Origin of the sequence: Corynebacterium sp. sy039 (assembly GCF_007904105.1) — a bacterium.
Lineage (GTDB): Bacteria > Actinomycetota > Actinomycetes > Mycobacteriales > Mycobacteriaceae > Corynebacterium.
In genome coordinates, this window is sequence record NZ_CP042325.1 from 1,153,425 (window position 1) to 1,614,797 (window position 461,373).

Consider the following 461,373-nt stretch of genomic DNA (forward strand, 5'->3'; position numbering starts at 1 on the left):
ATTATCTTGTTATCGTAGTTAGCTTCGCTATCATTGGTTGCACTATTTTAGTGCTAGACTCTAAAAGAAAAGTCAAGTCTCCGGAGTAGATTTTACTTGGCGGTATTTTATCTCAGAAAGATAGTCTATGTTTGCAATTCATGCTAGGTATAGAGGGAAAGAACGTCGCAGAGCACAACTCGTGGAACGCTCTGCACAGGCTCTCTCAACGCTCAATGGTGTTGACTCTTTTCACGTAATCGGTGTGGAAGATATTGCAGCCACAATAGACTCTGCAGAAGGTGTGTGTGACACAATCATGGCACTGCTTTCTGCCCATGATTGGGCAATAGCACTTGCCATATCATGCGACGACACAGCAAACGATGAAGAAACAAAACAAAAAGTTCGCTCACTTGCTACACGCAGCTTAGGAACTCATGCCCGCAGTGGAACTGTAAAAGTAGTAGTACAACGGGATAAGAAAAAAGATGCAGCCTGGGCACAGGACATCCAGGCTGCTTTTACCATGCTCGCTTTTATACTTAACAAGCGTACCGCTGAAGGACGTGAGGCAACCTCATTGGTACGATCTGGACTTAACCAGAATGAGGCAGCTCACGAACTCGGTATTTCTAAACAGGCTATGAGCCAACGCCTACAAGCAGCTGGCTGGCAAGCAGAAATGGCCGGGTACACTCAAGCCATTAGCCTATTAGAACGAGTCATCAAAGAGCACTAGCTATATTGCTCTCATTCTTCAGGTAATGACTCAGAGGTATTTAGCTGGTCATCGGCAACTACTGCCTCACTAGAGATTTCTGCACCCATGGGAGAATCACTCATGGGACTATTGGCTACCGCATTTGCTGCTGCTACAGCAGCGGCAATCTCTGGATTAGACTCAGTGCTAAACCAATCTTCATCTGCATCACGCTCAAGGATTTCTTTGTCTTGTGCAGCTGCGTCGGCAGGCTCATAGCGGAACACACCATCATCGCCTTTTTTAGCTAATGCCTTGGCAAAATCTTCGAGTGCGTCACCAAATTGGCTAGGAATCATCCACATTGTAGAAGCCTCACCCTGTGCCATCTTTGGCAATTTTTCTAAGTACTGATAAGCAAGTACCTCTGGTGTGACCTGAGAAGAACGGATAGCAGCATTGACTTTCTGAATCGCTCGAGCTTCACCTTGGGCAGCTAAGAACTTCGCCGCACGCTCACCTTCAGCACGCAAAATAGTTGCTTGACGTTCTGCCTCAGCAGCCAAAATTGCTGCATGCTTTTCGCCTTCCGCGCTTAGAATCATCGCTTGCTTTTGACCTTCAGCTGTACGAATGTCTGCTTCGCGACGACCTTCAGCAGTCAAAATCATGGCGCGTTTCTCACGATCAGCTTTCATCTGCATTTCCATCGATTTCTGAATCGAAGGAGGTGGATCAATAGCTTTAAGTTCCACACGACTAATACGCAACCCCCACTTTGTGGTAGCGTCATCCAGTTCGCCCCTCAAGCGTCGGTTGATTATCTCACGTGAGGTAAGGGTTTCTTCTAAGGTCATACCACCTACGACATCACGCAATGTCGCTACAGAGATTTGCTCAACACCAACGATATAGTTGTCTACGCCATAAATTGCTTTTGCAGCATCATTGATTTGGAATGTCACCACGGTATCAATAGCAACTGTGAGGTTGTCTTTGGTAATTACCGCTTGAGGTGGAAAAGATACCACGCGTTCACGGGTATCAACTTTGGTGCGTACTTTATCAATCATCGGGATTAAGAAAGTAATTCCACCATCAACAGTTTTAATGTGCTTGCCAAGACGTTCAATCACTGCCGCTTGACCTTGTGGAATTAATTTTATTGTCTGGGAAATAAGCAATAACACCAGAACAATGATTACTGCTGCGACTATCATCTACACTCCTTTCCATACCACTGCAGTATTGCCATCAATGTCGACAACCTGTAGCTCTTGATCGATTTCATAGTCATTAGCCTCATCGGTGCTGTCAGCTGTGCGAGCACTCCACAATGAACCATCAAGACGCACCATACCGCGACCATTTCTGAATGGCTCTACTACAAGAGCTTTTTGCCCGAGTAATGCACGCGGCGACGTATCCAATCCGATGTTCTTGGTCATGTGCCGCTTTAATATCGGCTTGAGGAAAAATAATAAGCCAAAAGAAACACCTGAAAAACACACTAATTCAGCCCACAGTGGAACTGGCAAAAGCGCAATGCCTGCAGTAGCTAAAGCACCGGCTCCTAACATAAGAGCAGTTAATTCACCAGCAATTGCTAATTCTGCTATTACTAGCACTGCCGCTATAACCAACCAAATAATTGCTCCCACATGTACCAGCATAATGGATTAGGCAGCACAAAGTTATGTAGATGGGAAAAGAAACTACATGATGTCTTCTTTTGTTAAATGCGGATTGGTGACGAAATCGATAAGCCGCTCTACCGCTCCGATTAGGGAGGAGTCAAGATCCTTATAATTTTCTACAGCGTTATATACCCTATTCCATCCTTCTCGAGGATCACTCCACCCAAGTGCTTGGCATACACCTGTTTTCCAATCAACTCCATAAGGGATTTCTGGCCATGCTCGCATGCCGAGTTTCTGCGGTTTCACGGCTGCCCAAATATCAATATACGGATGTCCAGTCACCGCAACATCCGGACCTAGATTCTGGGTGAGTCGAGTTTCTTTGGAGCCTTCGATGAGGTGATCTGCTAATACACCAATACGCCTCTGTGGGTTGGGCTTAAACTGGGCTAAATAGCTAGGAAGATTATCAAGACCCTCCAGATATTCCACCACAACGCCTTCCACTCTTAAGTCATGTCCCCATATTTTTTCTACTAAAGCAGCATCATGGACTCCTTCAACCAAAATACGAGAAGGCAGTGCTACTCGTGCCTGTAGATTTTCTACTCGTCGAGAGCCCGAATGAGAAAGTTTCGGTTGTTGCTTTGGGACATAGCGAATAAGCGTCGCGCGTTGCCCTTCAACCAAGAAAGCACCAGGACGCATCTTGAATAACCGCTGCACCCCGTAGCGATCTTCCAGACGAATAAAATCACCGTCATATGTGCGCTCAAAGTTAATAACCGCACCAACGAAACCGTCGGCAAGCACTTCGACGACGAGGCCGGGTTGTGCCTCAATTTTTGGGTATTCTGGCGTTTTATTGCGTGCATGGCCAGAGAAAATATCTCCCGCGTACCGGTCATCAAAACTCATAAGGCACTAGCCTAACCAACTTGTGTGCGTGTTTGTATTAGGCTTGCCATAATTATGAGCACTATGGATTTTCGTTCTCAGGTTTATTCACCGATACAGAATATGGCACTATGGCTAGTAGCTTGGTTATATAATCACGTCTCGTATGATGACCTTTTAGAAGCATTAGATGAGCTTTCTGGTAGCCAGCAATCTGCCACCGGGGAACCTTTTATCGATTTGCTAGCAAGAATAAGGCAATACCATCAGCCCTTTTCTCAAAATACTTACACAGTACCTGTATCTTTTGCACTTGGGGGTATAGGAAATCCTATTGGCATCGCCCCCAGTCATCCTGCGTATGAGCTTGTCAAACAGGGCACAGGCGCATTATTTTTTAGTGGAGCAGATCTCGACTACGCTACGCTGATCCCTGTTGAAACAGATGGCTCAACTATCTGGCATTGGCATGAGAGTCAAGGAATCGCACCTGCACCATCTTATCTTTTACCAGGTCAAGCCGATAAAATGCTCAGTGACGCAACACGTGATGCAGTAAAGAGCATTGAACAAAATACCACTGCCGCCAAGATCCATGCAGATTCTCATGCGCTTAAGGCGTCCCAACCAAGGCTTTTGGTAGGCTCTCTCAATGATTTTTATGAAGCTCCAGGAATACCGCCCATGACACCTGTGCGCAGCGAAAAACTCATTGCACGAGCAAATAATGTTGCTGCCATCGTCGAAGCGCTTGTCTCCCGCATCGGCGACCACAGTTTTGATCACATTTTGTTCCCTTTAGGGCAGCATATTCGCCAGGCACGAATGAGCGCAGTAAATTATGCTTTTCTCGAATGGGCACGAACCTAAAATTACCGGCTAGCTATTCTCTCTAGTAGGTCTTGTAGGCCTTTTGGGCATATTGCAGCAACCCTTTTCACAAGGGGCGCCATTGAAAGAAACCCCTTTTGAGGCTACTGAACCACAATGCTGCGCTATATCGGGATGTAGTGTTTCATTCATGAGACTCACTACAAGTTGTGCAAAACGCTTTTCACTACCAATAGTGCGTGCTCGAACAACAGTCATCCCTAGTTGGGCCGCTGCATCTTGCAACTCATGATCGAGGTCCCATACCACTTCCATATGGTCAGAGATAAAACCAATGCTGCATACGACCATAGCTTTTACTTCTTGCTGTGCTAAGTCGTGAGCATGATCGACGATATCTGGTCCCAACCACGGTATTTTCCCATCACCAGAAGCCGATTGCCAGACAACATCGTAGTTATCAATATCCAATTCTTGCGCAACTAATGCTGCTGCTTGTTTGACTTGTCGTGAATATAAGGCACCATCCTCAACGGTACCTGAAGCCTTATCCGCAACAATAGGAATAGAATGAGCGCTAAAAACCAGCCGTGCTTCCTCTTGCAGCTGCTGTGGAAGTTGAGCAAAGGCGCAACGAATCGCCTGGGCATTTTCCTGAATAAATACCGGATGATCAAAAAACTGCCGCATACGAACAAAATTCATTTTCGGTGCATCATGTGCAGCCAATGTATCAACAAGTTTTTCTATGTCTTCACCATATTGCCGACATCCCGAATAGCCTCCCCACGCGCTTGTCGCGAAAACCAACACATTGCGAATGCCTTGTGCTGCCATATCACTCACGACGTCGTGAGCAAATGGATGCCAATTTCTGTTTCCGAAAAAAACCGGAATATCAAGATTTTGCTGCACAAGCTCTGCTTCGATATTTGAGATAAGTTCTCGGTTTAGTTTATTAATCGGACTTACTCCACCAAAATGGTAGTAGTGGGCTCCTACTTCATCCAGGCGCTCAGGAGGGATACCTCGACCACGAGTTACATTTTCTAGAAAAGGACGAACATCTTCCATCCCCTCTGGTCCGCCAAAAGAAAGAACCAAAAGGGCATCAACATCCGCAATTGACCAATCAAAAGTTTGACTAGTGACACAATCAAAATATGGGGAGTCTTGTTCATATGAACTCATAAAATTACCGTAGCACCGACTGACCAGAAACAAAATTGCCAGCGAACTCATAAAAGTTCACTGGCAAAATACAACTCTTATTTTTTAGAGCAAACGCACTGCATAAGGACTCATTCCGCTCCAACGAACAGGAGAAATCTGAACTGTAGAACCCGACTGTGGCGCTTCAATCATCGTGCCATCTCCCAAATAAATGGCAACGTGATATTCAGCATTAGGTCCATAGAAAATCAAATCACCGCGCTGCATATTTTCTGGCGATACTTTTGTACCGCGTTCATACTGGTATCCAGTGTAGTGCGGCAAAGATATTCCAACACCCGCGTAGGCATAAAGAGTTAAACCAGAACAGTCAAAGCCAACTTTATTGTAGTCCCCATATGAATCAGCAACTCCACCATCACGAATACCTAGCGTAGGACCATAGGCATTACCGCCACCCCAAGCATACGGCATACCAATTTGAGACATAGCGCGAGCAATAACAGTTTCAATCTGCTGCTCTCTAGAGCTACCGCTCAAAAGCTGTGTAGTCTGTTGGCTAACAGATTCAGATGATTCTAATTTCACCACATCCAAATCTGCAAGTTCTGAATTCACTGATTCAGCTACTGCTGCATTTTGCACTGCAGGCACGCTTGCCTGTTCAGTACTATCACTCACATTCTGATTCGCAGGAGTAGAAGTATCTGTATGATCCGGCTGCGATGCAGCCACAAGTGCTTCAGCAGCCTGGGTGGCCGAAGAATCAGCTTGCTCACTTTCTTGTTGTGCTGATTGTGCGTTTGCTGCTTCTTCTTCAGCTTTCTTACGCGCGGCCTCAGCTGCCTCAGCCATTTCTTGTGCCTTGCGTTCTGCTTCAGCACGCTCTGCCGCCTTCTTTGCAGCTGCCTCAGCCGCTGCCTTTTCTGCGGCTTTTTCTTCTGCAGCCTTGCGTGCAGCTTCTTCCTCAGCAGCTTTGCGTTCTGCTTCCGCACGTGCCGCCTCTTCAGCAGCCTTTTTGCGTGCGGCCTCTTCCTCAGCAGCTTTACGTGCAGCTTCCGCACGTGCTGCTTCTTCTTCAGCTTTCTTACGCGCGGCCTCAGCTTCTACATATGCCTGGTATTCAGCACGACGCCCAGTCAAGTTTGAGACATTGCCTTTAGCCTCATCTAACTCAATTTGCGCCTGAGCACGACTTGCCACCAACTCATCATGCTCAACCTGACGTTGCTTAATTTTTGCCGCAGACTCACTAATCGCTGCCTGCGCGCGCTCCTGCGCAGCCTCCGCCTCTGCCTCTTGCTCATCTGCGTAGTTACGCGCAACACGTAACCTAGATTCTTCGTTAGCCTGTTCGGTGCGCAAACGATCTAATTCGTCGATTGCTTCACGCTGCTTTTCAGCAGTAGTCCTCAAATATGTCTGGCGATCAAGGGAGTCTTCAGAATTAGCTTTTCCAGACATACCGCTAACCCCTGCCGAGGTCGCACCTTGACGATAAGCAGTACGTGAGATTTCGTCGAGCTGCTGTTGAGCTTGCTCAATCTCGCTTTGAGTATGATCAAGATTGGAACGAGCGGCAGAAACACCACGACGAGCTTGTTCTGCTCGAGATTGAGCATCATGCAAATCAACAAGACTCTTGTTCACAGATTCACGCAACGCGCCCATCTCTAACTCTAGTGCAGCTAATTCTGAATCAGATTCAGATATAGATGCAGCGAGATCTGCAACCTTGCCCTGCGCACCAGTAACAGCCCCTTGTGCTGAAGAAATTTCTTCATCAGAAGGATTCACAGGTTGTGCTGTTGCAGGAACAAGACCTGCAGAAAAACTCAAACACAGAGCTGCCGCAACAACACTACGTGATACAGACCTCGCCGTACTGTCTCCGAAGTTGTATTTACGCACCTAAACTCCTTGCATTCTTACCCAAAGTCAAGCCTGAGGGCAAGACTCCCGATCGGTTTACACTCAATCAATGGTCGTAACAACGACCGATTTAATGAGCATGACCCACGTACATACTTTCAACCCGACTACAGCTATTAGCAATTGCGCGCATGCTTCCCCACATACCCAATTTCCAATAGTGCACATCCTCCATAAAGGAGATAGTCAAGCTTCTGAAATCGACTCATGAGTCAATGTGTTAAACATTAGATTATTTACTTAGCATTTTCCTCATTAGCTTCATGAGTTACCTTGATTCACAGTAGTAACAATAGAAACTTTTGCCCCTTGAGCTGCATAAATGAGATAGCTATTTTTTTAGTGATAAAAGTCACATAGCATCACAGTGGCGCTCTTTTAGATATAGTCAAGTCTACAAGGTAGACAAAACCCTCTTGACTGGATACGTCAAGAGGGTTTAAGACCTAGGCAGTAAGTGCAATAACGCGGATATGCTTAAACATTATCGCGCAAGGAGTGCGGAGTTAATCGTCGCAAGAAAATAAGAGTGCCCACAATAGCCAGCACAACGATCAATACTGCCGATGATAATAAGACTGTCCCTGGTACAGGATCGTCAAGTATATGATCCACCAACTGAGTTGTTGCGCGTGGGAAATCCGGTTTGCCAAGAAAATCCACTTGAGCCGATTCAACCTCAGCTCTGGAGTATTTGCTACTCATCACCGCCCCCGTGCCAGGGGAAATAAAAATAAGCGTTTCTACCTCAGAGTTATCAAGTAAATGCTGGGCGGTATCACGCACTTCGGTTCCTTTTAGTTCTGTATCGCTAAGAATGACGGCCCCCAACTCACCAAACCCACGATTCTGTGCGTCAACAATAGATTCACGCATAGCGTCATTGAGCGGCGCATTATATTCATCGAAAGCTACGTGATCCTCATTTAACTGCGTGATTAGCCCTTCAAGATCAACGCTATTAGGAATCATTGGCTCTATACTCTCACAATCAAAACTTCTACAACATTTACCATTGCTAAGCATATATAAGTTCAAGGAAAAAGCGGCTAACCAATTGGGGGTGTCTAATTCGGCAACAGTACGCCTGTATTGTTAAACTATGCGTCAGGCGACGTTATTGTCTGGTAAGTCAATAACGATGGCATGCATATCACATGAATACCAGCCGTTCGTGTGTGAACAGATTAATCCAAACTGATCACCTATTTATCTGACAATTATCTGAAGTGGAGCAACTGTGACTGAAAGCAAGAACTCCTTTAATGCCAAGCAAAAGCTTGAAGTTGGCAATAAGTCATATGACTATTTCGCACTCAATGCGGTTGCAGGCATGGAGAAACTACCGTATTCCTTAAAAGTTCTCGGTGAGAACCTTTTGCGCACGGAAGACGGTGCAAACATCACTACCGAGCATATCGAAGCTATTGCAAACTGGGATCCAACTGCTGAACCAAGCATCGAAATTCAGTTCACACCTGCCCGTGTTCTTATGCAGGACTTTACAGGTGTGCCTTGTGTTGTCGATTTGGCAACCATGCGTGAAGCTGTGAAAACTCTTGGCGGAGATCCAGACAAAGTTAACCCGCTTAATCCAGCAGAAATGGTTATCGATCACTCTGTTATCGTTGAAGCATTTGGTTCTTCTGACGCATTAAAACAGAATGTTGACATTGAATATGAACGCAACGAGGAACGCTATCAGTTCTTGCGTTGGGGTGCAGAGAACTTTTCTAATTTCCGTGTGGTACCACCTGGAACAGGAATTGTGCACCAGGTAAACATTGAGTATCTTGCTCGCGTTGTCTTCGATAATGAAGGACTCGCTTATCCAGATACCTGTATCGGTACCGACTCTCACACCACTATGGAAAATGGTCTTGGTATTCTTGGCTGGGGTGTTGGTGGTATTGAGGCTGAGGCTGCAATGCTTGGTCAGCCAGTCTCTATGTTGATTCCAAAAGTTGTTGGTTTCAAGCTCACTGGAGAAATCCCTGCCGGTGTTACCGCAACCGACGTGGTATTGACCATTACCGATATGTTGCGCCAGCATGGTGTAGTACAGAAATTCGTTGAATTCTACGGCAATGGTGTGAAGTCAATTCCACTAGCTAACCGTGCAACCATTGGTAATATGTCCCCAGAGTTCGGTTCTACTTGTGCGATCTTCCCTATTGACGAAGAAACCACAAAGTATATGCACCTTACGGGTCGTCCAGAAGAGCAGATTGCACTTGTTGAGGCATACGCAAAAGCACAGGGAATGTGGCTTGAGCAAGATGCGCCAGAAGCTGAATACTCTGAGTACCTTGAACTTGATCTATCAACTGTTAAGCCTTCCATCGCTGGTCCAAAGCGTCCACAAGATCGTATTTTGCTCGATGAAGCTAAAGAGCAGTTCCGTAAAGATCTTGGTACATACACTAGCGACGAAGTATGCGTTGATGATTCTCTGCCAGCAAAGAAGATGGAAAGCGAAGGCGGCGACGTCGAAAATGTAGAGGAAACTCCAGCTGAGGTAGCTGGGTATAACTCTTCACGTCGTGGTGCAGGTGAATCCGCAGCTGCAGGAGCTAAAGGACGTCCATCAAATCCAATTACTGTTCAGTCACCAAATGGTGGTTCCTATACTCTCGATCACGGTATGGTCGCTATTGCGTCTATCACCTCATGTACGAACACCTCTAACCCTTCTGTAATGATTGGTGCTGGTCTGATTGCACGTAAGGCTGCGCAAAAAGGTCTTAAGGCTAAACCATGGGTAAAGACCATCTGTGCTCCTGGTTCCCAGGTCGTTGATGGTTACTACCAACGCGCAGACTTGTGGAAAGACCTAGAAGCTCTTGGCTTCTACCTCTCTGGTTTCGGATGTACTACCTGTATCGGTAACTCTGGTCCACTGCCAGATGAAGTATCAGAAGCAATTAACAAGAATGACTTAGCAGCTACTGCTGTGCTTTCTGGTAACCGTAACTTCGAGGGTCGCATTTCTCCAGACGTGAAAATGAACTACCTCGCATCTCCAATCATGGTTATCGCTTATGCTATTGCCGGTACCATGGACTTTGATTTCAATACTCAGCCGCTTGGTCAAGACCAAGAAGGTAACGATGTATTCCTCAAGGATATCTGGCCTTCTACTGAGGAGATTGAAGAAACTATTGCGCAGGCTATTTCTCGTGAACTCTATGAAGCAGATTATGCAGATGTATTTAAGGGTGATGAGCAATGGCAAAACCTTGATATCCCAACAGGAAAGACATTCGAGTGGGATGAATCATCTACATACATCCGTAAAGCTCCTTACTTCGATGACATGGGACTTGAGCCAGAACCAGTCAGCGACATCAAAGGTGCACGCGTCCTCGCTAAACTTGGTGACTCAGTAACTACTGACCACATTTCCCCTGCTTCATCGATCAAGCCAGGTACCCCTGCAGCTCAGTATCTTGATGCTAATGGTGTGGAACGTAATGATTACAACTCCCTTGGTTCCCGTCGCGGTAATCACGAAGTAATGATGCGCGGTACTTTTGCCAATATCCGTTTGCAGAACCAGCTGGTTGATATTGCAGGTGGCTATACTCGTGACTTCACTCAAGAAGGCGCTCCACAGGCATTCATCTTCGACGCCTGCCAGAACTACAAGGCACAAAATATCCCATTGGTAGTCATCGCCGGTAAAGAATATGGTACTGGTTCTTCTCGTGACTGGGCAGCGAAGGGAACCAACCTTCTAGGTGTTCGTGCAGTGATTACTGAATCTTTTGAGCGTATCCACCGTTCTAACCTCATCGGTATGGGTGTCATTCCACTGCAGTTCCCTGCTGGTCAGTCGCATGAATCACTCGGCTTAGACGGTACAGAGGTATTCGATATTACTGGTATTGAAGAACTCAACAATGGTATTACGCCTAAGACAGTTCATGTCACAGCAACCAAGGAATCTGGTGAAAAAGTAGAGTTCGATGCTGATGTTCGTATCGATACACCAGGTGAAGCTGATTACTTCCGTCATGGTGGTATCTTGCAATACGTCTTGCGTCAAATGATTAAAGGCTAAACCTTTTCGTTCTTCGTCAAGGTTTTGCTAAACGCATAACGCATAAAGACAATTGGGCTGTACCAACTCAATTGGTGCAGCCCATCTCTTTATACTTTCTTTTATCTCAAACCTCATTCTTTTATGAAAGGATCCTAGTCGTCAATGCCAGTAGTCAGTAGCACTGAACTTGTACAACGACGTGATGAGATCCTTGAAGGTGCACGCCGCTGTTTCGCCGAACACGGCTATGAAGGTGCAACAGTTCGCTTGCTAGAAGATGCAATCGGAAAATCTCGTGGCGCAATTTTCCATCACTTTGGCGATAAGGAAAATCTTTTTCTTGCACTCGCCAGACAAGACGCAGCACGCATGGCCGATATTATTGCCCGACAAGGGCTTATCGAAGTCATGCGCGATATTCTTGCACATCCCAATCGCCATGATTGGCTGATAACACGTCTAGAAATCTCAAAAATGCTCCGCACCGATCCACAATTTCGCGCGAAATGGCATAGTCACCAGCAAATACTTGACCAGGCGATTCATCAACGTCTCAAGGACAATGCTAACAAGGGCACTATGCGTACTGATATGCCCATCGAAGTATTGCACACTTATTTAGAAACTGTCTTGGATGGGTTTATCTCACGCTTAGCTACTACTGGAGTAACGGAAGATCTAAGCTCTGTTCTGGATTTAGTTGAAGAATCCATCCGTCGCCCCCAGTAAGCAGTAACCAAGCATCAGCCCCCCTTTTCCCTCTTGTCCCCTATTTCAGCTAAGGCATTAGTTTTCATGGCTACTTCATCTGCACCTTTTCTTGTCATCTCGTTGCGCTCAGATTCAGAGCTAGAGACTAACGTCGCACAAGCTGAATTAGCTGACATCATCCGAACCACCCAATTACCTTCAGACTATTTTGATCACAAGCAACTTGCAGATATTCATACCTCCATCGGTGATATCACTCAGTACAAAGGCATTATTGTGGGTGGTAGCTCATTAAATATCAGCACAACACACTATGAAATATGGCAACAACATATCCATCGGGAGCTCACACACCTGATTCATAATCCAGAAAAAATTCCAGTTTTTCTCATTTGTTTCGGTGCTAGCTGGCTTGCCGACGCCACGGGTGGGACAGTAGACCAATCCTTTAGTGAATCCTCAGGTCCTACTCTAGTAGAGCTCACTGATGCCGGTCGTAAGGACCCGCTGACAAAAACTTTGCCCACTACTTTCCACGCGTTAACAGGTCATACTGAAAATATCGCGCACATAAGTTCGCAACTGACAGTACTAGCGACAGGAAAAACCTGCCCTGTTCAGCTTATTCGCTACAGCGATCATGTATGGGCAAGTCAATTCCATGCTGAAATGGATGCTCAGGCATTACAAACGCGCATGGACTTCTTTTGGGACTATGGATATTTTTCTCCCGAAGATTATGACTCCATAGTAGCTGCGCTACCTGCAGTTACTACTACTCATTCTCATGCTGTGCTACAAAACTTTTTAGACTTTGCACTACGCGATCAGGATGTAGCATAAATCAGTATTTTTCTTATCTGTTTACTGCTGTTCATACGCATAAATTTCCCTGGGTAGCCTACCATAGACATATGTTTGCCATTATGACTGTTACTGGTGCTGATCACACAGGAATTATTGCTGCTGTCGCTACTGCATGTGCAGAATTAAATGTAAATATCAACAATGTCTCCCAAACCCTCATGGATGGATATTTCACCATGATTTTGCACGTTTCCTTTGATGAAGCCACCACAGATATTAGCGATATCCAAGAAAAAATGGCTAAGGTTGAGCAACAAGAAAGACTGGTTATCAGAATCCAGTCTCAAGAAATTTTTGACGCAATGAACTCCATCTAAGTTTTTTAGATCATAGCTACAGGGCATAAACACCAATGAATATCATGCATTCCAATCAAAATATTCTCGATACCATTGACATGATCGAGAAGTATCGTCTCGATATTCGTACTGTCACAATGGGTATCTCCTTACTTGATTGTGTCCGTACCGATATGCAGCACACCTGTGCAGCAGTCTATGACAAAATAGTCACGAAAGCTCACAATCTAGTAGCACAATGTGAGCAAATTGAACGCGAGCTTGGTATCCCTATTGTTAATAAACGCATTGCTGTTACTCCCATTGCACTGCTCAATCAAAACGTGAGTGGGAGCTGCGTCGACATTGCAAAAAGCCTTAACCGCGCAGCACATGAAGTAGGTGTGAATTTTATTGGTGGGTACTCAGCTCTTGTCGAAAAAGGCATGACCCCTGGAGATACCGCACTCATAGAATCTATACCTGAGGCGCTAAGTGAAACAGACATCGTGTGTTCCTCGGTAAATATCGCATCTTCGCGTGCCGGTATCAATATGGACGCGGTTGCTAAGATGGGTCAGGTTATCAAAGATGCTGCTGAGCTAACTAAAAATGACAGTGCTATCGCGTGTGCAAAACTCGTTGTTTTTGCAAATGCAGTTGGTGATAACCCCTTCATGGCTGGTGCGTTTCATGGTGTAGAGGAACCAGATTGCGTCGTCAGTGTCGGTGTTTCTGGACCAGGTGTTGTTAATCGTGCCTTAGGCAACCTCGATAACGCGAGTCTTGACCAGGTTGCTGAGGAGATTAAAAAAGCAGCTTTCAAGATTACCCGTGCTGGTCAATTAGTAGGCACTCTTGCGTCACAACGGCTTGATGTCCCATTTGGCATCGTGGATCTTTCCTTAGCACCAACAGCTGAATTAGGAGATTCAGTTGCACATATTATGGAGCATATGGGGCTAGCACAAGTTGGTACCCACGGCACCACTGCTGCATTAGCGTTGCTTAACGACGCTGTGAAAAAAGGCGGTATGATGGCATGTTCTCGTGTCGGTGGCTTATCTGGATCTTTTATTCCTGTCTCTGAAGATAAAGGTATGATTGATGCAGTACGTGCCGGGTCTATCAGCATTGACAAACTTGAGGCGATGACTTCCATCTGCTCAGTTGGACTTGATATGGTCGCTATACCTGGCGATACTTCTGCTGAACTTATTGCTGGCATGATTGCTGATGAAGCAGCTATTGGCGTAATGAATCATAAAACCACAGCGGTGCGTGTTATTCCTGTTCCTGGTTCTCAACCTGGGGATGAAATCAACTTTGGTGGATTACTAGGATATGCCCCGGTTATTCCAGTTTCTACCGTGGATAACTCAGAGTTTATTCGTCGTGGAGGTTTTATTCCTGCACCTGTTCATGGTTTCCGAAACTAACCTTTCCCCATCAAACGCTTGTGTTATTTTATTGCTGTACTTAAAAAGCTCAGCGGCCCCACAACACTGACCACTGTGGTAACAAACCACCACGTGCGCTTATTACCACGAATTTTTGTTGCAGGTAAATGATACAAAAAGTGCCAAGCAATAGCTTTTGTACATATATCTGCAGCAAACACTACACAAAAAATACGCTTGGATCGTGATAGAGAACGCCACCAAGAGTGCAGAAAATCCATAATCACGTTCAGCCTTTCTGTTCCTTAAGCTAATTCCACGATGTCCATGTACTCATCATTCCATAGGTCTTCATCGCCATCTGGCAACACGATAACCCGTTCTGGTTCCAATGCTTTTACTGCACCAGGATCATGTGTTACAAGGACTACCGCGCCTTCATAAGTACGTAATGCGTCGAGGACTTGTTCACGAGAAATGGGATCTAAGTTATTTGTTGGCTCATCCAGTAACAACACATTTGCTCGTGAAGATACTAGAGCAGCAAGGGCTAATCGGGTTTTTTCGCCACCCGACAATGTGCCAGCTGGCTGTTGTAATTGTTCGCCGGAAAACATAAACGCTCCCAATAGACCACGTAAATCTTGTTCTCCTGCTTCAGGACACGCATGCACCGTGTTTTCCCATACGGTCTTGGTTGGATCGATAGTGTCATGTTCCTGCGCAAAATAACCAATTTTGAGCCCATGCCCCGTTACAATGCCGCCTTCGCCGTCAGTACGCTCTACCCCAGCCAAGAGCTTAAGCAATGTGGTTTTTCCTGCACCATTAAACCCGAGCACTACCACTCTGGATCCCTTATCAATTGCCAAATCAACACCGGCAAAGACTTCAAGAGAACCATACATCTTTGTTAAGCCCTTGGCGTAGAGAGGGGTTTTTCCGCAAGGAGCCGGAGTAGGAAAAGAAATATGTGCAACGCGATCAGCCACACGTACTTCATCTAGTTGAGTCATCATACGCTCAGCACGAGCTAACATTTGTTTCGCAGCAGCAGCCTTTGTTGCTTTCGCCCCAAGTTTTGCTGCCTGGCTACGCAATGCACTTGCTTTCTTCTCTGCATTTGCGCGTTCACGCCGTCGACGTGCCTCATCTGTTGCACGTGCTTGTTTATATTTACTAAAACTCATATTGTAAATATCTGCTTCAGCGCGCACTGCATCAAGAAACCACACTTTATTGCATACTTCACCAAGCAATTCAACATCATGCGAAATCAGAATTAAACCGCCCTCATGCTTTTTGAGGAAACTTCGCAACCAATTAATAGAATCAGCGTCTAAATGGTTTGTTGGCTCATCAAGGAGCAGAATCGTATCAGACTTACCTGCGCCAGCTGTTGCAGAAAAAAGAATATGCGCTAATTCTACTCGTCTGCGTTGTCCACCAGAAAGAGTATGCAATTCTTGTTCCAAGATACGCGCTGGCAATCCAAGGTTGTCACAAATTTGTGCGCATTCTGCGTCAGCTTCATAACCACCTAATTGATGAAATTGCTCTTCTAGGCGTGAGTATTTAGCAATAGCTTTATCACGCTGCGATACATCGTCGGTTTGCTCCATAATAGCTTGTTGACGATCCATCGAGATGCGAATTTTATCCAACCCACGAGCAGCAAGTACCCGTTGTTTTGCTGTTTGTTGAAGATTTCCTTCACGAGAATCTTGTGGCAAATATCCAATAGCTCCTGAGCGCGTAATACTACCGCCATAGGGCTGAGTTTCACCAGCAAGAATACGCATCGTTGTCGTTTTTCCTGCACCATTGCGACCAACTAGTCCGATCCGATCCCCTGCTTGCACTCGAAGATGTTGCCCGGGAGCATGGAGCAATGTTCGAGCACCAACACGCACCTCAAGATCATTGGTCACTATCATAATGTGTCATCGTACAGCAATGATGTTCTGCTGCATTCCTTTCTAAAAATTAAACAGAAAAGCCCAGTGCGCGTAGTTGCTCTCGACCCTCTTCAGTGATCATGTGTGGCCCCCAAGGCGGCATCCATACCCAATTCAATACCAATTTATCTACCACGCCACGACCAACAACCGCGTCTTGTGCCTGATCTTCTAGAACATCAGTTAATGGACAAGCTGGTGAGGTAAGGGTCATATTGATATGTGCTTCGTTCTCATTTTCGATCCAGATATCATAGACCAAACCTAAATCAACAACATTGATCCCTAACTCTGGATCAATCACATCACGCATATATTCTTCGACATCACTTGCTTTTGCAAGATCTGCTTCACTTTGTGGCGGTTTTTCTTGTTCTAGTGGCTCAGCACTGTCTAGGTGCACATTATCCTCAGTCATCATTATTTTCCTTACTGCGTGCTTATTGTGTGGTTAATTTTCTTCTAGTGATTGAGTTGTCGCTGCTTGAAATGCTTTCCACCCTAATAGCGCGCATTTCACCCTCGCTGGGTACTTAGCAACACCGGAAAAAGCAATGCCATCTCCGATAAGATCTTCATCACCACTGTACTGCCCCTTAGAAGTAATCATTTTCTCAAAATCGGCTAATTTTTCCATTGCTTCTGCAACGGGCAAACCAATTATTTCTTCTGCCATGACAGAGGTCGATGCTTGGCTAATAGAACAGCCTTGCGCGTCATAAGAAACATCTTGAACCGTAGCTTTGTCGTCGGAAAGCAAAACGCGAAGCGTGATCTCATCACCACAGGTTGGGTTAACGTGATGTACTTCAGAATTAAAATCTTCTCTTAAGCCACAATGCTGTGGATTTTTATAATGATCAAGGATCACTTCTTGATACATGGATTCAATATTCACTATTTAGACTCGATTCCCCAAAATTGTTTTGCTTTTTCTATTGCCGCAACAAGCTGATCGATTTCTGCAAAGGTGTTATAGAAATAAAAAGATGCCCGCGCACTAGCCTGTATGTGAGAAGCACGATGCACTGGCCAAGCACAATGATGTCCTACGCGAATACATATGCCTTGGTCATCAAGCAATTGTCCAAGATCATGAGGATGAATACCCTCGACGCTAAAGCTGATAGCTCCACCACGCGCATCAGAAACCGCAGGACCTATGATTTTCAAGTGCTCAATGCCCTGCAATTTCTCCAAGGCATAGCTTGTGAGTTGATGCTCATAGGCAGCGATATTATCCATACCAATTTCGCTAAGAAAATCTACTGCAGCACCAAGCCCAACCACCTGACTCGTCATTTGAGTACCCGCCTCAAATCGCTGTGGAATACTAGCATAGGTAGCTTTCTCCATGGTCACTACCTCAATCATGGAACCGCCTGTCAAAAATGGTGGAAGCAATTGAGCAAGCTCAGCCTTTATATATAACACACCTACCCCAGTAGGACCACACATCTTGTGTCCCGAAAACGCTGCAAAATCAACATCTAATTGATGAAAATCTACTGGCATATGCGGCACAGATTGGCACGCGTCCAACACGACTAGGGCATTGACTGCCCTAGCACGGCGTACTACTTCTGCTACATCAGTAACTGCACCAGTAACATTGGATTGATGGGTGACTGCAACAACTTTAACGCTGTCATCTAATTCAAGGGAATCAAGGTCAATACGGCCATCATCAGTTAGCTTATACCAACGCAATGTTGCTCCAGTGCGTCGGCATGCTTCTTGCCAAGGAATAAGATTTGCATGATGCTCTAACTCACTAACCACCACAGTATCTTCGGCAGTAAGGGTCAGCTGCCCGCTACGATCATCAGACAGCGCATAAGAAACCAAGTTCAATGCCTCTGTAGCATTCTTAGTGAAGGCAATCTCATGGTTATCCGCCCCCACAAAACGTGCGATTTTCTCACGGGCAGTCTCATACGCATCTGTTGCTTCTTCTGCAAGTTGATATGCCCCACGATGAACAGGTGCATTTGTGTGCAGGACAAAATTTTCCTCAGCGCGCCATACTCGCTCAGGACGCTGTGCAGTAGCTCCTGAATCAAGGTAGACCAAAGGGTTATCGCCACGAACAGTCCGTGAAAAAATGGGAAACTCTTGTCTTAATGCGTGCACATCTATACAAGCCTGTTGCTGCTGTTCCTGAGCAGTCAATGTAGCTGACATATTCATCTCAACTCTTTTAGTAGAAGTTATATTCCCCAAGTACCTTGGTGGCATGCTCCATGCAGTAGAGCATGCCAGTGCCATGATGTACTAAAGCACAGTGTGCGCCTACTTGCTCAAAGCAGGTTTCCTATCCAAGGAAACGATCATAACCATGAGCTTCTAGCTCATCAGCGAGTTCAGGACCACCAGAGGTAATAATCTGTCCGTTAGCAAATACATGGACAAAATCAGGCTGCACATAATTTAAGATTCGCTTATAGTGCGTAATCATGAGAATACCGCCACCAGTTTGCTCTTGATAACGATTTATTCCCTCAGAAACAATGCGCAATGCATCGACATCAAGACCAGAGTCGGTTTCATCCATAACAGCAAATTTTGGCTTGAGCAGATCTAGTTGCAAAACCTCATGGCGCTTTTTCTCACCACCAGAAAAGCCTTCATTAACGCTGCGTTCAGAAAATTCTTTAGCAATAGACAACTGTTCTTGTGCTCCACGCACCTCTTTCACCCATTCACGTAATTTCGGTGCTTCACCACGAATCGCAGTGGCAGCAGAGCGCAAGAAGTTTGCCATAGACACACCAGGGATTTCAGTAGGATACTGCATAGCAAGAAATAGACCAGCTCGAGCACGCTCGTCCACTTCAAGATCCAGCAAATTAGTGCCGTCGAGTAGCACTTCTCCTTCGGTGATTTCATAGCGAGGATGACCGGCAAGAGTATATGCCAATGTGGATTTTCCAGAACCATTTGGTCCCATTATTGCATGAGTTTCACCAGAATTGATGGTGAGATTAACTCCCTTGAGGATTGGTTTCGGCTCTGCATTTTCGTCGTTCGGAATAACCTGGGCGTGAAGGTTACGAATTTCTAAAGTACTCATTATTACACTTTCAGTTTTGCAAAAGTTATGGATAAGGATTTTATTGTTCTTGACGAGCGCGTAATGTTTCTAGTTCATTACTTACGCGATCTTCTAGTTCCTCACGAATTTCATCTACTGGGATTCGACCAATGACCTCTGAAAAGAATCCGCGTACGATCAAACGACGAGCTTCTTCAGGAGGAATACCACGTGATTTGAGGTAGAACTCTTGCTCATCGTCAAAACGACCAACAGTAGCAGCGTGACCAGCCCCTGCTATTTCTCCAGTTTCGATTTCTAGATTAGGAACTGCATCAGCACGCGCACCTTCGGTGAGCACTAGATTACGATTTGCCTCATAGGTATCTGTTCCTTGTGCATCAGAACGGATAAGCACATCACCAACCCAAGCAGTACGTGCTTCTGGCTTCGCCGAAGTAGGATCTGCCTGCAACGCACCTTTATAGAGCACATTGGAACGACAATTTGGTACCGCATGATCTACCAAAAGTCGCTGCTCAAAGAATTGACCGTCGTCGGCAAAATAAACACCAAGCATTTCAGCGTCGCCCCCAGGTGCATCAAAACGCACACGTGGGATAAGGCGGACGACATCGCCGCCAAATACAGCAGCAGTATGACGCAAGGTTGCATCACGTCCCAGAACAGCTTGTTGCCCAGATAAATGAACTGCGTCATCTGCCCAGGAAGCATCGACGATCACACTGAGTTTTGCATTATCAGCAATGAGAAACTCGACGTTATCCGCGTGAGTACCAGAACCTGAATACCGCAAATCAACAATTGCTTCAGCGCCTTTTTCCACCTCAACAACAATGTGTGCAAAAGACGTGACCTCTGTTCCTTGACCGGTAACTCGAATTTCCACAGGTTCAGTATTGATAGAATCTGCAGAAAAACGAATATGGTGAGCACATTCTGCAGCACTAAAGGCTTGGGCTCCTACTCGATCAATGGGAGCACCCGTCGCACCAACTTTTTTGTCATCCATTGCCAGTTGAGTAGTGCTCACTCCCTGTGCAGTAGATGGAATGGTGATATTCACATCAGGAGCAACTGCTGAAGCAAACTCTGAGTTATGAAGTCCACGGAGACGACGCAATGGCACAAAGCGCCATACTTCGTCTTTACCACTAGGTATAGCGAAATCTTCAACCTTGAACGAGCTGAATAGATCGCCCTTTGTGTTATGCACTGTGGCATTTTGTGGAGTAAGTGATGATGTCATGATGCTTATCCCACTGATCCTTCCATCTGCAATTCGATAAGTCGATTAAGTTCCAGGGCATACTCCATAGGAAGTTCTTTAGCAATAGGCTCCACAAAGCCACGAACGATCATTGCCATTGCTTCATCTTCTGCAATGCCACGAGACATAAGATAGAAAAGCTGTTCCTCTGATACTTGAGATACTGTAGCTTCGTGCCCTAAGGATACGTGATCATTACGAATATCATTGTAGGGATAGGTATCCGAACGAGAAATATTATCCACCAGCAACGCATCACACTCAACATTTGATGTTGAATGATGCGCATTAGCATTGATTCTCACCAGACCACGGTACGCAGCACGGCCACCTGCACGGGCAACGGACTTAGACACAATGTTAGAACTTGTGTGCGGTGCCATATGAACCATTTTCGCACCAGTGTCCTGGAATTGCCCCTCACCGGCGAAGGCAACAGATAGTACCTCGCCCTTTGCATACGGACCTGTCATCCATACGGCAGGGTATTTCATGGTCACCTTGGAGCCGATATTTCCATCAACCCATTCCATCGTGGCGCCTTCTTCACACTTGGTGCGCTTAGTCACCAAGTTGTAGACGTTATTGGACCAGTTCTGGATAGTGGTGTAACGGCAACGGCCACCCTTTTTCACGATGATCTCTACCACTGCAGAGTGGAGGGAATCTGTTTTGTAAATGGGGGCTGTGCAACCTTCTACATAGTGCACATAAGCGTCCTCATCGACGATGATGAGCGTGCGCTCAAATTGTCCCATGTTTTCCGTGTTGATACGGAAGTAGGCCTGCAAAGGAATATCAACGTGCACGCCTTTAGGAACATAAATAAACGATCCACCTGACCATACAGCAGTGTTCAGCGCGGAGAATTTATTATCGCCTGCGGGAATAACAGAGCCGAAGTATTCTTGGAATAACTCAGGATGTTCGCGCAAACCGGTATCGGTGTCTAAGAATATAACGCCTTGCTTTTCTAAATCTTCACGAATCTGGTGGTAGACAACCTCTGATTCATACTGGGCAGCCACGCCAGCAACAAGGCGCTGTTTTTCTGCCTCGGGAATACCTAATTTGTCATAAGTATTTTTAATGTCTTCAGGTAAATCTTCCCATGACGTAGCCTGCTTTTCAGTAGAGCGCACAAAGTATTTGATGTTGTCGAAATCAATATCGCTAAGATCAGCACCCCAAGTTGGAAGCGGTTTTTTATCAAAAATGCTTAATGCTTTAAGACGTTGCTCTAGCATCCATTCCGGCTCATTTTTTTTCGCGGAAATATCGCGCACAACTTCTTCATTAAGACCACGGCGTGCCGAGAAACCAGCCGCATCGGAGTCATGCCAGCCATAATTATATGGACCAATTGATTCAATAATTTCATCATCAGTCGTTGGTGTTGTCTGAGTCATGACCGCTCCTTTCTCAGGGAAATACAGGTGAGTGTAAATCAGTAGTTATAGCTTTAATAGGGATATTTGTAGTACAGATACCATTTCCATCTGCGATGGAGGCTAAGGGCTGCACATGATAACCAAGGATATCGGAAATTGCTTCATGCTCTGCTTGGCACAACTCAGGAAATTGTGCAGCAACATGAGCTACTGGACAATGATGCTGGCATATCTGCACTCCCTGTCCTGCATTATCAATAGATGCTGTATATCCATGAGAGCTAAATGCCGCCACGATCGCTTCAATTGCTTTCTCGACATACTGTGCATCTTCTTTATTAGGTAACACAGCAGTTTCAAGTATTTCGGTTGCGCGTCGATAAGCAAAATCATCAAGTGCTTGTTGTCCACCGATTTGCTTCAACGACGATAAGGCAGCCGCAGCAAGAACATCATAGTGATGTCCAAACTTACTTCTGCCGTAATCGGTAAGCCGATATACTCGCGCTGGTCGACCTCGCTTTTTTCCTGACTGAGCACTGCGTACAGTTGTGAGGTTATCTGTTGCTTCAGCAATTCCATTATCCACAAGGCTATCAAGGTGTCTACGTATTCCAGTGGCTGATAGTCCAAGAATTTTCCCTAATTCACCAGCAGAAATAGGGCCGTGTTGCAACAGGATCTTCATGATCTGCCTGCGTGTTTCCCCTTCAGTGGAACGAGAATCGGCATGTGCAACAGGATTATTCATGGCGCTATGTCACCTCCTTGTAATAGACCTGCTACTAGAGTACGCCATTTATCACTTTTAGCAACATTAGTGTTACCTAAATAAAATAAGGAATTATCATCGTGCCCCTATCTTCTATTCATCATCTATTTATCATCCGCTTCAACGTGAACCGACTACGACTGCATAGTCATCATAGTTATCCAACCATTCCGGTATTCTGTTATTCCGTGCGGAAGAATGATTGACTACACTCATTATCTGTGAAGCTATCTCCTTTTCGACTCATACAAGCGCTTGCACACGAGCTGCCGCGCATTGGCGCTGCCGGATCACGATCAGCTTCACTTCATCAACACCAAACCCTTTCTACTAAGAAATCCTTAGCCCACACGCAACTTCGACGTTTTGGATTGTTTAGATGGTTAGGCACAAGTGGAAGTCTGTTACTAGGGTTAGGCGGCTTAGGTGCAGGAGCACTACCCGTTGTTAATAATCCCTATGTCACAGCACCCCTAGGCAATATCCTTGCCAGAATGTTTCAGACTTCTACTGTCATTTGTGTCCTTGGAATTGGATTGTTAGTAGTTGCATGGATTGGTATTGCTGCTTTTTGCGGAGTCAGTTTCAAGCAACAAACAGAACGCTCATCGACCCCTTATGTAGATCTCTACGTTCTTCGTCGTACCTTTATTGCTTGGTCATTGCCATTACTGTGCAGCGCCCCTATGTTCACGCAGGACATTTACTCATATATAGCAAATGGCGCCATCGTACGAGCAGGTCTAGACCCCTACTCAGCAGGCCCAATTGATCTTTTAGGCTCTGACAATCCCCTTGCACGCAGCGTTCCTTTTGTTTGGGCGCATTCTGCTTCTCCTTATGGCTCATTAGCCTTAGGAATTGGTGCGTTGATCAGCAGCATTACTCATGATTCGATTGTATGGGCAGTGTTACTCCACCGTATTTTTTCCATCCTAGGGATAGCTTTAGCAGGCTGGGCGACGATACGCTTAGCTCAACGATGTTCAGTCGCTCCACAAGCAGCAATGTGGCTGGGGGTTCTCAACCCACTCACCTTTTTGCATCTCATCGCAGGAATTCACAATGAAGCTATTTTATTAGGGCTGCTCTTAGCGGGAATGGAGTATGGGCTTCGGGCAATTGAAAAAATCAACGGGAGTCCGCAACGCTTTTCCCCCTTCTACGTAGGGAAAATTGCAGCATTATTAGCTTTAAGCGCCTTTCTTATCAGTTGCGCTGGGTTAATTAAAATCACCGGATTCATGGGATTAGGCTTTGTTGGCACAGGACTAGCACGTGCTCTTTTTTTGCGCTGGACCGAGATGAGAAAACATAACACCACATCCTTTATAGTGGTGCGCCATATATTATCTCTCCTTACGGCAATCATCATCCAAAGTGTCCTTATGGTCATCACCATCGCAATTGTCAGCAGTATAAGTGGCGTAGGAATTGGTTGGTTGCATACTCAAGGTGGAGCTGCTCAAGTTTTTACATTGCGCTCAATCACTACAGCTGTCGGAGCTTTTTCTGGTTTCCTGGGAATGTGGTTAGGTCTAGGTGATCACACCGCAATGATTCTCATCCTTACCAGAAGTCTTGGATTAATTATTGCCGGTATTTTTATGCTGCGTATGCTTTTTGCTACCTATAAAGGCACTATCGCAGCAATTGGCGCGCTAGGAATCTCGACCTTTGTATTAGTCATCTTTTTCCCTGTAGTACAGCCTTGGTATCTTTTGTGGGCAATTTTTCCATTGGCGGCTTGGGCAAATCGCCACATTTTCCGTCTTGCAGTCATCGCTTACTCCATACTGCTTTCTTTCTTTGTCCTTCCCCGAGGTATGGGCTTGCCTGATGGTACTTTATTCTCGATCTATGCAACGGCACTTACTTGTTCAAGCATTTTATTGTTGATTTTTTGGCGGGTATTAAAAAAATCAGCTCCCCTAGGATTAAACTAGAACACCGTGGCACAAGAGCATAATCACATTTTACCGGCAGCAAAGACAGCAAAAGCCTTCACGTCTTTTGCAGCCGAGGGCTCAGGAACTCAAGTCGACAACGCCCTGGAGATTCATAATCTTGTCAAGAAGTACGGCACTAAAACTGTTGTCAATAACCTGTCTCTCAAGGTTCGCCGTGGGACAGTTCTTGCTTTTTTAGGAACTAATGGAGCCGGCAAGACAACCACGATAGAAATTTGTGAAGGTTTCACCAAACCTAGTTCTGGCGAGGTACGAGTGCTTGGACTCAATCCGGTCACCCATCCAGATTTGGTACGGCAAAGAGTTGGTATCATGCTCCAAAGTGGTGGTAGCTACTCTGGTATTCGTGTTGGCGAAATGTTAAAGCTCAGTGCTTCTTATAGCCTTAATCCTCTTGATCCAGAATGGTTACTTGACATACTCGGTTTAGCCAACGTCCGCAATACTACTTATCGACGTTTATCCGGTGGGCAACAACAACGCCTATCTTTAGCTCTTGCTCTGATTGGTCGCCCTGAGCTGGTATTCCTTGATGAGCCAACGGCGGGAATGGATGCGCAATCTCGTCTGTTAGTCTGGAAACTCATCGATCAATTGCGTGGCGATGGTGTGACAGTTATTTTGACTACTCACCTTATGGATGAAGCTGAAGCGCTAGCAGATCGTGTCGCAATCATTGATAAGGGCACACTTGTAGCTGAAGGTACCCTGCAAGAACTGAGAAAACAGCATGCTGCGTCCTATAACTCGCCTGCTGGCATGGGTAACAAAGTAGCAATTCATTTTTCCACAGCGCAACCTCTTTATATCTCTGAATCCGAATTTTTAAGTCGCTTAAACGTGATAGCACAAAAGCCGCTTTCCTATAAAGCACTTGTTCCTTATCCACTGAACCCCACGATACTTGCCGAGCTCAGTAAAGAGGCGGCCAAGCAGGATGTTCTCATCACAGAGTTTTCTACTCATTGCCATTCTTTAGAAGATATTTTTCTTGATATCACTCATCATTCAGTGCGGAGTTGATCATATATGTCCCATAACAGTGCCAATACTACCCCTGTGTCTTTGTCTTTTAATTCTTCGGAAAAAAATACCAACGCACTTAATTTTCCAGCCGGAACTTTCTCCCCTGCTCCACAACCTGCACGTACGCAAACGATGGTTATTGCTCAAGGAAAAATTGAATCACTTTTGTTTCTGCGTCATGGCGAGCAATTACTACTGAGTTTCATCATTCCTATCGGTATGCTCATCGCTCTTGCATTTTTGCCACTCGTTGAAGATCCGCATCCCCTTCAGAAAGGGCTACCGCTTATGCTGGCTATTGCTGCCATGAGTTCCGGCTTTACCGGCCAGGCAATTTCTTTAGCTTTCGATCGTCGTTATGGTGCGCTCAAGCGATCCGGTGCTAGTGGAGTTTCTCGTACGACCATTGTGCTTGGAAAAATACTTGGGGTACTCGTCGTGAGTATTCTCCAAATTATTTTGCTTAGTTCGTGCGCACTGCTTTTGGGGTGGCACCCACATTTAATTGGACTACCGGTGAGTGTGCTTTGTTTCTTCCTTGGCGTCTGCTGTTTTACTTCTTTAGGCATGGCAATTGGTGGTGCATTATCATCAGAAATTGTATTGGGAATTAGCAATCTGATTTGGATTCTTTTGGTAGGGGTTGCGTCCTTTTACCTTTTCAGAATGAGTGGCTCGCCGTCTTGGCTACTTCAATACATTCCTAGCGTGGCGCTGACTCAAGGTCTTGTGTCTAGTTTTGATGGGCATATTCCGCTCACTCAAATTTTTATGCTCTTAGGTTGGACAGGCTTGGGCGTTGCCAGTGCTGTCAAGTGGTTTAAGTTTGATTAATGTGATTCTTTGCATAAAGACATCATCAGCACTCCTTTTGCGCATAACGGCAAGCAAAATTGCGCACTAAGCAGTGTACTATTAACAATGTGTTTAGTGCTGATTCACCTCTTCTTAGACGTTTTCCACCAACTATCGCGCGGCAGCGTCGTCTAGCGTTTTGCTTATTGCTGGCACAAGCAGGAATTACCATTACCGGATCTATCGTGCGTGTGACTGGTTCAGGTCTTGGCTGTAATACATGGCCAAATTGTCATGAAGGTTCTTTGGTACCTGTGCCAGGGGCTGCGCCGTGGATTCACCAGCTTATTGAGTATGGCAACAGAATGCTCACTTTTGTTGATTTAGCTTTTGCCGTTCTCGTACTTGTTGCAGTTCTAGCAGCTCATCGCAGAAAAGAAATCATTTTTTATGCGCTTTTCCAAGGTGCTGGAATTGTTGTCCAAGCAGTCATTGGTGGTATCTCTGTGCTCCTTGATCTTGCTTGGTATAGTGTTGCATTACATTTTTTGCCATCAATGATGTTGGTATGGGGTGCAGCAGTAATGTATGTCAGAATTGCCGAGCCTGACGACGGAACTCCCACACGTACATATGAAAAATCTCTGAGAATGCTATCTGCTTTTAGCGCTATTTTGCTTAGTGCAGTTCTTATTACCGGAACCATGGTTACTGGAGCAGGTCCACATTCAGGAGACGCTGGCGACGGTATGAAAGGGCGATTAGAAGTTGATATCGACTGGATGGCGCATGTTCATGCTTGGACTATGTATGCGTATCTCGCATTAAGCATCCTATTGGTATGCGGTCTAGTGCTCATGCAAGCACCTCGACGCGCCCGCCACCTTGGTGGTTGGCTACTCCTGTCGATTATAGTGCAAGGCTTGGTAGGTGTATTGCAGTATCGACTTGGAGTGCCTAGTTGGTCAATTCCGCTTCATATTGGGCTGTGCTCCTGTGTCGTAGCCCTTAGTGCTTTATTATGGGCAGTTGCTATGACTAGAAAAGATGGTAGTGACTGGGTTACTGGCTCTGGAATTGGTGATCAAAAATTTGGTTTTTCCGAAAGGTCTACACCAGTTTTTCCCTAAAAAAGCAATAAAACTCAATAGAACTTATGCCTGCGAATGATCAATCAACCGCAGGCATAATTCCTTTTCTAGTATTTATTTCTCCGGCGCAACTTCCAAAAAACTCATAGAGCTTGGTGTGGCTTAGCGCACCAATGTACTGAGCGGAGCTAAGTTCAGCACGGCATCAATGGAAAGACCGACAAATAGAATAGCTAAATAATTATTGGACAGAATAAACAACTTCAGTGGCTTAACTTCTCCACCTTTTTTCACTCCGTCATGGAGGACTAGGGCCATAATTAAGAACCAGATACCGGATATGACTGCAACACTTGCATAGAGTAAACCAGCTGCTGGGAGCAATAATAATGTGGTAATGACGGTTGCGACAGTGTACCACACAATTTGGCGGGTTACTTCTCTTTCCGGGCGTACGACGGGCAGCATAGGAACATTAGCAGCCTTATAGTCTTCTTTATATTTCATGGCTAATGCCCAGGTATGCGGTGGCGTCCAGAAGAAAATGATCATAAAGAGAACAAACGCTTGCCACCAATTATCAGGTAATTCTGCAGGCATATTATCAACAATCACTGCCCAACCAACCACTACTGGCATGCAGCCTGCAGCACCACCCCACACAATGTTCATGTGGGTACGGCGTTTGAGGTATTTCGTATAGACAAAAATATAAAAGGCAATCGTCGCCATGACAAAGACTGCGGCTAAAAGAGAATGACAGAGCAACCACAACCACAAAAAACTAGCTACGGTAAGTATCCAGGCAAAAATTGTTGCTTGGCGATTAGATACAGTATGACGTACCAGTGGTCTAGCACGAGTACGACCCATTTTTTGGTCGATGTCAGAATCAGCAACCATATTAAAGGTATTGGCTGCAGCTGCACCCATCCAACCACCAATGACTGTGAGCAAAATAAGGGTGATGTTATTCTCACCACGCTGTGCTTGCAGCATAGCTGGAATGGTTGCAACAAGGAGAAGCTCAATAACCCGAGGTTTTGTCAATGCAATATAGGCCTTGATTACGTCCAAGGGTTGTCCTCTCCAGAAAAGTTGATCAAAATCATTTCTGCCATATCATCCTATATAATTACCGCAGCATCACATACATAAAGGTACAAAACTACTGCGAAAATGACGGAAACACAGCATAGTCCATATATATGTCGCACAAAAAGACAAGAAAGTTCCCACGTACGCAAAAACTTTCAGATCAATCTATGCTCACATCATGTTAGTCACCTTAGGCATTAAATACTAATGACACTGCGGACACCATTATGGAAAACTTTTTGGTGCACAACATCCACAGTTTTCCCCTTATCCCGCCCTACTACCAGCAGAAGCTAAATACGCTGGGGAGGCATAGTCGAATGTGTAATCAACGCGAAAAAATATCTGCCGCATTGTCTCTTATCTATGGTAAAAATGGAGATAGTCTTAATACTTTTTCTTAGATAAACCAAAGGATGGATTTTTCCGTGTCGCTGTCACCTGAGCTACAGACTCTTACCACTGCTTCTTACCCTGATGATTGGACTGATACTGATACTCGTGCAGTAGACACTGTGCGACTTCTAGCAGCAGATGCTGTACAAAAATGTGGTTCTGGGCATCCGGGGACAGCAATGTCTCTTGCTCCATTGGCTTATACTTTGTTCCAACGCGTCATGAACCTTGACCCTACAGATGACCAGTGGGTTGGTCGCGACCGTTTTGTGTTATCCTGCGGTCATACTTCGCTGACCCAATATATCCAACTCTATCTTGGTGGTTTTGGTCTGGAACTCGACGATCTCAAAGCTCTTCGTACTTGGGGTTCACTTACACCAGGTCATCCAGAATACCGCCATACCAAAGGCGTGGAAATCACTACTGGCCCATTAGGTCAAGGTCTTGCCTCTGCCGTTGGTATGGCAATGGCAGCTCGTCGAGAGCGTATGCTTTTTGATCCAAGTGCCGCACCAGGAACTTCTCCTTTTGATCATTTTGTTTATGTCATCGCTTCCGACGGCGATCTTCAAGAGGGAGTTACTGCCGAGGCATGCTCTATTGCAGGTACACAGCAACTTGGTAATCTTATTGTCTTTTGGGATGATAACCGCATTTCCATCGAAGAAGATACCTCTATTGCGTTTACAGAAGATGTAGTGGCTCGTTACCGAGCCTATGGTTGGCAAGTCCTTGAGATTGAAGGCGGTGAAAACGTTGCAGCGATCGAAGATGCAGTTCGTGAAGCACAAAAAGATTCATCTCGCCCAACTTTTATTCGTTTGAGAACAATCATTGGTTATCCAGCACCAACCATGATGAATACCGGTGCTGTTCATGGTGCAGCTTTAGGTGAAGAAGAAATTGCTGCAACGAAACGCGAATTAGGTTTTGATCCAGAGCAACATTTCTACGTCGACAATGCTGTCATTACGCATACTCGTAAACTTATTGAACGTAGTGCCGCAAAACGTGCCCAGTGGCAAAAGTCTTTCGATGAGTGGGCAGCTAATAATCCAGAAAATAATGCGCTCTTTGAGCGTCTTGCACAACGTAAATTGCCAGAAGATTTTGACTGCGATCTTCCTAGCTGGGACGCAGATGAAAAAGGAGTGGCTACGCGTAAAGCATCTGAAGCTGTTTTGCAAGCTCTCGGTGCCACACTGCCAGAACTCTGGGGTGGTTCAGCTGATTTAGCTAGCTCAAATAACACGGTTATCAAGGGTGCACCGTCTTTCGGACCAGAAAGTATCAGTACTGACACTTGGTCAGCAACTCCTGGAGGACGTAACCTTCATTTCGGTATTCGTGAACATGCAATGGGAGCAATTATCAATGGTATTTCTTTGCATGGTGGTACCCGCGCTTATGGTGGTACATTCCTAATTTTCTCCGACTATATGCGCCCTGCCTTGCGTCTCGCTGCACTGATGCAGACAGATGCCTACTATGTATGGACACATGATTCCATTGGTTTGGGTGAAGATGGTCCGACACACCAACCAGTAGAACAGCTAGCTACTCTTCGTGCTATTCCTGGTTTCTCAATGTTGCGTCCTGCCGACGCAAATGAAACCAGTGCGGCGTGGCGTGCAGCTTTGATGTATAAGGAAGGACCAAAAGGACTAGCACTTACCCGTCAAAATGTTCCAGTTCTTGAAGGAACAAAAGAAAAAGCTCTCGACGGTGTCGCTCGTGGTGCATATATCCTTGTTGAAGGATCAAAAGCAACCCCTGATGTGATCTTGTTAGCTAGCGGATCTGAAGTACAGCTTGCGGTATCGGCAGCGCAAGAACTTGAAGAAGCAGGAATTGCTGCTCGTGTAGTATCTGTTCCTTGCCTTGATTGGTTTGAGGAACAAAGCGAAGAATATAAAGAATCTGTCTTACCGCAGGCAGTGCGTGCACGCGTCAGTGTTGAGGCTGGTATTGCAATGCCATGGTATCGCCTACTCGGTTCACAGGGACGTGCAGTATCGTTGGAGCACTTTGGTGCTTCTGCTCCTTATCAAGAGTTGTTCCAAAAATTTGGTATCACTGTTGACGCTGTAGTTAAAGCAGCAAAGGAATCATTGGCATCCTAGTGTGCCAGCACAATGAAAACTCGACTACTGCCCTATCATCACTTCTCTTAACCAGTTGAAAAGGACTACACGATGAATACCATTGATACTCTCGCTCATGTAGGAACTTCTACCTGGCTCGATGATCTTTCACGCGAACGAATCGAATCAGGAAACCTCGCTACTGTCATCAAAGAAAAATCCATTGTTGGTGTTACTACTAACCCAGCCATTTTTGCGGCAGCCATGAGCTCTGGAAATGCATATGACTCAAGCATCGACAAGCTCAAAGCTGAGCAAACTCCTGCTGATCAAGCCGTCTATGCCATGAGTATTGAAGATGTGCAAGCTGCTTGTGACCTATTTGCTGATATTTATCAGCGCACGCATGGTCTAGATGGTCGAGTATCTATTGAGGTAGACCCACGTATTTCCGATTCTCGTGATGCTACAATCGCACAAGCACGTGAATTATGGAAGCGCATTGATCGCCCTAATGCCATGATTAAAATACCTGCTACTGATGGATCCTTGCCAGCTATTGCAGATGCTCTCGCAGAAGGAATCAGCGTTAATGTTACCTTGATTTTCTCTGTGGCTCGCTATAGAGAGGTCGTTAGCGCATATATCGATGGCATTAATCGTGCTGCACAAGCAGGTCTTGATGTCTCGAAAATTCATTCAGTGGCGTCTTTCTTCGTCTCGCGTCTTGATACTGAGGTTGATGCTCGACTCAATGAGATCGGAACGCAACAAGCACTCGACCTTCGAGGCAAAGCAGGCGTTGCCAATGCACAACGTGCTTATGCAGCATTTTTAGAGCTTTTCGACGCTGCTGATTTACCGGATAATGCCAATATCCAGCGTCCGCTTTGGGCTTCTACTGGAGTAAAGAACCCAGACTATAGCCCAATAATGTATGTCAGCAACCTTGCTGGTCCTCATACTGTGAATACCATGCCTGAAGCAACCATTGATGCAGTCCTCGCAAGTGATAGCACTGATATTTCTGATGTGCTTAGCAATGGTGCAGCATCAGCAGAAGATATTTTTGCACAATTAGTTGACGCTGGTATTGATTTTGCAGAAGTTTTTCGTCTACTCGAAGAACAAGGCGTAGAAAAATTTGTTGCAGCATGGAATGAACTTCTCGACTCCATGAGCCAACGCCTTAGTTAAAGTTTTTATCGCAGCCGTGCACTCCACGGCTGTATTTTTCTTTCTGAGTAATGCATTTCATATTGTTAAAAGGTAAAGTTAAAGAACGTGATTGAACCATTAAGCAGTGACGGTGATAATACAAAAAGCTCTCTTTCAGAGCACAATGATCAGTGGCTCAACCCGCTACGTGACGATCATGATAAAAGACTCCCCCGCATTGCTGGGCCTTCTGGCATGGTTATTTTTGGGGTTACTGGTGATTTAGCTCGTAAAAAACTTTTACCAGCTGTTTATGACCTTGCTCATCGTGGCTTATTACCAGCAGGTTTTAGTCTAGTGGGTTATGGACGTCGTGAGTGGTCAAAAAAAGAGTTCGAGGACTATGTTCTCGAGGCAGTAAAAGCCAGTGCACGCACTGACTTTAGAGAAAATGTCTGGCAAAGACTCGCTGAGGGTATTGAATTTGTCAGTGGTGACTTTGATGATAATGCTGCCTTCGACCGTCTCGCCGCAAAATTGTATGATCTAGATCAATCTCGTGGAACCGCAGGAAACTGGGCGTTTTACTTATCTATTCCGCCTTCTTCTTTCTCTGCAGTGTGTCACCAACTTGATAGGTCAGGAATGGCACATGCTCCTGAGGGTTCATGGCGTAGGGTGATCGTCGAAAAGCCATTTGGGCATGATCAAGAATCTGCTCGAGAACTCAATAATGTGATTAACTCTGTGTTTCCAGAAAAATCAGTTTTCCGTATTGACCACTATTTAGGCAAAGAAACCGTGCAAAACATTTTGGCACTACGGTTTGCTAATCAACTTTTTGATCCGCTATGGAACTCTCACTACATTGACCATGTGCAAATCACCATGGCAGAAGATATTGGTCTTGGTGGTCGTGCTGGTTATTATGATGGCATAGGTGCTGCTCGCGACGTAATCCAGAATCATTTGATTCAATTACTCGCGCTTGTTGCGATGGAGGAACCAATCGACTTTAGCCCAGCGCAATTGCAGGCAGAAAAAATTAAAGTGCTTCGCGCTACTCAACCAGTAACACCTTTTGCTGATACCACCGCGCGTGGTCAATATGGTGCAGGATGGCAAGGCTCTGAGTATGTTCCAGGATTGCGTGATGAAGAAGGTTTTGATCCTCAATCAGCAACAGAAACGTATGCAGCTTGTACCTTATCAATCAATTCACGCAGATGGGCAGGAGTCCCATTTTATCTGCGTACTGGTAAACGCCTAGGAAGGCGTGTTACCGAAATTGCGCTTGTATTCAAGGACGCGCCACACCAACCATTTGGTGCTGGTAGTCGCCATGCGCAAGGACAAAATGTAGTTGTTATTCGGGTGCAACCTGATGAGGGTATGCTCATGCGTTTTGGGTCGAAAGTACCAGGTTCGGCAATGGAAGTTCGTGATGTAAACATGGACTTTTCCTACTCTGAATCTTTCACCGAAGAATCACCTGAAGCATATGAACGACTCATCTTGGATGCGCTGCTTGATCAAGCAAGCCTCTTCCCTACCAATGAAGAAGTCGAGTTAAGCTGGAAAATTTTGGATCCCATTCTCAAATATTGGGCTCAATCTGGTCAACCAGAAGAATATGCCGCTGGTACCTGGGGGCCAGAGTCTGCTGATCGCATGATGGCACGGGAAGGAAGACAATGGCGTCGTCCTTAGAATGCCCTATACCTGACATCATCGTGCACGAGAAGTATGAGAAGCAAAGGAAAGCATTGTGATCTTTGATCTGCCTGATACCAGCACAAGAGAAATAGCTAAAACTCTTGTCCGAAAACAAAATACTGGTGGTCAAATTGCCACTGGTCGTGTGCTATCACTGATTATCATTGCGCACGATGCCGACGATATTGATACCATTATCGACGCAGCTTATAGTGCATCTCGTGAGCATCCTTCGCGTGTCATTGTTCTAGTACAAAGCAACAATCAGCAAGCCCAGTCACGCCTTGATGCACAGGTACGTATCGGTGGTGATGCTGGTGCGTCAGAAATAATTATCATGCAGTTAGCTGGTCAGGTTTCACAGCATCTCGTGCATGTAGTAACCCCTTTATTGCTGCCTGATACTCCTATTGTGGCATGGTGGCCGTATCATGCTCCGACCAATGTTGCAGCGGATCCTATTGGGAAAATTGCATGGCGACGTATAACTGATGCTTTTCATGAGTCACATGAGAACTTACTCGCATTGCGCTCGGAAAACTATATGCCTGGTGACAGTGACATGAGCTGGGCTAGATTAAGTCCTTGGCGACGCGTATTAGCTTCTGTCCTTGACCAACCCCCTCATGAACGTGTCAATGCAGTACGCGTATATGGCTTGAAGAACTCACCAAGTCTCGATCTCATTACTGCATGGCTCAGTGCAAGATTAGAGGTGCCAGTACGATTAGTCCACGAAGATAAGCACATCAATAGTGAAGAATCTTTCGATACGACTATTCGTCGGATAGAGCTCGATCGTGATTCCGGCACATTATCTGTCGAACTGCTCGAGGAAAACGACACGCTTTCCGTGTCTTTCCCAAAGAGAAAGCCTGCTTTGGTAGCATTCCCAGCGCGAACAATCGCTGATTGTTTAGCCGAAGAACTGCGTCATCTAGATCCTGATACTGCGTATCAACATGCGCTCAATGCACTAGAGCATATTCACGAACAATCAAATAACTAGCATGAGAAATGAAAGCAACACTACGCATATGAACCACATCGATATTATTCATACTGAGGATTTAGCAGGGGTTACTGATGAAGCTGCGCATCGCTTTGCCCAGGTTATTCGTCACATTATCAAAGAAGGTGGTGTGTCAGGTGATGGTATTGCACGTGTTGTGCTCACTGGTGGCGGTGCCGGAATTGGCACATTGGCTAAATTAGTGGATAAAGATATTAAATGGGATCGAGTACACATCTTTTTTGGAGATGAGCGCAATGTTGCGGTTTCACATCCTGATTCCAATGAGGGGCAAGCTCGTGAAGTCCTTTTAGAAAAGATTGATATCCCAGAAGCAAATATCCACGGCTATGGTCTTGGCGGAGTAGATCTCGAAGAATCAGCGCGTTCATACGAAAATACGCTCAAGGATTTTGCTCCCGATGGCTTCGATCTCCATTTGCTCGGTATGGGTGGCGAAGGGCATATTAACTCCCTATTTCCACATAGTAATGCGACCAAAGAAGAAGAAAAGTTGGTCGTCGCCGTGCATGATTCCCCCAAGCCTCCGGCACAGCGAGTAACGCTTACTCTTCCTGCAATTAATTCTGCCAAACGAGTGTGGCTATTAGTATCTGGTGCAGAAAAGGCCGAGGCCGTATATCATGCAGTCCACCGTGCACCAGCACTTGACTATCCAGTTGCTGGTGTGGAAGGGCGCACAGAAACATTACTCATTGTTTCTGCTGACGCAAGTAGCAGACTCTAACATCTGGTCATAAAAGCGGGAGCTGTAGTAGAAACTACAGCTCCCGAACTTATTTTTTAGGAGGCATATACCTGAATCAGGTTTAGCCCAATAATGCAGGCGATCCAGATGATCGCTGTGAAAATCGTAACTCGGTCAAGGTTCTTTTCTACTACAGTAGAGCCAGAAAGATTTGATTGAACTCCACCACCGAAAAGACTAGAAAGACCGCCACCTTTACCACGGTGCAACAGCACAAAGAGCGTCATTACCAGAGAGGAAATAACCAAGATGATCTGAAGCGCTAATGCCATAACTACCTTTTCTTTTATTATTATCCACCCAGTGCTCACTAACTAATGAGGAGCACATGGATGCGCATTATGTATTTCTGTATCTCAGGAAAACTATACACTATTTTCATAGTAATACAGTGTTACAAGTGTTCTTAGAGCATTTCTCCTACAGAATGCGCAATGAGTCGAGCAAACTCTTCACCATCCAAGGACGCGCCACCAACCAAAGCCCCGTCTACGTCTTGGCGTTCGACGATCTCTGCAACTGTGCCAGTTTTTACCGAACCACCGTAGAGAATACGGATGCTATCTGCTGTTTCTTGATCGGCTAGCTCTACAATAACCTCTCGAATAGCAGCGCATACTTCCTGAGCGTCAGCCGCAGAAGCAACTTTGCCAGTTCCGATGGCCCACACAGGCTCGTAGGCAATGACTGTACGTGCAAGTTGCTCCTTGTTTATTCCAGCAAGAGAAGCACGAGTCTGTGCTACAACGTAATCAACATGAGTACCGTTTTCTCGAATTTCAAGAGGCTCTCCGACGCACACGATGGGACTTATTCCTTGAGACAAGGCTGCCCGTGCTTTCGCTGCCACCACATCGTCATTTTCTTGATGATACTCACGCCGTTCTGAATGTCCTACTACAACCCAATCACATTGCAGTTTTGCCAGCATAGCTGCGGATATTTCTCCGGTATAGGCTCCGGATTCATGAGGAGAAACATCTTGCGCACCATAGCTGATCCGAAGTTTGTCACCATGTACGAGCGTTTGGACAGAGCGAATATCTGTAAACGGAACAGTCAGAGCAACATCAACTTCATCATAGTATTTCTCAGGTAGTGCAAAAGCTAGTTTTTGCACTGCTGCAATAGCTTGGTAGTGGTCGAGATTCATTTTCCAGTTACCAGCTATGAGTATTTTGCGCTTATTATTAACCATTTTCAGCTTCCTTTTTATCTTCCCGGCAAGAATCTATGTCGAGTAGTTATTTATGCTTCCAGAACTGCTACACCTGGTAATTCTTTTCCTTCCAGATATTCTAAGGAGGCGCCGCCACCCGTGGAGATGTGGCTAAATTTTTCTTCAGGCAGTCCTAGTAACCGCACTGCTGCAGCTGAGTCGCCGCCACCAACCACAGAGAACGCACCTTGATCAGTTGCTGCAATAATTGCTTCTGCAACACCACGAGTTCCCTGTGCAAAGGCAGAAAACTCAAAGACTCCCATAGGTCCATTCCAGAAAATAGTGTGTGCCTGAGCAAGAACTTCTGCAAATTTTTCCACAGTTTTCGGTCCAATATCCAGCGACTGCCATTGCGATGGAATTGCGTCCAAAGAAACAACTATGTGTTCTGCATCCTCCGCAAAGGTTTCAGCAGCAACCAAATCAACAGGAAGAACCAGCTTATCGGCATATAATTCTAATAACTGTGCACATTTTTCAATCTGTTCTTCCTGGAGCAAAGAGTTCTCCACGTTATATCCTTGTGCAGCTAAAAAGGTATAACACATTCCGCCGCCAATGATGAGCTTGTCTGCCTGGCGTGCCAATGCCTCAATAACACCAAGTTTATCCGACACTTTTGCACCACCTAATACCACTACATATGGCTTTTGTGGCTTGTCGACGATACGCTGCAGCACATCTATCTCTTTTTGCACTAACCCACCAGCATAGTGTGGTAGAAGCTGAGCTACTTCATAGACCGATGCCTGGGCACGATGTACTACGCCAAAAACCATCTGAAACAAAAGCACCATTCTCAGCGGTGAGTGCCACAAGCTGCTGTGCAAATTCTACTCGCTCCTGCACGTCTTTACTGGTTTCGCGTGGATCAAAACGTACATTTTCTAGTAGCAACACATCACCGTCGTTAAGCCCATTGGCACGCTCATGGGCATCTTCGCCAACAACATCTGCAGCAAGAGGCACATATTGATCCAAGGCTTCAGAGAGTGCTTCTGCAACAGGAGCTAATGAGAATTGAGGATCTACTGTGCCTTTGGGGCGACCAAGGTGAGCCATAAGAATCACACGAGCGTCGGCCTCAATGAGGGCTTTGATAGTTGGGAGTGAAGCAATGATACGACCTGAATCTGTAATGTTGCCTTCATCATCAAGCGGTACATTGAAATCAGAACGTACGAGGATATGCCTACCAGCAACGCCTTCTTTGAGTAGATCTTGCAGAGTTTTTACAGCCATATTTTCTCCTTGGTTTTCTTGTTCCCTTACCATTCTAGGGGATTTTTTAAGACATATTATGCACCGAGAGCCTGAGATTATGTTTCCATATCCCAGGCTCTCTTTGTCAAAGGAAAATACTAAATTTTAGAGACGCTCTCCCACGTATTCGGTCAAAGCAACGAGCTGGTTAGAGTAACCCCACTCATTGTCGTACCATGACACAACTTTTACTTGGTTTCCGATTACTTTGGTCAAGCCAGAATCGAAAATTGATGGATGAGGATCAGTAACAATGTCTGTGGAAACAATAGGATCTTCAGTGTAAGCAAGCACACCTTTGAGATCACCTTCAGCTGCTTCTTTGATGGCAGCATTGACAGCTTCAACAGATACTTCTTTTTTAGCAGTAAATGTAAGGTCAGTCGCAGAACCAGTAATAACAGGAACGCGCAATGCGTAGCCATCTAGTACACCTTCAAGCTGTGGTAGCACCAAAGCCACCGCTTTTGCTGCACCGGTCGAAGTAGGAACGATATTTTGAGCAGCAGCACGAGCGCGACGCAAATCACGGTGTGGTGCATCATGCAGACGCTGATCGCCTGTGTAAGCATGCACTGTTGTCATCAAACCAGTTTCAATACCAAATTTTTCATCAAGCACTTTCGCCAACGGCGCAAGGCAGTTTGTGGTGCAGGATGCATTAGAAATAACATGGTGCTTCTCTGGATCATACTCAGTATGGTTGACCCCTACAACAAAAGTAGCGTCTTCATTTTTCGCTGGAGCAGAAATGATAACTTTCTTCGCACCTGCTTCAATATGTGCAGCCGCAGCCGTAGCATCAGTGAAGAAACCAGTGGATTCAATAACAATGTCTACGCCAAGTTCTCCCCAAGCAAGGTTCTTTGGTTCGCGTTCTGCAGTAACATTAATACGCTTGCCCCCCACAGTAATAGACTGCTCATCATAGGTTACGTCTTCACCTAAACGCCCAAGAATAGAGTCGTACTTGAGCAAATGAGCCAAAGTGTGGTTATCAGTTAGGTCATTTACTGCGACAACTTCAATATCGCTACCACGCTGTTGGATAGCGCGGAAAAAGTTGCGACCAATACGTCCAAAGCCATTGATACCTACACGGATTGTCATCTTAAATTCTCCTCAACTCGATGTTGTTTCCACTGAGCGTTCTTGTTTATCTAATGTTGCTTATTTCCAGCTCAGTTCCAACACTAATTCTACGCAGAGTCAGATATATGTGCAGAGCTAGAAATATGAAAGTGCGCCGCTACCATTGAATATCCCCCACTTGCCATTCTATTCCCAACCAAATGGGGGTAGACTATAGTTCCCTATTGGCAAAAACTATTTCCGAACGGAAAATTTACCCCCTAAAAACAAAAAGCTACCTCTTAACAGGGGTAGCTAACAAAAAGTTATCACAATAACGCACAGATGACTATTTTCCACTCAAACCATAAGTGATTTTTCTCATAGTCTCCGATGTCCTCAAGACTCACGAAATCCCCGCGTCCATCATCAGCACACCATCTCTGCCCTACAGATCATTGAGAATATCATCAGTCACGGCAACTTGAGTATCAGGAATGCCAAGTTCCTGTGCACGTTTATCAGCCATAGATAACAATCGACGAATACGTCCTGCCACTGCGTCTTTAGTCATCTGTGGATCTGCCAAACGACCTAGTTCTTCCAATGACGCCTGACGATGCTGCACTCTCAACTGCCCTGCTTCCACCAAGTGATCTGGTACATCATCACCCAAAATCGTCATTGCTCGTTCCACTCTAGCGGCAGCAGTAACCGCTGCCCGTGCTGAGCGTCGCAAATTAGCATCATCGAAATTAGCCAAACGATTGCCTGAAGGGCGAGATTCGTGCTTGAGCCTGCTCTTATCCCAGCGTAACCGAGTAGCATGGGCACCCATGCGCGATAATAACGCACCAACAGCTTCCCCATCACGCAAAGATACCTTTTCCACACCACGAGTTTCTTTAGCTTTAGCACTAAGACCAAGACGACGAGCACAACCGACTAACGCTAATGAAGCTTCTTGACATGGACATGCCACTTCCAAACCAGAAGAACGACCAGGATCAGACAAGTGACCTGATGCCAAAAATGCACCACGCCATGCGGCCTCAGCATCTTCAATAGTTCCAGTAATAATTTGCGGCGGTAACCCAATAACTTTATGCCCAGAGCGAGTCACTAAGCCCACTCGACGCATAAGCACATCTGCTTCTTCACTAATCCGCAATAAATGTTTATGCGTTTTACGCGAAGACGAAAGACCTAGATCCATGAAATAAACGTCGCTAGCGAACACATCATGTAATTCTTGTGATACACGCTTTGCTACTAATTGATTATCCAGTTCAATATCAATAACCACCTTGCCAGCCATCACATCAACTGTGCCAGCAAAGCGAATAATTGCAGCTATTTCTGCTATTTTAGCGCTCGTACGACTCACACGTACTTTTGTTAACTCTTCTTTTGCTTCTGTAGTAAGCGTAGAGACGCTCATAAAAACACCTTCCGCCAAAACGTTGAGACACTATTGTATAAAATTCAACAGCATCTGATGTCTCATCACTTTTATTTCATCAAAGCTATCATCATAGTAGTTTAGCCAGCGGCATATTCTTTGAGGATTGCTTTATTCAACTTTTCTGGATCATGACGATCACGATGATGCACATAATCAGATGCAAACCTCAAATCATGATACGCAACCCGAGCTCCCATCACAGCAGCAGCACGTTCAAGATGGCGTCGATCGCTAGCGTTAGGCAATGTAGTTTCATCAGCAATAATGACATCTACCTGCAATTGCTGTGCGTGTTGAGTAAGGATGTGGATGTGACGTTCAGCAGAAAAACCTGATGTCTCCCCTGGCTCAGAAGTAAGGTTCAAGACTACAATCCGCATTGCGCTACTCTCAACAAGAGCCTGCGCAATTCCTGGCACTAATACGTGTGGAATAACACTTGAAAACCAAGAGCCAGGACCAAGCGTAATAAGATCAGCCTCCGCAATAGCTGCCAATGCTTCTTTGCTTGCCGGTGGTTGTTCAGGAATTACTCGCACTCGACGCACCTGACCAGGCGTCGAAGCTACTGCAACTTGACCACGCACTTGGCGCATAATACGAGGATCATCATCCAAACCAGAAACATCAGCTTCGATGTCCAAAGGTTCATCGCACACAGGTAGCACTCTGCCTTGTGCTCTAATCAATTGTGCAACAGTGTCAAGTGCTTGCACCTGCGAACCTAGTACCTCATACAGGCCAGCGATCAACAAATTTCCGACGGCATGCCCAGCAAGCGCACCATGTCCAGAAAAACGATGCTGCAATGTTTTTTCCCATAAGTGTCCTGCATCGTCCATAGGCGCTAAGGCAGAGAGAGCCATGCGTAAATCACCTGGTGGTATCTGCCCTAACTCGCGTCTAATACGCCCCGAAGAACCACCATCATCGGCAACAGTCACAACGGCAGTAATACTATCTGGACACGCTAAACGTACTGCTCTAAGCGTTTGGAATAGTCCATGTCCACCACCCAAGCTGACAATTTTCTTTGGAGTTTTCGCTTTCTCCACTGTTTCTTTTGCCCCTCGTTCCTGTAAATGCTTTTAATTATTCTCGATATCACGATGGATAACGGTAACGTCTAAATCTCCTTGCTCCCGAAATCTTCGCCCCAATTCCTCTGCAATAGCTACTGAACGATGGTGCCCACCAGTACACCCAATAGAAATGGTGATGAAATTTTTTCCTTCATGCTTAAAGCCCTCTCGCATATCGCCAAATAAGGACTCAAAGTTATCCAAAAAAGCCTGCGCTGATGGTTGTGCCAAAACATAATCTGCCACTGGCTTATCTACACCACGAAATGGTCGCAACTCAGGTACCCAAAAAGGATTGGGTAAGAATCTCACATCAACCATGATGTCTGTATCGCGAGGCGAACCATGCTTAAATCCAAAAGACTGCACTGTAACGTGTTGCAATTTATTAGCGATCGACGAAAAATTAGCCTCAATAGCTCGTCGCAAATCATGAACAGATAAATCAGAAGAATCAATTACTACATCTGCTGTTTCTTTGATCACAGACATAATCTCACGTTCACGATTGATTCCTACCTGCAAAGTACCGCTGCCTTGGAGTGGATGAGTACGACGCAAGTTATCAAACCGCTTAATAAGCACGTCATCACGAGCATCCATATAAAGAACCAAAGGTGCCAAACCTTTATGCGCTAACTCTTGTATTACCTGCTCTAACGTGCCGTGAAATTCAAGAGAACGCACATCACATACCAATGCGATCTTATCTGTGGGGCTTGCTGAATCTGTGGTTTTTTCTAAAAATTCCACAACAAATTGCGGTGGTAGATTCTGCACCACATACCAACCCATATCCTCCAGCACACGTGCGGCTGAGCTCAATCCTGCCCCGGATAATCCAGTAACAATCACTGGTGGAATTGCTGTTTTGGGTTCGTTTGTTAATCCATTGCTATGCATACTAGCGATTGTAGCTCTTAGTGCTCGTGTGTGTCTGCACCTTCTTCAGTATGTAGCGCATGGAAGATCGTCGCTGATAATGCTGGGCCGATCCCTTTTACTTCCTGTATTTGCTCAATTGTTGCTTCTTTGAGCTTTTTGAGTGAGCCAAAATGTTTTACCAAGTCAGTCCGTCGTTGAGTGCCCAGACCAGCAATAGCATCGAGTTGAGAGTGTCTCATACGCTGAGAGCGCTGTTGCCTATGAAAATTAATCGCAAAACGATGCGCCTCATCACGAATGTGTTGAAACAAAAATAATGCTTGAGAATTACGCGAAAAGATAAGCGGTTCTTCTTCTCCAGGTAGCCAGATCTCTTCCAAGCGCTTCGCTATGCCAATAAGCATCACATCATCAATTTCTAATTCATCAAAAACTTTTTGAGCTGCATTAACTTGAGGAGCACCACCGTCGACGATAAAAAGCTGTGGTGGATATGCAAAACGTGCAGTGTCATGTTGCTGGGCCGACTCGGCTAATTCCTCAGTAAAAGATGTCTCTTGTGCGTCCAACTGTGGCATAAAAGTTTTATCTTGCTTATGCCGCAAAAATCTGCGTCGGACTACTTCTGCAATGGAGGCAACATCATTAGAATGACCATCACCTGCGGCTTCTTTAATTTTGTAGCGACGATAATCGGATTTCTTTGCAATCCCATCCTCGAATACCACCAATGAAGCCACAACATCACTACCTTGAATATGCGAAATATCTGTGCATTCAATGCGTAACGGCGCCTGAGCCATACCCAATACTTCTTGAATTTCTTGTAATGCCGCAGAACGCGCGGTCAAGTCTCCTACGCGTTTTAATTTGTGCTGCCGCAATGCTTCTTTAGCATTACGACGCACAGTGTCACTCAATGCACGTTTTTCACCACGAACAGGCACACGCACATCAACTTTTGTGCCACGAAGTTGACTAAGTGTTTCAATAAGCGCATCGCAATCAAGTGGTTCAGTATCCACCAGAACTTCTTTAGGTATCACACTATAGTGGTGGGTTCCGTAAAGTTTCTCATCATTGACCCCAGCAGCATCGTCGACAGCAAGCGTTTGCTCATCTGCGTCAATGCTGCCAGCTATCACTGCTTTTTCACTAGCAAAAGTTTGCTTTTCTTGCTCAGTAGCATCGGTGTAAAAACTAATAATAAAGCCACTCAACAACTCAGCAAGACCTTGTTCAGTAGCATCAGTTCTTTCCACTATCCAACCGCGCTGTCCGCGAATTCGACCAGAGCGCACATGGAAAAGCTGAATCGACGCTTCAAGCTCATCAGCTTCTACTGCTATGACATCAGCATCGGTGCCGTCACCAAGAACCACAGCTTGTTGCTGTGTTACCTTATTGACCGCTTCGACTTTATCACGCAATTGAGCCGCTTTCTCAAAGTCAAGATCCGCCGCCGCCTGATGCATCTGCGCAGTTAAATCACGTACTACGGCATCAGTATTTCCTGCGAGAAAAGAACAAAACCCAGTTACAATTTCTCGATGCTGTACCGGGGTAACTCTATCGACACACGGTGCAGCGCATTTATCTATATAGCCTAAAAGACATGGACGCCCTAGTTGCTTTTGCCGGTTAAATACTCCTTTGCTGCAGGTACGAACTGGAAAAATACGGCCAAGCAGATCTAGTGTTTCTCGGATTGCCCAAGTATGCGAATACGGACCGAAGTATCGTACCCCTTTGCGCCTTGGACCGCGATATAAAAAAGCACGCGGTATTTCTTCCCCCACCGATACTGCCAATACCGGATAACTTTTATCATCGCGAAAGCGCACATTAAACCGTGGATCAAATTTCTTGATCCACGTATATTCTAGTTGCAAGGCTTCTACTTCATTAGCAACAACTGTCCATTCCACGCTTGCAGCTGTGGTCACCATTTGCCGCGTACGCGGGTGCAGCATGGATAAGTCTTGGAAATAATTAGATAGACGTGCTCTCAGGTTTTTTGCTTTACCGACGTAAATGACACGGCGTGAGTCATCACGAAACTTATAAACACCTGGGTCAGTGGGAATGGTTCCTGGAGCTGGTTTATAAGTAGTTGGATCAGCCACAATAAATAATTAGTCCTTAATCTTCTGGCATATATTGTTGTTCTAATTCACGAAGAGCAGTAACTGCTTTCACGCTTTCCACGCCATCTGCAGATTGAATCGCCCACATGGGTACATACTCGAAATCTGGTAATTCTAAGCGAGCAATACGCGCTCCCTCAGGAAAATTAAGACCATAAATTACCGACCAAGGGTAGAAACGAGAACCAATAAAATTGCGCACATCAACGCCATCTGCGTTAACGCGAACTCGTGGTCGCCTAAGCCCGAAGAAAGCAACTCCAGCGAAAATACACCCGACAAGCGCATAACCCCATTGGTCAATAAGAGTTACTGTGGTACCAGTATCACCGATAGCAACAAGCACTGCTAATACAATGTGAATGACGACGATTACTACTGCCGCAACAATAGCCAGAAACTTCATTTTTTTACTTGTTATTTCTAGCTCCCACGGCAAAGAAGTAGTCAATGCAGCATCTGCTGCTACATAGCGCTGTACTTGGTCTTCACTGAGACTTTCCCTAGCTGTATTATCATCAGGTGCAGTAATCATGCTCTATCTTCTATCTCACATCTATCAAACTATGCTTCTGAGCACGTGCGCAGTATGTAGTGCTGCAATCATCGCCTCAGTGCCTTTGTCCTCAGTAGAATCTGGAAATCCTGCTCGGTCAATCGCTTGCTGCTGAGTATCAACAGTCAAAATACCATTACCAATTGGGGTTGAGGTATCCAATGCAATCCTAGTCAATCCTTGAGTGACAGAATCACATACATAGTCAAAATGGGGTGTTCCCCCACGAATAACACAGCCTAATGCCACAACAGCATCAAACGAGGCTGCTAATTTTTGCGCCACAACAGGAATCTCTAAAGCACCTACTACCTCGAAACTCTCCACGATTGCCCCATGTGCACGTGCTGTTTCACACGCTGTACGACGCAACTGCGCACAAATTTCACTGTTCCACATACTACTTACGACGGCCACCCGCATACCCTCTGCATCAATGGCATTAACTGATGGTAATCCTTCTTTACTCATGTATAGATTCTCCTGGTTTAGTCAATGATTCAGCTAAGAGGTGTGGTCCATCGCTATCAATATGCGTTACCCACGGTAAAACGTGATGCATACGCTCTTTCTTCGTTCGTAAATAACGGTGATTATCTGAAGTTACTTCTACTGGCAATGCTATCCGATTAACAACAGAAATTCCCACGTCACCCAATTCCTGAACTTTATGTGGATTATTTGTCAGCAGCGCGATCTCCGCTACGCCAAGATCTTTCAGTATATGTGCTGCTGCAGCAAAATCACGTGCATCAACAGGATGACCTAATGCAGTATTAGCATCTACTGTATCCATCCCTTCATCTTGGAGATGATACGCCTGCAATTTAGCGGTAATCCCAATGCCGCGACCTTCATGTCCACGCATATAGATAACAACGCCACGCCCTTTTTCTGCAATCATACGCAGCGATGAATGTAGCTGTTGACCACAGTCACACCGTCGTGAAGCAAAAATATCTCCGGTGAGGCACTCAGAATGTACTCTCACTAAAATAGGCTCACCAGCAGCTGATACATCTCCCATGACCAAAGCTATATGCTCTTGACCAGTAATTGACCAGCGATAGCTCAACGCAGTGAAGGTGCCGAACTCGGTAGGCAATAATGCCTTTGCAACCTGGTCTACCAAGAGCTCATGACGAAGACGCCATTGTTTCAGTTGCTTTATGCTAATCATTTTTAGCCCATGTTCAGTAGCAAACCTACGCAGCTCTGGTGCCCGTGCCATATCTGTGGGATCTTGTTCAGAGACAATTTCGCATAATGCCGCAGCTGGACGTAATCCAGCTAAACGCGCCAAATCAACAGCTGCTTCGGTATGCCCTTCACGTGCAAGAACCCCCCCTTCACGTGCTCGCAACGGAACAATGTGCCCAGGACGAGTGAAATCTGTCGGCTGTGTACGTTCATCAGCAAGCTGCTGAAGAGTATAGGCACGGGAACTAGCCGAAATACCCGTAGAACCAGTATTAGCATCAACTGTGACCATATATGCAGTTTGACGAGCGTCTTCATTGATATGCGTCATCGGCGGTAATGCTAAGCGTTGACAATCAGAATCAGTCAAAGCAGTGCAAATATAACCAGAGGAATACCGCACCATAAACGCCACTAATTCCGGTGTAGCTTTTTGGGCAGCGAAGATGAGATCACCTTCATTCTCCCTATCTTCATCATCAATAACAACTACCGCTTCACCAGCTGCAATAGCAGAAATTGCCTCATCAATTGTATCGAGAGCGAGTTCTGATGAATCTGTTGCACTATTAATCACGTTTTTCTACTTTACTGCTAGCACCCTGGCAAAGGAAACCTCAACCATTTCTTATGATGTGAGCATCTTTTCCACGTACTTTGCCATCAAATCAACTTCTACGTTCACACGCTCTCCTACCGCTAATTGCCCATGAGTTGTATGCGCCAAGGTGGTCGGAATCAAAGACACCTCAAAGAAATTCTTAGCAACAGATGACACAGTAAGTGAAGTACCATTGAGCGCAATTGAGCCCTTTTCGACGACATACCGCGCAAGATCATCCGGTAACTCAAACCTCAGCACATCCCAATTTTCAGAATGTTCTCGAGCCAACAAAGCAACAGTAGTATCCACATGCCCCTGCACTATGTGACCGCCTAACCTGTCCTGCAAAGACAATGCCCGTTCCACATTAACTTCATCACCGAGCTGAAGATTTCCCAATGTCGTTCTATCTAATGTCTCTTGCATAATGTCTACGACGAATGAATGTGCATCAAGCACTGCGATAGTCAAGCACACCCCATTGACCGATATCGAGTCTCCTAAATGTGCATCAGCTAAAATAGTGCGTGCACTAATACGCACCCGCAGCGCATCTTCTAAGCGCTCAATGTGCTCAACCAGTGCTTTTTCTTCAATTATTCCAGTAAACATTCATCATCCTTTTTGCTCTAGTGATATTTCAGAGCCGCTCATGCCGCAGCAACGACATAACGTCTTGCCCCAAGAGCACTGTCTGTAATTTTTCAAGTCGAATACAATCTGCCATAGTCTGCGCTAAAGGCTGATTGATGAAACTCTTACCCGCACCCAATAAAATTGGGGCAGAATAATCCTGAATAAAATCATACTCACCTGTGCTCAGCACTGAAGAAATAAGCTGTGCACCGCCTTCGACCAAAATGTCACGCATTCCCAACTCCCACAATGACTCTAATGCTGTTGCATACTCATCAAAAAACAGCACCCGATCAGAATCACGAACTAAGTGGTAATGTGCCGGTAATGCTCTGCGTCCCACCACAACACGCATAGGTTGATGCGCATACTCACTACCATTTTTTCTTCGCGCAGTTAATCGAGGATTATCCACCAATGCAGTTCCAGTACCAATAACAATGGCATCACGATGGCTACGATCCTCATGCACATATTCCCTTGCCACCGCGCCTGTAATCCATTTGCTTGTACCATCCACTGCAGCTAGAAAACCGTCGAGAGTCCGTGCCCATTTCAAGGTAATACTCGCGCGCCCTGTTTTTAGCGAACATAACCAAGGCAAAAGCGTCACAACATCTACGTCTAGAAAAATTACCTCCACACCATGATTTCTTAAGTACTCCGCGCCACCCTGGGCAACTGGGTTGGGATCAGCGGATAGATAAATAACGCGCTTTATCCCAGCAGCTACCAAAGTATGACTGCATGGTGGTGTTTTCCCAGTATGATTGCACGGCTCCAGAGTGACTATGGCAGTTGCATTATGGGTAGCCCCCTGGGCGTGAGTTAAAGCATTAATCTCTGCATGGGCACCGCCTACAGGACTTGTCCCGCCACAACCAATAATTGCTCCCTCTTGACTTAAAATTGCAGCACCTACTGGTGGATTGGGGCTTGTTGTTCCTTTAACGCTCTCCCCGGCTGCCAAGGCACAAGCAATGCCTTGCATGACGGACTCGCCTAGCTCAGACGCTAATCCTAGTAATCGCTGTTGCGCATCGTATGAGAGACAACGTCGAAAAGCATCCAGGTCTTTCTGATTGTTATGCACGTGCTAATTCACGCAATCTTGTAATTTCTGCACCTGGATCAGCTGCACCAAAAACAGCAGACCCTGCCACAAATACATCTACACCTGCATGCGCAGCACTAGCAATTGTACTGCGCGAAATACCACCATCAATAACAATGAGTGTAGAAAGAGCCTGTTCATCAATGGTATTGCGCAAAAGTCGAACTTTTTCTAATTGCTCAGGCATAAACTTCTGCCCGCCAAAACCAGGTTCCACACTCATCACGATTACTTCATCGAATTCAGATATTACATCTAGGTAATCTTCGATAGGTGTACCTGGCCGCACAGCAAAACCAGCTTTTACACCATGACTGCGAATGAAACGAGCTAGATCTACTGGATCATCATGCGCTTCTACGTGGAATGTAATGCTATGCGCTCCAGCAGCTATATATTTATCCACCCATTTATGAGGTTGCTCAATCATAAGATGAACATCTAATGGTTTATCAGTATGCCTTCCCAGCGCCGCTGTAACATCTGCACCAAACGAAAGATTAGGGACAAAGTGACCGTCCATAATATCCACATGGATCCAGTCGCTATTATCAACTTTGGCGAGTTCTCTATCCAACTGAGCGAAATCAGCAGCTAGTACAGATGGAGCGATAAGCGGTATCCGCTCGTAATTATTTCTGCTAACAGACATATCCACTATCCTACTACCGAGTTCTCATTCACTGGGTGCAATACAGCAGGCTCTATCACTTCCAAAACAGCAAAGAACATAGCATCGGTGCCATGTCGATGTGGCCACAACTGTACTGATAAATCGTCCCCCGCATGAGGAAGGTCAGCGACAAGGTCATGTGCTGAGATCTCCCGCACAGGCAATGTTGCCACAGCTTGCTCGACAATCTCTCGTGTCTCACGCACATCAGGAGAGCACGTAGAATAAACCACCACACCGCCAACACGGGTAAGAGCTACTGCAGCTGCCAATAGTTCGCCCTGCAATTTCACCAGATTTGCTATCTCTTCCTCTTGTTTATGCCACCTGGCCTCTGGTCGGCGTCGCAAAGCCCCTAAACCAGAGCATGGTGCATCAACGAGGACTCGATCATAACCAGGCGTTAAACCACTATCTCTACCATCTGCCTGGTGTACTTTTACAGGTAAATCACGGACGTGTTTGCGCACTAATTCAGCACGGTGAGCCGATATTTCTACAGCATCAACAAAAGCCCCGTCGATACGAGCTAAAGAGGCGATAGTTGCAGTCTTTCCACCTGGTCCAGCGCACAAATCAAGCCATCGACCATTATCCTGTCCACGCACCGGTGCATTGACCAAAGCACGTGCAATCAATTGACTTCCCTCGTCCTGCACTGCAGCTAAACCTTGACGCACTGCTTCTATTTTCCCAGGATCTCCCGAATCTAAATACACAGCATAAGGCGAATAGTGTCCTTGCTCGCCACCAACAATGAGCGCCAACTCCTCAGCACTTATCTGCCCAGGGTATGCAACCAGATGGACACGTGGGCGCTGTGAATCAGCTTCTAAAGCCACTGCCAATTCCGCCAGTGCTGCATTGTTCTCAGGCGACTCAGTGCAAAGCTGTGAACCATCATAATCATCGATGCCTAAGCTACGTGCAAAACTGCGTGCAATCCATTCAGGGTGTGCGTATCGAAAAGCTAGTGCAGCAATGGGGTCACTGGGCTCTAGTCGTGATAACCACTCTTGAGGCTCAGTACGCGTAATAGTGCGCAAAATTGCATTAGCAAAACCTTTAGCTTTTCCTTGCCCAATACACTCGACGATACGTACTGATGTATCGACAGCTGCGTGAGCTTCAACCCTGGTGAACATAATCTGATAAGCGCCTAAACGAATTGCATTGAGCACACCAGTATCAATGCTCTTTAATTCTCGCGAAGCACAATGACGAATAATCGCATCAAGCACACCCAAGCTACGTAAAGTGCCATAAGTAAGTTCGGTTGCAAAAGCCGCATCACGACCGCTGAGTTTTTCATCACGCAATAATTTAGGCAAAATCAAATTGCCAAATGCCTGATCGACATCCACTCGGTATAGCACATCAAAGGCAACTGCACGGGGTAAATCAACACCGCGAAATATGCTCCTGAGTTCTGAACTATGCGATGTATGAGAACCACGCTGAGTAGATCTCGTTTGTGTACTACGCCTAGTGCGCTCCGCAGTATTATTCTGTTTGCTACTTAAGGAGTGCTCGTGTTGTGATTGCTTCTTGGCGTTATTGCCCCGGCTACGAGAGCGAAAACCGCCGGTGCCTTTGTTGCTCTTATCTGCGTTATTCATACTCAAAAACTAACCCTTCAGTGTCTTTCAAGCCATGCGCCCAATCCGAAGCATTCATCATTTTTTTCCCTGGAGCTTGGATCTGCGATAACAACACAGGATCAGTCCCAGTACCAACAAACACCTTATTTTTTTCAATCGCCAATGCGCCCGGTTCTAAAGAAAGCGTCGCTTGGTTCGTTAGCTGAGTAACAGGCGCAATTTTCATGCGCTGACCAGAAAGCATGGTCCACGCACCAGGTGCAGGAGTTACTGCTCGAATGCGTCGCTCAATAACATCAGCTGGTTGTGTCCAATCAATCTGAGCGTGCGTACTAAGAATTTTTGGCGCGTATGTTGGCTGCCCTTGCTGTGGTTGCGGCACAATCTCACCGGCAGCTAACTTGTCCATAGTATCGACCAAAAGCGTCGCACCCTGGTAAGCAAGACGCGTCAGGAGATCATCTGCAGTATCTGTAGGTGCAATGGGTTCAGTAATACTGCCGAGAATATCGCCAGTATCTAAACCTTCATCTATCCGAAACGTCGTTGCCCCTGTGTGTGTATCCCCAGCTGCAAGTGCCGCTTGTACTGGGGCAGCACCTCGCCATGCAGGCAAAAGTGAGAAATGAAGATTAACCCAACCATGCTGGGCAACATCAAGCAATTGAGCTGGGATAAGGTTTCCGTATGCAACCACAGGGATGCAATCAACTGATAACTCTTTTATCCGCTGGTAGGTTTCCTGTGCTTTAGGATCGGTTACTTTGAGCGTCGGTGGTTTTAAGACTTCAATGCCATGCTCTTGGGCTAATGCTGCAACTGGCGAAGGGTACAGTGTTCGTCCACGCTTGGCGCGGGGAGCATCTGGTCGGCTCAGCACGGCCACCACTTCGTGTTCTGAGGCTAGTAACTTTTCTAAAGCAACAACAGCTGGCTGAGGTGTTCCAGCAAAAATAAGACGCATAATTTCTGTCTATTCCCTACTTATGTCTTTTGTTTCTACCGCGTGTTGTACACGAGGACTTAGTTATTAAACCACTGCGACTGTCGTATCTGCGCCATAGCTTCTTTGCGTAACTCTGGGCTGAGCTTACGCAAAAATAGCACACCATCAAGGTGATCAGTCTCATGCTGAATACACCGTGCCATTAGCCCTGATGCCACCATTGATACAGGTGAGCCATTGACATCCACTCCGGTTACTTTAACTTTTTCCCAGCGCTTTGTGTCAAATGAAATATCGGGAATGGATAAGCACCCTTCTGTCCCTGTCTGGGTTTCTTCTCCAATTGGTTCCCAAACTGGGTTAATAATATGCCCACGCAATCCAGCTTCAATGTGGGAGCAGTCATAAACAAAAACTCTTTTGAGTACTCCGACTTGATTTGCTGCTAGTCCTACTCCTCCAGCATCATCCATAGTCTCGAGCATATCGTCGATAAGCGTAGCTAGATTATCGTCGAATACGTTTACTTCTTGTGCTCGAGTATTAAGTACAGGATCGCCGAACAGACGAATATCAAGAATGGTCATTTTTCTCGTACTCTTTCTTTTTATGCATAGTCTACTGCCGTCATATCCTACCGCTTATCGACGCCTATCCAAAGGCTAAAACCCAACTATCCGATATGGATCGGATCAACTTGGACACGAACAATAGGTTGTGCTTTCTTTGCTGACCGAGCTGCAAGCCCTGCACGCAATAATGCGCCTAATGGTTTTTGTGGATCGCGTATGGTTCGCAACAAAATGCGCTGTGGCTGCCCATATTCAGCCTCATCATAATCAGCACCAGGTATTTTAACGCCAGGTGGTAAATCAACTGGTCCTAGTATTTGGACTGTGTCTGGTAGATTCAGACTCTTCACGAACCCATCAATAACATGTACTGGTCCGTCGATAGCTGCCATAGCATAAACCGGTGGGAAACATACTTCTGCGCGTTGAGCCAACTCTCGATGTGCTATTCCGATCATATCCCATCGAATCAAGGCCTGAACGTGCGCTAATCCCGGATCGGCAACAATAATTACCTCACCTCCCTGTGCTGCAGCCATAACCAACGAACTTGCATATGCCCATTTTGCTAACGCATCCTCGGCTGCTCGCAATTGTTGTCTGCCCAATAAAGCCCACGTGTCAAGCAACAAAGCTAGCCCGTAACGACCAGCATCTACCTCAGGTTCTGCTCCTGGTGTGCTGACAACGATACAAGGTTCAGCTTTGATGGACGCAACAATTTTATTCCCTCCCGACGTAATAACCTTTACTTGGGGGAACGCTCGACCAATTTCTTCGGCAGTCCTATTGGTGCCCAACACCACAGCTCTTAAACGTGCCGAACCGCATTGTGAACAGCGAAAATGATTATCAAAGCGTCCACACCACCGACATTGTGGAACAGATGAACCTTCGATGCTCAAGCCTTTGTGAGGATTTGTATTCTCTATGATCCCCAGTGGCCCATTGCAATGTCTGCACCGAGCACCATGTCTGCACGACGCACATGCCAGGGTCGGCACATATCCTTTTCTCGGGACTTGGATAAGAACAGGTGCACCACGATCTAGAGACTTTTTTATCGCCCCAAAGGCAATCGACGGTATGCGCAGGGATTGAGCGCGAGGATCACGCTCTAGGGCATAGTCAGAATCAGCGGCTGCATGAATGTGCGGCATAGCTGACCGGATTGTTGTTCTATCGGCAACTAAATCATGCGCCCACCCTGATTCTACAAGCATCTGCATCTCTGCCGTACGGGTATGGGAGAAAGCCAAAAAAGAACATTGTTGCTGACTAGAACGGGTGCTGAGCACTTCTCTACTATGAACATAAGGCGCACGTTGATCGACAAGATTGTCATCGCCATCATCTTTGATAGCCACAAGTCGTAAATTATGCAGTGGTGCGAAAGCCGCACTCCGCGTACCGACAACAATCCGAGCATGACCATGCACTATATCGAGATAGCGTCGATAACGCGCTTGTGGTCCTAAAGAAGCACTAAGCTCAGTAATGTGCTTTGCCGCAACATACCGCTTGAGTTGTTCCTTGAGCTTATCAACATCACGTTGATCAGGCAGGACAATCAGCACTCCACCACCATCTTTAGCAACCTTGACTGCCAGTGGTGCAAGGGTATGCGCCCAATCATCTCCTGGTCTTATTTGCCATGCGGCACGTGCTATTTTTCCTGCTAAAACTGCATCTACAAAAGAAGAACCATAGACATAACTCATCCAAGGTGACAGATCAGGCTCGGTCACCTGACCATGATCTTCCCAATCACTACACGTATGATTTTTTTCTGCCTGACCATGACGTGCTGGAATAGCTAATCGAATTAAATCTGAAGTAATACCGCCATAACGCACAGTGAGAGCGTCGATAAGCTGCTTAAGTTGTGCAGGATAAACTACCTCTGGCGAAATAACTCGTTCAATCCAACGCAGTTGCCCCTTATGCTGAGCCTGTCCGTGACGATCCAGCACAATGCCGTCGACTAATCTACCGTGAAACTTTATCCGTACCCGGACTCCTGCTTGCACCAGTTGATCCTGCTCAGAATCGATATAATACTCGAATGCTCTATCAAGATGAGCGACTCCAAGCAAAGGCAAGATACTCGCTATCGGTGCGGTCGGCGCAAGCTGTCGGGTGCTAGGCATGGTACGTATTGTACCTATTGTGGAAGCAGATCATAGTCCAAGTTGCTCGCGTAATTGCTCAACGCGATCAGTTTTTTCCCAAGGAAGATCAAGATCAGTACGACCAAAATGACCATATGCAGCTGTACCTGCATATATCGGACGCAATAGATCAAGATCTCGAATAATGGCAGCTGGACGTAAATCAAACACTTTTTGCACAGCTTGTTGGATTTGCACATCCGTAAGGTTTTCTTTTGCGCTACCAAATGTTTCGACATACAGACCCACTGGTTCAGCACGGCCAATAGCATACGCTACTTGTACTTCTGCCCGGTCAGCAAGACCTGCAGCAACGATATTCTTAGCAACCCAACGCATTGCATAAGCACCAGAGCGATCCACTTTACTTGGATCTTTACCGGAGAACGCACCGCCACCGTGTCGTGCCATGCCCCCATACGTATCGACAATAATTTTGCGCCCAGTAAGTCCTGCATCTCCCATTGGACCACCCAAGACAAAGGAACCAGAAGGGTTAACCAGCAATTGGTAATCCTCACGAAGTAAATGGTGTACTCCTGCTTCTTGGAAAACCCAATCCACAACGTGTTCACGAATCTGCGCTTCTAACCACTCTTGACTCACCTCTGGATCATGCTGAGTAGAAACCACAACAGTGTCCAGATACACAGGTCTGCCAGCTTCATCATAAGCGAGAGTCACCTGTGTTTTTCCGTCTGGGCGCAGGTGGCTGACAATATGTTCTTTACGCACTTGTGTTAATCTGCGCGCTAACCTGTGCGCAAGTGCAATCGGTAGTGGCATGTACTCTGGTGTTTCATTAGACGCATACCCAAACATGAGTCCTTGATCGCCAGCACCCACCTGATTATCTGCATCAGCTTTGGCACCAGATCGAATTTCGTGTGATGTATCTACTCCCGAGCCAATTTCCGCTGATTGCTCACCAATTGCTATATTAACGCCGCAGGTCTGGCCATCAAATCCTACCGCAGAAGACGTAAATCCAATTCCGACGAGGGTATCACGAACCAGCTTAGGGATTTCTACATATCCTGATGTTCTTACCTCACCAACAACATGTACTTGTCCAGTGGTCACGAGAGTCTCTACTGCAACTCTTGCCTGCGGATCGACGCTCAACAAAGCATCGAGAATCTTATCTGAAATAGCATCGCAGATTTTATCTGGGTGCCCTTCAGTTACGGATTCACTGGTGAAGAGGCGGAACTGATGTGCCTGGGAGTTCTGTGTCACGTCCTAAATCCTTACACAATAAAAAATTACCAAGAGTAAAAATGCGGGTGCTATACAAAGCACTTCCTCAAAATTAGACCAAGCTGTCTAATTTTGCAAAAATTATCCCAATGCTTCTTCAATCTTATCGAAAATGCGAGCAGCCACTTCCAACTTAGTGCCTAGTGGAATTTGAGTAACATCTCCTCGTGTCCCCAGCAAAAAACCCTGATTATCACTGCGACCAAAAACATTTCCTCCAGAAACATCATTAAAAACTATGAAATCGCATCCTTTTTTCATGAGTTTGCGCTTAGCTAAGTCCAAAGCACTATGCGTAGCATCACCTGTCTCAGCAGCAAAACCAACAATTACTTGGTCACCCAATTGTTCTTGCGCTTGACGACGCTCAACTAACCCTTTAAGAATATCTGGATTTTCCACCAGCTCAATACGGCGCAACGCATCATCAGACATACCTTTTTTAAGCTTCGCCATTGCTGTGCTTTCCGGTCTGAAATCCGATACGGCAGCAGCCATGATGACAATATCAGCATCATAACTATGTTCATTAATTGCTTTCTCCATTTGCTGCGTTGATTGCACTCTGATCAATTCAGCACCACTGGGCAATGGCAATTGTTCAGTCATTCCCGCTACTATCTGCACCTGCGCGCCACGTTGTGCAGCGATCTCCGCCAAAGCAAAGCCTTGACGCCCAGAAGAATAATTACCGATAAAACGAACTGGATCGATATTTTCCCTAGTACCCCCAGCGGAAATAACTACTTTTTTGCCGTGCAGCGTTGGTTGTAACGTCACGCCATGCACGACAGCCTCAGCAAGTTGCACGATTTGCTCCGGCTCAGGCAAACGCCCAGCACCAGAATCTTTACCGGTCAATCTCCCATCAGCTGGCTCTAACACGCTTATTCCTCGAGAACGTAGCGTAGCCACATTTGCTATCGTCGCAGGATTTTCCCACATTTGCGTATGCATTGCTGGTGCGAAAACCACAGGACACGTTGCCATCAGAATCGTAGCGCTCAATAAATCATCCGCTCGACCCGCAGCGACTCGAGCCATAAAGTCAGCTGTCGCTGGAGCAACCACCACTAAATCTGCATCAGCACCAAGGTGCACATGGCGTACTTGCTCAACAGCGTCAAAGACCTCAGTAGATACCGGATTACCCGACAGCGCCTCAAAAGTAGCTTTACCGACGAACTTCAATGCGCTTGGAGTTGGAATAACATGGACATCATCACCTTTTTCCTTAAAGGCTCGAATAATATGACATGCCTTATACGCTGCGATTCCACCAGCAACACCTACTACTACCGATCGTGTGGATTCCATATCACTCACTAACTAAAACACATACGCACAATATAAAAACCACCACAAGTCTAGTGCACATCGCACCAGTTTGTGGTGGTTAGTAAAAAGACTAAGAAAAATTAGCCTTCTTCATGATCCAGCAAACCAGACTCAATCTCACGTAACGCGATTGATAATGGCTTTTCTTGTGCTTCTGGAGTAACGAGCGGACCGACAAACTCGAATACACCCTCATCAGCCTGCTGATAATAGCTATTAATCTGGCGAGCACGCTTTGCAGCGAAAATCACCAATGCATACTTTGATGACACTCGCTTAAGGAGATCATCAATAGGTGGCGCCGTAATACCAATTGGCTGGTCAAAAACACCCTCATTGCTGTTGGTCACGTTAGTCACGTTACTCACAGTCACCTTTTCTACAAAATATCAATTAGTATGAGTATCTCTCCCGCAAAACAACTTTAGTTTTGCTCTCCAAGAAGAATACTACGAATCTGTGCTACAGCATCATCAACACTGTCGTTGACGATGATATGCTTAAACTCATCTTGGGCAGAAAGCTCTGTCCTTGCTGTTTCTAAGCGACGCGCAATAACATCCTCAGCTTCAGTACCACGACCGGTTAAGCGTTCCACAAGAACTTCCCACGACGGTGGCGCCAAGAACACAGTTTCCGCTTCTGGTTTCATTGCTGCTATATTACGCGCCCCCACTAGATCAACCTCAACAAGAACTGGTCGTCCTTGCTCCAAGGCTTGATCTACTGGATAAGCTGGTGTCCCAGAACGTTGTAAACCACCGTGGATGTCTGCCCATTCAAGCATTTCACCGCGATCAATATGTTCTTGGAACTTTTCTGGAGTAACGAAGAAATAATCCTCACCGTCTATTTCGCCAGGACGAGGCGACCTGGTAGTCATGGAAACACTAAAATAGAGATGAGGAATTTCCTTTCGTAGGCGATGAACCACTGTGGACTTCCCCACCGCCGAAGGACCAGCTAAAACAACTAACTGCCCGGGTAGGTTATCGCCATTCACGGATTAGTCCTCAGAAAAACCGAAACGCTCAAGAAGAGCACGACGCTGACGATCCCCCAAACCACGCAAACGACGAGTCTGAGCGATTTCGAGCTCAACCATGATTTCTTTAGCCTTCACTTTGCCCACCTTTGGCAAAGACTCAAGAAGAGCAGACACTTTGGTCTTACCGATAATTTCATCGGTAGATGCCTTATCAAGTACCTCTTTGAGAGTAACGTCACCACGCTTAAGCTGTTCTTTTAGCTCTGCACGTGCCTTACGAGCCTCAGCTGCTTTCGCCAAAGCCTCTTTACGCTGCGCGTCTGTTAACTGGGGAAGGGCCATGAGTTCCTCCGATTCACACAATTTTTCATTTACAAGTTAAACGACGACGTAAAAACGTCATCAACCAACAATACATAGACTTACACCTAAGTGAAAACATAACACTCCATAGAGATTCATATGAAAAGAATCAATTTTTGAGTATTACTAGCCACCTAATATATTGTCAGTGCTCACAATAGTGTAGCACTATTTTATAAAAGTCTAGGTAACAGACCATTTTAATCACAAAACACCAGGTCAATAGCTATGGAAAAAATGAAAGTGACCTGGCATTTTAATATCTCACTGCTCCAAGTCAGCAACTAATTGTTTTATTGCAGCACGCATAGCTGTTACATCAGGTCCCGCAGCTAAAATAGATCGAGATGCGTTAGGGAAAGCTAATTCTGATACCCCTTTGGTCAAACATTCAACATCTCTCGCCGTTGCACCTTGAGCACCAACACCAGGCAGCAAAATGGGACCATGCAGTTTTTCTAATGCTGGCGCTTGGGAGTGGGATAATGTTGCTCCCACTACAACTCCCACATTTCCATAGTGCCCACTGGCTTTCTCCACCTCATTGGTAGCAGCAACTTCATCCACAATATGCTGCGAAACTGTTTTTCCTTGCACATCACTATGGCTTTGGAGTTCCCGAGCTTCAGGATTAGAAGTAGCAGCCAAAACGAAAACACCTTTATTGTGCTCCCTAGCTAGATCAAGAACAGGTTTTAGAGAACCGTATCCCAAAAAAGGCGATACAGTTACACCATCACAACATAGTGGCGAGTCTTCCGATAGCCACGCATGAGCGTATCCTGCCATTGTCGAACCAATGTCCCCGCGTTTGGCGTCGGCAAGCACTAAAGTACCTGATTCCCGCAGCTGGGCAATGGTGTGCTCTAAAACAGCAAATCCAGCAGAACCATACGCCTCATAAAAAGCTACTTGCGGTTTCACCAATGCAACTGTGTCAGAAAAAGCCGCAACACATATCTCACTGAACTTTCGCAAGCCTGATAGATCCGTCGACAAGCCCCACTGCCCTAGTAGCTCTTGGTGTGGATCAATTCCTACGCATAATTTTCCATATCTTCTGCCAGCAGCAACAAGCCTATCGCCAAAAGTTTCTTTTTCCATACCTGACCGCCTTACCCCTATATCTCCATTGCTGTTCTATCCAAACAGACAAGCCGCAACCCTTAATTATTAAGATGATTGCGGCTTCCAACATATAACCCCTACACGCTATGCAGAATGTGGAGCGTCATTATGCGCATGATCAAGCTCTTGCAAGGCACGCACATGGAATCCACCATTGCGGATCGCCTCAATGCCCTGCACTGCTGCTGTCACGCCTTGAACCGTGGTAACAAGCGCTACATCAACATTGACCGCTGCCGCACGAATACCATAACCATCATTGCGAGCACCCGAAGAACCAGCCGGAGTGTTAAGAATCAAATCCACTTTTCCAGCATTAATCAAATCAATAATGGACTGGTGTTCTTGTTCAGCCGCATCACCTTTGGCTGCTACTTCAGATTGCTTTAATACTGTTTCACATTCAATGCCATTGCGACGCAGCATCGCTGCCGTACCGCTAGTAGCAAGGAGCTTAAAGCCCAATGAAGCTAAGCGCTGAATAGGGAAAATAAGTGTGCGTTTATCCCTGTTAGCAACAGAAACAAAGACAGTACCTTGCGTCGGTAATGCACCAAAGGATGCTAATTCTGCTTTAGCATATGCTGCACCAAAATTATCAGCTAGTCCCATGACCTCGCCAGTAGATTTCATTTCTGGACCTAGCAAAGTGTCCATCATCGAGCCATCAGGATACCTGAAGCGTGTAAAAGGCATCACTGCCTCTTTCACTGCAATAGGGGATTCTAGTGGTAAAGAACCACCATCATAGCTCGTAGGCAACAACCCCTCTTCTTTGAGTTGTGCAATGGAACTGCCGGTCATAATACGTGATGCAGCTTTAGCTAGATGAACCCCCGTAGCTTTAGAAACAAACGGTACAGTACGTGAAGCACGTGGATTCGCTTCAATAACATAAAGCACATCGTCTTTGAGAGCATACTGCACATTGATCAGACCTTTTACCCCAATACCATGAGCTAATGCTTCGGTAGATCGACGCACTTTTTCAATATCTTCCACGCCCAATGTCATCGGTGGCAAAGCACAAGCAGAGTCACCGGAGTGAATACCCGCTTCCTCAATATGTTCCATCACGCCAGCAAGATAAACATCAGTGCCGTCGCATAGCGCATCGACGTCAATCTCAATAGCAGAATCAAGGAATCTATCTACAAGTACCGGATGATCAGAAGTAATCTCTGTAGCACGCTCAATATAATCCTGCAGAGATTGCTCATCATAAACGATTTCCATACCACGTCCGCCTAGCACATAGGAAGGGCGAACAAGCACCGGATAACCAATGCGTTGCGCTACCTCTTTGGCTTCATCAAAGGTAGTTGCCGTACCAAAATCAGGAGCAGGAAGATGAGCCTTACGCAGTACCTCACCGAACTCACCACGATCTTCTGCCAAATCGATAGCTTCTGGTGACGTTCCAATAACTGGAACCCCTGCTGCTTTCAGACGTGCTGCAAGACGTAGTGGTGTCTGGCCACCGAGCTGAACAATAACACCTGCCACCGTGCCAGAAATAGATTCTGCCCGATAGACTTCCATGACGTCCTCGAAAGTGAGTGGCTCAAAATAGAGACGATCAGCTGTGTCATAGTCAGTAGATACAGTCTCTGGGTTGCAGTTGACCATCACAGTTTCATAGCCAACACGAGATAATTCTAAGGCTGCATGAACACACGAGTAATCAAACTCGATACCTTGACCAATACGGTTAGGACCCGAGCCAAGAATAATGATTTTCTCTTTTTCTTTTTGCTCACGCACCTCAGATTCCGCAGCAGGATCCAGTTCGTAACTGCTGTAGTGATATGGCGTAGTTGCCTCGAATTCCGCGGCACACGTATCCACCGTCTTAAAGACAGGATGGATATCCCACTCCCACCTCAATTGACGTACAGCTTCTTCATCACCTAATTCTGGACGCAGAATCGAAATTTGATGATCAGATAAACCAAAAAACTTTGCGCGACGCATGATGTCTGCATCAATTTTTTCTGCGCTAATAAGCTCTTCCCTAAATCTAACAAGGGTATGTAGCTCTTCCAAGAACCAAGGGTCAATTCCTGATGCTTGGTGTACTTGATCAACACTAGCACCCAACCGTAATGCTAATTCAGCATCATACATTCGCCCTTCAGTAGGACGCTTGAGATCTTCCAGCACTGCTTGGACATCATGAGCACGATCGCCTGCAAAATCCTCATCAGCTACGGTCCAAAAACCATTCTGTTTATTCTCTAGGGAACGCATAACTTTAGAAAGCGCACTCACATAGTTACGTCCCAGACTCATTGCCTCACCAACCGACTTCATAGTGGTAGTGAGGGTGTCATCCGCGCCAACAAATTTCTCAAAGGCAAAACGTGGCGCCTTAACGACGACATAATCAAGAGTCGGCTCAAACGCCGCAGGCGTTGTACCAGTAATGTCATTAGTAATCTCATCGAGAGTGTACCCAATGGCAAGTTTTGCCGCGATTTTCGCAATAGGGAAACCAGTTGCTTTCGACGCCAGCGCAGACGAACGAGATACTCGAGGATTCATTTCGATGGTAATCAGACGACCATCATGTGGATTAAGTGCAAATTGGATATTGCATCCGCCCGTATCTACACCCACTTCTCGGATAATCGCTATACTTTGATCGCGCATCTTTTGGTATTCACGATCGGTTAGGGTCATTGCAGGTGCCACGGTAACAGAATCACCTGTATGGACACCGAGCGCGTCGACGTTTTCGATAGAGCAAATAACTACAACATTATCTGCGCCATCACGCATAAGCTCTAGTTCATATTCTTTCCAGCCAAGAATCGACTCCTCAATGAGCACATTCGCCTCAGGTGATGCGGCTAATCCGCCACCAGCAATACGTTCTAGATCAGCATCAGTAAAGGCAAGCCCCGAACCAAGACCACCCATAGTAAATGAAGGACGAACTACAACAGGTAAGCCAAGTTCTGCAACAGCTTCTCGCACTTCTTCCATGCTATGACAGACTCGTGAACGCGCAGATTCACCGCCAATTTTGGCGACGATGTCCTTAAACTTTTGGCGATCTTCACCTCGTTCAATTGCGTCAATGTCCGCACCAATGAGTTCAACGCCATACTTTTTTAAGCTGCCTCGACGATCCAATGCGATAGCAGCGTTGAGTGCTGTTTGCCCACCCAACGTAGCAAGAACAGCATCAATGGGATGTCCTTGTTCTTGCTCTTTCTCAAAGATCTTTTCAATATATTCTGGTTGAATTGGCTCAACATAAGTATGATCAGCAAACTCGGGATCAGTCATAATCGTTGCTGGATTAGAATTAATCAGTGTGACCCTTAATCCTTCTTCTTTAAGCACACGACACGCCTGAGTTCCCGAATAATCAAACTCACAGGCTTGACCAATAACAATAGGTCCTGATCCAATAACCAGGACGTGGTTAATATCATTGCGCTTTGGCATTTTCTTTCCTCCTGGTTGGTTTAGCTTTGTGATTTCTGCTGCGAGGCACTTTGTTCTTTATGAACACGAAGCAGGTCAAAAAATTGATCGAACAATGGATTAGCATCATGCGGTCCTGCCGCAGCTTCAGGATGATATTGAACCGAATAAGCCAATCCACTCAACAATGCAACACCTTCTACTGTGCCATCATTAAGACAGGTATGTGTTACCTGCGCTTTACCAAAAGGCGTATCGAAAACATCGCCCGCTTCCCCAACTAAAGCAAAACCATGATTCTGCGCTGTAATATCAATTTTTCCCGTCACATGATTGAGCACAGGAACATTAATTCCTCGATGACCAAACTTCATCTTGTACGTCTTAAGCCCTAATGCCCGACCAAGGATTTGATTGCCGAAACAAATACCAAACAATGGAATCTGTTGGGATAAAATTTCCTGCACAATTGCTACCATCTCGTCGGCAGTTGCTGGATCTCCTGGGCCATTAGAGATGAATACGCCATCCGGATTATATTGCGCAATCTGCGCGTATGGCGTATTTGCAGGAACGACAATAGTGCGAATGCCACGTTGTGCAAAGTTACGTGGTGTGTTTGGTTTGATTCCCATGTCATAGGCTACGACAGTGTACTGATGTTCTCCCTCAGCTTCTACCGTGTATGGCTGCATGGTAGACACCTCTTTTGCCAAATCTGCGCCTGCCATTGGCTGCTGATTTTTCACAATATCAACTAATTCTTCTACTGGCTTGTGCGCCTGCTCACCAGAAAAGATGCCTGCAGGAATGGAACCAAAATTGCGTAATCTGCGCACCAAAGCCCGAGTATCAATACCAGAAATACCGATGATCCCTTGAGCAATCATCTCATCTTCCAGACTGCGTTGCGCACGCCAATTTGATACCCGTGCCGAGAGATCACGAATAGCAAAACCTGCGACCCAGATTTTGTCCCCTTGGGATTCGCCATCCTCATCATTCCAACCGGTATTACCTATTTGTGGTGCAGTTGCGACTACGATTTGTCGGTGATACGACGGGTCAGTCAGTGTTTCTTGATAGCCAGTCATTGCGGTGCTGAATACGGCTTCACCCAAAGTAGTACCAGTAGCGCCAAAGCTAAATCCGTGAAATGTTTTACCATCAGCTAAAACCAAAATAGCCTTAGATCGTGTAGTGGACGTCACTGCGTCACCTTTCTCCTGCGTTAATGCACATTATATAGACATAATATGCAGTTGAATAATTATATTATTTCCTTTTTGGGTAACCCGCCACTTACACGTCCACATGATGAGTAATGTGTCCACGCAAAATTGTTGCCGTCACCTTTGTACTAAATGACATTCCTTCATAAGGAGTATTACTTGCTTTCGACGCCAGCTTCTTCCCATCAACCTGCCACGAATAATCAGGATCCACAATGCATAAATTAGCTGGTTCTCCTGGAAGAATAGGACGACCATGACCAGGCAAACGCACGATTTTAGCAGGATTTTCACTCATTACTTTGGCAACAAAGCGCCAATCCGCCCTACCGCTTTTGACAAAAACTTCCGCAATAACTGCCAAAGAAGTCTCTAATCCCAACATTCCTGGCTTGGCATTCTCAAACTCACAACATTTGTCTTCACTGCCATGTGGTGCATGATCAGTAGCGACGCAATCAATCCACCCCTCAAGTAGTCCTTCTTGCAAAGCAATGACATCACTATGCTCACGCAGCGGTGGATTGACACGATTAACGCCGTCGTAATCACTGAGTCTTTCGTCGTCAAGCAAAAGGTGATGTGGGGTCACTTCTGCACTCATCGGAATGCCTTGTTGCTTGGCCCACTTCAGCAATTCGACACTTCCTTGAGTGGAAGCATGACAAATATGAATGCGATTACCATAATCACGTGCCAAAATAGCATCACGAGCAATAATCGACTCCTCTGCCACCCGTGGCCATCCACGCAATCCAAGACGTGCTGCATGAGGACCTTCATGAGCCACCGCACCTTCAGTAAGCCGAGAATCCTCGCAATGCTGTGCCAAAAGCACATCCAAACCTTTGGCATACTCAATAGCGCGACGCATAATCAATGGATTGTCTACGCATTTTCCATCGTCAGAGAACATTCGTACTTTTGCGTCACTACGCGCAAGCATACCGAACTCAGTAAGTTCTTTACCAGCAAGATCTTTGGTGATTGAACCTACAGGATGCACGTCGCATAGTCCAATGTTCTGCCCCTTGTACCATACTGACTCTGCAATTACTGGCTGATCAAGCACTGGTTGGGTATTAGCCATAGTAAACACAGCAGTAAAACCACCACGTGCTGCCGCTAAAGAACCCGTAGCAATTGTTTCTGTATCTTCTCTACCAGGCTCACGTAAGTGAACATGCATATCTACCAAACCTGGTAATAAGACACCCTCTTTGGCATCAATGATTTTATCGGCGTGATCAACGTGACTATCGATATCAGTAATGACTCCATTAGTAATGAGTACATTCACTGGTTTTCCTTGACCATAAATACGAGTGTTCTTTATCAGAACTGTGCCATCATATGCTGGTGCTAATTGACCAGTGGAAGGATAGCTTTGAGAAATATCATTCATTATCTGTTGTCCTTTATTCTGTTTCTCCACTGTTAAAACCCTGGGGTTTGAGAATTAGCAAGCAAGCTAAACAACACCGCCATACGTGCATGAACACCATTACTGACCTGCTGGAGAATTGCTGTTCGATCTGCGTCTGCAACAGAAAAATTAATTTCCATACCACGCAACATAGGCCCTGGGTGCATGATAATTGCCTCATCTTTTAGGCGTGCTTCACGAGCTTCGCTCATAGAATACAGCGTCGCATATTCTCTATGCGACGGGAAAAAACCACCATTCATACGCTCTTGCTGCACGCGCAGCATCATGACCACATCAGCATCATCTATCTCTGCATCCATGTCATAAGAAAAACGCACCTGCCACGTTTCAATACCAGGTGGTAAGAGCGTCGGAGGTGCGACAAGAACAACATCAGCGCCAAGTTTACTCAATACATCAACATTTGAGCGAACAACTCGTGAATGTAAACAATCGCCTACAATCACAACTTTTTTCCCTTCAATGGTGCCTAAACGCTGCCGCATTGTTACTGCATCAAGCAATGCTTGTGTCGGATGCTGATGAGAACCATCACCAGCATTAATAACGCTCGGTCCCTGACCATTGGGAGCCACCCAGCGCGCCAATTGCTGTGCAGCACCCGAAGAAGGATGGCGGATAATGATTGCGTCAGCACCAATCGCACTCAAGGTCAAACCAGTGTCTTTAAGAGATTCACCCTTTTTCACTGACGACGAAGACGCAGAAATGTTAATCACATCAGCACTCATCCATTTACCGGCAGTCTCAAAGGAAGAACGCGTACGGGTAGAGTTCTCATAGAAAAGTGTAAAAATTGTTCGACCACGTAACGTAGGTAGTTTTTTTAATTCCCTACCAGCTAAAGCCTCTCGAAAACGATCAGCTTCATCCATAAGCGCAATAATCTCGTCTTTACTTAAATCCGCAATAGAAAGCAGATGCTTCATTGCTAACCTCTCTTCGTAAGAACAACAGCGTCTTCGCCGTCAATACTGCTGCTGAGAACTTTTACATCTTCATGACGTGACGTAGGCAAATTTTTACCAACATAATCAGCACGAATAGGTAACTGTCGGTGACCTCGATCAACCAAAACAGCAAGCTGCACTTGCTCTGGTCTACCAATATCACGCAAAGCATCCAATGCAGCTCTGATTGTGCGTCCAGAAAACAGCACATCATCGACCAAAATAACAGTCACCCCATCTATTCCTGATGCAGGGATATTAGTTGGCTGCAAAGCACGATGTGGTTTCGCACGAAGATCATCACGATAGAGTGTGATGTCAATGGAACCTACTGGTATTTCCCGAGAACTAAACTCAGTGATTTTCTCAGCTAAACGCTGTGCTAATGGCACTCCCCCTGAAGGAATGCCCAGCAAAATAATTGGAGGAGCGTCGGGAGCATCAAAAGCAGTTTTCTCAATAATCTGATGAGCCATACGTGCAATAGTGCGCGACACATCTTCACCAGATAGTAACTGCACAGTTTCTACCGAAGAATCAAGCATATGTTTCCTTTCCCGCCTCTCAGTGCGGTCTGTTAAAGGATATTTTCTCTGTATCTGAATCACTCATATTGATGACAGCTCGTAACTCATCACTATCACATATGAGCGTTCAAGATCACTTTCTGAGTCTAGCACTATACATACCTACGTGTAATCTCTTATCTGAATTCATACTCCTCTTGCTTCATTGTTTGCACAAAACTGCTCCCTAATACGCAAAGACGTCTAAAGGAGTACAAAGATCCCCAATGGCAGTAGAAAACCAGGGCAAAAATACTAGACTATGACCAAAGAACTTTTTAGGAGAAAACTTATGGAGCATAGCATAAGCCATAATGTGCCGGCGGAACGCAATGTTATTTGGCAATGGCATACTGCACCTGGTGCCATAACAAGGCTCATGCCCCGCTTTTATCCTTTCACACCCCATAGCATTACCCCATCCTTATCTACTGGTACTGTTGTCTATCACCTTCCTGCCGGTCTGAAGTGGCAGTCTCGTTATGATCTTTCTGGTTATCTATCGGGATACTGTTTTAGTGATGTGTGTACAACATCCCCTATTCGACACTTATCCCATTGGCGGCATACCCATGTCTTTGCCACAAGCGATTCCTCCGCAACGCAAACAAAACAACTCCCGACGACAAAAATTACTGACACTATATCGACGAGACTCCCCCTACGCTCTATAACTGCTTACCTTGCTTACCGACAGCACCAGCTCATTCAGGATATTACTGCTGCACAACGTTTTCATATGCTCTTTGGCACAAAGATACCACTCTTATGCTCTGATGCCATCAGATCACCACTACGCATTGCACTCACGGGAGCAACAACTACGCTTGGGCGAACACTCGCTGCCCAATTAAATACTCTTGGTCATCACGTCATTGAGCTTAACGAGTATCAGAAAAAGCACAATACCCATGATCTCGGCAATGAACATCGCTGTTGGACTCCTCATAGTCCAGCACATGATCTGTTAACAGGCGTTGATGTCTTAGTCCATCTTGCTACGCAACAGCCAAAGAAAAATGCCACAAATACCACATCGCATGAGGCAACTGAGCTACTGATCAATAATGCTCATGCGCATGGCTGCACCAATGTCATCATTGCTGATCATTCGCATACTGAACCAGAAGCCTTACAACACTACCTTTCTCAGTATTCTAGGGAATCAATACGCATAACATATGTGAGCAGCAGCACTGTCGTCAGTGGTGCTCATGGCATTGTTCCGCTACTAAAAACTCTGTTTTCCGCAGGTCTAGGCGTAGGAAGTCGACTGATGAACAACGAAACATGGTTCTCTTGGATTAGTATGGATGACCTCACTGATATCTATGTACGAGTAATCCTTGATGAGAGTATTTCAGGCATTCTTAACGCATCAAGCCCAGAGAATATACAGATAAAGCAACTGGTACAGCACTTAGGCCACACAGTAAAGCAATCAGCCAAACTTCCGTTTCCTACCTTTGCTGCCTTTAATCCTCAATCACTATTCCGTACAACTGCGTGGGATAAGTCGTTTTTCTCCCACAGTAAAACCACGTCCGAAAAACTCACAGAGCTCAACCATACTTTCCGCTATCCGACGATCGACCTTGCCCTTACCCATGAGTTAGGCACCGAACAACTTTATAGCGCACAAAAATAAATCAATAGGCTATGAAATCACTCATAGCCTATTGATCACGTCGTTAAGCAAGAACACGTCATAGGGAGTTCTCTGATTCAGATGCAGCAGGAGTCTCACTTTCTTGTGACACTGCCGTTTCATCATCAGCCGACACAGTGCTATCGTCCAACTCTAGATGAGCGAGATCAGTGTCTACAAAATCACTTGACGCATCAGATTCTCCATCATCTCCGTCTCGTGTTTCTTCTTGTGCTCTGGAGCGAACCTCTTCGATATTATTCATGATCGTATCCAACAAACCATTAATATAGTCTGGTGCCGAATCGATCGAATACTGCGAAGCAAGTTCCACTGCGTCAACAAGCGCCGCTTTCAGAGGGACATCTTCATTAAAGAGCATCTCCCAAAGTGCAACACGCAACACTGCTCTATCGACGCCAGGGATACGACTTAATTCCCATTCATTGCTCAAATGCGCAGCAATTGTCTCATCTATGCGATCGAGTTCCTCGGCCACTCCCTGCACAATTACCTGCGTATAGTCGGCAATAGGGGCGACAGCATTGTCGAGATCTTTAGCAAGCTCTACCCGTTCTGCCACAATAGCAACTGGATCTACGTCGCGAGTTTCTGCCTCGAACAAAATCTCCACCGCACGACGACGTGCTTTATAGCGTGATCCATGACGCTTAAAATTACGTGCAGCAGCACCAGCCTTTTTGTTTTTTTCTTCCACTGGAATATTCTCAGACCTCAATTATTTGGATAGAAACGTGTGCACCAGTATGGTGCACAGAGTTGAGATTAGTTATTGACGCGAGAGATATACGAGCCATCACGCGTATCAACTTTTACGATATTTCCAGTCTCAATGAACAATGGAACTTGAATCTCAGCGCCAGTTTCTAGAGTAGCTGGTTTAGTACCACCGGTAGAACGATCCCCTTGCAAACCTGGATCTGTGTGCTCGATACGAAGATCCAAAGAAATAGGCAACTCAGCAAATAGTGGCTCACCTTCATGGAAAGAAACTTGAACGGTGGTGTTTTCCAGAAGGAACTTTGCTGCATCACCAAAAAGATGAGGTGCAAGTTCGTGCTGTTCATAAGTCTTAGCATCCATAACGACATAAGAAGATCCATCATTATAGAGGTAACTCATATCACGTCGATCAACACAGTTGCTGTTTCTACCTTGACACCAGCGTTGAATGTTTTATCAGTTACTTTGCCTGACACCACATCTTTGAGCTTGGTACGTACAAAAGCAGGACCTTTACCAGGTTTTACGTGTTGAAACTCAATAATTTGCTGTAGCTTATTATCAATCTTAAGTACAAGACCATTCTTGAAATCAGCAGTGGTTGCCACGAGAAAACTTCCTTATAGTATTTGGCATCATGAATATCAGTACCGATTATGCACAGAGTGCATAAAACAAACTAATGTTAGCAGATTCCTACCTTAAACGCAGTTTCGCCTCGGCTAGGCGTGGGCGGCTACCCAATAACCTGAAACTCTTTACTCAAACTATTCGTAAGATTCTCTGGCTGTCCTGATGTAATGATGAGCGTATCCTCAATACGCACCCCACCCTTACCAGGGATTATATATGCCAGGTTCAATCGTCAATGTCATATTTTCTTCTAGCACACCACTTGCCCCTCGAGCAGCATACGGTGCTTCATGCAGATCTAAGCCCACACCATGACCCGTTGAATGAACAAAATATTCACCATAACCCGCGTCGGTAATAATATCGCGACATGCCTTATCAACATCAGCTAAGGCAGTACCTGCCACAGCAGCTGCACAACCTGCTTGTTGTGCACGTAATACCACATCATAAATTTCACGAGTGAAATCAGTAGCATGTCCCATGATGAACGTTCTTGTAGTATCCGAATTAAAACCATGTGCATGAGCACCAAAATCAATGGTGACAAAATCACCTGCTTGGATAAGTCGATCTGACGCACCATGATGCGGTTTAGCAGAATTAGGACCAGAAGCAACGATGGTATCAAAACTTGGGCGTTGCGCACCTTTTCGACGCATCCGGTACTCCAAATCTGCTGCAACATCAGATTCTTTACGCCCAACTGCTAATTCACCCGCGTCGATAAGCTCTTGTAGAGCACTATTAGCTAGATCTGCGATTGCTCTGAGGCCATCAAGTTCCTGAGAGTCCTTGACGCTCCGGATTTTCTCAATGACCCCACGTACTGGCACCAAAGTAATATCTTCCCCCACAGCAGACTGGAGTTTTTCCAGTTCTGCCACAGACACATAATCAGCCTCAAAACCTACGCGACGAGATCCGGTTACTTGCTTGAGCAATTCCACAGCAGTATCTCTAGCTTCCACGCACTCAAGATCTGGTACTTCCTCTGCTATCTGAGTCACATAGCGACCATCAGTAGCTACTTGTGCAGATAAGTCTTTCGCCAAAATTAACGAACCATTAGACCCGGAAAAACCAGAAAGGTATGCCACATGAGTCAGATGCGTAACCAGCATCATGTCTACTCGCTGTCCAGCTAATGTTGCTGCTAGGTTACGTCGTCGATTTGCAAATCGAGTATCAGAAAGAGCCATTATCTTCGAGTTTCCTTTCCAGCAAAATGCGTAAACGATGAAACTGTCACTACTATTGTAGCGTGCCAGAGAAGTGCTCTAAAGCATAAAGATACCCAGCTGTACCCAAACCAGCAATCACGCCCAGAGCGATAGGTGATAAATAGCTATGATGTCTAAAAGGCTCTCTGGCATGAACATTCGATATGTGTACCTCAATAAAACCCACACCATCGCTTACTTCTGCAAGGGCATCTCGCAACGCTACTGAAGTATGGGTAAAACCACCGGGGTTAATCACTACTGCCCAATTTTTATCAGCAGCTTCATGCACCCATTCGATCAGTTCGCCTTCATGATTGGATTGACGAGTTTCTACGGAAACTCCTAGCTCTTGAGCTTTATCATAAATCAGTGTTTCTAAATCACGCAAGGTAGTTGTGCCATAAATGTCTGGCTGTCTTTTCCCAAGACGATCAAGATTAGGACCATTAAGCACCAAGATATGCATTGTCATTTACTTTCTGTACTAGCAGTACCTGAGATTGCTTCATATGCTGCACGCATTTCTTCCTCTGTAGCATCCTCAATACGCATGGGATCAGCAATATCGTTAATAGCAACAAAACGAATACGCCCCGTACGATTCTTTTTATCATGACGCATTGCGACGAAAAGATCATCCCACTCTGAGGCACTATAGCTTGTTGCTAAACCTATTGAATCCAGGATTCTACGATGTAAGTCTAATAATTCAGCAGAAATTATGCCCCGGTTGAAAGCCAAGTGAGCAATAAACATCATGCCTACTGCCACTGCTTGTCCGTGCCGCCATGTATAGTCTTCACAGCGCTCAACTGCATGCCCAAAAGTATGACCATAATTCAAGATCTCTCTTAACGAAGATTCAGTTAAATCTTGGCTCACTACCTGTGCTTTTACCTTTACGGATCGCACAATCAATTCAGGCAATAGTCCTCGTGGGTCAAGGCATGAAGAATTACTGTGTTCATAGTGATCAATGATGACCGGATCAGCTATAAAACCCGTTTTAATAATTTCAGCAGAACCAGCAATAATTTCTTCTTTAGGCAGCTGATCAAGAAAATCTAAATCAATAAATACTGCACTGGGTTCATGGAAAGTCCCCACAAGATTTTTCCCGGTCATAGTATTAACGCCAGTTTTTCCACCTACAGAAGCATCAACCATGGCTAATAAGGTGGTAGGAACATGAATAACCTTGATACCACGCATCCAAGCCGAAGCGACAAACCCAGCAAGGTCGGTGACCGCACCACCGCCAAAACCAATGACAGCATCATTACGGGTGAAAGAATGCTGTCCGAGAGTATTCCAACACTGTCCCGCTATTTCTAACGTTTTCCCAGCTTCTGCGTCTGGAACCCCCATCACCACAGCAATGATTCCAGCCTCGGCACATTTTCTAGCCAAATTATCTGCATGACTACGCACAGCTGGCTGAGTAATAATCGCGACGCGCTGTACTTCCAGAGCACGAATAAAATCAATAATTGTTCGTTCTAATCCGCGCCCAATGCTTACTGCATAAGGCGATTGTCCACGAACTTCAACGCGTGTTATGTCCTCAACCATTTTTCTGTACTCCTCAGCTATAAGCGATCTTCTCGTTAATACACCGCTTATTCATTACCCGCTTCATTACTGCCCAGTTTCAATGAAACCAAGAATATCAGCTACCACTTTCTGTGGTCCGCGACGATCAGAATGAACTCTAAACCGAGACACCTCCCGGTAAAATGCCCTACGCTCTTTCAACAGTTCACGATAATGGCTAATCGGATCATTAGCTTGCAAAATCGGTCGATTGGTTCCTGAAAGCGTCCGACGCACACCCTCTTCAGCAGTGATATCTATCCACACAACTACATGGCTTTTGAGTAATTGCCGCGTCGCTTCTGTTATAACAGCTCCACCACCAAGGCTCACAACACCATCGCTACGCAATGCCTCTTGCACACATTGTGCCTCGACTTCTCGGAACTTTTCTTCACCTAGTTCATGAAAAACCTCTCCGCACTTTTTGCCATATTTCTGTTCGATCAACGTATCAGTATCAACGGTTTCTTTATGCAAGGCTCGTGCTAAACGACGACCCACTGTGCTTTTTCCCGCCCCAGGTGGACCTACAAGCACCACAATAGGACGAGTGACAATCGGAGCACTCATTGCATATTGTGCTTTTGCACCATCAGTTTGCTCTACTTTTTGTGTGTCGTCGTCTCTTGTGATTTCTTGTGTATTTTCTTCTGTTACAGTCTCTACATCAGTCACTATGCACCACCTACTCTGATATTCTTTAAGCCTCAAACCGCAAGCGTGTGTCAATATATTGTTGGTAGGAATCTATGTTTCTCTTTGTTTCCCCCAGACTATCCCCACCAAACTTTTGCAAAACAGCTCGTGCAAGCACCAATGCCACCATCGCCTCTGCAACAACACCAGCAGCAGGAACAGCAACTACATCTGAGCGCTGGTGAATTGCTGTTGCAGCAGCACCAGTGTGCATATCAATAGATTTGAGTGCACGAGGTACCGTTGAAATCGGTTTCATCGCTGCTCGGATACGTAATGACTCGCCATTTGTCATTCCGCCTTCCAAACCACCAGCACGATTTGTTTCGCGAATTATTTTTCCATCGTTATCACGAATAATCTCATCATGTGCCTCTGAGCCACGTCGAGTAGCTTCAGCAAAACCGTCGCCAATTTCCACGCCCTTGATCGCTTGAATGCTCATCAAAGCAGCTGCAAGTTGCCCATCCAGACGATCATCAGCAGATATGTGCGACCCTAGTCCAATAGGTAGTCCATCAACAATCACTTCAATAATTCCGCCAAGAGTATCACCACTCTTCTTTGCTGATTCAATTTCAGCAATCATGGACTGCTCAGCTTCTTTATCAAAGCAACGCACCGGAGATGCATCAATGCTATCGAGATCAGCGAAAGTAGGTGATACGCCATGATAAGGTGTGGAACGCCCTATGGAAATAACGTGAGATAATACCTCAACACCTAGAGTTTCTCTTAAAAAAGCACGTGCCACCGTTGCTGCAGCAACACGTGCAGCTGTTTCCCTTGCTGAGGAGCGTTCGAGAACAGGGCGCGCTTCTGCAAAATCGTATTTCAGCATTCCAGCAAAGTCAGCATGCCCTGGTCGTGGTCGTTTAAGCTGAGCACCCCGACCTGACTGCATAGCTGCTGCTACTTCTGGATCCTCAAGATCAAGAGGGTCAGCGGACATGATTGTTGTCCATTTAGGCCATTCGGTGTTGCCAATCATAATGGCAATAGGACTGCCTAGCGTTTTTCCGTGTCGAATACCACCAAGAAGCGTTACCTCATCTGCCTCAAATTTCATTCGTGCACCTCTGCCGTACCCAAGACGACGACGAGCTAGCTGGAAAGAAATTTCTTCCCGAGTAATTGGCACACCGGCGGGCATATGTTCAATCATGCTCACCAATGCTTGACCGTGAGATTCTCCTGCAGTAGTCCAACGAAGCATAAAGGCAATTATTACATGAAAGTGCTCAATATCTATTTTTACCCCCGCCTTATCCCCTATATCTTTCTTTAACAGCACACAGCTAGATGTATTCATAGGCATAGATGCCCTAGCACTATGACAATAGTTGCTCCGATCATCGCTGGACCATGCGCTACACTCGATGTCCTTGCACCAAAGCAACACCGTATGAGAAAAACCACAATAGATATTGCATTGGCTAATGCAATTGCCATAATCAGGTTTTTGATATGGAAAAGTAAGTCGACTCCTAAAAACTCTTTATACCCACTCAATGTAATTACCATACCGGTACTTACTGCAAGCCGAATATCTCCGCCACCTAATCCTCCTGTAGCGATAGCAATGAGTAGATAAACAATAGTCCATGCTAGAGCATTGAACACCGCATAACCCATTGCTGTAGGCATAACCACATATATGAGCGCTACAGATAACACAGCGCTCCAACAGGTATAGCGGTGCGCAAGCCTGTGCTGACGTATATCTTCTTTACAAAGCAGTGCCCATACTAGTGCTAATAAGACACCAATGCTGATAACGCATAACATATCCCCCACCCCCTGTATTAATTTTTCCGATGTTCCATTACAAATGGAGTGCTCTCATGTTAGCGCAATCCCAATGCTTGTTCTAGTGCTTGAAACATAACTTCCCGTGGAGCTTGCTGCCCCGTAAAAAGCTCAAATTGACTATAGGCTTGATACGCTAACATAACATGACCACCAACTGCAGGAATTGCTCTCTCATAGGCAAGTTCTTGTAAAGGAGTAGGCGCTGGATCATAGATAACGTCGATAAGCGGAGCGTGAACAATCTGCGGTGCATATCGAGCGACAACAGCAGAAGGAACAGTAGAAATAATGACACTGCTCCCAGAACATATTTTCCCTAAATCCTCATCATAAGAATGCATATTAAATTTTGTTGCACTACGCTCAACCAAAGGAAGAAGTTCCGCAGTTTTATCACTTCGATTAATCACCGCCACATCATTGATACCAAGCTGAGCTAATGCCCATAATGTGGGGCGCGCAGTACCACCGCCACCAATAACTACTGCCCTGTCGCCTGGAGAAAATCGAGTAATCCCTAATTGTTCAAGGCTTCCTATGATACCTTCGCAATCAGTATTATCTGCATACCATCCTAAGTTTTCTGTAGCTACCAGCGTATTAGCAGAACCGATTTCTTGTGCACGATTACTTACAGTGTTTGCAAACGATAAAGCCGCAAATTTTGCTGGCATCGTTACTGAAAAGCCCTGATAACTATCAGAAAGTGAATGCACTAACCCAGGCAATTGTTCTGCTGTACATTCATAGCGATCGTAGTGCCAATTCTTTAAGCCAAGAGCAGCATAGCCAGCATTATGCACAATAGGCGACAAAGAATGTTCGATGGGATAACCAAGAACTGCGACTCTATGCATATCACCCATGTTCTCGCCTTCTTCATTGTTCTTGTGAAAGAACATACTCATTTTTTAATAAGAGATCAGATGCAGGAATACGTCGGTAGAGTATGCAAAAATCTCCACCGACGTTTTCTTTAGATTTTTTCAGGAAACAGTGTGCGCAAAAGACTCTCCTGATTTAACGATTGGAGTCTAACACTCCATTATCAGCAGATTGTTGAATTGCCGCTAAATGTTCCTCAAAGGTATTACTGAAAACAGTAGTTCCGTTCTTGTCAACAGTAACAAAGTAGAGCCATTGCCCTTCTGCTGGCTTTTCCATAGCTTCAATAGCTTTGACAGAGACACTGGCAATAGGCGTGGTTGGTAACCCATCCATGGTGTATGTATTCCATGGGGTCAAACGCGCCCTATCTGCGTCGGTAGTAGCCACCTCTTGTTCTGGCAAATCATAATTCACTGTAGAGTCAAACTCTAGGCGCTGTGGAACGGCTAACCTATTAAGAATAACGCGTGCGACCTTATCAAAATCATTAGCAGGTGCCTCTCGCTCAATGAGTGAGGCAGCAGTCAACAAGTCATAAGGAGAAAGATTAACCACCTGAGCACGATTAACAATATCGGTTTTCTCAAATTCCTTTGCGGAACGCTGAATCAAATCTTTAAGAATTTCTTTGGCATTAGCAGATGGATCAACAACATACTGACCAGGAACAATAAGCCCTTCAAGTCTACGCGGATCATTCCCACGTCCTTTGACTTTTTCAATTGCCCACTCTGGTACACCCAGCTCTACTGGATCGGTTTGCGCTGCAACATCCTGGAGAGATTGTGCACTAATACAATTATCAGCCCCCTGTGCACACGTCACTTGGGAAATAAGCGTATAGATGCCATAGCGAACATCTCCACCAACAACTTTTGAGTCCATTAAGGTAGAGCCACCCTGCACATTGAGCACTTCTACTTGATTTTTCTCATCAAGTAAAGCATTCACTGCAGCTTCAGCACTCATTTCCTCTTGAAGGCGATAAAATCCTGGTTTAATCTGCGAAGCGCGAGGATTATTAAAAGCTGCACTCTGAAAAGCGTCATTAGAAGCAACAATACCGTCTTTACTCAGCTGTGGCCCCAACTCAGAAAGACTTGATCCCTCTTCAACTTGCACCAACTTGACTGTACCGTTGCCTGAACCAGAATAATCCGACTCACCATGGTTAAAAAAGTGCACTCCGATATAGATCACCGCACCGATTAAAAGCACCAGCGCAGCGCATAACACTGCAAGACCTCTTTGACGACGTTTCACGTATTTGCTTTCCATCCGCATTTTCGTAACAAACCTTCCGCATCTCCAAAGCGCTAGCAGTGTGACATAAAGTTTTACCACTAAACTCTGAATAATGTTTCTGAAAGAAGATTACAAGATGATTACAACATTACTTGGATAAACACAGACATTCGCAGAATAAATCAATGACATTCAAGATTATCGTCATGATCGTGCATATGGTCGTGCTGATATCTCTGTCGAGCATCTAACCAAGACTGCAAAATCTCTACTGCAGCTGCTTGATCAATCACGTTTCTGCTTTTCTTATGACTCCTACCAACCGCAGCCATAGCGTTATATGCCACAACAGTTGTCAAACGTTCATCAGCAAACCTTATAGCAACAAATCTGCCTTGCTGTTTTAAGCGCCGCTTCAGTCGAAACGCTATTTCTCTAGCATGACGCACGCTGCGAGAACCATTACCTTGGAGATCTCTCGGCAAACCAATAACAATTTCTACTACTGCATATTCATCAATCAAGTCCATTAATCGATCAATATCTGCACCATCAGGATCTCGGTAATGAGTAATTCTCACAACTGTTTCTACTGGAGTAGCCAATCGTGCATCTCGATCAGAAACAGCCACCCCAATCCGCACAGTTCCTACGTCAATGCCAAGACGTCGACCCGCTCCTGGATCATTATGACCAGGGGTATCCGCATTGACGTAGCCCATCTACTCTCCTTAATTATTCTCAATCGCATCCTTAATAGCGGTAAATCCAGCATCTATGCCGGCAGCATCACTACCAGCTCCCTGAGCCATATCTGGTTTACCACCACCACGACCGGCAACATAACTGGCCAAAAGTTTTACTAAGTCCCCAGCTTTAAGACCACGAGATACTGCTGCTTGGGAAACGGCAATCACAAAAGGCACTTTTTCAGAATCCACACTACTGAGCACCACTACTGCTTCTTTAGAGCCAAAAGAGTTCTTCAGATCGCTCGCAATAGAACGAAGATCCTGGGCAGATACTCCATCAGGTAGTTGGCTGCATACCACTTCAACACCATTAACGAGAATTGCCTGAGACTTTAACTTTGCTGAATCAGCAAGCAGTTGCGCACGACGCATATCCTCAATAGTTTTTTCTGCCTCTTTTAATTTATGCACAAGCTGCTCAATGCGCTCTGGCAAATCCGAGGAAGGAGTCTTTAACATTGTGGCAAGGTTTTCTGCTAATACACGTTCTTTAGCCAGATAACGCATGGCATCAAGACCAGTATATGCTTCAATACGACGCACACCAGAACCCACAGAAGACTCATTAAGTACGCTAACAGGACCAATCTGTGAAGCATGCGCTACGTGGGTACCACCACATAATTCCATAGAAAATGGTCCACCGATCTCGACTACACGCACCACGTCACCGTAGTTTTCCCCGAATAATGCCATAGCACCCATCGCTTTAGCTTCTTCAAGTGAAGTTTCTACAGTATTGACTTGCCAATCGCGATCGATGGCTTCATTCGTGAGCAACTCAATTTGTTCTAGTTGCTGTGAGGTTAATGCATCAGTGTAGTTAAAATCGAAACGCAAATAGCCTGGCTTATTCATAGAACCTGCCTGAACAGCAGTAGGACCGAGCACTTGACGCAAAGCACCATGAATAAGATGAGTAGCTGAATGCGCTTGGCGTGCAGCATGGCGCCATTGTGTATCCACGCTCGCACGCACTACATCGCCAACGCTCATGCCGCCAGAAACTACATGAGCTTTATGCACCCAAAGTTTCTTAGCAATTTTTTGCACATCATCAATCTCGACAACACTGCCAGACATAGTGAGCTGACCACGATCACCTAATTGTCCACCTGACTCAGCATATAGTGGTGAACGATCAAGAATAACCTCAACAGATGACGTAGTACCTTCAGGTACTTCATCAACTTTCTTGCCGTCGATAAGCAAACCAATGATTTTTGCTTCTGACTCTAATTCATCATAACCGCTGAATTGCGTTGGATTCTCATCCACCCATTGCCGATAGACTGACAAATCAGTATGACCATGTTTTTTCGCACGATTATCTGCTTTCGCACGTGCTTTCTGCTGTGCCATGAGGTCATTAAAACCATCAAGATCCACAGATAGCCCAGCTTCAGAAGCCATTTCGAGAGTCAAATCAATAGGGAAACCATACGTGTCATGGAGGGCAAAAGCATCAGAACCAGCAATCGTGCGTTTACCTGATTGCTTGATATCTGCCGCTGCTTGCTCAAAGAGAGATGTACCTGATTCTAGTGTTTTTAAGAATGCATTTTCTTCAGTGACAGCAACACGAATAATGCGCTCACGATTATCTACAATTTCCGGATACGACGGAGTCATAGTATCCATGATGGTGTTGATGAACTTTTCCATGGTTTGTCCCTGCGCACCCAACAAACGTGCAGAACGAATAATTCTGCGCAACAAACGACGCAGAATATAACCGCGCCCTTCATTACCAGGGGTTACGCCATCGAGAATAAGCATCATGGCAGTACGCGAGTGATCAGCAATCACTCGGAAGCGGATATCATCAGTGTTGTTTTTCCCATACACGCTGCTGGTCAATTGCTCAGCTATATCAATAACTGGACGTAACAGATCTGTCTCATATACGTTCTCTACGTTCTGCAAAATACACGCAACACGTTCTACGCCAAGTCCAGTATCAATGTTCTTTTTCGGCAACGGACCAAGAATATGGAAATCATCTTTACCAATGCCTTCACCACGTTCGTTTTCCATGAAGACCAGATTCCAAATCTCCATGTAGCGGTTGTCATCAGCAATAGGACCGCCTTCTTTTCCATATGCACTGCCGCGGTCATAGTAAATTTCTGAGCACGGCCCGCATGGCCCCGGAACACCCATTGACCAATAATTATCTGCCATCCCTAACCGTTGAATACGCTCAGTAGGGACACCAATATGGTTATGCCAAATATCTGCAGCTTCATCGTCGTCAAGATAGACCGTTACCCACAATCGCTCTGGATCTAACCCATACCCACCATCTGCTACCGATGACGTCAATAATGACCAGGCATTCTCAATAGCGCCTTGCTTGAAATACTGACCAAAGGAGAAATTACCTGCCATCTGAAAGAATGTGTTGTGGCGCGTGGTAATTCCTACCTCATCAATATCTAAGGTACGCACGCATTTTTGGATAGAAGTGGCAGTTCCATTAGCAAAAGGTGGCGTTTGCTGCCCCAAAAAATATGGCTTGAATGGCACCATTCCAGCATTGACGAATAGTAAGTTTGGGTCATCTAAAATCAGAGAAGCACTTGGGACAAAAGTATGTCCTTTTTTAACGAAGTGGTTAATAAAACGTTCTCTGATTTCGTGTGTTTGCACGATGGTATTCCTCGCTTTTGCTTTCTAACTACACAATGGCAAGCAGCAGCGCCCTAGGCGACACTGCAACAACTATTTTTCATTATCACTATTTAAGTTATGAGATTATTGTCGCATAGTACGACATACTACGCACATACACTCTACCCTCTTTGACACCACTTACCTACTTTCAACCTGACACCGCTATGGATCTACTGAGAGCGTGTATTACCGCGCACTATCCGACGCAATTTCCCCAGGTAATCACTAATCCTTTTCTCCACACCATGATCCGTAGGTTGATAATAGACTGCACTATCTAGTTCTCGTGGGATATATTGCTGGGTTATCACTCCCGACGGATGATCATGCGGATAACGATAGCCAACAGCATTACCCAAGCGTTGTGCACCAGCATAATGTCCATCACGCAAATGTGCCGGTACAGGTGGATTAAGCCCAGAACGCACATCATTCAAGGCCGCGTCGATTGCCCGCACTACTGCATTGGATTTAGGCGCCGTGGCTAGGTGAATAGTTGCTTGAGCCAAAGGTATTCTTGCCTCGGGCATTCCCAGCAACTGTGCTGCCTGAGCTGCCGATACAGCAATAGTCAATGCTTGAGGATCTGCCATACCGATATCCTCGCTAGCATGTACCATTAACCGACGCGCAATAAAGCGAGGATCTTCTCCTGCTTCAATCATCCTGGCGAGATAATGCAATGCCGCATCTACATCAGAGCCTCGAATAGATTTGATAAATGCACTTGTGATGTCATAATGCTGATCTCCATCGCGATCATATCGCACAATAGCACGATCGATATTTTCTTTTAAGATTTGTGGCGTCAGTTGTCCACCATCGGCAACTGCTTCAGCAGCCGCTTCAAGATACGTCAGTGCTCTACGTGCGTCGCCAGATGCTAACAAGACAAGTTGTGCAATAGCTTCATCAGTAACACTAATCCGACTCGCCAATCCACGTTCACTCTTAATTGCACGCTCAATTACTTCAGTAATATCAGCATCATCGAGAGGATGTAAATTAAGAATGAGCGAACGAGACAACAATGGTGCCACCACGGAGAAAGAAGGATTTTCCGTGGTAGCTGCTACCAGAAGAACAATTCTATTTTCTACAGCGGCAAGCAACGCATCCTGTTGAGTTTTAGAAAATCTATGCACCTCATCAATAAAAAGAACTGTTTTTTTATTATCAATTAACTCACGACGTGCCTGATCGATAACAGCGCGAACTTCTTTTACCCCAGAGCTAAGTGCCGATAGTCCTACAAATTGATACCCAGTAGTTGCACTAATCAACGAGGCAAGTGTGGTTTTTCCAGTACCAGGTGGCCCATACAAAATAACCGATGCTTCACCTGCTCCTTCGATAAGTCGTCGCAAAGGGCGCCCAGCTCCTAAGAGATGGCGCTGCCCGACGACTTCCTCAAGAGTTTGTGGACGCATTCTTGCCGCTAATGGCGCATGTTCATACGTAGAACGTTGCGCATCAGCTGAAAATAAATCATGCTCAGTCATCAGTCACCATATATAGCTAAGTCTGTTTTACATCTAAAAACTTGATTACCTCTGCAGAAAATTGCGCTACAGACGCAAACTGTAAGTCCCTGCCACGAACTGCATAGCGATAGATTGCCTCAAAGGTTTCTCGTATATCCTGCCTAATCATCAAAAAATCATGTGGTACGTCATGCGGATCGCCAAATATCAGTTCAGTGATAGGTGAAAAGAACTCACATAGTGTCTCACTATCATGTTCATTGTCACATTCTTTTTTCTCTTGAGCTAAGACAGAATCAAGATCATCAATGTACCACTCTGGATCCACTTGGAAGAGCATCATAGTCAGTGAAGATAAAGCCCACCCCAATAAAGAGCTCATGATTCTATTACTCAACCACTGAGGATCGCGTGTATGAGGCCAGGTATCACTAATTTCATTAAGCCATGCTTGAATGAAAACATCTGCTTCTTCATCGCTGATGCTTCGGGAAGACAAGTATTGAGGAAACCCAGCTATGACGCAAGCAATGTCGAAAGTGCAATCGCGAAAACCAGCTGATTCATAGTCTAGAAAATGCGTTTTATTAGCAACAATGATGTTATCTGGTGATAGGTCAAACGGGGTAAACCCACGATGATGCCCCGCCGTCAATCTATGCTGTGCGCTGCGGGCATATTCCTCCACCACTTCAGGTATCTGAATACCAACACGTTGAAGCAGACTTTTACCTACCGGAATGGAAGAAAGGATAACACGCTCACGATATTTATATATCTCTTGCACATTTTTGTGTTTCAGCAGCATTCGATTAAGCAAAATAGCAAAATCCTGTTCCTTACCCGCTGTTCCAGCATGCATTTTTCCAATTGCTTCCCCTAAATCCCGCAAAATAGAAAGACGCACGCGATCATCTTTAGTATCCAATAATTGTGCAAAAGTATCTCCGTCACCAGAGTCGCTAATAACAATAAGACGCTTCTCGACGTCATGCGCTAGCAAAACAGGTCCTGGACGAGCCTCCTCTGGTAAGGAAGTGGTGAATTGATATGCAACAATTTCTCTTAAGAAAGCAGAATGATCGAAGAGCAATCCAGTCAGAGGCATATGTTTAAGAATTACTGAACGCTGCTGAATAAATGGGGAGGCTACCAATCGTGCACGAATGACTACTGCAATACCAGATCCAGATAAAAGCTGAATATCTGTTAACTTCTGGCTGCCGCCAAAGCGCTGCGACAATAATTTTTGTGCATTAGTAACGATATCGTTAATGAAACTCTCATCAACGATTAATTCTTCATCGTGCTCATTCATCTCCACAGGCACCATGCTCCTTCCTTATAAGCTCAGTCACTGATCTTTTCTCGATGACCGGGACCGAGCACCGAAAGAAATCCAGTAGTCCAGTGTAGAACTTTTAGATAGTGAATTCACCTATTTCTTCCCATAAATGCTAAAAGGTGTATCCGCTTAGAGCGAACACACCTGAAAGGTTTTGTCCAGCAAATCGTACAATACCTATCGTACGGCTGTAGCCTTTAGGCTTTCTCAGCTTTAGGCTTAAAATCTACTCCCGTTTCTTTGCGCTGTTGCGCTGGAATAGGCGCTGGAGCAGCAGTCAGTGGATCCACACCGCCACCTGATTTAGGGAATGCAATCACATCACGAATCGAGTCAAAACCACCAAGCAGACTCACGATACGATCCCAACCAAACGCGATACCACCATGTGGAGGTGCACCAAATGCAAAAGCATCAAGTAAGAAGCCAAACTTTTCTCGTGCTTCTTCTTCGGCAATACCCATGACTTGGAATACACGTTCTTGGACATCTGGGCGGTGGATACGAATAGAGCCACCACCAATTTCGTTACCATTGCATACGATGTCATAAGCATATGCAGTCGCTTGCTCTGGGTGCTGCTCAAAATTATCAAGCCACTCTGGTTTTGGTGACGTAAAAGCATGGTGCACAGCGGTCCACTTGGAATTGCCCAAGGCGACGTCGCCAGAAGCGGTTGCATCTGCTGCAGGCTCAAATAGCGGTGCATCAACGACCCAGGTGAATGCCCAATCACCTTCTTTAATCAGACCTAGTTTACGTGCAACCTCACCACGAGCTGCGCCAAGCAAGGCGCGAGAGCTCTTGGCATCACCTGCAGCAAAGAAAATGCAGTCACCAGGTTGTGCGCCAACGTGCTCTGCAATACCAGCTCGTTCTTGTTCAGTAATGTTCTTTGCAACTGGACCGGTTAATTCGCCATCTTCGCCTACGAGGATATATGCCAAACCTTTAGCGCCACGCTGCTTTGCCCACTCTTGCCAAGCATCAAGCTGACGACGCGGCTGGCTCGCTCCACCTTCCATAACGATGGCACCGACATATTCATTTTGGAATACTCGGAAACTCGTATCCTTAAAAAACTCAGTACATTCTGTAATTTCAATAGCGAAACGAAGATCAGGTTTATCAGAACCATATTTCCGCATTGCTTCTGCATAGGTGATCCGTGGAATAGGAGTGGTAATCTCATAGCCAATGAGTTTCCACAGCTCTGCAACGATTTCCTCTGCCAACGCGATAACATCTTCTTGATCGACAAAGCTCATCTCTACGTCAAGCTGAGTAAATTCTGGTTGACGATCAGCACGGAAATCTTCATCACGATAGCAACGAGCAATCTGATAATAACGTTCCATACCAGCAACCATGAGCAATTGCTTAAAAAGCTGTGGTGACTGCGGTAGTGCATACCATGAGCCTGGTTTCAGCCGAGCAGGAACCAAGAAATCTCGGGCACCTTCGGGAGTGGATCGGGTAAGCGTTGGGGTTTCAATTTCCACAAAATTATGGCGGTCCAACACAGTACGCGCTGCTTTATTGGCTGCCGAACGCAATCTCAATGCATTGCTTCGTACTGGACGGCGCAGATCCAAGTAACGATATTTTAGTCGTGTTTCTTCGCCGACTTCTGACTGCGCAGATTCATCTACCTGGAAAGGCAAGGCTGCTGCTTCATTGAGCACTTCCAGCTCGGTAGCATTGACTTCAATAGCTCCAGAAGCAAGCTGTGGATTTTCCGACCCCTCAGGGCGAAGCTCCACCACACCGGTGACCTTAATACAAAACTCGCTACGTAATTGATGTGCTTGCTCTGCGACGGTTGTATCGCGGAAAACTACCTGTGCAATTCCAGATGAGTCACGTAGATCAATAAAGATCACACCACCATGATCTCGACGACGAGAAACCCAACCGGTAAGAGTAACCTCTTGACCAGCTATGTCTTTTCTAAGATCACCTGCATAATGTGTCCGAAGCACCTACATCAATTCCTTCCGAGACGTATTAAGACGTATTAGACGTATTAACTGACTTATCAACTTATCTGATTTTCATCTACCGCTTTGTTGTCGTGTAGCTCTTCATAAAACTATACCCAAATAAGTTATCTTTGATCTTTTCATACAGCAAAACTCGTCTTTCACTTGGCTTACTTTTCTATTGTCACTGTGGCCCTGTGCACTCGACTGCAGCTCTCCATCTCTTTTGTCTTCAGGAAAATTATGCAAAAATTAACATTATGACTTTTCGTGGCGATATTGAGAAATCAGAAAATCTGGCACGTTCAGGCGGATCAGGTGGTCGAATTGCTCTTGGCGGAGGTGTAGGAACAGTAGTTCTCGTCGGGCTCTATCTCCTTATGGGAGGTAACCCTAGCGACCTTGGTCAATTGATTGGTGGGCAAACCGACGGTGGACAAACTCAGCAATCTGCCGGCACACTTGATCACTGTAAAACTGGTGCAGATGCAAATGAAAACACAGATTGCCGTGTTGAGTTTACTGGACTGAGTGTTAATCAAATGTGGGAAGAACAATTGGCTCAGCAATCTGGTGTGGAATACACCAAACCTGGTCTTACTATTTTCAGCAACAGCATTGCTACTGGGTGTGGGCAAGCCTCTTCAGCTACAGGACCGTTCTACTGCCCTAGCGACCAAACAGCTTATTTCGACGTTTCTTTCTTTGATGAATTAGGAAAATTTGGCGGCGAAAACACGCCTTTCGCACAAGAATATATCGTTGCGCATGAGTTTGGACATCACGTACAAAATCTAGAAGGCACCCTTGGGCTATCTGATTACAACAATCCAGGTCAAGACTCTAATGCCGTAAAAATTGAACTCCAAGCAGATTGCTATGGCGGTGTATGGGCTCATTATGCAGATAAAGGAGAAAAAGCCTTTTTGGAGCCCATTACTGATGATCAAGTAAAAGATGCGATTAATGCTGCCCGAGCTGTTGGTGATGATAATATCCAGAAGCGTTCAGGAACAGAGATCAATCCTGAATCTTTTACTCACGGTTCTTCTGAACAGCGTCAAGAAGCATTTTTAGCTGGTTATAAGAGCGGAAAAATGAGCAGCTGTGACACCCTTGGACGCGGTGGCTACAAATAATCTTCGTTTTCTTTATCTTGTATAGTCGTTAAAGCCTAGAAAAAGCCTTGGATATCACGCAGATATCTCAAGGCTTTTGTTATGTATGCTCACGAACAATAATTAGACAGCAACTTCTGGGTGCAGATCTTTTATCTTCATCTGCCGCTCACGCAACGCAGATAAAGTCGTGACGCTAAAGCAAATAATCCAGATAAGCACCAGTGCTCCTAGAGCTTGTACTACACGCGAATCATCTATTCCATCGACGCCATTGATAGCATGGCGCAAAAGATTAACGCCATAGGTCATGGGGTCATAGGTATGGAACCAACGCAAAGGTGCTGGTTGCGTCTCTGGTGGATACAATCCACCAGAGGAAACAACTTGTAGCGTCATAAACCCAATGCACAGCACTCGCCCTACAGTGGCTCCAAAAATAGAGTTCAATGCTTGAGCTAGTGCCATAAAGGTCAGCGATATCGCGCACATCGCTAGCCATAAAGCCCATTCATGAGCAGCATGTAGGCCAATGAAAAACCGTTGTACTAAAAATACGACTGTTGCCTGTGCTAATCCTAGGATCGCCGCCGGCAGATAACTTGCCAAGGCGACTCGAATGGGTGTGATACACGACTCGATAGCGCGGCGTTGGAGTGGTCGCACAATCATAAAACACACTGTGCCTCCCACAAACAAACCAATGCAAATAAACATTGGTGCCAGTCCCTCACCAAAAAGCGATAAACTATCTCCTGGCATATGCTTTCCGACGGGAGTCGTAACATTAAGCGCTGCAGCTCCCAACCTATCGGCAGAAAACGTGGGGATTTTATCCGCATTTTCATTCAATTTCAGTGCTAGCTCAGCGGATCCTTCATCAAGTTGCACCAGACCACTACTAAGCTGAGAAGCTCCCACTGTAAGTTGTTGAGAACCAGCAAGCAACCGGCTGGTGCCATCTGCCAAAGTATTTGCACCAATGACAAGACGCTGAGAACCGTCGTTAAGCTCATGTAGACCAGTTGCTAACTGCTGTGCTCCAGTGTTTGCGGCATCCATTCCTTGTCTGAACTTTGATACCGGACTGGTCAGTTGTTCATTGACCTGCTGAGCACCATCACTAAGTTGATCAAGCTGTGACATAATGGCACCGCTTATACCATTATTGCGTAGTTGGGTAACAAGCCCATCAGCTTGATTAGCGAGATCAACTGCCTGAGGTATTCCTGTCGAACGTAGTTGAGCCGATAAATTTACGATCATGCCCAATAGCTGCTCTTGAGTGGTATGCGCACGATTCGCAATTCCGGTCACCTGATTAACACCTCGGGAAACTTGGTCAGCACCATTTCCTAATGCCTCTGTGGCCTGATTCAGTTGCGCCAAACCATCAGCAAGCTGATCTGCACCCGCACTGGCCTTTGCGATATTTTCGCTTAATTCACCTGCGCCAGCAGCAAGAGAATGAGCACCATCATTGGTTTGCGCAATGCCTTGTTCCAGTGAACCACTCCCCTGAGCTAATTGCTGACTTCCTTCTCGTGCGGCTCCTGTTCCTTCAGAAAGTTGTGTTGCTCCTGCTCCAGCCGCATGTACCCCACCATTAATGGTATTAAACCCAACCAACAGTTGTGTCGCCACCTGGCTACCCAGATTCTCATTGATAGTTGCCAAAACCTGTGCTACTACCTGGTTACCAAGCATAGTTGCTAAAAAGCCATTGTTATTGTTATATACGGCATTCAGCGTCGCTTGATGTGGTGTTTCAGTGTTTGCACTTACTGCTGCTGCTGAAAAGTCTGTTGGTAATTCAATCCCAAAATAGTAAGTACCATTATCAATGCCTTTTTTAGCATCATCGGCGTCTACTTCAATGAAATTAACCTTGTCATTATTCAATAGAGCAGAAACAATCTGGTCACCAGCGTGAACTTCTCTTCCTGCAACAGTAGTGCCTTCATCTGAATTCACCACTGCCACTGGCATATTGTTTAATCGTCCCACTGGATCCCAATAGGACCACACGAATAGACCACCAAATAACAAAGGAATAAGAACAATCACTAATGCAGTAAGAGGTGGTAATTTACCATGCCCAAAGCGGCGTAGCTCTGACCCAATATGAAACAAACTCATTGCTTTGTTACCCCGCTTTTTTGCCGTGACTGTGTAGAAGAAACCACGATAGCCTGATCATCTTCAATCCGAATACTATGGTCGCAAATGCCAAGTCGATCAGAATTAGAAGAAATCACGGCAACCGGAAGATATGCACTTAAATTGCGCAAAGATACTAATAATTCATCTCGTATTTCTTGGCTACGCACCTGATCAATATCGTCAATAAGCACTAATGATGCCCGAGGAGTAGACATTAGCGCTAACACAACACGCAACTTAAATCTTTCTGTCGGGTCTAATTGCCCAATGTTAGTTTTACGTGCACGCTCATCATCAATTTCTAAGCCAATAACATCAGCTGCCTGAGCGAAACTATCGATCTGACTAATTTTTCTAGGAACAGGTTTATACCAAGAACTACGCCATGCAGCTTGTTCACGTATCACAGATCGCACCGGTATCAGGCGCTCGAGTCTATCAATCTCTACGACCCCAGCAAGTGCAATACGCTTATGTAGCTTCCTGCTAGCTGTGATCTCTATCGTCTCCTCTGCTCCATCATCTGATGAAACACTCGCTATGTGGTTTCCACTTAACTGCTGTTCCCACATATCTCCTGATACCTGTGTATCTGTTTCCCGCGCAGACCATAATCGATCGCTGTGGCGAAACATTATGCTCCCGGATTTTTGTTTCATCCTGCCAGAAATCGTCATAGCAAATACAGTTGCCGACGATTCACGACGCGAATGAATCAAGGTCAGTCCTTCGACGATGCTGATATCAGGTTTAGCAACCCCATTACTCAAAACTAAATCATGCGTAGATAATATAGTTTTTTGGATCATTTTCTCAGTTCCTTAATTGTCCTTTTCCTGCTTTCTTTGACGTTTCCTCGCTAGAAAACAGGTCAAAACAATTTCAATAATTAGTCATACTGAATTCTACACAGCATTACCCAAAGCAAAAAACAAAGGAAACCCATTAGAATAGGCTTTTAACTCACCAAAACCTAAGCAAAGGATTGAGTATATATGTCGATTAGCGCAGTTGATCTTTTTAGTATTGGCATAGGCCCTTCATCATCACACACAGTAGGTCCTATGCGAGCAGCACTGGCTTTTTCACGCAATAATCCGCATGCACAGCAGGATACTATTCATATCACTTTGCATGGTTCTCTTGCCGCCACTGGTATCGGACATGGCACCGACCGTGCTGCGATTCTCGGCCTTGCTGGATTCGATCCTACAACTGCTACAGCAACCACTGCCCCAGCTTTTGGTAGTCCTATTCCGATATCAGGTAATGTCAGTGGTCCACTAGGAGAATGGAGGTATCACTTACATTTTGATCCTCAAGCTCTCAGCAGACATCCCAACGCCATCACCTTTTGCGCCTACGACGAGGCCGGAAACATCACAGTAGCTCCAGAAGTCTTCTTCTCCGTAGGCGGAGGTTTTATCCTCTCTGAACAAGAACTCATTGAACAGGAAAAAGATGTTCTTGGAGCAGGCGTATCGACAACAGGGCGCACTGAACAATTACCCTATCCTTTTCACAATGCGCAACAGTTGTTAGAACAGTGCACCAAGAATAATGTGAGCATTCCAGACCTTATGCTTGCTAATGAACAAGCGATTCACGGCAGCAAAAGCGTTGTCCTTGATCATCTTGATCTTGTATGGGCTACTATGCGTTCTTGTGTCACTGCTGGAATCCAAACAAATGGTGTATTGCCTGGTGGATTATCCGTCGAAAGGCGAGCACCGCAAGTGTATAAGTATGTTAATTCCACAGCTGTTGATCGCACTAAAGATGCTTTGTGGGCTATGGAATGGGTCAATCTCTATGCTCTAGCGGTTAATGAAGAAAATGCGGCAGGTGGGCGTATCGTCACTGCACCAACAAATGGTGCAGCAGGCATTATTCCAGCAGTGCTGCATTATGCTCGAGATTTTCTTGAGGGCTATGACGCGCAACGCCACCGAGACTTTTTACTTGCTGCGGCAGCAGTTGGCATCATCATTAAAGAAAATGCTTCTATTTCAGGAGCTGAAGTAGGTTGTCAGGGAGAAGTGGGCTCTGCTTCAGCAATGGCAGCAGCAGGTCTGTGTCAAATTATGGGTGGTACGCCTCAACAAGTAGAACACGCAGCTGAAGTCGCCCTCGAGCATAATCTTGGTTTGACCTGTGATCCAGTCGGTGGGCTTGTCCAAATTCCATGTATTGAGCGCAATGCCATTGGTGCTGTTAAATCCATCAATGCCGCTCGGATGTCGCAATTGAGCACTGGACAACACCGCGTGAGTCTTGACCATGTAGTCAAAACTATGGCAGATACCGGACGCGATATGCTCACCAAGTATAAGGAGACATCCGCCGGTGGTTTAGCAATTAACCTCGGATTGCCGGTTAACCTTACAGAATGCTAGCACGCAACTTGTAGAAAACGAGGTGCTACTGGTGGTTATTAGCAGCACCTCTGCAGGATAAAGCTATCAATGCAGGTAAGAGATAAGCTGTTCTGGTGCAATATCTTCTTGAGTCTGTGTGCGAAGATTCTTGACTGCTACAACATTGTCTGCGATTTCCCGATCTCCCAGCACCAAAGCATAGTCTGCCCCAGCTTTATCAGCAGCTTTCATTGCGCCTTTAAGCCCACGATCACCATAGACCATGTCTGCACAGATACCATGAGCTCGCAATTGCTCAATGAGAATCAGCATTTTCCCTTTTGCTTGCGCGCCCATCGGCACACCAAATACGCGCACCCGCTGCCCTGTTCCTAAGCGTTTTCCTTCTGCTTCCAACGCCAATAGACAGCGATCAACGCCTAACGCATAACCAATTCCTGATAGATCTTGTCCACCAAGCTGTGCCATCAAACCATCGTAGCGTCCGCCACCACCAATGCCTGATTGGGCGCCTAATCCATCGTGCACAAACTCAAAGGTAGTTTTGGTGTAGTAATCGAGTCCACGCACCATACGAGGATTAACTACATAATTGACATCTAAGTCAGTAAGTAATTGTTGCACGGTGTCAAAGTGAATTTTTGTCTCTTCACTCAGATAATCAAGCATGAGGGGTGCGTCGGAAAGCATTTCCTTCATTTCCGGACGTTTATCGTCTAGTACACGCAATGGGTTAATTTCTGCTCGACGACGTGTTTCTTCATCCAAGGGCAGATCAAAAAGAAAATTTTGCAGCTTTTCGCGGTACTGCGGACGGCAGGTGTTATCGCCAAGACTGGTGATCTCTAGTCGATATTCGGATAACCCAATCGCTTTCAGACTTCTATCAGCAAGAGCAATGACCTCAGCATCTAACGTTGGATCATCGACACCAATTGCTTCTATACCTACCTGTTGGAGTTGGCGATAGCGTCCTGCTTGTGGTCGCTCATATCGGAAAAAAGGACCATAGTAGTGTAGTTTCACTGGTAACTGACCACGATCAAGATTGTGCTCAATAACAGCGCGCATCACCCCTGCTGTACCTTCTGGTCGCAACGTTACTGAACGCTCGCCTCTGTCCGCAAAAGTGTACATTTCTTTGCTTACGACGTCAGTGGATTCTCCAACACCACGTGCAAAAAGTGTAGTGTCCTCGAACACTGGCAGTTCTATGTGTTCATATCCAGCTGTCTGTGCTACACGTGCAAAGGTCGAGCGAACCTCCGCAAAGTCAACAGATTGCGGCGGAATATAATCAGGCACACCTTTAGGAGCAGCGATTGTTTGTATCTTTTTCTTAGTCATACTCTCGTTGTTATTCTTTTATAGTTTGTTACTGAAAATAATAATGAAGATAAATTACGCACTACCTGCCACACCTAGGTCACGATAGCTCCTGCAGAAAAGGATTACTCTTTCTTTCCACTCGCATAGTGGTATGAGCACCATGACCAGGCAAAATAGCAAGATCATCAGGTAGGGAAAGCACAATATCTTTTAATGTCTTTGTCATCTCTTCCGGGGAAGAAAAAGGCAAATCAGTGCGCCCGACGCTTCCCTCAAACAATACATCTCCGCTGAAAGCAAGTTTTTTGCCTTGAAGGATAACTGATCCTGGCGAATGCCCAGGACAGTGATGCACCGTGAAGTCCTGACCAGCAATAGCAATCGTGCTACCCGGCTCAAGCCATTGAGGATTATGCACGAGACGCATTGATGTGACATCAAAGAGTATCCGTGCCTGCTCATTGAAGCCAATCTGTTCATTGAGCATAAAAGCATCAGCTTTATGGATATAGACGCTGGCACCATGATGATGTGCTAGTTCACCAGCATCACGTACATGATCAATATGACCATGCGTGAGAATTATGTTTCCAAGTGCCAGATTATTCTCACTCAGATAATCATTGATTGCTGATGCACTATGCATACCTGGATCAATCACATCAGCAATACCGTCCGATACTGCTATATAGCAATTGGTTGCATACGGTCCTGTAGCAAAGTGCAAGATATTCATTAGCGTTTTATCTTCTATTTATCCGCTTGAGCTGCACTCAATGCTGCCTGGTAATCAGGTTCAGTAGTGATTTCCTCAACTAGCTGAGTATAAACAATTTTTCCTTCGCTATCGGCAACCATAACTGCACGTGCTAATAAGCCTTTGAGTGGGGAACCTTCTAGTTCCAAGCCAAATTTCTGCCCAAAATCAGAACGGAACGCAGACACTGGAATGACATTATCCAACCCTTCTGCCCCACAAAAACGCGCCTGGGCAAAAGGAAGATCTTTAGAAATGCACAATACAACTGTATTTTCTAACGCTGATACTTCTTCATTAAAGCGACGTACCGAAGCAGCACATACACCTGTGTCTACTGAAGGAAAAATGTTGAGAATTATTTTCTTACCGTTAAAATCAGCTGCGGTTACCTCTTGCAGTTCGGTATTTACCAATGTGAACTCGGGCAAGTCTGCACCTACAGCTGGTAATTCACCACTGGTTGTAACCGGATTATTCTGAAAATTTGTTGTAGCCATAATAGTTAGCATAGCAGCAATAGTCTCATGGCTTGCCTGTGTCTTAGTATCGTTAACTCAATATCCTCGCTACACTGTTCTATGTGAGCAAACAATCTAATGAACAGCGTCGTAAAGATGCGATCTCTCAACTTGAAAAGCATATTAAAGCAAAAGATCGTTCAGAAAAAACCAGATCTTTGCTTACACCGCTCATCGCTGCGCTTGTCATTGCTGTTGTTGCAGTAGGCATCATCTATGCGACTACCCGTGATGATAAAAACTCTGGTGAAACTGAAGCTAAGAGCAGCCAAGCTCAAACAACTGAGACTAAACCAGTATCAGCTCTTGTCGATGATAAGGGAATTCTCAAAACTGCTCGTTCCTCTGCATTACCTGATACTGTCTCCTGTAACTACCCGGATAATGGCACTGCTGCCAAAGAGGTATCAGCACCTAAAGGCGATAAAGTCTCCACCAAAGGAACTGTCAAACTTACCTTTGTCACTAACCAAGGTGATATCCCATTAACCTTGGATCGCTCGGTTTCTCCATGCACAGTTAATGCGATTGAGCACCTAGCAAAATCTGGATACTATAACGACACAATTTGCCATCGAGTATCTGATAGTGGCTTCCTACAATGCGGAGATCCAACAGGCACTGGAACTGGTGGACCTGGTTTTAGTTTTGCAGATGAGTACCCTGTGGATTCTACAGATGACCAAAGCTCTCCAGTGAAGTATCCTCGCGGTAGCATTGCCATGGCGAACTCTGGTCCAAATACAAATGGTTCTCAGTTCTTCTTGAACTCCACGGATCACACTTTTGCACCAAGCTATACCTACTTCGGCACCATGGACGAGACAGGAATTAAAACCGTCGAAAACATCGTTGCTGCAGGTATTGGTAAACAAAGTGCTGATGGCACTGGTGCACCTGCTAAAGAAGTAAGAATCACCAAAGCCACTGTGCAATAACAGCATACGCAACTCGACGCCCACCCAAATGGTATGAAACTTTTGGGTGGGCGTCGCAAGTTGTGCGTGCAGATGTGCAACCCGACGCTATCCTGTGGTTACTCGGTATACATCGAATACACCCTCAGTATTACGAAGTTGAGTCATCAAGGCACCTAGCTGCTTGGTATCTGACACCGAGAATGTAAACCGAATTGTTGCTACTCGATCTTGAGAGGCATGGGAATTCATAGCTACTACTGATACTCGCTGTTCATTGATGACACGAGTCAATTCCATAAGCAAACCAGTACGATCTAGAGCTTCAATTTGCAATGTAGCGGCAAAAACTGAACCAGAGCCTTCCGATGCCCACGAAACCGTGACTAAACGCTCTGGTTCCGATTGCAGTTTTGTGGCGTTCGTGCAGTCTGTTCGGTGTACTGAGACGCCACCTCCACGAGTAACGAAACCAAAAATATCATCTCCGGGCACTGGCATACAGCACTTGGCTAGTTTTGCCATAACATCTGGGCTACCTTCTACCAGCACGCCTTGGGAGTCTGATACTTTTTGCTTCGAGGTGACCAGTTCACTAAAAGGGGTACGAGATACGAGAGTGTCTTCCGCCTCATCAGCATCTCCGAAAGCTGCCATGAGTCTGTGCGCCACACTTGCCGCAGAAACAGAACCGGATCCGATTGCGGTATAAAGAGCGTCTACATCTGGATAATGCAGTTCATTTGCTACAGCTTTCATTGATTGCGCAGTAAAAAGCCTATGCATAGGCAAACCGCCACGCTGTACTTCCGCAGCGAGTGCATCTCGTCCTGCTTCCAGATACTCTTCACGGCGTTCTTTTGCGAACCATTGGCGAATTTTTGTCTTAGCTCGTGGTGAGACGACAAAGTCCTGCCAGTCTCGACTAGGCCCAGAGTTTTGATCTTTGGAAGTAAAAATTTCAACCTGATCTCCAGATTTTAATTTTGACTCCAAAGCTACGAGCTTGCCATTGATTTTTGCACCAATACACCGGTGTCCGACTTCGGTATGAACTGCATAAGCAAAATCGACAGGTGTTGAATCAACAGGAAGATTAACCACATCACCTTTAGGGGTAAAGGCAAAGATTTGTTTGCTAGACAGGTCATAGCGCAAGCTATCAAGAAACTCATTAGGATCTGCGGCCTCTTTTTGCCAATCGAGTAATTGACGCATCCATGCCATGTGATCAACTTCTGCTTGTTCACCGCTATGGCTGCCTTTTGTCTCTTTATAACGCCAGTGGGCTGCAATGCCGAACTCAGCGTTATAGTGCATCTCATGGGTGCGTACTTGCACTTCCAAAGGCTTACCATTGGGAGTCATCACTGTGGTATGCAGTGATTGATATACGCCAAACTTAGGACTAGATATGTAGTCCTTAAATCTTCCTGGCATGGCAGAAAAGAGCGAGTGAACTACACCGATTGCCGCATAACAGCCGTTGACGGTGTCCACGAGGATTCTGATACCCACCAGATCAAGAATTTCCTCAAAGTCTTTACCGCGTACAATCATTTTCTGATAAATGGACCAATAATGTTTTGGCCGTCCCATGACGCGCGCTTCAATGTGATTTTCGCGTAATGCATTTTGCAATTGCGACGTTATCTCCTTGAGATAACGATCGCGTGAAGGAGCACGTTCTGCCACAAGTCGCACTACTTCTTCATATTTCTTTGGATAAAGAATGGCAAAAGAAAGATCTTCTAACTCCCATTTCACATTCGCCATCCCTAAGCGATGTGCCAAAGGCGCAATTACTTCGAGAGTCTGCTGTGCTTTTTTCGCTTGCTTTTCCGGAGGCAGAAAACGCATTGTCCGCATATTATGCAATCGATCGGCAACTTTAATGACTAAGACTCGTGGATCTTGGCTCATAGCCACAATCATCTTGCGGATAGTTTCTGCCTCAGCTGCTGCACCTAAGGCAACTTTGTCCAGTTTGGTCACACCATCTACCAAACGAGCCACTTCTTCACCGAAATCTCTCGTAAGGTCTTCTAAAAAGTAATCCGTGTCTTCTACTGTGTCATGTAGAAGCGCTGCAACGAGAGTAGTCGTGTCCATACCGATCTCAGCTGCTATGGTCGCTACCGCTAAGGGGTGTGTGATGTAGGGATCACCAGATTTACGAAAGACTCCTTCATGCAGGCGCTCGGCTGTACTATATGCACGCTCTAAAATGGCATAGTCTGCTTTAGGATGAAACTCTCGATGGATGCTCAATAATGGCTCGAGAACAGGATTAATTTTAACGCGATTGCCTGTTAAACTACGAGCGAGCCGAGCCGACATTCTACGAACCGAGTTTTGTTGTTTTGGGACACGATTATTGGTCATAACTGGCTTCGCTCCTACACATTACGCGGTTTTGTGAGCATTCACGATATTTCTAAAACTTTACTGTGGCTCATTGACCACAAACAAATCAGAACCAGCTAATTTTTCTCGCCCACCTAGTGAAGGAACTTCTAGAACCACACCAAATCCAGACACGACACCGCCACATCGTTCGATTAAGCGTCGAGCAGCAACGAGTGTGCCGCCGGTAGCAAGCACATCATCAATCAGATAGATTTTTTTGCCAACAAGATCGATGCCGTCTGCTGGTAATTCCAAAGAAGCAGTACCATATTCCAGAGAAAAATCTTCGCTGATTACTGGAGGCGGCAGTTTATTCTTTTTACGGATAGATAAAATACCTGTACCGATGTTAAAAGCCACCGCCGAACCAAGTAAAAATCCCCTAGCATCTAGTCCACCAATCATATCTGCTCCAGCACGTTGTGCTGCTGCAGAAAGCTCTTCGACGAGCATCCTAAAAGCATGACGGTCAGCAAGCACTGGGGTGAGATCCTCAAAAAGCACTCCTGGTATAGGAAAATCCTGCACTAATCGTGTTTTTTCGTTAAGCGCTTGATGTGCGTCTTTATATGGTGACGAGGTATCCATGTGGCTTTGTTCTTTCTGTCTTAGAGGTTATGAGGGTGCTGCTACTGAGTTTTCTGTTCCTTTGGCTGCCATCTATCCATGTTCCAACCAATACTATAGAGATCAGTGTTTGGTACAACATTTTCTACATTCTTATCCACCACAAATACTCGTGGATGCGAACTCAAAGGAATTGTAATCATCTGCTCCCATGAAGCAAGCTCATCTGCACGAACTGCTGCAACATCAGTGCTCAAATGTGGAATATAGTCAAACTCAACCATAGGGTCTACAGCTTGAATATACGCATCAGCAACACCTTCTGAGCGAAGTAACCCATTTTCATCAACAATAGCTTGCACCAAAGCGCGTGGTGTTTCTTCGTCTAACTCACCTGACACGTCGACAACATTGATGCCTGCTGGTGCACATGTCTGCGCAATGTTTTCTACAATCGCGGCTTTCCTCGAGTCTTCTCCTAAGTAGCCAATGCGAATTGTTTGTCCTTCAAGTGCGCGTGCAGCTTCAATATCAACCCCTAGATGCGATTGGGCTATATCACCTAATTGTGCAACAACAGGGTCATGCGCTCGGACTGTACGTACTGTGACTGGATGAACTTCTGCACCAGCATGCTGCGACGATACTTGGGCAATTGCTGTTTGGTCGATACACGCAGCAAAAGCCTTACGCAGTTCGATATCCTCGAATAGTCCTGAAGAACTAAGTAGTAGTTGTTCGGTTAACACACCGGCTTCAGAAACAATGTCATAGGGGTTGTAGTTGTCATCTCGATTGACCCAAGAAAGTGAATCGTTGTTTTTTACTTCTGCAATACCTAATTTTGTTTCTTTCGCTAGGCTTTTCAGATCTGTTGTTCCTGGCCATACCACTATTTTCTCGATATTAGCTGGCTCTCCGAAATAACGATCATTGCGGCTCAAAATTACTTCTGAATTCTGTCCAACACTGTCGATTTTATATGGACCAGAAGATACTTGGAGCTCAGGATCAAAATTGCTCAAGCTATATCCTTGATTCCAAATCTGAGCGATACTAGCAAGAGTTGTTTCATCACGATTGACCAATGCCGCGTTGAGGTCTGCTAAGGTTAGTCCCGCTTTATTAGCTATGGCGTGTGCAGGCAATAACACTCCTGGGCCAAATAATTGCCGCCAGCGTGCCCCAAATCCTTCCTTGAACACTACTGTTGCATTTTTAGAACCTGGATTACATTCAACTCTTTCTACCTGGTGCATAAGCGGCATATGCGAGCCGAAGAGTACATCCATATCCCCTGCGACAAATGCAAGTAAGAAAGAATCACACGTGACAGGCTCGCCATCAGAATATACAGCTTTATCCGAAATGGTATAGAGCACACGTTGATTATTACCAGGCAAGAATTGAGCAGTTGCGAAATCAGTATTGGGGATTAACTGCCCTTTAGGACCTGGAACATGCGTGGAGGGATATAAACGTGCTGAAAGGACTTGAGCGTTAGTAGCAACTCCCAAATCATTAGCAGCATTAGAAGTAAGCAAAACATTTTTTACTGCATAAGAAAACGTATCTGTATAAGCAGATTCTTGTTCTACCTCAGCTTTTCCACATGCGCCTAATAGGAACACCAACGTGAATGCAGTAATCACACAACAACACTTGTGGAGAATGGAACATAAAGAAAACTTTTGCTTACTTCTTCCCACTTATTTCATCCTTATCCCGTTGTCAGCTCTTATTCGGGCGCCAACTAGCACCTGTCGAATGCGAAGTGTACTGAGAAGTTGCGACATCACTGGTAGCTGTTACATCTTCCTCATAATCATATTCATCCTGCAATGCAGGACGTGCACTTTCGTTTTCAGCAAGGCGCTCATGGGTTACTTTACGATTGTGCGCTTTAGTCTTTGCAGTTCTGTTTTTCAGATCCACTAGGATTGGTGTCGCAAGGAATACAGAAGAAAGAGTACCTTCAAGCACTCCGATGAACTGTACCAATGCCAAATCTTTGAGTGTTCCTACTCCCATGAGCCAGACAGCAATAACCATAAGTGCGATAATGGGCAATACTGAGATCACTGTGGTGGAAATAGAGCGCATCACTGTTTGGTTGATTGCTAAGTTAGCGTGTTCAGCATAGGTTTTTCTTGTAGTGCCCAGGTAACCAGCTGTATTTTCCCGAACTTTATCAAAAACGATAACAGTATCATAGAGCGAGAATGCCAATACTGTCAGCAAACCAATAACTGATGCTGGACTTACCTCAAAGCCGCAGATAGCATAAATACCGCTGATCGCAATAAGATCCACGAACAAAGCAGCAATAGCAGCAACAGCCATCTCTTTTTGCAATCGAATTGCGATATACACAAATACTGCGATAAGGAATACCACCATCGAAATCAGCATTCGATTAGTAATCGTAGAGCCCCATGCCTCTGAAACAGTGGAGTCACCGATTACATCGGGGGTTGCTTTCCCAGTGCTATCTTGTGGTTTATATGCCTCATAAAGCTCAGTGCGAGCTTTAGTGATTTGATCTTCGCTTAAGCGCTCTGAATTTATTTCAAGAATTTTGCTGTCACCTGAACCGACAACTTGCACCTGCTCAGGAGTGACACCGGTAGCCTCGGTAAAGGTCTTTTCCACTTGCGCGGTATCGAGATTCGCTGCTGGCATATTCATCTTCGTGCCGCCGACAAAATCAATTCCTAAATTAAAACCGCGTAATGCAATAGCAATAATGCAAATAAGCAATGCAACTGCAGTAGTGATGTACCACTTACGACGCTTTCCGACGAAATCTATTCCGCCTTCGCCGGTGTAGAGCTTAGTTAAAGTAGTGCTTTCACTCATCATTACACCTGCTCTCTCTTATCGTTGTCATGCTCATCCTGAGCTATTCCCTGCTCATCGTCAGCTTTATGCGCATCCCTATGTGTTGATGCTAGTGGTTTAGCCATCCCCATTTGCGTATCCGAATGATGACTTTCTTTCACCGATTGCGCCAATACGGGTTGTGCCTCTTTAGCAGTATGCCGAGCTAGCGCAAACACTTTTCCAAGTCCGTTTACAGAGTGTTTAGCGGACCAAGGTTTACGAGAAGCAAGAATAACTAATGGTGCTGTTACGAGGAAAGTGACTAAAATATCGAATACTGTGGTCAGCCCTAAAGTGAAAGCAAAACCTTTCACCTCGCCAACTGCAAGAGCATAAATAATTACTGCTGCAATGAGTGTCACTGCATTACCAGTGATGATTGTTTGCTTGGCACGATCCCAGCCATGTGCTACTGCTGAACGGAAAGTTCTTCCGTCACGCACTTCGTCTTTAATTCTTTCATACAGCACCACAAAAGAATCGGCAGTAGTACCAATACCAATGATCAAACCAGCAATACCTGCCAGATCAAGAGAATATCCCACTAGGCGACCGAGTAGGACTAATGCGCCATAGACCAAAGCAAAAGAAGCACCTAGTGATAACAAGGAAATCAGGCCAAAGAAACGATAGAAATACAATGAATAAAGAGCAACGGCTATCAGACCGACAAGCCCTGCTATCAAACCTGCCTTCAACGAAGCAATACCAAGGGAAGCAGGGACAGTAATAGCTGTACCGCCTGATTCACCATTCTCACCGACGAAACTTAATGGTAAAGCACCATAACGCAAGTTGTTAGCTAATTCCTGTGCCTGTGCTTGAGTCATTGTGCTGCTGGTGATGGCAGTACGCTCACCAACTGGGGTAGGCTGCTCAATCTGTGGTGCAGACAATACTTCAGAATCCAGAGTAATAGCTACTTGACGACCAACATATTCATTGGTGAGTTTCGCCCATGTTTCTGAGCCCTTTTCGTTCTTCGCAGACTTGAACTTAAACGTAATCTGCATCTTGCCGCTTTGTGCATCAAACCCACCGGTAATTGGTTCATTAGTATCCACTTCATTACCTGTCAAGCGTTTTGCTTGAGCTTGATTAGCATCTTGGCCTTCAAGAACGGGAGAAGGACCAAGAATCATAGCTTGTTGTGCACTTGGATCACAGGTCACCAATGGGAGTGCAGGATCATCTGCACCTTGCAGTAGATCAGGTTTGTCGCTATCGCATCGCAATAAGAATGATGCCGATAATTGTTTTAAGGAAGTATCTGCCTGACGATCAGCAAGAAGAACGTCTGCTAATTCTTTGCGTTGCTTCTCAGCCTCAAGTGAGTTCACAGCCTCTTGTGGTTGTTTTGCAGATACTTTAGCTGGAGTAAGTTCCTTGGCTTCGGGATCATTTTGTTTTTTGATTTTTGTGAGATCCTCAGCAAGTTGTTTGAGACGTTCATTGGCTTGATCAGCGGTAAGTGCACCCACGCTGACCCAACGATTAGCCATCTTTTCCATCTCAGCTGGTAATGCCTCAAAATCAGCATCAGTCGGTGCAACTTGCGCTACAGGACGAAAAACTAACTGTGAGGTTTTACCTAAAGAACGCGCCTGAGCTGTGTCTTCACCAGGAACAGTAATAACAAGAGTATTGCCATCGGTGATGACTTTTGCCCCAGAAACACCCATACCATTAACACGGTTTTCCAAGATATTACGCGCTTGGGCTAATTGATCTTGCGTAGGTTGTTCACCTTGTGGCACGAGCGTAATTCTGGTACCACCTTGCAAATCAATACCTAAGTTAGGCTTTGGCAAGCGATCACCAGTAAAAAATACCAATGCATACACAGCAATGATTACTGCGATGAACAGCCCTAACGCCTTCTTAGGCCATGTATTCCATTTTGACCTAGCTCCACGGGATTTGGAAGGCAATGAAGTTCTCCCTCTTAGATTTTCTAAATAATCCAATAACTATACGCAATGAGGCGACATATAGAATTGACCAAATCACTATACTACTGCTGCCGCCTGAGCACACAAAACTCACAAACGCTGTCTCTATGGATCTATATGAATAATGTGTTTTTGGGTATTAGTTCTGTCTTAATTTTAATTTTTAATTAACTGCTCATTCATCGCGAGAATCATTGTGCGCAGTGCTATCAGCTATCTCAACATCATCATGATCGTTTTTCTTCTGCACAATTGCTGCTTTATCAATTACCACGACAGTATGCTGTGCAATCTCAAGTTCTACAGTTGATTCATGAATACCACGAATAACACCATGTATACGCGCAGTTGTCACAACGCGATCACCAATAACAAGATTATCTTGAAGATTATTTAACTCACGTGCATAACGCTGTTGCTTACGTTGCACAAAGAAAGAAGGCAAAATAATTACGACAAGCGCAATAATAAACAGCATAACATTCATAGCTACCTATAATGCCAGACAAAACTCCACTACGCATTTAACAGACTACTGTGCTAGCGCAACAAAATATCTTCTGGCGGTTCTAGTCCTAAATGTTGCCAGGCGGCAGCAGTAGCTACTCTTCCTCGATTTGTTCGGGTAAGCATTCCAGCACGTACCAGATACGGTTCGCATACTTCTTCTACTGTAGAGGGTTCTTCTCCCACTGCTATCGCAAGTGTATTGACTCCCACAGGACCACCACCATGACCTTTGATCAGCGCGCTTAGGACTGCTCGATCGAGTCGATCAAGACCTTGCTCATCTACATCAAAAACTACCAATGCAGCTTGTGCAGCACCAAGATCAATATGTCCATTGGAATGTATTTCAGCAAAATCGCGCACTCGACGTAATAAGCGATTAGCAATACGAGGTGTTCCTCGTGATCGGGATGCAATTTCTGCCGCTGCATCTGCGTCGATAGTTACCTGGAGAATTTTTGCCGCTCGCAGTACGACTTTGGTGAGGTCATCTGTATCATAAAATTCCATTTGGGCAGTAAAGCCAAAACGATCTCGCAATGGTCCAGTCAGCATCCCTGAGCGAGTTGTCGCTCCAACAAGGGTAAAAGGCTCTAGCTCTAAAGGAATGGAAGTAGCCCCTGGTCCTTTTCCGACGATGACGTCTATCCGGAAATCCTCCATAGCGGTGTAGAGCATTTCTTCCACAGGACGCGCCATACGATGTATTTCGTCAATGAATAAAACATCACCTTCCATGAGATTCGATAACATCGCAGCTAAATCGCCTACACGTTCTAGTGCAGGCCCGGAGGTCATTCGTAGGCTTGTTCCCAGCTCATAGGAAATGATCATCGCCATCGTCGTTTTGCCAAGACCAGGTGGACCTGATAGCAAAACATGGTCAGGGGTGACACCACGATTTTTAGCCCCAGTAAGCACAAGATCTAATTGATTACATACTTTAGGCTGCCCAATAAACTCTTTGAGACTTCGTGGGCGCAAGGTAGGCTCAGCATCCACATCATCACGTTGCTGATGTGCAGCTATTGCAGAGTTTCCAGATTGACCGCTTTTTACTCTTTCCCGAGCCTCAGGCACATTAAACTCTGTTTTTTCCACACTCGCCATAAGCTAGCTCCTCAATTATTCTGGCACTCTATATTGTGATTGCTATTTCTGTTCATTAAGCGCACTCAACGACGCTTTTAACACAGCCGGCATTGCTAAATCTGGTTGCGCTTGCATAATCGACGCCACAATAGGTTGCACAGTCTTTTCGGTAAAACCCAAACCTATCAGTGCTTCTACGACATGATTAAAAGTATCAGAAGATATATCCATGACTTCTTGCGAACCAACTGTACTCATCGTGTCGTCTGACTGGGCTGCGTGGAAACTACTTATTTTCTCTTTTAGATCCACAATCATTCGCTCTGCAGCGCGCTTTCCTACCCCAGGAACACGCTGCAATGTCTTAGCATCTCCTGTTGAAATCGCTTGAGCTATCTCAGAAACCGATAGTAACGACTGCACAGCAAGCGCCAACCGCGGACCAACACCAGATACTGTCTGCAGCACAGCAAACATATCTTTATCTTCCTGATCCAAAAAAGCATATAAAGTATGTGAGTCTTCGCGAATAACTGCACTGACCAACACAAAAATTTCCGCACCACGCTGGAATTGCGCCAATGTAGTAGTTGGCGCAATGACCTGATATCCCACACCATGACATTCAATAATCGCCTGCTGTGAGTCCAAGGCGACAACCGTTCCTCTTAAGGATGCAATCATGCTCTAGCCTGTTTCCTTTTGCTTTCCGACGCTCAACCCAATTTTTCTAAACCCGATAAGAACTAACATTAGCTTGTTGCTTCTTACGCGCCAGCACTCCTTGTTGATGTTGGCGACGAATTTCTGCTTGTTCTTCTTGCTCTTGTTGCCGCAAAAGCATTGGCGCTCGCCAGCAATGACAAATAGCAAGAGCCAACGCATCTGCCGCATCAGCAGGTTTGGGTGCTTGAGATAATCCTAAGATGCGAGTAACCATAGCAGTCATTTGTTTTTTATCAGCGCCACCATTGCCAGATATGGCTTTTTTTACTTCACTTGGTGTGTACATATGTACTGGGATATTACGTTGCGCCGCGCTTAGCATGAGAACGCCAACCCCATGAGCAGTATTCATTACTGTAGAGACATTTCCACGCTCAAAAACACGCTCGATCGCCACAACATCTGGACGATACTCATCCATCCATTCATTAACCGCTTGGCTTAGTTCCAATAACCGTTGAGCAAGCTGCGCATGACTAGGCGTACGCACCACTGCCACTGCAATAGGAATCACTGCCCTGCCTCGACCATTTTCCACAACCGAAAGACCACATCGAGTAAGACCAGGGTCAATACCCATAACCCTCAATCGTTCTGGCAGCATCTTACCCACAGCCTTTCTTAGTAGTACCAGTATGAGAAATCAGAAAGAAGCCTTGCACAAGGTTATTCCCACTAGGATATTAGCACATTTTTTCGATATGGTTTACATAATCAGTTTCCATCAAAAACAGCTCCATACCAATGGTATGGAGCTGTATAGATGGGCACACTATTTTATTCTGCTTCTAATGCCTCAAGTACTTCCTGGCTAAGATCCATATTGGAATAAACATTCTGCACATCATCAGAATCTTCCAAAGCGTCGATAAGCTTGAAAATACGCTTGGCATCTGCCAGCTCCAATGGCACTAACACTGAAGCACGGAAGTCCGTATCGGCCTCGTCAATCTCTATCCCTGCCTCAGTCAACGCTTCTTTAACCGCAGGAATATCACTTGGCGCAGAAAGAATCTCGAACTTATCGCCTACTTCATTTACCTCTTCCGCGCCAGCTTCAAGAACAGCTAGTAGCAAATCATCTTCGGTTAATTCGCCTTTTTCTACTAACACAACTCCACGACGAGAGAACAGATAAGACACTGCACCTGATTCCGCCATATTTCCGCCATTCTTCGACATGGCAGTACGCACCTCAGATGCAGCACGATTGCGGTTATCAGTCAGACACTCAATGAGCATAGCCACACCATTGGGACCATAACCTTCATACATAATGGTCTGCCAATCTGCACCACCGGCTTCCTCGCCTGAACCGCGCTTGCGAGCACGCTCGATATTGTCATTTGGCACAGAAGCCTTCTTGGCTTTCTTGATCATATCGTCAAGAGTGGGGTTTGCCGCAGGATCGCCACCACCTGTTCGGGCAGCAACCTCTATATTCTTGATTAGCTTGGCAAATTCTTTACCACGCTTTGCATCATTTGCAGCTTTCTTATGCTTTGTTGTCGCCCATTTAGAATGTCCGGACATTGACTGCCTTTCTCAGAGTGAATTATGCATTTTATGCTGATACTGATTATGTTTCGATACCACTTATAACAAGCTAAGAGAAACCACACTTACAGCTAACTTCGCCAATTATACTGCAATAACATATTTTATGAATTTCATGATTGCATTTTGCTCACGAATCCTTGTGAATACTCTCACGCGCATCTCCTCGTAGAATCCTCGTCAGCCCTTCCTGCACCACAACAGCTGCCAATTCTCCTTGCTGATTAAAAATTCGCCCTGTCACTACTCCGCGCCCACTTTTTGCCGTAGGCGATTGTTGCGAATACAGGAACCACTCATCAACTGAGCAAGGACGGTAAAACCATATCGCATGGTCGAGAGAGGCTAATTGCACCTTCTGCTCCTGATGATGCATCAAAGCAGCATGAATCAGGGTCATATCGGACATATATGCCAACCCTAAAGTATGAAGCTGCTCCTCGTCGCCAAGCTGATGCTTGTACTTAAACCACACATTCTGTATTGGTGATTGCTGCGTCGCAGGGCTCGCATCATAGTATTCCGATGGCACAATGCGAACATCCCATTCTGGCCATTCTGCCAGCAAATGCTGGTATCGCTGTGGTAAATGATCTCGAGAAATATCAATCTCATCAGGCGGGGTAACTACCGGCATGGGATCACTATGCTCCACCCCATGATCCCCATCATGTTGAAAACTAGCCATCATATGAAAAATTACTCGCCCATTTTCAGTTGCAGTAATGCGCCGGACAAGAAAACTACGCCCATCACGGATCTTTTCCACTTCATAGCTCGTAGAGCTGGTGGTATCACCAGCTCGCAAAAAATAAGCGTGTAAAGAATGAATCTGATAGCCCGCATCAACAGTTTTCCACGCCGCAGCAAGAGCCTGGGCAACAATTTGTCCCCCAAATGTACGAATCAGTGTAGAAGAATGAGGCTTGCTCAGAAAGAGCATACGCTCAGACCCTGGCTGTTTCTCCCACGGTTCCGCTATCTGTTTTAGGCTAAGGATCTGTTCTAATCTAGCCACAACGCCTCATCCCCTTTTTCTGTTTTCTGCCTTCGCGTTCTTTGTACGTTCACTGAGGTTTTCTTCAGGGTATCTTAAGTAATTATGAAAATGTGAAATCACACACAGATAAGAAACGCATGACAATAAAAACTCATGTAAAGTGTGCATTCGTGTCCGATAGTGCAAAGAACACCACGAAAACTGCCATAGTGCAACCAAAAATACAATCAAACCGAAAACTATGGTCGCGCCCTTTTTCGCCAATAAAAATAACAGCCATCTGGATTCTATGGCTCATCGCTAAACTTGTTATCATCGCGGGAGTCCACGCAGAACCAATGCCTACTGGTGATGCGCACTATTATTTTTATGGCATTACTCACCCGGAATCTGATGCACTCAATGAGTACCCTGCGCTACTTCTAGCACCACTCCAGCTACTCGCCCTATTCAGTAACGATGAAAACGCATTCACGATTGCGCTCATCATAGCTACTATCGCTCTCGACGCGATCTTCCTGTGCTTTATTCTCTGCCAAAAACAAAAAGGAACCTTTTCTGCTAGCGTTTTCTGGATCTTTTTCACTGTCACAGCACTGCATATGTCCGTTCTTCGACTAGATATTATTCCCGGAGTATGTATTGGCATCTTTGCCTTGGCTCTATTTACCTCGCCTACGTTTTCTTCCGCAATCCTAGCTATCGCAACCATGCTTAAACTCTGGCCGGGAGTATTAGCCGCAGGACTCTTAAGCAGCAAAAAGAAAATGAGCGCACGCACTGTCGAGGTTTTTGGGGCAACGATACTGCTTATCGCACTAAGCATCATCGGAGCTTCTGGCATTACTCGTATCACAAGTCCACTGACCTATCAAAGCGATAGAGGTCTACAAATTGAATCTTTTTGGGCCACCCCTTTTATGCTCTTACATGGTATACCCGGTCTTTCAGATGGTAGCTATGAAATTTTCTACGCACCGTCGAAAAGCTTTGAGATCAGCGGACCAGGAGTATCAACAGCCCTAATGATTTCTAGCATAGGGTTTGGATTACTAATCATTTTTTGTCTGTTATGGGCGGTCAAAACCCTACGCGCCCCCTATACTTATGACCCGCTTGTTACCCTTTCTTGGACAGTAACAATCATCATCTGTCTACTGGTTACTAATAAAGTATTTTCACCACAATATCTTGTTTGGCTTGGACCTATCTTGAGCATTTGCTTATTAAAGCAACCCCACAATAAGTATGTACGACTTTTGTGCATACTGTGCCTAGTAATTACTGCCCTGGGAACCTATATTTACCCGTTCCACTATGGCGATATTATGCAAGCAGATATTTTCTCCTGGGCATTAGTAGCACTAGCAGCTCGTAATATCCTCGTCTTTATCAGCGCCATTATCAGTGCTTGTTGGCTCAAGCAGACCTTATCCAACTCACCAACACGCAACAATCAATTCTCGGAAAAATGAGAATAATCCGTAAACTCAAAGAAACGCGGCATAACAGATGTGCCCCCTAATCTAAAAATTCGTACTAGTGGCCTGCGCCTGAGTGCACGCGTATCAGCAACTGCATCATTGTAAAAACGATGTGCCAATTGCACCCGAGCCTGCGCCTCTGCAATTCGCGGAGGCATATTATGACCCATCGCAGCAATGGCAGCAGAAATATCACGTTCCTTCTCACTGCGCTCTAAAAAAGAATCATATTTTAATGCCACAGCTTCTGCCGCGCTGGCAATGGTTTCATATTTTGGATCTATCGCAGCAAGCACTGCCGCCCGCTGATCGAGCATAGCTTGCAATGCTTGCAAAGAAGAATCAACACGAATATTCAATCTGTCGAGACGCTGTGCAATTGTATATAATTGCACAAAAAACAAGGTTACGACTACCGATGTAATGATGATAAGCAGGATATGCATAATTTATTTTCCGCATTGAGAAGATTGATCAGCATGAGCATCATACCCTACATATCGAGTATCTGAGACAGTAACTGTTTCATACACGCGCAATACTTTCTCGACTACATTATCCCAATCATAAATACGGGCTCGTTCTAAACCAGCTGTAATATAACGCTGGCGCAATGACTCATCATCAATGAGCAACGCTAACTTTTGGGCAAGTTCGCTAGAGTTTTCATTCTCGAAAAGAATACCTGCTGGCTGCTTCGCTTTAGCATTGCATACAGCCGCAAAGGCTTCTAAATCACTAGCAACCACTGCACATCCTGCCGCCATTGCTTCTACGAGAACAATGCCAAAGCTCTCTCCACCAGTATTAGGGGCTACATAGATATCAGCACGTCCAAGGATAGCCGCTTTTTGTTCATCAGAGACTTTTCCGACGAAATCCACTCCTGGAAGATCACGAGGGGTTCCTGCCCCAATAACCGTTACCTGTATTTTCTCTTGGTAGCGTTGCGACATAGAGAAAAGCATCTCTATAGCACGAAGCAAAATATCAAGCCCTTTACGAGGTTCATCTATTCTGCCCAAAAAAACAATCTCGATTTTCTCACTTTGAGCATTGTTTTTCTTATCCTGTGCCAACTCATAAGCACGACCAAACACTGAGGTATCGACCCCATTAGGAATAAGAACCGAATCGCCACCGAGTTGTTCTACTTGCCATCGACGCGCCATCTCGCTGACAGCGATACCACCTCGTATTTTCTCTAGACTGCCACGCAACACAGGCAAAAATAATTTCAGAACCCTGGACCCACTACTCGAAGTATGATAAGTAGCAACGATAGTGTCTTTGCTCATTAAAAGTGCAAGTAAAGAATAGCTCGGTGAGTTGGGCTCATGAATATGCAGCACATCAAAATTTCCATTTTTTAGGAATGCCCGCATACGTCGATAAGCACTGAAACCAAAAGATAGTCGAGCAACTGATCCGTTGTATCTAATGGGAAAACTTTTTCCACCAGGAACAACAAAATCAGGCAAATCAGTGTTTTCGTAAGCAGGACCAATGACGGAAACCTGGTGCCCGATGGAAATGAGTTTTTGCGCTAAATCAAGGATATGGGCTTGAACACCCCCTGGTTCATCAAAAGAATATGGGCAGACGATACCAATTTTCATTGCTCATATTCTCCTTCCATATCTTTATCCTTAGGTTGTGTGTGCGTGCCCATGCACCGACGCATCTGTGCGGTATCCATACATCTTTGGATCATGCTCACACAAAACGCCGACGCCGCACCTCAAAATTATAGCCTGAGTAAAACAAAAATTATTTTCTCAACCAACAAAACTATTGTTCTTTGTCAAGACCTTGCTGATAACGTCGCGCGTCCAAATCAGATAACCACAGTGGCTGTAACATATGCCAATCTTTAGGGTGCTGCCTAATGTTTTCCTCCATTAATGTTGCAATTGTTTGCATTGTGGTTTTCAGATCCATTACTTCAACAGGTGCCGATACGCTTGTCCCCCATTGGTTATCCTCAATGAACCAACTATGCACCACATGCAAAGCAGCACCTGTTTCCTGAGCTAGGCGCACGGCACCAGCAGGCATACGCGTCTTTTCCCCAAAAAACTCTACCTCAACACCAGAACGCTTAAGATCACGTTCACCAAGCAAACACACAATTCCGCCGCTCAGCAAAGTTTCTTTCAACGCACCATAAGGACCAGGTGTGGATTGATGCGGTAACACCTTAAAACCAAGAGATTGGCGGAAATCAACAAATGCTTCATAAACTTCCGTTGGTTCCAGCCGCTCAGCCACTGTTGTGAATTGCCCATACTGCGACACAAGATATAGACCGGCCATATCCCAATTGCCAGAATGCGGCAGTACCAAAATAACCCCTTTTCCCTGGCTAACCGAGCTACGAAGAAATTGGGTTCCTTGAGCATGAGCTTCTATGTCTTGAATTAATTGCTCATTGCCCACGAGCGACGGCAGCACAAAGGCTTCTCGCCAATAACGCGCGTAAGAGCGCATTGACTCTTGCACCAACTGGCGAGTAACGTTTTCTTTTCCCACCACACGCATAAGATTTTTGCGCAATTGCGGCATAGCTTTTCCGCGTTGGGACGCATAATCTGCACCGTAATTAAAAAGTGCTTTCGCCCATGATTCTGGTAGCTTTCGCACGATTTTCCAGCCAAGTAAATAACCTTGCGCAACAATATCTTTCTTCTGGAACATCTATCTATGCTCTGTTCTAGGGTTTTGGGTTCTAATGCTATTTCTGTTTCTATTTTTTATCTTCTTGATCTGAAAAAGACCGCGCTCCCTGTGGTGGTACACTGCGTTCTCGCGCATGTTCGGATGAAGAGGCAATCCACAAACGCTGTCCCACGGTAAAAGCACTGCCAAAGGCAAGAACCCATATACAAATTTCTAAAGCAAAGGGTATGCCCAAACCAGCTAATCCCACACCACTAAGTCCCAAAATAAGCCGTTCAGGTCGTTCGATAAGCCCACCAACCATGACAAAGCCACTTGCTTCGCCACGAGCTTTCACATAAGAGATAACTTGCGAAGAAACGATAACGCTTAACGTAGCAGCCACTAATGCAGGATGAGCATTATCCACATAGATGAGCCACCACGCTATAGCAGAAAACAAAGCACCATCAGTGATCCGATCACAGGTAGCATCTAAGGTTGCTCCAAACTTGGTACCCCCACCACTCATTCTTGCCATCGTGCCATCTACCATGTCAAAGGCAACAAAGAGCCCTGATAATGCAGCTGCAGCAAAAAGATGGTTCAGGGGAATGAGAATCACAACTAATAAAATTGCAATTACTGTTCCGATAATGGTTACCGCATTGGGTGTAAGACCAATTTTCAGAAAAAGTTTCGCCACTGGTTCCACAAAAACTGCTGCTGGCCTGCGCGCATGAACACTAAGCATTTTCTCCACCTTTTGTTATGTCGCACATATTATTCTGTGCAGCAGTGCTATTGTCTTCACCAAGTTTCCGCCAAGCGTCGGCAAGCAACTCTCTGGTGTCATGCAGGAGTTGTGGCAATACTTTTGTGTGAGAGATTATTGTCATGAAGTTTGCATCCCCAGTCCACCGCGGAACAATATGCATATGAAGGTGCTGCGCAACAGAACCACCTGCTGCTTTACCTAAGTTGAACCCTGCATTAACCGCATCAGGCTGAGAAACTGTCTTTAATACTACTATTGCCTTCTTTGCAAAGCGCATAAGCTCAGCGGTTTCTTCCTCACTTAAGTTTTCCAGCTCAGCGACCTCTCGATAAGGCACAACCATCATATGCCCACTGTTATAGGGGTAAAGATTAAGCAAACAATAAACAAATTTACCGCGAGCGACGATGAGCCCTTCTTCATCACTCATCTTAGGGATGTCAACAAAGGGATTATTCTTTTTTGGCGTTACCGCATCAGCATTGTCAGCATTGTCGTTCGTGTGAATATAGCTCATCCGATATGGTGCCCATAAGCGTTGCAACTTATCCTCCCCAGCTGCAACGCCTATATCAGGGATACTATTGTCAGCGCTGGTATGAGTGGCACGATACTGATACTCAGTATTATGGTTGTGCTCCATTTCTTTCTTCCTCACCTGACAGTATGACCAAACATAAAGCTACTGCGCACTCTTAAACTCAATATTTTCCTTAGTTGGCTGCTGATTGTTACGCTGCGCAATCCATGTCTCAATAATGCTAATAGCATCTGCGACAGGCACACCATTGACTTGTGTACCATCAAGGAAACGGAAACTTACTGCATTTGCTTCCACATCACGTGCCCCAGCAAGTAGCATAAAAGGCACCTTAGCCGTGGTATGGTTACGAATCTTCTTCTGCATACGATCATCTGAAGCATCAACGACAGCACGAATACCACGCTGACACAATTGCTCAATAACCGTATCCAAATGCTCACTAAAGACTTCAGCTACTGGAATACCCACCACCTGCTGAGGTGCTAACCAAGCTGGGAAAGCCCCAGCATAGTGTTCGAGCAATACGCCAAAGAATCGTTCAATTGAGCCAAACAACGCTCGGTGAATCATGATTGGACGTTTTTTGCTGCCATCTGGCGCAGTATATTCCAACTCAAAACGTTCAGGAAGATTAAAATCAAGCTGCACCGTAGACATCTGCCATGTACGACCAATAGCATCACGAGCCTGCACTGAGATCTTTGGACCGTAGAAAGCTGCCCCACCTGGATCAGGCACAAGTTCCAGACCAGATTTCTGAGCTACTGCCTGCAAAGTGCTCGTTGCCTTTTCCCATATTTCGTCACTACCGACGAATTTCTCTGGGTCCTTCGTCGAAAGCTCAAGATAGAAATCATCAAGACCATAATCACGCAAGAGCGAAAGCACAAACTCGAGCACAGAGGTTAATTCTTCTTCAAGCTGTTCCTCAGTACAGTAAATATGTGCATCATCTTGGGTAAAGCCACGAGCTCGAGTTAAGCCATGAATTACTCCAGATTTCTCATAGCGATATACCGTGCCAAACTCAAAAAGACGCAACGGCAACTCTCGATAAGAACGTCCACGCGCATCAAAAATAAGATTATGCATTGGGCAGTTCATGGGCTTTGCATAGTAATCCTGGGCTTGTTTGGTGACATTGCCCTGATCATCTGTCTCCCCATCGAGCTGCATCGCTGGGAACATTCCTTCTTCATACCAATCAAGGTGTCCAGATTTCTTAAACAAATCACCTTTTGTCAAGTGTGGTGTATTGACAAATGAGTAACCTGCGGCAATATGACGCTTACGAGAATGCTCTTCCATCTCCATGCGCACAATAGCGCCATTGGGGTGGAATACAGGGAATCCTGAACCAATCTCATCAGGAAAACTAAAAAGATCCAATTCATTGCCAAGACGACGATGATCTCGCTTTTCTGCCTCAGCCACCATTGTTTGGTACTGCTCTAAAGCTTCTTTAGACTCCCACGCTGTACCATAAATACGCTGCAACCCAGCCTTGGACTGATCACCACGCCAATATGCTGCAGAAGAACGAGTAAGCGCAAAAGCTGGAATATATTTTGTGGTTGGCACATGCGGTCCGCGGCATAAGTCATACCATTCAACTTCACCGCTACGGGGATTGATATTGTAATACCCAGTTAATTCGCCAGCTCCGACCTCAGTAGCCTCATCGGAATCAGGGTCAACGTGACCTTTATCTTGGATTAGCTCTAATTTATATGGCTCATCGGCTAAAGCAGCAGCAGCTTCTTGAGCATCTGCATACACACGACGCTCAAATTTTTGACCAGACTTAATGATCTTTTTCATGCGCTTTTCGATTTTCTGAAGATCCTCTGGTGAAAAAGGCTCAGCTACGTCGAAGTCATAGTAAAAACCATTCTCAATTGCAGGTCCGATTCCTAGTTTGGTACCTGGGAACTCCGCCTGCACAGCCTGAGCGAGCACGTGTGTGCAGGAGTGACGAATCACAGCACGGCCTTGCTCAGTATTAGCAGCAACTGGGATGAATTGAGTTTCTTGCTCTGGAACGAAAGAAAGATCTTTCAGGTTTCCTGCTAAATCCTGGGCACACACAATTGCCTCAGGCCCTTTGTTAGGAAGTTCCAACTCACGCATTGCGGTTCCAATACTTGTTCCAGCTGGAACTAAAAATGGCTCGTGTTCTACCGCCGACGCATTTGCTATAGCTGACAAGGTTACTGCGCTCCTTACTGCGCTCATGCACTTTCGTCATACCTGGACGCTAGTGCTAAAAAATTTTCTCAAATTAAGACAGTAACACATTAATAGTGCATTCTATGCCCAACAATGATTCTGCCTACTTTACCCTAGTTTTCAACGCAAAAAACAATGGCAAACCACACCCCGCACCCTCAGAACTAGAATAGAGCTTCACCCCAATGTTGATCTTCGCTAACACCTGGCGCAATTGCATAGATGGCTGAACCAATATGCGTGATCCAGATATTAAGACGATCACTATCATTGAGGCGTTGTTGAATAGGGATAAATTGTTCCCGTGGATCTTTTTGGAAACAGCAAAAAATTAAGCCAGCATTTGATAATTCAGCACTACCAGGTATTGGTGCCTCATTGTAGTTATATGCTCTGCGCAATAATCGATCCCGTTTATTATCACTATGCGGCGCAGCTAAAGCCATATGGGAATTGACATCGATAATTGGGATGCCGTAATCATCCTTAGCAGAAAAATCTGCTTCATCGAACTCTTCTTTTCCAGTAAGTGGTGCACCAGAATCTAACCGACGACCTAAAGATACTTCTCGTGAACCACGATCAAGTTCCTCCCATAAGTCGAGATTCATATGAATCCGACGCACAATCATACAACTACCGCCACGCAACCACTCAGGAGAATCCGAGTCTTCATCAATCCATACTTGCTGGTCAAATTCTTGAGATGTTCGCGGATTAATTGTTCCGTCTTTTTGACCAAAGAGATTACGCGGAGTTTCACCCTTTTCGTGTGAACCATGCGCATTGAGAAAACCCTGTTGAAACCAACGAGTAGTAGCATAATCAATACCAGCGCGAGTAAGGTGACGCACAGCAAAAGCTATTGTTAACGGATCATCGCCACAAAACTGAATGACCAGATCGCTTTGACCCCACCTTTCGTCAAGACGATCATTACTAAACACCGGCAAAGGAGTCAACCAGTCTGGTCGCTGACTACCTTTACCAATAATGTCAAAAAAACGAGGACCAAAACCACAGGTAATGGTCAGATTGGCAGGTTTACGTACCATCTCTGGCTCAAGACTGCCTAAAGGATTACGCCCTTGCGTTAAATCTCTGGCGTCTTGTGTCCACAATCGCAAAAGTCGTCGCACAGCAGCTGCGTCGACACCAGCGCGAAGATCAAACCCAACCAAAGTCATATGAGATTGAGCTGGTGTAGCGATACCAGCTTGATGTGCACCATCAAAAGCAACAGTTTGTTGCGCAAGCTCAACCTGAGGTTCTACTGATTCTTGCTGAGCTTGTTCTTTGGTACAAGCACTTAAAGCGCTTGTACCAGCAAGTGCAGATGTAGCAACCAAGAATCCCCGTCGAGTGAACCTAGCATTGTGATTCTTATGTGATTGCATAACAGTTGTTCACCTTAACTTCAGAAACTTCAGAGATTAGTGAGCTGCACCAGAATAATCTTCATTTCCTGAAGAAATAGAGCGTGATGGAACATCATCTACCACGATTTCAGTGCCATCAGCCAAGTTCAAGGTAACACTATAATCCTCACCAGCTTCAACATCTTCTTGCAATCCCATGAGCATAATATGCTCCGCACCTGGTTGCAGAGTTAGAGAACCACCTGCTGGAATAACAAAACCGCCTTCTTTCGGACGCATAACTCCGTCGACGACTTCATGCAGCTCATAGCTACTTGCTGCTACAGAAACAGATGCAGACACGATGTTAACCTCCGCACCTGTATTGTTTTTCAGCACACCAAATACCGCAGTCATACCATCTTCTTTTTTAGCAGACTTAACATATGCGTCCTCAAAGCTCACTGCTTCTGACTCAGACTCCGAATCAGACTTAGATTCTGTGGTAGAAGTACCGAATTTCGCAGCTGCAGATGCTGCAGTATCTACTTTTTCTTGAGAATCTGTCTCTGAGTTAGAACAACCTGCAAGTGTCAAAGCAGACAATGCCACTGCACACACAACATTCTTATGGAACTTCATAATTTCTCCTTAATTATTTTTCTTTCGGTTCAATAGGATGAACAAAACAAGAGCACCCACCACAACTGCAATGGCAATCCCAATAACCAACCCTAGAGGAAAACCAGATTTCTCTGCCGACGCCTGAGCCGTTTGTGAGACTGGACCAGAGTTTTGGGTAGTCGTCGCAGGTACGCTAGATGCAGAGTTGTTTTCTTGGCGCTGTTGTTCACCAGCTACAGTAAAAGTAGTCTTACCTCGTGTGGCGTGACCATCCGAGGATGTAATTTGGAAACCAATGTTATATTTACCAGTTCCCTTTTCGATATCCGCAGGTAAATCTAACACTATAGATTGACCACTCACCACTGGAGCACCAGAATATATAACTTTCCCATTACTATCGCTAAGCGCAATAGTGTTAAATCCTTCTCGGGGAGTACCAGAAAAATCAAGGCGCAAAGTAGTTGGAAACTCTGACACAATTTCCTCATTAGCAGGACTGCCACCTACAACAGCATCATGAGCATAAGCACTAGGAACATTGACCAAAGATGCCACAGACAAAAACATAAAAACAACAGAACATAGCGCAGCCATGAATGGTTTTACCCTTAATACGCCTGAAATATGCCTTATACTTTCATGTTTCTTCTGCATAGCTAACTTTTACTTACCTTTCAGAAATTAAATACTCACCACTTTGCATGGTACGCATTGACAGGGAAAAAACCTATTCATTGTTGAGTGCGATAAGACACCTTCCACAAAGCACTTCCGCATCCGACAATGCAGTATGGTCACATACTCATAAGTCATCCATATAATAAGTCGTTACAAAGTACCCAATAGTTCCAACAAGAACAGAAAAATTAGCGCAACCCTACGGTTTCATCTGCTTCCCTATGTTCACACTAGCCATAACAGCCGAAAGCATAATGACCACAATCAGATAGCATACTAACCCTACCGGCAGGGGCGGGATACCTACTTGTATAAACCCGAAGGTAGAGATCATCATGGAGTAGGAAATAACTCCGAAAATAAAGGCGACTGCCAATGCTAAGACCGCTGGCAGAATATTACTAAAGAAACGTACACGCGCTATTTTCTTTGCACTCATACCCATGACGGATAATTGCTCAAGCAATGGGGTATAGAGTTTCTGTCTCCCCAGCAAAAGACCAAAAACGCAGACTGAACAGCCTAAAATAACAGAAGCGAATAAGGGGATAAACTCCGCTGTTCCGGTACCGTGAGGCCCGTAAAATATTTTTTCGGGGATATTCTGCGCCAATTCTTGCGCTTGTATGATGCGATAATCTTCTTGTGGCACAAGAGTTTCTATCGTGGTTGTGTCTGCGTCATCTGTGAGTACGACGATAGAACCGATACGTGAACCATCATAAGTGTGTGCACGGGAACTTTTTTCTACGGCCGCCCAAGGAACTAGCCACGGCTCGGTAAAGGGTGAAACGATCGTTGTAATATCCTGAGGTTCATGCAGAAAAGCACTGGTAACTGTGGGTGTGCTTCCCACCAGCACATAATCCGTAGCTTCTGAATCTTGTGCAGGATGATAATCGTGCGGGTTGGTACTATCAGATTCCATATCTGCTTCACGAAGGGCATACGCCCAACTGAGCACGCCAGCACAATGGGGTCCGATCGTGTTGCATAGTTTTTCTGCCTGGCTTGGTGCTATAAATGTGGCGTTTTTATCTTGTATAAGATTAATATTTTTTACCCGAGCTGCTGTTGCGATGCGTGCGCCTTCGATAGAGGCATCGTTACTCACAAAAAGAGCAAGGGGTGCGCAAATAAAAAGGATTAACAAAGATAGTATTCCTACCGCTGGAATCAATCTGATTTGCCTCGAAGCAAGGCTTAATGCTGACCAACTAAATATTTTTCTTGATGTTTCTTCTATTGCTTTAGTGCTCACAACCAGGATAAAAAGAGCTGAGGCGGCAAGTAATAAAGGTGCAAAGATAATAAGCAATGATGGGATACCGGAATCTCCAGCAAACATAGAGAAGATCCCTGCTATCAGCACAGCGCCAAGGCAACACGCGCTAACAATGATGTGACGTGTACGGGGAGCAGCAATGATTTTTTGTCCAGCGCCCACCCGCACCCCAAGTTCTTTCCTCAGCGCTCGACGCACTGCCCAGCAGGAGAATGCCGCAATAAGTAGGAAAACAATTAATCCGTTGACATATGGAGAACCTAAAACTTCTGGTACGCTGCCACCAAGATTCCCATATAAAGTAGCTACTAATACTGTGAGTATCGGCCGTGCTAGCAGACTCGATAGGATTGCTACTGCGCAGGCGCCCAGCAACGCTTCCTTGTATATATTTCTGCGGATATAACGGGCAGGAACACCCATGAGATAGAGAGAATTGTATTCTCCTATCCGTGCAGTAATTGCGTGCCGTATGGTTGTAGATACACCAAAATAAAATGGAAAGAATGAAAATATAACAGAGTAGGTCATTCCTGCCGACATATCCGGGGCAGCTTCTGTGGATAGCAGTACAGAAAACATCGCGCCAAGCATCAGCCCCACAATAAGCTGCACCACAATGACGGGAATCAGGGAGCGAATATGGCGGGAACGAATCTTCGTTAATGCGTTGCGATACATTGACGATCACGCACCCAACTCAAGCTCGGTATCCACGATAGTACTTATTGACGGGTCATGTGATACGACTACTGCAACTGCTTTGTGAGTGGTGACGTATTCTCGTATTTCTTTAAGAACAATAGACACGTTCTCAGGGTCTAGTGCGCTAGTAGGTTCATCGCAGAGCAATAATGCTGGTTGAACAGCTAATGCTCTGGCAAGCGCTGCACGTTGGCGTTGCCCTCCAGAGACTTCGCGTGGGAGCGCATTGGCTACGTGTTCTAAACCAAAACGTTTCAGCAAGACATTGCCCTGATGTTTCATATCCGTGTTGGCTCTAGCAATGTCGATGGCTAATTCAATATTTTCTTGAAGGGTAAGAACTTCTACTAAGTCACTATTTTGGAAAACTATCCCCATGTGCTGGGCTCTTAGCTCAGCAGCATCACGAAACTTGGGCTTTGCCCCCCCCTATTACGGCACCATTAAAAGTAATACTTCCACTTAGTGGGTTCCGTAGCAGTGCCAACATTTCCAATAAGGTAGATTTACCGCATCCCGATGGGCCTTTAAGCCACATAACAGAACCATTATCTACATGGAAATTTAGCTTATGAAACAACCATTCGGAGCGTTTGCCATATCTAAAAGATAAATTAGAAACATCAAGAGCCATGAGAACATTATGTATCTATATCTCATGGCTCGCCACTGGGACAGAAGGTGAAGTTACCACTCCACTACTAATTTCCCCATAACTTTTCCATTAAGAAGATCAGCAAGAGAGTCTTCCAACTGCGCCACGGGACGCACCTCATAAGGAATCCGAATAGCGCCTTCTGCAACTTGTTCTACTGCCCATTCCATAGCTGCATGTGCACGTTCAGTATCTTCCATGATCCATAGACCTACGTTAAAACCGATAACAGTTTTATTCTCGAACCAGAATTTTAAGGAATCAAACTGTTGTGCTTCCTTGCCAGAACTATTACCTACTTTTATAACGCGCCCACCACTGCGCAGTTTCTCGAAACTAGATGTGGTTGCCTGAGCACCAACAGAATCAATGACGACATCATAAAAATCTTCAGGAATATCAGATAAAGCGTGACGATAATATACATCGTGGTAGCCCATATCTTTAGCCAAGATTGCTTTTTCATCATTTCCCACAACAGCATCAATATGCTTCGCATCTAACATACTGGCTATTTGCCCAAACTGTGTTCCTAGTCCTCCCACTCCCGCATGAACTAGCACACGCTCAAAACGCCCGATTGTTCGCGCAATAGAAAGACTTTCCTTTGCGGTAACCGTATTAACGAGAGAAATAGCGCCCATTCCTGCAGGCATTCGTTCATCAATTTTTACCACGAAATCAGAATGAGTAACCAAAACAGTAGCTAATCCAGCACCAAAGCACATTGCAGCAACCCTGTCGCCTTCTTGGAGGTTTGTGACAGCAGCCCCAACTGTGCGTATAAATCCTTCTACTTCTAAACCAGGTGTATGCCCTTGCATATCGCCCATCACACCGGAAAATTGCAGAGCGTCGATAAGCCCCAAACCACTGTGGGTTACCTGTATTTCAACATCACGCTCCCCCAAAGCACTGGGCTGTGCTTCCTCCAGCACTAATTCCGATACCCCTGCACGGTTGTTAATCATGTATTTTTTCATTTTTCATTCCTTAGCATTTATGAAATTTTTACGTATTGTTTGGACTGACAGTAAGACCATAAGGTTTAGTACAGACACCACGTTCAGATAGCTTCTCTAGAGTTTTCTTATGTGCATATGCTGACGTAGCAACACAACCATCGGCAGGAACCCACACCTGATAACCATGCTGTATTGCGTCTAGAGCAGTAGCAGCGATGGCATAATCTGTCGCAATTCCCACTGTGATAAAACTGCGCACGTCATGCTCAGAGAGATAGTGATGTAAACGTGTTCCCTGGAAAGCGCTTATCCCGTACTTGATCAGTAGTGCTTCATCATCTGCTTTTCTTATACTCAAACCCGCACGGCCGTCTAAACCACCATCGCTACCATCGGCTCTCAGGAAAGCAATCCATACAACAGGTTTATTCGGGTATAGCTCACGCCATTTTTCCACCATATTTTCAATCTTGTGAGCAAGTTTCTGACCCGTTACAGGAAATAAATCTAAAGAGACGATCCATTCTTGAACATCAATGACTACCAGAGCATCCACACCGTTCATTTCTTGAATAGCTTGGTGTTCAAGACTTTCAGTGCACATTTTTAGTATCTGCTTTCTTGTGGCAGTGGTACAGCCGTTATTTCTGCGATTTCTTGGTTGGATAGCGTCAATTTTTCCGCTTCCATATTCTGCCGAACATGCTCAATTTTCCGACTTCCAGGAATCGCATACACGTTCTCTCCTTGGGCATATACCCAGGCAAGAGCTACCTGTGAAGGGTGCGCACCGTGACGTTGCGCAATAGAGGTTAAGGTATCAACAATGTTTTGGTTACGCTTTCTGGCTTCATCTTGAAAACGTGGCATCCACTGGCGAAAATCATTCTTCTTCAGGGTGGAGACATCCAGTTTTCCAGTCAGAAACCCTCGCCCTAGCGGTGAAAAAGCAACAAACTTAATATCATTAGCTGCACATAATTCCATCACGCTCAGAGTATTGGACTCATAAGACTTAGTAAGAGAAACAGATTCAGTAGAGTCAGCGGATACCGCACCCGATGTCTCAGTTTCCGAACCCTTCAACGGATCACGAGTCCATACAGAAAGCTCAGATTGAACCACATCAATTTTCACAACATCAAGAGCACGCGATAGCGTCTGAGCATCTGGCTCGCTCACACCAATCGCACCTATTTTCCCCTGTTGCTGTGCCCTAGCCAGAGCTGTCATTGTTTCCTCAATAGGAGTGTTCGGATCAACTCTATGGAGGTAATAAAGCTCTATATGATCCCTACCTAAACGTTTTAATGAGTTGTCGATCGCAGCGGATATATATTCTGGTGCACCATTAAGATGCATGGATAGTGGTTCCATAGAATCAACGATTATCCCACCTTTGGTGGCGATGCATACGTCGTGCAGCCCTTCTAAGGCACGTGACAACAAGGTTTCATTGTGACCGCTGCCATACATATCGCTGGTATCGAAATGTCGAACGCCGGCGTCGTATGCCTGACGAATGCTACGGATAGAGTGTTCATCATCCAGCTGACCTGGCAAGCTGTAACCCCAGCTGTACCCCATGCAACCTAAACCTGCACGGTGAGCGAAAAAATTTTTCTGAAGCATAGCAGCTCCTTCGGTTGAAACGCACGATAGCTTTTATGCAAAATGCAATATATATATGCAGCTTTTTTGCTTTCGTCAAGTGCACAGACTGTTTCTCTCCCCCCCTGGATTAGCCCTCTACCTTGAGCTAGTGTGAAACACACCCTTGTACTTTTAGTGACCGAAGGATGAAAATTGTGAACACTGTAATTTCTTATTGCGCGCTAGTCAATGAATTAATGTAGGGCACTAAATGGGTTCATCGGTTTCAGTTCTGCCCAATAAATATATTGAGGTGGAAACGGGAATCGAACCCGTGTACACGGTTTTGCAGACCGTTGCCTCGCCACTCGGCCATTCCACCGCAGCGTGTTAATACTATCAGCGTACTAAACGCTTGGAGCGGATGACGAGACTCGAACTCGCGACCCTCACCTTGGCAAGGTGATGCGCTACCAACTGCGCTACATCCGCAAAAGGGCTATTAACAACCCTGGTGCGCATTACTGGGATTGAACCAGTGACCTCTTCCGTGTCAGGGAAGCGCTCTCCCACTGAGCTAAACGCGCATTAGTTTACATAGAACCTATATAAACATCAGAGCGGATGACGAGACTCGAACTCGCGACCCTCACCTTGGCAAGGTGATGCGCTACCAACTGCGCTACATCCGCTTTGCAAAACATTATGTCGTGCGTGAAAAACATTAGTGCCAACTATCCATCTTTACAAATCGCCTGGTTATCAGTATGTTTTTAAGCTACAAAGATGTAATACTCCACGCAAAGTTACTAGAATTTTTACATGCCATAACTATCGCCGATTAAAGAAACTTACTTTCCATGTCATTATCCCCCATATCCAACACACAAAACGAGGCTGCAAGCATAGACGCGTTACTAGGATCTAATACCCCTACCCATCCCTATGAACTCAGAGCAATCGCAGTGTCTACAATCAATGGGCGTGCTAGCATTGCCGGATCCTCGCAAAGTTTAGGCAATGCCACAGATACCCAATTATTACTTAGCCTGCGCACCTGGGCTGATGTTGTTATTGTCGGGGCAGGAACTATACGCGCGGAGAACTATGGCGGTATCCAAGCACACAGGAAAACTGATACTCCTGCTCCTTTTGCGGTTCTGAGCAATAGCGGTGTGTTTGATTTTGATAGCAAGTTCGTCCATTCCTACACCACTGCACCCATTTTTTTACTCAGCAAAAATAATCCAGCGAACATAGCACAGGCTCAAAAACTTAAACAACGTGGCTTAGAGGTACACAGGATAGATACGCATAATCCGCGGGAGATCATCGCAACACTACGACAACGTGGTTTTCGGAAAATGGTCTGCGAAGGTGGACCAAGCATTTATTCTTTATTCGCTGCACATAATTGCATAGATAAGTTCTATCTCACGCTTGATCCATGCATAAGCTCAGACGCCACTATGCTTTTTCCACCTTTATACACAGCAACCAGCGCTTCCTCTGCGCCCAGTACACGCATCTCTTTCGCGTTAGAACACTATCAAGCTACTTCAGACGGAATACTATTTTTGCGCTATAAAAAGATCTAGAAATTTTATTACTTTCGAGCGTATCGCACTCCCTACGTCGCAGCACTATGGTAGCGTCTGCCTAGTGGTAGAAGCTCTTAGAAAACGTCTTAGTACAGTGTGGGTCAGTCAAAGCCGAGCTACAACAACGCTAACAACACTGCCCTTAGATACCTCAAAGTTCGATGTCATAGGCAATGCAGCGCTATGGCCTATTGCCATATTCACCCTACTTCATCGCTATTTCATCCTCTGCGTCAATGGGAACACCACCGATGACTTCTCTACTGTCTACAATGCCGTACGACGCAGCATAGAAGGCGTTGCGGTCTATTCCGAGAACTACTATTTTGTTGATCCACATTATCTCTATAATCCAGGTGCTACCCTACTGTTAACACCGGTTGCATTACTAAGCGACGCTTCACTGGCACGTTTGCTGTTCATCTTGGTGAATATGCTCGCCATCATTTTTGCCATTGGGTTTCTCCTTAAGAGTTTTGCAGGCTATCGCCTCTCGTCCCTTTTCTTCCCAGCAGCTCTCATTGTTGCTTTTCATACCGAAGCAGTACGTAACACCATTGTTTTTGGCAATATCAATGGCATACTTTTGCTCGCACTAACTACATTTTTGTGGGCGCAGTGGAAAAACAAGGAAATCATTGCAGGCATTATTATCGGACTAGCAATCCTTGTTAAACCCTTATTCCTGCCGTTGCTTTTCATTCCTTTTATCAAGGTGCAGTGGAAAACCATTGTGCTCGGTATTGCAGTACCCGTCCTGATGAACCTGATTGCTTGGAATATCATCCCACAGGCAGGAGACTATCTCAGCATTGTTACTCCATATTTAGGGGAAGTACGCAATTATGCCAATTCATCTTTAGCAGGTGTGTTCGTGTATTTTGGATTCCCAGAATGGATACACAAAATCGCCTTTGCGTTCTTTGCGCTTGTCATTATCGCAGGGCTATTCTTCTTGTTACGCATTCGGGAAAAGCAACCACTTGAGTGGGCTATCTATACAACTAGTTTGCTCCTGACTGGTGTTTTTCTCTTGTCTTCACTCGGGCAGATGTACTATTCGCTTTTCCTTTTCCCACTGGTGTTCACTATTGCCAAAAAAGGCTCTATCGTCGCCAATCCTGTGGCATGGATTGCTTTCTATCTATGCTTAAGCGCTGACCTATGGGAATCAGACGAGTGGTTTAATTTTGGTCATTGGTTTGTTACTGTCCAAGCAACCCTCGCGTGGGCTTTGCTCATTATCGTAATCAGTATTACTGCTATTTATTGGTACTATTCAGAAAATCCTACAATGAAGAAAGGGAGCAAAGAAACACATGACCAAGTTCCAATTTCTTAGCGACGCCCAGTGGCGGGAACGGCTTAGCGCAGAAGAATATCGTGTACTGCGCCAAGCAGGAACTGAAGCACCACATACTGGCGAATATACCAATACCACCGCAGAAGGCATTTACTCATGTCGTGGTTGCAATACGGAATTGTTTAGATCAACAGAAAAATTCGATTCGCATTGTGGCTGGCCTTCATTCTTCTCTCCTCTTGCCGGCGATAAAATAATTGAACGAGAAGATACTTCTTTAGGTATGGTGCGCACAGAGGTACTATGTGCAACTTGTGGCAGTCACCTTGGACACGTATTTTCTGGTGAGGGTTATGATACTCCCACAGATTTGCGCTATTGCATTAACTCAATATCACTAAAATTTGCCGAAGGCGAAGTATAAGAAAAGGGCGGAAACATTTTCCGCCCTTTTCCATATCCCAGCATATTTATTAAGGAAGTACGTCGATAAGCTCTTTAATATCTGCTACTCGACGCCCAGTAAAGAATGGTATTTCTTCCCGAACGTGCAAACGTGCTTCGGTGTAGCGCATTTTGTGCATCAAATCCACAATTCGATGCAATTCTTGCGCCTCGAAAGCAAGAATCCACTCATAGTCTCCTAAAGCAAAACCAGGAACCGTATTTGCGCGTACATCTGGAAAATCACGCGCAGCTTGACCATGTTCAGCTAGAATACGACGACGCTTCTGCGCATCCATGACATACCAATCATAAGAACGTACAAATGGGTAGACAGTAACCCAATTACCTGGCTGCTCACCCATGATGAATGATGGCAAATGTGATTTATTAAACTCACTTGGTCGGTGCAAAGCATTTCCGATCCAAAAAACTTCACTTACCTGCCCCAAAACAGTATCGCGACGGAACTCATTAAAAACTTTCTGCAACTGATCAAATTCAGTTGCATACCACCAAATGAGGAAATCTGCTTCTGCACGACAACCGGTAATATCATAAACACCACGAACTGTCACAACAGCGTCATCGCTGATACGAGAGAAAAAATCACGAGCTTGCTGGATAATTTCTGTACGCTCAGTCCCCAAAGCACCAGGAATAATCTTAAACGCTGCCCATTGAGAGTAGCATTGGCGGGAATTTAATTCATCGAAATCTAGCTTTTCAGCCACGATAGTAACCTTTCCATCGGATCGCGTATTGAGCTTTGCATTAAGCTAATACTCACTGTTATCCATCATAAGTTGGATAATGACGTTTTTTCATCATCAATCACAGTGATTTTTTTCTCTTATTTGCATTCCGTTCATCGTTGCTCATCTTTTATCATGTACCACCTAGCTTATTCGGCGCGCCTTCGCATTTTCGCTCCTCAAACATAGTTAGCTATTTTTGTGACTGAATCTCGTGCAACGTCGTCGATAGTACCCCGCCTCGCGCAACCTGTTGAATCGGAAAACACTCCTGATGAATTTTTGCGCGCAACTGAGTCCATGCACCACGCACATCTGCGTCCGGAGATTAGCCTGAGCACGATTCGCCCGCCACGTAAACTAGCAACTTTTAGCCACGCTATTGGGTTAGAAATCACCAAACAAAGTGCCGAAATAGAATCTCACCCTGATGAAGGCAATGAAGGTGATGCCTTTGGGCGGTTGATCTTACTCTATGATCCTCGTTCAGAAGACACATGGGAAGGTTCCATGCGCTTGGTGGCATATATTCAAGCAGATATGGACGATTCTGTTGCCAATGATCCGCTATTACCTGATGTTGCCTGGCAATGGCTTACGGAATCTCTCGAGCAAACACAAGCGCCTTTCTCCAACCTTGGCGGCACTGTTACCTCAACTACCTCAGTACGCTTTGGCGATATCGGTGGTCTGCCACGAGCTTATCAAGTAGAAATGCGAGCCAGTTGGACTCCGGCTGAAGAGAATCTAGAAAATCATGTTCGAGCTTTTGCAGAAGTCCTTGCTAATGTCGCCGGCCTACCGCCAGAGGGCGTAACCGTTTTAGGCGCATAAGAGATAAGAAAATGTCGGGAGAAATTGCTTTGCTCCCGACATTATTATTTCATTTCATCAGCCCACTTCTTGATTGAGTCAGCAATTCCAGCAGCATCAAGACCTACTTGTTTTAATAATTCGTTGCGGCTGGCATGCAAAGGGAAAAATTGTGGGAAAGCCAAATGCCGCACCGGTATATCACTATTGGCCTCAGCAAGGGCTTGAGCAAATAATGATCCCACGCCACCATGCAACATAGCATCTTCCACAGTGACGATGAGGTCATATTGCTGGGCAAAAGAAACCAGATCAGTGGATACAGGAATAACCCAGCGTGGATCGACGACAGTAATGTTTAATCCAGAATGAGCAAGTTCACTGCATGCGGCCATGACATTTGTTGCCATCGCTCCAATGGCAACAATCAAAATTGCTGGAGATGTTTTCTTGCTTTCTGCGGTTTTTTTATCATCGTGGCAAGAAGAATGAATAATCTCTGCACCGTCGCTCAGCACTTCTATTGCTGGGATTTCCTGAGGTAAATCTCCTTTAGGAAAACGCACAATTGTAGGTGCTGGCACAGTGACAGCCTCTCGGAATAGTACCTTGAGCTGGGCACCATCACGAGGAGCAGCGACCCGTACTCGTGGAATCAAACCTGCTATTGCAAAATCCCACACACCATTGTGGCTTGCACCATCAGAGCCGGTAACTCCTGCACGGTCAAGCACTAATGTTACTGGTAAGTCTAAGAGCGCAACGTCCATGAGCAGTTGGTCGAAAGCTCGGTTGAGGAACGTAGAATATAACGCAACCACTGGATGCAATCCTGCTAGAGCCATTCCTGCAGCAGAAGTCAGCGCATGTTGCTCAGCAATACCGACGTCAAAAAAACGCTCTGGGTATTTCTCTCCAAAAGGAGCCAATCCTGTAGGACCAGACATTGCCGCAGTGATGGCCACAATATCTTCTCGTTCTTGGCCAAGGGCAAGAAGTTCTTTGCTAAAGACCTGAGTCCAACCAGGATTCTTAGCACCAATTGGCTCTCCAGTCTTAGGATCAATGACACCGGTAGCGTGCATAAGCTCTGCTTCATCATTTTCTGCAGGTAAATATCCGCGCCCCTTCTCGGTAACCACATGAACAATAATCGGCCCGTGATAGGCACGAGCATACTGCAAGGCTGATTCCACAGCCCCAACATCATGACCATCCACAGGACCGACGTATTTCATGCCTAAATCAGAAAACATTTCTGTTGGAATAACAGTGGATTTGACGCCTTCTTTTACAGCATGGAGTGCCTCAAAGGCGCGTTCGCCTAACCAACCTAAAGACTTAAGGGTTTCTTTTCCTTGCGCCATGAGTCGGTCATAGAGTGGTTGGGTACGTATTTTGCGAAGTCCTGCCAGGTTTTCTGCCAAACCACCAATAGTTGGGGAATAGCTACGGCCATTATCATTGACGATAACCACGACATTGCGATCTTTTCCTGTGGCGATGTTATTGAGTGCTTCCCAGCACATACCACCAGTAAGCGCCCCATCGCCTACGACAACAGCTACGTTACGATCATGCTCACCTTTAATCTGGAAGGCTTTTGCTAAACCATCACCATAGCTAAGAGCAGCAGATGCATGAGAAGATTCTGTCCAGTCATGTTCGCTTTCTTCACGACACGTATACCCCGACAATCCATCTTTTTGCCTTAATGTATCAAAATCGGCAGCGCGACCAGTTAAAATCTTGTGCACATAGGATTGGTGAGAAGTATCAAAAATAATTGGATCATGTGGTGACTCAAAAACACGATGTATAGCTACACTCAACTCCACGACGCCAAGGTTAGGACCTAGATGTCCACCTGTTGCAGATACTTTTTCGACAAGAAAATAACGTATTTCATCAACAAGTGTGGCGATTTCCTCAGCTGTTAATGCTTTTAGATCCGCCGGAGAGTTAATTCTGCTGAGAATTTCCATGCTTTACGTTGAGCATCCTTCCATCATGTTTTTGCAATGTTTTTGCGCCACACGTACTTTTTATTCTTTTCCTTTATTTATATTCATTACATTCATTGCCACATCTTACTCCTTGTAGCGTGAAGTGACGCAATCGCTCTTAAGCTATTGCTCAATCCTGCTGTGTACCAGGCTCGATAAGTGCTAAACACTCAAAATGATGAGTTGCCGGGAAAGCATTAAAGAGCACTATTTCGCATACTCGATAACCACCAGCTATCCATGCCTTAAGATCGCGAGCGAAAGTTGCAGGATCACACCCAATGTGGATTGCTAGTTGAGGAGATGCTGCAGCAATAGCAGACACAACATGATCACCAGCACCTACTCGCGGTGGATCCGAGATCACAATATCAGGACTAGGTAATTGTCCTAGTGCTTGTTCTACTGGCATCGAGTGGAAGACAACATGGGAATTGTCATCGCCTTCCTCCTCAAAAGCACTCTCGCCTGCGCGTACAGATTGCGCTGAGGCCTCTACAGAATGAACAGAGACAGCTGTGTCTACAGCATCGAGTATCCCCGGTACAAAAGCACCCACGCCACCATAAAGATCCCATGCAACAAGGTGATTACTGTGCTGTTTTTGTTCACACCACGTGCTAATCCATTGCTTAATCTGGTGTGTATAAGCGGTAGTAGCATTCTTATGCGCTTGCCAGAAAGCAGTAGCAGGGATCGTAAAGTTACGTTCTTCCTCATCCCCTACATACTGCACAACAGTGTCACTACCAGCTATTACTTTTGTAATCTTTTCACTGCGTCGTCCGCGAGGTGCTTTAGAGATTTCGACGATACTACGCTGTCCTTCATCATCAACAACCACAATCACTTCTGATCCAGGTGTAAAACGATAAGAGGTGATGTCGTCAAGCAATCCTGGTACTGCTTGAGAGCATGGATAGTCTGTCACTACTTCCCGAGAATGCACAAGGCGCACCCCGGCGCGACCTTGTGTATCTGTACCGAGACGCATACGAGTTCGCCACTGTGTTGTGAGACCAAAATCATGCACAGAAATTGGTGGGAGAGGATCTATCTGGGCAAGTCTAGAGAGTTGATCTCGCAAAATTTGTTCTTTAAGTTCTAGTTCCTTCTCTGGTTTCACAGCACTCAAGTCGCAGCAGCCGCCTCCATGCTGCGCTGCTTCACAGCGATGCTTCGTACGCAGAGCAGAGGGTACCTCTATGTTGAGCAGCTGTGCACGGGCAAAGTTTTTCTTCTTTTGCGTGATCTCCACAAGGACTTCGTCGCCAGGAAAGGCACTTTTTACAAAAACGACCTGTCCGTCTAGGAGGCCGATCCCTTCCCCACCATGTGCCATGCGCTCAATGCGCAACGTATGGCGGGTACCCTTTTCATATGTAGTCATTACGTGTTTTCCTGCGCCTGATTGTGGTTTGCTTGACGACGCTTAAGCTCAGCTTGTACTTGCTGAGCAAGAGCTTCTGGCAACCCTACAGGAAGTGGTTCTCCTGCCATAATCGGTTGTGAACCGCGATACACAAATGTACGAGCAATTACTTCACGCGCCAACTCAACCATTTCTGACTCGTACTCTACGGGGCAAGCTACTGTTATACGCAACATCCAGCGTGATTTTTCTACGCCGATGACACGAACGACCCCCTTAGCATCTGCTGCCCGACCGACGACTTCCCGCCCCCACGGTCCCATATGTATTTGGGCAGTCAATCCATCGTTGCGCATTCCCTCTGCGATTTCTTTAGCAGCTTTACGCCATTGTCCACCGGAGGTAGGAGCAGCGAAAGCTGCCGGAGTTAATCTGCCATAGGGGGTGAGAATATGCAGCATTTTGGGTCCTTGGTCATTCATCTCAACTTGCACCTCTGCATCTTGAGGCAGAGTGATAACCATTGAACCGAGATTAAGGGCATGTCCACCAAAATCTGAAAAATCAAAGTCCTCATATTTCATGCTGTCGCCGTCGAAAGGCCCTTCAGCACCGAGATGGAAAGTTTGTTCCGCTGTTTCTTGCACGTTCTGGATGTCTGCGTCAGCTTTGTCTTTACGCTCTGTATTCTCTGCTGCAGTTACTGCATCTGATGTGCTTGTTCCCTCTTGGGGCTGTGATTCAGCGGAATCAGTTAATGACTCGGGGTGGTTCTTCGTCGTACGTTCGCTGTGAGCATCAGGATGATTATCAGTCTTTTCCTGGTTCTTATCCTTAAAAAAACGCCACAATGCCATAATGTGCTCCTTAACTTATTGTGGTTCTAGCATGCCAAAAGCAAGTGCTGTACTGCTGTTTTTATCTCACTTGATCCCTGTGGAACCATAACCATCTGCACCACGTACAGTGGCATCTAATTCATCAACTTCGATAAAATCAACGAGTTCTACTTTCTGAACCACTAACTGTGCAATACGTTGTCCACGCTCAATTTCAATAGGTGTATGCGGATCAAGATTGATCAGGCATACTTTTATCTCTCCACGATAGTCTGCATCGATAGTGCCTGGAGTATTAACAATGCTTAGTCCTTCTTTCCATGCGCGACCTGACCGGGGATGAATTAACCCAACGGTTCCCAGTGGTAGTGCAATGGCAATTCCTGTCCCAACTAAAACACGTTGACCAGGTTCAATGCTAATAGTTTCTGTAGAGTACAAATCAACTCCAGCATCGCCACGATGGGCGCGAACCGGAATAGGTAATTCTGTATCAAGACGACGAATCTGGACTGAGTCTATCTTCTGGTTTATTTTCTGATCTTTTTCCATAGCATTATTCATAGCACTTACTACCTTAGCGCTTGTCGCTTATGCATATCATGTTGAGCATAAACATGAACCATATCAGCAGCTCATCAGTTGAATTACGCAAAATATAAAAGATCCCGACCCGCTATAAGCTCGACATGATGTCGACGTTAGCGCTACCTACTGTGCAAGCGTTGAACCAACTGTTTTTCTCAAAATCAGATAATCTAGCATGTGATTGTGTTTCTGATAAGCGTTTAAGAAGCGCAGAAGATCACGTAAAAGGAGCAAAAGAATAATGGCTGTACAGCACTGGCAGAATGGTCAAGATTTAGCAGAGTTCTTCGCCCCCGTACTCGAGCGTATAGCCGATGAACAGCAACGGCGTCTTGCGCTCGAGGTACTTGAGTGGGTTCATAACGCCTATCCGCAATTGGATATCCGCATAGCATGGAATCAGCCTATTTTTACACACCACGGAACTTTTATCATTGGCTTTTCCTATGCCAAACACCATATGGCTGTTTCGCCAGAACAAGCTGGAATTGCTAAGTTCGCTGCGGATTTTGACAAAGCAAAACTCTCTCATACCACAATGTTAGTTCGTGTCCCTTGGCCTAGTGCCAAGACTATTACACAAGCGCATTGCGATGATATGGCTGTAGAACTAATCGGGAAAATGATTGAATTCAATATAAAAGACAAAGAAGGATACAGTAATTTTTGGCGTTAAATCTTCGCTATCGCCGGTAACTCCTATAGAGCCTCTAAGAGCAATGATTCTGTAGGGTTCAAGTGTGTTGCCAAAAACATTCTTGTTGATCGTTTTTGCCTCATTCATCGTTAAAGTAGACTAAAAGACGTGACTGAATTAGATAGCCAGCAGCCAAAAGTTATTTATACGGAGCGTCAATGGGTTCCCTGGTATTGGTGGCTCATTGCTGTTTTTATTGTTGCGCTATTAACTGCGCAATGTGCGCTCAATCGTAGTGTCCTGTGGTTATACATTCCAGCAATCGTCTTGAGCATTATTGCGGTATGGGTATTGCTTACACTGTCTAATACTCGCATCCGCATTGAAGAAGATCCTGATGGTACGAGGTGGCTTGTCTCTGGTCAAGCTAATCTTCCGCATACAGTTGTATCGCGTTCCATAGCTGTCCCTGCTACTGCAAAACGTAACGCTATGGGTAGGCAACTAGACCCTGCTGCCTATATCATTTCACGTTCTTGGGTGCCAGAAATGGTCATGCTTGTTCTTAATGACCAAGATGATCCTACCCCTTATTGGCTGGTTAGCTCACGCAATCCAGAAGCATTACTTGCTGCTTTTATCCCCAAAGTCCCCTAGGAACGATCCTTAGAAAAATGCTGCGGTGAAAACAAAATCCTCTCTAGAGCATTCTTGAGAGGATCATTATTTTTTATATGTGGTTATATGTGGCTGCACTTAGCATAATCAACCAGTTCTATGCGCAGTCCAAACAGATGACTGAGCCATCATCTTCGACATGCGAGATTCGATTACGACGTTGCACGAGGAAACAACTTGAACATGTAAACTCATTCTCTCGACGAGGAACTACCTCAACCTCATTTTCCTCACCAGACAAGTCCATTTGTGGGATATCGAATGATTCAATAATCTCCCCATCGTCGTCGATGCCACTAGTAGATACCTCTGCAGCTTTGAGTCCTTCTAAAGAATCAATCTCTAGATCATCTTCTGCACGTCGACGAGGTGCATCGTAATCGGTTGCCATGAACGTTTTTGCTCCTTAACGATTAAGTCTAAGGCGAGGATATTCCTTAAACTTATATTTTTTCTAAGCTTCCTGACGCAGCATAGTAAAACATATACAGGCGAATCATATTCATATGACACGCTATGCTCGCTATATGTCTCCCTGTCACTGTATGTCACGCCCTAAAATATAACACTGGAGTTATTTTCGCAAAACCTGCTTTTATCTGTACGTTTATCCACTAATAAAACACTCCATATCAGCACCATGTATTGATTACTATCACTCACATACCGCGCTAAGAATAAAAAGCAATGAATATTACTTTGAGCAATGTTAAAATTTGACTCTATGACACGAGTTGGATTTGGCATTGATGTCGGCGGATCTGGTATCAAAGGAGCCAAAGTAGATCTTGATACTGGTCAGTTCATCGGCGAACGCATTAAAATCACTACCCCGCAACCAGCTTCTCCTGCAGCGATTGCACAAACAGTTGCTCGCATTGTCGATCAAGCACAATGGGATGGTGACCTAGGGATTACGCTGCCAGCAGTCATCAAGGAACAGACCGCTTTGACTGCAGCTAATATAGATTCCTCATGGGTTGGCGTCGATGTCCAAAAATTATTTACCGACCATCTTGGTAAACGCACTATTTCCGTGCTTAACGACGCCGATGCCGCAGGTCTTGCTGAAGTAGCTTATGGTGATGCACAAGCGCGGCAAGGATTGAGCATTTTACTTACGTTCGGTACCGGTATTGGCTCTGCAATTCTCGTTAATGGCACTCTTGTGCCCAACACAGAATTGGGACATTTGCTGATAGGGGAAATCGAAGCTGAAAAATTAGCTTCCTCTGCTGTAAAAGAACGAGAAGATCTTTCATACACCAAGTGGGCGAAACGAGTAAGTAAAGTTCTCAAAGAATACGAACGGTTGTTTTTCCCCTCAGTTTTTATTGTTGGTGGTGGCATTTCTCGTAAATCGGAAAAATGGGTGCCAAAATTAACAAATTCTACCCCTGTTATCCCAGCTCAGTTGCGTAATACTGCAGGAATTGTGGGGGCTGCATTAGCAGTAGAAAAAGCTCTTAAGCCTTAAAGTTTCCCTGTTTTTCAGGCCAGTTCAACGCATAGTTTTTATAAATGTTTTATAATGGCACTTTGATTGTGAACATGAGCATTTCTAGCATCTAGGCATAGTCATTCTTCCATGATTGTTTGTTATATAGATTGCATAGTTTTGTTCATGTTCTACACCGTTCAACAAAGTTAACTCAGTTTCTTAACTTATAGTGACCGCAGTTATTTTGTGACACGCAATATTCATCCTCCGAAGGCGAAAGGGCGTACGTGGCAGCCACTGAAAATGCAGATTCTTCAGCTACAGCTCCTACCCGTAAAGCTGTGAAGAAGACAGCAAAGAAAAGTACGGCAAAAAAGACAGCACGTAAGGTAACTCCCCGTGCTGCTACTTCAGTAGACGTTCTCCAAGATCTTTCTGTTACTGCTACTACAGAAGATCGCTCTGCAGCCTCCGACGCTGCAGATGCTTCAGAAACACGCACTCCTGCGAAGAAAACCAGCAAGCGTAGCGTCAAATCTGCAACGAAGAAAACGGCTAAAAAGACTGCACGCAAAACTGCTAAAAAAGCTACCCGCAAAGCCACAAAGATAGCTGCCGAGAAACCGCAAGCACCCGCTAACGAAGAATCCCCTACTAAAAATGAAGCTGAGCAAACATCTGAGTTTGATATCGATGATGCTCCGCTTACTCTAGAAGAGGATAATGATGAATTCTCCGATGACCTCGATGTGGGTCTGGATGAGGAAAACTTCGATCCTGACCTAGACGATGACCTTGATGAAGGTGAATCTGAGGTTGGGCTTGACCAAGATGAAGATGATGAAGAGCATACTTCTGCTGTCTGGGATGAGGATGAATCCAAAGCACTACGCCAGGCTCGTAAAGACGCAGAACTCACTGCTTCAGCAGACTCTGTACGCGCTTATCTTAAGCAAATTGGTAAGGTTGCACTGCTCAATGCGGAGCAAGAAGTCTCACTCGCCAAGCGAGTTGAGGCTGGTCTTTATGCTACGTACCGCATGGAGCAAATGGAAGAAGCCTATAATAATGGCGATAAAGACGCTAAGTTAACACCAGCAGTCAAACGCGATTTACGTGCTATTGCTCGTGACGGCCGCAAAGCGAAGAACCACTTATTAGAAGCAAATCTGCGTCTTGTTGTTTCTCTTGCTAAGCGCTATACCGGACGTGGCATGGCTTTCCTTGACCTCATTCAAGAAGGTAATTTGGGTCTTATTCGCGCTGTAGAGAAATTTGACTATACCAAGGGATATAAATTCTCTACCTATGCAACCTGGTGGATTCGCCAAGCAATTACCCGTGCTATGGCTGATCAGGCTCGTACCATTCGTATTCCTGTTCACATGGTAGAGGTCATTAATAAACTTGGTCGTATCCAGCGTGAGCTTCTTCAGGATCTTGGTCGTGAGCCAACGCCACAAGAGTTGGCCAAAGAAATGGATATCACCGAAGAAAAAGTTTTAGAGATTCAACAATATGCTCGTGAACCTATCTCTTTGGATCAGACCATTGGTGATGAAGGTGATAGCCAACTTGGTGACTTTATCGAAGATTCAGAGGCCGTAATTGCAGTCGATGCTGTTTCTTTCACGTTATTGCAAGATCAACTCCAAGATGTGCTTCATACTCTTTCTGAGCGTGAAGCAGGTGTCGTAAAACTGCGTTTTGGTCTTACCGACGGTATGCCACGTACCTTGGATGAAATTGGTCAAGTGTACGGTGTTACCCGTGAGCGTATTCGCCAAATTGAGTCGAAAACTATGTCAAAACTACGTCATCCTTCTCGTTCTCAAGTTTTACGCGATTACCTCGATTAGCCTCTCCAAAAAATCAAGCAGCATGGGGACTTCCCTTTTTCAAGGTTTCCCTATGCTGCTTTGGGTTTTATGGCTCAACGTTACACAACAGTGGTAACTGGCTGTTCCTTGTGCTTTTCGACGTATCGGGCAAAGTCAAACTCTGACTCTGTGCGCTGATACTCTAATGCTTTAATCTGCTCTAAATCTGAAAGCACGAACGTAGTATATGCCTTAGGTTTTCCATAACCAATCTTTCGATGCAACCACTCAAACGGACCTGGTTTCTTTAGTTTCTCTAAAATACCGGCAATGATGAGCGTCGCTAGCCATACCCCAAATGCTATTGCCACAAGTTTCCATGCCGAAGCATTGACTCCTTGATGCAGCGTATATTTATTGACAATGATAAAAAAGAAGACAGATTGCAAAAGATATCCGCTCATCGAGCGCTTTCCTAAAGCAGTAAAAGGTTTCATCCATGTTTGTGGTTTCTGATCAGTAGTAATGCGATCAAATAGCAAAGCAAGTAGTGCAAGAAAACCAGGACCGGTAAGTACGCCCAAAGAACTATTGAGCTCTCCCCAAATATCGTACCCTGGTATCACGCCAATCATCGACAAACCCCAAGGCAACCCAATACCAAAAACAATAACTACATAAATAACAGCCCATACGTATAGATGCCGTCGATAACGATCAATACGTGTGAGTACATTTCGTCGTGCAGCGACAAATCCCAGTATAATCACTGGTCCAAATGAAAAAAGAGCAGCCGGAACTCGGATAAAACTACTTACTACCACAATCAAACCAAAAAGTAACTGCTCAGGATAACTACCCGGTCCGCCAACAAGAGAAGGATCATCAACGATAGCTGTGCTGTTGTTCCAATCCAAGAAGAAAATTATATTGCCAACAGTGATAATGCTGATGAGCGCGAAAAAAATACCAGCAATAACAAGCAACCACTTATCTGACAAAGAAATCGTAAAAGAAAGCAAAACAGCTATTCCACCATATAAGAGCATGATGTCGCCACTAAAAAGAAAAATAGCATGAAGAGCGCCAAAAAGCGCCAAGAAAGCATAGCGTCTAATAAGCACCATACGTGCTTGCGACAAACGCGCTCCTGCTTTAAGCTCACGCATCAGAATAAGACCAATTCCGTAGCCCAATAAGGTGCTAAACATTGGCAGTCCACGTACATGCGCAAACATGGCGGCGAGCACAATTGTCACTTTATCTAAGGTTTGTTGTATTCCTGCCTGATAATGAATAGCTCCATAATCAGTGACGCTAAGCCTGTTATAAAAGCCGTCGTCGTAATAGCACCAGATTGTGAGTACGTTTGCAATGGCAATACCAAGTAATGCTAGACCACGAGCAAAATCAGGAAGAAGAAGTCTTGTTTTTTGGTTCATTATTTATCGCCTTATCCACTCGGTTTAGCTACTTCACTGCACTCAAATACTCAAACAGGGGCAGATTTATAGCTTCCATAGCTAACACCTGCCCCTCTTATCTTCTGAAGATAATGTTCTTCTTGTGCCTACTCAGTAATGTGACACGAGTAAAAGCACGAACACTCCATCACTTGCTCACATTAGCCGTTCACATAGTCATCGATAGTTTTTTCGATGCACTGATCAAGTTCTTGCTGGGTGGAAGTAATGTCATCGCAGTGTTGTACCTCATCTTTAATGCCGAGAACGAACATGGTGAAAAATACTGCCACGATAGCAGTAATAATGAGAGAAATGATTGATGTCACGAGTCCGGTAATCGCCATACCTTTGCGCTTTTGATCGGTATCAGACATTTTCGCTGCTTTTCGTAGCGCAAGGATGGACAACACTAAGCCAGCAATAGGCAACAAGATGGTCACACCGAGGAATAGTGATGCGATACCAATACCCATCGCCCAAGGTGCGAGAGCGTTTACTTCTGGTTGCCTGTAAGAAGCGGGATAACCGCTAAGTGGTTGTGGTTGTGCTGCTGAATAAGGAGAATAGGTGTTTGCATCTGTTCCTGGTGTAATACCCTGAGCACCATTTTCCTGATACTGCGTATAACCTGAGGCTGTACTGCCATTCGATTCCTGATTAGGTTGTGGTGTTCCAGGAGCATAGGGATTACTCATAATTCTTTGCGTCTTCCTTAATCTGTATCTATATGCCTATGATTTTTATTCACTCGAAGTGGAAAAAACATCTACTGCCATAGTAGGGCAACCTGAAAAGTACCGCAGCTATCATCATCACTTCGTTATTATTTTGTTATTAGAAAACACTTATAGCTTTAAGTTAATAAAAGAATTTTACCAACGCCGTAAGTAGTCAATCCGAGCCCGCAATTGCTCAGCAGAACACATCGCAGTCGGCGGCCCACCACACTTTTTTCGCGCCTCCGTATGAATAGCCCCATGCGGTCGCCCAGTACGCGAAGCAGTAATGGCAACCAAAGCGTTGAGCTCTTTACGTAGCTTTGGAATTTCTTGACTCGTCACCTGAGACTGTGCACCCTGCATTTTCTGAGCTTTTCGACGCTGCTCTTCCTCTTTTTGCCGCCGCTTATCTTCAGCTTGGCGAGCATCTAATTGCGCACTCTGACGTTTATTGAGCAACGCCCGCATTTGCTCTGCATCAAGTAAACCCGGTAACCCAAGAAAATCCGCTTCTTCTTCCGAACCGACACGTGTACCAGTTCCATACGAAGAGCCATCATAAATCAACGCATCTAACTCTGCTTCTGCCCCAATCGACTCATAAGCAGGCAACTCATCTTTATGTGTCTCTTGTTTATTAGCTGCTGCCAATAATTCATCATCCCACCCTTCTTTAGGCCGATCAGGTTTGCCAAGAACATGATCACGTGATGTTTCTAATTTTGCTGCTAAGTCAAGCAAGACTGGCACTGACGGTAAAAATACTGATGCAGTTTCACCTTTTTTCCGCGAACGCACAAAGCGCCCAATCGCCTGGGCAAAGAACAACGGCGTAGAAGAACTTGTAGCATAGACGCCTACAGCAAGACGAGGCACGTCAACCCCTTCAGAAACCATACGCACAGCGACCATCCACTCATCAGTGCCATCAGAAAAATCCTCAATCCTTTGTGAGGCACCAGTCTCATCAGACAAAATAACTGACACAGGCGTAGACGACAATGCTTCTAAAATTTTCGCATAAGCACGAGCTGTTGTCTTATCAGTTGCAATCACCAAGCCACCTGCATCAGGGATATGCTTGCGCAGTTGCATTAGCCGAGTATGAGCAGCACGAAGGACTGCAGGTATCCAATCACCACGAGGATCAAGAGCGGTTTTCCATGCACGAGCTGTTTGCTCAGCATTGAGCGGTTCACCTAAGCGGGCAGCATACTCTTCCCCAGCACTTGTACGCCACCGAGCTTCACCCGAGTAAGCAAGAAAAACCACAGGGCGCACTACCCCATCTGCTAGTGCGTCTGCATACGCATAAGTATGATCCGACTGCGAGACTAAGTGTCCTTCGCCGTCTTCTTCATAGCGAACAAACGGAATGGGAGAATCATCAGATCGAAACGGAGTACCAGTAAGTGCTAAACGTCGCTCAGCATCAGAATAGGCTTCTCGAATTCCATCTCCCCAGCTTTTTGTATCACCGCCATGATGAATCTCATCCATGATCACCAATGATCGCTTTGCCGTGGCAATGCTGTAATGCTTATAAGGGTGCATTGCCACCTGCGCATAGGTAACAACAATTCCGTCATAATGCGGGTTTACTGCATCAGTGTTCTTAAACTTTGGATCAAGAGCAAGCCCAACTCGCGCAGCAGCTCCCGACCACTGTTGCTTAAGATGCTCTGTAGGAACGACCACGATTACCCGATCCACGGTGTGTTGGGTTTTCAGCTCAGTTGCTACTCGCAATGCAAAGGTTGTTTTTCCCGCTCCAGGTGTTGCCACAGCAAGGAAATCACGTGGATTGGTCATTAAGTATTTGCTGAGCGCCTTGCGCTGCCAGGCGCGAAGGTTATCACTCACTTCTTACGTAGACCTCGATAGATTCTCTCGCAATCTGGACATACAGGTGATCCTGGTTTGGCTTGTTTTGTTACTGGAAAAGTTTCACCGCACAAGGCAACAACCATTTTCCCTGAAATGGCAGAATCAACTATTTGGTCTTTTTTGACATAGTGGAAAAATTGAGGTGTATCGTCCCCAGTGCTGATTTTTTCCCGAGTATCCGGACGTTCCAGTGTCTGCGTTGAAGTGCTCACCTCATCTATAATGCCCCACTTCTATGCCGAAAGCACATAATAGGGCTACGCTTGGCTAATATGAGTAACTTTCGTGGGACAATTGTCGAGCATGAGCAATCATCTGATGATGATTTCCCTTCGCGTCGCCCACGTATAGGACAGATACTGGATTTTGTATCTCGGCCGATGCGCAGACGCACAGCTGTGCTCATTACTGATGCCAAACAAAGTCCGGAGCAAAATAGAAAGCGTCGCAAAAAGACTTATACCTGGTTGCAAGGGTTGCGAATCCCTTTTCTGCTATTGGCAGCTCTGACGTATTTTTTCATGCACAATATCGCGCTTTCGACGATTCTGTTCTTGGTGTCCATTCCGTTACCGTGGATAGCTGTTGTCATTGCTAATGAAACTGGGCAGCGTCGAGATAAGCGGGAACAACAAGTATATAAGCCTGCGTTGATGAGAGCTCAACAAGAAATTAGTGCACGGCAAGCAGCGCTTGAGGAGCACCACACGCAATCGAAAAATGATAGAGAACATTCTACTAATACACCTGATGACAATGCATCAGACGAGGAATAAATTATGAAAGCAGTATTAACTCGAGTGAGCTACGCGGATGTACGAGTAAAGCGAGAAAATAATAACGACGGCACAGAATGTTGGGAAAAAATTGCTGAAATAAAGTGCTCAGATAGTGGCGGTATTTTAGCCCTGGTGGGAGTTGCGCGTAGTGATGACAGCACTGATGCAGCATTGATGGCAAGAAAAATTGCTGAACTACGTATTTTGGCAGGCGAAAAGAATGTTGAACAGGCTCACGCCCCAGTTTTATTAGTAAGTCAATTTACTTTGTTAGGGCAAACAGCAAAAGGACGACGGCCTTCTTGGTCTGAGGCTGCTCCTTCTGAACTTGCTCACCCGCTCATAGAAGAAGTAGCTCTTTTATTGCGCGAGCGTGGCATATATGTAGAGCAAGGACAATTCGGTGCGCATATGAAAGTTTCTTCCACTAACGACGGTCCTTTTACTGTGTTGGTGGAAACCTAATGTGAGCTTTGTACCTCTACGGGTTGCTTCTTCTGATCGGTAATGATCGGTAATGGGGTTTCGATACTGAAAAATATTCTGAATGGGGTGGGAACAAAAGCATGACCTAACCCGTTACTTCATATAGAACACCGATTTCAGGAGGTAGCAAGGTGACTAGCCCTTCCATACAGGATTATGAAACTGAAGAAGTCGATCAGGGTAGCCGTCGAGGGCATACGAATGATAATCCCTCAGCAGATCTTGTTCGTGTGTATCTCAATGGTATCGGTAAGACCGCTTTGCTTACTGCCGAAGATGAGGTTCATCTAGCGCAAACTATCGAAACAGGTCTTTATGCTGAGTACCTTCTAGAAAACTCTGCTGATCAGCTTACTCGTGCAAAGAAACGTGATCTTAAAGTCCTTGTCAAGGAAGGACGCAAAGCTCGATCGCATCTTTTGGAGGCAAATTTACGCCTTGTCGTTTCCCTTGCTAAGCGCTATACCGGACGTGGGATGCCATTATTGGATCTCATTCAAGAAGGAAACTTGGGTCTTATCCGCGCTATGGAAAAATTCGACTATACCAAGGGATTTAAGTTCTCTACTTATGCTACATGGTGGATTCGCCAAGCCATTACACGCGGCATGGCCGATCAATCTCGCACAATTCGTTTACCAGTGCATTTAGTAGAACAAGTCAATAAACTTTCACGTATCAAGCGCGAAATGTATCAGCATCTAGGACGTGAGGCAACAAATGAGGAACTTGCCGAAGAATCAGGAATTGATGAGTCCAAGATTGAGATGCTCTTGCGGCAGTCGCGTGACCCAGTAAGTTTGGATATGCCTGTGGGGGCAGATGAAGAGGCACCTTTAGGTGACTTTATTGAAGATTCAGAAGCAGCTGATGCTGAAGCTGCGGTAGTTGCTTCATTGCGCCACTCTGATATTCGTGAGGTCTTAGGTACTCTCGAACAACGTGAACAAGATGTCATTCGTATGCGTTATGGTCTAGACGACGGTGTCCCGCGCACTTTGGATCAAATTGGTCGTGAGTTTGGTCTGTCTCGCGAGCGTGTCCGGCAAATAGAACGGGAAGTAATGTCAAAACTTCGCGGAGGCGCACACGCTGATCGTCTGCGAGAATATGCGCTGTAATAGCCCCTTGGCTAAAGATGACAACCATATGCTATATGGTTGTCATCTTTTTTAATCTTTACCCCTGCTTATAGTTTTGTCTTGTGTATGATCGTTGTATCAAGGTGATAAGAAAGCTAGCAGATTTTTCGTTAGTATTTAACATTATCTGATGATACATATGCCAAGTACATTAATCTTTATATAATTATTAAATAATTAGCGCATAGTGTTTTAAGGAATTGAGGTATAACCGTGAAAGATCTAGTCGATACCACAGAAATGTATCTCCGCACGATTTATGAACTAGAAGAAGAAGGCATTACTCCACTCCGAGCGCGTATTGCTGAACGACTAGAACAATCAGGTCCCACGGTAAGCCAAACAGTAGCTCGCATGGAACGAGATGGACTTGTACATGTTAGCGCAGATCGTAGTTTAGAAATGACAGATAAAGGGCGTGCCCTTGCCACTGCTGTAATGCGTAAACATCGTCTTGCAGAACGCTTACTCACCGATGTTATTGGGCTTGATATCCAAAAAGTACATAGCGAGGCATGTCGCTGGGAGCACGTCATGAGTGACGAAGTAGAGCGACGTCTTGTGGATGTACTTGATGACGTTGAACGCTCCCCTTTTGGTAACCCTATTCCAGGACTTCAAGATTTAGGTGTCGAAGGAGTCTCTAACACAAGTACAGGAGTACGCACTATTGATGCACCAGTTGGAGAACCTCGCACTGTGCGTATTGTGCAGATTAATGAGATTCTTCAAGATGATTCTGATCAATTCCGAGCTCTGCTTAATGCCGGAATTACAATCGGCAGTGAAGTGCAATTCGAGAACAAGTCAGGTCACATTTTCCTATCTGCTAACGGAAAAACAATCGAGCTTATCGACGACCTAGCCCACGCAGTTCATATCGAAGAAATCTAAACACTTTTGGTTGCATTCCATAGAAATATAAAGCATTAAGGATTAGAATACGATGAAATTATTGGTCACTGGCGGAGCTGGTTACGTCGGCAGTGTGTGTGCAAAGGTTCTTCTAGAAAAAGGGCATGAGGTCGTTATTGTCGATAATCTTTCCACAGGAAACAGTTGGGCCATCCCAGCAGAAGCAACTTTCATTGAAGGCAATGTCGACGATGTTGCTTCACAGGTGCTTTCCAGTGGCGACTTCGATGGTGTTGTGCACTTTGCAGCACGTTCTCTGGTAGGAGAATCTGTTGAAAAACCAGATGAATACTGGCGGGATAATGTTATTACCACTTTAACTCTCCTCAACGCCATGAAAGACAATAATGTCACCAACCTGGTTTTTTCCTCTACCGCCGCTACATATGGGGAACCGGAGAACACACCAATCACGGAATTAAACCCCACTCAGCCCACTAATCCTTACGGCGCAACAAAACTCGCCATCGATTATGCCATTTCTTCTTATTGCAAAGCATATGGTATCGCTGCTACCAGCCTGCGCTATTTCAACGTCGCAGGTGCATATGGCGATCTTGGTGAAATCCGTGAAATTGAGACTCATCTTATTCCGCTTGTCCTTCAGGTAGCACTTGGTCAGCGTGATCATATTTCCATCTATGGCACAGATTGGCCTACCCCGGATGGAACCTGTATCCGCGATTATATTCATATCCGTGATCTTGCTGAAGCACACTGCCTTGCACTTGACTCCAATGTTCCCGCTGAACACAGAATATTTAACCTAGGCTCTGGCACTGGTTTTTCTGTCAAAGAAGTTATTGATATGTGCAGGCAAGTAACTGGACACCCCATTCCTGCACAAGAAGCACCACGTAGAGCTGGTGATCCCGCTGTTTTGATCGCTTCTTCAGATAAGGCAATAACTGAACTTAACTGGCAACCAACACGTACCGATTTGCACACCATTGTTCAGGATGCCTGGGCTTTCACCTCTGAATATGCCCGTTCACATACAGATCGTTAAGGTGCTTTTATGCTGGCGTATGTGTTGTTGCCTACGCCAGCATAATTTACTCTAGGGCGCCTGGCCTCTCAGTCTCTTAGTACAGTGGTAGAAGAATTATTGCCGTCAATCTCTCACAGGCCATGTATCTTCTATGCTCTCACGAGCACCCCGGCAGATGGCACCAAGAAGCTCTTTGGTCATTCCCCGCTGATAGCCTTTGAGAATAAGTTTGCTCAAAATATGCCCTGGGACAGCTAGTTGTGCCTGTTGTAACGCAATCACTCCCCTAAAATGCGGACCATATATAAACACTAAAATGGCAAAAAGTGTCAAAGCATTAGCCCGGATCTCACCAGAAAAGGATCTAGCAACTGCTAGCAAAATAATTTTCGCTGCTTGAGGCTGGTTAAGCAGCGCCAAAATAATTCTGTCGCGAACAAAACTTGTAGCAAAATGTGCAGCAAAGAACACAAGTAATTCACTGTTATAGGCTGTCCTATCGTCAGTACACAATAGCTCTTTCTCAAATTCTGTTAATAGCTCTGAAACGGAAATATTCTCTGAAAACATCTGAATTTGTAAATTCATGCCATTGCTGACTGCAATTTTATTGAGTTGTTCTCTTTTATCTGCTGAAAAGGCAGAATACCGATGAGAAAAATAATCCATTGCTTCCTCCCGAGTGAGATCAGGCAATTCACCTTTTCTCATTATGGCTTGCATTACAGGAGAACAAGAAATAAAAGCAACTTTTCCTTGATACCACTGTGAATTCTTTTCCATATCAGGAAAGAAATTTTCATCTGCAAAGAGCAATTGGTACTCTGCTTCTGTTTTAATTTCTGGTACCCACCAACAACCAACTATTTCCGACACAGCATCATTAGCAATATGCATAAGTTTTGCGTGTAATTCATCCAGCTTATCGACGTTTTCTCGAGTAATAATTACTGCCAGAACAATGTTGGCTCCTATGGAACGTACTGCTACTCCAACATCATGAGCATAATCCAAATCTGCAAGACTAAGGCGAATGATTGGACCAGGCTCTATATTATCGCTACATATGCTCCACGTATTCTCACTATCTGTATGTGTAACCGTTGCATTATTTTTTACATGGCGAAAACTTAAAAAAACTACTGATTCTTCCGGGTAGTAGCCAAAGTGCCCTGGAATATCAGCAAGAAGCTGCTTCATCGTTATGTCATCGTTTCGTTGTGTATTCACACAAAAGACAATGCCAATTTTATTGCCACCTGCATAGTGTTTCGTCGATAGCTACTATTTTTCTGTGGATAAATAGTCAGTCTCGTAAGTTATGCACAATTACGCTCTTTATTTTTCTTGTTTTCTGCAATGCTACTTAGAAAATCCATAATGAAGGGAACATATTTCCGATAGTGTGCGTTGTAGTAGATACCTCGACAAGTGATGCAAAATCCATGCATACAGATAGGTGCTAATATCAGCCTTTTTGTTGTCAAAAACGATAGTATTGATAAATATATGAATAGAACGTGCATAGAGATAGATAGAGGAGGAAACCATGCATAATTATGATTCCAGTATGTATGAACTTCAATTTCCAGCTCCTGAGGTATCTCGATCTGGTGAAGAAGGTCCTACTCTTATCGTGGCACTTGAAGGTTATGCTGATGCAGGTCAAGCCATCAATGAAAGTGCATCCTTTTTGCTTTCTGCACTAGACCATCGTCTTTTAGCAAGTTTTAATAATGATGAGCTGATTGACTACAGAGCACGGCGTCCAGGCGTGGTTATTGATAATAACTCAGTTGAAGGAATCGCAGAACTACATTTAAGTATTAACGCAGTAAAAGATACTTCTGGTCGCTCGTTTTTATTGCTAAGCGGCCCAGAACCTGATATTCGTTGGGAAGCATTTACCGCAGCGGTTGCATCTTTAGTAGAAAAATTCCAGGTAAGCCAGACCATTTGTTTGTATGCTGCTCCGATGACAGTTCCCCATACTCGTCCCTTAGTAGTAAGCGCTCATGGGAATTCACCCAAACTGTTAGAAAAACAATTCTCTCTTGATGCCTCTTATACAGTCCCTGGCTCAGCATCGCTCATGCTCGAGCGCTTATTAAACAAACAAGGACGTAATGTCGCTGGCTATACAGCTCATGTACCACATTATCTAGCGTCATCGTCCTACCCACAAGCTACATTAGGGCTATTGCAAGCAGTATCTACAGCTACTGATCTAGATTTTCCGCTTAACTCCTTAGTTATTGATGCTGAACAAGTTGCGCTATCGATTGAAGAACAAGTATCTAGTTCTTCCGAGATCCAACAAGTAGTACATATGCTTGAGCAACAATACGATGAGGAATTAGAACGCTATCGGCAACGCCATCCCCACGCACTCATGCCTGGTGAATCTGCTTTAGAGTCTGAAGTACCTAGTGGAGAAACTTTGGGAGCTGAATTTGAGCAATTCCTAGCCGCTCTCGAAGATTTCGACACTACCGATGCGCGTGATAATCACCAGAACAGCCAAGAGTACATCATTGATGCGCCTATTGTGGATGCAGAAACCTCAATTGACGTGGATCTGCCTCCAACCAATGATGCACAGGAAAATACTGAAAGAGAAGAATAACTCTTGTCACCATCATTGCACGTATTTTCTCAGGCATAATATCTGTGGTGGTTTTAGCACACAAGCAATAAACCCTGAGTTCTCAGTGTTCCTCAGGGCTATACCATTGAGAGGATATGGTTTCGTCTATCACGGATTGCGACTATTGTAAGAAAATATGAATCTTTCCAGTATGCTGCCCGATCTTGCAGAAGTACCAGAATCTTTCGTTGATGAATCTATCTTTGACTCATTCTTAGGTTGGGTGCGTACTCGGAATATACAGCTCTACCCTGCTCAAGAAGAAGCTGCGCTGAGTATATTGACTGGTGATAATGTTATTCTCGCCACGCCTACTGGCTCGGGAAAATCTATGGTAGCTATTGCCGCACATTTCATAGCCCTAGCACGTGGCCAGCGCAGTTTTTATACTGCGCCAATTAAAGCCCTGGTAAGCGAAAAGTTCTTCGCGCTATGTGAAATTTTTGGTCCAGAATCTGTCGGCATGATGACTGGCGATGCATCAGTTAATTCCCAGGCGCCAATTATTTGTGCCACTGCAGAAATCGTCGCAAATATGGCGCTGCGTGAAGGAGCAAACGCACATATAGATCAAGTAATTATGGACGAGTTCCATTATTATTCTGATCCTCAACGTGGTTGGTCATGGCAAGTTCCCCTATTAGAATTACCCCATGCACAATTCTTACTCATGTCAGCTACTCTTGGAGACACAACACAGCTGAGTGCTGATCTAAGCAAAAGAACCAATCGAAAAACAACCCTGGTCGGCGCACATTCACAACGCCCGGTGCCATTAGAGTTTGACTTTGTTTATACGCCTGTGCATGAAACTATCGAAACACTACTAAAAAACGATAAAGCACCCATCTATGTTGTTCACTTTACCCAGCGTGAAGCAATTGAACGTGCTCAAGCTCTCAGCAGTATAACGATTATTGACCAAGAGACTAAAGAACGCATTGCGCAGCATATCGGAAATTTTCGGTTCAGCACTACCTTTGGTCATACGCTATCGAAATTATTACGCCGTGGTATTGGTGTTCATCACGCAGGTATGTTACCGAAGTACCGTCGATTAGTAGAAAAATTGTCACAAACTGGTTTGTTAAAAGTTATTTGCGGGACAGATACTCTTGGAGTGGGAATCAATGTCCCTATTCGCACTGTGTTGCTATGTAGTTTGGCAAAATTCGACGGAAATAAGCAACGCATCATTAGCTCTCGTGAGTTTCATCAAATTGCCGGGCGCGCTGGGCGAGCTGGATTCGATAGCACAGGTTATGTCGTTATCCAGGCGACTGAACATGAAATAGAAAATTGGCGTGCTAGGCAACGAGCAGGTAGCGATCCGAAAAAAATTAAGAAGATTCGTAAAAAATCTACCCGAGAGGGTGAAGTCGGTTGGACAGAAAATACTTATAAGCGACTTATCGACGCCCCGGCAGAACCCTTGCAAAGTCAATTCAAGGTAAGTAACTCCATGCTGCTTAATGTTATTGCGCGTGGCGGAGATACCTATGCTCATATGCAGCATTTGCTAAGAACAAACCACAATAGTCGTCGACAGCAAAATCAAGATATTTTGACTGCTATTGAATTAGTGCGTGGCTTAGTCAATGCAGGAATTGTAGTTGCAGGTAATGGTCGTTATCAGCTTACACAGGAGTTGCAATATGATTTTGCGCTCAACCAGCCGTTATCGCCTTTCGCCTTGGCAGCTTTGGAATTACTTGATAAACAATCTCCTTCTTATGAACTTGATGTGATCAGTGTATTCGAGGCAATTCTAGAAGACCCACGCATAGTGCTTATTGCGCAACAAAAGGAAGCAAAAAGTGCAGAGCTCGCTGCGCTTAATGCCGATGGCGCAAGCTATAGCGAAAAAATGAAAGCTATCGACGAGATTACTTGGCCACAACCTCTCGGTGATTTGCTCAGCAATGCCTATCACAGCTATACCCAGGGACATCCTTGGGCAAAAGAGTTTGATATCCACCCGAAATCCGTCGTCCGCGAAATGTTAGAAAAAGGCTGGACCTTTTCTGATCTTATTTCCGCTTATGGTCTTGCACGCGCTGAAGGTGTAGTTCTGCGCTATCTCATTGATGCCTGGCGCACGCTCGAGCATACGCTGCCACAGGAATACAAGACTGAAGAGTTAGAAAATATCATTGAATGGCTTGGGGAAAGTATCAAACACATTGATTCTTCCCTGGTTAATGAGTGGTTAGAGCTCACTGATCCAGAGCAGCCAATTTCCCGCGATATGTTGGAAAAAGAGGTTGCTTTTGGCGTCGATAATCCTGATGCATTTACTGCGAATAAGCGCGCCTTTGAGATTGCAGTGCGTAACTTTTTCTTTCAACTTGTGGTGCTGCTCGCTTATGAAAAAGAATCACAACTCGCGGAAAAATTAGACTACCTTGAGCAACAACCTGACTGGGTCGCAGGTCTTGATGCCTATTTTGATGAGTATGACGATATTGATACAAGTGCCCAAGCTAGAGGACGAGAGTATTTTTCCATCAAAAAAGATGAATCTTCTTGGGAAGTGACACAGATACTGAAAGATCCAGACAATGATAACGCTTACCGACTTGTTGGCGTGGTGGATCTTCCGGCGAGCGACGCAGCTGAGGAAATACGACTGAGCAGTATTGAGTTTGTGTATTAATAAGGGACTTATATATTTAACGCACCTTAAAGCCATTCAAGTAGAAGAATAAACCATACAGCTTAGCTGCACGGAGCTTAGTTCTTAATCTTTTCCCACCCCATTCTTGCACATCTTTTAATACCCACAGGGACATACATGAAAAATGCTTACTAGGCTGAGGTGCCTGATTTCTGGACACATATGTCGCCCATGCGGAACGGTTGATACCTAAATAGTGCGCGCATTACTCAGCCGTATAGAACACTTCCCCTAATTCTAGGTTAGTAACTGCAAGCACGATCCGTTATAGCCTTCCTGGTGTTGTATCCAGCCAAAAACGCTAAAGGAATGAGCAAAAGCGTAGCCCACCAACCATTAAGGTCTGTGATTATGATGCCAAGAAGACACAATATAGTGGTGACAACTATTATATATTTCATCACGTCCTCCAAGATATTGTATGATGAGGGGTGCCTACCCACTGCCTAGATAATAGTGGCATCTAGGAATGGGTAGGATTTTCTTCTATCCTTTTCGATGCTTACCTTGTGACTTCATATCGAGAATATCTTTATAAAGGGTTTTATATAGTCAATACACTTTGTGCAATCTAGCTCCACCTAACATATTTATCTACTTTTTATTTCTCAACATATCTCTTTTGCAGTATTTATTAGTCTTAATGACTAGTTTTTCTATTGAACGTAGAGAGACAGATAGTATTAAAAACAGTTTTAATGCGCTCATAATGTGGAATTTGTTGTTCTCAATAACAATAATTGAAGGCAGTGGTTATGGATAATGTGAAAGCTATAGTTACTGAATTTAAGAGGGTAACTGATTACATTAAAAATAAAGAACCCAATGCAGAGCTTTTCTTTACCGCACGAAGTATTATGGCATATCGCTTAATGATCGATGAAGGTCTGAAACTGGGTGAAGTGGCTATCATGCTGAACATTTCCGAAGAAGAATTATCTGAACTTGTTAATATCGCTCGACTAAAGATGGAAGGGCGGCAATTGAACTTCTTAAATATATTTCAGCAAGGGCGTTGGCTTAAAGAAATGCGGGAGTATAGACAACTAACTAGAGAACAATTAGCCGCAAAAATAAGTCAAGATACAGAAATTGAATGGGTAGAAAAAGCAGAAAATGGTCATGTGAAGATAGGTGATCCGCGTATCATATATGCTTTTCAAGCATTAGATGTAAAAGTTGGTCGTTATTTTTTTGGGTGAGCAAATTATGAAAAATCTGGATGTTTACCTCTATGACGATTTGGTAGCACAATTAACTTTTACCAATAGCGGTTTAGTTGAATTACATTATGTTTCAGATACTTCCCCTGTTCTATCTGTATCATTACCTAATGATGGTTCTAAATTGAAACGTATGGCTATTCGTAATTTTTTTGATAATTTGTTGCCAGATGATGAAAAAATACGTGAAGAATGGGCTGCACGTTTTTCCCAAAGAAGAAAAATATCTCCTAAAAACCCTTTTGCGTTACTTGAACACATGGGACATGATGCACCAGGAGCTTTAGTAATCTTGCCAGAGGGTAAAACGTTAGATGCTAGACGAGGTGAATTAGAATATCTAGCCCAAGGTGACATAGCCGCTAGACTTTCTCTTATATCCAGTCATGCTGGCAGTGTTGCGAAATTTGCCGATATAAATAGTTTCAATGGTCGTTTTTCTCTTTCTGGTGCACAACCAAAAATAGCACTCACAAGTTTCGATAATGGAGTAAATTTTTACTCTTCTAGTGGCTTGTTTCCTTCTACCCACATACTTAAACCTACTGGCGGTATGTTCAGAGATAGTGATTTAATTGAGCATTTAACCCATAAAACTGCATTATTTTCGTCGCTTAACACAACTAAAACTGACTTTAGAGATTTTAATGGTCAAACCTGTTTGGTATCTAATCGTTATGATCGGAATTTTATTGAAAAAGAAAAAGCTATTAGGCGATTACATCAGGAAGACATGTGTCAAGCGTTTGGAATATCCTCGCAGAAAAAATATGAATCCGATGGCGGGACATCCGTAAAAAATATACTTCTTCTGCTGAAAAATAGAGCAAGTGAAAAAGATGTTTTCTCTTTTATTGAATATCAAGCATTTTCATGGGCAGTTGCCAATACAGATGGTCATGCTAAAAATTTTTCCATCTTACACCGTAAAAATGGAGAAATTGAATTAGCTCCACTTTATGACATATGTTCATTTTTGCCCTACGAACCCTCAAAGGGCAGCAGAGATCCTGTATTTGGAAGAGCCTATTATTCCCCGAAGTTAGCCATGAAAATAGGCGAAAGATGCATGACAGAAAAAATAGGGGAGAATAATTGGAGAAAGCTAGCTGAATCTACCCAGTTAGATCCTGATAAGGTGCTTAGTCATGTTGTTGGTGTGTTAGATCGACTTCCAGAAGCTACTATCCAAGCAGTAAAAGAAGCTAAGACCTATTCAGATTCTGAATTATTAGATGTTTATGAAGATAAGATTCTTTCCTCTGTAGAAAAATGTAGGAATTCAATTTTTAGTAATGTTTCTGCCGCCCCGGCAGCACATACAAGTAATTGTTCAATTTATAGTAAACCTCTTACTAATCCAGAATCAATTGCGCGAGGCATGGGAGAAAAATGTGCCAAACAACCAGATACTCATACAAGATCAAATTAAGAACAATGTCTAACGTCCCGTAGTTCAGGAAACTTCGTTTCATATAGCTCACGTAAAACAGGGGGGATTCTGATAGATCCCCATATTTGACGCAGTAAGGTGTGATTGAGGTATTTGAGATCCTCGACTTTAAGCGCTTCCCTTAAAACAGTACGATATAAGGTTTTAATTCTTGGGATTCCAGCATCAAGATCATAACCTTTATTAGAATGCCAGTCTAAATAATTAGGCAGCTTAACCACACCACTTGTCGGACCATCCATATACTCTAAAGAATCAGGTAAAACATAAGAACGACCACACACATGACCTGGATTTAATGCTTTCTTCTCCATAAAAAGATAAACTTTCCAAAAATGACTATCAAAATAAAAATTAGTCTTTCAAGCAAAGCGCGCTACAGGAACTAATCTCATAGCGCGCTTCAACAAATAATAATTGGTACTCAGCGCTCACTGACCATACACTCAGCGTGCAGCTTCAATTTGAGTTGCTTGAGCAACAGCTTGAACTACAGAAGCAATTTTAACGGCTTCCCATACCTGCTCTTTGGTAAGTCCTTCTTCACGAACTGTGTTTGCGTGAGCAACAGCGCAATGCTCGCAACCATTGATTGCTGATGCAGCGAGTGACCACAGCTCGAAGTCAACTTTTTCCACACCTGGTTTTGAGATGATGTTCATGCGCAAACCGAACTTCACCTGTGCGTAATCATCGCCTAGCCAGTTTTTTGCACGGTATGCAACGTTATTCATAGCCATAACTGTTGCAGCACCAAGTGCAGCTTCTACGGCTTCTGCACTCAAGTGTTCCTTTGCTTCATCAATGATTTCTGAAAATACAGCCTCATTGCGTGTTGCTGCTGCACTCGCCAATAATGTTCCCCATAGCTGTTGTTCGCTAAGTTCAGTGGAACGTACGAGAGAGCCAAGGTTAAGTTTTTGGTCTTTTGCATACTCTGGTAGAGCAGACTTGAGATTGTCAATGGACATGATTACTTAAGCCCTTCTTGAAGCTCAGCGAATTTATCAATGTTCTTGGTTGGGTCATTCTTTTGCCAGTTACAAGCACAAACTTCTTCAGACTGCAATGCGTCAAGTACACGCAAAACTTCATCCACGTTTCGACCAACAGCATCTGGTGTTACAGATACGAATTGGATGATTCCATCTGGATCAATGATGAAGGTTGCACGGTCTGCAACGCCTTCAGCATTTTCCACACCGAGTTCACGAATAAGCTCGTGCTTGATGTCAGAGAACATTGGGAAAGGAACTTCTTTAAGCTCTGGGTGTGTTGCACGCCAGTTGAAGTGAGAGAACTCGTTATCGGTAGAACCACCAAGAATCTGAGTATCGCGATCTTGGAATTCTTCATCAAGCTTACCGAATGCGGCAATCTCGGTTGGGCAGACAAAAGTGAAGTCTTTAGGGTAGAAGAACACTACTTTCCACTTGCCCTCATAGGAGTCAAGAGAAACTGTCTCAAAGTAGTCTTCCGGCTGAGACGCATTAACATTGTGCAAGTCTCCGCCTTTAAGAGCAGTAAGCTTAAATTCTGGGAATTTTTCCCCAACAGTCTTGATAGTCATTTTTCCTCCATCTGATTCACACAGGCATAGTGCGTGACACGGCGTACAAGCATTCTCTTTATCACACATATTTCACTCAATGACCTGCATCACCATTATAACGGCAATGTAAGGCGAAAGCAGGAATTTTCACAAAGAAATGAAATATGCAGTTTTATATCAATCCGCAAAACTGCAATCTAATACAAAAACCAACCTTTTGATTGGATTTTCCTAGAAAACAACCTTGCTTAATTAACTATACCTATATTTCCCCTGCCCGTCAATATGATTTTCTTCTAAAAAAGCCTATAGTTAATAGGCATGAACAATAAAGAATATCGCCCTACGCTTGCTCAGTTACGCACTTTTGTCACCATCGCAGAAAACAAACACTTTGGAGTTGCCGCTCAAAAACTTCACATCTCCCAGCCCTCCCTTTCGCAAGCCTTATCTGCTTTAGAAATAGGTCTAGAAGTACAACTTATTGAAAGATCAACACGACGAGTCATCATCACTCCCGCAGGTGAGGAACTCCTCCCCTACGCTAAAGCAGTCCTAGACTCTGCCGATTCTTTCCTTTCCCATGCACAAGGCGTCTCTGGTATGTTGTCAGGACCATTAACATTAGGCATCATCCCCACAATTGCACCTTATATACTCCCACCGCTCTTAACGGAAATAAATAAAGATTACTCAGATCTGGATTTGCGCATCGTTGAAGATCAAACTCAACACCTGGTGCAGTTATTAAAAGATGGCCAAATAGACTGCGCACTTTTGGCTCTCCCCATTGACCAACCAGGCATTGAGGAAATATCGCTATACTCAGAAAACTTTGTCATGGTGGTTCCTTGCAATCACCCACTTGCTGAACGCAATGATTTAGAATTAACCAATCTCAAAGATATTGACCTTATTTTGCTTGACGACGGACACTGTCTTCGTGAACAATCAGTCAATTTATGTAAAAAAGTTGATATTAACCCCAGCAACTCACCTTTCAGTAACACCCGTGCCTCATCATTAACTACAGTGATGCAATTGATCAGTTCTGAATTAGGCGGAACTTTGGTACCCGAATCAGCAATTGCCGTCGAATGTTCGCGGGTCGATGTGGCAACCGCATATTTCAGTGATGAGGTTTCTGCGGCTCGCCAAGTAGGTCTTATCTATCGTAGTTCAAGCTCGCGTTCTGATGAATATCATAAATTAGGCACAGTCATCAACCGAGCTTTTCACCATAGCATTGCAACTGCATAGGCGGACGTCGATAGGCTTTAGCATTTATGCGGTAACATCTAATAATCATGTCTGAACATCATCACGGTAATAAACATACTGCTCACACGCGATGTCTTTATGAGAAACTCAGCCAAGTTAGCATTGCTGAAGAAAGAACTTTTCGACGTCGTCTTGCCAAAGCGCGTTCTGCGCAAGCATTAGCAGCTATTGAAAAAGACATTACTGAGGCACAAGATCGCTTGGAAAAACGCCGCCTAAGTATTCCGACGATCACTTATCCTGAAACTTTGCCGGTCACCTCGCGTAAAGATGATATTGCCGCAGCTATTGAGCAACATCAAGTTGTTATTATCGCTGGTGAAACTGGCTCGGGCAAAACAACCCAAATACCTAAGATCTGCTTAGAACTTGGTAGAGGTATTCGAGGGCTTATTGGACACACGCAACCACGTCGTCTAGCTGCGCGAACTGTAGCTGAACGTATCGCCGAAGAACTTGATCAGCCTGTGGGCAATACCGTGGGCTATACAATCCGGTTCGACGATCACGCACATCACACCACCTCAGTCAAATTAATGACTGATGGTATTTTGCTGGCGGAAATGCAAAAAGATCGTTACTTGAATCGTTATGACACAATCATCATTGATGAAGCACATGAGCGTAGCCTCAACATTGACTTTCTCCTAGGGTATCTCAAGCAATTACTGCCCAAACGACCTGATCTGAAGGTGATTATCACATCTGCCACCATTGATGTAGATAGATTTGCACAACATTTTTGTGACAGTGACGGCAATCCTGCTCCAATTATTGAAGTGTCAGGGCGTACCTACCCAGTTGATATTCTTTATCGGCCACTAACGCGAGAAGATGGCGATACTACGATTGACCTTGACCCGCTTGATGGACTCATTCAAGCAATTGAAGAACTCATGTCCTACGGTCCCGGCGATATCTTATGCTTTTTCCCCAGTGAGGCAGATATTCGTGCAGCCATGGAGGCAATTGAAAATCAGAAATGGGCGCATACCGAAGTCACTCCCTTATTTGGTAGATTATCGAACGCGGAACAGCATCGTGTTTTTAGCGCACACTCTGGTAGGAGAATCGTCTTAGCCACAAACATTGCGGAAACTTCACTTACTGTTCCAGGTATCCGATATGTAGTTGATACTGGTACAGCTCGTGTATCTAGGTACTCCGTTAAAAACAAAGTACAACGACTGCCCATTGAGAAAATTTCTCAAGCCAGCGCCAATCAACGATCCGGTCGATGCGGCCGTGTTGCAGAAGGCATTGCCATCCGGCTCTATTCGGAACAAGATTTTCACGCGCGCCCACGCTTTAGCGATCCAGAGATTCTGCGCACAAATCTTGCCAATGTCATTTTGCGTATGGCAAGCCTGCACCTAGGAGATATCGAGAGTTTCCCTTTCATTGAAAAACCAGATACTCGCTCCATTAGGGATGGATTGTTACTTTTACATGAACTTGGTGCTCTTGCGCACAGCACTAACTCGCGTACCGCAACCGAAAATATCTCTTTGAGTGCCGTCGGGAAGAAATTAGCTCGTATCCCACTCGATCCGCGTATGGGGCGCATTTTGATCGAAGGAGAAAAACTTGGTTGCCTACATGATATATACATCGTCGTTGCAGCGTTGAGCATCCAAGATGTACGAGAGCGCCCATTAGATTATCAGGCTCAGGCTGATCAGGCTCATGCACGATTCAACGACAAAACTAGCGATTTTCTTGGCTACCTTAACCTCTGGAATTACTTGGATAGCCAGCGCGCAAAACTCAGTGGCAATGCTTTTCGACGACTAACCCAACAGGAATATCTGCATTATATGCGGATCCGCGAATGGTGGGATCTGGTCGCCCAGCTTAAAAATATCGGGGATCAACTTGGATGGGAGCAACCCGAAGCAGATAACCATGTCCCGGATGCTGATTCTATTCACCAGGCACTTTTATCTGGTTTTCTCTCTCAAATCGGTATCCGTCTGAATCAATCCAAGGAATTTCAGGGAACTCGCAATACTCGTTTTATGATATTCCCTGGTTCTGCACTAGCTAAAAAACCACCTCAATTTCTTATGGCTGCAGAACTTGTGGAAACAACAAAACTGTGGGCACGCAATAGTGCTGGCATTGATCCCGCATGGGTAGAAAAATACGCAAAAGATGTGCTCAAGCACCAATACTCTGAACCTCATTGGTCTGCTAAACGTGCTAGCGCGATGGTATATCAAAATTCCACTCTCTATGGTGTACCGATCATTAGCAATCGTTTGACTTCATACCATGTGGTAGATAAAAAAGAGGCACGCGAGCTGTTCATTCGTCACGCTCTTGTTGAAGGTGATTGGAACACACATCACAAATTTTTTCACGCTAATATGCAGAAACTGCAGTCTGCTTCCGAGATAGAAGAAAAAACACGACGCCGTGATTTAGTGATTGACGAAGATAGCTTATTCGATTTTTATGACCAACGTATTTCAGGAGAAGTCTATAACGGAATCAGTTTTGACCGATGGTGGAAACGAAACCGTCCTAAAAATCCTTCACTACTAGATTTTGACCCTGATGCACTGCTCAATAGTGACGCCGAGCATATACCTGGTACAGATTTCCCTGATACTTGGCAACACAATGACTTAGAGTTCGAGTTAGAGTATCGATTTGAGCCTGGTCATGAGGCTGATGGCGTTACAGTATATGTTCCTGTTCCTTTATTAGCTAATCTTGATCCTCAAGATTTTCAATGGCTTGTTCCAGGTCTTCGGGCTGAACTGCTCAGTGAGCTTATCCGAACTTTGCCTAAGCAGATAAGGAGAACTCTTGTCCCCGCTCCTGATTTTGCAGCCAAAATATCTCCGCTGCTGTCACCACGCCAGGGCAACTTTTACTCTCAAATTGTCACTGCATTAGAAACAATAGGCCGTGGTGGAATACGAGAAGATGATTTTTCTCCTCACGCGCTACCGGCTTATCTTCGTATGCGTTTTGCTGCCGTCGATCGCTCCGGAGCGGTCATAGATGCCAGCCGTGATTTAGTGGAATTGCAAAACCGCCAAGCAGATAAAATCAAATCTTCTGTGGCAAAAACAATCGATATGCCGCACAGCACTGCAACGCAGTGGTCAAAGGAAACTTTAGGTGATATTCCAGAAAAAGCTATTAGCGTGGTTGATGGGCAAAAAGTCACCACATATCCTGCTTTGGTAGTCACAAACGAAGGAATAACAATCAAAGCAATGCCATCACAACAAGCAGCACATAGCGCAATGCTGACCGCTACTTTGGCTTTACTCATGCGTAAGATCTCCATATCGGCACAAAAAATGATCAATGGCTTAACTTTGCAACAAAAAGTTGCGGTAGAAAACTACCCTCACGGTGGGGCTTCTGCGCTTATGAGTGATGCCAAAGTTACTGCTATTCGTGACTTAATTTTAGAAAATGGCGGCCCGAGCCGATCTGTAGAACGCTATGAACAGCTTTCAGATATTGTTACCCAACAAGCCCCCGGTCGAATACGACAATTTATCGTTACCCTTGCACCTGGTTTAGTAGATTATTTTTCCATAAAAAACCAACTCGAAAAGCATACTGGACAAGCTGCCGAAGATATGAAAAAGCAACTTGATTTTCTGCTTTCTCCTCACGCATTAGCAACTCACGGTATCAACCAACTCAAGCACCTTCCTCGATATATTCAAGCTATCTCCATCAGACTTCATGATGCAGCACACAACTCAGCTAAGGATCGCGCACGACAAAAGATAGTCAATGAACTAGAGCAGAGTCTTGAAGAAAAAATACATGATATGCCTCATAAACCACCTGCGCAATCTGTGCATAGGATCAAGTGGATGTTACAAGAACTACGAGTAAGCCTATTCGCACAAAAACTAGGGACTGCTACAAGCGTATCTGAACATAAAATTTCTAAAGCTATTGCTGCTCTGCAATAAATCTTTCCTGCTTTTACAGAAGAAAACACGTTCGATAAAGACAATTAACGCATATAGCACATGGTGGGGCTTTTGCGTCTCCAAACTAAATAGAGTCATTCTATTTTTCGATCGCGACGACGCATAAGTCGTATTTCTGACTCAAAATCATCAGCGCTCACAAATGACTTATACACAGAGGCAAAGCGGAGATATGCTACTTCATCTAATTCACGCAGTGGATCCAAGATAGCTAATCCGATGTCATTAGCATGAATCTGGGAACTAGCTTTATTAGCCCGATTACGCACAGTTTCCTCTACTTCTTGGGCGAGGCGCTTCAAGGCATCTTCTGGCACATCTCTTCCTTGACATGCTCTACGTACCCCTTTGATTACTTTTTCACGAGAAAAAGGCTCACTAATCCCATTACGCTTCATAACAAGTAACTGAGCTTTTTCTACAGTAGTAAATCTACCACCGCATTCTTCACATTCACGCCGCCGACGTATTGCTGCACCCGACTCAATCACACGTGAATCAATAACTCTGGAATGCGTATTTTGACAAAAAGGACAATGCACAATGTTTATTCTACCTTGCTAGATAACTCATTTCTGCTGCACGCCATAGATCGAATATTTTTCCTGAGGAGACGAAGGCGAGACAGAATCATTATTTAGGGTCTGAGAAAGAAACATTCCCAATGTAAGAGTGACACCAAATAAGCTACCAAGAAAGATATTAAGCCGTTTATCGTATTTATTGCCTTCGGAGGCAACAGTAACTGCTATACGCGGATATGAAGAATCCACAGAAGGAGGTATGGTTCTTTCTTGTTTACCCGAAACCTGAGTCATTCCCCTAGGCACTAGACAATTTGGTGATAGTGTTCTGACACTAGATTTTCCTGCCTTAGGACCAAATGGATTACCACCATTCCAGGTGGCAGCAGCTGGTACGATTGCTGATTTTTTCTTGGATGCTCGACTTGAAGTTGAATAGATAAGGGACATTTTTCTTCTTTCCGTTAGTTCTTACGCACTATCCATCAAGCGCTAATGCTGTAGATAGATAATGCACTTTTGCTTCGACATAGATATGCAATTTACCGATCATATTTTCGATAACACCGCTCGAACAAATTATCGAACAATATCGAACACTTTGTCAAGATTTTTACAAAAAATAAAATTTTTTATCGAACGCTTGTGTCCTTTTCACAAAGAATGCGCTACTATTGGGCATAGAAAATTTTTTTATCGAACATACAATCAATTTGTATTTTCTCGAACAAAACTGATCCAGAGGTGTTAGAAATGAAGAAGGAAAAACAAAATTCACCACAAGCCGCACCAGATATATCTCAACTTTCCGACAGACAACGTCGCGTCCTTGAAGTTATTAGAGACGCCATTGTCCTTCGCGGCTACCCACCAAGCATTAGAGAAATTGGTGACGCTACTGGTTTACAATCAACCTCTTCTGTTGCTTATCAACTAAAGGTACTAGAAAAAAAAGGGTTTCTCAGACGCGATCCTAATAAACCACGCGCTGTAGATGTGCGTACTCTTACCCCAGAAGAAAAGAAACCTGCACAGCATAGAGCTAGCCAAACCATCTCGCCTGATTTAGCCCAGGTATCTTCACCTACCAGCATGATTCCTGTTGTTGGATCCATAGCAGCAGGATCACCCATTTTGGCCGAAGAAAATATAGACACATATTATCCTTTACCTGCAGATATTGTTGGTGACGGTGACCTATACATGCTTCAAGTAGTTGGTGAGTCAATGAAGGATGCAGGAATTCTCGATGGAGACTGGGTTGTCATTAGATCACAGCCTGTCGTTGAGCAAGGTGAATTTGCAGCTGCTTTGATTGACGGAGAGGCAACTGTAAAGGAATTTCACAAAGATTCCTCAGGCATATGGCTCTTGCCCCATAATGACGCTTTTGATCCAATTCCAGGTGAGCACGCTGAAATTATGGGTAAAGTTGTATCAGTCATGCGTCGTTTATAAGAAAAGTTAGTCAATGTGCAGACACTTAAAGCAATAAACCTTCCCCTCATTCTGGGGAGAAAATGTGCTGATCTCTATGTACTACTTATTAATAATACGGGTACATTCCCCTGATTTTTCCTGCACTTTCACAATGCTCGGATAAAAACAACATAGTTATTACTATCGTTTTTTAGTTATGCGCATTTTATCGCTCGGTTTTTCCAGAATCATGAAACAATAACGGAAGCAAACAAGAATAAAATGTCAAAGCAAAACAGGCTCTCCCCTATTGCTTTGATATTGTTCCTTACAACATCCATAGAGGAAGTAATAAAAATGTATTCCGAGGAACGAAGAAGACAAATTGCATCATTGACTGCGCTTGAGGGACGCGTTAATGTTACCGAACTTGCTGCACGATTTAATGTTACGGCTGAAACTATCCGACGTGATCTTGCGCTCTTAGATCAAGAAGGGATCATTCATCGAGTTCACGGTGGTGCAGTAGCCAGTCAAGCTTTCCAAACTACTGAGCTGAGTCTTGACACTCGTGCTAGATCAGCATCAGGAGCTAAAAATGCCATTGCACAAGCAGCACTAGAGTTTATTCCACATAAAAATGCAGGAATTTTTTTGGATGCGGGAACAACACTTGCTGCTTTAGCAGAACTGATGTGCGCAACTCAAGGTATACCACGTTGCTCTATCGTTACTAATAGTTTATCGATTGCACTTATACTTGCTGATTCAGGTGTGCATGACGTACAACTCCTAGGCGGAACAGTGCGCGCAATTACTCAGGCCGTCGTAGGCGATACAGCACTACGCACCCTAGCGCTCATGCGTGCCGATGTTGCTTTTATCGGCACCAACGCTCTTACTATTGACCACGGTTTATCTACCGCAGATTCGCAAGAAGCCGCCATCAAATCTGCGCTCATCACCAACGCATCCAAAGTGGTTGTACTATGCGATTCCACTAAAATGGGCACTGACTACTTAGTCAGTTTTGGTGCTATCACAGATATTGATGTCATCATCACCGATGAAAATGCTCCTGCTTCCTTCATCTCCTCTTTAAGAGAAAAAGGTGTAGAAGTCATCATTACCCAGTCTTCTTAAAAGAATCAGAAAAGGCACAATCACAATGTGATCGTGCCTTCAACATTAAAAATTGCTTCGCATACAACTCAGTTATGGTTGAATGATATCGCGCACAGCTGCCCGAGCCTCTGTAGCTCCCTCTGCGTCCAAAGCAACTGCAGCCGCCTGCTGGCAAGTAGGCAAATCAACTGCAGCAAGCTGTGCGCCCACACCAGCAATGGCTGTTGAAGCTGCAGACAAAGACGATACTCCCAATCCAGTCAGCACACAGGCTAGCAGTGGGTCTGCAGCAGCCTCGCCGCAAACGCCTACTGCTGTATTTAATCGTTTTCCTTCTTTACACGTATGCTCAATCAAGCGAAGAACAGCAGGTTGCCACGGATCAGTAAGATAAGCCAACTGCGGTGACATACGATCAGCAGCCATAGTGTATTGAGTCAAATCATTTGTACCAATAGAGACAAAGTCAAGATGAGGCATAAGCTTATCTGCCATCAATGATGCCGCCGGTACCTCAATCATCGCACCAGCAATCAAATTTCGCTCAGCGCATAGACCTGCAAACCATTTCGCCTCACGTGCTGTAGCCACCATAGGAGCCATGACCCATGTTGGTGATTTTTCATCACGACCAAGTTCCCGCGCAGCCTGGGCAATAGCGTCAAGCTGACGTGTAAGCAATGGCTCATTTGCCCGAGCAACTCGAAGACCACGAACACCAAGTGCAGGATTGCTCTCATCAGCCATAGATGCAAAAGCTACCGGCTTATCAGAACCAGCATCAAGCGAGCGAATAACCACCTTAGAATCAGGAAACTGCTCTAAAACTTTCTTATAAACTTCTGCCTGCTCATCGACGCTAGGCTCTTGTGTAGCACTCAAGAAACACATTTCTGTGCGGAATAGCCCAACACCTTCTGCCTGTGACTGTGTCGCAGCAATACGTGCTGCATTGCCATCCTGCACATTGGCAAGCAACTGCACCCGATGGCCATCTTTAGTCTGCGCCGGTCCTCGCCATTGAGCAATACGCTCTGCAAGTAACTTTGATTCTTGTTGTGCCTGCCGCGCAACATCAGGATCAGCATCCAAAGTAACAGTACCTAAGGCACCATCAACTAAAACTGCTACATCAGTTTTGACATTATGTATTTTTTCGCCTGTAGCAACAATGCATGGAACATTAAGCTGTCGAGCAATGATTGCCGTATGACTGGTAGGGCCACCCAATTCGGTAACCAATCCAACAAAATACTTGGTGTCCAGTGCCGCAGTATCAGCAGGTGAGAGATCATCAGCAAAAAGAATAACTTCTTCATTCACACTCGGCAGACCTGGTTCTGCCTCACCACGTAATTGTGCAATTACTCGATCACGTATATCACGTAAATCTGTAGTGCGCTCCACCATGACTCCACCAGCAGCCTCGAACATACTGATGAACTTTGTTGTAGCAGCAACTACCGCATATTCTGCTGGGTGTCCCCCTTTGATACCTTTAGCAACTGTTTTGCGCCAACCACGATCATTGACCATACCGGCAGTTGCTTTGAGTACCTCTGCTGCGTCACCTTGAGCTTTTTGCGAGCGATCCGTCAGACGCTGCGCCACAATATCAGCAGCCTGTGTGAAGCGCTCTTGCTCTGCCTCTCGCTTATCTTCTGCTACCACTTCACCTGCTTGTGGCAGCTCTGGGCGCGGACTAATCCATACTGACTTAGCATATCGCACACCAGGTACGACTGCTGTACCTTTAATAACAGTGGTACTTGTCATAGAATCCAAAGTGGTTCACCTATCTCCACGGTAAAATTTCAGTTATCTCTACATCATCACAAAATACCCATCAATGCAACAAAACCAAACAAAAATTTCGGTAATCAAAAATAAATGGGCACAGACAAAAATCTGTATTGCTTTTCTTAAACATTCCAAGCATTCATGGCAAAAAACGTCTTATTTGCATACACTTGTACATGAGAATTGAGTTTGTTCGCAAGACTTCATAGATTTTAGTTTTTCATTAAGCTCTCTAACAATGTCTTAGCTCAAACTTCATCGCAAACGTATAACGAAAGGTTCTTTAACTATGGCTTCCAAAACTGTCGTCGTTGGTTCATCTGTTGGACTACACGCTCGCCCTGCGTCCATCATTGCAGAAGCGGCTGGCGAATATGATGAAGAAATTTTCCTCACTCTTGAAGGTGGAGAAGATGACGAAACCGATGCTGCTTCTTCCCTCATGATTATGGCTCTTGGTGCTGAAGCTGGCGACAAAGTCACTGTTACTTCTGAGAATGCTGAGGCAGTTGAAGCTATTGCCGCACTAATTGAAAAGGATCTTGATGCAGAGTAAAAACCACTAGCATCGGGAAAAGGGACAAAATCCTTAGGATTTTGTCCCTTAAGTTTTACTCTTTAATAAACTCTTGTAGCTCTTGCGCAAGTTCACGAGGAATACGCACATCAACTTCTGTTCCTTGAGCAGTGTATTGCTTTGATAGCACCGTGCCATACTCATGTAACCGTGAAATGACTTCACCTCGGGTAAAAGGAATCAGCATTTCTACATGTTGGTCTTGTGTATTAAGGAATAGCTCTACTCTAGCCTCTAGTTCAGCTATGCCCTCACCTGTATGTGCCGAGACGAAAATAACGTCGTCAAGCATATGCCGTAATTGAGCAAGGACAAGCGGATCTGCAGCATCAATTTTATTGACGACAACAATTTCTGCAGGTGCTTGCACATCGAGTTCTCGGACTATATCTCCGATAACGCTATTGACTGCTTCAATTTGTTTGAGAGGAAAAGGATCAGAGCCATCAACCACGTGCAAGACTAAATCAGCTTCAATAACTTCTTCCAAAGTCGAACGAAACGCCTCAACAAGCTGAGTGGGCAAATGCCGCACAAAACCTACTGTGTCGGTAAAAACCACGGTTCTGCCGTCGGCAAGCTCAGCACGACGTGTGGTGGGATCCAAAGTCGCAAAGAGTGCATTCTCGACAAGCACTCCGGCACCAGTCATGGCGTTGATCAGTGATGATTTACCTGCATTGGTATAGCCGGCAATAGCAATCTGTGGCACTGTCGATTGGCGACGACGAGTGCGTTTAATCTCACGAGCAGTTTTCATGCCAGCGATCTCTTTACGCAATTTTGCCATATCAGAACGCAATCGACGACGATCTGCCTCAATTTTTGTCTCGCCAGGACCGCGCAAACCAACCCCGCCATTCGAGCCTGCACGACCACCTGCCTGACGGGACAGTGCACCACCCCAACCGCGAACACGAGTAATCAGATATTCCATCTGAGCAAGTGAAACTTGAGCTTTACCCTCTTTAGACTTTGCATGCTGAGCAAAAATATCCAGGATAAGCATTGTCCTATCGATTACCTTGACGTCGAGTGCTTTTTCCAGCGCAATCATTTGACCAGGTGAAAGCTCACCATCACAAATAACTGTATCCACCCCCGTATCAGCAACAATATCTTTGAGTTCTGCCACCTTACCTGACCCAATATATGTGCCTGGATCTGGCTTGTCTCGTTTTTGATAGAGCATTTCTACCACTTCTGAACCTGCCGTTTCAGCAAGAGCTGCCAGTTCCTGCATTGTGGCTTCAATTTCTGCAGTAGTCCCATCGGTCCATACACCGACAAGAATGACCCTTTCCAGACGCAATTTACGGTATTCAACGTCATATCCATCATCTTGGTCAGTAGCATGAATTTGCCCGCCCCTGCTCAGACGACGCAAACTAGAACGTGCTTCAAGATCTAATTCACCAGTAGTCGGTATGGGACGATGACTCATGTTTTCATAAGAGTCAACTAAAGACTGCGACTCAACAAATTCTAAAGATTGTTCTGGCGCATTCTCTGCTTCAAGTAATCTATACGATTGCTCAGCTGTATTGTGATGATCGGAAAAAACCTCTTCTAATAATTGCTCTGTTTCTTGAGGATTTAATGTTTTTTTCTGCACGTTATAATTATTTTTTTTCATCTAAAAATACTTAAATTATTTCTTTCATTACTTTTATTCTTTAGCTACAAATATATCCTAGTTACTCCTGAGCATATTCCCAGTTTTATTAGTGCTTTTCCCTGAGGAAACTTGTAGCACTCGGTGAGTTTTCTTCTTCTGTTCAATCGGCGTACACTTTTCTTCCATGAGCAATGACTTGGCAAGTTTCGGAATGGTATTCGACAATTGGCAGCACGCCGTTGAAGCAGCAATAGCCACAAATCAACTCAGTGTTACTGGTGAAGTACGCGGTGGCCAGCTTGTACAATATACCGATGCTTCTGGTGCTCAGATCAACATTCTTGCAGTCGAACCCTTTGCGGCTTTCGCTGGATTTGAGGCACTTACTATCTCCTTTGCTCATGTCACCATGCTCAATGATGTTCTTGCTCTGTGCGAGATTATTGGCTACGACGAAAAACCAATCACACAACTAACTTGCAACCTTTCTCAGGGACCATTACTCGTAGATGAGCCCGAACAGCGTTGGCAGCAAATTGGACTGACTGCTCTTGCACATGAAATAGAAATTTTTTCTTCCGAAACTGAGTTCTTGGCTTCCTACCCAGATGCGTTAACGCATGAGTTTCATTCCCTTGGTGCCGCAGCCATTGGTGATGGTTCCGCCACCCCTAATGCCGAAGCTACTTTTAGCGCGAAGGTTCTTGAAGCAGAATATCGAACCAATAGTTTAACTGGTCAGCGTTTTATCCGCGCCACTGTCGACGGTTCTTTTGCCTTTGATCTCTGCTTTGCTGGAGATCAGGAATTACCAAAGAAAGGTGCTATTATCCGGGGTAGTGCTACTCTGGTTGGTTCTCTTATTGCACCTCAAGGCTGTGGCGGCGCATGCCAAGCTGGTGGCTGTGGTTGTGGCGGTCACTGATAACTCATTGCGATAAAGCAATAGTGCACCAGCATTCCCCCACCGTTATCCCACCAGTCAAAGCTACTTGCTGCAAATTACGATAAACTTAAAATACTATGCCGGAGTTTTCTTCTATACCACCTAAGCATCACAACCAATGGAGGCTTTTGATCTTCATCATCCTGTGTTGTGTTCTTTTGGTCTACCTACTAAAAACCGCCGGACTAATCATTGCAATAATAATCGGAATTGGGGCGTTTATTAGCTGGTATTATCGACCCAATTATCAAGAAGTTACCACTCTGAGAGCTTCCATCTTGTTATCCGTCGAAGATATCCAAGAAGTACTGAATCAATACCAGAAATTTTCTTTCGGAAATGACGCAGATTCCATTGCAGATCGCACTTTATACCGACCAGAGCTGATCAATAAGAATTCACGTGTCTCAGCGATTTCCGCTTTTCATGATCTATATTCCGCAAGCGAAAACTTTATCTCACGCGTACACGTAAAACTAGAAGAAGATCTTGACGCAGCTCAACTAAAATCTTTGCTCTATATCACCGATCGTCGAGCGCAAGAACTGCAGCAAGCATGGATTATGGCTAGACAAGCTGCTCTAACACTAAACGAAGAATGATATTTTCTTTCCACTACCCCCATCGTGATAGGAGCTTGACTTTCACGATTAAGCATTTTATGTTTTTATAGACAAAATTAATCCAAGGGGGATATCAACTATGCAATCACTCATTAAAGATGAAAACTCCATCATTTTTGTTCGCAAACAGAAAGGAATTATAAATGGATTAGAAATCCTTAATACTGGAATACGCAGTGGACAATTACTGCGTCTAGGGCGAGGCAGCTTCATCCCAGCGCACCATTATCATTCTCTCAATGAATTAGAGCAATACACCGTGTGGATCAAAGCAGTTGCTGCAGACTATGCACAGTATGCAATGGTCGGAAATTCAGCAGCAATCCTGCATAACCTATGGTTTCATAACTCCCGTCCTTTTCGAGTAGAAATACATAGACGGACAACTCTTTTTAGAAAGAGAACCACTGCCCCACTGCATTTGTACAACGTCCGCGTTACCCCAGATGAAATAGAAGTCCTGGGAGGGGTTAAAGTCACTAACATTGCAAGAACGATCCTCGATATTTTCCGTATTCATGACGCTCATTCTGCATTTGTTACACTGAGCCATGCACTAGCTACCAATCGAGTAACATTGGCTGAATTAGAACAGGCAGCCAACCAATGCACCTGGCTTGATCATCTCCATGAATATGACCAACTCATAAAAGAAATACGCTATCCTTTTGCGACCAAAGAAGAAGCATTGGCCTATAGCCATGCTCACATCGAGCTAGAGGAAAAATTCTTCTAAAAATAGCTCTGCAAGCACGAGCATCAGCCATTCTCTGGCAAATAGTCGCTATGCTCCCAGGCATAGCGCGCCAAAATAAGTCTCTTTGACATAGATGAATGCTTTGTCGGACGCAAAACTCCTCTGTCTTCAAGGGTTTTATACAGATGATTAATTTTTGTTTCGATTTTTTTCCTTGACCATCCAAGCTTATCTTCAAGTTCCTCAACAGAAGGAGCATCAGACCAGTCAGCACCAGAATCATAGAAGCGGGATCTCAATGCAATGAGCAGTTCTATCTGCTCATCACGCATCTTTATATTGCCGTCCATAGTTTCGGCACCAGTTATTTCCGTTGATTGCGGTTGCGCAAATTGAGGTTTATCCAAGACTAAGTTGAAATGAAATTCATAGTTCCTTTCTCTAGTAGAAAAAGTAACTGCAGAACCACCGAGCGGGACAGGATAAATGGCGCCACTTCCCATTGTCAGACCAGCATAAACCCTTTTTGTGCGAGGTCGTACCATAACAGGGATTTTTGTCCCCACATTTTTCATATACCAAGTGTTATCTTCATACCAGAAGCGCATGAGTTCACGGTGAAGAAATTGATCATCCTCACCGATGCGGAATGTTCCACCCCGCCCAACAGTAACTACTGTGTCTTGTGGTGGAGTAAAAAACTCTTTTTTGCCCAATAAATCATCAAAATACAATCGCGGCGGCAATGATTGTGCACGCGATTGCTCAGAAGAAATATTTAGCTGCATAGTGGTATGTTCATCCTTTTTTGACTGGAATCGGTTCCATAAACGAGCACTGCAAAACGAGACTTGTCTTTTTCCGGCAATAAAGTGAAATAATGATTATCACCTTCAACACGCTCTACCGACGTTATTGTGCATAGCCCATTAGAAAGCGTTTCCTTGTCTTCATCTTGTATATCATCCACACCGATTATGTCATTACGTATCGCAGAATCAGAAAAATCAGCAATCACATATGACAATCCCTCATCATTATGGCACGCTATGCGAGCTTTCTCCTTATCCTGTGGCTGTTCTAATTCACACTTCGCGTTCTCCCACCCTGGTTTACCAGGTGCTTGAGATACAAGCCCAGGAAAAGCCTGTGCAATGCTAGCTGCTTCTGCCTCCCATTTTTCTTGGAAAAACGTCGTATAGCAGAATAATCCAGCAGCAACAAGAGCAACTACAAGTAATCCGACAAGGGAAACCAGAAGAGGTTTATTCTTTTTCTTCTCTACCCTGTATGCACCACTATCTGCTGTATTTTCACTCGCCGCCCCATAGAAACGAGTATCATCACTGCGGTTCTGGGAAATGAATCTCCCAGAAAGCGCTTGGATAAAATCAGTAGCTGTTGTAAATCTTTCTTGCGGATCATTATGTAATGCCTTCTGGAGTACATACCCAATATCACTATGCCGTGACACATTAGCAGGAGACAGCAATCTCAAAAGATTCGCTGGTAGTCGTCTTCCATGCGGAGTTGTCCATGCGTGCCTATTGACTAACGACTCCAAAGAGTGCAAAGTTAGCATCTCAAAAGCAATGAGCGCAAAAGAATAATTATCAGTATTTTTTGTTTCCTCCTGATAGCTAGCGGTGTCATATAACTCTGGCGCGATATAACACCGAGTACCAATCACTGAATCAAAAGAAGTAATTTTTGTGCTCTCAGTTGTTTTACTAATCCCAAAATCAACCAACACTGCCCCGGAGTAATCTTTAGGAACCATGATATTTGCAGGCTTAATATCACGGTGAATAACCTCTGGTTGGCGACTATGCAGATAATCAAGCGCCTCTGCAATGGGAGCGAGAAGCTGACATACTTCTTCTACAGTAAACGGTATATGCTTGTTTTTTCGATCATTAATATATTTTTCTAGTGGAACACCATCAATATATTCCATGACAAAATATGCATCACCGCGATCAGTAACACCTGAATCATAAATACTCACAATATGCTGGTGTTTCAGACCCGATAAAATCTGCATTTCACTACGGAAACGATTATCATCAGCTCGGGTACGGCCAATGCTATCGCCTAAGACTTTAATTGCCACAGTACGGCTGAGGTTGGGATCCCACGCTTTATAGACTGTTCCCATACCACCGCGACCAATACACTCAAGCCCATTTAGTTTTTCATGCTCCTGAATGTAGTCCACAATATAGTCATGGCGTGTCACTCCACCCCACAACTCATTTTTACTCACCCCGAGAGATGCGTCAGGATCAAGAGTGGGTTCAGAACTTATATCTGCTGATACAGGAGCAGAATGGGCTTCGTCGAAAGAATTATTGTGGGTATTTTCGCTCATTTTCTCCTGCTCAATGTCTCCATACCGTCTATATATCTATTAAAACTAAATACGTAGTTTCTTGTAATTAACTAAAACCTACTATTCCCATTCATACCGAGCAACCTTACGAGTATTTTTACTCATATTCTTCCTATCGGCTTTTAAGATATTTTTTTAACATTTATCCTCAGTTGCAGGCGCAAAAAGTTATGGTTCCACATTTTGCCCAGCACCATACCTCTCTAGTATTTGAGGAACAACATGCACTATGACCTATACCAAACATTAAAAATAGATCCTTCACTGTCTTGCACAGCAATTAATGATCTTCTTAGCCAACGCTTGCAGTCTGCGTACGACGAAGGGCAAGATATTAATGATCCGGAAGTAGATATGCTTACCACCTCTATTAACATCTTATCTTCTGCTTATCGACGAAAAATCTACGATTCCAGACTGCACGATACGAGGGATTATGTTGATGTACCAGAGCTACGTCGTATAGCTGTATTGGATAAGGATAATAATAACCACACTAACCAGCACAAATGAAACATGAATAGTTGTTTTGTTTCAGTATCTTCGTTACCATTTCTAATGGCTAAGTTTGATTTTTCCAAGAATCAACTGATGTACTTTAAGGAGAAAAATGCCAAAACATATAGATCTATATGCAGAGCTAAATCTTGATAAATCTGCTACTCAGGAGCACATCTCCAGTGCTGTTGAGCAAGCAAAAACCCATGTTCCTGATTGGGATATAGAAAAGAAAGAACTTGTCACGCTTGCAGAAGCGATCCTCCTTGACAGCACAAAGAAAGTTCAATACGACCGAGTGCTCGCACAAGATCCTGCAATACGCGCAATTTCTATACAGGATTTACAAGAATTAGCACAAATGCCAGGTAATAATTCTCCTCAGCAGCAGGAAGAAACCGTACAACCTTATTACGGACAAACCCAATACCACTCTCGCGCGCCACAGGAACAACCAGCTGCCGCACAAGAACCTGCTGCTCCAGCTTATGGAGCACCACAACAGAGTGCTCAGCCTCAAACCCACATTCCATATGGCTCTCAAGCAGCACCTCAACAAAATTTCCAGCAGGCACACCACAATACTTTCCAAGGTGCTCCAGGTGCTCAGAACCCTCAAGGACCTAATGCTTTCGATCAAGCTGCACAGCAAGCAGCACAGCTTGGAGCAACAGCAAAAGACTCTTTTAATAAAGCAAGCACATCTGTCAAAAATGCTACGCTACAAGCACTAGGGTTCTTGCCATTACTCATCGGCTCTCTACTATTCCTCGTATTGAACTTCTTTAATTGGCGAGTATCTACCTATAGTGATTCCGATAGCTTCGCAGGGGAAGTAAAAATTGGTGTCAGTGGCTTTGGCGTTATCGGATACAGTATGCCAAGTAAACTGGCTAAATACATGGAAATCAGCGCCTCTGACTCAATGTGGCAACTAACCCCTACAGTTGTTCTAGTACCACTTGTAGCCGTTGCTTTGCTCATTTTTGCTGCACTATCTTTTAATAAAGCAAAAACCCAACGCCTAGGTGGTTTCTTAGCTCTACTAGGATCAATCATTTCCCTATACTGGGTCACTTTGGGTGCAACTTCCCTATCTAGCCTATTTACCGAGATGTCCGATTTGCTCGAATCCGAAGAAGCAGCATCTGGTTTCCTCGATCTTTTCCATTCTATGGGCGATGTAAAACCAACTCTCTTCTATTGGCTAGCTGTATTAGTAGTGCTTGCACTCACTGGGCTAAGCGTTATCTTGTTCCTACGTTCCACCAAGGAAGAACCATCCATGCTGCCAGCACCTGCGCAATCACCGCAACCAGCTCAACCATGGACAGGTACCCCAAATAGCAACAACCCGCAGCAACAGTAGTTACAACAGATACAAAGAAGGTAGAGAACAATAATGACTACACCTCAACAGCCATCACAACCATATGGCTACCAACAACAGCAACCTACACCAGCGCAACCATACTCTGTTCCCTCCGCAACTGAGATAAGAAATAAAGTATCTTCTTTCTCTAATGCCCAAATTTTTAGCATCAGTATGATTGTGCTTACCCTCATTTTGTGGGGACTGCGTACTCTTTCTTGGGTTAACGCAAAGAGTACCGAAATAGACAATAAAGGTATTCGACTCCATGGAAACGGCAAGTTCGTTGCCTATGAAGAAAAAAGCACAGTATATAGCTTCTCCTTAAAAATGATTGCTAGCTACACTGCAGTGCTGCTGATCTTAATGTTGGTATCAGCTGGACTTGCCTTTTCTAAAGCACATCTCAATCGTGCGCTTCGCCTAGGTGGTATCAGCATCATTACCTACTTCGTCCTCAGTATTCTCACATATCTAGTTTCTTTCTCCATACCAGGAGCAATAGCGAAACTATCCGATGAAGATCCAGAAGTCGTCAAAGAACAAGTTAGCTTCGTTCCAGGAATTGGACTCATACTGACCTGGCTTGTACTGGTACTTATCATCGCCGCTGCCGTATATTTCCTTAACCAAAGCAAAAAGGCAGCACAGGCTTCTGCAGCGTTCACCCCTGATGGACAATCTTGGATGCAACAACCACAGCAAAGTTATCCACAGCAGCCTAATGGAAATAATCAAGGATATATTCCACCTCATTCTCCACAAGCCTAACGCTTGAGTTATATCTAGCGATATAGAAAACATGATAAGTAGCAAGAGCATTATTCATGCTTTTGCTACTTTATTTCATTGCTCACATCGGTATATTAATGATTATCTCTACAAGTGATGGAAAAGATTAAGGATAAGAATGCGCTCTCACACTCTAAAAACCGCAAGCATACTCACACTATGTGCACTAGCTTTAAGCGCGTGTTCTACAGATATTCTCTCTCGACCCACTACCACTACCCCAGCACCTGCTTTTACAGTCATCGAACAAAGCGATACTGAACAGCGCGATAGCGAAACTCAGCTCGACGACGAAGAAGAAAATAATGAACCAGTAACACCTGAAAATGGTGATGATAGTCAAGCAATAGCATCCCCTTCCCCACAACGTACCACATCATCTGGTTCTTCTTGCCCTGATACTGCTACTGGCAGCACTATATTAGCCCGAGCTGTTGCTGAGACACTGCCAGGATCACAAGACGGATGGTCTTGGGACGTTCAGGGAGCAGATACTTCTACTTATGATCCGTGCGCAACATTATCGTGGATAGTAGTGGGGGTACGCAATGTACCAGAAAATCAAGCACCGTATCACATCACGCTATATAAAAATGGAAAATATCTCGGTACTGCTACATTCGAGCCTTATCCTTATTACCCACAAGTCCAGCGCACAAGCGATCGCTCAATCTCTGTAACCTATTCTTGGGACTCTGGTAAGAGCTACGCCTCCTTTACCTGGAGTAATACACAAGAAAAAATTGTTATGGAAGGCGATGTACCACCGAGTAACTAACGCCTCATCTACTGGACAGGAATCTGTAGTTCCCCTACAGCAACTAACTGCGAAGGACCACGCAAAATAGCAGATTCCGGTGTGATTGTTACTGTGACAACACCACCTGGAATAATAATTTCTACTACGCCTGTGGTCTTTCCTTCATATTCAAGTGCAGCACACGCTGCTGCAACTGTACCAGTGCCACAGCTTCGAGTTTCACCTACACCACGTTCATATACACGCATATGCGCTTGATTGCTATACATTGGCGTCAACAACTCTACATTGACTCCCTGAGGGAAAAAGTCTTGATCGTACTCAGGCATAGTGAGTCGAAAAACTCTGAGTTTTTGCTCATCAAACTCTGGCACTACTGCAGCTAAATGTGGATTACCAACGTCAATTCCTACACCGTGGAAAATCTGCCCGTCGACGGTACACGAAGTTTTTCCAAGAAGTCTAGGCTGCCCCATATCTACGCTAATATCAGCGCTCTTATCATCATAGTGATGAACAGTAACACTGCGCACACCTGCCCTTGTGATTACGCGAAAAGAATTTTCCTGCACTAATCCCTGAGAACGTATCCAATGGGCAAAAACTCTTACACCGTTACCACACATTTCTGCTGTAGAACCGTCAGCATTGTAGTAATCCATGAACCAATCATCTTCTTGTGCACCTTGAGGAATATAATCAATCACACCTGCTGCTAGAAGAGCTCCAGCAGTAGATACTCTTAATAATCCATCCCCGCCAATGCCTGCACGTCGATCGCATATGGCAGTGATTGTTTGTGCCTCAAGCTGCAATTGTGCATGATGATCTGGCACGATAACGAAATCGTTTTCTGTACCGTGCCCTTTAGCGAATTGATGTTTCATAACTGTGTAATTCCTTTTACCGCTTTTATTTGCTGTTCCAAGCCGATAGACGCATCTATCCAATGGATACGTTTGTCCCGATTAAACCAACTTCGTTGTCGACGTACATAACGCCGTGTACCAGTAATTGTTCTTTCTTTTACTTCGTCCCAAGACATATGTCCTGCCAACCCAGCCAAAACCTGCGCATATCCAATTGCTCTACCTGCAGTTGAATCCGCAACTAATCCATTATGCTCACATAAATGAGCAACTTCTTCAATAAAACCATTCTCGAACATCATCTCAGTACGCTGTTCAATACGAGGATTAAGCCATTGGGATGTAGTGCGTAACCCAATCAACTGTGTGTTCCATCGTGGTGGCGCAGATTTGGGTGGCTGACTTGCTTGAAAGGGTTTACCGGTAAGCTCAATTACCTCTAAGGCGCGCACAGTACGGCGTGGATCTTTATCTTCAATAATACGAGCAGCAGCCGGATCTACCTGAGCTAAATAAGAATGTAATGCATCAATACCCAGCTGTTCTAGTTCTTGCTCCCACTTCTTTCTCACCACAGCATCAGTGGGTGGAAACTGCCAATCGTCAATAAGCGATTGAACATAGAGCATGGAACCACCAACCATAATTGGTATCTTCCCACGAGCCATAATAGCCTGCACATCTGCTATCGCCGCTTGCTGATATTGTGCAACCGACGCAGTTTGGGTCACCTCCCACACATCTAACTGATGATGTGGAATACCACAACGCTGTTCGACGGGTACCTTTGCAGTACCAATGTCCATCCCTCGATACAGCTGCATGGAATCAACATTGACTATTTCTCCATCTAATTGTTGAGCTAGTGCAATCGCTAAAGCTGATTTTCCTGAAGCCGTTGCGCCAACGATAGCAAGTGGTCGAATCGTCATCATATGAGTTGTACCATCCTTAGCTATTCCTATGCTCTACACTGCCATAATGCACAATAACGCCCTACGCCGAGGGAATCGTCGACAGCGAGTACAGATGCTTGGGTCACCTTACCTGATTGCAGAAAAGTAGCCAGTTCTACCCAAGGTTGTGGCTCTACCACCCCTCGCGTGCTCAACCATGCACTAAGATTTTCCATATTAGTTGCATACGGCGGTAACTTTCCCGAACAAATCTCTTGGCACAGTTGATGCGCCTGCCAACTGCCGGCAACGTCTGATAAAGGAGCCTGAGCATTAAGACCTGCACTGCCGTCGGCAAGCACAATGGTCAATACATTCTGTGCTTTGCCATATGATTCATATGATAAATGTTCCGTAACTGTGCAAATGCGATGCTGATACGTAACACCAATGAGATAACGAGCAACTAATTCTGGTAGATAATTTCCTGCCGCTACATTGACACTCGACGCTCCCCAGGCTTGGAAACTACCTGTTAGCTTCGTATAGTCACTGTTGTTTTTAGGAAACACTAACTCAATATGTTCTACATAAGCAGAGCATAATTCATGAATAGTTTCGGTTATTTTTTCCTGTAGCTGCCGAGAAGGCTGATGTGCAGGCGCTAATTCACGAATAAGCGCTGGACTTGAAGGAATGATAAGTAAGTAATGCACAGATCCCACTTCTGATTCTATTTTCTTTCCACATTCTACACCTATGGGGCTGTTTCCCTACTGCTTTATCCCCCTTTAGCTAACACAATTACCATTTTCACGGTATCTTTTTGATAGAGGTCTTCATTCCTCTGTTGCAATAACTTATGGCAGTCGCGTCGCGTGACACATCTAGAGAAAAGGAATACTAACCATGACTCCTTCCATCCCGAAACCAGGACCAAAGCCAGGTGCACATATAAAACCTTCTGCGCTCGCACGTCCAAATAGTAGTCGTCCTGCTGTTCATGCTTCCACAGATGATCCGCATAAATGGGGTCGCGTCGATGAACAAGGACAAGTATTCCTGATACTCGACGATGAGGAGCGGCTCATTGGCTCCTGGCAAGCAGGAACTCCAGAGGAAGGACTTGCCCACTACGCAGCACGCTTTGATGATCTCAACACAGAAGTTGAGCTCCTCGAATCTCGGCTCAACAATCACCCACAGGAATCAGCACATATTAAAGAAAAAGCACAAGAAATCTATGAAAAACTAGATTCTGCTGCAGTTATCGGCGATCTTAATAATGTAAAAAGCCGAGTAAAAACTATTATTGATTCCGCAGATAGCGTCGGAGAACAAGCAAAGCAGCAACAACAGCGTCGCCGTCAGGAAGCGATCGCGCAAAAAGAAGCGCTGATTGCCGAGGCAGAAGAACTTGCTCAGAATTCTACAGACTGGAAAAATGCTGGCGATCGTATCCGAGACATTCTCGAAGAATGGAAAACGATCCGCGGAATTGACCGAAAAACAAACGACGAGCTATGGCGACGCTACTCACGAGCACGTGATGCTTTTAACCGACGTCGTGGCGCACATTTCGCAGAACTTGATCGTGGACGTGCTGCTGCACGCAAGGCAAAAGAGGAAATTGTAGAAAAGGCACAGCAACTAGAAAACTCTACCGACTGGAACGAAACTGCAGATAAATTCCGTCAGCTCATGGCAGAGTGGAAAAAAGCTGGACGTGCCCCTCGTGATGTTGATGACAAACTATGGGCAGCATTTAAGAGTGCTCAGGATCATTTCTTTGCAGCACGTAATGCTAAGAATGATGAGCGCGACCGTGAATTTGCTGAGAATGCCTCAGCCAAAGAAAAACTGTTGCAAGAGTATGACGCACTCATAGATCCACAGACCGATATCAATGCAGCACGTACTCATTTGCAAAAGCTCCAGGAACAGTGGGATAGCATTGGTTTTGTACCACGTAATCGTGTTCGCGAATTTGAGGAAAAAATCTCTGCTCTCGAAGCACGAGTGAGTGAAGCAGAAAAAGCTCAGTGGCGCCGAACCGATCCTGAGACTCAAGCGCGTGTCGCACAGTTCAATGCCAAGGTTGAGCAATTGACTAAACAAGCCCAAACAGCAGAAGAAAAGGGTAATGACAAAAAAGCTGCTGAACTACGAGCACAAGCTGCTCAGTGGCAAGAATGGGCAGATGCAGCTAATAAAGCAGTAAATGAGCTTTAATGCCAACTAGGCTATCCTGCTCTCACTGCAATATCTTTGTTTTCCCGCTGATGTGGTAAAGCAAAACTCCTACAGCTATCAAATGCTGTAGGAGTATTTTTATTTATCCTTGACTAATCCTCGCTTGTTCATCGTTATCCATCACTATTCGTCCGAAAACGCTGCATTGCTTGCTGCCTACGATCATCAACAAATAATGGATTAGTTTCTGGTGTATTGTGCTGACGGCTAACCAATGCTGAACGCTGTGCATAAGCTACTTCATCAAGCTCCTCATGCTGAGCACGTTGAATTGCCAATGCGCGTTGTTTCTCACTTTTTGCAAAAATTACACGGCACAATGCGTATACCGAAACAACAACTGCACTTACTTCCAAATAAAACCCCATACCTATACCTGATAATCCAAGGTTCTCGGCATTTTGCAATCTAAGCCACAAAGCAAAAAGTGAAATGATCAATGCGATACCAGAAAGCAGAAAACTGATATTTGCAAAGATAGTACGCTGAGTCAGAACAAGAGCACTATTGATAATTACTACAGCGACGCTACCGAGCCAAACAAAAAGGTACTCAGTAATTTTCACTTGCACCGATAGTGCATTTTGAGAATGGAACAACACATCATAGCCATGTGCTTTTCCACTATGCGGTAGCAATAACCCAATAAGAAAAACACAGCAGCACAGCATCAGCACTATGCGTATTCGACCAAGTTCTATGTGACTAGCGGCTTCTTTTTCTTTTTCAGCTAGTGTTTTTTGCACATCAGCATGAGAAGTATGAGGCATATTTAGTTTCCTATTCACATCTGCATATACACGCTCGTTACTATCGACACGCCATATGCACTATCACTTAGTCTTCAGGATTGATTCTTAGCAATTGCATGAGCTACAACCCTGAGCATTGTCAGGAAATTCCTTTTTCGGCGCACCAATTTTTGGCAATCCCAATCCTACTCCTACAGGTTGCGTAGTTGGTACTTGACCAGCTTCGCTCATGTCACCAGCTTTGGTACGACGATGTTCCAATACACCCTCATCAGCAATGAGAAAGTGCGGTCTACCATCAGTAATTTCGACCCGAACAATATCACCAGCACGAATGTTTCCATCGATATTGCCCTGTGGCATGAAATGCACCAATCTACCATCACGAGCTCTACCAGTCATACGATTGATACCGCTATTCTTTTTAGTCGTCAAAGCGTGAACCAATACTTCTGCCTGGGTACCAACTAATTTTGCATTTTCTTCCCAGCTAATTTTTTCCTGAAGCGCAAGCAAACGTTCGTAACGATCTTGGACTATTTCCTTAGGAATCTGCTGATCATATTCTGCAGCCGGTGTACCAGGACGAGGACTGTATTGGAAAGTATATGCACTGCTGAACCGAGCTTTTGCCACAACGTCGAGAGTATCTTGAAAGTCCTGCTCAGTTTCACCAGGAAAACCGACAATAATGTCTGTGGTGATTGCTGCATGAGGAATTTTTGCGCGTACTTCATCAAGAATCGCTAAGAATTTCTTGGAGCGATAGGAGCGACGCATCTCTTTGAGCACCTTATCTGAACCAGATTGCAATGGCATATGCAGTTGTGGGCATATATTAGGCGTCTGTGCCATAGCGTCGATAACATCAGAAGTAAACTCTGCAGGATGCGGACTGGTAAACCTCAAACGCTCCAGCCCTTCAATATCACCACAAGCACGTAATAGCTTAGAAAAGGCAGAACGATCTCGTTCAATATCAGGATCGGCAAAATTAACGCCATAAGAATTAACATTTTGTCCAAGCAAGGTTACTTCGGTTACCCCCTGCTCCACTAAGGCCTTTACCTCAGCCAAAATATCACCTGGGCGTCGATCGACTTCTTTACCTCGCAATGAGGGAACGATACAAAAAGTACAAGTATTGTTACAGCCCACAGAAACTGATACCCAACCTGCATAGGAGGATTCACGTTTAGCTGGTAGCACAGATGGAAACTGCTCTAGCGAATCGACGATTTCTACTTCTGCTTTTTTATTATGTGCCGCTCGATCCAGCAGCGCAGGCAATGAACCAATGTTATGGGTACCAAAAACCACATCAACCCACGGCGCTTTTTTCACTACAGTTTCTTTATCTTTTTGCGCCAAACAACCGCCCACTGCTATCTGCATACCGGGGTGCTGTGCCTTAACTGAACGTAGCTGCCCCAAAGTTCCGTATAAGCGCAGGTCTGCATTCTCGCGTACCGCACAAGTATTAAATACAACAAGATCAGGTTCAGTATCTTGTGCAGGAATATATCCTGCATCTTCTAATAATCCCGATAAACGCTCTGAATCATGAACATTCATCTGACATCCAAAAGTACGCACTTCATAGGTGCGTTGTTTATTGGTATATGAGTCTTGTTGCATTTTTTCTTTACGTTCACTTTGGGGTTGTAACACGACCGATAAGTCTAATCCCCTTTACTCTGTTTCTAAAAATTTCCTCTCACCATAATTTCTATACTATTATAGTTATACCCTACTTTTTACCCCTACCAACCATTTATCAACTGCGATTATTCAACTTTCTTTCTAAAACTATGTTCCCGACAAATAATTAAAGGTAGTTTTTTACTCATGGCAGAACACACAAGACCCACAGAAAGAGACAAAGGCAACTTTAAGCAAGAAAAAGTGCCAATGATCTCATTAAAAGGTGTCAATAAATACTTTGATACGTTCCATGCGCTCAAAGATATCAACCTTGATATTGAACCTGGACAAGTCGTTGTTGTACTTGGCCCATCTGGATCAGGGAAATCAACACTATGCCGTACCATCAATCGTCTAGAAACCATTGAAGAAGGACACATCACCATTGATGGCGTTGCCCTTCCCGAAGAAGGAAAAGCACTAGCTCAGCTGAGATCTGACGTGGGAATGGTGTTCCAACAATTCAATTTATTTCCCCACCTCACAATTAAAGACAACATCACCCTCGCCCCCATCAAGGTGCGCAAACTCAGCAAAACCGAAACCGATTCTTTAGCAATGGAACTGTTGGAACGCGTCGGAATCGCGCAGCAAGCTGATAAATATCCAGCACAATTATCCGGTGGACAACAGCAGCGCGTTGCTATTGCACGAGCATTAGCCATGAAACCAAAAATTATGCTTTTCGACGAACCGACATCGGCATTAGATCCAGAAATGGTTAATGAAGTACTCGATGTCATGGGTGACCTTGCACAAGAAGGAATGACCATGCTGTGTGTCACACACGAAATGGGTTTTGCACGCAAGGCAGCCGATCGAATTATTTTCATGGCTGACGGAGCGATACTTGAAGACAGCGATCCAGAATCATTCTTCAACAATCCACAAACAGAACGAGCAAAAGATTTTCTCGGCAAAATCCTTGCTCATTAAGCAACCGACAACACTACCAATTAACCAATTACCAAGGAGAAACAATGTTTACAGATATCAAGACCAAAACATTCGCCTTTGCCGCTAGCAGCATCCTTGCAATGCTCAGCCTCAGCGCTTGTGGCGGTTCAACAGAAGAAGCAGATCTACTCGCTCACCTTGAATCAGGAAAAGTAACAATTGGTACCAAATATGATCAACCTGGTTTGGCGATCAAAAACCCAGATGGTTCCATGTCTGGTTTCGACGTTGATCTAGCAACCTATATCGTCAATCACATTGCTGAAGAAAAAGGCTGGAAAGCACCAGAAATCACCTGGAAAGAAGCACCATCTGCACAGCGCGAAACTCTTATCCAAAATGGTGAAGTCGATTTAATTGCCGCAACCTATTCCATCAACAGTTCCCGTGCTGAAAGCATCAATTTTGGTGGGCCTTATCTACTAACCCACCAAGCACTACTTGTACGTTCTGATGATACTTCTATCAGTTCCCTCGACGACCTCGGCAATGGAAAAATCCTATGCTCGGTAACAGGTTCTACCCCTGCGCAGAAAGTAAAAGAAGCAATGCCTGGTGTGCAACTTCAAGAATACGACACCTATTCCTCCTGCGTTGAAGCATTGCGCCAGGGAAATATCGATGCGTTGACTACCGACGCCACCATTCTCAATGGATACTCTGAGCAGGATAAAGGAAAATTCCGGGTGGTTAACCTTGAAAAAGATAACCAACCTTTTACCAATGAATACTACGGAGTTGGCTTAGCGAAAGATGATCAAGAGGCAACTGATGCAGTCAATGCTGCATTGAAGGACTTCTATGAATCAGGAGAATTCGACAAAGTAAAGGAAAAGAACCTTGGCGCTGCAGAAGCCGTAAGCAAAACGGAAATAGGTGATTTCTCTTTCTTAGATGAAAAATAACTCACTCGTTGTGTTACCAAATTTTTCGCGGCTAAGTCTTTGGGAGATTAGAACATGGATGCCATGTGGCAACAATTAGGACCAGCTGTCGTACCAGCTTTTTGGATCACCATAAAGCTCACGGTTTTCAGTGCAGTTGGAGCGCTTATTTTAGGCACGATACTCACAGCAATGAGAGTATCCCCTCTAGGGGTACTTCGCTTTATTGCTGGCGCGTATATCAATACGGTGCGCAACACACCATTAACTCTTATCGTGTTGTTCTGTTCCTTTGGGTTGTATCAAACTTTGGGCATACAATTAGCCAACAAAAATAGTCCGACTTTCCTTGCCGATAACAACTTCCGCTTAGCAGTGCTAGGTTTTACTCTCTACACTGCTGCTTTTGTTGCAGAGTGCTTACGCAGCGGTATCAATACTGTTGGTTTGGGGCAAGCTGAAGCTGCACGTTCTTTGGGGCTGAGTTTTGGTCAAACATTCCGCAGTATTATTTTGCCGCAAGCAATGCGCGCTGCCATTGTTCCTTTGGGCAATACATTCATTGCACTTACCAAAAACACCACTATTGCTTCGGTAATTGGTGTAGCAGAAGCATCTTTGCTTATGAAATCTGTTATCGAAAATCATGCACACCAGCTGTGGATCATCTTTGGTGTTTTTGCTCTTGGTTTCATAATTCTTACTTTGCTCACGAGTGCTGCCACGCACTATTTATCTCATAAATTGGCGGTGAAAAAATGAGTGCTTCTGCAACAATCCTCTATGATGCTCCAGGTCCTCTAACGAGAAAACGTAATAGAGTTTATACAGCTATTACGACGATTATCTTCGTTGCACTTCTTGCATGGATTGGGTTTGCTCTCTGGGATAATGGACAGCTCGATAGCAAAAAGTGGTTACCTTTTACCCAAAACACTACCTGGGAAACCTACTTACTTCCGGGGCTTATCGGTACCTTAAAATCAGCTTTTTTATCTATTCTCTTTGCTGTTTTACTTGGTATTGTTCTCGGACTTGGCAGGTTAGCGCAATCTCGAATTGTTCGAGTGCTCTGTGCAGTTATTGTTGAGTTCTTTCGAGCTATACCGGTACTCTTGCTCATCATTTTCAGCTATCAAGTGCTCGCGCTCTACAAAATTGTTCCTCCCAAAGAACTAGCTTTTACTGCAGTAGTATTTGGCTTAACTATGTACAATGGCTCCGTCATAGCTGAGATTCTTCGCTCAGGTATTGAGACACTACCGCGAGGTCAAACCGAGGCAGCGCTAGCACTGGGATTATCGTATCCGTTTACACTTTCTCGGGTGTTGTTACCACAAGCAGTAATAGCAATGCTACCTGCACTTATTTCTCAAGCAGTAATTGCCTTAAAAGATTCAGCATTGGGCTATCAGATTGGTTATATAGAAATTGTGCGGCAAGGTATCCAATCGTCAGCAGTCAACAAGAATTATTTAGCGTCACTGATAATTGTTGCCATTATTATGATTCTAATTAACTACGCACTCAGCTTCTTAGCGCGCAGCATAGAACAAAAGCTACGTACACGACGTAAAAGCAGCATAGCTGCTAAATAGCCACACAATAATGCTCCCGTTAGCATTATGACCTTGGATATTTTTCTACCGTGCTCGGGATTGTGCAAAGGCTTAACACATAAATGCGGTTAGCCTTTGAGTTTTATTATGCCCGAGCACTGGATTCTTTTAGTTCTTCGATCCGTTCTTCTAGTGCTTGTTGCGCCATCGTATGACTTATCGAATAACTAAAACCACGCCTAGCCAGCATTCCCATAATCGAACGCATATTCTTGATGTACTGGGCGTTGTTCACAGGGATATCTGTTATTTTCTCTGCTTTCTTAGCAGCGATCTTTTTCGCAGTCTCGTGTTCTGTGTTCTCATCAATTTGTGATAATGCTTCTTGCCGTAACGCTGCGTCTATACCTTTTTCTTTTAGTTCTCTGCCAAGAACATATTTAGATTTGCCACGCATCTGATGACGTTGCCGTACCCACTCATAAGCAAAGTTTTTGTCATCAATTAGTTTACTTTGGACGAAGTCTTCCAAGAGCGAAGCTATGATTTCAGGCGCAAAACCTAAGGAACATAATTTTTGTTCAAGTTCATAATGAGAACGCTGCCGCTGCTCAATGAGCAATAATGCACGCCTACGAGCCTGAGTCTTTTGTGCTGTTTCTTCTTCGCACACGCTTTGTGGTTGAGCATTATACTCCGCAATCATCTGACGCAATTTTTCGATATGCGCTAAACGATTATCTCTGCTATTCACTATTCCTCTCAACCTTTTCTTACAGCCCCTTAAGAGTGCTGAGAATGTTTCCGTATTCCCAGCACCCTACTCATGAGTTGAGTGTTATTCTTCGGCATCTTCTTCTGGATCATCGAAGTCGATATTAGGAACCATATCAACTACCTCATCAGTGAGTTCATCATTGTTGTGCGCATACTCACCAACACCAAGTTTTTGCAAAATCTTTTGCTCAATTTCATCGGCAAGATCGACGTTTTCTTTAAGGTATAACCGCACTTTCTCTTTGCCTTGACCTAATTGCTCACCTTCATAGGTAAACCATGAACCAGCTTTCTTGATGATGCCATTATCAGTTCCCATATCAATCAATGTTGACTCACGAGAAATCCCCTCACCATAGATAATGTCAAATTCAGCTACCTTGAACGGTGGCGATACTTTGTTTTTAACAATTTTTATCTTGGTACGATTACCGATAGCGTCTTGACCATCTTTTAAGGTCTGCACACGACGCACATCGCAACGAACTGAAGCATAAAATTTTAGTGCCTTACCACCAGTAGTAGTTTCCGGCGAACCAAACATAACACCAATTTTGTCACGCAACTGATTAATAAAAATAGCAGTAGTGCCAGAGTTATATAATGCACCAGTCATTTTCCTCAGCGCCTGGCTCATCAAACGTGCTTGCAGACCAACATGACTATCCCCCATGTCTCCATCGATTTCTGCTTTCGGAGTCAGTGCAGCGACAGAGTCCACGACGATAATATCTATAGCTCCCGAACGAACCAACATATCAGTGATTTCTAATGCTTGTTCTCCAGTATCAGGCTGAGATACTAAAAGCGCATCGGTATCCACACCGAGTTTACGAGCATATTCAGGATCAAGTGCATGTTCTGCGTCAATGAAAGCAGCGATACCACCATTTTTTTGTGCCTGAGCAATAGCATGGAGCGCAACCGTAGTTTTACCTGATGATTCTGGACCATATACCTCCACAATGCGACCACGAGGAAAACCGCCAATACCTAAAGCAACGTCGATAGCGGTGTTACCAGTGGAAATAGCTTGGATTGGCGGACGATTGTCATCACCAAGGCGCATGACTGCCCCTTTACCAAAATCTTTCTCAATGAGCTGCAAAGCTGCATCTAAAGCCTTTTTTCTATCCTCGCCCGATACAGGGACTACGGCTGCTGACTTAGCATTTTTCTTCGGTGCCATTTTCTTCCTTTACGTAATTTGCTTTCCTATTAGCTATTTTGTTTTATCATTCTCTAGTCTAATGAGGATTCTCTTATCTATTGGACGCTACGCCGAAACAAAAAGATCCATGGTTTTTCTTTAATACGATCAATCACATCTGCGATAGTAACTAACGTCTGCGATATCACCATTAGATTACACAAACATTTGTTCGATAACAAACATTTTCGCCATCTTTTTCTTATAAAGATTTTTCTCAACAAAAAGATACTATTTTAGTTTCCCCTACGGTAATATCTTTCAAGTGTCTAACTCATCATCACCTCGCTCCACCATGAGTGATATCGCATACGTTGCAGTTTTCGCCGCTCTTATCATTGTGCTAGCTTTTGTTGCTATTCCAGTAGGTACAGCCGGTGTGCCTATAGTTATGCAAAATGCAGCGATAATCCTGACCGGTCTGGTTCTAGGTCCTCGACGTGGTTTGCTCGCCACATGCCTTTTTCTTGGTATCGGTTTAGTAGGATTGCCGGTATTTCCTGGTGGACGCAGCACTCTCGTAGCGCTAGCAGGTCCTACTGTGGGGTACATCATTGGATACCTGGTATCCAGTTTCGTCGCAGGTCTTATCGCGTACCAGGCACCACGAAAAAGTAAAGCAGCACATTCTCTAGTGCTCGTTATAGCGGCGATCCTAGCACTTGGTTGTCAATATCTATGTGGGGCAGCTGGACTCTCTGTACGAGCAGGAATGGAATTTTCCGCTGCCTTGACCGCACAAATTCCTTTTATCATTCCGGATTTAATTAAAATAACCGCTGCTGTCCTTATCACTCTGAGTATCCACACCGCCTTCCCCCAGTTACGTCCTGCAAAGTCTTAACACTAATAACTAACTTTTGTGTCTATGGTCGCTATCGATTTTCATAATGTTTCCGTCGCCTACGATGACCACACCATACTTAATTCTGTCACCCTTAATCTCACCGAAAAAAGAATCGGCATTATTGGTGCTAATGGTGGTGGAAAATCTACACTCATCAAGCTCATCAATGGTTTAGCTGCACCAACTTCAGGGAAGGTAAGCGTCGACGGGCTTGATGTGGCGAAAAATGGGAAAGAAATTAGGAAAAAAGTAGGATTTATTTTCTCTGATGCAGAAAATCAAATCATTATGCCAAGCGTCGAAGACGATGTCGCCTTTAGTTTGAGGCGGCTTCGGTTATCTAAAGCGGAAAAGAAACAACGCGTATCAATGATACTTAAGCGCTTTTATTTGGATAATCATGCACAATTATCGCCGCATATTCTTTCTGGCGGTCAAAAACAATTACTAGCACTGGCTTCAGTGCTAGTAATCGAACCAGAACTTATTATCGCTGATGAACCGACCACACTACTTGACCTGCGCAATCGACAACAGATTCATAAGATATTCAATGAATTAGAGCAACAACTAATTATAGTGACACACGATTTAGAATTGCTTGATGATTTTGATCGTGTCCTATGCATCGATGAGCATACTGTCGTTGCTGACGGAAAGCCGCAAGAGGTCATTGAGTTTTATCGTGACCTTATGACCGGTGAAAGAAAACACCATGATCACTAACACTCCCTTAGGAGTCTATGTACCTGGACATTCTCTCATCCACCGTATGAAACCACTGGTAAAATGTAGTGTCCTCATTCTTTTTATCATCCTCACGAGCACCTTCGTCCATGATCCTTATGCAGCAACAGGGTGCGTGCTTTTGGGAATGATACTGTATGCGTTGGCACGCATTCCCGTGCGTATCGCGTGGGGACAACTTTTCCCATCATTACCGGTACTACTGGTATTGGGATTATTTCAGTGGTGGCAACATGGTTGGAAAGAAGCTATATGTATAACTTTTGTCATCTTTTCAGCACTCATGCTTGCTATTCTTCTCACCCTTACTACCACGTTGCGTGCCATGATGGATGAGTTAGAGTCTGTACTTCATCCGCTCAAGCGTTTTGGTGTGCCAAGCAACACGATTGTTCTAGCTTTTTCTCTTACGCTAAGGCTTATTCCACTTATGCTCAATACCGTCAATGAAGTTCTCGCAGCACGCAAAGCCAGAGGCGCTTCTTTTTCTCTCAGTGCTTTTGGCACTCCAGTGCTCATTAGAGCTATTCGACGTGCTCAAGCAATAACCGAGGCATTACTCGCTCGTGGAGTCCACGATGACTCAGACTAGATAAAAAGCACAAAATCAAAAATGCACCTGCTCATATAGGAACAGGTGCACTTTCGGCGATACCAAACAGTTCTTAAAGTTCGCCTCGTAATTCTCGCATTTTTCGAGCTACTGCATCATCAGCCGCAGCACTTGGTGCAGCAAAATCAGAATTAGATTGAGCTGAGGACTCAATGGATTGCTGTGCCAACCCAGAATCAAGCTCAGTATTCTTAGCATTCATTTCTGCACGAATTTGCTCTAAACGAGAATGGCCTGCAAGTTGCACCCCTGCTTGCTCTACTTCAGCCATACGGTTCTGGATAGAGTTTTGTGCTAATTCTGCAGAGCCAAGAGCATTAGCATAACGACGCTCGATCTTTTCACGTACTTGATCAAGATTAGGAGTGTTACGAGAGGTGAGAGAGTTCATTGACTGAATCGACTCAGCAACCTTTTCTTGCATTTTCGCTTGTTCAAGCTGACTTAATAATTTCGTCCGCTCAGCAACTTTTTGCTGTAAAGCCATAGAGTTCTTCTCTACTGCTTGTTTTGCTGCTGATGCCTGTTGCAAAGCCTGATCATGCAACTTCTTGGTATCTTCTACGCCCTGTTCAGCAGTAACGAGTTGAGCAGCAAAAGCCTCTGCAGCGTTGTCGTATTCAGTTGCTTTAGCATTATCACCCGCAGCACGAGCCTTGTCTGCTAATTGAATAGCTTGGCGAGTATTTCCGTGCAGCTTTTCAATTTCCGCTAGTTGACGATTAAGCTGCATCTCCAACTGACGCTGGTTGCCAATCACCGCAGCAGCCTGCTGTGAAAGAGCCTGGTGCTGACGCTGTGCTTCTTCGATTGCTTGTTGAATCTGAATTTTTGGATCAGCGTTTTCTTCGATCTTAGAATCGAACAATGCCATGAAGTATTTCCAAGCCTTCACAAAAGGATTAGCCATAGTGCACGGAACCTTTCAGATAATATCCACAAAAGTGGTTAAGTATTTTATTGGTATTTCATAATTTATCGGATAATTATGAAACTCGCATTTATACGTGAATTAAGTCTACATCAGCGTTATGCACTGCCATCGAACCAGCAGCCTCGATGAGAATGTCAGAAACGCTAGTCCCAAGCGCATGGCATACAGAAGCAAGTAATTCAGAAGAAACCTCTTTACGACCACGCTCCAGCTCAGAAAGATAACCTGGAGAAACACGAGACATCTCAGCTAATTCACGTAATGTAATACCCTTATCAGCTCGACAAGAACGCAGCGCAGCGCCCAATGCTTCACGCAACAATGGCTCTGGCACCCTGTTCTTCACAGGAGAAATAGGCTTATCTAAAACTGCTGTATATTTCATCATCATTATCATTAACGTGTCGTGGTATTTTTTTGTTCCATAGCTCAAGGCTTTTTCTGCAATTAGTTACATACGTGCTTTCTGTAGTTCAACTCTATCATTATCGCTTCAGAAAAATACTAAATACATCTGTCATTCAAGCACTTTTAAGAAGTAGTACAATGCATACTCAACAGCTTTAATACGAATATCATTGCGCTCACCAATGAGTAATGAATCATCTCCGATATGAGCTGCGCCTATTTCAGTAGCACGCACTGCCATTACACGTTTTTCTACTGATGATGGAAAAGCAATTCCTACCCATACTTCTCCTACTGGATGCCCATCTTGAGTATCTGGGCCAGCCACACCTGTCAAGGACAGTGCCCAATCACTGCGACAAACTTTTTGTGCACCTTGTGCCATAGCACATGCACATTCACGCGATATAACACCATAAGTATCAATAATGGATTGCTCCACTTGAGCCACTGTGTGTTTGAGATCAGTGGCATAAGTAACTAAGCCGCCACGCAACACAGCACTAGCACCAGGAATTTCTGCAAGGCGCGCACTCAATAACCCAGCACTTAATGATTCGCACACGCTTATTGTTTGTTCTGCACTACGTAAAAGCTCAACGACGCGAGCTGCAAGATTATCGCTGCTTAACATTGGGCAGTTCTTTGCGAATCAATAAGATATTGCACTCCTGTAAGCACAGTAACAACTACTGCTGCAATGAGCACTAAGAAAACTGGTAGTGCTGTCCACTCAGGCAATGGCAATAAGTATAATGCGACTGCGCCAGCTTGTAAGGCGGTTTTAATTTTTCCGCCCTTGCTAGCCGGAACCACACGACCTTGTCGTAGTTGAAACATACGCCATATTGTTATGCCTAATTCCCGCACTAAGATTATTATGCTCACCCATATAGGAATAGCGCCAACAATGTTGAGGCAAATAAGAGCTGTTGCCATGAGTGCTTTATCGGCAATCGGATCCGCGATTTTGCCGAAATCCGTGACAATACCTTTAGCCCGAGCGATATCACCATCGAGTTTGTCGGTAATCATTAGCGCAGAAAAACATGCGAATGATCCCCATAACCAGCGTGTATGTTGATTATCTGCCGCTAAAACTAACCATGCAAAAAAAGGGATAGCAATGATACGCAAACAGGTCAAAGCATTAGGAACATTAAAGTTCGATGGCGACTTAGTCTGTGTAGACTCAATCCCCACGTTGACTTGTTGCTGCACCTTTTGTTCCTGTTCCACAACTCCACACATTACCCTTTTTAGAAAATTAACGCATAGTGCTCAGAAAAAGATATAAGCTATACGCTATGAAAACTTTTCTAATCACCTATATGTACGACACTGAATCGAGCACAATAGATCAACTCCGTCCCCCACACCGTGTTTTTCTCGCTCAGCTCAAAGAAGAAGGAAAACTGGTTGGTTCCGGACGTTTAGTCGAAGGCACAGGCGCCGGAAACGCAATAATTATTCTCCAGCTATCCGAAAATTCAACCATAGCTGACGTCGAAAATCTGCTTGAGGATGATCCATTTTGCAACCACAATGCCATCGACGGACGCACTATTCAAGTGTGGGATCCTACCTTAAAAATTTGGGATTAAGGCCTTAAGAAAAGCCTTCGCCGCAGGGCTAGTATTAAAGTCACTCCACGCAAGATATTCCACCCGAGCAGGACCATCTTCCACAGCAATAGTTGCTAGCGAATCATCTGCAGGAACACACTGCTTGGAAAGCAGCCCTACCGCTAAACCTGCACGTATCAGGGCTAGCATAAGGTCAATAGCTGTTACCTCAAAAGCTACCTCCCGTACCAGCCCAGCGCGCTCAAAAGCCATGTCCGTTTGAGCGCGCCCTGCGCTATTCATCGGAAAATCAACAAATCGTTCAGAGGCAATATCTGCAAGCGAAATCTTTTTCTCCTCACGTAAAGGATGATCTGGCGAAACTACCGCCACTAAAGATTCTCTTGATAATTCCCGAAAATCCACCCGGGAAGGCTGAGCATTTTCCGCTAAACCAAGAAATGCTATATCCAAATGATGAGCATGAATATCCTCAATAAATTGTTCACTGCCGCCACTGCGTAATTCAATTTTCACCTGTGGATAATCCCGGTGGAATTGTGCCAACACCCCAGGGATATCCACAGCCGTCACGGTAGGTATCACACCGATCCTTAGCCTCCCCTGCACCTGCCCTTCGGCAGCTAATGCACCCAAGTACGCACGCTCGGCAGCAGCAAGACTTTCACGCGCATACTCCACAAACACCGCACCCGCCGTAGTGAGCTCCACTCGTCGTGATGAACGTGCAAAAAGCGCAATCCCTATTTCTTGCTCTACAGCTTTGATCTGATGGCTCAGTGCTGATTGCACCACAAAACACCGCTGGGCAGCACGAGTGAAACTCTTCTCCTCTGCCACAGCTACTACATAACGCAATTGCTGCAACTCCATAGAAGTATGATTATATCTCATAGTTCTTATGAAAAATATGTGTTGGACTCATCATTACAGTTCATGGAACATAAAAATATGTCACATACAGCATCACGTACACCGATTGGTTGGATCACTCTCACCTCCCTTGTGCCCATCATCTGGGGCACCACCTACATCGTCACCACTGCCCTCTTACCAGCCGGTCACCCCCTCTTCGCCGCATTCATACGAACATTCCCCGCAGGCCTTATCGCCCTCTTACTCTCCCGCCAGCTCCCACACGGACAATGGTGGTGGAAAAGCCTTGTCCTCGGAGGGCTCAACATGGGCGCATTCTTCCCACTACTTTTCCTCACCGCACAGCACCTACCAGGCGGTGTAGCAGCAACCCTCGGAGCCACCCAACCCATCATCATCGCGTTCCTTGCTGTGCTCATCCTGCATGAACAACTATCCACGTGGCGGCTTATGTGGGGCACAATCGGCATGATTGGGGTGGCATTGGTTGTACTCGGCCCAGAAGCAGCACTAGACCCCATCGGCGTTATCGCAGGTCTAGGCGGATCACTCTCCATGGGTACAGGAGTAGTGCTCACGAAAAAATGGGGGCGCCCCACCCACGTCAACGCACTAGGACTCGCTGGCTGGCAACTCACCGCCGCCGGCTTACTCCTCTTCCTCCCCGCCATGCTTATCGACGGAATCCCGCATGACATCGACGCCAAAGCTATCGCAGGCTACGCATGGCTCAGCCTTATCGGAGCTCTCGCAACCTACACAATATGGTTCGCCGGCATACGCCACCTATCCGTCACACCAGCAGCACTACTGGGGCTCCTCTCCCCATTAACCGCAGCAGCGCTAGGCGCACTCATCGCACACGAAGCCCTCACCCCACTGCAACTGCTTGGCTTCATCATTGCCCTAATAGGACTTCTTGCCGGACAATTACCTGGACCTACCCGTAAGAATGGTCGTCGTTAAGCATAAAACTAAGTGCCTGCTATCAAAAGCAGGCACTATTATTTCAGATAAACCACACAACTATGCGGTTTTCTTTTGCTGAGCTTTCGTTTTCATCAACGACGCCACTACCGCTATCGCCAAAATCCCAACAATCACAATAAGAGAATACTGTGTCTCAATTTCTGGAACACTCACTGAGTTACCGCCATTGATAAATGGGAGTTTGTTCTCATGCAATGCGTGCAAAATAAGTTTCACACCAATAAAGGCAAGGATTGCGCCCAGACCATAAGGTAAATACACCAAACGGTCTAGCAAACCGTCGAGTAAAAAGTACATTTGGCGAAGTCCCAAAAGCGCAAACGCATTAGTGGTGAACACGATATAGGCTTCAGAAGTAATACCATAAATAGCTGGAATAGAATCCAACGCAAACATCACATCGATCATGCCAATCGCCACCAATGCCACCAATAATGGAGTAAGTGCTATTTTTCCTTTTCTGCGAATCCATAGGGCATCTCCATGATATTCAGGGGTGACATGGATGACTTTACGTAGCATCTTGATCACAGCCATATCATTCGGGTCAGTTTCTGGTTCATCACGAATTTCGTCGATGATAAGTTTGACCGCCGTGTATAGCAAGAAAATACCAAAAAGATAAAATACATCAGACCAGGCTTGAATGACCGCCGCACCAAGAAGAATAAAGACCAAACGGAACAGCAAAGCAAGTGCAATACCGATCAACAAGACTTTTTGCTGATATTTACGTGGCACCTTAAAAGACCCCATAATAAGCGCAAAAACAAAAAGATTATCTACGCTTAGTGCCTTTTCGGTGACGTAGCCGGTAAAAAATTCAAGTCCATGTTGATGCGGATTACCCGGCTCTGACCAGGTGAACCATAGGAACAAGCCAAAAACGCATGCAACACCAACATAAAAAGCTGACCACCATGCTGATTCTTTCAGAGTTGGTTCATGTGGAGTACGCACATGACTGAAAAAATCAAATACAAAAAACCCAAGGATTACTACCCCCGTAATAATCCATGTCACTATATTTACTTCCATCAAAGACCTCCGGTCTCATTTCCCATTAACATTCATGAACCAGAGGTCTCTCCCGTTCTTTAGAATAAAGAACCGCTGCGACCGGGGGCTAAGTTAACCACCGTGCTGACGATCTGCAGCGAAAAGGGATACTCCCCTCAATGCCACAACTATCCTATACGAGAATAATGACACACGCTAAAATGGCTAGAACGCCGAGTTAGAGGGGTTATAGGTTGCTTGCACCGTTTTCACCGACATAGTTGTTGGAGTAGACGGATTATCAGACTGAGCATAACCATCATCGACAGCTGACGCTGAGCCGTCTTCACCAAAAGATTCTTCTTTAGGTGCTTCTGCCGGATCAGCACCTTTAATCATCCACAAAATAGTTTCTAACTCTTCAGGTTTCACTAACACTTCACGTGCTTTTGACCCCTCAGAAGGACCTACCACACCACGTGTTTCCATCAAATCCATTAAGCGTCCTGCCTTGGCAAAACCAATGCGCATCTTGCGTTGCAGCATAGACACCGAACCGATTTGCCCTTGCACCACCAGTTCTACAGCCTGGAGCAAATCTTCTAAATCATTACCGATGTCATCGTCAATTTCTTTCTTGACTTCAGAAGATTTATCGTCAGTAACGCCTTCGGTATAATTTGGCTCGCCCTGCTGCTTAGCCGCCTCAACTACTGCTTGTACCTCTTCATCAGTAACAAAGGCACCCTGGATTCGTATTGCTCGTCCACCTTGAGGAATGAATAATCCATCACCCATACCAATAAGTTTTTCGGCACCGCCCTGATCCAAAATAACACGAGAGTCAGTCAAAGAACTGGTTGCAAAGGCAAGGCGTGAAGGCACATTCGTCTTAATCAAGCCAGTGACCACATCAACCGATGGGCGCTGCGTCGCCAGCACTAAGTGAATACCAGCAGCACGAGCTTTCTGAGTAATACGCACAATAGAATCTTCAATTTCTTTTGGTGCAGTCATCATCAAATCAGCAAGCTCATCGACGACACACACAATGAAAGGATATGGGCGGTATTCTCGCTGTGAACCAGCAGGTGCTTGGATTGCCCCCGTTTTCACCTTTGCGTTGAAATCTTTGATATGGCGGACCCTAGCGGACTTCATATCCATATACCGCTGTTCCATTTCTTCTACCAACCATTGCAATGCCGAAGCAGCTTTCTTCGGTTGCGTGATGATAGGAGTAATGAGATGCGGAATCCCCTCATAAGGAGTCAATTCCACCATTTTCGGATCGACAAGAATTAACCGTACGTCCTCAGGAGTCGCACGCGTCAATAACGACACCAGCAAGGAATTCACAAAAGCAGATTTACCAGAACCAGTAGAACCAGCAACAAGCAGATGAGGCATCTTTTGCACTGAGTGCGCCACAAAGTCGCCCTCGATGTCTTTGCCTAGTCCAACAAGCATTGGATCATTATCACCTGCTGTCGACGGCGCATTGAGTACATCAGCAAGACGCACCATTTCCCGATCCGCATTAGGCACCTCAATACCTACAGCCGATTTCCCAGGAATAGGTGTCAATAGACGCACGTTATCCGTCGCGGCAGCATAAGCAAGATTGGATTGCAGGTTGGTAATTTTAGAAACTTTAACACCAGGGCCTAGCTCTACTTCATAACGAGTCACTGTTGGACCACGAGAAAAACCTGTGACATGAGCATCGACTCTAAACTCCTCAAAAACAGCAGAAATCGCCGCAATCATCTGATCATTAGCTGCAGAATGCTGCTTTGGCGCACTACCTGGGGTAAGCAAACTTGTGCTTGGTAATTCATAATCAGCGTGTGGTGTACTAACCTGCGCACTAGAACTAGAGGCATCTCGCTCAGGCTTTTCCTGTGCCATACTGCGCACTGCCTTTTCCTGCTGCTGAGAATACTGCGGCGCACGAGCAACATGAGCAGCCGGAGGCGATACAGCAGCAGATTGTGCTACTGCTTCGGTCTTTGCCTGTTGTTTCTTCGCTGCTTGAACCAAACGGCTACGACTTGTTGCCACGGCATCTGCATCAGCATTGACAGATGCTGCGCCTGTTTTATCGAATAGACCAAGCTGAGCATCATTTGCTGATGATTGAGTACGGTTATCAGAAGCAACATGAGTGTCGGGAACAACCGGAATTTCTTGTGTGTCAGCCGTATCTGAATGATGCGCCCCGGCAAAAGAGGCAGGACGTCGGAAAGAAATCGTCTCTGATCCAGCCGTTTGCCCAGATGGATAATTACGCATCGGGGTTGTATGAGCGCGAGATACACCACGTTGCACAGCGCTACCGCGATTATCACGACGAATTGTTGGTGGTTCATCTCCATCACGTTGCTGCTGCCGGTGTTCTAGCTCATGATCAACATACGCATAGGGATCGTCCTCATCTGGTTCATCAATAGGATTGTCCTTGTTTATCAGGGATTTGATGACGTCGATAAGCTCGCTCACTGATACACCGGTAATCTTTTGCGCACCATAGAATATCGCGATAAAAAGCAACGGTACAGCTAGGTATTGTGTAAACCCTGCGACAAGTGGCGCGCCAATATAACCACCAATAATTCCCCCAGCACTACGACGCAATACGATATCCTGTGGATTACCTGCAAAAATATGCACTAATGCCAGCATAGACACAATGACAATACCGGAACCAAAATAAACATTATGACTCTGTGCTGTATGCACTATGCGCCCAAGCATTAACGCTACTGCCAAAGCGATGAGAGCTATAGGCAGCACCAATGCGCCTGAACCAATAAGAGTATGAACACACAGAGAAATGCCTTTACCTATTGGTCCTGCGATTTGGAACCATACTGAGGCACCAAGTACCACTGCCAAAGCAATGAGTGCCAAAGCAAAAGAATCGGCAGAACCAGCTTCTACGCTACGAGAAAAAGTTTCTGGCATCGGTTGCGCAGACTCATCTGGTTCATGCTCGGCAGCTCTACGTGCACGAGGGGTCTTTTTCTCCACACCACGCTTCGCGACGCCAAGGACACGAGTTTTTTCTGTGTCTTGTGCAAAATCATCCTGTTCTTTCTGGGAATAAGCCATATTTTCATCAGCACTTGGTGCAGAAGAATCTTCGGACATATCCGCTAACTCATCATCATAAAGCGAGTCGTTGCGACGATCTTTCCAATTCACCATGAACCGCACACTTGATCCCACGCCACGAGCCGCTGCGGAGAAAGCAGAAGCTAACCCTGCACCAACTGGGCGAAATGCGCTGCCAGTTCGTTCACCAGTTGTTTGCGCAGCTCGACTTGCTGAAGTAGTAGGATAGCTAATGTTTTTGGCTCCACTGCGGGTAGATCCTTGTCCGGAATAAGAATTACGCTTGCGCGACGAAGTTCCCTTTGCGCCTTGTGAGCGTGTGGAACTATGAGTGCTGCGCGAATTTTCTTTCACATTTCTCCTAGAACGTGGTGATGTCGAAGTAGAGCTTTTGACAGACATAATGAAACATTCTAACCCCTGTAATCACATTCATCACATTTGCCACACAAGTTCAACTGTTTTTAGGATCTCTCCCAAGGGAAAACCAAGGGTCAGTTCCACATACTTGACTTAATCAAAATGTCCTGTCGGATCCTCAATCCGTACCTGTACCGCTTTGCGCCCATACAACCATAAGAAAACCTCGGCAATATCGCCACTAATCCGCACAACTCGTGAACCATTTACCGCTACTTCCCTCTTATCATGGACGATAATGCGCGGCATATTCGTCGGCAGTATGATGACAGGAATACCAGGGTTAGGAATCATCTTGGCAGCAAAGAAAGAAACCAAACGCCATAACTGTTGTTGCTCTGATTCACTAAGCTCTAATACTGGCATCGTACTAAGTTCCTGGTCGTGTGCCCAATCTCCACGACGAACATCCTCAGCATGAACAAAATGCTCAGCACCATTCATAATAGGATCGCACACTCTATACAATAGCCGCGTAGAACCAGAACGCCATTTTTCAAGCAACTGCGTAAAATCTTCTTGCCCGACCTGCTGGGTACGTCGAACAAGATGCTTCGCGAAACGCTTATTGACAATCCCTAAAGCCGCTAAGGGATAATTTTCCCGCACATACAAATGCACAAGTAAATCATGCGTAGTCCAGCCTTCGCATAGCGTTGGTGCTTGAGGTCCAGCTTCACTTAATAAGTCAGCTAAGCGCTTGCGTTGAGTTTTAGCGAGATTCATAGCACCACAGTATAGCCGTTTTATAGCGGGCACCAACGCATAAAAGCTCCATGCACAAATGCACAGAGCTCATTACGGGTTATCCCAACGCTAAAATTTTAGAGGCTTTCGCGACTAGCCCTAATTTCCTCATCAGTAGCAGCTGGCTGATCAGTGCTCATTGGAATAACAGTCGGCATAATCATTGGCTTACGACGCCACTTCTGCTCCACAAAACGAGAAACACGACGTCGTAGCTGCTGCACAATACGATAAGGGTCGTTTTCTCCTTCAGCAGCAAGGTCGTTCATGGTGTTTTCTGCTAATTCGCTCACCTCAGGCATCATTGCCGCTGCATCTTCAGAGAAGCCACGAGCTTGTACCGTCGGACGCTCTAATAACCGACCAGTGCGGTTATCTACTACTGCGCTAATAGCGATAAGACCGCCTTCGCCTAAGGAGGTGCGTTCCTCTAGAACCTCAGCATCAATATCACCCATGGTTACGCCGTCAACGTAGAGGTTACCTACCGGAATCTGTCCCACTACCCGAGCACGACCATCAACCAGATCAACAACAACACCATTTTGCGCTAACACAACGCGATCGCGTTCCACACCTGTAGAAATCGCCAACTCCTTGTTAGCGCGCAAATGACGCCATTCACCGTGAACAGGCATAGCGTTAACTGGTCGAGCAGCATTGTATAGGAACAATAATTCTCCGGAATAACCATGACCAGAGGTATGCACTTTCGCATCGCTACCAGTAATAACAGTGGCACCGATTTGGGACAGCATATTGATAACGCCAAAAACAGCTTCTTCATTTCCTGGCACTAATGACGACGACAAAATAATAAGATCGCCATCACGCACAGTGATTTGTCGATGTTCACGACGTGCCATACGAGACAATGCCGCCATTGGCTCACCCTGAGTACCCGTGGTAATCAACATCACGCGGTGCGGCGCCATCTTTGCTGCCTCATCCATTGTGATAATTGTGCCACGTGGTGCACGAAGATATCCCATCTTTTCCGCAATTTCCATATTACGGATCATGGAACGACCATTGAACGCCACTTTTCTACCTGCGGCAACTGCAGCATCAACCGCTGCTTGTACGCGGTAAACATTAGAGGCAAAAGAAGCCAGAATAACCCGCTGCTTTGCATCACCTACGAGACGTTTAAGCGTTGGGGCGATCTCTGATTCAGAGCCAGAGAAACCTGGGGTTGTTGCGTTTGTAGAATCGCAAAGCAACAGATCCACACCTTCATCACCGAAACGCGACAAAGCAGGTAAGTCAGTAGGACGACCATCAGGCGGAGTCTGGTCCAGTTTGATATCACCTGTATGCACCACAAGACCAGCACCAGTTTTGATTGCCACACCCAAACAATCTGGAACAGAGTGATTTACTGCCCAGAACCGAATGTTGAACGGACCGCGATTCTCATTAGATTTGTCATTAACCTCAATGAGTTTTGGACGCTGACGGTGTTCACGGCATTTCGCTGCAATCAACGCCAAAGTGAACTTGGAAGCAATAATAGGAATATCAGGACGTAGCTTGAGCAACCACGGAATAGCACCGATATGATCCTCGTGCCCATGTGTGACAACAAGCGCTTCGACCTTATCCAATTGATTTTCTATAGGTCCAAAATCAGGAAGAATGAGATCTACACCTGGTTCATCAGCAGATGGAAACAGGACACCACAATCGACGATCAACAAGCGATTGTTGTACTCAAAAACGGTCATATTTCGACCAATTTCCGAAATGCCGCCCAAAGCATAGATACGCAAACCATTACGTGGTGCCTTCGGTGGTTGAGGCAACCGCTCAGTAAGATCCGCACCTTGCATTGACTTCACAACATTGCGAGTGCCGCGATTAGATTGATTTCTTGAATTATTATTCGCATTACCGCCTGAACGACGATTATTTGCTTGTGCACCACCGCGACGGTTTCTACCTCCACGTCGCTGCGAAGAATTGCGACTACGCTGCCGATCTTCACGTTTATCCTCGTGCGCATTGTTCGTATCCGAGGATACGCTAGCAGCATTGGAAGTATGTGCGCGATCGCTTGTCGGTTCTGGTGCCTGGAAAACAGGGGTATCACTTGCTTCAGGTGGGCCTGCTTTTCGGGTCACTTTCCGAGAACGATTACGGGCTTCACTCATAATTTATAAAACTCCAGCTTTTTCTAAATCACGTCGGAGATGCTCACGCTCTTGTTCGCAAGGAGCGATATTAGGCAAACGTGGCTCACCAACATTTATGCCCTGCATGGACAGAGCAGCTTTTACAAAACTGACGCCGCCCAAACGAGCCTGAGCAGCAACCAGTGGGGACAATTGCGCATTAATTTCTTGAGCACCTGGAAGGTCACCCGACAAAAAACGCGTGTGTACATCTCGAAGCTGACGCGGAGCCAAATGCCCAATAACCGAAATGAACCCAACCGCACCCAGACTCAACCAAGGTATATTAAGCGGATCATCTCCGGAATACCACGATAATCCAGTCTCCCGCATGAGCGTTGTTGCTTGGGCAAAATTGCCCTTAGCATCCTTCATAGCCTGGATTGTGGGTAATTCAGCTAAACGACAAATTGTATCGCGCTCTAATGCAACACTAGAACGAGATGGGATGTCATAAAGACTAATAGGAGCATCAGTTGCATCAGCAATCGCTGCAATATGTTGATAAATTCCCTCTTGACTCGGACGAGAATAATAAGGGGTAACAACTAATAAGGCATCTGCACCAGCTTCAACTGATGCACGAGCCAATTCGACTGATGAGACAGTATTATTGGTTCCAGCGCCAGCAACAATACTTGCGCGTTCCCCAACCTCTGCCTTCACAGCCTTGAGCAGGTTAAGTTTTTCTTCCACAGTAGTCACAGGTGCTTCACCAGTAGTTCCAGACAGCACTATCGAATCCACACCATTATCAACTAGATGCGCAGCCAGATGCCGTGCAGCAATCAAATCTACAGCACCAGTTTCATCAAAAGGGGTAACCATGGCAACAGAAACCGTACCAAAGTACGCACTTGTGTTATCTGTCAAACCTGTACTCATGACTCATTACCCTACCTGTTCTCACACATTTTGTGCATCTTCACGCTAGTTTTTCATAAAAAACATATAAGAATTCATCAAATGTCCATGACATATGGACTCGTTGCCATAGCAGAACCGTCGCTAAGTCTCGTAATCTCAAAATCGCTGAACACTACTGGTGCCTGCTGTTGCAAAATTTTCAAGCACTCAATTGCTACAGTACGAATTTCAATATCAGCGTGTTCTGACGCACGCATAGCAATAAAATGACGCCAGGTACGGAAATTACCAGTGACAACTATTCGAGATTCAGTAGCATTAGGCAAAATCGCTCTAGCAGCTTGACGCGCCTGCTTACGTCTAAGAAGAGCATTCGGTTCATCTTCTAGCTTCTCTTCCAGAGCATGCAATAACTCGTTATAGATAAAACGAGAATCATCCACTGCATTGAGGAACATACGACGCAACTGCGGATCCTCGTCGATAAGCGGCGGAATAACAATTGCTGTTTGTTCTTGGTGGACAAAGCGCTGCGAAAGTTGAGAAAAAGAAAAATGACGATGCCGGATAAGCTCATGAGTAGCAGAACGAGAAAGACCACGAAGATACAACGTCGCTGTTGGATGCTCCAACAACGCCATATGTCCAACTTCCATGATGTGATGGATATAGGCTTCATTGCTAGCTGTGCGAGGATTGGGTTTATTAAAACTCTCGTAACACGCTCGACCAGCAAACTCAATGAGTGCCTGCGCACCATGCGCATCTGTCTCCCAATCAATATCAGCCGGAGCACGAAACTCACTGCATGCAATGAGAGTGACCTCTAGATTCTTGCTATGTGCCATATTAATTCTTATAACCCCAAGAAATGTTCAAGACCGACTGTCACACCTGGATGCTGCGCGATTTCACGTACAGCTAGTAACACACCGGGAACAAAAGAAGTCCGATCATAGGAATCTTGTCGAATAGTAAGCGACTGACCTTGAGAACCAAAAATTACTTCTTCATGAGCCACCATACCCGTCATGCGAACAGCATGAACCGGCACCCCAGATACCTCTGCACCACGTGCTCCAGTTAAAGATTGGTTTGTAGCGTCAGGCTGTGCGCCCAATCCGGCAGCTTCACGTGCCTGAGCAATGGCGTGGGCTGTATGAATCGCGGTACCACTAGGAGCATCTAGTTTATTGGGATGGTGATATTCCACTACTTCTGCTGACTCAAAAAAACGAGCAGCTTGACGAGAAAAATGCATGGTCAAAACGGCAGAGATAGCAAAATTAGGGGCAATGAGAACATTCGCTCCACCTTGCTGAGCATAGTGGCTCACCTGTGCTAGACGTTCCTCATTAAAGCCCGTTGTGCCTACGACAGCGTGAATACCGTTGCTGAGGCAAAAATCCAGATTATCCATCACAGAATCAGGAGTTGTGAAATCAACAATTACTTCTGCCTTGTTCTGTAGTAATTGTTCTCGAGCATCTCCACGACCAAGAGCTGCAACAAGCTCCATATCTGGTGCTTGCTCCACTCCTGCACAAATTGCTGTTCCCACGCGACCAGCTGCGCCTAAAACACCGACTCTCATGGTTTTCGATTCCTTTTCTTCGTTTGGCAATGCTTGTGCTCTGCTATGCTATGCCGAAGGCTCACTTGAAACACAAGTGAGCCTTAAGACATCAACGCAACATTTAAGACTCTTGTTCTACAAGCCCCAAAGATATTTTTCCGCGATTATCAATGTCGAGAATTTCTACCTCGACCTTTTCGCCTACGCTGACCACATCCTCAACCTTTTCAATGCGCTTTCCGCCACCTAGCTTAGAAATGTGGATGAGTCCATCACGACCAGGTGTCAAAGAAACAAAGGCACCAAAAGCGGTTGTTTTTACGATTTCCCCGAGGAACCGTTCCCCAACCTCAGGCAATTGTGGATTAGCAATCGCATTAATTTTCGCAATTGTTTCCTCAGCTGCTTGACCAGACTCAGCAGAAACAAATACTGTTCCATCTTCTTCGATGGACACCTCAGCACCAGTCTGCTCGGTAATACTATTGATCGTCTTGCCTTTAGGGCCGATTATTTCACCAATTTTTGATACAGGCACTGTTGTTGTCATGATACGCGGTGCATATGAACTCATTTCATCTGGTGTATCGATAACATCAGACATAGTATCCAAAATGGTCAAACGCGCTTCACGTGCCTGAGCCAACGCATCAGCAAGCACTTTCGACGGAATGCCATCAAGTTTAGTATCCAACTGCAATGCCGTAATGAACTCTGCGGTACCAGCTACCTTAAAGTCCATATCACCGAAAGCATCTTCTGCCCCAAGAATATCTGTCAAAGTAACATAGCGTACTTCGCCATCTACCTCATCAGATACTAGTCCCATTGCGATACCTGCAACTGGTGCCTTAAGCGGCACACCAGCATTGTATAGAGATAATGTAGATGCACACACTGAACCCATTGAGGTAGATCCGTTAGAACCCAAGGCTTCAGATACTTGTCGAATCGTATAAGGGAATTCCTCACGAGTTGGAATAACTGGAATAAGAGCACGCTCAGCTAGAGCACCATGACCAATCTCACGACGCTTTGGTGAACCCACACGTCCTGTTTCTCCAGTGGAATAAGGTGGGAAATTGTAGTGGTGGATATAGCGTTTTGAGGTGGTTGGTGTGAGCGAATCAATTGATTGCTCCATCTTCAACATATCAAGAGTAGTCACACCAAGAATCTGTGTTTCACCACGCTCGAATAATGATGAACCGTGTGTACGAGGAATAAGGTCTACTTCCACGCTAAGATCTCGAATATCACTAAGACCACGTCCGTCGATACGGAAATTCTTAGTGAGAATCATATGACGCACAGTCTTTTTCATCACTGCGTTATATGCAGCATGAATTTCTTTGATAGTAGCGTCATAGTTATCGTCATCACTGAAACGATCAACCAGCTCTGTGGCGATCTGCTCCATGTACTCATTAGTTGCTTCATCACGATCTTGTTTATCTTTGATCGTCAAAAGCTGCGCTAATTTCTTTGCTGCTTTCTTTTCCACAGCAGCAAAAATCTCATCAGAATAAGGAGGGAATAATGGGAATTGCTGAGTTTGCTTAGCGACTCGTTGCGCTAACCCTTCCTGTGCCTGGCACAATAACTCAATGAACGGCTTTGCAGCTTCAATACCTTCGGCAACGACTTTCTCAGTTGGCGCTGGGCCACCTTGTGCAATACGTTCTACAGCAGATTCTGTTGCACCGGCTTCTACCATCATGATTGCTACATCACGGATAGTCTTTTTGCCTTGTTTTTTAGTGGTAATGCGTCCAGCAACTACAAGCTCAAAAATTGCTTGCTCATGCTGCTCATGAGTTGGGAAAGCAATCCACTGACCATCTGGATGAGCTTCATCAGCCAATAGCGCCATGCGCACACCACCAACTGGACCAGAAACTGGTAAACCAGATAGTTGTGTAGCGGCTGAGGCACCGTTAATGGCCACAACGTCATACATATCCTGAGGGTTCATGGACAAAACGGTGACAATAACCTGTACTTCATTGCGTAGCCCTTTAACGAAAGTAGGGCGAAGTGGACGGTCAATAAGGCGACACGCCAAAATTGCTTCCGTAGAAGGACGACCTTCCCTGCGGAAGAAAGAACCAGGGATACGACCAGCAGCATACATACGCTCTTCAACGTCCACAGTGAGCGGGAAGAAATCAAATCCTTCACGTGGCTGACTTGATGCTGTGGTGGTAGCCAATAGCATGGTGTCATCGTCGAGATATGTTGTTACCGAACCATCAGCTTGACGAGCAAGCTGACCAGTCTCAAAGCGAATGGTACGAGTACCAAAATCACCATTATCAATCGTAGCTACTGCTTCAGTGATACCGATTTCCGGATCTTCTAAGTATTCAATCAAAGTAGAGTTGTTGCTCAAAACTCACGTCTCCCATCACATGGAGGTTTTCTTGGCGATCGTCGGTGCCGCCCTGCAATAATTCTCTTTCTGAATTAGCAACATACTCATGCTAGCACGAAAAACCCGCACACATCATGTATGTTTCCATGACGGTGCGGGTACCTGACAAAAACTTGTCAATAATCGCTTAGCGACGCAATCCAAGACGTGAAATAAGATCACGGTAACGATCAACGTTGTTACTTGCTAAATAGTTAAGCAAGCCACGGCGACGACCAACGAGAAGCAACAAACCACGACGTGAATGGTGGTCATGCTTGTGGAACTTGAGGTGCTCGGTCAAATTGTTGATACGAGAAGTAAGCAAAGCGACCTGTGCCTCTGGAGAACCGGTATCAGTTTCGTGCAAGCCGTACTCAGCCAAAATTGATTTTTTCTGTTCAGTGCTCAAAGACATGAGAACTAACTCCTTGATTATTTTCAGTCCACACAAAAATTGACTATCAATAACGAAATATGACGCTAGAGCAGCCAGTATTCTCACTGCTGTGAACCACAGTAAAGAAACCTCGAAAATTCTAGCATACGGTCACAAAAGAAACCAAAAACCATGTACCCATGACTATGCGTATTCACCTCGAGCAACACGACCAATGCGTTGCATGAACTCTGCCAAAAACCGCTGAGTATCAACTGCTACTGCAACCTGTGAATGTTTCTGTGGGTCATTCAGGCGTGTTTCATCACCAATGGTTCGCCCTCGGGTTGCCCCCTCAGTATCTACTTTGAGGTTAATACCTATTGTTTCCACTAAAGACTCATCAACAGCAACCCCAACAGCTAGTGGATCATGCAAACCACAGCCGCCCAAATGCGGTGCTGTAACGTCGTAAGCCTTGATGTAATAATCAGTAGCATCTGCTAAGAATAATGCCGCAGGAGTACCAATAGCACGCCATTGTTGTGTTTCTTTATAAGTCAACAACGTCTGCAAGGTAACATCCAAGCCAATCATTGTATTATCGACGCTACGTCGTACCATAATATCTGCAGCTTCTGGATCTTGATTTATATTTGCCTCTGCCCACGGGCTTACATTACCTGGAACAGTAAGGGCACCACCCATAAATACAATATGCGCATTCTGTGCAAAAGCAGGATCCTGTTCAATAGCTGCTGCGATATTTGTCATAGCACCTGTTGGGACAATAACAAGCTCGTCACCATAACGCGCCACTGATTCAATGAGGAAATCAACCGCAGATTTTTGCGCCACTCGAGCTTGTGGATCAGGAATTGCTACCTCACCAATACCATTTTTGCCATGAATAAAGGCAGAAATCTCAAGCACCTCAAAATTATCTTTCGCACGAGCATGCTCTAGACCAGCGAATACAGGAATATCTGGACGACCAAATAGTTCTAGCAACGCTAAATCATTGCGCACTCCTGTAGCCACTTCCACATTGCCGTATGTCGCAGTAATGCCAATAAGCTCCAACTCAGGTGAACCCAACGCATACGCAAGAGCCAGCGCATCATCAATGCCGGTATCTAAATCAAGAATAATTTTTGTGTATGTACTCATTATTTCTCATTTCTGGGTAGGTTCTTGTACGGCAAGCATATCTCGCACTTTATCTACATCTGTGGCAATGGCATCCAAAAGATCAGACAAACTGTCAAATTTCTTCATACCACGAATATGCTCGACAAACTCAACGACAACGGTGTGACCATAAAGATCAGTATCCTTGTCTAGCACAAAGGACTCAACACTACGTCGCTCATCACCAAAAGTAGGATTATGCCCTACTGATATTGCTGCAGGATAACGCGTTTTTTTCTCCATATCACCATCAATTGGTGCCTCGGAAATTATTTGGAAAAATCCTGCATAAACTCCGTCCTGCGGCAGTGCGACAGAATCTGGAAAATATAAATTAGCAGTAGGATATCCTAGCTCTTTACCACCACGACCAGCACCACGCACCACTTGACCGCTAACCGAGTAATTACGCCCCAACGCCCAATTAGCCTGTGCAATATCACCACTAGCCAAGCAATTACGGATAAAGGTAGAGCACAAAACAGTATTGTTCTCAGTCAACAGCTGCACAACATTTACCTCTACCCCATATTTTTTCCCTAATTCTTTTAAGGTACCCGTTGTCCCCTGGGCACGATAACCGAAGCTGAAGTTTTCGCCCACCACGATGGTACGTGCGTGGAGAGTTTCTAATAGCACCTGCACAAAAAATTGTTCAGGCTCTAAGCGCGCCATATCTGCATTAAAATTGAGAGCAAGCATATGATCAATGCCAAGCTCAGCAACTAGATCGGCACGTTCTGCTACGCTGCCAAGCATAGGAGGCATACGGTCTGGACATAAAATTGCTAGCGGGTGTGGGTTAAATGTGAGTAAGACACTTGGCACTGCTAATTCCTGAGCACGCTGGGTTGCTTGGGAAATGAGCATACGATGTCCTCGATGTATGCCATCAAAAACCCCAATAGTTACTACTGCTGATTCTAGTGTTGACGGTACTTCTGTTAAACCATTCCAGATATCCACATCCCCTAGCCTACGACATAGACTGTTAAGTTATTAAGTTATGAACGATCTTTTAGCAAAGTCAGGTTTGGTTATCGTCGATAAGCCTGAAGGGATGACATCTCATGATGTTGTAGGTAAATTGCGTCGTATCTTTGGCACTCGAAAGATCGGGCACGCAGGAACCTTAGACCCCTTGGCCACAGGAGTTCTTGTGCTAGGAGTTGAGCGTGGGACAAAGTTTTTGTCGCACATGACTGCTGCGACGAAAGCCTATACTGCCACGATTCGTCTGGGGGTACGTACTGATACTGATGACTGCGAAGGAAACATCATTGAAAAAATTGATGCTCGTGCTGCTCATCTAAGTGATCACGATATTGTTCAGGCAACACAGAGTTTTGTTGGTGATATTATGCAGCGTCCTGCTGCAGTGAGTGCAATTAAAGTAGCGGGAAAACGCGCCTATCAGCTTGTTCGTGAAGGGCAAAAGGTAGAACTTGCACCACGCCCAATCCGTATCACAGCCTTTGATGTTCTCGCTCGACGTGATGGGGATGATTATATCGACCTTGATGTCGCTGTAGAGTGTAGTTCTGGCACTTATATCCGTTCCTTGGCAAGGGATCTAGGTGAAAAACTCGAGGTAGGCGGTAGTATCATCGCTTTACGACGTACTGCAGTGGGTGCGTTTACTCTTGCTGATGCACGTACTCTAGAAGAACTATCCGCTCATGCTTCACTATCGCTTACTCTCGATCATGCTCTGCAACGCTGCTATCCAATTATGCGCGTAACACCACAAGAAGCTCATGATCTGAGCATGGGAAAATGGTTAGAACCACGAGGACTGCATGGTGTTCATGCTGCTGTTGATGAAAATGGCCACTCAATTGCCTTGGTAAAAGAAAGTAAAACACGTCTAGCTACTGTGTTTGTGGCACGACCTTCTACCCTTTAATTGGGAATTGATAGTGTTCTGGGAGATCAGCACGATAAAACAGCTGTCGTGCTCACAATATACCCATCCTCAATAAGCCATTTGCCCTCTATAACAGGCACTGGCGTCGGTTTAGTTAATATGCAAGAACTGAAGGTTCCGTCGGCATAAAGTTTGATTTCTGCTTCATCGAAACCTAACCACCGTCTACTCAGCGGGAACCATGCTTTATATGTTGCTTCTTTGGCGCAAAACAATAACCGATCCGCACAGTAAATGCCACTATCCATTAGCTGTGCTATCTGAGTTTTTTCACTCCCATGTGCGATTGCCTCAAACACACCTTCTGGTAATGGTTCTGCCTGCTCAATATCAATTCCCATTGCGGGAACAATCAATCGCGGAGCTACCACAGCTGCACGAAAACCTGCAGTGTGGCTCAGCGATCCACTCACTGACGATGGAAATAACGGCATTCCGCGTTCGCCACGTAAAATTGGTTCACCAGTGTCGCCATGAAGCTGCGCTAGCGCTTGATGTGCACACCAGCGTGCATCACCAAACTCTGCTTTGCGCTTAGCAACAGCGTGAGACACCAACACCTGCTCGAGAGGATGTAGCTGATTGAAGCGGCTAAGATCATGCTGCTGCGGATCGACTCGCAGACTATAGGCGCGTGCGCATTCAGGGAAAAGTCTAGGATCAAGCATCACTATATGCCTCTCGTACTCTTTTCATTCATGGCAGTCACATCATCAATGTGTGCCCATTTCATTGATATGAATCGCCATACCACGGCAATAAACCGAATGAATACGAAAGCCATGAGCGCCCACCACACTCCAATAAGACCTGTGCCTAGTATGGCTGCTAATGCTATTCCAGGTAAAAAACCACCTAATACTGATGCAAGAGAAATGCTCCGCAAAAAAGCTGCATCACCAGCACCAAGCAATACTCCGTCGAGCGCGAAAACCACCCCGCCTACGATGGTCATGACAATCAATTGCCACCATGAGTGTGCCACAACGTGCAACACTGCTTCGTCGTGAGTAAAAATGCGTGCAATAAACGTATGTCCTAGTGCACAACATAGCGCAAGAATGCAGGCAAGGAACGTCGAAAAGCCAAGAACCCGTTGTGCCACACTACGCGCACGCTCACGACTCTGAGCACCCAAGGCCTGTCCGACGAGAGCTTGGGCTGCAATGGCCAATGAATCAAGAAACAGCGCAATAAAATTCCACAATTGCAGCAAAATATGATGTGCCGCCAAAGCTGTTGCACCATAGCGACCTAAAACTGCTGCTGCACACAAAAAGGCAACTTGAAAAGATAAGGATCGAATAATCAGATCACGCGCAAGGACTAGTTGATGGGTGATGATGGACACTCGAGGTATCCATGATCCTTGATGATGATGAATGAGGCAACCAAGAAAACATAATGCAGTGATAGCTGTTGCCAATAAGGTAGCCCATGCTGAACCATATAGACCCCACTTATGCACAAAAATCGGGATAAGAACTGCCGCGGGAATGACACCAGCTAGAGTAAAAAGCAATGGTAAGCGCGTGTTCTGGATACCACGTAGCCATCCATTGCCTGCCATATCTATTAACACCAATGGAATAGCAAAAGCAGTGATTTTCAACCACCCTGCTGCACGCTGCGCTATGTCTGGCTGGGTGCTCATCCACGCACAGAGTTGCTCTGCATTGAAGAAGATCACCATACATAACCCTGTACCGACAAAAAGCGCAATCCAGGTTGCTTGTACCCCTTCAGTAATTGCTCCTCGACGATCACCAGCACCATAAAGACGAGCACTACGTGCAGTAGTGCCATAAGAAAGAAAAGTAAGTTGGGCAGAAAACATAGAATAAATAGTGCTTCCTGCCGCAAGTGCAGCAAGTGCTATCCCGCCAAGGCGACCGACAATAGCAGTATCAAGCAACACAAAAATAGGTGTTGTTAAGAGCACGCCTAGAGCTGGCACGGCAAGCCCCATGATGGTGCTTATCGTTACTCTTTGCGCGCCTGTGTCAGTGAGCACATCATCTTCCCTGTGGTTCACCTGTTGCATTTTCCTCGGTACTTATCTGTGCTTATCTGCCATTGCTCTAGCTAGGCGTCGAGAGCAGTTTCTATTGCGTGGAGCACCCGTGAAGTAATGTTCTCAGTAGTCCCAAAAATACTAAAACCGGCTGAACGTAAATGACCACCGCCACCAAATATTTTGGCAATACGAGAGACATCAATTGTGTGCGAACGCAAAGATACAGTCCAATCACCTGGCGCATACTCTTTGAGCACCACCACAATATCAGTGTCACTCAGACCACGCACCATATCAGCAATTTTCTCCACAGGCGCTTGAGCATGACCGGCAATGATGTCATAGGCAGCCACGGCAATCACTATCCTAGTCTGCTCAATATCGTAGGAGGTGAGATTCTGCAGCACACTACCTATCATTTTTAAGTCTGCGATAGTGCCTCCGTCGAAAAGCTCCCTGGATATCCGACGAATATCAATGCCGGTATCTACTAATTCTTGCGCCAGCATATGCATTTTTGCCCGACCCCAGCGAAAACCACCAGTGTCGGTAGCAAGACCAGAGTAGAGTGCATACGCAATATCACGGTCGATGGCAATATCTAAGAATCGGAACCAATCATATAGCACTGTAGTTGTTGATTCTGCATCACGATCAATGAGGTTTATCCCACCAAAACCCAGGTTAGAGGTGTGGTGATCGATGAGGATTACACGCTCTGGGTGCGCCAGAATTTCTGGTTGCAATGTTCCTGTACGTGATGAAGCACCACAGTCAACAACAATGACAAGATCATGCTCAGGTAGTCGATCGGCTAACGCTACCTCAGTAGCACCTGGAATATGCATAAGCTCTGTGTCAAGCAGATGGCGTTGACCAATCACTGCTTGTGCTTGTTTCCCCATATTCTCTAGCACGCGTACTAACGCACAAGCACTACCAATAGCGTCAGCATCTGGATTAACATGACCCACAACCACGATCTTGTGCGCATGGATTATAGCTTGGCTTGCTGCTGTGAGCGCAGGTAAGCAGGAGTCACTAATGTAGCGAGGCGTACGTCGATCGCTCAACGGCGGTGACGCTGGCATTGACACGTCTTGCTTCCTTTCACAGTGATTCTTCTGTCTCTATTCTTCTTCCATAGTCTTATAAGGACTTGGATCCCCTGCAGGCGTGGCGGTTTCTTTTAGCTTTGCTAACTCCTCATCACGCTTCCTGGCTTTTTCTAGGAGCTGTTCCATATAAGAACTTGTCTCAGGAACATTATCAAAAGCAAAAGACAGTGTTGGCGTGAACCGAACACTCAATTGCTGGCCTACTATTCGACGCAAATGCCCTTTAACCTTTTCCAGCGCCGCAGAAGCTGCCTGCACATCAGGTTCTTCATCAATAGTTTTTCCCCGTACTGTGTAATACACAGTGGCATCATGCAAATCGCCGGTAACGCGAGCATCAGTAATCGTGATGTACTCCACTCGTGGATCTCGTATTTCACGTTCAAGAGCGGTTGCTACAATCGTCTGTATTCTCTTAGCCATCCGAGCAGCACGTGCGTGATCTACCATTTTTCTCCATCATTATTTTTACTTTTCGACGCCTATTCTAAACGCCGACAATCTTGTTCGCAGGATAAAACCCCGACATAAGTTCGCCTTTCGACGTTCCTCTGCCGGGGCAAAAACTGCTACTGCAATTTAGTCTCGAGGCACCTCAACCTGCTCAAAGACCTCGATAATATCATCAACCTGAATGTCAGGATAGCTCAATACCATACCGCATTCGTAGCCAGCCATAACTTCTGTAACATCGTCTTTTTCACGACGCAGCGAGTCGATAGTTGCTTTAGCGGCAATAACAGCACCATCACGCAACAATCGTACTGAAGCACCACGGCGTACCTTACCGCTTTCAACCATACAACCAGCAATAAGACCAACTGCAGATGCCTTGAAGATAGCGCGAATTTCTGCACGACCAATTTCGCGTTCCTCGTAAATTGGCTTGAGCATACCCTTGAGTGCTTGCTCAACTTCTTCAATGGCACGGTAGATAACCGTGTAGTAACGAATATCCACGCCTTCAGCATTTGCTTCCTCAGTAGCCTTGCCTTCAGAGCGAACATTGAAGGCAATGATTACCGCGTCAGATGCCGCAGCCAAAGATACGTTAGTTTGTGTTACCGCACCTACACCGCGGTCAATGATATTGAGCTCAACTTCATCATCAATATCAATCTTAAGCAAAGCATCTTCCAGCGCTTCAACAGAACCTGCATTATCACCTTTAAGAATAAGGTTAAGCGTCGATGTCTCTTTAAGTACGGTATCGAGATCTTCAAGAGAAACACGCTTACGGGTCTTAGCAGCCAAAGCATTGCGCTTACGAGCATTACGTTGGTTAGCGATCTGACGTGCCACTCGGTCATCGTCGACAACCAAAAGGTTATCTCCCGCACCAGGAACACCATTGAGACCTTGTACCTGGACTGGACGCGATGGACCAGCCTCCGCTACGTCATTACCAAACTCATCCACCATACGACGCACACGACCATAAGCATCACCTGCGACGATGGAATCACCTACACGCAAAGTACCACGTTGCACAATAACAGTTGCCACAGGTCCACGACCACGGTCAAGGTGAGCTTCAATAGCAACACCTTGGGCATCCATATCTGGATTAGCACGCAAATCCAAGGATGCGTCAGCGGTAAGCAATACTGACTCTAGTAGCGCATCGATATTGGTGTTTTGCTTAGCGGAAATATCCACAAACATGGTGTCACCACCATATTCTTCTGGGACAAGACCATATTCAGTCAATTGACCACGAATTTTATCAGGAGACGCACCCGGTTTATCAATCTTATTAACAGCAACCACGATAGGTACTTCCGCTGCTTTAGCGTGGTTAATAGCCTCAACAGTCTGTGGCATGACACCGTCATCAGCAGCAACAACAAGTACAGCAATGTCAGTAGACTTTGCACCACGAGCACGCATTGCAGTGAAGGCTTCGTGACCAGGAGTATCCAAGAAAGTGATCTTACGTGGTACTTCTTCTACCTCCACGGTGACCTGATAAGCACCAATACCCTGCGTAATTCCTCCTGCCTCGTCAGACCCAACATTGGTCTTACGGATGGAGTCAAGCAAACGAGTCTTACCATGATCAACGTGACCCATAACGGTAACTACTGGTGGGCGTTGTGCTAGGTCGTCTTCGCTACCTTCATCTTCACCAAATTGCAGGTCGAAAGATTCCAGGAGCTCACGATCCTCGTCCTCAGGTGAAACAACCTCAACCTTGTAGTTCATTTCATCGCCAAGCAGCATCAAAGTTTCTTCATTCACAGAAGCGGTGGTCGTTACCATCTCACCGAGGTTGAACAGAGCTTGCACTAAAGCTGCTGGATCAGCCTTGATCTTGTCTGCAAAGTCAGATAAGGATGCACCACGTGCCAAGCGGATAGTAGCACCGCCACCATCTGGCAACCGCACGCCACCAACAAGATTTGGTGCTTGCATTGCCTCATACTCATTACGCTTTTGACGCTTGGACTTGCGTCCTTTACGAGGAGCGCCGCCTGGGCGTCCGAAAGCACCAGCTGTTCCACCACGACGTCCACCACGTGCGTTATTACCGCCGCGTCCGCCGAAACCGCCTTGTCCTGGACCATTTTGCCCTGGTTGACCGCCGCGACCACGACCACCTCCGGGAGATCGGGTAGGCATCTGCGCTGGATTTGGATGCGCAGGCATCATTGTTGGTGATGGACGACGTCCACCTCCCTGACGCTCATTTCCTGACCCTTGTGGGCGCGTATCACGACGCTGGTTTCCTTGACCGCGCTGCCCACCTGGGCGCCCAGCTCCACCTTGACCACGAGCAGGATTATTACCTTGTGACCTGGCACCAGAACGAGTACCACCTGGACGTGGTGCTGGACGCTCGCCGCCTCCAGTAGAGAAAGGGTTATTAGCAACTCGAGGTGCACGAGCACCAGGACGTGGTGCTGGTTTAGCCTGCGGACGTGGCATCGCACCTGGCTTTGGCGCAGCAGGTTTAGGCATTGCACTTGGTGTTGCTGCTTTGTCTTGACGTGCTTTTTTCTCTCCAGCAGCACCAGACTTAGCTGGGGAACCGGAATTAAATTGTGGCGCACTAGCCTGAGCCTGCGGCTTGGGAGCCGGTTTTGCAACTGGCTTAGGCTTTTGCACAGGTACGGGCTTAGCTGGTTGAGCTTGCTCTTTTTCAGCTTTAGATGCTGCCTTGGCTCCTGCTACTACACTTGGCTTTGCCGCTGGTTTAGGTTGCGGCTTCGCAGGCGATTTCTGTGCTTTTGCAGCCGCTGGCTTAGGTGCAGGTGCTTGCTTTTTAGCCGCTGGTTGTGCACTGGCGTTATCTCCACCAAGCGCTTCGTAATGCTGCTTCATCTTCTTTACTACTGGTGCTTCAATAGTAGACGAGGCAGTTTTAACGAACTCTCCCTGCTCTTTTAGCGTCGCAAGTAGTTCTTTGCTGGTAATACCGAGTTGTTTTGCCAACTCATGTACGCGTAGCTTTCCGGGCACTTTTCTCCTTGTTTTTTGGAAGGAAAAGCTTTCTTTAACACGCCCGGAAAAACCAGACCTGTTAAAAAGAGCGTCCTTCGCTTCTTCTCTGGACGTTCATCGCTGATGCTTCATCGTGTGCTCATCAGTGTTCGGTCTTCCTTATCATCAATATGGGTCTTTAGCGCGGTATTCGCTAAAAGGTACGTATGTACATGACCAGTATCTACCGCAGTAGACACCCGTAGCGCACGAGCAAAAGCCCTGCGCTTGATAGCAAGCTCATAGGCAGATATTGTTGGCGTAATCCATGCTCCACGTCCACCTAACCGGCGACGAGGATCTGGGACAACATGACCTGAATTCTCTTTGTCAACTGTTACACGTAATAACTGAGATTGCGGATATTTTCGACTGGTAGCTATACAGGTACGGATGGGTTCTTTACGAGAACTCATCGTCTTTCGTTCAGAAAGCACCTGCTTAGTCATTCAACTCCTACTCATAACCACGTACACAATATCTGACTTCTTCTTGTTTCAAGCAAACATTATTGCACTTAGATACAACGACCATAAGTGACCAAAATAATGTGCTTGAAAACCTCAGAGCCTCATATAGTCTACGCCATTATCCCTAAGCAGAGCAATTAAAACCCACTCTTAGTCTTGACGGACTTTTAACTGCTTTTAACTGGCGTCAGAGCGAATATCAATCTTCCAACCTGTTAAGCGAGCAGCAAGGCGCACATTCTGCCCTTCTTTACCAATGGCAAGGGAAAGCTGGTAATCAGGCACCGTTACCCTAGCTGTTTGCTCTTCACGACTAAGAATCTCTACATGAACCACTTTAGATGGAGCAAGTGAATTACCAACATATACAGCTGGATCATCTGAATAATCAACAATATCGATCTTTTCGCCACCAAGATCATTCATGATGTTATTGACTCGCTGACCACGCGGACCAATGCATGCGCCTTTTGCATTTAAGCCTTTTTTATTGGCTTTTACTGCAACTTTAGAACGGTGCCCTGCTTCACGAGCAATAGAAACAATTTCCACCGAACCATCTGCAACTTCCGGAATCTCAAGCTCGAACAAACGTCGTACGAGCTCAGGGTGAGTCCTGGAAAGATTAATTTGTAAGCTCTTAGGGTTATTGCGATTGACATCAACAACATAGGTTTTAATTCGGTCACCATGTGCGAGTTTTTCTCCAGGCAACTGCTCGGCTGGCAGAATAATGCCATCTTGTCCCTCAAACTCACTACCTAGATGCACGACAACGATCCCGCGCTCATTCGCAAAAGCATCAGCCTGCACCACACCAGAAACCACATTGTGTTCATACGCGCTATATGCGTCATATGCCTGACTTGTTTCTGCTTCTCGCAAACGACTCACGATTGCTTCGCGTACCGCTTGGGCTCCAACGCGCCCGAAGTTACTTGGCGTATCGTCGTACTCAGAAATCACATTGTTATCATCATCGAGTTCACTGACGATCACTGTTACTTCACCAGTAGCACTATCAATATCTACTCGTGATTTTGTATTTTCTGCAGCAGCTTCTGCCTTGAAATTGAGATAGGCATAAAGCAATGCTTGGGCAATCGTACCCAACATATCCTCAACGACAATACCGCTTTGTTCTTCGATATCTTTTAGCGCCTGGACATCTATATTCACTTGTTATGTTCCTCTCGCCATGTCATGGCTTCGTCGAAAGTTAAAGCAACTAATTCTCGTTCTTCAACTGTAGGTTGTGCGAACTCCACTTCTACCAGACAACCGGCATAATGTGCCAATTGCGCTGCTCGAACAATAAGTTGTTTCTTCTGTTTAGTAATCAAAATGACATTTTCTTCTTGAGCATCTAACGCACCAATACGCCACAGAGTTGTCGTAGCTTTCTTCCCCTTCTGGCCTTGTCTGCCTTGCGGATTCCCATCTTCTCGTGCTTCATGCGCCTCCGCTATAGCTATAGCTCGACCACGATTCCGACGCCAATGCCGAGGCAAAGTCAATGGTAAATCCACTCCTGGAGTGCTCACTTCAAGCGTATATCCAGCACCAAAATTAAATACCCCGGCTTCTTCTTGAGCATCACACCAAGCGGAAATATCACGCGACAATGCTTCAATCGTATCGGAATCGATCCGCCCATCTTTATCAACTGCTATAGCAACAACTGTTTTTTTGCCTGCGGGAGATATTTTTATCGCTTCAATATCTACACCATAGCGCTCGATTACAGGACTAAGCGCAGTTTTTAACTGCTCATCATTAGGAAAAGCCATAAAGTTCATGCTAGTCCACGATGCCGACAATATAACAACGTCGATACGGCACCTGGTGTGCCAACCGATAGACAGCACAGCATTCCAGGAAAACCGCAGCTAACCACTGTGGCTTCACCAGAAAAGTAATACCATCAGTAGACTATATTAGTTGTGGGTATCCAATTATTTTCGCAATTATCACAAAAAACTCATCGTGGACTGTGTGTTAGTGCTGCTTTGTGCACATTATCTGCCATGACCCTTAGCGGATGTTCAATCTTTTCTCAGCCACAGCCACAACCTGATCCAACTTTGTTGGAGTTTTATCACACAGCCTTAGCGCAGAATAGGCATGACGATGCCGCAGTGCTTGAACGCGAAATTATCCGACTATGCGGTCACTATAAAAATGGCGATATCCCAGATAGTTGCGACGCAGAATCCCTCGCAACCACTGCCCCAACCAGTGACGATACCCCAACTAGTTCACGAATTTTCCAAAAAATTGGCGACGTTGACCGGCAGTCACTTCCTATAGTGGTGGAGGAATATGCCAAACTGTGTGCCCAAGGAGAACCTGTCGATTTAGCTCCACAGGCAAGTGTCAATGATCACGATGATCTCACGACGCTACGCACTGCCCTTAACCATGAAAAGACACTTATGTACGCGTTCGGATTGGCGCGTGCTTTTGCAGATTCTGCTACACAAGAAAAACTCGATGTTCTTACCCAAACCCACCTCAACCGTATCAATACGCTCGAGTTGTCTTTGCCAGCTGACCAAGAAATACCTGCACAAGCTCCTGCCTATCGCTTCGACCAGTACACTACTGTCTCCGATGAACCCACGGCAGCAATTTTCCTCAGCGAACTACTCGACGACGACCTCAGCTTCTGGAAGAATACCGCCAGCCAAGCCCACGAGACTTCTTGGCGTGCTCTGTCATTGAGCTTTGCTGGCGATAGCGCTAAAGCACAGGCTGTGCCTTAACAATGAGGATTAACGGGATTGGACAAGCCGAAGCACAGTGTCATAAATATCAGTTGCATCTACCTCAGTGGTTTGCCCACCCCGAGCGCGTAACTCTACCTTTCCTTCAGCAAAAGAGCGACCCAAAATGACTACATATGGCATACCTAGCAATTCTGCGTCCTTGAATTTCACGCCTGGACTTACTTTAGGTCGATCGTCGTAAAGCACTTCTACACCCGCACGATCTAATTGTGCTACAAGCTCTTCACCAGCTTTAATCGCTGCTTCATCCTTATTAGCAACCACCAGGTGCACTTGATAAGGAGCGACTGCCAACGGCCAGTTCAATCCTTTTTCGTCCAGGCGTTGTTCGGCAAGCACAGCCATCAATCGAGAAATACCTAAACCATATGAGCCCATAGTTGGGATAGCACGCTTGCCGTTTTCGTCAAGAATTTGCACGTCAAAGGCTTCAGTGTATTTGCGTCCCAATTGGAAAATGTGTCCGACTTCAATACCTCGTTCAAGAGTAAGAACACCTTGACCAGCAGGTGCTGGATCGCCTTCTTTAATCTCTGCGGCTTCAATATACCCGTCAACGTTAAAGTCACGACCAGCAACTAATCCCACAATATGGCGCTGAGGTGCATCAGCACCAGTAATCCATGCAGTGCCTGATACCACACGTGGATCAGCTAGTACTTCTATGCCATGTTCTGCCAACGCGCGAGGACCAACATATCCCTTCACCAAGAACGGGTGTTGTGCAAAATCCTCAGGAGTTGCTAACTCCACGCTCGCTGGTTCTAAAGCAGCCTCCAAGCGCTTCATATCTACTTCCCGATCACCGGGGATAAGTACCCCCAACAATCGAGTTTCTTCCTGAGCTGGTTCTTTGACGCGGCAAATAATGCACTTGAGCGTGTCAGCCGCAGTCACTTCCCTGCCTTCGACGCTAATGGACTGGCTACGTGCCCATTCCACAAGTGCAGCAATCGTCTCCGATTCTGGGGTGTCATATTCCTGTGCTGGTGGTAATTGACTGTAATCACGTTCCACACCAGGTTGGGTAATAACAGCCTCCACATTAGCTGCATAATCGCCTTCTGTGGCACGGACAAAAGTATCCTCACCATAAGGACTAATGGCCAAGAACTCCTCTGAGGCAGAACCACCCATAGCGCCTGATGTTGCAGCACAAATGACATAGTTAAGACCTAAACGGTCAAAAACTCGTTGATACGCGCGTCGATGAGCTTGATATGAAGCCTCAAGACCAGCATCGTCCATGTCGAAAGAGTAAGAATCTTTCATAATGAACTCTCTACCGCGCAAAATACCGGCACGTGGGCGTTCTTCATCACGATACTTTGTTTGTATCTGATAGAGAGTTACTGGAAAGTCTTTATAAGAGGAATAAAGATCCTTTACCGCAGCAGTGAAAATTTCCTCATGGGTTGGTCCCAGGAGATAATCTGCGCCTTTACGGTCTTTGAGGCGAAAGAGGTTATCGCCATATTCTGTCCAGCGATGTGTTTGTTCATACGGTTCTCTCGGCAACAATGCTGGGAAAAGCAACTCTTGAGCACCGATGGAATCCATTTCTTCACGGACAATTCCTTCAATTTTGCGTAGGGTACGCAGTCCCAGCGGCAACCAAGAATACACTCCTGGCGCGCTTCGACGAATATAACCAGCTCTCAGCAAAAGTTTATGGCTAGGTACTTCGGCATCAGCAGGATCCTGACGTAATGTACGCAAAAATAAAGTAGAAAGACGGGTAATCATGTTTTAGAAGTCTAGTCGATGAAGAACAACTATTCTTAATAGCTATGCTCATTATTTTACCGCCCTCAGAAACGAAAATATCCGGTGGCGATCATCCATCACTACAATTAGAAAAACTATCCTTCCCCCAGCTCAATTCAATCCGCGAGGATATTGCGCATGACCTTGCGGCATTAGATCCTCAACAAGCGCTATCTATTTTAGGAATTTCTGAAAAGCTACTCGACGAAGCTGCATCGAATACACAGCTTTTTCACTCACCCACAATGCCAGCCTTGCTGCGTTACACTGGGGTGCTCTATAACGCTCTAGATGCAGCGTCTTTGCCTGAACACGCATGGCAGCGCCTTGCTATTGGTTCTGCGCTTTTTGGACTTATTCGGGCGGATGATCTCATTCCGCATTATCGTCTCTCTGGCAATACGAAGCTACCGCGTCGGGGACGATCCCTTCACCATGATGGTTCCTTCACTGCTACTGATACAGCCAATGCCACTGTACCTACCATGAAAAGTCGATGGGGAACGAGCATTAAAGATACCTTGAGTGACATTGGTGAGCTGATCATTGACTTACGGTCAGGAACCTATCAACAACTTGGCAAGCTGAGTAGTGCTGTTACTGTGCGAGTAGAATCATGCCAGCCTGATGGAACGCGCAAAGTTGTCAGTCATTTTAATAAGCATTACAAAGGGCAACTTGCTCGCATTCTGGCATTATCGACGGATCAAGCTGACAGTATTGATGATGTTATCCATATTTCCCGAGCTGCCGGATTAAGAATCGAGCACAATAACAATAAACCTACTGAACTTACGCTGGTTGTATGATTTCACGCTACGGGGAAGAAACTACACCACGTCGTATATGAGTAATCCATGCAAACCACATAAATGTTGCTGGATAGAGCATATAGCCAAATCGGAAACTGGGTGAGAATAGGAATAACACAACCAGGCCAATGCTGCACAAGATACATACACCTGCTAAAGACCTGGGGGGACGAATCCAAAGCCGCACAGCAAAACCTATGCCAGCAATGAGCAACAATCCATAACACAGCAGTTGTCCACCAGGAACATCAGCAAGTAGTGCACCGGCTAGAGAATTACCTGCCGGTGTCATCACCTGTGCTTTTCCTGCCGGAAACAGCACTGTGTGGTTTATGAACTCGTGCATATTCATCAATGCTGGAATATGCACGAGCAGACCTATTCCCATGCTCGTGCCGAAGAAATGAAGAAGCTGTCTTTTATGTGCACGAGAACCTAAAAGAAAAATGAGGACAAAAAGTATCGGCATGATCATCCATTTCATGCCTAATGCAAGCGCGATGAAAGCACCTGATTGGGCATATTTTTGTGCCCAGAAAGTTGCTAGTGCCACCATAGTTGCCCCGGCAACTGGTAGGTCTACACCACCGACGGCAGCAGAAAGCGCCACAACTGGAATACACAGCACTATCATGAGTGCCGTGGTTTGCGCATAGGGTTTGGTATTTCGGATATGGTCTTCGGTTACTCGATAGGCATAGATGAAGCACCAGCTAAAGAAGACTAAAAACCATATCCGGGCGTCTCCTAGGAAACGAGTATCCCAAACCTGAGCTGGCATACCGAAAAGAACCATTGCAGGACTGTACGGATTAAAGTCATCTACTACCTTGGGGTGTGTGATCCAGGGATTCGCAGTGGTGAAAAAATCATGTGCTGCACGTTCTACCACGAAAACCTCAGGTTGGCGTGCACCGCGGGGAATGAACCATGCCAGTGGAAACACTAATGTCCATGCTAAAGCCCAAATACAAGCGACAACAGCCCGCTTAATCGAAAAAAAACCTGCTGCCCCGATATAACCAATCAGTGCTAAGAGTGCCCAATGACGGTGCAATTCATTGCCTGTTGCCCAGGCAAAGACAGCACTAATCGCACATAATATGCAACACACGATGATCCAATACTTGTGGCAGATATTCCACAGTGAGTTAGGTCGAACCACGGTGTGTTTTTCTTTTATCTGTTGATACGGCACATAAAAAGTCTACTTGTTTTCGGTCGGTTTTATTCTCCCCATTGCGTGCCTTGCTTATTGGGTAATCAACCCGGCTACAGCACCAATAACATAGACAGCTGGTGGTTGTATCTGCTGCGCACGCATAAGCTGAGCCAATTCTGCTACTTCGCAATGAAAACTACGCTGATGTTTGGTAGCGCCTTCTTGTATCACGGCAGCAGGGGTATGTGGATCAAGACCTGCGTCGATAAGTGCTTGAGTAATTGCTTCAGCATTTTTTACTCCCATTATCACCACCAAGGTACCGCCAGTATGTGCCAGCGCAGAGAAGTCATTAAGTGATTTGGGGTGTCCGGGTGGTAAATGCCCAGATACAATCGTGAAATTATGCACCATCCCACGTTGTGTGACAGGTATGCCTGCCAAGGCAGGAACAGCAATACCACTGCTTACCCCGGGGACGATTTCACAAGCAATGCCCTGTTCCTGAAGTGCTTGGTATTCCTCAAAACCGCGGCCAAAGACATAAGGATCCCCGCCTTTTAAGCGCACCACTTTTTTACCTGCTAGTGCATATTCAATCAGGAGTTCATTTATTTTTTCCTGAGCGACCTGCTTGCCATAAGGCAACTTGGAGACATCAACAATCTCTTTTTTTTCTAAATCACATAACTCAGATAATTCTGCTAACTCAGCCCCAGGTCCTAAATGATCAACTAACACTACATCAGCTTCATGCAATTTTTTCATACCACGAATTGTTATCAGGTCCCATGCACCAGGACCACCACCAATAAGCGTTACAGTAGAAGTTAGTTTTTCTGCCATGCACATAGAGTTTAGTCCCCACTAGGGTTGGATACATGAATCTGAGTCACCATTTTGCTGAGAACCTACCGTCGTTTGTACACCCAACTACGATGGAGCGGTTCCCTAACCTAGAGTTAGTGCAGTTCAATGACGCATTGGGTGCAGAACTCGGTATCACTAGCTGCGACCTCCTCTCATTATTAGACTCACACCCTGCTGGTCATGCCATGGCATATTCTGGCCATCAATTTGGCAATTTCGTCCCTTTGCTTGGCGACGGGCGGGCACTCCTCTTAGGAGAGTTACGTGCACGCAATGGCTCTTTGGTTGATATTCATCTCAAAGGCTCGGGTCGCACTGTGTTTTCTCGCGGTGGTGATGGTCAGGCTCCGCTGGCAGCAATGCTTCGCGAATATGTCATAAGCCGGTGGCTGCATACTTTAGGTATTCCTACCACACAGGCTTTGGCAGTGCTCAAAACTGGCAAGAAAATTGCTCGTACCACGGCAGAAGAAGGGGCATTACTGATCCGAGTGGCACCTTCGCATATCAGAATAGGCACTTTTCAATATGCTGCGCTACGCGGTCAATCCTATGTTCAGGAACTTGCCGACTATAGTATCGCTCGGCACTACTCTGGTTGCAATTACGCTGAGTTTTTCGACGCGCTAGTCCAACGGCAGGCACAATTAGTTGCCCAATGGATGCGTTATGGTTTCGTTCACGGAGTGCTCAACACCGATAACACCACCATAAGCGGGGTAAGTATTGACTACGGTCCATGTGCTTTTATGGAATACTACGACCCAAACACTGTGTTTAGTTCTATCGATCATAACGGTCGCTATAGTTACGGAAATCAACCCGGGATAATCAGATGGAACCTCACTAGACTTGCAGAAACATTACTTCCCATTCTCCCCCATGCACACCTGAGCGCTATCCTTGATACTTTTCCCACGCACTATCATCGCGCATGGTTGAGCCTTATGCGTGGTGCATTAGGACTAGAGGGAAAAGAACATAACCCAACCGTCGAAAAGCTCATTGAGGATTGGCAGCTGTTATTAAACCAAACGCACCTTGATCTCAATGCTTTCCTGCATCTGCTTGCGCATACGCACGACGACATACCTCAGGAGGAATTAGCTGCACTACTGCCTCAACGCAACAACAGTCAGCACCATCATCACCTGAATCAGATAGCTCAGTGGATTACGCAGTGGCGCTCTCTTGACCCAGATTATGCGCATATGCGCACAGTCAATCCCGCATATATTCCGCGGAATCATGTTGTGGAAGATGCTCTCAAGAAAGTGCGTTACGACGATGATCTTAACGATGTCAAGCGCATTATGACACTACTAGACACTCCTTTTGGGGAGGTAGCTCAAGATAACCCACTGGCTGTCTCATTGAGCACACCAGATTCTGCTCTTGCCTCAACCTTTGTTAGCTATTGCGGTACGTAACCCCAGGAATTACTCCTGGAGGGATTCCCGCTCTAGCAGTGCTCGTTTAATCTCTAGCCCATAGCGAAAACCGCCTAGGCTACCATCACTGCGTATAATCCGATGGCAAGGCACAAATAAGGCTGCACTATTGCGGGCACATGCACTAGCTACAGCCCGAATAGCCCGTGGCGCACCGCATAATGCTGCGTAGTCACGATAGCTTATGGGGTTTCCGGGCGAAACCTCGCGTAAACATTGCCATGCTTTTTCTTGAAAAGCAGTAGCGACTTGGGATACCGCCACCTCAGCCACTCGATGAATCTCGCCCTGATAATATGCATGCACTGCGTCGAGCGCGAAAGAAACCTGTGGATTATGCGCAGGCACTTCTTCTAGTTGATCTGGTCGGATACTACTGTGAATCAAAGAGAGCAATTCCTGAGTAGTGGTATTCCATCCGCTTGCCAATACTTTGTTATCAGCACTGATAATGCTAAACGCACCATCTGGGGTAGCTGTGGTACTGAAAAATGCAATCACCATGTTTTTCTCTTCGTTGTCTATGCTGTATCGGAAACAGCGTCACGACAAGCAGCATAGTGCAAGCACTGTTCCACAAAACGACTTATTGCTGTGGGCACCGCGGCTGGGTGAACGTGCACATAACTCGCATGGATATTACCACGGATAAACCCTTCTTTTACCACTTCTTTTTCCCAACTACGCCATGCCCAAGCGGGATTGTAGTCACCACTATCGTGAGCACGAGACTCCGCGTCGACGACTAATTGAGTGTAGTGAAACTCATGCCCCACGACGCGCTGCCCTGCACGATAGAGACAAGAATCAACTAAAGCAACACTATCGCGGTAGCCCAGTGTCACTCGATTCTTCATCGTTGCTACTGCGGGGATCACCCCCAACATGGGATAGGAGTCAAGGGTGTCAAGCAGCCATAATAAACCAGCACATTCTGCGTGCACCGGCATACCTTGTTCAATTCGAGCACGTATCTGCTTGGCCAATTCACTACGCTGGGCTAATTCCTTACAGTATTCCTCTGGGAATCCACCGGGAATAATAAGCCCATCGCAATCTGGAAAATCATCACGCAATGGATCAAAACTCATAAGTTCTGCTCCTGCTGCAGCTAGTAATTCTCTATGCTCAGCATAAGTGAAAGAAAAAGCAGGTCCTGTTGCCAGTGCAATACGAACTCTAGGGTGCCGAGCAACAGCCTCAATATGATCTTCTGGTTTCCACGGCTCGCCTTCCCATTGACACTGTGCGCACTCAATGATCCGGTCTATATCGACATACTGTTCGACAATGTCACCCATTTTTTCCACTGCTTCTTGTGCGGTGGTCAATTCTCCAGAAGTAACTAATCCCAAATGTCGAGAAGGCACAGCAATATCTTTTATTCGTGGTACCACACCAAATACAGGGATACCGCAGTCGATTATTGCTTGTTGACAGACCTCAGCATGACGGGAACTACCTGCATTATTAAGGATTACCCCTGCAATGTTAAGCCGAGGATCATAAGTGGAGAAACCACGCACAAGTGCTCCAACTGACTGGCTCATTCCTCGCACATCCACAACAAGCACTATGGGCAAACCCAACAGCGCAGCAATATCTGCAGTAGATCCCTCGGCATAGTCACTGCCACTGTGCTCAGTGGTGATTCTGCCATCAAATAGTCCCATAACGCCTTCGACGACAGCTATATCTGCGCCTTGGCAACCATGTGTATAAAGCGGACCGATAAGTTCTCGCCCACACATAACAGAATCAAGATTTCTACCTTGGGTTTTCGTCGCTAAGCTATGATAGCTCGGATCTATATAATCAGGACCCACCTTAAAAGGAGCGACTGTCATGCGCTGGGCTAGGGCATACATAAGCCCAGTGGCTATTGTGGTTTTTCCTGCCCCAGAGGCAGTAGCTGCAATAACAAATCCTGGGGTTGTCACCACTCAATTCCTTTTTGTCCCTTGCGTCCCTGATCCATCGGATGTTTGATTTTCTCCATACGCGTGACCAAATCAGCTACTTCAATCAATCGCGGATGAGCATCCCTACCAGTAATAACGACGTGCTGTGTTCCTGGTCGACTCTTCAGAGTCTCCACCACATCTTCAACATCAATCCAGCCCCACTTAATGGGATAAGTAAACTCATCAAGCACATAAAAATCATGTGTTTCTTGCGCTAAACGACGCTTGATCTCCTCCCACCCCGCTGCAGCATTATGCGCATGGTCTTCTTGCGCTCCTTGTTTCCTCGCCCACGACCAGCCCTCTCCCATTTTATGCCACTGCACAGCACCGCCCTGAGCAGTGTCCTCATGCAACTGAGCCAAGGTACGGAACACGCTTTCCTCGCCAACGCGCCATTTTGCTGATTTTACGAATTGGAATACTCCGATGTTTAAGCCCTGGTTCCAGGCGCGTAATGCCATGCCAAAAGCAGCCGTAGATTTTCCTTTGCCGTCACCGGTATGTATCGCTGTAATAGGTAGCTGACGACGTTGTTTGGTAGTCAAACCATCATTGGGGATATTCTTTGGATCTACTTTTCCCTGCGGCATTCTTGTACTTCTTTCTTTACTGTCTTTGCTGCTTACAATGCTTTTCTATTGATACTCACACATCAGAAAACGTCAATGGCTCTCGTAATAGCTTGTGCGCTCAGTTGCTCCATACGAATGCACTCACCAGCTAAATGCCGAGCTAACTCCTGTGCAAGACCAAGCCTGATACGCCCTTGTGCTTCACAATCAATAACAATACTTCCCGTTAATGTTCCTTGGGCAATTTTTGCAGCTACACTATGTGATTTCTTCACAGCATCTTTTCCGGTGGCGCGCCCGTCGGAAAGCACTACTAATATAGCTCTGCGCCCTGGTTCCTTAAGATGGTGCGTGCTAATAATTCGATGTGCAAGGGCAAGTCCTGCTTCCAAAGGAGTTCTTCCGCCTGTTCTGATATCTTGCAATCGCTTCTGCGCAATATCAATTGAGCTTGTTGGGGCTAAAAGTAATTCTGGTGCTTTCCCCCGCACACTGATTACGGCAACTTTGTCCCGGCGTCGATAAGCATCCGATAGTAAAGACGACACAGCACCTACCACAGCACTGAGTCGATCACGCGCAGCCATAGAACCAGAGGCATCAACGAGAAACACAATCAGATTAGCTTCCTTACCGCGACGGATATTCCTACGCACATCAGCTGCCAGAAAAGGGATAACAGATTTTTCTGAGGATAATCGTGCCCCTCGCGCTACTGCAGCATGCAGCGAAGCAACAAGATTGAGTCCATGACCATGCTCTGAACTAGCTCGAATATCAGCACCAATACTAAGTTGCTGATAAGCCCTCCTACCTGGAGGTGCTTCATAGCGCACACGAGTTTTTGGCTTACGTTTGAGTGTTCGGATAGCGAAAGGGCGCGCCAGAATCAGCGCTGCCTACCTTTCCATCTTGGGAGACGTGCGCATCATCAGGATTATGTTGAGGGCGCATACTGTTGTTTCCCAGGTGTTTATGATCCGCAGCGTCGGTAGGCTCAGGCTGAGAATGATCTTGGTGATTGTGTTGTTCTTTGGAGCGTTCCATGATGTTTTCAAGCTCCTGCTCACTCACCCCTGGTTCGTCAAAAGGATTCTGCCGACGGCGGTGCGGTAATGCTAAACGTGCTGCTACGTTAATATCTTCTTCATTCACACTACCTCGCTGTTGCCATGCCGCATGTGCCATCGCAGTACGAGCAATAACAAGATCACCGCGCAGGCCTTCGACTCCAAACTCAGCACAAATATACGCAATCCGCTCTAATTGTGCATCGCTCAAAGAAATCTCATCAACCACATCTTTAGCTTGTGCGATACGTACTGCGATTTCTTCATCTTTTTCTTGCCACTGACGTACAAAACCCTGTGGATCATTCTCATAAGCTAATCGACGACGCATAATTTCAGCTCGTTCGCGCACATCAGCTGGTCCTGCAATATCAACAGAAAGACCAAAGCGATCCAAAAGTTGTGGACGCAGTTCTCCTTCCTCAGGATTCATCGTGCCGACAAGAACGAAACGCGCTGATTCAGTATGGGAAATAGAATCGCGTTCAATAGTCACCATTCCAGTTGCAGCTGCGTCGAGAAGCACATCGACAATATGGTCTGCAAGTAGATTGACCTCATCCACATAGAGCACACCACCATCGGCAGCACTGAGCAGACCTGGTTGAAACTGTGCTTTTCCAGTAGTAAGCACAGTTTCAATATCAAGCGAACCGACGACGCGATCTTCAGTAACGCCAAGGGGAAGATTGACTAATGGAGCACTACCTAATAGACGCGAAAAAGCACGCACGGTAGTAGTTTTTGCAGTGCCCTTTTCGCCTCGGGCAATGACACCACCAATACGAGGCGCAATTGCTGACAGAATGAGTGCAAGACGTAGATCTTCTTGACCCACAATTGCAGAAAATGGAAAAAATGATGGCGACTGTATCTCTTTGTTCATAGCTCAATATGTCATTGTTAGTATGTGAAAACAACCGAGATCTCTTCTAAGGATCTCGGTTGTGTGCATGAAGATAAGAATTACTATCCCTCTAATTTGAGTGTTTTTTGAGTGTAACTCCACATCTCATTAAAGAGAGTCTTATTTGCAGAAAGTTTCACGCCATACGACGGCACCATTTCTTTAATTTTATCTGCCCATACCACCATGCGATCACCAAAGCAATGCTCTAGCACCTCTAGCATTGCTGCAGGGGCAATAGAAGCACCTGGTGATGCGCCTAAGAGACCAGCAATGGAACCATCATTAGAGTTAATCAAAGCGGTACCAAACTCAAGAGAACCAAAACGTGGACCAACGACAGGTTTAATAACCTGCACACGCTGACCAGCGGTAACAATCTCCCAATCTTCATCGCGTGCCTCTGGAACATACTCACGCAATGTTTCCATACGAGCCTGCTGATCTTTTAACAACTCGGTGATGAGATATTTCGTCAAACCAAGTTCTTGCACACCAACAGCAAGCATAGAAGCCACATTGGTCACCCGTAAGGATTTAGGCAAATCCGCCCATGACCCTTTCTTCAAGAACTTTGGTGTCCAACCCGCATATGGTCCAAAGAGCAAGCCCTTTTCACCATCAATAACACGGGTATCAAGATGTGGTACTGACATTGGTGGAGCGCCAACCGATGCTTTTCCATATACCTTGGCAGAGTGCTGGCTAATAATTTCTGGATTAGTACAACGCAACCATTGACCTGATACCGGGAAACCACCAAAACCACGGATCTCTGGGATACCTGCTTTTTGCAGCAAAGGAAGTGCCATACCACCAGCACCAACAAAAACGAAATTTGCACGAGTGACGCTAATGTCACCGGTGTGACGGTTCTTTGCAGTAATTTTCCACTTGCTACCGTCACGGCTAATGTTACGGACTTCATGCCCATAACGGAATGTGGTTCCTTCTTTTTTGGCAGCCTGTAAAAACTGCTTAGTCAGAGCACCGAAGTTAATATCTGTTCCTGCGTCTGTCCAAGAGATAGCAACCTTATCCGATGCAGGACGTCCACGCCCCATAAGTGGCAACATATCATCGAACTGCGCACGATCATCACTAAACTGCATATCAGGGAATAGTGGATGACCGTCTAACGCCTCAAAACGCTTCTTCAAGTAAGCAACTTGTTCAGCTCCGTGACCAAAAGAAACATGAGGTACTTGGTTAATCCATTCATCAGGATCCCCAAGAACACCTTGATCTACCTGGTAAGACCAAAATTGACGTGATGTTTGGAACTTTTCATTAACGCCAATCGCCTTGGAGATGTTAATTTTTCCATTAACTTCTGGCGTATAGTTCAACTCGCATAATGCAGAGTGCCCAGTACCAGCATTATTCCATGGTGAAGAAGATTCCTGTGCTGGAGCGTCGAGACGCTCAAACACCATCTGTGACCATGTTGGCTCCAAGGTGCGAAGCATAGCACCTAGCGTGGCACTCATTATTCCTGCGCCGATGAGAGCGACGTCTACCTCATCAGTAACTTTTGCTGCGGTTGTGGAATTTGACATTACAATTTTCCTCGCGTTATTACGCTTATCTCTTCAACTTTTCTAACTGATTCTCGGATAATGACGACTAAATCTAAATCGACTTATCAGCTATTTCATAACGACACTGGTTTCCCAGCAAACCCTCATACTCATAAATGGGCACGAAGTCTGAAACTCGCTAGGAATATACTCTACGCGCTTATCAGGTTTGATGTTAAAACTCCCCCGATAAGTGTGTGAAAAAAATATCACAATTAATCACAACGTATCATTGGCAACAGGTTTTATCGGTAGCATCTTCACGTATCAGGGGGCAATCGTGCGCAGAAAGAAAACAGAGTTCGTATTCAATTCCGCAACAATAGCTCAGCTGCCCCAGCAATGGGAGCACGATATCCTCGGTGAGGATTTTGCCCAATTAGTTTTTAACCTAGACAGTAATGTACCTACCACAGGCACTTCACCCCAAAATCCAGACAAGGCTTGTGCCACTCTGATACATTATGCTCCAACAAAAACTGCCCCCTCATCACAAAAGCCCGCAACCACCACTGCAATGCTATGGGTACATGGGCTCACAGATTATTTCTTCCATGAACATATTGCTCAGTTTTTTGCTACACATGGTTACGCGTTTTATGCACTTGATCTGAGAAAATGCGGGCGCTCATACCGCCCTGGGCAGAAATGGCATCACACTAATGACATTGAACAATACTTTGAGGAACTTACCCTAGCGGCACATATCATTCTGAGCAAGCATGATTTCCTTATTCCCATTGCTCATTCTACTGGTGGGCTTATCGTCGTTCTGTGGCTTGATTATCTACGCCGTTCACATCCGCTCATGCATAAGCACATTCGAGGTGCAATCTTGAACAGCCCTTGGCTTGATATGATCATCCCAGCCATAGCCTCCGCTCCGCTCAAGCCATTGCTGAGTGTCAGTGGTAAATACTTCCCTGACATTGCATTGCCGTCGAGTAGCAATCATTCCTATGGTCAAAGCCTGCATATCTCTGCACAGGGCGAGTGGAATTATGATCTCACCTACAAACCTATGGGCGGGCACAAAAAATATCTAGACTGGTTACGCAGCATTATGTTAGGACAACAACGCATACATCGTCGAAAAGTTGATTGTGGAGTTCCGGTGCTTACTTTATGCTCCACACAGTCATATTTTCCTCGGGCTTTCGACGCACAGTGTACTCGCAGCGACGTAATTCTCAACGTTGCTCAAATACAAAAATGGGCTAAGGTACTAAGCACTCATACTCGTGTTGCACCTATTGCGGGAGCAGTTCATGATGTATTTTTATCCAAAGAATACGCTCGCACTGAGGCACTACGTATCTCACTGCAATGGTTACGCGACCTGGGATAATTCCGATTTTGCTTAAAATCCTCAAGGCTGTGAGCCTGCCCTACTGTGTTATACGCATACGTTCTCTTAGAGACATAAAAGAAAATGGAGATGTCCATGTCAGACAAGCATTATGATCTCATCATTATTGGTACTGGATCTGGTAACTCTATCCCCGGCCCAGAATTTGATGATAAAACAATCGCTATCGTAGAAAAAGGCGTTTTTGGTGGCACCTGCCTGAATGTCGGTTGTATCCCCACCAAGATGTTTGTTCATGCAGCAGAAATAGCACATACCATCACTCATGCCAAGGATTTTGGCATTAACGCCAAAATTGATCACATTGACTGGTCACGTATTGTTTCTGATGTTTTCGATAAACGCATTGACCCTATTGCTCAAGGTGGTGAAGCCTACCGACGCGGCCCAGAAACTCCTAACATCAATGTCTACGACCATCACGCTTACTTTGTCGGTGAAAAAACTATTCACACCGGTCAAGGCAATAAAGAGATGACCATTAGCGCTGACACGATCGTCTTAGCAGCTGGTGCGCGACCTTTCATTCCGCCAGTAATTGCGGAATCAGGTATCACCTACTACACCAATGAAGATATTATGCGTATCGCACAACTACCACGCTCCCTGATTGTGCTTGGCGGTGGTTTTATCGCTGCAGAATTTGCCCATATTTTCCATGCTCTTGGTGTTGAGGTAACACTTGTCAATCGCTCCACCACTCTCTTGCGTTCCATGGATAAAGATATTTCCGAACGTTTTACTAAGCTGAGCGAAGAAACTTTCCACACCAAACTTGGGCGCACCATTGTCAGTGCGCATCAGCAAGCGCAAGAAATTACTCTTGAGCTTGACGACGGCAGTATAGTCTGCGGCGATATGCTCCTCGTTGCCACCGGACGCATTCCCAATGGCGACCAGATGAGCGTTGACAAAGCTGGTATTGAGCTCCTCGACGATGGCCGAGTGAAAGTCGATGAATATGGTCGCACAACAGCTGAAGGTATCTGGGCGCTAGGAGATATTTGCTCACCTTATCAGCTCAAGCACGTAGCAAATGCAGAAATGCGCACTGTCAAGCATAATATTTTGCACCCGGAGAACTTGCATTCGCTGCCGCATAAGCATGTTCCTTCTGCGGTTTTTACGCAGCCACAGATCGCAACAGTTGGTCTCACTGAACAACAAGCGCGAGATAAGGGTCATAACATAAGCGTCAAGATCCAAAATTACAGCGATATTGCCTACGGTTGGGCACTGCATGATGACACAGGTTTTGCAAAACTCATCGCTGACAAAGACACTGGTACTCTGCTGGGCGCGCATATCATCGGGCCACAAGCCGCCACACTTATTCAGCAACTTATTACAGTTCTCGCCTTTCAACTCCCACTCCAGCAAGTGGCAACCCAAGAGTACTGGATACATCCAGCTCTGCCTGAGCTTATTGAAAATGCGCTCCTTGGGCTAGACTTAGAGTGATTTTCCCGACTGTACGCTCATACTTAGACTCGCCTACTACTGGTATTCTTCCTTTTCTTATGCCTTTTTTTCGTTCCGTTTCCCCCGCAGTATCTACAGTTCATGTATCCCCCACACCGTTGCGTCCTATTGCATTGAGTTTGGCTACTGGTGCAATCATTATTTTGGGTGTCCTCAGCACTGCTGTCACACGCACGAACTCATTATTTGCCACCTTGGTGGCAGGGTGTCTTGTGCTGGGCGCCACAGCAACAATTACTGCTATCCGCCATACCGATCATTATCGTCATCGTGTGCCGCATATATTTTCCGCACTCGGTGCTGGTATCAGTTTATGTGTTGGGGTCATTATGAGCGTATCGGGAGTTATTGCGTCAACAAAAATTACAGATTTTGCGCTCACTGCTCTCTCTGCAGCAATGCCTGTTGCCGCCTGTGCGTTATTGGTGGGAGGTCTTAGCCAATTATCGCCTCATCATGGGCTGGTGTATGCCGGTGCCACTATTGGACCGCCTCTTTTATATTGGTTTATCATCAGCGGGCATTCCACTGATTGTTGGGGAGCCTTTGTCTTGACAGGCATTATCAGTAGTGGATGTTTAGGGTGGATCAGCATTGTGGTTAGTCGAGCTAAAAATTGGTCGCGGATTCGTTTCTTAGGTGCTGGTGCCGCTTTTTGTGCAATGATAATCAACATCGCCACACTTGTTATTAACCTTTTTGCTAACGAAATACCGCGCCAGACTTCTTCTATTGCCCTTGTAGCATGGGGATTGCTTTTCTGCGTTCTATGCGCTACTACAAGTGCTTGCCTTGTGCGACCACACCATGCCGCGCAATGAGTTGATCAAGATCCCAATGCTGCTCCAGCGCGTCGGCAAGCATATCTAATTGTTTATCACGCTCTGCTGTAAAACTCGTATCAGGAGAAACAATAAAGTTGTCTTTTCCGACAAGTGCGGCAATTTCACTAAGGAACTGACGACGTGCATCATCATCTTCAAGGTAGCCGTGTCGATGTGTGCCGTAGTTGGTACCTTCTCGCGAGCCTTCATCGCCTAACCATGCTTGAGTATTATTACGAACTACTTGACCATGATGAATCTCATATGCTCCATGTGGATGTCGGATCACTGTTTTTTGTTCTTGAAACTCGATATCAGCATCAAAAATAGCTAACCCTGCGACTACCACTTCGTGATCGTGACCAGTAGTTACTGCTTCTACTGAATCTATGATCTTGGTGCACATCATCTGATAACCACCGCAAATACCCAAAATAGGCTTACGTGCCACCACGCGCTTTTCTAATGCCTGCGCTAATCCTTGTGCTCGTAACCACGCAAGATCACTGACTGTTGCCTTCGACCCTGGGAGAATAACCAAATCTGCCTGGGCAATCTCATCTGGATGCGTAGACCACACTACAGTTACGCCTGGTTCACAGGCCAAGGCTTCTACGTCAGTAGCATTAGAAATTCGTGGCAACCGAATAGCTGCAACGCGCATACTGTCTTTACCCAAGGCTGTTGTCACAGGTCCAATAACTGCACCGCGTGGTGTTTGGAGTGAATCCTCGGCATCTACCCACAGTCCTTCAATAAAAGGAAGTACCGCCAGTGTTGGCACTCCAGTTCTGCGTTCCAACTCGACAAGTCCAGGTTCGAGTATTGATCTGTCGCCACGAAACTTATTGACAATGAACCCGCATATACGGTTTCGGTCTTTCTCGGACACAATCTGATGTGTGCCATAAAAATGAGCGAGCACACCACCACGATCAATATCGCCCACAAGGTAAACTGGCAAATTTGCACTCTGTGCTAGACCAAAATTAGCAATATCAGTGTCTCTGAGATTAATCTCTGCAGGCGAACCAGCACCTTCACAGATGACCACATCATAGTGTTTTTCTAATTCAGTCAGCGAGTCTGCTACTACGTGCCGTAATTGCTGTCGATATTCCACATAGTTTCGGGCATCAACCTGTCCTACTGCACTCCCATTGACAATAAGTTGCGATCGACGATCGCTACCTGGTTTAAGCAGTACAGGATTAAATAGTGCCTGTGGCTCTAGCCCACACGCGTAGGCTTGTAAGGCCTGTGCTCTACCAATCTCTCCGCCGTCGACAGTGACAGCGGAATTATTAGACATATTTTGTGCCTTGAATGGTGCTACTGCAAATCCTCGTCGAAAAAGTGCTCGACACAGACCTGCCACGATCATAGATTTCCCTGCGTCTGAGGTACATCCGGCTATCAGAAACGCACTCATCGTATTGGTTTACTCATCATCGCACAATGTCAGAATCTCATTACCATCTTCAGTAATGACAATGGTGTGCTCGAACTGGGCGGTGAACTTGTGGTCACGGGTTTGTACAGTCCAATAATCATCCCAAATATCATAATCAAGACCACCAAGATTAATCATTGGCTCAATGGTCAGCGTCATTCCTGGGACAAGAACATCACGATAATAATCTGAGTCATAGTGCAACACGATAAGCCCATTATGGAATGTAGGTCCGACACCATGCCCAGTAAAATCGCGGACGACGTTATACCCAAACCTTTTGGCGTACGATTCAATCACTCGACCAATGACGTTGATTTCTCTGCCTGGCTTTGCTGCGCGGATACCTCGCATCGTTGCTTCTTTAGTACGCTCAACTAACAATCGGTGTTCTTCAGAAACATCACCTGCTAGAAAAGTAGCATTAGTGTCTCCATGCACACCTTCTTTATATGCAGTGACGTCGATATTGACAATATCGCCATCTTCAATGACGGTACTGTCTGGGATACCATGACAAATAATTTCATTAAGTGAAACGCAACAGGACTTAGGGAACCCACGATATCCTAGCGTGGATGGATAAGCACCATGATCGCACATATACTCATGGGCAATCCGATCAATTTCATCAGTTGTTACACCAGGAGCTACCGCTTTACCAGCTTCTTTGAGTGCACCAGCGGCTATGCGCGAGGTGCGTCGTAAAGCGTCAATGACCTCTGGTGTTTGGACATAAGGCTCCCCCATAGCTTCCTGTACTGTGTCTTTCCATACATATTCTGGGCGAATAATATCTTGTGGAACACTACGGATAGGAGTAGGGGTACCAGGTCGAAGTGGTGCTCTTTTGTGCGTCATAGTCTTCTTTCGATTTCTTAATTATTTTCCTAATTATTGCAGTATTACTTTTTCTAAAAATACCAGCACCCTCTATGTACTGTACAAGATTACAGCACGCTACAAAGCCATCCCGATAATCATTCTGGGTGACGAGCACTGTTGAGTTCATCTAGGCGTTGGAAGAACTTATCCGTCACGGCAACAGCTGTTTCTGAACCACCACCTAGCACTACCAATGTAGCGAATGCAATATCCTCCCGATAACCAGTAAACCACGCATGCGATCCTTCGTTAATTTCTGCCTCACCTGTCTTGCCATAAATCTCTCCTCCTGCTTTCATACCAGCAGCCGTACCAGAAGTGACAACGCTACGCATCATACGACGAACCTGATCAAGTACTTCTGGTTTCGGCGCAATTGGATGCTTATCTTGTTCAGTGTTATACCCAGAAACCAAGGTAGGAACTGGTGTTTTTCCACTTGCGGCGGTAGCAGAAACTAAAGCCATCCCAAAAGGACTAACCAAATCAAGCCCCTGACCGTAACCAGCCTCTGTCTTTTCTAATTCTGTATCGCCTGCGGGCACAGAGCCAGTTACCGTATTGAGCCCAGGAACCACATAATCAACACCAATACCAAACTCACTAGCGATATCTTGCAATTGTCCACGCTCAAGTTTGGTAGAAATATCGGCAAAAGTGGTATTGCAGGAACGAGCAAAAGCACTTTCTAATGGCACATTTCCCAAAGAGAAACCATTGTAATTATTAACAACACGACCATAAATGTTCATTGATCCTGGGCATGGCACTATGGAATCAGGACTCAAATTTTGTTCCTGTATTCCTGCCTGAGCAGTAATAATCTTAAAAGTAGATCCCGGTGGGAAAAGACCCGTAAGAGCTAAATCACCAGATTTATCCGCTTTATCAGTTTGCGCTACTGCCAGAATTTGCCCGGTAGAAGGACGAATAGCTACCATCATTGTCTGCATATCCGCACGTACATTTACTGCTTCTTCAGCCGCCTGCTGCACATTATGATCCAAACTAATTTCAATAGCAGGAGCTACTTCTGGTTCTTGCTTCTCAATAGTATTAACGACCGCCCCATCTGTAGTAACAGCTGCAATTTGCCAACCATTCTTACCATCAAGTTTCTCATCGACGAGACTGCTCACGCGCGAGACGATATCGGGCGCAAAACCTGGATCAGTTTCCACCATCGTAGCTTCCCGATTAAAGCTAATACCCGGTATTCCCGATAATTCTTCTTCGATAAGACTTCCTTGTATCTCATTAATAGTCATAACGGAGTATGTTCCCGAAGCATTCTTCAGCGTATTACTAAGTTCCTGTGGCACAACAGTGGGCACTGAGTTATCGCGTTCATGCGCGCTATTGACTGCTGTAGCAATTTTTCTTGCCACATAATCCCTATCAGACACCTGGGCTAAATCCACAATCACACGGTACTCAGCACCAGGCACCAACACATCTGCACCATCTGAAGAAATCACCCGCGCTTTCGTTGCATTAATCGGCCGCAATTCCAAATGCTGATTAGCGCTTAAGTCTGGATGCAACGCTGTTGGCTGCCATCGAATAATCCACTCGCCATTGAGACGGTTAAGAGTCATTGACGTCTGATACTCTAAAGTACGTTCCTTAGGTAATGCCCACTTCATTGAATAATGCGCCACAGCAATAGTGCCTTTGGTATCTAAGGAATCGAGATGAGTGCCCAGCGACGTGGCTTGCAACCCATCCCAGCTTCGACGAAGCAACTGTGACACGTGGGTATCAGCATCAGTTAATTGTGCAGCTTGATCAAAATTTTGTCCGGAGATACTGGATAAAAACTTTTCCACAATTGGTTGCGCCGAGGCTTGTTTGGGAGTGCAGCCAGCCAAACCGGCAACTGAAACTATAAAAAAGATGACAGTAAAAACCAACGACAAAATGCGTTTCATGTAGCTAAGTTAGCATTGCATAATGACAGTTTTTTGTTGCCACTCCGACGCTTAATGCGCTCAATGCCTGTGCACACTATGCACAGGCATAAAGCATTTTGGAAGTGATTGCTAACGAGTAATAGAAACCTTAGCAGCAGCACCTTCAGTAATTTCCAGCCCTTGTTCTTCTGCCAAACGCATCGCTTCTTCGATAAGTGTTTCGACAATTTGCGATTCCGGCACCGTCTTGATCACTTGACCTTTGACAAAAATTTGCCCTTTACCATTACCAGACGCCACGCCAAGATCTGCGTCACGCGCCTCACCTGGACCGTTGACAACACATCCCATTACTGCCACGCGCAGCGGAATATTCATACCATCAAGCGCAGCTGTTACTTCTTCAGCCAAAGTATAAACATCTACCTGCGCTCTACCACATGACGGGCAAGAAACGATCTCCAGACCACGCTCTTTAAGATTAAGCGATTGCAGGATTTGATCACCGACTTTAATTTCTTCCACTGGATCTGCCGATAAAGAAACCCGGATAGTGTCTCCGATTCCTTGGCTCAATAAGGCACCGAAAGCAACGGAAGATTTAATCGTTCCTTGGAACGCAGGACCTGCTTCTGTCACTCCTAGGTGGAGCGGATAATCAGTTTGAGCAGCTAACTGGCGATACGCCTCAACCATAATCACTGGATCATTATGTTTGACAGAGATACAAATATCTCCAAAACCATGTTCCTCGAATAGGCTTGCTTCCCATACCGCAGATTCCACTAATGCCTCTGGAGTTGCTTTGCCATATTTTTCCAATAAACGCTTATCTAAAGAACCAGCATTAACACCAATGCGAATAGGGATACCAGCATCCCCTGCCGCCTTAGCAACTTCTTTTACTCGACCATCAAACTCTTTGATATTTCCTGGATTTACGCGAACAGCGGCACAACCTGCGTCGATAGCTGCAAAAATATACTTTGGCTGAAAGTGAATATCAGCGATTACTGGGATAGGTGATTTTTTAGCAATAATTGGTAATGCTTCAGCATCAACTGTTTTAGGACACGCAACGCGTACTATATCGCACCCTGTTGCAGTTAATTGGGCAATTTGCTGCAAGGTAGCATTGACATCATGAGTTTTGGTCGTAGTCATTGACTGCACCGAGACGGGATAATCAGACCCAACGCCAACATTTCCTACCATAAGCTGACGCGTTTTACGACGTGGTGCCAAAACTGGTGGTGGTGCTTCCGGTAGACCTAAACCAATCTGGGTAGACACTACTGTTTTACTCCTCGGGCTGTATGGGATGTATAAGAATAAAGCATGATTTGTTATTGACTCATTAAGTCTAGCACTGATTTACCTAGCACTAATTTCTCGTAGCGAATGAGCACGCTATCTGCGATACCTGCAAGACTAATGCCAGCACTAACCAAACAAACGAATCGGGTTAACAATATCAGCAGCAATCACAATGACTCCTACAATAAGCAACACGGCACTAATCGTGACAATAACTGGGGTTATTTTCGTATAATCGGCAGGACCAAGAGGCTTTTTACCACGCATTTTCCTCAGGGCATCACGAATTTTCTCATACAGCACGACTGCAATATGCCCACCGTCGAGAGGCGGTAATGGTAAGAGATTAAATAGGGCAAGGAAAATGTTGAGGCTTGCCAGCATAAGAAAGAAACTATCCCACATCGAGCGTTGAGCTAGTTCTCCGCCAATACGTGAAATACCCACTACGCTGACTGGGCCGTCTTTTTCTCGTTCCCCGCCAAAAATAGATGTCACTACTGATGGTATTTTCGCAGGAAAGGAAACTAATCCCTGTGCCGAAGCAATAAAAGTTGAACGAGTGTAGTCTATAGCAACAGCAAAACCAGATATAGCGTTGTACTTTTCTTTTGTGATCGGAGCACTACTTACTCCAATAGCCCCTACTTCGATGGAATTTCCTTGCTGATCGAGTCGAGTAACTTTTTCCACTGGAACAGCAATATCTAAGCGCTGATCGTCACGCTCAATATCAAGAATGATTGTACGCCCAGCATGACTTTGGACATATTCTCTAATCTGTGTAAAGGCCTCGACTTTCTTACCATCAATCGCGATAATTCGATCCCCAGCTTGTACCCCTGCTTTTTGAGCCGGTCCTTCGCCTTGGCATGGTGCTAGTGTCTGTGCATCAAGCTGCTGCGGCGAAACACATTTGACTTCACCAACTTCAGCTGCAGTTACCGCATGAGGATTAGGCAGCCCTGAACTCACTGCTACTGCATAAAAAATGACAAAGGCAACAATGATGTTCATGATGATTCCACCGAGCAACACAATAATCCGCTGCCACCACGGTTTATATGCCATTGCCTCTTGAGGATTTTCCTGGGTAAAAGGATCCTGATTCGTCATGCCAGCAATATCGCAATAACCACCAAGCAAAATCGCTTTGATACCATACTCGGTCTGCCCGCGTCGATAAGAAAAGAGCTTGGGACCAAAGCCAATAAAGAATTGACGCACGCGCATACCAAACATACGCGCTGTCATATAATGCCCCCATTCATGCAGACCAACGGTAACTGCAATGCCTACGGCAAAAAGTAACGCAAATAATAAAGTTGCCACAACCAACCTAACTCATTATGAAAGCAAAGACGCAATATATTCATCAGCGATGCGTCGAGCTGCTAACTCGGTAGCTAGCACATCATCAAGATTCAAGGCTACACCAATAGAGTTATCAACCTTGTTCATTGCAAACTCAATAACCTCAACAATGTGTGGGAAAGCAATACCACCAGCAAGGAAAGATGCTGCCGCCTGCTCATTTGCAGCATTATAAACAGCAGGATATCCCCCGCCTAGAGTTGCTGCATGGCGCGCAAGTTCTACCGCTGGGAATGCCTCATTATCTACCGGCATGAATTCCCACGTTGAAGCAGTAGAGAAATCCAGTGCGGGCTGTGCGTCTGGTACTCGATCTGGCCAGCCCAATGCCAACGCAATGGGAAGTTTCATAGACGGTGGTGAGGCCTGCGCAATAGTTGCCCCATCGCGGAAAGTAATCATTGAATGAACAATCGACTGTGGATGCACAGTAACATCAATATGCTCTGGAGAAATGCCAAAGAGTAATGTCGCTTCGATGAGTTCTAATCCCTTGTTGACCAAGGTTGCAGAATTGAGTGTGTTCATTTGTCCCATTGACCATGTGGGATGTGCAGCTGCTTGCTCAGGAGTTACCGTCTGCATTTGGCTGCGCGTCCAGCCTCGAAATGGACCACCAGAAGCAGTAAGAATAAACTTCGCTACTTCATTGCGCCTACCTGAACGCAATGCTTGCGCCATTGCAGAGTGCTCAGAATCTACAGGAACGATTTGCCCTGGTCTAGCAGCATCAATGACTAATTGTCCCCCTGCTACCAATGACTCTTTATTCGCCAAAGCCAAAGTGGCACCTGCGTTGATCGTTGCCAGAGTTGCGCCAAGCCCCAATGACCCCACTAACGCATTGAGCACGGTGTCGGCAGTAACAGTTTCTACTAACGTCTGCGCACAGGCTTGACCACTGATTACTTGCCCGCCTAGTGCCTGCGATACCTGCTGTGCTGCTTGAGCATCGGCAATAGCAACACATTCTGAGGCAAGCCCAAGTTGCTGTGCTTGGCGGATAACAAGCTGCGGGTTACTACCTGCAGCAGCCAGCCCCACGACGACAAACCGATCAGGATTATCAGCAATAACCGATAACGCCTGCGTACCTATTGACCCAGTGCTGCCAAGAATGATGATTCTCTTGGGATAATGTTGATCTGCATGATCCGCTTTATCTGGAGCACACGCTGCAGTTGTAGTAGATACCAATGGATATTTTTCAGTGCTTTGGGGATTGTGCATACTGTGAGATATAGCAGATGTAGCGGGTTTGGCTTGTGAATTCACTTTTTTATTATGAACGTTTCTGTGCCATGACACAATCTCATTGCTCAGTGATTGGACGCCTCATGCGTTGTCTGGTGCGTCTACGTGTTCTCTCGCATATCATATTTTTCACCCCCTAACGTGTATGTACTTTTGTTTGATTGTTTTCACGTTTCTGATTTTTCCTCAGTTCCTTGCCTCATTTTTCCCATTATTTTTGTCCCTTATTAGAAAAATCACTCCATTATTTGAGTATTTAGGTAATGCAATGTCGCTTATGGAAACAAAATATGCGAAAATAAGCAGGAGAAAATAGATACTAAGTGAATACGCATGTATTTTGAGTGCGTATATACACATGAAGAGGAGAAGAACGTGGCTAGTTCCCACGAAATTGCACCTGAGGTTCACAATGGTGTTTCCACTCTCGACGAGCCGTCGGCAGCCTGGGGATGGCATGATATTGGTCAGCATGCGACCCAAATAGCAGGTTGGATTTCTGTTCTATTCCTTCTTGGCTATAACTTTGGTAATCACAAAGGGCACGTAGAGACTATCTTCCTCTTTGTTTTTGCTATTGTTATTGCGCTTGGTTTAATTCTCCAACTTTTTAAGCCAAAACTTACCCAGGTGCGTACGCTTACAGCACACAATAAGCCAGTCGGATACAAGGAAAAAGATTGGGACTATCTACAGGCTACCTGTACTGGTCCTTATGCAGAGCTAACCGATTCCCAGCTGCGTGCACTCAACATCGAGCCTTCTCGTGTTGCTCACCTACGCGCCCTACCTCAGGAATCATAAAGCGAAATACTGCTCAATAATTAAAAGCGAGATTCATACACGAATCTCGCTTTTCTTTTTATCTTTCTTCAGCTGCTAATTGGCCACACGCAGCAGATATTTCCTGACCTTTTGTATCACGAACTGTGCATGGGACACCCTGAGCGCTCACACGTCGCACGAATTCATCTTGACGCTCACGAGGCGATGCGTCCCACTTAGACCCTGGCGTTGGGTTAAGCGGAATAAGATTAACGTGCACTTTGGATCCTAGCGCCTTATGCAATTTCTTCCCAAGCATATCTGCTCGCCAACCATGATCATTAATATCACGAATGAGCGCATATTCTATGGATACTCGTCGCCCAGATTGTTGCGCATAATAGCGCGCGGCTTCTAGCACTTCTTCAACTTTCCAGCGGTTATTGACTGGCACCAAAGTATCACGCAGTTCATCATCAGGAGTGTGCAAAGAAATAGCTAAGGTAACTGACAACTCCTCATCAGCAAGTTTGTAAATTGCTGGTACTAATCCAACAGTAGAAACAGTCACATTACGTTGCGAAATACCAAAACCTTCTGGCACTGGTGCAGTAATCTGCCGAACCGCTGACACTACTCTTTTATAATTTGCCAGTGGCTCACCCATCCCCATGAACACCACGTTGCTTAGTCTCGACCCTTCTGCCGCCATAGTAGCTGCCGCAGTACGCACCTGGTCTACTATTTCTCCTGTTGATAAATTACGATCCAGTCCGCCCTGACCAGTAGCACAAAAAGGACAAGCCATTCCGCAACCAGCTTGGGAAGAAATACATAACGTCGCTCGGTTTGGATAACGCATGAGTACAGATTCTAGAAGGGTACCATCATGGAGTTTCCATAATGTCTTCTGTGTTTCTCCATCATCTGCTTCCACCTGCCGTACAGGGGTCATCAGCTCAGGAAAAAGTGCTTCAGCGACGCTGTGGCGCGCTTTTTCTGGCAGGTCAGTCATAGTCCTGGGATCAGCCTGCAACCTGCCATAGTAATGACGCGCTAATTGGTCTACCCGAAACTTAGGAAGACCAAGTTCTTTGAGCGTAGCAACTCGTGCGTCTTTATCGAGATCAGCAAAATGCTGTGGTGGCATAGCACGACGACCAGCGCCGAAGTTTAAGGAGATGGATGTAGCCATAATGTCTCATTCTCGCATTAAAGTTTCCTAATGGAAAATCATAATTGGATCAAACGGCTGTTTTAACCAACGAATATAACAATGCCATAAAAGAAGCATAACGTAGGCTGGAATAATTAGCCTTTGAGCGAAAAATGAAGTTGAATGATTTTATGACTAATCGTGATAATTTTTCACCTGACCAAAACTTTCCTGAAGATTCCACTCAGCACTTCGATGATTCTTTGACTGCACAACCGCACTACACCGAAAGCGCTGCAGCAGAACCTGCATACGAAGCGCCTGTTCCTGCCCCAGAAAAACACCAAAAGACTAAAGTGAAGTCTTCTTTTGCTGGCGGAACCTGGGTAGCGCTTATTGTTGGTGCACTACTGCTCATTGTCTTGTTGATATTTATCATGCAAAATCAGCAAGCAGTAAAAATGTCCTTTATTGCTTGGAGTTTTTCTTTCCCCGCTGGTGTTGGTTTCTTACTTGCCGCAATTGGCGGCGCTTTAATTATGGCGCTTGTCGGTGGTACACGTATTTTGCAATTGCGACGCCAAATCAAAAAGAAATAAACTACGCAACCAATAAGCTCTTATCTTGTAGTTAGATAAGAGCTTTTATTTTTGTATTATTCGTTTTGTCTTGTATTTGTCTTGTATGCACTCTGAAAAGACAATCATGGCATAGTAATGAGACTCAGTAGCAGCCAGGTCACCATTGCCGACGGCAGCATACCATCAAGGCGATCCATAATGCCACCATGACCAGGCAAGAGATTGGACATATCTTTGATACCCAACTCCCGCTTGAACTGAGACTCAACAAGATCACCCAATGTTGCACAGATGACTAGACCGCCTCCCAAAAGGATTCCCCACCACCAGTTATAGTGCAAAAGCAAAGACACACTTAATGCACCAGTAAAAATTCCTGCGATGATCGAACCGATAAAGCCTTCCCAAGATTTTTTAGGACTCACGGCAGGTGCCATCGGGTGAGCACCAAACATTACCCCGGCAATATAGCCACCAGTGTCGGAAGCGATAACGCACAGCATGAAGGTCACAATGAAGTGCGAACCCGAAGCCCTATCTGTATTAAACAAGGAAAGCATTGCCGCAAAACTACCAAATAACGGTATCCAAGTAAGAACGAAAACCCCAATTGCTGTGTCTCGTAGATAATTTTTTGGTGCTGCAGAACTGCCATGATGGAATAGCCTGCTAAACATCAAACACAGCACTGAGAGCGCATATGCCGATACCAACCCCTTGGCACCAAAAAATAAACTCAGCCAAATCATCAACTGCCCTGCCGCTAATAACAACCATTTGGGTAGTACATAACTGCGCTCACGCAAGCGAGTATGTACTTCCCAGGTTGCTGCGGCAAGGATGACTGCTACAAAAGGGTACCAACCAAAGGGGACAATGAAGATCGCAATAAAAACCAATAAACCAAGACCAATACCAACGCTGATAGCAGCTTTAAGATTGCGTCCAGCGCTATTGCGTGGTTTGGGAAAATGCTCAATGTTCCCATGCACCGTTTGGCTCATTGATGATATGTACTCCTTGTTTCTTGGTCATGCTGGTTAAAACCCAAGAGGCCTGTTTAGACCTCCATCAACTCGCCCTCTTTTTTAGCTACCAGCTCATCAACTTGAGCAACATACTTTGCAGTAACTTTATCAAGTTCTTTTTCAGCTGCTTGTACTTCGTCTTCGCCCGCGTCGCCGTCTTTTTGGATCTTCTTTAGCCCATCCATTCCCTTACGACGCACATTGCGAATTGCAATTTTTCCTTCTTCACCTTTAGCTTTGGCCACCTTCACCATGTCTTTACGACGCTCCTCAGTAAGTTGAGGAACTGTTACCCGCAACACGTGCCCGTCGCTAGTTGGATTAACACCAAGGTCTGAGTAGCGAATTGCATTCTCAATTTCACCAAGCATTGATTGCTCATAAGGTTTGATAAGCAGCATACGTGCTTCTGGCACAGAGATGGTTGCCATTTGCGTTACTGGGGTAGGAACTCCGTAATAATCCACAATGATGCCAGCAAACATTGCAGGATTAGCGCGTCCAGTACGAATATTTGTCAACTCGCTACGAGTACGCTCGACGCTAGTAGTCATATGTTCTTCAGACTCTAATAAAATATCATCAATCATAAATAATCCTCTATGAGTTAAACGGCTAAGAAGTAGAACTGTTTTAGCTTTGCACTAAGGTGCCGATTTTTTCACCAGCAACAGCTCTTGCGATATTACCTTCTTCAAGTAAATTGAACACCAGGATAGGCATATCATTATCCATACATAAACTGAATGCTGTTGCATCCGCCACTTTAAGTTCCTGCTCAATTACTTCACGCGGAGTAATCTCGGAGTACAAAACAGCATCTGGATTAGTACGTGGATCATCTGAATACACACCGTCGACGGCTTTAGCCATCAACAGCACCTCACAATCAATCTCGAGTGCTCGCTGAGCGGCGGTAGTATCCGTAGAGAAATATGGCAATCCCATTCCAGCGCCGAAAATAACAACACGCCCTTTTTCTAGATGACGCTTTGCGCGTAAAGGCAAATACGGCTCCGCAACTTGCGCCATATTGATAGAAGTCTGTACGCGGCAGTCAATGCCTTCTTGTTCCAAGAAATCCTGTAAAGCAAGACAGTTCATGACTGTACCCAACATACCCATATAGTCTGAGCGATTACGATCCAGACCTCGCTGCTGCAATTGTGCACCGCGGAAGAAGTTACCGCCACCAATAACAACCGCTACTTCTACGCCACTTTTGGCAACGGATGCAATTTGGCGCGCAACGTTTTGTACCACATCTGGGTCAATACCTACTGCCCCACCGCCGAACATTTCACCTCCAAGTTTAAGCATTACCCGCTTGTACTTAGAACGTTTGGCAGTCTCGGTCATAGATCTCAAACCTTTCTTAGACAACCAACAGCCATACCCTTGCTGTGGAGTTATCCCAGCAAAATAACACTGTTGTGTGTGTTTAATGGAATCTCATGATACAAAAAGTGCTTTGTACTAAAGGCTAATCATACCTGCTTTGGAGATAGTTGTGTAACTTAAAAACGAGGTTCCCCACAAACAGGAACCTCGTTCATTATTTACTCAGCACTTACCCAGCGCATTACCCGCAGGGGTGTGAGATTGCTTATCACAATTACTGCTGTCCAACCTCAAAACGAGCGAAAGCAGTCAAAGTAACACCAGCCTCATCCATGACCTGCTTTACAGTCTTCTTGCTGTCTGCAACTGAAGCCTGTTCAAGCAATACAACATCCTTGTAGAAACCATTGAGACGACCCTCAACAATTTTTGGAATAGCTGCCTCTGGCTTCTTTTCTTCACGAGTAATCTGCTCAGCAATAGAGCGCTCTTTTTCGATAACCTCAGCTGGCACATCCTCGCGGGTAAGATATGCAGCTTTAAGCGCAGCAACCTGCATAGCAGCAGCATGAGCAGCAGACTCTGCAGCCTCGCCCTCACCAGTGTAAGAAACCAAAACACCCACTGCTGGTGGCAAATCAGCAGATCGGTGGTGCAAGTACACAGATACTTTGTCGCCTTCAAGAGTTACTGCACGACGCAACTCGAGTTTTTCACCGATCTTAGCGGACAACTCCTGGATAGCTTCCGCAGCAGTCTTACCATCAACATCTGCTTGAGCAAGCTCTTGTGCAGAGTTAGCTTTCACGGCAGCAGCTGCATCAGCAACTTTTTGTGCAAAAGTCTTAAACTCAGCGTTCTTTGCCACGAAGTCAGTTTCAGAGTTGATTTCAACCATTGTGTTTGCAGATACAGCAATAAGACCCTCAGTAGCATTACGCTCTGCACGCTTTCCGACGTCCTTAGCGCCTTTGATACGAAGAACCTCAACAGCTTTGTCAAAGTCACCATTGGTTTCTTCAAGAGCCTTCTTACAATCAAGCATTCCGGAACCAGTGATTTCACGGAGCTTTTTCACATCTGCAGCAGTGTAGTTCGCCATTGTCGGGGCGATCCTCCTCAATTAGGGTAATTTAATAATTTCGATATACAGAGTAACTGACTTAGCGACTAAACGCTATCGAACGCGCAACATTGCGCAAACATTACCGTCGAAAAGCTCTGTATTTCGATGTGCCATAAAAAAGTCCTTTGCACAGCACCGTGGTGTTGCCAAAGGACTCTAAACAATGTTGAGACAACTACCAGAATTGTCTCATACAAGTTTTATTCAGCAGATTCTGCTGGTGCTTCAACCTTGGCTGCAACTTCTTCAGTTGTCTCTGCCTGTGCAGCTGGCTCAGACTTTTGTGCATCACCAGCAGCTTCTTTGGCTGCAGCTAGCTTACGCTCTTCGCGTGCTTTCTTCCCCTCGATAACTGCGTGAGAAATAACACGAGTAAGAACCTCAATAGAGCGGATTGAGTCGTCGTTACCTGGAACAGCGTAATCTACCACGTCTGGATCACAGTTAGTGTCAAGAACAGCAACGACTGGAATGTTGAGTTTATGAGCTTCGCTTACTGCAATGTGCTCTTTGTTGGTATCAACAACCCACAAAACAGAAGGAACCTTGCCCATCTCTGCAATACCACCGAGAACGCGCTCAAGTTTGGTGCGCTCACGAGTAAGCATGAGGATTTCTTTTTTGGTACGACCATCGTAACCATTTTCGGCTGCGTCCATCGCTTGCAATTCTTTCATGCGGTGAAGACGCTTAGAAACGGTCTGGAAGTTGGTGAGCATACCACCCAACCAACGGTGGTTCACGTATGGCATACCAACGCGCTCAGCCTCAGTAGCAATTGCTTCCTGAGCTTGCTTTTTGGTACCTACATACAAAACAGTGCCACCATGTGCAACTGTTTCTTTCACAAACTCGTATGCTTCGTTGATGTAGTTAAGAGTCTGCTGAAGATCAATAATGTAAATGCCGTTGCGATCAGTCAAGATGAAACGACGCATTTTTGGATTCCAGCGGCGTGTTGGGTGACCAAAGTGCACACCAGAATCGAGAAGCTCACGCATGGTTACAACTGCCATGTTCACTTCCTCCTTGTTAATAGTTTTCGGTTTATATACTATGCAGGCTCTCCCTGCACCCTAGCTGCCATTACCACTCAAACGCTTATATTCAAGAACCCTGAAAATAAGACCACAGTCCAAGTTAGCTTCACAATGACCGCGCGAAATTAGTAACTCTACTTATCCATGCACATATTTCAATTATGTTTTCGCCAAGACATCATCTTGCGAACGCACAAGACCTTGATCAGAAACAAAATACCGCACATATAACAGAGCCAAAGTAGCAGTATAGTGTTTCACGTTCTGCAATACAAAAAAGATGTGAATAACTTTTCCCCGCTGTGGAAAATGGGGAAAATGATGCCAATGTGACACTTTTCCACAATGCTGGTTAGGTACTTTTGTCCTTGTTGCAAGAAGATGTGCATAGTCACACCATGACTGTGAATATAACGTCTCAACAACTGCCACACGCGCAACCGCAACGGAGAAAAAATAGATTATGGCTCGTCTTGTGCCTTAGTTTGAGTATGCTGCTGGGATTATTCCCGTTCCCGATACCTTCACGAGCCACGTCGACCACTCCACTAGAACGAAACTACATTAGTCCCATAACCGCTACTGCCGACCCTGGAAAAATTACACATGGTTTTGATCCACCGAAGAAAAAATGGCTAGCAGGACACCGTGGCGTGGATCTTGCCGCTACAGTTGGACAAGACATTTATGCCGCACAAGATGGTGTTATTGCTTTCGTCGGGATAGTAGCTGGCACTCCTGTCCTTTCCATTGATCATAACGACGGCATCCGAACAACATATCAACCAATTGATGTCACCAATCCGGATATTTCCCAAGGCACCGTAATACAAGCGGGACAAGTAATTGGCAAACTCAGCCCCGTAGGCATATCACATGGGCAAGGACTGCATTGGGGTGCACGTACCGGCAAAGATACCTATATTAATCCTCTATCTTTACTCGGCGCGCCGGTAATTAGACTTAAACCATTAAGCAACCAATAACTTTACGCACGCGGGTGAGCTTTCTTGAAGGCTTCTTTTAACCTTTGCGAGCTCACGTGTGTATATATCTGCGTGGTCTGCAAAGAAGAGTGACCTAATAATTCCTGCACAATGCGTAAATCTGCCCCACCATCTAAAAGATGTGTCGCAGCGGTATGACGCAAAGAATGGGGACTGAGTTGTTCTACCCCAAGCTCATCTCCAGCTTTCTCGACGATGCGCCGAACCTGGCGAGGATCTATCCTGCCACCCCTACTGCCCAAAAAACACGCTTTTTCTTCTTTATTCGCACCACGAGCTGCTAATACTGGACGCGCCGTATCCAACCATTGCCGCAAGATTGATGCAGCATTTTCACCAAAGGGAACAATACGTTGCTTATTTCCTTTTCCAGTTACCTTTATTGTTGAGCGAGCAAAATCAATATCTGCAATATCCATGCCACACACTTCCGCTACACGAATGCCTGTCGCATAGAGCAACTCCAATAATGCGCTATCACGGATATATTCTTCTTCATGCACAGCTTGTGAAGCGCGCATGAGCTTGTCTGCTTGTTTTTCATTGAGCACTTTAGGCAAATGGCGTCCTTTTTTGGGCGAAACAAGGGTTGCTGCCTCATCTTTAGACACGAGATCTTGTGCTACTAGCCATTGTGAAAATCCACGAATAGCCGCTGTTCTCCTCGCAAGAGTGGCTCTTGTTTTTCCATCTTCGAGAGTTTGTCCTAGCCACGCACGGATATTGACAAGATGGAAATCTTGTAGTTCGGGAGCGCCTGCCGCAAAGTCTAATAAGTCAGACCGATAGCCTTTCACTGTTGCAGCAGAACGTCCAGCGACCAATGTGAGGTGCTTGGCATACGCGTCGATAAGCTCTATCAGTGATGTCGTGTTCAGAGACGACGAAAGTGCAGCAGATGTTTCTTGTGTTTTCATCTGCTGCACTTTCGATACTGACTCACCCATAGTGCATAACCCTAGCGTGTTAGGCAGACTCTGCGCTACTGCACACAGTGCCTTGTGCTCAAGAAAGGAACCAGCCCGAACCTTCAAGAACCTTTTGCTTAGGCTTGCCTCAATTACATTACAGCCCTATTTTAGATTATGCAAGCCTAACTTATAAAAGATTGGGGAAATTCGGCAAAACAGCTCCCGCACCCAAATCATTTACATCTAGACAGCACGTCGCCAGGCGTTATGGGCGCGCACCACTAAACCTTTGCGCTCAAGTACAACCAAGAGATACATACATAGCCCAAGACTCAATGCCGTTTCTTGCACAATCTGATCACTTGTCTTAGCCTGTGCTCCCAGTACATCAAATACCCGCAGTTCATTTCGGCTCAATGCTTGCACGTGGCTTGGTGCAAAATCAATTTCATACTGTTGCTCAGGATCAACTTCTCCCACAGCACTCAACAATGCCCGTACCTCATCTGCACTACACACCAATTGCGCTTGACCATTTCTAATTTTTTCATGACAGCCTAAGGATCCAACCCCAGTGATAGGACCGGGAACTGCCATTGTGACTTTCCCAAAGGCTTGTGCCCAATTGAGAGTATTTAATGCACCAGAACGCCATGCAGCCTCCATAACAACTGTTCCTTGTGTAAAAGCCGCTACTAATCTATTACGAGTCAAAAATCTATGACGCTGCGGAGTATGACCTGGCGGATATTCACTGACGATAAGTCCACGTTCCACAATTTTATCAAAGAGGTTACGGTTACCAGCTGGATAAAACCTATCTATCCCGCAAGCGCTAACCGCAATAGTCACACCCCCACTATCAAGAGCTTGTTTATGTGCCACAGCATCTACACCCAAAGCACCACCAGAGACAATTGTCCATTTATGCTGTGCTAAACCTTCAGCAATATATTGGGTAGCGTCAATTCCATAGGAAGAAACTGCGCGAGTACCGACAATAGCAACTGACTGCGCCAAAACCTTGCCCAAATCTAAATGGGATGAGCCACGCACCCACAAAGCATGAGGCATTACAGCGTCTTCTTGATAAGAACGAGTATGTTCACTCCTACCAGAGGCAGCAAACCCAAAAGCCTGGTTTAACTGCTCATAGGGCCATTGCGCAGAATCAGGAGTCAATAACCACCCTCCCAAAGACTCTACCTGTGCTAAATCCTCCTGGCTGCGATCGCAGTTATACCGTGCTTGCGTTTCACCTAGTAACCCACCAATCCATGATGACCTATTTTTAATGCCAGAAACAATTTCTTCCACATCATGACCAGCAGATAATAGCTCTTGCAACCGTTTACTAGGCCCTTCAAGCACCCGCGATAAATATGCCCAACACAATGTACGTTCTGAGATTTTCATAGATTTATACCTGACAAGTTCCTCAACTCTAGTCCTCGCATTACATGATCAATAGTTGGCTGTGCAATGTCTTCTAAATCAGCCAATGTCCATGCAAGTTTTAATGCCCTATCAACGCTTCGTTGGCTGACCATTCCTTGCGCTAAATATGCAGATAAAAGCTCCATAGCATCCTCTTTAGCAGGAAACTTCCTACGAATAATTGGAGCCTCAACAGAAGCAGTCACGTATTGAGACAAGCCTGCCTTGCGCCAACGCCACTGTGCTCTTTGACGACCAGCTGCCACACGTTGCGCAATCGTCGAACTCGACTCTGAAGAACAATCATGTAAAACTGCCCCGCTATTGCGCATTGCCACAACAATATCTAAACGATCCTTGAGCGGACCTGATAAATTACTCATATAGGTTCGTCGAACGCGCGACGAACACTGACATTTACTAGAGTCTTCACTGCCACAGCGACAGGGATTAGCAGCAAGTACAAGCTGGAAACGCGCAGGAAAAGTAATATTCATACGCGCCCTACTCAAATGCACATATCCTTGTTCAAGCGGCGTACGTAAAGAATCTAAAATATGCGCTGGTATTTCGCTTACCTCATCAAGAAATAGCACCCCATTATGAGCCAAACTTACAGCTCCTGGCATAGGTTTTCCTTGACCACCACCTAGTAAAGCTGCCTGGGTAATAGAATAATGCGGTGCTACGAAAGGCGGATCTGCAATAACGCCTGAATACGTTTTACCAAGTACAGAATAAATTGAGGTAGTTTCTCGCTGCTGATCCCCTACCAAAGGCGGCAAAATACCTGCCATACGCTGCGCAATCATTGTTTTCCCAGAACCAGGCGGTCCCATCATCAAAAAATGATGTCCACCTGTGGCTGCTATTTCTGCAATGTACTTTGCTTCTTGTTGCCCAGCAATATCTGCCATATCCAAAGAAACCTTGCTACTAGCGCACACCCGATTTTTTAATAAAGAATGTGCACAATCTAAGGTTTTTTCTCCAATAACCCATTGATATAACTCACGAATATGCTCAACTACAAGCACCGATATCCCATCGCATATTTCAGCTTCTGCCAGGTTTGCCCGAGGAATAACAACAGTTTTAATACCAGTTTCCTTTGACACCAACAATGTAGGCAACACGCCATTAACTGCTTTGATACGACCATCAAGACCTATCTCACCCAGCAACAAGGTACTCGCTAATTTTTGTAGTGCTGCATGATTATTTCCCACTGCCGTGAGAACTGCCATACACATTGCTACATCCAGATGAGCTCCAGATTTTGGTAATGATGCAGGTGATAAACTCACCACTGTTTTCGTTTTAGGCCAACTCAATTGACAATTTTGGACAGCAGTCTTAATACGATCACGAGATTCTCCGATAGCGGTATCTGTCATACCGATGATATACATCCCTGGCAGACCAACCCCGATATTAGCTTCTACCTCGATAATATGTGCTTGCACCCCTATGACAATTGCAGACAAAGTTTTAGCAAGCGCCACGGTCAACCGCCTTATAATGCTCGAACTCTGCCGAACCCATCATTGCTTGTGTAAAAACCACAATGACATCAAAACGAATGGGTACATGGTCTAAAACATATTCCTTGCTCTGCGCTAACCACTGCGCCATCACACCACGCATTCTTCTGAGTTTCTTGTCATCAACGCTTTCTGTACTTCCCCACCGTTTCGTCGATCGTGTTTTCACTTCAACGCATACAAGATCACCAGTTTTATCCCGGGCAATCAGATCAACTTCCCCGCCTCGGTAATGAACATTATGAGCCACAATCGTATATCCTTGCTCGCACAACCACGCTGCAGCTAGTTGTTCCCCATAAGTACCTAATTCTGCTCGATTATCATGCCTACGACGCACATCTATAGTTTCCCTACCACTGCTATATGACATAACTATGCTCCTTGAGAAAATCTTTTGATATATCTCCAGGTATAACAAGCACGCGAAACAGAAAATATCGTCGAAAGCTATGGAAAAGAAAAACTGTGGATAACCAACCATCGTGGTCAGTTATCCACAGGAAAAATAATAAGTGCTAGTCAGAATTGACTTTTTCTTTGCTTCTCAACGAGCCTCTGGTTTATCTAATTCTTCGATGTTGACGTCCTTGTATGTGATCACTCGGACATAGCGCACAAAGCGCATGGAACGATACATATCCCATACCCAAGCATCAGACATTCGCAGCTCATAGTACACATCATTACCTTGTGTATGCGGGATAAGTTCCACTGCATTTGCTAGATAGAACCGCCGTTCAGTCTCAATAACATAGGAAAACTGGCTCAAAATATCTCGATATTCACGGTAAAGTGATAGCGCAACTTCTGCTTCATAGTTATTGAGATCTTCAGCACTCATTATTACTAGGCTCCTCTTCTAGCAGTCGTCCAGGCGGCGTGAGCAAGTCTCACATTCTCATAACTATATCTATGCTCCGGACTGGCTCCGTGACGGCGCACCGCTTCCATATGATTCTTCGTAGAATATCCTTTGTGCTGCGCTAAGCCATACTCGGGATAACGCTCATCGAGTCTACACATCAGTTCATCTCTAGAATGCTTTGCCAGCACACTCGCTGCAGCTATGCAGCGTGCAACGCTGTCCCCACCAATGATCGGCAAATATGCGCTAGCCAAACCTGGTACCTTCATCGCATCAGTCAAAATATAACCCGGATGAATACCAAGCAAAGCAATTGCGCGACGCATCCCTGAGATATTGGCATGCTGTATGCCATGCCGATCGATATCAGCAGCATCAATATGCACAATGGCATATGCCCGAGCATGGTTTTTGATGAGAGGATATAATTTTTGGCGAGTATCTGCCGATAGTTGTTTAGAATCTGTCAGTTCAGATAACTCCGCTATGGGTTCCGGTGGCAAGATGCACGCGGCAATACTGATTGGACCACAACTTGCCCCTCGGCCTGCTTCATCCACACCAGCAACTGGCCCTAATCCATGCTTTTCAAGCGTAACCTCTAAGGTACGCAATTGCTTAAGAGTACGCACAACTTATTCTTGTATTGGCACAGGATCAACAGTTCCGATCCGATTGAATGGGAACAAAATAACACGAACTTTACCGCGGATATTCTCCCGTGGAATTGTTCCTTGGTATTGGTCGCCAATATGTGCCCTGGAATCCTTAGAATTAGTGCGATTATCGCCCATCATGAAGTAATTTCCCTCGGGTACTGTGACAGGACCAAAGTACGCACCACCACAAGCAGCAGAACCAAACTCAGAGTCAGGAATCTGATAAAAAGGCGGATCAAGAATATATGAAGAATCGATTTCCTTACCATCAACCATAATGCCAGGATCCCCTGGTTGGCATTGTACTATTTGCCCACCAGAAGCAATGATCCTTTTGACTAGATTATTTTCATCCGGCGCAACCAGCCCAACAAATGCCCCAATATCCTGCATACCACGAATAATCGGGTTAGCAGAACGCGTGGACTGGTAATTCTCATTCCACGAATCAGTACCCTCAAATACCACAACATCACCAGGTTTAGGATCAGAAAAGCGGTAACTGATTTTTTCTACAAAAATACGATCCCCCACACAACCAGTACATCCATGCAAAGTAGGTTCCATCGATTGTGACGGAATCATGTAGATACGCCCCACAAAGGTTTGGATGAGGGTAATAAAAACAAGAGAACACAAAACAACAATCACAAGTTCCACATACCAGGGACGTTGCTTTTGCGTATCTGTTTTGTCCTTAGCTTTTTGCCTAACCGCTTCAGTGGAAACAGTTTGCTCAGCAGCAGAATTATCAAAATCGTCTTTGCGTGTTGGAGTCACAGCACTATACTTTAGCACCAACTAGCTACAAGCAGCAGACAAGAACTGAAGAATAATCTATCGCATAGAAAAACCCAGTGGTCGCCGATAAGCACAAGGCAACCACTGGGTAATCTGAGAAAACGAATTAGCGCTTCTCTTTAATTTTCGCTGCTTTACCGCGTAGATCACGCAAGTAGTAGAGTTTCGCACGGCGAACTTTACCACGGCTAACAACTTCGATCTTATCAATATTTGGGGTGTGTACTGGGAAAGTACGCTCCACACCAATACCAAAGGAGATCTTACGAATGGTGAAGGTTTCGCGAATTCCATCGCCCTGGCGACGAATAACAACACCCTTGAATAGCTGGGTACGAGTCTTGTTACCTTCGATAACCTTTACGTGTACGTCGAGAGTGTCACCTGGACGGAAATCTGGAATATCATCACGCAAAGAAGCTGCATCGATTTTATCGAGAATGTTCATCTAAACAATCCTTAATTTTCAAGAACAGAGGATCCTGGCGGTATATAACTCAACCGGTTCATATTCACTACAATGATCACGACTATCTATGCATATGACAGCATAAGATAGACAACCAGGAAATTATGTCACATATAACGGCTAAAAACAAAATTGCATCCAGCCATATGAAGAATTAAAAACCTGCACTACGCAATGCTTGTGCCATAGCGCCCAGCCCCTGTGAGTTCTGTCGCGTAGCACCACGACGCACAGCAGTACCTTTCTGCGCTTTTTTCTTCGGAGAACGTCGAGTAGGCACAGCTTTTTCTTCTGAATCCTCATCAAGCCGCATCGATAAAGAAATACGATTACGCTCTGGCTCTACCTCCACGACTTTCACTGTGACAACCTGCCCAGAAGACACAATCTCATGTGGATCGGACACAAATCGATTAGCTAATGCCGAAATATGCACCAGACCATCTTGATGTACCCCTACATCAACAAACGCACCAAAAGCAGCAACATTGGTTACAGTCCCTTCGAGAATCATGCCAGGACGCAAGTCGCTAATTTTTTCTACCCCATCCTTAAATCGAGCAGTCTCAAACTCCGGTCGTGGATCACGACCCGGTTTTTCTAACTCAGAAAGAATATCGCTAATTGTTGGCACACCGAAGTTTTCGTCGGCAAAGCTCGCTGGCTTTAAGCTACGCAATACAGCGCTATTACCAATGAGCTCACCGACGCCAAGCCCAGCACTTCCAGCAATTTTGTTCACAATTGGATAGGCTTCAGGGTGCACTGCAGAGGCGTCGAGTGGGTTTTGTGCCCCGTTGATGCGCAAGAACCCAGCACACTGTTCATAGGCTTTTGCACCTAACCGAGGAACTTTTGTCAAGGTTGCTCGCGAGGAAAAGGCTCCATACTCATCGCGGTAAGCAACGATATTTTCTGCAATTGAGCTACTGATACCAGCTACTCGTGCCAGCAAAGGAGCACTTGCCGTATTGAGATCAACTCCAACCGCATTTACTGCATCTTCAACAACAGCGTCAAGAGTGCGCGCAAGTGCTGCTTGGTTTACGTCGTGCTGATACTGACCGACCCCAATTGCCTTGGGGTCAATTTTGACTAATTCTGCCAAGGGGTCTTGTAACCTGCGCGCAATAGACACTGCACCACGTAACGACACATCCATTGTGGGAAATTCTTGTGCCGCCAACTCCGAAGCGGAATAAACAGATGCACCCGACTCGCTTACTGTCACCGCTATAGGTGCCATCCCACCTGCTTGTTTGATAAACGTTGCGGTTTCTTCAGCCAGTTTCTTCGTTTCTCTACTTGCAGTTCCATTTCCAACCGCAATGAGTTCAACTGCATATTGGGCACATATATGCGCTAGTTCTTCCCGTGCTTGCGCCCATTGATTGCGCGGTTGATGAGGATACACAATAAGCGTGTCAAGCACTTTTCCTGTCTTATCTACGACAGCGCACTTAACGCCATTGCGATAACCTGGATCGAGCCCAAGCGTCGTACGCTGACCGGCAGGTGCTGCCAATAACACGTCTTTGAGATTGCGCGCGAAAACCAACAATGCTTCTTGTTCCGCTTTCTCCTTCAGGCGCATACGCACGTCAAGACTGGCAGAAATGTAGAGTTTTGTTTTCCACGACCATAGCAGAGCACTACGCAGCCAAGGGGAAACATCATCATAGCCAGTGTGCGCAATGAGCTTTTCGACGTAGTGCTGGTCATCATGCTCATTATCACTAGCAATAAAGCTAAGGTGAAGTACCTCTTCTTTTTCTCCACGCAGCAGCGCTAAAATTCTATGGCTTGGCAACTCGGCAAATGACTGCGAAAACTGAAAATAATCCTTATACTTTTCACCTTCTTGTTCTTTGCCTTCAATAACCTCAGCGCGCAATTGTCCATGCTGGTACATATGTTCGCGAATATCACCGACAAGATCAGCATCAACTGCTAAGCGATCACTGAGAATGGCACGTGCTCCATCCAACACTGCTTTTATATCCGGAAAACCACTGCAGATAAAACGCTGCGCATATTCCTCTGGATTGAGATGGGGCTGTGCGATAAGTTCATCTAAAAGATTTTCTAAACCAGCCTCACGTGCACTATCTGCTTTTGTTTTTCTTCGCTTTTTATACGGCAAGTAAAGATCTTCTAAACGTGCTTTTGTGTCGCATTGTTCGATTAATTGGCGCAGCTGATCAGATAATTTTCCTTGCTGTTCAATAGCAGCAAGGATTGTTTCTTTACGTTGGGCAAGTTCTTGAAGATAACTGGCTCGTTGTTCAATATGACGCAATTGGGAATCATCTAAACCACCAGTCGCCTCTTTACGATACCGAGCAATAAAAGGAACTGTGTTCCCTTGCGCTAATAGTTTTAAGGCAGCAGCAACATGAGCGTGCTCAGTATTAAGTTCCGTAGCAATCGTATGTGCAATCATTATGCTAAGTTTATCTTCTTCCCACTAGGGCTAGAGCTTCGACATCAGTGTTCAAGCATGAAGATACATGAAGATATTAGCTTCCTCGTTGTTCAAGATAAGACTCATCTTCCGGGCTTAGCTTTTGTGTCGCTCGTAGTTTTTCTATCAAATCTGGTCGCACCGCCATCGTGCGTTCTAGTGCTTGCTCTCGACGCCACCGCGCTATCCGAGCATGATCACCAGAAAGTAAAACAGGTGGTACTTCTCGATCACGCCATACTCGTGGTTTGGTATAGCTAGGTCCTTCTAATAATCCATCGGAAAAGCTATCTTCTTCATGACTGCGCTTATTTCCTAATACCCCAGGAATAAGACGCGTGATTGCCTCTGCAATAACTAAAACAGCTACTTCGCCACCAATCAGCACATAGTCGCCAATGGATACTTCACGTACTCGGTAACGTCGGCGAGCATCATCAATCACGCGTTGATCTATTCCCTCGTATCGACCACAGGCAAACACAATATGCTCTTCTTGCGACCAGGCTTGAGCATGCTCCTGATTAAACGGAACCCCTGCAGGTGTCGGGATAAGCAATAACGGCATATGTGGATCTTCGTCTGTGCGTATATCCCGCTCATTAGCATAACTATGCCCTGTTATCCCTTGTAGCTCATCATGGCGTTGGACGTCGACATGGCGTTGAGCAGTATCGAGAGTATGCGCTAACTGTGCTTTACCAGTTTGTGCTGCCACATCGTCGAGTGCTGCTCCCCATACTTGCGGTTTCATCACCATTCCCGGCCCACCACCATAAGGAGAATCATCAACTGATTGGTGCACATCTGTTGTCCACGCCCTTAGGTCATGAACACACACGTTGAGTTGACCTTTTTCTATCGCCTTCCCTAACAACGCATGGCGCAACGGATCAAGATAGGCAGGAAAAATTGTGAGCACATCAAGTTGCATTATCCAACTCCCGTATTAGAGTTCTAACAAACCATCTGGCGGAGTGATTGTGCACGTCCCGCTCTCGACGTCCACCTCAGGAACAATGGCATGAACAAAAGGAATTAACACGTCTTTTTCCTGTTGCTGCTCCGTCGCCTCGAGGCGAACCTCCAAGAGGTTAGAGGCAGCCCCATGTATCACACCGGTAACAACGCCAATGTCTGCTTCATCATGAATAATGCGCAATCCAATTAACTCATGATCGTAGAAGGAATCATCATCGTCTTCTTTATCAAGAGGTGGTGCCCAAAATTGGGTACCCCGCAAGGTATCGGCTACGGTTCGATCTGGCACTTCAGCAAATTTAATCAGCATTCTCCCCTGATGCATCCGACGTGTTTGGATGGTAAGACTATGCTCTTTTCGCCCCTGACGTCCATTGAGCACTGCCCCCTTGGCAAAGCGAATATCGGGTTCGTCGGTAAGCACTTCAACGCTTACTTCCCCTTTGATCCCATGAGACTTAATCACTTTGCCGATCATTAACTCCATGACATCACCATACCTAGTTTCTTAGTACGCCACCAATACACACGTGTGTGAGGGATGTAGGAAAAGAACAAGAGGGTATTACCTGCAATGGCAATACCCTCTTAAAGAAGTAACAACAGCGTGAATTATTCAGCTGATGCTTCTTCCTGATCTGCTGCTTCTGCTTCAGCTTCTTCAGCTTTTTCTGCTTCAGCAGCAGCTTTAGCGGCAGCTTCTTCCTTAGCTTTACGCTTTTTCTCGGTGATAGCTTCTGCTGTAGGTCCTTCATTAGCCTCAGCAAGAGCCTTATTGAATAGCTCAAGTTTAGATGGCTTCTCAGGTGCAACCTGAAGAGTTCCTTCAGCACCATCAAGACCCTTGAACTTCTGCCAGTCACCAGTAATCTTAAGCAAAGCAAGAACAGGCTCAGTTGGCTGTGCACCAACGCCCAACCAGTACTGTGCTCGCTCAGAATTAATCTTGATTACAGAAGGATTCTGCTTTGGTTCGTAAACACCAATGTTTTCGATTACTTTGCCATCGCGACGAGTACGTGAATCAGCAATAACCACACGGTAATGTGGAGTACGGATACGTCCTAGACGCTGTAGCTTAATTTTTACAGCCATGTTCTACCTCTTTTTAGTCACTGGGCAGTACAGACACTTTGCATATTCTATCTTTAGCAAAGCCGGTTCAACCCTTGGATTTTACTGCGTGTGACTCACCAGCCGACCGTAGACGGTTATGATATACCGCAGTGTGGACATGCCATCGTCACAAACAAGATAAAGATGACGACAACCCATCCAAAGCTACCAGACAAAAAATCAAGAACCAAATTTCTCCTAGTCTCATCACTATTCCATTGCCACCCCGTCACCAGGAATATAAAATTCTTAAAAAACTTAACCGGTGTCACTACATAGCAATAGGTTTGAGGCGAGTAAACTAGCACCATCATAAGATCTATACGATCATTGCTCCCCATACAGAATCGACCCAGTTTAGAACGGCAAGAGAATAGCTCACCACCTGCATGAACCCATCACAGTCATCTCAGTATCGCTATGACCTCGACGGTCTGCGCGCTATAGCGGTTTTGCTTGTAGTTTTCTACCATGTTTTCGTCGGGCGTGTCTCTGGTGGCGTCGATATTTTCCTCTTGCTATCTGGGTTTTTCTTTCTCAGTTCACAACTGCGTTATGCAGCAAAACCACAGGCTTCACTCAACCCGTGGTTTCCCTTCTGGCGCACTATACGACGACTAGCGCCGTCCTTAATCACTGTACTTGGTGCAGTGTACTGCGTAACCGCATTATTCACTCCACAGCTGACCACTCTAGAGTTCTACCGGCAAATAACAGCAAGTCTGTTGTATTACCAAAATTATGAACTCATCAATCAAGATGCCGACTATAATGCTGCTTCCCCCACCACCTCAGCGCTACAGCACCTATGGTCAATGTCTGTGCAAGGGCAATTTTATCTCTTCAGTATTGCTTTTGCTTTAGTTTGTGCCGCCATATATAAAACTGTACGCAGGAAAACTCGGAGCGAAAAGAAAGAAAAAGCTGAACGAAAAATCCAACTTGCCATTGTCATCATCTTAGGATTAATTACACTCGCTTCTTTCTGTTATGCCGCTCGGTTTGGGCTTTATGGAACCTCTGAAAATTACTACTCTTTCTTCTCTCGGTTATGGGAAATGACCCTGGGCGGAGTATGTGCGCTCAGTATTTCCCGCATAAAACCGAACAATAAAGTTGGTACTTTGCTAAGCAGCTTAGGTTTAATTGCTATAGCACTTACCGGTGTATTTATCACTACTACCACTGCTTTCCCAGGGCCACTATCGCTTATCCCACTTGGGGGCGCACTGCTTATCATCGTCGGCGGCAAAAATAATCACAACGCTATTTCTACATTCTTGTCACTACCAGTGTTTCAGTGGGGTGCAAAAATTGCTTATCCGCTTTACCTCTGGCATTGGCCACTGCTTATTATCTGCACATCATATTCCGCACATGATTCTGCAACTGCTGAATTGTCGTGGCTGAGCAAAGCTGCAATTATCATCTGTTCCATTGTGCTTGCGTATCTTACGCACCGCTTCGTCGAGCAGTTTTTCATGCAAAAGGCGCCTAGAGCGCTGGCTGGACAAAAACATATGCACCGACTTAAAGAGAGCGTGGAATCAACCGCAGGAAAACTCAAAGCACTAGCAAGTGTTGGTTTTATTACAGCTTTGCTTGCGCTTTTGTCGCTCCAACCACATCAAGAACACCTTATTGAGCAAGCACAAAATACTTTCGTCATCGACGAGGCACATTATCCCGGAGCTTTGGCAATCACGGGTGCTGCAGTTCCCAATGGTTTGACATATTATCCTGATCCACAGCTCATTTCTGAGATTTATCCAGAACCAGGTGCCCAAGGGTGCGTCACCATGAAGTGGGAAGGGGCAGATACCACTCGTACTAATAAAGTGGACGGGGCACCATGCATTTATGGTGATCTTGAAGCTGAGACAACAATAGTTATGACTGGCGGCTCTCATGCGGAACAATGGATGCCACCACTTCACGCACTAGGGATGCAATATCACTTCAAGGTTATTCCTTTAGTTCGTCAAGGATGCCCTATGACGATCGAGGACGACTCTTTTATTGACGCCACCTGTGCACAGTGGAATGAAAATGTTTTGGACACCATTATTGCTATGGATCCTGATTTGGTTTTCTCTACTTCAACGCGTCCGGAAAAAGACCATAAACCAAGTGTCGATGCTGTACCTGATGGGTATATCAACTTCTGGCAACGTCTAACCGACGCAGGCATTAATTTCCTGGGATTACGCGACAACCCCTGGTTCTACGATCAGCAGGGACAAGAATGGGATATGAACCAGTGCATGATTGCCCGGAAAAATGATATTTCTGAATGTTCTATCCAACGAGATAAGGTTTATGCTCCCGAAGATCCTGCTGCAGCATATACCCGTCTAGGGTCGAATATGCACTTTGTAGATACTGCTGACTGGTTCTGTAATAGCTCAACCTGCCCACCAGTTATCGGCAATACCTACGTGTACCGGGATCAAAACCATATTTCCTACGCTTATGCATTGAGCACTCAAAAATTACTCTGGAAATACCTAGAACCATTGCTCACCCCAAACGCTAATTCCCCTACAAGTAGTATGCGACCAAGTAGCACAGCCACTTCTACTCCTGCCCCCGCAAGCACAACTGCTAAGAAAACCTCTACTTCTCCTACCACCACGGCAACCAGCACCAAGACAAACACGAGCACTGTTTCCTCGTCTTCTTCCCAGGTGCAGAAGAAATAAAGAGAATAATAAGCACTTAAAAGGAAAAGTCCCTGTAGCAGCTATAGAGCGCTACAGGGATTCTAATTCGTGGGTACCTATTTTCCTTTGCCGAAATCAAGGTTATTGAGGTCGATATTTTCCAACCCCTTGGGCATTTTTGGCATTCCAGGCATACCTGGTAACCCTGCACCACCTTGCAATTGTTCCTGCATTTTCTGCAACTCAGCCATATTCGGCATTCCAGGCATTCCGCCAGGCATTCCAGGCATATTATTGCTACGCTTTGGTGCTTTACGTTTACCGTTTTTACCTTTACGCCCTTTAGGTTTCTTCTTTGTAGCGCTCCGGCCACCTCCCATGCCAAACTGACCGGCCATCTGCCCCATCATCTTCTTTGCATCGAAGAACCGTTCTACCAGTTGATTTACTTCAGTAACGCTTACGCCAGAACCATTGGCAATGCGCTTACGTCGAGAAGCATTTAGAATTTTGGGGTTTTCTCGCTCAGCAGGGGTCATACCACGGATAATGGCCTGAATGCGGTCGAGCTGTTTCTCATCAACCATGTCCGCCACCTGAGACATTTGCTTTCCACCAGGGAGCATCTTGAGGATATTACCAATCGGCCCCATTCGACGAATCATAAGCATTTGGTTGAGGAAGTCTTCCAGAGTGAGCTCCCCTGTACCAATTTTTTGCGCTGCAACTAATGCTTGTTCTTGATCAAGTTTCTTCTCTGCTTGTTCAATGAGCGTGAGAATATCACCCATGCCAAGAATACGACTTGACATACGCTGTGGGTGGAATACATCGAAATCTTCTAGCTTTTCACCAGTAGAGGCAAACATAATTGGCTTGCCAGTAACCTCACGAATAGATAATGCAGCACCACCACGAGCATCACCATCTAATTTAGTAAGCACTACACCAGTGAAATCCACGCCATCGCGGAATGCCTCAGCAGTATTTACTGCATCCTGACCAATCATGGCATCAATGACGAAAAGCACTTCATCAGGGTTGATAGCATCGCGGATATTTCGTGCCTGGGTCATCAAAGTCTCGTCAATACCCAATCGACCAGCTGTATCGACGATCACCACATCATGCTGGCTACGCTTTGCTTCTTCAACACCTGCTTGAGCCACAGCGACTGGATCACCATGCGAAGTACCCATTTCGTGTTCGAGGGAATCGATCGATGTACCAGGATCCGGAGCAAAGGTAGGAACACCTGCACGCTGACCTACAATCTCAAGCTGCTGCACTGCACCAGGTCGCTGCAAGTCACATGCAACGAGCATAGGGGTATGACCTTGCTCAGCAAGATATCGTGCCAGTTTACCTGCCAAGGTAGTTTTACCCGCACCTTGCAAACCTGCCAGCATAATGACCGTTGGTGGATTCTTTGCCAAGCGCAAACGGCGCGTCTCGCCACCAAGAATTGCAGTAAGTTCTTGGTCGACAATTTTAATAATTTGCTCTGCAGGATTGAGCGCCTTAGATACTTCTACCCCTAAAGCACGCTCCTTAATTTTGGCAATAAAACCGCGCACTACCGGCAAAGAAACGTCAGCTTCTAGGAGCGCAAGACGAATTTCTCGAGCAACAGCATTGATATCAGCTTCGGTGACTCTGCCTTTTGTCCGTAGACCTGATAAAGCTTGACCCAACCTATCTGATAGAGACTCAAACACGCTAGCGAACTCCTTGAAACCTAAAAGTATGTAACAGTGTAATCCAAAAACCCTATTATAAGGCTCACATAGGGGTGAGCGAAAATACGCAACAGCCACAGCATAGCGAAACTGCCCTACCGCCCATGCGATTTCTTATTTTTTATTTCCTGATGTCAATAGTCTAGTCACATCTCGTTCTACTTGTGCTCGATCAAACCCTGGTTCTAGTTGACACTGGACAATCATCGTCGCCCCAGGGGTAGTCATGCGCAACCACTTAATTCCTGGCAATACCCCTAATAGAGTACCTAAAGCTGCCTGGCGATCCGTCGTACGCACTTCTAAAATATCGTCCTGCCACATGGTTGTGGTCAAGCCGCCGTGGATCGTCGGTAATGCACTAAATACGCCAGACTTATAGCTTTGCACAATATCTTGTTCATCAAATCCAGTACCTAGGGTGTTATATACCTCAAGTTCTGCCTCGACAATGCGCTGACCACTATCTTTATCCACTCTTGTTGTTATGCCTGCACCAAGGATATTCCATTCTTTTGCAGCTACAAGTGCAAAAATACGGATACTTTCACGGTCATAACTACCACGCCAGTAAATCGTCGCACGCATATTATTTTCTTCATGCCGCACACCCACCGTATCAGGTGCATGTACCTGAGGTGGCTGAGGCGCTAATGCACTCAGCTGTACTTTCGCTCGGTGGCATAGAGTTTTTAATCCTGCGCTCAACGACGGACTAAACACTCCAGGTCCTGTCGCTAAAGAATCTGCTTCAACTAGGGTTTCTAATAAGTTGATGATTAATCGGTCATATCCAGTAGCATCGAGCAGCTGTTCCAAGGCCTGCGAACCAGTGGGATCCATACGCCTGAGGATTTGTGGAATCAACGTATGCTGCGCTACAACCGTTTTGACGATATGAATTTCTTGTTTATTAAGCCGCAATCTTTTAGCCATATGAGCAACATACTCAGCGCCTACTTGCTCATGCGGTAACTGCTGCCCCTTACCAATATCATGAAAAAGTGCTGCCAGATAAAGCAAATCTGGACGTGCCACGTTTACACTTCGCTGTGCACAATTGTGCACCACCATAAGACTATGCTGGTCGACGGTATGGATATGGGTTGGTTCTCTCGGCACAAGCCCACGGATATTTTTCCACTCTGGAACTATTTTCTCCCATAATCCATACTCATCCATCTGATGTATTACCCGTGCACTGTGCTCGGGTGAGCTGAGCAAAGCAAAAAAATCACCTGCCATATTAGTGGGCATAATCTCTGGTAATGGCGGTAACTGTGTCAAACGTTTCCAGGTATGTGGCGCAACACTAAGCCCGGTGCGTGCCCCAGCTGCTGCTACGCGCAATAACAAACCTGGATCACTAAGGTCAGGAGTACGCGAAAGGGTGATCTCACCATTGAGTTCCACAACATCGACGTCGAGTGGCCGTCGAATAGGACGCCTGATTTTTGTGCGCGACGGCAACAAGTTTCGTGCAGTGGCTAATGCTTCAGTAAGAGCATCATCGACTGTTTTAGCCGCAGCAGCCAAAGCACGCGCTAATTCATAGCGATCAGCAAAACCTAAATCTGTTGCAACATCGACGGCGAACTCAGGATCAAGAACATCTCTCGCTCGCCCCATATGAAAATGCAACAGTGTTCGAGTATCAAGCAGTAGCGTACGTTGTTGATCCAACTGTGCGCGATTACTCAGATTTGCCAAAGCAAGAGCATTAATTAAATCAATATCACGTAACCCGCCATGACCATGTTTCAGATCAGGTCTAGTCATTGTCACCAAAGAACCTGAACGACGCCACCGAGCTATCGCAGTATCAACAAGATTATTAAAATTCTTTTTTAATTCTTTACGCCATGTGGCAAGGACTAACTCTCGCGCTCTTTCAGTTAATTTTTCCTGCCCCCGACAATGCGATAAATCCAAAAGAGCAAGTGCCGCAGTAGAATCTGCCGTCATCATCTGTGCACATTCTTCTGGCGTGCGTACTGCATAGTCAAGACGCATTTTTGCATCCCAAATGGGGTACCACACACGCTCAATTTCTGCCGAATCAAGCGCGGTGGCTTGGGCGTCGACAAGCAATATGAGATCAAGATCTGAATGTGGACCGAGTTCACCGCGGGCAAAAGAACCCGTAGCTGCCAGTGCAGTACCTGATGGTAACTGCACGGAATTGAGTATATCCCAAGCTCTATGCTGTGCTTGTTGCCTGAGTTGTTGAGGCATTACATGAATATGACTCATAGCAGCACGACGTTATCCTGTTCTCTTAGGTGTTCTGGTGTTTCAGGGTTGCCTGAGTGTGGGTAGTTTTCCCACATGAGGTATAGCTGAGGGACTTACACTGCATCTGCATCACGTTCGCCAGTGCGAACGCGAACAAGCTGTTCTACATTAGTAACCCAGACTTTGCCGTCACCAATTTTTCCAGTATGCGCAGTATCGACGATCGCATTAAGTACCTCATCTAATTGAGCATCATTGATGACGATTTCAATTTTTACTTTAGGCACAAACTCCACCGCATACTCTGCACCACGATAGACCTCTGTATGCCCTTTTTGTTGCCCAAAACCTTGGGTTTCTGTCACAGTCATACCGTGGACACCAATTTGTTCCAAGGCATCTTTAATATCGGTGAGAGTAAAGGGTTTGACGATAGCTGTCACAAGTTTCATGGAATGCTCCTATGGCTTAGCAGTTGTTGCTCAATTATTCTACTTAACTCTTTGCTGAAAATTTAGTTGAATGAAGGACCAGCAGTATCATAAGCAGTTTCGCCATGCTCATGGAAGTCAATGCCATTTGATTCTTCTTCATCATCAACTCGCCAACCCAAGGTTGCTTTCACAATGAATGCCAAAACCACAGTGATAAGGCCAGCAAAAATCATAGCAATGAGCGCAATCAGAATTTGGACTACAAAAAGTTTTACGCCATCAGAACCACCACCTGTGAGCAATCCCTTGCCATCTGCCAATAGCCCCACGCCAATCGTGCCCCACAGACCAGCTACAAGGTGGACACCCACAACATCCAAGGAATCGTCGAAAGCGAATTTATATTTTAGTCCCACGCCAAAAGCAGCAAGGATACCGCCAATAGCACCAAGAATGAGTGAGGTAACCGGGGTGAGATCACCAGCTGCAGGAGTAACAGCAACTAAACCAGCGACGACACCCGAAGCAGCACCTAAAGATGTTGCATGACCGTCACGGATTTTTTCCACAAGCAACCAACCTAGCATTGCAGCTGCGGTGGCAGCGGTAGTGTTAACCCACGCTAATCCAGCTAATCCATCTGCAGCAAAAGCAGAACCGCCGTTGAAACCAAACCAACCGAACCAGAGCAGTGCTGCGCCAAGCATCACAAAAGGTAGGTTGTGTGGTCGCTGCGAAGAGCGAAGGAAGTTTTTACGTTTTCCAATGATAATGGACAGCACTAACGCACTCACACCTGCAGAAATATGCACGACTGTACCACCAGCAAAGTCAATTGGCTTGATGAGTGCTTCTGCTGCGTCGTCAACGCCGAATAACCAAGCAGCAACACTATTTTCACCGTGAGCCAGCAAACCGCCACCCCACACCATATGCGCTAATGGGAAGTAAGCACACGTTGCCCATAATCCTGCAAAGAGCATCCAAGAGCCAAATTTGACACGTTCGGCTATGGCACCAGAAATCAATGCGGTAGAGATAACAGCAAAGGTGAGCTGGAATGCAACATCAATAATGTTGGGATAACCAGATGCACCTGCAATATAGTTGCCTTCTGCGTCAGTAATGGAGTTTTTTAGCCCAAAGAACTCAAAAGGGTTGGCAAATACCCCACCTATTGATTGAGAGCCATAGGACATGGACCATCCCCATAGCACATAAATAACGCTGACTAACCCAAGTGTGCCAAAAGACATCATCATCATGTTTAGCACTGATTTTTGCCTGGACATACCGCCATAGAAAAATGCAAGTGCAGGTGTCATGAGAAGAACCAGTGATGCTGATATGAGCATCCAACTTGCATTTCCTGATGCTTGTAGCACTTCTTCCGAGCTCATGATGTGCTCTCCTTTTCTCAGAATCCCTCAGTGGATACGACTGTTGCCATGCAACTCACTATATAACTATAGACATACAGAATTCTTTTCTATAATCCAACAGTTAGAATGGGGTACCCACTCACGAAAGACAAGGCATTATCACTGCTAAGAGCACCGAAAAAGGCAGCACCCCATCATGGATGCTGCCTATAAAGATTCACTGCGCCATCGCGCATCATCACACAAAGATGGAATGACTAACCAGCGAAAACTTAATGTGTGCCCAAAAGCGCATCGACAAAACCATCAACCTCAAAAGGTGCTAAGTGGTCAGCGCCTTCCCCAAGACCCACCAATTTCACTGGAACACCAAGTTCTTCTTGCACTCGGAACACAATCCCGCCCTTGGCTGTGCCATCAAGTTTGGTTAGTGCAACACCAGTAATCTCTACGACATCACTAAATACTTTCGCCTGGTGCATACCATTTTGCCCGGTAGTAGCATCAAGGACGAGCAAGACCTCATCAACTTTTGCTTTCTTTTCCACTACTCGTTTTACTTTGCCAAGCTGATCCATCAAATTCGCAGAGTTATGCAAACGACCGGCAGTGTCAATGAGAACCACGTCCACTCCTGATTCCACGCCCTGCGACACGGCGTCGAAAGCAACGGAAGCAGGATCTGCACCTTCTTTGCCACGCACTGTTCGCGCCCCTACGCGTCGACCCCATGTTTCTAGCTGATCAGCTGCGGCAGCACGGAAAGTATCTGCAGCGCCAAGAAGAACAGAGTGCCCCATAGACACAAGAACACGTGCAAGTTTTCCTGTTGTGGTCGTCTTACCAGTGCCATTGACTCCCACAACCAAAATCACCGCTGGCTTACCGTCATAAGGCATAGCCTTAATAGAGCGATCCATATCTGGTTGCGCTGCACTAATCAAACATTCACGTAGCATTTCCCGCGCTTCTTGCTCAGAGGAAACCCCACGCTTGGCAATGGTTTCTCGCAATTGATCAACAACTTTGAGCGTCACATTAGCGCCAAGATCTGCTTGCAATAGCAATGCTTCAATATCTTCCCACGCCTCATCGTCGAGATCTCCCTCGCTAAGCATACCGAGTACAGAACGACCAAAAACATTTTGTGAACGCGATAGGCGGGCGCGCAACCGAGCAATACGACCGTCAGCAGGATCAATATCTTCGACAGGGGCACTGTCAACGCTATCAGCGCTATCAGTGGTGTCAGCGCTATCAGGGCTATCAGCGCTATCAGAAACACCATCCTCAGAAACAGTATCGGCAGCAGAATCAGAGTCAGAGCTTTCGACATCATGGATCTGTGCTCCCTGCTCGTGAGTTTGTGAGTCGAGTTTCGTCGCATGAGCGTCGATAAGCTCCTCAGGTTTATTCGTGCTTTCTGCGGCTATAGCAGGTTCAGCAGATTCAGCCTGACGAACCTCAGGCTCCGATTGGGCTAATTCAACTGGTTCTTTTTGCGCAGAACTAAAATTAAACCCACCTTGAGCCTGATAATTACCCGACTTCTCTTGTTGCGTTAGTTCCTTTTTAGGCTGCTCATTCTCAAAACTGATTTTTTTTGCGCTGTGCCGACGCAAACCAATAATGACAAAAGCAATAAGCAACAGCACTACCACTACGGCAGCAATAAGGATTATGAGCTGAGTATTCATGATTCTTTCTCCAGTTTCTCTCACATAGTATTAAAAACTTATTCCTTGGTGTTTCACCGCTAAAACCATAGCCTCAGCAGCAACCATATCGCTTGTCACCAGTTCTGGCACAATATCAGCCAATAACGCCCATGCTGGAGTCACTGCGTCAAGGGTCTTAGACGATGTGATCAAACCATGCGCATGCATACGAGCAGCAAGAGCCAAAATAAGCGATACCACTGGAGTCAATGCCCACACATTATCACGAGCATCAGTATCGACCCCATCCAATTTGTCAAAGCGTACACGTGCCATAGCGTAAAGAGTTTTATTGGTACTACGCAAGGTACGTAATAAGGTCACAGCTGGTTGAATCAATCCCTGCGAAGACAACAATTCACACAGACATTCTCGCTGATTAAACGCCTCAAATACCGCTAAAAGCCGTGATCCTTCATCCATAATCGCCCCAGGAACAACCCGAGAATCAGCGAAAAACATAGAAAGCAGATTTTTCTGCTGCGACTCATCCATAGACGCAATTGCCACCGTAGAACGATCAATGCACGCAGAATCCAACGTAGCATCTCTACCGGTTTTGAGTATTTCTACCACATTCTCCCCAGCAAGATGCACGAGCTTTTCGACGATTACCGCCACATCTGGATCCACTGTCTCATCCGCAAATGCTGACCCGAACTTGGCAACGTCTTCTGTGGCTAGCTCCGTTCCTTGTTCTTCATGTTCCATGATCTCTCTGGAGTCTTGAGCACCTTCTTGCTGTATTTGATGAGATAATCGACTATCTAATTCGCCAAGTAGTGCCAAGGTATCAATCCATGCAGCCCGGTGAATATCCTCATAATGGTTGTGCTCTTCTTCCTGATAAGCACTTGAAACAGTATGACCAGAAAAAATGCATAGACTTAAGGTTGTTTCAATAATCTTTCCAGGTTGTTGCGTTGCTGGCACTAAACTTTCTGACAAGCCTTTAAGCGCATTATGCGGCTGAGAGCGCAATACTTGTTGCACTGCTTTGCGTGCATCGCCTTTAGCCAACCCTGTGGTAATGGTATCCCACAGCAATGGCATAACTTCAGCGGAATCAGGCACTTGCGTGCTGTCACCAGCAAGAAAAGCAGAAAGCTGTGTCAAAACACCGACGGTGTCTGCGTCTGCGTCATCGTGAGGATCAATATAATGCCCTGGCTGTTCTAAAATATAGGCATAGTCCCCAGGAGTAATTGGTGCACGTAGAGTCATAAACGGATCATGCGTATGCAATTGGATTGCCAGATTACCCGCATTCCTTAAATTATCTGGCAATGTTAAAACCCCAGAATGGACGTCGAGAGTATAAGCTGGCTCCCACGGAGCAGTCAAAGCCCATACCCAAGCACGTAGCCGAGAATGATCAGTAAGACCACTAAAGCTCATTACCCCAGGTTGCTCAGGATCAGTCTGAAGCGTGTATTCCTGCTCAGAACGTAAATCGGCAACAGTGACCGAAACTTTATTGCGACTGAGTGCATCTGTCCACTCCAAATCAATACGTCCAGCAGGCATAACGCACGCACTTGCAGCAATTGGAGCGAGATCAGCAACATACGTTAAATCAGAATCCGCAGCTTTGAGCTTAATCGTTTTTACTGGAGCTCCATGAGTATTGCGCACGGTAACCGTCGGATTGCGTAACTGCCCCACTGCTCGAATACGTAATTGCCCGTCGGCAGCTAAACGACGCGGACGCACCACCACTCTACTCGCACGCCACATTGGTGGCTCACCAATCAGTGGTAACTCAAAGGTTAATCGAGGTGGAGTAAACCGTAGCGGCAGTTGATCACCTTCGTCGGTACTCACGATAAGTTCTGCTCCTGCCTGATCAGGCGCTACCGACAATACCTGTGGCTGACATCTAAATTCTTTTTCTCCTGGTATAAGCTGTAGCGTTGCTTCGCTCAACCCACCACCCGTAGGAATCCGAAATGCTTTCGATACACCAGCAATATCCATATGTGCTTGTGCGCCTTCAACTAACGCAAACTCATGTCGGAATGACTCATTCCGCGGTCCACGCATACGAACAAGATATTCCCCCACCCACGGTGCATCATAAAGGTCAGGATCAAAAACCTGAAATACCCCACCTTCAGCTGGCACTTCGAGTGGTTCTGGTTGGGTAATTTCTTCACCAGCGTGCGATGCACCTGCATAAGAAGAAATAGATAAATACCAGGTTTCACTGTGTCCTGAAGGAGTAGGAGGGAAAACTGCAAGCAAGGAACTGTCATAAACAGCTAACCCACTCAAACTCGTCAATGCAGGTAATGGCTCCCCGGGATTTTGGAACATGACTCGCTGGCGCACATCAATACTGCGGATTCCTTCCATAGACGCCTTAGCACCTTGTGGCACAGCAACCATCGATGCAGCATGATATACATCCACATAGTAACACGTCCAACCTACCCAGCCTTCAACAGCACAAGAAGATAATGGTGTGATATGTTCACCGCTCACAATGTCTTCTAATATCGTTGCCTCAGGCACCAATACATGAAGGTATTGATGATGAAGTGAGACTTTATCACTAACATTTGCGCCACCAGCACTAAAGAGCAACATGGCATTATCACTATTGATAACAGGCACTGTCCACACAATGTTGTGCGTAAGATCTTGAACGATGATGTCACGCACTGGATGATCAACAGAAATATCTAATGCTTCGCTAAAACCCGACTCATCTCCCCAAGCACGTCCAGTACGATACACCTTCGTTGTTGAGTCTATGGATACACGCCAACTTACTTGTTGCTGTTCTACTCCTACTGCTGTATGCGGGGTGTTATCAACATTCTTAGGTAACTGTGGTAAGCGCTGTTGAGGCAAACGTAAACAGATCTTTTTACGCTGCGCATCATAAATAATTCTCGGACGCATTTCCCTACCAGCAACCCCAACAGCAGAATCACGATCATGTGTTCCCACTGGCCGCTCCCGCAACTCTGCAACAACCAATTCATCAATTGTGGTAGGCAGCTTAGGCATCAACCCAGATCTATCTCGGTCGAACCAGCTATGCGGATGGTCAAGGGCAAAACGTCGTAATGCATAAATGCCTGCCAGGATTTTCTCACTATATTCCGGGCTATGCTGCGCCGCTTGTGAAAAGTAGGGTGTGGTTTCCTGAGCACCAAGATCAGCAATGTCTAGTTCTGTTTCTGCTGTATCAATAAGCTCTAATAATGCAGGAATCTCATTGCTGACAATGCCAGCATGAAACGCAGCAAGAGTAAGAAAATCAATATCGCCAGGGATAAGCAACTCAAAATCACGCAATGCCGCTGGCAGGAACTCTTCGATAAGCTGTTCCAGCTCCGCTACTGACGGCAGCGCAAGCCCTAAACTCCCTGATAACTCTGCAGCAAAGTTCTGCGCGCACACCACTTCGCGAGCTCTAGAGATTATCGTCACCAAAGATAGTGCAGGACTAACAGATAATAGCCCAGCAAGACTAGCGCCAGCAGCCAATTGTCGACTCAAGAAAATACCATAAAGCCGCTCAATCTGTTCTAGTTCATCAATGGATAAACCCAGTTCATACACCACATCAACTTTTTTCAAGCGCTGAGCCAAATCCAATTCGCTTTTCGACGCCCAGCCCAAGAGACTATCGCTCATATCTGCAATAGGATGAGAAAGTTGGGAACGGCTATCCGACATAGATGTTAATCCTCTTCGTTAATTTGTTGTTCTGGTTGTGATTGCTGTGTCTGAGATTGTCTAAGCTCAGGACTCATTCGTTGCGAAATAACCCTCGTCACACCATCACCACGCATAGTGACACCATAGAGCACATTAGCAATGTCCATCGTTGGCTTTTGATGGGTAATCACAATGAGCTGTGAATCTTGACGCAACTGCTCAAAAAGCGCTATTAGTCGTCGCAGGTTTACATCATCCAGTGCTGCTTCAACCTCATCCATAACATAAAAAGGCGAAGGACGCGCACGGAAAATTGCAACCAGCATAGCAAGGGCGGTCAAGGACTTTTCGCCACCGGACAACAACGATAATCGCTTTACTTTCTTTCCTGGTGGACGAGCCTCCACTTCGATGCCGGTGCCCAAAATATCTTGAGGATCAGTAAGCACCAGCCGCCCTTGCCCACCAGGGAATAAGGTAGAAAACACCTTAGGAAATTCTTTTTCCACATCCAACCAAGCATCATGGAATAATTGCAATATCTTCTTATCTACGCCCTCAATAACATCACTGAGATCCTGACGCGCACGCTCAAGGTCAGCAAGCTGGTTGGCCAGAAAATCATAGCGTTCCTCTAACGCCTTATACTCCTCCAAAGCAAGAGGATTCACTTTCCCTAATGCATTAAGATCTTTTTCCGCTTCTCGCAGTTCTTCACGTACGGTTTTTTCATCAAAATCAGAATCAGGAAGATAATCACGTGCAATTTCTTCAACTGGCACGCCAAGCTGCTCAAAAATTTTGGTACGAGCTTCCTCTAATCGTACAGACGCCTGGGTGCTCGCAAGCTCTAAAGCATGAACATTATCACTTAATCTTTTGTGTTGAGCTTGCAGCGCACTATGCGCACTTTTAGTCTCTTGAAGGCGAGTCGACCAATGCGCACGCTGCTGAGCTTTATCTTCTCGATCGCGCTGCGCTTGCTCTAAGACCTCACTTAGTTGCTGTCCAAGCACAGTCGCCTTATCACTTACCCACTGTGCCAGTTGCGCCTGCTGACGTTTGCGTACCATCTGCTGCTCAAACTGGGCTTTTGCCTGACGCTCATAATTGATTTGACGCTCCAAACCACGCAATCGATCATATGCGGTACGCACTTTGTCTTCCGACGAGCGAAGGGCTAACTTTGCTTCTAATTCCATCGCTTTGATTTGTGAAAGCGCAGCAAAGGCTTCATCACGTTGGTGTGTAGACAGCTCTTGGTCTTGTGTCTCATCACTATCTACTCGCGCAAGTCGATCAAGCGTGTCATCAAGATGTTTCTGCACCTCGACCTGACGAATATCCGCTGCTTGTGCATGATCCGCTAGTTTCTCATGCTCAGCTTGGAGAGTTGCTTTTTCACCACGTAGTCGTTGCACATCTCGTTCTAACTGCGCAATGAGATTATTATGATCACGCATATTTGCTGTAGCCTGCGCCACTGCTACCCGCGCCTCCTGAGCCGCAGTCTGTGCACCAGAGAACGTACCAGCAATCTCCGCAAGCTGTGCTTGCACTACCTCCAACTCTGATTGTGCTACCTCAACCTGAGCCTCTACCTCAAGAGTCGAAATAGCACCTTGACCAAATTGTACCCAGCCTTGTCCAATAAGCTGACCATCATAAGTCACAGCACGCAAACGTGGATCATTGTTAATGACTTCCATTGCCAGATCCAAGTTAGGAACTAAAACAACATCTGCTAGTAATCTCGTAACAGCAACCACATAACCAGAATCAATGGTGAGAGCATCAAGAAGCCATTGAGTTTGCGCAGGAAGATCCGCATCTAAGCGCCAAGGAGTATCGCCTGGTGTCTGCCTAGCAATAGTCGTTACATTACCTGGTTGGGACACCAACTGAGCCAATGTCTCATCGTCAATAGCACCAGCTAATGCCTCAGCAAAAAAACCAAGTGCTGCTGCTAACGCTTTTTCCTGACCGGCATACTCTGCTCGCATTTTCATCTTGTTTGCCAATGGCACTAGCTCGGCCATCGCCGCCTTATTTTCCGAGCTACCGGCATAAGAAGTATGTGCTCTAGGTGCAGCAGCTTGCAATGTCTCTATCCGCGATTCCAGTCTAGAAACTTGTTTCTCTAGGTTCTTTTGCTCTGCACGCAATTGCTCTAAACGTTTTTCCGCGGCATCTGCTTCAGCAGTTGCTTGGATATGTGCTTCCTGTAGCGGTTGTGCGGCATCCTGTGCTTGCACCCATGCCTGTTCACTTTCAAGCAAGCGCTTTTCTATATCCTGGCTACGAGATCGACTGTGTTCAAGTTGCTCGTTATAGCGCGCAATTTCTGCAGCGACTACCTTGAGTTGTTCATTATATTTCTCTTGAGCAGCCACCAGGCGCACAACGCCCTCACGACGATCGGCAATCGCCCTGACCTGTGCCATATGCTCTTTATCTGCTTCTTGAGCACGCAGTTCATAGTCAGATACTTCCTCTTGAATGTTCTCCAACCGTTGCCTGGCAATCTCAACATTCTCGTCTAATTGTGCGCATTCTGACTTAACTCGTTCTGCCTGGCGCGCTAGTACATCTGGATCTTGACCTTGATAACTGAGTTCGACAAAGTTATCTGCTCGTTCCCGAGCAATTCTTTGAGTAGCAGCCACGCGTTCAGCCAATGCGGAGAGTTGGAACCATAGTTGCTGAGCCTGTTCCGCAGCAGGGGTTGCACGAGCAACTTCTTGTTCTGCTTCTGCATGAAGGATATGTGCCTGCTCTAATTGCTCAACGACAAGCTCGCGTTGTTCTTGCGCAGCATGAACTTGTTTTTGTATATCCTCATGGGCTGCGGCTAACTGAGCAAGCTCATACCCAGCCAATTGCAATCGTGCTTGGCGCACCTGAGCCTGTACACTAGCAGCGCGTTGTGCAGCTTTGGCTTGCCTAGCCAGAGGCTTGAGCTGACGACGCAGCTCCTGGGTGAGATCATTGAGACGATCAACATTTGCCTGCATACTCACTAATTTGCGCTGTGCTTTTTCTTTGCGGCGCTTATGTTTGAGCACTCCGGCGGCTTCTTCAATAAACGCTCGACGCTCCTCAGGACGTGATTCTAGAATCTGATTTAGTCGTCCTTGTCCCACGATGACATGCATCTCGCGTCCGATACCAGAGTCTGATAGCAACTCTTGGATATCCATCAAGCGTGCCTTTGTACCATTGATTTCATACTCACTGGCACCGTCACGGAACATACGGCGTGTCACAGCTACTTCGCGATATTCGATGGGCAATGCTCCATCGGAATTATCTATTGTCAGCGTAACCTCGGCACGCCCTAAAGGTTTTCTTTGTCCTGCACCAGCAAAAATGACATCTTCCATTTTGCCGCCACGGAGAGTTTTTGCCCCTTGCTCTCCCATGACCCAAGCAAGGGCATCGACAACATTAGATTTTCCAGAACCATTAGGTCCAACGACTGCACATATTCCTGGCTCGAACTTTAGGGTAGTTGCCGAGGCAAAAGACTTAAAACCTTTGAGCGTCAGCGACTTAAGATACACTCAAGCTAGTTTAGCAAAACAAGTTCAAGCATGTGCCGCAGTCACAAGTTCTAGATGTGCATAAATCTCTTGAACTGCCTGAGTCAATAATTGTTGCGCGTCTTCATAAGTTCCAGAAGGAGCCTGAGCACATAAAGCAACAGCACTATACTGCTGAGGATTATCTGGGTGTGGAATCAAACCAAATTGTCGTACTCCATACCGACCTGCCTCGTCTGGTCCCCAACCGCTTTTATAGATAGCACCTGGTATTGTTCCCAATCCATAGCCGCCTCCCACACGAATATCCCCCATGAGCGCAATGACCTGTGCGTCGCGAGGAATATGGGATATGTAGGCAACTTGATCCACCAATGACCATGTGCTTTGACCATAGCTGCTATACCCTTCCCGTGGTGGTAGAGCAGGAACCTCAGCATAGCTGGCCGCCTGTGCTATTTCTGCTTCTACTGCCGCCGCAGCCGTTTCTGGATCACCTAAAGATTCCCATAACTTTTGTGCTGCCTCATTATCAGAATCACGAATTGCCTGTTGCGCCCATGCAACTATCTGCTGATTATTTTCTCCAGAATTATTGTGCAGGGCTGCCATAACAAGTGGAACTTTAATAGTGGACCAGGGGGCGATGGTATAGCCGAGTCCGCTGACAACTGATTCCATTCCTTCGACGTAGAAGTCCACTCCCGGTATCGCTGATAGGGTGAGAGAATTGGCTGAATGTTCTTGGGCGTTGATCGTCGGCATGGCGGGCTTACCAGATGGGGCTAGTGTGGGCGAAATATCAGCACCATCAGATTGCGTATCTGCATGGCTTGCTGGTGCAGCGTTATCTGAGGGTTTATCAATCGTACAAGCACTCATAAATAGCGCTGACATGGCAATAGTGGCGCTAACATACCACGCCTTATTAAGCGATGTAAACATGTGCTTCATCTCCACCAGTACAGTGAACATATTGCCCATTATCAGTACAGCTCATGGTGTATGTTTGCTCTGTGGTTGGTGAATATACTTCGAGAACCGCATCGAGTTTGTGTGTTTTCAGATAGTTCTCTACAAAACTATCGCGTACTGCAACCGCAAAGGAATCAGAGGTTTTTCCTGATTTATACACATTGTTCAGGTTTCCTGCAGGTTCAGCGTTACGTGCAGCCTCATTGACTGGTGTGACATCACTTGGCAGCTCAGGATTGGCTGGACGAGCCTTTTGCTGCTCAGTCTTCTCACTGGTGCGCTGTTTTTCATCTGCTCGTTGCGCGGTTCGGGCTTTTTGGGTACGTTCTTGATCGTCTTTTTGCTGAGATTCATCCTGATCACTGGATTCATCAGAACTATTAAACCCAGGGGCACTGCGCGTAGTTGTTACAGCTGCCGCGGCAGTATCTTCGGCTTTGTTCTTTCCCGAAAAGATTAAGAAATAAGCTCCAGCACCAAAGAGCACCACTACTAGCGCGAGAATTACCAGCAATAAAGCAATCCCTTTCCCGCTTTTTTGCGCTACTGGTTGCTGTGTTGGATACGCCGCTGCTTGTTCCCAAGCAGATTGCTGTTGATAAAACGCAGCTTGGCTTTGCTGATTATAAGAATGGTGTGACTCATACGCATGAGCTCCCTGAGAATTCTGAGCGTTAAAAGGGTTATCCGCTTCAGGACTATTGTGGCTATTGTGGCTGCTATGGCTACTATTTCCCCAAATAGATCCTTGATTGTGTTGGTTTGGCTGATTCATCGCGATTCCTTGTCTTTTACCAGTGCTGTTAAGTCGTATGCTCACCCATGCGTATGTGCGGCACTAAAAGCGCAATCCCATACCACCTGCAACATCAATGCTACTACCAGTGATATAGCTTGACTGAGAAGAGGCTAAGAAAGCTACGACGCTGCCTAATTCTGCAGCTTGTCCGATACGCCCAAGAGGAATATCACGTGCGACGGTATCTGCAAAAAATTCATCTAAAGATTTTTCCGGAGCACGTTTATTGCGAATGTTCTCCCATTGTGGTGTCTCAATAACACCGATATTGATGCTATTGACCAAAACCCCTTCTTTGGCTAAAGCTGCTGCCCAAGTCTTAGTGAAGTTATCTCCAGCAGCTCGCAACACAGAAGTAGCAAAGAAAGCTGGGTCAGGAGTATGAGCATAGACTGAAGATATATTGATAATGCGTGCTTGGTGTGACTTCCTCAACAAAGGCAATGAGGCTTTAATCATACGCTGCCACGACAACACCTTGATATTAAAATCTGCAAGAAATGCTTGATCTGTCAGTGTCTCTGGAGTACCAGGATGAGCGCCACCAGCATTATTCACTAAGATGTCGAGACTGCCATAGTTCTGGGCAACGTCGTCAAGCAAATGCTTGATATTGTCCGGATCGGAAATATCAGTACACACCCCAATGGCAGAATCAGCAGATAACTCATTCAGACGAGCTACTGCTTGCTTAACCTCATCTTCATGGCGCGCACACACAACAACGCGTGCCCCTTCTTGAACTAATGCGACTGCGGCAGCATAGCCTAATCCTTTAGAACCACCAGTAATGAGAGCAGTTTTATTGCGCAATGCTAATTCCATGACGTGCTTTTCCTATCTTCTTATCCGAATTCCCATTTCAGATATTTCTCCACATATTTCCTGAGCAAATTCTAACTTTTTGCTCATGCTTACCGCATAATCAGCACGAATTTTTTGGAGAAAACAAAGAAAAATACTCATTGGCTGTGAAAAATAACCAACCAATGAGTAGTAGAAATAAGTGCTTTGTTGTGCTTAGACCTCAGTAACTACCGCGCCACCACGTCGAGTGACCGGATCGCTACCGTCCCATACCTCAATGTTTTTCACTTCAGGCAACATATCACGATGGAACACAGGATCCACGCCTTTTCGCTTTTGCTGGCTGTAATTACGCAACAATTTCACCGCAACACCACCAAGTGGCACAATCGCAATAACATTGATGAATACCATGAGCGCTGCGAATGTATCGCCCAAAGACCATACAAGGTTTACTGACCCAATTGCACCACCAAAGACGCATAACACCACTAACACGCGAAAAACAGTGAGTGCTTTGCGCGATTGAGTAAAGTATTCCACATTTGCTTGAGCCAAATAGTAATTACCAATAACTGAAGAAAAAGCCAAGAAGAACAGAATCAAGGTAATGAAATGAATGCCAAAACCACCCACCTCTTGAGCCAAAGCACGCTGCGCTAATGGTGCTCCCTCTTGTTCCGCCCCAGTGTACGTTGGCGAAGAAAGCAAAATGATAAAAGCGGTAATACTACATACCAAAAGCGTGTCAAAATACACACCAAGAGTTTGGACAAGACCTTGCTTTACTGGGTGCGACACACTCGCAGTTGCCGCCGCATTTGGTGCGGAACCTTGACCAGCCTCATTAGAAAATAGCCCACGACGCATACCATATTGGAAAGCAGCACCAAGAGTAGCACCTGCAATCTCTCGGATACCCAGGGCATGAGTAACAATTTCTGCAAACATCGCTGGAACATGGCTTATGTTAAGGATCAGAACAACAAGCCCCATACCAAGGTAAAGCAAAGCCATCACAGGCACAATGACTTGTGTGAAATTAGCAATGCGTTTGATACCACCAAAAATGATTATTCCGGTAATAACCGCTAGAACAAGCCCTACTGTAGCCCTAAACCCAAGACCACTATTATTGATGGAAGTACCAATTGCTTCAGTAATAGAATTAGCCTGAATAGAGTTATAAACAAAGCCATAAGTAATAGTGATCGCAATAGCAAAGCACGTAGCTAAACCTTTAAGCCCTAACCCTTTGGTCATGTAGTATGCAGGACCACCGCGATAGGTGCCATCTGCTTCTTTTACTTTCCATAACTGTGCCAGCGTAGACTCAACAAATGCTGTTGCGCCACCAATGATGGCTATCATCCACATCCAAAACACCGCGCCGGGACCACCAGCAGAAATAGCTACTGCAACGCCAACGATATTTCCAGTTCCAACTCGCGCTGCTGCAGAAATACAAAAAGCCTTGAATGCAGAAATTCCCTCATCATCTGTGTGTGAATCTTCACTTGTGTTCTTTTCAGATACAGAACGAATCATGTCTGGCACATAGCGCACCTGCACAAAGAAAGTACGAACCGCAAAATAAACACCAGCACCGATGAGTACCCAAGGAACAATGAGCCATATGTAATGGTTCATTGTTTCCACAAAAGATTCAACGCTATTCATGGCAAAAATGCTACCTTACTTTAGGTCACATTCCTATCCATGCTTTACTATCACATTCTGTTACCGTGGATAAGTCTTAGATTAAGTTTCGGATATGCACAGCTCTCAGTGGTTAGTCTTTTTCACCTGACACTGCGGACAATAGTGACTAGAGCGATTCATCCACTGCTGTTTGACAAGCTTTGTCCCGCAACGCGCACATGGTTTATTGTGCTGTCCATAAGCATGCAAAGAGCGCTCAAAATATCCGGATTCACCATTGACATTGACATATAGTTCATCAAAACTCGTACCCCCTTGTGCCAAAGCCTGGGTCATCACAGTTTTTCCAGCAGACAATAAGGACAAAACCTCTGTGTGTGTTAAAGAACTCGCAAGAGTAGCCGGATGTACACTCGCAGCCCAGAGCATTTCATCAGCATAGATATTGCCAATGCCAGATACAATTTCTTGGTTGAGCAAAACCCGCTTGATCTCAGTTTTCTTTGCTCGTATCTGCGCTGCAACAACAGAAAAATCTATGTCCTCCTCAAGTAAGTCTGGAGCAATATGCGACACTAATTCTGGGACTAACTTTTGCTGTTGTCCTGGGACTAATTCATCAGGCACAAAATAGCCAAACGTACGCTGATCCACGAACCATACTTGTATGTCGTTATCAAGCATCACGCGTAGTCTCAAATGCCGAAGCGTTTTATCTTCTAATCCAGCACTATAGGGTTGGAGCTCTCTACCATAGCGTGCTGTCACAGCAGCGCTATCTTTGATTAACAATTGCCCACTCATGCCCAAATGAATCACAATGGTTTGATCGTCGTCAAGGCATAGCCACAGAAATTTACCACGGCGCGCTATCTCATCAATTCTGCGACCGCGAAGTTGCGCTTGCAGAGCATTCGCAGTACCGGGATATTTTCGCAATGTCCGATGATGATAACTAAGCACATCAGTGATAGTGCAACCAAGGATGTGTGTTTCGAGTCCTCGGCGCACCACCTCGACTTCTGGTAACTCAGGCATTTTCTATACTTATATGACTTATATGCGCGATTGCAATACTTTCACAGCCTCATGAGCTGCTAATTGTTCTGCTAGCTTTTTATTTGGCCCGACTCCGGTACCTAATTTTTCGCCTTCGACGCTCACCGTTGCTGTAAAAACTTTATCGTGTTCGGGACCTGTAGCTGTTGCCTCATACACTGCCATCGGTAATTTACGTTCGGAAAGTCGTTCTTGAAGAGTGGTTTTCCAGTCTTCATGCAGGCCTTTTGCACTTGCCACATCGATTTTATGCTGAAACAACCGCAATACAGTGGCACGAGCAACCTCAAAACCATGTTCAAGATATATGGCACCTAATAATGCCTCAGTTGTATCCGCCAAAATAGAGGTTTTATCACTGCCACCTGTGGTTTTTTCGCCTTTGCCCAACAAAATATAGGTGCCGAGATTAATCTCTCTGGCCACATCAGATAATCCATAACGGCTTACTACTGAAGCACGCATTTTAGAAATATCACTCTCAGGGCGTGTGGGATATTGCTCGTACAATTTTGCTGCCACAGCCAAACCCAATACTGCGTCACCAAGAAATTCTAACCGCTCATTATTAGGTAAAAACCCATGCTCATTAGCAAAAGAACGATGAGTAAGCGCCAAAATAAGCAATTCTCGGGAGATAGTAACCCCCAAAGCAGCACAGAGTGGTTCATGATCTATTTCGTCAAAAGATGCCTCAAGTATCTCTTGTCCACTACGTGTATCATGTTGTTTCTTGCTCATAGGAATTTCTCCAATCCAGCCCAACGCGGATCAGTTCTGGTTTCTTGCTCAGCAAGACCATCTGGTTCTGGAACTTGGGTACTGCCATCACAGCCATCTTCACAGGTTGGATTAAACGGCAATGTTAGTCCTGCTTCAGTGGCAACAGTGGGCAAAAGATCAATGGAATCATCGATAACAAGCGGTACTTCTTCCTCGTCAAAGTCCTCTAAATCACCGCCAATGATTCCTTGTTCGAGTGCAAAAACAACATTAACATTCAACTCGATATTTGGGGTGAGTTCTTTCAGGCAACGCACGCATTGTCCTTGTAGCTGTGCCAATACTTTAGCATCAACCATTACCGCGTCGCCCAGTGGATCAATACGCGCTTCAATAGTAACTTCTGTCCCCTGTTCGATTCCGATCATTGCTGAACCGATGCGCTGGGGGCTATCACCAACATTGCGGCGCATTTCTGATACACCAGAGCGAATAATATCGCCAATTGCAAAAACAAAAGGAGAATTTTCTTTATTATTTTTCATACCGTTTCCGTTGAGCATTGATAGATGAGTGGTATGCAGTGTTGTGGTTTATTGGACCGCACAATAATGCCGAGAAATAGCAGCTTAAGACCGAGGTGAGCGTGAAGAATCAAGCGAACCAGATACGCCTGCACCGCGCTGCAATGCGCTGCGATCCCGAGAAATAGTACGCAAAACTGTGGTGAGCGTTTCCTCAAAAGAGGCGAGTTTCTGATCTACGAACTGATCGCATTCATTACGTAGGCGATTAGAATCAGCATGAGCAGCATCGACAATTCGGTGTGCTTCTTCATTAGCGCGACGCATAACCTCTGTTTCGCTAATCAGTCGTGCTTGCTCAGCTTCACCCTCAGTAACACTGCGCTGATACTGCTCATTGCCTCGACTGATCAGACGATCAGCTTCTGCTTGTGCGCTAGCTACTGTATTATCCGCATCACGACGCGCACTGCCCACAATATGGTCAGCATCATCTTGAGCTTTAGCGACAGTAGCGTGTGCTCTGTCTTCTGCATCACGCATCATGCGATCTGATTGTTCGGTAGCATCAGCAACCAAGGCATCTGCCTGATTTTGTGCATCGGAAACTAATTGCTGTGCTCGATCCTGAGCACCTCCAATAATTTCATCGCGCTGATCAAGAACATCTTGCGCATCATCAATTTCAATCGGCAAAGCGTTGCGGAGATCATCAAGAAGACCCAGAACCTCATTGCGTGGCACCATGCAATTTGAGGTCATGGGAACGCCATATGCCTGCTCAACAGTTTGGACAAGTTCATCTAATGCTTCAAAGACGCGGTACATGAGTTTCACTTTACTGTCATTTGTCTTTTTTGGTGAGCAGGCATGACCAAAACACCTATTTTTTCGATTTAATTGTTCACAAGGATTCATTTTCGCTTATAATGACCCTGCCTATTATCACTGCGTTTCCCAGTATGACAAGGATTTTTATGCACATTATCATTGCCCCCGATTCCTTGAAAGGAACAGCAACAACCCATGAAGCTGGCCAGTACCTTGCTCAGGGGGTAAGAGAAGAACTCACCGCTCGTGGCATGGATTTGGATTCAACTACTCTGAGTATTTTTCCTATGGCTGATGGCGGTGAAGGAACAGCCGCGCTTTTCGACGGCCAACACATTACGCTGCCAACGACAGATGCCGTCGGTAGGCTCAGTGAAGCGTCCTATGTCTTTGATGAGTCAAGCTCAACTGCGTATATAGATGTTGCTGCCGCGAGCGGTCTTGTCTCTGTGCACGATCAGCTTAATCCACTAGGTAGTGATACTTTTGGCACTGGTGTGCTTATCGCTGATGCGGCAAGTCGTGGAGCAACACGTATCGTGTTGGGGCTTGGTGGCAGTGCTACGACTGATGGCGGCACAGGAATTTTGGTTGCCTTGGGAGCACAATTGCTTGATCACAGTGGACGTATTCTGCCCCAAGGTGGTGGTGGATTATCGGATATTGCCCAGATTGATACCGCTATGCTCAACATTCCTGCAGCCTCTGTAGACTGGGTGCTCCTTGGTGATGTCGCCGCAACTGCTACTGGGCATACTGGCACGGCACACGTATATGCACCACAAAAGGGAGCTGATGAGCAACAGGTTCAGCAATTAGAAGCAGGTATTACCGCATTGTGCGCCTTTACCGGAATTGATCCTATGCGTGCCGGTATAGGAGCAGCTGGCGGCATACCTATTTCTATTCTGTGGTTATCCGCTTTATTACACGGCACTACTGATCATGTGCATTTATTACCAGGTGCTCGAGTTATTGCCGACCATACAGGGTTAAGTTCAGCCATAGGTAGCGCTGATGTAGTTATCACTGCAGAAGGACAATATGATGCGCAGTCTGCTACTGGCAAGGTGGTAGGCACGATTATTGAATTAGCTCAAGGTGCAGATACACGAGTTGCTGTTGCTGCAGGGAAATTCGTCGACAAGCTACCAGAGGGTGTTCTTGGACATACTCTTGCCGATCCTGCCCACTGCGATGTGCGCACTCAATTACAGCAAGCAGGACGAGCTCTCATTGCGGCTTTTCTCGATGGGCCTTTGGAAAGCGTTAAGGCTCAATAGTCACTGTCCATGGGAAAAGAGCTGCTTGTTCCAGTTGGTTTTCTTGTTCTAATTGGATCCGGTCGTTGGGCAACTGTGCCGCTGGAGTAAAAATACGAGCATAGAGCATGGTCAAGGCATTGATAGAACCCACCACTCCAGATAGATGTATGCTAAAGCGGTAGATTCTACGGTTTTCGGCTATTTTATGCAGCTCACCAGCAGTGTCTTGCACATCATCACTGCTATCGCTACCATCACTACGCTCACGAATAAAAACGCGGCGTAATTCTTGCTCTATCATGTGGTCGATAGCTGTGTTTTCTGCTGCATTGACTACAACTGACTCCACTTTTTTATCGCGGATAATCAGCTCATTGAGTTTATCGAGTTGCTTCTTAATGGATTCAACGTGCTCAGGCGCACATAAGCAATCAAAATGGATAACGGGCATGGGTTTTAGCCTAGCAGGATCACGTTTTCCATTGTCTGCTGTCTAAACGTGTACAATAACAAAAAATTGCTTAACGCACCACAAGACTATAGATAGATTTTCAAGGGTTTTCATAATGAATATCGTCGATATTTTAGGCGCTTCTACGCTAGATCTCCGCTGGCAATGGGACGTTTATCGACATTTACACGCACACCCAGAGCTATCCGGTCGGGAATCAAAAACAGCGGCATATATCCTCAAGCAATTAGAAAAATATAATTGTGAGGTCATCTCTGGAATCGGCGGGCACGGCATTGTTGCTATTTTCCGCAATGGAGATGGTGCCAGTGTTCTCATGCGCGCAGATTTTGACGGCTTGCCAGTAAAAGAATTAACTGGTGTCGCTTTTGCCTCCCGAGACATCATGCTTATCGACGATGCACCAACCCCTACTATGCACGCGTGTGGTCACGATATGCATACCACATCTCTGCTGGGAGTGTGTGCGTTTATGGATGCACATCGTATGCACTGGTCTGGTACGTTCATCGCGCTTTTCCAACCAAGTGAAGAAAATGGTAAAGGCGCTGAGACAATGGTTGCTGATGGTTTGACCAGCAAAATACCGCAACCTGATGTGTGTTTTGGTCAGCACATTACTGCTGGCCGTGCCGGCACTGTAATGACCATGCCTGGTGCTGCTCTTGCCACCTGTGACTCTATCGAAATCAAAATCACTGGTCATTCTGCACATGGTTCTATGCCGCATAATGCTATTGACCCCACCTATGCAGCAGCCATGATTGTTATTAGGATTCAAGGTATCGTCGGGCGCGAAATTGCACCTCATGACTTTGCAGTAGCCTCTGTTGGCACTTTGCAATCTGGGCGATCTAACAACACTATTCCAGGTGAAGCGCTTATCGTTATTAACTGCCGTACGTATAGTGAGAAAGTAAAAAAGAAACTCTATAGCGCCATTGAGCGCGTAGCGAAAGCAGAATGTGCTGCCAGCGGCATGAAAGTACAACCTGCTTTCCGCTATTTTGGGCATGGCCCACTTACCACCAATAATCCTCATGTCTTTGCGCGAGTGCGTCCACAGCTCGATGCTGTTTTTGGTGAAAACTCGCTTAATGCCCAGCCGTGGACTGCCTCGGAGGATTTTTCTAATATCCCAGATGCTTTTGGCGTCCCTTATTTATTCTGGACGGTCGGCTGTACTCCTGCCGAGCAATGGGATAAAGCGGTAGCAGAAGACAATGTGGAAACCACCATTCCGGTTAATCACATGGGCACTTTCTTGCCTGATTATCAACCGACAATTACTGCATGTAATAATGCAGCACTAACCGCGATTTTGTCCTATCTTAAAAACTCGTAACCAGTAGTTTTCCCGATTTTCCTTCTGCAGGCTGCAGGCATAAAAATAGCACGCGAAAGAGGAAACTCAATCACGTGCTTGTTCATTGTGCTCCTATGAGCAACGCGAACATTTCTTATTTCTTCTGGTTCGCTGCGCAGTCTGCATCTATTTTGCCAAAGATATCAGTAATCTCATTGTATTCTTCCTTTGGAAGATCATTATTTGATACTTTCTCAAAGGCCGTTTGCAGCTTTTGTTTTAGGCTCTCGTCGTCAATGTAGGTGACAGCGACTCTCCAGTAAAGAAAACTATTCGGATCCATAAAGCTAGGTGTTATACCTGACTGTTGATCAAATTGATTTGCTTCTTTGATATATGCACAGAATCTTGGTTCAGCTGCTCCGGAAAAAGAAGCTGGATCGGTAAGATCTACGGAAGAGTTACTTCCACTATCAGTGGTGCTACTATCTGCATCATTATCTGAGTCTGATGCACTTGCTGCGGTAGTAGAATGAGCACTTGCAGCAGATTCCTCATAGTCATAGCTATCCGTGTTTGACGGAATAAGGAAAAAAGCAATAAGCCCGACAACTATCAATAGAACCCACAGGGAGCCTAAAACAATACCGGCGATAGCAAAACCACGACCACGCTCACCTGTCTTTTTAGCTTGACGCAAACCTACGATACTAAGAATCAAACCAATGAGCGGCAAAAACAACGAGGTTACAAAACCAACAACAGACATCGTATTCATCTGGGATGATTGTTGAGGTTGAGTGTATGTATTCGCGTTATAGGAGTTATAGGAATTGTACTCCGTTTGCTGCTCAGAAACAGGCTGAGCATTAGTTGGTGCTCCCGGTTGATCATTATGTGGATAATTTTCTTGGAACGGATTATCCGTCATGCTTTCACCTCAGAAATATATTGAAAAAAGTTCAGTGTGCCATGATAACACATCAGCTTATTCTTTGATTTTTCTCAGCTTCAAGCAAACAAGGTGCAGCCTTATACGTAAGCAAACCTCCGATACATATTCCAATAGTGACATCTGCATAAAATGCAGGAAAAACCCAATTCTAGCTTTGCATATGTTCAGTACAATCCGCACTGATTTGATTTATGAGTTCTAAGTAACGTCGAGAGCTTTCTAATGTTGTGGCTGGATCCACGTTTGGATCTTGCAACATATCGCTATACCCTTGAGCGATTTGACGTTTCTCAGGATCACGCAATAAAGGAGCAAGTTGTGGTACCGACGACTCTCGCTGTTGTGAACCACCCAAAAGATACACACAGGCTTCTGGCTCCGCCGCACCAGCATAGCGGGCAAGATCTGTACCATCACCGCGCTCAGGTGCATTCTCTGCACGACCTGCAGAAGATACAGAATCTACTGGTGCGGCTGGTGTTGTGGTAAGTATGCTGCTCTGCTCGTCAGAATAATCATAATCCTGACTATTAGCTGGCGAATCAGCATATGACGTGGCATCTTTATTGCTCAGCAATGCCAAACCGCCTAAGGCCAGGAAGGCAATCACAAACACACACCATAACCCACTGATAATGATGCCAGCTATAGCAAAACCACGACCACGCTCACCACTTCTCTTTATTTGCACCAGTCCAATAATGCTCAATAGCAAACCGAGAACCGGCATAAACAACGACACAAGAAAACCAATAACCGACATAGTATTGGTTTCTGATTGCTGTGGATAGTGTTGCTCAACCGCAGTATTTCCAGTGGGATAAGAATATGGATAACTCGGTAGTTGAGTATTGTCTTGGCTACCGTCATGCATTGTATTCATAGTTTTCTCACTTTCTTCTCTTATTAGATCTTTTAAGTGTAATTATTCATGTAATTATTTTCGCCCCGATATACATATAGTTCACCATATAAAAGTATCCTCTGAGGTTTACTACTAAATCAGAGCCTTCCCCTCGTCACACCGTGTACCACGCCTCTAATCGGGTTATGCTTAATTCACGTAAAACATTCTTGCTGCCAAGGAGAGTAGTTCCATGAATAACCCTGCTCATGTCCCTATGCTCAAAGATACTGTTGCTGGTCATGTCCGTGCTGCCGCTGGCATGAGTGCACACTCTGCCACTGACCGTAAGTTCTGGTTTGGTTTATCAGATGCAGTTATGGAACAACTTGCTGATAATTGGGAAGCCACCACACAAGCCTACAATGCAACCCGCCAACAGCATTATTTTTCAGCTGAGTTCCTCATGGGACGTGCCCTACTCAATAACCTCACCAACCTGGGATTAGTGGAACAAGCTGAGGAGGCAGTTCGTGCTTGCGGTCATGAGCTTTCCGACGTTCTAGAAGCAGAAAATGATGCAGCGCTGGGCAATGGTGGTCTTGGTCGTCTAGCAGCGTGTTTCCTCGATTCTGCAGTTACGCAGAATTATCCTGTCACCGGTTATGGGCTGCTTTATCGTTATGGACTGTTCCGTCAAGAGTTTCATAATGGTTTCCAATCTGAATCACCGGATGCATGGAAAGAAGATGGCTACCCTTTTATTGTTCGTCGAGAAGAGCAACAACGCATTGTCACATTCGACGACATGATCGTGCGCGCAATTGCCTATGATATGCCTATCACTGGTTATGGCACGAACAACGTTGGTACCCTGCGCTTGTGGAAAGCAGAACCTCTCGATGAGTTCGACTATGACGCTTTTAACTCACAACGCTTTACCGAGGCTATCGTCGAGCGCGAGCGCGTGATGGATCTATGCCGAGTGCTCTACCCTAACGACACTACATATGCAGGTAAGGTGTTACGCGTACGCCAGCAGTATTTCTTTGTCTCTGCGTCCTTGCAAACAATGCTAGATAATTACATTGCTCATCATGGAACCGATCTCAAAGATTTTGCAAAATATAACTGCATTCAGCTCAATGACACTCACCCCGTACTCGCCATCCCAGAACTCTTACGCTTACTTCTCGACGACCACCACTTAAGTTGGGATGAAGCATGGAAAATTGTGACTGATACTTTTGCTTATACCAATCACACTGTGCTTGCCGAAGCCTTGGAGCAGTGGGATTGCTCTATTTTCCAGCAGCTTTTTGCCCGAGTTTTCGAGTTAATTGTAGAGATCGATCGTCGTTTCCGTGAGGATATGCGTGCTCGTGGGTTCGATGAAGACCACATTGCTACCATGGCACCAGTACAAGATGGAATGGTACGTATGGCATGGATCGCCTGCTACAGTTCTTTCTCCATCAATGGCGTTGCTGCGTTGCATACCGAGATCATTAAAGCAGATACGCTTGCGCAGTGGTATGAAATTGCCCCAGAAAAATTCAATAACAAAACAAATGGTGTGACCCCGCGTCGTTGGCTCAAAATGTGTAATCCACGGCTTTCTGCTCTCCTTACAGAATTGATGGGCTCTGATGAGTGGGTCACGAACTTGGACGCGCTGAAACAACTACGCCACCACGGCGATAATGAGGAAGTCCTGCGCAAACTTATTGATATCAAGCAGGCTAATAAAGCAGAATTTGCCCAGTGGATCAAGCAACGCCAAGACATAAGTGTGGATCCAGAGTCGATTTTTGATGTCCAGATTAAGCGCTTGCACGAGTATAAGCGCCAGCTTATGAACGCTCTTTATATTTTGGATCTCTATTTCCGCATTAAGAATGATGAAGCCAGTTCGGTACCGCCGCGCACCTTCATTTTTGGTGCTAAAGCAGCGCCGGGATATGTGCGAGCAAAGGCAATCATCAAGCTCATCAATGCTATTGCTGATCTAGTGAATAATGATCCACAGGTATCAAGTGTTCTGCGAGTAGTTTTTGTGGAAAATTACAATGTTTCCCCTGCCGAACACATTATCCCTGCCGCGGATATTTCCGAGCAGATCTCTATGGCTGGCAAAGAAGCATCAGGTACCTCCAATATGAAGTTCATGATGAATGGGGCACTGACTTTGGGCACTCTCGACGGTGCGAATGTGGAAATCCTCGAGGCTGTTGGCGCAGATAATGCCTATATTTTCGGTGCGAAAAATGAGGAACTCCCTGCGCTGCGCGAGCACTATAATCCACATCATTGCTATGAGACAGTACCTGGTCTTAAGCGCACCCTTGATGCGCTTATCGACGGAACTCTGGATGATAATCACTCTGGTATGTTCCATGACCTGCGTAGTTCCCTACTCGATACCAATGGTTGGGAAAGCCCTGATGTGTACTATGTACTCGGTGATTTTGCCGCCTACCGCGATACTCGCGACGCTATGGCACAGCACTACTATGCGCAGCCACTGACCTGGGCACGCCAGTGCTGGGTAAATATCTGCGAATCTGGTCGTTTTTCTTCCGATCGCACCATTAAAGATTATGCAGAGCACGTGTGGAAGTTGCAGGCAACACTCATTTAAGATGCGCACTGAATACAGAAACTATAGAATGAAAGAAAATACCCGCTGCTTGGTTAAGGAGTCATCATGGATAGCGTCTCAACATTGTCTGGTATTAAAATTCCTGCGATCATATACTCTGCACTACTTGGTATGACCATTACCCTAGGTTCAATGGTCACAACACTCAAACTAGATATTCCATTGTGGGCATGGGCGCCGGTGTTTGCGCTACTGTGGTCAGTCACCCACGCTAGTCTCAAGCATAATTCTGCGGTATCGGATAATGGCACAATCACAATCGATCACAAGCGCGTGCTTACCTTAGCGCTATGTGGTTTGGTGCTTTTCCTTGCAGTAGTGTGCGTTGCTCTTATGGGAAGTTAATGGTTGTATCACTCAGGGGTGTGTCCATACATATGGGCACACCCCTGGTTTTATTTTTGTTCTAGCTGCGGTGCTATTTCTTTTGCCTTGATCATGAACCCGGATTGTCCGGCTTGATAGTATTTCTCCACATAGTCAAGGGCGATAAGAGCTGCGTCGTGATAGCTCATTCCCTCTGGTGGATGGATATTGGAGATACAATTCCTGCGTTCCTCAGTGATACCTGCATAGGTTTTCCAGGTGGAGTAAATGCCTAAAGAACTAGGCACGCTCAATCCAGGGCGCTCGCCGATAACAACAAGAGTGATATCCCATGCGGCTGCTTGACCGATGTGATCTCCCAACGCAACTCGACCTTGGTGTCCTACTACCGGTGGCGCTACTTTATAGTCTTTGAGGGTTTCTTTGAGAGCAGTGTATAGCTGTGGACCGTGAGTACTTACTGCAGCAGGTGAAAGTCCGTCGATAAGCACAATGCCGATATCAGCTTTGTAGTCTGCTAGTTCTGGTGGTAATTCGCGTGGGGCACGGCCATAGTCAGGGCGTAGGAGATATTCTCTGCGATCCTTGGCTTGGGAGTGAATCTCAAGTATCTCCCCTAGTTGTTCGCGCAGTAGTGTCATATCCATGTGGGAGTGTACTGCGTCTCGCGCTTGGGCATGCGCGCTGAGTAATTCCAAGCGTGCAGCGGTAGGGACTGCTGCACCATATCTGCCTAATCCGACTCGTGCTGGGGTAAGGCTTTGTAATTGAGCATTGAGTGTTTGCTGGGGGGTAATGTCTTGCGTATGGTTCATGATTTCGCCTCAAGAGAAATGAGTGAACTAAGATCTAGTGCTGGTTGAGCTTGTAGCGCATGTGTGTCGTCGATAAGCCCTGTGCCTTGCAACCATTGCTCGAACTCTGGAGCATGACGACGCCCAGTCACTGACCTGGCGAGGGCAACATCATTATGGCTAAGCGATTGGTAGCCAAGCATGATGTCGTCTGTGCCAGGCACACAAATAACAAAACTTGTACCTGCTTGAATAAGCAAGTGCAGCAAAGAATCCATATCGTCAGGATCAGCTTCTGCATGGTTGGTGTAGCACACATCCACTCCCATAGGTAGCCCTAGGAGTTTGCCACAGAATAAGTCTTCTAGACCGGCGCGAATAATTTGTTTCCCGTTGTAGAGATATTCAGGTCCAATAAAACCTACCACGGTATTGACCAGCAAAGGATTGTAGTGCCGCGCTAAGCCATAAGCACGTGCCTCGAGAGTTTGTTGGTCTACTGGGTGCCCGTCGTTATCGCAATGTGCACCTGCCGATAGTGCAGAACCTTGACCAGTCTCAAAATACATACAGTTATTGCCCACGCTGCCACGTCCAAGTGACAAAGCGCCAGCATACGCCTCGTCTAATAATTCTTTTGTCACCCCGAAGCTGAGATTTGTGCCTTCAGTACCTGCTATTGATTGGAAAACCAGATCCACTGGTGATCCTTTTTCTAAAAGATCAATCGTGGTAGTGACGTGGGTAAGAACGCATGATTGAGTGGGAACCTCATAGGTCTGGCGCACATCATCTATCAGACGTAGTAAGGAATCAACGCGCGTGGGGAAATCAGTGGCGGGGTTGATTCCAATAACTGCATCTCCTGACCCCAGTAGCAGACCGTCGGCAATGGAAGCTGCGATACCAGCTGGGTCATCTGTGGGATGATTTGGCTGCAACCGAGTAGCTAAAGTTCCTGGTAGTCCAATTGTGCTGCGGAATGCAGCAACATTAGTGATTTTGCTGGCCACAGCAATCAGCTCGCCGTTGCTCATCAACTTTGAGACTGCAGCTGCCATCTCTGGGGTGATTCCTGGTGCGATAGCAGAAAGAGCAGCACTATTGTTATATGCCTGCTCCAGTAGCCACTGCCGGAACTCCCCCACAGTCAAATGCGCAATAGGTGCGAAAGCCTCTTTGTCCCAGTCGTCAAGAATAATGCGGGTAACAAAATCACTGTCATAGCTTAGTGCTGGCTGCTCTAAAAATTGCACGAGGTCAATATCTGCCAATACCCATTGCGCTGCAGCACGTTCTGCAGCGCTATGCGCACCAGCACCAGAGAGAATATCTCCAGAACGCAGCGGTGTTGCCTTGGCCATGACGTCGTTAAGCGAACGAAAAGTGTAATTATGTTCCCCGAGTTTATAGTGATAACCAGAACCGGACATAAAATTCCTTACTTCATATTGAGCATTAGGCGGTGTCGATGACATCTAGCCTAGTGCGAGCGATAAGAAAATAGGTGCAGTACAAGCAAGCACGCTAACACTGCCACTGAGCACAATCCAACGGCGATATTTGCAAGGAAAGTACAAACAATCGCGCATAATGACAGCACTAAGGCAATGCCAGAGGTAATTCTGCCACCAGGGGTCACATATGGATCCTCGCTTGTCTGCTGCGGCACTACTTTTTTGTGTAGGACAATGTGGCTAGCCATCATGAGCGCATAAGAAATTACTGCGCCGCACACTGCAACTGCCATGAGTGTATCGCCGTCGATGAAGATCGTTAGGACAAAACCAATGATAGCTGGCACGATAAGCGCCCAGGTAGGTACCCCACGACCGTTAACGCGAGTGAACACATGAGGCAAAATCTGTTCCCTGGCAAGGCTATAGATTAAGCGACTATAGCCAAAGGTAATGGAGAAAAACGAGGCGATAAGACCGATCAATGCGGCACAATTGACCGCCACAATCAAGATAGATGGTGCATGGATAGCGCGTAACCCACTGATAAGCGGATCACCTGATTGTGCAAATACATCAGTACCTGCGCCACCGGGTCCAACCAGGAGCATGGCAAACGCGAAGATACTTAGAATAACCATTGAAAATAGAATTGCACGCGGCAAAGTTCTATGTGGTGAACGCGCTTCTTCAGCAGCCATAGGAACACCCTCGACAGCTAAGAAAAACCAAATTGCCGACGGAATAGCAAGCCATACGCTCATAGAGCCATGTGGGAAAAAATCGATTCCTTGCGATAGATGCGTCACATCAAAATGCGGCACCATTGCTATGGTGTACGCAATAAGCGCCAACGAGGCAATCGTAGTAATGACGAGCATAACTTTGAGCGCTTCCCCAGCACCGGCCAAGTTAATCGCAACGAAAATGACGTAGCAGGCTAGATGAATCACCCACGGATGTGAGAAATGAACTATACCGAGCGACTGCACATAAGCTGCGATAAACGTGGAGATAGCAGCCGGTGCCACCACATATTCCAATACGATTGCGCTTGCTGTGATCACGCCACCAATGCGCCCAAAAGCGATTGTTGCAAATTGGTGCCCACCGCCTGCGCTTGGGAATCGTGAAGACAGCTCCGCCAAGGCCATACACATCGACAGATACAGCACCCCGACGACGACCAAAGCAATTGCCATGCCACCCCAGCCGCCGTCTACTAGACCGAACTGCCAACCAGCAAAATCTCCGGAAATAACGAAGGAAACTCCCAGCCCAGTGAGCAGCACCCATCCCAAGGTTCCTTGTTTAAGACCAGTTTGCTTCCCTGCTGACTGCTTTTTCTCCCCTTGCACTCTTTGTCCGTCCATTGTGTTGGTGTCCAAAGAATCCTCCTTAAGACCTTGGTGAAGTTTCTTAGCCTGTACTGATTGCACTCCCGACGCTACCGAGTATGTAAGTCCTCATAGTGAGTATGCGGTGCGTGGTTTTCACCAGTACCCCAATCAGCCTACCTGTCAATCAATAGGTATGGAAATCAGGGGGAGGTGGCAGGAATTTTCATACAGAAACAATGATTCGTAAAGCATCGGTGGGATCAAACGCATGAGGAACCTCTGCGAGAGAAATAGGACCTGCAGTAATTGATTCCCAATCAATAGTTGATCGAGAAAGAAAATCCAAAGCCTGTTCAAGATGACGCGGTTCATAATTATGCACACCAACGATATGCCGCAACCCACGCACTAACCACTCAGGATTAACCGATATATCTGGTGACGTTGCCACAGATCCACCTAATACAGCTAGACCCCCAATATCGAGCACACTAATACAAGAATCAACGCCTTGAGCTGAACCAGAAAATTCGCACGACACATCTATGCTACATGGATTAGCAGTATATTCTGCAGGTGTATATACCATTGCTCCCAATGACTGCGCCCACGCACAACGCTGTGGATTAGGATCTATCGCCGTCACTACCGCACCAGCCTGGATAGCGACGTCGACAGCAAGTAAGCCAAGCATTCCACACCCCACCACCAATAGTCTTTTCCCAGCAAGACTGCCTACATGGTGGCACACCTTTTCCAATGCTGCCATCACAGTACCACCTGCACATGACGCAATAGACGCCGGCACGTCCTCTAACGTATCAGGTACCACAGCTACTGGCTGATGAGCCCGAAGCACAATATGGGAAGCATACGTCCCCGATAGTGACCAGTCCCCATTAAAAGGCTCATGTCCAGTCTTGAGCAGATTACGACATTTGGCAGTACAACCCATCTCACAACGATCACATGACATACATGGTGCAGTAACTGAAAAAGTCACACGCTGACCGGGCACTAAAAGTGGATTACGCGTTTGTTCAACGATACCGACTCCTTCATGGCCAAGAACTGACGGGCATGCCTGTTTCCTCCGCCCTGTTACTGTGTGACGATCAGAACCACAAATACTCGCCGTGGTTATACGCACCAAGCTCTCTCCGGGTTGTAACTGAGGAGCAGCCAAAGCAACATTCTCAAAGTTAAGTCCCCCCATCCATACAAGTGCATTAATTGGTTCGCTCAGTGATGTATGCACACTCATTATTCTGCCTCGTCGGAAGGGTCAGCCAGAAGTAAAGGTAGTTGAGCAGCAGAATCTAAGACAAAATCAGCACCGAAAGAACCGAATTTTTCTCTATCAAGATGCCCAGTCAACACTCCGACACTCGTCACTCCTGCTCTTTGTGCACTTTCCACATCTGCTTGAGTATCGCCACAACTAATTACCTCTTTTAGATCACTTACACCAAGTTCTTGCATTGCCTTTTCAATAAGGAAAGGCTCAGGACGTCCAAGAGGCACTTCGTCACCAGCAACTAAGCAGTCAATAACACCGTTATTCCACCCCATCGCTTCTAGAATAAGATCAGCTATTTCACGAGAAAACCCTGTAGTGAGAGCGATTTTTATCCCTTTTTCTCGTAAAAGGCAAAACATAGTTTCAATTCCAGCAAACGGACTTGGTGGCTCAGCCATATAGCTTCGACGCAGTTCAGCCCGAAACCATTGCCATGCTCTTTCATGTATGTCTTTGTTTAGTGGCACCCCACCAATTTCTAATAACTGACCTAGTGCCCAATATTTTTCAGTACCCATATACGACTGAAATACCTCATCGCTAATCCTGGCACCTTCGCGTTCGGCTGCTGTACGCAATACGCGATAGACCTCATCGCGTTCATCAACAGTAGTTCCCGCCATATCAAAAATTGCTAGTCTGTACATTATTTATCCCTTAAAGGTGAAAAGAATTGTGGCTGATAAAATCGCTCATGCGCGCCTTATGAATGGAAGGCATCCTAGTATTTAATGGCTATCGCACAGCTTTGCGTAGCCACATGGAAAGAAATTCCACACATAGCACTACGCCAATGATGAGTAAAAGAATGTAAGTTACTACTTGAAACTGATTCACACGAGCAGCATTGAGCAATTGAAAACCAATACCGCCAGCTCCCACTACGCCTAATAACGTGGCCGACCGGATATTGATATCCAAAAGATAAAGAGTATGCGCAATAAAAGCTGGTGCTGCTTGACGTAATGTCGCTGCAAAAAATACTTGTGCTCTTGTCGCTCCAGCTGTAAAAATTGCTCTTTGCACATCAATATCTGTTTCTTCAAGCGAATCCGCTACCAATTTTGACAACAGCCCTACTGCGCCAAGTGCCAACGCTAGAGTACCTGCCACAGCTCCAAGACCCGATATAACAACAAAAATAATGGCAAGGATCAGTTCTGGAATTCCTCGAATAATAACGATGAAACTCCGCACAAAAATATGGACAGCAGGATGAGAAATAACGTTCCGAGCAGCAAGAATTCCAATAGGGATCGCACATATTGCCCCTAAGAACGTCGCCGCTAGAGCAATACGGATTGTATCGAACAGTAATGCAAAAAGTTCGGGTGCCATATTCTCCGACGATGGTGGAAAAAATAATGCACAAGTAGCAGGAATATTCATTACACCATCGAGTATCTGATGTGTAGTTATTCCAACTTTTGCGGCAGCAGCCCATGTAAAAAAGACTAGAAGCGCTATCGATGCCACACGCTGTCCGCGGGAAAAAGTCCACGGAGGTTTCACGCTAGAAGTATTTTTAGCAGGCTCTACCTGCTCTTTTCTTTCTGGATTACGTGGCAAAAAGAGCGTATCAGCCCATGTCCGCGCTCTCTTTTGTGGAGAAAAATCTGTGCTCGCTTTGCGTAGGATAGCCGCACGCAATGCAGCAGAAAGTAACTCGATACCGATGCATAGCACCAAAACAACGAGAGCCAATGCCATGCCTCTGCGATAATTCATCATTCGTAAGGAATCAGCTATCGCCATACCCACTCCCCCGACTCCAACGTATCCCAAGAGCACTGAAGTACGGAGGTTTATGTCAAAGCGATGCAAAGCAGTAGCGATTATCTGAGGGGCAAGCGCCTGCGGTATAGCAGCGATAATTTGTTGCCTTCGTGTGCCACCAACAGATTCGATAGCTTCACGAGGACCGTCGTCAAGCTCTTCAATCGCATCAGCATATAATTTCGCAACCATACCAACTGAATGAATTCCCATAGCTAAAATACCACCTACGGACCCGAGGCCGAATATCCGCATAAAAATGATGGCAAGAACAAGATCGGGTATTGCTCGAGCGATCACTATTAAGGCACGCGATGCAATCCGTGCGCTAGAGTTGGGTGAGATTTTCCTTGCTGCGCCTAAAGCCAGTGGCATCGATAAAACTACTGAGAGCAATGTTGCTAGGAATACAATCGCCAGTGTCTCAGAAATCAATGATAGTAATTCCGTTATCTCTGGAAACTGCAGCGGAAACATACGCTTTAGAAAAGCGGAAGCATTGCTGGCAGATTCAACAAGACTATTGATGTTGATTCCTATAGAAATGACTGACCAACAACCCGCTAGAGCTAGGGCAACAAGGCAAAGATACGCCGTAATACGGTGCTTATTCTTATAGCCCTTATAACTCTTATACCGCAGTATGCTCGACGAATGTACTGAATAAGTTGAAGAAACAGTCATCTCACACCTTCCGTGGTAAGAGCTGCTTCCGCAGTACCAGTAGAATGCGCAGTTATGGATTGATATACGTGCGCTGCATCTTCAACCGTCATTGCTTTTGTTGAGCGATCAAACTTCACCCGACCAGATCCTAAGCCAACAATACGATCCGCATAGTCTATGGCTAATTGCACTTGATGCAAGGACGCAATGATAGTGATCTTATCTTCGACGCAAATTTGCTTTAATAAAGTCATCACCGCATCAGAAGAAATAGGATCAAGGGCAGCAACAGGTTCATCCGCTAATAGTATTTTGGGGTGCTGCATAAGAGATCGTGCAATAGCTACACGTTGTTGTTGTCCACCAGATAAAGTATCGGCTCTTTGATGCGCTCGGTCTGCAAGTCCAACACGCTCAAGCATTGCCAAAGCCTCATGTTTTATTGCTTTAGGATACATCATCAGCGATAACCGAGGACCAGTGAGTCTTCCCAATGCCCCTGTGCATACATTTTCCAACACAGACATCGGTCCTACTAAATTGAACGCCTGGAAAATCATGCCAATATCTTTACGTAGAAAACGCAATTGACGAGCGCTAAGAGAATTAACCTCTTGTCCAAGTACGCGCACACTGCCATTAGTCGGGGAGCATAAGCCATTGATATGACGTAATAATGTAGATTTTCCGGACCCCGATAATCCCAATAAGACAGTGATTTCTCCTGTGCGGAAACCAAGTTTTACGTTATCAAGACCAAGGACACCACCAAAATCTTTGCTTACATTCTGCAGTTGCACCGCATAGTGCGTATCAATCTCGTGCTGTAGTTGCGAAGTGACCATGCCAAGTTCTCCGTTATTGCCCTATCAGTGACCGTGTATTAGGAAATAGCAGCACAAGCCTGTGCTTTCGTCGTGGCGCAAATACTACGGATGGTGTCAAAATCAGCATCACTGATTTCTTTATATCCCCATTCAATTTCTTCCGGTAGCGCACAACGCTCTACTGAAGAACAAATACCTGCTGCTACTAGCGCAGGCTTATTTGCTTTTTCGCGAATAGCAGTCCGAATTTTTGCTACGAGTTCAGCAGGTACTGATTCTGTGTTAATTGCTATAGGATCTTCCGTAATAGGGTCAGATTCCCAGATGGATTTCACTTCCCCCTCTTTTATCTGACCTGTTTTTGTCAAAGTGGTCAGCATAGCGTCGTGGGCAAAAGCGGCGTCACAGTCGCCTCCCTTGAGCGCAAGTAATGATGCGTCATGTCCACCAGTGATAATCGGTTCAACATCATTGAGCATATCGATACCACTGTCCATAAAACCTTTCATCGGCACTAAATAACCTGAAGTAGAACTAGGGTCTACCAAACACACCTTCTTCCCTTTGAGATCTTTCAGAGAGGAAATAGGAGAATCTTGTTTCACGTAAGCCAACGAGGTATATGCCGGTGCTTGTGCTTCATCATTAGTAGGAGCTGCTATGGGTTCAATGGGGACACCAGAATCTTTAGCTAAGACATAAGAAAAGGGACCATAAGATGCAATATCGATTTTTCCAGCACGCTGCCCTTCAATAACTGCAGCGTAGTCGGTAGCATCTTGAAACTCCACGTGTACTTGTGTTTCTTGTTCAATGAGTTTTGCTAAATTTTCATAAGACGACTTAAGGGTTTGGGAAGTCTCCGCAGGAACTGCTGCAAAGATCAGGGTATCTTTAGTCTCATCTGCAACACTTGAATTTGTGCTGCCATGTCCACCACAAGAAACCAACACAGGACACATACATGCAACGGCTGCATAATACTTTAACTTCTTCATGAGGATCCTTTCATTTTCGGGTATGACGAAGTTCTGCCACGCAGAGACGTCGGAAAGCAATGTGTACTAGAAAATATTTTGATAAGACATACTCAACTTGTCTAGTCGAGTTAAAAGAATTCATATACAAGTAACCTACGTTAACCCTAAAAGGTGACGTTACCCCTACCATTAAGTGCCAAATCAGCAACCCCAAAGGATAAAGTCATACCTATGCCAGAAGTTACTACCGCCACCACCGTTTGCTCATCAGGATGTTCCAAAATCACATTCACACTAGGCGAATCAGCATAACGCCCCTGCCAACGCTGGATAACTCGTGGGTTTTTAATGGCAAAATATTCACCAACACCATCGATGAGTAATTGCGCCACATCATGATCCATAAAAGGATCCGGAGACAACGCATAGCTATGCGAGTCCCCCACAAAAATACCTTCTGGTATTCCAGTAGCCATGAGATTAGCAACGCAATCTACAAGTTCAGGAGCATTTTCCTTAAGCTCTTTTTTGAGCTTTAACATACTTGGCATACCAGTAAAACCGTCATAACGAGCAAGAGACGTTCCAGTAAATAATGCAATATCAGCAGGAACACGCTTTGGTCGCTCAATCAACGCCATAGTCAAAGTACATACTCGAACAGAAAACTTATCTGCTAACTGCGGAAATAATTGTGTAAGAAAATAGTTCGGACAACATATCACCCGTTCAGCCTCAAATACGCCACGATTTGTTACAACCGTGCCAGAGGCAACCTCACGCACTTCATGCAACCACTGAAAAATTACCCCCTGTTGCGCAAGCCATGCAGCCAGTTTCGGTGCCGCTTCACGTGGATTTACTCGCATATCCAGTGGAAACCATGCTCCCCCGACACTTGGCAAGCCCGGATTACCAATTTTGGCACCCACCATTTTTGACTCGAGGAGTTGGACTTGTTCATCACCTCGATGACGTGCAAACTCTTCAAGTACCTGCATTTGCGCTTCTGTCATAGCAGGCACATATGTCCCAGAATTTTTTGCCCATAGCCCCACAGTTTCAGCTGCCCGGATCCACCCTTGGCGCGATACCCATGCCATATCCATAGTTGAATCAGCCTGACCAGTAAAGCAAGCATGACCGAAATTCATAATTGAGGAACCAACAGGACGCTCCGATCGATCAATAACACGAACTGAGAGCCCTTTTTCATGCGCCAAAAACGCAGTAGCGAGTCCTACAATGCCGCTACCAACCACAATCAAATCAGTTTTCATACCCCTTATTGTGCACCCAATAAACACCTATTGTCCATACTTGAATAGACAAGTTAAGGTATTTTTTGCCAACTATTAACCAGAATTGGGTCGCTATCGGGTTATCATTAGAGTCATATTTCCGCAAAGTGCTGGATAAAACATCATCAATCCAGAAAGGCATATTCATAGAAGTGGCTAAACTGCAGCAGCACCAAGAGATCGCAGCTCATCTCCGACAGCAAATTCGCACAGGTGTATTCTCCCCTGGTCAAGCAATTCCTTCAGAAGCCCAGCTATGCCAGCAATTTCATTGCGCCCGAGGCACAATTCGTCAAGCTATCGCAACACTACGCACCGAAGGCTTACTATCCTCAGGGCAAGGACGGCGATCCCGTGTCCTTGACACTGTCCCAACCCAATCCTTTGACGGAGTTATCTCTTTTTCACAGTGGTGTCAGAACTCCGGAATCGAACCAGGTCAGCAAACTCAATGGGTTACTCGTCGTCCAGCCGGATCAGAATTGGCTGTGCGCCTGAATATCTCTGCTACCGATCAGATTGTCTCGGTATATCGTCTCCGACTTATGGATGGCGAACCTGCCATGGTAGAACGCCTCAACTATCCTCTGGAAGTAGGTAAGCACATTCTCATTTTTGATACTGATTCGGGATCCATCTACCAACAACTCATCAACTCCGGTATCTCTATTGCCTACGCAATTCGCACCATTGATGCGATACCAGCAGCAGAAGAAGACGCCCGTTTACTTGGTGTTACTCCCGGAACTCCCCTACTGAGAGTGCGTCGCCATACTTTTTCCCAAGACGGTACCCCCATTGAAGCCTCCGACGATCGCTATCTCTCCCATATGGCAAATTTCACTATGACAACCGTACGTGGAACCCCCTCACCAATTTCTATGGTCAACGCACAAAACAACTCCGAAGATGATCCAATCAATGACTAGCTCAAGTAGTAGAATCACATTACACTAGCTAGTTTTATTTCTTGGATAGGTTCATGTCTGCTGTCAAAAATATCGCCCTGCAACTCATCGGCAACGAACACTCTTTTACCAAATCAGAGCAAAAAATTGCACGAGTCCTACTCGCAGACTACCCTGCTGCAGGTTTATCAACCGTGGCATCTCTTGCCAATAAAGCAAAGGTAAGTGCGCCTACTGTCATCCGATTCATCAATGAACTTGGTTTTGCTAGCTATAAAGATTTTCAAGAATGTCTGCGCACAGAACTAAGTCAAAGAGAAACATCGACGCTGCAACAAGTCTCTGATCAACAGGCACAGACTCCATCTGCGACTTCATCTGCATTAAATTTATTGCACCAAGTCGAATCATCTCTGATCACAATCCCAGAAAAAGAACTACAACAGGCAATTACCCTTCTTGGTGCTACCTCGAAAAAAATTTTTGCTACTGGTGGTGATTACTCATCAGTAGCTGCCGAACATCTTGTTCTCCAACTTATTCAGCTACGCCCATATGTCCACCTCTTACCGAGCAAAGCAATTCTGGCTGCGGCAACCCTATGTGATAGCAAAAAAGGCGACATACTGTGCGTCTATGATGTTAGACGCTACAGTCCACATACATTGCGCATAACAAAAGCTGCGAAAGAATTAGGGATGAAAATTGTACTTTTCACCGATAAATGGCTTTCTCCTATCGCAAGTTTTGCTGATGTAGTCATTCCAGCAGAAGTTGAATCAGATAGTGCCAATGACAGTTCTGTTTCGCTTTTAGCTGTTACCGAGTATGTATGTAACCAGGTTGCAGCCACACTGACTCCCCTGGCTACAACCCGCTTAGAGAAACTCGATCAATTACGTTTGCGTATCGAATCCTAAGGAGCAAGTATTTTTCTTGCTGCACCAAGATATCCTGAAGCCATAGTTAATGCCACACGACGCACGGCATCTTCATCAGGTAAAAACCGCGCATCATGCAGGTGAATGTGCATATTATGCTCACTACCAGTACCAACAAAAGCCATTACTGATGGAACTGCAGCACTGAAGAATGAAAAATCATCAGCGCCCAAAGAACGCATAGGAGGTGCAAGCTCTAATCCTGCTTGTCGTAAAAAAACATCCATTTCCTTGCATAATTCCTCTGCATTATGCAAAACCGGTTCTCCTTGGCGATACTCTAACTTTGCAACTACTCCATAGGCAGATGCGATTCCTTGTGCTAACTCCGATAATGCTTGAACCAGCGTTTCTGCATCGTTTTTTCTCGTAGTGCGCATCGTAGCAGTAATTTTTCCTGTTTCAGGAAGAACATTTGCTCCTCCACTATCGACGATCATCTGCCCAACACTTACTAATGCAGGATTCATAGGATCCAATGTTCTACGCACTACTTCTGGGATTGCTAGTGCTATTTGGGCAGTTGGAGCAACAATATCTTTTGCTTTATGCGGATAAGCACCATGACCGCCCTGGCCAGAGATAGAAAAATGCACTTCAGCTGCCGCAGCATTAACAACTCCCGCACCAGTTGCCACGCTGCCACAAGGTAATGAGGGATGAACGTGTGCACCTATTGCATACTGTATGTTTTGCTGCTCAAAAATACCACTTTTTTTGATATCTAATGCACCTGAGGGATATGTCTCTTCGCGAGGCTGCAAAATTGGTACTAAGGCAACAGGAAGATCGATCTGTCGTGCTGCTCGTATCACTGCACCTAAAGCAGCTAAATGCACGTCATGACCACAGGCGTGCATAGCCCCATTTGTAGCTGCCCACGTCACACCGGTTTTCTCAGTGATAGCCAAAGCATCAAGTTCGCCACGAATAGCAACTGCAGGTCCTGTTTTCTTTCCGATTCTGGTATATGCGCCAGTAGTTGCGATAGTAGAAAATTCGCAACCAGTGTAAGCAATAATTTCTTGCGTTGTTTCTGACTCTTCACCAGAAACTCGTGGATTTTGATGCAGTCGTTTTCGCAATTCCTGAGCCATACCTATTTCTGCAGAAAGTAGTTCATAAAACTTATCCGCAAAGCTATCTAGATCTCTCGCCATCATTTCTCTTTATTCTCCAAGTGGTATGCTCTCATAGCGTTACGATAGCCAATCATTTCTGCTACACGTTGTGCTTCGGCTATGGGCCACCCATGCTTTTCAATATATGTTTGTAAAACTTTTTCTAAGCCACACCGAAATAGTCTTGCCCCGGTGCAATAGAGCTCGCTTAATCCGAAAGCATCACTAGAAAAGAGCACTTTAGTAAACGGCGCTAGCTCAATAGATTCAGCAATAATCGCTGTTGAGCGCGCCCCAGTGTAGTTTATTGCCAACCCCACATCGCAGTAGACGTGCGGAAAAACGTCCGCTAAATATCCCGCTTCTCTATGAAATGGGTAGCAGTGCAAGAGCATGATAGTTGCGCCATACTGTACAGATTTTCGTAACAGATCTGTCAGTAACAAAGGATTGCAGCGATGCAGATCCACGTCGTTATCGCCATATCCAATGTGGAATTGGATAGGTAGCGATTTTTTAATGGCGAACCAGATAAGCGCTCGAATAATAGTGCTGTCTACTAATCTCGGGTGTTTATCGTCGGAAACGCTTTCATACCAACGACAAAGGGCATGATCCAATTCTGTATCTGTCGGTGCTTCGGGATTAAAGTCAAGCCCAATTCGATACGCTGCAATGCTTTTCACGCCAATCGCTGTACGCAGTTTATGCTCTAACATTGTCGTAATCGCGTCCCATAAGATCTCTACTGGCAATGCTTGACGACGATGTGCCATAGCAACTTCTTCTGCTACACGTTCCAGGCGCACAATCTCATAAACCTGTGCCTCCGCAGCACATCCCATTTCCTTAGCACCAAGAATACGATCTGGTGCATGACCAGTTTCAATACCTAAAGTTGTCATGCGACTATCGCGTAACAAACGTTTATTAACTTCTCTCGCACCTAGCTCACGACGTTTTTCTAAGTATTCTTCAGCAGTAGCAAACCTTGGTAATCCCAAAATAGGTGCGCAATAATTCCTTATGGCAAATCCAATATGAGTATCAAATCTCGTAGTTCCTTTTGCTGGACCATACGTTGACTCTGATATCAATTCCTCAAAATCTTGTCGAGATAATTCCTGCTCTACGACTCCATGACAATGATGATCAAATAATTCCAGCTGACTAAGATCCAATTGTTTAGTAGACACGAGAATAAACCTCACATTGTTGTGCTAAAGAAAGACCTTGTAATGCCTCGCACTCATCACGCTTTATGGCGAGGAACGTACTGAGAAATTCTTGCGAAAACCACGATTTAACTATCTCATTCTCGGAAAGTTCTGTTAAAGCTGCAGGTAAACTATGCGGTAATTGTGCAAAATCTTTATGCTCACCATCAAGATCAAGCTCACCTTCTATTACAGGTTCCGGTGGTAGTTGCTCATGTAAACCTTGCATGCCTGCACGCAAAATACTGCCAATCAATAACCAGGGGTTCGCACCGATATCACTAGCTCGATACTCAAAATGCAACTGCGGTGCAGGGTCACGTCCATATAATTCATTTGTTGATGGGATACGCAACAATGCTTCTCTATTATTTAGTCCTAGGTAAACACGAGCTGTTGACCAATTATTCGGTACAAGTCTCTTATAGCTGATAGTCAGTGGAGCGCATAATGCCGAGAACGCAGGCGCATATTTAATAATTCCAGCAGCAAATTGTGCCGCCTTTTTACTGAGTCTTCCAGGCTGCGTGGGATCAAAACATACTGGTTTCCCCATCAAATCAGTCAGGCCAAAATGAACATGCACTCCATTGCCTACTGAATCAGGAGATACAAGTGGAGAAAAACTCACGTTTCTCTCTGCTTGCTCGAACACATCATGAATAAGCTCTCGTAATACGATAGCTCTATCTGCAGCTGTGACAGGATCTGCAGGACGTAATGTCATCTCAAACTGATGCTTACCATACTCCGGCAGCCATGTTTCTGGTTCTAGACCAGCTTCTTTCGCGATATTCATCAACTGAGTTCCTATAGGTTCTGCGCGTCGAAAGTCTCTTAACGAGAACGGGTGATGTTCTGTGGATTGGCTCGTATCCATAAACTCATGCTCAAATGCCACCGTCGCTCTAAGACCATAATCGGCTAAATCATTTACTGCACGTTTTAAGAATGTCCGCATACATGACGACCATTCTTTCCCATCTGGTTCCACTAAATCAGCAAGTACAATGTTGACGGTATGCATTGGTGTCTTGATCGTGCTCAGTGAAGTAGGATCTGGTCGTAGTCGCAAATCACCGCTAGAGCCAAAAGCAGATCCTGGTGCTATATGTCCTAATGCTCCTATCCCCAAGTTTGCCGGCACCCAGCCTAAAGACGACTTCGGTGAGTAATCGCTCATCAGCATCGCTCTACCTTTTGCTCGTGCTGAAATATCACTGGTAGCAACGAATAATAATTCAGTTGTGTTACTGGTGGCTTCCATTTTCCTATACCTTGCTTTCTATTATCTTGCTTTCGGTTGCTGTTTTTCGTGTCTTTATCTCTATATAGGATTCTTATCCCTCATTTCTTTGCCTATTTTTTCTGCTAATCGTGGTCGAGCTGTGGCTATTACTATTCCTAAAAAGCACCATGCCCCAGCTATATACGGGAAATAAGTAAAAGGTGCGCTTTGATCATGTATCTGAATGAAATAGACAAAAAGCAGGTAGCACAGTGCAAGTATCGGAATAAAAATTTCATAGCGCGGTATAGCGCGACGAGATTGCAAAATGAAAAATATAACGCCTAACGACGTGGTGGCATAGGCAACTACCATGCATAGGGTGCCGATTGTTGCTAAGTAATAATAAATATCTACGCTTGACATTCCCATCAGCCCTAATGCAAGAGCTGATCCGACAGCTAGAATTATGCAAAACCAGACAGCATAAAGCGGAATCGCGTGTTTTTTCGAGATATAAGCAAAAACTCGTGGTCCGCAATCATCACGCGCTAAGGCATAGAGCAGACGTGAAGCTGCTGCAGTTGAACTTAAAAAAGCAGCTAGAGCCACACAGAATGCAACAGCTGCCATCCCCACAGCAAAACCGTGGTTGATATAGCGCGTAGACAGTTCAGTTAACGCTGATGAAGAAGAACTAAAAGCTGCTATTCCTTGTGAGTCTGTGCCAAAACCAATGGTAACTGCGAACATTACAAAGATGTATGTTATCCCGCCTAAGACAACTGCATAGAGCAGAGAGCGCGGCACTATTTTCGTTGGATTGTGTGTTTCTTCTCCTAAGGCACTCCCAGACTCAAAACCTGCCCATGATAAAAATGCAAACACGGATGCAGTGATAATCGTCGTCCAGCGTGAGTTTCCAGGGGTGAATACGGAAAAATCTATTCCGGTTTTTACTGGTGCACTGTCTATATCTGTTCCTACTTTTATGAGAATAAAAATTGCAAGGAAAAGCATGGAAGCAATTCCGATGAAGCCCACTGAGAGCAGAAATCGTGCTGTTATTTTCGATTCCCGGCTGTTGAGAAATAACCCAATCGCCAGCACAAATACAGCAATGAACATCCATTGCTGACCGTCTAGTTCAATCCCTAATTCTGCAAAGAAAGCAGTGCCAAAAACTGCACATGCGCCGACGATACACATAGAAAAGCATATGTAAGTTCCGAGTAAAACCCACCCACCAAAGAATCCAGCACGTGGGCCTATAGTTAGTCCTGCTAATGCATAAATTGATCCAGAATGACCGATAAAACCAGTTAAGCGAATAAAGCTATACGCCACTAATAGTGTGCCGATGAAGGCCAGACAAAAAGTAAAGGGAACTGATTTTCCTACTAAACCAGCGATGCCAATTCCGTTGAGAGACATAGCCATAACTGGTCCCATGAATCCCAATGATATGGCCGTAATTTCCCATGTTTTTAATGTTCTTTGAGTTGGTTCATGATCCATTGTCTGCTCCTAATTAATCATGAATCGAGAAATAACATTTAGTAACAAACATTACAAAATGTCATTATCATAATTATTTGTAATAAATAATAAACATCCTCCATGAAAATCATTGGACTTTCTAGCAAATTATAGAAATTAATCACCCAACACCACCCCCATTACAAAAATAACCCCACAGAAATAAACACAAAACAACACAGTCACATTGACAATCAGACATAAGCAGACAAGTATTGATGGTGTATATCATGCACATCGCATATATCGCATACGTCGCGCGAATAAAGATACATAAGATAAGGTCGCTACTCCATGATCGTGACTCTCACACCAAATCCAAGCATTGACGCTACCGTCACTCTTTCTTCCCCACTCGAACTAGGCACTGTTAATCGAGCACAATCAATAAGCCATGTTGCTGGCGGCAAAGGCATCAATGTGTCTCATGCCATTCATAAAGCACAAAAAGCAACACACGCACTCTTTCCTGCTGCACAGCATGATCAATTTATTAACCTCTTGGAGGAAATAGCCGTACCGTATAGCCGCATTACGCTTGACGACAAGGTTCGAGTAAACACCACAATCACTGATCCCCACGGAGTAACCACTAAGCTCAACGGGACAGGACCTCATCTTAGTAGCACGCATCAAACACAGCTGATGAGTGCGTTACTTGATAAAGCAGCGCACGCAAATTGGGTGGTTCTTGCAGGATCACTACCCCAAAACACGCCTGTAGATTTCTACGCTGCACTTTGCCAGGTTCTACGCAAAGAACTACCTCACGTACGTATCGCTGTTGATACTTCCGACGCACCGCTAAAAGCACTCGGGAAACATCTTCATCACGCAGCACCTAACTTGCTTAAACCCAATGGATTAGAATTAGGCCAGCTCGTCGGCTGCGATGGTAATGCTTTAGAAAATGCAGCACGACAAGGAAATTTCAGCGATATCATTAAAGCAACTCACACCATCATTAGTCGGGGTGTTTCTGAAGTATTAGTAACCCTAGGCGATGCAGGTGCTCTTCTTGCCACCAGTTCTGGTATCTGGCACGCAAGTCCACCCCCTATTACAGTTGTATCTACCGTTGGCGCAGGTGACTGCTGTTTAGCAGGATATCTCATGGCCCGAGCTGAAGGAAAAACTTTTGCCCAAGCATTGCAACAAGCAGTTGCCTATGGCTCTGCTGCCACAGCACTACCTGGGACTACTATTCCGACACCAGAGCTGATCAATACCACAGATACTGTTATCACAGAACTAGCCTTTTAATCTTCTCACAACTCGACAGAAAGAAACATGATCATGACTTCCGCACTCATTAGCACTGATCTTGTCACTCTCGATAAGGATTGCGGTACCACACCTGAGTCCGTTATTACTCATCTTGCCGAACTTGTTTATCAAGCTGGACGCGCAAACAACGCAACGGAACTAGCACAAGCAGCAATTGCCAGAGAACAAAAGGCAGGAACAGGTGTTCCAGGCAAAGTAGCTATCCCTCATTGTCGTAGTGCAGCAGTATCAGAACCGACCCTTGCTTTTGCTCGCCTAAATCCTGCGGTTGATTTTGCTGGTCCTGATGGTGATGCGCATCTTGTTTTCCTCATCGCCGCACCCGCCGACGGCGGGAAAGAGCACCTCAAAATCCTCTCTAAATTAGCACGAGCACTGGTTCTCCCTGATTTTCTTGCTGCACTAGGCACTGCGCAATCCGAAGATGAAATCGTCGCATTAGTGCTAGACGTGGTAACCGCTGAGAAGAAAACCTCCACTGCCCCTGCCTCCAGTAAAGCAAGCACTAGCTCCGCTAAAACCACTATCGTTGCTGTCACTGCCTGCCCTACAGGCATTGCGCATACCTATATGGCAGCAGATGCACTCACCCAGGCAGCAACCAAATGCAATGATGTGGAACTTGCAGTGGAAACTCAGGGGTCATCTCATAATGCCCCTCTGGATCAAAAAGTTATTGACAACGCTCAGGCTGTTATTTTCGCTACCGACGTTGGGGTTCGTGACCGAGAAAGATTTGCCGGAAAACCAGTCATTGAATCTGGTGTCAAAAGAGCAATTAACGAACCCGATACCATGCTCAAAGAAGCAATAAGTGCAGCACACAATCCGCAAGCACGTACTGTGTCTGGCAAGACAAGCTCTCGTGTTCCCACAGACACTAACCAATCACAACTTGGGTGGGGAAAACGTCTCCAACAAGCCATTATGACAGGCGTGTCCTATATGGTGCCTTTTGTTGCCGCAGGTGGTCTGCTCTTGGCACTAGGTTTCTTATTCGGTGGTGCAGATATGGCACAAGGCTGGCAAGATATTGTCACACAGCATAGCCTCACCAACTTGCCGGGTCATGAGGTGAATTCCATGACATTTGAGCGTTCTGGTTTTGCTCTTTATTTCGGAGCAGTTCTCTTTGCCACTGGTCAAGCAGCTATGGGCTTCATTGTTGCTGCACTATCAGGTTATATCGCTTTCGCCTTAGCCGGTCGCCCCGGAATCGCACCTGGATTTGCTGGTGGTGCCATTGCAGTAAGTGTTGGCGCTGGATTCATCGGAGGATTAATCACTGGACTACTTGCTGGTTTCATAGCCATGTGGATTGGTTCTTGGAGAACACCCCGCTGGCTTGCCTCACTCATGCCTGTCATGCTTATCCCACTCATGACGTCTTTGATCGTCGGTAGTTTGATGTATTTATTTTTAGGTGCACCACTGGCATATATCATGACAAGTTTGCAGAATATGTTGGCAAGTATGTCTGGTTCTTCTGCGATCCTTTTAGGCATTGTTCTAGGTCTTATGATGTGTTCTGATCTTGGCGGACCAATCAACAAAGCAGCCTATCTCTTTGGCACTGCCGGGTTATCAACCGGCGACCCCGCCTCCATGCATATCATGGCCGCTGTTATGGCAGCCGGCATGGTTCCACCTATTGCACTGTCTTTAGCTACGCTGATAAAGAAAAATCTCTTTACCCCTGTAGAACAAGAAAATGGCAAATCAGCATGGTTAATGGGACTCGCTTTTGTTTCTGAGGGGGCAATTCCGTTTGCGGCAGCAGACCCACTGCGTGTCATCCCAGCGATGATGCTCGGCGGTGCCACTACAGGAGCACTGAGCATGGCTTTAGACGTAGGATCACGTGCACCACATGGCGGTATTTTTGTACTCTTCGCTATCGACCCAATCTGGGGCTATGTCATTGCGCTACTAAGTGGAATCGTAGTCAGCACCATTTCCGTACTCGTATTAAAACAAGCTCTTCCCAATAAAACCCTCCAAGAAACAGTCAACACCCCCGCATAACAAAACCTAAGCTCCTAGAGAACATCTCTAGGAGCTTAAAGTGCTGCTTGCATATATTCCCAGCACAATCTAGCGCGAACCTTCACCACAAGCTGCGTACAAGTATCTCATGATCGGGTACACGATAATAATCCCCGCGGAACCCCATGCAATTCCTTCTAATTGGATCCCCGCAATACTTAATGTCAAATTACCAATACCTGCTATCAAAGCAATAGCAGCGCAACTAAGATTGACAGGATTATTAAAATCCACTTTATTATCCTGCCAAATACGAATGCCAAGCATACCAATCAAACCATAGAGCATTACTGTTGCCCCACCAAGCACTCCTGCGGGAATACTAAAAATCAAAGCACCAAACTTAGGAATAAACGCCAACAAGATAGCAGTAGCAGCAGCTACCCAATAGGCAGCCGTAGAATAGACACGTGTAGCTGCCATAACACCGATATTTTCTGCATATGTAGTAGTCCCAGATCCACCAAAACCACCTGCCAAAGACGTAGCAAGACCGTCGGCAATCAAAGCATCTCCTGCTAGATCATCTAAATTGCGTTCCGTCATTTCGCTGACAGCTTTAACATGACCAATGTTTTCCGCAATCAATACCACCAACACCGGAAGTGCCACTGCAATAGCAGAAATCTCAAATCGCGGAGTATGGAACTGTGGAACCCCAACCCACGCAGCTTCAGCGATACTCTGGCGTGCTTCTTCGGCGATATTGCCAGTCATAGCCGCAAAAATCCAGCCGACAATAACGCCAAATAAAATACCTAAACGCGAAACCATACCGCGCCCTGCTACTACGAAAATCAAAATCGCCAGCAAAGTCACACACGCGACAAGCGGTTGTGCCTGAAAATTAGTGGTTGCACTTGGCGCTAAATTAAGACCAATCAATGCAACAATGGCACCGGTGACCGTCGGCGGCATAACAGCATCAATAACTCTTTTACCAGCTATTTTTACAATAATGCCAATGGCAATAAGTACAAGACCAGTCACGAGCACGGAACCAGCCTGAGCACCAATACCATAATGCTGTGCGGCACTAAGAGGTGCAATAAAAGCAAAAGAAGAGCCTAAGTAGGATGGGAGCCTATTCCTGGTAACAAGCAGGAATATGATCGTGCCAAGACCAGAGAATAATAATGTGGTATTAACTGGAAAACCAGTTAAAGTAGGCACCAACAAGGTCGCACCAAACATTGCTACAACGTGTTGCATACCAACACCGATAGTGCGCGCCCAAGAAAGGCGCTCTTCAGGGGCAACTACTGCACCCGGATGAATATGTTTTCCATCTCCGTGGATAGACCAACCAAATCTTTTCGTCACAAAATCTCATTATTGCTTAGTAGAAAATGGCTAGTCAAAGTTTCGACAAACTTTATGCACCTTACCCCACCGGATAAAAGAAAAACTGATGCGTTTCTTTGGGGCATCATGCCCATAAACGCATCAGTTTACTTAGCGAGTGTTGATTCAGGTAATGATGAAGCACAAACGCTATACGTGTACTTCTTCTCCTAACAGGTGCACATGAATCATATTGGTGTTTCCAGAAATTCCTGGTGGTGTACCAGCAACAAGAACTACCATATCATCACGTTCATATTCTTCCATTGCTAATAATTGCTCATCAATCTGCTTGAGCATATCATCAGTATCTTTAATTTCTGGAGTAAGGAAGGTTTGCGCACCCCAGGTCAACGCTAATTGACTGCGTACTGCCTGCGAAGGAGTAAACACCAACAATGGTAATTGAGAATGCAAACGAGCCACACGCTTTGCGGTATCACCAGACGTAGTAAAAGCAACCAAGGCCTTAGCATTAAGGCGCTCTGCTATATCTCGCGCTGAATAAGAAATAACACCACGCTTAGTACGTGGAATATGCGCTAAATCTGGCACCTGACCAGAAGTTTCCGCGTATTTCACAATACGAGACATCGTACGCACTACGTTATGCGGATCAATACCCACAGAGGTTTCTCCAGAAAGCATAACTGCATCTGCACCATCAAGCACTGCATTTGCCACATCCGATGCCTCAGCACGAGTAGGACGAGAGTTCTCAATCATCGAATCAAGCATCTGAGTAGCAACAATAACTGGCTTTGCATTCTCACGAGCAATCTGAATAGCACGCTTCTGCATCAGTGGCACTTGCTCAAGCGCCACTTCAACACCAAGATCACCACGAGCGACCATAATGCCGTCGAAAGCCAAAACAATTGACTCCAAAGCATCAACTGCTTCTGGTTTTTCGATCTTAGCGATAACTGGCACGCGCCTGCCTTCTTCATCCATAACTGCGCGAACTAATTCCACGTCTTGCGGGGAACGCACAAAAGAAAGTGCAATGAAGTCAACACCAAGGTTAAGGGCAAAACGTAAATCACGAATATCTTTTTCAGAAAGAGCAGGTACCGAAATGTCCATACCTGGCAAAGAAACACCTTTGTTATTAGATACTGGTCCGCCTTCTACCACTTCGCAAACAACATCGTCGCCTTCGACACCAGTGCATACCAATGCTACTTTTCCATCGTCGACAAGCAAACGATCACCAGGCTTTGCATCTTTAGCCAAGTTCTTATAAGTGGTTGATACGCGATCGTGCGTTCCTTCTATATCGTCGACGGTGATGCGCACAGTTTCACCGTTCTCCCATACTGTTGCACCGTCGATAAAGCGCCCTAGGCGAATTTTTGGCCCTTGGAGATCAGCAAGAATACCGACTGCTTTTCCTGTTTCATCAGTTGCTTTGCGCACCCAATGGTAGTTTTTCTCATGATCTTCATGCTCACCATGCGACATATTCAAGCGAGCCACATTCATGCCGTCTTGCACCAGTCGAAGTATTTTTTCTTCACTTGCTACTGCAGGGCCTAATGTACAAACAATTTTTGTGCGACGTTCCATGTGTTTAAGCCTAATCTTCATTTCTCGTTAGTGCTAGATCAGACAAGAAACTTTACTATGCCGAGAATTTTATGTCACTCCAATTCCCCGTCACAATCCCCTCAAAATGGTAAGGCAACATCGTAAAGCAACTTTGCCTCGAACGGTTTTCCACTGCACATGATACAAAATATAACGAATACCACTTATGTGATATAAATATGGAATACATAACAATATGTGAAATCCTGTAACACAAACAAGGACGTAGATTCTTTAGAAGAACAATAGAAAAACTACCCTCTAAAAGGGATTTTCCAGAGAAAAGATAAAAATCATCAGCCAAATACCGTGTGCTGCAAACGCCTCTTCCACCCTAGTCCTTCTTTCGGGCAAGGACTTTGTATTTTCCCAATATGAAACCTAAGGAAAATTTTGGTTAATTTTTGATAACGAACATCTCTTGCATATACGCTTAAGCGTGAGTACAGAAGAGCTATTCCTATATTCTGTGTTCTTCCCCTTCTTTATCTTTTTGATTGACCAGAAAGCTAGCATATGTCTCAAGACTCGCACAATACTATTTCAGTGCAAGAACGTCGTAGAGTCCTCGGCGCAACCCTTGTGGGTACAGCAATCGAATGGTACGACTTTTTCATCTATGCGCAAGCAGCTGGATTAGTTTTCGCAACCCACTTTTTTAAGCCAGCTGGCGACGGCACCATCGCACAAATCCTCGCCTGGGCAACACTGGGAATCAGCTTCCTCTTCCGCCCACTTGGAGCTATTATCGCTGGTCACCTAGGTGACCGCTATGGGCGAAAAATTGTTCTTTCTGCAACTCTAATCCTCATGGGTGCTACCACCACCCTTATTGGTGCGCTACCTACCTACGCCTCCATTGGTATTGCAGCACCAATTTTGCTCGTGATCCTACGCGTCCTCCAAGGCTTTTCTGCCGGTGGAGAATGGGGAGGTGCAGCTTTGCTCTCTGTCGAACACGCGCCACAAGGCAAACGCGGTTATTTCGGAGCATTCCCACAAATCGGAGTCCCACTTGGTCTTACTCTTGCTACCTCAGTGTTGCTCTTGCTCAACATTCTCTTCGGTGCAGAAGCATACCTGAACTGGGCATGGCGCATCCCATTCCTCATTAGCTTTATTTTGGTTGTTGTCGGCATTATCGTACGTCGCAAAGTAAGCGAATCACCCGTATTTGAGGAGATCCGCGGACGCAAAGCCGAATCAAGCACACCGCTGGGGGTCTTGCTCAAACATCACTTCCCTACTGTGCTCAAAGCAGCATTGATCTTTGCCGCCAACAATGTTGCTGGTTATATGGTGATTGCATTCATGGCATCCTATGCAGTAAAAACCTTAGGAATGCCGCAAAAACAAATTTTTGTATGCGTTATTATCGCTGCTATCGTCTGGACTTTCCTTACCCTCTGGAGTGGCGCACTCAGCGATCGCATCGGACGCGTACAAACATTCTTAATCGGCTACCTCCTCTTGCTAGCTATCTCTATTCCTATGTGGTTCATGATCGACATGAAATCAATCTGGCTCTTCGCTCTAGCCATGCTGCTCCTTACCCCTGGTTTAGCGCTAAGCTATGGACCACAATCCGCTCTGTACGCCGAAATGTTTGATCGAGAAATTCGCTACTCAGGTGTAGCTTTCTCCTACGCCCTTGGGTCTATCCTCGGCGGGGCCTTTGCCTCGACGATCGCCCAATTGCTACTCAACCGCACTGGCGCTAGCTGGACAATTGGTGTCTACCTCGCCGTTATGTGTGTAATTTCTATCATCGCACTTCTACGCACTCCAAGAGATCTTGCTCAACGAGAACTCTAATAAACAAAAGCATGATTGCATTGAATAACAGAAACCGCGTTGTCACCGAGGAAACCATACCTCAATTACAACGCGGTTTTTAATAACTACTAATACTTACGCAGTAACAGCTTTATCTTCACTATTTTCAGCAGTCTCCCCTCTGACGTGCTCAGGAGTTTCGCGACCTTTCTTCATCACGAAGAAAGCAATGCACGCAAGAATGAAAACAATGATAGACATCCACGCATTAATACGCATACCCATGATGAGCATGGCGTCGTCAGTGCGCATATTCTCTACGAAGAAACGACCAAAAGTATAACCCGCTACATAGAGCACAAACACTCGCCCATGCCCTAGTGTGAACCGCTTATCCGCCCACAGCAGCACGAGAAAAATAAGTACATTCCACAGCAGTTCATAAAGAAAAGTCGGATGAACCACTGACATAACCTCACCAGTAGAATGACCTGTCAGAGGCGCTAAATTACCGTTATTATCCACACGATAATAAAGCTCTAGCCCCCAAGGAACAGATGTTGGGGCACCATAAAGTTCCTGGTTAAACCAATTCCCCAATCGACCTACTGCTTGAGCAATAATGACACCAGGGGCAATCGCATCAGCAAAAGGGGCAAAAGGAATTTTTTTATGGCGAAGATATAACCATACCGCCGCAGTACCCAACATAACGGCACCCCAAATACCCAAGCCACCATTAGTAATAGCGAAAACTTCGACAGGGTTGCATGAATCGCAAAAGTATTTGTCGTGATCAGTGAGCACATGATAAATGCGTCCACCCAAAATACCTGCAGGAATGACAATTATCGCTGCATCGAAAACAACATCTTTATTACCACCTCGTGCGCTATATCGACGAGTTCCTACCCACAAGGCAATGATAATTCCTGTAATAATGCATAAAGCATAAGCACGAATAGGAACCGGACCAATATGCCACACTCCCTGCGGCGGTGACGGAATAAAAGCTAATTGCGTGACGTTCATCTACTGCCTTTTCGACGACCAAAATGTACCACTCTAGTGTGCCTGATAGAACCTCACTATGCCACCCCTAGTCCCCCGATTGAGTGCTACGAATCCTTAGAAACGCGATGGACAAGAGGGATGCTGACCAGCAGCTACTAATGCGCGAGTAAAAGAACGCGGTGACGCAGCCCTCACCAATTCCTCACCTATGACTACTGCATCAGCACCTTGAGAAGCATACGTGAGTAATTCTTTACTAGAACGCACCCCAGACAAAGCAACACGAATAGTATCTTGCGGTAAACCAGGAGCTATATCAGCAAAAATTTTCTTATCAATGGTCATTGTTGATAAATCACGAGCATTAATCCCAATCACCTTAGCCGATGCCTGCATAGCACGCGTAGCCTCCGCAGGAGTATGCACCTCCACTAAAGCCGTCATGCCTAAAGACTCTGTGCGATCAATTAACGACTCCAAACGCGATTGCGTCAACGCCCCCACTCTTAGTGGAATCATATCTGCACCATAATAACGCGCTTCATGTATCTGATACGGATCAATAATAAAATCACGGCACATCACTGGCACGCTTACTGCTTGACGCACCGCATACATATCTTCTAATGAGCCCTTAAAATTCCGCCGTTCTGTTTGACACGCAATCATATGTGCTCCACCGGCCTCAAACTCTGCAGCCAGTGCCGTTGGCTCAATAGTATGGGCAATGACGTGCCCTGGAGCCGCCTTCTTAACCTCAGCGATAATACTGCAACCAACATTTTTCAGTGCGGCCATCGCATCACGAGGTGGTGGACAGTCATAAGAACGCGCTTTCATCTCTTTATAAGAAATTTCTGCTTCACGTGCAGATACATCTTCGATAACCCCAGCAATGATCTCATCGAATACTGTAGTCATAACGCGATCCTTCACCATAACCCGGTATAGCCCAACTGGCACCTTACTCTCATAGCCTAACGCCTTCACCGCAGATAACGAATTCAAGGCATTCTCGATGAGCCAGACGAGTCACTTGTTGGATCGATATCTGCGTCTAACGCATCCCAAATCACACGCCCAGATTCAGGATCAGAAATGAGATCCTCACGGATACGCTGACGACGTTGAGCTTTGCGCTCATACTGATTGGCTCGCGCACCATCCGTACCTGGTCGTAGCACCAACACCACTGCCGCTACAAAAGCTAGAGCACAACCAAATAATGCCACACACAACGATAAAGTCTGCACATCTGCTCTGATAATCTCTGCCCAATCATTAAGAACAACTGGATCCTGCGCGCGCGAACGTGAATTCTCAGAGGAAAGCAAATGCACTATGCGTTCATAATCTGGTTTATGCAGTAATAATTGCATAGGTGGCCATGCGCCTAAAGCCGCTGCAATCGCAGCATTGACAGCAATTATTCTTCTGGCTAGCCGTCGCAAAGCTAAAGAAACTACCGCAGCTGCCACCAGCAATAAGGCAAATGCAGTAAGCTCATTACTCCATAGAGCACCGCGAACACTAGTGGTAATACGCCCTGCTTTATCGTCGAAAGCCTCAACTGAGATCCACGGCATTCGCGATGAGACCCATATGATGCCACCGCCGAGAAGAATTCCGATAACTGCTTTGATATTTTGTTTAGCCACCACTGATCACCATCATTCTTCAAGCAACACATCGTCATCAAAACAAGTTCGTGTACCTGTGTGACACGCAGCTCCGGTTTGTTCTACGACCATCAGCACAGTATCACCATCACAATCCAAGCGTACCTGCCGCACATATTGAACATTGCCGGAGGTAGCCCCCTTGATCCAGTATTGCTGACGCGACCGAGAGTAATATGTTCCTTTTCTCGTAGCCAAGGTATAAGCAAGAGCATGTGCATCCATCCACGCAAGCATCAATACTTCTTGAGTTTCAGACTGAACAACAGCAGGTACAAGACCTTGGTCATTAAATTTCACTCGCTGTGCAATGGCAGGATCAAGTTGATACTGAGCTGGGTTATCCTCGTTGCTCATAGGTGCGCACCTCCCACTGATTTTCACGTAAGGCATCTTTTACCTCGGCTATCGAGACTTCGCAGAAGTGAAAAATCGACGCGGCAAGCACTGCTTGGGCTCCCGCTGCTAATGCAGGTGGAAAATGTTCAGCCCTACCTGCACCTCCAGAAGCAATGATGGGAATAGTGACCACGGAACGCACTTTTTCGATAAGCTCAAGATCAAACCCCTGCTTGGTGCCATCGCCATCCATAGAATTAAGCAAAATCTCCCCCACGCCTAATTCTTGAGCCTGCTGTGCCCATTGCACTGCATCAAGCCCTGCTGAACGAGTACCACCATGAGTAGTAACCTCAAAACCACTAGGGTACGTTGCACTACCATCTGCACTACGACGCGCATCAATGCTCAATACGATACATTGAGCACCGAATTGCTGAGAAAGTTCACGCAACAACTCTGGGCGTGCAATGGCTGCAGTATTCACACTGACCTTATCTGCACCCGCGTGTAGTAATTCATGAACGTCCTCGGCAGTACGTACTCCTCCACCAACAGTAAGCGGAATAAAAACCTGATCTGCGGTTCGACGTACTACCTCAAGCATCGTACCGCGACCATCTTTCGAGGCAGAAACGTCTAAGAACGTCAGCTCATCCACGCCTTCAGCCTCATAGCGAGCAGCCAATGCCACCGGATCACCGGCATCTTTGAGGTCTGCGAAATTTACTCCTTTCACAACTCTGCCTTGATCAACATCAAGACAAGCGATGACTCTGACTGCTACTGCCATATACTTATCCCCTTATATTTTCCGCTATTGTCATTTTCCCTGGCATACTGGATCTCAATGCTGACATTCTAGGCAAGCACACTCATTATTTCTTCATGCGCTACCGCACTTCCAGCTACCAATCCACAGGCTCCAGGATGCCAAGGCTTGCCGGACAAATCACTTACTACTCCACCCGCTGCTTGCACCAACAACACTCCTGCAGCATTATCCCAAATATTCGGGCTAAAACTAATCGCAGCATCGAAAATTCCTGCTGCTGCATATGCAAGGTCAATACCTACCGAACCAGTAATACGTGGGCGCAAGGACGTAGTACAGAGTCTTTGGAAAATTTCCTGCCTAGCGCTGCTAGGTATCTCATCATGAGCAGACCCCATAGCACCAATTCCCACATGAGCACAGCGCCTACGAGAGCGCATATTGTACTGGTATGGTTGTCCATTGCATAGTAAAGGCGAGTTCTTATAGGCACCAAATGTTTGCGATAACAATGGCATTGCGGTCAGCGCGACGACGGGTTGATCGTCGATAAGCAAACTGAGCAAAATGGCAGACATGGGATTATGCGTAGCATAATTTGCTGTGCCGTCAATAGGATCAACAACCCATTGCGGGGAACCCTGCTGACCACCATATTCTTCGCCTACGACGGTAATCCCCGTGGCTTCATATAAATGCGTCCGTAAGTAGCGCTCAATCTCTAGATCAATGTCAGTAGCAAAATCGCCGCGTGCTTTCAGCTCTTGCACTGTCTGCCTATGGATACCAGCGCAAAAAATCTTTTCCGCCCCAGCTATTGCAGATTCAGCAATATGATAAAGCTCGCGAATATCGTGCATCTTATTGTCCTGCTACCGCCTCAAGAGCCTCTTTGAGACTAAAACGGTTTTCGTACAAGGCTTTTCCGATAATCGCAGAGTCTATGCCTTCGTTTTCATACTGAGCCACAGCAAGAATATCGTCAATACTTGAAATACCCCCTGAAGCTACAATTTGTGCATCAGTTGCTGCGGAAACCTCACGCAAAAGATCCACATTAACTCCACTTAATGCCCCATCTTTTGACACATCTGTCACGATAAAGCGCTGGCAGCCATAGGAATCAAAACGCTCCAACACTTCCCATAAATCGCCACCGTCACTCACCCAGCCACGCCCACGTGCCCGCCACTGCCCATTTTCTTCAAGTACGGCAAGATCAATAGCAATTTTCTCACCATACTTATCAATGCACTGTGCGATCCAGGTTGGATTTTCTAACGCTGCCGTACCGATATTCACTCGACGTGCCCCAGTGGCAAGTGCCTTTTCCAAGGAAGCATCATCACGAATACCACCCGTTAATTCCACAGCAATATCCAATGAGCCAACGACCTGCGCCATCAGTTCATAATTAGAACCACGACCAAAAGCAGCATCAAGATCAACAAAATGCAACCACTGTGCTCCTTGACTCTGCCAATTGAGTGCAGCTTCAAGTGGACTACCATAAAACTTTTCGGTACCAGCCGCACCTTTTTCTAGACGCACTGCTTGCCCTGAAACAACATCAACAGCGGGAAGGAGGGTAAATGCCATGTGTAATGATCCTACTTGCTCTTATTATCTTGCGCTTTGTCTTTCGCTATCTGTGAAGATTATAACTGCGCTAACCAATTTTCTAATAGCTGTGCCCCGGCATCACCCGATTTTTCTGGATGAAACTGTGTTGCCCACAGCGGACCATTTTCTATAGCAGCAATAAAGCGGTCATCTTCATGCTGTGCCCACGTCACAAGAGGCGGTTGTGTTAGCCCATCTTCAACAAAATCCCAACGTCGTACGCCAAAAGAATGCACAAAATAGTATCGCGTAGCTGCATCTAGACCAGAGAAAAGTTCAGATTGCTCAGGAGAAACAACAGTATTCCACCCCATATGCGGCAAAATATCAGCCTTGAGTTGTTCCACAACCCCCGGCCATTGGCCACATCCTTGGGTTTCTTGCCCATGCTCTACTCCTTGATCAAAGAGAATCTGCATACCTACACAAATACCAAACACTGGGCGCGATCCAGCAAGGCGCTGACCAATAATACGATCTCCTCTGATGGCTTTGAGTCCCTGCATACAAGCTGCGTAGGCTCCCACTCCTGGAACAAGTAATCCATCTGCTTCTACAGCAATATGTGGGTCTTGGGTTATTTCAACTTGTGCCCCTACCCGTTCGAGTGCTCGGCAGGCTGAACGGATATTTCCTGCACCATAATCCAATAGCGCCACAGTTTTCATACTCATTACCTTTTCTCTCTCAGTGCTGTTTTACACTGTATGTTTCCCCGATTGTTTCCCTGCCCCTATACATTGCCTATAAGGCCTATAAGTGTTAACCGCCAAGGAAGTCTAGTGCCCACAACACTCCTCCAGCCGCAGCAATAACTGCGCATAGCGCCAAAATGACAGCAAAGAGCTTATTACCTGCTTTATATGCAGACCAGACTCCCCCAACAAGAAGACCAGCGACGAGGAATAGGATATAGACCAAGATATAATTCCCACTGCCATTGCTGCTGCGTGCAAAAAACGTGGCATACTCGGCATAATCATCCATAGTCTGCGCGAGGATGTCCCTGGGATAGTGCATGAATGTTATCTCTAGTTCTCGTATCACAATGTTCCTTTAGTAGACGGAATACCTCGTAGGCGCTCATCAGCACTCAGTGCTTCTCGGAAAGCACGCGCTACCGCTTTATATTCCGCCTCAGTAATGTGGTGCGGGTCCCGACCATAGAGACAACGAATATGTAATGTGATGCCCGCATTATAAGCAAGCGACTCGAAGAAATGCGCGTTGATTACCGTCGCATAATGTCCGCCAATAACAGAGTGCACTAGATGTTCTGGTTCCCCGGTCATAACGAAATATGGGCGCCCGGAAAAATCAACGATTGCTTCGACGAGGGCTTCATCCATAGGTAACTGACAGGAACCAAAGCGTCTCATGCCTTTTTTGTCGCCAACAGCTTGTGCGAGTGCTTGGCCAAGTACGATTGCTGTGTCTTCAATGGTGTGGTGGGCATCAATGTGGATGTCGCCTTGTGCTTTAACTTTAAGGTCAAAAGCGCCATGTACTCCAAAAGCGGTGAGCATATGGTCAAAGAAAGCAATACCTGTATCGATTTCCACGGTTCCAGTGCCACCAAGATTCAGCTCAACGCTAATATCGGTTTCTTTGGTGGTGCGCTGTATCATGGCACGACGCACATGAGGCATATCATTATCCTGAGTATCTTGTGTGCTAGTTGTCATGATTATTCTCCTTGTCTACGCGCACAGTCTATATTGGCCACTTTAAGAACATTTTTTGCAGCTGCTAAGAAAGCATCATTTTCCTCTGGAGTTCCAATCGTCACTCTCAAGAACCCAGTTATTCCCACGTCCCGAATCAACACTTGTTCCTCAAGAAAAGCCTGCCATGCCTGAGCCTGATCGTCGAAAAGCCCGAAGAATAAGAAATTAGCCTGGCTAGGTAGCACATAAAACCCCATTGCAGCTAATTGTCCTGCTACGCGTTCACGCTCTTGAACAAGCATTTCGACGGTAGCCAGAGTGTCATCACTGTGTTGGAGCGCTACAATCGCTGATACCTGCGAAATAGCCGATAGATGGTACGGCAATCGCACAAGCATCAACGCCTCGATAAATGCAGGGTCTGCAACGCAATATCCCAGACGAGCCCCAGCAAAGTCAAACGCCTTACTCATGGTTCTCGACACCACCACTTTGTGTGGATATTTTTTCAGCAACACGACTGCAGAGGGTTGTTGTGAGAACTCTGCATATGCCTCATCAATAATGACAATACCCGGCGCTAGCTGAACAATGTGCTCAATGTCTTCCAAGCTGGTGCTATTGCCAGTGGGATTATTAGGGGTTGTAATGAAAATAATATGCGGCTTATGCTCAACGATTGCATCATGGGCTGCACGCATATCAATATCAAAATGTTCATCACGAGGGCAATCAATGAACTCGGTATAGGCACCAGTTGCAAGAATAGGGTGCATAGAATAGCTTGGGGAAAACCCCAAAGCCTTTCTGCCAGGTCCGCCAAAAGCCTGAAATAGCTGCATTAAGATCTCATTGGAGCCATTTGCTGCCCAAAGATTGTCTTTTGTGACAGAATATCCGGTTTGTTTTGTCACATAGGCCGCCAACTCTTGGCGCAACTCCACGCAATCACGATCAGGATAACGATTAAGCTCATGAGCCTGACGCGCTACACGATGTGCTAATTCTTCGATGAGTGCATCGGAGGGTGGATATGGATTTTCGTTGGTATTAAGCCGCACCCGTACATTGAGTTGTGGCGCACCATAGGCTTGCTTGCCACGTAGGTCATCGCGAATAGCTAAATCAGCTACAGAAATAGAGCCAGTTGCATTGTATTCTTCTTGTTCCATGGGTGCCCTCTTATGATTATGTGCTTTGTTTCTTATGAATTCTTATTCAGCGCTAGTGGGTAGGTTCTCAAATCGAGCGCGAATCGCCTCACCATGTGCAGGTAATGACTCTGCTTGCGCTAATGCCACCACAGTTGGCGCGATTTCCGATAACGCATCTCGGTTATATTCAATGACATTAACAGCTCGCAAGAAGGTGTGCGTCGATAAGCCAGAGCTATAACGCGCCGATCCTGAAGTAGGAAGCACATGGTTAGAACCTGCAGAATAATCGCCAAGTGGAACTGGAGAAAACTCGCCAACAAAAATTGCTCCCGCGTGCTTAATGTGCTGTGCTACCGCAGCAGCATCCTGCATATGAATTTCTAGATGTTCTGCCGCATAAGCATTAGCGACGCCAATCGCGGTATCACGATCATCCACCAGAACAATACCCGACTGTTCACCTTGTAATGCTTGAGCAACCCGCGACGCATTCAGCGTAACCTCATAGCGCTGGGCAATTTCTTTTTGCACTGCTTGAGCAAGTGACTCCGAGTCTGTAATAAGCACAGAAGCAGCCATACCATCATGTTCTGCTTGACTAATGAGATCATAGGCAACCCATACAGGATGAGCACTTTCGTCAGCGAGAATAGCAATTTCTGTAGGACCTGCCTCGGCATCAATGCCTACCACAGAACGAACCAGCCGCTTTGCTGCAGTAACATAAACATTTCCAGGTCCAGTAATCATATCTACTGGCTCTAGCTTTTCGACGTCGTCGCCATAGGCAAGCAGGGCAATGGCTTGACTACCTCCCACTGCCCACACTTCAGTAATACCTAATAGCGCACAAGCAGCAAGAATTGTTGGATGTGGATAACCACCATGCGCTGCTTGCGGTGGAGAAGCAATAACCAATGACTCCACCCCTGCTTCTTGTGCAGGAATCACGTTCATAATCACACTGGAGGGATACACAGCTTGACCACCAGGAACGTACAAACCTACACGTTCTACTGGAATGAATCGCTCAGTAACCGTCCCCCCAGGAGCAAGCTGTGTAGTGTGCGTTGTGGGCAATTGCTCACGATGTACAGTACGAACACGATTAATCGACTCTACCAAAGCGCTGCGTACCTGTGGGTCAAGCTGGGTTAGTGCTTGCTCTATGATCTCGCTCGGCACTCGCACGTGCTCTGGGCGAATACCATCAAATTTTTCACCGAAATCTAGCGCAGCCTGAGCACCATGCTCACGTACTGCAGCAACCACAGGTTCCACTGTGCTAAGAACAGCGTTGATATCAGTATTTCCACGAGGTAGGGCACGCCGAAGTTGGCTTGTGGTCGGATTGTGACCACGCAAATCAATAACATTGAGCATATAGTTTTTCTTTCATGATTCACTTGAACTGTCTACGCTACACCTACTTGCAATACAGTTCTTTGATAGCACTATAGATATTATAATTTGCGCTGCACAGGAGTAGGAATATCTGCACGAGTATGTGAATCAAACTTTTCAACTGCCGCAGCTGTATCTGGCATATCCACTGCGTCGGGAGCAACATATACTAGGCAACCAAGCCAATAGGACAATACCGCGACAAAAGGGCTCAGAAAGAAAACCGCAATTCCGCTCTCAAAAGGTGGAACATACGATATATGCTCCCCTGGGACAAGAGCACTAATATCGCTTTGACTTACCCCGTAGAGCATAACGCTGACTGAAGTGCCCACTTTTAAGCATACGAAAGAACCAATGAGCGTCCATAATGCAAGCCACCACATCATTATGACGCTGCGTGGACGGATGCGGTGAAATACCCCGATACTAAGTACCAAGGCTGCAATCATAGTAACAAGACTGAACCAGAAAAAAGATCTAAATTCTATGTTGGTTTCATCGCCTAACTGTCCTTGCCCGTCCCGAAGAACAGTCACCTGATAGCTGGGGCGGATAACAGCCCAGATAACCCCGCATAGAGCAAAAAGAGCAATGCTTGCAAGCACCACACTGGCATAGGAATGCACACTGCGTTTTGTTGTTGTTAAGCCCAAGGCACTCTCTCATTCTCTTTGCGGGTGATCACTTTACTTACAGAACTTCCAGCGCCCATCCTCTTTAAGATAACGATGGGTTGCTGTGGTAGGAGTACCACCAGTGCTTGCTGTTACCTGAGCCGAGGCTGTATCACCCTCAACTTTGATATTGCTCACCTTGTCAATAGTGGGATTAGCTTGCTGGTATGCAGGTACCTGCGCCAATGGAGTATCTGGTACTGAGTCTGTATTCATTGCAGCTTCGCCCCCACGTTCTGCTTGCACCTGACGACAGGTGTTATTGGGAACATAAGAAACATACTCGCGAAATGTTGTAGCTTGAGAGATATTACGTTCTAATGCTTCAATTGCAGCGGCATCTTCTGGTGTAGCTGGTCCACCATTAACCTCAGCAACACCAGGAGCTGTCACATCATTTCCCAGAGGAACCGGCGGCTCCACTGGAGCTGGTGGCGCAGCAGGTGCAACAGGTGCAGCAGCATCTGCTGGAGTTGGTGCTTGACCTTGTGGTTGCTCTGGTGCCACATTATGCGATAGTTCTGCTACAGAAGTTGATTCCGGTGCAGGTGATGACTCTAGCGCAGCACTGGTTTCGCTGTGTTCTGTGGTAGTTGCTGCTGAACTTGCCGTCGTTTTCGCTGATGACGACGTTGCAGAACTGCCAGCAGATGCGGCAGAGTCTTTATCATTGCCACACGCAACAAGTGCAAAAGTTGATGCAGCGCAAAGCATCACAATCGCTGTTTTCCTGGCATTGCGCTTGCTGAACCTGATGTTGTTGTGGTGTGACACTATTGTTCTCCTCTAACTACTGTTAACTACTGTTTCTTTGAGCACCATTGTAGGGACATTGTAGACAAACGCTATAAACCCTATGCAAAGACTATCTCTGCGTTGGACATTTTCGTTTCTTTTCCACCCTAACCCATGTCATCCATGTCTGTACTTTTAGGATTATTTTTAGACTGCTTTGGACTACTCTGGAGAAAGTGCAGTTGAGTAAAGACCTCATCATAAAGACAAGTCTCGATATTCTTCATTCTTACGGGTTAGCTGATATGACGATGCGTCGTTTAGCCCGCCAATTAGGTGTTGCCCCAGGTGCTCTTTATTGGCATTTCCAGAATAAGCAAGCGCTTATCGACGCTACTGCCAGAGAAATACTAAAGCCTTTTCTCGCAAATACCACTCCGGTTTCCTCCCCTGCAAGTACCCCACACCGATTTATCACAACCTGCACGCAATTGCGCACCCTCATGCTTAGTTACCGTGACGGTGCAGAATTAATTGGTGCTGCGCTTGCGGACGAACATCTGCGACAAGAACTAGAACAACAACTCATGCTCACCCTAGATTTTTGCCCTAGTGCATTACGAGAAACCGTTGCGCAAACAACTGTTCATTTTATTCTTGGTGCGACTACAGTAGAACAACTCCAACAACAACGTCATGATGTAGAAATCAGCATGAGTTCGCCATCACCTGAGCGAGAGTCGCACGGCGATGAATCTTTTTTAGCAGGCATTAGCCTTATCCTCAACGGCGCTATAAGCCACTCATCTCGTCTCTAGGATAAAACAGGGTAAAATCTCCAAATATGAGCCAAGAAACTATAAGTGACCAGGATATGAATCGAATTGTCTACCCTGGATCGGCATATCCTTTAGGGTCTACTTATGATGGATCAGGCACTAATTTCGCCCTCTTTTCCGAAGTGGCAGAGCGCGTAGAGTTATGTCTCATCGATCGGGCTGGTAAGGAAGAAAGAATTACGCTCGAAGAATGTGACCATCATATTTGGCATTGCTATCTTCCCGGCATTATTCCGGGTCAGCGCTATGGGTACCGAGTACACGGGCCATATGACATCACGCAAGGGCTTCGCTGTGATCCGGCAAAATTATTAGTTGATCCTTATGCACGCGCTTTCGACGGTGAATTTGATGGCGACCCTTCACTTTTTAGCTACGACATCACCAATCCTGATGATCTCCAGGCGCGCAACACTCAAGACAGTTTAGGGCATACCATGCTCTCTGTTGTGGTCAATCCGTTTTTTGATTGGGGTGCAGATCGACCGCCACGGATTCCAGATAATAAAACCGTTATTTATGAAGCCCATGTCAAAGGCATGACAATGACACATCCAGAAGTGCCAGAACACTTACGTGGTACGTATGCTGGTTTAGCCCACCCGGCAATCATTCATTATCTGCAAGACCTAGGTGTTACGGCAATTGAGCTTATGCCGGTACATCAGTTCTTGCATGATGATCGACTCCGTGATCTTGGATTGCGTAACTATTGGGGCTATAACACCTTTGGTTTTTTCGCACCTCACGCTGATTATGCTGCCAGCCAGAAAGCAGGCGGTGCTGTAAGCGAGTTCAAGAGTATGGTGCGTACCATGCATGAAGCAGGCATTGAGGTCATTCTCGATGTGGTCTACAACCACACTGCAGAAGGTAATCATCTCGGTCCCACCATTGCTTTCCGCGGAATTGATAATGCAGCGTATTATCGCTTGGTAGCACAAGACAAAGCGCGTTATATGGACTACACCGGTACCGGTAATTCCTTGAATGTGCGCCATCCCCATTCTTTGCAATTAATCATGGATTCCTTGCGTTATTGGGTCACAGAGATGCACGTCGACGGTTTCCGGTTTGATTTAGCTGCAACTCTGGCACGTGAACTGCATGACGTCGATAAGCTCGCCTCTTTTTTTGATCTAGTGCAGCAAGATCCTATTGTTTCGCAGGTCAAGCTGATTGCTGAGCCTTGGGATGTAGGGGAAGGCGGATACCAAGTCGGCAATTTCCCTGCTCTGTGGACAGAATGGAATGGAAAATACCGTGACACTGTCCGAGATTTTTGGCGAGGTGAACCAGCTACCTTGGGTGAATTTGCTTCGCGTCTTACTGGTTCTTCTGATCTCTATGCCCATAACGGTAGGCGACCGACAGCATCCATCAATTTTGTTACGGCGCACGATGGTTTCACGCTCACTGACTTGGTCAGTTATAACGACAAACACAATGATGCCAATGGGGAGGAAAACCGAGATGGCGAAAGCTATAATCGCTCCTGGAATTGCGGTGTCGAAGGCCATACTGATGATCCAAACGTGCGGGCACTGCGAGCACGCCAACGCCGTAATTTCTTGACCACTCTCCTACTCAGTCAAGGCACACCGATGATTGCTCATGGGGACGAAATTGGTCGTAGCCAAAACGGTAATAACAATGTCTACTGCCAAGATAATGAGCTATCGTGGATTGACTGGTCGCTAGCCGAAGAAAACGCAGCGCTGCTTGAATTTACGAAGCGGCTCATTAAAATTCGGCATAACCATCCAGTTTTCCGCAGACGACGGTTCTTAGCCGGAGGTCCATTGGGGCACCATGAGGCCAATGAGCGAGATATTGCTTGGCTGGTCCCTTCTGGAAAATTGATGACCCAAGATGATTGGGATTTTGCTTTTGGTAAATCGCTCATGGTCTATCTCAATGGCAATGCCATAGTTGAACCAGATGAGCGTGGACGCACCATTGTGGATGATTCTTTCTTACTCATGTTCAATGCACACCATGATGACATTGTGTTTAGTACCCCAGATGAGCAATTCGGGCAACAATGGAAACTCATTGTTGATACTACCGAACCAATCGGCTACCCCAAGGAACCACTTATTATTCCAGCTCAAGGCACTATTACTGTTCCAAGTAGATCAACAATGCTGTTGAGATTAGAAGCACCAGTTCAGCAACCACCTGCCCACGATGATTACGCACCTGCCCCAGCACAACGCTACTAGCGTGTGGATCCCCTAAAGGAAACAGAACCAGAAAGGCCTCGTTGGCATTATGACAGCACATATACGCGCACACGGTGTAGAACTAGAGATAACGCTACAGCACCTTATCATGCGCCCAACAGTTCTGCTTGCAGCACTAGGACAAGAAGCACGCAGCCTAGATATTGCCGAAATTACGACAGTAGAACTGAGCGAACAAGCAACTGCTTTTCAGCATGGCACAGTGCGTATCCATTCTGCTCAAGGCACCATAACTGAACTTACTTTTTCTCCCGGTACCGCACAAAGGCAACAGCGCTTTCTCGACCTGCTGCAACAAGCACAAATGGGTTCTCTCCCTGATGAGCACCCAGATCCTGAGCCAGAGCCGCAAGAAGAACCACAACGAGAAGAAGAGCATGAACTTAATTTTGCTGCTCTCGATGTAGAGACTGCTAATAGCGATTGGGGTTCTATCTGCCAGATCGGAGTAGCAATTGTACGTGCTGGGGTGGTCGTCGACAAGCGATCATGGCTGTGCCAACCCCCAGCAAGTCTTTCTTATTTTGATCCCATGAATACCGCGATTCATCATATTACTGCTGAGACTGTAGTTGATGAACCACCATTTGCCCAAGTACTAGGCGAAGTTGTGGAGTATATTGGCGATCTCATAGTTATAGCGCATAATGCTCAATTCGACATGACAGCATTACGACGAGCTGCCCAGGCTGCAGGTGCACCCATTCCTACCTTAGCTTTTGGGTGTTCCCTCACTCTGTCGCGAGCAGCACACCTTGGAGTGGAAAATCACAAGCTCCCTACTCTGGCACAGTTTTTCCAGATCGATTTCCATGATCACCATGATGCCTGTGCAGACGCGCTCGCTTGTGCTGAAATTGTTTTGGGGATTGCGCAAAAAGCACACTATGAGGGTTCTATTCGGGGACTATATGAGCATTTTCATTTTAATCTTGGTTCCCTCAATGCGGATCGTGTGTACCCGGTGCTCAAACAACCAAGCGCCTATATCACTGACGACGCAACGAGCAACGCTCATTCAGCTGATGACTCTACGGCAGGATCTAGGGTCGGAAAAGAAAAGCACGAAAATAATTCTCGCCACAATCGTAATAAATGGGAAAAAGCAGCAACACCAGAAATCATCCCGCAACCTAATGAACATGCCGATCCACAAGCACCTTTATTTGGACAATGTATTACACTCACTGGAGATTTCTCGCCTTTCGATAAAGCAGTGCTGTGGGAAAAAATCGCTTACCAAGGTGGAATCATTGCCAAGAATGTAACAAAGAAAACCACGTTACTTGCTATCGGAGCATGGGAATCCATCACCACTAAGCAAAAACGTGCCGAAGAACTTATCGGGAAAGGACAAGACATTACCATGTGGACCTCTCGAGAGCTTTTCGACGCTCTGGGGCTCGACCCCACTCAGATAGAAGAAGAACAACCACCATTCTAAGTTTTCTTGCTCAACTGAGGAACCATAGTCATAGCCGATCCGTCTATTCCCTATCAAAGAATCAACAAATACTACTGATAGTGATAAGGACCCTCCTATGACCGATATTGCCAATGTCGAGCAACTCTTTCTAGAACTAACACCTGTGCCGTGGAAACAACGCACACAAACTCATAGTCAGCACTTTGATACCTCTCATGCATCAATTTCCTTATCCCCCTATTTAGCCACTACGTTTAGCCTGGGTGGAAAACGATTATGCTATACCGAGCTTGCTCAGCTACAGCTCAGTATCAAACAAGCCTGGGATTTAGGTGCTCAGAATACTATCCGCGTAGCAACACGTCCCCAAGGGATATGTTTTTCGCATCGACCAAGCAGTTACCTTAGTTCTCGCGCAACAACTGGTATCCAAATACGCGCCCACGGCAGCGCAATTGGGTCATGGCTTGCCCACCCCTTAAGTTTTAGTATTTTGGATAAACACTTTTCCCAATTGCTTGGTGCACCATTAGCCTATTATGCACCTGATAATTCTATGCTCCTTGCTGAGCCAATCCCACAACCTGGGCATCATTCTTCATTAAGTACCTGGATAACGGAACATTTTTGTGCACACCATCCACACCGCATTCCGCCGGTTTTTTATTGTGCCCAGGGATTTCCTACCCATGTACTCCCGCAACACGCTCAATGTGCTATTAGTGTGGGATAAAGAAGATAATAAAATGTCGTTGAATATCCCATGCCCTCTTCATCATCTTTCATCTCGGAGGTATCGTGCCACAAGCTCAGCTGCAGCGATTGCATAGCTTTTATCAAAAGTTCGTCAATGCACATCCTGATGCACCTGACGATCTTGTCGATACTATCGAAGATGTGCTGTCCGACGCAGGTTTAACCTTCGATAGAGTCAGTGGACGGCTCAAAGAATGGCAGTCGCTCAAAGCAAAAGCAAAAAAGCGCACTGCCAGTGGCGAACTTATGTACCCACAGCCATGGAATGATATTCATGACCTGATTGGCATACGCATCACCACTTTTCATTCCACAGATATTCCCCAAATTGTTGAGGTACTCAAAGATACGTTTATCGTGCACCGTTCCGTCGATAAAGCTGCGCAAACACGTATTGCTGGTGGGTTTGGGTATGGCTCACACCATCTTATTCTTGAAGTAGATCATGCGTCTCAAGAACTAAGCAGCTACGCAGGGCACCAATTCGAGGTGCAAATTCGTACTGTACTTCAGCATGCCTGGGCAGAGTTTGAGCATGATATTCGTTATAAGCGTAATCAACAAGAATTGGATCCACGGATTGATCGTGCGTTTACTCTTGCAGCAGGACTTATTGAGCTGGCGGATCAGCAATTTGATCAGATTGCAGCAATTAAGCAACCAGAAACACCACAAGACAATGACCTTGAGCTAAGCCCGCAAACTTTACCGGGTATTCTTGCGATGATCGTCGGTACGCGTTTTCCTCAATCACGTATGCAAGATTATCGTTTCCTCGATGAATTACTCACCGCACACGATATAACAAGTGTGGCTAGCTTGCGTTCCTTACTTAATGACCAGGATATTGAAGCAGTATCAAGTGCTTTTAAGTATCGGTTTCAACCTGGTCAAATAAGAATTATTGATGACTTATTGCTCTATCGCTATCGCGAAGATCATATTAAGAAAACAGAAAAAATTGGCAAGCGAGCCCTACATCGTCCAGCAAAACTCAAGCATAGATTAGAAATGCTCACGTCTGCCACGTAATCGATCGATTTCGCGTCGTTCTTTTTTCGTAGGGCGACCTGCTCCACGATCTCTTCTAGGCATAGACATAATGATCTCTCGTGGCACAGGCGGTGGCGAATGATCCACATAACAACTTCGCGCAATCTGTGCCCCTACTCGTTTTTTGATAGTATGCACTACTTCCACATCATATTCACGATGATCCACCCATACTCTTACACGATCACCAGGAGTAATGGATTGCGAAGCCTTGACCGCCTTACCAGCTAACTTGATGTGCCCTGCTTTACACGCCTGTATTGCTTGAGAGCGAGTCTTTACCAAGCGAACTGCCCACACCCAGGCATCAATACGCACTGGGTTAGTGGGTAAAGTATCCTCCATCATGCTTTTATTTTTTAGTAGTTATCACGTTGATTGATAATAGAACGCACTTTATTGGCATAGAAAGCGCCGCCAACTACAGCGATAACAAAGCCAAGCACCATAAGTGTCTGTGATGCTAATAAGAATCCGAGAGATAACCCACCCACTACGCCACCACCCACGCAGATAAGGGCTTTGGCCGCATTACGACGTACAGCTTGTTTACGTAACTCGATAGGGTTATTTGGTCTATGTTGTAACGACATTCTTATCCCTTCTCGTCTATCCAGCTCTCACCACGTTGTCTTATTGTAGCTGTTCCTGAGGTTAAATTAGCCAAAGTATTAGCTAAATCATCATAAGTACCAGGAACCACCGCAAGGGTTAAGTCTACCCCAGTATTGTATTCACTAGCTATGACGCTAAAATCACGGTCACGCAAATATGCTTCTACTCTACCGGCTTGTTCATAAGAAATACTTACCTGGTAGAGCTCTCGTACACTACGACGACAAGTTCTCACCTGAGTTAAACAAGAAGAAACACTGTGGGAATAGGCGTGGATTAGCCCACCAGTGCCTAATTTTATCCCTCCGAAATAACGAACAGTCACTGCGACAATATCACGTAGTCCACTACCGTTTAGGACGTCAAGCATAGGATTACCAGCAGTTCCTGCTGGCTCACCATCATCATTAGAGCGCTGAGTTGGATGAGTATTACTACCATCTACGATAAAAGCACTGCAATGATGCCTAGCATCGGGATATCGTCGTTTAATCTGGGCTATGAACTCTCTTGCGCCTTGTTCATCAGGAGCCGCTGAGATGAAACAGAGAAATTTAGAGCGTTTTATTTCTGTCTCGCTATGGTATTCACCAGGTACAGGTCGATCATAATGCCTTGGTGTCACCATTAAATCCTTACAAGATAACCATATTCTGCAGAATCTGGCTCTAACCTGCGACAATCAATACCAGAATCAACAATACGTTCTAATAAACCAGTCAAATTAGCCGCATTGCCCATTTCAATTCCCACCAAAGCAGTACCAGTTTCGCGATTATTTCTCTTGAGGTACTCGAAGAGGGTGATGTCATCGTCTTCACCGAGAATATCACTCAAAAATGCACGCAATTGCCCGGGTTCTTGCGGGAAATTGACCAAAAAATAATGCTTTAATCCACGATGCACAAGACTGCGTTCCATCACCTCGGAATAACGCAAAATATCGTTATTTCCACCGGAGATAATACATACCACCACGTCATTAGGGGAAAACTTCATCTCCATTAAGCCCGCCACAGATAATGCACCAGCCGGCTCAGCAATAATACCTTCATTTTGATAAAGATGAATCATCTCAGTACATACTGCGCCTTCGCTGACTTTGAGCGGGTGCAAACGTCCCTGGTTCTTTTCTAGAATGTCATAGTTAAGATCCCCAATACGCTTTACCGCTGCACCATCTATAAAAGAGTCAACTGTTTCAAGAGTAACTGGCTGACCTGCGGTTAAGGCAGCAGTCATGGATGCTGCACCTGCAGGTTCCACACCAATCACCGCGGTACGAGGAGCCATATCTGCTAAATAACTGAGATTACCCGCGATCAATCCTCCACCGCCGACGGGAATCACAATACTATCAAGTGATTTTCCTAGCGCAGTAAGCTGTGACAATATCTCAGCAGCCACTGTTCCTTGCCCGATAATGGTGTCTCGATTATCAAAAGGTTCAACCATTGTAGCGCCTGTCCGAGCTGCGTCGGCACGCGCTGCTTGAGCAGCCTCGTCAAAATTAGCACCGGTAACAATAAGTTCCACATACTCGCCACCATGAACAATAATGCGATCACGCTTTTGTTTAGGCGTTGCTGCTGGTACATAAATGCGCCCATGGATGCCTAAAGACCGGCAGGCAAAAGCCACTCCTTGTGCGTGATTGCCAGCAGAAGCAGCCACAATACCCATTTCGCGTTGTTTATTGCTCAGCTGTGAGATCGCATTGACCGCACCACGAATCTTATAGGAACGCACATCTTGAAGATCCTCGCGCTTGAGATACACCTGAGCCCCAGTCAGTTGTGACAGCCGCGGACAATACTGCAATGGTGTTGGCGCAATAAACGCCGAAATTCGTGCTTGAGCTACCTGAATATCAGCAGCACGTACTCCATTGTTGTTATTGTTGTCTTTTTCGCCAGACCCTACGTTATGTATTGTTTCTTTGTCTGTTTCCGCAGAACTACCCATGCTGATAGATACTAGTACCGAATTATCTTTTTACCTATCTGATAGCTAATCGACACCAGATTGGTACTATTTTGATACCAATCTGCGCACTGGTCGATAAAGCATTCAAGTAGACTCGCGTTCATGGCAGCCTCACAAGATAAAAACCAATCCCTTACCAATAATGTCCGTCGTATCATTGCTTTTTTACTCATCCTGATCGGTTTTATCTGGTTTGGCACGATTATTCTTCCCAAACATTACGCTGACAGTGCTCTCCCAGTTCCGCAAATCCAAGCCAGTGCTTTCCTTGGCGCAATAACGCTGATTACAGGTATAGGATTATTGCGTTCTTTTCGACGCGCACTCATTATCTTGATCATAGCCATGCTCAGCGTTGTACTTATTCCTCGAGTTCCCATGCCATTTCAATCTGCGCATAAACCCACAACTCGTGTCATGAGCCTTAATACCTTCTTTGCTCATGCTGATGACCGCATCATCGCCCAAAAAGTCACCGAAATATCCCCTGACATATTAATTCTCATTGAGACAAACCCTGAAGAGGTAGCAGCTATAGCAGAACACACCGGTTATACTGCGCTCAATGAAGCGCAACCAGGCGGTGGCGCTAGTGCAGTAGTGACCCTTGTATCTGCCCCTTACCTAGAAAAACTCCAACGCGACAACACATGGACATTCACTATGGTCGACAACATGACCATTGCCCAAATGCCACAACTTGAACTTGCCCAAGGGACTCGCATTGTCGGTGTTCACCCCGTGGCTCCCCTGCTAGCCAATGGCACTAATAAACTATGGTCAAATGAGCTAGAATCCTTAGCACGCTGGGCGCATTCTACTAGGCAACAGCAATCAAACAATGCTGACCTTGTGCTCCTTGGGGATTTTAATTCCACGCGTGCCCACCCGCAGTACCGTGAACTAGGTTTAGCAGATTGTACTGGTCATCTCGCGCACAAGCCCACATGGCCGCAGACACTACCAGTTATTCGCATTGATCATATTCTCAGCACAGCACGCTGTGCTGATGGCGGTACTGTGAATGTACAAGGAACAGATCACCTGGGTGTCTGGGCAGATGTGGAGCTCTAGGTTATATCTCTTAGCCTAAGATACCAGGTCCCATTGTCGCTTTGAGATCTCCCATCAATGAAGCAGAACGATTCACCCGCAAGTGTTCGCCCAAAATCATCATGGATGATTCCTCACCATTGACCAAGTTCAGATACACATCAGATTCGCCCTTATTAGCTAAAAGCACCTGCTTGAGCTTAGCAATAGTGTTCATGGTGCATTGCTCAGTGCGCAAGGTCAAGCGCAATGGTAGACCTGAGCCATTACCAGGACCAAGTTCAGGTACTTTCATATCATCACAGAATAATGAGGTTCGATCATCGCGGATCGAGATATGTGCTTTCGCTAAGATGATATTGTCTTCCACGATTTGCGAACTTACTAAGGCATACACTTTATTGAACACCAGTAATTCCACGGCAGCACCATGATGATCTTCAATGGTAACAATCGCCCACGGCGAACCATCTTTTTTGGAGAAGCGTCGATCCACGCTAGAAATAATGCCGCCGACGAGTACCTCAGTACCATTTTTTAATTCGCCGCTGAGAATCGTCGTTAAAGCAGTATCTGTTTGTGCCTCGAGAGCTTGCTCAAAACCATCTAATGGGTGACCTGATACATAGAGTCCCAGCATTTCTCGTTCTAATGCCAACTCATGTTTGCGATCCCACTTGTCCTCAGGAACCTGGACAGCAAAGATATTCTCCACAGGAGTATCTTCCCCGCCAAAACCTGCGAAAAGATCAAATTGCCCTTTATCCGCTGCTTTTTTAGTGCTGATCACAGAATCAATGGCATCATCATGAACCATCACCATGCCTTTACGAGAATGATTCATCGAGTCAAAAGCCCCTGCTTTAATCAAGGACTCAGTAACACGTTTATTACACGCAATGACATCGATCTTATCGAGGTAATCAGAAAAATCCTTGAATAATCCCTTTTCTTTGCGGGTTTTGATGATTGAGGCCACCACATCCTCACCAACATTACGCACTGCCCCCAAGCCAAAACGAATATCAGTGCCCACAGGTAAGAAGTTAAAAGCGGATTCATTAACATCAGGAGAAAGCACAGAAATACCCAAGTGACGGCAATCTGAAAGATAAATAGCTGACTTATCTTTCTTATCAGCAACCGAAGTAAGGAGCGCAGCCATATATTCCGCTGTGTAGTTTGCTTTAAGATACGCAGTCCAATAAGAAACTAAACCATATCCTGCAGCATGGGACTTATTAAACGCATAAGACGCGAAAGGCTCAATTGTGCCCCATAGCGCATCTACTGCTGCCTGCGAATACCCATTGGAGTGCATCCCAGCAGAGAATTTTTCATATTGAGCAGCAAGCACATCTGCTTTCTTCTTACCCATCGCTTTACGGAAACCATCGGCTTCACCAGCGGTGTAATTTGCTACTTTTCGAGAAATCTCCATGATCTGCTCTTGATACACAATAAGACCATACGTTTCCGCCAAAATATCATGCAGTGGTTCTTCTAACTCGGGGTGAATTGGCTCAATTGGTTTACGCCCATTCTTGCGATCAGCATAATCCCAGTGCGCGTTCACACCCATCGGACCTGGGCGATAAAGAGCCAAAGACGCCACGATATCATTGAACCCCGTTGGCTGCATTCGCTTAAGTAGCTCCTGCATACCACCAGAATCCAGCTGAAACACTCCAAGTGTCTCTCCTCTAGAAAGCAACTCATATACTTTGGGATCATCAGTATCAAGTGCTTCAAGATCAACATCTTCATTACGGTTAATTTTGATGTTTTCGATGGCATCACCAATCACTGTCAGATTGCGCAATCCCAAGAAATCCATCTTCAGCAAACCAATTGCTTCACACGCTGGATACGGCCATCCAGTAATCAGCGCCCCATCCTGGGAGCGTTTCCACATAGGAATGCAATCCAATAAGGGAACAGAAGCCATAATCACTGCACAAGCGTGCACGCCTGTTTGGCGTACCACGCCTTCTAAACCACGCGCAGTATCATAGATTTTCTTAATATCTGGATCAGTTTCGATCAGGCCACGCACTTCACCGGCTTCGCTATAGCGAGGATGGTCTGGATCCATAATGCCGGACAGCGGAATATCTTTTGCCATAATCGCTGGTGGAAGTGCTTTGGTAATGCGATCTGCAATTTGATAACCAGGCTGCCCAAACTGTACACGCGCAGAATCTTTAATAGCCTGCTTTGTTTTAATGGTACCGAAAGTAATAACCTGCGCGATCTTATCCTCACCCCAACGCTCAGATGCATAACGCACCATTTCACCGCGGCGACGATCGTCGAAGTCAATATCAATATCAGGTGCTGATGGTCGCTCTGGATTCAAGAATCGCTCGAACAGCAAACCGTGTTCCATTGGATCGATATTGGTAATCGTGAGCGCATAAGCAACCAAAGCTCCAGCAGCTGAACCACGTCCAGGCCCCACACGAATACCGACTGATCGTGCATATTTAATAAGCTCTGCGACGATAAGGAAGTAGGAAGGGTACCCCTTCATATCGATAACATTAATTTCATATTCTGCGCGCTCAATATATTCTCGAGGCACCTCGGCACCATCAAAGCGTTCCTGCAGACCACTCATGACCTGCTCACGCAACCAGCTAGTTGGGGTGTGACCTTCTGGCACATCAGCAACCGGCATACGATCGTGAGTATGCGGCTGCCAGATTTCCCCATAATCCTGTATGCGCTCTGCAATCCATAAGGTGTTGTCGCACGCATCTGGGACTAAGTCATCCCACGTCTGTCGCATCTGCTGCGCAGATTTTACATAATAACCAGTACCATCAAACTTAAAGCGATCAGGATCGCTCATTGTTTTACCAGTTTGCACACACAACATGGCTTCGTGTGATTGAGCCTGTGATTCCAAAACATAATGGCAATCATTAGTAACTAATGGTGGCAAATTAAGTTTACGACCAATTTCTAATAACTCATTGCGCACCCTAGTTTCAATATCAAGCCCATGATCCATAAGCTCAAGGAAATAATTATCTTTCCCATAAATATCCTGCCACATTGCTGCAGCCTCGAGAGCTGCGTCGAATTGCCCCAGCCTTAGCCTGGTTTGCACATCTCCTGAAGGACAACCAGTAGTGGCAATGATCCCCGTCGAATGTTCGGCAATAATTTCCGCATCCATTCGCGCCCATTTACCAAGCTGACCTTCATAAGAAGCCATAGAGGAAAGATAAAAAAGATTATGCAATCCCTCAGCGGTTTCAGCAAGCATGGTCTGGTGCAGATATGCACCAGATGCTGAGACATCATCAGCTTTTTGATGTGGTTCACCCCAACGAACACGCTGCTTATTAAAACGAGAATCTGGCGCCATGTACGCCTCAATACCAATGATTGGTTTAATATCGGCTGCTGTCATAGCTCGGTAAAAAGCATCGGAGCCAAACATATTGCCATGATCTGTCATGCCTACAGCGGGCATTCCTAGTCGTTTTACTTCCTCAGCCAATAAATCAACTTTCGCCATACCATCGAGCATGGAATACTCCGTGTGATTATGAAGATGAACGAAAGAAGATTTTTTTGCCATGAAACAGAGTCTAGAGCACCCATCTCATCTTCGCATAGCTGCTGTTCACGATACTTTCAACCAATAAAATCGCCAGCAGTCAAGCATTGTTCAAGCGCTATTCAAGCACTATTCAATCCTGGCAAACCACCACAACGCACTTTGGGCTAATATCTACAGACCATGGTGTATGGCATACTCGCATATTTGTTGTGGGGGATTTTTCCTGCTTATTTCCCCTTGCTCAAACCTGCTACCGCACTTGAGGTTATTGCACATCGCATTGTCTGGACATGTGTATTCATGTTCATTCTCCTGTTATGCACCCGACGGTGGCAAGAGCTACGCAACGCATCGGCAAAAGTATGGTTACGGGTAGCAGCAGCCTCATTACTGATCGCTACGAATTGGCTCGTGTATGTCGTCGCAGTGAATTCTGGTCATGTCTCAGAAGCCGCACTAGGCTACTTCATTAACCCATTGGTCAGTGTGATCCTTGGGATGATTTTCCTTGGCGAACGATTGCGGTTCTTACAAAAAATTGCCATTATGATCAGCACACTTGCCGTTATTATTTTGACACTCGCAAGCTCTCAACCACCTATTTTAGCGTTACTGCTCGCCTTCAGTTTTGGTTTTTATGGCTTGTTGAAAAAAGGACTTCCTCTGTCCGCCTCAGCATCGGTTGCCGGAGAAACTTTCGTGCTTACTCCTCTCGCCTGCGGTTATCTCATCTTTCTTGCCCTCAATGGCACTGGTACTTTTATACAAGGCGGTATGACGCACTCGCTACTACTTATTTCTTCAGGATTTATCACTGCAATACCATTACTGCTCTTTGGTGCTGCCACACACAAGACACAGCTCTCGACGATCGGCATGCTTCAATACATCACGCCTAGTATTCAGATGCTGTGGGCAGTGATTGTGGTACATGAACAACTTGATGTAATCCGATGGCTTGGCTTTGTCATCATCTGGATTTCGGTATCGCTCTATCTTTTAGATACTTTCTTGTTCAGTAGAAAACAAAAACGTGCTAATTCTGGTGAAAAATAGGGCGAATCCCAAAGGAACCCCATCTGGCGTCCTCAGGTAATACTTCTATGCTCAACACTGCTTCGTTTTTTGCTAATTGACGCAAAGAATCACCATCGTCATACACAATGAATCCTCTAATGCTATCGACATAACCACGCATTTTTAGCTGTTGTTCTAGTAATTGTTGCCTGCTTACCCCTGCACTCGGTTCGGGTAGCTCAGCAATAGAGCCAATAACTGTTATCGCCGCATTAACCCGAGTAATCTGAGCATTTTCTACTACTTGAGCTGCCTCATGTGCAGTAACAGGAGTACGAAAATAAACAAAAGCAAAGGCTGGTTGCTGTGCATGAGCTAGGCTTTGCGCCGCACGCTGCACATATTCTGATAATGTTTCGCCTTCTTCCTGACCTACCATATCCCCGTTAACAGGTGGCGTACCATCATATTTTTGCTCACCAACGATAATTCCCACAACACAAAAAAGCACTAAAGCAACTGTTGCGGCGACACCATAAAAGCGATCACTTTTCACAGTAGCTCTTCCTTTAATCACACCTGAGTATATCGAGGGCATGTTGTAAATCAGCAGGGTACGACGATTCTATTTCCATCCAACGTCCATCATGCGGATGGTAAAAACCTAAAGATACAGCATGGAGCCATTGCCGATTAAGCCCCAAGCGACGCGATAATGCCGGATCTGCCCCATACATAGGATCGCCGCAACATGGTCGATGCAAAGCAGACATATGGACACGAATCTGATGGGTCCGCCCAGTTTCTAAATGGATCTTGAGCAATGATGCCTCAGCAAAAGCCTCCAAGGTTTCATAATGCGTCACCGCGTGTTTGCCATCATTGGTCACGGCAAAACGCCATCCTGAACTAGGGTGCCGCCCAATTGGTGCTTCGATGGTTCCTTGCAGTGGATCCATATGCCCCTGTACCAGAGAATGATATGTTTTTTTCACAGTACGCTGCTTAAATGCACGTTTTAATACTGAATATCCTTGTTCTGATGCAGCAACAACCATCACACCAGAAGTACCCACGTCCAGACGCTGGACAATGCCTTTGCGCTCAGGAGGACCAGAAGTAGAGATCCTAAACCCTGCAGCTGCTAACCCACCAACGACGGTTGGCCCATCCCAGCCTACCGTTGGATGTGCCGCCACTCCCACAGGCTTATCCACTGCAATGACATCGTCGTCAGCATAGAGGATATTCATTCCTTCGACGAGTTCTTCCTGCGCAACAAGTTCTTTATCAGTTTCAGGTAAGGTTACCTCAAGCCAACTCCCTGCAAGTAAACGCTCGGATTTTCCTACAGGTTGACCGTCGATAAGCACATCACCGCTTAATGCTAACTCTGCAGCGGCAGTACGCGATACCCCAAGTAACTTCGACAAACCAGAATCAACGCGCATCCCTTCCAAACCCTCAGGAATAGGTAAACTACGCTGCTCACGCATCTTTTTCTCCTTGCGGTGCTGCGGACAAAAATAGAGAGCACAAGAAAATCACCACGCCCACGCTAATAGCAGAATCGGCAACATTAAACACTGCGAAATTACCCACTGAAATGAAATCCACCACATGCCCGACAAAAAAACCAGGCTCTCGAGTAAGACGGTCATAGAGATTGCCTAAAGCCCCACCAGCGATAAGCGCAAGACCAGTAGCAGAGTAAATATCCTCAATTTTGCGAGCATACACGGATATACCACAAATAAAAGCGATCTGAATACACGTGAATAGCCATGTGGAATTTTGCCCGATAGAAAAAGCAGCACCGGAATTAAAAAGCAGGCGAAAACGAAACCAATCACCAATAAGATACAGTGGCCCGTCCTCAAGAAGATCAAGCATAAGAGTTTTTGTAAGCTGGTCAAGTATAGCCACAATGAGCGCAATGACTATCATCGGGCGAACATAGCTTTTTATTTTTCCCCTATCGGTTTCCATCACATCATCTATCTTTGCAAAGACCTTCTCAAGATAAAAACGCACGCGCGGGACGACGGGAAAAATATCAGTTTTTCTAGCTACAACAATAAGTAAGGTAATCTATGGAGCGTGAATATCCCACAACAACATAGCAAACTGCGGTTGATCCCAGACAAGCATAGAATACGCACCATTGTCTCTATCATGGGGCTGCTTGTACTGATGAGCACTGCCACAGTTGCGTGCAGCACTGAAGAAAAGACACTGGTTGACTCTCCTGTCGGTGCTGAGGTGGATCCAGTAAAAATCACAATGCTTAGCTCAGGTACGTCAAGCACCAACGCAAAAGTATTACGCTACCTAGACCTTGCCAATGGTGAAACCGACAAGCAAAAACTCACCTTGGAAATATCCGAAGGCTTTGCACAATCTGTGGTCAACAACGATGCTGTTGATCCACAAGCCCCAGCAGGTGGTGAGGTAACAACACTGACGTCTTCGCTAGAAGCCGAAACAATTACCCCAGAGAATAGTGATAGTAAACGCTCAGTTTCTTTATCTATCACAGATAGCTCATCAGATAACTTAGCGGATAACCAAGATTTAGATACCACACAGGGGTTCCGCTTTGGTTGGTTCGCCAGTGATGCAGGTCAGATTTCTTCAGTAAATCTTGCGGCACCAAGCAAAGCAACCGACGCTGGGAGAAGCATAATTGAGCAATACTATATGAAACTCGTCCCGTTCACTGTGGTGTTTCCTGCAGATCCCATCAGTGTAGGTGGGTCATGGAAAGTGGAATCTCGAGTCGCTAATGATTCCACAATGTTACAAACCACTACTTATACGGTGACAGACCTTGTGGCTGACACGGTGCATCTTGATGTCTCGGTCGAACAACGTCCAGTTCTTGGCGCTTTATCTTTACCCATCGATGACCAAACACGTTCTTTAACTGTACTCAGTTCCACCACTACCTCCCAGGGAAAAATTGTGGTCGATCTACATAAACCACTCCCGGTAAGTGGCGATATTGGCTTTACGACGCGTGTCGTCTACGGTGAAGAATCAACGCAAACTCGGGTGGTGCAAGATAGCACTCAAGCAATTTCTTTTGGCTCAGTTTAATCTCCTTGGTGAAACACGACTCACCCTGGACAAAACCGAAAATACAACAGTACCCGCATAGCTCACGTCGAAAGCTATGCGGGTACTAATGTTCTTGATTATTATTGTGCAGCTGGTGCTTCTGGAGCAGGAGCCTCAGCAGCAGGAGCCTCAGCAGCTGGCGCGTCTGAAACCGATGCTTCTGGAGCAGCAGCTTCTGGCGCTGCTGGTGCAACGTGATCAACACACATTGGTGGCAATTGTGCATCCCCTAGTGAAACACTGATGAGGGTACAAGCCCAGTCTTGAGAGATCTTCCAAACACCATCTTCATAGACAAAAATAACGTTTTCCACTGTTTGTGGTTCTTGATCCGGATAGGTCAAAGACAAAGTAGTCAAAACGCTATTTGGCTCAGCATTAGGCAAAATTGGATCTACAACCTGGAAATTAGCACCAGATTCTTCTTTGAGACGAGCCATGGTATCAAATAGCTCAGGTGCGGTTTCACCACCTTGTACTGTGGCGGTCTTTTGTTCGATTGTTGCAGCAGGATCTGTGGCAGTAGCAAGAATTGCATTCAGTTGCTCAACAGTAGGCATTTGCTCTGGTACCACTGCAGAACCAGCAGCGGAAGAATCTGATTTCTCACTGGTCTTCGTGTTTGTTGCTTTATCATTATCCTGGGCACAAGCTCCCAGAGTTAAAGCCATACTTGCAGCGATAGTAGCAATGAAAACCTTGGAATATTTCACAGGGGCCCTTTCCTTATGTGGATCACGGTACGATCCTCTTGGCTTTTATCAAGCCTAATAGTCATATTTTTTACTCGGCACATTCCAGATATAGCGCATCATGGCATACCCAGGAACGTCAGCGTCTTACTACGCCGATAACGTCTACCGATTCTACACGCATTATCTCATCAGGAAAAATAATTTCTTTACGCATACAAATGCGCTATCTGCTTTTTGATTTCGTGCTTTTCCATTCTCTGCTTAGGATTCTGACCGAGTCACATAAAATATCTCCCCATTTTTATGGCACTCTAATACCTATGGCCTCTGATTCATCTGTCAAAAAAATAGTAGTGCTGACCACTGGCGGCACTATTTCCTGCACCAGCGATTCAACAGGTGCGCTCATTCCCACAGTCAGTGGTGCCGAGCTCATCGCCCCCATCATTCCGCGCTTTGCTGATACTCTCAGCATTGAGGTGCGCGAACTTAATCGTCTTGATTCTTCTTCTATGACCTTGGCTGACATTGACGAAATTGTCAGCGCAGCACATCATGCTCTCAACGACCCTGATGTAGTTGGGGTTGTTATTACACACGGCACAGATTCGATGGAAGAAACAGCCATTGCTCTTGATACTTTCCACAATGATCAACGTCCTATTGTACTGACTGGCTCTCAAAAACCCCATGATCACCCAGAAGAAGATGGTACCCGCAACCTGTTCGAGGCAATTATGGTTGCTTCTGACACCTCGGCACGTGGCATTGGGGTACTTATCGTTTTTGGACGTGCAGTTATACCTGCACGAGGAGCAACCAAATGGCATACCACAGATGAACTTGCCTTTGCGACAAATGGTCCTGAAGAGCCACAACGAGCCGATCCTGTTTCTCCTTGCCCTCTCGGTGATATTTATATTGAAACAATTACCGCCTACCCTGGTGCTTCCCGTACGCTTATCGACGCTGCTCGCAACGCTGGTGCTCAAGGGATAGTTGTTGAGGCACTAGGTTCAGGCAATGTTGGCACAGAATTAGCAGCGGGAATAAGTGACGCACTGCAAGCAGGTATCCCTGTGGTTATCACAACTCGAGTTCCGCGCGGTGAAGTTGCTGGAAAATATGGTGGCGCTGGTGGCGGAGCGACACTAGCTGCACAGGGCGCTATTGGAGCTCGATATTTTCATAGTGGGCAAGCACGAGTGCTTCTTGCCATTGCAATTGCGTCTGGGGTACACCCAGCTACATTATTTTAAGCTGTCTAATGGATCAGCAGGAGTGAGCAATGGATCTGCACTATCAAAGGTTTTTACCTGAGAATTGGTAGTGCTTTTCGTCTCAAAACGCACGCTCACTCGACCGTGCCCTATTCCTTGAATCCACCCATGCCCATAATCTGGGTGGCTGACATCTTGAGTAGTCCAAAACCTACCATGACGCACGAGACTCTGCGGCAAAACTTCTTCAGCTTGGTCTTCGTAGTTGTGTTGCTGTGCACGAACACCTACTTCATATTCTGATTCTTTTATGCTGTGGTGATTAAGTAAATCAAGTTCAGGGAAAAACACCTCTTGTCGTGCTGTTTCCAGGCTAGAAAAACCGACTCCTACTAATCGAATTGGTCCAAGTTGATCTGGATAGCGTACCAATAAGAAAGCCGCAGCTTTGAGAATCTCATAGTCATCGGTTGCGTAGGGCAACGTCGTTGAGCGAGCTTCTATATGAAAATCCGCCATACGGAGTTTGAGACTTATTGTGCGCGCACCTCGACCATCTTTGAGCAAACGACTATGCGCCTTCTGTATAGCCCGTATGATTGCCGCATCCACTTCGGTTTTTGTGTGTAGATCTTGCGGATAGGTATATTCGGCAGATATTTGCTTAGCAATTGCTCGCGGAGCCACTGGGCGTTCATCTCTGCCTTGCGCCATTGACCATAGTGTTCTCCCCACCGCAGCGCCCAAAGATGCTTCTGCTTCTTTTTGCGATAATGCGGCCAAATCGCCAATAGTAGCCACACCAAGCTGTGCTAATTTCCGCTGCGCCACAGGACCGACACCCCATAGTTTGTTCACCGGTAATGGATACAGTACGGTGGCGTGATCCTTTCGTGGCATAACAAAAATACCATCAGGTTTTGCTAGATCAGAACTAATTTTTGCGTACTGCTTTCCGCACCCCGCCCCTACCGAGGCGCGAAGACCTACCTGACTGTAGATTTTCTCACGAAGATCATGCGCCCACTGGTGTACTTGCTCCACCGACGCTCCTGCTAATTCAGCAGGTTCAATAAAACCTTCATCAACCGATAGTTGTTCTAGCACACCCCCTTGCTCAGCAATGATTGCCATCACTTGCTTAGAAAGGTGCCGATATACGCTAAACCGCGGTAGCACCACAACTCCTCGCATACCTATGAGAGTTTTGGCTTGATACATGGGCATCGCAGATTTGGCTCCCAAAGCACGTGCTTCATAAGAAGCGCCTGCTACCACTCCCCGACCACTAGTATTACCAACAACAACCGGACGACCCCGCAGAGTAGGTCGAGTAAGTTGTTCGCAGGAGGAAAAGAATGCATCCATATCAATATGGAGAACCCAACGCTGCATAAACCTAAAGTGTAATGTCAGCAATCACCACAGTCAAACATATTTTCGATTAGCGTTTTTTCGTGTTAGCCACAAACCACCAATAAATAACAAGAAAAACACGATAAGAGCAATAATGGCTGTATAGGTACCTTGAGGATAATCCAGAATCATGAGGACAAAGACTCCACCAAGAAAGAGCAAAACAATAATATCGGCACCAATCCCACCAGGGGTTCGATAATTATGCCGCATTATTTTCCCATTCTTCGCTGCTCGTATGTACCCAATATGGGTACAGGAAATAATCGCCCACATTCCCAAAATCGCGATGGCACCCAAACCTAACACAATCTCAAATGCTTGAGCTGGAACGACGTAGTTAAGCACCACCCCACCTACAAAGAAGCACGTCGTAAGCCAAATTCCGCCTGTGGGAACACCATGAGAAGACATTTTTGCCAGAAAAACCGGCGCAAGCCCCTGGTGTGCTAACGGTTTGAGAATACGTGCCGTTGCATATAGTCCGGCATTAACCGACGATAAAGCAGCAGTGAGCACAACCATATTCATGATGTCGGCAGCAGCAGGAATTCCGATAGCATTCATGAAAGTCACAAACGGGCTTTCCGTGCCGGAATAAGCAGAACTTGGCAACAATAATGCAAGAAGAAAGACAGAGCCAACATAGAAGAAGATAATGCGCACAACTGTAGTGTTAATTGCTCGAGGTATCTCTTTGCCTGGGTTCTGCGTCTCACCTGCCGCCACGCCAATCATATCGATTCCAGCATATGCAAAAATAACCCCCTGAGTCATAACAATCAATGGCATGATTCCATGAGGAAACCAGCCGCCGCCTTCGCCCAACGTCGATAAGCCCGGAGCATGACCATTGATTGTCGTACCGCTAACAATCACCGCTACTCCAATAAACATGAAGATGATAATTGCAGCTACTTTGATAAAAGCAAACCAGAATTCTGCCTCGCCAAAGAACTTAACCCCTATGAGATTTACCCCAACCACCAGGCACAAAGCACATGCAACCAAAATCCATTGAGGAACTTGTGCAAAAAGCGGCCAAAACTTGAGGTACACCGCAATAGCAGTCAGCTCAGCAATACCGACTGTTACCCATGCGATGAAATATATCCATCCTGCGAAAAAGGCTGCATTTTGTCCAAGGAACTCTCTGCTATAGGAGGCAAAGGAACCAGAGGTTGGGCGGTAGATCACCATTTCCCCTAGCGAACGCAGCATCAAATATCCGATAATGCCACACACTGCATAGACCAATGCCAGTCCAGGTCCGCCAATGTTTAATCTTTCACCAGCACCGAGAAATAACCCGGTTCCTAATGCCCCGCCAAGGGCAATCATATGGATATGCCTATGTTTCAGATCTTTGCGATAGCCTGCAGTCTCTTGTGCATGAAAATCATCAAAGCTATGGTGTGAAGTAGCCTCAGAACACATACATAGACAGCTTAGTCTACCAAGGGGTGTTTAGGGAAGTAACCGAGAAAAATAGATAACATAATCAGAAAGCAACATTGTGCGTACACCACATATCATTGTCATGGGAGTATCTGGGTGCGGGAAAAGCACTATAGGTAGCTTAGTGAGCCAAACATTAGGTCTTGACTACTATGACGGCGACGATCTGCACCCCAAGAAAAATATCGAGAAAATGTCCCAAGGAATCGCGCTCAACGACGCAGACCGTATTCCCTGGCTCAAAAAAGTAGGAGATCGTTTAGCACATAACCCTCATGGTTGCGTGATTAGTTGTAGCGCCTTAAAACGCACATACCGCGATATCATCCGTGCTCATTGTCCTGGGGCAATTTTTATCCATCCCCACGGACACTTCGATGTACTATATGCGCGAATCAGCAATCGCCCCGGACATTTTATGCCTGCTTCTTTATTAGAATCTCAGTACGCAATTTTGGAACCACTATCCGAGGACGAACTCGGTCTTATCTGTGATGTTGAACAATCACCAACAGAAATTGTGCGTCACGTATATCAGTGGCTGACCAGTCTTAAACAACAGTAGTCAGAGCAAAAATTGTGCCGACAATACTAAACCCAATCACAGAAATGAGCAACTGATTAATCGTCCAGGTACGCAGCGTAGTAGGCACATCCATATCCATTAGGCGACCAACCAACCAAAATCCAGAATCATTGACATGGCTTGCAGTTACCGAACCAGCAGCAGTGGCAAGCACAATCAAAACCAGTTGCAATGAGGAATAGTCTCCCGCATTCACAGCAGGAACCATCAACGCCGCGGCAGTTGTCAATGCCACCGTTGCTGATCCTTGGGCAACACGCAGTACAGCAGCAATAAGATAGCACGCACAAATTACTGGAATACCTATCCCCGCCATCGCGTGTGCCAACGCATCACCAATACCTGAGGTGCGCAATACACCACCAAACATTCCGCCGGCACCAGTAATGAGCACAACTGAACAAATAGGAGCCAGAGCAGATTCCATCGTTTTCTCTACTGTCTTAGCTGGTACACCACGCCTTAGTCCCAATATCACAATCGCCATCAGTAATGTGATCAATAAGGCAATAGGCGTTTGCCCAAGGAATACCACAACCCGATACCACCATGACTGATCCGTAATAACCCCTGCCGTCGCTAAAGCCGATAATCCAGTGTTGCCGAAAATCAACACGAGCGGCATCAGTAAAATAACAATCACCTGACCAGAACGAGCAGGATTATCAGGCAACTCCTCAGCTGACAAAGGTGCACCGCTGAGCATATCAACCACGCGGAAATTGAATTTCTTACCCAGATATTTACCTAGCTGATAACCGGAGATATACCACGTCGGCAGTGCAACTAATAACCCAACCAATAACACCAAACCACTATCTGCCCCATAAAACTCAGCAGCAGCAACTGGACCTGGATGCGGCGGAACAAAAATATGCATGACAGAAAAAGCTCCAGCAGCGGGAATACCATACGTGAGCACCGGACCATTCAATTTTCGCGCCACCGCAAAAATTACTGGCAACATAACAATGAGCCCGGCGTCGAAGAAAATAGGAAAACCCATGAGCAACGCCGCAATACCTAATGCTAGTGGTGCTTTTTCTTGTCCGCAGCGAGTTACCAACGCATTTGCCAAAGACTGTGCACCACCTGATTGCTCCACTAAGCGCCCAAGCATAGCGCCTAGTCCAACCAAAAGCGCTACCGACGACAAGGTAGTACCAAAACCTGCAGTCAAGGTAGGCACAACACCATCAACGGGAATGCCTGCAGCCAATGCAGTCACAACTGATACCACGATTAACGTCACAAAAGCATGAATCTTAAATCTAATGATCATGAGCAAAATCAATGCCACTGCCGTTGCTGCGATCAATAATAAAGGTCCAGCCCCTAGCGTCGGTTGCCAGGTAGACATATCCATTATGTTATTCTCCGTTTCATCCTGCCTCTTTATATTCTGCTTATCTTCCCGCCATACTCATAGGCTCATGCTCATGTACAAGAATCAAAAGATAATAGAAAAGAGCATAACCGAAGAACAGTTATGCTCTATTGTGCAGCTCAGGATTAGCCCCGCGAAAAACAATAATTACACAATTTATGCGTTATTCTTTGTTATTTGCGCACTAACTCCATGAGCAAGGGAATGTATGTGTCCGTTTTCACTTTCGTCGGTATGGGTAGGTTCACCAGAATGTACCTTAAATTCTGTTGCCAGAACTTCACCAGCAATAAATTCTTGGTGTCGCGTCGCCCACTCATATAACCCAGAATCCACATACAGCTGTACCCGAATGCGATCGGAAACATCCAATCCACTACGCTTTCTGGCTTCTTGTAGTTCACGCACAATATCTGCTGCCCAACCTTGAGCTTCTAGCTCTTCAGTTACTGTCATATCCAATACGACTAGCCCTTCCACACCATCAATTTGTGCTGTGGAATCGGGATCAGCAGCAACAAGGCGTTCACTGAACTCACCAGCTTTAAGCTCAATACCATCCGCGAGTACACTGTCGCCTTGACGTGTGTAGTTTCCAGCTTTGACAGCTTTAATTACTCGCTGCACATCTTTACCTAGACGAGGCCCTGCCACTTTAGCATTCACAGCTACTTGGAAAGTACCCACAGCCGCAACGTCGGATCGCAATTCGACGCTTTTCACATTGGTTTCATCTTTAATGATGTCGACGAATGCTTCAAGGCGCTGTGCTTGAGGTACTGCCACAGTCAACTTCGGCAATGGCAAGCGGTTGCGGAGTTTGTGCGCTTTACGGATTGAACTTGCTGCAGAACATATGCCACGAATCTCATCCATTGCATCCACTAATTCCTCATCTGCAGGGAACTGCTGCGCCTCAGGGAATGTAGTCAAGTGCACCGAACGCTCACCTGTCAATCCTCGCCACATTGCTTCAGAAACCAATGGCAACAATGGTGCAGTAACCCTTGCGAGAGTCTCCAATACAGTGTAAAGCGTGTTGAACGCCTCAGGGTACTGTTCATCCCCGGCCCAGAAACGCTCACGGGAACGACGTACATACCAGTTGGTGAGACTATCGCAGAACCAACGTACTTCATCACACGCTCTAGCAATATCGGTATTGTCTAGTGCTTGCGTCACATGAGCCACAAGGTTATGCAGCTTCGCAAGAATATAGCGATCGCGTACATCAGTAGAATCTACTGACCACGTAGCTGGGCGTGAGGAATAGAGTTGGAGGAAACTATACGCATTCCACATTGGCAATAATGCTTGACGAACGCCCTCACGGATACCCTGCTCCGTCACAATAAGGTTGCCACCACGCAAAATCGGTGAACTCATCAGGAACCAACGCATAGCGTCAGAACCATCACGATCAAACACCTCATTCACATCAGGATAATTGCCCTTAGACTTCGACATTTTCAGGCCATCATCACCCAGCACAATGCCATGAGCCACAACCTTCTTAAAGGCAGGGCGATCAAAAAGAGCAGTCGCTAGCACGTGCAAGGTATAGAACCAACCGCGGGTCTGACCAGAATATTCAACAATGAAATCAGCAGGTGAATGGGAATCAAACCACTCTTTATTCTCGAAAGGATAATGCTTCTGAGCAAAAGGCATAGAACCAGACTCAAACCAGCAATCCAATACCTCAGGCACACGCCGCATCATGGACTTACCTGTTGGATCATCTGGATTAGGACGAGTCAACTCATCAATATCAGGGCGGTGCAAGCTGCGTGGACGAACCCCAAAATCACGCTCAAGTTCCTCCAAGGAACCATACACATCCATGCGAGGGTATTCCTCACTGTCAGATACCCACACAGGAATTGGCGCGCCCCAGTAACGGTTACGGGAGATATTCCAATCGCGGGCACCCTCTAACCACTTACCAAACTGACCATCACGAATATGGGACGGTACCCAATCAATCTGCTCATGGTTCAGCTCCACCATGCGGTCACGGAACTTTGTCACGGCAACAAACCAGGATGGCAAGGCCATGTAGATCAGTGGTGTTCCAGAACGCCAGGAGTGCGGATACGAGTGCTCAATGGTCTGATGACGTACCACTCGCTGCTTTGCTTTGAGATCACGAATGATATGTGGGTTAGCGTCGAAAACAAGCTGACCTTGATATTCTGGAACAGCCTGGGTGAATTTGCCATCCATATCCACTGGAATAACTACATCAATTCCATTTTTCTGGCAAGTCTCCATATCGTCTTCACCAAATGCAGGTGCCTGGTGAACAATACCAGTACCGTCCTCCGTCGTCACGTACTCTGCGCCAAGAATCTGGAATGCATTGTCGTGATCAGCAAAATAGTCAAAAATTGGTTCATAGCATAGTCCTACCAGCTCTGATCCGGTGTGCGTCGAAAGCAACTCATACTCGCCTAGTTCTTTGCTATATACCTCAACAAGGGCTTGTGCAAGCAGCACACGCTTACCGACGATTGCCTCAGCTCCATCATCCCCTACTGCAATGTGTGCATAGCTCACCTCAGGGTTGACTGCAAGCGCTAAGTTCGAGGGTAGAGTCCACGGTGTTGTGGTCCATGCCAGTGCATAGGCGCCAACGAGAGAAGCATGAGCCTGGGTTCCTTCTTTTACAGCAGTAATCGGGAAGGTAACAGTCACGGTTGGATCCTGACGCATCTTGTATGAATCGTCTAGGCGTGTCTCTTGGTTTGATAGCGGAGTATGCTCTGCCCAAGAATACGGAAGAACACGAAATCCCTGGTAGATGAGCCCTTTATCATAAAGAGTCTTAAATGCCCACATGACTGATTCCATGAAGTCGATGTCCATGGTCTTATAGCCATTATCGAAATCAACCCAACGAGCTTGACGAGTGACATACTCTTTCCACTCTTGGGTATATTTCAGTACCGATTGTGCACAGTAATCATTAAAGGCAGCCAGACCCATATCTTCGATCTGCCCTTTATCTTTGATTCCTAATTGCTTTTCCGCTTCTAATTCTGCTGGTAAACCATGACAATCCCAGCCAAAGACACGGTTGACTAAATCCCCCTGCATGGTGCGATACCGTGGCACGATATCTTTAACATAGCCAGTAAGCAAATGCCCATAATGAGGTAGTCCGTTAGCAAATGGCGGACCATCATAGAACACATACTCAGAATTATCGGTGTGCTTTTTTAGCGACTCTTGGAATGTATTATCTTGTTTCCAATAGGCCAACACATTTTCTTCTATTGTAGGAAAATGGTTTGTACCATTGGTCATATCTACTTTCGGGTAAACCCCACCGACGTTACTCATTTTCTCCTCCACACAATGAACATATCTGGATATTAACTATCGCATTCATATGCAGGGACGCTATCAACACATAGCAATAACGCGGTACCACCCTGCTTGAGCATTTTATGCTCCGCTTCATTTGTGAAAGAGATGTCGGTCTTACCCGTTCAGTTCTACTCAGAACCTCATATGACAATACGGTTCTTTTCTTCTGAAAGGCTCCCCGGTGATTGCCGGATCACTGCCAATAAAGTTAATTGTACTTCCCAGTTCTGCATTATGCAGAACATGAGAAGTACAGATACGAGAACAGAGTTTTAGTTCTCGTTATTCGCTGCAGGTGCTGATGTTCCTCGTGACTCGAGTTCATCCAGCTGAGATTGGAGCAGAGTCTTCAAGCGAGTACGGTATTCACGCTCGAAGGTACGCAGCTCAGCAATACGAGTCTCAAGAGCACTCTGCTGTTGCTTAACCACAGCCATAATTTCAGTGTGCTTACGCTCAGCATCTTCTTGAAGAGACTTTGCTTTATCCTCCGCTTGTTTCAAGCGAGCATCAGCACGAGAATTAGCCTCGCTAATAGTCTGCTCAGACTTACGTGCAGCCTCAGCAAGCTGTGCTTCCGCTTTACGACGAGCCTCTTCAAGAGTTGCTTTAGAACGTGAATCAGCGTCTGCAATTTGAGACTCTGCACTAGAACGAGCTTTATCGAGCATATCCTTAGACTCATTGCGTGCATCTGCAGTAATACGGTCAGCCATCTCTTGAGCCAAACCAAGAACTTTTGCGGCTTGCAAGTGTGTCTCAGGAGTAGCGCTAGACTCACCAGCAGCAGGAGCAGGAGCAGCAGCAGTTGCTTTCTTGCCTTCTGCTTTGGCTGCTTCTACTTGCTTATGTGCCTCACGTGCCTGTGCCTCAGCTTTTTGCTGTGCCTGACGTGCCTGCTCAAGACGCTGCTCATAGCTACTACGCAGTTCAGCTTCAATTTTCTTACGCAGCGCAGCTTCATCTACTTTCTGAGAAGAAACTGATGATGCCGCTGGAGAAGAACCAGACTTTTGTGCCTGCTCTAGTTCTGCTTCAAGCTCTTCTACCCGCTGGCGAAGATCATCATTTTCATCTTGTAGCTCTTCAAGGCTTTCCTCAATGAGATCAAGAAATTGATCTACCTCATCTTCGGAGTAGCCCCGCTTGCCGATTGGCGGCTTATTGAAAGCGATGTTACGCACATCGGTCTGAGTCAAAGGCATTGAGCTTATCCTTCCAAGATTAATCTGACCGTAGACGATCTTCACCTACGATTGGTATTACTTGCACATAATAATGCAATAATCCCAGATATTTAACAAATGTTTCTTAAATTCTACTCAAGCAGTGCATAGCAGCCATATGAATTACAAGAACCTATGTACTCCATGTGCACAGCCTTCGGCAAAACTACACCCAGTATAGCAGGAGAGCTGCATAAGAACATGACACTCTTCATACACGTACGCAAGTCTGCTGCTCAACTACCACATAGCACGCAAAATTTTATTTCATTACCCTCAAAATTATGAATGCATCATTACGCCAAGCACAATTTGGAACACTTGTAAAGCAAAGAAGAGAACAAGAATAGACACATCAAGCGCTACATTACCCAATCTCATTGGTGGGATAAGTTTTCTCAAAAACTTTACTGGCGGATCAGTGAGCACAAACAAAAACTCCGCTATGATCACAAACCACCTTGGTGCGCGGAAATTACGTGAAAAAGCATGAATTACCTCAATAAGAATACGCCCAACAAGCATGAGCGTATAAATCTCAACCACCCAATATAGTAATAAAAGAAATTCTGTCATTACTATGTCAACCTATTCCATTCTTTCAGTTACCTAGAGCGCAACAGCATCTTCCTGAGATGCAGTATGCAAAATAAAAATGCCCAACCGCCGACGCATGAGACATATCTTCATACACAACGGTCGAGGCACTGGTCTAGTTCCACGTTGATACAGCATGGATAAAACCATACTGAGTGGAAAATTAACGCAATCCGGCAGCCCGTTCTAGCTCCACAGTAGTTACATCCACGCCCTTAGGAATAATGGCAAACACACCCGCATCAAGTTTTTTCATTTGACTATACAAGCCAAAGCATAGACCAGCAGCAAAGTCAATGATACGCTTTGCCTCGTCATGGGAAAGACGCTTAACGTCAAATACCACAACATCACCATCTCGAACAGGATTACCAATCTCAGTAGCGTCGTTATAGCGCTCAATCGACACCGGAACAATAGTTGCTGGATAAGAAGGCTTATAGCTTGCGCTAGCGTCACGTCGAGAGCTATCTACTTTACTGTAGCTGCGATCCTCATAATCTGGTGCATAAGCAGCCGAACCCTCATAACGTGGTTCCTCATAGTAGGAGGAGTAGGCAGCCTCTTCTTCAAGCTCATAAGGAGCGAGACCAAAAAATTCTTTTGTCTTTTTCACAAATGACATAACGGTGGTTCCTTCGGATATGGCGCGTTCTTGCTTACGTACTGTTTTATAAGATAGTGCTGTTATTAAGGTCTTTTAGTTCCGACACGGTGTGTTGCCGCATTATTCTGGCAGCCACACCACCCCAGCTTGACGTCCCGTCGTGCCCTGGCGACGATACGAGAAAAAAGTATCATCTTCAATAGTGCATCGCGGATCTGCATCAATCGCCCGCACCCCTAGGCTTAGTAACTGCCGCACCAAGCCAGCACGGATATCAAGACCACTTGTTCCTTGTTTCGTTTTACAAAGACTGCCTGGCAAATGCCGCTCGACGTCCATCGCCATTTCTTTGGGAACTTCATAGTTTTTACCAGAAGCTGCCGGACCAAGAAGCGCATGGATCCGAGCTGGCTTGGCTCCTAATGCCATCATTTTTTCGACCGTTTTGGCCACAATGCCATTACGTGCCCCACCTCTACCGGCATGAACCGCAGCAATAACCCCTGCTTGATCGTCGGAAAGCAACACAGGTACACAGTCGGCAACAAGCACAGCAAGCGCTAACCCGCGCGTATTCGTTACCAGCGCATCGGTAGCAGGCACCGGCTCGGCGTGCCGCCTATCCACAACAGTGACGGTATTTGTGTGCAATTGCTCCATCCAGACAAACGCATCCGGAGACAACTTGAGCGCTTGCGCTAGACGATCCCGATTAGCTGCGACATTGGCAGGATTGTCGCCAACATGATTCCCCAGATTAAAAGAATCATAGGGATAAGGCGAAACCCCGCCCGCACGAGTAGTAAATACCTTGCGGACAGGGCGAGAAGTAGGATCTTGTGTGTTCATCTCAGTCATATTTCTCTAGCCAAATTTTAAGAATTAGCGCAAGAAGTCTGGGATATCCAGATCATCGACATCACGATGACGCTGCTGCGACTGATATGAAGGCTCCTGGTTATCTTCACGTGAGGTGAACAAACCACCACGATTATCTCGCGGAGTATAGCTAGAAGATTCATTACGTTGACTCTCATAGCTTTGAGCTTCACGACGGTGACGCCCCTGGTCATCATCACTAAATAGTGCAGAGTTCTCGCGTGCAGGTGCAGGTGTTGGATTGCTCACCGGGGTGGATGCGCTTTCAGTTACCTGATGAGCACCATTTTGACGATTGCTGTCAAAACCAGTGGCGATAACTGTAACACGAACCTCATCACCAAGATTATCGTCGAAAATAGTACCGAAAATGAGGTTAACATCAACATCTGCTTTTTCTTGCACCATAGATGCAGCATCATTGACTTCCTGGATTCCAAGATCGGAACCACCAGCAATAGAAAGCAAGACTCCTGTTGCGCCATCCATTGTGTTCTCAAGCAAAGGCGAGTTAATCGCTTGCTCCGCAGCAGTCATCACACGATTATCACCGCGCGCAGAACCAATACCCATCAATGCAGAGCCGGCATCAGACATAACGGAACGCACATCAGCAAAGTCGACGTTAATCAGACCAGGAATAGTAATCAGGTCAGTAATACCCTGCACACCATTGTGAAGCACCTGGTCAGCGGCACGGAATGCACTCACCATAGTTAAAGAAGCATCACCAAGTTGTAGCAGGCGATCATTAGGAATAACGATCAAGGTGTCACATACTTCTTTTAGAGCTGCAATACCTTCCATCGCTTGACGAGAGCGACGCTGCCCCTCAAAGCTAAACGGACGAGTCACAACACCAACAGTCAGAGCACCCATCTTCTTTGCGATAGACGCAACTACTGGTGCTGCCCCAGTACCAGTTCCGCCACCTTCACCAGCGGTAACGAACACCATATCCGCACCTTTGAGCGCTTCTTCAATTTCACTCTTATGATCTTCTGCAGATTGACGCCCTACCTCTGGGTTCGCACCAGCACCAAGACCACGCGTTGCTTCACGACCAATGTCTAATTTCACATCAGCGTCAGAGAAGATCAAAGCCTGTGAGTCAGTATTCACTGCAATGAACTCAACCCCTTTGAGCCCTTCTTCAATCATGCGGTTTACGGCATTAACTCCGCCACCGCCAACACCGACTACCTTAATGACAGCTAAGTAATTATCTAGGGAAGTCATAAAAGCAGACTCGCCTTCCTTGTTCCTTGTAACTTGAGATGAACTTTTGCTTTACCACAATGATGAGCATTGCTTTTTGCATTCATGTTCCATCTTCGATGAAAGTTGAGAAAAAATGAGGACATTTTGGCGGCGTGTCGGTACCTTAAACCATTACTTGAGGGTTTGAGCTGGGAAAATACAGGAAATCACCACATTCTCTCCGAAAAAATATGATTATTTTTCCCCTTAAGGACGCACAGCAATCATGGGGGCACCAGAAATATCTACATTCTGTTCCGCTCTACTCAAAGCCGCAGCAACGGCAGCAAGTTTGGCATCACGATTATCACTCGATCCCCAATAAATGCGTTTTCCGTCATCACTAATCAAAGTTAATTCCACCGCACTTTTCGCATTGATCTCCACAATACGAGCACGCACTGGCTCATCAAGCCCTTCTACAATTGCTATTGCTTCTCGCAAAATTTTTATGTCATCGGTGATACCCGTAATTTTAGGAACCCCTATTGGCGGTTGTTCAATGCTAAACGGACGCCCATGTTGATCAATAAGATGCGCACCATCTTCATGCTCACTAAAAAGCACTACCCGACGTTCCACCACAGAAATAGCAACGCTATTGGGAAAAGAAATACGCACCGACGCTGAATCCACCCAAGGTAATTCGCTAATTTTCGAGGCAGCAGCATGAGCATTCACACGTACTAAATTGTCGCCAAGATTAATTCCTGAGGTCTGCGAGATAAGCTCTTTGCTCTCATGCACTGCACCATCAACCACAAAGTTTTTTACTGTCAAAATTGGTCGAAACCACAACAAGGCACCTGCAATACCAAGAGCTAAGAGAATGCCTATGAGACTGACGACAATTTTTTTTCTACTCATCTATGTGCCTTTGGTTTTCTTATTACCTGCCTTGGGGTCTTGTTCTTCCCCAGACTACTTAACCCTGCGCAAGGGTATTGAGGATCTCATCAGCAAGCATAGTCACTGACCCTGCACCCATCGTAAGAATGAGATCTCCAGGGCGCGCAATAGCTGCCACGCGTTCTGGAACTGCAGCGAAATGAGGTTCATACCAGACAGGTACAGTTACCTTCTCACTAATAATACGAGAATCCACACCTTCCACTGGTTTTTCTCGTGCCCCAAAAATATCAAGTACAACTACCTCATCAGCTAAAGACAAAGCATGCGCAAACTCTTCAGCAAATTCAATAGTACGAGAGTACAAATGCGGTTGAAAAGCTACCACAACGCGACCTTTTCCTTGTGCATCAACTTTTTCCCGAGCAGCCTTAAGCACAGCAGTTACCTCAGTGGGGTGATGAGCATAATCATCGTAGACTTCTACCCCCGCATAAGCACCACGTTCTATAACACCGTGGCTCTCAAACCTGCGTCGTACGCCATCAAAATCACTAATTCCAGCAGCAAGTTTTTCCACATCACCGCCAGCTAACATCCCCACAGTCAGCGCTGCTGCGGCATTGGCAACCATATGCTGACCAGGGGTACGCACAGTAAAAGTCACCTGCTGCTCGCCAAGTAATACGCGTGCCTGTGTTCCCGATGCCGCAACGTCCATGCGTTCAATAACACATTTCATCAGATCTGGATACCGAGCTGCAGCTTGAGAACTACCATAGCCAACAACATTGATCCGATCGCTCACACGCGTAGCTAATTCAGCGGCTTTGTCGTCGTCAAGGCAAATAACGAGCGAGCCGCCTTCGACGATACGCTCAGTAAACTTCTCGAAAACCTCAAAGTATGCCTCAGCGGTATGGAAGAAATCGAGGTGATCTGGCTCTATATTAGTAATAACCGCGATATCTGGTCGATAGCGCAATAGGGAGGCATCGGATTCATCTGCTTCTGCGATAAACCACTGCCCTGCCCCCTGATGTGCATTAGTTCCCGCACGATTCAACTGCCCACCAATGGCAAAGCTCGGATCCATGCCAGCGGAATAGAAAGCTGACACAACAAGCGACGTAGTCGAGGTTTTTCCATGTGTTCCTGCAATCAGTACCTGCTTGTTGCCTTCCAGTAGCTCTCCTAGTAGATCAGAGCGTCGAATGACCGGAATACCAGCAGCTCGAGCGGCAACAAGTTCAGGGTTGTCATGAGGAATAGCAGCAAAAGACGTTACGACGACCGTCGGCAAGGCACCACTGAGTTGAAGATTCTTCGCATCATGGCCGATTGCAATCTCTGCGCCCATCGACCGCAAAGCAAAAACAGAGCGTGAGTCTTTCACATCGGAACCGGATACCACTGCGTCACGGGCTAGCAGAATGCGAGCCAAGCCCGACATTCCAGCACCACCAATACCAATGAGATGTACTCGGGATAAATCAATAGATCCTGACATCGGTTGCTCAACCATATAACGACCTCCCTTTATTTCTTTACTGCCGCACACATTCGCTCAGCAATGATAGCTGCCGCATTTCCTAGTCCTGCGGCATCAGCAGCTTGAGCCATCTGCTCATACACTTCTTCGTTGCCGATAGTTTCGTTAATCTGTTGGATGAGAGTATGTGCTGATAATTGTTCATCACTCATCAATCGTGCGGCACCTGCTGCCACCACCTCCTGCGCATTAAGCGCTTGCTCGCCATTGCCATGCGGAAGTGGAATGTAGAGCGCCGGAATACCTAAAGCAGTAATTTCTGCCACGCTCATGGCACCAGAACGACACACCATAAAATCTGCAACACTATATGCTGCTGCCATATCGTCGATATAGGGCACTGCAACATAGTGCGGCACCTGCACTGGCGCTTCATTTTTCTTGCCATAAGCATGAAGAATCTGATACCCCTGCGTAGTCAATTCCTCAGCAGCAGCGCTCACTGCCTGGTTAATACTGCGTGCTCCTTGTGAACCACCAGTAACAACAATTGTCTTACGACGTGGATCCAATCCCCACTGCTCATATGCCCGAGAACGAGCAGCACGAGTATCTTCAGCAAGCGAAGCACGAATAGGAATACCAACTACTTCGCCTTGAAGACCTGAACCTGCTACAGCGTTAAAACCAGTTCCCCCCAGGAAAACACCTAGCTTATTTGCCAAACCTGCGCGTGCATTAGCCTCATGAACAAAATAAGAAATCCCTAAAGATCGTGCCGCTAAATATGCTGATGCGGCAACATAACCACCAAATCCAATGACCACATCAGCATTATGTGCTTTGAGTATTGCGCGCGTTTGCCGAAAACTCTTGAGAATCTTCCACGGCAATTTCACCAGTTCCGCATTTATCGAACGTGGAATAGGAACTGCCTCAATGAGCTTTAACTCAAAACCACGCTGGGGAATGATGTTTTTTTCTAAACCACGCTCTGTCCCTAGGGCGATAACCTCAACCCCCTGCGTCTTTAATTGCTCCGCAACTGCTAGCGCTGGTTCGATATGACCAGCAGTACCGCCGCCTGCCACTACTGCATTGATCTTCATTTTTTACTCCAGTGTGCCTTCATTCTCATTGTGTCTTTGTGTCTTTTGCTACGGGCTTGTCTAGCTACCGCGCCGGTCATCTCTAATCTGATTACGAGAGTCAATCATATAGTTGCTGTGGTTACCACGATTTCTATTCTGCTCTACCTGATCTGGATAGTGAGGGCGCGTTTGGCGCGCAGCAGTATGGCGAGAAGATTCCACATGCCGATAGTGTGTGCGCTGTGTAGGACGTGGCGCTAGCTGCGTCTGCGACTTCCGTGAACGTGCAGAAAAGGAGGATGCTTTTCGACGTTGCTGCGGCGCTCTTTGATACTTCATGTGCGCAAAATCAGCATCATGTTCCTCTTCATCTACCAGTCCTCTCAGGCTTGGTTCTGGTAGAAAGAAAATCTGATCCAGTGCTGGTCGTCCATAAAATGACATAGCTTCCATAGCTTCTGGTTCATGACGTGCGCAATTAGCTAAAAGCCCCATAGCTCCCAGAGTAATAATCGCAGACGTACCACCTGCAGAAATCATTGGCAGCTGGATACCGGTTACTGGGAAAACACCAACCACATACCCGATATTGATGAATGCTTGCAGTACCACACCTGTACTCAAAGTAGCTGATAGCAAAGTTAAAAATTGATTAGAGCAACGTCGGGCGGTGCGCAAACCAATGATCCATAGCAGGAAGAACAAGGCAATCACAATGGTAGCCCCGCAGAAACCGAGTTCTTCACCAATAATCGCAAAGATAAAATCATTTTTCGCTTCTGGCAAATAAAACCATTTGGCTCGCGACTGCCCTAGACCAATACCAAAAAACGATCCTTCTGATAACGACAAGAAGCCCTGATAGCTTTGATATGCAGTATCACCAGTATCGGCAAAACGTCCAAATAGTGCCCCAAAATACACAGTAAACCGATCCGATCTAAAGCCATCAGACAAAGCAAGAGCTGCTATACCAATCAAACCAAGACCGCCAAAAAATGCCAGGAACCGTAGATCCAATCCGGCAAAAATTGCCATCATAGCGACAACCAATAAGAAGGAAATACCCATACCAGCATCTCCCTCAGCAAAAATAAGTAATGCCATCAAAATGGAGACACCACTAAACACCAGTAGCCTATTCTTTGCAAGCGGTATTTTTACTCGAGTGCGCTTTGATTCCTCCATCGACTGCTCAGCCACACCAGATGTACTCTGCTGTGAAAGATATCCCGCTCCCCATACTGCAATGGCCACGCGAGCTAATTCTGAAGGCTGTAATCGTAGAGGACCAACCACAATCCAGGACTGCGATCCTACTTCTTCCCTACCGGTACCAATTCCGGGGATAAGCACAAGAATAAGCGTGAGGAATGCAAATAATAGCAACCACACACCATATTTTTTAAGGGAAGCAGGTCGAGCGCGTAATGCTAACCACATGGCAAGAAAACCAACGATGACCATGACTGTTTGCCTGGAAGCAGTACTCCACACATTTTGCCCTGCGTCTACCGCAGTTACCATAGAACTAGACATCACCATGACCAGCCCCAGAATCGACAAAATACTAACGATAATCAAAATCAGGTAGTAGTCGCTAAAGGGACGAGTACGCCATTCAACAATCCTTAGCCCAGCTCGTCGCAATAGACTAAGTAATGAGCGCTGCCCAGTGGCTTGATCTCGCGACTTAGTTGAAGCCGAAGCCAAAACGCGCGCGCTTTGTTTCTTTCTTTGTTCCACACCTGCACTGGTTTTATCAGCAGATTGCCGTGACCCAGCCACATGGCGGCGTCTACCTCGCGGTGATGTGCTTGGGCTTGTCATCTACGCTCCCTAGTTCGTGGTGACGAAAATTATATGGTTCCTGACGAAGATTCTTGAGTCTTACCACTTAAGTGTAGGTGGCAATGGCTTGTGCAAACATTGTGCCACGCTCAGCCATGCCACTATACATATCTAAACTTGCTGCAGCAGGAGCCAAAATAATTGCGTCACCGGCACTTGCCTGTGCAACAGACCATGCCACTACTTCTGCCATTGCTATTTGAGGATCACGAGATTCTGTCATCATAAGAAGAGCATGAGGAGCTTTTTCTCGCACTGCCTGAGCAATAATTTCTCTGTCCTGTCCAAGCAAGGCCACAGCTTTGAGCTTTGTAGCATACTTTTCCACAATTGCATTTACATCAGCACCTTTAAGCTGACCTCCAGCAACCCAAATGATACTGTCATACCCACTCAAAGCGGTATCTGCAGCATGAGGATTAGTGGCCTTAGAATTGTCGATAGCAACTATTTGTCCAGTAAGATCAGCGTGCGACGGCCACCGAGCAACTATTTGCCCTCGGTGTGGGGCAACCTGAAATGACCCCAATGCTTGTCTAATGGCCTCATGCGAACAATCTAATGCACACGCCACGGCTATTGCGGCTAAAGCATCGTAGATGCCTGCTAGACCAGGAGGCTCAATATGAGCTGTTCCTGCAACAGGGCTCCCCTCGGGCATATTATGGATAGCGTGATCATAAAACTGCCCCTCATGCACACCGAACTCACCAGACTTGGGTGAGCTATTCCTAAACGGAATAATTGTCTGAGACTTAGACTCATTCTCGGCACAAACATATGTGCGTTGATAGTCCTCCATTGCTTCTTGCACATGAGTATCATCGCATCCGACTATCACAACTGGCGCGGCAAGAACCTTGGCTTTGGCCTTCTTATACGCTGCAAAATCACCATGCCAATCCAAATGATCTTCAGCGATATTGAGCAATACACCAATATCTGGAACAAGTTCCTTAGTCCAATGCAGCTGAAAGCTAGAAAGTTCGGCGACGAAAATATCACTGCGTTGTTCATCCATAAGTGCTTGAGCAACGCTCACTCCGATATTACCCACAGCTTGAGCTGCCAAACCAGCAGCTTGCAGCATTGCAGTAGTCATAGCTGTAGTCGTGGTTTTACCATTAGAACCTGTGATAACAACCCACGTTCTTGTTTTCCCACACATCTGTGCCTGATCAAGGCGATAGCATAACTCTACGTCACCGATCACTTCGCAGCCCTTTTCCAGCGCAGCACATAACAAAGGAGTATCGGGGCGCCAACCAGGAGAAGTGACCACCAAAGAATATGTGCCGATCCGGTCCATTGCTTCTTCTAGTGAGCGAATCACAACACCGGTTTGTTCTTGGGCATTAGCTAAAGATTGTGCATGAGCATCGACAAGCTCTACTGCAATACCAAGATGGTGCAATAGTTTAACAGTCCCAATTCCTGTTACTCCTGCACCGGCCACAAGCACTGTCCCGCGCAAATATCCAGGTAGTTGTGTCTGCGAGGTCATATGTGTTCTTTTACCATTGTGAGCTGATTGCCCAACGACGTGAGGTTATGAAGCAATACCAGCAAGGTGCACCCAATTGCCAAAGAATAATGCGGCACCAATTAAGGCGCATACAATGCTGATGATCCAAAAGCGAATCACCACTGTAGTTTCCGCCCAACCACCATTCTCGAAATGATGATGAATGGGCGCCATGCGAAATACTCGAATACCACGAGTTCTAAAACCAAAAATCTGAATGACCACAGAAATAACTTCGATGACAAAAATAGCGCCAATAATAATCATGAGCACTTCAGTACGAGAAACAACAGATAATCCAGCAACTAAACCGCCCAATGCCAAAGAACCGGTGTCGCCCATGAAAATTTTTGCAGGTGCCGCATTCCACCACAAAAAGCCAATGCAAGCACCCAATCCACCGGCGCATAGCACTGCGAGATCCAATGGATCACGCACGTCATAGCAGCCCAGTGCTGGCTGTGCAGAACAAGAATTATTGTGCTGCCAAAATGTAATTGCCAGGTACACCGTCAATACTATTGTGCTAATACCAGCAGCTAAGCCATCTAGACCATCAGTGAGATTCACTGCATTGGACCACGCTGATACCAAAAAATACATGAAAATGAGAAAGACGATCACGCCAATTACTCCGCCCCCCACAGCAAGATCAATTGTGTCAATATCACGCACAAAAGAAAGTTTTTGCGAGCCAGGAGTCAAACCGCTGTCATCCGGAAAGCATAGGACAAGTAACCCAAAGGCAATGGCAGCAACGAATTGCCCAATGAGCTTTGCTTTTTTGTTTAAGCCAAGATTGCGTTCTTTATAGAGCTTGATAAAGTCATCGGCAAACCCCAAAGCGCCAAGAGCTAAGGTGAGTCCTAATACTAATAGGCCAGAAGCTCGAAAACCTTGCCCACCAGTGAGTAACCCATACGTGCTTGCTACACAATACGAAGTAAAAATACCGGCAATGATGGCAATACCGCCCATTGTTGGGGTACCACGTTTACGCAAGTGTGAGGCAGGGCCTTCTTCTCTAATTTCTTGCCCTAAACCTTGCTCGCTAAAGCGTCGAATAAGCACCGGCGTAAGAAAAATTGATACCAAAAAACCCACGGCACCTGCAATAATTATTTGCCCCACTGCCTCATCACCTGCTACTTCTCACTAAAAATTTAAGCTAACTATCAGATTATACGGGTAGTTGAAACCACTACCCACATAACACTCCACTACACTTTGCTGTTGTCATCGTGCTGATCCAGGAGAATCTGCAATCCCCTGCCCAATGGTCCACAATTGCGCCGCATGAGAGGCTTTAAGCAGCACTACATCCCCTGCCGCCAATTGGGTAGTCAAAGTAGCAATAGCCTGTGCATTATCTGCCACGCGCACAGTGTCCACACCATATGCACCGGCAGACTCAGCGAGTGCTGCAACCTGATCATTATCACCCACAACCATGAGCTTATCGACGCCGACTTGAGCAATAAACTCTCCCAATAGTCGATGTGCTGTATCGGCATCATCACCAAGCTCACCCATTGCCCCCAATACTGCCCATGAACGCGCGTTTTCTCGATGGCGAGCAGCACTGATTAAGGCTTCGATGCCTGCTTTCATCGACTCGGGATTGGCATTATAAGCATCATTGATAATCATGACATTATCTTCTCGCAGCCGTACATCCATGCGGTGCGCAGAAAGATTGTGGTGCTGTTCTAATGCTTTAAGTGCTTGCTCTGTGCTTATTCCTGCAGCATATGCTGCAGCAATTGCGGCAAGCGCATTAGCCACTTGATGTTTACCATGCACAGCAAGATGTACTTTGCGAGGAGCTTGTCCTAGAACATGGAGTTGGAATTGTGGTCTGGCTAATTCGTCGAGAGTGACGTCGGTAGCATAAAAATCCACGGCGATTTGAGAATCTCCTTGGATTATTTCTTTTTGTCCTGTTGTAGAAAAATACAGCACGCGTGCTTTTGTTCGTTGTGCCATTGCCACAACATACTCATCATCAGCATTCAAGATAGCACTACCGGTATCAGCTAGTGCTTCAACAAGCTCTCCTTTAGCTTGGGCAATCGTCGCACGGCTGCCGAATTGTCCCAGATGTGCACTGCCGACATTGAGCACCACACCAATATGTGGTGGGGCAATCGCAGCTAAATGTGCCACGTGTCCAATACCGCGAGCAGAAAGCTCTGCTATTAAGTACTGAGTATCTTGGTTACAGCGCAAAACTGTGTAGGGATGCCCCACTTCATTATTAAAAGATCCAGGTGGTGCCACTGTAGGAGCTTGTGCCGAAAAAATACTTGCCATCATATCTTTTGTGGAGGTTTTTCCCGCTGAACCCGTTACTCCAATGACAGTGAGTGCTGTTTGGCAACCAGTATGTGTATGGTGTTCTTGCGCTAGGGTATCGACGACATAGCGAGCCAATTTTCCTAGTGCCGCTAGTACCGCAGCAACTGACCCATCACGATCATGTTCTGTAGCATAACTATCAGTGCTGTACTCCTTGAGCGCAGGAACAAGCACTGCAGGAGTCTCAACCGGTCGAAAAGCTAAAGTAGCATGGGCACCTTTTTCTTGTGCCGCCACCGCAAAGTCATGACCATCAACACGCGTTCCGCCAAGAGCCACAAAGAGATCTCCTTGGTTGATTTTGCGTGAATCAAATTCAACTGCGCCAGTAATGGTGATCTCAGGATCACCGTGAACTGTACCGCCCACAATGCGCGCAATCTCACCAAGAGTAAGATTAAGCATTATTTTTCTCCCTCTGGTGTAATGCTGCAGTTACTTCTTCACTATCGCTGAAATGATGATTCACGCCATTGATAAGCTGTCCCACTTCATGACCTTTACCAGCAATAACCACAGCGTCTCCCGTACGCGCCCACGATATTGCCGCCGCAATTGCCTCGCGCCTATCCCCTATTTCCGCTACTGTCACTTCCTCACCAGCTTCACGACGTTGCCTTTGTCCGTTATAAGCGCCTTCAAGGACTGCTTGTCTAATCGCTGCAGGTGGCTCGGAGCGTGGATTATCATCAGTGATGATGACATAATCTGCACGCTGGGCTGCTTCTTGTCCCATGATGGGGCGTTTGGCAGCATCTCTATCACCTCCAGCTCCCACGACTACAGCTAACCGACCAGTAATTTGGGCACGTACTGTATCTAACACGGCTGCTACCGCTGCTGGTTTGTGCGCATAATCTACTACTGCAAGAAAATCTTGACCACAGTCAATTTTTTGCATTCTACCTGGTACGGATACCTGAGAAACACCTTGGAGGAAGGCATGAGGATCTATTCCTACTGCCAATGCCAATCCACATGCCAAGGTAGCGTTGGCTACATTGAACAATCCGGGAAGAGGCAGCTCAACTGAGTAAACACGGTTGTGCACATTGTCTTTCAAGCTAAAACGCTGGGTTCCTTGCACAGAACTCTTGATGTCACAAGCTACGAGATCAAGTGGTTCATCATGCGCATATGTATCAAGTCCTACGCGCATCGGTGCACTGGCAAGAGCTGCCATCTTTTCCCCCCACTGATCATCGACACAAATCACAGATTTCTGTGCATGAAGTGCAGAATCTGGGTCGAAGAAGAGGGCTTTAGCACTAAAGTATTCTTCCATTGTTTCGTGGAAATCAAGATGATCTTGAGAAAGATTACTAAAACCAGCTGCATCAAACTCCGTACCGGACACCCGCCCAAGCACTAAAGCATGAGAAGATACTTCCATTACTACATGGCTTACGCCTTCATTAACCATGCGCCTAAACAACGCCTGTAATGTGGGTGCCTCTGGTGTGGTCAAACTGGTGGGAATTGCTTGCCCATTGATGCGAGTACCAGTGGTACCGATGAGTCCCACATGGGCACCAGCTGCCATTAACCCGGCTTCTAATAAGTAACTCGTTGTAGTCTTACCGCTGGTACCAGTTACCCCAATGATGGTTAATTCCTGTGACGGATAATCATACACAGCTGCAGATACTTTACCGAGCACAGTACGCACATTATCGACGACAATCAGTGGCATTGCTAGACCAGCAGCAGAAATAATCTCTGCTCCTTGTGCGTCGGTAAGCACTGCTGCTGCTTGAGTATCTGCTGCAAAAACTGCCCCATGCCTTGAGGTTCCAGGCAAAGCAGCAAAAAGTGCCTGTGGCGCTAAGGTTGTGGAATCAAGACCAATGTCGCTAATGGTCAGTGCCTCGGCTGCATCGTGCTCAACATTATGTAATACGCCACCGGCAAGTTCGCACAAATGCGATAATGATGTGGACATTCTTTTCTCCTTAAACCTTATAAAACACTCAGATTGCAATACGGAATTTCCCGTGTTTTATCCAGTCTGCAATATCAACTGTCCTTCCATCGGTGCTGATAGCGGCACATTCTCTTTATCGAGCAACCATGAGGCAATATCCTTGAATAACGGTGCTGCTGATTGCCCGCCTTGACCGTGTACTCCACGCTGAGGCCTATCTAGTTCTAACGCCACGACAAAGCGTGGATTATCAGCTGGCGCAATTCCAGCAAAGGTGATCCAATAATTCGAGTTGGAATACGCACCTGTATTTTCGTCAATTTGTTGTGCAGTACCTGTTTTACCGGATAGCTGATAGCCTTCAAGAACTGCATCATAAGCGGTTCCTTGTTGTAAACCACTTGGGTCTTTTTGGATAACAGCTCTAAACATATCTACTACTGTTCGCGCAGTCTGTGGGGAAACAACTTGTACTTTCTTTGGCTCTGGCTGTTCCACAATGTTTCCTTGCGCATCTTTGACCTCAGCAATAATTCTTGGTTCAATACGCAAACCACCATTAGCAAGAGTTTGATACACACTTGCCATTTGCAGCAAAGACCAGCTCATACCTTGACCAATTGGCAAATTTGCAAATGTACCACCTGACCATTGTGATCGTTGCGGCAATAAGCCAGAAGATTCATATGGGAGCTCGATATTGGTGTTTTGGCCAATACCAAAGTCGTGCAGCAATTGGGCAAAACGATCCTCGCCAAGACGTTGTGCTAACATCAGCGTGCCAACATTAGAGGATTTACCGAAAATACCTGTTGTGGTAAATCCTGTGGTCGAGTGGGACCACGCATCGTGTACGGTAACTCCCGCCATATCAATGCTGCCTGGTACTTGCAGAACTTCATCTGGAGTGCTGAGATGATCTTCGATCACTCCTGCAGCGGTAATAATTTTTGCTACTGACCCCGGCTCAAATGGCTCACTAATCGTGGAGTTACCAAAATCTTTTCCTTGAGCTAATTGCTTTTCAATATCCCCCATAGGGTCGATAGTGCCGGAATTTGCCATGGCAAGCACCTGACCAGTAGCACTATCAAGCACCACTGCTTGACCACCTTTTGCGCCGGAATTCACCACTGCTTGTTCAAGTTGCTGTTGCACATAGGTTTGTGTGTCTAAATCAAGCGTTAACGTGATATTAGCCCCGTCGGTAGGAGGCACTTCATCACGCAAGGTACCTGGTATTTCTTGTCCATTCACCGAAACATCCATGGTGCTGTGCCCGTCGATACCAGCAAGCAATGAATCATTCGATGCCTCAAAACCATATTGACCAGCACCCTCATGATCTACTTTGCCGATGATATTTTCGCCTATAGCTCCATTGGGATACTGTCGAATAAGCTGCATATCTGCTGCAATACCGTGATATTTTTTCGCTATTTCTTCTGCAACATCAGGATCGACATTACGGACAAGCACTTCATACGACGTGTCTGCGTGCAGCTTATCGAGTATTTCCTCGGAGTCTACTTGCATTGCACTAGCATTTGCCTCACCAATAAGCTCTGGTATTTCCTTGGCATACTTTTCTAAGTACGAAGAAACTAACTCACTAATTTTTTCTTCCCGCGCTTGCCCTCGCAAACCAGATAAATCCTTATTCTTCTGCACTTCCACATCAGCGGTGTAACGCAGTTCTTCTCGCAGTTGCTTTGGCGATACAGTCAATGATCGGGCTTTCATCGTATAAGCAAGCTCTTTTGCATTACGATCCAAAATTGCACCTCGACGCGCTGTTTCAGTATAAGAACGCGTACGTTGCTCCTGTGCCAATGCAGATAGATCTGGACCCCACCATAGCTGCACTAATGCGAGACGAATGAGCAGAACCACTACTGCAAACAATGCTGCGATACCAACAAAGCGAATACGCTTAATGGTCTGCTGTCGTTGCATATGCGCGTTGTATTCTTCGGCATTATTAAAACGACGCTTCAGACCTAGCTCTCGTTCTTGTTCTGGGTAGCGGCGGGACATAGAACCATTCTCGTGGACAAAGTTTTTTCGTGTGTAATCGCGATAATGCCTATCAGCATACGCGCGAGTTGATGATGAGTGGGGTGACGCGCCTTCACGATCCCTCAAAGCACGTCTAGGATAAAACGATTCATCATTTTTGCCAGGCAAAATTAGTTCCTACTATTAGTTACTCATGCGTGGGGATTCCACAGTACCAGCGGCAGTATCAGTGCTAGCAGTAGTATGTGCCGCATAAGGAGCAACCCCTGCAATTGCAGTTCCACTATTTGCTCCAGCACCAGGTACAGCATTAAGGTTACCACCTACTTCTCGGGTAGCTGCTGGATCACTCGTCGCTCCGCTGGCACGTACTGGATTACCATTGACATCAATAATAGGGCGGGTATCTTGCTCAGCTGGTCGCTGTTCGACGATAGCTCCATGCTCATCTGCGGCCAGTACTCCAGCTTGTTGCGGTACCACCAATTTCATCTCTTGGGCACGCCGAGCAATTTCCGCTGTTGCTGAGGCTTGTTCAATATCACGATTTAATGTTTCGATTTGGTTATCGAGAGTCTTTTCCTTGCTTGTTAGTTTTTGCAGCTCAAAAGAAGCCGTTGTGGTCCAACCAGAAAACATCATTGACATGAATACGCCAGCAATCAACAAACCAGTGATAGCGATCAAGAAACGTACTGTATGCGGATCGGTTTTCTTCTTCTCTACAATCCGTCTACCGCGATAACTAAATTGCTGACGGGAACCAGCTTTTTTCTGCAATAGTCGTGGTTCACGATGCGGACGTGGTAGAGTCCGCACCCCACTACGCGGTGTCGAACGCTCTGGTGCATGTCGTAGCGGAGCAAGTGTGCCCACGCCTCCCACTGTCTGAGCACTATAGTCTCGTGAGACATGGGAGTAGCGTGCTGACTGCTGATAACGCCCCTGTGTCATAGTCATCTGTCTTGCTCCGTTCTTCTAGTTATTACTTTGGTTAAGGTTTCTCGATTTCCAGTTTTTCAATGGCTCTTACTCGAACTGGAGCCGCCCGAGGATTTTCGGCTATTTCTTCTTCTGTGGCTTTTTCCGCACCACGAGTCACTAACCGAAAACGTGCCCCCATACCAGGCAAATCCATAGGTAATCCCTGAGGGGTTTTAGACGTAGTGAACTCACGGAAATGCCGTTTCACAATTTTGTCTTCCAAGGATTGATAAGACATAAATACTGCCCGCGCACCTGGCAAGAGCTTTTCGACGATCACCGGAATGACATTCTCAATCGCTTCTAATTCCCGATTAACTTCGATACGCAATGCTTGGAAAGTGCGTTTGGCAGGATGTCCGCCTGTACGTCGAGCAGCTGCAGGAATGGTCTGGTAAAGCAATTCAACCAAGCGTGCAGAAGTGCTGAACGGGGTCTTTTCACGCTCACGAATAACAGCGGAGGCAATTTTCCCCGCAAAGCGTTCATCACCGTAGTTCTTAAGCACTCGCGCTAGTTCGCCATGCGAATAGGTGTTAAGAACATCAGCAGCACTAAGCGGCAAAGTATCATCCATGCGCATATCCAAAGGAGCGTCAACCCGATACGCGAAACCTCGCTCAACTTGATCGAGCTGCATAGAAGAAACACCTAAATCAAAAAGAGCCCCCGCAAAACCATGCTCGAGCGTATGCTGCGCTAATGGGTGTGCACTATGTTCAAGTGCAGTCATAAAGTGATCAAAGCGGCAATGCACTCCCAGAAAACGATCGCCGAAAGCAGAAAGTCTCTGCTTTGCTTGATCTAGCGATCGTGCATCTCGATCCAGACCTATGACACTGAGCTTGGGAAATCTGTTGAGGAAATACTCGGTGTGACCACCAGCGCCTAGGGTGCCGTCGAGAATCACTGCGGTGTCCTGTGCGGCAAGAGTTTTTTCCACACCAGGGGCAAGTAGCTGAGCCATGCGTTCACGCAACACAGGAACATGACCGTGGTTTGACGCAAGATCATACGTCACATCACTGCGCCGTTCACCTTGATATTCATCTTGCCTATCGTGTTGTACGGTCATTTTCCCTCCTTCCATATTGCGCTAGCCTTTGCAGCTACTTGATTGTTTTGTGGGCTTAGCAGTTAAAGCGAACGACGAACATAGAGACCCCGCTCAAGTATTTTGGCTCTGGCATCGGGGAAGTATGCCAGAACTTTTCGCTCAAACGGAGTTCATACGTCCATCGTTCTTAGTGTCGATGTGGTCGATGAACTGAATAAATTAAAGAAAATCCCCCAGCATATCTTCTTCGGCTGCAGAGAAATCAGCTTCCGTTTCTTGCTGGTAGTTTTGCCAGGCTTGCGCATCCCAAATTTCCAGAAAATCAACCGAACCAATGACCACGCACTCTTTGCTCAAACCCGCATATTCTCGGTGAGCCACCGATAGACTAATGCGACCCTGACCATCAAGATTTTGCTCATCAGCACTAGCGGCAAGATTACGAATGAAAGCACGTGCAGCAGGATTGGTGCGAGAAACTTTTGCCGCTTTCCGCGCTCTTGCTGCAAACTCCTCACGGGGATATACCGCTAAAGAGTGATCTTGCCCCTTAGTAACCATCAATCCGCCTGCTAATTTCTCCCGAAATTTTGCAGGAAGCGTTAAACGCCCTTTGTCATCAAGTTTTGGCGTGTATGTACCAAGAAACATTGGCACCCACCTCCAAAACAATCAACAACCACTGAGCATTTTCTTTAGGTGTCACCCCTACGCATTTCACGTATAAAATTTCACCACTGCCCACATTACCCCACTTTCCCCCACTTTCAACACTTAGACAGGTAAATGAGGCATATTTACTCAAAAATATATTACAAAAAGCGCATTGAACAGGATTTTCTCCACCAAACCCATCGTGGGGCGCCATACCCTATCCATTTAACACATGAGACATCAAAGGTTTAATTATGTCACATAAGTAACTATTGCCACTTTGATATCTTTTTTACACAACGATATGGAAGGTGAATCACCTCTTAAAAAGACCAAGTAAAGCGCACCGAACCCAAGAAAATACAGAACATAGCCCCACATACCCTTAAGTCATATAAATATGTGGGGGAAAGTGGGGAATCCTAAATCACATATCCCCGCACCTCTATAAAGTTCACATGAGCCAAGATAAGAAAATGCTCGGCAGCACCAGGCTGCCGAGCATTTTCTACTACCTCAGGTCTATGCCTCAAATCGGCGGTGAAAATTATTTTCCATACGCTGCCCTAGGCCACTTGAAGAACGAGGTTTAGCAGTTTTCGATGCCATAGATCCCCTGCTAATAGCAGCAGATCCACCACCGTGAAGCATCCAGATTCCACCCGCAAGCATGACCAAAAAGCCAATAATGCTCAGTACAACAAACCATGTAGAAGAAGGACTCAATGCCACACCCCCAACGAGCATGAGCAATCCAACAACAACAATCGCTATCCCCCTCAGCGATAACTGCATACCAGAACCGTGAGACTCATTATCAGACATGACAGAGGCACTAAACTTTGGATCCTCTGCCATAAGTGAACGTTCAATCTCACGCAATGCCTGCTGTTCCTGTTCCGACAGTGACATTTTGCTCTCCTCTGGGAATAAAGTGTTCTAGCAGCTTTATGTTGCAGCTACATACGATAACGCTAAAAACAATTATAAAGTTCCCACTCATTATCACGCCAGAAAAAGAAAAATCTCACTTCCCATTTTAAGCTGCCAGCATAAGCTCCCCGGCCTCGCACTCCACCTCCCACAGGAAATCTCGCACAAGAGCCATAAGCTCTTCCACTAAAAGCGGCGAAACACCATATTCCATCCCACTAGCTACGCGCGAACGAATGCGCGAGTAAGCAGAAAATTTCTTTGCCCATTCCCGACCCACATCATCAACGAGCTGCAATTGCAGCCAAGCGCTTTGCGGTTTACGCGACCGCCGAGCAATACGAGACAAAGACACCTTGGCACCAGCCACCCGCAATGCACACCGATAAGCAGATTCTAGCGCTGCATCATATTCTTCAGAATCATATTTATCTTGTGCCTCTTTCAATAGACCATAAGCCTTCAACAGAAAAACCCTATGCTTTGGCATTTTAGAGTAACCACTCGATGAAACTTTCTTTGTTTCCATCTGTACTACCGACATCATGACCTCCATAATTTGATCTTTATCATCTTGAGCAAGCACTAACCTACCTACCCCTTGCGACATAGCATACACCCATATGCGAACATTTGTTCTAAAAGGTGAAAAAGGTGAGCCTGACCGTCGAAAGCGAAGAAAAAATAAAGCGATTAGATTATCTAATGTGGCTATACACTATGACCTGCTCAATAGAAACCAATTCTTCAGTCTCACTCCACATCTTGTTGATGTATATATCGCAGCTATGGAGTACGATCCATCCATCAAGAAACAACGAGTACTTCACTGGCATAAAGACAGTATGGAACCAGGTTTTCATGCGATATTAGCCCATGACGACACCTCAATTCTTGGAATAGCCTATGGATATCGCGCTACTACTCATCATTGGTGGGGAGCAGAGATCGATCGAGGTATCGCACAATTTTATACAGAGAAAAGAATAAACGATCACGAATTTTTGATCCGGAAAAAAATTCTTAACAGTTTTTTTGAGTTAGCAGAGATACACGTCACCCCGCAAGCTCAAGGGCAAGGCATTGGTCAAGAACTTTTCACTCGCCTAGCTTGTTGTGCAAGCAAAATCAACGCCAAACACTTATTACTGTCCACCCCAGAAGTACCAGCAGAAAATAACGCTGCTTTTCGGCTTTATCGACGACTTGGCTGCACAGATTTTCTGCGTCATTTCCTCTTCACTGGCGATAACCGACCGTTTGCTATCCTGCATACCCCACTGCCATTGGACTATTAAGCTGCCGCAGTAATCTTCAGTAATCCTCAGCAATCGCAGTTCGCACGGCTTAACCAACTAGCGCACAGCATCATGCCCCAAAGCTGCACCCCAAGCAGGTGCCATTCCTAGATTATGCAATACCTCTTGGGTCGCCCTAGCAAAGTTAAGCGTCATAAAATGCAGATCAGGCGCGCCTTCAGCAATTAATCGCTCTGCCATAAGAGTGCTCAATTCAATACCCACTTTACGCACCTCATCATCACCGCCACATTCTGCCGCACGCCTAAGCTGCTCATGCACCCGCGATGGCACATGCGCACCAGAAAGCTCGGTTTGTCGCGCCAAACTACGCATACTGGTGATAGGCATTATTCCTGGAATAATCGGTTTGGCACCATGTTCCGAATCAGCTTTGAGCAAACGATCACGCAACCGTAGGTAGTATTCCACATCAAAAAACATCTGAGTGATCGAAAACTCAGCACCCGCACGTAATTTTGCTAGCGTCACTTCAGTATCAGCTGCCAAAGATGGCGCACGAAAATGCCCCTCAGGAAAAGAAGCAATACCCACTTGAAAATGCTGCGTTTGCGGCAACCGTCGAGTAAGCTCAATCAACTCCTGCGCATATTCATATCCCCCTGGTGTCTTCGTCCACGGCCCTAGCGGATCAGCTCCCGGCGGATCACCACGCAATGCTAATAAATTAGACAAACCTGCCTGCGCATATTCAGTCAAAATCGACACTAATTCTTCTTCTGTGTGATTAACCAATGTAAGATGCACCAACGTCGTAAGTGGGTGATGAGCAAGTTCATGAGCAATGCGCGTTGTTCTTTCTCGCGACGACCCGCCTGCTCCATACGTCACTGATACAAAGGCAGCTCCAAGATCATGAAACACCTCTGCCGCTTTCCACAACCTCTGCTCTGCCGCGTCATCTCTCGGTGGCATAAACTCCACGGAAAAAGGAACTCTGCCAGGGTTTACTGTGGAGATAACATCTGTAATGGTGCGTTGATAAGAAGCAGGAACCGAGGAAAAAGACATGACAGTATCTTATTGAGCTTTACTCCAAGAAAGAAAACTACTTTGGCAAATATGAAAAGAATTGAACTGTAGCTGACAAACAAGCGATAATAGAGCGTGAAAACCCATTCGTAGAGCACTCTCTACATCAGTTTCAGCACAAGGATTTTGCATGACTTTTTCTACCAGCGAGCTTTCCAGCTCACCTTTTTCTTTTGAGCAATTACCTCGCCATGTAGAACGCTGTCTGAACGACTATTTTCAGCATCGCTGGGATGAGATCACTAAAATTGGCTCACCTGTGGTTGAGGCCATGTCCATTCTGAAAAACTATGTACTCAACGGCGGTAAACGCATCCGCCCCATGTATGCTTGGGTTGGTTTTAGTAGCTCCTACGGTTGGGAACGCACAGAATTCACACCACAAGCAGTTCTTCAGGCAGTGAGTAGCCTTGAATTTATCCAAGCCTGTGCCCTCATCCACGATGATTATATTGATTCTTCTGATACCCGACGCGGCCACCCTACCGTGCACCGTCAAGCAGAAAACATACACAACCAGCGCAGGTGGTCAGGATCGAGCCAACATTTTGGCGCCAGTCTTTCTATCCTTATCGGGGATATGGCTATGGTATGGGCAGATGATATGTTTCACTCCACGAATCTTCCCACTGACGCACTCACTCGCGCCCGCATCCCCTGGGAGGCAATGCGCACAGAAGTTATTGGCGGACAATTACTCGACATCATCAATGAACATTCAGCCGATGAATCCATTGACCGAGCACACAATGTCAATCGCTATAAAACCGCTGCATACACCATAGAGCGTCCGCTCCATATTGGTGCTGCACTAGCAGGTGCGTCAGAAAAAACCATTGCTGCGTTGAGAGCATACGGACAAGACATTGGCATCGCTTTTCAGCTTCGCGACGATTTGCTCGGAGTTTTTGGCGACCCCACCATAACAGGAAAACCTGCTGGTGATGATCTCCGTGAAGGCAAGCGTACGGTACTTATTGCCACTGCACTAACCCTCGATCCACAACGAAGTGACTATATCCGAACCCATCTCGGTCAGGTAACTGAAGCAGAAGATATCGCCCAATTAGCTCAAACGCTCAGAGACACTGGCGTTGAAGAACATATGGAGCAACTCATTAGCTCCCTTACCGAATCCGGTATCGCTCATCTAGAACAATGCGACTTAGCACCAGGTGGTCGTGACGCTCTTATACAATTAGCCCATCGCGCCACGGCACGACGCACCTAAAGGACAACCATGCACACGCTAAACCACAGCTCATCTGTGAGAAAAACCGCCACACAGCCTTGGTGGGGGCAACGTCTTTTCCGCTGTTTTTCTCATCTTTCCCCTTATACATTAGGCATTATTGCCAGCTGTATCATCATGCTTTCTTCCTTTGGCGCAGGTGCTACTCGTAATCATGGCGGAATTCTTGATCGTTTTGGCTTAAACTTTTTCACTTTTGGACATGGTTCACTTATCTGTAACGTCTTTCTTTGGATCGGGATCTTTCTTTTTGTCATTGCGTGGCTTGTATTAGGACGCAACCTGATTCACCGCAACATTGAGTTTCCTGTCACGAAAATTTATCGCATCATGTTGTGGTGGGTTTTTCCACTTTCCTTTGCCAGTCCCCTTATGAGTCGAGATGTCTATTCCTATCTCATGCAAGGAAAACTTTTAGAAAAAGGCTTTGACCCATATACCCAAGGTGCTGCAGCTAATCCAGGTGTGTATCTAGTAGAGGTATCCCCAGACTGGCGCAATACCACCACCCCTTATGGTCCGCTCCATCTATACCTCGGGTCATTAATCACTCGTGTCGTCGGCGATAACCTAACACTTGGGCTTTTTCTTTTTAAGATTATTTCCTTAGCCGGCTTTGCGCTTATTGCTTTCTCCATTGCACGTATCGCTCTATTATTTAATGTGCAACCTAGCTATGCACTCTGGATTGGGGTGCTCAATCCTGTGGTCGTATTCCATCTCGTCGGCGGAATGCATAATGAGTCAGTCATGGTTGGATTAGTAAGTCTAGGTATTTATCTAGCACTTAAAAATAACCTTTACCTCGGAATAGTGATTATCTCTATTGCAATGGCGCTCAAAGCTACTGCTGCCCTAGCCTTGCCTTTTCTCATTTGGCTTGCTGTACTTCGGCGTGATAACTTACGCCAGAAAATACTGGCTTTCTTTATTAGCTCCATCACTGGTGTGTTCTTATGCTTGGCAACGCTTTACATCATCACGATGCTCTCTGGCGCAACCTGGGGTTGGATTGCGGAACTGACTGGCAATACCAAAGTAATTAACCCACTTGCTTTCCCCTCATTTCTCAGTGGCATCATCAGTTCTATTTTTAGTGTATGGATACCTGACTTCCCGTATAACAAAGTGTTGGCAGTTATCCGTCTTGTATCGATGGCGTTCTTGCTCATCGGAGTAATAGCAAGTTGGATATATTTCCGCACTTCTAAACTGGCTATTCTACGCGGTGTCACTGTTGCTTACTGCTGTGTATTTATTTTTAATTCAGTAACCCTACCGTGGTATTACGCAAGTATTCTTACTCTCTTTGGCGTTATCCATGCACCTAAATGGGCTAAAAAACTTATTATTGGTTTTTCTATTATTATTGCGCTTTCTTTTACTGGTGGCGGCAACCACCAGTTCTACCAACCACTGTGGATGATTATCGTAAGCATTCTTGCTTGCTGGGCAGTGCATTGGATTTTTCTTACACCGTATAAGCACCAAGGCCAACAAACTACAGGTTAAAACGCCAACGCTTGCGCTCGACGCATCACTTCACGCGCCAAATGCCCATGCAATGCGTCGATAGGGCGACCTGGTAAGGAATCATCTTCAGTGAAGAGATAGGAAAAAATTTCCTCGTCGCTATAGCCGCCATCTGCTAACAGGGCAATAACACCTGGAACAAAACTATTCGTGTTTCCTTTTGCAGCAATGAAAGCCTCTGGGATTTTTTGGACTTTCTCTAGCTTTAAGGAAATGAGTTTATGGTCATTGAGTAGATGAAAAACTTTTGTGACTGGCACGCCAATACGCTGTGCATATTCCGGCACTGTCAGTAGTGTTTCACCGGCTAGAACGTGCGCTAAATGGGCTTGGACATTGACAGGAGTTCTATCATATGTGTTCACGCTTACTTATTCTATCGTGTTCTGCGTTTTCTGTAAGAATAGTTCTTCACATACCTACGCAAATGGTTCTGCTGTGTCGTGTGAGTTGGGAATAATACGCAATTTCGACCATACTTATAGCCATGACGATGTTACAGGTAGGAGATGTACTTGAAGGACGCTATCAGATTGAAGCTCCGATTGCTCGCGGCGGTATGTCCACAGTTTATCGTTGTATAGACACTCGCTTGGCTCGATATGTCGCCGCCAAAGTCATGGATGATAAGTACGCCCATGACCCTATCTTCACGCAGCGTTTTAAGCGAGAAGCACAGTCCATGGCCAAACTGAGCCACCCGTGTTTGGTTGGGGTATATGATTTCTCGAGCCAAGGAGAACATATCTTCCTCATCATGGAGCTTATTACAGGTGGCACATTGCGTGAGCTACTAGCAGAACGTGGTCCAATGCCTGCCCATGCCGCTGCAGCGGTACTGCGCAGTGTACTCACTGGGTTATCCGTTGCGCATCAAGCAGGGATGGTGCATCGAGATATTAAACCGGATAACGTGCTAATCAATGCAGATCATCAGGTTAAATTAGCGGATTTTGGTTTAGTACGTGCTGCATCAGCAAGTACCGCCACATCAACACAGATCGTCGGTACTGTCTCCTATCTATCTCCGGAGCAGGTCACCGGGGATGATATCAGTGCTCGCTCTGATGTCTATTCCGCTGGTATCTTGTTATTCGAGCTTCTTACTGGGCAGACTCCCTTCCAAGGCGATACCCAAATCTCTCATGCCTATGCCCGTCTTGAGTCAGATGTGCCCGCTCCTAGTTCGCTTATCGACGGCGTGCCAAAACTTTTTGACGACCTTGTCGCCACCGCAACAGCACGCAATCCTGATGAACGCTTTGTTGATGCTACCGAATTTTTACACGCTCTCGACGATATTTCTACTGCACTCAACCTCCCTGAGTTCACTATTCCAGTTCCAGTTAATTCTGCTGCACATCGCGCTTCCGAACAACTATCATCAACTGCTCACACAGACTTATTCACCACTGATATCAACCGACCTGGCTCTGAACCTACGGCACGCACCACTGCATTGCCTCAAGCAGAACAACCACATGAAACTCAGGTTTTCCCAAGTATGGATGCTCATGCCTCTACTGCTGCTGGCTATGGCGTCGAAAGCGCTCATTTTGCGGATCAAAGTGAGGCTGTGGTATCCAATACGAACGCGCATACACCAACGTTGAGCAATCGCAGCAAAACTGGTTTCATCGCATGGTTGATTACCGTCTTATTATTTACTGCAGCAGTAGCTGTGGGAGCCTGGTGGTTCGGTTCAGGACGATATGGAGAAATCCCGCAAGTATTGGGTATGGAAGAAAACCAAGCTGTCGCTACGATCGAACAAGCAGGGTTTAGCGTAACCACATCTGATGTGTATAACAATGATATTGAAGCACATCACTCTGTAGGGACTAATCCTGCCAGTGGCGAACGCGCAGTACGGGGAAAAGACATTACAGTGCTTATCTCACGTGGTCAGCCTACGGTTCCAGCAATACCAAATACGAATACAATTGCAGCTTACCGGCCACTATTAGAAGAGCGTACGCTCAAACTGGTTACCGGTATCCAAGAATATAGCGATACCATTCCCGAAGGTAATATCATCCGCACAGATCCTCAACCAGGAGAAACTGTGCCTACAGATTCCACTGTCACAGTTTATACTTCTAAAGGTGCTGCTCCAGTAAATGTGCCAAGCCTTGAAGATAAAGAGAGCAAAGACGCCATAGAAGAATTAGAAAATCTTGGTTTATCCGTTACTGTGGTCAAAGAGTTCTCCCCGCGTTTTGCTAATGATCACGTCATCGAAACAGATCCCCCTGCTGGCACCATGTTGCCGAAGAAATCTGCAGTAACGCTCAAAGTATCCACTGCTATTGAAGTGCCTGATGTATCTGGGTTGAGTGAATCAGAGGCGAAGAAACGTCTTGCTAAAGCAGGAGTGACCGTGGAACAAGTTACCCGTTCTACGAGTGCGGTTGGTGAGTCTAAAGATACTGTCGTAGGCACCAGTCCTGAAGCACAATCTCTGCTTGATCCAGCGAACTCTAATGTAACGCTCATTCTCGTAGGTGAAGTAGAGATACCGAATGTGGTAGGAAAAACGGTAAAAGAAGCGAAACAAATTCTTAGCGACGCAGGCTTTAGCGCTACGGTGAAGGGATCGACAAAACCTAATGCCAAAGTCTACTGGCAATCACCTACCAGTTTTATTGTTAGCAATTCTGCCCAAGAAGGAACGGAAATCACACTTCATGCAAATTAACACACTATCTGCCACACGCACTCGACTTATCACAATAACCGCCACCATTATCTCCTGCGGCATTATTGCTTATATCATGCGAGGCAAAGAGGATTTTATCCGTTATCTCATTGACACCGATGTATATAGACTAGGCGCGATTGAGTTCTTAGGTGAAGGTGATCTCTACAACAAGGACTATGCCACGCGGCTGATTAACTTACCTTTTACCTATCCTCCTTTTGGTGCTTTATTCTTTATTCCTTTTGCATTTTTAGGTCAAGTTGGCGCTGAAACCCTCCTCACTGTGGTGTCAGCGCTTTGCCTGTGGCTGAGCATGGGTGCTATCTTGCGTACGGCTGATATTAAAAAACCCTGGTTATGGGCACTGTGGTGCTTGCCTGTGGCTCTCGTTTTTGAGCCGGTTCATGAGACTTTCCAGTTTGGACAGATCAATCTCATTCTTATGGCATTAGTGATTATTGATATCACTGGTCTTATTCCTAAACTTCCTCGCGGTATTCTCATTGGTGTTGCTGCTGCAATTAAGCTCACCCCAGCATATTTTGGGCTTTATTTCTTAGCACGAGCGCAGTGGAAGGGCGTACTAGGAGTCATCGGTGGTTTTCTCGGCGCCAGTGCGCTTGCTTTCATATGTCACCCTGCAACAAGCATTCAATACTTCACCAGCGTTGTCTTTCATGCAAACAGAATCGGTAATCCAGAGTATGCGAAAAATGTTTCCATCTCAGGAATCAATGCACGAACCGTCGATAGTCAATTAGTGTGGCTGATCGTATGTGTGGCAATTACCGCATTAGCTTTTTTCGCTGCTCGACGCGCAACTGTGGCGCAAAAACCGCTCCTAGCGATTATTGCTATTGCGCTAGCTTGCTTATGTGTTTCTCCAGTGAGCTGGTCACATCACTGGGTGTGGTTAGTACCTACTGTGATCGTGCTCTTTATCTATAACTATCGTGGGTTAGCGATATGGGGTGTGCTGGCTGCGATTGTGTTCCCCTTCCACTACTATTTACCGCAAACTGGTGGCGTAGAGTCAGAATGGGCACTGTGGCAGCAAGTGCTTGGTGCGCACTATGTTATTTTTGCATTGGTTATTTTGTGCATAACGCTGCGTCTGCCTAAGGTGGCAACCGCTCACTAAAATCTACTGGAAATAAGCTCTGGGGAGAACCATAAAAAATTATGGCTCTCCCCAGCTTATATAGTGCTTATGACTCTCCTAGAATCAGGGTTTAGGATTATCACGAAATTTTAGTTGCGCAGCATTTCTGCCACGAGGAAAGACAGCTCTAATGATTGCTGAGTATTCAGGCGCGGATCACACGCAGACTCATAGCGTCCTGGCAAATCGACATCGGTAATGTCTTCTGCACCACCAAGGCACTCGGTAACATTTTCGCCAGTCAATTCAATGTGAATGCCACCTGGGTGTGTGCCCAAAGCTCGATGAACCTCGAAGAAGCCCTGTACTTCGTCAATAACCTTGTCGAAATGACGAGTCTTGTAACCATTAGAAGCGGTGAACGTATTACCGTGCATAGGGTCAGACTGCCAAATGACCTTATGTCCTTCTTTTTCTACTGCTTGCACAATACCAGGCAGCACAGAGCGAACTTTATCGTGTCCCATGCGGGCAACCATAGTAAGCCGACCAGGTTCACGCTCAGGATTGAGTTTCTCAGCATAAGCAACGGCTTCTTCTGGAGTGATTGTAGGACCGATCTTTATGCCAATAGGATTAGCAATCATTGCTGCAAAGTTCACATGGAAATCCTCAATGCCACGAGTGCGTTCGCCAATCCACAATTGGTGGGCGGAAAGATCATAGAGTTCTGTCTTGCCTTCTTCATTGGTCGCAAGGCGTAACATGGCACGCTCATAATCGACCAAAAGTGCCTCATGAGATGCGAAAATATCCGCTGAACGCAGCGTATCGTCAGATACTCCACAAGCACCCATGAACTGCAAACCACGCTCGATTTCCTTTGCTAATGCTTCATAGCGAGCACCCGCTGGGGAATCAGCAACGAATTTACGATTCCATTCCGTTAAGCGATTAAGATCTGCTGTTCCAGAATTAGTCAAAGCACGAACCAAGTTCATTGCCGCTGAAGAATTAGCATAAGCGCGGATCATTCGGGCAGGGTCGTGACGACGAGCTTCGGGTGTGGCCTCAACGCTATTGACAATATCACCACGGTAATTTGGCAAACCATTGCCATCGAGATTAGAAGAACGAGGCTTTGCGTATTGACCAGCGATACGCGCCATTTTCACTACAGGTGTAGACGCTCCATAAGTAAGCACTACTGCCATTTGGAGCAATGTCTTAATGTTTGCTCTAATATGCGGCTCAGTATTGGACTCAAATGTTTCTGCGCAATCGCCACCTTGAAGGAGAAATGCTTTGCCATTAGCGACGTCGGCAAGCTGTTTCTTGAGCCTGGTAACTTCAGGAGCAACCACAATGGGAGGCACTGATTCAAGAATCTTGCGAACATTAGCGGCAACATCAGCGTCCCACGTAGGCTGTTGTTTCGCGTCACGAGAAATAACATCCTCAAATTGTGTTTGCATTGCACCTGGCAACGGAGGTAAATCTGGCAGGGCTTCTTTAGGGATATCTACTGTCCAACTCACACTCTTATGTCTATCATGTCGACCAGCTCCAACGAAATCGACAGAATATTATTGAGCACAATCAGCTATTTCTCACTTGGCGCAACTCCACCCACTTATATGCCAAGAACTGTATTATTCATGCTCAAGGGTAGTTTTTGGGCGCAGCAACGAAATTTCTCTCGATTATGACGTGCATCAACCAAAGCATCATGATTGCCTGATGGGGTATGCGGTAATGGGGGTTTTCCTGCCATTTCCCAATACTGCTTGAGTTCATGAGTATAACGCGGGATAAACGATGGCAAACCAGACATATCACCCCATAATTGTGCTAAAACAACATGATCATAGGCGCCCACCCATGCCCATAGTTGCACTGGGGATGATGCAGCAGCTCCCCCTGTAGCTACTCCTGTTCGGAAAAATTCAATAAGATCCTGACGAATTGTGTGGAGATCACGCCACGCTGGGTCGGAGGGATTGGGCAACTTATCCAGCACATTATCTCGTACCCACTTATTAGCTTTTGCGTGATTTGCCTGGGTAGACACTGCGTAGTATTCTCGGCCGTCTTCTGCAACGACACCAATGGACACCAGCTCAATAGTGTGTCCATCTTCAATAAACTCTGTGTCATAAAAATAACGCATTACGACGACCTACCTAGCGTTGTCTAGTTGAAGGATCATGATACACACTATATTCTTTGCGCACTGGCAAAAATAGCAATAAAGCAATAGCTATGCAGAAAAACGGTGCTACTACTTCTCCATATATATCCAAAGCTGCCAGAATGATGTAAAGCACCAATAATGCAGCAGCTGCTATCACTCTTTTACGCATAATTGTTCAGTTTAGGCGTTTGGAATGGTTTTTGGGTAGTTTCGCACTGGTAATGCTGGAGGTTTAATTGTCCACCCGATAACAGGGACTTTGCTGAGCCAATGCATGACCACACCGCCGCCAAAGGCAACTACAGTGCATAGCACGATCCAAAAATATGTACTGTCGACGAGATTATCTGCTTCTAAACTAAAAGCAAAACCACGATAACGGAAGAGAAAACCAAAGACCAAGGTAAGAGCCAGCTGGTGTCCTAGATACACCACCAACGTATTGCGCCCGACGAATTGAACACAGGTACTGAGCACCGGTACTTTGCTCAATAAAACTGAAAGGGCAATTGCACTTGGGATAAACAAAATCGTCTGGATAATCTGCTGACTAAAACCGCCATAGACGATGTCGTTCCAACCAAGAACAATGCCGAGAGCAAGGCTTGCAAGTGCAATGCCGATCCCAGAAATACTCAATGCAGTAGCAGCGTAGCGCTCGATAATTGGGCGCAGATAAACACCTAGAAGAAATACTGCGAGATAACTGAAATTAGCGATTATCGGTAAGAGAGAAGACTGCTCATTAACGATGGCATAGTATTCCACAATGCTGGGGGTGATGATTGCACAGATCAGTAGCACAATTTTGCCTTTGCGCTGTAAATGCTTACTAGCGCATAGGATGAATGTATAAATGGCTAGTGCATAAAGAAACCAGTAGGTATTTTGCCCGCACAGGATATGCCATATATAAAAAAATAATGAAGGCATCTCGTTGCCCATGCCATAGTGCATCTCTTGTTGTTTTGTCCACAGTTCCACAGGTGCCCAAATGAAATAGGGAACGAGAAGAAACCATAGGCGTTTTCGTATGACTTCCCCAAGAGTCATACCGAGTGCTTTGCGTGCAAAAAAACCAGCAACAAGAAAGAATACTGGCATTCTCAGCAAACCAAATAACCCGTTGTAATAAAAAAGTTGGGTTTGGGCTCCATTGGGAACAGCTAACGTCACGTGTAAGATGACGACTCCAAAAATAGATAGCCCACGAGCAATATCAGGCCATGCTAACCGTTGCGCCATATTTTCCCTCTGGTTTTTCTTTACTGTCCACTGTTAAAAGTTCAGCGTACAGAATCTGAGAAAATCAGAAAAGAAAGGTAAACATTAGTTACGAGATTATGGCTGTGCTTCCTCAGGATAGCCTTGTCCTGCCTCTAATGATTTTTTCACATCAGCTGCATAAACGTCGACATAGGTTTGCCCACTTAACTTGGCCAGAGCAGCCATGAAATGATCAGTAAGACCACGTATTGCTTCATAACTATTAGGATCCACGCCAGCGTTACGCACATATTCATGCGGGTCAATAGGATCGCCTACTTTAATATGCACTTTACGAGGACGCGGAATCCACGACCCAATAGGATTAACCTCACGAGTACCAAACATCGCTACAGGAATAATTTTATCGCCTGTCGTTAACGCAACTCGAGCAATACCAGTTTTTCCCTTATAAAGCCGACCATCAGGTGAACGAGTCCCCTCAGGATAAATCCCAAAAAGCTCCCCTTTATTCAAGACATCCTGTGCAGCTTCGAGTAATGCCTGCCCTGCATCTGAGGCAGAACGATCCAAGGGAACCTGACCAACACCACTAAAAAACCATTTCTGAATTGCCCCAACAACGCCTGGAGTGGTGAAGTATTCTTTTTTCGCTGGAAAAATGATCTGACGTGGGCACAACAACGGCAGATAAAAAGAATCCATAACAGCTTGATGGTTAGATACAAGGATCGCAGAACCATGTGCAGGTATTTTTTCCTTACCTTCCATAGTCGGACGGTTATATATATGCAGCAATGGACCGACAACAATATGTTTTAAGAACCAATAAAGTTTGTTCTGCATCGCCTTATATCCTTACCAATCTATGCCATCTACTGCTATCTACAGCGTTATACTGCCCAACTCGTTCCGCATGGAAAACGTGACAGGAGTTAAGAAAGTTGACGTTTTCTAGCCAAATCTGCGACCCCAATCATACCAGCTTCATCTCCTAATGTAGCGCAACTAATCTCAGGAACTGGTCGATAGCCCGAACCAACAATGTTCTGCACACAATACTCACGTGCCGCATCCAAATATAATTCAGCACCACCAGAAACCCCACCACCAATGAGAATCAACTCTGGATCCAAAATATCCACTACTGTGGATAGCGCATGACCTAACCAACGCGCAAAATCAGCCACTACCTGCTGCGCCAACTCATCACCATTGTGAGCTGCTAGCATAATTGCTTTTCCAGTTAAACAGCCGTCGACGCCAAGCTGGAGCAAAGAAGAGTCATGGTCTGTGTGCGCCAATAGTTCTTTAGCTGTTTCCACCAAAGCAGTACCCGAACAATAACGCTCCAAGCAGCCCCTTTTACCACAAGCGCATTTTCTTCCCTGCGGAACTACACATATATGCCCAAACTCCGGTGCTGTTCCAAACGCGCCACGATAAATTTCCCCATCAATCATCAGTGTGGCGCCAATACCTGTTCCAAGTGCAAAGAATACCCAGTTCTTATGTTGCTGTGCGCCGCCAAAGGCATATTCTCCCCAGGCCGCAGCATTAGCGTCGTGTTCTAGGATCACTGGCACCTGCAATAATTCTTCTAGCTGGGCGCGCACAGGTTGATTTCGCCAGGAAAGGTGAGGAGCAAATCGAACAGTTTCGCATTCGGGATCCAAAAAACCAGCGACGGCTACCCCTACCCCTGCCACAGAATACGAACGATCAAAATAGGTGACAAGTTCTTTTATCCCTCGCTCTAGTCCACTTTGAGTCCGCGGAGTAGGAATTGATTGAGTATCCAGTATTTTTCCTGATTCTGCCACAACTGCAGCACGCATATTCGTACCGCCGATATCAAAGCCAACAGTAACCGTCGGAGCGCTTAAAGACATAAACTGCACGTCTCACTTTTAAGGTTGTAAATTTAAGATAACCCCTTAATTATAACTGTGTCTGGCTTATGCGTGTATAACCATCCTCCTCCAAGGCACACTGATCCTAGTACCCCTATCTTGCGTCGGTTAGATTCACCGTGTACCTTGCTGTTATTCACTAGATTTCTGTCGATCGAAAGGCACGCACTATGTCTAGCCCACTTTCCACGAACGCTAGTAGCGCACAAAACACTGAAAAAACTCATACTATTCGCACAATTATTGCTGCCTCGAGCGGCAACTTAGTGGAATGGTTTGATTTCTATATTTACGCCTTTTTCAGTGTGTATTTCGCAGAAAAATTCTTCACCGGAACTGGAGAAACCGGTGCGTTGTTTAAGTCTGCCGGCATCTTGTTCGTTGGTTTCCTCATGCGCCCCATTGGCGGCTATATCTTTGGACGCATTGCGGATCGACGTGGACGCAAAACCTCTATGCTCATCGCTATTATCTCCATGTGCCTGGGGTCATTACTCATGGCTGTCCTCCCCACGGCAGAAAGCGTCGGCGCCTTAGCACCATTTTTATTGCTACTGGTACGGTGTTTCCAAGGCATTTCCGTCGGTGGTGAATATGGATCTACCGCTACCTATATGTCTGAAGTAGCTACTCCTGAGCGTCGTGGGTTTTATTCCAGCTTTCAATATGTGACGCTCATTGGTGGACAACTACTTGCCAGCCTGCTAGCTGTGATCATGACCATTTTCCTCTCCGAAGAACAAATTTCAGGCGGTTGGTGGCGCCTGCCATTCGTCATCGGTGCCCTTGCCGGTTTAGTGGCGTTATGGTTACGGTCCCATCTGCATGAAACCACATCTTCCGAAGAAAGAAATGAAAAAGGCGCTGGAACGTTCCGTGAAGTTTTGGCTCATCCACGAGCTTTTTGGGTAGTTCTTGGTTTTACAGCAATCGGTTCTCTTACCTTCTATTCGTTTAGCACATACATCCAGAAACATCTGATTAACACTGTTGGGTATAGCAAGTCTGACGTAGCTAAAGTCATGACTCTGTGCTTACTGGTTTTCGTTATCTTCCAACCATTAATCGGTATGCTCTCCGATAAGATCGGACGAAAAAATTGCATGCTGATTTACGTTATCAGCATGATTATTATTCCGGTGCCATTCTTTAGCCTCATCAACAACCAAAATTCTCTGATTATCAGTGGATTTTTGATGCTTATCCCATTATTCTTCCTGAGCTTCTATACCTCGATCTCAGGTATCGTCAAAGCGGAAATGTTCCCTACGTATATTCGTGGTCTGGGAGTTGGTTTTACCTACGCCATCGGCAATTCCCTCTTTGGTGGTTCTGCAGAATACGTTGCACTGGGCATGAAAGATGCTGGCATCGGTCAACTATTCCCTTGGTATATTGTTGCCATGGCCGTTCTAGGACTCATCGCGGTGTCCTTCATGCATGATAACCGCACCCACTCCACGATCGACAATAGCGAAAGCAGTGCTTATGCTCGCAAATAACTGCAGCAACTAAAGGTATCTCCTGGAGATATCCGTTAGCGGCTGGGCTCACTCGACAATCGCACAATATCAGCCAATCGCTTCCCCATGATCTCCCAGGTCCATCGATCTTGCGCATGGACACGACCTGCTTGTGCCATTCTTTGTGCTCGCTTTTTATCCTTGAGAATGGCACACAACGCTAAAGCAAGCCCAGCACGATCACGACCATCAACAACTACTCCAGTAGCATGAGTGACTGTCTCTGGCGCACCTCCCGAATTACCGGCAACAACTGGTATTTCACACGCTTGAGCTTCTAGATACACAATGCCAAGCCCTTCGACGTCTAGCCCCGCCCCACGAGTACGCGCTGGCATAGCAAACACATCAGCTGCTTGCAGAGCGCTAAGCATATCCTCATCACTCAATTTTCCGCTAAAAACTATGTGCGAGCTATGCAAACCAAAAGTCTTAAGAGCAAGTTTTCGCAATTTTGCCTCATATGCCCCTCCCCCCACAATAATCAACTGCGCATTGGGAAACTCAGACACAATGTCGGGCATCGCACGAATAAGCAGATCTTGCCCTTTGCGTGCCACGAGTCGGGAAATGCATACAATATGCGGTCCACCACTATGCCAATTAAGTGCCGCTGCTTTCTGTTCTTTTTGGGAAGTAGCAATTGGCTGGAAATAATCTAGTGATACCCCCGAGGGCAAATGAACATAATGCGGATTATCACCAAACGCACGACGAAACCGATTAAGCGTGTAGGACGAAATATAGGTAACAACATCACAAGAATTACCTATATAGCGCAATATCTGCCGTGCTCCTGGCAGCATAGACCAACCAACCTCATGCCCATGCGTCGAAGCAATAACTTTCTTTGCACCTGCACGACGAGCTGCACCTGCCATCATTGCCAAAGGTGCTGCCGCCCCAAACCAGACCGTATCTATTTTTTCCGCACGAATAATCTCTTGCATACGACGCGCAGTTGCAGGTGTAGGCAACATGACCTTGGCACCCCACCGATAGACTTTATATTGCTGCTGTGCATCCCATGATTGAGCATCACACTCATTTTGTGTTGAGGCAAAAACCACCACATCATCCGCTGGCAATGTTGCCACAAAATCACGCAGATAGGATTGAATCCCGCCTAAAGTTGGCGGGAAATCATTTGTTACGAGAAGAACTCTAGGCATATTAGAAATGCTCAGAAACAATGCCTAGAAACGACGTGCGCCATACCAAGGCATCGAATCAACAGAAACCACCTGTACTGGAATGCCATAATCTGAGGCGTGAATAAGCATTCCGTCACCGATATACATGCCCACGTGAGTAGCACCAGGATAGTAACCAACAACATCACCTGGTTGCAGTTCTTCTCGACTCACAGGAGTGCCTGCCGCCATCTGTGCCTGAGAAGTACGTGGCACAGTAAGACCAGCTTGCTGATAAGACCAATAGATAAGACCGGAACAGTCGAAAGCATCTGGTCCGATCGCTCCCCAGCTATATGGTGCCCCTTGCTTACTCATTGCGGCTGCTACTGCGGCCTTAGCTGTCTCACTACCTCCACTTGGAATAGAAAACTCCTGAGCCACAAAATCCAAGACAGGCTCATTCTTTTCTATCCAACGCGTACGATCTTGTTCAGAAAGACCATCCACCTGAGCAGCAAGCTCATTAGTCTGTTCCTCTAACTCTTCACGCTCCTTAAGCAAGAGCTTGTGCTTTTGCTCAATATCATGACGCTTATGCTTAGCTTCTGCTAAAGCACGTGATTTATCATTGCGAGCCTTAGCAGCTTGTCGAGTGGAATCGGATAATTCTCCAAGTAGTCCTTGGGTTTTCTTGGACAAGGTACTCAAATATGCAGCACGATCAATTGCTTGCTGAGGATCATCAGAAGAAATTGCGTTAGTAATAGGATCAACCAAAGTACCCTTGTACTTGGTTCCAGAGATTCGGTTAATCTGCTCTTTATACTGATCTTCTTGAGACTTTGCCTGATCCACCAAAGCAGAAGCGTCTTTTACTTCTTGCTCTAAAACTTCCAGTTCTTTACCTTGATTCTCAAGATCAATCTCTAGTTGTTTTACTTCCTCATTCTTAGCATTAGCTTGCTGTGATACTTCTTCCATTGAGGCAAGAAGAGTATCAAGCTCATCAGCTGATACGACTGGGCTTAAACTCAATACACTGATACCTGCCACTACGGCGGCAACACTTCCAAAAAAACGACGAGACTTATTCATGCGATAACCAAAACTAGAATGATAACGATCCTATAAATACTGACCTGTTCACTATACATACTTAAATCAAAAAATGGTGCCCCAACAGTAAAAATGTTCCTTATGTGACAAATGAGTTCTATGTTATTCATCAGTTACCCCCAAACATAAATACCCCGCCAAACCAAAGGTCTAGCGGGGATTTACAGTCGACAGTGCTTACACTGCACGTTTCACAGAGGTACTGATGCCAGCTCTTTGCTTTGCGACACCACAGCCTTATTAGAAGCGTACTGCAGAGTGGAATGGCATGCTGTCAATCGGAGACTCAGACAATGGAGTTCCTTCAGTAAGAGCGTGAACAACAGTTCCTACACCAGTGTAGATACCTACATGAGAAGCACCTGAGTAGAAAACAACAATGTCGCCAGGCTGAAGCTGGTCACGAGAAACAGGAGTTCCCTGTGCCGCCTGATCATAAGAGGTACGTGGAATAGACTTACCTACCTGTGAATATGCCCAAGTAGTAAGACCAGAGCAGTCAAAAGCATCTGGACCAGCAGCACCCCACACGTATGGCGAACCAATCTTGCTGCGTGCAGCATCCACAATAGCTTGACCATTGCTGCTAGGAGCAGCAACCAAAGGAGCGCCCGGAGCTGGCGCTGGTGCGCCAAGAATTGCTCCCAAATCTAGTGGAGCAGCCTGACCTGGAAGGGTTGGAAGTGCAGGAAGGATCTGTGCAGGATTATTCGTAATTTGCTGCAAGTTTTCCAAACCAGGAACATTAACCGCACCCAAACCTGGCACGGAAAGCTCAGCAGCCTGTGCTGGATTAGCAAGAGTCACTGTTGTGCCAACCACAACAGCTGCTGCGCATAGATTGTGCTGACCACGACGGCGATGTTTAGCCATGAATGAATCTCCAAACTTTTCTGAACCACCAATCAGCACTGTCATTCACAACACTGACCGGTTTGCTACCACCGAAATCTTGAGCTGTTTCAGCGATACCAATAAGGCTTATCGATTTTCTTCTTGACGACACGACTGCTTTGGTCGCTTAATTGTCTCGAATAGATTACGAAAAAATAACGACTGATGTCCAATTAACCCAATGATTCCAAAATGTTATCGAGTCGTTATCTAAGATAACGTCACTTTTTCTCATAACGAGAAAAGTGCCCCTAGAAAAGCACGCAATCAATGTCACATAAAGCCAAAAGGTTGGTTAAGCTGCGCATATTCTGTGCATGATATTTTTTATGCGCCCCATTCCCACACTCGCCCAGCCAACTTCCCCATCGTAAAAAAGACGAAACCTTAGAATAAGTTATTTATGTCACACAGTTGTTTTTTCTGTTTTTGGAGCAGTAAATGCATAGCAGAATCGGGAGAAAAGGGAACAAAATTATTTCTACTTGTGCAACTCAAAAAACAGTTATCACAATAATTCACATATATTTCACGTCGAAAGTAAGAAAGATATACAAGGAATATAGGGCGATAGAGTGCACAATAAAGAAAGAAGCTCTCACAGTCTTTTTATTGACTGTGAGAGCTGTGGATAACTAGAGACAGCACTTATTTTTAGATAAGTCCATCTTTCTTATCTTGTTCACGATTTACGCGGTTAAGATTTTCTAGCATCTCTACTTCTTCAACATGGTTGGAGTGCTCAATCTCATCGGCCTTGCGTGCGATTTCTGCAGAGTCTGGCTTAAAGAATGAGCCACGACCTGGCTTACCAGATAGTCCAAGCTGGTTCATCTGCTTAGGAACTGCAGCTCCCGCATAAGGCAATGGAATTGGATGTCCATGCTCATCCGTTGGTCCAAGCGGCTGATGCACTTCAATAAAGGCACCATTAGGGAGGAGCTTAATTGTACCGGTTTCAATACCATGCTCAAGCACTTCACGGTCAGAGCGCTGTAGACCGAGACAAATGCGATACGTAATGAAATATGCAACAGGTGGCAACACGATAAGACCAATACGTCCTACCCAGGTCATAGCATTCAGGGAAATCTGGAAGTGGTAAGCAAAGAGGTCGTTTCCACCAGAAAGAGTGAGCAAGAAGAAGAATACAATGCCCATAACTCCCAGGGAAGTACGCACAGGCACATCACGAGGACGCTGCAAAAGATTGTGATGAGCATCGTCGCCAGTAATCTTCTTTTCAATGAATGGGTATGCAACCAGTAGGACAACCATAACACCACATAGCATTGCTACCCAGAATGCACCTGGAACTGTGTAGTTACCGAGGTATAGTTCCCATGCTGGCATAACACGTGCCGCACCATCCGTCCAAAGCATATAAATATCTGGCTGAGATCCTGCAGATACCTGTGCTGGATTGTATGGTCCTAGAGTCCAAATCGCGTTGATGGTGGTAAGACCAGCCATAAGAGCAAGCACACCTGCTGTGATCAAACCGAAAGCGGCGGCTTTAAGACCGAACAATGGAAGAATACGCACACCAACTACGTTGTTTTCCGTACGACCTGCACCCGGGAACTGCGTATGCTTTTGATACCAGACAAGTGCAAGGTGCGCTGCAATCAAGCCGAGGATAATGCCAGGAATAATCAATACGTGTGCGATATAGAAGCGATCAAGCATGATCTCTGAAGGGAAGTCCCCACCAAAGATGAGCCAGTGCAACCAGGTACCAACAATTGGCAGACCCACAACAATGGCGGACATGATTCGCAAACCAACACCAGAAAGCAAATCATCTGGTAGAGAATATCCCATAAAGCCTTCAGCCATACCAAGCAACAAGAGGATACAACCAATGATCCAGTTTGCTTCGCGTGGACGTCGGAAAGCACCAGTGAAGAAGATACGCAGCATATGCACCGTCATGGAGATGACGAACATGAGCGCTGCCCAGTGGTGCATTTGGCGAATGAACAACCCGCCACGAACCTCAAAAGAGAGATCAAGTGCTGTTTCATAAGCACGAGACATTTCCACACCGTTAAGTGGAAGGTAGTCGCCTTCGTAAATCACTTTGGTGATGGAAGGGTCAAAGAATAGGGTCAGATATACACCTGTCAACAGCAAGATGATAAAGCTGTAAAGCGAAATCTCACCAAGCATGAACGACCAGTGGGTCGGGAATACTTTGTTTATTTGGCGGCGAAGACCAGCAGCAGCCGTATAGCGTGAATCAATGTTTTCGCCAATTTGAGCAAGTTTAGTAGACATTATGACTTACGCTCCCAGAATGCAGGGCCAACAGGTTCAACAAAGTCACCAGCAGCGATGAGGTATCCTTCTTCATCAACCGTAATTGGTAGCTGAGGCAAAGCACGTGCAGCCGGCCCGAACACAGGCTTACCATAATGCAACGCATCAAACTGTGACTGGTGACATGGACAAAGAATACGGTTGGTTTGCGCCTCATACAATGAGGTTGGACAACCAATATGAGTACAGATCTTGGAATATGCGTAGTAGTCACCATAGTGGAAGTCCTCTTGACCTTCACGTTCAATGACCTTTTGCGCATCTGAGTGACGCAAACGAATAAGCATCACAGCATTACGTGGACCATGAATGGAGTGCATATGCTCCTCATACACATCTGCTGTCTTACTGTATTTATCGCCATCATTTACCAAGTCTTCAGGAAGTGGGAAAATAGTTTCCATACCCGCAGCAGCTAGGTCTTCAGGACGCATACGAACGAGACGAGTAACACCCTGGGTAGTGTAGTGCTCCCCCACCGAGTTGCTGTGCTTAGCAGCAGTAGCACCAGTGTCACGACCAAGATAGAGCTTTACGCCTTTCTTAGACAAAGACCAACCTGAAGTATGCAAAGTACCATCACCTTGAATACCCAGTGGTCCTTCTTTCCAAGGGTTCTTGATCATGCTAAATAGTGGAGCAACAATCACGAGACCACTCAACACACCACCAGCACCAAGCAATCCTTGAAGCACTTTACGACGACCAAGGGTGGAAGTCTGCCAAGAATCATTAAGCAACGCAACCATAGTACGACGATCTACTTCATCTGAAGGACCATCGTGACGACGCTGTACTGCAATTTCTTCCGGCATGATTGTCTTAATGTAGAGGACAACAGCAAAGCCAAGAGAAAGAATGGTCAAACCAGCGGTCAACCCCAATAGCGGCGTATAAACAGTGTATGTCCATAGACCCGCGTCGCCAAGGCCTTTATAGCGCCAAGGCCAGAAGAGATACACGCCAAGGAATGCAAGACCAGAGATAATGCCGAGAACTAACCAAACTGCTACTGCACGACTTGCACGCTTCTCTGCAGGATCATTGGGAATCGGGAAACGCTGCTTGCGATAAGCAACAGTAACCTCATCAAGCTCGGTTCCTAGCCGTGCCAATTCTTCATTCGACATGGAAGCGAGTTCTTTTTCTGAATATTGTTTTTCGTTTGTATTACTCATGAGCGTGATCCAATCCAAAGCGCAGCAGCAATAAGAACAACGATTCCTACTAGCCACATGAACATACCTTCAGCAACTGGACCAAGACCGCCCAAGCTCCATCCAGCTGGGGATGGTGTCTCTTTCGCTGATTTAATGAAAGCAATGATGTCTTTCTTTTCTTCGGCAGTTAGCTGGCGATCAGAGAATTTAGGCATATTCTGCGGACCAGTAAGCATAGCCTGATAGATTTCTTGTTCATTGGCTGGGTCAAGAACAGGCGCAAACTTACCACTTGATAACGCACCACCACGTCCAGTGAAGTTGTGGCATGATGCACAGTTAAGACGGAAAAGATCTGAACCACGTGCAACGTCAGCAGGGTTGATGTTTCCATCAAAATGCGAGCCACGTAGCGATTCTAGAGAAACATTGCCATCTTCATCTTTAACAATTCCTGGTCCTCCACCATTAGCTTCGACATATGCTGCCAAAGCCAGGGTCTGAGACTCAGAATAGCGTGGAGTTTTACGCATAGCTTGTGCTTCATTACGCAGCATAGGCATGCGACCAGAGTGCACCTGGAAGTAAACCGCACCAGATCCAACACCAATCAGTGAAGGTCCACGATCTTTTACTCCCTGAAGGTTTGCACCGTGACAGGTAATACACGCTACGTCATAAAGGTCTTTACCTTCTTGAATGAGTGCCTTTTCATCTTTTTGTGCAGTAGCAACCTGTGCAGTTGGTGTTACCGCATTAACGATCACACCCGCACCAGTCAAACTGAGCACAAAAGCCAAAGCACCAGCAAACATTCGGCGTATCTTACGACGATTACGCTTTTTCTTTGCTTGCGTAGCCGACACAGGTCCAGCTTGAGCTGTCATGTCGGGGTTTTGTGGGTTCTTATCCATCATTTCCCTTAATCTCGTTCGGAAATTGAATGACTGTGAGCTATAAGGAACTGCCCTTACAAGCTACTACCGCCTATTGAATGAAGTAAATAGTAATGAAGAGTCCAATCCAGACCACATCAACGAAGTGCCAGTAATAGGACACCACCATTGCTGCTGTTGCTTGTGCAGGAGTGAACTTTGCTTTACTAACCCTTAGCAACACAACAACGAAAGCCAAGACACCAGCAAGCACGTGTGCTGCGTGGAAGCCTGTTGTAATGAAGAAGGTTGATCCATAGACGCTGCTCTGAATGGTCATACCATGCTCAACCAAATGAATGTACTCATAGGCCTGCCCTGCCAAGAAGACAAAACCGAGCAAGATAGTCACTCCGAACCAGCGACGTAATCCAAATACATCACCACGTTCAGCCGCAAACACACCAAACTGCGCAGTAATAGATGATGAAACCAAGAAAGCAGTAATTAGCAATGCATAAGGAACATTGAGGTGCTCTGCCCCCTCTTTCCAGGATCCATTTCCTATACCATTCGCACGTGAGGTGAAGTACATTGCGAATAAACCGGCGAAGAACATCAATTCCTGAGACAGAAACACGATTGTGCCAACACTGACCATATTGGGTCGGTTCAGTGCCGCAACACGTCGTGGTGCTGCCATATCTTTATTTCCAATTGCGCTCGTCACGTTATCTAGTATGGCTGTTTTATCGCCTTAAGTCACTTCACGCCCCCCACATTAGCCAAAGGTTTGATGGCCATCTCTGGCCTAAAAAATTGGCTTTTTCCTGTCACTATTTCTTAAAAAGAATACGTACATATTCCAGAATTCACCGCATTACACATTGACGCAGGTCAGCACGCCGCTTTTATTCGAGCCACTGACAGAAGGTCAGATAAGAAGTACATGCAGGACAAAAAATAATTATTTTTCAGCGTTTCCAGAAAGAAAATATTGAGAGTTTTATCACATAAGAAAGCAGGGGCATTTTTGCCATATCAAACTTTAGTATGCCCCTTAGTTACCTGGCATTATGCAGGCATTAGAACCAAAAATAACCTAAAGAATAGTCGGAAAAATTTTTTCATACATCTCGGGAACTTTTTTCACATTCCATACGACTATCGCACTCATGCCCCCCCACCTACACAAAAATAACAAAAGAGCCTTCGAGCTACCCAACTCGAAGGCTCCGCGTTTAACAGCAAACAAAACTTTTAATGTTTTTCCTTTGGCAATCCATATTGCAGATTCAGCATAGTAGTAGTCCAAATCAACAAAATTGCACCTGCAGCAATGAGCCAATAATGCATAAAGATGATACCAAACCCAAGAACTGCAACCGCACCACTCATGGCAGCAGGCCAAATAGAGCTAGGGCTAAAGAAACCAAGTGTGCCAGCACCATCAGCAATCTCTGCTTCTTCCCAGTCTTCTGGAAGAACATCGACGTGCTTGTCAGTGAAATGGAGATAACCAGCAAGCATGAGCATCAATGCAGTTGCCAATACCAATGACACACCACCTGCCCACTCGAAGTTGTATGTGCCTGCACCTTCTTTATAAAGATTTCCATCATCACGAACGTAGGTAGTGGCGAAGAAATACACCACAGTAGCAGCAAAGAGATATACCGCCATGCCATACAAGAGTTTTGCAGTTGCTTTCATCGATAATCCCCTTTATCTCTTCGCAAGCTCGTTATTGTCTACTGCATTGTCGCCATCACGAGTCATGCGATCAACGTTGAATGGGTGTGTAGTCACCGCATAAGGTTGCTCACCAATCTTCGCAAGAGCTTCTGAGTTCGGCAAAGATGGATCGTCATGCCTAATCTTGAGATATTCCTTGAACTTCTCTGGCGAAACGACGCGAATCTCAAAGTTCATCATGGAGTGGTAGGTACCGCACATCTCCGCACAGCGACCGACGAAAGCACCTTCCTTTTCAATCTTTTCGATCTGGAAACGACGCTCTTGCTTATTCTCCTCTGGGTGAGAATAGACATCTCGCTTGAATAGGAACTCAGGAACCCAGAAAGCGTGGGAAACATCGTTAGAAGCCAAGTCGAACTGAATTGGCGTCTGTGATGGAAGAACAAGAACTGGTACTTCCTCACTGGTTCCTAGAGTCTCAATAAGATTGAAACGTAGGTAAGAAGTATCATTCTTAGAACGACCATTGATTGGGTTATCGCCGTTTGGATCAACTTTTGACGCCTCTGCCTGTGCCTGACGTTCCTGATCCACACCGTCATAATCAGAACCAGTTGGGCTTAGTTCAGCCGCAACGTGCTGATAACCAAACTTCCAGTTCCACTGATAACCAGTAACATCAACAGTTACTTCTGGATTTTTATTCAGTGCATTGACTTTATCTTCAGTCTGAACTGTAAAGAAGAATAGAGCCATCACAATAATGATTGGAACAATAGTAAGAACTAACTCCAATGGAACGTTATATTGCGTCTGGCGTGGGAACTCATCTTTTCCTGCTTTCTTGGCACGCTTTGCATTCCAAGCCAGCATCCCATAAATAAACAGACCCCACATAATAAAACCAATGATCCATGCGGCAACCCATACCCAGGACCAGAAGTTATACATTGCAGTTGCCTCAGGGGTAATACCCTTTGGCCAACCAAAAGCCAAGATCTCACCAAGAAGACCACCTGGCGCTTCGACGTCACATCCGGCAAGTGCGAAGCCACTGACACCTAGAAGGGCACCTAGGAGCACCTTACGGCTCATGCCACGCTTCTGCTGCTGATTCACGCGCGTCTGCCTTCCTTCATCTGAACAATATATTTCTCTGAAGATTCTTGATCGTCACACATCACATAGAGCGTGACGTAGTTTTCTTGTTCCCTTCAAGAACCCACCTAAATATGCAGGATAGCGCACAATTGCCCTTTCCTTTAACTCAACAAGCACAAATGATTTCAGCACTAAATACGGCAAAAAAAACGTTTCCCCTTTTCACAACGGTTTTTTATCCGTTACCCTGCACCGCAGTAGGCAAACACTCCCGTTGAATGTAATCCATTTCACAAAACATACGAGACGTATCAACCTTATGGATACCCACAAGTTTCACCCGTATTACCCCCGCCGTCCTAACGCTTTATTCCCTCACACTCTTAATTCAGTCGAACGCTACCCAACGGCATTGAGTCCAAGAAATAAATACCCCGTCCAAGCAGCACGGTAACTCGTCGAATAGCTAAAGCAGGCTATAGTCTGTGTAAGTAACTCGATTAAAAGAATGAAAAGACTTTAGGATCTGATTATTTATGTGCGGACTTCTTGGTTTCCTCAGCGCCAACTCTAGCGCTGCCAGCTTTACCAGCAGCATCGAAAAAGCGCTGCCATGTATGCGCCACCGCGGTCCCGACGAGGCGGGTTCTTGGCATAATGACCAAGTTATTTTCGGTTTTAATCGCCTCTCGATTATTGACCTTGAACATTCTCACCAGCCATTAACCTGGGGGCCAGCAGAGCAGCCAGAGCGCTATGCCATGACATTCAATGGGGAGATTTATAACTACGTAGAGCTGCGTCAGGAATTAGAAGGATACGGCTACAGTTTTAATACTTCTGGCGACGGCGAACCAATCATTGTTGGTTTCCATCACTGGGGCAAAGATGTCGTCTCTCACTTGCGCGGAATGTTTGGCATTGCCATTTGGGACTCCGTCGAAAAGCAACTATTTTTGGCACGCGATCCTTTTGGCATTAAGCCACTTTATTATGCGACCACTACCAAGGGCACTGCTTTCTCCTCCGAGAAAAAGTGCTTACTAGCAATGGAACAAGACTTGAGCCTTGATTTATCGCTCGATAGGCGCGCGATCGAACACTATGTAGATTTGCAATATGTTCCAGAGCCAGAAAGCCTCCATAGCGCTATTCGACGACTCGAGTCTGGTTGTATTGCCACAGTTAAGCCAGGTGGCGAGGTAGAGCAACAACGCTATTTCACACCTCGGTTCCCTGCGCAGCCAGTAACAAAAGGAAAAGAACAAGAGTTATTCGACCGTATCGCTCGTGCGCTTGAGGACTCCGTCGAAAAGCATATGCGTGCTGATGTCACCGTAGGTTCCTTCCTCTCTGGCGGCATTGATTCCACGGCAATTGCTGCACTAGCCAAACGTCATAACCCGGATCTGATAACCTTCACCACAGGTTTTGAGCGAGAAGGCTACTCAGAAGTAGATGTTGCTGCAGAATCTGCAGAGGCAATCGGGGTAAAACACGTGGTGAAAATTGTGTCACCAGAAGAATACGCTGCAGCTATTCCAAAAATCATGTGGTATCTTGACGACCCAGTGGCAGACCCATCGCTTGTGCCACTATATTTTGTGGCGCAAGAAGCACGAAAGCACGTCAAAGTGGTTCTTTCTGGAGAAGGCGCTGATGAATTATTTGGTGGATACACCATTTATAAAGAACCACTTTCCTTGGCACCATTCGAGAAAATACCATCGCCTTTGCGCAGAGGTTTAGGCAAGCTCTCGCAGATATTGCCCACAGGAATGAAAGGCAAATCACTACTAGAGCGTGGTGCAATGACCATGGAAGAACGCTACTACGGCAATGCTCGCTCTTTTAATTTCGACCAGCTCCAGCGCGTATTGCCGTGGGCAAAAACTCAGTGGGATCACAAGGACGTAACAGCACCGATCTACGCACATTCCCGCGATATGGACCCGGTTGCCCGAATGCAACATCTTGACCTGTTCACCTGGATGCGTGGCGATATTTTGGTCAAAGCAGACAAAATGACCATGGCAAACTCTCTAGAGTTGCGCGTGCCATTTTTGGATCGGGAAGTTTTTGCCGTTGCAGAAACAATCCCTTATGACCTCAAAATCTCCCATAACACCACAAAATATGCGTTGCGCAAGGCTATGGAGCAAATTGTCCCTGCCCATGTGCTCCATCGCAAGAAATTGGGCTTCCCCGTACCCATGCGCCACTGGCTAGCTGGCGATGAACTATTTGGCTGGGCGCAAGATCAAATCACGCAGTCAGAGACTGAAGATATTTTTGATAAAAAAGCTATTCTCACCATGCTCAATGAGCATCGCGACGGTGTATCAGATCATTCTCGGAGGCTATGGACAGTATTGGCGTTCATGGTATGGCATGGCATTTTTGTGGAAGAACGCATTGATCCAGGTATTGAGGACAAAGAATACCCGGTATATCTCTAGAATTAACGCTCTCGCAGACAGCGACAAACGCAAAAGCCGACTCACTAGGACTAGGAGTCGGCTTTGTGTATCTATAACATCTGCAGCATCTATGGCAGCAGAGTTGAGTACATTGAATAATTAGTTGAATGAATCTCCACAGGCACAAGAACTACCTGCATTAGGGTTATCAATGGTAAAGCCCTGCGACTCAATAGTGTCCGCGAAATCAATACGGGCCCCAGTGAGATAAGGAATGCTCATCTTATCCACGACAAGACGTACGCCCCCAACAATATCTTCTTTGTCTCCATCAAGCTGGCGATCATCAAAATAGAGTTGGTAGCGTAATCCTGCACAACCACCTGGTTGCACTGCAATACGCAAAGCAAGATCATCACGACCCTCTTGCTCTAATAATGCCTTTGCCTTAGCAGCAGCAGCCTCGGAAAGAATAACCCCCGTATTGGTATCTTTGGTATCTGTAGAAGGTGCTGTCATGACTACTTTCTCCTTAACATTGTGGACATAGGAACCTAAGTTGATGAGAAGTTCTTGTGAGAACTGTATCAAAAAATACAAGTATCCCCACGCTACCCTTATCTTGGCTTTTACGCTAGATATGCTAGAGCATTACACTCTTTTAGGCTTCAAGAAACTTCTTCGGAACTTCTTTATGTGCAACACATGACGCTAAAAATTATTCCCTCACATATTCCATACGCATTTTCCATACGCATTCCACACACATTGCGCGTGCATTCCACAAAGTGCGGGTGTATGGGAGTTGTTACTTTGTCGCTTCTAATTGGTAGCCTTAGGAACGTGAAACTTCCTTGGAATGATGAGAAAAAGCAAGAGCAAGAATCAGTATCAGCTGCTTCGGCAGGAACTGCACGTCGACTAGCAAAAGAGCAACCTGGGGAGGAGCAAAAACCTCTGGCTGCAGAAACCTCAGAGACAAAGCCTCAAGAGTCTCAGCAGACCTCAAAGGCATACACTCCCAAGAAAGGTCATGCCACGCCTTCTCGTAAGCAGGCGCAACAGCATTTGGGGACATTTGAGTCGCGCTATGCTCCGCAAGGAACATACAGCGAGAATCGAAAAAAACGCAAGGAGCTCAAAGCGTCGATGAGCGCTGAGCAGTGGCGAGACTATAAGAAGAAAGAAAAGCAGGAACGGCAAAAGCAACAACGCGAAGCTCAAGCGGCAATGGATCGTGGAGAAGAAAAGTATCTTCTTGCACGCGACAAAGGACCGGAGCGTCGTTTTGTTCGTGATTTTATTGACTCCCGACGCTACCTCAATAATTACGTCATGCCTTTCGCAATTGTGCTGCTACTCATCTTGATTATTGGTCAACGTATGCCACAAATTGCGTCGATAATTTCTCTCGTAGCAATGATTATCATGCTGATTTTCTTTGCCGAAGGCATCTGGCTTGGTCGTGCGGCAGCACGTGCAACGAAAGCAAAGTTCCCCGATACTACCGAGTCTGGTTTTGGTCTAGGTTTTTATGCCTATGGTCGCGCCACCCAACCGAGAAAATGGCGTACTCCTAAACCACGTGTGTCCTTAGGAGAAAAGGTGAGTTAATGCGCACGCTTATTCTGGGTGGAGCGCGCTCTGGAAAATCTAGTTTCGCAGAGAATCTTATCGGCGAGGCTTCGTGTCTCTATATAGCCACTGCTCGCCCCACACCAGGTGATTATGACTTTGCAGAGCGCATTGCCCGGCATAAGTCGCGTCGGCCTGCGCACTGGTTCACTGAGCAGGAACGTGATCTCCTTGAGATACTTGAGGAGTACACACGCCCTCAGTCTCATCGCCCCGAGGTAGATTATATTCTTGTCGACGACTTGGGCACCTGGCTTAGCTATCAATATGACATTCACAAGGCGTGGGATAAACCTCGCGGAAGTCTCCACCACCTTTTTGATGAGCTAGTTGCAAAAATTAGCGCTTTTCCGAGCACCATTGATCTTATTTTTGTCTCTCCTGAAGTAGGGATGGGCATTATTCCTGAGTATCACGCTGGTAGACTTTTTCGTGATGAATTAGGGCTACTCAATCAGATGATAGCCAGTGCCGTCGATCGTAGTCTGTTCGTAGTGGCAGGACAAGCATTAGAGCTGCATAAAAGCTACGATTGAGGCTACAATCTTTATTTTTCCTGTGAGAGCCTTTTGAGAGTCGTTGAGGATTTCTTATGCACGCAAGTGATTTTTTCCCTAAAGTTCACGCCCCTGACGCAGATATAGCGCAACAAGCGCGTGATTTTCAACTCACGCTAACAAAACCTACCGGCTCACTAGCACGCTTAGAAACTCTGGGAGTATGGTTGAGTTCTTGCCAAGGGTGCGTGCCTCCTAAGAAAATTACTCGACCACGATTAGTGGTTTTTGCAGGCGATCATGGCATTGCTACGAAAAATGTTTCACCATATCCAATTGAGGTTTCTGTGCAGATGGCAGAAAATATCCGTCAAGGTGGTGCTGGTGTTAATGCCCTTGCTCAACAATCAGGCACGGGAATACGCGTTGCTGATATTTCACTATTCCACGAGGCCACCGGCCCAGAGCGTGTTTCTCAGTCCTGTGGTTCGATTGATGTGGAAGATGCAATGAGCGAGGAAGAACTCCACCGCGCAATCGAAATTGGTAAAACCATTGCAGACCAAGAGGTAGATTCAGGTGCTGACCTGCTTATGGCTGGTGATCTAGGCATTGGCAACACCACTCCTTCGGCAGTAATAATTGGACTGCTCACTCATAAAGAACCTGTGCTTGTCACCGGACGTGGCTCGGGGGTCGATGATCAAGGGTGGCAACGTAAAACAGCTGCTGTACGTGACGCTATGTTCCGTGCGCGCAAAGATCGTCACGATATTCTCACGCTCATGCGCAAAGTAACCTCACCTGAGCTAGCAGCTATGGCAGCGTTTCTTGCTCAAGCAGCTATTCGACGCACCCCTATCCTCTTAGACGGTGTTGTGGTTACAGCAGCGGCAATGCTTGCAGAAAATCTTGCTCCTGGTGCTAAAGCCTGGATGCAAGCTGGGCACCAATCTGCTGAGCCGGCACACGCTTTTGCACTGGAGTATTTAGAGCTCAATCCCCTACTTCAATTGGGCATGCGCTTGGGTGAAGGTTCAGGTGCAGCAGCAGCTGTTCCATTGGTAATGATGAGCGCCAACATCATGAATGATATGGAAACCTTTGCTTCAGCTGGGGTTTCTGGTAGTGATGCAGTTCCTGTTGGCCGCTTTAAGGATTGCTCCTAGTATGTCAGGAAAAGTGGACTTTGTCCCTGGTAGCCACGGTTCTGCTTGGCTTGAAGGACCAGCTACAGCACTGAGTTGGCTAACCATCATACCTATTCGTGGTGCCGAAGCATTTGACCGTACTACCGGTGCTCGCGTAATGGCATCGTTACCTGTGGTTGGTATCGTCTTTGGACTCGTAGGTAGTGCTTTAGCATGGCTTTTTCTCTCGCTACATATTTTTCCTTTTCTCAGCGCTGTACTGATCATTAGTGCATGGCAGCTTTTTAATCGTTTCATGCATCTAGATGGTTTTGCTGATGTTGCCGATGCACTTGGTTCCTATGCTCCGCCGCAAAAAGCTCGCGACATCCTTTCCGACCCTCATGCCGGCCTTATTGCTATTGCCAGTGTGGTCCTTGCCCTGGGCGTCGAAATAGCAGCTATTTTTTGTTTGTTAGATGCTGCTATGACTACCCGCATCAGCACCCCGACGTTACTGATTAGTATCTTCTTCATTCCGGTTATTTCACGAATTTGTGCCATGATAGGTGCTCATCGGCGTTTTTACCCTATGCGCACCCAAGGTTTTGGCGCATTGTTCATCGGTCATGTGCAGACCTGGTGGGTAGCATTATGGGCTTTCTTGGCGTTAGTTTTGTGCTTTTCCTTAGCCCTGATGTGCGCAGCACCTGTTATGGCTCTTATGCTCAGTGTGAGTGTTGCCTTGGTGGTGAGTATTATCGTTGCCACCATCTGTGCCATTCATTGCTTTCGACGTTTTCGCGGACTCAATGGTGACACCAACGGTTTTATCTTAGAGATGAGCGTCGTAAGTTGTTCTGTGGTGTTCGCGGTTCTATTGCCGCTACTGCCATGAGTGCTGCACATAAATAAACCTGGTGCACACCATGTGCACCAGGTAAGCGGCAAAGAAAATAGCGCCCTTAAGGCTCGATAAGAGTATACATCCAACCGTGGATGTCTTCTTCAGTGCCTTTTTGGATACCAGTGAGTTTTTCACGCAATTGCATAGTTATCTCTCCTGGTTGATTGCCGTTGATACTGAATTGCCCTTGTGGATATTTTGCAGAACCAACAGGGGTAATAACTGCTGCGGTACCACAAGCAAAAGTTTCGCTCATCTCACCGCTACGCGATTTTTCTTCCCATTCTTGGACAGAAATTAAGCGTTCTTGTGCATGATAGCCAAGATCTTGAGCGAGCTGAACAATGCTCTGTCGGGTGACACCTGGCAGAATTGAACCAGATAATCTCGGCGTAATGACCTGTGCGTCTTTTCCTTTCCCCTGCACAAAAAACATATTCATGCCACCCATTTCTTCAATATAGGTGCGTTCTTTGGCATCAAGCCATACCACTTGCTCACAGCCTTCTTCTGTTGCCTGAGCCTGGGCGAGCAAAGAAGCAGCATAGTTACCAGCACACTTTGCCGCACCTGTTCCTCCTGGAGCAGCGCGAACATAATCAGTGCTCAACCATACTGATACCGGTTTGATCCCATCGGCAAAATATGCTCCTGCAGGAGAAGCGATAAGAATATACATATATGACTGCGATGGGGAAACCCCTAGAGTATTTTCTGTAGCAATCATAAAGGGGCGCAAGTAGAGCACTTCTTCCCCACCTGGAGCTGGAACCCAATCACGGTCAATATCAACAAGTTGACGTATGGATTCTATGAACAGTTCTTCCGGCAACTCTGGCATAGCAAGACGTTGTGCTGATGCTTGAAAGCGGTGTGCATTTTCTAGTGGGCGGAAAGTCTTAATGCTTCCGTCGGCATGGCGATAGGCTTTGAGTCCCTCAAAAATTGCCTGACCATAATGCAGCACGCTTGTTGCTGGATCAAGAGAAATCGGCTGGTACGGCACCACTTTGGCATCGTGCCAACCTTGCTCTTTATTCCAGTTGATTGTCACCATATGGTCGCTAAAATGCTTACCGAAACCTGGGTTAGCAAGGATTTCTTGGAGCCGCTCTGGTGACGTCGGAGTTGTGGTTTTCTGAACTGTGAAAGTAGAAGACGTCATGCTCCTTGAATATACACCTTGTTCAGAGCAGGGAGAAAATCATATTTTCCGCTATTGTAGAAATACTCCCAGATATGTTTTTCTACTCATTCAAGCGCATCATGCAAGCGCGGGGAAAGCATAACGATTACGGAAGGTTGTATTGTGACATCTCAATTTGATTTGCCAGCACGTGGCACAAAAACAAAGCTCACCCTAGCGAAAAAGCTCCCTGAATCTTTTGACTGTCTAGTTGTTCCTGTGTTTCAAGGAGAACACGATTTAGAACTAGCAGCCAGCGATTATTTCTCCGAAACCGCCAACTTGGATATATGGAAGTCGCTGATTGCAGTAGGAGCAACAGGTAAAGTAGCTGAGCTCACAAAGGTTCCTGCTGGCGAGAACTCTCCAGCGGATTTTGTTCTTGCTGTGGGGCTAGGTGATAGCCAAGAACTCGATGAGGAAACAATCCGTCGCGCTACCGGCGCTGCTGCACGTGCGCTAACCGGGGTAAATACTGTTGTCACAACCATTGGCGCTTTTGGGATGCAAGCAGCCGTAGAGGGCTTTGGCCTCGGTGCTTATCACTATCGCGGCTTAAAAAATCACAAGAACAATGCCAAAAATACCGCACATAACGAGCCAGTGAAGAAAGTAGTTTTCTTACATAACGCTAAAGGTGATAAAGAGATAGTTCGCAATGCCAAAGTGACCGTTAATGCGGTGAACTTAGCTCGCGATTTAGTCAATACTTCATCTGCACATCTTTACCCGGAAAGTTATGCAGCCATTATTGGACAACTTGCCAAACCACTTGGGATTGACGTCGAGGTGCTGGCGGAAAAAGAGCTCAAAAAGCAGGGTTTTGGTGGCATTTTGGCAGTAGGTATGGGGTCAGCTCGTACCCCTCGGCTGGTGCGCTTATCATGGGCACCGAAGGATAAGGATACCGCTAAAGAATTGCCTCATGTAGCAATGGTGGGTAAGGGAATTACCTTTGATACTGGTGGCATTTCGCTCAAACCGGGTGCTCAGATGGATCACATGATTTCTGATATGGGTGGTTCTGCAGCCGTTGTTGCTACGGTTCTAGCTGCAGCACGCTTGAAATTGAATGTACGTATCACCGCTACTATTCCGCTAGCAGAGAATATGCCTAGTGGTCACGCATATCGTCCAGGCGATGTCATCACTCACTATGGCGGTATCACGACCGAGGTGCTCAATACTGATGCAGAAGGACGCCTTGTGCTTGCCGACGCTATTGCCAGGGCGTGTGAGGATAAGCCACAGTATCTGCTCGAAGCAGCGACTCTTACAGGTGCCCAGATTGTTGCACTCGGACATCGTATCTCAGGTGTCATGGGTTCAGATGAATTCCGTGATCGTGTTGTTGCTGCTGGTCAGACTGTAGGCGAACAAGCATGGGCAATGCCATTGCCTACTGAGCTTAGCGACGCAATCAAATCCCCTGTGGCTGATTTACGTAATATCAGTGCTAATTCTGGGGGCGGTATGTTAGTGGCTGGCTGTTACTTGCAGGAGTTCGTTGCTGATGATGTGCAGTGGGCACATATTGATATTGCCGGACCATCGTTTAATACCAGTGGTGAACACGGTTATACCCCCACACGTGCGACAGGTGTGCCAGTGCGTACATTCCTCAAAGTGCTCAGTGAGCTTGCCGACGCTAACTAACGCATTCTGGGCTGTTATCTCTTGTCTGTATGATCGCTGTGATTCCCCTCCCCTGATCCTGATAACAGCCCTTTTCTTTATTGCTTATCGCGATATTCTCGCTCAAACTTTTCTCGACGTTTCTTCTGCTCTGCACGTTTTTTAAGAATACGATCGCGTTCAATTTTCTCACGCATACGCTGGGGATACCCTGTTTCTTCTACATCATAAATTGGAATATCAAGCCGTTGTGCGAGCATATCAATGCTTCGCGGGCCACCAATTCTGCGGCGCGTAAACTCGCCGGTGATGTCAACCAGCACAATCGACATTTCATTGATGAGGGTTTCTGGTTCCACAAAACCTTCGACGCCCATATGTTCAGTTGTCCAACGCACCAAGAATTGCACGTCTTCTTCCTGCATTTTCTTCATATGAGTGTGAGCAGAGTGCGACCGTCGGGAGGTTGTTTTCTGCCTAGATTTTCGACCAAATAAATTGAACACAGCTCATATTCTAAAGATTTTTTTAACCGCATTGCCCCCGAAAGTCACATAAAGTTCCTTTAGACGGTACTCTCTAAAGTATTAACGTTTTCCAGACACTAAAATCCGAGGAGTCTAAAACAAAAATGGCGCACTCAGTAGTTATGCCAGAACTTGGTGAATCAGTCACCGAAGGCACCATCACCCAATGGCTCAAATCTGTAGGAGACACCGTCGCAGTAGACGAACCACTACTCGAAGTCTCCACAGACAAAGTAGACACCGAAGTACCATCACCAGTAGCAGGCGTACTATTGGAGATTAAAGCGCAAGAGGACGATACCATTGACGTTGGTGAAGTCATTGCGATTATTGGTGACGCAGACGAAGCTCCTGCCGAGCAGCCTGCACAACCAGCGCAACAAGCAGCACCAGCACCAGCTGCCGAAGAAAAACCAGCACAGAGCGCACAACCAGCACAGAGTGCAGACGCTGCTGACGCTACCGACGTTGTTATGCCAGAACTTGGTGAATCAGTCACCGAAGGCACTATCACCCAATGGCTCAAATCTGTAGGAGACACCGTCGCAGTAGACGAACCACTACTCGAAGTCTCCACAGACAAAGTAGACACCGAAGTACCATCACCAGTAGCAGGAACCATCCTTGAAATCCTCGCTGCAGAAGACGACACCGTCGACGTAGGAGACGTTATCGTCCGAATCGGAACCCCAGGCGCTGCCCCAACACAGCAAGCAGCACCAACCGAAACACAAGCTCCTGCCGAGCAGCCTGCACAACCAGCGCAACAAGCAGCACCAGCACCAGCTGCCGAAGAAAAACCAGCACAGAGCGCACAACCAGCACAGAGTGCAGACGCTGCTGACGCTACCGACGTTGTTATGCCAGAACTTGGTGAATCAGTCACCGAAGGCACTATCACCCAATGGCTCAAATCTGTAGGAGACACCGTCGCAGTAGACGAACCACTACTCGAAGTCTCCACAGACAAAGTAGACACCGAAGTACCATCACCAGTAGCAGGAACCATCCTTGAAATCCTCGCTGCAGAAGACGACACCGTCGACGTAGGAGACGTTATCGTCCGAATCGGAACCCCAGGCGCTGCCCCAACACAGCAAGCAGCACCAACCGAAACACAAGCTCCTGCCGAGCAGCCTGCACAACCAGCGCAACAAGCAGCACCAGCACCAGCTGCCGAAGAAAAACCAGCACAGAGCGCACAACCAGCACAGAGTGCAGACGCTGCTGACGCTACCGACGTTGTTATGCCAGAACTTGGTGAATCAGTCACCGAAGGCACTATCACCCAATGGCTCAAATCTGTAGGAGACACCGTCGCAGTAGACGAACCACTACTCGAAGTCTCCACAGACAAAGTAGACACCGAAGTACCATCACCAGTAGCAGGAACCATCCTTGAAATCCTCGCTGCAGAAGACGACACCGTCGACGTAGGAGACGTTATCGTCCGAATCGGAACCCCAGGCGCTGCCCCAACACAGCAAGCAGCACCAACCGAAACACAAGCTCCTGCCGAGCAGCCTGCACAACCAGCGCAACAAGCAGCACCAGCACCAGCTGCCGAAGAAAAACCAGCACAGAGTGCACAACCAGCACAGCAGCCTGAAAAAGTGAACAACGGCAATGTGCCTTATGTGACACCACTTGTGCGTAAGCTGGCAGAAAAGCATGGTGTGGACTTGTCTACCGTCGAGGGCACTGGTGTTGGCGGTCGTATCCGTAAGCAGGATGTGCTTGCTGCTGCTAATGGCGCTGACACAGGTAGCGCTACTGATTCACAGAGCAAGAGCAATGCTCAGGCTGCCGATCCACGCGCGAACTGGTCAACGAAGTCTGTTGATCCTGCTAAGGCAGAGCTTATTGGCACTACGCAGAAAGTTAATCGTATCCGTGAGATTACCGCTGCCAAGATGGTTGAAGCGTTGCAGATTTCTGCGCAGCTCACGCACTTGCAGGAAGTTGATGTCACAAAAATTGCTGAGTTGCGTAAGCAACATAAGCCTGCGTTCCAGCAAAAGCATGGGGTAAATCTTACGTACTTGCCATTCTTTGTTAAGGCTACTGTTGAGGCGCTTATTAGCCACCCGAATGTCAATGCATCGTACAATGCAGAGACTAAGGAAATGACCTACCACTCAGACGTTAATGTTGCTATTGCTGTTGATACTCCTCGTGGTTTGCTGACCCCTGTTATTCATAAAGCTCAGGATCTTAGCTTGGTTGATATTGCTAAGGCTATCGTCGAGTTGGCTGATAAGGCACGCAACAATAAGCTCAAGCCAAATGATCTGACCGGGGCAACATTTACTGTTACCAATATCGGTTCTGAAGGGGCATTATCTGATACCCCAATTCTTGTACCACCACAAGCAGGAATTTTGGGAACTGCAGCGATTCAGAAACGCCCTGTTGTGGTTACCGAAGACGGTGTGGACGCTATTGCGATTCGTCAGATGTGCTACTTGCCATTTACCTATGATCACCAAGTTGTTGACGGTGCAGATGCTGGTCGTTTCACCGCAACAATCAAGGATCGTCTCGAAACCGCTAATTTTGAGGCAGAGCTAGAGCTCTAGTTGCCTGTCACGGCAGCACACCTCCCCGGCGCACGGTATAACAATTGCCGTGTTCCGGGGATTTTCCTTACCCTAAAGCAGGGGTGAAAAACTATGCGCAGCATTGCATATTTTCCATCTTATACAGCGAAAAGGTGCCAGCATATCGCACTGAATTACCCTACGCATATCCCGACCTACCAAGCCCTACTTTCGCAATAAGTAATGCCATATAATGACGGGGATAGTTCACTGCAGCATACACATCATGCAAAGGAGTTTCTAGCCATAATGACGCTATCTTCTTCACCATATTTATCCCGCCACATCGGCCCGGATAATGCAGAACGTACACATATGCTAGAGCGGCTGGGTTATGACAGCCTCGAAGCACTTGTCACTGCCGCAGTTCCCGCCTCAATCCGCAGCGAGGCGCCAACCTTAGCACCAGCCCTTAGCGAAGAAGAAGCACAAGCAAAACTTCGTTCCTACGCACGGCAAAATACAGTGCTGAAATCCTTTTATGGGCAGGGCTACTACGACACCCTCACCCCACCAGTTATTCGTCGCAATATCGTGGAAGATCCAGGCTGGTACACCGCCTATACGCCTTATCAACCAGAAATTTCTCAAGGACGCTTGGAAGCATTGCTCAACTTCCAGACCATGATTGAGGAAATCACCGGTTTACCTGTCGCCAACGCATCATTGCTTGATGAAGCAAGTGCTGCCGCAGAAGCTATTGCTCTCATGGGTCGAGTACAGAAAAAAGGTCGTCGGGTTATCCTTGACCAACGCCTCCACCCGCAAGTGCTAGCAGTTGCGGCTCAACGCGCACGCGCTATTGATATTGAAGTAGAAATTAGCGATCCTACCTCTGGTTTAGCTGGTGATGATCTCATTGGCGTGGTGCTGGCATATCCTGGCACCAAAGGCGATATTCAAGATATTTCTGGCGCCATTGCAGATATTCATGCTCGCGGTGGTCTAGCTGCCGTTGCCACAGACTTGCTTGCTTTGCAATTACTCAAGTCACCAGGTGAGTTAGGTGCAGATATCGCCTTTGGTTCCTCACAGCGTTTTGGTGTCCCCCTCTTTTTCGGTGGGCCTCATGCAGCTTTCATGTCAGTCACAGATGCTTTGCGACGTCAACTCCCTGGTCGTATCGTCGGTGTGTCTATTGACGCAGCTGGTCGTCCGGCTTATCGCTTGGCTTTGCAGACCCGAGAACAGCATATTCGTCGAGAGCGTGCAACAAGCAATATCTGTACTGCTCAGGCTTTGCTCGCAGTGTGTGCTTCGATGTATGCAGTGTGGCATGGTGGCGCAGGGTTAAAAACTATTGCCCAAAGAATTCATAGCCGAGCGGTATCTTTTGCTCGTGCGATTGATACCTGCACTGATGTCACTCTTGTGTCACATGAGTTTTTTGACACTGTCACAGTCTCAGCACCAGGAAAAGCTGCACAAATCACAGATCGCTTGGCTGAGCAAGGGTATCTTGTGCGTGCCATTGGGCAGGACGAAGTGTCTATTGCCTTCGGCGAATCTGCAACTCACGAAGATGTGGTACAGCTTGCAGCGGCTTTTGATGCTCAGGTAGCAGATGAGCCAGCAACAGAGCACAGCGCTATTCCTGATTATGCTCAACGCGATACGACAGCACTAACACACCCCATTTTCAACTCGGTACATTCCGAAACTCAAATGTTGCGCTATCTGCGCACTCTCAAAGACAAAGACCTGGCTTTAGATCGCACCATGATTCCATTGGGTTCATGCACAATGAAGCTCAATCCTAGTGCGGGTATGGAACCAATTACCTGGCCTGAGTTTGCCAATATCCACCCTTATGCTCCTGAATCGCATACTGCTGGTTGGCGTGCGCTTATTGCAGAACTTGAGTCATGGCTAGCAGAGATTACTGGCTATGCCAAAGTTTCTGTGCAGCCTAATGCTGGTTCTCAAGGCGAGCTTGCTGGTTTATTGGCGATTCGTCGTTATCATCTTTCTCGTGGAGATACTGAGCGCAATATCGTCCTTATTCCGCAATCAGCTCATGGCACTAATGCTGCATCTGCTACCCTGGCAAATTTGCGTGTAGTGGTGGTAGCAACCGCTAGCGATGGTTCGATTGATCTGGAAGATCTAGACGCAAAACTCGAAAAGCACTCTGGTCATGTAGCAGCAATTATGATTACTTACCCCTCTACACACGGGGTGTTTGAGGAGACAGTACGCACCGTCTGCGATAAGGTACACGCTGCTGGCGGGCAGGTATATCTTGATGGTGCTAATCTCAATGCACTCGCAGGTATTGCACAGCCTGGTCAATTTGGTGGAGATGTCTCTCACCTGAATCTGCATAAAACCTTCACCATTCCACATGGCGGCGGCGGTCCAGGTGTTGGTCCTGTGGCAGTTGCTGCACACCTTGTGCCATTCTTGCCTACTGACCCGAATACTGCCGATCCACACACTGACGCAGCACTAAACACTGGTGTTCCTATTGCAGCCACACAGTATGGTTCTGCTGGTGTCCTTCCTATTTCTTGGGCGTATATCGCCATGATGGGAGGCGCTGGCCTCAAGGAGGCTACTGCCTCAGCTATTTTGGGCGCTAATTATCTTGCTCATGAGCTCAGTGATTCTTTCCCTATCCTCTACACTGGCGCTCATGGTCTTGTGGCGCATGAATGTATCCTTGACCTGCGTGAGATCACCGATAAGACTGGTGTCACTGCAACCGACGTCGCAAAGCGTCTGATTGATTTTGGTTTCCATGCACCAACATTGTCTTTCCCTGTAGCAGGAACACTCATGGTGGAGCCTACCGAGTCAGAAGATTTAGCAGAGTTGGATCGCTTTATTGAAGCCATGCGTACCATTCGAGCGGAAATTGATGCTATTGCCCAGGGTGCGGTTGCTTATGAAGACTCTGTGCTACGCCATGCACCGTTCACTGCTCACGACGTATGTGCTGACGAGTGGGATTACGTTTTCCCTCGTTCGCAGGCGGTATACCCGGTTGCCCATCTCAAGAAGGCAAAATACTTCCCACCGGTGCGTCGCCTCGACGAAGCCTATGGTGATCGCAATTTCATTTGCACGTGTCCACCACCAGAAGCATTTGATTACCAGGATTAACCACGAACTAACACGTACGTGTACCAAGAAGTATCAAAGCGTACCAAGGAGAAAAATTGTCTGAGCTTATTCATTCCCCATTGCATAATGAGCATGAGAAACTAGAGGCGCGGTTTACCCCATTTGGGCAATGGAATATGCCGCTAAAATATGGCTCTGAGCTAGAAGAACACCGGGCAGTGCGTAGTGCTGCTGGATTATTCGATCTTTCTCATATGGGTGAGATTCGCGTATCAGGTGCTCAAGCTGGTGAGTTCTTGGATTATGCCCTTATCTCTTTGCTGTCTGCCCTGCCCGTGGGCAAAGCAAAATACTCCATGATTGTTGCTGAAGATGGGGGCATTATCGACGATCTGATCACCTATCGTCTTGCCGAGCAGGAATACCTTGTGGTTCCTAATGCAGGCAATGCAACCACGGTTTTTGCTGAGTTAGAAAAACGTGCTGCCGGGTTTGAGGTTTCTGTAGTAGATGAGTCGAAAGATACTGCGCTTATTGCAGTTCAAGGGCCTCGGGCTGAGGAAATTGTGCTTGCAGCCACAGCGAATACCCCAGAAACAGATCCAGAGGTAGTGCGTAGTCTGCGTTATTATGCGTGCGCTCCGATTATGGTTGATCAGCTCGCGGTACTCTTAGCCCGCACTGGTTATACCGGTGAAGATGGCTTTGAGCTGTATGTTTCTGCAGAACAGGCTACAATTCTATGGCAAAAATTGCTTGCAGTTGGTGCCCAGTTTGGGCTTATTCCTGCTGGTCTTGCTGCGCGTGATTCTTTGCGTCTCGAAGCGGGAATGCCGCTTTATGGCAATGAGCTCTCCAGACAGCGTACTCCTATTTCTGCGGGTCTTGGTGTTTTGGTGTCTAAGAAAAAGCAGGGGGATTTCGTCGGCAAGCAAGCGCTGAGCAATACTGAGCAACCAACTCAGGTATTGGTTGGGTTGGTTAGCAAGGAGCGTCGAGCAGCACGCGCACATACCCCACTACTCGATGAAAACGATCAGGTAGTGGGTGAGGTAACTTCTGGGCAGCCGTCCCCCACGCTCGGTCATCCTATTGCGCTTGCTTATGTTGATCGCGCGTATCAAGAACCTGGTAGTGTTTTGCGTGCTGACATTCGCGGTAAGCATTATGCTTTTGAGGTTGTTAAGCTGCCATTTTATTCTCGTGATTAATGAGCTTATTGTGGCAACGAACCGCCGCCTTATCCCTTACACTGGTATGAGGAGTGGTGGCGTGTGCCGTATCTGCTGCTCACTCACTCTATTGGCCTTCATTGGCTCCATATTTTATTTTCAGGAAAGGATCAAGCTATGTCTACTACTGCTTTGCCACAGGATTACTCTTATTCGGAAGAACATGAGTGGATCAATACTACGCAGGTCAGCGCAGGTGACACTGTAAAGGTGGGGATCACTTCTGTTGCTGCTGATCGTCTTGGTGAGGTGGTTTTCGCTGAGCTTCCTCAGGTTGGCGATAGTATTGAGGCTGGTGAAACCTGTGGTGAGGTGGAATCCACCAAGTCTGTCTCTGACCTATACGCACCGGTTTCTGGCACAGTCGTTGCAGTCAATGACAATATCGACGCTGACTATGGGCTTATCAATAATGATCCTTTTGGTGAGGGTTGGCTCTTTGAGGTTGAAGTCAGTGCTAGCGGTGAACTCATGAGCGCTGATGAATATGCCCAGGCAAATGGTGTTGCATAATTCCTGAGTTTATATTGGTTTTCCTCTCCTTATGCTGTGCTCTCTATGCCGTGCGTTTCATCGCACGGCATAACAGGAGTATGTTGTAATTCATGACTGCTCCTCGTGATCCCTTCTTCCCCGCTGATCAATCAATCCGTGCCGATAATTCGCCACTGGATATTCGCCGTTTAGGCGAAATTGACTATCAACAAGCATGGGATTTACAAAATGAACTCGTTGCCCAGCGCGTATCTGGCGATATTGGCGACACAGTCCTCGTGTTAGAACATCCAGCCGTCTACACTGCTGGAAAGCGTACTCAGCCTGAAGATCGCCCTACCAATGGTTTACCAGTCATTGATGTTGACCGCGGCGGGCGTATTACGTGGCATGGTCCGGGGCAATTAGTGTTTTATCCGCTCATCAAATTAGCTGACCCTATTGATGTGGTCGATTATGTGCGCCGCATTGAAGAAGCACTAATCCAGGTGATACGCAATTACGCTGGTATCAGTAATGCTGGCAGAATTGATGGGCGCTCTGGGGTATGGATACCGGGCACCGGTGGTCGGGCTCATCGTAAGGTTGCTGCTTTGGGCATTCGCATTACGCGTGGCGTTACTATGCATGGTCTTGCACTTAATTGCAATAACACACTTGACTATTACAATCACATTGTTCCCTGCGGTATCACCGACGCGGGTGTCACTACCCTCTCGCAAGAATTAGGGCGTGAGATAAGTACCTCAGAGATGACCGATCCTCTTCTTGAGGCTCTTGATGCGGCTTTGTCTGGTCGTCTGCAAGTAGCAGACCACACTTTTGCCCAAGCACCAGACCCGACTAAGGGATTGCCGCGGCGTTCTGCGACACATATGCCACTTAAACCGCAACCATTAAATCTCTCTTTGGATTAAAAATCACCCTTTTTAAGCAGGGCTTTTCGACGCACGGCCAAAGGCGGAGTAGTCTGTGCGATGTGACTACATCAGCACCTGAAGGACGTAAACTACTTCGTATTGAAGCAAGAAACTCGCAAACCCCTATCGAGGCTAAGCCTCGGTGGATTCGTACTGCGGTAAAAACAGGACCTGAGTACCAAGATATTAAAAAGCGTGTGGCTGGTTCTGGTTTGCATACTGTATGCCAAGAAGCTGGCTGCCCGAATATCCACGAGTGTTGGGAATCCCGCGAAGCAACTTTCCTCATCGGTGGTGCTAATTGCTCTCGACGGTGTGATTTCTGCCAGATCAATTCAGCAAAACCAGAACCGCTAGATCGTGATGAGCCACGTCGAGTAGCGGAATCAGTAGAAATGGAACTAAAAACTACTCCACCATCACAGGTGTTACCCGTGACGATCTCGACGACGAGGGTGCCTGGTTGTATGCGGAAGTGGTGCGGCAGATTCACAAGCTCAACCCGCACACTGGCGTGGAAAACCTCACTCCTGATTTCTCTGGTAAAGCCGACTTACTTCAAGAAGTTTTCGAGGCACGCCCAGAAGTATTTGCACATAATCTAGAGACTGTACCACGTATTTTTAAGCGTATTCGCCCAGCATTCCGCTATGAGCGTTCTCTTGATGTTATTCGCCAAGCGCGTAACTTTGGTTTAGTGACCAAATCAAACCTCATCCTTGGTATGGGGGAAACACCAGAAGAAGTACGTGAAGCACTCGTTGATCTTCATTCGGCAGGGTGTGACATTATCACTATTACGCAGTATTTACGCCCTGGTGCGCTTTATCACCCCATTGACCGTTGGGTAAAACCTGAAGAGTTTATTGAGCACGCTGATTTTGCTCGTGAACTTGGTTTTGGTGCCGTCATGAGCGGACCTTTGGTGCGTTCTTCCTATCGCGCTGGTCGACTCTATGCTCAGGCTTTGGAAGCTCGTGGTGAACAATTGCCGGAGCATCTTGCTCACCTAGCTCATACTACCTCTGGTTCTACCGCGCAAGAGGCCAGTACCTTACTCGACAAATATGGTCCGTCCCAAGATACGCCTGTGGTGTCTTCTCGCGTATAAGAGTCACTGCCGACGCACACTGGTGAGCACTACAAAGGTTAGAGCTAGTAGTGTTCACTGGTTATGGTGTGTTTTTCGTACGCTGGGTAAATAGGCTCATAGAGCAGGCAATAAACCATCCAGCAGGTATGAGCAAGAATACTTATACAGTGAATTACAAGAATCTTTTACGCGATCAGTCGATCTCTGCCATACTAATGTGAACACATGGATGAATGATTGTTTTATTATGCGTCTTATGCTTTAGGCTTCTCTTTCGCGTTCCCATTCCGCTCGAGCTGCTGGTGACATAAGCAAACCAGTTCGCTCAATCCGCTGCCGAATGTCCTCCAACTCAACAGGAAAACATATCGTACCAACAATACGCACAGTAATAGTTTCTACTTTACCCCTATGCGGTATCTTCCACTGTCCCCGAATAAAAATAACTGGAAAAACACTAGGCCTATCAAAAATAATACCTGTTCCAGGCAATAATTCAGCACCACAATATCGAATAACAGTATTGCTTACTTCCAAAACAAGAAAACGCTTTTTCCTTGGCGTGGTATTAATCAGAATCAGAACCATCTGAATGGATACAACAACTACAGCAACCCCGCATATAGTAGATAATAAAAAATTAATAATAGTATGCGCTATAAACATATCCCAACTAATGCCAAAACAAGCTAGTGTTAAAGTAAGCAAAAACCCCATGAGCCTTACCGGTCTTAACCATACGGGATGATGTATAGCCAAATAATCACTGGTCTGCGTAGCAGTAGCAATGCGCTTAAGGATAAAACCAAACCACTTAGGAAAAAGCATGATAAGCGTCGCACTTCCCAGAAAAATCACAAATGGTGCTCCCAGCACAAATGCTTTACTTCCATTCCAAATTCTCTGGTAATCAGAAAGGTTCTGCACACCAAACACTATCAATGCTAAACCAAAGAACAGATAAAGTATCTTTTTCAGAAAAATTTTAAGAGGCATATCACACTCACTCATCGATCTGTTCAGCTACATATTTCCGATGGAAAATGAGAACTTTCCCACTGTATTTATGTCTCTCTTTCACGTTCCTATTCTGCTCGCACTTCTGGTGACATAAGCAAACCAGTTTGCTCAATCCGCTGCCGAATGTCCTCTACCTCAACAGGAAAACATCTTGCACCACTAATAATCTGAGTGATTCTTTTAACTTTTTCTTTCTCTTTTTTCCTATGCGGTATTTTCCACTGTCCTCTAATAAAAATAGCTGGAAATGCACTCTGATTATCGAGAATAATGCCTGTTCCGGGCAATAATTCATTGCCGCAATATCGAATAGCAGTATTGCTTACTTCTAAAAAAAGAAAACGCTTTTTCCTTGGTGTGGTGTTAAACAGAGATAGAACACTACAGCACAAACCCAAAACTGAAAAAACCCCACATATGGCATAAAAGAACAGACGATTACTGTGCACTATAGACATATCCCAAATAAGTCCAACGAAACCCATTACCATAACAAAACTTACCCCCATGAGTATTGCTGGTCGCAACCACACAGGATGATATATTGCCAAATAATCAGTAGTCTGAGTAACAGTAGCAATGCGCCTAAGAATAAAACCAAACCACTTAGGAAATAGCAGGATGAGTCCCATAACCCCAAAAAACAACGAGAATGGTATTCCCAGTACAAACGCTTTACTGACATGATTCCAAATCCATTGGTAATTGGAAAGATGCCATACGCCCATCGCTATCAATGCTAAATAACCAAACAAATAAAATATCTTTTTTAGAAAAATTTTAAGAGGCACGTCGCGCTCCTTACCTATCAATCTGTTCAGCTACATATTTCCGATGGAAATTGAGGACTTTCCCGCTGTATTTATGCCTCTCTTTCGCGTTCCCATTCCGCTCGAGCTTCTGGTGACATAAGCAAACCAGTTCGTTCAATCCGCTGCCGAATGTCCTCTAACTCAATAGGAAAACACCTTGCGCCAATAATACGCACAGTAATAGCTTCTACCTTTTCTTTCTCTTTTTTCCTATGCGGTATTTTCCACTTTCCTCGTATACGAATAACCGGAAATATACTCGGCTCATCAAGGATAATACCTGTTCCAGGCAGTAATTCAGCACCGTAATATCGAATAGCAGTATTGCTTACTTCCAAAACAAGAAAACGCTTTTTCCGTGGTGTTGTATCAATCAGAATCAGAACCATCTTAAAAAATATACCAACCGAAAGAACTCCACATATTGTATAAAGAAACAGACTATTGCTATGCGCTATAAACATATCCCAAATGATTCCAACAAACTCCAAAACTAAAAACAAAGAAAGCCCCATAAGTCTTACCGGTCTTAACCATATGGGGTGATAAACTGCCAAATAATCAGTAGTCTGAGTAACAGTAGCAATGCACCTAAGAATAAAACCAAACCACTTAGGAAAAAGCATGATAAGCGTCGCACTTCCTACAAGAATCGCAAGCGGTGCTCCCAGAACAACTCCCTTGCTTACGTAATTCCAAAATCTTTGATAGTCATAAAGAATCCATATACCAACCGCTATCAATGCTAAGCAAAAGAGCAAATAAAGTATCTTTTCCAGAAAAATTTTAAGAGGCATATCGCACTCACTCATCAACCTGTTCAACTACACGTTTCCGATGGAAATTGAGGACTTTCCCCGCTATATTTATACTTCTCTTTCGCGTTCCCATTCTGCTCGAGCTTCTGGTGACATAAGCAAACCAGTTCGTTCAATCCGCTGCCGAATTTCATCCGGTTCAACGGGAAAACACATCGCACTACCAATAATCTGAGTGATTCTTTTAACTTTTTCTTTCTCTTTTTTCCTATGCGGTATTTTCCACTGTCCCCAAATAAAAATAACCGGAAAAACACTAGACTTATCAAGGATAAAACCTGTTCCAGGCAATAATTCATTGCAACAATATCGAATAGCAGTATTGCTTACTTCCAAAACAAGAAAACGCTTTTTCCGTGGTGTTGTATTGATCAAAAATAAAACCATCTGGAAGAATACAAAAATCGAAAGAACCTCGCACATAGCATAAAAAAACAAACGATTGCTATGTACGATAAACATGTCCCAAATGATTCCAGCACAAGCTAGTATTAAAGCAAGAAAGAGCCCCATAATTATTGCCGGTCTTAACCATATGGGCTGATAAATTGCCAAATAATCAGTAGTCTGAGTAACAGTAGCAATGCGCCTAAGAATAAAACCAAACCAGTTAGGAAAAAGCATGATAAGCGTCGCACTTCCCAGAAAAATCACAAACGGTGCTCCCAAAACAAACACTTTGCTAGCGTGATTCCAAATCCATTGGTAATTGGAAAGATGCCATACCCCCATCGCTATAAATCCTACGCCAAAGAACAAATAAAGTATCTTTTTCAGAAAAATTTTAAGAGGCATATCGCACTCACTCATCGATCTGTTCAACTACACGTTTCCGATCATTCTGGTCAAACCAATTTTCAGCTACCTTAGCAGCAAAAACCAACCACAATGGATACTACGCCTGCATCATAACTATTTTGTATGCAATACTCCTGCGTTTTCGATTCGCTGTTTAATTTCTTCTGGAGTGACAGGAGCCAAAAGAGCATAGGGCAATATTCGCCTATTTTCTGGTTTCTTTATTTTTCCTTTAGCTGATTCTACAGGTTTCCACTGTCCGCATATGACAATCGAGGAAAACTTGTAGCTATCAAAAACTTCTACAAGAACAGGAACAAGAGTATATTTATTAGTTTCAATTCTACCTGGCGCAATACTAACAACAAGATATCGACGCTTGGCAGGGGTACGGAAAAAACGAACTATTCCCCATATCCATAAGATAGTAAAGAGAATCGGTATAGTGAAGAGAATAATTCTCATCAATACTGATATGTACTCTGCTCTTAGCATACATATCCCAATAAACCATAAAAGAGGAAGAAAAGATAAAGCGATTATGATGAAATAAAAAAAGAAAGAAAAACGATCATATATTTCTAGCTCAGTATCAGTTCTGATGATTGTTATGAACTTTGAGCGAAGAAAATACATCTGATACGGAAAATTTATTACGAGAGAAAGAACCAAAAGACCAGTAAAAAAGAGGAAAAGATATATATCTATAGCTTGGAAGTTCCAGAAGTTAGAGTCAATATTATTATCTGCATAATGTGTCCATAGATAATATGCGATTGCACATATCATAAGTAAATGGAATGCACGCCAATATAATCGGCTTATCCTTTTCGACATAAGAGGAGAGTCCATATCGTGTTGCCCTTTTCCTTTTCCAAAATACTTCACGGGAAATGAACTGAAGTAAAGTTTGGTCAAACTCAGCTATAAAAAGCTAAGGCGATACGTAAGTTTTCGTTGGGGTGGTGAAGCTCAGCGTTTTCTTTGTGTAGATGTTTGTTTCCCGCTATATTTATACTTCTCTTTCGCGTTCCCATTCCGCTCGAGCTGCTGGTGACATAAGCAAACCAGTTCGCTCAATCCGCTGCCGAATGTCCTCCAACTCAACGGGAAAACATATCGTACCACCAATAATCTGAGTAATACTTTTTACTTCTTCTTTCTCTTTTTTCCTATGCGGTATTTTCCACTGTCCCCTAATAAAAATAACTGGAAAAACACTAGGCCTATCAAAAATAATACCTGTTCCAGGCAATAATTCATTGCCGTAATATCGAATAACAGTATTACTTACTTCCAAAACAAGAAAACGCTTTTTCCTCGGCGTGGTATCAATCAGAATCAGAACCATCTTAAAAAATATACCAACCGAAAGAACTCCACATATTGTATAAAGAAACAGACTATTGCTATGCGCTATAAACATATCCCAAATGATTCCAACATAAAGCAGCACGCAGAAAAAAAATAACCCTACAAACCTTACTGGTCGCAGCCACACGGGATGATAAATTGCCAAATAATCAGTAGTCTGCGTAACAGTAGCAATCCGCCTATAGATAAAACCAAACCACTTAGGAAAAAGCATGGTAAGCAGCATAGTTCCCAGAAAAATCACAAACGGTGCTCCCAGCACAAATGCTTTACTTCCATTCCAAACTCTTTGGTAATCAGAAAGGTTCTGCACCCCAAACACTATCAGTGCTAAACAAAAGAACAAATAAAGTATCTTTTTCAGAAAAATTTTAAGAGGCATATCGCACTCACTCATCGATCTGTTCAACTACACGTTTCCGATTATTCTGGTCATACCAATTTTCAACTACTTTAGCAGCCAAAAAACCAATTCCAATGGATAGTACGCCTATTGCCACTACTGGAATGGCAGCACCTCCACTGACACCAACTAATGTTAAAAGTTCTGGAGCCATCTCGGCTACGACCACTGCTGCTCCAGTGCCCACACCATTAATGACTATTGCTTCGCGTGTATCTCTCCCTTCTGACATATCTGCTAGCGTTGATGCCCCTGCACCGATCGCACCAAAAGCCCTCATACTTCCTTCTACAAATCTTTTATCATCAGCTGATGCTCCTTCCTTGGCTATCTCCTCTACTGTGTAGTAAAAACCGTCATAGACAGCAAAAGCGGAATCAAGTTTCGTAGGAATGTAAGAATTCTGATTGATGTATTCTTCACGAGTGAGAAATTCTCCGTGTTTCCCAACTTTCGGTTTGCCATTTTTATCAAAGGTCACATCTTCTGCTTTAGCATACTTACCTTCTGGATTTTTTAATGTCCATTCAATGCGATCTTCTTCATTCTTTGCAATAGGAGCATGATTCTTCTGTCCCGCCAAAAAACTATTGTCTTCTAAACGATATGTCGGCGTAAAATCATCACTCGTTGCCCGCGCCCCATCCTGCCATCTTCCTTGTTCATCTTGGAATACACCATCATTAGGGTCTTGTGTTTCTGTGGCGTTGTACCAAGTGCGGTTATATGGACCGTCTTCAGGCGGTGCTGTGGTCAGTGTCTTGTCTATAGCCTCTGCACGTTTCAGACCCCCCTTACCGTCATCAAAAGAATGCTTATTTGTTTTGTGGTCACAATGACCTTTAACAATGATGCCTTGAGTCGGGTCAGAGAATGTTCCGTCGCCATTATCGAATGGAGTTCGTCACCCACACAGATAAAGGAATATAACCCCTGGAAAACACGCCTTCCATTGTCAATTTTCCCACCTTGCCGCGCCGTCGTAAAGCATTTTTATTCACTCCACCCCCCTTTATTGCACACCATTATTGCCCCAGAAGGAAGGTAAACCTATACTTAGTTGGACGGTTTTTCGCTGTCTTACCGTAAGACATCAAGCGGAAAATCCCTCTGTGGTGTGCGCACCACACATTTTTATGTACCTTTTAGACTTTAAGGAGCAGGATGTTTTCTCTACGCACAACTCGTCGCGCGATTACATCAGCCGTAGCTGCCACTGCCGTAGCATTCTCACTCGTGTCATGCAGCAATTCCAATGACTCTGCGAATAGCGAATCTACCGCCGCAGAAACCACCGCTGCCGCAGAGGCAGAATCAACAGACGAGGGACAATGGCCGCGCACGATCAAGAGCGTAAGCCCAACCAATCCTCAAGAAACCATTGACGTCACCATTGAGAAGAAACCGGAAAACATTGTCTCTACCGCAGTAAGCCTCACCGGTGGCCTGCTTGCCATCGACGCACCGCTAGCGGGTACTGCCGTACAGTCAAAGAACAACGGCATTGCCGATGACAAAGGCTTCTTCACGCAATGGGCAGATGTTGCCGAGGAGAAAAACCTCGCCACAATCTACGAGCGTGAACCAAATGCAGAGGCCATCCTCGCTGCTAATCCTGACCTAGTGATTATGTCAGCAGCTGGTGCAGACTCCGCGGTAAGTGTCTACGACCAGATCTCTGAAGTTGTACCTGTGGTTATCGTCAATTCTGTGACTGGCACCTGGGAAAGCGTACTCGAACAACTCGGTGAAGTGACTGGTCACGAAACTGAAGCCAAAAAGGCTATTGAGTCTTATGAGGATAAGGTACAAGAGGTAGCTGATAGCATCAGCACTCCTGAACAACCAGTTAATATCATCTCTTTTGGTCAAGGCGGCAATACTCTTAACGTATGGACTGCAGAATCCGCCCAAGGTAAGTTGTTAAGCCAACTCGGCTGGGAAATTGCAGTACCTGCTGAAGAATTTGCTAATGGCGACCCTCGCTTTGCTGGTCGTAAAGATGTGAAATCCGTTGCAGCAGAAAACTTTGATCCTGCATTAACCGGTAAGACCATTTTCGTACTCAACCCCGACGGTGGCGATTCACTCGTGGATAAGGTGAAAGAACTTCCACAACTAGCAGGTAATGCTGCAGTTACCGCAGATGCCGTTCACGAACTACCACCTTATTTCTTCCGCGTTGATTATTACTCCGCGATGAAGACTCTTGAGTTCATTCAAGAAAACTTCAAGCAGTAAATAGCAGCAAATATCACTGCACCATTGCCCACGTTCCTATGAGGTTCGTGGGTTTTCTTATGCCTCATTCCATTCCCCTCGTTCCTTTCCTATTCTCTCCGCATCTTCACCGTTTCCGCATTCTTCCTCCTTCATTGTCGAGATTCCCCTCGTCGATTCCCAGTTATCCCCTGATATTCGCTAAGGTAGGAGCCATGGCAGACGCAAAGAAACAAGCTGAAAAAGCAGAAAAGAAACAGCAACGCGCTCAAAAGAAAGCGCAACGACGCCAGAACTGGTCACAAATCTGGCAAGCCTTTAATATCCAGCGCAAACGCGATAAGGCACTAATCCCTATCATGCTTGGCGCTTTCCTTGGCGTTGGCTTGTTATTCTTCCTTATTGGTATGCTCTGGCACGGTCAATGGCTCATGCTGATTATTGGTCTATTACTTGGCGCCACTTTAGCAATGTTCCTGTTTAGTCGTCGTCTGCAAAACTCAGTATATGACCAGGCTGCTGATCAACGCGGTTCCGCTGGCTTTGCACTAGAAAATATGCGCAATAACTTTGCCGTGGTGTGGCGCACTAAAACCGCAGTAGCAGCTACTACCAACATGGATCTGGTACACCGCGTCACTGGCGTATGTGGTTTTGTTCTCGTAGGTGAAGGCGAAGTACACCGCCTCAAGCCGCTGATTAACCAGCAAAAAAAGCGCTTGAATCGCATTGCTCCTGGCGTTCCCGTACATGAGATATATGTTGGCGAAGGAGAAAACCAAGTACCACTTAAAAAACTCCAAAACACTTTGGTGCGCCTGCCTCGTCATTACAAAAAAGATGAGGTGTATCAAATTGCTGCACGCATTGAAGCAATGGACAATGCAAGCGGACAACAAGGCTCGTTGCCTAAAGGACCACTACCTAAAGGTGGAAAAGTTGCTGGTATGAACCGCAGGGCGCGCCGTCATGCGCAGCGCAATGGGCAATAGTGTTAGCGGGCAACAACAATAGGTAAACAATAGGTAAGCAGTAGGCATAAGCAGCAACGGCTACCTATCACAGCAGTAGTTCGATGCAAAAAGGCGTATTCACTTATGTGAGTACGCCTTTTTACTACGCTAACTTACAGCCGTTTAACCTAAAATTACTGCTGTTCCGGTGGCACGGTCGTGCATTCCACGCCCATCAACATCAACCATTGCTGCGGGCAATACGAAAATGGTAAAAATCGTGCGCGCACACGCACGAATAAACCCAACACGTTCATCGACTTTATCCACACGCGCCACCCCCATGCCGAGCACTGCCTGTCCGGGAGTGCGTGCAAAAACAGTAACACTGATGATCCCTAGCGGCACAAATAATAACAGGGTAAGAAAAGCTGTACCACCAAAGGCAGGGGTAAACATACGAATAAACCCTGCAATGATCCAACACATTCCCCAGTCGATTGCCACTCCACCACTACGACGCATTACTGAAGCTAAAGCTCCTGGCCCTTCTTTGGGAAGTCCGAGCAGTTCTCCTGGCCACTGTGGCATAACATCATCTGAATGTTGTGCAGGGATTTGTGGTCCATCCAGCCAACTTCTCTTTTGCTCACTCATATCCACTATCCTAATATGACTGGTGAGATAGGTGGCTTTCCCGGAGCTCTTTTACTGCTTTTTGGCTGTCTTTCCCCTATGCTTTGGGTATATCCTCACGCTGGGTGCACACTACTTGGCAATTTTTTGATAGAGTGATAGAAAATAAGCTAAAGTGCTTAATGTACAAAAAGTCCACCACTAATCGAACGAGGAGTCATAGTGGCTTTCAAGACAGCAGAAGAAATCATCAAGTACATCAAAGATGAAAATATCGAATTCGTTGATGTACGGTTCACTGACGTTCCAGGTATCGAACAGCATTTCACCATTCCGGCCTCAACCTTTGATGAGGACACCATCAATGAAGGTCTTGCGTTCGACGGCTCTTCCGTTCGCGGTTTCACCAGCATTGATGAATCCGACATGAGCCTTATCCCAGACCTCGCTACCGCAACCCTAGATCCTTTCCGCAAGACCAAGACTCTCAATGTCAAGTTCTTCGTATCTGATCCTTTTACTCACGAGCCTTTCTCTCGTGACCCACGCACAGTAGCACTCAAGGCAGAAGAATACCTCTCCTCCACCGGCATTGCAGACACGTGCTTCTTCGGTGCAGAGGCAGAGTTCTACCTCTTCGATTCTGTTCGTTACTCCACCGACATCAACAACAGCTTCTACGAAGTTGATTCCGATGAGGGCTGGTGGAACCGTGGTGAAGCAACCAACTCCGACGGCAGCCCAAACCTTGGCTCCAAGACTCGTATCAAAGGCGGATACTTCCCAGTACCACCTTATGACCAAACCCAAGATGTTCGCGACGCCATGACCCTTAACCTGATCAATGCAGGTTTTGACATTGAACGTTTCCACCACGAGGTAGGTACTGGCGGTCAGCAAGAGATCAACTACAAGTTCAACACCTTGCTCCACGCTGCCGACGATCTCCAGACCTTCAAGTACATCATCAAAAATACTGCTGCGGCTCATGGTAAAGCTGCTACCTTCATGCCAAAGCCACTTGCTGGCGACAATGGTTCTGGTATGCACGCTCACCAGTCTCTCTGGAAAGACGGCAAGCCACTATTCCATGATGAAGCAGGCTATGCTGGTCTTTCTGACATTGCCCGCTACTACATTGGTGGTATTTTGCACCACGCTGGCGCTGTTTTGGCGTTTACCAACCCAACCTTGAACTCCTATCACCGTTTGGTTCCTGGTTTCGAGGCTCCTATTAACTTGGTGTATTCACAGCGTAACCGTTCTGCAGCTGTTCGTATCCCAATTACCGGCTCCAACCCTAAGGCAAAGCGCATCGAGTTCCGCGCTCCAGACCCAAGTGGTAACCCATACTTTGGTTTTGCTGCCATGATGTTGGCTGGTCTTGACGGTATCAAGAACCGTATCGAACCACACGCTCCAGTTGATAAGGATCTCTACGAGCTACCTCCTGAGGAAGCAGCTACGATTCCACAGGCACCAACGTCGCTCGTTGATTCACTCAAGGCTCTGGAAGCAGATCATGAGTTCCTTTCCGACAGTGGAGTATTTACTGAGGATCTCATCGATACTTACATCAAGCTCAAGTACGACAATGAAATCACTCCAGTTCGCTTGCGCCCAACCCCACAAGAGTTCGAGATGTACTTCGACGTATAAAGGTTGCTGTCGCTTATGAGCGCTCGGTAAAGCACAAAACTCCCCCATGCTGATTCCAATCAGGATGACGGGGAGTTTTATGCTTTTTACTTTTCTTTGTTTTCACCCCAACCCACCCGCTACTACCCCAGGACGCTAAAAATTTTATTTTTGTTATAGCGCCCTTATACAGCACTTTTCTTTCTTTTTTATCTCAAAATGTAGGATTTCGTTTCCATAGGGCAGTACATATTAGGCGCCCCTTACTTTACTTAATGCCATTTTATCTATTGGATAATAGATAGTTTTGCAAGATTTTAGTGTGAGGGAAACGATGAATTACCACAGAAAAATCGAAAAACAAGGACTCTATAATCCCGCTTGGGAACACGATGCTTGTGGTGTGGCATTTGTTGCAGATATGCATGGTCGCGCCACGAGAGATCTCGTCGACAAAGCCCTCACTGCATTAGTCAATCTGGAACATCGCGGTGCCGCCGGAGCAGAAAAAAACACTGGCGATGGCGCAGGTATCCTCATGCAGCTCCCCGATGCTTTCTACCAAGAAGTCACTGATTTTGAGCTGCCTGAAGCCGGTGCCTATGCCACTGGTATTGCCTTCCTCCCCCAAGCTCGCATGGCTATGCTAGATGCAAAACGCGAAGTAGAAGCCATCGCCCGAGAAGAAGGTGCACAGGTACTGGGCTGGCGAACAGTGCCAACCGACTCATCAATGATTGGTGAAATGGCTAAAGAAGCTATGCCCCACTTTGAGCAGATCTTCTTGGCTGTACCAGGGAAAACCGGCATAGAACTTGATCGCATCATGTTCTTTATTCGTAAGCGCTGCGAACGCGAGCTCGGCACCAAAAATGGTGAAGATACCGTCTATTTCCCTTCCCTCTCGGCACGCACTGTGGTCTACAAAGGTATGCTCACTACCCCACAGCTGCCACAGTTCTATGTTGATCTTGGAGATCCTCGTATGCGCACCGCTATTGCGCTTGTACACTCTCGGTTCTCTACCAACACATTCCCGTCTTGGCCGCTAGCTCATCCTTATCGATTAGTGGCGCATAATGGCGAAATCAATACTGTGCGTGGCAATGAGAACTGGATGCGCGCGAGGGAATCGCTTATTGAATCAGAAAAACTCGGTCCACTCGACCGCGTATTGCCCATTTGTACTCCTACAGGCTCAGATACCGCGCGTTTCGACGAAGTCCTAGAGCTGCTGCACCTTGGCGGTCGCAGCCTGCCACACGCGATTATGATGACCATTCCGCAAGCATGGGAACACGCCGATAACATCGATCCACAATTGCGCGATTTCTATGAATATCACTCCTGTCTCATGGAGCCTTGGGACGGTCCTGCCGCAGTTGCTTTTACCGACGGCACACTCGTCGGCGCGAGCCTTGATCGCAATGGTTTGCGCCCAGGTCGCATCTGGATCACCGACGATGGACTCGTCGTCATGGCTTCCGAAGCAGGCGTTTTAGATCTCGACCCAGCTCATATCGTCAAAAGAACACGAGTGCAACCAGGTCGAATGTTCCTTGTTGATACCGCAGCAGGCAGAATAATTAGCGATGAAGAAATTAAACAAGAGCTTGCCAGCGCACAACCCTATGGGGAGTGGATTCGAGAGAACTTCGTCAAAATTGATACTCTGCCACAAACGCGCTATAAGTATATGCCGCATAATCGTGTAGTGCTGCGCCAACGAGTCTTTGGTATCACCGAGGAAGATGTCGACCTCATCATTAAACCAATGGCACGCAATGCAGCAGAAGCTATTGGCTCAATGGGCTCCGATACTCCTATCGCTGCCCTATCGGCACGCCCACGTATGCTCTTTGACTTTTTTGCCCAGCGCTTTGCACAGGTAACCAACCCACCACTGGACTCTATCCGAGAAAAACCAGTGACCAGTATGTTTACCCTCCTGGGCGCGCAATCAGATGTTTTACACCCTGTTGCACAAGCAGCGCGACGCATCCACCTGGATCGCCCTATCATTGACAATCATGAATTGGCTACCCTCATCCATGCCAATGACCACGGCGAATGGGAAAGTTTTGGTGCGGCAGTTATTTCTGGCCTCTACCCAGTAGCGCATCACGGTAAAGGAATGCATGAAGCGATTAATCGCGTGCGTCGAGAAGTATCCCAAGCTATTGCAGCAGGTGCCACTATCATTGTGATTTCCGACCGAGAGTCCAATGAGCGTTTTGCCCCGATTCCTACTTTGCTCTTGACCTCAGCAGTGCACCAGCACCTCGTCGCAGAGCGTACCCGTACCCAAGCCTCTTTGGTTATTGAATCCGGTGACGCTCGAGAAGTACACCACTTGGCCATGCTCATCGCCTTTGGCGCCGATGCAATCAACCCCTACATGGCTTTTGAGACTATCGACGAGCTACGCACCAGAGGGCAGCTTGACCAGCTCAGCCTCGACGAAGCCTGCCGCAATTACATTACAGCAGCCACCGCAGGCGTGCTCAAAGTGATGGCGAAAATGGGTATTGCAACAGTCAGCTCTTATCGAGGTTCTCAGCTTGCCGACATTATCGGCTTGCACCAAGACCTACTCGATGAATACTTTGGGGCGGTATCCTCACCAATCTCCGGTATCGGTCTAGAAGATATTGCTGCTGATGTCGAGGCGCGGCATCGTCAAGCATTCTTGCCACGCCCTGAAGAAAATGCACACCGCGAGCTTGATCTTGGTGGTGAATATAAGTGGCGCCGTGAAGGGGAATACCACCTCTTTAACCCAGAGACTATTTTTAAGCTCCAACACGCCACCCGCACAGGGCAATACGCAATTTTTAAGGATTACACACGCAAAGTCGATGACCAATCCAAACGCCTTGCCACCATCCGCGGACTCTTTGAGTTTGCACCTGATCGCGAACCTATTTCTGTGGATGAAGTCGAACCAGTAGCAGATATTCTCAAACGATTCTCTACGGGTGCAATGTCTTATGGCTCCATTTCAGCCGAAGCACACGAAGTGCTCGCCATTGCAATGAACCGCATTGGTGGTATGTCTAACTCAGGTGAAGGTGGCGAGGACGCCCGACGCTTTGACGTTGATGCCAATGGCGACTGGCGTCGCAGTGCGATTAAGCAAGTAGCTTCAGGGCGTTTTGGTGTTACCAGCCATTATCTGTCCAACTGTACTGATATTCAGATCAAGATGGCTCAGGGTGCTAAACCTGGTGAAGGTGGACAGTTGCCACCAAATAAGGTCTATCCTTGGGTTGCGCAAGTACGTATCACCACCCCTGGTGTGGGGCTTATTTCACCACCACCACACCACGATATTTACTCCATTGAGGATCTTGCTCAACTCATCCATGACCTCAAAAACGCTAATCCAGATGCACGTATTCACGTCAAGCTGGTTGCGGAACAAGGAATTGGTGCTGTGGCTGCCGGTGTTTCTAAAGCCCACGCAGATGTGGTTCTCGTCTCTGGTCACGATGGCGGTACTGGTGCCTCCCCATTGACTTCCCTTAAACACGCTGGTGGCCCATGGGAGCTCGGTCTTGCTGAAACACAACAAACCCTCTTGCTCAATGGTTTGCGTGATCGCATTAGAATCCAAGCTGATGGTCAGCTCAAAACTGGGCGCGACGTCGTTATCGCTGCTCTGCTTGGTGCTGAGGAGTTTGGTTTCGCTACCGCCCCACTTGTGGTGGAAGGTTGTGTCATGATGCGTGTCTGCCATTTGGATACCTGCCCGGTGGGTATTGCTACCCAAAACCCAGACCTACGCAAGAAGTTCACGGGTAAGGCAGAACACGTGGTGAATTTCTTTACTTTCATTGCTCAAGAAGTGCGGGAATACTTGGCTGAACTTGGATTCCGCTCTATCGATGAAGCGGTGGGACAATCTCAAGTGCTGCGCATGAATAAAAACACTGCACACGCGCGAGCAAGTAAATTGGATCTTTCCCCTATCTTTGAGCGAGTCGAGTCAGTTCACTTTAGGAATCAAAACTTGCGCTGTACAAAGACTCAGGAGCATGGTTTAGAAGAAGCTCTCGATAATAAAATTATTCGGGCGACTCAGTTGACTATTGATGCGGCTGCGGCAAAGAGTTCTGCTAATGCACCGAGTTGGATGGCTGCGGGTGAAAATCCAACTATTGAATTGGAATACCCTATCTCTAATATCAACCGGTGTGTTGGTACCATGACCGGTTCTCGTATTACGCGTGCTGCTGGTCAGCATGGTTTGCCAAGCGATACGTTGAAGTTGCGTTTCCACGGTTCTGCGGGTAACTCTTTTGGCGCGTTTATTCCTGCCGGTATGACTCTTGATCTAGTCGGTGATGCCAACGACTTTGTGGGCAAAGGATTATCTGGTGGTCGAATTGTGGTACGCCCACCTGCGCAAGCACCAACACAATTGGACAATAATCCTGACATTATTGCTGGCAATGTGGTTGGTTTTGGTGCTACCAGTGGTGAAATGTTTATCAATGGTAGTGTCGGTGAGCGTTTCTGTGTGCGTAACTCTGGTGCTACGGTGGTCGTCGATGGCATTGGCAATCATGGATGTGAGTATATGACTGGTGGTACCGTTGTTATCCTCGGCGAGATCGGTGAGAACTTCGGTGCTGGTATGTCCGGTGGGGTTGCGTATATTGCGCCACATGAGGGACTAACCGCCAAGCTCAATCATGATGTTGCAGATAGTATCGAGGAGCTTGACGACGCAGACCTTGCTACTTTGCGGAGGCTTTTTGACGAGTACGAGCGTCGTACTGGGGCAAGCGTGTCATGGCAACCCGAGCAGATGATTAAAATTCTGCCGCGTCCATATCGCAAAGTTCTTGATGTGATTAAGCAGGCACAAGCAGAAGGCAAAGACGTTAATACAGCAATTATGGAGGCAGTAAAATAATGGCTGATCCACATGGTTTCCAGAAATTTCCTCGCCAAGAACCAGCACATCGCCCTGTGCCTTTGCGCTTAATGGATTGGCGAGAAGTCTATGAAGAAGCTCCTGCTGGGCAAATTCAACAGCAAGCAACTCGCTGCATGGATTGCGGTGTACCGTTTTGCCATGAAGGCTGCCCGTTGGGCAATATCATTCCTGAGTGGAATGACCTGGTTCGCCAAGACCGTTGGCGTGAAGCCTTCGATCGTTTGCACGCAACCAATAACTTCCCAGAGTTTACTGGCAGGCTCTGCCCTGCCCCTTGCGAAGGTGCGTGCGTGCTTGGTATCAGTGATGACGCAGTAACCATTAAAAATGTGGAATTAGCTATTGTCGAGCATGGTTTTTCCCAAGGTTGGGTAACTCCCATCACGCCTTCTTTTGATACTGGTATCCGTATTGCTGTGGTCGGTTCCGGTCCGGCTGGTCTTGCCGCAGCACAACAGTTACGCCGCGCAGGTCATGGCGTCACTGTGTTTGAGCGTGATGATCGCATTGGCGGACTTATGCGCTATGGTGTGCCTGAGTACAAGATGGAAAATAAGTGGATTGACCGTCGTTTAGCGCAAATGAGTGCTGAGGGGATTGAGTTCCGCACAGGTGTTTCACCTACTGCAGCAGATCTTGACCGCTATGATGCTGTTATTTTGGCAACCGGTACCCCAGTGCCTCGTGATCTTCCTGTGGAAGGCCGAGAACTAGGTGGTATTTACCCCGCTATGGACTATCTCAACCTCCAAAACCGCATATGTGAAGGCGATACGCTTTCCTCCACCATTGATGCCCGCGGCAAGAAAGTCGTTATCATTGGCGGTGGTGATACCGGTACAGACTGCTTTGGTACCGCATTGCGCCAAGGGGCTGCGAGTGTCACACAATTTGATATTCGACCACGAGCACCAAAACAGCGTGCTAGTTCTACACCATGGCCAACATATCCGCTTATTTATCGCACTGCAACAGCGCATGAGGAAGGCGAATATATCGTCACGGGTAATGAGTCTGCACAAGAAATCGAAGACCTGGGTCTAGCTACTCGTAAGGTTGGCGATACACTCGGTAATCGCACTTACTCGGTTAATACTGTGTCTTTCCATGGCAAAGACGGCCATGTACGTTCCTTGCGTGCTAATGAGGTTCGCGTCGAAAATGGCAAGCGTGTGCCTATCGAAGGCACCGAGTTTGACCTTGACGCTGATCTTGTCTTGCTTGCCTTGGGCTTTTCTGGGGCAGAGCGCAGTGGTGTCATCCATGAACTTGGGGTTGCGTTCGACGAACGTGGTCGTATGGTTCGCGATGAGCACTACCGAGCCTCAATCAAACCACTCTTCCCTGATTTCAAGCCAAAGGTGTACGTCGCTGGTGACTGTGGTCGTGGACAGTCACTCATCGTGTGGGCGATTGCTGAAGGACGCGCCTGTGCGGCAGCTGTAGATGCCGATCTCATGGGTGAAACCTCCCTCCCCATTGCAGTCACCCCACGCACTGCACCACTGGGGGCATAGGAGAACAGCAATAAACATGAAGGCCACCGTCGAGAGCTTTTCTTACTTTCGACGCTGGCCTTCATGGTTTTATCTGCCTCTGTCTGGCCCTGTCTGGGCGCTAGAGCACCATTGCGGCACACCAGCCAGCAATGATCAACGGAATGTTATAGTGCAAGAATGTTGGGATCACAGAGTCGCGAATGTGATCATGCTGCCCATCTGCGTTAAGTCCCGATGTAGGACCAAGAGTGGAATCTGATGCTGGTGAACCCGCATCTCCCAATGCGCCGGCAGCGCCAATGATTGCCACAGTTGCGGCAGGACTAAAGCCCAGAGAGACACACAACGGTACATAAATTGTGGCGATGATAGGCAGCGTAGAAAAGGAAGAACCAATGCCCATGGTCACAATAAGACCAACCACGAGCATGACAAATGCTGCCGCCGCCTTATTGCCACCAAAAAGGGCGGCAGAAGTGGTCACCAGTGACTCTACCTGTCCTGTTGCTTGCATAACAGCCGCAAATCCCTGCGCAGTAATCATGATGAATCCAATCATGGCCATCATTTTCATGCCTTGGCCAAAAAACATCATCTGCTTCACGCCAATTAACGGCACCGGTGACCATGAAAATCACCAAACCACTCAGCGCGCCAATCAAGAGTGAATCAGCCTCAGAGCCAGAAAGCTGCATCACCACTTGCACCACAAAAGTGACAATAATGGCAATGATTGCCACAGAAATTTTATAGGGAGAAATATCTTCTACCTGCACATTAGTTACTGGCTTATCGACGTAATCGCGCGGGCGTCGATAGCTAAAGAAAACAGCAATGAGCAAACCAAGGAACATACCAAGTGCAGGAATCGCCATGACCTGCATGATGTTGATACCACTGGTGTCCATCCCCGCCTGCTCGATATTGTTGAGCAAAATCTCGTGCAAGAAAATAGAGCCGAAACCAACAGGAATCCACATATAGGTCGTGACCAAACCAAAGGTCAACACACACGCAATAAGGCGACGATCCACACGCATCTTATTCATAACCGACAGCAAAGGCGGAATAATCAGTGGAATAAACGCAATATGCACGGGGATAAGATTTTGGCTCATCATCGACATTGCCAATGCCAGCAACCATAAGCCACTTGGTTACTGCCACCCGCTCGTACACTCACCTGAGGTTCATGCTGGCTATGCTGGTTTTTTGCGTGTGCGGTACCTGTCGCGCTGGTGTTTGCGTGTGCATTGGGCTGACTGGGGCTAATCCGACGCATAATTTTTTGCGCCAACAACACCGGCAACCCAGAATGAGCAACTGCCATAGCAAAAGCACCAAGCAACGCATAACTCAATGCAATTTTTGCCCCACCAGAGAGTCCTTCTTGAAAAGCAACCATCGTTGCTTCTAGTCCGATACCGGAAACAACACCACCAATAATCGCGCCAATAAATAAGGCGAGCACAACATGGATACGGGCTGCAGCAAGAATAAGCATGACCAGCACCGCAATTAAAACAGCATTCATGCTTTTTAATCTACGGTACGGTATTGTTGCTCAGGAAATAACCACACAATTAGTGCATATAATTTTTACTTGCACATAAAATTACTCTTTTAGCGCAAACGATCTCGCTTATGAAATCCCAATCTAGGTCTAAACCCCTCTGGGCGTCGCAACTGCGCTACCGCATCCCCAACAACTAGCCGAAACCTAGGCTGCATAGGCGGCATATGCATCACAGAAAACCAACCCACCTCAGTATTTTCCCCGTCAGCAGCATACGGTACAGCCGTATCATCAAGCACAGTACAACGCACCGCAGTATCCACATAACTGGTCACATCACCATTAGGGTAGGTGATCGGCCCTACTTTACCCACCCCAAGCAAAGCCTCAACCTGCACATCAAGCCCAGTTTCTTCTTTTACCTCACGCACCGCTGCCACATGAGGCTCTTCATCAGGATCAACAATTCCCGTTACCGGTGTCCACTCGCCATTATCCGAGCGTTTAACCAACAACACCTCAGGAACCGCACCAATAGGAGCACCAGCTGGCACATCCTTGAGCACGATAGCAGTCACCCCAGGTAACCACAACTGCTCATGACCAATTTTCTCCCGCAACCGCACAATAAACTCTGGAGTTGGCATAATCTTCTTCCTCAGTACCGAACTGATAATACGATTCTCAACATCTTGCTAGGCATTTTCTTCGATAAGCTGTTTCACCGCAGCCACATCATTAGGCAGAGCAATCACACGATGTTCTACATCCATAATTGCAGCAAAACGCTCCGATACCGGCGGTTGCGTTCCCGTTGCCTCCACGATGATGTCACTAAACTTCACCGGCAACGCCGTCTCCAAGCACACAATCGGACTATCAATTTCCTCACGCCACTGACGAGCCACTTTCACACCGTCGGCAGTATGCGGATCAATAAGCACACCAAGACGCTCATAACAATCACGAATTGTCGCCACGCGATCCGAATGCGTGGACTTGCCCGAACGGAACCCATACTTATCAGCCGCTTGAGCAAAAGCAGGATCTGCACCGAGTGAAAAACCACCTTGTGCTACCTGAGTGCCAAAAAGCTCTGCGACGCGCTGAGCATCGCGCCCCAGCAAATCAAAAATAAAGCGCTCAAAGTTCGACGCGCGGGAAATATCCATCGACGGCGAAGACGTCTCGTAAGTATCAGCACTGCTACGCACTCGATACTCCCCTGTGCGGAAAAACTCATCGAGCACATCGTTTTCGTTAGTGGCGACAATCAGTTTATCTATATTCAGCCCCATCTGCTTAGCGATATGGCCAGCACAAATATCACCAAAGTTTCCAGTGGGAACGCTAAAACTTACTTTTTGATCATTGGACTTGGTAACGTGCAAATACGAAGAGATGTAATACACAATCTGCGCCATAAGACGCGCCCAGTTAATAGAATTAACAGCCCCAATATGATACCGCTGCTTAAATTGCGCATCAGCAGAAACACTTTTGACAACATCTTGACAGTCATCAAAAACTCCGTCGAGAGCGATATTGAAGATATTAGGATCATGAAGCCCAAACATCTGCGCCTGCTGGAAAGGAGTCATACGACCTGCAGGAGTGAGCATAAAAATTTTAATCCCCCGACGCCCACGCATAGCATACTCAGCAGAAGAACCCGTATCGCCAGAGGTCGCACCGAGGATGTTGAGACTCTGACCGCGCCTAGCAAGTTCATACTCAAATAGCTCACCTAAAAGCTGCATAGCCATATCCTTAAACGCCGCTGTTGGGCCTTCGGATACATGGGCAATGTACATTCCTGGTTCCAACTCAGTGACCGGAACAATCTCAGCAGCGCTAAACTTTGGCGTGGTGTAGGCACGCGCTGTCATAGCAGCAAGATCCTGGGCAGGGATATCGTTTTCGTCGATGAAAAGCGCAAGCACTTTTGCCGCTAACGCCGCATAGCCTTGCTCTTGAAGAATCGTGCGGAAAGAGTTGAGGGTGTCGTCGTCAAGCTGTGGATAGCTGCTAGGAAGATAAAGACCGCCATCGGGGGCTAGACCGCGCAGCAGAATATCGCTAAAGGAAGCAGGAGTGCGGGACTGATCACGGGTTGAAATGTAATACACTCTGACCAGCCTAGTGCTTTACTCATAGAACTAGCTATTTTTGCTCGACATTATTTTCATTTTTCTGCTTTTTCTTCTCTTAGCTTCTTCTCTTAGCGTGGTTTAGTAACTAAAATGGCTAAACGAATATCGTTTCGCATAGTGCCCAAGGAGTTTTGTATGAAAGTGCTTATTACGGGGGGGGCGGGGTACATCGGCTCCACCATCGCCGCCTGTTGCGTAGACAATGGCATAACCCCCATCATTCTTGATGACCTGAGCAAAGGACTACGTACCTTCGCCCAACCATATGCTTTCTATGAAGGCGACATTGCCGATACTAAGCTCCTCACAACAATCACCACCGAGCATGATATTGACGCAGTTATTCATTGCGCTGCCAAAATTGTTGTTCCAGAATCTGTCGAACAGCCCCTTGATTACTATCACAACAATGTCGGCAAATCTATTACGCTTATTCGCACTCTTTCTGAACTTGGTATTAAGCGGTTTATTCTTAGCTCTACTGCGTCCATGTATGAAGCAGGTGAGGATCATCTTGTCGACGAGCACTCTGTAGTTGCACCACACAGCCCTTATTCTGCCTCAAAATGGATGCTAGAGAGAATACTGTCTGACTTCGCACACACTGGAAAATTAGATGTTATTTCTTTGCGGTATTTCAATCCCATTGGTGCTGATCCACATATGCGTAGTGGACTGCAAGATCCGCATCCGACGCATGCACTGGGGAAGATGATTGAGGCACATAACGAACGACGTGCCTTTACTGTCACTGGAGTGGATTGGGATACTCGTGATGGTTCAGCTTTGCGCGATTATGTGCACGTGTGGGATTTAGCTCGCGCTCATATTGCTACTCTTGAGCGCTTTGACCAGGTTATCTCTGCCGCTGCACAACCTGGTTATGAGGTTATCAATCTTGGCACCGGCACTGGAACCACAGTGTATGAACTTGCCGCTGCTTTCCAAGAAGCAACAGGTACCGCACTCGAAATTGTCACTGCTGCGCCACGACTAGGCGATGTCATCGGCTGTGCCACGAAGAGCAATAAAGCAGCCGAACTATTGGGGTGGCAGGCTGAACTCAGCATTGCTCAGGGAGTGTTGCATTCTATCGAGTGGGGCAAAAAACTACCGGCAATCCTCGAAAAGGAAAACACACTAATGGCAGATTAATGCCTAGCTCAGCGCCTAACTGCGTCTGGCAGCTTAGTGTTTAGCTGCGTCGATTGAGCAGTTCTTCAATTAAGCCATTGAGCACTACCGACGCAGCGCTATCCCTGGCATCTTTCTTGGGTGCGTCATGATAATTATGGTGCTGTGTACGCGTAGCGTCTGATTGCAGCGGTGATGCAGGGGTAGTGCCGTCCACAATGATTTCTATGTAGTCCTCTGTGATATGCACGGCAGCGTCATCAGACACTCGCATATTTTCCCCAGCTTCGACCAAAGTGCGCAATTGCCCAAAAGTGAGGTCGTTAATTGCTAGAGAGATTTTTACTGCGGAAGGGTTATTAGTGTTCATTCTGTACTCCTTATCGTGTTATTGGTGAGAGCTTAACTCACTATAAGCTCACTATATGTGGATGGTAAATCATTCATGCTCGCTTATCATCTCTCCCCAAAAGACTTGGTCGACTACTTGCCGCGCGCGCCTAGTCACTTTGAGATAATTCTCAACAAATTCTTGAGAATTATGTGGGTCCCATCCGGCTGCACCGGCAACAGCAACAAGCTGCGCTCCTGGTTTTGGTATTTGATCTGTTCGTTTTCCGCGAACAAGAACAATGGCATTTCGAGCTTTTGTTGCAGTCAACCATGCCTGTTTGAGAATATCCACCTGCTGCGCAGAAATGATTTCTTTTTCTTTAATAACGTCTAGGACTTCAAGGGTAGAGGTATTATGCAGTTGTTCATATTGATGTGCATGCATCAATGTCAGCAATTGCACTGTCCATTCAATATCGGTCAGTGCTCCACGCCCTAGTTTTGTATGCGTATTACGATCTGCCCCGCGCGGCAAGCGCTCATTATCCACTCGCGCTTTCATACGACGCACCTCACGAATAACTTTTTCGGTAGCGCCTTGTTCGGGATAACGATATTTGTCAATCATGTGCAAAAACCGTTGTCCTAATTCTTTATCCCCTGCGATCCATGTCGCACGCAATAAGGCTTGTATCTCCCATATTTCACCCCAGCGCTGGTAATACTGATCGTAGGATTCCAGGGTGCGCACCACTGCCCCAGAGCGACCTTCAGGACGTAATCCTAAATCTACTTCTAGTGGTGGGTCACCTGATGGTTTCGCTAAACGTGTTCGTAGCCGATCACAAATTGTGATTGCCCAGCGTACTGCATCATTTTCTTCGACTCCTTCACAGGGGTCGCACACAAACATCACATCGGCATCAGAACCATACCCTAGTTCTGCGCCTCCCAATCTCCCCATACCAATGATGCTTATCGACGCAGGTTGCGTTTCCACTTCCCCTTTATTCAGTGAGTCTGCAATTTCTGCAGTTAATGCTGCTTCTAATACGGCATCCCAGATATATGACAAATCAAGGCATACTTCTTGTACGCTTAACATTCCCAAAATATCTGCCGACGATATGCGAGCTAATTCCACTCGCCTGAGGGCACGCGCTACTGAAATAGCTTTATCAGGGTCTTTATGTCTACTTGCTGCTTTGATCAATGATGCTGCTGGATTCGTGCTTCGCCGTTCTAGTAGCTTGGGTCCTGCTGCCCCGTCACCAAGTTGCTTGACCACATCAGGTGCAGAGATGAGCAGATCAGAGGTATAGGGCGAGTTGCCAAGAATCTTCATCAAACGCTGCCCGACAATCCCCTCATCACGCAACATTCTCAGGAACCAAATACGGTCATGAGCTGCGTCGGAGAGCTTACGGTAGTTGAGCAAACCAGCATCAGGATCAGCTGTATCGGATAACCAATCCATAAGCGTTGGCAAGAGCATTGCTTGAATTTTTGCTTTACGACTCTTCCCTGAGGCTAAGGCTTTAAGGTGCTCAAAAGCACGATCGGCATATTTATAGCCCAGTGCAGCAAGTTGTAGTTTTGCGGCTTGTTCAGAAAGTTTGATCGCGTCTGTAGAAAAGTTCACCACCGAGTTCAACAGTGGTCGATAGAATAAGCGATTATGCAATTGGGCAATGGTAGAGCGTACTTTTTTGAGATCCGTATCTAGTTTATCAACGCTTGAATACTGTTCATGCCCACGATAACCTGCAGCATGAGCGAGCCAGCGCCAGTTTTTTTGGTCATCGTGTTCTGGCAAAGTATGGGTTCGTTTAACTTTTTGCAACTGGAGTCGGTGCTCCAATAGGCGCAAAAACTCATAAGAGTTAATCAGTTCTGCACCATCTTCACGCCCAATATAGCCTCCTTTTATCAAGGCCGCTAATGCGTCAATGGTGGCAGGTGTACGCAAAGACTCATCGCTACGCCCATGCACCATCTGCAAAAGTTGCACAGCGAACTCAACATCGCGCAAGCCACCTTCACCGAGTTTAAGTTCTCTGTCTTTAAGGTTTTTCGGCACATTGTCAAGGACACGTCCACGCATCGCTTGCACATCGTCGACAAAAGATTCTCGTTGGCTCGCATTCCATACCATTGGCGACAATGCTTCTTGATAACGTTTGCCCAGGTTCATACTGCCCGTCATAGGACGAGCTTTTAGTAGTGCTTGGAATTCCCATGTATGCGCCCACCGCTTGTAATAAGCAATATGTGATTCTAGGGTACGAACCAATGCGCCACGCTTTCCTTCCGGACGTAACGCTGCGTCTACCTCAAAAAAGGATCGACATCCAATACGAATAAACTCACTAGCCAAGCGGGTGGTTTTTGAGTCTGCAGGCTCGGCGACAAAGACCACATCTACATCAGAAATATAGTTGAGCTCCCGAGCACCACTTTTACCCATCGCAATAACGCAAAGTTGCGCATTAAGTGATTGTTCTCCATAGGTATTGCGTACTGCTACGCTAAGTGCAGCACTTAGTGCAGCATCAGCCAAATCTGTGAGCGATCTACTAATCACGCTAAAGGGAACGTGAGGCTGACCTAGGCGTTTATCATTTTCTGGATAAGTTCCTGCTAAATCATGTGCTGCAATGCGCATAAGTAAACTGCGATACACCTTTTTTAAGGTTATTTCTGCTTCAACCCCACCTAAAGCAGCACGGTAAGTACCAACAGTTGTGCGCTGAGAACAGGCTGTATCTTGTGGCATATTTCCCTGTTGTTCTTGGCCTACTACCTGATGGTCTGCTACCTGAACATCACCATGTTGCTCACTCGAACAGCTCGAATCAAAAGCAGGAACAGCACCTACACACCCTAAAAGGGTACTGAGCATTTCTGCTGCACTAGGTATATCTTCTGCAAGAAATTTCCACTCAGTAGGATTAGCAACCAAATGATCGCCAAGCACTGAAGACGCACCTAACAATGCAATCAAACGCACTCGCAATGCTATATCAGTACACATAGCTTCATCTAATTGCTTATAGCCACCTGTTGCAGCCTCATCTTCTTGAAGTGCATCCATAAGACGAATGAGGTTATTTAATGCCAGATTAGCGTCGGCAGCACCACTAAGCGCCCACAAAAGTTCTGTGGATTGTTCATTGAGCCACCCTAGGCGTTCTAGGTCTTCTTTGGCATGGGCACCAGTGAGACTCAAACTAGCTGGGGTAGGTAGTGCTTTTCTGCTGGTACGTGGATGTGTCACTTAATACTCCAAGTTATGCATCAATTCCCAGGGAGTAATTTGGCGCTGATAGTCGTGCCATTCCCGCCATTTATTCCTAAGGAAGAACTCAAATACGTGTTCACCAAGAACTTCTGCGGCAAATTCAGATTTTTCCATTTCGCGTAGTGCTTGATCGAGACTAGACGGCAAATCTACATAACCTAATGCACGACGCTCTCGTCTACTGAGTAAACTAACGTCTTCTTCAGCTGCGTCGCCAAGCTCATACCCCTCGCGAATACCTTTCAGACCCGCGCCAAGCAAAACAGCAAGTGCCAAATAAGGATTGCACGCTGAATCAGGAGAACGCACTTCAATCCGACGTGACTCTGCTTTGGTTATTCGATATGTGGGGACGCGAACAAGAGCAGAACGATTAGATACGCCCCAATTGGCAGCAGTAGGTGCTTCATTACCAAATAGAATCCTCTTATAGGAATTAGTCCATTGGTTAGTGATGGCAGAAAACTCACTTGCGTGCGTGAGAATACCAGCAATGAACTGCTTTGCTGTGGTAGAAAGGCTGTACTCCTCATCAGGATCATGAAAGGCGTTCATATCTCCCTCAAAAAGAGACATATGCGTGTGCATTGCAGAACCTGCGTGCTCAGTAAAAGGTTTAGGCATAAAAGTAGCACTTACCCCGTTGAGTAATGCGACCTGCTTCATCACATAGCGGAAAGTCATAATGTTATCTGCCATTGTGAGAGCATCAGCATGACGTAAATCTATTTCTTGCTGCCCCGGTGCAGTCTCATGATGAGAAAACTCTACTGGAATCCCCATTTCCTCTAATGCAATCATCGCTTGACGACGAAATTGCGGGGCATCATTATGACTAGCCTGATCAAAATACCCGCCATTGTCCGTAGGAATAGGTGGCTGGCCTTCAGTTTTTAAGGAACGGACAAGATAAAACTCAACCTCAGGCGATACCATACATGAGAAACCGTCGTCAGCAGCACTTTCTACTTGCTTACGCAAGACTTGACGTGGATCAGAATAAGACGGATTGCCATCTGGATTCATAATGTCACAGAACATCCGTGCAGTTTTTAAGGGCGAGTCATCATCGTCGAAAGGCAATAACTGAAATGTTGAGGGGTCTGGACGAGCAATGGTATCCGCCTCAGATATTCGGGAAAATCCTTCAATGGCTGAACCATCAAAACCAATGCCTTCCTCAAAAGCAGACTCTAATTCTGCCGGAGCCACTGATACAGACTTAAGCGATCCCATAATGTCGGTAAACCATAGGCGAACGAACTTGATGTCACGCTCTTCGACGGTGCGCAGCACATATTCCATTTGTGATTCCATGTTTCTACGATACTTTCTATCTGCGGATTTATACGAGATAAGCGAGCCTTAATGATTCCCCTCCCCCGTTTGGGGTGATATGTCGCCCCTCAATGTTTTACTCAACCCTATCGAACATACTTTCCATAATCAAGGGTTGTGGAGAAAATTCCTAACACTTACTAACACAAAGGAGAAAAATGCTGGCAATAATGTTGAGTAATCAGGATGCGCAAGCACTGAGTAAGGCATGGCGTCGTTATCAGGCGTTACTGAAAAAAGCTCATGCGAGCACCAATGAACATGAAAAGCGCTGCTACCAGAGCAAAGCTCATGCGTTGCTACAGCAGCATCATCTTTTTAGCTCTCATTTGGTATCGGTATCTTTTGCACTACGTCCACTACGCAAAGCAGGGCAATACCAGCTCATCCAAGCAATCTGCCAGTTTCATGGGCTCAACGCCATCATGGATAAATCCATAGATGCTGTTGTGGTCAGCGGTAATAGATCTCATCTGGCACGCTCATGGGAAACCATTACGTTTATCGTCAATCAACTACACACTTTGGCGCATACTGCACACACCACAAGCACATTTACCCACCATGAATTACGTACTTTTATCAATAATTACTATCAAGCGTTTATTCGCACATTTCGCACTCATTATGCACTGCACACAGGACTGATGCGCACAAACCACGACTTAAATTTTTACACTCAGAGCAATAATGTAATTGCACTTCATCAACATCATCATTACCTACGCAACAGATCTGCCGTCAATTCCCCCAACACCAATATCCACTCCATACAATCTCATGAAGCAGAAAGAATAAAACTTTTAAGCACTAATCCGCGTATTGCCGGAATGACGTACGGCTGCAAGGATGGCTTGAGCACATTAAAGAGTGCTTATTCACAGTGAGTACAGCTATCACACAAACACTATTCCTGGTAAAACATGATTATGAGCATTAAAGAGCAACTCGAAGTAGAGACAAAGTTCTCCGTTGCAGCAGATACAGCCTTACCTCACCTTGGCGCGATTGAATATATTACGCAGGTAAGTGAACCAGAAATTTTGGAGTTATCTGCCACATATTTTGATACTGCTGATTTGCGATTGAGTAAAGAAAAAATCACATTGCGCAGACGTAGTGGTGGTCATGATGCTGGTTGGCATATCAAGATACCAAGTTCTCATGGTCGTATTGAATTACATCATGAGTTCAGTGATGAGCCGCCACAGTCACTCTTACACTTTGTTCGTGCCATTATTCGTGATGAAGAACTGATTGCTATTGCTGAGGTCAATAATGAACGTCACCAAAGTATGTTGCAGCATGGAGATCACGTCGTAGCCGAATTTTGTGACGATCATGTCACCGCTACCTCTTTCTTGCCTGGTGGCAAGCGCACTCAATGGCGCGAGTGGGAAATGGAATTAACCACCCAAGCGCAAGAATTAGCTCTATCTGATGCGTTATTGCACTCAGCTCACACAATCCTGACAAAAGCAGGGGCACAATTATCCCATAGCCCATCGAAGTTGCTCATGGCATTAGGCGATTCCATTCACAATGTTTCTGATTCCTCCCGGCAGCTTATTCTTTCAGCAGATCACCCCGCATATAGTGTGCTGAGTGCATTGCAGGCTAGTCGAGATGAGCTGATTCGCTGGGATCCACAAGTTCGTAGGAACACAGATGATTCTGTCCATCAGATGCGTGTTGCTAGTCGTCAGTTGCGTAGTCTTTTGCAATCTTTCGACGGCATTATTGATAGGACGCACTATAGTCATGTGGAAGATGCCCTCAAACAATTGGCGCATATTCTGGGCAAAGCGCGCGACGCGGAGGTCGTGGCCGAACGCTTTGATTGGCTTCTTGCGCAACCTGAACACCGCAATATCAGTGAGGAAGTAGGCGCTTCTATTCGCTCTAGTATTGCTGCACGTTATCACCGTGCGCACCAACATATTCTCAAGGCTCTCGATTCCACAGCATATATCACTATGCTTAATCAACTCGATGAGCTTATTGCTCAACCAGTTCTCGCTCCTGCTTCCGGTGCTTCTACTTCAGAGGAACTCAACGCAGGGCAAACATTGGCGCGGCAGTTAGAAAAAAGTTTCGCGGCGCTGAAAAAGCGTCATAAATTTGCTATTCGTGGTTGGCAAGATCGCGGGATAACTGTAGCAGAACAAGAAAATCGCGTGCATGATGTGCGTAAAGCAGCAAAGAAATTGCGGTATTGCTCTGAAGCAGTCACGCGTTCTGGTCATGTAAATACTAAAAATCTCACCCGCGCTTGTAAGCATCTGCAAAAGGTACTTGGTGATTATCAAGATGCGCTTACCTCGCGTGATACTATTCGCACTCTTGCTGAACAGGCTTATCGTAATGGTCAGAATACTTTTGAGTATGGGATTCTCTACAGCAGTGAAGAACATAGTGCTCAGCAAGCTCTCGGGCAATATGATGAGGCCTTTGTGTTAGTAGAAAAAGCCTATCGTCAGGTGAGCAAAGTGAACAAGGAGCAGCGTACTTCTAAGAAGAAAAAGTAGGCTGGTGCAAAGAAGATAGCTCGCGGTCTAGTACCACGAGCTATCCCTACTACCACTGTTCATTGTCTGCTTCATCTTGTTGATCAGCAATGATTGTGCGTTGCCGAGCAATCTCTAGAGCGTGCTCTGCCTCTTCACGAGTTTTGTATGGTCCAAGTCGCTGGGAAAAACCAGAAACACGTCCTTGTTCTGCTTGTCCAGTTTTTTGATTGTAGTACCACAATTCATCGGGGTCAGTGTCATGATCAAACATCATCATGCCTTTCTACGCCTCTAGTCACAGTCGCCTCTCGGTCGACATATTCTTCCAAGTATGTTTCCTCATGCGGCTTATCACCACAGTACATAGAAGTGCAGCAACAACAACAATGCTGCACACCAATGCAGTGCGCTAATACGCATATCACGTCCCAGCATACCCAAGCCGGTAAGTCTTAGCGCGCACGTTGTTTGTTATCTGGGCTTATCATCTGAGCTTGTCACATGACTTTCATATGACGCATAGTCAGGCGCTAAGGTATAAAAGGTAATAAAAGGATTAAAAAATAAAATATCAATGCCCAGTGCACGCACCATCATTGAGCCAGTTTTCCTCATCGACAGACTCGATATACGCTCGATATACGTCGGTAGGCTGTCGCGTGCACATGAATAACTTTTTAATACAAGGAGTGTCCATGACAGTGTGGCAGGTCGTCGAGTTTGATCTCACCGATTATGCAGTACGTGTTCATCGAGAAAAATTTGGGCAGCCAACAGCTGCTGCTACTGCCCCTGCTTCTTATTCCCTCATGGGCGAACACACTGATCATTATGGCGGCATGGTGCTCACAGGCCTATCGCACCTTAGGCTTGCCGTCGCAATTTCGCCGCGCAAAGACACAAGTATCAACGTGCATGAGGTCTTTGTGGATCCTCAGACTCAAACTCCACATACACAGCAATGGCACAGCAATTTATCAAACATTACTCAGATCAGTGCTGCGCAAGCTGATAAAAATACTGCTGACCGCCTCTGCGGCGTAATTTTTACCATGACTCAGCGCCAATTACTTTCCCGGGACACCACCGGGTTCGACATCACAATCCTCGGCACCATTCCTCACGACGAAGGCCTAGGGTATCGTGCCGCCGTCGATGTAGCAACGGCACTGGCAGTTGCTCGCAATATCGAAGACACTGATTCCGCCCCAACCAAAGCAAAAATTGCTGACGTATGTTTTCAAGCAGCAAACACCTATAGCGAAGTACCTGCGTCCCGATCCAGGTATAGCACCATCATGCGTGGTCATGGCAGTGCAATCAATGTCATCAACTATGCCGATGGCTCCATCACCCAAGCATCTCACCCCGTTGGAGCTGCAACTCAAACAGCGGGATTCTTTCTTGTTCCACGCACCAAAGATACGGCTGCTCTTTGTGAGCAAGCAGTAGCGCAACGCAATGCTTTCATCGAGCAGGCAACCCGCGCGTTTGGTGCAGAAACTTTGTTTTTGCTCCCTGAGGCGCCGTCGCGAGTAATTGATTGGCTGCGTGCGGTTCATGAGGTCAATGGTCATGACGGTATGCCAAGCATTGCAGACGCAAGTAATTGGTTGTCGTTTCTTCATCAAGAAACTCAAGACGTCATCCAGGCAGCGCAAGCAATTCGCTCCCGACGACACACTGAGCTTTTCCCACTGCTAGAACGTTCACAATTCAATACTCAACAACTCTATGGTCTTACCAATATCGACACTGCTCTTCATGCTTTTGCTCGCCAACACAATGCACTGAGCGCACGTAGTCTTAGTGCCGGTGTCTCTGGTGCGATTTTGGCAATTGTTTCAGAGAATAACGCTGAGGAATTTCTGGATGCGTGTGATGCGAAAGACGCAATCATCATTCCGTTAAGTGCTGGTGAGGCAGCAAGCATTCATTTTAAGGAATAACACATGGCGTGGCTACGCCCATACCTGTATATCCATCCCTGTTATCCCCAATGATAAAAAGTAGAGGCGAAAGAGTTTTCCGATAAGCCGGATTCTGTACCGTTATGTCACGGTGGCGATCATCCATCTGGACGAACGAAGTTCGCCTCAAGCAGTCACCCGCGAACATCAAGCGAGTAGCCTTCAAGCGTCCGCGCAGATACGCTTAATGCGTATCTTCTTACCTTGCTCCCGGTGGGGTTTACCTAGCCACGATAGTCACCTACCATGCTGGTGCGCTCTTACCGCACCCTTTCACCCTTACCCATTACTGGGCGGTCTTCTCTCTGTGGCACTTGCCCGCGGATTGCTCCGGGTTGCCGTTAGCAACCACCGCACTCTGTGGAGTCCGGACTTTCCTCGATAAAACGCCAGCAAGCCAATAAAATATAGACCTCGGTACATTTCACCGCGATCGCCTGGAAAACTCAATCGCGCTTTCACACTCTACTCCATGCCAAGTACAAAAGCACAAATAGTGACAATACACAGATAAACACACGCGCAAACGCTAAGCACTTGATAAGTTTTTGAGATGATCAACACCATTAAATAGGCGCATACACATTGGCCCATCAGCATAAAAATCAACAATAGAGATTGCTGCCAGATCAAGATGAAGTCGATGGAACACGTCGGCTGGTGCCCCCAAGACACTACGCACAACTGATTTAATTGGTGTCACATGACTTACCAAAACCACAGTTTTACCTGCATATTTCTGCTTTAGTTGCGTCATTGTGTCTGCCACTCGCTGCGCTACCATATCCAAAGATTCTCCTGCAGGTGGCACTACTGTTGAATCAATAAGCCACTGACTATGCAACTTAGGATATTGGTCACGCACCTGGTTAAAACTCAACCCCTCCCAAGCCCCAAAGTTCATCTCTTTTAACCCTGGCTCAGTTTTAAGGTTGAGTCCTAGTTCCTGCGCGACAATAGTTGCAGTCTGTTGTGCTCGCTGTAGTGGAGAAGAAATTACCGCATCAATCACGCCCAGATCTCCCACAGCACAAACAGGATCTGCACTGCCCAACACACTATTACGTGCGATAGCACTACGCTGCACCAACCATTGTGCTGCTGCTTGGGCTTGTTGCAGACCCAACTGTGTTAATTCTGGATCACTGTGTCCGCTATATTGCTTTGCCGCCGACATCGCCGTTTGTCCATGCCTCAATAAGATAAAACGCGTGGGCTGGGTACACGCACCATGCCACGTCTCATTCTGGCTCACTGATTCAGCAGCACCAGCAGCGTCAGCACCACGCGCACCAGTATCAGCAGTATCAGCACCGCCTGTAGCACTGTTACCACTACCCAGCACCCCAATCGGCGCTCCTGCCGCTAAGGCGTCCATAGCTTGGTTGGCCAGTTCGTCCGCACGCGCATTTTCTTTACGCGGAATCCACGAATACGTCACTGTGGAAAATGAGTTAGCTATTTTTTTGCATTGCAATGCAAGCTGTTGCATATCAGGGTGCTTGATTTTCCATCTGCCGGTCATTTGTTCTACCACCAGCTTAGAATCCATTTTCACATGAACCACCGTGGCACCATGACGCTGTGCCGCAGCTAACCCATTGAGCAACCCATAATACTCAGCAACATTGTTAGTAGCTTCCCCCACCACATAGGCTATTTTTTCCACTACTACGCCACTAGCAGCATCAATAACAACGCTACCTGCACCAGCTATGCCGGGGTTAC

At 46.0% G+C, this 461,373-nt stretch carries 400 protein-coding genes, 4 tRNA genes, 1 other RNA gene and 8 pseudogenes (2 of these 413 running past the window's edge); 118 read left to right on the plus strand and 295 right to left on the minus strand.

What is annotated here, in order from left to right:
- Together FQV43_RS05210 and FQV43_RS05215 are read left to right on the plus strand one after the other, a co-directional pair.
- Window positions 1–89: the 3' portion of a TVP38/TMEM64 family protein gene (locus FQV43_RS05210; protein WP_144272902.1), read on the plus strand. 622 nt of this gene lie to the left of the window's left edge; 89 of the gene's 711 nt are visible here — the last part of the coding sequence; its start codon lies beyond the left edge, outside the window; the stop codon is at window positions 87–89.
- A gap of 38 nt (window positions 90–127) precedes the next feature.
- On the plus strand, window positions 128–721 hold the full coding sequence (locus FQV43_RS05215; protein ID WP_146339302.1) for a MarR family transcriptional regulator: 594 nt from the start codon (window positions 128–130) through the stop codon (window positions 719–721).
- An 11-nt stretch (window positions 722–732) separates the two neighbouring features.
- Here FQV43_RS05215 and FQV43_RS05220 read toward each other — a convergent pair whose 3' ends face one another.
- The 3 genes from FQV43_RS05220 to FQV43_RS05230 are packed head-to-tail and all read right to left on the minus strand — an operon-like array spanning window position 733 to window position 3,240.
- Window positions 733–1,902, minus strand: a complete 1,170-nt coding sequence (locus tag FQV43_RS05220; RefSeq protein WP_144272904.1) for an SPFH domain-containing protein — start codon at window positions 1,900–1,902, stop codon at window positions 733–735.
- Entirely contained in the window at window positions 1,903–2,343 is a 441-nt protein-coding gene (locus FQV43_RS05225; RefSeq protein WP_144272905.1) for an NfeD family protein, read from the minus strand.
- A 54-nt stretch (window positions 2,344–2,397) separates the two neighbouring features.
- Window positions 2,398–3,240 (minus strand): DUF3097 domain-containing protein, encoded by an 843-nt coding sequence (locus FQV43_RS05230; protein ID WP_146339304.1) that lies wholly within the window; start codon window positions 3,238–3,240, stop codon window positions 2,398–2,400.
- A gap of 54 nt (window positions 3,241–3,294) precedes the next feature.
- Here FQV43_RS05230 and FQV43_RS05235 point away from each other — a divergent pair, with 54 nt between their 5' ends.
- A complete protein-coding gene (locus FQV43_RS05235) occupies window positions 3,295–4,089 on the plus strand; it encodes a hypothetical protein (protein WP_146339306.1) in 795 nt (264 codons plus the stop codon).
- 9 nt (window positions 4,090–4,098) lie between these two features.
- On the opposite strand, the gene FQV43_RS05240 is transcribed toward FQV43_RS05235, so the two are convergent.
- The 3 genes from FQV43_RS05240 to FQV43_RS05250 form a co-directional block, all read right to left on the minus strand.
- Window positions 4,099–5,241: a ferrochelatase gene (locus FQV43_RS05240; protein ID WP_146339308.1), complete on the minus strand. Its 1,143-nt coding sequence runs from the start codon at window positions 5,239–5,241 to the stop codon at window positions 4,099–4,101.
- 84 nt (window positions 5,242–5,325) lie between these two features.
- Window positions 5,326–7,134: a DIP1281 family NlpC/P60 protein gene (locus FQV43_RS05245; RefSeq protein WP_146339310.1), complete on the minus strand. Its 1,809-nt coding sequence runs from the start codon at window positions 7,132–7,134 to the stop codon at window positions 5,326–5,328.
- Window positions 7,135–7,632: 498 nt separating this feature from the next.
- Window positions 7,633–8,127: a DUF6676 family protein gene (locus tag FQV43_RS05250; protein WP_146339312.1), complete on the minus strand. Its 495-nt coding sequence runs from the start codon at window positions 8,125–8,127 to the stop codon at window positions 7,633–7,635.
- Between the two features lie 268 nt (window positions 8,128–8,395).
- Between FQV43_RS05250 and can the strand changes: the two genes are divergently transcribed.
- From can to FQV43_RS05275, 5 genes are all read left to right on the plus strand, one after another.
- Window positions 8,396–11,218: an aconitate hydratase gene (gene can / locus FQV43_RS05255; RefSeq protein WP_144272911.1), complete on the plus strand. Its 2,823-nt coding sequence runs from the start codon at window positions 8,396–8,398 to the stop codon at window positions 11,216–11,218.
- A 144-nt stretch (window positions 11,219–11,362) separates the two neighbouring features.
- Window positions 11,363–11,929 carry a TetR/AcrR family transcriptional regulator gene (locus FQV43_RS05260; protein ID WP_144272912.1) on the plus strand — a complete coding sequence of 189 codons (567 nt, stop codon included), beginning with the start codon at window positions 11,363–11,365 and terminating at the stop codon, window positions 11,927–11,929.
- A gap of 66 nt (window positions 11,930–11,995) precedes the next feature.
- The gene (locus tag FQV43_RS05265; RefSeq protein WP_146339313.1) at window positions 11,996–12,754 is read left to right on the plus strand and encodes a glutamine amidotransferase; all 759 of its coding nucleotides are present in this window, start codon (window positions 11,996–11,998) and stop codon (window positions 12,752–12,754) included.
- Between the two features lie 71 nt (window positions 12,755–12,825).
- Complete coding sequence (locus tag FQV43_RS05270) at window positions 12,826–13,095, plus strand: ACT domain-containing protein (RefSeq protein WP_144272914.1); 270 nt, start codon at window positions 12,826–12,828, stop codon at window positions 13,093–13,095.
- Between the two features lie 44 nt (window positions 13,096–13,139).
- A complete protein-coding gene (locus FQV43_RS05275; protein ID WP_371710863.1) occupies window positions 13,140–14,495 on the plus strand; it encodes a PFL family protein in 1,356 nt (451 codons plus the stop codon).
- Window positions 14,496–14,761: 266 nt separating this feature from the next.
- Here FQV43_RS05275 and FQV43_RS05280 read toward each other — a convergent pair whose 3' ends face one another.
- From FQV43_RS05280 to FQV43_RS05315, 8 genes are all read right to left on the minus strand, one after another.
- Window positions 14,762–16,393, minus strand: a complete 1,632-nt coding sequence (locus FQV43_RS05280; RefSeq protein WP_144272916.1) for an ABC-F family ATP-binding cassette domain-containing protein — start codon at window positions 16,391–16,393, stop codon at window positions 14,762–14,764.
- A 49-nt stretch (window positions 16,394–16,442) separates the two neighbouring features.
- Window positions 16,443–16,832, minus strand: coding sequence for a metal-sulfur cluster assembly factor (locus FQV43_RS05285; protein WP_371710937.1), 390 nt, complete (start codon window positions 16,830–16,832; stop codon window positions 16,443–16,445).
- Window positions 16,833–16,865: 33 nt separating this feature from the next.
- A complete protein-coding gene (sufU, locus tag FQV43_RS05290) occupies window positions 16,866–17,312 on the minus strand; it encodes a Fe-S cluster assembly sulfur transfer protein SufU (RefSeq protein WP_146339317.1) in 447 nt (148 codons plus the stop codon).
- The gene (locus FQV43_RS05295; RefSeq protein ID WP_146340428.1) at window positions 17,312–18,598 is read right to left on the minus strand and encodes an aminotransferase class V-fold PLP-dependent enzyme; all 1,287 of its coding nucleotides are present in this window, start codon (window positions 18,596–18,598) and stop codon (window positions 17,312–17,314) included. The genes sufU and FQV43_RS05295 overlap by 1 nt, the downstream gene beginning before the upstream one ends.
- Window positions 18,599–18,728: 130 nt before the next feature.
- Entirely contained in the window at window positions 18,729–19,487 is a 759-nt protein-coding gene (gene sufC, locus FQV43_RS05300) for a Fe-S cluster assembly ATPase SufC (RefSeq protein WP_144272919.1), read from the minus strand.
- A 40-nt stretch (window positions 19,488–19,527) separates the two neighbouring features.
- Complete coding sequence (gene sufD / locus FQV43_RS05305; protein ID WP_146339319.1) at window positions 19,528–20,718, minus strand: Fe-S cluster assembly protein SufD; 1,191 nt, start codon at window positions 20,716–20,718, stop codon at window positions 19,528–19,530.
- A 5-nt stretch (window positions 20,719–20,723) separates the two neighbouring features.
- Window positions 20,724–22,148, minus strand: a complete 1,425-nt coding sequence (sufB, locus tag FQV43_RS05310; protein ID WP_146339321.1) for a Fe-S cluster assembly protein SufB — start codon at window positions 22,146–22,148, stop codon at window positions 20,724–20,726.
- Window positions 22,149–22,161: 13 nt separating this feature from the next.
- Entirely contained in the window at window positions 22,162–22,881 is a 720-nt protein-coding gene (locus FQV43_RS05315; RefSeq protein WP_144272922.1) for a metalloregulator ArsR/SmtB family transcription factor, read from the minus strand.
- Window positions 22,882–23,123: 242 nt separating this feature from the next.
- On the opposite strand from FQV43_RS05315, the gene mptB reads away from it, so the two are divergent.
- The 4 genes from mptB (at window position 23,124) to FQV43_RS05335 (ending at window position 27,823) form a co-directional block, all read left to right on the plus strand.
- Window positions 23,124–24,848, plus strand: a complete 1,725-nt coding sequence (mptB, locus tag FQV43_RS05320; RefSeq protein ID WP_168195050.1) for a polyprenol phosphomannose-dependent alpha 1,6 mannosyltransferase MptB — start codon at window positions 23,124–23,126, stop codon at window positions 24,846–24,848.
- Window positions 24,849–24,953: 105 nt separating this feature from the next.
- The gene (locus tag FQV43_RS05325) at window positions 24,954–25,895 is read left to right on the plus strand and encodes an ABC transporter ATP-binding protein (protein ID WP_146340432.1); all 942 of its coding nucleotides are present in this window, start codon (window positions 24,954–24,956) and stop codon (window positions 25,893–25,895) included.
- A 6-nt stretch (window positions 25,896–25,901) separates the two neighbouring features.
- Entirely contained in the window at window positions 25,902–26,732 is an 831-nt protein-coding gene (locus FQV43_RS05330) for an ABC transporter permease (protein ID WP_144272923.1), read from the plus strand.
- Window positions 26,733–26,791: 59 nt separating this feature from the next.
- The gene (locus FQV43_RS05335; RefSeq protein WP_210415229.1) at window positions 26,792–27,823 is read left to right on the plus strand and encodes a heme A synthase; all 1,032 of its coding nucleotides are present in this window, start codon (window positions 26,792–26,794) and stop codon (window positions 27,821–27,823) included.
- Between the two features lie 123 nt (window positions 27,824–27,946).
- On the opposite strand, the gene FQV43_RS05340 is transcribed toward FQV43_RS05335, so the two are convergent.
- The gene (locus tag FQV43_RS05340) at window positions 27,947–28,861 is read right to left on the minus strand and encodes a heme o synthase (RefSeq protein ID WP_146339323.1); all 915 of its coding nucleotides are present in this window, start codon (window positions 28,859–28,861) and stop codon (window positions 27,947–27,949) included.
- Window positions 28,862–29,310: 449 nt separating this feature from the next.
- Between FQV43_RS05340 and tkt the strand changes: the two genes are divergently transcribed.
- The 5 genes from tkt (at window position 29,311) to pgl (ending at window position 35,999) form a co-directional block, all read left to right on the plus strand.
- The gene (tkt, locus tag FQV43_RS05345) at window positions 29,311–31,404 is read left to right on the plus strand and encodes a transketolase (RefSeq protein ID WP_210415230.1); all 2,094 of its coding nucleotides are present in this window, start codon (window positions 29,311–29,313) and stop codon (window positions 31,402–31,404) included.
- Window positions 31,405–31,476: 72 nt separating this feature from the next.
- The gene (gene tal / locus FQV43_RS05350; RefSeq protein WP_144272926.1) at window positions 31,477–32,562 is read left to right on the plus strand and encodes a transaldolase; all 1,086 of its coding nucleotides are present in this window, start codon (window positions 31,477–31,479) and stop codon (window positions 32,560–32,562) included.
- 90 nt (window positions 32,563–32,652) lie between these two features.
- Window positions 32,653–34,233: a glucose-6-phosphate dehydrogenase gene (gene zwf, locus FQV43_RS05355; RefSeq protein ID WP_371710938.1), complete on the plus strand. Its 1,581-nt coding sequence runs from the start codon at window positions 32,653–32,655 to the stop codon at window positions 34,231–34,233.
- A 58-nt stretch (window positions 34,234–34,291) separates the two neighbouring features.
- The gene (locus FQV43_RS05360; RefSeq protein WP_146339329.1) at window positions 34,292–35,248 is read left to right on the plus strand and encodes a glucose-6-phosphate dehydrogenase assembly protein OpcA; all 957 of its coding nucleotides are present in this window, start codon (window positions 34,292–34,294) and stop codon (window positions 35,246–35,248) included.
- Between the two features lie 28 nt (window positions 35,249–35,276).
- A complete protein-coding gene (gene pgl, locus FQV43_RS05365; RefSeq protein WP_146339331.1) occupies window positions 35,277–35,999 on the plus strand; it encodes a 6-phosphogluconolactonase in 723 nt (240 codons plus the stop codon).
- Between the two features lie 56 nt (window positions 36,000–36,055).
- On the opposite strand, the gene secG is transcribed toward pgl, so the two are convergent.
- The 29 genes and pseudogenes from secG to pyrR all read right to left on the minus strand — a co-directional run bounded on the left by secG (window position 36,056) and on the right by pyrR (window position 67,917).
- Window positions 36,056–36,292 carry a preprotein translocase subunit SecG gene (gene secG, locus FQV43_RS05370; protein ID WP_144272930.1) on the minus strand — a complete coding sequence of 79 codons (237 nt, stop codon included), beginning with the start codon at window positions 36,290–36,292 and terminating at the stop codon, window positions 36,056–36,058.
- A 134-nt stretch (window positions 36,293–36,426) separates the two neighbouring features.
- Window positions 36,427–37,218, minus strand: coding sequence for a triose-phosphate isomerase (gene tpiA / locus FQV43_RS05375; protein WP_144272931.1), 792 nt, complete (start codon window positions 37,216–37,218; stop codon window positions 36,427–36,429).
- 50 nt (window positions 37,219–37,268) lie between these two features.
- Window positions 37,269–38,484 (minus strand): annotated as a pseudogene (gene pgk / locus FQV43_RS05380) (phosphoglycerate kinase).
- A gap of 126 nt (window positions 38,485–38,610) precedes the next feature.
- Window positions 38,611–39,615, minus strand: coding sequence for a type I glyceraldehyde-3-phosphate dehydrogenase (gene gap / locus FQV43_RS05385; protein WP_144272933.1), 1,005 nt, complete (start codon window positions 39,613–39,615; stop codon window positions 38,611–38,613).
- Window positions 39,616–40,024: 409 nt separating this feature from the next.
- Window positions 40,025–41,017, minus strand: a complete 993-nt coding sequence (gene whiA / locus FQV43_RS05390) for a DNA-binding protein WhiA (RefSeq protein ID WP_144272934.1) — start codon at window positions 41,015–41,017, stop codon at window positions 40,025–40,027.
- Between the two features lie 101 nt (window positions 41,018–41,118).
- Window positions 41,119–42,096, minus strand: coding sequence for a uridine diphosphate-N-acetylglucosamine-binding protein YvcK (gene yvcK / locus FQV43_RS05395; protein ID WP_144272935.1), 978 nt, complete (start codon window positions 42,094–42,096; stop codon window positions 41,119–41,121).
- Window positions 42,097–42,129: 33 nt separating this feature from the next.
- Window positions 42,130–43,026, minus strand: a complete 897-nt coding sequence (gene rapZ, locus FQV43_RS05400; RefSeq protein WP_146339333.1) for an RNase adapter RapZ — start codon at window positions 43,024–43,026, stop codon at window positions 42,130–42,132.
- Window positions 43,027–43,043: 17 nt separating this feature from the next.
- Window positions 43,044–45,134 carry an excinuclease ABC subunit UvrC gene (gene uvrC / locus FQV43_RS05405; protein ID WP_144272937.1) on the minus strand — a complete coding sequence of 697 codons (2,091 nt, stop codon included), beginning with the start codon at window positions 45,132–45,134 and terminating at the stop codon, window positions 43,044–43,046.
- A gap of 16 nt (window positions 45,135–45,150) precedes the next feature.
- Window positions 45,151–45,690, minus strand: coding sequence for a PH domain-containing protein (locus FQV43_RS05410; protein WP_146339335.1), 540 nt, complete (start codon window positions 45,688–45,690; stop codon window positions 45,151–45,153).
- A gap of 24 nt (window positions 45,691–45,714) precedes the next feature.
- Window positions 45,715–46,182, minus strand: coding sequence for a 6,7-dimethyl-8-ribityllumazine synthase (ribH, locus tag FQV43_RS05415; RefSeq protein WP_144272939.1), 468 nt, complete (start codon window positions 46,180–46,182; stop codon window positions 45,715–45,717).
- Complete coding sequence (locus tag FQV43_RS05420; RefSeq protein ID WP_146340436.1) at window positions 46,175–47,485, minus strand: bifunctional 3,4-dihydroxy-2-butanone-4-phosphate synthase/GTP cyclohydrolase II; 1,311 nt, start codon at window positions 47,483–47,485, stop codon at window positions 46,175–46,177. The genes ribH and FQV43_RS05420 overlap by 8 nt, the downstream gene beginning before the upstream one ends.
- A 54-nt stretch (window positions 47,486–47,539) precedes the next feature.
- Window positions 47,540–48,127, minus strand: coding sequence for a riboflavin synthase (locus tag FQV43_RS05425; protein ID WP_146339337.1), 588 nt, complete (start codon window positions 48,125–48,127; stop codon window positions 47,540–47,542).
- Window positions 48,128–48,155: 28 nt separating this feature from the next.
- Window positions 48,156–49,244 carry a bifunctional diaminohydroxyphosphoribosylaminopyrimidine deaminase/5-amino-6-(5-phosphoribosylamino)uracil reductase RibD gene (gene ribD, locus FQV43_RS05430; RefSeq protein ID WP_246846858.1) on the minus strand — a complete coding sequence of 363 codons (1,089 nt, stop codon included), beginning with the start codon at window positions 49,242–49,244 and terminating at the stop codon, window positions 48,156–48,158.
- Window positions 49,237–49,917, minus strand: a complete 681-nt coding sequence (gene rpe, locus FQV43_RS05435) for a ribulose-phosphate 3-epimerase (protein WP_146339339.1) — start codon at window positions 49,915–49,917, stop codon at window positions 49,237–49,239. The genes ribD and rpe overlap by 8 nt, the downstream gene beginning before the upstream one ends.
- Before the next feature lie 5 nt (window positions 49,918–49,922).
- On the minus strand, window positions 49,923–51,557 hold the full coding sequence (locus FQV43_RS05440; RefSeq protein ID WP_146339341.1) for an RsmB/NOP family class I SAM-dependent RNA methyltransferase: 1,635 nt from the start codon (window positions 51,555–51,557) through the stop codon (window positions 49,923–49,925).
- Entirely contained in the window at window positions 51,550–52,503 is a 954-nt protein-coding gene (gene fmt / locus FQV43_RS05445; protein ID WP_146339343.1) for a methionyl-tRNA formyltransferase, read from the minus strand. The genes FQV43_RS05440 and fmt overlap by 8 nt, the downstream gene beginning before the upstream one ends.
- Window positions 52,504–52,562: 59 nt before the next feature.
- Window positions 52,563–53,072, minus strand: coding sequence for a peptide deformylase (gene def, locus FQV43_RS05450; RefSeq protein ID WP_144272944.1), 510 nt, complete (start codon window positions 53,070–53,072; stop codon window positions 52,563–52,565).
- Window positions 53,073–53,158: 86 nt separating this feature from the next.
- Window positions 53,159–55,207 (minus strand): primosomal protein N', encoded by a 2,049-nt coding sequence (locus FQV43_RS05455; protein ID WP_146339345.1) that lies wholly within the window; start codon window positions 55,205–55,207, stop codon window positions 53,159–53,161.
- Between the two features lie 30 nt (window positions 55,208–55,237).
- Entirely contained in the window at window positions 55,238–56,467 is a 1,230-nt protein-coding gene (gene metK / locus FQV43_RS05460; protein WP_146339347.1) for a methionine adenosyltransferase, read from the minus strand.
- Window positions 56,468–56,569: 102 nt separating this feature from the next.
- Complete coding sequence (gene coaBC / locus FQV43_RS05465; RefSeq protein WP_146339349.1) at window positions 56,570–57,805, minus strand: bifunctional phosphopantothenoylcysteine decarboxylase/phosphopantothenate--cysteine ligase CoaBC; 1,236 nt, start codon at window positions 57,803–57,805, stop codon at window positions 56,570–56,572.
- Window positions 57,806–57,906: 101 nt separating this feature from the next.
- Entirely contained in the window at window positions 57,907–58,194 is a 288-nt protein-coding gene (gene rpoZ, locus FQV43_RS05470; RefSeq protein WP_144272948.1) for a DNA-directed RNA polymerase subunit omega, read from the minus strand.
- A gap of 56 nt (window positions 58,195–58,250) precedes the next feature.
- Complete coding sequence (gmk, locus tag FQV43_RS05475) at window positions 58,251–58,829, minus strand: guanylate kinase (RefSeq protein ID WP_144272949.1); 579 nt, start codon at window positions 58,827–58,829, stop codon at window positions 58,251–58,253.
- A gap of 3 nt (window positions 58,830–58,832) precedes the next feature.
- Entirely contained in the window at window positions 58,833–59,156 is a 324-nt protein-coding gene (gene mihF, locus FQV43_RS05480) for an integration host factor, actinobacterial type (protein ID WP_144272950.1), read from the minus strand.
- A 285-nt stretch (window positions 59,157–59,441) separates the two neighbouring features.
- Window positions 59,442–60,281: an orotidine-5'-phosphate decarboxylase gene (pyrF, locus tag FQV43_RS05485; RefSeq protein WP_146339351.1), complete on the minus strand. Its 840-nt coding sequence runs from the start codon at window positions 60,279–60,281 to the stop codon at window positions 59,442–59,444.
- A gap of 108 nt (window positions 60,282–60,389) precedes the next feature.
- The gene (gene carB / locus FQV43_RS05490; protein WP_146339353.1) at window positions 60,390–63,761 is read right to left on the minus strand and encodes a carbamoyl-phosphate synthase large subunit; all 3,372 of its coding nucleotides are present in this window, start codon (window positions 63,759–63,761) and stop codon (window positions 60,390–60,392) included.
- Between the two features lie 20 nt (window positions 63,762–63,781).
- Window positions 63,782–64,951 carry a glutamine-hydrolyzing carbamoyl-phosphate synthase small subunit gene (gene carA / locus FQV43_RS05495; protein ID WP_146339355.1) on the minus strand — a complete coding sequence of 390 codons (1,170 nt, stop codon included), beginning with the start codon at window positions 64,949–64,951 and terminating at the stop codon, window positions 63,782–63,784.
- A 91-nt stretch (window positions 64,952–65,042) separates the two neighbouring features.
- Window positions 65,043–66,377 carry a dihydroorotase gene (locus FQV43_RS05500; protein WP_144272954.1) on the minus strand — a complete coding sequence of 445 codons (1,335 nt, stop codon included), beginning with the start codon at window positions 66,375–66,377 and terminating at the stop codon, window positions 65,043–65,045.
- A 32-nt stretch (window positions 66,378–66,409) separates the two neighbouring features.
- Window positions 66,410–67,351 (minus strand): aspartate carbamoyltransferase catalytic subunit, encoded by a 942-nt coding sequence (locus tag FQV43_RS05505; protein WP_146339357.1) that lies wholly within the window; start codon window positions 67,349–67,351, stop codon window positions 66,410–66,412.
- A gap of 2 nt (window positions 67,352–67,353) precedes the next feature.
- Window positions 67,354–67,917 carry a bifunctional pyr operon transcriptional regulator/uracil phosphoribosyltransferase PyrR gene (gene pyrR / locus FQV43_RS05510; protein WP_144272956.1) on the minus strand — a complete coding sequence of 188 codons (564 nt, stop codon included), beginning with the start codon at window positions 67,915–67,917 and terminating at the stop codon, window positions 67,354–67,356.
- Window positions 67,918–68,230: 313 nt separating this feature from the next.
- Here pyrR and FQV43_RS05515 point away from each other — a divergent pair, with 313 nt between their 5' ends.
- On the plus strand, window positions 68,231–69,586 hold the full coding sequence (locus FQV43_RS05515) for an NAD-dependent epimerase/dehydratase family protein (protein ID WP_168195051.1): 1,356 nt from the start codon (window positions 68,231–68,233) through the stop codon (window positions 69,584–69,586).
- Window positions 69,587–69,644: 58 nt separating this feature from the next.
- Here the strand turns inward: FQV43_RS05515 and nusB are convergent, their stop codons facing one another.
- The 15 genes and pseudogenes from nusB to aspS form a co-directional block, all read right to left on the minus strand.
- Entirely contained in the window at window positions 69,645–70,310 is a 666-nt protein-coding gene (nusB, locus tag FQV43_RS05520) for a transcription antitermination factor NusB (protein ID WP_371710939.1), read from the minus strand.
- A gap of 62 nt (window positions 70,311–70,372) precedes the next feature.
- A pseudogene (efp, locus tag FQV43_RS05525) lies at window positions 70,373–70,938 on the minus strand (elongation factor P).
- Window positions 70,939–71,066: 128 nt separating this feature from the next.
- A pseudogene (locus tag FQV43_RS05530) lies at window positions 71,067–72,165 on the minus strand (aminopeptidase P family protein).
- A gap of 52 nt (window positions 72,166–72,217) precedes the next feature.
- A complete protein-coding gene (aroQ, locus tag FQV43_RS05535) occupies window positions 72,218–72,655 on the minus strand; it encodes a type II 3-dehydroquinate dehydratase (protein WP_146340440.1) in 438 nt (145 codons plus the stop codon).
- A gap of 2 nt (window positions 72,656–72,657) precedes the next feature.
- Window positions 72,658–73,749 (minus strand): 3-dehydroquinate synthase, encoded by a 1,092-nt coding sequence (aroB, locus tag FQV43_RS05540; protein WP_146340442.1) that lies wholly within the window; start codon window positions 73,747–73,749, stop codon window positions 72,658–72,660.
- Between the two features lie 78 nt (window positions 73,750–73,827).
- A complete protein-coding gene (locus FQV43_RS05545; RefSeq protein ID WP_144273432.1) occupies window positions 73,828–74,355 on the minus strand; it encodes a shikimate kinase in 528 nt (175 codons plus the stop codon).
- 130 nt (window positions 74,356–74,485) lie between these two features.
- Window positions 74,486–75,697 (minus strand): chorismate synthase, encoded by a 1,212-nt coding sequence (gene aroC / locus FQV43_RS05550; protein WP_144273433.1) that lies wholly within the window; start codon window positions 75,695–75,697, stop codon window positions 74,486–74,488.
- A 92-nt stretch (window positions 75,698–75,789) separates the two neighbouring features.
- Window positions 75,790–76,269, minus strand: coding sequence for a prepilin peptidase (locus FQV43_RS05555; RefSeq protein WP_146339363.1), 480 nt, complete (start codon window positions 76,267–76,269; stop codon window positions 75,790–75,792).
- Between the two features lie 59 nt (window positions 76,270–76,328).
- A complete protein-coding gene (locus tag FQV43_RS05560; protein ID WP_144272962.1) occupies window positions 76,329–77,159 on the minus strand; it encodes a shikimate dehydrogenase in 831 nt (276 codons plus the stop codon).
- A 154-nt stretch (window positions 77,160–77,313) separates the two neighbouring features.
- Window positions 77,314–78,465: an endolytic transglycosylase MltG gene (gene mltG, locus FQV43_RS05565; protein ID WP_144272963.1), complete on the minus strand. Its 1,152-nt coding sequence runs from the start codon at window positions 78,463–78,465 to the stop codon at window positions 77,314–77,316.
- A gap of 143 nt (window positions 78,466–78,608) precedes the next feature.
- On the minus strand, window positions 78,609–79,148 hold the full coding sequence (ruvX, locus tag FQV43_RS05570) for a Holliday junction resolvase RuvX (RefSeq protein WP_146339365.1): 540 nt from the start codon (window positions 79,146–79,148) through the stop codon (window positions 78,609–78,611).
- A gap of 9 nt (window positions 79,149–79,157) precedes the next feature.
- Complete coding sequence (gene alaS / locus FQV43_RS05575) at window positions 79,158–81,830, minus strand: alanine--tRNA ligase (protein ID WP_146339367.1); 2,673 nt, start codon at window positions 81,828–81,830, stop codon at window positions 79,158–79,160.
- Between the two features lie 194 nt (window positions 81,831–82,024).
- A complete protein-coding gene (locus FQV43_RS05580; RefSeq protein WP_144272966.1) occupies window positions 82,025–83,356 on the minus strand; it encodes a replication-associated recombination protein A in 1,332 nt (443 codons plus the stop codon).
- Window positions 83,357–83,372: 16 nt separating this feature from the next.
- Window positions 83,373–84,656 (minus strand): phosphotransferase, encoded by a 1,284-nt coding sequence (locus FQV43_RS05585; protein WP_246846995.1) that lies wholly within the window; start codon window positions 84,654–84,656, stop codon window positions 83,373–83,375.
- 224 nt (window positions 84,657–84,880) lie between these two features.
- Complete coding sequence (gene aspS, locus FQV43_RS05590) at window positions 84,881–86,665, minus strand: aspartate--tRNA ligase (RefSeq protein ID WP_146339371.1); 1,785 nt, start codon at window positions 86,663–86,665, stop codon at window positions 84,881–84,883.
- 260 nt (window positions 86,666–86,925) lie between these two features.
- Between aspS and FQV43_RS05595 the strand changes: the two genes are divergently transcribed.
- Window positions 86,926–87,804, plus strand: coding sequence for a neutral zinc metallopeptidase (locus FQV43_RS05595; protein ID WP_146339373.1), 879 nt, complete (start codon window positions 86,926–86,928; stop codon window positions 87,802–87,804).
- A 102-nt stretch (window positions 87,805–87,906) separates the two neighbouring features.
- On the opposite strand, the gene FQV43_RS05600 is transcribed toward FQV43_RS05595, so the two are convergent.
- Together FQV43_RS05600 and FQV43_RS05605 are read right to left on the minus strand one after the other, a co-directional pair.
- Window positions 87,907–89,922: a YhgE/Pip domain-containing protein gene (locus tag FQV43_RS05600; RefSeq protein ID WP_144272970.1), complete on the minus strand. Its 2,016-nt coding sequence runs from the start codon at window positions 89,920–89,922 to the stop codon at window positions 87,907–87,909.
- Window positions 89,919–90,755: a hypothetical protein gene (locus tag FQV43_RS05605; protein ID WP_146339375.1), complete on the minus strand. Its 837-nt coding sequence runs from the start codon at window positions 90,753–90,755 to the stop codon at window positions 89,919–89,921. The genes FQV43_RS05600 and FQV43_RS05605 overlap by 4 nt, the downstream gene beginning before the upstream one ends.
- A 186-nt stretch (window positions 90,756–90,941) precedes the next feature.
- Between FQV43_RS05605 and FQV43_RS05610 the strand changes: the two genes are divergently transcribed.
- On the plus strand, window positions 90,942–92,342 hold the full coding sequence (locus FQV43_RS05610) for an L-serine ammonia-lyase (protein WP_146339377.1): 1,401 nt from the start codon (window positions 90,942–90,944) through the stop codon (window positions 92,340–92,342).
- Between the two features lie 66 nt (window positions 92,343–92,408).
- Here the strand turns inward: FQV43_RS05610 and hisS are convergent, their stop codons facing one another.
- The 3 genes from hisS to tpx form a co-directional block, all read right to left on the minus strand.
- A complete protein-coding gene (gene hisS / locus FQV43_RS05615; RefSeq protein WP_144272973.1) occupies window positions 92,409–93,671 on the minus strand; it encodes a histidine--tRNA ligase in 1,263 nt (420 codons plus the stop codon).
- Window positions 93,672–93,750: 79 nt separating this feature from the next.
- Window positions 93,751–94,389: an MBL fold metallo-hydrolase gene (locus tag FQV43_RS05620; RefSeq protein ID WP_146339379.1), complete on the minus strand. Its 639-nt coding sequence runs from the start codon at window positions 94,387–94,389 to the stop codon at window positions 93,751–93,753.
- Window positions 94,390–94,403: 14 nt separating this feature from the next.
- Window positions 94,404–94,910 (minus strand): thiol peroxidase, encoded by a 507-nt coding sequence (tpx, locus tag FQV43_RS05625; RefSeq protein WP_144272975.1) that lies wholly within the window; start codon window positions 94,908–94,910, stop codon window positions 94,404–94,406.
- An 83-nt stretch (window positions 94,911–94,993) separates the two neighbouring features.
- Between tpx and FQV43_RS05630 the strand changes: the two genes are divergently transcribed.
- Window positions 94,994–95,869 carry a peptidylprolyl isomerase gene (locus tag FQV43_RS05630; RefSeq protein ID WP_146339381.1) on the plus strand — a complete coding sequence of 292 codons (876 nt, stop codon included), beginning with the start codon at window positions 94,994–94,996 and terminating at the stop codon, window positions 95,867–95,869.
- An 87-nt stretch (window positions 95,870–95,956) separates the two neighbouring features.
- Here the strand turns inward: FQV43_RS05630 and FQV43_RS05635 are convergent, their stop codons facing one another.
- From FQV43_RS05635 to FQV43_RS05685, 11 genes are all read right to left on the minus strand, one after another.
- Window positions 95,957–98,233 (minus strand): bifunctional (p)ppGpp synthetase/guanosine-3',5'-bis(diphosphate) 3'-pyrophosphohydrolase, encoded by a 2,277-nt coding sequence (locus FQV43_RS05635; protein ID WP_144272977.1) that lies wholly within the window; start codon window positions 98,231–98,233, stop codon window positions 95,957–95,959.
- 60 nt (window positions 98,234–98,293) lie between these two features.
- Entirely contained in the window at window positions 98,294–98,845 is a 552-nt protein-coding gene (locus FQV43_RS05640) for an adenine phosphoribosyltransferase (protein WP_144272978.1), read from the minus strand.
- 41 nt (window positions 98,846–98,886) lie between these two features.
- The gene (locus tag FQV43_RS05645; protein WP_246846860.1) at window positions 98,887–100,476 is read right to left on the minus strand and encodes an ABC transporter substrate-binding protein; all 1,590 of its coding nucleotides are present in this window, start codon (window positions 100,474–100,476) and stop codon (window positions 98,887–98,889) included.
- Window positions 100,477–100,555: 79 nt separating this feature from the next.
- A complete protein-coding gene (secF, locus tag FQV43_RS05650; RefSeq protein WP_146340445.1) occupies window positions 100,556–101,683 on the minus strand; it encodes a protein translocase subunit SecF in 1,128 nt (375 codons plus the stop codon).
- 2 nt (window positions 101,684–101,685) lie between these two features.
- The gene (secD, locus tag FQV43_RS05655; protein WP_146339383.1) at window positions 101,686–103,638 is read right to left on the minus strand and encodes a protein translocase subunit SecD; all 1,953 of its coding nucleotides are present in this window, start codon (window positions 103,636–103,638) and stop codon (window positions 101,686–101,688) included.
- Window positions 103,639–103,834: 196 nt separating this feature from the next.
- The gene (gene yajC / locus FQV43_RS05660) at window positions 103,835–104,137 is read right to left on the minus strand and encodes a preprotein translocase subunit YajC (protein WP_168195052.1); all 303 of its coding nucleotides are present in this window, start codon (window positions 104,135–104,137) and stop codon (window positions 103,835–103,837) included.
- A gap of 62 nt (window positions 104,138–104,199) precedes the next feature.
- Entirely contained in the window at window positions 104,200–105,279 is a 1,080-nt protein-coding gene (gene ruvB / locus FQV43_RS05665; RefSeq protein ID WP_144272981.1) for a Holliday junction branch migration DNA helicase RuvB, read from the minus strand.
- A gap of 42 nt (window positions 105,280–105,321) precedes the next feature.
- Window positions 105,322–105,945, minus strand: coding sequence for a Holliday junction branch migration protein RuvA (gene ruvA / locus FQV43_RS05670; RefSeq protein ID WP_146339387.1), 624 nt, complete (start codon window positions 105,943–105,945; stop codon window positions 105,322–105,324).
- Between the two features lie 46 nt (window positions 105,946–105,991).
- Window positions 105,992–106,591 (minus strand): crossover junction endodeoxyribonuclease RuvC, encoded by a 600-nt coding sequence (gene ruvC / locus FQV43_RS05675; RefSeq protein ID WP_144273436.1) that lies wholly within the window; start codon window positions 106,589–106,591, stop codon window positions 105,992–105,994.
- Window positions 106,592–106,764: 173 nt separating this feature from the next.
- Window positions 106,765–107,520: a YebC/PmpR family DNA-binding transcriptional regulator gene (locus tag FQV43_RS05680; protein ID WP_146339389.1), complete on the minus strand. Its 756-nt coding sequence runs from the start codon at window positions 107,518–107,520 to the stop codon at window positions 106,765–106,767.
- Between the two features lie 154 nt (window positions 107,521–107,674).
- Complete coding sequence (locus FQV43_RS05685; protein WP_210415231.1) at window positions 107,675–108,562, minus strand: acyl-CoA thioesterase II; 888 nt, start codon at window positions 108,560–108,562, stop codon at window positions 107,675–107,677.
- A gap of 152 nt (window positions 108,563–108,714) precedes the next feature.
- Here FQV43_RS05685 and FQV43_RS05690 point away from each other — a divergent pair, with 152 nt between their 5' ends.
- Window positions 108,715–110,019: a hypothetical protein gene (locus FQV43_RS05690; RefSeq protein ID WP_146339391.1), complete on the plus strand. Its 1,305-nt coding sequence runs from the start codon at window positions 108,715–108,717 to the stop codon at window positions 110,017–110,019.
- Here FQV43_RS05690 and FQV43_RS05695 read toward each other — a convergent pair.
- The 19 genes and pseudogenes from FQV43_RS05695 to FQV43_RS05785 form a co-directional block, all read right to left on the minus strand.
- Window positions 110,001–110,474, minus strand: coding sequence for a hypothetical protein (locus FQV43_RS05695; protein ID WP_146339393.1), 474 nt, complete (start codon window positions 110,472–110,474; stop codon window positions 110,001–110,003). The two genes, FQV43_RS05690 and FQV43_RS05695, sit on opposite strands and share 19 nt — an antisense overlap.
- A gap of 3 nt (window positions 110,475–110,477) precedes the next feature.
- Entirely contained in the window at window positions 110,478–111,647 is a 1,170-nt protein-coding gene (locus FQV43_RS05700; RefSeq protein ID WP_146339395.1) for a glycosyltransferase family 4 protein, read from the minus strand.
- Window positions 111,648–111,819: 172 nt separating this feature from the next.
- Window positions 111,820–112,725: a phosphatidylinositol mannoside acyltransferase gene (locus tag FQV43_RS05705; RefSeq protein WP_144272987.1), complete on the minus strand. Its 906-nt coding sequence runs from the start codon at window positions 112,723–112,725 to the stop codon at window positions 111,820–111,822.
- Between the two features lie 49 nt (window positions 112,726–112,774).
- Complete coding sequence (pgsA, locus tag FQV43_RS05710) at window positions 112,775–113,440, minus strand: phosphatidylinositol phosphate synthase (protein ID WP_144272988.1); 666 nt, start codon at window positions 113,438–113,440, stop codon at window positions 112,775–112,777.
- Window positions 113,433–114,107 carry an HIT domain-containing protein gene (locus FQV43_RS05715; RefSeq protein ID WP_146339397.1) on the minus strand — a complete coding sequence of 225 codons (675 nt, stop codon included), beginning with the start codon at window positions 114,105–114,107 and terminating at the stop codon, window positions 113,433–113,435. The genes pgsA (FQV43_RS05710) and FQV43_RS05715 overlap by 8 nt, the downstream gene beginning before the upstream one ends.
- Window positions 114,108–114,146: 39 nt before the next feature.
- Window positions 114,147–116,243, minus strand: a complete 2,097-nt coding sequence (gene thrS / locus FQV43_RS05720) for a threonine--tRNA ligase (protein ID WP_146339399.1) — start codon at window positions 116,241–116,243, stop codon at window positions 114,147–114,149.
- Window positions 116,244–116,401: 158 nt separating this feature from the next.
- The gene (locus tag FQV43_RS05725) at window positions 116,402–117,634 is read right to left on the minus strand and encodes a Dyp-type peroxidase (protein WP_146339401.1); all 1,233 of its coding nucleotides are present in this window, start codon (window positions 117,632–117,634) and stop codon (window positions 116,402–116,404) included.
- A 36-nt stretch (window positions 117,635–117,670) separates the two neighbouring features.
- Window positions 117,671–118,237, minus strand: a complete 567-nt coding sequence (locus tag FQV43_RS05730; RefSeq protein WP_144272992.1) for a copper chaperone PCu(A)C — start codon at window positions 118,235–118,237, stop codon at window positions 117,671–117,673.
- A gap of 9 nt (window positions 118,238–118,246) precedes the next feature.
- Window positions 118,247–118,876 (minus strand): copper resistance CopC family protein, encoded by a 630-nt coding sequence (locus tag FQV43_RS05735; RefSeq protein ID WP_146339403.1) that lies wholly within the window; start codon window positions 118,874–118,876, stop codon window positions 118,247–118,249.
- 223 nt (window positions 118,877–119,099) lie between these two features.
- Window positions 119,100–120,866 (minus strand): FtsX-like permease family protein, encoded by a 1,767-nt coding sequence (locus FQV43_RS05740; RefSeq protein ID WP_146339405.1) that lies wholly within the window; start codon window positions 120,864–120,866, stop codon window positions 119,100–119,102.
- 6 nt (window positions 120,867–120,872) lie between these two features.
- A pseudogene (locus FQV43_RS10250) lies at window positions 120,873–121,280 on the minus strand (ATP-binding cassette domain-containing protein); the annotation flags it as partial.
- Window positions 121,281–121,293: 13 nt separating this feature from the next.
- On the minus strand, window positions 121,294–121,524 hold the full coding sequence (locus FQV43_RS10280; protein WP_146339407.1) for an ATP-binding cassette domain-containing protein: 231 nt from the start codon (window positions 121,522–121,524) through the stop codon (window positions 121,294–121,296).
- Between the two features lie 53 nt (window positions 121,525–121,577).
- Window positions 121,578–122,528, minus strand: coding sequence for a zinc-binding dehydrogenase (locus FQV43_RS05755; RefSeq protein WP_146339409.1), 951 nt, complete (start codon window positions 122,526–122,528; stop codon window positions 121,578–121,580).
- A gap of 28 nt (window positions 122,529–122,556) precedes the next feature.
- Window positions 122,557–123,114, minus strand: coding sequence for a cysteine hydrolase family protein (locus tag FQV43_RS05760; protein ID WP_146339411.1), 558 nt, complete (start codon window positions 123,112–123,114; stop codon window positions 122,557–122,559).
- Window positions 123,115–123,116: 2 nt separating this feature from the next.
- Window positions 123,117–124,142, minus strand: a complete 1,026-nt coding sequence (locus FQV43_RS05765) for an aldo/keto reductase (protein WP_146339413.1) — start codon at window positions 124,140–124,142, stop codon at window positions 123,117–123,119.
- Between the two features lie 272 nt (window positions 124,143–124,414).
- Window positions 124,415–124,485: transfer RNA gene (locus FQV43_RS05770), tRNA-Cys, on the minus strand.
- A gap of 34 nt (window positions 124,486–124,519) precedes the next feature.
- Window positions 124,520–124,595, minus strand: a tRNA-Gly gene (locus FQV43_RS05775).
- A 20-nt stretch (window positions 124,596–124,615) separates the two neighbouring features.
- A tRNA-Val gene (locus tag FQV43_RS05780) sits at window positions 124,616–124,690 on the minus strand.
- Window positions 124,691–124,722: 32 nt separating this feature from the next.
- Window positions 124,723–124,795: transfer RNA gene (locus FQV43_RS05785), tRNA-Gly, on the minus strand.
- A 273-nt stretch (window positions 124,796–125,068) separates the two neighbouring features.
- Between FQV43_RS05785 and FQV43_RS05790 the strand changes: the two genes are divergently transcribed.
- The 3 genes from FQV43_RS05790 (at window position 125,069) to msrB (ending at window position 127,431) form a co-directional block, all read left to right on the plus strand.
- Complete coding sequence (locus FQV43_RS05790) at window positions 125,069–125,701, plus strand: dihydrofolate reductase family protein (protein ID WP_168195053.1); 633 nt, start codon at window positions 125,069–125,071, stop codon at window positions 125,699–125,701.
- A gap of 64 nt (window positions 125,702–125,765) precedes the next feature.
- On the plus strand, window positions 125,766–127,046 hold the full coding sequence (locus tag FQV43_RS05795; protein WP_168195054.1) for a glycosyltransferase family 87 protein: 1,281 nt from the start codon (window positions 125,766–125,768) through the stop codon (window positions 127,044–127,046).
- Window positions 127,024–127,431 carry a peptide-methionine (R)-S-oxide reductase MsrB gene (msrB, locus tag FQV43_RS05800; protein ID WP_144273001.1) on the plus strand — a complete coding sequence of 136 codons (408 nt, stop codon included), beginning with the start codon at window positions 127,024–127,026 and terminating at the stop codon, window positions 127,429–127,431. Before FQV43_RS05795 ends, msrB begins: the two co-directional genes overlap by 23 nt.
- 49 nt (window positions 127,432–127,480) lie before the next feature.
- On the opposite strand, the gene hemQ is transcribed toward msrB, so the two are convergent.
- Window positions 127,481–128,185: a hydrogen peroxide-dependent heme synthase gene (gene hemQ / locus FQV43_RS05805; RefSeq protein WP_146339418.1), complete on the minus strand. Its 705-nt coding sequence runs from the start codon at window positions 128,183–128,185 to the stop codon at window positions 127,481–127,483.
- Window positions 128,186–128,407: 222 nt separating this feature from the next.
- Between hemQ and FQV43_RS05810 the strand changes: the two genes are divergently transcribed.
- A complete protein-coding gene (locus FQV43_RS05810) occupies window positions 128,408–129,040 on the plus strand; it encodes a DUF3000 domain-containing protein (protein ID WP_146339420.1) in 633 nt (210 codons plus the stop codon).
- A gap of 44 nt (window positions 129,041–129,084) precedes the next feature.
- On the opposite strand, the gene dxs is transcribed toward FQV43_RS05810, so the two are convergent.
- The 4 genes from dxs to dut all read right to left on the minus strand — a co-directional run bounded on the left by dxs (window position 129,085) and on the right by dut (window position 133,800).
- Entirely contained in the window at window positions 129,085–131,004 is a 1,920-nt protein-coding gene (gene dxs / locus FQV43_RS05815; RefSeq protein ID WP_146339422.1) for a 1-deoxy-D-xylulose-5-phosphate synthase, read from the minus strand.
- A 151-nt stretch (window positions 131,005–131,155) separates the two neighbouring features.
- A complete protein-coding gene (locus FQV43_RS05820) occupies window positions 131,156–132,415 on the minus strand; it encodes a class I SAM-dependent RNA methyltransferase (RefSeq protein WP_146339424.1) in 1,260 nt (419 codons plus the stop codon).
- Window positions 132,415–133,254, minus strand: a complete 840-nt coding sequence (locus tag FQV43_RS05825) for a DUF3710 domain-containing protein (RefSeq protein WP_146339426.1) — start codon at window positions 133,252–133,254, stop codon at window positions 132,415–132,417. Before FQV43_RS05825 ends, FQV43_RS05820 begins: the two co-directional genes overlap by 1 nt.
- Before the next feature lie 66 nt (window positions 133,255–133,320).
- Entirely contained in the window at window positions 133,321–133,800 is a 480-nt protein-coding gene (gene dut / locus FQV43_RS05830; protein WP_371710867.1) for a dUTP diphosphatase, read from the minus strand.
- A 265-nt stretch (window positions 133,801–134,065) separates the two neighbouring features.
- Between dut and FQV43_RS05835 the strand changes: the two genes are divergently transcribed.
- Window positions 134,066–134,500 carry an iron chaperone gene (locus FQV43_RS05835; RefSeq protein WP_144273007.1) on the plus strand — a complete coding sequence of 145 codons (435 nt, stop codon included), beginning with the start codon at window positions 134,066–134,068 and terminating at the stop codon, window positions 134,498–134,500.
- 129 nt (window positions 134,501–134,629) lie between these two features.
- Window positions 134,630–135,118: a DUF3093 domain-containing protein gene (locus FQV43_RS05840; RefSeq protein ID WP_144273008.1), complete on the plus strand. Its 489-nt coding sequence runs from the start codon at window positions 134,630–134,632 to the stop codon at window positions 135,116–135,118.
- Between the two features lie 118 nt (window positions 135,119–135,236).
- Here the strand turns inward: FQV43_RS05840 and FQV43_RS05845 are convergent, their stop codons facing one another.
- The gene (locus tag FQV43_RS05845; protein WP_144273009.1) at window positions 135,237–135,530 is read right to left on the minus strand and encodes a DUF4193 domain-containing protein; all 294 of its coding nucleotides are present in this window, start codon (window positions 135,528–135,530) and stop codon (window positions 135,237–135,239) included.
- Between the two features lie 333 nt (window positions 135,531–135,863).
- Here FQV43_RS05845 and ppgK point away from each other — a divergent pair, with 333 nt between their 5' ends.
- Window positions 135,864–136,616 (plus strand): polyphosphate--glucose phosphotransferase, encoded by a 753-nt coding sequence (gene ppgK, locus FQV43_RS05850; RefSeq protein ID WP_144273010.1) that lies wholly within the window; start codon window positions 135,864–135,866, stop codon window positions 136,614–136,616.
- Window positions 136,617–136,867: 251 nt separating this feature from the next.
- A complete protein-coding gene (locus FQV43_RS05855) occupies window positions 136,868–138,439 on the plus strand; it encodes an RNA polymerase sigma factor (protein WP_146339428.1) in 1,572 nt (523 codons plus the stop codon).
- 80 nt (window positions 138,440–138,519) lie between these two features.
- Here the strand turns inward: FQV43_RS05855 and FQV43_RS05860 are convergent, their stop codons facing one another.
- The 4 genes from FQV43_RS05860 to FQV43_RS05875 form a co-directional block, all read right to left on the minus strand.
- Entirely contained in the window at window positions 138,520–139,842 is a 1,323-nt protein-coding gene (locus tag FQV43_RS05860) for a DUF418 domain-containing protein (RefSeq protein WP_146339430.1), read from the minus strand.
- A 182-nt stretch (window positions 139,843–140,024) separates the two neighbouring features.
- On the minus strand, window positions 140,025–140,561 hold the full coding sequence (locus tag FQV43_RS05865; RefSeq protein WP_144273013.1) for a DUF4190 domain-containing protein: 537 nt from the start codon (window positions 140,559–140,561) through the stop codon (window positions 140,025–140,027).
- Between the two features lie 177 nt (window positions 140,562–140,738).
- Window positions 140,739–142,448 (minus strand): DEAD/DEAH box helicase, encoded by a 1,710-nt coding sequence (locus FQV43_RS05870; RefSeq protein WP_146339432.1) that lies wholly within the window; start codon window positions 142,446–142,448, stop codon window positions 140,739–140,741.
- Window positions 142,445–142,684: a DUF3039 domain-containing protein gene (locus FQV43_RS05875; protein ID WP_144273015.1), complete on the minus strand. Its 240-nt coding sequence runs from the start codon at window positions 142,682–142,684 to the stop codon at window positions 142,445–142,447. The genes FQV43_RS05870 and FQV43_RS05875 overlap by 4 nt, the downstream gene beginning before the upstream one ends.
- A gap of 60 nt (window positions 142,685–142,744) precedes the next feature.
- Here FQV43_RS05875 and FQV43_RS05880 point away from each other — a divergent pair, with 60 nt between their 5' ends.
- The 5 genes from FQV43_RS05880 (at window position 142,745) to galE (FQV43_RS05900) (ending at window position 146,803) form a co-directional block, all read left to right on the plus strand.
- Window positions 142,745–143,248 carry a DUF3099 domain-containing protein gene (locus FQV43_RS05880; RefSeq protein WP_210415232.1) on the plus strand — a complete coding sequence of 168 codons (504 nt, stop codon included), beginning with the start codon at window positions 142,745–142,747 and terminating at the stop codon, window positions 143,246–143,248.
- Window positions 143,249–143,251: 3 nt separating this feature from the next.
- Window positions 143,252–143,716: a D-aminoacyl-tRNA deacylase gene (dtd, locus tag FQV43_RS05885; RefSeq protein ID WP_144273016.1), complete on the plus strand. Its 465-nt coding sequence runs from the start codon at window positions 143,252–143,254 to the stop codon at window positions 143,714–143,716.
- 152 nt (window positions 143,717–143,868) lie between these two features.
- Complete coding sequence (locus tag FQV43_RS05890) at window positions 143,869–144,858, plus strand: sigma-70 family RNA polymerase sigma factor (protein WP_146339434.1); 990 nt, start codon at window positions 143,869–143,871, stop codon at window positions 144,856–144,858.
- Between the two features lie 234 nt (window positions 144,859–145,092).
- Entirely contained in the window at window positions 145,093–145,773 is a 681-nt protein-coding gene (locus FQV43_RS05895; protein WP_144273018.1) for an iron dependent repressor, metal binding and dimerization domain protein, read from the plus strand.
- Between the two features lie 52 nt (window positions 145,774–145,825).
- A complete protein-coding gene (galE, locus tag FQV43_RS05900) occupies window positions 145,826–146,803 on the plus strand; it encodes a UDP-glucose 4-epimerase GalE (protein WP_146339436.1) in 978 nt (325 codons plus the stop codon).
- Window positions 146,804–146,908: 105 nt separating this feature from the next.
- Here galE (FQV43_RS05900) and FQV43_RS05905 read toward each other — a convergent pair whose 3' ends face one another.
- On the minus strand, window positions 146,909–148,015 hold the full coding sequence (locus FQV43_RS05905; RefSeq protein ID WP_144273020.1) for a DUF4192 domain-containing protein: 1,107 nt from the start codon (window positions 148,013–148,015) through the stop codon (window positions 146,909–146,911).
- A 319-nt stretch (window positions 148,016–148,334) separates the two neighbouring features.
- Here FQV43_RS05905 and FQV43_RS05910 point away from each other — a divergent pair, with 319 nt between their 5' ends.
- The 4 genes from FQV43_RS05910 to FQV43_RS05925 all read left to right on the plus strand — a co-directional run bounded on the left by FQV43_RS05910 (window position 148,335) and on the right by FQV43_RS05925 (window position 154,764).
- On the plus strand, window positions 148,335–149,411 hold the full coding sequence (locus tag FQV43_RS05910; protein ID WP_144273021.1) for a PAC2 family protein: 1,077 nt from the start codon (window positions 148,335–148,337) through the stop codon (window positions 149,409–149,411).
- Between the two features lie 157 nt (window positions 149,412–149,568).
- Window positions 149,569–152,088, plus strand: a complete 2,520-nt coding sequence (locus FQV43_RS05915) for an RNA helicase (protein ID WP_144273022.1) — start codon at window positions 149,569–149,571, stop codon at window positions 152,086–152,088.
- Between the two features lie 776 nt (window positions 152,089–152,864).
- Complete coding sequence (locus FQV43_RS05920) at window positions 152,865–153,311, plus strand: helix-turn-helix transcriptional regulator (RefSeq protein ID WP_146339438.1); 447 nt, start codon at window positions 152,865–152,867, stop codon at window positions 153,309–153,311.
- A gap of 7 nt (window positions 153,312–153,318) precedes the next feature.
- Complete coding sequence (locus FQV43_RS05925) at window positions 153,319–154,764, plus strand: HipA domain-containing protein (RefSeq protein ID WP_146339440.1); 1,446 nt, start codon at window positions 153,319–153,321, stop codon at window positions 154,762–154,764.
- Here the strand turns inward: FQV43_RS05925 and FQV43_RS05930 are convergent.
- The 3 genes from FQV43_RS05930 to FQV43_RS05940 all read right to left on the minus strand — a co-directional run bounded on the left by FQV43_RS05930 (window position 154,761) and on the right by FQV43_RS05940 (window position 156,355).
- Window positions 154,761–155,099, minus strand: coding sequence for a hypothetical protein (locus FQV43_RS05930; RefSeq protein ID WP_210415233.1), 339 nt, complete (start codon window positions 155,097–155,099; stop codon window positions 154,761–154,763). The genes FQV43_RS05925 and FQV43_RS05930 overlap by 4 nt on opposite strands.
- 132 nt (window positions 155,100–155,231) lie before the next feature.
- Entirely contained in the window at window positions 155,232–155,756 is a 525-nt protein-coding gene (locus FQV43_RS05935) for a carboxymuconolactone decarboxylase family protein (RefSeq protein ID WP_144273023.1), read from the minus strand.
- A 2-nt stretch (window positions 155,757–155,758) separates the two neighbouring features.
- The gene (locus tag FQV43_RS05940) at window positions 155,759–156,355 is read right to left on the minus strand and encodes a peroxiredoxin (protein WP_144273024.1); all 597 of its coding nucleotides are present in this window, start codon (window positions 156,353–156,355) and stop codon (window positions 155,759–155,761) included.
- Between the two features lie 303 nt (window positions 156,356–156,658).
- On the opposite strand from FQV43_RS05940, the gene FQV43_RS05945 reads away from it, so the two are divergent.
- Together FQV43_RS05945 and hrpA are read left to right on the plus strand one after the other, a co-directional pair.
- A complete protein-coding gene (locus FQV43_RS05945; protein ID WP_146339443.1) occupies window positions 156,659–157,597 on the plus strand; it encodes a hydrogen peroxide-inducible genes activator in 939 nt (312 codons plus the stop codon).
- Window positions 157,598–157,644: 47 nt separating this feature from the next.
- Window positions 157,645–161,568, plus strand: a complete 3,924-nt coding sequence (gene hrpA, locus FQV43_RS05950) for an ATP-dependent RNA helicase HrpA (protein WP_146339445.1) — start codon at window positions 157,645–157,647, stop codon at window positions 161,566–161,568.
- A 95-nt stretch (window positions 161,569–161,663) separates the two neighbouring features.
- Here the strand turns inward: hrpA and nrdR are convergent, their stop codons facing one another.
- Together nrdR and FQV43_RS05960 are read right to left on the minus strand one after the other, a co-directional pair.
- On the minus strand, window positions 161,664–162,131 hold the full coding sequence (gene nrdR, locus FQV43_RS05955) for a transcriptional regulator NrdR (protein WP_144273027.1): 468 nt from the start codon (window positions 162,129–162,131) through the stop codon (window positions 161,664–161,666).
- A 27-nt stretch (window positions 162,132–162,158) separates the two neighbouring features.
- Window positions 162,159–162,563, minus strand: coding sequence for a hypothetical protein (locus FQV43_RS05960; protein ID WP_146339447.1), 405 nt, complete (start codon window positions 162,561–162,563; stop codon window positions 162,159–162,161).
- Window positions 162,564–162,866: 303 nt separating this feature from the next.
- Between FQV43_RS05960 and lexA the strand changes: the two genes are divergently transcribed.
- Both lexA and FQV43_RS05970 read left to right on the plus strand, forming a co-directional pair.
- Window positions 162,867–163,571 carry a transcriptional repressor LexA gene (gene lexA / locus FQV43_RS05965; protein ID WP_144273029.1) on the plus strand — a complete coding sequence of 235 codons (705 nt, stop codon included), beginning with the start codon at window positions 162,867–162,869 and terminating at the stop codon, window positions 163,569–163,571.
- A 318-nt stretch (window positions 163,572–163,889) separates the two neighbouring features.
- On the plus strand, window positions 163,890–164,675 hold the full coding sequence (locus tag FQV43_RS05970) for a DeoR/GlpR family DNA-binding transcription regulator (protein WP_144273030.1): 786 nt from the start codon (window positions 163,890–163,892) through the stop codon (window positions 164,673–164,675).
- A gap of 72 nt (window positions 164,676–164,747) precedes the next feature.
- Here FQV43_RS05970 and ptsP read toward each other — a convergent pair whose 3' ends face one another.
- Entirely contained in the window at window positions 164,748–166,433 is a 1,686-nt protein-coding gene (gene ptsP / locus FQV43_RS05975; RefSeq protein WP_146339449.1) for a phosphoenolpyruvate--protein phosphotransferase, read from the minus strand.
- Window positions 166,434–166,746: 313 nt separating this feature from the next.
- On the opposite strand from ptsP, the gene FQV43_RS05980 reads away from it, so the two are divergent.
- Window positions 166,747–167,013: an HPr family phosphocarrier protein gene (locus FQV43_RS05980; RefSeq protein ID WP_144273032.1), complete on the plus strand. Its 267-nt coding sequence runs from the start codon at window positions 166,747–166,749 to the stop codon at window positions 167,011–167,013.
- 55 nt (window positions 167,014–167,068) lie between these two features.
- On the opposite strand, the gene hflX is transcribed toward FQV43_RS05980, so the two are convergent.
- Window positions 167,069–168,670, minus strand: a complete 1,602-nt coding sequence (gene hflX, locus FQV43_RS05985; protein WP_144273033.1) for a GTPase HflX — start codon at window positions 168,668–168,670, stop codon at window positions 167,069–167,071.
- A 166-nt stretch (window positions 168,671–168,836) separates the two neighbouring features.
- Between hflX and FQV43_RS05990 the strand changes: the two genes are divergently transcribed.
- The 3 genes from FQV43_RS05990 to FQV43_RS06000 all read left to right on the plus strand — a co-directional run bounded on the left by FQV43_RS05990 (window position 168,837) and on the right by FQV43_RS06000 (window position 170,957).
- Window positions 168,837–169,577, plus strand: coding sequence for a hypothetical protein (locus FQV43_RS05990; protein WP_146339451.1), 741 nt, complete (start codon window positions 168,837–168,839; stop codon window positions 169,575–169,577).
- 149 nt (window positions 169,578–169,726) lie between these two features.
- Window positions 169,727–170,200, plus strand: a complete 474-nt coding sequence (locus tag FQV43_RS05995) for a hypothetical protein (protein ID WP_246846862.1) — start codon at window positions 169,727–169,729, stop codon at window positions 170,198–170,200.
- A 100-nt stretch (window positions 170,201–170,300) separates the two neighbouring features.
- Window positions 170,301–170,957 (plus strand): hypothetical protein, encoded by a 657-nt coding sequence (locus tag FQV43_RS06000; protein WP_146339453.1) that lies wholly within the window; start codon window positions 170,301–170,303, stop codon window positions 170,955–170,957.
- A 23-nt stretch (window positions 170,958–170,980) separates the two neighbouring features.
- Here FQV43_RS06000 and FQV43_RS06005 read toward each other — a convergent pair whose 3' ends face one another.
- Together FQV43_RS06005 and FQV43_RS06010 are read right to left on the minus strand one after the other, a co-directional pair.
- On the minus strand, window positions 170,981–171,706 hold the full coding sequence (locus FQV43_RS06005) for a hypothetical protein (RefSeq protein ID WP_144273037.1): 726 nt from the start codon (window positions 171,704–171,706) through the stop codon (window positions 170,981–170,983).
- Window positions 171,697–173,289, minus strand: coding sequence for a serine/threonine-protein kinase (locus FQV43_RS06010; RefSeq protein ID WP_146339455.1), 1,593 nt, complete (start codon window positions 173,287–173,289; stop codon window positions 171,697–171,699). The genes FQV43_RS06005 and FQV43_RS06010 overlap by 10 nt, the downstream gene beginning before the upstream one ends.
- 243 nt (window positions 173,290–173,532) lie before the next feature.
- On the opposite strand from FQV43_RS06010, the gene FQV43_RS06015 reads away from it, so the two are divergent.
- The 4 genes from FQV43_RS06015 to FQV43_RS06030 all read left to right on the plus strand — a co-directional run bounded on the left by FQV43_RS06015 (window position 173,533) and on the right by FQV43_RS06030 (window position 176,750).
- Window positions 173,533–173,823: a hypothetical protein gene (locus tag FQV43_RS06015; RefSeq protein ID WP_146339458.1), complete on the plus strand. Its 291-nt coding sequence runs from the start codon at window positions 173,533–173,535 to the stop codon at window positions 173,821–173,823.
- Between the two features lie 97 nt (window positions 173,824–173,920).
- Complete coding sequence (locus FQV43_RS06020) at window positions 173,921–175,177, plus strand: hypothetical protein (RefSeq protein ID WP_146339460.1); 1,257 nt, start codon at window positions 173,921–173,923, stop codon at window positions 175,175–175,177.
- 33 nt (window positions 175,178–175,210) lie between these two features.
- A complete protein-coding gene (locus FQV43_RS06025; RefSeq protein ID WP_146339462.1) occupies window positions 175,211–175,951 on the plus strand; it encodes a hypothetical protein in 741 nt (246 codons plus the stop codon).
- Between the two features lie 139 nt (window positions 175,952–176,090).
- Window positions 176,091–176,750 carry an LppP/LprE family lipoprotein gene (locus FQV43_RS06030; protein ID WP_146339464.1) on the plus strand — a complete coding sequence of 220 codons (660 nt, stop codon included), beginning with the start codon at window positions 176,091–176,093 and terminating at the stop codon, window positions 176,748–176,750.
- Window positions 176,751–176,758: 8 nt separating this feature from the next.
- Here FQV43_RS06030 and dapF read toward each other — a convergent pair whose 3' ends face one another.
- Genes dapF through FQV43_RS06045 form a run of 3 tightly spaced genes read right to left on the minus strand, consistent with a single transcriptional unit; the run spans window position 176,759 to window position 179,222 of the window.
- Window positions 176,759–177,619, minus strand: coding sequence for a diaminopimelate epimerase (gene dapF, locus FQV43_RS06035; RefSeq protein WP_146339466.1), 861 nt, complete (start codon window positions 177,617–177,619; stop codon window positions 176,759–176,761).
- The gene (miaA, locus tag FQV43_RS06040) at window positions 177,616–178,536 is read right to left on the minus strand and encodes a tRNA (adenosine(37)-N6)-dimethylallyltransferase MiaA (RefSeq protein WP_146339467.1); all 921 of its coding nucleotides are present in this window, start codon (window positions 178,534–178,536) and stop codon (window positions 177,616–177,618) included. Before miaA ends, dapF begins: the two co-directional genes overlap by 4 nt.
- Before the next feature lie 26 nt (window positions 178,537–178,562).
- A complete protein-coding gene (locus tag FQV43_RS06045; protein WP_146339469.1) occupies window positions 178,563–179,222 on the minus strand; it encodes a hypothetical protein in 660 nt (219 codons plus the stop codon).
- 184 nt (window positions 179,223–179,406) lie between these two features.
- Between FQV43_RS06045 and FQV43_RS06050 the strand changes: the two genes are divergently transcribed.
- Complete coding sequence (locus FQV43_RS06050; RefSeq protein WP_146339471.1) at window positions 179,407–180,729, plus strand: DUF349 domain-containing protein; 1,323 nt, start codon at window positions 179,407–179,409, stop codon at window positions 180,727–180,729.
- A 134-nt stretch (window positions 180,730–180,863) separates the two neighbouring features.
- Here FQV43_RS06050 and FQV43_RS06055 read toward each other — a convergent pair whose 3' ends face one another.
- Together FQV43_RS06055 and miaB are read right to left on the minus strand one after the other, a co-directional pair.
- On the minus strand, window positions 180,864–181,520 hold the full coding sequence (locus FQV43_RS06055; protein WP_144273047.1) for a hypothetical protein: 657 nt from the start codon (window positions 181,518–181,520) through the stop codon (window positions 180,864–180,866).
- Window positions 181,521–181,607: 87 nt separating this feature from the next.
- Window positions 181,608–183,140 (minus strand): tRNA (N6-isopentenyl adenosine(37)-C2)-methylthiotransferase MiaB, encoded by a 1,533-nt coding sequence (gene miaB / locus FQV43_RS06060; RefSeq protein WP_144273441.1) that lies wholly within the window; start codon window positions 183,138–183,140, stop codon window positions 181,608–181,610.
- Between the two features lie 273 nt (window positions 183,141–183,413).
- Between miaB and gluA the strand changes: the two genes are divergently transcribed.
- Genes gluA through FQV43_RS06080 form a run of 4 tightly spaced genes read left to right on the plus strand, consistent with a single transcriptional unit; the run spans window position 183,414 to window position 186,645 of the window.
- The gene (gene gluA, locus FQV43_RS06065) at window positions 183,414–184,142 is read left to right on the plus strand and encodes a glutamate ABC transporter ATP-binding protein GluA (RefSeq protein WP_146340454.1); all 729 of its coding nucleotides are present in this window, start codon (window positions 183,414–183,416) and stop codon (window positions 184,140–184,142) included.
- Between the two features lie 44 nt (window positions 184,143–184,186).
- Window positions 184,187–185,068 carry a glutamate ABC transporter substrate-binding protein gene (locus FQV43_RS06070; RefSeq protein ID WP_144273048.1) on the plus strand — a complete coding sequence of 294 codons (882 nt, stop codon included), beginning with the start codon at window positions 184,187–184,189 and terminating at the stop codon, window positions 185,066–185,068.
- 54 nt (window positions 185,069–185,122) lie between these two features.
- Window positions 185,123–185,809 carry an amino acid ABC transporter permease gene (locus FQV43_RS06075; RefSeq protein WP_144273049.1) on the plus strand — a complete coding sequence of 229 codons (687 nt, stop codon included), beginning with the start codon at window positions 185,123–185,125 and terminating at the stop codon, window positions 185,807–185,809.
- The gene (locus FQV43_RS06080; RefSeq protein ID WP_146339473.1) at window positions 185,806–186,645 is read left to right on the plus strand and encodes an amino acid ABC transporter permease; all 840 of its coding nucleotides are present in this window, start codon (window positions 185,806–185,808) and stop codon (window positions 186,643–186,645) included. Before FQV43_RS06075 ends, FQV43_RS06080 begins: the two co-directional genes overlap by 4 nt.
- Window positions 186,646–186,751: 106 nt before the next feature.
- On the opposite strand, the gene FQV43_RS06085 is transcribed toward FQV43_RS06080, so the two are convergent.
- Together FQV43_RS06085 and recA are read right to left on the minus strand one after the other, a co-directional pair.
- A complete protein-coding gene (locus FQV43_RS06085; protein WP_146339475.1) occupies window positions 186,752–187,360 on the minus strand; it encodes a regulatory protein RecX in 609 nt (202 codons plus the stop codon).
- 84 nt (window positions 187,361–187,444) lie between these two features.
- On the minus strand, window positions 187,445–188,572 hold the full coding sequence (gene recA, locus FQV43_RS06090; protein ID WP_144273052.1) for a recombinase RecA: 1,128 nt from the start codon (window positions 188,570–188,572) through the stop codon (window positions 187,445–187,447).
- A gap of 316 nt (window positions 188,573–188,888) precedes the next feature.
- Between recA and FQV43_RS06095 the strand changes: the two genes are divergently transcribed.
- From FQV43_RS06095 to FQV43_RS06105, 3 genes are read left to right on the plus strand one after another with little or no spacing between them, the layout of a single operon-like run.
- Window positions 188,889–189,437: a biotin transporter BioY gene (locus FQV43_RS06095; protein ID WP_146340456.1), complete on the plus strand. Its 549-nt coding sequence runs from the start codon at window positions 188,889–188,891 to the stop codon at window positions 189,435–189,437.
- Window positions 189,438–189,461: 24 nt separating this feature from the next.
- Window positions 189,462–190,166, plus strand: a complete 705-nt coding sequence (locus FQV43_RS06100) for an energy-coupling factor ABC transporter ATP-binding protein (protein ID WP_146339477.1) — start codon at window positions 189,462–189,464, stop codon at window positions 190,164–190,166.
- Entirely contained in the window at window positions 190,156–190,779 is a 624-nt protein-coding gene (locus FQV43_RS06105) for an energy-coupling factor transporter transmembrane protein EcfT (RefSeq protein ID WP_146339479.1), read from the plus strand. The genes FQV43_RS06100 and FQV43_RS06105 overlap by 11 nt, the downstream gene beginning before the upstream one ends.
- 73 nt (window positions 190,780–190,852) lie before the next feature.
- Here FQV43_RS06105 and FQV43_RS06110 read toward each other — a convergent pair whose 3' ends face one another.
- The 4 genes from FQV43_RS06110 to pgsA (FQV43_RS06125) form a co-directional block, all read right to left on the minus strand.
- A complete protein-coding gene (locus tag FQV43_RS06110) occupies window positions 190,853–191,710 on the minus strand; it encodes a PspA/IM30 family protein (protein ID WP_144273055.1) in 858 nt (285 codons plus the stop codon).
- 91 nt (window positions 191,711–191,801) lie between these two features.
- Window positions 191,802–192,122, minus strand: a complete 321-nt coding sequence (locus tag FQV43_RS06115; RefSeq protein WP_144273444.1) for a helix-turn-helix domain-containing protein — start codon at window positions 192,120–192,122, stop codon at window positions 191,802–191,804.
- A 129-nt stretch (window positions 192,123–192,251) separates the two neighbouring features.
- Entirely contained in the window at window positions 192,252–192,776 is a 525-nt protein-coding gene (locus tag FQV43_RS06120) for a CinA family protein (RefSeq protein ID WP_144273056.1), read from the minus strand.
- The gene (pgsA, locus tag FQV43_RS06125; RefSeq protein ID WP_144273057.1) at window positions 192,770–193,393 is read right to left on the minus strand and encodes a CDP-diacylglycerol--glycerol-3-phosphate 3-phosphatidyltransferase; all 624 of its coding nucleotides are present in this window, start codon (window positions 193,391–193,393) and stop codon (window positions 192,770–192,772) included. Before pgsA (FQV43_RS06125) ends, FQV43_RS06120 begins: the two co-directional genes overlap by 7 nt.
- A gap of 56 nt (window positions 193,394–193,449) precedes the next feature.
- On the opposite strand from pgsA (FQV43_RS06125), the gene FQV43_RS06130 reads away from it, so the two are divergent.
- The gene (locus tag FQV43_RS06130) at window positions 193,450–193,746 is read left to right on the plus strand and encodes a YciI family protein (RefSeq protein ID WP_146339481.1); all 297 of its coding nucleotides are present in this window, start codon (window positions 193,450–193,452) and stop codon (window positions 193,744–193,746) included.
- Here FQV43_RS06130 and FQV43_RS06135 read toward each other — a convergent pair.
- A complete protein-coding gene (locus FQV43_RS06135; protein ID WP_246846866.1) occupies window positions 193,729–194,622 on the minus strand; it encodes a LysR family transcriptional regulator in 894 nt (297 codons plus the stop codon). The genes FQV43_RS06130 and FQV43_RS06135 overlap by 18 nt on opposite strands.
- A 57-nt stretch (window positions 194,623–194,679) precedes the next feature.
- On the opposite strand from FQV43_RS06135, the gene FQV43_RS06140 reads away from it, so the two are divergent.
- Window positions 194,680–195,570, plus strand: coding sequence for an EamA family transporter (locus FQV43_RS06140; RefSeq protein ID WP_210415234.1), 891 nt, complete (start codon window positions 194,680–194,682; stop codon window positions 195,568–195,570).
- Between the two features lie 60 nt (window positions 195,571–195,630).
- Here FQV43_RS06140 and FQV43_RS06145 read toward each other — a convergent pair whose 3' ends face one another.
- From FQV43_RS06145 to FQV43_RS06195, 11 genes and pseudogenes are all read right to left on the minus strand, one after another.
- Window positions 195,631–196,632: a TerC family protein gene (locus tag FQV43_RS06145; RefSeq protein ID WP_146339485.1), complete on the minus strand. Its 1,002-nt coding sequence runs from the start codon at window positions 196,630–196,632 to the stop codon at window positions 195,631–195,633.
- Window positions 196,633–196,818: 186 nt separating this feature from the next.
- Window positions 196,819–199,944: a DNA translocase FtsK gene (locus tag FQV43_RS06150; protein WP_371710940.1), complete on the minus strand. Its 3,126-nt coding sequence runs from the start codon at window positions 199,942–199,944 to the stop codon at window positions 196,819–196,821.
- A gap of 279 nt (window positions 199,945–200,223) precedes the next feature.
- Window positions 200,224–200,856 carry a TIGR03085 family metal-binding protein gene (locus FQV43_RS06155; RefSeq protein ID WP_146339489.1) on the minus strand — a complete coding sequence of 211 codons (633 nt, stop codon included), beginning with the start codon at window positions 200,854–200,856 and terminating at the stop codon, window positions 200,224–200,226.
- Between the two features lie 98 nt (window positions 200,857–200,954).
- Window positions 200,955–202,835 (minus strand): annotated as a pseudogene (locus FQV43_RS06160) (ribonuclease J); the annotation flags it as partial.
- A 198-nt stretch (window positions 202,836–203,033) separates the two neighbouring features.
- Window positions 203,034–203,936: a 4-hydroxy-tetrahydrodipicolinate synthase gene (gene dapA / locus FQV43_RS06165; protein ID WP_146339493.1), complete on the minus strand. Its 903-nt coding sequence runs from the start codon at window positions 203,934–203,936 to the stop codon at window positions 203,034–203,036.
- A gap of 77 nt (window positions 203,937–204,013) precedes the next feature.
- Window positions 204,014–204,766 (minus strand): FAD-dependent thymidylate synthase, encoded by a 753-nt coding sequence (thyX, locus tag FQV43_RS06170; protein ID WP_144273065.1) that lies wholly within the window; start codon window positions 204,764–204,766, stop codon window positions 204,014–204,016.
- A gap of 8 nt (window positions 204,767–204,774) precedes the next feature.
- Window positions 204,775–205,512 carry a 4-hydroxy-tetrahydrodipicolinate reductase gene (gene dapB / locus FQV43_RS06175; protein WP_146339495.1) on the minus strand — a complete coding sequence of 246 codons (738 nt, stop codon included), beginning with the start codon at window positions 205,510–205,512 and terminating at the stop codon, window positions 204,775–204,777.
- Between the two features lie 103 nt (window positions 205,513–205,615).
- Window positions 205,616–207,886, minus strand: a complete 2,271-nt coding sequence (locus FQV43_RS06180) for a polyribonucleotide nucleotidyltransferase (protein ID WP_146339497.1) — start codon at window positions 207,884–207,886, stop codon at window positions 205,616–205,618.
- 169 nt (window positions 207,887–208,055) lie between these two features.
- On the minus strand, window positions 208,056–208,325 hold the full coding sequence (rpsO, locus tag FQV43_RS06185) for a 30S ribosomal protein S15 (protein WP_144273068.1): 270 nt from the start codon (window positions 208,323–208,325) through the stop codon (window positions 208,056–208,058).
- 165 nt (window positions 208,326–208,490) lie between these two features.
- On the minus strand, window positions 208,491–209,456 hold the full coding sequence (locus FQV43_RS06190) for a nucleoside hydrolase (protein ID WP_146339499.1): 966 nt from the start codon (window positions 209,454–209,456) through the stop codon (window positions 208,491–208,493).
- A gap of 6 nt (window positions 209,457–209,462) precedes the next feature.
- Window positions 209,463–210,443: a bifunctional riboflavin kinase/FAD synthetase gene (locus FQV43_RS06195; protein ID WP_146339501.1), complete on the minus strand. Its 981-nt coding sequence runs from the start codon at window positions 210,441–210,443 to the stop codon at window positions 209,463–209,465.
- Window positions 210,444–210,483: 40 nt separating this feature from the next.
- Here FQV43_RS06195 and truB point away from each other — a divergent pair, with 40 nt between their 5' ends.
- Window positions 210,484–211,383: a tRNA pseudouridine(55) synthase TruB gene (gene truB / locus FQV43_RS06200; protein ID WP_146339503.1), complete on the plus strand. Its 900-nt coding sequence runs from the start codon at window positions 210,484–210,486 to the stop codon at window positions 211,381–211,383.
- A gap of 26 nt (window positions 211,384–211,409) precedes the next feature.
- Here the strand turns inward: truB and FQV43_RS06205 are convergent, their stop codons facing one another.
- The 8 genes from FQV43_RS06205 to rimP form a co-directional block, all read right to left on the minus strand.
- Window positions 211,410–212,072, minus strand: coding sequence for a 4'-phosphopantetheinyl transferase (locus tag FQV43_RS06205; RefSeq protein WP_146339505.1), 663 nt, complete (start codon window positions 212,070–212,072; stop codon window positions 211,410–211,412).
- A 2-nt stretch (window positions 212,073–212,074) separates the two neighbouring features.
- Entirely contained in the window at window positions 212,075–213,448 is a 1,374-nt protein-coding gene (locus FQV43_RS06210) for an MATE family efflux transporter (protein ID WP_146339507.1), read from the minus strand.
- A gap of 41 nt (window positions 213,449–213,489) precedes the next feature.
- On the minus strand, window positions 213,490–214,512 hold the full coding sequence (locus FQV43_RS06215; RefSeq protein WP_146340458.1) for a bifunctional oligoribonuclease/PAP phosphatase NrnA: 1,023 nt from the start codon (window positions 214,510–214,512) through the stop codon (window positions 213,490–213,492).
- Window positions 214,513–214,551: 39 nt separating this feature from the next.
- Complete coding sequence (gene rbfA, locus FQV43_RS06220) at window positions 214,552–214,989, minus strand: 30S ribosome-binding factor RbfA (protein ID WP_144273074.1); 438 nt, start codon at window positions 214,987–214,989, stop codon at window positions 214,552–214,554.
- Between the two features lie 129 nt (window positions 214,990–215,118).
- Window positions 215,119–218,001 carry a translation initiation factor IF-2 gene (infB, locus tag FQV43_RS06225; RefSeq protein WP_146339509.1) on the minus strand — a complete coding sequence of 961 codons (2,883 nt, stop codon included), beginning with the start codon at window positions 217,999–218,001 and terminating at the stop codon, window positions 215,119–215,121.
- Window positions 218,002–218,111: 110 nt separating this feature from the next.
- Window positions 218,112–218,471 (minus strand): YlxR family protein, encoded by a 360-nt coding sequence (locus FQV43_RS06230; RefSeq protein ID WP_246846871.1) that lies wholly within the window; start codon window positions 218,469–218,471, stop codon window positions 218,112–218,114.
- 198 nt (window positions 218,472–218,669) lie between these two features.
- Entirely contained in the window at window positions 218,670–219,671 is a 1,002-nt protein-coding gene (gene nusA, locus FQV43_RS06235) for a transcription termination factor NusA (RefSeq protein ID WP_144273076.1), read from the minus strand.
- Complete coding sequence (gene rimP, locus FQV43_RS06240) at window positions 219,668–220,282, minus strand: ribosome maturation factor RimP (RefSeq protein WP_146339511.1); 615 nt, start codon at window positions 220,280–220,282, stop codon at window positions 219,668–219,670. Before rimP ends, nusA begins: the two co-directional genes overlap by 4 nt.
- Before the next feature lie 153 nt (window positions 220,283–220,435).
- On the opposite strand from rimP, the gene FQV43_RS06245 reads away from it, so the two are divergent.
- On the plus strand, window positions 220,436–221,257 hold the full coding sequence (locus tag FQV43_RS06245) for a DUF4439 domain-containing protein (protein WP_146339513.1): 822 nt from the start codon (window positions 220,436–220,438) through the stop codon (window positions 221,255–221,257).
- A 9-nt stretch (window positions 221,258–221,266) separates the two neighbouring features.
- Here FQV43_RS06245 and FQV43_RS06250 read toward each other — a convergent pair whose 3' ends face one another.
- Entirely contained in the window at window positions 221,267–223,027 is a 1,761-nt protein-coding gene (locus FQV43_RS06250) for a proline--tRNA ligase (RefSeq protein WP_144273079.1), read from the minus strand.
- Window positions 223,028–223,071: 44 nt separating this feature from the next.
- On the opposite strand from FQV43_RS06250, the gene yaaA reads away from it, so the two are divergent.
- A complete protein-coding gene (yaaA, locus tag FQV43_RS06255) occupies window positions 223,072–223,857 on the plus strand; it encodes a peroxide stress protein YaaA (RefSeq protein ID WP_144273080.1) in 786 nt (261 codons plus the stop codon).
- A 7-nt stretch (window positions 223,858–223,864) separates the two neighbouring features.
- Here yaaA and FQV43_RS06260 read toward each other — a convergent pair whose 3' ends face one another.
- The gene (locus FQV43_RS06260) at window positions 223,865–225,025 is read right to left on the minus strand and encodes a glycosyltransferase family 87 protein (RefSeq protein WP_168195056.1); all 1,161 of its coding nucleotides are present in this window, start codon (window positions 225,023–225,025) and stop codon (window positions 223,865–223,867) included.
- An 87-nt stretch (window positions 225,026–225,112) separates the two neighbouring features.
- Window positions 225,113–225,868 carry a uroporphyrinogen-III C-methyltransferase gene (cobA, locus tag FQV43_RS06265; protein WP_371710869.1) on the minus strand — a complete coding sequence of 252 codons (756 nt, stop codon included), beginning with the start codon at window positions 225,866–225,868 and terminating at the stop codon, window positions 225,113–225,115.
- 35 nt (window positions 225,869–225,903) lie between these two features.
- On the opposite strand from cobA, the gene FQV43_RS06270 reads away from it, so the two are divergent.
- Window positions 225,904–227,322 (plus strand): YdiU family protein, encoded by a 1,419-nt coding sequence (locus FQV43_RS06270; protein WP_146339519.1) that lies wholly within the window; start codon window positions 225,904–225,906, stop codon window positions 227,320–227,322.
- A gap of 9 nt (window positions 227,323–227,331) precedes the next feature.
- Here the strand turns inward: FQV43_RS06270 and FQV43_RS06275 are convergent, their stop codons facing one another.
- The 6 genes from FQV43_RS06275 to mqo all read right to left on the minus strand — a co-directional run bounded on the left by FQV43_RS06275 (window position 227,332) and on the right by mqo (window position 233,418).
- Window positions 227,332–227,847, minus strand: a complete 516-nt coding sequence (locus FQV43_RS06275; RefSeq protein WP_144273084.1) for a methylated-DNA--[protein]-cysteine S-methyltransferase — start codon at window positions 227,845–227,847, stop codon at window positions 227,332–227,334.
- Window positions 227,848–227,864: 17 nt separating this feature from the next.
- Complete coding sequence (locus tag FQV43_RS06280) at window positions 227,865–229,286, minus strand: cobyrinate a,c-diamide synthase (protein WP_146339520.1); 1,422 nt, start codon at window positions 229,284–229,286, stop codon at window positions 227,865–227,867.
- Complete coding sequence (gene cobO, locus FQV43_RS06285; protein ID WP_144273086.1) at window positions 229,280–229,900, minus strand: cob(I)yrinic acid a,c-diamide adenosyltransferase; 621 nt, start codon at window positions 229,898–229,900, stop codon at window positions 229,280–229,282. Before cobO ends, FQV43_RS06280 begins: the two co-directional genes overlap by 7 nt.
- Window positions 229,901–229,962: 62 nt before the next feature.
- The gene (locus tag FQV43_RS06290; protein ID WP_144273087.1) at window positions 229,963–230,718 is read right to left on the minus strand and encodes a VWA domain-containing protein; all 756 of its coding nucleotides are present in this window, start codon (window positions 230,716–230,718) and stop codon (window positions 229,963–229,965) included.
- Between the two features lie 13 nt (window positions 230,719–230,731).
- A complete protein-coding gene (locus tag FQV43_RS06295; RefSeq protein ID WP_146339522.1) occupies window positions 230,732–231,838 on the minus strand; it encodes an ATP-binding protein in 1,107 nt (368 codons plus the stop codon).
- 83 nt (window positions 231,839–231,921) lie between these two features.
- Window positions 231,922–233,418 carry a malate dehydrogenase (quinone) gene (gene mqo / locus FQV43_RS06300; protein WP_144273089.1) on the minus strand — a complete coding sequence of 499 codons (1,497 nt, stop codon included), beginning with the start codon at window positions 233,416–233,418 and terminating at the stop codon, window positions 231,922–231,924.
- Window positions 233,419–233,719: 301 nt separating this feature from the next.
- Between mqo and FQV43_RS06305 the strand changes: the two genes are divergently transcribed.
- The 3 genes from FQV43_RS06305 to FQV43_RS06315 all read left to right on the plus strand — a co-directional run bounded on the left by FQV43_RS06305 (window position 233,720) and on the right by FQV43_RS06315 (window position 237,111).
- Window positions 233,720–234,787, plus strand: a complete 1,068-nt coding sequence (locus FQV43_RS06305; protein ID WP_168195058.1) for an alpha/beta hydrolase — start codon at window positions 233,720–233,722, stop codon at window positions 234,785–234,787.
- 90 nt (window positions 234,788–234,877) lie between these two features.
- Window positions 234,878–236,269 carry a mycothione reductase gene (gene mtr, locus FQV43_RS06310; protein WP_146339526.1) on the plus strand — a complete coding sequence of 464 codons (1,392 nt, stop codon included), beginning with the start codon at window positions 234,878–234,880 and terminating at the stop codon, window positions 236,267–236,269.
- A gap of 59 nt (window positions 236,270–236,328) precedes the next feature.
- A complete protein-coding gene (locus tag FQV43_RS06315) occupies window positions 236,329–237,111 on the plus strand; it encodes a hypothetical protein (RefSeq protein ID WP_146339528.1) in 783 nt (260 codons plus the stop codon).
- On the opposite strand, the gene FQV43_RS06320 is transcribed toward FQV43_RS06315, so the two are convergent.
- The 6 genes from FQV43_RS06320 to dxr form a co-directional block, all read right to left on the minus strand.
- The gene (locus FQV43_RS06320; protein ID WP_146339530.1) at window positions 237,068–238,546 is read right to left on the minus strand and encodes a cobyric acid synthase; all 1,479 of its coding nucleotides are present in this window, start codon (window positions 238,544–238,546) and stop codon (window positions 237,068–237,070) included. The two genes, FQV43_RS06315 and FQV43_RS06320, sit on opposite strands and share 44 nt — an antisense overlap.
- Window positions 238,547–238,555: 9 nt before the next feature.
- Window positions 238,556–239,428: a type I methionyl aminopeptidase gene (map, locus tag FQV43_RS06325; RefSeq protein WP_146339532.1), complete on the minus strand. Its 873-nt coding sequence runs from the start codon at window positions 239,426–239,428 to the stop codon at window positions 238,556–238,558.
- Between the two features lie 119 nt (window positions 239,429–239,547).
- On the minus strand, window positions 239,548–241,383 hold the full coding sequence (locus tag FQV43_RS06330; protein WP_146339534.1) for a penicillin-binding transpeptidase domain-containing protein: 1,836 nt from the start codon (window positions 241,381–241,383) through the stop codon (window positions 239,548–239,550).
- 111 nt (window positions 241,384–241,494) lie between these two features.
- Entirely contained in the window at window positions 241,495–242,658 is a 1,164-nt protein-coding gene (ispG, locus tag FQV43_RS06335) for a flavodoxin-dependent (E)-4-hydroxy-3-methylbut-2-enyl-diphosphate synthase (RefSeq protein ID WP_144273096.1), read from the minus strand.
- A gap of 150 nt (window positions 242,659–242,808) precedes the next feature.
- Window positions 242,809–244,014, minus strand: a complete 1,206-nt coding sequence (locus tag FQV43_RS06340) for an RIP metalloprotease (RefSeq protein WP_146339536.1) — start codon at window positions 244,012–244,014, stop codon at window positions 242,809–242,811.
- A gap of 15 nt (window positions 244,015–244,029) precedes the next feature.
- The gene (gene dxr / locus FQV43_RS06345; protein ID WP_146339538.1) at window positions 244,030–245,286 is read right to left on the minus strand and encodes a 1-deoxy-D-xylulose-5-phosphate reductoisomerase; all 1,257 of its coding nucleotides are present in this window, start codon (window positions 245,284–245,286) and stop codon (window positions 244,030–244,032) included.
- Between the two features lie 357 nt (window positions 245,287–245,643).
- Here dxr and FQV43_RS06350 point away from each other — a divergent pair, with 357 nt between their 5' ends.
- Window positions 245,644–246,114 carry a DUF2631 domain-containing protein gene (locus tag FQV43_RS06350; RefSeq protein WP_168195059.1) on the plus strand — a complete coding sequence of 157 codons (471 nt, stop codon included), beginning with the start codon at window positions 245,644–245,646 and terminating at the stop codon, window positions 246,112–246,114.
- A gap of 58 nt (window positions 246,115–246,172) precedes the next feature.
- Here the strand turns inward: FQV43_RS06350 and rlmN are convergent, their stop codons facing one another.
- Window positions 246,173–247,270: a 23S rRNA (adenine(2503)-C(2))-methyltransferase RlmN gene (gene rlmN / locus FQV43_RS06355; protein ID WP_144273100.1), complete on the minus strand. Its 1,098-nt coding sequence runs from the start codon at window positions 247,268–247,270 to the stop codon at window positions 246,173–246,175.
- A 152-nt stretch (window positions 247,271–247,422) separates the two neighbouring features.
- Here rlmN and FQV43_RS06360 point away from each other — a divergent pair, with 152 nt between their 5' ends.
- Window positions 247,423–247,830 carry a lipopolysaccharide assembly LapA domain-containing protein gene (locus FQV43_RS06360; protein ID WP_146339542.1) on the plus strand — a complete coding sequence of 136 codons (408 nt, stop codon included), beginning with the start codon at window positions 247,423–247,425 and terminating at the stop codon, window positions 247,828–247,830.
- A gap of 104 nt (window positions 247,831–247,934) precedes the next feature.
- On the opposite strand, the gene FQV43_RS06365 is transcribed toward FQV43_RS06360, so the two are convergent.
- The 5 genes from FQV43_RS06365 to rpsB form a co-directional block, all read right to left on the minus strand.
- A complete protein-coding gene (locus FQV43_RS06365) occupies window positions 247,935–248,816 on the minus strand; it encodes a phosphatidate cytidylyltransferase (RefSeq protein ID WP_144273102.1) in 882 nt (293 codons plus the stop codon).
- Window positions 248,817–248,872: 56 nt separating this feature from the next.
- On the minus strand, window positions 248,873–249,430 hold the full coding sequence (gene frr, locus FQV43_RS06370; RefSeq protein WP_144273103.1) for a ribosome recycling factor: 558 nt from the start codon (window positions 249,428–249,430) through the stop codon (window positions 248,873–248,875).
- 43 nt (window positions 249,431–249,473) lie between these two features.
- Window positions 249,474–250,199, minus strand: a complete 726-nt coding sequence (pyrH, locus tag FQV43_RS06375; protein ID WP_144273104.1) for a UMP kinase — start codon at window positions 250,197–250,199, stop codon at window positions 249,474–249,476.
- A 256-nt stretch (window positions 250,200–250,455) separates the two neighbouring features.
- A complete protein-coding gene (gene tsf / locus FQV43_RS06380; RefSeq protein WP_144273105.1) occupies window positions 250,456–251,283 on the minus strand; it encodes a translation elongation factor Ts in 828 nt (275 codons plus the stop codon).
- Between the two features lie 224 nt (window positions 251,284–251,507).
- Window positions 251,508–252,323: a 30S ribosomal protein S2 gene (gene rpsB / locus FQV43_RS06385; RefSeq protein ID WP_144273106.1), complete on the minus strand. Its 816-nt coding sequence runs from the start codon at window positions 252,321–252,323 to the stop codon at window positions 251,508–251,510.
- A gap of 422 nt (window positions 252,324–252,745) precedes the next feature.
- On the opposite strand from rpsB, the gene FQV43_RS06390 reads away from it, so the two are divergent.
- Window positions 252,746–253,333: a M23 family metallopeptidase gene (locus FQV43_RS06390; RefSeq protein ID WP_246846873.1), complete on the plus strand. Its 588-nt coding sequence runs from the start codon at window positions 252,746–252,748 to the stop codon at window positions 253,331–253,333.
- Window positions 253,334–253,335: 2 nt separating this feature from the next.
- On the opposite strand, the gene xerA is transcribed toward FQV43_RS06390, so the two are convergent.
- The 12 genes from xerA to rpsP form a co-directional block, all read right to left on the minus strand.
- Window positions 253,336–254,271, minus strand: coding sequence for a site-specific tyrosine recombinase/integron integrase (gene xerA, locus FQV43_RS06395; protein ID WP_246846875.1), 936 nt, complete (start codon window positions 254,269–254,271; stop codon window positions 253,336–253,338).
- A gap of 237 nt (window positions 254,272–254,508) precedes the next feature.
- Entirely contained in the window at window positions 254,509–255,681 is a 1,173-nt protein-coding gene (dprA, locus tag FQV43_RS06400; protein ID WP_146339544.1) for a DNA-processing protein DprA, read from the minus strand.
- On the minus strand, window positions 255,678–257,207 hold the full coding sequence (locus tag FQV43_RS06405; protein ID WP_146339546.1) for a YifB family Mg chelatase-like AAA ATPase: 1,530 nt from the start codon (window positions 257,205–257,207) through the stop codon (window positions 255,678–255,680). Before FQV43_RS06405 ends, dprA begins: the two co-directional genes overlap by 4 nt.
- Window positions 257,194–257,619, minus strand: a complete 426-nt coding sequence (locus FQV43_RS06410) for a YraN family protein (protein WP_168195060.1) — start codon at window positions 257,617–257,619, stop codon at window positions 257,194–257,196. The genes FQV43_RS06405 and FQV43_RS06410 overlap by 14 nt, the downstream gene beginning before the upstream one ends.
- Before the next feature lie 174 nt (window positions 257,620–257,793).
- Window positions 257,794–258,090 (minus strand): DUF2469 domain-containing protein, encoded by a 297-nt coding sequence (locus FQV43_RS06415; protein ID WP_144273111.1) that lies wholly within the window; start codon window positions 258,088–258,090, stop codon window positions 257,794–257,796.
- Window positions 258,091–258,095: 5 nt separating this feature from the next.
- Entirely contained in the window at window positions 258,096–258,746 is a 651-nt protein-coding gene (locus FQV43_RS06420) for a ribonuclease HII (RefSeq protein ID WP_146339550.1), read from the minus strand.
- Window positions 258,747–258,749: 3 nt separating this feature from the next.
- Window positions 258,750–259,553, minus strand: coding sequence for a signal peptidase I (gene lepB / locus FQV43_RS06425; protein ID WP_146339552.1), 804 nt, complete (start codon window positions 259,551–259,553; stop codon window positions 258,750–258,752).
- A gap of 127 nt (window positions 259,554–259,680) precedes the next feature.
- A complete protein-coding gene (gene rplS / locus FQV43_RS06430) occupies window positions 259,681–260,022 on the minus strand; it encodes a 50S ribosomal protein L19 (RefSeq protein ID WP_144273114.1) in 342 nt (113 codons plus the stop codon).
- A 175-nt stretch (window positions 260,023–260,197) separates the two neighbouring features.
- Entirely contained in the window at window positions 260,198–262,486 is a 2,289-nt protein-coding gene (locus FQV43_RS06435; RefSeq protein WP_146339554.1) for a Tex family protein, read from the minus strand.
- Between the two features lie 76 nt (window positions 262,487–262,562).
- Window positions 262,563–263,441, minus strand: coding sequence for a tRNA (guanosine(37)-N1)-methyltransferase TrmD (gene trmD / locus FQV43_RS06440; RefSeq protein WP_144273116.1), 879 nt, complete (start codon window positions 263,439–263,441; stop codon window positions 262,563–262,565).
- 15 nt (window positions 263,442–263,456) lie between these two features.
- Window positions 263,457–263,975 (minus strand): ribosome maturation factor RimM, encoded by a 519-nt coding sequence (rimM, locus tag FQV43_RS06445; protein WP_144273117.1) that lies wholly within the window; start codon window positions 263,973–263,975, stop codon window positions 263,457–263,459.
- A gap of 125 nt (window positions 263,976–264,100) precedes the next feature.
- On the minus strand, window positions 264,101–264,583 hold the full coding sequence (gene rpsP, locus FQV43_RS06450; protein ID WP_144273118.1) for a 30S ribosomal protein S16: 483 nt from the start codon (window positions 264,581–264,583) through the stop codon (window positions 264,101–264,103).
- 410 nt (window positions 264,584–264,993) lie between these two features.
- On the opposite strand from rpsP, the gene FQV43_RS06455 reads away from it, so the two are divergent.
- Window positions 264,994–267,306 carry an acyltransferase family protein gene (locus FQV43_RS06455; protein ID WP_146339556.1) on the plus strand — a complete coding sequence of 771 codons (2,313 nt, stop codon included), beginning with the start codon at window positions 264,994–264,996 and terminating at the stop codon, window positions 267,304–267,306.
- A gap of 77 nt (window positions 267,307–267,383) precedes the next feature.
- On the opposite strand, the gene ffh is transcribed toward FQV43_RS06455, so the two are convergent.
- The 15 genes from ffh to FQV43_RS06530 form a co-directional block, all read right to left on the minus strand.
- Window positions 267,384–268,985: a signal recognition particle protein gene (gene ffh / locus FQV43_RS06460; protein ID WP_146339558.1), complete on the minus strand. Its 1,602-nt coding sequence runs from the start codon at window positions 268,983–268,985 to the stop codon at window positions 267,384–267,386.
- 135 nt (window positions 268,986–269,120) lie between these two features.
- Window positions 269,121–271,259 (minus strand): [protein-PII] uridylyltransferase, encoded by a 2,139-nt coding sequence (locus tag FQV43_RS06465; protein ID WP_146339560.1) that lies wholly within the window; start codon window positions 271,257–271,259, stop codon window positions 269,121–269,123.
- A gap of 95 nt (window positions 271,260–271,354) precedes the next feature.
- Window positions 271,355–271,693 carry a P-II family nitrogen regulator GlnK gene (gene glnK / locus FQV43_RS06470; RefSeq protein WP_144273122.1) on the minus strand — a complete coding sequence of 113 codons (339 nt, stop codon included), beginning with the start codon at window positions 271,691–271,693 and terminating at the stop codon, window positions 271,355–271,357.
- Window positions 271,694–271,755: 62 nt separating this feature from the next.
- Window positions 271,756–273,075 carry an ammonium transporter gene (locus FQV43_RS06475; protein WP_144273123.1) on the minus strand — a complete coding sequence of 440 codons (1,320 nt, stop codon included), beginning with the start codon at window positions 273,073–273,075 and terminating at the stop codon, window positions 271,756–271,758.
- 254 nt (window positions 273,076–273,329) lie between these two features.
- Entirely contained in the window at window positions 273,330–274,754 is a 1,425-nt protein-coding gene (gene ftsY, locus FQV43_RS06480) for a signal recognition particle-docking protein FtsY (protein ID WP_146339562.1), read from the minus strand.
- A 30-nt stretch (window positions 274,755–274,784) separates the two neighbouring features.
- Window positions 274,785–278,465 (minus strand): hypothetical protein, encoded by a 3,681-nt coding sequence (locus FQV43_RS06485; protein ID WP_146339564.1) that lies wholly within the window; start codon window positions 278,463–278,465, stop codon window positions 274,785–274,787.
- A 5-nt stretch (window positions 278,466–278,470) separates the two neighbouring features.
- Window positions 278,471–282,010, minus strand: a complete 3,540-nt coding sequence (smc, locus tag FQV43_RS06490) for a chromosome segregation protein SMC (protein ID WP_146339566.1) — start codon at window positions 282,008–282,010, stop codon at window positions 278,471–278,473.
- A 24-nt stretch (window positions 282,011–282,034) separates the two neighbouring features.
- Window positions 282,035–282,934, minus strand: coding sequence for a hypothetical protein (locus FQV43_RS06495; RefSeq protein WP_146339568.1), 900 nt, complete (start codon window positions 282,932–282,934; stop codon window positions 282,035–282,037).
- A complete protein-coding gene (locus tag FQV43_RS06500; RefSeq protein ID WP_146339570.1) occupies window positions 282,918–283,739 on the minus strand; it encodes a hypothetical protein in 822 nt (273 codons plus the stop codon). The genes FQV43_RS06495 and FQV43_RS06500 overlap by 17 nt, the downstream gene beginning before the upstream one ends.
- Window positions 283,740–283,802: 63 nt before the next feature.
- Window positions 283,803–284,588, minus strand: coding sequence for an SDR family NAD(P)-dependent oxidoreductase (locus tag FQV43_RS06505; RefSeq protein WP_146339572.1), 786 nt, complete (start codon window positions 284,586–284,588; stop codon window positions 283,803–283,805).
- Window positions 284,589–284,783: 195 nt separating this feature from the next.
- Complete coding sequence (locus FQV43_RS06510) at window positions 284,784–286,250, minus strand: sodium:alanine symporter family protein (protein WP_144273130.1); 1,467 nt, start codon at window positions 286,248–286,250, stop codon at window positions 284,784–284,786.
- 105 nt (window positions 286,251–286,355) lie between these two features.
- The gene (gene mutM, locus FQV43_RS06515) at window positions 286,356–287,270 is read right to left on the minus strand and encodes a bifunctional DNA-formamidopyrimidine glycosylase/DNA-(apurinic or apyrimidinic site) lyase (protein ID WP_146339574.1); all 915 of its coding nucleotides are present in this window, start codon (window positions 287,268–287,270) and stop codon (window positions 286,356–286,358) included.
- An 18-nt stretch (window positions 287,271–287,288) separates the two neighbouring features.
- Window positions 287,289–288,032, minus strand: coding sequence for a ribonuclease III (gene rnc / locus FQV43_RS06520; protein ID WP_144273132.1), 744 nt, complete (start codon window positions 288,030–288,032; stop codon window positions 287,289–287,291).
- Window positions 288,029–288,559 carry a DUF177 domain-containing protein gene (locus tag FQV43_RS06525; RefSeq protein ID WP_144273133.1) on the minus strand — a complete coding sequence of 177 codons (531 nt, stop codon included), beginning with the start codon at window positions 288,557–288,559 and terminating at the stop codon, window positions 288,029–288,031. Before FQV43_RS06525 ends, rnc begins: the two co-directional genes overlap by 4 nt.
- An 84-nt stretch (window positions 288,560–288,643) precedes the next feature.
- Window positions 288,644–289,366 (minus strand): DivIVA domain-containing protein, encoded by a 723-nt coding sequence (locus FQV43_RS06530; RefSeq protein WP_146339576.1) that lies wholly within the window; start codon window positions 289,364–289,366, stop codon window positions 288,644–288,646.
- Between the two features lie 149 nt (window positions 289,367–289,515).
- Here FQV43_RS06530 and FQV43_RS06535 point away from each other — a divergent pair, with 149 nt between their 5' ends.
- On the plus strand, window positions 289,516–290,652 hold the full coding sequence (locus FQV43_RS06535; protein ID WP_146339578.1) for a glycerate kinase: 1,137 nt from the start codon (window positions 289,516–289,518) through the stop codon (window positions 290,650–290,652).
- Here the strand turns inward: FQV43_RS06535 and FQV43_RS06540 are convergent.
- Entirely contained in the window at window positions 290,639–291,085 is a 447-nt protein-coding gene (locus tag FQV43_RS06540) for a hypothetical protein (protein WP_146339580.1), read from the minus strand. The genes FQV43_RS06535 and FQV43_RS06540 overlap by 14 nt on opposite strands.
- A gap of 115 nt (window positions 291,086–291,200) precedes the next feature.
- Between FQV43_RS06540 and FQV43_RS06545 the strand changes: the two genes are divergently transcribed.
- Complete coding sequence (locus tag FQV43_RS06545) at window positions 291,201–292,451, plus strand: amidohydrolase (protein WP_144273137.1); 1,251 nt, start codon at window positions 291,201–291,203, stop codon at window positions 292,449–292,451.
- Window positions 292,452–292,566: 115 nt separating this feature from the next.
- Here the strand turns inward: FQV43_RS06545 and FQV43_RS06550 are convergent, their stop codons facing one another.
- The gene (locus FQV43_RS06550) at window positions 292,567–293,343 is read right to left on the minus strand and encodes a DUF4190 domain-containing protein (RefSeq protein WP_146339582.1); all 777 of its coding nucleotides are present in this window, start codon (window positions 293,341–293,343) and stop codon (window positions 292,567–292,569) included.
- Window positions 293,344–293,515: 172 nt separating this feature from the next.
- Window positions 293,516–294,250, minus strand: coding sequence for a DUF4190 domain-containing protein (locus FQV43_RS06555; protein ID WP_146339584.1), 735 nt, complete (start codon window positions 294,248–294,250; stop codon window positions 293,516–293,518).
- Window positions 294,251–294,464: 214 nt separating this feature from the next.
- Between FQV43_RS06555 and FQV43_RS06560 the strand changes: the two genes are divergently transcribed.
- Window positions 294,465–296,852, plus strand: coding sequence for a glycogen/starch/alpha-glucan phosphorylase (locus tag FQV43_RS06560; RefSeq protein WP_146339586.1), 2,388 nt, complete (start codon window positions 294,465–294,467; stop codon window positions 296,850–296,852).
- A gap of 66 nt (window positions 296,853–296,918) precedes the next feature.
- The gene (locus FQV43_RS06565; protein ID WP_146339588.1) at window positions 296,919–297,218 is read left to right on the plus strand and encodes a hypothetical protein; all 300 of its coding nucleotides are present in this window, start codon (window positions 296,919–296,921) and stop codon (window positions 297,216–297,218) included.
- Between the two features lie 50 nt (window positions 297,219–297,268).
- On the opposite strand, the gene eutC is transcribed toward FQV43_RS06565, so the two are convergent.
- The 9 genes from eutC to FQV43_RS06610 all read right to left on the minus strand — a co-directional run bounded on the left by eutC (window position 297,269) and on the right by FQV43_RS06610 (window position 307,620).
- Window positions 297,269–298,015 carry an ethanolamine ammonia-lyase subunit EutC gene (gene eutC, locus FQV43_RS06570; RefSeq protein ID WP_144273142.1) on the minus strand — a complete coding sequence of 249 codons (747 nt, stop codon included), beginning with the start codon at window positions 298,013–298,015 and terminating at the stop codon, window positions 297,269–297,271.
- A complete protein-coding gene (locus tag FQV43_RS06575) occupies window positions 298,012–299,427 on the minus strand; it encodes an ethanolamine ammonia-lyase subunit EutB (protein WP_144273143.1) in 1,416 nt (471 codons plus the stop codon). Before FQV43_RS06575 ends, eutC begins: the two co-directional genes overlap by 4 nt.
- A 50-nt stretch (window positions 299,428–299,477) precedes the next feature.
- Window positions 299,478–300,839: an amino acid permease gene (locus FQV43_RS06580; protein ID WP_146339590.1), complete on the minus strand. Its 1,362-nt coding sequence runs from the start codon at window positions 300,837–300,839 to the stop codon at window positions 299,478–299,480.
- Window positions 300,840–301,014: 175 nt separating this feature from the next.
- Complete coding sequence (locus FQV43_RS06585) at window positions 301,015–302,055, minus strand: alcohol dehydrogenase catalytic domain-containing protein (protein WP_146339592.1); 1,041 nt, start codon at window positions 302,053–302,055, stop codon at window positions 301,015–301,017.
- Window positions 302,055–302,738: an HAD-IA family hydrolase gene (locus FQV43_RS06590; protein WP_144273146.1), complete on the minus strand. Its 684-nt coding sequence runs from the start codon at window positions 302,736–302,738 to the stop codon at window positions 302,055–302,057. The genes FQV43_RS06585 and FQV43_RS06590 overlap by 1 nt, the downstream gene beginning before the upstream one ends.
- 88 nt (window positions 302,739–302,826) lie before the next feature.
- On the minus strand, window positions 302,827–304,551 hold the full coding sequence (phnE, locus tag FQV43_RS06595; RefSeq protein ID WP_146339594.1) for a phosphonate ABC transporter, permease protein PhnE: 1,725 nt from the start codon (window positions 304,549–304,551) through the stop codon (window positions 302,827–302,829).
- Complete coding sequence (gene phnC / locus FQV43_RS06600) at window positions 304,548–305,378, minus strand: phosphonate ABC transporter ATP-binding protein (protein ID WP_146339595.1); 831 nt, start codon at window positions 305,376–305,378, stop codon at window positions 304,548–304,550. The genes phnE and phnC overlap by 4 nt, the downstream gene beginning before the upstream one ends.
- 38 nt (window positions 305,379–305,416) lie before the next feature.
- Complete coding sequence (locus tag FQV43_RS06605) at window positions 305,417–306,358, minus strand: phosphate/phosphite/phosphonate ABC transporter substrate-binding protein (RefSeq protein ID WP_146339598.1); 942 nt, start codon at window positions 306,356–306,358, stop codon at window positions 305,417–305,419.
- Window positions 306,359–306,504: 146 nt separating this feature from the next.
- On the minus strand, window positions 306,505–307,620 hold the full coding sequence (locus FQV43_RS06610; RefSeq protein WP_144273150.1) for a TIGR03364 family FAD-dependent oxidoreductase: 1,116 nt from the start codon (window positions 307,618–307,620) through the stop codon (window positions 306,505–306,507).
- 173 nt (window positions 307,621–307,793) lie between these two features.
- Between FQV43_RS06610 and FQV43_RS06615 the strand changes: the two genes are divergently transcribed.
- Window positions 307,794–308,570: a GntR family transcriptional regulator gene (locus tag FQV43_RS06615; RefSeq protein WP_146339599.1), complete on the plus strand. Its 777-nt coding sequence runs from the start codon at window positions 307,794–307,796 to the stop codon at window positions 308,568–308,570.
- Between the two features lie 53 nt (window positions 308,571–308,623).
- Entirely contained in the window at window positions 308,624–309,469 is an 846-nt protein-coding gene (locus FQV43_RS06620) for a MurR/RpiR family transcriptional regulator (protein WP_146339601.1), read from the plus strand.
- On the opposite strand, the gene FQV43_RS06625 is transcribed toward FQV43_RS06620, so the two are convergent.
- From FQV43_RS06625 to FQV43_RS06640, 4 genes are read right to left on the minus strand one after another with little or no spacing between them, the layout of a single operon-like run.
- On the minus strand, window positions 309,466–310,653 hold the full coding sequence (locus tag FQV43_RS06625) for a M20 family metallopeptidase (protein ID WP_146339603.1): 1,188 nt from the start codon (window positions 310,651–310,653) through the stop codon (window positions 309,466–309,468). The genes FQV43_RS06620 and FQV43_RS06625 overlap by 4 nt on opposite strands.
- The gene (locus FQV43_RS06630) at window positions 310,650–311,807 is read right to left on the minus strand and encodes an amidohydrolase family protein (protein ID WP_146339608.1); all 1,158 of its coding nucleotides are present in this window, start codon (window positions 311,805–311,807) and stop codon (window positions 310,650–310,652) included. Before FQV43_RS06630 ends, FQV43_RS06625 begins: the two co-directional genes overlap by 4 nt.
- Window positions 311,797–313,095 carry a glutamine synthetase family protein gene (locus FQV43_RS06635; protein WP_146339610.1) on the minus strand — a complete coding sequence of 433 codons (1,299 nt, stop codon included), beginning with the start codon at window positions 313,093–313,095 and terminating at the stop codon, window positions 311,797–311,799. The genes FQV43_RS06630 and FQV43_RS06635 overlap by 11 nt, the downstream gene beginning before the upstream one ends.
- 60 nt (window positions 313,096–313,155) lie before the next feature.
- The gene (locus tag FQV43_RS06640) at window positions 313,156–314,574 is read right to left on the minus strand and encodes an APC family permease (protein WP_146339611.1); all 1,419 of its coding nucleotides are present in this window, start codon (window positions 314,572–314,574) and stop codon (window positions 313,156–313,158) included.
- Between the two features lie 315 nt (window positions 314,575–314,889).
- On the opposite strand from FQV43_RS06640, the gene FQV43_RS06645 reads away from it, so the two are divergent.
- Together FQV43_RS06645 and FQV43_RS06650 are read left to right on the plus strand one after the other, a co-directional pair.
- The gene (locus tag FQV43_RS06645; RefSeq protein ID WP_146339612.1) at window positions 314,890–315,858 is read left to right on the plus strand and encodes a 1-phosphofructokinase family hexose kinase; all 969 of its coding nucleotides are present in this window, start codon (window positions 314,890–314,892) and stop codon (window positions 315,856–315,858) included.
- Between the two features lie 33 nt (window positions 315,859–315,891).
- The gene (locus tag FQV43_RS06650) at window positions 315,892–317,907 is read left to right on the plus strand and encodes a fructose-specific PTS transporter subunit EIIC (protein WP_146339613.1); all 2,016 of its coding nucleotides are present in this window, start codon (window positions 315,892–315,894) and stop codon (window positions 317,905–317,907) included.
- Window positions 317,908–317,976: 69 nt separating this feature from the next.
- On the opposite strand, the gene FQV43_RS06655 is transcribed toward FQV43_RS06650, so the two are convergent.
- Window positions 317,977–319,251 carry a uracil-xanthine permease family protein gene (locus FQV43_RS06655; RefSeq protein ID WP_144273159.1) on the minus strand — a complete coding sequence of 425 codons (1,275 nt, stop codon included), beginning with the start codon at window positions 319,249–319,251 and terminating at the stop codon, window positions 317,977–317,979.
- A 171-nt stretch (window positions 319,252–319,422) separates the two neighbouring features.
- Complete coding sequence (pyk, locus tag FQV43_RS06660) at window positions 319,423–320,841, minus strand: pyruvate kinase (protein WP_146339615.1); 1,419 nt, start codon at window positions 320,839–320,841, stop codon at window positions 319,423–319,425.
- 537 nt (window positions 320,842–321,378) lie between these two features.
- Between pyk and FQV43_RS06665 the strand changes: the two genes are divergently transcribed.
- Window positions 321,379–322,677: an MFS transporter gene (locus FQV43_RS06665; RefSeq protein ID WP_144273161.1), complete on the plus strand. Its 1,299-nt coding sequence runs from the start codon at window positions 321,379–321,381 to the stop codon at window positions 322,675–322,677.
- A 96-nt stretch (window positions 322,678–322,773) separates the two neighbouring features.
- Here FQV43_RS06665 and lgt read toward each other — a convergent pair whose 3' ends face one another.
- From lgt to FQV43_RS06735, 14 genes are all read right to left on the minus strand, one after another.
- Window positions 322,774–323,670 carry a prolipoprotein diacylglyceryl transferase gene (gene lgt / locus FQV43_RS06670; protein ID WP_146339617.1) on the minus strand — a complete coding sequence of 299 codons (897 nt, stop codon included), beginning with the start codon at window positions 323,668–323,670 and terminating at the stop codon, window positions 322,774–322,776.
- Between the two features lie 96 nt (window positions 323,671–323,766).
- Window positions 323,767–324,573 (minus strand): indole-3-glycerol phosphate synthase TrpC, encoded by an 807-nt coding sequence (gene trpC, locus FQV43_RS06675; protein ID WP_144273163.1) that lies wholly within the window; start codon window positions 324,571–324,573, stop codon window positions 323,767–323,769.
- 83 nt (window positions 324,574–324,656) lie between these two features.
- The gene (locus tag FQV43_RS06680; RefSeq protein WP_246846877.1) at window positions 324,657–325,310 is read right to left on the minus strand and encodes a TIGR02234 family membrane protein; all 654 of its coding nucleotides are present in this window, start codon (window positions 325,308–325,310) and stop codon (window positions 324,657–324,659) included.
- A 12-nt stretch (window positions 325,311–325,322) separates the two neighbouring features.
- The gene (gene hisI, locus FQV43_RS06685) at window positions 325,323–325,688 is read right to left on the minus strand and encodes a phosphoribosyl-AMP cyclohydrolase (RefSeq protein WP_144273164.1); all 366 of its coding nucleotides are present in this window, start codon (window positions 325,686–325,688) and stop codon (window positions 325,323–325,325) included.
- Window positions 325,672–326,463, minus strand: a complete 792-nt coding sequence (hisF, locus tag FQV43_RS06690) for an imidazole glycerol phosphate synthase subunit HisF (protein WP_144273165.1) — start codon at window positions 326,461–326,463, stop codon at window positions 325,672–325,674. Before hisF ends, hisI begins: the two co-directional genes overlap by 17 nt.
- A 68-nt stretch (window positions 326,464–326,531) precedes the next feature.
- Window positions 326,532–327,305, minus strand: a complete 774-nt coding sequence (locus FQV43_RS06695; protein WP_144273166.1) for an inositol monophosphatase family protein — start codon at window positions 327,303–327,305, stop codon at window positions 326,532–326,534.
- A gap of 1 nt (window position 327,306) precedes the next feature.
- The gene (priA, locus tag FQV43_RS06700; protein WP_146339619.1) at window positions 327,307–328,044 is read right to left on the minus strand and encodes a bifunctional 1-(5-phosphoribosyl)-5-((5-phosphoribosylamino)methylideneamino)imidazole-4-carboxamide isomerase/phosphoribosylanthranilate isomerase PriA; all 738 of its coding nucleotides are present in this window, start codon (window positions 328,042–328,044) and stop codon (window positions 327,307–327,309) included.
- A gap of 59 nt (window positions 328,045–328,103) precedes the next feature.
- A complete protein-coding gene (hisH, locus tag FQV43_RS06705; protein ID WP_144273450.1) occupies window positions 328,104–328,736 on the minus strand; it encodes an imidazole glycerol phosphate synthase subunit HisH in 633 nt (210 codons plus the stop codon).
- Between the two features lie 94 nt (window positions 328,737–328,830).
- Window positions 328,831–329,115: a hypothetical protein gene (locus FQV43_RS06710; protein ID WP_371710870.1), complete on the minus strand. Its 285-nt coding sequence runs from the start codon at window positions 329,113–329,115 to the stop codon at window positions 328,831–328,833.
- On the minus strand, window positions 329,112–329,717 hold the full coding sequence (hisB, locus tag FQV43_RS06715; protein ID WP_146340462.1) for an imidazoleglycerol-phosphate dehydratase HisB: 606 nt from the start codon (window positions 329,715–329,717) through the stop codon (window positions 329,112–329,114). Before hisB ends, FQV43_RS06710 begins: the two co-directional genes overlap by 4 nt.
- Before the next feature lie 38 nt (window positions 329,718–329,755).
- Entirely contained in the window at window positions 329,756–330,907 is a 1,152-nt protein-coding gene (locus FQV43_RS06720; protein WP_146339622.1) for a histidinol-phosphate transaminase, read from the minus strand.
- A 42-nt stretch (window positions 330,908–330,949) separates the two neighbouring features.
- The gene (gene hisD, locus FQV43_RS06725; protein ID WP_146339624.1) at window positions 330,950–332,275 is read right to left on the minus strand and encodes a histidinol dehydrogenase; all 1,326 of its coding nucleotides are present in this window, start codon (window positions 332,273–332,275) and stop codon (window positions 330,950–330,952) included.
- An 80-nt stretch (window positions 332,276–332,355) separates the two neighbouring features.
- The gene (locus FQV43_RS06730) at window positions 332,356–332,952 is read right to left on the minus strand and encodes a DUF2567 domain-containing protein (protein ID WP_146339626.1); all 597 of its coding nucleotides are present in this window, start codon (window positions 332,950–332,952) and stop codon (window positions 332,356–332,358) included.
- A 33-nt stretch (window positions 332,953–332,985) separates the two neighbouring features.
- Complete coding sequence (locus FQV43_RS06735; protein ID WP_146339627.1) at window positions 332,986–333,747, minus strand: hypothetical protein; 762 nt, start codon at window positions 333,745–333,747, stop codon at window positions 332,986–332,988.
- Window positions 333,748–333,944: 197 nt separating this feature from the next.
- Between FQV43_RS06735 and FQV43_RS06740 the strand changes: the two genes are divergently transcribed.
- From FQV43_RS06740 to FQV43_RS06760, 5 genes are all read left to right on the plus strand, one after another.
- A complete protein-coding gene (locus FQV43_RS06740; protein WP_146339629.1) occupies window positions 333,945–334,526 on the plus strand; it encodes a TetR family transcriptional regulator in 582 nt (193 codons plus the stop codon).
- A 26-nt stretch (window positions 334,527–334,552) separates the two neighbouring features.
- On the plus strand, window positions 334,553–336,772 hold the full coding sequence (gene glgX / locus FQV43_RS06745; protein WP_246846879.1) for a glycogen debranching protein GlgX: 2,220 nt from the start codon (window positions 334,553–334,555) through the stop codon (window positions 336,770–336,772).
- A gap of 49 nt (window positions 336,773–336,821) precedes the next feature.
- Window positions 336,822–338,237 carry an exonuclease domain-containing protein gene (locus FQV43_RS06750; protein ID WP_146339631.1) on the plus strand — a complete coding sequence of 472 codons (1,416 nt, stop codon included), beginning with the start codon at window positions 336,822–336,824 and terminating at the stop codon, window positions 338,235–338,237.
- Between the two features lie 97 nt (window positions 338,238–338,334).
- Window positions 338,335–338,952, plus strand: coding sequence for a hypothetical protein (locus tag FQV43_RS06755; protein ID WP_146339633.1), 618 nt, complete (start codon window positions 338,335–338,337; stop codon window positions 338,950–338,952).
- Between the two features lie 65 nt (window positions 338,953–339,017).
- Entirely contained in the window at window positions 339,018–340,007 is a 990-nt protein-coding gene (locus FQV43_RS06760; RefSeq protein ID WP_144273176.1) for a GTP pyrophosphokinase family protein, read from the plus strand.
- On the opposite strand, the gene FQV43_RS06765 is transcribed toward FQV43_RS06760, so the two are convergent.
- From FQV43_RS06765 to ilvA, 4 genes are read right to left on the minus strand one after another with little or no spacing between them, the layout of a single operon-like run.
- Window positions 339,981–340,373, minus strand: coding sequence for an RNA-binding S4 domain-containing protein (locus FQV43_RS06765; protein ID WP_144273453.1), 393 nt, complete (start codon window positions 340,371–340,373; stop codon window positions 339,981–339,983). The genes FQV43_RS06760 and FQV43_RS06765 overlap by 27 nt on opposite strands.
- 14 nt (window positions 340,374–340,387) lie before the next feature.
- Window positions 340,388–340,621, minus strand: a complete 234-nt coding sequence (locus tag FQV43_RS06770; protein ID WP_144273177.1) for a hypothetical protein — start codon at window positions 340,619–340,621, stop codon at window positions 340,388–340,390.
- A gap of 2 nt (window positions 340,622–340,623) precedes the next feature.
- A complete protein-coding gene (locus FQV43_RS06775) occupies window positions 340,624–341,271 on the minus strand; it encodes a YigZ family protein (protein WP_146339635.1) in 648 nt (215 codons plus the stop codon).
- Entirely contained in the window at window positions 341,271–342,608 is a 1,338-nt protein-coding gene (gene ilvA / locus FQV43_RS06780) for a threonine ammonia-lyase IlvA (protein ID WP_144273179.1), read from the minus strand. Before ilvA ends, FQV43_RS06775 begins: the two co-directional genes overlap by 1 nt.
- 123 nt (window positions 342,609–342,731) lie before the next feature.
- Between ilvA and FQV43_RS06785 the strand changes: the two genes are divergently transcribed.
- The gene (locus FQV43_RS06785) at window positions 342,732–343,703 is read left to right on the plus strand and encodes an endonuclease/exonuclease/phosphatase family protein (RefSeq protein WP_144273180.1); all 972 of its coding nucleotides are present in this window, start codon (window positions 342,732–342,734) and stop codon (window positions 343,701–343,703) included.
- Window positions 343,704–343,713: 10 nt separating this feature from the next.
- Here FQV43_RS06785 and dnaE read toward each other — a convergent pair whose 3' ends face one another.
- Window positions 343,714–347,274: a DNA polymerase III subunit alpha gene (gene dnaE / locus FQV43_RS06790; protein WP_144273181.1), complete on the minus strand. Its 3,561-nt coding sequence runs from the start codon at window positions 347,272–347,274 to the stop codon at window positions 343,714–343,716.
- Between the two features lie 162 nt (window positions 347,275–347,436).
- Between dnaE and rarD the strand changes: the two genes are divergently transcribed.
- Window positions 347,437–348,312 carry an EamA family transporter RarD gene (gene rarD / locus FQV43_RS06795; protein ID WP_144273182.1) on the plus strand — a complete coding sequence of 292 codons (876 nt, stop codon included), beginning with the start codon at window positions 347,437–347,439 and terminating at the stop codon, window positions 348,310–348,312.
- Here rarD and FQV43_RS06800 read toward each other — a convergent pair.
- Genes FQV43_RS06800 through lspA form a run of 3 tightly spaced genes read right to left on the minus strand, consistent with a single transcriptional unit; the run spans window position 348,293 to window position 350,220 of the window.
- Window positions 348,293–348,829, minus strand: a complete 537-nt coding sequence (locus tag FQV43_RS06800) for a hypothetical protein (protein ID WP_146339637.1) — start codon at window positions 348,827–348,829, stop codon at window positions 348,293–348,295. The genes rarD and FQV43_RS06800 overlap by 20 nt on opposite strands.
- A gap of 13 nt (window positions 348,830–348,842) precedes the next feature.
- Entirely contained in the window at window positions 348,843–349,769 is a 927-nt protein-coding gene (locus tag FQV43_RS06805; RefSeq protein WP_146339639.1) for an RluA family pseudouridine synthase, read from the minus strand.
- A complete protein-coding gene (gene lspA / locus FQV43_RS06810) occupies window positions 349,762–350,220 on the minus strand; it encodes a signal peptidase II (RefSeq protein ID WP_144273454.1) in 459 nt (152 codons plus the stop codon). Before lspA ends, FQV43_RS06805 begins: the two co-directional genes overlap by 8 nt.
- Before the next feature lie 153 nt (window positions 350,221–350,373).
- On the opposite strand from lspA, the gene FQV43_RS06815 reads away from it, so the two are divergent.
- On the plus strand, window positions 350,374–351,372 hold the full coding sequence (locus FQV43_RS06815; protein ID WP_146339641.1) for a DUF6263 family protein: 999 nt from the start codon (window positions 350,374–350,376) through the stop codon (window positions 351,370–351,372).
- Between the two features lie 101 nt (window positions 351,373–351,473).
- On the opposite strand, the gene FQV43_RS06820 is transcribed toward FQV43_RS06815, so the two are convergent.
- Entirely contained in the window at window positions 351,474–352,106 is a 633-nt protein-coding gene (locus tag FQV43_RS06820; protein WP_146339642.1) for a hypothetical protein, read from the minus strand.
- 302 nt (window positions 352,107–352,408) lie between these two features.
- Between FQV43_RS06820 and FQV43_RS06825 the strand changes: the two genes are divergently transcribed.
- Window positions 352,409–353,347: an asparaginase gene (locus tag FQV43_RS06825; RefSeq protein WP_146340464.1), complete on the plus strand. Its 939-nt coding sequence runs from the start codon at window positions 352,409–352,411 to the stop codon at window positions 353,345–353,347.
- Here the strand turns inward: FQV43_RS06825 and FQV43_RS06830 are convergent.
- On the minus strand, window positions 353,339–354,703 hold the full coding sequence (locus tag FQV43_RS06830; RefSeq protein WP_146339644.1) for a DNA polymerase IV: 1,365 nt from the start codon (window positions 354,701–354,703) through the stop codon (window positions 353,339–353,341). The genes FQV43_RS06825 and FQV43_RS06830 overlap by 9 nt on opposite strands.
- A gap of 33 nt (window positions 354,704–354,736) precedes the next feature.
- On the minus strand, window positions 354,737–356,161 hold the full coding sequence (locus FQV43_RS06835; RefSeq protein WP_146339646.1) for an amino acid permease: 1,425 nt from the start codon (window positions 356,159–356,161) through the stop codon (window positions 354,737–354,739).
- Between the two features lie 103 nt (window positions 356,162–356,264).
- On the opposite strand from FQV43_RS06835, the gene FQV43_RS06840 reads away from it, so the two are divergent.
- The gene (locus FQV43_RS06840; protein WP_146340466.1) at window positions 356,265–356,747 is read left to right on the plus strand and encodes a gluconokinase; all 483 of its coding nucleotides are present in this window, start codon (window positions 356,265–356,267) and stop codon (window positions 356,745–356,747) included.
- Here FQV43_RS06840 and FQV43_RS06845 read toward each other — a convergent pair.
- From FQV43_RS06845 to FQV43_RS06945, 21 genes are all read right to left on the minus strand, one after another.
- Window positions 356,734–358,128, minus strand: coding sequence for a GntP family permease (locus tag FQV43_RS06845; protein WP_144273190.1), 1,395 nt, complete (start codon window positions 358,126–358,128; stop codon window positions 356,734–356,736). The genes FQV43_RS06840 and FQV43_RS06845 overlap by 14 nt on opposite strands.
- A 183-nt stretch (window positions 358,129–358,311) precedes the next feature.
- Window positions 358,312–361,500: an isoleucine--tRNA ligase gene (ileS, locus tag FQV43_RS06850; RefSeq protein WP_146339648.1), complete on the minus strand. Its 3,189-nt coding sequence runs from the start codon at window positions 361,498–361,500 to the stop codon at window positions 358,312–358,314.
- Window positions 361,501–361,799: 299 nt separating this feature from the next.
- On the minus strand, window positions 361,800–362,732 hold the full coding sequence (locus FQV43_RS06855) for a DivIVA domain-containing protein (RefSeq protein WP_146339650.1): 933 nt from the start codon (window positions 362,730–362,732) through the stop codon (window positions 361,800–361,802).
- A 303-nt stretch (window positions 362,733–363,035) separates the two neighbouring features.
- Window positions 363,036–363,329: a YggT family protein gene (locus FQV43_RS06860; protein WP_144273193.1), complete on the minus strand. Its 294-nt coding sequence runs from the start codon at window positions 363,327–363,329 to the stop codon at window positions 363,036–363,038.
- A 184-nt stretch (window positions 363,330–363,513) separates the two neighbouring features.
- Window positions 363,514–363,975 (minus strand): cell division protein SepF, encoded by a 462-nt coding sequence (locus tag FQV43_RS06865; RefSeq protein WP_144273194.1) that lies wholly within the window; start codon window positions 363,973–363,975, stop codon window positions 363,514–363,516.
- A 102-nt stretch (window positions 363,976–364,077) separates the two neighbouring features.
- Window positions 364,078–364,806, minus strand: coding sequence for a peptidoglycan editing factor PgeF (gene pgeF / locus FQV43_RS06870; RefSeq protein ID WP_146340468.1), 729 nt, complete (start codon window positions 364,804–364,806; stop codon window positions 364,078–364,080).
- Between the two features lie 33 nt (window positions 364,807–364,839).
- Window positions 364,840–366,075, minus strand: a complete 1,236-nt coding sequence (ftsZ, locus tag FQV43_RS06875) for a cell division protein FtsZ (RefSeq protein ID WP_144273195.1) — start codon at window positions 366,073–366,075, stop codon at window positions 364,840–364,842.
- 228 nt (window positions 366,076–366,303) lie between these two features.
- Entirely contained in the window at window positions 366,304–366,963 is a 660-nt protein-coding gene (locus FQV43_RS06880; RefSeq protein ID WP_146339652.1) for a cell division protein FtsQ/DivIB, read from the minus strand.
- Between the two features lie 58 nt (window positions 366,964–367,021).
- Window positions 367,022–368,470: a UDP-N-acetylmuramate--L-alanine ligase gene (gene murC, locus FQV43_RS06885; RefSeq protein ID WP_246846881.1), complete on the minus strand. Its 1,449-nt coding sequence runs from the start codon at window positions 368,468–368,470 to the stop codon at window positions 367,022–367,024.
- A gap of 14 nt (window positions 368,471–368,484) precedes the next feature.
- The gene (gene murG / locus FQV43_RS06890) at window positions 368,485–369,546 is read right to left on the minus strand and encodes an undecaprenyldiphospho-muramoylpentapeptide beta-N-acetylglucosaminyltransferase (RefSeq protein ID WP_146339654.1); all 1,062 of its coding nucleotides are present in this window, start codon (window positions 369,544–369,546) and stop codon (window positions 368,485–368,487) included.
- 60 nt (window positions 369,547–369,606) lie between these two features.
- Window positions 369,607–371,358, minus strand: coding sequence for a putative peptidoglycan glycosyltransferase FtsW (locus FQV43_RS06895; RefSeq protein ID WP_144273198.1), 1,752 nt, complete (start codon window positions 371,356–371,358; stop codon window positions 369,607–369,609).
- 67 nt (window positions 371,359–371,425) lie between these two features.
- On the minus strand, window positions 371,426–372,883 hold the full coding sequence (gene murD, locus FQV43_RS06900) for a UDP-N-acetylmuramoyl-L-alanine--D-glutamate ligase (protein ID WP_146339657.1): 1,458 nt from the start codon (window positions 372,881–372,883) through the stop codon (window positions 371,426–371,428).
- A 45-nt stretch (window positions 372,884–372,928) separates the two neighbouring features.
- Window positions 372,929–374,035, minus strand: a complete 1,107-nt coding sequence (gene mraY / locus FQV43_RS06905) for a phospho-N-acetylmuramoyl-pentapeptide-transferase (RefSeq protein WP_144273200.1) — start codon at window positions 374,033–374,035, stop codon at window positions 372,929–372,931.
- Window positions 374,036–374,140: 105 nt separating this feature from the next.
- Window positions 374,141–375,667 carry a UDP-N-acetylmuramoyl-tripeptide--D-alanyl-D-alanine ligase gene (gene murF / locus FQV43_RS06910; protein ID WP_146339659.1) on the minus strand — a complete coding sequence of 509 codons (1,527 nt, stop codon included), beginning with the start codon at window positions 375,665–375,667 and terminating at the stop codon, window positions 374,141–374,143.
- Entirely contained in the window at window positions 375,660–377,204 is a 1,545-nt protein-coding gene (locus tag FQV43_RS06915) for a UDP-N-acetylmuramoyl-L-alanyl-D-glutamate--2,6-diaminopimelate ligase (RefSeq protein WP_146339661.1), read from the minus strand. Before FQV43_RS06915 ends, murF begins: the two co-directional genes overlap by 8 nt.
- A gap of 57 nt (window positions 377,205–377,261) precedes the next feature.
- Window positions 377,262–379,142, minus strand: a complete 1,881-nt coding sequence (locus FQV43_RS06920; RefSeq protein WP_146340472.1) for a penicillin-binding protein 2 — start codon at window positions 379,140–379,142, stop codon at window positions 377,262–377,264.
- A gap of 246 nt (window positions 379,143–379,388) precedes the next feature.
- Window positions 379,389–380,165: a hypothetical protein gene (locus FQV43_RS06925; RefSeq protein WP_246846883.1), complete on the minus strand. Its 777-nt coding sequence runs from the start codon at window positions 380,163–380,165 to the stop codon at window positions 379,389–379,391.
- A 34-nt stretch (window positions 380,166–380,199) separates the two neighbouring features.
- On the minus strand, window positions 380,200–381,264 hold the full coding sequence (gene rsmH / locus FQV43_RS06930; RefSeq protein WP_146339664.1) for a 16S rRNA (cytosine(1402)-N(4))-methyltransferase RsmH: 1,065 nt from the start codon (window positions 381,262–381,264) through the stop codon (window positions 380,200–380,202).
- Between the two features lie 201 nt (window positions 381,265–381,465).
- Window positions 381,466–381,897, minus strand: coding sequence for a division/cell wall cluster transcriptional repressor MraZ (mraZ, locus tag FQV43_RS06935; RefSeq protein WP_144273204.1), 432 nt, complete (start codon window positions 381,895–381,897; stop codon window positions 381,466–381,468).
- Window positions 381,898–382,422: 525 nt separating this feature from the next.
- Window positions 382,423–382,812, minus strand: coding sequence for a DUF3040 domain-containing protein (locus FQV43_RS06940; RefSeq protein WP_144273205.1), 390 nt, complete (start codon window positions 382,810–382,812; stop codon window positions 382,423–382,425).
- A gap of 127 nt (window positions 382,813–382,939) precedes the next feature.
- Entirely contained in the window at window positions 382,940–383,443 is a 504-nt protein-coding gene (locus FQV43_RS06945; protein ID WP_146339666.1) for an SAV_6107 family HEPN domain-containing protein, read from the minus strand.
- A 13-nt stretch (window positions 383,444–383,456) separates the two neighbouring features.
- Here FQV43_RS06945 and FQV43_RS06950 point away from each other — a divergent pair, with 13 nt between their 5' ends.
- Window positions 383,457–384,131, plus strand: coding sequence for a GNAT family N-acetyltransferase (locus tag FQV43_RS06950; protein WP_146339668.1), 675 nt, complete (start codon window positions 383,457–383,459; stop codon window positions 384,129–384,131).
- Window positions 384,132–384,188: 57 nt separating this feature from the next.
- On the opposite strand, the gene FQV43_RS06955 is transcribed toward FQV43_RS06950, so the two are convergent.
- Window positions 384,189–385,163: a methylenetetrahydrofolate reductase gene (locus FQV43_RS06955; RefSeq protein ID WP_144273208.1), complete on the minus strand. Its 975-nt coding sequence runs from the start codon at window positions 385,161–385,163 to the stop codon at window positions 384,189–384,191.
- Window positions 385,164–385,314: 151 nt separating this feature from the next.
- Between FQV43_RS06955 and FQV43_RS06960 the strand changes: the two genes are divergently transcribed.
- Together FQV43_RS06960 and FQV43_RS06965 are read left to right on the plus strand one after the other, a co-directional pair.
- Window positions 385,315–386,415 carry a polyprenyl synthetase family protein gene (locus FQV43_RS06960; protein WP_146339670.1) on the plus strand — a complete coding sequence of 367 codons (1,101 nt, stop codon included), beginning with the start codon at window positions 385,315–385,317 and terminating at the stop codon, window positions 386,413–386,415.
- Between the two features lie 9 nt (window positions 386,416–386,424).
- A complete protein-coding gene (locus tag FQV43_RS06965; RefSeq protein WP_146339672.1) occupies window positions 386,425–387,948 on the plus strand; it encodes an alpha-(1->6)-mannopyranosyltransferase A in 1,524 nt (507 codons plus the stop codon).
- Here FQV43_RS06965 and FQV43_RS06970 read toward each other — a convergent pair.
- The gene (locus FQV43_RS06970) at window positions 387,945–388,334 is read right to left on the minus strand and encodes an Rv2175c family DNA-binding protein (protein ID WP_168195061.1); all 390 of its coding nucleotides are present in this window, start codon (window positions 388,332–388,334) and stop codon (window positions 387,945–387,947) included. The two genes, FQV43_RS06965 and FQV43_RS06970, sit on opposite strands and share 4 nt — an antisense overlap.
- A 122-nt stretch (window positions 388,335–388,456) precedes the next feature.
- On the opposite strand from FQV43_RS06970, the gene pknB reads away from it, so the two are divergent.
- Both pknB and FQV43_RS06980 read left to right on the plus strand, forming a co-directional pair.
- Complete coding sequence (pknB, locus tag FQV43_RS06975; protein ID WP_146339674.1) at window positions 388,457–390,667, plus strand: Stk1 family PASTA domain-containing Ser/Thr kinase; 2,211 nt, start codon at window positions 388,457–388,459, stop codon at window positions 390,665–390,667.
- A complete protein-coding gene (locus tag FQV43_RS06980; RefSeq protein WP_168195062.1) occupies window positions 390,657–391,811 on the plus strand; it encodes a glycosyltransferase 87 family protein in 1,155 nt (384 codons plus the stop codon). The genes pknB and FQV43_RS06980 overlap by 11 nt, the downstream gene beginning before the upstream one ends.
- 110 nt (window positions 391,812–391,921) lie before the next feature.
- Here the strand turns inward: FQV43_RS06980 and FQV43_RS06985 are convergent, their stop codons facing one another.
- From FQV43_RS06985 to FQV43_RS07010, 6 genes are all read right to left on the minus strand, one after another.
- Entirely contained in the window at window positions 391,922–393,310 is a 1,389-nt protein-coding gene (locus FQV43_RS06985; protein ID WP_146339678.1) for a class II 3-deoxy-7-phosphoheptulonate synthase, read from the minus strand.
- Window positions 393,311–393,405: 95 nt separating this feature from the next.
- Window positions 393,406–393,942: a polyadenylate-specific 3'-exoribonuclease AS gene (locus FQV43_RS06990; protein ID WP_146339680.1), complete on the minus strand. Its 537-nt coding sequence runs from the start codon at window positions 393,940–393,942 to the stop codon at window positions 393,406–393,408.
- Window positions 393,943–393,955: 13 nt separating this feature from the next.
- Window positions 393,956–394,135, minus strand: a complete 180-nt coding sequence (locus tag FQV43_RS06995; protein WP_146339682.1) for a hypothetical protein — start codon at window positions 394,133–394,135, stop codon at window positions 393,956–393,958.
- Window positions 394,136–394,146: 11 nt separating this feature from the next.
- A complete protein-coding gene (locus tag FQV43_RS07000; RefSeq protein WP_146339684.1) occupies window positions 394,147–395,211 on the minus strand; it encodes an acyltransferase family protein in 1,065 nt (354 codons plus the stop codon).
- Window positions 395,212–395,307: 96 nt separating this feature from the next.
- The gene (locus FQV43_RS07005; RefSeq protein ID WP_144273217.1) at window positions 395,308–396,039 is read right to left on the minus strand and encodes a 1-acyl-sn-glycerol-3-phosphate acyltransferase; all 732 of its coding nucleotides are present in this window, start codon (window positions 396,037–396,039) and stop codon (window positions 395,308–395,310) included.
- Window positions 396,040–396,128: 89 nt separating this feature from the next.
- On the minus strand, window positions 396,129–397,085 hold the full coding sequence (locus FQV43_RS07010; protein ID WP_144273218.1) for an ROK family glucokinase: 957 nt from the start codon (window positions 397,083–397,085) through the stop codon (window positions 396,129–396,131).
- A gap of 191 nt (window positions 397,086–397,276) precedes the next feature.
- On the opposite strand from FQV43_RS07010, the gene FQV43_RS07015 reads away from it, so the two are divergent.
- Window positions 397,277–398,608: an MFS transporter gene (locus FQV43_RS07015; RefSeq protein WP_146339686.1), complete on the plus strand. Its 1,332-nt coding sequence runs from the start codon at window positions 397,277–397,279 to the stop codon at window positions 398,606–398,608.
- Window positions 398,609–398,643: 35 nt separating this feature from the next.
- Here FQV43_RS07015 and FQV43_RS07020 read toward each other — a convergent pair whose 3' ends face one another.
- The 9 genes from FQV43_RS07020 to FQV43_RS07060 all read right to left on the minus strand — a co-directional run bounded on the left by FQV43_RS07020 (window position 398,644) and on the right by FQV43_RS07060 (window position 408,949).
- Window positions 398,644–399,801, minus strand: a complete 1,158-nt coding sequence (locus tag FQV43_RS07020) for a glycosyltransferase family 4 protein (protein ID WP_146339688.1) — start codon at window positions 399,799–399,801, stop codon at window positions 398,644–398,646.
- Window positions 399,802–399,825: 24 nt separating this feature from the next.
- Window positions 399,826–400,860 carry an NlpC/P60 family protein gene (locus FQV43_RS07025; protein WP_146339690.1) on the minus strand — a complete coding sequence of 345 codons (1,035 nt, stop codon included), beginning with the start codon at window positions 400,858–400,860 and terminating at the stop codon, window positions 399,826–399,828.
- A 261-nt stretch (window positions 400,861–401,121) separates the two neighbouring features.
- Window positions 401,122–401,754, minus strand: a complete 633-nt coding sequence (locus tag FQV43_RS07030) for a C40 family peptidase (protein WP_144273222.1) — start codon at window positions 401,752–401,754, stop codon at window positions 401,122–401,124.
- A gap of 675 nt (window positions 401,755–402,429) precedes the next feature.
- Window positions 402,430–404,055 (minus strand): cytochrome bc complex cytochrome b subunit, encoded by a 1,626-nt coding sequence (locus FQV43_RS07035; protein WP_144273223.1) that lies wholly within the window; start codon window positions 404,053–404,055, stop codon window positions 402,430–402,432.
- The gene (locus FQV43_RS07040; RefSeq protein ID WP_144273224.1) at window positions 404,055–405,275 is read right to left on the minus strand and encodes a ubiquinol-cytochrome c reductase iron-sulfur subunit; all 1,221 of its coding nucleotides are present in this window, start codon (window positions 405,273–405,275) and stop codon (window positions 404,055–404,057) included. Before FQV43_RS07040 ends, FQV43_RS07035 begins: the two co-directional genes overlap by 1 nt.
- Window positions 405,272–406,174, minus strand: coding sequence for a c-type cytochrome (locus FQV43_RS07045; protein WP_168195063.1), 903 nt, complete (start codon window positions 406,172–406,174; stop codon window positions 405,272–405,274). The genes FQV43_RS07040 and FQV43_RS07045 overlap by 4 nt, the downstream gene beginning before the upstream one ends.
- 70 nt (window positions 406,175–406,244) lie before the next feature.
- Window positions 406,245–406,862 (minus strand): heme-copper oxidase subunit III, encoded by a 618-nt coding sequence (locus FQV43_RS07050; RefSeq protein WP_144273226.1) that lies wholly within the window; start codon window positions 406,860–406,862, stop codon window positions 406,245–406,247.
- Window positions 406,863–407,392: 530 nt separating this feature from the next.
- A complete protein-coding gene (locus tag FQV43_RS07055; protein WP_144273227.1) occupies window positions 407,393–407,845 on the minus strand; it encodes a cytochrome c oxidase subunit 4 in 453 nt (150 codons plus the stop codon).
- A gap of 12 nt (window positions 407,846–407,857) precedes the next feature.
- Window positions 407,858–408,949 carry a cytochrome c oxidase subunit II gene (locus FQV43_RS07060; protein ID WP_144273228.1) on the minus strand — a complete coding sequence of 364 codons (1,092 nt, stop codon included), beginning with the start codon at window positions 408,947–408,949 and terminating at the stop codon, window positions 407,858–407,860.
- A gap of 518 nt (window positions 408,950–409,467) precedes the next feature.
- On the opposite strand from FQV43_RS07060, the gene asnB reads away from it, so the two are divergent.
- Window positions 409,468–411,390: an asparagine synthase (glutamine-hydrolyzing) gene (gene asnB / locus FQV43_RS07065; RefSeq protein ID WP_146339692.1), complete on the plus strand. Its 1,923-nt coding sequence runs from the start codon at window positions 409,468–409,470 to the stop codon at window positions 411,388–411,390.
- 120 nt (window positions 411,391–411,510) lie between these two features.
- On the opposite strand, the gene FQV43_RS07070 is transcribed toward asnB, so the two are convergent.
- The gene (locus tag FQV43_RS07070) at window positions 411,511–411,870 is read right to left on the minus strand and encodes an iron-sulfur cluster assembly accessory protein (protein ID WP_144273230.1); all 360 of its coding nucleotides are present in this window, start codon (window positions 411,868–411,870) and stop codon (window positions 411,511–411,513) included.
- A gap of 324 nt (window positions 411,871–412,194) precedes the next feature.
- On the opposite strand from FQV43_RS07070, the gene FQV43_RS07075 reads away from it, so the two are divergent.
- From FQV43_RS07075 to FQV43_RS07090, 4 genes are read left to right on the plus strand one after another with little or no spacing between them, the layout of a single operon-like run.
- Complete coding sequence (locus tag FQV43_RS07075; RefSeq protein WP_185967142.1) at window positions 412,195–412,965, plus strand: DUF3043 domain-containing protein; 771 nt, start codon at window positions 412,195–412,197, stop codon at window positions 412,963–412,965.
- Window positions 412,965–413,522, plus strand: coding sequence for a bifunctional adenosylcobinamide kinase/adenosylcobinamide-phosphate guanylyltransferase (locus FQV43_RS07080; RefSeq protein ID WP_144273232.1), 558 nt, complete (start codon window positions 412,965–412,967; stop codon window positions 413,520–413,522). The genes FQV43_RS07075 and FQV43_RS07080 overlap by 1 nt, the downstream gene beginning before the upstream one ends.
- Before the next feature lie 56 nt (window positions 413,523–413,578).
- Complete coding sequence (gene cobT / locus FQV43_RS07085) at window positions 413,579–414,652, plus strand: nicotinate-nucleotide--dimethylbenzimidazole phosphoribosyltransferase (protein WP_146339694.1); 1,074 nt, start codon at window positions 413,579–413,581, stop codon at window positions 414,650–414,652.
- Window position 414,653: 1 nt separating this feature from the next.
- Window positions 414,654–415,511 (plus strand): adenosylcobinamide-GDP ribazoletransferase, encoded by an 858-nt coding sequence (locus tag FQV43_RS07090; protein ID WP_146339696.1) that lies wholly within the window; start codon window positions 414,654–414,656, stop codon window positions 415,509–415,511.
- Window positions 415,512–415,578: 67 nt separating this feature from the next.
- Here the strand turns inward: FQV43_RS07090 and FQV43_RS07095 are convergent, their stop codons facing one another.
- On the minus strand, window positions 415,579–416,685 hold the full coding sequence (locus FQV43_RS07095) for a branched-chain amino acid aminotransferase (RefSeq protein WP_144273235.1): 1,107 nt from the start codon (window positions 416,683–416,685) through the stop codon (window positions 415,579–415,581).
- Between the two features lie 144 nt (window positions 416,686–416,829).
- Here FQV43_RS07095 and FQV43_RS07100 point away from each other — a divergent pair, with 144 nt between their 5' ends.
- A complete protein-coding gene (locus FQV43_RS07100) occupies window positions 416,830–418,362 on the plus strand; it encodes a leucyl aminopeptidase (protein WP_146339698.1) in 1,533 nt (510 codons plus the stop codon).
- A 77-nt stretch (window positions 418,363–418,439) separates the two neighbouring features.
- Here FQV43_RS07100 and FQV43_RS07105 read toward each other — a convergent pair whose 3' ends face one another.
- Window positions 418,440–418,775, minus strand: coding sequence for an oxidoreductase (locus FQV43_RS07105; protein WP_246846885.1), 336 nt, complete (start codon window positions 418,773–418,775; stop codon window positions 418,440–418,442).
- A 197-nt stretch (window positions 418,776–418,972) separates the two neighbouring features.
- Between FQV43_RS07105 and sucB the strand changes: the two genes are divergently transcribed.
- From sucB to FQV43_RS07135, 6 genes and pseudogenes are all read left to right on the plus strand, one after another.
- Window positions 418,973–421,447 (plus strand): 2-oxoglutarate dehydrogenase, E2 component, dihydrolipoamide succinyltransferase, encoded by a 2,475-nt coding sequence (gene sucB / locus FQV43_RS07110; RefSeq protein ID WP_146339700.1) that lies wholly within the window; start codon window positions 418,973–418,975, stop codon window positions 421,445–421,447.
- A 270-nt stretch (window positions 421,448–421,717) separates the two neighbouring features.
- Complete coding sequence (gene gcvP / locus FQV43_RS07115; RefSeq protein WP_146339702.1) at window positions 421,718–424,573, plus strand: aminomethyl-transferring glycine dehydrogenase; 2,856 nt, start codon at window positions 421,718–421,720, stop codon at window positions 424,571–424,573.
- A 56-nt stretch (window positions 424,574–424,629) separates the two neighbouring features.
- Window positions 424,630–425,745, plus strand: coding sequence for a glycine cleavage system aminomethyltransferase GcvT (gcvT, locus tag FQV43_RS07120; RefSeq protein ID WP_146339704.1), 1,116 nt, complete (start codon window positions 424,630–424,632; stop codon window positions 425,743–425,745).
- A 138-nt stretch (window positions 425,746–425,883) separates the two neighbouring features.
- Window positions 425,884–426,279 (plus strand): glycine cleavage system protein GcvH, encoded by a 396-nt coding sequence (gcvH, locus tag FQV43_RS07125; RefSeq protein WP_144273241.1) that lies wholly within the window; start codon window positions 425,884–425,886, stop codon window positions 426,277–426,279.
- 92 nt (window positions 426,280–426,371) lie between these two features.
- Window positions 426,372–427,178: a lipoyl(octanoyl) transferase LipB gene (lipB, locus tag FQV43_RS07130; protein WP_146339706.1), complete on the plus strand. Its 807-nt coding sequence runs from the start codon at window positions 426,372–426,374 to the stop codon at window positions 427,176–427,178.
- Window positions 427,179–427,231: 53 nt separating this feature from the next.
- A pseudogene (locus FQV43_RS07135) lies at window positions 427,232–428,292 on the plus strand (lipoyl synthase).
- Window positions 428,293–428,535: 243 nt separating this feature from the next.
- Here FQV43_RS07135 and FQV43_RS07140 read toward each other — a convergent pair.
- From FQV43_RS07140 to FQV43_RS07170, 7 genes are all read right to left on the minus strand, one after another.
- On the minus strand, window positions 428,536–429,150 hold the full coding sequence (locus FQV43_RS07140; protein WP_168195064.1) for a hypothetical protein: 615 nt from the start codon (window positions 429,148–429,150) through the stop codon (window positions 428,536–428,538).
- Between the two features lie 209 nt (window positions 429,151–429,359).
- A complete protein-coding gene (locus tag FQV43_RS07145) occupies window positions 429,360–430,085 on the minus strand; it encodes a hypothetical protein (protein WP_146339710.1) in 726 nt (241 codons plus the stop codon).
- Between the two features lie 71 nt (window positions 430,086–430,156).
- Window positions 430,157–430,918, minus strand: a complete 762-nt coding sequence (locus FQV43_RS07150) for a tetraspanin family protein (RefSeq protein WP_146339712.1) — start codon at window positions 430,916–430,918, stop codon at window positions 430,157–430,159.
- A 54-nt stretch (window positions 430,919–430,972) separates the two neighbouring features.
- Complete coding sequence (locus FQV43_RS07155) at window positions 430,973–431,734, minus strand: hypothetical protein (RefSeq protein WP_146339714.1); 762 nt, start codon at window positions 431,732–431,734, stop codon at window positions 430,973–430,975.
- A gap of 102 nt (window positions 431,735–431,836) precedes the next feature.
- Window positions 431,837–432,574, minus strand: coding sequence for a hypothetical protein (locus tag FQV43_RS07160; protein ID WP_146339716.1), 738 nt, complete (start codon window positions 432,572–432,574; stop codon window positions 431,837–431,839).
- 160 nt (window positions 432,575–432,734) lie between these two features.
- Entirely contained in the window at window positions 432,735–433,493 is a 759-nt protein-coding gene (locus FQV43_RS07165) for a hypothetical protein (RefSeq protein WP_146339718.1), read from the minus strand.
- Window positions 433,486–434,082, minus strand: coding sequence for a hypothetical protein (locus tag FQV43_RS07170; RefSeq protein ID WP_146339720.1), 597 nt, complete (start codon window positions 434,080–434,082; stop codon window positions 433,486–433,488). Before FQV43_RS07170 ends, FQV43_RS07165 begins: the two co-directional genes overlap by 8 nt.
- Window positions 434,083–434,663: 581 nt before the next feature.
- On the opposite strand from FQV43_RS07170, the gene fepB reads away from it, so the two are divergent.
- Both fepB and FQV43_RS07180 read left to right on the plus strand, forming a co-directional pair.
- Window positions 434,664–435,740, plus strand: a complete 1,077-nt coding sequence (gene fepB, locus FQV43_RS07175) for a Fe2+-enterobactin ABC transporter substrate-binding protein (protein ID WP_146339722.1) — start codon at window positions 434,664–434,666, stop codon at window positions 435,738–435,740.
- Between the two features lie 194 nt (window positions 435,741–435,934).
- Window positions 435,935–436,711, plus strand: coding sequence for a DUF4191 domain-containing protein (locus FQV43_RS07180; RefSeq protein WP_146339724.1), 777 nt, complete (start codon window positions 435,935–435,937; stop codon window positions 436,709–436,711).
- A 144-nt stretch (window positions 436,712–436,855) separates the two neighbouring features.
- Here FQV43_RS07180 and FQV43_RS07185 read toward each other — a convergent pair whose 3' ends face one another.
- A complete protein-coding gene (locus FQV43_RS07185) occupies window positions 436,856–437,329 on the minus strand; it encodes an RDD family protein (protein WP_144273250.1) in 474 nt (157 codons plus the stop codon).
- Between the two features lie 201 nt (window positions 437,330–437,530).
- Between FQV43_RS07185 and glnA (FQV43_RS07190) the strand changes: the two genes are divergently transcribed.
- The 3 genes from glnA (FQV43_RS07190) (at window position 437,531) to FQV43_RS07200 (ending at window position 445,408) form a co-directional block, all read left to right on the plus strand.
- On the plus strand, window positions 437,531–438,967 hold the full coding sequence (glnA, locus tag FQV43_RS07190) for a type I glutamate--ammonia ligase (protein WP_144273251.1): 1,437 nt from the start codon (window positions 437,531–437,533) through the stop codon (window positions 438,965–438,967).
- Between the two features lie 331 nt (window positions 438,968–439,298).
- On the plus strand, window positions 439,299–443,867 hold the full coding sequence (gene gltB, locus FQV43_RS07195) for a glutamate synthase large subunit (RefSeq protein WP_146340476.1): 4,569 nt from the start codon (window positions 439,299–439,301) through the stop codon (window positions 443,865–443,867).
- Complete coding sequence (locus FQV43_RS07200) at window positions 443,867–445,408, plus strand: glutamate synthase subunit beta (RefSeq protein WP_144273252.1); 1,542 nt, start codon at window positions 443,867–443,869, stop codon at window positions 445,406–445,408. Before gltB ends, FQV43_RS07200 begins: the two co-directional genes overlap by 1 nt.
- Window positions 445,409–445,508: 100 nt before the next feature.
- On the opposite strand, the pseudogene FQV43_RS07205 reads toward FQV43_RS07200, so the two are convergent.
- From FQV43_RS07205 to thrC, 4 genes and pseudogenes are all read right to left on the minus strand, one after another.
- Window positions 445,509–446,561 (minus strand): annotated as a pseudogene (locus FQV43_RS07205) (Na+/H+ antiporter NhaC family protein); the annotation flags it as partial.
- Between the two features lie 162 nt (window positions 446,562–446,723).
- A pseudogene (locus FQV43_RS10285) lies at window positions 446,724–446,924 on the minus strand (sodium:proton antiporter); the annotation flags it as partial.
- An 89-nt stretch (window positions 446,925–447,013) separates the two neighbouring features.
- Window positions 447,014–447,553 carry an NUDIX domain-containing protein gene (locus FQV43_RS07215; RefSeq protein WP_144273254.1) on the minus strand — a complete coding sequence of 180 codons (540 nt, stop codon included), beginning with the start codon at window positions 447,551–447,553 and terminating at the stop codon, window positions 447,014–447,016.
- A gap of 48 nt (window positions 447,554–447,601) precedes the next feature.
- Window positions 447,602–449,035, minus strand: a complete 1,434-nt coding sequence (thrC, locus tag FQV43_RS07220; protein ID WP_144273255.1) for a threonine synthase — start codon at window positions 449,033–449,035, stop codon at window positions 447,602–447,604.
- A gap of 159 nt (window positions 449,036–449,194) precedes the next feature.
- On the opposite strand from thrC, the gene galE (FQV43_RS07225) reads away from it, so the two are divergent.
- The gene (galE, locus tag FQV43_RS07225) at window positions 449,195–450,214 is read left to right on the plus strand and encodes a UDP-glucose 4-epimerase GalE (protein ID WP_146339728.1); all 1,020 of its coding nucleotides are present in this window, start codon (window positions 449,195–449,197) and stop codon (window positions 450,212–450,214) included.
- Window positions 450,215–450,254: 40 nt separating this feature from the next.
- Here galE (FQV43_RS07225) and FQV43_RS07230 read toward each other — a convergent pair whose 3' ends face one another.
- The 3 genes from FQV43_RS07230 to glnA (FQV43_RS07240) all read right to left on the minus strand — a co-directional run bounded on the left by FQV43_RS07230 (window position 450,255) and on the right by glnA (FQV43_RS07240) (window position 455,144).
- Window positions 450,255–450,563: a hypothetical protein gene (locus FQV43_RS07230; RefSeq protein ID WP_144273257.1), complete on the minus strand. Its 309-nt coding sequence runs from the start codon at window positions 450,561–450,563 to the stop codon at window positions 450,255–450,257.
- 69 nt (window positions 450,564–450,632) lie between these two features.
- On the minus strand, window positions 450,633–453,803 hold the full coding sequence (locus FQV43_RS07235) for a bifunctional [glutamine synthetase] adenylyltransferase/[glutamine synthetase]-adenylyl-L-tyrosine phosphorylase (RefSeq protein WP_146339730.1): 3,171 nt from the start codon (window positions 453,801–453,803) through the stop codon (window positions 450,633–450,635).
- A complete protein-coding gene (glnA, locus tag FQV43_RS07240) occupies window positions 453,804–455,144 on the minus strand; it encodes a type I glutamate--ammonia ligase (protein ID WP_144273259.1) in 1,341 nt (446 codons plus the stop codon).
- A gap of 179 nt (window positions 455,145–455,323) precedes the next feature.
- On the opposite strand from glnA (FQV43_RS07240), the gene FQV43_RS07245 reads away from it, so the two are divergent.
- Together FQV43_RS07245 and FQV43_RS07250 are read left to right on the plus strand one after the other, a co-directional pair.
- Entirely contained in the window at window positions 455,324–456,052 is a 729-nt protein-coding gene (locus FQV43_RS07245) for a DUF2786 domain-containing protein (RefSeq protein ID WP_146339732.1), read from the plus strand.
- A 36-nt stretch (window positions 456,053–456,088) separates the two neighbouring features.
- Window positions 456,089–457,693, plus strand: a complete 1,605-nt coding sequence (locus tag FQV43_RS07250) for a CYTH and CHAD domain-containing protein (RefSeq protein ID WP_146339734.1) — start codon at window positions 456,089–456,091, stop codon at window positions 457,691–457,693.
- 49 nt (window positions 457,694–457,742) lie between these two features.
- Here the strand turns inward: FQV43_RS07250 and FQV43_RS07255 are convergent, their stop codons facing one another.
- Entirely contained in the window at window positions 457,743–457,952 is a 210-nt protein-coding gene (locus FQV43_RS07255) for a hypothetical protein (RefSeq protein WP_246846887.1), read from the minus strand.
- A gap of 418 nt (window positions 457,953–458,370) precedes the next feature.
- On the opposite strand from FQV43_RS07255, the gene FQV43_RS07260 reads away from it, so the two are divergent.
- Window positions 458,371–459,624: a galactokinase family protein gene (locus FQV43_RS07260; protein ID WP_168195065.1), complete on the plus strand. Its 1,254-nt coding sequence runs from the start codon at window positions 458,371–458,373 to the stop codon at window positions 459,622–459,624.
- 67 nt (window positions 459,625–459,691) lie between these two features.
- Here FQV43_RS07260 and rnpB read toward each other — a convergent pair.
- Both rnpB and FQV43_RS07270 read right to left on the minus strand, forming a co-directional pair.
- Window positions 459,692–460,094: RNase P RNA component class A (rnpB, locus tag FQV43_RS07265), an RNA gene on the minus strand.
- Between the two features lie 80 nt (window positions 460,095–460,174).
- On the minus strand, window positions 460,175–461,373 hold the 3' portion of the coding sequence (locus tag FQV43_RS07270) for a bifunctional RNase H/acid phosphatase (RefSeq protein ID WP_146339738.1). It continues 40 nt past the right edge of the window; the window shows 1,199 of its 1,239 coding nt (coding positions 41–1,239); its start codon lies off the right edge, out of view; it ends in the stop codon at window positions 460,175–460,177.

Coding starts and splice junctions, on each gene's coding strand:
- FQV43_RS05990 (WP_146339451.1), top strand. CDS start 168,837: ATGAGCAATGACTTGGCAAGTTTCGGAATGGTATTCGACAATTGGCAG.
- dapB (WP_146339495.1), bottom strand. CDS start 205,512: ATGAGAGTCGGTGTTTTAGGCGCAGCTGGTCGCGTGGGAACAGCAATT.
- FQV43_RS06605 (WP_146339598.1), bottom strand. CDS start 306,358: ATGAAGAAGTTAAAGTATTATGCAGCCGTTGCATGTATGTGTCCTGTG.
- FQV43_RS06115 (WP_144273444.1), bottom strand. CDS start 192,122: ATGATGAAATATACAGCAGTTTTAGATAAGCCTATTTCTCCTGTGAAG.
- FQV43_RS06005 (WP_144273037.1), bottom strand. CDS start 171,706: ATGCAGCTAAATATTTCTTCTGAGCAATCGCGTGCACAATCATTGCCG.
- rimP (WP_146339511.1), bottom strand. CDS start 220,282: ATGGCTTTTCCTAATGATGAGCAGTTAAAAACTGCGCTTAGTCCTGTA.
- FQV43_RS05265 (WP_146339313.1), top strand. CDS start 11,996: ATGGCTACTTCATCTGCACCTTTTCTTGTCATCTCGTTGCGCTCAGAT.
- FQV43_RS05640 (WP_144272978.1), bottom strand. CDS start 98,845: ATGGATACCTCGTCACCATATAAAGACGCACATCAAGCGCTTAACGAA.
- FQV43_RS07070 (WP_144273230.1), bottom strand. CDS start 411,870: ATGACAGCACCTTCTACAGATACCAAAGATACCAATACGGGGGTTATT.
- dxr (WP_146339538.1), bottom strand. CDS start 245,286: ATGCACAATCCCCAAAGCACTGAAAAATATCCATTGGTATCTACTACA.
- FQV43_RS06545 (WP_144273137.1), top strand. CDS start 291,201: ATGAATATCGTCGATATTTTAGGCGCTTCTACGCTAGATCTCCGCTGG.
- FQV43_RS05315 (WP_144272922.1), bottom strand. CDS start 22,881: ATGAATAATCCTGTTGCACATGCCGATTCTCGTTCCACTGAAGGGGAA.
- rnc (WP_144273132.1), bottom strand. CDS start 288,032: ATGAGCAAGAAACAACATGATACACGTAGTGGACAAGAGATACTTGAG.
- rpsP (WP_144273118.1), bottom strand. CDS start 264,583: ATGGCTGTAAAAATTAAGCTACAGCGTCTAGGACGTATCCGTACTCCA.
- FQV43_RS06030 (WP_146339464.1), top strand. CDS start 176,091: ATGCGCTCTCACACTCTAAAAACCGCAAGCATACTCACACTATGTGCA.
- FQV43_RS06755 (WP_146339633.1), top strand. CDS start 338,335: ATGACCGATATTGCCAATGTCGAGCAACTCTTTCTAGAACTAACACCT.
- FQV43_RS07010 (WP_144273218.1), bottom strand. CDS start 397,085: ATGTCTTTAAGCGCTCCGACGGTTACTGTTGGCTTTGATATCGGCGGT.
- FQV43_RS05820 (WP_146339424.1), bottom strand. CDS start 132,415: ATGACTACATATGAAAAGGGTACCCGCCATACGTTGCGCATTGAGCGC.
- FQV43_RS07180 (WP_146339724.1), top strand. CDS start 435,935: ATGGCAGACGCAAAGAAACAAGCTGAAAAAGCAGAAAAGAAACAGCAA.
- FQV43_RS05295 (WP_146340428.1), bottom strand. CDS start 18,598: ATGTCAGCTACATTGACTGCTCAGGAACAGCAGCAACAGGCTTGTATA.
- hflX (WP_144273033.1), bottom strand. CDS start 168,670: ATGAAAAAAAATAATTATAACGTGCAGAAAAAAACATTAAATCCTCAA.
- FQV43_RS05285 (WP_371710937.1), bottom strand. CDS start 16,832: ATGACTGAGGATAATGTGCACCTAGACAGTGCTGAGCCACTAGAACAA.
- FQV43_RS07105 (WP_246846885.1), bottom strand. CDS start 418,775: ATGAAGAAAATGCAGGAAGAAGACGTGCAATTCTTGGTGCGTTGGACA.
- FQV43_RS05835 (WP_144273007.1), top strand. CDS start 134,066: ATGGCTGTACAGCACTGGCAGAATGGTCAAGATTTAGCAGAGTTCTTC.
- FQV43_RS06620 (WP_146339601.1), top strand. CDS start 308,624: ATGTCTGCTGTCAAAAATATCGCCCTGCAACTCATCGGCAACGAACAC.
- FQV43_RS10280 (WP_146339407.1), bottom strand. CDS start 121,524: ATGGCTCTTGATGTTTCTAATTTATCTTTTAGATATGGCAAACGCTCC.
- FQV43_RS07015 (WP_146339686.1), top strand. CDS start 397,277: ATGTCTAGCCCACTTTCCACGAACGCTAGTAGCGCACAAAACACTGAA.
- FQV43_RS05330 (WP_144272923.1), top strand. CDS start 25,902: ATGTCCCATAACAGTGCCAATACTACCCCTGTGTCTTTGTCTTTTAAT.
- ilvA (WP_144273179.1), bottom strand. CDS start 342,608: ATGGGTAGTTCTGCGGAAACAGACAAAGAAACAATACATAACGTAGGG.
- FQV43_RS07080 (WP_144273232.1), top strand. CDS start 412,965: ATGCGCACGCTTATTCTGGGTGGAGCGCGCTCTGGAAAATCTAGTTTC.
- phnC (WP_146339595.1), bottom strand. CDS start 305,378: ATGGTCACTTCGCAACTACAGCACGAGATTGATACGCACTATGCGGTG.
- FQV43_RS06825 (WP_146340464.1), top strand. CDS start 352,409: ATGGCCTCTGATTCATCTGTCAAAAAAATAGTAGTGCTGACCACTGGC.
- FQV43_RS06550 (WP_146339582.1), bottom strand. CDS start 293,343: ATGACGGATAATCCGTTCCAAGAAAATTATCCACATAATGATCAACCG.
- pknB (WP_146339674.1), top strand. CDS start 388,457: ATGACGATGTTACAGGTAGGAGATGTACTTGAAGGACGCTATCAGATT.
- thyX (WP_144273065.1), bottom strand. CDS start 204,766: ATGGCACATAGCAAGAATCTAGAGGTCACTCTCATTGCATGCAGTGAG.
- glgX (WP_246846879.1), top strand. CDS start 334,553: ATGAGCCAAGAAACTATAAGTGACCAGGATATGAATCGAATTGTCTAC.
- FQV43_RS06950 (WP_146339668.1), top strand. CDS start 383,457: ATGCGAACATTTGTTCTAAAAGGTGAAAAAGGTGAGCCTGACCGTCGA.
- carB (WP_146339353.1), bottom strand. CDS start 63,761: ATGCCAAAGCGCAATGATATTAACCACGTCCTGGTTATTGGATCAGGA.
- FQV43_RS05455 (WP_146339345.1), bottom strand. CDS start 55,207: ATGCCTAGCACCCGACAGCTTGCGCCGACCGCACCGATAGCGAGTATC.
- ftsY (WP_146339562.1), bottom strand. CDS start 274,754: ATGAATACTCAGCTCATAATCCTTATTGCTGCCGTAGTGGTAGTGCTG.
- FQV43_RS05845 (WP_144273009.1), bottom strand. CDS start 135,530: ATGGCAACCGATTACGATGCACCTCGTCGACGTGCAGAAGATGATCTA.
- FQV43_RS05500 (WP_144272954.1), bottom strand. CDS start 66,377: ATGAATGATATTTCTCAAAGCTATCCTTCCACTGGTCAATTAGCACCA.
- FQV43_RS06455 (WP_146339556.1), top strand. CDS start 264,994: ATGAACCCATCACAGTCATCTCAGTATCGCTATGACCTCGACGGTCTG.
- FQV43_RS06610 (WP_144273150.1), bottom strand. CDS start 307,620: ATGAAAACTGATTTGATTGTGGTTGGTAGCGGCATTGTAGGACTCGCT.
- FQV43_RS06250 (WP_144273079.1), bottom strand. CDS start 223,027: ATGATTACCCGTCTTTCTACTTTATTTTTGCGTACATTACGTCAGGAT.
- mqo (WP_144273089.1), bottom strand. CDS start 233,418: ATGTCAAATTCCACAACCGCAGCAAAAGTTACTGATGAGGTAGACGTC.
- recA (WP_144273052.1), bottom strand. CDS start 188,572: ATGGCACCGAAGAAAAATGCTAAGTCAGCAGCCGTAGTCCCTGTATCG.
- FQV43_RS06960 (WP_146339670.1), top strand. CDS start 385,315: ATGACTTTTTCTACCAGCGAGCTTTCCAGCTCACCTTTTTCTTTTGAG.
- FQV43_RS06955 (WP_144273208.1), bottom strand. CDS start 385,163: ATGTCTTTTTCCTCGGTTCCTGCTTCTTATCAACGCACCATTACAGAT.
- FQV43_RS05410 (WP_146339335.1), bottom strand. CDS start 45,690: ATGATTACTGCACCTGATGATAATACAGCTAGGGAAAGTCTCAGTGAA.
- FQV43_RS05235 (WP_146339306.1), top strand. CDS start 3,295: ATGAGCACTATGGATTTTCGTTCTCAGGTTTATTCACCGATACAGAAT.
- trmD (WP_144273116.1), bottom strand. CDS start 263,441: ATGCAACTTGATGTGCTCACAATTTTTCCTGCCTATCTTGATCCGTTG.
- FQV43_RS06155 (WP_146339489.1), bottom strand. CDS start 200,856: ATGAATCTCGCTAAAACTCAACGCAAGCGCTTAGCTGACTTATTAAGT.
- FQV43_RS07005 (WP_144273217.1), bottom strand. CDS start 396,039: ATGCAGAACAAACTTTATTGGTTCTTAAAACATATTGTTGTCGGTCCA.
- FQV43_RS06830 (WP_146339644.1), bottom strand. CDS start 354,703: ATGCAGCGTTGGGTTCTCCATATTGATATGGATGCATTCTTTTCCTCC.
- dtd (WP_144273016.1), top strand. CDS start 143,252: ATGAAAGCAGTATTAACTCGAGTGAGCTACGCGGATGTACGAGTAAAG.
- FQV43_RS05680 (WP_146339389.1), bottom strand. CDS start 107,520: ATGTCCGGACATTCTAAATGGGCGACAACAAAGCATAAGAAAGCTGCA.
- FQV43_RS06585 (WP_146339592.1), bottom strand. CDS start 302,055: ATGAGTGTGCATACATCACTGAGCGAACCAATTAATGCACTTGTATGG.
- FQV43_RS06475 (WP_144273123.1), bottom strand. CDS start 273,075: ATGAGCTCGGAAGAAGTGCTACAAGCATCAGGAAATGCAAGTTGGATG.
- FQV43_RS07200 (WP_144273252.1), top strand. CDS start 443,867: ATGGCTGATCCACATGGTTTCCAGAAATTTCCTCGCCAAGAACCAGCA.
- murC (WP_246846881.1), bottom strand. CDS start 368,470: ATGGTTGAGCAACCGATGTCAGGATCTATTGATTTATCCCGAGTACAT.
- mltG (WP_144272963.1), bottom strand. CDS start 78,465: ATGCGGATGGAAAGCAAATACGTGAAACGTCGTCAAAGAGGTCTTGCA.
- dnaE (WP_144273181.1), bottom strand. CDS start 347,274: ATGGCAAAAAAATCTTCTTTCGTTCATCTTCATAATCACACGGAGTAT.
- murF (WP_146339659.1), bottom strand. CDS start 375,667: ATGCTTAATCTTACTCTTGGTGAGATTGCGCGCATTGTGGGCGGTACA.
- ribH (WP_144272939.1), bottom strand. CDS start 46,182: ATGAGTAAAGAAGGATTACCATCAGTTAATGCCATTGATGCAGAGGGT.
- mutM (WP_146339574.1), bottom strand. CDS start 287,270: ATGCCTGAGTTACCAGAAGTCGAGGTGGTGCGCCGAGGACTCGAAACA.
- FQV43_RS06840 (WP_146340466.1), top strand. CDS start 356,265: ATGGGAGTATCTGGGTGCGGGAAAAGCACTATAGGTAGCTTAGTGAGC.
- cobO (WP_144273086.1), bottom strand. CDS start 229,900: ATGCCGCAGGGAAAAGTAGATCCAAAGAATATCCCCAATGATGGTTTG.
- FQV43_RS07250 (WP_146339734.1), top strand. CDS start 456,089: ATGATTATGAGCATTAAAGAGCAACTCGAAGTAGAGACAAAGTTCTCC.
- sucB (WP_146339700.1), top strand. CDS start 418,973: ATGGCGCACTCAGTAGTTATGCCAGAACTTGGTGAATCAGTCACCGAA.
- phnE (WP_146339594.1), bottom strand. CDS start 304,551: ATGACTGTTTCTTCAACTTATTCAGTACATTCGTCGAGCATACTGCGG.
- FQV43_RS07025 (WP_146339690.1), bottom strand. CDS start 400,860: ATGAATAAGTCTCGTCGTTTTTTTGGAAGTGTTGCCGCCGTAGTGGCA.
- lgt (WP_146339617.1), bottom strand. CDS start 323,670: ATGAACGTCACGCAATTAGCTTTTATTCCGTCACCGCCGCAGGGAGTG.
- FQV43_RS06105 (WP_146339479.1), top strand. CDS start 190,156: ATGATCACTAACACTCCCTTAGGAGTCTATGTACCTGGACATTCTCTC.
- FQV43_RS06485 (WP_146339564.1), bottom strand. CDS start 278,465: ATGTCGGATAGCCGTTCCCAACTTTCTCATCCTATTGCAGATATGAGC.
- FQV43_RS06120 (WP_144273056.1), bottom strand. CDS start 192,776: ATGTTAAGCAGCGATAATCTTGCAGCTCGCGTCGTTGAGCTTTTACGT.
- FQV43_RS06230 (WP_246846871.1), bottom strand. CDS start 218,471: ATGACTAAGCAGGTGCTTTCTGAACGAAAGACGATGAGTTCTCGTAAA.
- FQV43_RS06645 (WP_146339612.1), top strand. CDS start 314,890: ATGATCGTGACTCTCACACCAAATCCAAGCATTGACGCTACCGTCACT.
- FQV43_RS05545 (WP_144273432.1), bottom strand. CDS start 74,355: ATGAGTGCTCCGATTGTCACTCGTCCTATTGTGGTGCTTGTAGGTCCA.
- msrB (WP_144273001.1), top strand. CDS start 127,024: ATGACCAAGTTCCAATTTCTTAGCGACGCCCAGTGGCGGGAACGGCTT.
- FQV43_RS06140 (WP_210415234.1), top strand. CDS start 194,680: ATGTCACATACAGCATCACGTACACCGATTGGTTGGATCACTCTCACC.
- FQV43_RS06215 (WP_146340458.1), bottom strand. CDS start 214,512: ATGCCAGCGTCACCGCCGTTGAGCGATCGACGTACGCCTCGCTACATT.
- mihF (WP_144272950.1), bottom strand. CDS start 59,156: ATGGCCCTTCCCCAGTTAACAGACGCGCAGCGTAAAGAGGCTTTGGCG.
- FQV43_RS06055 (WP_144273047.1), bottom strand. CDS start 181,520: ATGCCTCATACTTCTCATGCTGATGTGCAAAAAACACTAGCTGAAAAA.
- FQV43_RS07090 (WP_146339696.1), top strand. CDS start 414,654: ATGTCAGGAAAAGTGGACTTTGTCCCTGGTAGCCACGGTTCTGCTTGG.
- FQV43_RS07165 (WP_146339718.1), bottom strand. CDS start 433,493: ATGAGTGAGTGCGATATGCCTCTTAAAATTTTTCTGAAAAAGATACTT.
- FQV43_RS06110 (WP_144273055.1), bottom strand. CDS start 191,710: ATGGCTAATCCTTTTGTGAAGGCTTGGAAATACTTCATGGCATTGTTC.
- def (WP_144272944.1), bottom strand. CDS start 53,072: ATGACCATTCTTGATATTCGTCTGTTCGGCGATCCTGTACTTAATACT.
- FQV43_RS06965 (WP_146339672.1), top strand. CDS start 386,425: ATGCACACGCTAAACCACAGCTCATCTGTGAGAAAAACCGCCACACAG.
- hisS (WP_144272973.1), bottom strand. CDS start 93,671: ATGACTAAGAAAAAGATACAAACAATCGCTGCTCCTAAAGGTGTGCCT.
- FQV43_RS06330 (WP_146339534.1), bottom strand. CDS start 241,383: ATGAAACGCATTTTGTCGTTGGTTTTTACTGTCATCTTTTTTATAGTT.
- rlmN (WP_144273100.1), bottom strand. CDS start 247,270: ATGGCTACATCCATCTCCTTAAACTTCGGCGCTGGTCGTCGTGCTATG.
- thrS (WP_146339399.1), bottom strand. CDS start 116,243: ATGAGCGCAGTAAGGAGCGCAGTAACCTTGTCAGCTATAGCAAATGCG.
- FQV43_RS05610 (WP_146339377.1), top strand. CDS start 90,942: ATGTCGATTAGCGCAGTTGATCTTTTTAGTATTGGCATAGGCCCTTCA.
- rimM (WP_144273117.1), bottom strand. CDS start 263,975: ATGGAGTTAATGATCGGCAAAGTGATTAAGTCTCATGGGATCAAAGGG.
- FQV43_RS06990 (WP_146339680.1), bottom strand. CDS start 393,942: ATGCGTTATTTTTATGACACAGAGTTTATTGAAGATGGACACACTATT.
- fepB (WP_146339722.1), top strand. CDS start 434,664: ATGTTTTCTCTACGCACAACTCGTCGCGCGATTACATCAGCCGTAGCT.
- FQV43_RS06535 (WP_146339578.1), top strand. CDS start 289,516: ATGCACATTATCATTGCCCCCGATTCCTTGAAAGGAACAGCAACAACC.
- hisB (WP_146340462.1), bottom strand. CDS start 329,717: ATGCCTCATGTGCGTCGTGCCATGATACAGCGCACCACCAAAGAAACC.
- FQV43_RS05910 (WP_144273021.1), top strand. CDS start 148,335: ATGCATAATTATGATTCCAGTATGTATGAACTTCAATTTCCAGCTCCT.
- rbfA (WP_144273074.1), bottom strand. CDS start 214,989: ATGGTAGATCACGCACGTGCTGCTCGGATGGCTAAGAGAATACAGACG.
- FQV43_RS05220 (WP_144272904.1), bottom strand. CDS start 1,902: ATGATAGTCGCAGCAGTAATCATTGTTCTGGTGTTATTGCTTATTTCC.
- FQV43_RS06855 (WP_146339650.1), bottom strand. CDS start 362,732: ATGCCTTTGACTCAGACCGATGTGCGTAACATCGCTTTCAATAAGCCG.
- FQV43_RS06000 (WP_146339453.1), top strand. CDS start 170,301: ATGCAATCACTCATTAAAGATGAAAACTCCATCATTTTTGTTCGCAAA.
- rarD (WP_144273182.1), top strand. CDS start 347,437: ATGGTGTATGGCATACTCGCATATTTGTTGTGGGGGATTTTTCCTGCT.
- trpC (WP_144273163.1), bottom strand. CDS start 324,573: ATGACTACAGTATTCGATGAGATCATTGCTGGGGTTATCGAAGATGTA.
- FQV43_RS05260 (WP_144272912.1), top strand. CDS start 11,363: ATGCCAGTAGTCAGTAGCACTGAACTTGTACAACGACGTGATGAGATC.
- lipB (WP_146339706.1), top strand. CDS start 426,372: ATGACTGCTCCTCGTGATCCCTTCTTCCCCGCTGATCAATCAATCCGT.
- ptsP (WP_146339449.1), bottom strand. CDS start 166,433: ATGACAAGTACCACTGTTATTAAAGGTACAGCAGTCGTACCTGGTGTG.
- miaB (WP_144273441.1), bottom strand. CDS start 183,140: ATGCAACAAGACTCATATACCAATAAACAACGCACCTATGAAGTGCGT.
- FQV43_RS06835 (WP_146339646.1), bottom strand. CDS start 356,161: ATGTGTTCTGAGGCTACTTCACACCATAGCTTTGATGATTTTCATGCA.
- FQV43_RS06015 (WP_146339458.1), top strand. CDS start 173,533: ATGCACTATGACCTATACCAAACATTAAAAATAGATCCTTCACTGTCT.
- FQV43_RS06495 (WP_146339568.1), bottom strand. CDS start 282,934: ATGTTTACATCGCTTAATAAGGCGTGGTATGTTAGCGCCACTATTGCC.
- tpiA (WP_144272931.1), bottom strand. CDS start 37,218: ATGGTTAATAATAAGCGCAAAATACTCATAGCTGGTAACTGGAAAATG.
- FQV43_RS06805 (WP_146339639.1), bottom strand. CDS start 349,769: ATGCGTGAGCAGCGTAGTTTACCTATTCCTGAGGGTTTGGAAGGGATG.
- FQV43_RS06915 (WP_146339661.1), bottom strand. CDS start 377,204: ATGTCCACATCATTATCGCATTTGTGCGAACTTGCCGGTGGCGTATTA.
- FQV43_RS07095 (WP_144273235.1), bottom strand. CDS start 416,685: ATGACGTCTTCTACTTTCACAGTTCAGAAAACCACAACTCCGACGTCA.
- FQV43_RS05940 (WP_144273024.1), bottom strand. CDS start 156,355: ATGACTATCAAGACTGTTGGGGAAAAATTCCCAGAATTTAAGCTTACT.
- FQV43_RS05505 (WP_146339357.1), bottom strand. CDS start 67,351: ATGAAGCATCTGCTTTCTATTGCGGATTTAAGTAAAGACGAGATTATT.
- hisI (WP_144273164.1), bottom strand. CDS start 325,688: ATGAGCAACGAGGATAACCCAGCTCAGTATCAACTTGATCCTGCCATT.
- dxs (WP_146339422.1), bottom strand. CDS start 131,004: ATGGAAATTCTCAGCAGAATTAACTCTCCGGCGGATCTAAAAGCATTA.
- FQV43_RS05600 (WP_144272970.1), bottom strand. CDS start 89,922: ATGAGTTTGTTTCATATTGGGTCAGAGCTACGCCGCTTTGGGCATGGT.
- dprA (WP_146339544.1), bottom strand. CDS start 255,681: ATGAAAATCTCAGAACGTACATTGTGTTGGGCATATTTATCGCGGGTG.
- glnK (WP_144273122.1), bottom strand. CDS start 271,693: ATGAAACTTGTGACAGCTATCGTCAAACCCTTTACTCTCACCGATATT.
- FQV43_RS06100 (WP_146339477.1), top strand. CDS start 189,462: ATGGTCGCTATCGATTTTCATAATGTTTCCGTCGCCTACGATGACCAC.
- FQV43_RS06360 (WP_146339542.1), top strand. CDS start 247,423: ATGACTAATCGTGATAATTTTTCACCTGACCAAAACTTTCCTGAAGAT.
- frr (WP_144273103.1), bottom strand. CDS start 249,430: ATGATTGATGATATTTTATTAGAGTCTGAAGAACATATGACTACTAGC.
- FQV43_RS05755 (WP_146339409.1), bottom strand. CDS start 122,528: ATGAAAAAATACATGATTAACAACCGTGCAGGGGTATCGGAATTAGTG.
- hrpA (WP_146339445.1), top strand. CDS start 157,645: ATGTCTGAACATCATCACGGTAATAAACATACTGCTCACACGCGATGT.
- FQV43_RS07055 (WP_144273227.1), bottom strand. CDS start 407,845: ATGAAAGCAACTGCAAAACTCTTGTATGGCATGGCGGTATATCTCTTT.
- FQV43_RS05695 (WP_146339393.1), bottom strand. CDS start 110,474: ATGCATATCCTGCTTATCATCATTACATCGGTAGTCGTAACCTTGTTT.
- FQV43_RS05515 (WP_168195051.1), top strand. CDS start 68,231: ATGGAGCATAGCATAAGCCATAATGTGCCGGCGGAACGCAATGTTATT.
- FQV43_RS06410 (WP_168195060.1), bottom strand. CDS start 257,619: ATGTCATATAGCAGTGGTAGGGAAACTATAGATGTGCGTCGTAGGCAT.
- FQV43_RS05730 (WP_144272992.1), bottom strand. CDS start 118,237: ATGAAGTTCCATAAGAATGTTGTGTGTGCAGTGGCATTGTCTGCTTTG.
- gap (WP_144272933.1), bottom strand. CDS start 39,615: ATGACAATCCGTGTAGGTATCAATGGCTTTGGACGTATTGGTCGCAAC.
- FQV43_RS07160 (WP_146339716.1), bottom strand. CDS start 432,574: ATGGACTCTCCTCTTATGTCGAAAAGGATAAGCCGATTATATTGGCGT.
- FQV43_RS07020 (WP_146339688.1), bottom strand. CDS start 399,801: ATGCCTAGAGTTCTTCTCGTAACAAATGATTTCCCGCCAACTTTAGGC.
- yajC (WP_168195052.1), bottom strand. CDS start 104,137: ATGCTGTTTATTATTGCGCTTGTCGTAATTATTTTGCCTTCTTTCTTT.
- FQV43_RS05705 (WP_144272987.1), bottom strand. CDS start 112,725: ATGTTCCAGAAGAAAGATATTGTTGCGCAAGGTTATTTACTTGGCTGG.
- asnB (WP_146339692.1), top strand. CDS start 409,468: ATGTGCGGACTTCTTGGTTTCCTCAGCGCCAACTCTAGCGCTGCCAGC.
- secG (WP_144272930.1), bottom strand. CDS start 36,292: ATGGCATTAGCGCTTCAGATCATCTTGGTTATTTCCTCTCTGGTAATG.
- yaaA (WP_144273080.1), top strand. CDS start 223,072: ATGCTCATTATTTTACCGCCCTCAGAAACGAAAATATCCGGTGGCGAT.
- FQV43_RS07045 (WP_168195063.1), bottom strand. CDS start 406,174: ATGATGGATAAGAACCCACAAAACCCCGACATGACAGCTCAAGCTGGA.
- FQV43_RS06750 (WP_146339631.1), top strand. CDS start 336,822: ATGACAGCACATATACGCGCACACGGTGTAGAACTAGAGATAACGCTA.
- FQV43_RS05930 (WP_210415233.1), bottom strand. CDS start 155,099: ATGGAGAAGAAAGCATTAAATCCAGGTCATGTGTGTGGTCGTTCTTAT.
- pgsA (WP_144272988.1), bottom strand. CDS start 113,440: ATGCTTAGTGTTCATGCGCGCAGGCCAGCAGCAGTTTTTGTGGAACCA.
- FQV43_RS06640 (WP_146339611.1), bottom strand. CDS start 314,574: ATGGATCATGAACCAACTCAAAGAACATTAAAAACATGGGAAATTACG.
- rapZ (WP_146339333.1), bottom strand. CDS start 43,026: ATGCATAGCAATGGATTAACAAACGAACCCAAAACAGCAATTCCACCA.
- pyrH (WP_144273104.1), bottom strand. CDS start 250,199: ATGACCGAGACTGCCAAACGTTCTAAGTACAAGCGGGTAATGCTTAAA.
- FQV43_RS05915 (WP_144273022.1), top strand. CDS start 149,569: ATGAATCTTTCCAGTATGCTGCCCGATCTTGCAGAAGTACCAGAATCT.
- FQV43_RS05765 (WP_146339413.1), bottom strand. CDS start 124,142: ATGCTTCAGAAAAATTTTTTCGCTCACCGTGCAGGTTTAGGTTGCATG.
- FQV43_RS06025 (WP_146339462.1), top strand. CDS start 175,211: ATGACTACACCTCAACAGCCATCACAACCATATGGCTACCAACAACAG.
- FQV43_RS06075 (WP_144273049.1), top strand. CDS start 185,123: ATGGATGCCATGTGGCAACAATTAGGACCAGCTGTCGTACCAGCTTTT.
- FQV43_RS05960 (WP_146339447.1), bottom strand. CDS start 162,563: ATGTCCCTTATCTATTCAACTTCAAGTCGAGCATCCAAGAAAAAATCA.
- FQV43_RS06295 (WP_146339522.1), bottom strand. CDS start 231,838: ATGAACAAAGAGATACAGTCGCCATCATTTTTTCCATTTTCTGCAATT.
- FQV43_RS06945 (WP_146339666.1), bottom strand. CDS start 383,443: ATGTCGCAAGGGGTAGGTAGGTTAGTGCTTGCTCAAGATGATAAAGAT.
- FQV43_RS05880 (WP_210415232.1), top strand. CDS start 142,745: ATGAGTAACTTTCGTGGGACAATTGTCGAGCATGAGCAATCATCTGAT.
- FQV43_RS06995 (WP_146339682.1), bottom strand. CDS start 394,135: ATGCGTAAAAGAGTGATAGCAGCTGCTGCATTATTGGTGCTTTACATC.
- FQV43_RS05970 (WP_144273030.1), top strand. CDS start 163,890: ATGTATTCCGAGGAACGAAGAAGACAAATTGCATCATTGACTGCGCTT.
- pyrF (WP_146339351.1), bottom strand. CDS start 60,281: ATGGAAAAAGAAACTTTTGGCGATAGGCTTGTTGCTGCTGGCAGAAGA.
- cobA (WP_371710869.1), bottom strand. CDS start 225,868: ATGGCAGAAAAACTAACTTCTACTGTAACGCTTATTGGTGGTGGTCCT.
- murD (WP_146339657.1), bottom strand. CDS start 372,883: ATGACCTCGCAGACACAACTACCTGGATATTTGCGCGGGACAGTGCTT.
- FQV43_RS05240 (WP_146339308.1), bottom strand. CDS start 5,241: ATGAGTTCATATGAACAAGACTCCCCATATTTTGATTGTGTCACTAGT.
- FQV43_RS05925 (WP_146339440.1), top strand. CDS start 153,319: ATGAAAAATCTGGATGTTTACCTCTATGACGATTTGGTAGCACAATTA.
- FQV43_RS06530 (WP_146339576.1), bottom strand. CDS start 289,366: ATGTACCGCGTCTTTGAAGCATTAGATGAACTTGTCCAAACTGTTGAG.
- ruvB (WP_144272981.1), bottom strand. CDS start 105,279: ATGGCGAGTGTGGAAAAAACAGAGTTTAATGTGCCTGAGGCTCGGGAA.
- FQV43_RS07230 (WP_144273257.1), bottom strand. CDS start 450,563: ATGAACACTAATAACCCTTCCGCAGTAAAAATCTCTCTAGCAATTAAC.
- FQV43_RS06920 (WP_146340472.1), bottom strand. CDS start 379,142: ATGCAACGACAGCAGACCATTAAGCGTATTCGCTTTGTTGGTATCGCA.
- mraZ (WP_144273204.1), bottom strand. CDS start 381,897: ATGTTTCTTGGTACATACACGCCAAAACTTGATGACAAAGGGCGTTTA.
- ruvA (WP_146339387.1), bottom strand. CDS start 105,945: ATGATTGCATCCTTAAGAGGAACGGTTGTCGCCTTGGACTCACAGCAG.
- FQV43_RS06980 (WP_168195062.1), top strand. CDS start 390,657: ATGCAAATTAACACACTATCTGCCACACGCACTCGACTTATCACAATA.
- FQV43_RS07155 (WP_146339714.1), bottom strand. CDS start 431,734: ATGAGTGAGTGCGATATGCCTCTTAAAATTTTTCTGAAAAAGATACTT.
- priA (WP_146339619.1), bottom strand. CDS start 328,044: ATGGCATTTACCCTCCTTCCCGCTGTTGATGTTGTTTCAGGGCAAGCA.
- FQV43_RS06625 (WP_146339603.1), bottom strand. CDS start 310,653: ATGATGGCGAGAGATCTAGATAGCTTTGCGGATAAGTTTTATGAACTA.
- FQV43_RS05560 (WP_144272962.1), bottom strand. CDS start 77,159: ATGGGTGATATGCATAGAGTCGCAGTTCTTGGTTATCCCATCGAACAT.
- FQV43_RS05620 (WP_146339379.1), bottom strand. CDS start 94,389: ATGAATATCTTGCACTTTGCTACAGGACCGTATGCAACCAATTGCTAT.
- FQV43_RS07245 (WP_146339732.1), top strand. CDS start 455,324: ATGCTGGCAATAATGTTGAGTAATCAGGATGCGCAAGCACTGAGTAAG.
- FQV43_RS05250 (WP_146339312.1), bottom strand. CDS start 8,127: ATGATTCCTAATAGCGTTGATCTTGAAGGGCTAATCACGCAGTTAAAT.
- FQV43_RS06500 (WP_146339570.1), bottom strand. CDS start 283,739: ATGAATCAGCCAAACCAACACAATCAAGGATCTATTTGGGGAAATAGT.
- FQV43_RS05595 (WP_146339373.1), top strand. CDS start 86,926: ATGACTTTTCGTGGCGATATTGAGAAATCAGAAAATCTGGCACGTTCA.
- FQV43_RS06590 (WP_144273146.1), bottom strand. CDS start 302,738: ATGTACAGACTAGCAATTTTTGATATGGCGGGAACTACTGTTGATGAA.
- gcvH (WP_144273241.1), top strand. CDS start 425,884: ATGTCTACTACTGCTTTGCCACAGGATTACTCTTATTCGGAAGAACAT.
- galE (WP_146339436.1), top strand. CDS start 145,826: ATGAAATTATTGGTCACTGGCGGAGCTGGTTACGTCGGCAGTGTGTGT.
- FQV43_RS06275 (WP_144273084.1), bottom strand. CDS start 227,847: ATGGTGATTGCATTTTTCAGTACCACAGCTACCCCAGATGGTGCGTTT.
- FQV43_RS07215 (WP_144273254.1), bottom strand. CDS start 447,553: ATGCCAACTCCAGAGTTTATTGTGCGGTTGCGGGAGAAAATTGGTCAT.
- FQV43_RS06860 (WP_144273193.1), bottom strand. CDS start 363,329: ATGACAGAATTTCTTTTATTACTATATTGGGTGGTTGAGATTTATACG.
- rpsB (WP_144273106.1), bottom strand. CDS start 252,323: ATGGCAGTTGTAACCATGCGTGAGCTTCTCGATTCTGGTGTGCACTTT.
- FQV43_RS05865 (WP_144273013.1), bottom strand. CDS start 140,561: ATGAGTAATCCCTATGCTCCTGGAACACCACAACCTAATCAGGAATCG.
- cobT (WP_146339694.1), top strand. CDS start 413,579: ATGCACGCAAGTGATTTTTTCCCTAAAGTTCACGCCCCTGACGCAGAT.
- FQV43_RS06080 (WP_146339473.1), top strand. CDS start 185,806: ATGAGTGCTTCTGCAACAATCCTCTATGATGCTCCAGGTCCTCTAACG.
- pgl (WP_146339331.1), top strand. CDS start 35,277: ATGAACCACATCGATATTATTCATACTGAGGATTTAGCAGGGGTTACT.
- gcvP (WP_146339702.1), top strand. CDS start 421,718: ATGACGCTATCTTCTTCACCATATTTATCCCGCCACATCGGCCCGGAT.
- FQV43_RS05635 (WP_144272977.1), bottom strand. CDS start 98,233: ATGACCAATAATCGTGTCCCAAAACAACAAAACTCGGTTCGTAGAATG.
- sufC (WP_144272919.1), bottom strand. CDS start 19,487: ATGAGTACTTTAGAAATTCGTAACCTTCACGCCCAGGTTATTCCGAAC.
- map (WP_146339532.1), bottom strand. CDS start 239,428: ATGACGCACAAAAGAGCACCACTTCGACCTGGTACCCCTACTCCTATC.
- FQV43_RS07040 (WP_144273224.1), bottom strand. CDS start 405,275: ATGAGTAATACAAACGAAAAACAATATTCAGAAAAAGAACTCGCTTCC.
- FQV43_RS06070 (WP_144273048.1), top strand. CDS start 184,187: ATGTTTACAGATATCAAGACCAAAACATTCGCCTTTGCCGCTAGCAGC.
- FQV43_RS06565 (WP_146339588.1), top strand. CDS start 296,919: ATGGATAGCGTCTCAACATTGTCTGGTATTAAAATTCCTGCGATCATA.
- ruvX (WP_146339365.1), bottom strand. CDS start 79,148: ATGGGCTACGTCAATGCGGATACCCCTGGTCATAATGATCCAGGAGCG.
- rpsO (WP_144273068.1), bottom strand. CDS start 208,325: ATGTCTTTGAGCACTGAACAGAAAAAATCAATTTTGGCTGAGTACGGC.
- FQV43_RS06775 (WP_146339635.1), bottom strand. CDS start 341,271: ATGGTGACACCAAGGCATTATGATCGACCTGTACCTGGTGAATACCAT.
- truB (WP_146339503.1), top strand. CDS start 210,484: ATGAACGATCTTTTAGCAAAGTCAGGTTTGGTTATCGTCGATAAGCCT.
- FQV43_RS07030 (WP_144273222.1), bottom strand. CDS start 401,754: ATGGCTAAACATCGCCGTCGTGGTCAGCACAATCTATGCGCAGCAGCT.
- FQV43_RS06575 (WP_144273143.1), bottom strand. CDS start 299,427: ATGTCCGGTTCTGGTTATCACTATAAACTCGGGGAACATAATTACACT.
- tpx (WP_144272975.1), bottom strand. CDS start 94,910: ATGGCTACAACAAATTTTCAGAATAATCCGGTTACAACCAGTGGTGAA.
- FQV43_RS05700 (WP_146339395.1), bottom strand. CDS start 111,647: ATGAAAATTGGTATCGTCTGCCCATATTCTTTTGATGAACCAGGGGGT.
- FQV43_RS06270 (WP_146339519.1), top strand. CDS start 225,904: ATGAATCTGAGTCACCATTTTGCTGAGAACCTACCGTCGTTTGTACAC.
- dut (WP_371710867.1), bottom strand. CDS start 133,800: ATGAATAATGCTATGGAAAAAGATCAGAAAATAAACCAGAAGATAGAC.
- glnA (WP_144273259.1), bottom strand. CDS start 455,144: ATGGAATCACAAATGGAATATGTGCTGCGCACCGTCGAAGAGCGTGAC.
- ruvC (WP_144273436.1), bottom strand. CDS start 106,591: ATGCTGCCAGAACGATTGAGGGTTATGGGTATTGACCCTGGTCTTACT.
- FQV43_RS06525 (WP_144273133.1), bottom strand. CDS start 288,559: ATGAAAAATAATAAAGAAAATTCTCCTTTTGTTTTTGCAATTGGCGAT.
- FQV43_RS05825 (WP_146339426.1), bottom strand. CDS start 133,254: ATGGCATTGTGGCGTTTTTTTAAGGATAAGAACCAGGAAAAGACTGAT.
- FQV43_RS06765 (WP_144273453.1), bottom strand. CDS start 340,373: ATGGAGGATACTTTACCCACTAACCCAGTGCGTATTGATGCCTGGGTG.
- FQV43_RS06145 (WP_146339485.1), bottom strand. CDS start 196,632: ATGGAAGTAAATATAGTGACATGGATTATTACGGGGGTAGTAATCCTT.
- FQV43_RS06350 (WP_168195059.1), top strand. CDS start 245,644: ATGTATTTTGAGTGCGTATATACACATGAAGAGGAGAAGAACGTGGCT.
- FQV43_RS06205 (WP_146339505.1), bottom strand. CDS start 212,072: ATGCTTGATCCTAGACTTTTCCCTGAATGCGCACGCGCCTATAGTCTG.
- sufB (WP_146339321.1), bottom strand. CDS start 22,148: ATGACTCAGACAACACCAACGACTGATGATGAAATTATTGAATCAATT.
- lspA (WP_144273454.1), bottom strand. CDS start 350,220: ATGATAGTCATTGCGCTCATTGTGGCTATACTTGACCAGCTTACAAAA.
- FQV43_RS06365 (WP_144273102.1), bottom strand. CDS start 248,816: ATGAGCCAAACGGTGCATGGGAACATTGAGCATTTTCCCAAACCACGC.
- FQV43_RS06845 (WP_144273190.1), bottom strand. CDS start 358,128: ATGTCTACCTGGCAACCGACGCTAGGGGCTGGACCTTTATTATTGATC.
- FQV43_RS06465 (WP_146339560.1), bottom strand. CDS start 271,259: ATGAGTCATATTCATGTAATGCCTCAACAACTCAGGCAACAAGCACAG.
- eutC (WP_144273142.1), bottom strand. CDS start 298,015: ATGAACCATACGCAAGACATTACCCCCCAGCAAACACTCAATGCTCAA.
- FQV43_RS05860 (WP_146339430.1), bottom strand. CDS start 139,842: ATGAACCAAAAAACAAGACTTCTTCTTCCTGATTTTGCTCGTGGTCTA.
- FQV43_RS06895 (WP_144273198.1), bottom strand. CDS start 371,358: ATGACAAGCCCAAGCACATCACCGCGAGGTAGACGCCGCCATGTGGCT.
- pyrR (WP_144272956.1), bottom strand. CDS start 67,917: ATGCTTGATTCTTCGGTAGAAACTGTGCAGTTACTATCTGGTGAAGAT.
- FQV43_RS07035 (WP_144273223.1), bottom strand. CDS start 404,055: ATGTCTACTAAACTTGCTCAAATTGGCGAAAACATTGATTCACGCTAT.
- hisH (WP_144273450.1), bottom strand. CDS start 328,736: ATGAAAACTGTGGCGCTATTGGATTATGGTGCAGGAAATATCCGTTCA.
- xerA (WP_246846875.1), bottom strand. CDS start 254,271: ATGAAAACACAAGAAACATCTGCTGCACTTTCGTCGTCTCTGAACACG.
- rpe (WP_146339339.1), bottom strand. CDS start 49,917: ATGTCTGTTAGCAGAAATAATTACGAGCGGATACCGCTTATCGCTCCA.
- fmt (WP_146339343.1), bottom strand. CDS start 52,503: ATGCGTCTTATTTTTGCTGGAACACCTCAGCCAGCTGTTGTTGCTTTA.
- FQV43_RS07260 (WP_168195065.1), top strand. CDS start 458,371: ATGACAGTGTGGCAGGTCGTCGAGTTTGATCTCACCGATTATGCAGTA.
- pyk (WP_146339615.1), bottom strand. CDS start 320,841: ATGGAACGTCGCACAAAAATTGTTTGTACATTAGGCCCTGCAGTAGCA.
- galE (WP_146339728.1), top strand. CDS start 449,195: ATGAAAGTGCTTATTACGGGGGGGGCGGGGTACATCGGCTCCACCATC.
- FQV43_RS06415 (WP_144273111.1), bottom strand. CDS start 258,090: ATGAGTGCTGAAGATCTCAATAACTATGAAGCAGAAGTTGCGCTATCA.
- gluA (WP_146340454.1), top strand. CDS start 183,414: ATGATCTCATTAAAAGGTGTCAATAAATACTTTGATACGTTCCATGCG.
- FQV43_RS05215 (WP_146339302.1), top strand. CDS start 128: ATGTTTGCAATTCATGCTAGGTATAGAGGGAAAGAACGTCGCAGAGCA.
- FQV43_RS06190 (WP_146339499.1), bottom strand. CDS start 209,456: ATGAGTACATACACAAAAATTATTCTTGATTTAGATACCGGCATTGAT.
- FQV43_RS06435 (WP_146339554.1), bottom strand. CDS start 262,486: ATGATTGCACATACGATTGCTACGGAACTTAATACTGAGCACGCTCAT.
- FQV43_RS06650 (WP_146339613.1), top strand. CDS start 315,892: ATGACTTCCGCACTCATTAGCACTGATCTTGTCACTCTCGATAAGGAT.
- FQV43_RS06210 (WP_146339507.1), bottom strand. CDS start 213,448: ATGCAACAGGTGAACCACAGGGAAGATGATGTGCTCACTGACACAGGC.
- FQV43_RS07150 (WP_146339712.1), bottom strand. CDS start 430,918: ATGAGTGAGTGCGATATGCCTCTTAAAATTTTTCTGGAAAAGATACTT.
- FQV43_RS06865 (WP_144273194.1), bottom strand. CDS start 363,975: ATGTCATTTGTGAAAAAGACAAAAGAATTTTTTGGTCTCGCTCCTTAT.
- tsf (WP_144273105.1), bottom strand. CDS start 251,283: ATGGCGAACTACACTGCTGCAGATGTGAAAAAGCTCCGTGAAATCACT.
- hisD (WP_146339624.1), bottom strand. CDS start 332,275: ATGCTCAATGTTATTGATTTGCGTGGTCACAATCCGACCACAAGCCAA.
- FQV43_RS05275 (WP_371710863.1), top strand. CDS start 13,140: ATGCATTCCAATCAAAATATTCTCGATACCATTGACATGATCGAGAAG.
- mtr (WP_146339526.1), top strand. CDS start 234,878: ATGTCCATGTCAGACAAGCATTATGATCTCATCATTATTGGTACTGGA.
- lexA (WP_144273029.1), top strand. CDS start 162,867: ATGAAGAAGGAAAAACAAAATTCACCACAAGCCGCACCAGATATATCT.
- FQV43_RS05580 (WP_144272966.1), bottom strand. CDS start 83,356: ATGACTGAGCATGATTTATTTTCAGCTGATGCGCAACGTTCTACGTAT.
- secF (WP_146340445.1), bottom strand. CDS start 101,683: ATGAGTGAAAGCACTACTTTAACTAAGCTCTACACCGGCGAAGGCGGA.
- FQV43_RS07000 (WP_146339684.1), bottom strand. CDS start 395,211: ATGGCGCAACGGTTAGCATGGCCTGATATTGCTCGTGGGCTATCTATT.
- FQV43_RS06095 (WP_146340456.1), top strand. CDS start 188,889: ATGAGTGATATCGCATACGTTGCAGTTTTCGCCGCTCTTATCATTGTG.
- FQV43_RS05440 (WP_146339341.1), bottom strand. CDS start 51,557: ATGAATAACGCAGATAAGAGCAACAAAGGCACCGGCGGTTTTCGCTCT.
- FQV43_RS06925 (WP_246846883.1), bottom strand. CDS start 380,165: ATGACTATGACACAGGGGCGTTATCAGCAGTCAGCACGCTACTCCCAT.
- FQV43_RS06720 (WP_146339622.1), bottom strand. CDS start 330,907: ATGGAACAAGAAGAATACAATGCAACTGGCTCTATTTCTGTAGCTGAT.
- whiA (WP_144272934.1), bottom strand. CDS start 41,017: ATGAGCGTCTCTACGCTTACTACAGAAGCAAAAGAAGAGTTAACAAAA.
- FQV43_RS05725 (WP_146339401.1), bottom strand. CDS start 117,634: ATGCAATCACATAAGAATCACAATGCTAGGTTCACTCGACGGGGATTC.
- FQV43_RS06560 (WP_146339586.1), top strand. CDS start 294,465: ATGAATAACCCTGCTCATGTCCCTATGCTCAAAGATACTGTTGCTGGT.
- miaA (WP_146339467.1), bottom strand. CDS start 178,536: ATGATGACGATTCGACCACTTGCTATCGTTGGCGCAACGGCTTCAGGA.
- FQV43_RS06770 (WP_144273177.1), bottom strand. CDS start 340,621: ATGTCGTTACAACATAGACCAAATAACCCTATCGAGTTACGTAAACAA.
- FQV43_RS05270 (WP_144272914.1), top strand. CDS start 12,826: ATGTTTGCCATTATGACTGTTACTGGTGCTGATCACACAGGAATTATT.
- FQV43_RS06555 (WP_146339584.1), bottom strand. CDS start 294,250: ATGAATACAATGCATGACGGTAGCCAAGACAATACTCAACTACCGAGT.
- pgeF (WP_146340468.1), bottom strand. CDS start 364,806: ATGAACACACAAGATCCTACTTCTCGCCCTGTCCGCAAGGTATTTACT.
- FQV43_RS06010 (WP_146339455.1), bottom strand. CDS start 173,289: ATGAGCGAAAATACCCACAATAATTCTTTCGACGAAGCCCATTCTGCT.
- FQV43_RS06635 (WP_146339610.1), bottom strand. CDS start 313,095: ATGGAAGCCACCAGTAACACAACTGAATTATTATTCGTTGCTACCAGT.
- dapF (WP_146339466.1), bottom strand. CDS start 177,619: ATGAAACATCAATTCGCTAAAGGGCACGGTACAGAAAACGATTTCGTT.
- FQV43_RS05980 (WP_144273032.1), top strand. CDS start 166,747: ATGGCTTCCAAAACTGTCGTCGTTGGTTCATCTGTTGGACTACACGCT.
- aroC (WP_144273433.1), bottom strand. CDS start 75,697: ATGCTTCGTTGGACTACTGCAGGAGAATCTCACGGTCAAGCATTGGTG.
- FQV43_RS05760 (WP_146339411.1), bottom strand. CDS start 123,114: ATGTGCACTGAAAGTCTTGAACACCAAGCTATTCAAGAAATGAACGGT.
- rplS (WP_144273114.1), bottom strand. CDS start 260,022: ATGAACATTCTCGATAAAATCGATGCAGCTTCTTTGCGTGATGATATT.
- murG (WP_146339654.1), bottom strand. CDS start 369,546: ATGAAGATCAATGCAGTAGTGGCAGGCGGCGGTACTGCTGGTCATATC.
- FQV43_RS05555 (WP_146339363.1), bottom strand. CDS start 76,269: ATGTTATGCGTTATCAGCATTGGTGTCTTATTAGCACTAGTATGGGCA.
- ppgK (WP_144273010.1), top strand. CDS start 135,864: ATGACACGAGTTGGATTTGGCATTGATGTCGGCGGATCTGGTATCAAA.
- FQV43_RS05715 (WP_146339397.1), bottom strand. CDS start 114,107: ATGGAGCACAACCATAATACTGAGTATCAGTATCGTGCCACTCATACC.
- dapA (WP_146339493.1), bottom strand. CDS start 203,936: ATGAGTACAGGTTTGACAGATAACACAAGTGCGTACTTTGGTACGGTT.
- FQV43_RS06320 (WP_146339530.1), bottom strand. CDS start 238,546: ATGAGTGCGTTTCTGATAGCCGGATGTACCTCAGACGCAGGGAAATCT.
- coaBC (WP_146339349.1), bottom strand. CDS start 57,805: ATGGAATCCACACGATCGGTAGTAGTAGGTGTTGCTGGTGGAATCGCA.
- ftsZ (WP_144273195.1), bottom strand. CDS start 366,075: ATGACTTCCCTAGATAATTACTTAGCTGTCATTAAGGTAGTCGGTGTT.
- FQV43_RS06315 (WP_146339528.1), top strand. CDS start 236,329: ATGCCTTTTTTTCGTTCCGTTTCCCCCGCAGTATCTACAGTTCATGTA.
- aroQ (WP_146340440.1), bottom strand. CDS start 72,655: ATGCATATCTTGGTGCTTAATGGTCCTAATCTTGATCGTCTTGGGAAA.
- FQV43_RS06390 (WP_246846873.1), top strand. CDS start 252,746: ATGACTGTGAATATAACGTCTCAACAACTGCCACACGCGCAACCGCAA.
- FQV43_RS06020 (WP_146339460.1), top strand. CDS start 173,921: ATGCCAAAACATATAGATCTATATGCAGAGCTAAATCTTGATAAATCT.
- FQV43_RS05585 (WP_246846995.1), bottom strand. CDS start 84,656: ATGAATGAGCACGATGAAGAATTAATCGTTGATGAGAGTTTCATTAAC.
- FQV43_RS06050 (WP_146339471.1), top strand. CDS start 179,407: ATGACTCCTTCCATCCCGAAACCAGGACCAAAGCCAGGTGCACATATA.
- FQV43_RS05605 (WP_146339375.1), bottom strand. CDS start 90,755: ATGATCCAAAAAACTATATTATCTACGCATGATTTAGTTTTGAGTAAT.
- ileS (WP_146339648.1), bottom strand. CDS start 361,500: ATGAGTAACGTCGGTGGGGTTTACCCGAAAGTAGATATGACCAATGGT.
- sufD (WP_146339319.1), bottom strand. CDS start 20,718: ATGACATCATCACTTACTCCACAAAATGCCACAGTGCATAACACAAAG.
- FQV43_RS06505 (WP_146339572.1), bottom strand. CDS start 284,588: ATGGAATTAGCATTGCGCAATAAAACTGCTCTCATTACTGGTGGTTCT.
- tal (WP_144272926.1), top strand. CDS start 31,477: ATGAATACCATTGATACTCTCGCTCATGTAGGAACTTCTACCTGGCTC.
- FQV43_RS05740 (WP_146339405.1), bottom strand. CDS start 120,866: ATGTATCGCAACGCATTAACGAAGATTCGTTCCCGCCATATTCGCTCC.
- hisF (WP_144273165.1), bottom strand. CDS start 326,463: ATGGCAGTAGCAGTCAGAGTCATCGCTTGTCTTGATGTTGATCAAGGC.
- FQV43_RS05735 (WP_146339403.1), bottom strand. CDS start 118,876: ATGCAGAAGAAACATGAAAGTATAAGGCATATTTCAGGCGTATTAAGG.
- FQV43_RS06940 (WP_144273205.1), bottom strand. CDS start 382,812: ATGTCACTGTCGGAACAGGAACAGCAGGCATTGCGTGAGATTGAACGT.
- FQV43_RS05920 (WP_146339438.1), top strand. CDS start 152,865: ATGGATAATGTGAAAGCTATAGTTACTGAATTTAAGAGGGTAACTGAT.
- rsmH (WP_146339664.1), bottom strand. CDS start 381,264: ATGACCGTACAACACGATAGGCAAGATGAATATCAAGGTGAACGGCGC.
- FQV43_RS05935 (WP_144273023.1), bottom strand. CDS start 155,756: ATGTCCATTGACAATCTCAAGTCTGCTCTACCAGAGTATGCAAAAGAC.
- FQV43_RS06665 (WP_144273161.1), top strand. CDS start 321,379: ATGTCTCAAGACTCGCACAATACTATTTCAGTGCAAGAACGTCGTAGA.
- FQV43_RS06880 (WP_146339652.1), bottom strand. CDS start 366,963: ATGAGTAGAAAAAAAATTGTCGTCAGTCTCATAGGCATTCTCTTAGCT.
- FQV43_RS05280 (WP_144272916.1), bottom strand. CDS start 16,393: ATGATAGTGACCAATGATCTTGAGGTGCGTGTTGGTGCTCGAACATTG.
- FQV43_RS06785 (WP_144273180.1), top strand. CDS start 342,732: ATGGCAGCCTCACAAGATAAAAACCAATCCCTTACCAATAATGTCCGT.
- FQV43_RS05230 (WP_146339304.1), bottom strand. CDS start 3,240: ATGAGTTTTGATGACCGGTACGCGGGAGATATTTTCTCTGGCCATGCA.
- FQV43_RS05945 (WP_146339443.1), top strand. CDS start 156,659: ATGAACAATAAAGAATATCGCCCTACGCTTGCTCAGTTACGCACTTTT.
- FQV43_RS07185 (WP_144273250.1), bottom strand. CDS start 437,329: ATGAGTGAGCAAAAGAGAAGTTGGCTGGATGGACCACAAATCCCTGCA.
- FQV43_RS07255 (WP_246846887.1), bottom strand. CDS start 457,952: ATGATGATGTTTGATCATGACACTGACCCCGATGAATTGTGGTACTAC.
- FQV43_RS06695 (WP_144273166.1), bottom strand. CDS start 327,305: ATGCACGATATTCGCGAGCTTTATCATATTGCTGAATCTGCAATAGCT.
- FQV43_RS06540 (WP_146339580.1), bottom strand. CDS start 291,085: ATGCCCGTTATCCATTTTGATTGCTTATGTGCGCCTGAGCACGTTGAA.
- pgsA (WP_144273057.1), bottom strand. CDS start 193,393: ATGTGTGGAGTTGTGGAACAGGAACAAAAGGTGCAGCAACAAGTCAAC.
- FQV43_RS05425 (WP_146339337.1), bottom strand. CDS start 48,127: ATGTTTACTGGAATAATTGAAGAAAAAGCACTGGTTGAGCACATTGAG.
- FQV43_RS06510 (WP_144273130.1), bottom strand. CDS start 286,250: ATGAATAGCGTTGAATCTTTTGTGGAAACAATGAACCATTACATATGG.
- FQV43_RS06135 (WP_246846866.1), bottom strand. CDS start 194,622: ATGAGATATAATCATACTTCTATGGAGTTGCAGCAATTGCGTTATGTA.
- FQV43_RS06130 (WP_146339481.1), top strand. CDS start 193,450: ATGAAAACTTTTCTAATCACCTATATGTACGACACTGAATCGAGCACA.